We start from the raw sequence: 461,373 nt of genomic DNA on the forward strand, positions 1-461,373 counted from the left end.
CAACACCTCGTCCAGGCGCTCGGGCCGCGCCCCGAGGTGGTCCACCCGGCACTGTCCTTCGAGGGCTACCCGCTGATCATCAGCAACGTCGGGGCCCGGGGCGTGCCGGTGCCGATGGACGGCTACCGCCACGACCTGCCCGCCATGGCCGCCGCCGTGACCGACCAGACCCGGTGCGTGCTGCTGTGCAACCCCAACAACCCGACCGGGGCGGTGCTGCACCGCGACGAGATCGACGACTTCCTGGCCCGGATCCCGGCCGACGTACCGGTGATCATCGACGAGGCGTACCGGGAGTTCGTCACCGACCCGCAGGTGCCCGACGGGATGGACCTCTACCGCGCCCACGACAACGTCTGCGTCCTGCGCACCTTCTCCAAGGCGTACGGGCTGGCCGCGCTGCGCGTCGGCTACGCGGTGGTGCCACCCAGGGTGACGCCGCTGGCCGGCATGGTGGGCGCGGTGTTCTTCCCGAACAGCCTGGCCCAGGCCGCGGCGGTGGCGAGCCTCGACGAGGCGGTCACCCCCGAACTGACCCGACGCTGCGCCGAACTGGCGGCGTCGCGTACCCGGCTGATCGACGAGCTGCGCGGACTCGGCCTCACCGTGGCGGACAGCGAGGCGAACTTCGTCTGGCTGCCGCTGGGGGAGCGGGCGGTGCCGTTCGCCGAACGGGCCCGCGAGGCCGGCATCCTGGTGATGGCCCTGCCCGGCGCGGGGGTGCGGATCACCGTCGGCACGGACGAGGCGAACGACCGGCTGTGCGCGTTCGCCCGGACCGCCCTGGCCGCCGGGCTCTGACCGGCCGGTGCGGCGTGCCCACCGTCCGGGCCGCCGCCGGCCCGTCGGGCCGGAGTAGTCACCGGTCGGGCCGTCCCTCGCCGGTCGGATCGGCGTCGTCCCAGCTGACCAGGCAGAGGTAGCGCAGGTCGGGGTCGTAGTCGGCGGCCACCACCGGCCGGGACCGGTCCGGGTCGGCGAGCCGGTCCAGCAGGGTCCACCACAGGCCGGTGACCGGCTGCCCCGGCGGCGTGACGTGCACCCCCTCGACGGGGTGCGCCGGCCAGGCAGTGGCGAGGTCGGCGCTCAGCACCACCCGGCCGTCGGTGCGGCCGGCCGACAGCGCGGCCAGTTCGGACCCGGCCAGCGCGGCGACCTCGTCGGCGGCCACGTCCGGGTGCTGGCGTACGACGTCCACCCGGGCCGTGACGTCCAGGACGTCACCGGTGGAGCCCGCCGGGCCGGTGGTGCCGGGTCCACCTCGTACCCCGGCGGCCACCGGCTCCTCCGCTGCGGCGGGAGCCGCGGCCGGCACCGGGCCCGGTGTGGGGACCGGCCCGTTGGCGCGGTAGAGCAGGGCGACCCCCTGGTGCCGGGCCGGAGCGAGGGCGGACGTGTCGTAGGGCACAACGGTCTGTTCGACGACGATCAGCAGGACCCGTCGGCACCCGCCCGACGACGCGTACGCCCGGGCGAGCCGCAGCGCGCTGAAGGCCGCCGCCGAGCCCTGGTCGCAGACGGCGAACGACAGCGGGGTCCCCGGGCAGACGTGGCTCAGGTAGGTGGCGGTGGCCCGGCCGGGCAGCATGTCGTGTCGGGAGAACGCCAGGACGAGCAGGTCCACCGGTTCGTCCGGCGTGACGAGCGCCCGGATCAACGCCTCGGCCATCTCCGCGTAGGACTGCCCCAGCGACCCGGACGCCGTGTCGAACAGGTCGGCCGGCACCTCCCGCCCGTCCTGGCAGGCCAGGTCCGTTAGGTAGCGCCGGGACTGCTCCCGGTGGGCCGGGTCGTGCAGCAGCGCGGCCGGCCCGGGGAAGGTCCGCCGGGCGGCCCGGATCAGGTGCAGGTCGGTCGGCGGGGCTGCCGGCACGGTTCTCCTTCCTCACACCGGTCGGCACGCACCGATCGGCTTCACACCGGGCGGCACGCGCCGACCGGTTCCTGCGGCGCGGTCAGTGGGCGAAGACCATGGCGGCGAAGGTGGCGCCGTCCCCGGCCCCGACGGCGGCGACCAGGTAGCGGTCACCGGGGTCCAGCAGCCCCCGCTCGCGCGCCGTCAGGTAGTTGGCGAACGCGTCCGCGCAGAAGACGTGACCGGTGTCCCGGACGTTGTCCAGCAGCACCCGGTCGCGGGGGAGCCCGATCAGCCGGCACAGCCGGTGCCACGTCACGACGTTGACGTTGTGCGGCAGCACCAGCCGGATGTCGTCCAGGGTGACCCCGGCCACCGCCAGGGCACGCCCGATCACCTCCGCCAGCGCCGGCCGGTACTCGCGCTGGAACTGGGCCCCGGAGGCGCCACCGGCGACGTCGAACTCGCCCCGCTGCGCGCACGCGTAGCCGAGCAGCCGGTCCCGGGGCCCGTCGGCGCTGACCAGGCACGCGGACGCCCCCTCACTGAAGACCGAGGTCTCCGGGATGAACTGGGCGTCCCGGGTGAACGCCTTCTCCCCGGTGAGGACCAGCGCCAACGGACCGTCGCCCGGCCCGTGCCGGCCGGGTGGTTCGGCGGCCAGCAGCCGGCCGGCCATCTCGATCGCGAGCAACGCGCTGGCACACGACTGCTGGGTCAGGGTGAAGGCGACCGCGTGGCCGAGCCCCAGCGCGCGGCAGACGTCGTGCAGCGGGTTTACCGGGTACGGCGTGACGACGGGAAACGCCCGCCCGTACAGGACGAACCGGACCCGGTGTTCCTGCCCGCGCAGGGCGGTGAGCCCGGTCGCGGCGTGCAGCAGCAGGTCGTGCAGCGACAGGTCGGGGTCGCGGCGCACCTGGTCCAGGCCGTGGAACCGGCGGAACAACCGGACCTGCATGTCGGTCAGCTCCAGCGGGCCGGCCAGGCTCTCGATCGGGACCCGGCGCTGGGGGAGGTGGACCGCGACCGCGTCGAGGGCCGTCATGCCGACGGTGCCGACCGTGGCCGGTCGGCGGCCGGCGCCCGGCGTCGGCCGGCCACCACGACGGTCGGCCCGTCACCGGACACAGTGGACGACGCCGCCCGGTGTCGTTGCTCGTCGACCGCCACGCGTCGAATCCCATCAGCGGCGTCCGTCGCTGTCAACGCGTGCCACAATATCGACGTGGCCCGCTTCCTGTTCGTCGTCCTGCCGGTGGCGTCCCATCTCAACGCCCCGCTCGCCATCGGCCAGGCGCTCCAGGCGGCGGGGCACGAGGTGGCCTGGTGCGGGCCCCGCAGCGACCTGCGACCGCTGATCGGCCCCGACGCGACCCTCTACCCGACCGGCAAGCGGTACTTCCGCCTCGACGGCGAGACCGGCATGGCCTCGGTGCGCAGCCTCTGGGAGGGGCACGTGTTGCCGGTCAACCGGTTCATCCGCGACGCCGCCGACCAGGCCGTCGCACACCACCGGCCGGACGTCGTCGTCGTCGACCAGTACGCGCTGGCCGGCGCGCTGGCCGCGTACCGGCACGGGGTGCCGTGGGCCACCTTCTGCGTCGGCACCCTGGAACTCACCCCGCCGGACCTGCCCGAGTTCGACGAGTGGGTACGCGGCCAGCTCACCCGGGTCTGGGCGATGACCGACCTGCCGGTCGACGAGACGATCGACCTGCGCTTCTCGCCGTACCTGGTGCTCGGGTTGACCAGTACGGCGTTGACGGGCGCGACGCCGCTGCCGGCGCGGTGCGTGCTGACCGGCCCGGCGCTGGGCCACCGGCCCGACGCGCCGGCCTTCGACTGGGACGCCTGGGACCGGTCCCGCCGGCACGTGCTGGTCACCGTCGGGACGATGGCCGAGCACCTGGCCCGGGACTTCTTCCAGCGGATGCTGGCGGCCACGGCACCGCTCGCCGACCGGGTGCAGGTGGTGCTCACCGCCTCGACCGACCTGCTGCCCGACCCGCCCGCGCACGTGCTGGTGGCCCCCCGGGTGCCGGTGCTGGAGCTGATGCCCCACCTCGACGCGCTGGTCTCCCACGGTGGGCTGGGCACGGTGACCGAGGCGCTGGCGCACGGCGTCCCGGTGGTCGTCGCGCCGATCCGGCACGACCATCCGATGGTCGCCCGGCAGGTGACCGACGCGGGCGCCGGCATCGAGGTCTCGTTCGGGTCGGCCACCCCGGCGGAGCTCACCACCGCGCTCGCCGCCGTCCTCGACGGGCCGGGCTACCGGGCGCAGGCCCGCCGGGTCGGTGAGTCGTTCGCCGCGGCCGGTGGCGCGACGGCCGCCGCCCGGCACCTCGCCGCCCTGGCCGGTCGACCCATCGACCATTGTCCTACGGGTACGCCCACACTAGCCTGACCTGACGCACCCGCACGGGTGTCGCCGTCCATGGTCGACACTCCCGTGGCCCGGCGTCGTCCCGCCCGAGGAGGCTCGATGATCGAGGCCACCGGCCTGCGCAAGTCCTACCGGGTCGGGCGTGGCCGCAGCGCCGGCACGGTCGAGGCGGTGCGCGGGGTCGACTTCGCGGTGGCCCGCGGCGAGATCGTCGGCTTTCTCGGCCCCAACGGCGCGGGCAAGTCCACCACCATGCGGATGCTGGCCACCCTGATCCGCCCCGACGGGGGTCGGGCGACGATCGCGGGGGTCGACCTGCTGCGGGCACCCGCCCAGGTCCGCCGGCAGATCGGCTTCGTGGCCCAGGCCAGTGGCACCTACGACGACTCGACCGCCCGCCGCGACCTGGTGCTCCAGGCCCGGCTGTACGGCTTCGGCAAGGCCGAGGCGCAGCGCCGGGCCGAGGCGGCGATCGGGGCGTTCCAGCTCGGCGACTTCGCCGACCGCCGGATCAGGACCTACTCGGGTGGGCAGCGGCGGCGGCTCGACGTGGCGCTCGGGGTGATCCACTCGCCGCAGGTCATCTTCCTCGACGAGCCGACCGCCGGGCTGGACCCGCCCAGCCGGGTGCGGATGTGGCAGGAGGTCCGGCGGCTGCGGGCGGAGGGGATGACCGTCTTCCTCACCACGCACTACCTCGACGAGGCCGACACCCTGTGCGACCGGGTGTCCATCATCGACGGCGGCCTGATCGTCGCCGAGGGCACCCCCTCGGATCTCAAGCGGGAGATCTCCGGGGACGTGGTCGCGGTCGACCTCAACCGGGCCGGTGTGGTCGACGACGTCACCGACAATGACCTGCCGGTCGCCACGAAGCTGCTGACCGAGCAGCCCTACGTGCACTCGTCCGAGGTGGTCGACGGCACCCTGCGGCTCTATGTGGACAGTGCCGCCACCGCCATCCCGCAGATCATGCGCACCCTGCTGGGCCGGGGGATCGAGCCCGGGGCGATCGAGGCCCGCCGACCCAGCCTCGACGACGTCTTCCTGGCCAAGACCGGCCGCTCGCTCGAGGAGTGACCACCGGTGCGAGAGGAGCCGCAGTGAAACTGGTCCGCGACACCTGGCTGATCTTCCAGCAGGAGGTCGGCCTGATGGTGCGCAACCCGGTGATGGTGGCGTTCAGCCTGGCCCAGCCGATCACCTATCTGGTGCTGTTCGCCCCGTTCCTCAAGGTGGTGATGGTCGACCGGGGCGCCTCCTCGTACGCGGACGCGTACCGCATCTACGTGCCCGGACTGTTCGTGGCGATGGGCCTGTTCGGTGGGCTGTTCGCCGGCTACGGGCTGCTCAGTGCCCTGCGTGCCGGCATCATCGACCGGTGCCGGGTGACCCCGGTCAGCCGCACGGCGCTGCTGCTGGGGCGGGCCCTGATGCACGTCTGCCTGAACGTGGTGCAGGCGGTGATCATCACGCTGGTGGCGTTGCCGTTCGGGTTGCGGGTGCACCTGGGCAACCTGCTCATCTCCTACGCGTTGCTGTCGGTGATGGTGCTGCTGAGCACCTCGATCTCGTACGACATCGCGCTGCTGGTGCGCAACGAGAACAGCCTCGGTGTGCTGGTGAACACCGTCGGCCAGCCGATCTCGCTGCTCGCCGGGGTGCTCATCCCGCTGGTGCTGGCCCCGCTGTGGATCCAGCAGGTCGCGGTCTGGAACCCGTTCGCCTGGGCCACCAACGGCATGCGGGCGCTGTTCAACGGTCAGATCGGCCAACCCGTGGTCTGGCAGGGTGCGCTCATCATGATCGGGTTGGCGGCGGTCAGCCTGGTCTGGTCGTCGCACCTGTTCAACCGTGAGGTCTCCTGACAGGCTGCCGCAAACCGGCCGGGCGGCACGGGCGGTCACCGCCGTGGTCGTACCCGAAATTGATGTTGGCCATTGTCTGCCGGTGGTCCGCGCTCTAGCCTGAGCGTGTCCCAGATCGGCCGTCGCGCCGAGGTGCGGTGACCGTGAGCGTGTCAGGTGAGGAGACAACTCGTTGGGTGCCGACAACTTCCGGGCGACCCTGGCGGCCGACATGGAGCTGGGGGCCGGAAACGTCCTGCTCCGGCTGGCCGAACACGGTGCCGACCCGGACCTGCCCCGGGTGACCTTCGACGTCGACGTGGACGGGATCCCCGCCTGGACGCCGCTGTCGCTGGCCACCCTGACCGAGCGGGTCGCCGCCCGCGCCGACTGGTTCCGGCGGCGCGGCATCGGCCGGCGTGACCCGGTCGCGGTCTACGTGACGTCCGCGCCCGACGTGTTCCTCAACTTCCTGGCCCTCAACCGGCTCGGTGCGATCCCGGCCCTGATGAACGGCAACATGCCGATCGAGTTGGCGGCCGAGTTCATCAGGCGGCTACGCGGCGTCGGGGTCGTCGTCGACGCCGACCATGCCGCGCTGCGTGAGCACGACCTCGGGGTGCCGATCCTCGGCGACGCCGCGGAGACCGGCACCGGCGACCCCGACCAGGCCCCACCGCACTACCGCCACCACCCCGAGGACCCGGTCGCCATCACCCACTCGTCGGGGACCACCCGGGTGCCGGCCGCGATCGTCCACTCGCACCACGGGCTGTTCGCCGCCATCCGGGCGGTCCGGCTCACCGAGTCCCGCCCCTACGGTGAGGTACGGGAGCTGTCCGTCCTGCCGGCCGCGCACACCGCCGGCATCATCACCGTCAACCAGGCGCTCTGCAACGGCTACCAGCTGCTCTACCTGTCGGCGCAGGGTGGCCCGTTCGCGCGCAGCGCCGAGACGATCCTCGACGCCATCGAACGCTGGCGGCCGACCGGCGTCTTCGGTTTCGCGGTGACCTGGTCGGAGCTGGCCCGCCACGACCTGACCGCCCGCGACCTGAGTTCGGTGCGCAACTGGTTCAACACCGGCGACTGCGCCCACGAGTCGCACATCCGGCGGCTGGTGGCCGTCGGCAGCCACCCGGCGTACACCCGGCAGGGCATGGTGGACGTGCCCGGTTCGAAGTTCGTCGACATGCTCGGCTCCACCGAGATGGGCCACGGCGCGTTCCGGATCAGCCACCGCCTCGGCAGTGACCGCTACGACCGTTGCGTCGGCAAGCCGTACCCGTTCGCGCAGATCGCCCTGCTCGACGTGGTGACGGGCGAGGAGGTCGCCGAGGGGGAGGTGGGCCACGTCGGGCTCAAGTCGCCGACGCTGGCGATCGGGTACTGGAACGACTCGGTCAACACCTTCCGTACCCGGCTCAACGGCTACTACCTGACCGGTGACCTGATGTACCGCGACCCGGAGGGCAACTACCACCACGTCGACCGGGCCAGCGACGCCGTCGACCTGGGCGACGGCAACTGGCTTTACACGGCGCTGTCCGAGGAGCGCGTCCTGAAGCACTGCCCGGACGTGCGCGACTGCACTGTCATCGCGGTCCGGGAGGACGACGACCGCATCGTCACCGAGGTGCTGCTCCTGCTCGCCGACGACGCCGATCCGGCGCTCGACCGCGCCGACCAGGTCCGCACCGCGCTCGGCCCCGTGGTCGGCGGGACGCTGCGGCGGGTGGTCACCGTGCCCGACGACGGTGTGGTGATGGGCCCGACGGGCAAGGTCCGCAAGTTCCTGATGCGCCAGCGGCTGCTGGCCGACGCCGGGGCACCCGCCACGCGTTGACGCCTGCGCACCGGTCGCTCGTCGGCCGGCTGCGCTCGGGTCGGCCTGCCGGGCTGCGCTCCGACCGGTCCCGACGGGCTGTCTGGGTGCCGGCGCTCGGCGTCCGGTCCGGGCGCTGCCTCCGCCGCCAGGTGTCCCCGGCGGCCGGCTGCTCTGCTGCCTGCCGCTCCTCACTGCGGCGGCGTCCCCGTCCCGTCCCGACGTCAGGATGCGCAGACAGCGTTATGCCGCAGCGTCATATTCATGACGCTGCGGCATAACGCTGTCCACGACAACCACTCCCAGGCCGGTCGGCTCCGGCAGTTCGGGCCGCAGCTGCGGCCCGTCGGTAGGCCCGCCCGGACCGGCGACCGCCACCGCCGGGTCGACCAGCGACCGCCACCCCGGACTGGCGACGTCACCCCGCCGGATCGACCAGCGACCGCCATACCGGACCTGACGACGTCACCCGGGCGGGTCGGTCAGCGACCGCCACACCGCCGGCTCGGCCGACCGGTCAGCCGACCGGCGGGGCCCACCGGACCCCGCCGGTCGGCGTCACCGCAGTCGGGACTCGATCGCCTCGATGATGCGGGGGCGCAGTTCGGCGGCCCGGATCACCGCGTCGACCGAGCCGACCTCCACCGCCCGCTGGATGTTGTGCACCCGGTCGAACTCCGCCGCCACCTCGCCGAGCTTCTCCGCGCGGACCGCCGCGCGGGTCTCGTCGAGTTCCGCGGTCAGCGCCGCCCGCTCGGTGCCGGTGGCCGCCGCGACCCGCGCCTCCAGGTCGCGCACCCGCAGGTCGGCAGCGGTACGGGCGTTGACGTCGCCGGAGAACACCACCGCCGCCGCCGGGGCGCCGCCGAGCACCGAGGCGAACGAGCCCTCCAGTGCCAGCACCGTCATGTTCGGGTTCAGCGCCTTGGAGAAGACCACGAACGCCCCGCCGTGATAGCGGGAGATCACGCAGAACACGATCGGACCGCGGAAGTTGACGATCGCCCGGCCGATCTCGGCCCCGTACTCCAGTTGCAGTTTGCGCATCGACTCGGGTGAGCCGTCGAAGCCCGACAGGTTCGCCAGCACCACCAGCGGCCGGTTGCCGCTGGCCGCGTTGATCGCCCGCGCGGCCTTCTTGGACGAGCGCGGGAACAGGGTGCCCGCGGTGTAGGTGTCCGGGCCGTCGGTGGGCGGGAAGCCCCGGCGGGGCACCGACCGCGACTCGATGCCGAGCAGGCAGACCGGGATGCCACCGAGGTGGACGTCCTGCACCACCGCGGTCTCCGCGTCGGCCATGCCCGCCCACCGCTCCAGCACCGGGTGGTCCTGGTCGGACAGCGCCCGCATCACCGTACGGATGTCGAACGGCTTCTTGCGGTCCGGGTTCGCCGTGGCGGAGAAGATCTCGCCGACGGTGGTGAAGTCGCTGCCCGCCACGGTGTGCGGGAAGGCGGAGACGTCCCGGTCGGCCGGGTCGGCGGTGGTCGCCCGACGCGGGGCGTCCTCCCCGGGCGCGACGTACGTGTGGTCGTAGTACGACATCAGCACGTCCCGGGCCGCCGTCAGGTTGGGCGCCCAGTACTGCGCCTGCCCGTTGGGGCCCATCACCCGGTCGTAGCCGCCGATGCCGAAGTTGTCCTCGGCGGAGACCCCACCGGAGAAGTCCAGCGACTGCTTGCCGGTGAGCACCATCGCGGCCTCCGGCGTCATCACCAGGATGCCCCGGGTGTGCATGAGCATCGTCGCCTCGGCGTTCCAGTACGGCTGGGCGCCCACGTTGATCCCCGCGACCACGATGTTGATCTCGCCGCCGTCCTGGGTGAACTCGACGATCCGCTTGAGCGCCGCCGCCACCCAGTCCATGTTCTCGGTGCCCGACGTCATCGAGATCCGGGCACCGGCCGACAGGGCGTACCACTCCAGCGGCACCTGGAGCCGCTCCGCCAGATCCAGGGCGGCGATCACCCGCCGGCACTCGGCCTCGGAGAGCGCGCCGAGCGACTTGGTCGGGTCGCCCAGCAGCACCACCCGGGTGACGCCCTGCGGGTGCCGCGGGGTCGGCGTGGTGACCACCCCCGCGACGATCGCCGCCGTGTTGCGCCCCCGGGGCCGGTCCACCGGCGCCAGCGCGTGCTCGTCGTCGAGGTCGTGCTCGACGAACTGGCCGAGCATCCCGGTCAACTCGTACGGGTAGACCGTGTTGCGGCTGCTGGCCCGCAGCACCTTCAGCCGGTAGTCGTCGAGCGGCTCGACCGGGTCGGCCGGCGGCTCACCCATGCTCAGCTCGGCCCCACCGGTGGCGTCGAACGAGATCCGTACCGCGATCTTGGTCAGCTCACCGGTGCGGCGGTCGCGCTGGCGCGCGATGAACAGGATCTCCTCCAGCCCCGCGCCGACGGTCGTCGGGCGGACCCGCCCGGCGATCATCTCCATCTCCTCACGGGTCAGGTCGCTCGGCGGCCAGACGTAGATGACGATCCGGTTGGTGTTGAAGCGGGTCTTGGACGGGCGGCGGGTTTGCGCCCGACGGATCGAGTCCAGGCAGGTGGCGACGATGTCCTCGGCCGTGGGCAGGGCGACCAGCCGACCGTCGTGCTCGCGCAGCGCCGTCAGGTCACGCACCTGGGCGAACGCGACGAGCCGCTCGTCGGACGGGTTCTCCCGGGCGACGGCCTGGAAGAGGTAGACCTCCTCGTCCGACGACGGCAGCCGGGTCAGGTCGAACTTGCGCAGCCGCTCCAACTGCATCCGCTGCGCGATGTACGGGTGCAGGCCTCGGATCAGCCGCTCCTCGCTCATCCCCGTGCTCGACGGGCGGAACGTGAAGTGGTGGTGCATCACCGCGCCGCCACGCCCGGCGACGGTGGTGGTGAGCCGACGGACCTGGGCCGGCAGCGGGTGCGCGTTGACGACCTCCAGCAGCGCGGCGGCCATCGCGTCGAAGTCCTCCGGCTGGTTCTCCCAGCCGAGGTAGATGTCGGCGTCGACGGCGGAGCCGTCCCCGGCCAGCTCGGCGAGCCCGCGCAGCGCGTCGCCCAACGCGTCGAAGCGTACGGCGGCGGAGAGCAGGCTGGAGTCGGCCCGCTCGGCCACCACGAACGTGCAGTCGGCGACCTGGCGGGTGCGGACGTCGGCGAGACCCTTGTTGCCGTAGTACCGCCGGGTCAGCACCTCCAGCATCACCGCGTTGTCGAGGTGGTCCCGGACGAGCCGCTGGCCGAGCACCCGGACCAGGGGTTCGGTGCTGCGGACCATCTCCGCGACCCGCTCGGCGCGGTCCGCCGCGTCCGGGTGCGCGTCCAGGTGACGCAGGTGGCGGCGGACCGAGGCGTACAGCCGGGCGCGGTTGCGCAGCAGCAGCGGCTGGGCGAACCAGGCGAACACCACGCCGCGCGCCAGGTCGGCGACGACCGGGAAACGCACCTGCGTCGCCGCCACCAGCCGCTCCAACGCGAGACCGGCGGGCTCACGCAGCACCGCGTCCGGCGGGGGCTCGCGCAGCCAGGAGCGCAGCAGCGTCGCGACGACCGTGGCGTCGGCGGAGGCCCGCTGCTGGGCCAGGAAGATGCGGAACACGGCGGCTTCGAGAGCGGGGGAGCGGTCCAGCTCGGTGACGCCGTAGTGGCCGAGGGCCTTGGCCAGCTTGGCCTGGAAGGGCGCCGGCAGCCCGGCCCGCTCGACGTCGAGGCTCTGCAGGTAGGTGTGGAAATACTCGCGGGCGCTGGGGACGTGGTTGTCCCCGCTGACGTCCTCACCGGTCAGCCGGTTGCGGGTCAGCTCGGCGAGGTCGGCGAAGACGTCGACGAGGTCGATCTCCTCGGCCAGCGGACGGTGGCCGTCCTCGATGGCGGCCCGCCGTGCGGCGAGGTACTCGTCGAGCACCCGGCCGTCGTCGTGCGGGTCCACGTCGAAACCCAGCAGCAGACCACGGAGGTCCTCCTGGCCGCGCCGGGACCGCTCGACCGCCGGGGCCTGGTCGGGCGCGACGGGAAGGTCCAGGGCGACGGGAGCGGCGGTGGGGGTGTCCGGGGTGTCGTCGGAGTCGTCGGCGAGGGGCTCCAGCCGCAGCAGCGCCGCGCCGGCCTCCACCTGGCTGCCGACGGAGACGCCGCACTCCCTGAGCCGGGCCCGGAACGGTGCCCGCAGCACCGTCTCCATCTTCATCGCCTCCAGCACCAGCACCGGTGCGCCCGCCTCGACCTCGGCACCCACCTCCACCGGCGTCGCGACGACCAGCGCCGGCATCGGGGAGCGGACCACGCCGCCCTCGTCGCGGCCGACCCGGTGGGTCACGCCGTCGACCTCGACCAGGTGGATCGCGCCGTGGGTGCCGGTGAGCAGCCGGTACCGGGCACCGTTGACGGCGATCTGCCCGGTGTGCCGGTCGAACCGGTCCAGCTCGACGTCGGCGGTGTGCACGTCGCCACCGGCCTCGATACCGACCCGGAACCGGTGCGCGCCGACCCGGGCCACCCGCATCCGGTAGCCCACGCCGCGCAGTTTGAGGTCCAACGGCCGGCCGCTGACGTGCTGAACCTGGGGACGCCCGCCGAACGCCGTCGACAGCAGCCGCTGCTGCTCGGCGCGTTCCTGCTCCTCGTACGCCTCGATCGCGGCGGCGGCGAGCGCGACGGCGGAGTGCCGGTGCGAGACGAGCCGGCCCTCGGCGCGTACCCGGTCGATCCAGCCGGTGTCGGCGCTGGCGTCGATCACCTCGGGCTGGTCGAGCAGGTCGAGCACGAAGCTCTTGTTGGTCGCGCCGCCCTCGATGATCACGGTGGTGTTGGCCATCGCCCGCCGCAGCCGGCCGAGCGCCTCGTCGCGGTCCCGCCCGTAGGCGATGATCTTCGCGATCATCGAGTCGAAGTCGGCCGGGATGGTGTCGCCCTCGCTGACCCCGGTGTCCACCCGGATGCCGGGCCCGGCGGGCAGGTCCAGCCGGGCGATCCGGCCGGGGGCGGGCGCGAAGTCGCGGTCCGGGTCCTCGGCGTTGAGCCGGGCCTCGATGGCGTGCCCGCGCTCCAGCGGCGGCACCCCGTCGAGCCGGCCGCCCGCCGCGACGTGCAGCTGCGCCTTGACCAGGTCGAAACCGGTGGTCAGCTCGGTGATCGGGTGCTCCACCTGGAGCCGGGTGTTGACCTCCAGGAAGGCGAACAACCGGTCACCCGGGTGGTAGAGGAACTCGACGGTCGCCGCGCCCCGGTAGCCGACCGCGACGGCCAGCCGTTCGGCTGACGTCTTGAGCTCGACGGCCTGCTCCGGGCTGAGCACCGGGGAGGCGGACTCCTCGATGACCTTCTGGTTGCGCCGCTGCACCGAGCAGTCGCGTACGCCGAGCGCCCAGGCGGTGCCCTGACCGTCCGCGATCACCTGGACCTCGACGTGCCGGGCGCCGGTGACCAGGCGCTCCAGGAACACGATGCCGCTGCCGAAGGCGCGGGCCGCCTCCTGGCTGGTGCGCTGGTAGGCGTCGGCCAGCTCGGCGTCGCTGGTGACGACGCGGATGCCCCGCCCGCCACCACCGGCGGTCGCCTTGAGCATCAGCGGGTAGCCGATCTCGGCGGCGGCGGTGATCGCCGCCTCCAGGGTCTCCACCGCGCCCCGGCTCCACGGCGCGACCGGCACGCCGACCTCCTCGGCGATCAGCTTCGCGCCGATCTTGTCGCCGAGCTTGCGCATCGCGTCCGGGCTCGGCCCGACGAAGGTCACCCCGATCTTCTCGCACAGCTCCGCGAAGGCCGGGTCCTCGGCGACGAAACCCCACCCGACCCAGGCGGCGTCGGCCCCGGTCTCGACCAGGGCGTGCTCCAGCTTCTTGAGGTCGAGGTACGGCCGGGCGGAGGCGGGACCGAGGTCGTAGGCGACGTCGGCCTCGCGGACGAATGTCGCGGTACGGTCGACGTCGGTATAGAGGGCCACGGTTTCGATCCGCGTGTCGGTCTGCGCGGCCAGCTCTCGGACCGCGTGAATGAGGCGCATCGCGGCCTCACCCCGGTTGACGATGGCGACACGGCTGAACACCCGACCGACTCCTCCGGTAGATCCACGAGTACGCGCCGCAAGGCATCGACCCCCGACAGCGATCACCCTTCCGGCTGCCGGCCGGTAGCGCCATGTCGTAATCACCGAACCCTGAGCGGTGACCGTTGTAGGAACCCCACAAAAGTTTTTGGTCCTCCCCGCCCGCGCCGGTGGTGGCGCGGCACCCGCCGCAGGTCGCGGGGGTCAGGCGTCGACAGTCGCCGTCGCGGCCACCTCGCGGCGGCGGATCACCGCGATCAGCGCCGTGCCGACGGTCAACAACGCCCCGGCCACGACCAGCGCCACCGCCCCGTTCACCCGCAACGTCAGCACCGCGGAGACGAACGCGCCCAGCCCCATCGTGGTGATCGCCCCGAACCGGCGCAGCCAGGCCGTACCCGGACCGCCGGCGGCCCGGCTGTCGGTGGAGAGGTTCACCATGGTCATGGTCACCACGACCGTGGAGAGGTCCCGGATACCGATGTGCTTGACCGCTGCGGCCTGCGCGCCGAGCACCAGGGCGAGCAGCCCGGTGACGGTCAGCATCACCCCGTGCGTCGGTGGGCCGGTGGCGAGCCAGAGCCCGGCCAGGGCGAGGGTCAGCACACTGCCGCCGACCAGGATGGCCAGCCCGGCGGCGGGCAGCGCCGCCGGCCCCGACGAGCGCCGGGTCAACCGGGCGGCGAGCACCGCGCCGAGCATGAACGCCAGCAGCGCCACCAGGTTGTTGAGCACCGGCAGGCCGGACACCCCGGCCAGCCCGAAACCGATGAAGAGCACGTTGCCGGTCATGTTGCCGGTGAAGACCCGGTCCAGCGCGAGATAGCTCACGCCGTCGACCGCCCCGGTCGCCGCGGTCAACACCAGCAGCGGCAGCTCGTAGCTTTTCGTCATGGGCCCTTCCGATGATCGTTTCCGGCCGGAGTCTACCCATGACCTGCGGGAACGTCCCGGGCGACCGGGACGGCGGTCCCTGGTGGCCGGGACGTGGCGGCCCGTTGACTGGGCCCATGACCAACGTTCCGGACCACTTCCCCGCCCACGTCAAGGGTTCCTACGTCAACTGCGAGGAGTACGCCCGCGAGGCGCGGCTCACCCCGCCACCGGACCACATCCCCGCCCACGTGAAGAACTCCTACGTCAACTGCCAGGAGTACGCCCGCGAACTGCAGCTCACCCCGCCACCGGACCACATCCCCGCCCACGTGAAGAACTCGTACCCGACCTGCCAGGAGGCGGTCCGCCCGCCCCGGCTCACCCTCGTCCCGGCGGCCGGGGCATGACCACGCTCGTCCCGCCCCGACTCGACCCCGCCTGGCGGGAGTGGCTCGTCGAGAACCTCGCCATGGGCGCGTCGGTGCCGCAGGTGCGGGCCGCCGCCGTCGCCGGGTCCGCCGACCCCGAAGCCGTCGACGCCGAGCTGCGGGACCTGGCCGACCACCCGTACCTCGCGGTGTGCCGCCGGCTCGCGCTGCGCTACGACTGGCTGGAGTCGGTGCTCGACACGTACCGGACGCTGCGCGACAGCGACGGAGGTCGGACCCTGGAACGGCGTGCGGACCTCGACCCCGCCGAGTTCTTCTCCCGCTACTACTTCGGCAACCGGCCGGTCGTGCTCGATGGCCTGATGGCCGACTGGCCCGCCCTCGGCTGGACGCTTTCCGGCCTGGCGGCGGCCTGCGGCGATGCCGTGGTCGAGGTGATGACCGGGCGGGAGGCCAACCCCGACCACGCCTGGCAGTACGACCGGCACCGCACCAGCATGCCGTTCCGCGACTACCTGGCGCTGCTCGGCTCCGGCCGGCGCACCAACGACTACTACATGGTGCCGCGCAACGAGAACTGGTCCGGGGCGCTGCGCCCGCTCGCCGCCGACATCCGGGCGCCGGAGGGGATCGTGGACCCGTCCGGGCTCGGGCACCTGCTGCTCGGGCCGGCCGGCACGGTGACCCCGCTGCACGTGGACAACAGTTCGGTGCTGCTCGGCCAGGTGCTCGGCCGCAAGCACGTCCGGCTGGTCCCGTCGTACGAGCGGCACCTGGTCTATCCGCGCGGCGGCACGTTCAGCGCGGTCGACGCGGCGGACCCGGACCTCACCCGGCATCCCCGGTTCGCCGAGGCGACGGTGCTCGACGTGGTGCTGGAACCGGGGCAGCTGTTGTTCGTGCCGGTGGGCTGGTGGCACTGGGTGCAGGCGCTGGAGGTCAGCGCCACCGTCAGCTTCCACCACTTCCGGGTCCCGGGGCAGAACCACAAGATGGCCACCCCGCCGGCAGCCGGTGTCGACCGGTGACGCCGGGGCGGCCCCGCTCGACCGGAGCGGGGCCGCCCGCTGCCGCCGGTGACCGCCTGAGCGTCGGCCACCCCTGCCACCCCTTGCTCACATGCATTATCGTCGATCGGACTGTGGGGTGATCCGGCGAGCCGGATCTTCGATCGTGAAGGTGGCCGTTTTGCGTTATGCCGATGGACCGGGCGTGACCTACGAGGTCTACGTCGAGGCGATTCCGTCCCGGGTCTGGGAACTGGTGACCGACATCCACCTGCCGGCCCGGCTGAGCCCGGAGTTGCAGCGGGTGGAGTGGCTCGACGACACCAACGGCCTGGCCAAGGGGGCCAGCTTCCTCGGCTACAACAGCCATCCACGCATCGGTGAGTGGCGGACCGCGTCGTACGTCATCGAGCTGGACCAGGAGCGGGTCTTCGGGTGGGTCGTCACGGACGTGGACGGCGCGTTCGCCGGCCCGGACGGCGCCGGCCGGGCCGACGTGTCGTCCCCGGCGGCCACCTGGCGTTTCGAGCTGGAACCGGAGGGCGCCGGCACCCGGCTGCGGCAGACCGCCCAGGTCGGTCCGGGCCGGTCCGGCCTCAGCCTGGTGATCGACCAGGCCCCCGAGCACGAGGAGCAGATCGTCGAGTCCCGCCTCGGCCAACTCCGCTCCCACATCGAGTCCGTCCTCGACGGCATCAAGGCCCTAGCCGAAAACCGAACCCCCTAACCCCCCTCCCTCCCCCTCCCCCCGGGGGGGCCTCCGGCCCCGCCCGGAGCCCCCCGCCCCGCCCGGAGCCCCCCGCCCCGCCCGGAGCCCCCCGCCCCGCCCGGAGCCCCCCGCCCCGCCCGGAGCGTCCCGGTGATCAAGAGGAATGCGTCAGGAACCGCTCGTCGGGTGACGTTTTCCTCTTGATCACCGGGAGTTGGCGGGGTGCTGCGACGTGGCGGGCGTGGTGGGGGGAGGGGGCGGGATTAGGGTGGTGGCGTGGATCAAGAGGATCGGATCGCGCTGTTTCTCGACTACGAGAACCTCGCGCTGGGCGCGCGGGACCACCATGGCGGGCGGGCCTTCGACTTCCGCCCGATCGCCGACGCCCTGGCGGAGCGGGGTCGGGTGGTGGTGCGGCGGGCGTACGCCGACTGGTCGTACTTCGACGAGGACCGTCGGATGCTCACCCGCTCGCACGTCGAGCTGATCGAGATCCCCCAGCGGATGGGTGCGTCCCGCAAGAACGCCGCCGACATCAAGATGGCGGTCGACGCGGTGGAGCTGGCCTTCGAGCGCGGCTACATCTCCACCTTCGTGATCTGCACGGGGGACAGTGATTTCACCCCGCTGGTGCACAAACTTCGCGAACTCAACAAACGGGTCATCGGGGTCGGGGTGGAGAAGTCCACCTCGGCGCTGCTCCCGCCCGCCTGCGACGAGTTCCTCTACTACGACCGGCTGGAGGGCGTCGACGTCCTGCCCGTCCGGGCCCGGCGGGGCCGGCCGGCCCGTGCGGCGGAGCCGCAGCAGGTCGAGACGGTGGAGCAGGAGCAGGCCGAGCCGGAACGCCCGCCGGCCGCCGAGGAGCCGGTCCGCGACGCGGACGCGCTCGCCGTGCTGGTCGCGCAGACCGTGGCCGGCCTCCAGGGCAGTTCCGACGGCGAGGTGACCGCCTCCCGGCTCAAGCGCACCCTGCTGCGCAAGGACCCGACCTTCAGCGAGTCCGACTACGGGTTCCGCACCTTCGGCGAGCTGCTGCGTCACCTCGCCGGGCACAACGTCGTCGAGTTGGCGGAGGGGCCGGCCAAGGGCGACCCCGAGGTGTCCCTGCCCGAGCACGGCGACCAGGAGGTGGCCTTCGCGTTGCTCCGCAGCGTGGTGGCGGAGCTGGCCGGGTCCGGCGGCCCGGTGGCGCTCTCCGGCCTCAAGAACCAGCTCCGCCGGGCCCGCCCCGAGTTCAGTGAGAAGAAGCTCGGCTACCGCAGTTTCCTCCAGTTCTGCAAGGCCGCCGCCACCGCCGGCGAGGTCGCGTTGGCCTGGAGCGCGGAGGCCGACGACTACCTGCTCACTCCCCGGCAGGGGTGACCGGGGCCGGGTCCGTGAGGGATCTCGACGAATTCGTGACTCACGTCCTGAGGCCGATTTGCTATACGGTCGGCAAATGATGGTCGAGGAGCACTGGTGGAACGGTGACCCGAGCCCGCGCGGGCGGCGGGACGTGTACATCCGTACCGACGGGGAGGCCTGGGAGGTCCAGGCGCAGATCGGCGGGGCGTCGGGTCGCTCCCGCGTGCAGCAGTGCCCGAGCCGGGCGGCGGCGGTAATCCTCGCCGACGCCTGGCGCGGCAGCAACCCCTCCTGGCGCGGGCTGCATCACTGATCGGCCGGGCCGGGCGGCGGGCGGTCCGCACCGCGTCCCGCCCGCATCCGGCCCCCGGTGGAGTTTCCCGGGCCCGGTCGAAAGTCATCCGCGCCCGGCTGAGGGCCCCTTCGGGTCGGCCCCCCGACGTTCCCACCGCGCGGAAACGCTGATTACTGAGAGTGAAATTCTCGTTACGAAGGTGTCCTGAGCTGCCCGTGGTCACCCGAGTTAATTGGCAACATTCTTGACAGAAGCGCGGCATATCGACATCCTTCGTGGAGAGCGCTCTCCCCCGGTGCGCGCAACCCACCCGCCCCCGATGTCGTCCCCGAGGAGCCTCCCGTGCTCGCAACCCGACCCCTCACCCGCGCGGCGGTCGCCCTGGTCACCCTTGCCGCCGCCCTCGTCCTGCCGGCCCAGGCCGAGCCCGCCTCGGCCGCCATCGGCGGCATCAGCTGGCAGGACGAGTTCAACGCCGCCGCCGGCACCCCCGTCGACCAGAACAGGTGGCGCTTCGACATCGGCGGCGGTGGCTGGGGCAACAACGAGCGGCAGTACTACACCAACAGCACCAGCAACGCCGTCCACGACGGACAGGGCAACCTGGTGATCACCGCCCGCAAGGAGAACCCGGCCAACTACCAGTGCCACTATGGCCGGTGCGAGTACACCTCGGCCCGGCTGCTCACCGCCGCCACCTTCAACCAGGCGTACGGCCGGTTCGAGGCCCGCATCAAGATCCCGCGCGGGCAGGGCATCTGGCCGGCGTTCTGGATGCTCGGCAACGACATGGGCAGCGCCGGCTGGCCCGCCGCCGGTGAGATCGACATCATGGAGAACATCGGCCGGGAGCCGAACACCGTCTACGGCACCGTGCACGGCCCCGGCTACTCCGGCGGAGGCGGCATCACCGGCAGCCGTACCATCGGCCAGCCCCTCGCCGACACCTTCCACACCTACCGGGTGGACTGGGAGCCGAACCTCATCGTCTGGTACCTCGACGGCGTCGAGTACCACCGCGTCGACCCGTCCCGGCTCGGCGGCAACCGCTGGGTCTACGACCACCCGTTCTTCATGATCCTCAACGTGGCGGTGGGCGGCAACTGGCCCGGCTACCCCGACGGCTCCACCCAGTTCCCCCAGCAGATGCTCGTGGACTACGTGCGGGTCTCCAGCTACGTCCCCGGCGGCGGCAACCCGCAGCCCGGCACCACCCGGCTGCGGGGCGCGCAGAGCGGCCGATGCGTCGACATCCCGAGCGCCAACCCGGTCGACGGCGCGAAACTCCAGATCTGGGACTGCAACACCACCGCCGCGCAGGCCTGGACCTTCGCCACCGACGGCACCGTACGCGCGATGGGCAAGTGCATGGACCCCGCCTGGGCCGGCACCGCCAACGGCACTGAGGTCAACCTGGTCACCTGCAACGGCAACCCGGCCCAACGGTTCACCCTCAACGGCGCCGGGGACCTGGTCAACCTCAGCGCCAACCGGTGCGTCGACGTCCGCGACCAGAACCCCAACAACGGCGGCAAACTGCACCTGTGGGACTGCCTCGGCGTGAGTAGCCAGAAATGGTCCCGCTTCTGACCGCACCCCGGCGGTAGCCCCGCGACGGATGGCCCCTCAGCGTGTGCTGGGGGGCCATCCGTCGTTCCGCCACGATGCCCGCGGTCGGAGTCGCCCGGCCCGCAACCCCAGCCGCCGCGCGGGTGGCCCGGCCGACGGTGACCCACGGTCGAGGTCGGAGCGTCGCGGGCTAGGGGGCGCTCTGGGGGCGGTAGGGGGTTAGTGGTGCGCCGGGCCGCCGTAGGGTCATCGCGAACAACCAACAATCCCCGAAGAAGCTCTCTGTTTCGACAATTGCCGCCGCGCTGACCCGTGAGTCGATATTGACCCGGGTCTGCCCGGCTGGGGCTAGTGGCGGGAGACGTAGATGGAGAACGAGGAGAAGCTTCTCGGGTACCTGAAGCGGGCCACCACGGATCTGCGTGAGGCCCGTCGGCAGTTGCGTCAGGCCGAGCGCCGGGAGTACGACCCGATCGCGATCGTCGGTATGAGCTGCCGCTTCCCGGGTGGTGTGGATGGCCCGGCCGCGTTGTGGCGGCTCCTGGCAGACGGGACCGACGCGGTCTCCGACTTTCCCGACGACCGGGGCTGGAACGTCGAGGACATCTACGATCCCGACGATTCCAAGGCCGGTAAGACGTACGCGAAGACCGGCGGTTTCCTTTCCGACGCCGCCCTTTTCGATCCGGAGTTCTTCGGCATTTCCCCGCGTGAGGCGATCGCCATGGACCCGCAGCAGCGGCTGCTGCTGGAGGCGTCCTGGGAGGCGTTCGAATCGGCCGGTATCGCCCCCGCCTCGGTGCGCGGCAGCCGTACCGGCGTGTTCGCCGGGCTGATGTACCACGACTATTCCAGCCGGCTGCCGGTGGTGCCCGCCGAGCTGGAGGGTTTCATCGGCAACGGCAACACCGGCAGCATCTTCTCCGGCCGGGTCGCCTACGTGCTGGGCCTCGAAGGCCCGGCGATCACCGTCGACACCGCCTGCTCCTCGTCACTGGTCGCGCTGCACCTGGCGATCCAGTCGCTGCGCCGCGAGGAGTGCACGCTGGCGTTGGCCGGCGGCGTGACGGTGATGGCCACGCCTGAGACGTTCGTCGACTTCAGCCGCCAGCGGGGCCTGGCCGCCGACGGCCGGTGCAAGCCGTTCGCCGCCGCCGCCGACGGCACCGGCTGGGCCGAGGGCGTCGGGGTGCTGCTGGTCGAGCGGCTCAGCGACGCCCAACGCCACGGGCACCGGGTGCTGGCCGTGGTCCGCGGCACCGCGGTCAACCAGGACGGTGCCAGCAGCGGTCTCACCGCCCCCAACGGTCCGTCGCAGCGCCGGGTCATCGCCGACGCGTTGGCCAACGCCCGGCTCACCGCCGACCAGGTGGACGCCGTCGAGGCGCACGGCACCGGCACCCGGCTCGGTGACCCGATCGAGGCGCAGGCGATCCTCGCCACCTACGGCCAGGACCGGGAGCAGCCGCTCTGGCTGGGCTCGGTGAAGTCGAACCTGGGCCACACCCAGGCCGCCGCCGGGGTCGCCGGGGTGATCAAGATGGTGCTGGCGATGCGGTACGGCGTACTGCCCCGCACCCTGCACGTCGACCGGCCCACCCCGCACGTCGACTGGACGGCCGGCGACGTACGGCTGCTCACCGACGCCGTCGAGTGGCCGGACACCGGGCGACCCCGACGGGCGGCCGTGTCGTCGTTCGGCCTCAGTGGCACCAACGCCCACGTGGTGCTGGAACAGGCACCCCCGGTCGAGCCCACCGACCCGGCCGAACCCCCCGCCCCGACCGCGGCCACCGGCTCGGCCGTGCCCGTCGCCACCGAGCCGCCGGTGCTGCTCTGGCCACTGTCCGGGCGGTCGACGGACGCACTGGCCGCGCAGGCCGACCGGTTGCGCGGCTTCCTCATTGACGAACGCCCGGTGGACGTCGGGTTCACCCTCGGTGCCGGCCGGTCCGCGATGGAGTGCCGTGGCGTGGCCGTCGGCGCGGACGTGGCTGAACTGGTGTCGGGTCTCGACGCCCTCGCCGCCGGCACCGGCCTGACCGGTCGGGTCGACCACGGCCGCACCGCCGTGCTGTTCACCGGTCAGGGTGCGCAGCGGGTGGGGATGGGTCGCGAGTTGGCGGCGGCTTTCCCGGTGTTCGCGCGGGCTCTGGATGAGGTGTGTGTGGCGTTCGGGTCGTTGCTGGGTGGTGATCTGCGGGAGGTGATGTTCACCGACCCGGGTGGTGTGTTGGATCAGACGGGGTGGACGCAGCCGGCGTTGTTCGCGGTTGAGGTGGCGTTGTTCCGTCTGGCGGAGTCGTGGGGGTTGAAGCCTGATTTCGTGGCGGGTCATTCGATCGGTGAGTTGGCTGCCGCGCACGTGGCCGGTGTCTGGTCGCTGGCGGACGCGTGTCGGGTGGTGGCGGCGCGTGGTGGTCTGATGCAGGCTCTGCCGTCGGGTGGGGCGATGTTGGCGATCGCTGCGCCGTTGGCGGAGTTGGATCTGGGTGACGTGGACGTGGCGGCGGTGAACGGTCCTCGTGCGGTGGTCGTGTCGGGGACGGAGGAGCAGGTCGCGGCGTTGGAGGCTCGTCTTGAGGTGAAGACGCGTCGGTTGCGGGTGTCGCATGCGTTCCATTCGCATCTGATGGACCCGATGCTGGCCGACTACGGGCAGGTCCTCCGTGGAGTGACCGCCAATCCGGCGGCGATCCCGTTGGTGTCGACCGCGACCGGTGATCTTGTCACCGACGAGGAGTTGGGTTCGGTCGGGTACTGGCAGGGTCAGGTGCGGGGGACCGTGCGGTTCGCTGACGCGGTGGCCGCTCTGGCGGCCCGTGGGGTGACGCGGTTCGTGGAGATCGGGCCGGACAGTGTGCTGACCGCGATGGTCGCCGACTGCGTCGAGGACGCCACCGCCATCGCGCTCCAGCGCCGTCGACGCACCCAGGCCGGTCCGGCACAGCAGCCCGACGACAGCGCGCAACGGCACGACGACGGCCAGGTGCCGGCGTACGCGGCCGGGATGGCGCAGGCATGGGCTAGTGGGATCGAGCTGGACTGGTCGGCCGTCGACCCGGGTGGCCGACAGATCGACCTGCCCACCTACGCGTTCCGACACCAGCGCTACTGGCTCGACGCGCCACCCGGGGCCGGCGACACCGCCGGGCTCGGCCAGTTCCCCGCCGACCACCCGATGCTCGGTGCCGTCGTCGACCTGCCCGACACCGGCGGTGTGGTGCTCACCGGCCGGCTCGCCCGCACCGCCCAGCCGTGGCTCGCCGACCACGCGGTCTTCGACACCGTCCTCGTCCCCGGCACCGGGCTGGTCGAACTCGCCCTGCGCGCCGGTGACCAGGTCGGCTGCCCGGTACTCGACGAGTTGACCATCAACGCGCCGCTGGTGCTGCCCACCGACGGCGGTCTGGCCCTGCGGGTCACCGTCGACGCCGCCGACGACAGCGGCGCTCGTACCCTCGGCATCTGGAGCCGGCCCGACGACGCGACCGACTGGACCCGGCACGCCGAAGGGGTCCTGGTCCGGCAGGCCGGGGCCGACCCGGCCGCCGCCGACCTCACCGAATGGCCGCCCGCCGGTGCCGAACCCGTCGACCTCGACGGCCTCTACGACCGGCTGCGTGACCACGGCTACGGCTACGGGCCGGTGTTCCAGGGGCTGCGCGCGGTGTGGCGGCGCGGCGACGGCGACGCCGCCGAGGTGTGGGCCGAGGCGGCGCTGCCCGAGGTGGCCGCCGCCGACGCGCCCCGGTTCCTGCTGCACCCGGCGCTGCTCGACGCGGCCCTGCACGCCAACCTGGTCGACGAGGGCGCGGGCGACACCCCACTGCCGTTCTCCTGGCGCGGCGTCACCCTGCACGCCGCGCACGCCGCCGCCCTGCGCATCCGGATCTCCCCGGCCACCGGCGACAAGCTGGCCGTCACCGTCGCCGACGGGCACGGCAACCCGGTCGCCACCATCGACCAGGTGGTGGCCCGGCCGGTCGCCGCCGACGCGCTCGGCGCCGCCGCCCGCAGCCGGCACCGCCACCTCTACGAGGTGACCTGGCAGCCCGTCCCCACCCCGGCCGCCGCCACCGACGACTGGACCGCCCTCGACATCGACGCGGAACTGCCCGAACCCGCGCCCGACACCGTCGTGGTCACCCTGGACCCGCCCGGCACCCCGCCGGCCGCCGTGCACGAGGCCACCGAACGCCTGCTGGGGCTGCTGCACCGCTGGCTCACCCACCCGGGGTACGCGCACAGCACGCTGGCACTGCTCACCCGGGACGCGGTCGGGGCCGGTGACACCCCGGTCGACCCCGCCGCAGCGGCCCTGTGGGGGCTGGTCCGGGCCGCCGAAGCCGAACACCCCGGCCGGTTCGTGCTCGTCGACACCGACGCACCCGGCACCACCCACCTCGCGGCGGCCCTGGCCACCGGTGAACCCGAGGTGGCCGTCCGGGACGGGCAACTGCTGGTGCCCCGGCTGGCCCGGCTGCCCGTCGACACCACCGCCGACAGCCCGTGGCCCGTCGACGGCACCGTCCTGATCACCGGTGGCCTCGGTGGGTTGGGCAGCCTCGTCGCCCGGCACCTGGTCACCCGGCACGGCGTACGCCGGCTGCTGTTGACCGGGCGCAGCGGCGCGGCCACGCCCGGCGCGGCGGAACTGGTCGCGGACCTCACCGCCGCCGGCGCCGACGTGACGGTCGCCGCCTGCGACGTCGCCGACCGGGACGCGGTCGCCGCCCTGCTCGCCGGGCATCCGCTCGGCGCGGTGGTGCACGCCGCCGGCACCGCCGAGAACGCCCTGGTCGACGCGCTCACCCCCGCACAACTGCACCGGGTGCTGCGGCCCAAGGTGGACGCCGCCTGGCACCTGCACGACCTCACCCGCGACCACGACCTGACCGCCTTCGTGCTGTTCTCCTCGTCGGCCGGCTGGGTGGCCGGGGCGGGGCAGGGCAACTACGCCGCCGCGAACCTCTTCCTCGACGCGCTCGCCCAACGCCGCCGCGCCGACGGACTGCCCGCGACCTCGCTGGCCTTCGGCCTGTGGGCCACCGGCACCGGGATGGGCGGTCACCTCGACGACGCCGACCTGCACCGGATGCGCCGGCTCGGGATGCCCGCGATGACCACCGACGAGGGACTGGAGCTGTTCGACGCGGCCGTCGCCGCCGGCCGGGCCACCGCCGTACCGGTGCGGGTCGACCTGGACGCGCTACGGCGGCGCACCGACGCGCTGCCGGCCGTGCTGCGCGGCCTGGTCCGCACCCCGGCCCGGCCCACCGCCGGTGCCGCGCCGGCCGGCGGCCCCCCGCTGGCGCAGCGGCTCGCCGGGCTCTCCGACACCGACCGGGAGACCCTGCTGCTCGACCTGGTCCGCACGCACGCCGCCGCCGTGCTGGGTTTCCCCGGCCCGGCGTCGGTGGAACCCGGGCGGGCGTTCAAGGACCTCGGGTTCGACTCCCTCGCCGCCGTCGAGTTCCGCAACGTGCTCAGCACCGTCACCGGGCTGCGGCTGCCCGCCACCCTCGTCTTCGACCACCCCGAGCCCACCGCCCTGGCCCGCGCGCTCAAGGCCGAACTGGTGGTGCCCGACGCCGACCCGGCCGGTGCGGTCCTCGCCGACCTCGACCGGCTGGAGAAGGCCCTGGCCGAGGTGCCCGGCGACGAGCACGCCCGGCTGACCGCCCGGCTGGAGGCGGTGCTGCGCGGCTGGCAGGACCGGGCCGGCCGCCCCGACGACGACACCCCGCACGACTACGAGTCCGCCACCGACGAGGAACTGTTCGACGTGCTGGAGAACGAGCTCGGCATCTCCTGACGGCAGTCTCGACGAACCTCCGGCGCGGGAAAGATTGGTGTGAACGATGGCGAACGACGACAAGCTCCGGACCTTCCTCAAGCGCGCCACCGCCGAACTGCAACAGGCCAACCGGCGGCTGCGTGAGGTGGAGAGCCGGGACCAGGAGCCGATCGCGATCGTCGGCATGGGCTGCCGCTACCCCGGTGGGGTCCGGTCGCCGGAGGACCTGTGGCGGCTCGTCGCCGACGGCACCGACGCCATCTCCGGCTTCCCCACCGACCGGGGCTGGGACGTCGACGGCGTCTACGACCCGGAGCCCGGCAAACCCGGCAGGAGCTACACCCGGCACGGCGGTTTCCTCTACGACGCCGCCGACTTCGACCCGGGCTTCTTCGGGATGAGCCCCCGGGAGGCGGTGGAGACGGACCCGCAGCAGCGGTTGCTGCTGGAGGCGGCCTGGGAGGCCTTCGAGTACGGCGGGATCGACCCGACCGCCATGAAGGGCAGCGCCACCGGCGTCTTCGTCGGCGTGATGCACCACGACTACGTCGACAGCACCACCTCCGGCAGCCTCGTCTCCGGTCGGGTCGCCTACAACCTGGGCCTGGAGGGCCCGGCGATCACCGTCGACACCGCCTGCTCGTCGTCGTCGGTGGCCGTGCACCTGGCCTGCCAGTCGCTGCGCAAGGAGGAGTGCGGGCTGGCCCTGGCCGGTGGGGTCGCGGTGATGGCCACCCCACAACTGTTCGTCGAGTTCAGCAGGCAACGTGCCCTGTCCCCGGACGGCCGCTGCCGCTCCTTCGGCGACGGTGCGGACGGCGCGGCCTGGGCCGAGGGCGTCGGGGTGCTGGTGCTGGAGCGGTTGTCCGACGCGCAGCGCAACGGGCACCGCGTCTACGGGCTGATCCGGGGTTCGGCGGTGAACCAGGACGGTGCGTCGAACGGGTTGACCGCGCCGAACGGGCCGGCCCAGCAGCGGGTGATCCGGGCGGCGCTGGCCAACGCCCGGCTCTCCGTCGCCGACGTGGACGTGGTCGAGGCGCACGGCACCGGTACCACCCTGGGTGACCCGATCGAGGCGCAGGCGGTGCTGGCCACCTACGGCCGGGACCGGGAGCGGTCGCTCTACCTCGGCTCGATCAAGTCGAACATCGGGCACGCCCAGGCCGCCGCCGGGGTCGCCGGGGTGATCAAGATGGTGATGGCGATGCGGCACGGCACCCTGCCGCGCACCCTGCACGCCGAGACGCCGTCCCGGCAGGTCGACTGGGGCGCCGGGGACGTGCGGCTGCTCACCGAACAGGTCGACTGGCCGGCGGTGGACCGGCCCCGTCGGGCCGGGGTGTCGTCGTTCGGGATCAGCGGTACCAACGTGCACCTCATCGTCGAGCAGGCACCCCCCGTGGAGGCCGTCGCGGCGGGACCGACGCCACCGGTCACCCTCTGGCCGGTGTCGGGACGCTCCCCCGAGGGGCTGACCCGCCAGGCCGCCCGGATCGCGGAGTTCGCCGCCGGCACCGATGCGCGTCCGGTGGACGTCGGGTTCTCGCTCGGCGCGGGCCGGGCCGGGTTGGAGTTCCGGGGGGTGGCGGTCGGCCGGGAGGGGGCCGAGCTGTCCGCCGGCCTCGACGCCCTGGTCGCCGGCACCGGCCTGTCGGGTCGGGTGACCGGCGGTCGTACGGCGGTGTTGTTCACCGGTCAGGGTGCGCAGCGGGTGGGGATGGGTCGTGACCTGGCGGCGGCTTTCCCGGTGTTCGCTGCTGCGTTGGATGAGGTGTGTGTGGCGTTCGGGTCGTTGCTGGGTGGTGATTTGCGGGAGGTGATGTTCACCGACCCGGACGGTCTCCTGGATCAGACCGGCTGGACGCAGCCGGCGTTGTTCGCGGTTGAGGTGGCGTTGTTCCGTCTGGCGGAGTCGTGGGGGTTGAAGCCTGATTTCGTGGTGGGTCATTCGATCGGTGAGTTGGCTGCCGCGTATGTCGCGGGGGTGTGGTCGCTGGCGGATGCGTGTCGGGTGGTGGCGGCGCGTGGTGGTCTGATGCAGGCTCTGCCGGCGGGTGGGGCGATGTTGGCGATCGCTGCGCCGTTGGCGGAGTTGGATCTGGGTGACGTGGACGTGGCGGCGGTGAACGGTCCTCGTGCGGTGGTCGTGTCGGGGACGGAGGAGCAGGTCGCGGCGTTGGAAGCCTCCCTTGAGGTGAAGACGCGTCGGTTGCGGGTGTCGCATGCGTTCCATTCGCATTTGATGGACCCGATGCTGGCCGAGTACGGGCAGGTCCTCGCCGGGGTCACCGCCAATCCGGCGGGTGTTCCGCTGGTGTCGACCGCGACCGGTGACCTCGTCACCGACGAGGAGTTGGGTTCGGTCGGGTACTGGCAGGGTCAGGTGCGGGGGACCGTGCGGTTCGCTGACGCGGTGGCCGCTCTGGCGGCCCGGGGTGTGACCCGGTTCGTGGAGATCGGGCCGGACAGTGTGCTGACCGCGATGGTGGCCGACTGCGTGGAGGACACCGCAGCGATCGCGTTGCAGCGCCGGGACCGGGACCAGGTCACCGGTTACGCCACCGGGATGGCGCAGGCGTGGACCACCGGCGTCGACCTCGACTGGACGGCCGTGCACCCCGGTGCGCGACAGGTCGACCTGCCCAGCTACGCCTTCGCCCGGCAGCGGTACTGGCTGGCCGCCCCCACCGCCGCCCCGGCCACCGTCACCGACGACTGGCGGTACCGGGTCGTGTGGCGGGGCACCGACCTGCCCACCGGGCCGGAACTCACCGGCGACTGGTGGCTCGTCACCCCGGACCCGCTCACCGACGACCCCCGGGTCACCGCCATCGCCGACGCGCTCGCCACCCGGGGCGCCACCGTCACCAAGCTCACCGGCACCGACCTGCTCCCCGGCACCGACCCGCTCGCCGGCCGGGGCACCCCGAGCGGGATCGTCTCGCTGCTCGGCCTCGACGACACCCCGGACCCGTACGACGCCGGGCTGTCCGCCGGGGTCACCGGCACCGTACGCCTGGTGCAGGCCCTCGCCGCCGCCGACATCACCGGCCGGCTGTGGTGCCTGACCACCGGCGGGGTCGCCGTCGACCGGTACGAGGACCTGCCGCACGCCGCACAGGCCGGCCTCTGGGGTCTCGGCACGGTGCTCTCCCTCGACTACCCCGGCTGGTGGGGTGGCCTGGTCGACCTGCCCGCCGACTGGACGCCCGACATCCTCACCCGGCTCGTCGACGTGCTCGCCGACGGCAGCGAGGACCAGGTCGCCCTGCGTACCGCCGGGGTGCTGGCCCGGCGGATGGTGCGCTGGCCCGTCGCCGGCAGCCCCGACCGGCGCTACACGCCCACCGGCACCGTGCTCGTCACCGGCGGCACCGGCGGCATCGGCGCGCACCTCACCGAATGGCTCCTCGACCAGGGCGCCGAGCGGGTGGTGCTGGCCAGCCGGCGTGGCCCCGCCGCCCCCGGCGCCGCCGACCTGGCCGCCCGCCTGCCCGGCGTGCAGGTCGTCGCCTGCGACGTGGCCGATCGGGACGCGGTCGCCGCGCTGCTCGACGGGATCGGCGTCGACCTGACCGCCGTCTTCCACGCCGCCGGGGTGCTCTACGACCCGGCCCCCCTCGGCGAGACCGACCTCGACGACTTCGCCGCCGTGTGCCGGGCCAAGGTCCTCGGCGCGACCCACCTCGACGCCCTGCTCGGCGACCGGCCGCTCGACGCGTTCGTGCTGTTCGCCTCCGGCGCGGCCGTCTGGGGCAGCGCCGGGCAGGCCGCCTACGGCACCGGCAACGCCTGGCTCGATGCGTTGGCCCACCAGCGCCGCCGCCGGGGCCTGGCCGCCACCTCGGTGGCCTGGGGCACCTGGGGCGGCGGCGGCATGGTCGACGACAAGGCCACCGCGCAACTCCTGCGGCAGGGCACCCCACCGATGGAGCCGCGCCTCGCCCTCGGGGCGTTGCGGCAGGTCCTCGACCACGACGAGAGCCACCTCGTGGTCACCGACATCGACTGGGCCCGGTTCACCCCGATCTACACCCTGGCCCGGCCCCGGCCGCTGCTCGCCGCGCTCCCCGAGGCCCAGCAGACCCCGGCCACCGCCGCCCCGACCGCGCCCACCGACACCTCCGTGCTGGCCGGGCTGCCCGACGCCGAGCGGCTGCCGTACCTGCTGGACACCGTCCGCGCCCAGGTCGCCGCCGTCCTCGGGTACGACGCGGCGACCACCGTGGACGTCCAGCGGCCGTTCCGGGAACTCGGGTTCGACTCGCTGACCGCGGTCGAACTGCGCAACGCCCTCGGCGCGGCCGTCGGGCTGCGCCTGCCGGCCACCATGGTCTACGACCACCCGACCCCCGCCGTGCTGGCCCGCCACCTGTACGACGAACTCGTCGGCACCGCTGCCCCGACCCCCGTCGCGTCCGGCGTCGGCGGGTCCGACCCCGACGAGCCGATCGCCATCATCGGAATGAGCTGCCGTTACCCCGGCGGCGTCCGGTCCCCGGAGGACCTGTGGCGGCTCGTCGACAGCGGCACCGACGCGATCAGCGCGTTCCCCGTAGACCGGGGCTGGGACTCCGACGCCCTCTTCGACGCCGACCCGGACCAGCCGGGCACCAGCTACGTCCGCTCCGGCGGTTTCGTCTACGAGGCGGGCGCGTTCGACGCCGAGTTCTTCGGTATCTCGCCCCGCGAGGCGATCGCCATGGACCCGCAGCAGCGGCTGATGCTGGAGGTCACCTGGGAGGCGGTCGAGCGGGCCGGGATGGACCCGGAGGCGTTGCGTGGCAGCCCCGTCGGGGTGTTCGTCGGCTCCGGCGCCCAGGACTACGGTGACCTGCTCGGTCTCGCCCCCGCCGAGTCGGAGGCGTACCTGAGCACCGGCAGTTCCGCGTCGGTGATCTCCGGCCGGGTGTCGTACGCGTTCGGGTTCGAGGGGCCGTCGATGACCATCGACACGGCGTGTTCCTCGTCGCTCGTCGCACTGCACCTCGCCAGCCAGGCGCTGCGGGCCGGGGAGTGCGCGACCGCCGTCGCCGGTGGGGTGCTGGTGATGTCGAACCCCACCCCGTTCGTGGCGTTCAGCCGGCAACGGGGGCTCGCCCCGGACGGCCGGTGCAAGTCGTTCTCCGACGACGCCGACGGCACCGGCTGGGCCGAGGGCGTCGGGGTGCTGATGCTGGAACGACTCTCCGACGCGCAGCGCAACGGGCACCGCGTCTACGGGCTGATCCGGGGTTCGGCGGTGAACCAGGACGGTGCGTCGAACGGGTTGACCGCGCCGAACGGGCCGGCCCAGCAGCGGGTGATCCGGGCGGCGCTGGCCAACGCCCGGATCACCCCCGACGCGGTCGACGCGGTCGAGGCACACGGCACCGGTACCACCCTCGGTGACCCGATCGAGGCGCAGGCGCTGCTCGCCACCTACGGTCGGGACCGGGACCGCCCCCTGTGGCTCGGCTCGATCAAGTCCAACATGGGTCACGCCCAGGCCGCCGCCGGCATGGCCGGTGTGATCAAGATGGTGATGGCGATGCGGCACGGCACCCTGCCGCGCACCCTGCACGCCGAGACGCCGTCCCGGCAGGTCGACTGGGCGGCCGGCGACGTACGGCTGCTCACCGAGCCGGTCGACTGGCCGGCCGGGGACCGCCCCCGCCGCGCCGGGGTGTCGTCGTTCGGCATCAGCGGCACCAACGCGCACGTGATCGTCGAGGAGGCCCCGCCGGCCGGGCCCACCGCACCGGCCGCGATCCCCGAGCCGCCGGTGGTGCTCTGGCCGCTGTCCGCCCGGTCCGCCGGTGCGCTGGCCGAGCAGGCCGCCCGCCTGCGGGACTTCCGCACCGAGGAACGGCCGGTCGACGTGGGGCACTCGTTGTCCGCCGGTCGGGCGGCCCTGGACCACCGGGCCGTCGCCGTCGGCGGTACGGCCGCCGAGCTGGCCGCCTCCCTGGAGGCCCTGACCTCGGGCAGCGGCCTGTCAGGTCGGGTGACCGGCGGTCGTACGGCGGTGTTGTTCACCGGTCAGGGTGCGCAGCGGGTCGGGATGGGTCGCGAGTTGGCGGCGGCTTTCCCGGTGTTCGCTGCTGCGTTGGATGAGGTGTGTGTGGCGTTCGGGTCGTTGCTGGGTGGTGATTTGCGGGAGGTGATGTTCACCGACCCGGGTGGTGTGTTGGATCAGACGGGGTGGACGCAGCCGGCGTTGTTCGCGGTTGAGGTGGCGTTGTTCCGTCTGGCGGAGTCGTGGGGGTTGAAGCCTGATTTCGTGGTGGGTCATTCGATCGGTGAGTTGGCTGCCGCGTATGTCGCGGGGGTGTGGTCGCTGGCGGATGCGTGTCGGGTGGTGGCGGCGCGTGGTGGGTTGATGCAGGCTCTGCCGGCGGGTGGGGCGATGTTGGCGATCGCTGCGCCGTTGGCGGAGTTGGATCTGGGTGACGTGGACGTGGCGGCGGTGAACGGTCCTCGTGCGGTGGTCGTGTCGGGGACGGAGGAGCAGGTCGCGGCGTTGGAAGCCTCCCTTGAGGTGAAGACGCGTCGGTTGCGGGTGTCGCATGCGTTCCATTCGCATTTGATGGACCCGATGTTGGCCGAGTACGGGCAGGTCCTCCGTGGAGTGACCGCCAATCCGGCGGGTGTTCCGTTGGTGTCGACCGCGACCGGTGATCTTGTCACCGACGAGGAGTTGGGTTCGGTCGGGTACTGGCAGGGTCAGGTGCGGGGGACCGTGCGGTTCGCTGACGCGGTGGCCGCTCTGGCGGCCCGGGGTGTGACCCGGTTCGTGGAGATCGGGCCGGACAGTGTGCTGACCGCGATGGTCGCCGACTGCGTCGAGGACGCCACCGCGATCGCGTTGCAGCGCCGCAAGCGTGAGCAGGTCGAGGCGTACGCGGCCGGGATGGCGCAGGCGTGGATCAGCGGTGTCGACCTCGACTGGGCGGCCGTCAACCCGGGCGGCCGGACCGTCGACCTGCCCACCTACGCCTTCCAGCACCAGCGGTACTGGATCGAGCCCGACACCACCGCCGGCACCGGCACCGACGAGGCCGACGGCGGGTTCTGGGACGCCGTCGACCGGGGCGACACCGACCTGCTCGCCGACGGTCTCGGCGTCACCCCCGGTGTCGTCACCGAGGTACTCCCCGGCCTCGCCGCCTGGCGCGACCGGCAACGGGACGCGGCCACCGTGGACGACTGGCGCTACCGGGTGGTGTGGCGCTCCACCGAGCTTCCCGACGGCGGCGAACTCACCGGCACCTGGTGGCTCGTCGTACCGGCCGCGTCGACCGGTGACGAGCGGTTGACCGCCCTCGCCGCCGGACTGGCCGACCGGGGCGCCGACGTCGTCACCGTCACCGGCACCGACCTGCCCGCCGGGGACACCCCCGCCGGGGTGCTGTCCCTGCTCGCCCTCGACGACACCCCCGACCCCACCGACGCCGGGCTCTCCGTCGGCGTCACCGACACCGTCGCGCTGATCCAGGCCCTCACCGCCACCGACTTCGCCGGCCGGATCTGGTGCCTCACCGCAGGCGGCATCGCCGTCGACCGGTTCGAGGACCTGCCGCACCCCGCGCAGGGCGCGCTCTGGGGCCTCGGCACCGTGCTGTCCCTGGAGTACCCGCACTCCTGGGGTGGCCTGGTCGACCTGCCCACCGACTGGACCGACGAGCACGTCGCGCGGCTCGCCGACGTCCTCGCCTCCGGTGCGGAGGACCAGGTGGCCGTCCGTACCGCAGGGGTGCTGGCCCGACGGCTGGTCCGCTGGCCCGCCGCCGGCAACGCCGAACGCCACTACACGCCCACCGGCACCGTGCTGGTCACCGGCGGCACCGGTGGCATCGGCGCGCACCTCACCGGATGGCTGCTCGACCAGGGTGCCGACCGGGTGGTGCTGGCCAGCCGGCGCGGCCCGGCCGCCCCCGGCGCGGCCGACCTGACGGCCCGGCATCCGGGTGTCGAGGTCGTCGCCCTCGACGTGGCCGACCGGGACGCGGTCGCCGCGCTCCTGGCCGACCTCGGTGACGAGCTGACCGCCGTCTTCCACGCCGCCGGGGTGCTGCACCAGGAGAGGTCGCTGCCGGAGACCAGCGTGGCGGAGTTCGCCGACGTGTGCCGGGCGAAGGTGCTCGGCGCGGTGCACCTCGACGCGTTGCTGGCCGACCGGCCGCTGGACGCGTTCGTGCTGTTCTCCTCCGGTGCCGCGGTGTGGGGCAGCGCCGGCCAGGCCGGGTACGCCACGGCCAACGCGTACCTCGATGCGCTGGCGCACCGGCGGCGGACCCGGGGTGCGGTCGCCACCTCGGTCGCCTGGGGCAGCTGGGCCGGCGGCGGGATGGCCGACGGGGAGGCCACCGCGCACCTGCGCCGGCAGGGCACCCCGCCGATGGAACCCCGGCTCGCCGTCCGGGCGCTGCGGGAGGCCCTCGACCACGACGAGAGCCACCTCGTCGTCGCCGACATCGACTGGACCCGGTTCACCCCGGTCTACACCCTGGCCCGGCCCCGGCCGCTGCTGGCCGCGCTGCCCGACGCCCAACCCGAGGCCGAACCGGCCGCCCCGGTCGCCGCGACCGCCGACCTCGCCGGCCGGCTCGCCGCGATGCCGTCACCGGACCGCCTGGACACCGTCCTGGCGCTGGTCCGCGACCAGGTCGCCGCCGTCCTCGGGTACGTCTCCGGCGCGGACGTCGACCCGGAGCGGGCGTTCAAGGAGGCCGGGTTCGACTCGCTGACCGCCGTGGAGCTGCGCAACCGGCTCACCACCGAGACGGCGCTGCGGCTGCCCGCCACCCTGGTCTTCGACTACCCGACCCCGACCGAGCTGGCCCAGCAACTGCTCACCGAGCTGGTGCCCGCCGACGCCGGGGGCGTCACCCTGCTCGACGACCTCGACCGGCTCCAGGCGGCGCTGTCCACCCTGGACGCCGACGCGGTCGCCGCGCTCGACGAGAGCACCCGGGCCGGGGTGGGGGAGCGGCTGCGCACCATGCTCGCCGCGTGGACCGCCGGTCAACGCCCGGCCGAGGTCGCCAGCGTCACCGAGGATCTCGACACCGCCTCCGACGACGACCTCTTCGACTTCATCGACAGCAAGTTCGGCACCTCATGATCCGTCCGCTCCGTCGGCGCCGTCCGGGAATGGGTTCCTGATGTCCAACGAACAGAAGCTTCGTGACTACCTGCGGCGGGTCACGGCCGACCTGCACGAGACCAGCGAGCGGCTCCGCGACATCGAGGAGCGCGCCGCCGAACCGATCGCCATTGTCGGCATGGGCTGCCGCTACCCCGGCGGTGTCGACTCGCCCGAGGCCCTGTGGGACCTCGTCGCGGCCGGCACCGACGCGATCTCCGGCATGCCCACCGACCGGGGCTGGGACCTCGACCGGCTCTACGACCCTGACCCGGACCACCCCGGCACCAGCTACACCCGCGACGGCGGATTCCTCTATGGGGCCGCCGACTTCGACCCGACCTTCTTCGGCATCTCGCCCCGCGAGGCCGCCGAGATGGACCCGCAGCAGCGGCTGTTCCTGGAGACGTCCTGGGAGGCGTTGGAACGGGCCGGCATCGACCCGCTGTCGCTCAAGGGCAGCCCCACCGCCGTGTTCACCGGCGTCGTCTACCACGACTACCCGAACAGCTGGGGCGCCGGCAGCATCGTCTCCGGTCGGCTGTCGTACACCCTCGGGCTGGAGGGGCCGGCGGTCACCGTCGACACCGGCTGCTCGTCGTCGCTGGTCGCCCTGCACTGGGCCTGCCAGTCGCTGCGTTCCGGGGAGTCGTCGCTCGCCGTCGCCGGTGGGGTCACCGTGATCGGCACCCCCGACGCGTTCGTCGAGTTCTCCCGGCAGCGGGCGCTGTCCTTCGACGGCCGGTGCAAGTCGTTCGCCGCCGCCGCCGACGGCACCGGCTGGGCCGAGGGCGCCGGGTCGCTGGTGCTGGAACGGCTCTCCGACGCCCGCCGCAACGGACACCCGGTGCTCGCCGTCATCCGGGGCTCCGCGATCAACCAGGACGGCGCGTCCAACGGCCTCACCGCCCCCAACGGTCCCTCCCAGCGTCGGGTCATCCGCGCCGCGCTGGCCAACGCCCGGCTCGCCGGTCAGGAGATCGACGCGGTCGAAGCGCACGGCACCGGCACCCGGCTCGGCGACCCGATCGAGGCGCAGGCGCTGTTCGCCACGTACGGCCGGGACCGGCCCGCCGACCGGCCACTGTGGCTCGGCTCGCTGAAGTCCAACATCGGCCACTCGCAGGCCGCCGCCGGTGTCGGCGGGGTGATCAAAATGGTGCAGGCGATGCGGCACGGGGTGCTGCCCCGCACCCTGCACGTCGACGAGCCCAGCGGTGAGATCGACTGGTCGCCCGGGACCGTCAAGCTGCTCACCGAGCCGGTGGAGTGGCCGCAGACCGGCCACGCCCGCCGCTGCGCGGTCTCCTCGTTCGGCATCAGCGGCACCAACGCCCACGTCGTGCTCGAAGAGGTGGCCCCGGCCGAGGAGGACGAGCAGCCCGCCACCCCGGCGGTGCTGCCGTGGGTGCTGTCCGGGCACACCGACCGGGCGCTGCGGGCCCAGGCGCAGCGGCTGCTGTCGCACCTGGACGCCGTACCGGCCGACCCGGCTGCCGTGGGGCGGACGCTGGCCGGTCGGGCCCGGCTCGACCACCGGGCCGTGGTGCTCGGCGGTGACCTGCCGCAGCTGCGGACCGCGCTCGGCGCGGTCGTCGACGGGCTGCCCGCCGCGACCGCGGTCACCGGCACCGCCGACGCCGCAGGTCGGGTCGTGTTCGTCTTCCCCGGCCAGGGCGCCCAGTGGGTCGGCATGGCCGCCGCGCTGCTGGACTCCTCGCCGGTCTTCGCCGAACAGATGGGCCGCTGCGCCGCCGAGCTGCGCGCGTACGTCGACTGGGACCTGCTCGACGTGGTCCGGGGGGTGCCCGGCGCACCCTCCCTGGAGTGGGTGGACGTGGTCCAGCCCGCCCTGTGGGCGATGATGGTCTCCCTCGCCGCCACCTGGCGCAGCTACGGCGTCGAACCCGACGCGGTGGTCGGCCACTCGCAGGGTGAGATCGCCGCCGCCTGCGTGGCCGGCGGACTCTCCCTGGCCGACGGGGCGCGGGTGGTGACCCTGCGCAGCCGGGCCATCGGCGAGAAGCTGGCCGGCCGGGGCGGCATGGTCTCGGTCGGGCTGCCCGCCGACCGGGCGCAGGAGCGGATCGCCCGGTGGGCGGGCGACATCTCCCTCGCCGTGGTCAACGGCGCGGGTTCGGTGGTGGTCTCCGGCACCCCGGAGGCGCTGCGGGAACTCATCGCCGAGCTCACCGGGGAGGGGATCCGGGCCAAGCAGGTCGCCGTCGACTACGCCTCGCACTCCGCGCAGGTGGAGCTGCTGGAACACCGGCTGCTGGAGGACCTGGCCCCGATCAACCCGAAGACCGGGACGATCCGGATGCTCTCCACCGTCACCGGCGACTGGGTGGACACCGCTACCCTCGACGCCCGCTACTGGTATGACAACCTCCGCAACACGGTTCGGTTCGACCCGGCGATCCGCTCTCTCGCCGGGCAGGGCTGGACCGGGTTCGTGGAGGTCAGCCCGCACCCGGTGCTCGGCATGGGGATGCAGGAGACGCTGGAGTCGGCGGACCGCCCGACGGTGGTCACCGGCACCCTGCGCCGCGACGACGGCGGCCTGGACCGGCTGCTCACCTCCCTGGCCGAGCTGCACGTGCGGGGCGTCGACGTGGACTGGGCCGTCGCCCTGCCCGGCACCCGCCGGGCGGACCTGCCCACCTACGCCTTCCAGCACGAGCGTTACTGGATCGCGCCGACCGTCACCGCCCCGGCCGCAGGCGGCACCGACGCCGGATTCTGGGACGCGGTGGAACGCGCCGACGTCGACCTGCTCGCCGACGGCCTCGGCGTCGACACCGCACTCGTCGGGGAGGTGCTGCCCGGCCTGACGTCGTGGCGGTCCCGGCAGCGCGACGTCGCCACCGTGGACGGCTGGCGGTACCGGGTGGTGTGGCGGCCGACCGAGTTGCCCACCGGCGGGCAGCTCACCGGCGTGTGGTGGGTGGTCGCCCCGGCGACGCTGGCCGACGACGAGCGGCTGCGTACGCTCGCCGACGGCCTGACCGCCCGGGGCGCCGAGGTGGTCACCGTCACCGGCACCGACCACGCCGGCCGGGAGGCCCCCGCCGGGGTGCTCTCCCTGCTCGCCCTGGACGACGGCCCCGACCCGCTGGGCGTCGGCCTGTCCGCCGGGATCACCGCCACCGTGTCGCTGGTGCACGCGCTGGCCGCGTCCGACTTCAGCGGTCGGCTCTGGTGCGTCACCGCCGGTGGGGTCGGGGTGGACCGGTTCGAGCCGGTCGCCGACCCGGCCCAGGGCGCCCTGTGGGGCCTGGGCACGGTGCTCTCCCTCGACTACCCCGGCTGGTGGGGCGGCCTGGTCGACCTGCCCGCCGAGTGGACGCCGCAGACCGTCGACCGGCTCGCCGACGTGCTGACCGGCGGCGGCGAGGACCAGGTGGCGCTGCGGGCGGCCGGCACGCTGGCCCGCCGGATGATCCGCCACCCGGCGACCCGGGCGCCCGAACGGCGCTACACGCCCACCGGCACCGTCCTGGTCACCGGCGGCACCGGCGGGGTCGGCGGGCACGTCACCGAATGGCTGGTCGGCAACGGCGCGCAGCGGGTGGTGCTGGCCAGCCGACGCGGCCCGGACGCCCCCGGCGCGGCCGACCTGACGGCCCGGCACCCGGGAGTCGAGGTCGTCGCCCTCGACGTGGCGGACCGGGACGCGGTCGCCGCGCTCCTGGCCGACCTCGGTGACGAGCTGACCGCCGTGTTCCACGCCGCCGGGGTGCTGCACCCCGAGGTGCCGTTGGGGCAGACCGGCCTCGACGACTTCGCCGACGTGTGCCGGGCGAAGGTGCTCGGCGCGGTGCACCTCGACGCGTTGCTGGCCGACCGGCCGCTGGACGCGTTCGTGCTGTTCTCCTCCGGTGCCGCGGTGTGGGGCAGCGCCGGCCAGGCCGGGTACGCCACGGCCAACGCGTACCTCGACGCGCTGGCGCACCGGCGGCGGACCCGGGGTGCGGTCGCCACCTCGGTCGCCTGGGGCAGCTGGGGCGGCGGCGGTGGCATGGCCGGCGGCGAGGTCGGGGCACACCTCGACCGGCTCGGCGTCGGCGTGATGGACCCCCGGCTCGCCGTCGACGCGCTCGGGCAGGCCCTCGACCACGACGAGAGCCACCTCGTCGTCGCCGACGTCGACTGGGCCCGGTTCGGCCCCATCTATACGCTGGCCCGGCCCCGGCCGCTGCTGGCCGAACTCCCCGACGCCGCCCCCGAGGCCGCCGAGACCACCGAAACGGGGGCGTCTTCGGCGCTCGCCGACCGGCTCGGCACCCTGCCCGAGGCCGAGCAGCGCGCCCTGCTGCTGGAGACCGTCCGCACCAACGTGGCGGCCGTCCTCGGCTACGGCGACGCCGACCTGGTCGAGCCGCAGCGCGCGTTCAAGGAACTCGGCATGGACTCGGTGACCGCCGTCGAGCTGCGCAACCGGCTCAGCGCCGCCACCGGCGTACGGCTCTCCGCCACCCTGGTGTTCGACCACCCCAACCCGACCGCCCTGGCCGACCAGCTCCGGGCCGAACTCGGCTACACCGGTGACACGGCCGGCGGTCTGCTCGCCGAGCTGGACCGGCTGGAGGTCACCGTGGCCGGCCTGACGCCGGAGGAGATCGAACGCAACCGGGTCACCGCCCGGCTCCAGTCGCTGCTGGCGAAGCTCAACGAAACCCTCAGCACCACCACCGGCGCCACCCTCGTCGACCGGCTCGAAACGGCCTCCGCCGACGACGTGTTCGACCTGATCGACAAGGAACTCGGCATGACCTGAGCCGCCACCGCGCTCCCGGAGCAACGTGTCCCGCTGGCAACGAGTTTGGTGAGGTTCGGATGGCGAACGAAGAGAAGCTCCTCGAGTACCTGAAGCGGGTCACCGCCGATCTGCACCGCACCCGGGAGCGGCTGCGCGAGGTCGAGTCACAGGAGCAGGACCCGATCGCGATCGTCGGCATGGCCTGCCGCTACCCGGGTGGGGTCAACTCGCCCGAGGACCTGTGGCGGCTGGTCGCCGACGGCGTCGACGCCATCGGCGAGTTCCCCACCGACCGGGGCTGGGACACCGCCGCCCTCTACGACGCCGACCCGGACACCGCCGGCAGCAGCTACGTCCAGCAGGGTGGGTTCGTCCACGACGCCGACGAGTTCGACGCCGAGTTCTTCGGCATCTCGCCCCGCGAGGCGCTGGCGATGGACCCGCAGCAGCGGCTGGTGCTGGAGGCGAGCTGGGAGGCGTGCGAACGGGCCGGTATCAACCCCGACACGTTGCGCGGCGGTCCGGTCGGTGTCTTCGTCGGCTGCGGTGGCCAGGACTACTGGGACCGGCTCACCGTGCTGCCCGAACCGGTCGAGGCGTACATGAGCACCGGCAGCTCCGGGGCGGTCATCTCCGGTCGGGTCGCGTACAGCCTGGGGTTGGAGGGGCCGGCCGTCACCGTCAACACCGCCTGCTCGTCGTCGCTTGTCGCGCTGCACCTCGCCGCGCACGCGCTGCGGCAACGGGAGTGCGGGCTGGCCCTGGCCGGTGGCGTCACCGTCATGTCGACGCCCGGCGCGTTCGTCGCGTTCAGCCGGCAGCGGGGGCTCGCCTCCGACGGCCGCTGCAAGCCGTTCTCCGACGACGCCGACGGCACCGGCTGGGGTGAGGGCGTCGGCATGCTGCTGCTGGAACGACTCTCCGACGCCCAACGCAACGGCCACCGGGTGCTCGCGGTCATCCGGGGTTCCGCGATCAACCAGGACGGCGCGTCCAACGGTCTGACCGCCCCCAACGGGGTGGCGCAGCAGCGGGTCATCCTCCAGGCGCTCGCCAACGCCGGCCTCACCTCCAGCGACGTCGACCTGATCGAGGCGCACGGCACCGGCACCACCCTCGGTGACCCGATCGAGGCGGAGGCGCTGATCGCCACGTACGGGCGCGACCGGCCGGCCGACCGGCCGCTCTGGCTCGGCTCGGTCAAGTCGAACATCGGCCACGCCCAGGCCGCCGCCGCCGTCAGCGGTGTGATCAAGATGGTGATGGCGCTGCACAACGGCGTCCTGCCCAAGAGCCTGCACGTGGGGGAGCCGTCCACCCACGTCGACTGGTCCGCCGGCACCGTGCAGCTGCTGACCGAGGCTCGGCAGTGGCCCGACCACGGCCAGCCGCGCCGGGGCGGGGTGTCGTCGTTCGGGGTGAGCGGCACCAACGGGCACGTGATCCTGGAGCAGGCACCCCCGGCGGAGACCGTCGCGTCGGACGAGACCGCCGAGCCGCCGGTGGTGCTCTGGCCGCTGTCCGGGCGGTCGGCGGCGGCGCTCGCCGGGCAGGCCGACCGGCTGCGGGAGTTCCTCACCGACGAGCGGCCGGTGGACGTCGGGTACGCGCTGGGCACCACCCGGGCCGCCGCCGCGTACCGGGGTGTGGTGCTCGGTGACGACGTGGCCGGCCTGGAGACCCTGGCCGCCGGCGGTGGCCTGTCCGGTCGGACCGTCGCCGGTCGTACGGCGGTGCTGTTCACCGGTCAGGGTGCGCAGCGGGTGGGGATGGGTCGTGAGTTGGCGGCGGCTTTCCCGGTGTTCGCGCGGGCTCTGGATGAGGTGTGTGTGGCGTTCGGGTCGTTGCTGGGTGGTGATCTGCGGGAGGTGATGTTCACCGATCCGGGTGGTGTGTTGGATCAGACGGGGTGGACGCAGCCGGCGTTGTTCGCGGTTGAGGTGGCGTTGTTTCGTCTGGCGGAGTCGTGGGGGTTGAAGCCTGATTTCGTGGTGGGTCATTCGATCGGTGAGTTGGCTGCCGCGTATGTCGCGGGGTGTGGTCGCTGGCGGATGCGTGTCGGGTGGTGGCGGCGCGTGGTGGTCTGATGCAGGCTCTGCCGGCGGGTGGGGCGATGTTGGCGATCGCTGCGCCGTTGGCGGAGTTGGATCTGGGTGACGTGGACGTGGCGGCGGTGAACGGTCCTCGTGCGGTGGTCGTGTCGGGGACGGAGGAGCAGGTCGCGGCGTTGGAGGCTCGTCTTGAGGTGAAGACGCGTCGGTTGCGGGTGTCGCATGCGTTCCATTCGCATTTGATGGACCCGATGCTGGCCGAGTACGGGCAGGTCCTCGCCGGGGTCACCGCCAATCCGGCGGGTGTTCCGCTGGTGTCGACCGCGACCGGTGACCTCGTCACCGACGAGGAACTCGGCTCGGTCGGGTACTGGCAGGGTCAGGTGCGGGGCACGGTCCGGTTCGCCGACGCGGTCGCCGCCCTCGCGGCCCGGGGTGTCACCCGGTTCGTGGAGATCGGGCCGGACAGTGTGCTGACCGCGATGGTCGCCGACTGCGTCGAGGACGCCACCGCGATCGCGTTGCAGCGCCGCAAGCGTGAGCAGGTCGAGGCGTACGCGGCCGGGATGGCGCAGGCGTGGATCAGCGGTGTCGACCTCGACTGGGCGGCCGTCAACCCGGGCGGCCGGACCGTCGACCTGCCCACCTACGCCTTCCAACACCAACGCTTCTGGCTGGACGCCCCGGCCGACCCCGGTGACGCCACCGCGATGGGTCTGGACTCCGCCGACCACCCGCTGCTGGGCGCGGCCGTCACCCTCGCCAACGCCGACGGGGCCGTCCTCACCGGCCGGCTCTCCCTAGACCGGCACCCGTGGCTCGCCGACCACGCCGTGGCCGGCGCGGTGGTCTTCCCCGGCACCGGCTACGTTGACCTCGCCCTGCACGCCGGCGCGCAGGTCGGCGCCGAAACCGTCGACGAACTCACCATCGAAGCCCCGCTGGTGCTGCCCGAACGCGGCGGCGTGCAGCTCCAGGTCGTCGTCGGCCCCGCCGACACCGGCCACACCCGCACCCTCCAGGTGTACGCCCGCAGCGCCGACACCGACGCCCCGTGGACCCGGCACGCCAGCGGGGTGCTCGCCGCCGGTCGGCGTACCACCGGGACCGCCCTCACCGAGTGGCCGCCCGCCGGTGCGGAAGCGGTGCCCACCGACGACCTCTACCACCACCTGGCGACCGGCGGCCTGGTCTACGGCCCGGTGTTCCGGGGCCTGCGCCGGGTCTGGCGGCGCGGCGACGAGTTCTTTGCCGAGGTCGCCCTGCCGGAGGGGGTGGACGCCGACGGGTTCGGCCTGCACCCCGCCGTGCTCGACGCCGGCCTGCACGCCCTCGGCTTCGCCGACGGTGACACCTTCCGGGGGTTGCCGTTCGCCTGGTCCGGTCTCACCCTGCACGCCACCGGCGCGGCCGGCGTCCGGGTCCGGCTCACCCCGGTCGGCTCCGGGGTACGGGTGGCGGTCGCCGACGCCGTCGGTGCCCCCGTCGCCACCGTCGACTCGCTGGTGCTGCGGCCCGTCCAGGTCACCCGCCCCGGCGGGGTCGCCGACGCGCTGTTCGACCTGACCTGGCAGGAGATCGGCACCCCCACGGCCACGCCCACCCCGCACTGGGCCTACCACCCGGCTGTCCCGGCCACCGGCACCGCACCGGTCCCCGCCGACCCGGCGGCCCCGGCGGGCCGGGTAGCCCCTGCCGCCGACGCCGGCGCCCAGGGGCCGGCGACGTCCACCCCCGAGCTGCTCGTGCTGACCGCCGGCGGTGCCGGGGACGTCACCGGCCCGGAGGCGGTGCACGACGAGGTGAACCGCGTGCTCGGCCTGGTGCAGGAGTGGCTGGCCGGCCCCGACACCCACCGGCTGGCGGTGCTCACCCGCCGCGCCGTCGGCGACGACGGGACCGACCCGACCGGGGCGGCCGTGTGGGGGTTGCTCCGCTCCGCGCAGGCCGAGAACCCCGACCGGCTGCTGCTGGTCGACACCGACCCGGATGCGGACGTGTCCGGCTCCCTCACCGTGGCGGTGGCGACCGGTGAGCCGCAGGTACGGGTCCGCGACGGTGTCGTCTCGGTGCCCCGGCTCACCCGGCAGATCATCGAACCGTCCATCCCGGACGCCCCGCTCTACGGCACCGGCACGGTGCTGGTCACCGGTGCGACAGGTGCGCTCGGCGCGGCGGTGGCCCGGCACCTGGTGACGACGCACGGGGTGACCCGGCTGCTGCTGGTGTCCCGCCGGGGCCCCGCTGCGCAGGGCGCCGACGACCTGGTCGCGGAGCTGACCGGGGCCGGTGCGCAGGTCGAGCTGGTCGCCGCCGACGTGGCCGACCGGGCCCAGGTCACCGCCCTGGTCGACGGCCACCCCGACCTGTCGGCGGTGGTGCACACCGCCGGGGTGCTGGACGACGGCGTGGTGTCGTCGCTGTCCGCCGCCCGACTCTCCGCGGTGCTGCGCCCCAAGGTGGACGCGGCATGGCTGCTCGACGAGCTGACCCGGGGTCGGGACCTGTCGGCGTTCGTGCTGTTCTCCTCGCTGTCCGGGGTGCTGGGTGCGCCGGGGCAGGGCAACTACGCGGCGGCGAACGCGTTCCTGGACGCATTGGCGGTGTCCCGTCGGATGGCCGGGTTGCCGGCGGTGTCGTTGGCGTGGGGGTTGTGGGGTGAGGGTTCGGCGATGACCGACCGGCTCGCCGACGCCGACCGGGAGCGGATGTCCCGGGGTGGGGTGCTGCCGTTGACCACCGCCGACGGGTTGGCCCTGCTCGACGCGGGCGTCGCCAACCCGTACCCGACTGCGGTGCCGGCCCGGCTCGACCTGGCCGCCCTGCGTGCCCTCGGCGACGACCTGCCGTTGCCGTTCCACGGTATGGTCCGCCCGGCCCGGCGCACGGCCGCCCGCGCCGCCACGGGGAGCGCCGCGACCGGGTGGGCGGCGGACCTCGCCATGCTCTCCACCGAGGAGCGTGAGCGCGCCGCGACCGCCCTGGTCCTCAGCCAGGTGGCCACGGTGCTCGGGCACGCCTCCGCCGAGCGGATCGACGCCGGCCGCGCGTTCCAGGAGCTGGGCTTCGACTCGCTCACCGCCGTGGAACTGCGCAACGGGCTCGCCGTCAGCACCGGCCTGCGGCTGCCCGCCACCCTGATCTTCGACTACCCGTCCCCGCGTGACCTGGCCCGGCACCTGCTCAGCGAGATCGCCGGCCCGGACGACACCGACGCCGTGCGGCAGACCGCCACGACCGTCGCCGACGAGCCGGTGGCGATCGTCGGGATGGCCTGCCGCTACCCCGGCGGTATCACCTCGCCGGAGGACCTGTGGCGGCTCGTCGCCGAGGGCACCGACGCCGTCGACGGCTTCCCGACCGATCGGGGTTGGGACCTGGCCCGGCTCTACGACCCGACGAGCAACCGCCCCGACACCACCTACGTGGACAAGGGTGGATTCCTCACCGATGCCGCCCAGTTCGACCCGGTCTTCTTCGGCATCTCCCCCCGTGAAGCGGTGATCATGGATCCGCAGCAACGGTTGCTGCTGGAGACGTCCTGGGAGGCTTTCGAGCGGGCCGGCATCGACCCGGGAACCCTGCGCGGCTCGTCCACCGGTGTGTTCGCCGGGGTGATGTACCACGACTACGTCTCCGGGCACAGCTCCGGCAGCATCGTCACCGGCCGGGTGGCGTACACGTTCGGCTTGGAGGGGCCGGCGGTGTCGGTCGACACGGCGTGTTCGTCGTCGTTGGTGGCGATGCATCTGGCGGGTCAGGCGTTGCGGTCGGGTGAGTGTGATCTGGCGTTGGCTGGTGGGGTGACGGTGATGGCGACGCCGGAGACGTTTGTGGAGTTTTCGCGGCAGCGGGGGTTGGCGCCTGATGGTCGGTGTAAGCCGTTCGCGGCGGCGGCCGACGGGACGGGTTGGTCCGAGGGTGTCGGTGTGTTGGTGTTGGAACGTCTCTCGGATGCGGTGCGTAACGGGCACATGGTGTTGGGTCTCGTGCGGGGTTCGGCGGTGAATCAGGATGGTGCGTCGAACGGGCTGACCGCGCCGAATGGTCCTTCTCAGCAGCGGGTGATCCGGCAGGCTCTGGCGAATGCCCGGGTGTCGGCGGCTGAGGTGGATGTGGTGGAGGCGCACGGTACGGGTACGACGTTGGGTGATCCGATTGAGGCGCAGGCGATTCTGGCGACGTACGGTCGGGATCGGGAGCGGCCGTTGTGGTTGGGTTCGGTGAAGTCGAATCTGGGTCATACGCAGGCTGCTGCTGGTGTGGCGGGTGTGATGAAGATGGTGTTGGCGATGCGGTACGGGGTGGTGCCGCGGACGTTGCACGTGGATGCGCCGAGTCCGCACGTGGACTGGTCGGCGGGTGAGGTGCGGTTGGCGACTGAGGCGGTCGAGTGGCCCGCCGACGGTCGTCCGCGTCGGGCGGCGGTGTCGTCGTTCGGCATCAGCGGCACCAACGCCCACCTGATCCTGGAGCAGGCCCCCGCCGCCGCGCCGGCGGCCGTACCGTCCGCCACGACGGTGACCGCCCTGGCGGACGCTCCGGTGTCGCTCTGGCCGGTCTCCGGCCGTTCCGCCACCGGCCTCGCCGCCCAGGCGGCCCGCCTCGCCGACTTCCTCACCACCGCCGACCTGCACCCCGCCGACGTCGCGTTGACCCTCGGCACCGGCCGGGCGGCGCTGGAACACCGGGGCGTGGCCGTCGCGGACGGTGTCGCCGGTCTCCGCGCGCTCGCCGCCGGCCAGGGCGTGCACGGCCACCTCACCACCGGACGCACCGCTGTGCTGTTCACCGGTCAGGGTGCGCAGCGGGTGGGGATGGGTCGTGACCTGGCGGCGGCTTTCCCGGTGTTCGCGCAGGCTCTGGATGAGGTGTGTGTGGCGTTCGGGCCGTTGCTGGGTGGTGATCTGCGGGAGGTGATGTTCACCGACCCGGACGGTCTCCTGGACCAGACCGGCTGGACGCAGCCGGCGTTGTTCGCGGTTGAGGTGGCGTTGTTCCGTCTGGCGGAGTCGTGGGGTCTCAAGCCGGACTTCGTGGCGGGTCATTCGATCGGTGAACTTGCCGCCGCGCATGTCGCGGGGGTGTGGTCGCTGGCGGATGCGTGTCGGGTGGTGGCGGCGCGTGGTGGTCTGATGCAGGCCCTTCCGGCGGGTGGGGCGATGTTGGCGATCGCCGCCCCGTTGGCGGAGTTGGATCTGGGTGACGTGGACGTGGCGGCGGTGAACGGTCCTCGTGCGGTGGTCGTGTCGGGGACGGAGGAGCAGGTCGCGGCGTTGGAAGCCTCCCTTGAGGTGAAGACGCGTCGGTTGCGGGTGTCGCATGCGTTCCATTCGCATCTGATGGACCCGATGCTCGCCGAGTACGGGCAGGTCCTCGACGGGGTCACCGCCAGTCCGGCGACCGTTCCGTTGGTGTCGACCGCGACCGGTGATCTTGTCACCGACGAGGAGTTGGGTTCGGTCGGGTACTGGCAGGGTCAGGTGCGGGGGACCGTGCGGTTCGCTGACGCGGTGGCCGCTCTGGCGGCCCGTGGGGTGACGCGGTTCGTGGAGATCGGGCCGGACAGTGTGCTGACCGCGATGGTCGCCGACTGCGTCGAGGACGCCACCGCGATCGCGTTGCAGCGCCGCAAGCGTGAGCAGGTCGAGGCGTACGCGGCCGGGATGGCGCAGGCGTGGATCAGCGGCGTCGACCTCGACTGGGCGGCCATCCACCCCACCGCCCGGCAGGTCGACCTGCCCACCTACGCCTTCCAACGCCAGCACTACTGGCTCTACGACCCGGCCCTGGTCGGTGCCGGCCTGCTCGCCGCCACCCACCCGCTGCTCGACGCCGCCGTGCCGCTGGCCAACACCGACGGTGTCGTCTTCACCGGCCGCTGGTCGCTGCACACCCACCCGTGGCTGGCCGACCACGCCGTCGGCGGCACCGTCGTGTTCCCCGGCACCGGCCTGGTCGAACTCGCCATCCACGCCGGTGACCAGGTCGGCGTCGGCCTGCTCGACGAGCTGACCCTGCACGCGCCGCTCGTCGTCCCCGCCGCCGGCAGCGTCGAGGTACAGGTAGCCGTGGAGACGCCCGACCCGACCGGCCGCCGCGCCGTCCTGGTGCACTCCCGGGACCGCGACGACGCCCCCTGGACCCGGCACGCCACCGGCGTCCTCACCACCGGGGACACCCCCGGCGTCGCGCTCACCGCGTGGCCCCCCGCCGACGCCGAACCGCTGCCGCTGGCCGGCCTCTACGACGACCTCGCCAGTGGCGGGCTCGACTACGGCCCGGTCTTCCAGGGTCTGCGCCGCGCCTGGCGGGCCGGCGACGAACTCTTCGCCGAGGTCGACCTCCCCGACGGTACGCAGACCGACGGCTACGGCCTGCACCCGGCCCTCTTCGACGCCGGCCTGCACGTCCTCACCCGCGCCGACGGCGACACCCCCCGGGGACTGCCGTTCGCCTGGTCGGGAGTGGCACTGCACGCCACCGGCGCGACCAGCCTCCGGGTCCGGCTCACCCCCGCCGGCACCGGGGTACGGATCGCGGTCGCCGACGCGGTCGGCGCACCCGTGGCCACCGTACGGTCGCTGGTGCTCCGCCCGGTGCAGGTCACCGCCGGGACCGGCGTCGCCGACGCGCTGTTCGGCCTCGACTGGCAGCCCGTCGCCGTCACCCCGACGGACACCGCCCCCGCCTGGGCGTGGCACCCCGACACCGCCCGTGCCGGCGACGCCACCTCCGCGACCGCCGCCGGGGGAACCGGTGACAGGCACACCCCGACCGCCCTACCGGGTGGTGGCACGGCGACCGCCGACGGCGCGGCCGAGCTGGTGGTGCTGCGCGCCGGAGGCACCGACGACGTACACGCCGAGGTGCACCGGGTGCTGGGGATCGCCCAGCGCTGGCTGGCCGGGGAGGACCGTGCCCCGCTCGTCGTCCTTACCCGGCACGCCGTCGGTGACGACGTGACCGACCTGGCGGGCGCGGCGGTCTGGGGGTTGCTGCGCTCCGCGCAGGCGGAGAACCCCGACCGCATCCTCCTCGTCGACGCGGACACCGACCGGCTCGACGACATCCTCCCGGCGGCCCTGGCTGCCGGCGACCCGCAGGTGTCGATCCGCGACGGCATCGTCCGGGTGCCCCGGATCGTCAGGCGTCCCTTGCCGGTGACGCCGTCGGACGCCCCGCTCTACGGCACCGGCACGGTGCTGGTCACCGGTGCGACAGGTGCGCTCGGCGCGGCGGTGGCCCGGCACCTGGTCACGGCACACGGGGTGTCCCGGTTGTTGCTGCTGTCGCGCAGCGGTACGGCGGCGGCCGGCGCCGACGACCTCGTCGCCGAACTGACTGGTTCCGGTGCCCGGGTCGACCTGGTCGCCTGCGACGTGGCCGACCGTGACCAGCTGACCGCCGCCCTGGCCGACGTGCCGGACCTGTCGGCGGTGGTGCACACCGCCGGGGTGCTCGACGACGGCGTGGTGTCGTCGTTGACCCCGGACCGGGTCTCGGCGGTGCTGCGGCCCAAGGTGGACGCCGCGACGCTGCTCGACGAGCTGACCCGGGGTCGGGACCTGTCGGCGTTCGTGCTGTTCTCCTCGCTGTCCGGGGTGCTGGGTGCGCCGGGGCAGGGCAACTACGCGGCGGCGAACGCCCACCTCGACGCGCTCGCGGTCACCCGGCGGGCCGCCGGGCTGCCAGGGGTGTCGTTGGCCTGGGGACTGTGGGGCGAAGGCTCCACGATGACCGAAGGACTCGCCGACACCGACCGGGAGCGGATGTCCCGGGGTGGGGTGCTGCCGTTGTCCACCGCCGACGGGTTGGCCCTGCTCGACGCCGCGGTAGCCGGCGGGTCGGCCACCCTCGTCCCGGCCCGGCTCGACGTGCCGACGCTGCGTACCCTCGGCGACCGGTTGCCCCCGGTGCTGCGCGCCCTGACCGGGCCGACCCGGCGCACGGCCACCGCCGCCAGCACCGTCGACCGGTCGGGCAGCGACTGGTTGACCGGCCTGCCGGAGCAGGAGCGCGCCGGTGCCGTCCGGCACCTGGTGCACACCCACGTCGCCGCCGTGCTCGGTCTCGCCGGGCCGGACGCGGTCGAGGCGGACCGCACCTTCCAGAGCCTCGGCTTCGACTCGCTCACCGCCGTCGAGCTGCGCAACGCGCTCTCCACTGCGGCGGGCCTGCGGCTCCCGGCCACCCTGATCTTCGACTACCCGACGCCCGTCGCCCTCGCCGAGTTCCTGCACGGTGAGCTGAGCGGCGCACTCGACGTACCGCAGGCCCGGCAGACCGCCACCACCACGATCGGTGACGACCCGGTGGCGATCGTCGGGATGGCCTGCCGCTACCCCGGCGGGGTGTCCTCCCCGGAGGACCTGTGGCGGCTAGTCGCGGACGGCGTCGACGCCATCGACGGCTTCCCGACCGACCGGGGTTGGGACCTGGCCCGGCTCTACGACCCGACCGGCGTCCGCCCCGACACCAGCTACGCCGACCAGGGTGGGTTCCTGCCCGGCGCGGCCGGCTTCGACCCGGCCTTCTTCGGCATCTCACCCCGCGAGGCCGTGCTGATGGACCCGCAGCAGCGGCAACTGCTGGAGGTCTCCTGGGAGGCGTTCGAGCGGGCCGGCATCGACCCCTCCTCGGTACGCGGCTCCGCCACCGGCGTCTTCGCCGGCCTGATGTACCACGACTATGTGACCGGGCACAGCGCCGGCAGCGTCGTCTCCGGGCGGATCGCCTACACCCTCGGCCTCGAAGGCCCCGCCGTCACCGTGGACACCGCGTGTTCGTCGTCGTTGGTGGCGATGCATCTGGCGGGTCAGGCGTTGCGGTCGGGTGAGTGTGATCTGGCGTTGGCTGGTGGGGTGACGGTGATGGCGACGCCGGAGACGTTTGTGGAGTTTTCGCGGCAGCGGGGGTTGGCGCCTGATGGTCGGTGTAAGCCGTTCGCGGCGGCGGCCGACGGGACGGGTTGGTCCGAGGGTGTCGGTGTGTTGGTGCTCGAACGACTCTCCGACGCCCGTCGGCACGGACACACGATCCTCGGTCTCGTGCGGGGTTCGGCGGTCAACCAGGACGGCGCGTCGAACGGGCTGACCGCCCCCAACGGGCCGGCGCAGCAGCGGGTGATCCGGCAGGCTCTGGCGAATGCCCGGGTGTCGGCGGCTGAGGTGGATGTGGTGGAGGCGCACGGTACGGGTACGACGTTGGGTGATCCGATTGAGGCGCAGGCGATTCTGGCGACGTACGGTCGGGATCGGGAGCGGCCGTTGTGGTTGGGTTCGGTGAAGTCGAATCTGGGTCATACGCAGGCTGCTGCTGGTGTGGCGGGTGTGATGAAGATGGTGTTGGCGATGCGGTACGGGGTGGTGCCGCGGACGTTGCACGTGGATGCGCCGAGTCCGCACGTGGACTGGTCGGCGGGTGAGGTGCGGTTGGCGACTGAGGCGGTCGAGTGGCCTGCCGATGGTCGTCCGCGTCGGGCGGCGGTGTCGTCGTTCGGCATCAGCGGCACCAACGCCCACGTCATCGTCGAGGAGTACCCGCAGCCCGTCGCGGCACCCGAGTCGACGCCGGCACCCGCCGTGGTGCTCTGGCCGCTGGGCAGCCGCTCCACCGCCGGCCTCACCGCCCAGGCGGCCCGGCTGCGCGACTTCCTCACCGACGAACGACCTGTCGACATCGGACACTCCTTGGCCGCCGCTCGGGCCGCCCTGGACCACCGGGGTGTCGTCCTCGGCAGCTCCGCCGACGACCTCGCCACCGGCCTGGAGGCCCTGACCACCGGGGCCGGCCTGTCCGGCCGTATCACCACCGGTCGCACCGCCGTGCTGTTCACCGGTCAGGGTGCGCAGCGGGTGGGGATGGGTCGCGAGTTGGCGGCGGCTTTCCCGGTGTTCGCGCAGGCTCTGGATGAGGTGTGTGCGGCGTTCGGGTCGTTGCTGGGTGGTGATCTGCGGGAGGTGATGTTCACCGACCCGGACGGTCTCCTGGATCAGACGGGGTGGACGCAGCCGGCGTTGTTCGCGGTTGAGGTGGCGTTGTTCCGTCTGGCGGAGTCGTGGGGGTTGAAGCCGGACTTCGTGGCGGGTCACTCGATCGGTGAGTTGGCTGCCGCGCACGTGGCCGGTGTCTGGTCGCTGGCGGACGCCTGCCAGGTGGTGGCGGCCCGTGGTGGTCTGATGCAGGCCCTTCCGGCCGGTGGGGCGATGCTGGCGATCGCCGCGCCGCTGGCCGAGTTGGATCTGGGTGACGTGGACGTGGCGGCGGTGAACGGTCCTCGTGCGGTGGTCGTCTCGGGTACCGAGGAGCAGGTCGCGGCGTTGGAGGCGTCGCTTGAGGTGAAGACGCGTCGGTTGCGGGTGTCGCATGCGTTCCATTCGCATTTGATGGACCCGATGCTGGCCGAGTACGGGCAGGTCCTCGACGGGGTCACCGCCAACCCGGCGGGTATCCCGCTGGTGTCGACCGCGACCGGTGATCTTGTCACCGACGAGGAGTTGGGTTCGGTCGGGTACTGGCAGGGTCAGGTGCGGGGCACGGTCCGGTTCGCTGACGCGGTGGCCGCTCTCGCGGCCCGTGGGGTGACCCGGTTCGTGGAGATCGGGCCGGCCAGTGTGCTGACCGCGATGGTGGCCGACAGCGTCGACGACGCGGTGACCATCGCGTTGCAGCGCCGTGACCGGGACCAGGTCACCGCGTACGCCACCGGGATGGCGCAGGCGTGGATCAGCGGTGTCGACCTCGACTGGGCGGCGGTCAACCCGGGCGGTCGGCAGGTAGAACTGCCCACCTACGCCTTCCAACACCAGCACTACTGGATGCAGGACACCGGGGCGGAGCGGGACGTCACCGCCGCCGGGCTGCTCGACGCCGAGCACCCGCTGCTGTCGGCCGTCACCACCCTGCCCGACACCGACGGGCTGATCGCCACCGGACTGCTGTCCCGGCGTACCCAGCCGTGGCTGGCCGAGCACATGTTGGGCGACACGATCGTGCTGCCCGGCACCGGGCTGGTCGAACTCGCCCTCCGGGCCGGGGACCAGGTCGGCTGTGGCCGGCTTGCCGAACTCACCCTCCAGGCCCCGCTGGTCGTCCCCGACGACGACGGCGTGCAGGTGCAGGTGGCCGTCGGCGGGCCCGGCGACGACGGCGGCCGACAGGTCACCGTCTACTCCCGGCACCGGGACGCACCGTGGACCCGGCACGCCACCGGCCTGCTCACCCCGGCCCCCGCCGACCCACCGGCCGACCCGGCGACCGCCTGGCCGCCGGCCGCCGCCACCCCCGTCGACGTCGACGGGCTCTACGAGCGGATGGCCGACGCCGGACTGGTCTACGGACCGGTCTTCCAGGGCCTGCGGGCCGCCTGGCGGCACGGTGACGAGGTGTACGCCGAGATCGCGCTCCCCGCCGACGTGCTCGACGCCGACCGGTTCCACCTGCATCCGGCCCTGTTCGACGCGGCGCTGCACGCCATCGGGCTGAGCCGGGGCGAGGGGCGGCCCGGCGTCCCGTTCTCCTGGAGCGGGATCACCGTCCACGCCACCGGTGCCGCCGCGCTGCGGCTCACCGTCACCCCGGCCGGCCCCGACGAGGTCGCCCTCACCCTCACCGACGAGACCGGCGCACCCGTCGCCCGGGTCGACTCGCTGGTGCTGCGGGAGATCGACGCGGGTCAGCTCGCCGCCGCCCGCACCGGCCGGCAGGAACACCTCTACCGGATCGACTGGACCCCGGTGCCGCTGCCCACCACCCCGGCCGACGGCCGCTGGGCACTGGTCGGCGTCGACGAGTTCAAGGTGGCCGCCGCGCTCGACACCGTCGGCCTGCTCGCCGAGACCCACCCCGACCTGACCGCCCTCACCGTCACCCTCGACGCGGGCGGGACCGTACCGGACGTGGTGCTGGTCGCCAGCGTGCAACCCGACTCCCGGGACCTCGCGGCCGGTGCCCGGCACACCACCGGTCAACTGCTCACCCTGCTCCAGGGCTGGCTCGCCGACGAACGGCTGGCGTCGTCCCGGCTGCTGGTGCTCACCCACGGCGCGCAGGGTGACCGGGTCACCGAGCCCGCCGCCGCGGCGGCCTGGGGTCTGGTCCGGTCCGCCCAGTCGGAGAACCCGGGTCGGATCGTCCTGGTCGACCTCGACGACCACGACGGGTCCGCCCAGCTCCTCCCGGCGGTGCTGGCCGGTGGCGAACCGCAGCTGGTGGTCCGCGAGGGCGTCGCGCACGCCGCCCGGCTGGTGCCCGCCGCCGGGCCCGACGGCACCCCCGGCAGCGCCTTCACCGACGGTGGCACCGTGCTGCTCACCGGTGCCGGCGGCACCCTCGGCCGGCTCGTCGCCCGACACCTGGTCGACGCGTACGGGGTGCGGCACCTGCTGCTGGCCAGCCGGCGCGGCCCCGACGCCGACGGGATGGCCGCGCTGCGCGACGACCTCACCGCCCGCGGGGCGGAGGTCACCGTGGCCGCCTGCGACCTGGCCGACCGGGACGCGGTCGCCAGGTTGCTCGCCGCAGTGCCCGCCGGGCACCCGCTGACCGGGGTGGTGCACGCCGCCGGGGTGCTCGACGACGGGATCATCCCGGCGCTGACCCGGGACCGCCTCGACGCGGTGCTGCGCCCCAAGGTCGACGCGGCCACCCACCTGCACGAGCTGACCCGGGACGCGGGGCTCACCGCGTTCGTGTTGTTCTCCTCGGCGGCCGGCGTGCTCGGCGGGCCGGGGCAGGGCAACTACGCGGCGGCGAACGCGTTCCTCGACGCGCTGGCGAGCGCCCGCCGGGCCGCCGGGCTGCCCGCCCAGTCCCTGGCCTGGGGGCCGTGGGCCGGCGGCGGGATGGCCGACGACCTCGGCGGCACCGACCGGGCCCGGATGTCGCGGGGCGGGGTGCAACCGGTGTCCGCCGCGGAGGGACTGGCGCTGCTCGACGCGGCGCTGGCCCGTACCGAGGCGGTGCTCGTCCCGGTCAAGGCCGACCTGCGCACCCCGGCGGGGGACGAGGTGCCGCCGATCCTGCGCGCCCTGGTCACCCCGGCCCGGCGTAGCACCCCGGGGACGAACCGACCCGACCCGGCGGCGCTGCGGCGTACCCTCGGCGGGCTGGACGGCGACGGCCAGCAGGCGCTGCTGGCCGACCTGGTGCGCTCGCGCGCCGCGACCGTGCTCGGGCACGGCCGCCCCGACGACCTCGACCCGGCGCTGCGCTTCGTCGAGCTGGGCTTCGACTCGCTCACCGCGATGGAGCTGCGCAACGCCCTCAACGAGGCGACCGGGCTGCGGCTGGCCACCGGGGTGGTCTTCGACCACGGCAGCGTCGACGAACTCGCCGCGCTGCTGCGCACCGAACTGGCCGCGCCACCGGCCGAGGAACGGGCCGGCACGCCCGACGCCGCCGCCGACACGATGAGCGCGCTGTTCCGCACCGCCGTCAAGAGCGGCCGGGTACAGCAGGGCCTGTCCCTGCTGTACGCGGTGGCCGACATCCGGCCCACCTTCGACGGGCCGGCCGACCTGCCGCAGGTCCCCGCCCCGCGCCGGCTCGCCCGGGGCGACCAGGGGCCGGCGATCATCTGCTTCCCGTCGCCGATGGCGCTCGGCGGCGACCAGCAGTACGCCCGGTTCACCGCCGAGTTCGGTGGCACCCGGGACGTGTGGACCCTGCCGGTGCCCGGTTTCGGCCGGGACGAGAGCCTGCCCGCCTCCGCCGACGCGGCGGTACGGGTCTTCGCCGAGATGGTCCGCCCGATCGCCGAGCAGGGGCCGTACGTCATCGTCGGATACTCCTCCGGCGGCCTGTTCGCCCACGCCACCGCCGGTGAGCTGGAGCGGCAGGGGCACGGCCCGGCCGGGGTGGTGCTGCTCGACACCTACCTCACCACCGGCAGCACCACGGCGACGTTCTTCACCCACATGCTCGACTCGCTGCTGGACCGGGAGGCCACCTTCGGCGAGTTCAGCAGCGCCCGGCTGTCGGCGATGGGCCGCTACGTCCGGCTGCTGCAGAGCTGCCCGGTGGAGGCGATCGACACGCCGGTGCTCTTCGTCCGGCCGCAGGAGTCCATCGTGGCCGGCGGCGACGACGACGGGTGGCGGGCCACCTGGGAAACCCCGCACACGCTCCGGGAGGTGCCCGGCGACCACTTCACCATGATGGAGGGTCGGGTCGGCACGACCGCCGAGGTGGTACGGGACTGGATCGCGCAGTGACGCGCGCCGTGACGACAGCGGGAGTGGACGACATGACACTGGCACCGACCACCAAGGGCACCGTCGAGTTCGGCGAGCACCGGACCTGGTACCGGGTGACCGGCGAGCTGCACGGCGACCGGCCACCGCTGGTGGTGCTGCACGGCGGCCCCGGCAGCACCCACGACTACCTGCTCAACCTGGCCGAGCTGAGCCGCTCCGGCCGGCCGGTGGTGCACTACGACCAGCTCGGCAACGGCGGCTCCACCCACCTGCGGGGCCGGGGCGCCGACTTCTGGACCGTGGAGCTGTTCCTCGCCGAACTGGACAACCTGCTGCGCCGGCTCGGCATCGCCGAGGAGTACGTGCTGTTCGGGCAGTCCTGGGGCGGGGTGCTGGCGGCGGCCCACGCCGCCGACCGGCCCGCCGGGCTGCGCGGCGTGGTGATCGCCAACGCGCCCGCGTCGTACCCGCTGTGGCTGCCGGAACTGGACGTGCTGCGGGCCGCGCTGCCGCCCGGCGTGGACGCGACGCTGCGCCGGCACGAGGCCGCCGGCACCACCGGCAGCCAGGCGTACACGGCCGCGATGATGGTCTTCTACCAGCGGCACGTGTGTCGGCGTAAGCCGCTGCCGCCGGAGCTGATGGCCACCTTCATGGAGATCAACGGCGATCCGACCGTCTACCACGCGATGAACGGGCCCAGCGAGTTCCACATCACCGGTACGCTGCGCGACTACTCGCTGCTCGACCGGCTGCCGCAGATCGACACCCCGACCCTGGTCATCAGCGGCGAGTACGACGAGGTCACCCCGGCCGCGGTGCGCCCCTTCCACGACCTCGTCCCCGGCGCCCACTGGGAGATCATCGAGGGGGCCAGCCACCTGCCCCACCTGGAGACCCCGGAGCGGTTCACCGAGGTCCTCACCCAGTTCCTCGACAAGCTCTGAACCGGCCCGGGACGACCGGCGGCGCATGCTCGACGACGCCCGGCCCACCCGGGGCGACCCGGGCCGATCCGACCCGGGCCGGGCCGCCGGTCCGGTCGGGGCGGCGTCCGGCTCAGGCGGGCCGGGCGTCGTACGTCGCGCGGTGGGCGTGCACCTCGTCCAGATGCGTTTCGGCCCAGCTCTTGAGGGCCCGCATCGTCTCGTGCAGGGAGAAGCCGAGGTCGGTCAGCTCGTAGGTGACCGTGACCGGCACGGTCGCCGTCGCGGTACGGCTGACCAGGCCGTCGCGTTCCAGGGTGCGCAGCGTCTGGGTGAGCATCTTCTGGCTGACCCCGGCCAGCAGGCGGGACAGCTCCGAGTAGCGCATCGGCCGGGGAGTGCCGGCGCAGTCCGCGCCGAACCGGTGCGACCCGTCGGTGCGCAGCGCGGCCAGCACCAGCGCGACCCACTTGTCGGAGATCCGGGCGAGCAGCTCCCGGCTGGGACACTGCGCCACGAACGCGTCGTACGCCACCGCCGTCTCCGCCCGGCGCTCGGCCGCCGTCCTCGTGGTCATCGCCGGTCCTCCCGCAGTCGGTTTGCTACGCACTTTCAGGTGCCTACTTCCCTCCAGAAAGCTACCTCACCGATAGTGGTCGGGTACCACTCCGTTGACCATGAAGGCCGAGGTAACCACATGCTCACCCGCTCTCTGCCCGGCGGCACCTGGACGCTGGGCGACCTGACCGTCACCCGGTCCGGCTACGGCGCCATGCAACTCGCCGGCCCCGGGGTGATGGGACCGCCCGCCGACCCGGACGCGGCGCTGGCCGTCCTGCGGGAGGTCGTCGCCCTCGGCATCACGCACATCGACACCAGCGACGCCTACGGGCCGCACGTGACCAACCGGCTGATCCGCGAGGCCCTGCACCCGTACCCCGAAAGGCTGCACCTGGTGACCAAGGTCGGCGCGACCCGGGACGCGCAGGGCGGCTGGCCTGCCGCGCGGGAGCCGGAGCAACTGCGCCGGGCCGTCGAGGAGAACCTGGACAACCTCGGCGTCGAGGCCCTGGACCTGGTCAACCTCCGGCTCGGTGACGCCACGGGGCCCCGGGCCGGCTCCCTCGCCGAGCCGCTCGAGGCGCTCGTCGCACTCCAGCACAAGGGCCTGATCCGGCACCTGGGGGTGAGCAACGTGACGCCCGAGCAGGTCACCGAGGCACAGTCGATCGCCCCGATCGTGTGCGTGCAGAACCTCTACAACCTGGCCTACCGGCAGGACGACGCGCTGATCGACCGGCTCGCCGGACAGGGGGTGGCCTACGTGCCGTACTTCCCGCTGGGTGGGTTCAGCCCGTTGCAGTCCGCGGCGCTGTCGGCCGTGGCCGCCCGCCGGGACGCGACGCCGATGGCCGTCGCCCTGGCCTGGCTGTTGCAGCGCTCACCCAACATCCTGCTCATCCCCGGCACCTCGTCGGTGGCGCACCTGCGGGAGAACGTCGCCGGGGCGGGGCTGACGCTCACCGCCGACGACCTCGCCGCACTGGACGCGATCGGACGCTGACCGGAGAACCACGAAAAGTGCCCGTGACCAGACCGGTCACGGGCACTGTCCGGAACGGGTGCCGCTCACACGGGAGCGGGCACGCCACGCATGTCGGTCAGCACACTCCACAGCGTCTGCGGGGTGGCGAACGTCTCCATCGACATCGCCTCGTCGACGAAGCGCACGTCGTACTCGCTCTCCAGGGTGGCCAGCAGTTCGACCATGGCGAGGGAGTCCAGGCCGGAGTCGCGCAGGCTGGTGCCGGCCAGCAGCGTCTCCTCGGGGTCGAGGAAGGGCAGGTGCTGGCGCAGGATGGCCTCGAACCGTTGATCCCACATGTCCGCGATTCCTTCCGGTGCAGGGTGAGAAGACGCTAACAACGCCCCACGGGGGCTGACGACCCGGCAATTCCCCAGCCGCCGGCCGGCCCGGGTAAGGGGTCGTTAGGGGGGTCGATGCGGGTGGGGGCCGGCAGGGCCGCCGATACGCTCCGGCCATGAGTCGAGAGAACTTCGCGCGCACGCACGCCTCCGTGGAGACGCTGCACGAGTTCCTGTTGGCGGGCGCCCGGCTGACGCCCGACAAGCCGGCCGTCATCCAGGCCGTCGGCGGCGAGGTCGGCTCCATCTCGTACCGTCAGCTCGCCCAGCGGGTGGACGGCTACGCCGCCGCCCTCGACGAACTCGGCCTCGACATCGGCGACCGGGTGATCCTGGAGTCGGACACCACCCCGACCGCCATCGCGGCCTTCCTGGCCTGCTCCTCGCTGGGCCTGACGTTCATCCCGGTCAGCCCGGAGACCCCCGCCCAGCGGCTCGCGCTGATCGCCGAGAGCACCGCCGCCGCGCTGCACCTGCAACCCGTCGACGGCCGCCGCGACGGCGTACCCGCGTCGCTGGGCACCGCCCGGTTCGGCCCGGACGGCATCCAGGTCGAGCGGACGCCCGCGCCGCGCACCCGGCACCGCCGGGAACTGGTGCCCACCGACCCGGCCTACATGATCTTCACGTCGGGCACCACCGGACGACCCAAGGGCGTGGTGATGAGCCACCGGGGCGTGCTCGCCTTCTTCCGGGGGATGCTGCGGCACGGCATCGTCTCCGCCGAGGACCGGGTCGCCACCACCTCGCCGTTGCAGTTCGACTTCTCGCTGCTCGACATCGGCCTGGCGCTGGGCAGTGGCGCGGCCGTGGTGCCGGTGCCCCGCTCGCTGCTGCGCTGGCCGCGCCGCTTCGTGCAGTTCCTCGCCGACAGCGGCGCCACCCAGGTCAACGGGGTGCCGTCGATCTGGCGGGGGGTGCTGCGGCACGAGTTCGCCGGGCTGGCCGCGCTCGGCGAGCAGATCCGCGGGGTGCTCTACTCAGGCGAGAACTTCCCCCTGCCCGAGATGCGGGAGCTGCAACGTGCCCTGCCGCACGCCCGCGTGGTCAACTGCTTCGGCAGCAGCGAGTCCATCGCCGCGTCCTTCACCGACGTGCCGAACCCGCTGCCCGACGACGCCGACCGGATCTCCATCGGCCACGCCCACCCGGGCGCGGAGATGCTGCTGATCGACGAGGACGGCCGGCCGGTCGACTCCCCGGGTGTCATCGGCCAGATCCACCTGCGCAGCGCCGCCCTGTTCCACGGCTACTGGAACGACCCGGAGGCGACCGCCGCCGCGCTGGTGCCCGACCCGCTCAACCCGGCCACCGGGCAGGTGGTCTTCCGCACCGGCGACCTGGCCTACCGGGGCGAGGGTGGCGAACTCTACTTCACCGGCCGGGCCGACTCCCTGGTCAAGGTGCGCGGCAACCGGGTCGAGCTGGGCGAGGTGGAGCGCCGGGTCCGGGAGTTCCCGGGCATCACCGGGGCCGCCGCGCTGATGCTGCCGCAGGAGGGCAAGGACCCGGTGCTGGCCGCGTTCGTGGTGCTCGACGAGGGCGTCACCGGCGTGGAGGAGATGGAGCTGGGCGCGTTCTGCCTGGAGGCGCTGCCCGACTACATGGTGCCGCAACAGGTCCGGGTCATCGACGAGCTGCCGGTCAACGCCAACGGCAAGATCGACCGGCGGGCCCTCGCCGAGCGAGCCGGACAGCCCGCCCAGCGCTGACCCGCACCCCGACGACCCCTGGCCGGTCCCTTCAGGAGGGGGACCGGCCAGGGGTTTCCCACGCCGGTTTCCTGCGCCGCCGCCCTGCCGCCCGCCGGCCGTCGCCCTGCCGCCCGTCGCCCGTCGCCCGCTGCCGTCGCTGCGCGCGCAGTTTCATGGCTGTAGTGGCATCCGAGCGTTCCGATGCCACTACAACCACGAAACTGTGTCGATCATGGAGATCCCCGGCCCGGAGTGGTCCGGGCCGGGGAGGGTGGGTGAAGGCAGGGAGGGTAAGTGAAGGCAGGGAGAGTGGGGAGGGTGGGTGCGGATCAGTGTTCGGCGGCCTCGCGGGCCAGCCGGGCCCGGTCCACCTTGCGGTTGGAGTTCAACGGGAACTCCGGCACGTGCCGATACGAACGCGGCAGCATCCCCTTGGGCAGGATCTGCCGCAGCTGCCGGGACAGCTCGGCCGGGGCGGTCCGCTCCCCGGTGTAGAAGACCACCAGCTCGGTGCCGCCGGCCCCGGAACGGGCCACGGTCACCGCGTCCTCGATGCCGGGGCAGCCGCGCAGGGCGTGCTCGATCTCGGCCAGCTCCACCCGCCAGCCGTGCACCTGCACCTGCGAGTCGAGCCGCCCCAGATAGATCAGCTCCTTGTTCTCCAACCGCCGGACCCGGTCCCCGGTGCGGTACCAGCGCCGCCCGTCACGGACCAGGAACCGGCCCTCGTCGTCGGCCGGATCGAGGTAACCGGGGGTGAGCTGCGGGCCGGTGATGCAGAGTTCCCCCTCCACCTCACTGGCCGCGCCGTCGGCGTCGAGCAGCACCCCGTCGTGCCCGTCGTGCAGCGTCCCGATCGGGACCAGGCCGTTGACGCAGAGCCCCGGCGAGGTCTCCGGCGACCAGCGGTGCCCGGTGATCGTCACGGTCAGCTCGGTCGGGCCGTAGATGTTCTCCAACGTCGACCCGGGGGCCGCCGCCTGCCAGTCCACCGCGTCGGCGGCGTGCAGCGCCTCCCCGGCGAAGAAGCTCCACCGCAGCGACGGCATCGCCGCCGCACCGAGGCGACCGGTCCGCCGGACCAGGGTGATCGCGCTCGGGGTGGAGAACCACACGGTCAGGCCCCGCTCGGCGACGAACGCCGGCACGTCCCGGTAGGCCGCCGGCGGCACCGGGTGCACGCTCGCCCCCGCGCCCCAGGCGCAGAACAGGTCGAACATCGCGCAGTCGAAGTTCAGGTCGAACGACTGGGAGAACCGGTCGTCCGGCCCGAAGTCGTACCGGTCGTCCAGCACGGAGAAGTAGTGCCGCAGGTTGCCGTGGGTGATCGGCACCCCCTTGGGCCGCCCCGTCGAGCCGGAGGTGAACAGCACGTAGGCCACGTTGTCCGGGCGGGCGGGGCGGGGCGCGGCCAGTGGCGTCGCCCCGACCACCGGCAGCCGCAGCCCGGTGCCGCTGCCGCGCGGGTCCACCACCGGCGCGAACACCGGCACCCCGGCGACCGCGTCACCCATCTCCGCCCGGACCGCCAGCCCGGCGTCGTCGAGCAGCAGGACGGAGACCCCGCACGCGGTGAGCATCCCCGCCGTCCGGGCCGCCGGGAACTCCGGGTGCAGCGGCACGGCGGTCGCGCCGAGGTACAGGGTGGCGAGCAGCCCGGCGTACGACTCCAGGGTCTTGCCGGCGAGGATGCCGACCACCCGGGGCGGCCCGTCCGGGCCGGCGGCCAACGCCCCGGCCCAGCGCAGCGCGGTGGTGTGCAGCTCCTCGTAGCTGACCGGACCGGTCGGCAGGTGCAGGGCGGTGGCCCGGGGTGCGGCGGCCAGCCCCTGGAGGAACCGGCCGTGCAGGGCGTAGTCGGTGTGCTGGGTCATCTCGTCCTCCGTGCTCTGCCGGCGCTCAGGCGGCCACGGCGCGACGGATCGGCCGCATCGCCCGCCGCGGGTCCACGATGGTGGTCCGGAAGTTGCGGACGGTCGCGCCGACCCGGCCCCAGAGCCGGTCCGGCCCGCAGACGTGCACCGTCTGCACCCCGGACTGCTGGAACGTGGCGACCACCGCCGGCCAGCGCACCGGGGTGACGATCCCGTCGAGCAGCATGGTCCGTACGCCGTCGGCGGTGGTGCGTACCGTGCCGTCCTGGTCGGCGACGACCGGGATCTGCGGATCGGTGAAGTGCAGCGACCCGAACAGCTCCGCCTCCACCCGGTCGCGCAGCGGTTGGAACGCGGCGGCGTGCAGCGGCGGGTCCATCACGTACAACGGCAGCCCGCCGCCGGCCCGCAGCCGCTGCGCCAACCAGTCGGTGCGCCCCTCGTGCAGGGTCACCATCCAGAAGTCGGTGTCGACGTAGCAGGAGATCTCGTACCACTCGCCGGCCTCGTCCAGCTCGGCGAGGATCTCCCGCAGCCGCTCGGCCGGGGTACGGACGAACGACATCGTCACCACGCCCCGCTGCTCGGCGGTGAAGTACTCCGTCTCGATCCGGGACAGCCGCGCCGTCATCCGGACCGCCTCGGCGAAGTCCAGCGCGCCGCTGAACACGGCGGCGGCCTTGCCACCGAAGCTGGGCCCGGCGATCAGGTCCGGCCGCAGGTCCATGGTCCGTTCCGCCCAGCGGGCCAGCGCCACGCAGTTGACCAGGAAGGCCACCTGGGCGTACTCGGAGTAGTCGCTGTCGCTGTCGCGGTAGCTGGCGAACAGGTCGTAGTCCAGGGCGTCGCTGGCTGCGGCGAGCAACTCGCGGGCGTCCCGGTCGATGAGCATGAACTTCGCGACGTCGGCGAAGTCGCACGGGCCCATCCCGGGAAAGACGATGGCGCTGGTCATCTGGGGCGTCCTTGTCGTCGGGGCCGACCGGCGCGGGCACGGTCGGCGGGGGAGCCGGGCGGGCAGGTCACCGGGGGAGCTTGGCCAAAGCCTGCTCGATGCGGACCAGCGCGTCGGCGACGTGCGGCACCGTCAGCGGGTCGTCGGCGGTCTGGGTCTGCCGCTGCTGCTCCGGGGTGTCGCCGTAGAGCATGCTGGTGGCGGCGCGGAACCGCAGCGCCTCCGGCCGGTCGCCGAAGTGGTGGCCGGACAGCACCGCCACGCCCAGCTCCTCCAGCAGGTGGCGCTGCAACCCGGCGCCGTCGGTGATGCCCTGCTCGGCCAGCGGCTCGCGCAGCGGCGCGAAGTCCGGGTAGACGTAGAACGCGCCGGTCGGCGGCCGGCAGGTGGCACCCGCCCCCACCATGATCCGGTGCACCGCGCCGGCCACCGCGCCGTGCAGCGCGGCGTCCTCGGTGAGCCGCTCGCGGATCTCCGGCGGCTCGGCGAAGGCGTACCGGGTCACCGACTGCATCGGCCCGGCGAGGGTGGACCAGATCTCACTGGCCACCGCCGCCACGTCGGCGCGGATCCGCTCACCCCACCCGCCGGCCGGGAACCGGGCCGCGCCGATCCGCCAACCGCCGAGCGCCAGGTTCTTGCTCAGCCCGGTGAGCACCACGGTCCGCCTCGGGGCGACCTCGGCGGGGGAGAGCAGGCCCGTACCCGGGGTGTGCAGGATGTCCCGGTAGATCTCGTCCGAGACGATCAGCAGGTCCTCCTCCTCGGCGATCGCGCACAACTCCCGGACCAGGTCGTCCGGGGCGTGCGTGCCGGTCGGGTTGTCCGGCGAGGTGAGCACCAGGATGCGCGGGTCGTGGCCGAGCACCCGGGCGGCGTGGATCGTCTCCCGCAGCGCCGCCGGGTCGGGCACCCCACCGCACGACTCCGGGATCGGCACCCCCAGTACGGTCTTGCCGGCCAGCCGGGCCTGCGGGGCGTAGGTGACCCAGCTCGGCGCGGCGACGATGGTGTCCCCGCCGACTACCAGTTGCAGGGCCATCAGCAGCGGCTTGCTGCCCGGCGCGATGATCACCTGGTCCGCCTCGGTGGGCAGCCGGCGACGGGAGAAGTACCCGGCCACCGCGTCCCGGGTGTCCGGGTCACCCACCACCGGCCCGTACGCGTTGCGGTCGGCGCCCTCGGTCAGCGCCCGCCGCAGCGGCGCGAACACCGGCAGCCGGGACTCGCCGAAGCCCAGGTGCACGATGGACTCGCCTGCGGCGATGCGCTGCGCGACCAACTGGTCGAGTGCGAGGTTGGGCGAGATCTTCCGGCCGGCCATCGCCAGCTCCCTTCGGGTCGGTGGGTGTTCAGGCGGTGACGGCCGCGCCGGGGCGGGCCGCGCTGGGGCTGACGGCGGCGAGGATGTCCGCCGGGGCAGCCGGGTCGATCTCCAGGTCGCTCAGCCAGGCCGCGTCGGCCGACCAGCGGGCCCGGAACGGCCGGCCGACCAGCCGCCGGTCGCGGGCCTGGATCAACCGGAGCTGGAAGAAGTCGCCGTCCGGGGTCCGTTCGACGCCGTCGACCAGCACCTTGCCGGGGGTGGCCGACATGACCGGCCCGCGCACCGTCCGGGCCAGCCCGGGCAGATCCTGGTACGCGGTGCGGAAGATGTCGGCGGCCCGGGTCAGCGGCACCTGGAAGTAGTCCCGGGGGCCGGTGTCCCGCTCGACGAACATGTAGTAAGGCACCGCGCCGACGGCCAGTTCGGCCCGCCACATCTCGCTCCAGACGCGGGCGTCGTCGTTGACGTAACGGATCAGCGGGGCCTGGCAGTAGACCACCGCCCCGGTCGACCGGATCCGGGCGATGGCCCGGGTGGCGACCTCGGTGGCCAACTCCCGGGGGTGGCTGAAGTGCGCCATCACCGCGACGTTGCGACCCGACGCGACGACCTGCTCGAACAGCCGCAGCAGGTCGTCGGCGTCGCTGTCGGAGACGAACCGGTACGGCCAGTAGGCGACCGCCTTGGTGCCGAACCGGATGGTGCGCACCGTGTCCACCGCCAGCAGCGGCTCCACGTGGCTGCGCAGCCGCTCCGTCGACATGATCATCGGGTCGCCGCCGGTGACCAGCACGTCGGTCACCGCCGGGTGCCGGTGCAGGTAGCGCACCAACTGCTCCGGGCCGGGCGCGGCGAACCGCAGGTCGGCGTCCCCGACGAACTGCGCCCACCGGAAGCAGTAGGTGCAGTACGCGTGGCAGGTCTGCCCCTGCTGCGGGAAGTACAGCACCGTCTCCCGGTACTTGTGCTGCATGCCCGGCAACTCCTGACCGTCCAGGCTGGGCACGTTGTGCTGCTGCTGCCCGGACGGGTGCGGGTTGAGCCCGGCCCGGATCCGGGCCACCTCACCGCGCAGCCCCTTGCGGTCACCGGCGCGCAGCAGGTCGCCGACGATCCGCTCGTCGTCGGCGGCGAGCATGCCGCGCTGCGGGAACACCAGCCGGAAGATCGGGTCGTCCGGGATGCGGTCCCAGTCGATCAGGTGCGACAGGACGTACTCGTTGACCCGGAAGGGCAGCACCTGGGAAATGGTGCGGACCGCGTGCAGATTGTCGGCCGACAATCCGTACCGGGCGCCCAGCTCATCGATGTGGTGCGGCCCGAAGGAGTGGAACCGCCCCGGATCGGCGGTCGTGGAAACGAGCAGGGACATCAACCATCCTCCATGGGGGGTTGCGCCCACCGACGTGGCGTGACTCAATCACCGGTGCGCGCCCGCGAGAATCGCTCGACGGTCAACAGCGCGTTGCCTCGCCCCCACGCTAGTGGCGGCCCGTCCGCCGGGACCCCTAGCGGAACCCCAGAGCCGCCCCTTAGCGCCGCTGGTAGGGGGAGGCTAGGGGCGTCGCGGGGGTGTAGGTGGATTTCCTTTCCTGATTACGTATCCCTCGCCTGGTCCGGCCGGCGCCCGGCGTGTCGCCCGGATACGCCGTACCGCACCGAGCGGCCGTGCAGACATCGATGCCGGCGCCGGATCACGTGCGCCCGGTGCGACCCGAGGGAGTGCTCCGTGACGATCGATCAGGAGATCCGTAAATATCCGTTCAGCGAGGCGCCCGGGATCGACATCGACCCCGTCTACGGGCTGCTGCGCAGCACCGAGCCGCTGGCCCGGGTGCAACTGCCGTACGGCGAGGTGTCCTGGCTCGCCACCCGGTACGAGGACGTCAAGACCGTGCTGACCGACCCGCGGTTCAGCCGGGCCGCGGCGCAGGGCAAGGACCAGCCCCGTACCCGCGAGGAGATGACCTACGAGGGCATCATCGGCCTCGACCCGCCGGACCACACCCGGCTGCGCAAGCTCGCCGGCAAGGCGCTGACCGCGCGCCGGGTCAACGAGATGCGCGAGGGCGCCCAGCGCATCGCCAACGAGTACGTCGACGAGATGATCGCCAAGGGTTCCCCGGGTGACCTGGTCGAGCTGTTCGCCCTGCCGTACCCGATCACCGTCATCTGCGAGCTGCTCGGGGTGCCGTTCGAGGACCGGGCCCAGTTCCGGATCTGGACCGAGGGGCTGACCAGCACCAGCGAGCAGCTGATGGTCTATGCCGAGCAGCTGTTCGGCTACATGGGCAAGCTGGTCGCCCAGCGCCGTGAGCAGCCCACCGACGACCTGCTCGGCGCGCTGGTCAAGGCCCGCGACGAGGGCGACCGGCTGACCGAGCAGGAGCTGCTCTCGATCGCCGGGGTCGGGCTGCTGCTCACCGGCGTCGAGACGGTCTCCACCCACATCCCCAACTTCGTCTACGCGCTGCTCACCAACCCGGAGCTGATGGCGCAGCTGCGCGCCGACCGGAGCCTGGTGCCGGCGGCCGTGGAGGAACTGCTGCGGATGATCCCGCTGAACCCGGCCGCGATGTTCCCCCGCTACGCGGTGGAGGACATCGAGCTGAGCGGGATCACCGTCCGCGCCGGGGAGCCGGTGCTGGTCTCGCTGCCCGGCGCCAACCGGGACCCGGAGATCTTCGACAACCCGGAGACCTTCGACTTCACCCGCGAGCAGAACCCGCACGTCGCGTTCGGCCACGGCCCGCACCACTGCCTCGGCGCGCAGCTCGCCCGGATGGAACTCCAGGTGGCCCTGCACACGGTCCTGGACCGGTTCCCCGAGCTGAGCCTGGCCGACGGCGACGCGGGCGTGTCGTGGAAGTCCGGCCAGCTGGTCCGGGGCCCGAACAAGCTGCTGGTGGCCTGGTGACCACCGTGGACACCCGCTGGACGGTCACCGTCGACCGGGACGCCTGCATCGGTACCGGGGTCTGCGCCGGCGCGGCCCCCCGCCAGATCGAGATCCGGGCCGGCAAGGCGTCCGCCCTGGCCCCGGAGACCGCGCCCGACGAGGCGGTCATCGACGCCGCCGACATGTGCCCGATGTCGGCGATCACCGTGCGCGACGCCGCCTCCGGCGCGCTGCTCGCGCCCGAGGAGTAACCACCGCCCCGACCGGTGAACCCACCGGTCGCCGCGAGGCCGCCGCGACCGGTCCCCCCTACCGGTCGCGGCGGCCTTGCCGTGATCGGGCGCCGCAAGCCGACACACCGAGCCGGGCGTCGAACCCGGAGACCTAGTGGAGCGTGCCATGAGCGAGTCCGTGAACCCCACCGGTGCCGAGCCCGACGCGCTGTCGGCACTGCGGCGACGGCTGGAGGGCCGCACGGCCGAGGAGCAGGGCCGGGCGCTCACCGCCCTGGTCCGGGAGCAGGCCCGTGACGTGCTGCGGACCGTGCTGCCGGACGGCCCGGACGCCGTCGAGCCGGGCCGCCCGTTCCGCGACCTGGGCTTCGACTCGCTCGCCGCGGTGGAGCTGCACCGTCGCCTCACCGTCGCCACCGGCCTGGACCTGCCGGTCACCCTGGTCTTCGACCACCCGACGCCGCAGGCGGTCGGGCGGTTGCTGCGCACGCTGCTCGGTGGGGACGCCGCGCCCGCGCCGGTCGCCGCGCCGCTGCGCCGGCCCGCCGACGACGACGAGCCGATCGCCGTGGTCGGCATCGGCTGCCGCTACCCGGGGCACAGCACCTCCGCCGACGACCTGTGGCGGCTGGTCTTCGAGGGCCGGCACGTGATCTCCGACTTCCCGACCGACCGGGGCTGGGACACCGACGGGCTCTACGACCCGGACCCGGGCAAGCCCGGCAAGACCTACGTGCGCCAGGGCGGTTTCCTGGAGGGCGCGGCCGAGTTCGACGCGGACTTCTTCGGCATCAGCCCCCGCGAGGCGATGACGATGGACCCGCAGCAGCGGCTGGTGCTGGAGACCGCCTGGGAGGCGTTGGAGGACGCCGGCATCGACTCGGCGTCGCTGCGCGGCAGCCAGACCGGTGTCTTCATCGGCGCCGAACCGCAGGAGTACGGCCCCCGGCTGCACGAGGCCCCGGAGGGCCTGGACGGCTACCTGCTCACCGGCAACGCGCCGAGCGTGGTGTCCGGCCGGCTCGCCTACACGTTCGGCTTCGAGGGCCCGACGCTGACCGTGGACACCGCCTGCTCGGGTTCGCTGGTCGCCCTGCACCTGGCCTGCCAGGCGGTGCAGCGTGGGGAGTGCACCACCGCGTTGGCCGGTGGCGTCGCGGTGATGGTGCACCCGGGCGCGTTCACCGCGTTCAGCCGGCAGCGTGGCCTCGCCCCGGACGGGCTGTGCAAGCCGTTCGCGGCGGCGGCCGACGGCACCGGCTGGGCCGAGGGCGTCGGCATCCTGGTGCTGGAGCGGCTCTCCGACGCCCGCCGCAACGGCCACCGGGTGCTCGGGGTGATCCGGGGCTCGGCGATCAACCAGGACGGCGCGTCCAACGGGTTGACCGCCCCGAACGGGCCGTCCCAGCAGCGGGTGATCATGTCCGCGCTGGCGTCGGCCGGCCTGGCCCCCGCCGACGTCGACCTGGTCGAGGCGCACGGCACCGGCACCCGGCTCGGCGACCCCATCGAGGCGCAGGCGATCATCGCCACCTACGGCCGGGAACGCCCCGCCGACCGGCCGCTGTGGCTCGGCTCGCTGAAGTCCAACATCGGTCACTCGCAGGCCGCCGCCGGGGTCGCCGGGGTGATCAAGGTGCTGATGGCGATGCGGCACCGGGTGCTGCCGCGTACCCTGCACGTCGACGCGCCCACCCCCAACGTGGACTGGTCCGCCGGCACCGTCGCGCTGCTCACCGAGGCCCGCGAGTGGGACGCCGCGGGCCGGCCGCGCCGCGCCGGGGTCTCCTCGTTCGGGGTCAGCGGCACCAACGCGCACGTCATCGTCGAGGAACCCCCCGCGGTCGACGACGAGACCGTCACCGACGTACCGCAGCTGCCCAGCGAGGTGCTGCCGGTGGTGTTCTCCGCCCGGAGCGGGACGGCGCTGCGCGACCAGGCCGCCGCGCTGCTGGCGGTCGTGGACACCGACGGGGACGCCCCGGAGCTGCTCGACGTCGCCTATTCGCTGGCCACCACCCGGACCGCCCTGGAGCACCGGGCGGTGCTGGTGGCCCGGGACCGGGCGGGTGTCGTCCGGGACCTGGCCGCCCTCGCCGCCGGCGGCAGCGTGCCCGGCGTACACCTGGGGCAGGCCGACGGCGGTGGACTCGGTTTCCTCTTCACCGGTCAGGGCAGTCAGCGGCTCGGCGCCGGACGGCAGTTGTACCGCAGCTACCCGGTCTACGCCGCCGCGTTCGACGACGCCTGCGGCTGGCTCGACCTGCAACTGGACGTGCCGCTGGCCGACGTGCTGTTCGCCGAGCCCGGCACCGCCGAGGCGGCCCTGCTCGACCAGACCGCCTACACCCAGTGCGCGCTGTTCGCGGTGGAGGTCGCCCAGTTCCGGCTGCTGGAGTCGTGGGGGGTCCGGCCCGACCTGCTCGCCGGGCACTCGATCGGTGAGCTGGCCGCCGCCCACGTCGCCGGGGTGCTCTCCCTGGAGGACGCCGCCCTGCTGGTCGCCGCCCGGGGCCGGCTCATGCAGCAACTCCCCGCCGAGGGCGCGATGATCTCGGTGCAGGCCACCGAGGAGCAGCTCCGTCCGCTGCTGGCCGGCCGGGAGGCGCAGGTGGGCCTCGCCGCGGTGAACGGCCCCACCTCGATGGTGGTCTCCGGCGACGAGGACGCCGTGCTGGAGGTGGTCGCCGCCCTCGCCGCCGCCGGGCACAAGACCAAGCGGCTGAAGGTCAGTCACGCCTTCCACTCGCCGCTGATGACGCCGATGCTCGCCGAGTTCGGCCGGTTGGCGCACGTGCTCACGTACCGCCCGCCGACCATCCCGGTCGTCTCCACGGTCACCGGCCGGCCGGTGCTCGCCGGTGAACTGTGCGACCCCGACTACTGGGTGCGGCACGTGCGCGACAGCGTCCGGTTCGCCGACGCGGTCCGGGCGATGGCCGACGAGGGGGTCACCACCTTCCTCGAACTCGGTCCGGCCGGGGTGCTCTCCGCGATGGGTCCGGCCTGCCTCGACGACGACGCCGATGCGGTCTTCGCCCCGCTGCTGCGCGCCGACCACGACGAGGAGACCGACGTCGTCGCCGCCGTCGCCCGCGCCCACGTGCGGGGGGTGCCGGTGGACTGGACGGGCTTCTTCGCCGCGCGCGGGGCCCGCCGGGTCGCGCTGCCCACGTACCCGTTCCAGCGTCGCCGGTTCTGGATGGAATCCGGCGGTGGCAGCGCCGACGCGACCGGCTTCGGTCAGCTCGCCGCCGGGCACCCGCTGGTCAGCGCGGTCGTCGGTCTGGCCGGCGGCGACGGGGTGGTGCTCACCGGGCGGGTGTCGCTGCGCAGCCACCCGTGGCTGGCCGACCACACCATCTCCGGGGTGGCCCTGCTGCCCGGCACCGCCTTCGTGGAGCTGGCGATCCGCGCCGGCGACCAGGTCGGCTGCCCCACCGTGGAGGAGCTGACCCTGGAGGCTCCGCTGGCGCTCGACGAGCACGGCGTCGCCCTCCAGGTCGTCGTCGGCGCCGCCGACCCGGCCGGCCGCTGCCCGGTGGCCGTCTACTCGCGGCCCGACGGGTCCGACCCGGACGACCAGCTCTGGACCCGGCACGTCAGCGGTTTCCTCGCCCCGCAGGCCGCCGACGCCGGGCAGCCGCTGACCGAGTGGCCGCCGCGCGACGCCCGCCCGGTCGACCTGACCGGCGGTTACGCCGAGCTGGCCGGCCAGGGCTACGGCTACGGCCCGGTCTTCCAGGGCCTCAAGGCCGTCTGGCGACGCGGCCCCGAGGTGTACGCCGAGGTCGCGCTCCCCGCCGACAGCCGGGCCGACGCGGCCCGGTTCGGTCTGCACCCGGCGGTGCTGGACGCCGCCCTGCACGCCATCGACGCCGCCCGTCGCGGCGAGCCCACCGACGACGAGGTACGCATCCCGTTCGCGTGGAGCGACGTCACCCTGCACGCCGCCGGCGCGGCCGAGGTGCGGGTCCGGATCGCCCCCGCGGCCGGGGACAGCGTGTCGGTGGTCCTCGCCGACCCGACCGGCGCACCGGTCGCCACGGTACGGTCGTTCGTCTCCCGGCCGGTCTCCACCGCCCAGCTCACCGCCGCCCGGGGCGGCTACCACGAGCGGCTGTTCCGCCTGGAGTGGACGAAGCTGGGTCACCGGCCCGCCCCGGCCGGCACCCCCCGCTGGGTGGTGCTCGGCGACGAGCGGATCGGCGCGGCCACCCGGCACGCCGACCCGGCCGCGCTGGGTGCCGCGATCGACGCCGGTGCCACCGCCCCCGAGTTCGCGTTCGTCGGCGTCGGCACCGGTGACGTCCGGGCCGCCACCGCCGGGGCGTTGACGCTGCTGCAGCAGTGGCTGGCCGACGCCCGGCTGGGCGGCACCCGGCTGGTCTTCGTCAGCCGGGTCGACGACCTCGCCACCGAGGCGGTCTGGGGTCTGCTGCGGGCCGCCCAGACGGAGAACCCGGACCGGTTCGTCACCGTCCGGCTCGCCGACGCCCCCACGTCACTGCTGGCCGCCGCCCTGGCCACCGGCGAACCGGAGCTGCGGCTGCGCGACGGGGAGATCAGTGTGCCCCGGCTGGCCCGGGTCGCCACCGCCCCGGCCGGCACCGACGCCGACACCACCACCGGCAGCCGTTGGCCGACCGACGGCACGGTGCTGGTCACCGGTGGCACCGGTGGGCTCGGCGCGCACGTGGCCCGGCACCTGGCCGGCAACCACGGCGTACGCCATCTGCTGTTGACCAGCCGTCGTGGCCCGGCGGCGGCCGGTGTGGCGGAGTTGCGCGCGGAGCTGGAAGCGGCAGGCGCGAGCGTCGAGGTGGCCGCCTGTGACGCGGCCGACGCCGACGCCCTGGCCGCGCTGCTCGCCGCCGTCCCGGCCGACCGGCCGCTGCGGGCGGTGGTGCACGCCGCCGGCATCGTCGACGACGCGACGATCGGCTCGCTCACCCCGCAGCGCCTCGACGCGGTGCTCAAGGCCAAGCTGGACGGCGCGGTCAACCTCGACGCGTTGACCCGCGACGCCGACCTGACCGCGTTCGTGCTCTTCTCCTCCCTGGCCAGCCTGCTCGACTGCGCCGGGCAGGGCAACTACGCCGCCGCGAACGCCACCCTCAACGCGCTGGCCACCTCCCGCCGGGCCGAGGGCCGGCCCGTGGTCGCCCTCACCTGGGGGCTGTGGACCGGTGACAGCGGCATGGGCGGCCAGTTGGACGCCGCCGCGTTGCAGCGCATCGAACGTTCCGGCATGCCCGGCCTCAGCCCGGCCGAGAACCTGGCCCTGCTCGACGCCGCGCTCGGGGTCGACGAACCGGTCCTCGCCCCGATCCGGGTCGACCTGACCGCGCTGCGCAACCGGCCCGACGGGGTGCCGGCGCTGCTGCGCGGCCTGGTGCCGCTGCCGGCCCGCCGGTCCGCGCAGGCGGCCGGCGCGGCGGACGCCGCCCAGGGGCTGGCCCGGCAGTTCGCCGGCCTCACCCCCGCCGAACGGGACCGGGTCACCCTCGACCTGGTCCGCGCGCACGTCGCCGCCGTGCTCGGCCACGACGGCGCGGAGGCGATCGAGCCCCGCCGCGCCTTCAACGAGCTGGGCTTCGACTCGCTGGCCGCGGTGGAGCTGCGTAACCGGCTCAACGCCGCCACCGGGCTGCGACTGCCGGCGACCCTCGTCTTCGACTACCCGACCCCGGTGGCGCTCGCCGAGTTCGTGGTGTCCACCGTGCTCGGCACCGACGTGGACGTGGCGGTGCCCGAGCTGGCGTCGGCCTCGTTCACCCAGGAGCCGATCGCCATCGTGTCGATGAGCTGCCGCTTCCCCGGCGGGGTGGCTACCCCGGAGCAGCTGTGGGAGCTGCTGGAGGGCGGCGTCGACGCGGTCTCCCCGTTCCCCACCGACCGGGGCTGGGACCTGGTCGGCATGTACGACCCGGAGCCCGGCAAGCCCGGCAAGACGTACTCGATGGAGGGTGGTTTCCTCTACGACGCGGCCGACTTCGACGCGGACTTCTTCGGGATCAGCCCGCGTGAGGCGGTCGCGATGGACCCGCAGCAGCGGTTGCTGCTGGAGACGTCGTGGGAGGTGCTGGAGCGGGCCGGCATCGACCCGACCTCGCTCAAGGGCAGCCCGACCGGTGTCTTCGCCGGCGTCATGTACCACGACTACGCGCTGCGCCTGCACCAGGTGCCCGACGAGCTGGCCGGCTACCTGGGCAACGGCAGCCTGGCCAGCATCGTCTCCGGCCGGGTCGCCTACACCCTCGGCCTGGAGGGGCCGGCCGTGTCGATCGACACCGCCTGTTCGTCGTCGCTGGTGGCGATCCACCTGGCCGTGCAGGCGCTGCGGGCCGGCGAGTGCTCGCTCGCGCTGGCCGGTGGCGTCACCGTGATGTCCACCCCCGATACGTTCATCGACTTCAGCCGTCAGCGTGGCCTGGCCAAGGACGGCCGGTCCAAGTCGTTCGCGGCCGGGGCCGACGGCACCGGCTGGGGTGAGGGCGCCGGCATGCTGCTGCTGGAACGCCTCTCCGACGCCCGCGCCAACGGCCACCAGGTGCTCGCGGTGATCCGGGGCTCGGCCACCAACCAGGACGGCGCGTCCAACGGGTTGACCGCCCCGAACGGCCCGTCGCAGCAGCGGGTGATCCGGCAGGCCCTGGCCTCCGCCGGTGGTATCCCGGCGACCGAGGTCGACGCGGTCGAGGCGCACGGCACCGGCACCGCCCTCGGTGACCCGATCGAGGCGCAGGCGCTGCTCGCCACGTACGGGCAGGGCCGGCCGGGTGAGCGTCCGCTCTGGCTCGGCTCGATCAAGTCGAACATCGGCCACACCCAGGGCGCGGCCGGCGTCGCCGGTGTGATCAAGATGGTGTTGGCGATGCGCAACGGGCTGCTGCCCCGCACCCTGCACGCCGACGAGCCGTCCCCGCAGATCGACTGGTCGGCCGGCGAGGTGCGGCTGCTCACCGAGGCGCAGCCGTGGCCGGCGCTGGACCGGCCGCGCCGGGCGGGCGTGTCGTCGTTCGGCATCAGCGGCACCAACGCCCACGTCATCGTCGAGGAGGCCCCGCCGGTCGAGCTGGAGGGCGAGATCGTCCCGCCGCCGGCCGTGCTGCCGTGGGTGCTCTCGGCCAAGACCGAGGAGGCGCTGCGCGCCCAGGCCGGCCAGCTCCGGGCGGCCGTCGCCGCCGCCACCACCGACCCGGGCGACCTCGCGTACGCCCTGGCGAAGGGGCGGGCGGCACTGGACCGGCGGGCCGTCGTCGTCGGTGACGTCACCGACTTCCTGACCGGCGCGGACGCCCTGGTCGCCGGGGCGGCGGTGCCGACCCTGTTGCAGGGCGGTTCCGGGGTGGTCTTCGTGTTCCCGGGGCAGGGTTCGCAGTGGGTGGGGATGGCGGTGGAGTTGTTGGATTCGTCTCCGGTGTTTGCGGAGCGGGTCAATGAGTGTGGGGTGGCGTTGTCGGAGTTTGTGGGTTGGCGGTTGGTGGATGTGTTGCGGGGTGTGGAGGGTGCTCCGTCGTTGGATCGGGTTGATGTGGTGCAGCCGGTGTTGTGGGCGGTGATGGTGTCGTTGGCGGGGTTGTGGCGGTCGTTTGGGGTGGTGCCGGATGCGGTGATTGGGCATTCGCAGGGTGAGATTGCGGCGGCGGTGGTGTCGGGTGGTTTGTCGTTGCGGGATGGGGCGTTGGTGGTGGCGTTGCGGAGTTTGGCGATTGCGGAGGTGTTGGCGGGTCGGGGTGCGATGGCCTCCATCGGCCTGCCCGCCGAGCGGGTCCGCGAGCGCCTCGACGCGTACGACGGTCGGGTGTCGATCGCCACGGTCAACGGGGTGTCGTCGGTGGTGGTCTCGGGTGACCCGGACGCCGTCGACGACCTGGTCGCCACGCTCAGCGCCGAGGACGTGCGGGCCAAGCGGGTGAACGTGGACTACGCGTCGCACTCGGCGCAGGTGGAGCTGATCGAGCAGCGGCTGCGCGCCGACCTCGCCGAGGTGTCGCCCCGGTCGTCGACCGTGCCGTTCTACTCCACGGTGACCGCCGGGGTGCTCGACACCGCCGGGCTGGACGCTGGCTACTGGTACACCAATCTGCGGCAGACCGTCCGGTTCGAGGAGACCACCCGGGTGCTGCTGCGGGCGGGGATGCGGGTGTTCCTGGAGTGCAGTGCGCACCCGGTGCTGACCATGGGGGTGGAGGAGACCGCCGCCGACGCGGGTGTCGAGGTGGCCGCCGTCGGGTCGCTGCGCCGGGGTGAGGGTGGGCTGCGTCGTTGGCTCACCTCGCTCGGTGAGGCGTTCGTCCGTGGGGTGCCGGTGGACTGGTCGTCGGCGCTGCCGGCGCGTCCGCGCGTCGAGGTGCCGCTGCCGACGTACCCGTTCCAGCGCCGCCGCTACTGGATCGACGCGACCAGCGGGGCGGCCGACGTGGCGTCGGTCGGCCTCGGTGCGGCCGGGCACCCGCTGTGGGGGGCGTCGGTGTCGATGGCCGAGTCGGGTGAGGTGTTGTTCACCGGCCGGATCTCGCTGGACACCCACCCGTGGCTGGCCGACCACGCCGTCAACGGCACCGTCCTGCTGCCCGGGGCGGCCTTCGTCGAGCTGGTGCTGCACGCCGGTGACCACGTCGGCCTCGCCCACCTGGAGGAGCTGACCCTGCACGCCCCGCTGCTGCTCGCCGAGCGCGCGGCCGTGCAGGTGCAGCTGCTGATGACCGCCGCCGACGAGTCCACCCGGCGTACCGTCAGCGTGCACTCCCGGGCCGAGCACGCCGAGGTGGACCTGCCGTGGACCCGGCACGCCACCGGCGTGCTCGCCGACACCCCGGCCGCCGCCGACTTCGACCTGGTGGCGTGGCCGCCGTCGGGTGCGGTGCCGGTGCCGACGGCGGGGTTGTATGACGAGTTGGTGGTGCAGGGGTACGAGTATGGTCCGGTGTTCCAGGGGGTGCAGGCTGCCTGGCGGGTTGGTGAGGTGGTGTTTGCTGAGGTTGCGCTTCCGGAGGAGGCGCATGGTGAGGCGTCGCGGTTCGGGGTGCATCCGGCGTTGTTGGATGCGGCGTTGCAGGTGGTGGGGATCGGTGAGGCGGTGCCGGTGGGTCGTCCGCCGTATCTGCCGTTCGCCTGGACGGATGTGACGCTGCACGCGACGGGCGCCACCGCCCTGCGGGTGAGGGTCACCCCGACCGGCCCGGATGCGGTCACCCTGCACCTGACCGACCCGACCGGTGCGCCGGTCGCCGAGATCGGTTCCCTGGTGTCCCGGCCGGTGCAGCTCACCACCGCCCCCACCGAGGGCAACCTCTACCGGATCGACTGGACCGCCGTGCCGGTGGCCGCGGCCCCGGCCCCTTCCTGGGCCCACCTGGAGGACCTCGCCGACGACGTACCGGAGCTGGTGCTCGCCCGACTCACCCACCAGGACGCCGCCCTCGACCCGGCCACCACGGCGGAGCCGGTAGGGGACGTCGAGGTGGCCGGGCGGGCTGCGGTCGGTGCGGCGCTCGCGCTGCTCCAGCGCTGGCTGGCCGACCCCCGGTTGGCCGAGTCCCGGCTGGTGGTGCTCACCGACGGTGCGGCCGACCAGGTCACCGACCTGGCCCACGCCCCGGTCTGGGGCCTGGTCCGCGCCGCGCAGGCGGAGAACCCCGGTCAGTTCGTGCTGGTGGATGCCGTTCCGGAGACTCCGGTGGAGGAGATTCTGGCGGCGGTGGGGACTGGTGAGCCGGAGTTGTCGCTGCGGGACGGTCAGGTGCGGGTGCCGCGTCTGGCGCGCGCGAGCACCACGGCGCAGCCGTGGCGGGCCGACGGCACCGTGCTGGTGACCGGTGGCACCGGTGTGCTGGGCGCGCTGGTGGCCCGGCACCTGGTGGAGGTGCACGGGGTGCGGGACCTGGTGCTGACCTCGCGGCGTGGGTTGACCGCGCCGGGCGCGGTGGAGTTGCGGGACGAGTTGGTGGCGTTGGGTGCCTCCGTGGAGGTGGTGGCCGCCGACCTGGCCGACCGGGACGCCGTCGCCGCCCTGCTGGACGGCATCCCGGCGTTGACCGCCGTCGTGCACACCACCGGCGCGTTGGACGACGGCACCGTCGCGGCGTTCACCGACGCGCAGCTCGACACCGTGTGGCGGGCCAAGGCCACCCCGGCCTGGCACCTGCACGACCTCACCCGGGACCGCGAGCTGTCCGCGTTCGTGCTGTTCTCCTCGGCCGCCGGCGTGGTCGACGGCTCCGGGCAGGGCAACTATGCCGCCGCGAACGTCTTCGTCGACGCCCTGGCCGCGCACCGGCGGGCGCTCGGCCTGCCGGCGGTCTCCCTGGCCTGGGGTTTCTGGGAGGAACGCAGCGGGATGACCGCGCACCTCGGCGACGCCGACGTGGCCCGGATGGCCCGTTCCGGCGTGCTCGGGATCAGCACCGACCAGGGTCTCGCCCTGCTCGACGCGGCGGTCGCCACCGACGAGCCGCTGCTGGTGCCGATCCGGCTGGACACCGCCGCGCTGCGCGCCCAGGGCCAGCAGCTCCCGGCCCTGTTCCGGGGCCTGGTCCGGCTCCCGGCCCGCCGCGCCGCCGGCACCGGCCCGACGCCGGTCGGCGGTTCGGCACTGCACCGGCAACTGCTCGGCCTCGCCGACGCCGACCAGCGGCGGCTCCTGCTCGACCTGGTCCGGGGCAACGTGGCCGGGGTGCTCGGCCACGACAGCCCGGCCACCGTCGAGCCGTCCCGGGCGTTCCGGGAACTCGGCTTCGACTCGCTGGCCGCCGTGGAGCTGCGCAACAAGCTCAACACCGCCACCGGGCTGCGGCTGCCGGCGACCCTGGTCTTCGACTACCCCAACCCGACCGCGCTCGCCGACTACCTGCACACCAGGATCCTCGGCGCGGCCACCCCGCAGGCCCCGACCGTGGCCACCCCCGTCGCCGACGACGAACCCGTCGCCATCGTGGCGATGAGCTGCCGCTTCCCCGGCGGGGTCCGCACCCCCGAGGACCTGTGGCGACTGCTTGCCGACGGCACCGACGCGATCACCCCGTTCCCCACCGACCGGGGCTGGGACCTCGCCGGCATGTACGACCCGGAGCCCGGCCGGACCGGCAAGACGTACGCCATGGAGGGTGGTTTCCTCTACGACGCGGCCGACTTCGACCCCGACTTCTTCGGGATCAGCCCGCGTGAGGCGGTCGCGATGGACCCGCAGCAGCGGTTGCTGCTGGAAACCTCGTGGGAGGCGCTGGAGCGGGCCGGCATCGACCCGAACTCGCTGCGCGGCAGCCTCACCGGTGTCTTCGCCGGGGTCATGTACCACGACTACGCCAGCCGGCTGCCCGAGGTGCCCGAGGAACTCGCCGGTTACCTGGGCAACGGCAGCATGGCAAGCGTCGCGTCCGGCCGCATCGCCTACACCCTCGGCCTGGAGGGGCCGGCGGTCAGCGTCGACACCGCGTGCTCGTCGTCGCTGGTCGCGATCCACCTGGCCGTGCAGGCGCTGCGCTCCGGCGAGTGCACGCTCGCACTGGCCGGTGGCGTCACCGTCATGTCCACCCCGGACACGTTCATCGAGTTCAGCCTCCAGCGGGGCCTGGCCACCGACCACCGGTGCAAGTCCTTCGCAGCCGGCGCGGACGGCACGGCGATGTCCGAGGGTGTCGGCATGCTGCTGCTGGAGCGCCTCTCCGACGCCGAACGCAACGGTCACCACGTCCTCGCCGTGGTACGGGGTTCGGCGATCAACCAGGACGGCGCGTCCAACGGGTTGACCGCGCCGAACGGCCCCTCGCAGCAGCGGGTGATCCGGCAGGCCCTGGCGGCGGCCGGTGGCATCCCGACGACCGAGGTGGACGCCGTCGAGGCGCACGGCACCGGCACCACCCTCGGTGACCCGATCGAGGCGCAGGCGCTGCTGGCCACCTACGGGCAGGAACGGCCCGGGGACCGGCCGCTCTGGCTCGGCTCGGTGAAGTCGAACATCGGCCACACCCAGGGCGCGGCCGGCGTCGCCGGTGTGATCAAGATGGTGCTGGCGATGCGCAACGGGGTGCTGCCCCGCACCCTGCACGTGGACGAGCCCACCCCGCAGGTGGACTGGTCGGCCGGGGCGGTCCGGCTGCTCACCGAGACGCAGCCGTGGCCGGCACTGGAGCGGCCCCGTCGGGCGGGCGTGTCGTCGTTCGGCATCAGCGGCACCAACGCCCACGTCATCCTCGAACAGGCGCCCCCAGCCGACGAGCCCCCGGTCGACGCTCCCGAGCCGGAGCTGCTGCCCTGGGCGCTGTCGGCCCGCACCGACCAGGCCCTGCGGGAGCAGGCCGCCCGGGTGGCCGACGTCGCGGGCGACGAGTCCGTCAAGGCCGGTGACCTCGCGTACGCGCTGGCGACCGGGCGGGCGCTGCTCGACCGGCGCACGGTGATCGTCGGCGACCGGCGCGACTTCGTCGCCGGGGCGCGGGCGTTCGCCGGCAACGGCACCGCCCCCGGTGTGCTCCAGGGCGGCACGGTGTTCGTGTTCCCGGGGCAGGGTTCGCAGTGGGTGGGGATGGCGGTGGAGTTGTTGGATTCGTCTCCGGTGTTTGCGGAGCGGGTTGGTGAGTGTGGGGTGGCGTTGTCGGAGTTTGTGGGTTGGCGGTTGGTGGATGTGTTGCGGGGTGTGGAGGGTGCTCCGTCGTTGGATCGGGTTGATGTGGTGCAGCCGGTGTTGTGGGCGGTGATGGTGTCGTTGGCGGGGTTGTGGCGGTCGTTTGGGGTGGTGCCGGATGCGGTGATTGGGCATTCGCAGGGTGAGATTGCGGCGGCGGTGGTGTCGGGTGGTTTGTCGTTGCGGGATGGGGCGTTGGTGGTGGCGTTGCGGAGTTTGGCGATTGCGGAGGTGTTGGCGGGTCGGGGTGCGATGGCCTCCATCGGCCTGCCCGAGCGGGCGGCGGCCGAACGACTGACCGGCTACGCCGGCCGCATCTCGATCGCCACCGTCAACGGCACCTCCTCCGTCGTCGTCTCCGGTGACCCGGACGCCGTCGACGACCTGGTCGCCACGCTGACCGCCGAGGACGTGCGGGCCAAGCGGGTGAACGTGGACTACGCGTCGCACTCGGCGCAGGTGGAGCTGATCGAGCAGCGGCTGCGCGCCGACCTCGCCGAGGTCAGCCCGCGTGCCTCCACTGTCCCGTTCTACTCGACCGTCACCGGCCGGGTGTTCGACACCGCCGGGCTGGACGCCGGCTACTGGTACACCAACCTGCGGCAGACCGTCCGGTTCGAGGAGACCACCCGCGCCCTGCTCGACGCCGGGATGCGGGTGTTCCTGGAGTGCAGTGCGCACCCGGTGCTGACCATGGGGGTGGAGGAGACCGCCGCCGACGCGGGGGTCGAGGTGGCCGCCGTCGGGTCGCTGCGCCGGGGTGAGGGTGGGCTGCGTCGTTGGCTCACCTCGCTCGGTGAGGCGTTCGCCCGGGGCGTCACCGTCGACTGGTCGCCGGTGCTGCCGGCGCGTCCGCGTGGTGAGGTGCCGCTGCCGACGTACCCGTTCCAGCGCCGCCGCTACTGGCTCAACGCCACCGGGGGCCGCGCCGACCTCACCTCCGCCGGTCTCGGCTCCGCCGGGCACCCGCTGTGGGGGGCGTCGGTGTCGATGGCCGAGTCGGGTGAGGTGCTGTTCACCGGCCGGATCTCGCTGGACACCCACCCGTGGCTGGCCGACCACGCCGTCAACGGCACCGTCCTGCTGCCCGGCACCGGCTTCGTCGAACTCGTCCTGCACGCCGGGGACGACGTCGGCCTCGGCCACCTCGACGAGTTGACCCTGCACGCCCCGCTGATCCTGCCCGAGCAGGGTGCCGTACAGGTGCAGTTGCTGCTCGCCGCCGCCGACGACACCGGCCGCCGGACGGTCACCGTGCACTCCAGGCCGGAACACACCGGCAGCTGGGTCCGGCACGCCACCGGTGTGCTCTCCGCCGACGTCACCGACCCCGACTTCGACCTGGTGGCGTGGCCGCCGTCGGGTGCGGTGCCGGTGCCGACGGCGGGGTTGTATGACGACCTGGTGGTGCAGGGGTACGAGTATGGTCCGGTGTTCCAGGGGGTGCAGGCTGCCTGGCGGGTTGGTGAGGTGGTGTTTGCTGAGGTTGCGCTTCCGGAGGAGGCGCATGGTGAGGCGTCGCGGTTCGGGGTGCATCCGGCGTTGTTGGATGCGGCGTTGCAGGTGGTGGGGATCGGTGAGGCGGTGCCGGTGGGTCGTCCGCCGTATCTGCCGTTCGCCTGGACGGATGTGACGCTGCACGCGACGGGCGCCACCGCCCTGCGGGTGAAGGTCACCGCCAGTGGGCCGGAGTCCGCCACCCTGCACCTGGCCGACCCGGACGGCGAACCGGTCGCCGTGGTCGGCGCGCTGGTGTCCCGCCCGGTCCAGCTCACCGTTGCCGCCCCGACCGACGGGGACCTCTACCACGTCGACTGGGTGAGCGTGCCCACCGGCACCGCGGCCGAGTCGTGGGGCTACCTGGAGGGGCTCGGCCTCGGCGTGCCCGACGTCGTGCTCGCCCCGCTGACCCCGCCCGCCGCCGACCTCGACCCGGCCACCGCCGCCCGGACGGCGGTGGGGGAGACCCTCACCCTGCTCCAGTCCTGGCTGGCCGACCCGACCCAGGCCGCCGCCCGGCTGGTCGTGATCACCGACGGTGCCGTCGACGGCGGCACCGACCTGGCCCACGCCCCGGTCTGGGGTCTGGTGCGGGCCGCGCAGGCGGAGAATCCGGGTCAGTTCGTGCTGGTGGATGCCGACCCGGAGACTCCGGTGGAGGAGATTCTGGCGGCGGTGGGGACCGGTGAGCCGGAGTTGTCGCTGCGCGACGGTCAGGTGCGGGTGCCGCGTCTGGCGCGCGCGAGCACCACGGCGCAGCCGTGGCGGGCCGACGGCACCGTGCTGGTGACCGGTGGCACCGGTGTGCTGGGCGCGCTGGTGGCCCGGCACCTGGTGGAGGTGCACGGGGTGCGGGACCTGGTGCTGACCTCGCGGCGTGGGTTGACCGCGCCGGGCGCGGTGGAGCTGCGCGACGAGCTGACCGGCCTCGGGGCCACCGTCGAGGTGACGGCCGCCGACCTGGCCGACCGGGACGCCGTCGCCGCCCTGCTGGACGGCATCCCGGCGTTGACCGCCGTCGTGCACACCACCGGGGTTCTCGACGACGGCCTGCTCGCCGGGCTGACCCCGGCGCAGCTCGACACGGTGTGGCGGGCCAAGGCCGACCCGGCCTGGCACCTGCACGACCTGACCCGCGACCGTGACCTGTCGGCGTTCGTGCTGTTCTCCTCCGCCGCCGGGGTCCTCGACGGGGCGGGGCAGGCCAACTACGCCGCCGCGAACGTCTTCCTCGACGCCCTGGCCGCGCACCGGCGGGCCCTGGACCTGCCGGCCACGTCGCTGGCCTGGGGTTTCTGGGAGCAGCGCAGCGGGATGACCGCGCACCTCGGCGACGCCGACGTGGCCCGGATGGCCCGCTCCGGCGTGCTGCCGCTGGACTCCGACCGGGGGCTGGCGCTGCTGGACGCGGCGGTCGCCGCCGACCAGCCGCTGCTGGTGCCGGTCCGGCTGGACACCGCCGCGCTGCGCGCCCAGGGCCAGCAGCTCCCGGCCCTGTTCCGGGGCCTGGTCCGGCTCCCGGCCCGGCGGGCGGCGGGTGGTCCGGCGACCCCGGCCACCGGCTCCGGCCTGCACCGGCAGCTCGTCACCCTCGACGCGGACGACCAGCACCGGGTGCTGCTCGACCTGGCCCGGGCCAACGTCGCGGCCGTCCTCGGCCACGACAGCGGCACCGCCGTCGAACCGGCGCGGGCGTTCAAGGAACTCGGCTTCGACTCGCTGGCCGCCGTGGAGCTGCGCAACCGGCTCAACACCGCCACCGGGCTGCGGCTGCCGGCGACCCTGGTCTTCGACTACCCCAACCCGACCGCGCTGGCCGGCTACCTGCACGGCACGATCCTCGGCGGGCCGGCGCAGGCGCAGCCGACCACGGTGGTCCGGCCGATGGTCGACGAACCCGTCGCCATCGTGGCGATGAGCTGCCGCTTCCCCGGCGGGGTCCGCACCCCCGAGGACCTGTGGCAGCTGCTGGTCGACGGCGCGGACGCTATCTCGCCGTTCCCCACCGACCGGGGCTGGGACCTCGACCACCTCTACGACCCGGAACCCGGCAAGCCCGGCCGGACGTCCTCGCTGGAGGGTGGTTTCCTCTACGACGCGGCCGACTTCGACCCCGACTTCTTCGGCATCGGCCCGCGTGAGGCGATCGCGATGGACCCGCAGCAGCGGTTGCTGCTGGAAACGTCGTGGGAGGTGCTGGAGCGGGCCGGGATCGATCCGACCTCGCTCAAGGGCAGCCCGACCGGGGTGTTCACCGGCGTGATGTACCACGACTACGGCAGCCGGCTGTCCGAGGTGCCCGAGGAGTTGGCGGGTTACCTGGGCAACGGCAGCATGGCAAGCGTCGCGTCCGGGCGGATCTCGTACACCCTGGGGTTGGAGGGGCCGGCGGTCAGCGTCGACACCGCGTGCTCGTCGTCGCTGGTGGCGATCCACCTGGCCGTGCAGGCGCTGCGTTCCGGGGAGTGCTCCCTGGCTCTGGCCGGCGGGGTCACGGTGATGTCCAAGCCGGACACCTTCCTGGACTTCAGCCTCCAGCGGGGGCTGGCCTCCGACGGCCGGTGCAAGTCCTTCTCCGCCGACGCCGACGGCACCGGCATGTCCGAGGGCGCGGGCATGCTGCTGCTGGAGCGGCTCTCCGACGCCGAACGGCACGGCCATCACGTCCTGGCGGTGGTGCGGGGTTCGGCGATCAACCAGGACGGCGCGTCCAACGGGCTGACCGCCCCCAACGGTCCCGCCCAGCAACGGGTGATCCGGCAGGCGCTGGCCGCCGCCGACGTCCGTCCCGACCAGGTCGACCTGGTCGAGGCGCACGGCACCGGCACCACCCTCGGTGACCCGATCGAGGCGCAGGCGGTCCTCGCCACCTACGGGCAGGACCGCCCGGACGACCGGCCGCTCTGGCTCGGCTCGATCAAGTCGAACATCGGCCACACCCAGGGCGCGGCCGGCGTCGCCGGTGTGATCAAGATGGTGCTGGCGATGCGCAACGGGCTGCTGCCCCGCACCCTGCACGCCGACCGGCCGTCACCGCAGGTGGACTGGTCGGCCGGGGCGGTGCGGCTGCTCACCGAGGCGCAGCAGTGGCCGGCCCTGGACCGGCCCCGCCGCGCCGGGGTGTCGTCGTTCGGCATCAGCGGCACCAACGCCCACGTCATCGTCGAGCAGGCGCCGGCGGTCGAGGCGGCGCCGGCCGACGGGGACGCCCCGGCCACCCCGCCGGTGCTGCCCTGGCTGCTCTCCGCCCGCTCGGCGGAGGCGCTGCACGCCCAGGCCGGGCTGGTCGCCGACACCGGGGCCACCCTGGACGTGGCGTACTCGCTGGCCACCACCCGGGCGGTGCTGGAGCGTCGGGCCGTGGTGGTCGCCCCCGTCGGGGACGACGCGGTCCGCGCCCTACGTGCCGCCGCCGAAGGCACCGACCCCGCCGAGTGGGTGCAGGGGACCCCGTCGGCCGGGAAGCTCGCCATGCTCTTCACCGGCCAGGGCGCGCAGCGCCTCGGCATGGGCCGTGAGCTGGCGGCGGCGTACCCGGCCTTCGCGGCGGCGTTCGCCGAGGTGTGCGCCCACCTGGACGCGCAGCTCGACCGGCCGCTGCGGGAGGTGCTCTACACCGAACCCGACGTCGCCGACGCCGCGCTGCTCGACCAGACCGTCTACAGCCAGAGCGCGCTGTTCGCCATCGAGGTGGCGCTCTACCGGCTGCTCGAATCCTGGGGCATCCGACCCGACCTGGTCGCCGGGCACTCCATCGGCGAGATCAGCGCCGCGCACGTCGCCGGGGTGCTGTCGCTGCCCGATGCGGCGGCCCTGGTCACCGCGCGTGGCCGGCTGATGCAGGCGATGCGGGAGGACGGCGCGATGGTCGCCGTCGAGGCGTCCGAGGAGGAGGTACGCCGGGAACTGGCCGGGCGGGAGACCGAAGTGGGCATCGCCGCGGTCAACGGGCCACGCGCGGTGGTGCTCTCCGGTGACCACGACGCCGTCGGTGCGCTTGCCGACGACTGGCGGGCCCGGGGACGCCGGATCAAGCGGCTGCGGGTCAGCCACGCGTTCCACTCCCCGCACATGGAGCCGATGCTGGCCGAGTTCCACCAGGTCGCCGCCGGGTTGACCTTCGCCCCGCCGAGGGTGCCGGTGGTGTCCAACCTGACCGGTCGGCTCGCCGACCCCGACGAGATCACCACCCCCGGCTACTGGGTGCGCCACGTCCGGGAGGCGGTCCGGTTCCACGACGGGATCGCCACCCTGGAAGCGGCCGGCGTCACCACGTTCCTGGAGGTCGGCCCGGACGCGGTGCTCACCGCGATGGGCCGGGACTGCGTCTCCGACACCGGCGGCCTCGCCCTGGTGCCGGTGCTGCGCGGCGGCCGGGACGAGGCGGCGAGCCTGCTGACCGCCGTCGCCACCCTGCACACCCGGGGTGTCCCGGTGGACTGGCGGGCCTGGTTCGCGCCCACCGGCGCCCGGGTCACCGACCTGCCGACCTACCCGTTCCAGCGGCGTCGGCTCTGGCTGGACGCCCCGGCGGGCGGCGGTGACGTGCCGGGTCTGGGTCAGCGCCCGGCCGCCCACCCGCTGCTCGGCGCGGTCGTCGGGTTGGCCGGGGCCGACGGCACCGTGCTGACCGGCCGGCTGTCGCTGCGGACCCACCCGTGGCTGGCCGAGCACGACCTCGCCGGCACGGTGCTGCTACCCGGGACGGCCTTCGTCGAGCTGGCCTTCCGCGCCGGTGACCAGGTCGGCTGCGCCCTGGTCGAGGAGTTGACGTTGGAGGCTCCGCTGGTCGTACCGCCCCGGGGCGGCGTCGACCTCCAGGTGGTGGTCGGGGCACCGGACGGGACGGGACGCTGCCCGGTCACCGTGCACTCCCGGCCGGAGGACGGTGTCGACGGTTGGACCCGGCACGCCACCGGCGTACTGGCCCCGGCGGAGTCCACCGCACCGGCCTGGTCGGCGGGCGACGCCTGGCCACCGGTCGGGTCCACCCCGGTCGACCTGACCGGCCGGTACGACCGGCTGGCCGACGCCGGCTACCACTACGGCCCGCTGTTCCAGGGGCTGCGGGCCGCCTGGCGACACGGCGACGAGGTGTACGCCGAGGTGGCGCTCCCCGCGGAGGCGGTCGCCCCGGCGGACCGGTTCGGCCTGCACCCGGCGCTGTTCGACGCGGTGCTGCACACCCTCGACCTGACCGGTGCCGACGAGGACGACGACCGGCTGCGGTTGCCGTTCGCCTGGCGGGGGGTGGCCCTGCACGCCACCGGCGCGACCGCGCTGCGGGTACGGCTGCGCCCGACCGGCCCGCAGGAGGTCTCCTTCGACCTGGCCGACACCTCCGGTGCGCCGGTCGCCTCGGTGGCCTCGCTGGCGGTCCGGCCGCTCGCCGCCGACCAGCTGGGTGGGGCCCGGGCGGCTCACCGCACGTCGCTCTTCCAGGTCACCTGGGCTGCGGTGCCGACCCCGGCCACCGGCGGCGGCACGACCGTGGTCCTCGGCGACGACGACCTCGGCCTCGGGGTGCCCCGGTACGCCGACCTCGGCACGCTCGCGGCGGAGGTCGCCCGCACCGGTGACGCCCCGGGCACCGTCGCGGTGGCCTGGCGTACCACGTCGGACTCGCCCTCGGCGGCGACCACCGCGGCGCTGGCCCTGGTGCAGGGGTGGCTCGCCGACGAGCGGTTCACCGACACCCGGCTGGCGCTGGTGACGACCCGGGCGGTCGCCACCACCGACGGCGAGGACGTGCCCCGGCCGGTGGACGCCACCGTCTGGGGCCTGGTCCGGGCCGCTCAGGAGGAGAACCCGGGCCGGCTGGTCCTGATCGACGTCGACGACCCGGACCCGACCGGGCTGCGGTCGGCGCTGGCCGTCGACGCCGAACCGCAACTGGCGGTCCGGCGGGGTGGGCTGCTCGCGCCCCGGCTCGCGGCGCTGCCGGTGCCGGACGGTGAGCTGCCGGCCGGCCCGGACCCGACGGGCACGGTGCTGGTCACCGGCGGCACCGGCGGGCTGGGCCGGGTGGTCGCCGAGCACCTGGTGACCCGGCACGGCGTACGGCGGCTGCTGCTGGCCAGTCGACGCGGCCCGGCGGCCCCGGGGGTGGACGACCTGGTCGCGCGCCTGACGGCGGCCGGCGCGGAGGTGACCGTGGCGTCCTGCGACCTGGCCGACCGGGCGGCGGTGGCGGCCCTGCTCGACGGGGTGCCCGCCGGGCATCCGCTGACCGGGGTGGTGCACGCCGCCGGGGTGCTCGACGACGGGTTGCTGCCCACGCTGACGCCCGACCGGGTGGCGGCGGTGCTGGGTGCCAAGGCAGAGTCCGCGCGTCACCTGCACGAACTCACCCTGCACCGGCCGTTGCACTGGTTCGTGCTGTTCTCCTCGGCGGCGGCCACCCTCGGCGGCGCCGGTCAGGCCAGCTACACCGCGGCGAACGCCTACCTGGACGCCTTGGCCCAGCACCGGCGGGCGCACGGCCTGGCCGGCACCGCCCTGGCCTGGGGCCTGTGGGCGGAGTCGGGCAGCGGGATGACCGGCCACCTCGGCGAGGCCGACCTGCGCCGGATGGCCCGTTCCGGGGTCGCCGCGCTGTCCACCGGGGACGCGTTGGCGTTGTTCGACGCGACCCTGCACCCGGTGCCGGCACTGGCCCTGCCGGTCCGGCTGGACCTGGCCGCGATCCGGTCCCGGGCCGACGGGGTGCCGCCGCTGCTGCGGGGCTTGGTCCGTACGCCGACCCGCCGGTCGGCCGCCGGCACGCCGGGCCCGGTGGCGGGGGAGCGGCCGCTGGCCGAACGGTTGGCCGGGTTGCCGTCGGACGAGGCCGACCGGGCCGTGACCGAGCTGGTCCGGGCCCGGACGGCCGAGGTGCTGGGCCACGACCGGCCACAGTCGCTGGACGTGGAGCGGGGCTTCCTGGAGCTCGGCTTCGACTCCCTGGCGGCGGTGGAGTTCCGCAACAGCCTCGGTGCGGCGACCGGGCTCCGACTCCCGGCGACGCTCATCTACGACCACCCCAGCCCGGCGGCGGTGGCCCGGTTCGTCCGGTCGGAGCTGGCCGGTGACGCGCCGGCCGCTCCGTCGCTGGAGGCCGAGCTGGCCCGGTGGGAGACGCTGCTGGACGGCACCGTGCCGGACGAGGCGGAGCGGGGCCGGATCACCGTCCGGCTCCAGGCGCTGATGTCCCGGTGGAACGCGGCGTACGGGGGTGCCGCGGTGGAGCCGGCCGCCCGGGACCTGGCGTCGGTCACCGCGGACGAGCTGTTCGACATCCTCGACGACGAATTGGAGGCGTCGGACTGACCATCCGTCCGGGGACCCGAGGTCCGTCGATGCCCACGGGCGGTCGGCGGACCTCGGGCTTCCTCCCGGCGGACGGGTGGGCTTTTGTCCACCTTCGGCGTGGGTCCATGACCGTATCGCGTCACCACCCGACCGCATAACGTAGTGGCCGGGTCTGGTGGACGTTCACGGTTCGCCGGTAGGTGCCACCAGGGGTGGACACGGGAGAGGCAGGGAGAGTGCGGGTGCGACTCGAACAGGGAATCGTCGCCAAGGTCACCCGGAACGGGCAGCTTGAGCTGACCGCCGAGCGGAGCGGACTGCGATACCGGTTCGGGGCGACCGCCGCCGCGATGTGGATCGCGTTGCAGCAGCAGGGCGGTTCGCTGGAACGGGCGGCCGCTGTCCTGGCCCGGCAGTGGTCGGCTGATCCGGCGGCCACCCGACGGGACTTCGACGTCTGGCTGGAGGACATGCTCCGCGCCGGTCTGGTACGGGTGGAGTGACCGGTAAGGAGGGTCTGTCCGCCGCGTCCGACGGCTGTGCCGGACCGACCCCTATCCGGCCCCCCTGCACGCGGGCGGCATCCCGGTCGACGGTGCGTCGAACCCCTGTCCGGTGGGCCGGTGGGCGGGGGTCAGGCGTCGGCGGACGGGTGGGTGGTGTCGGTGGAGTCGTTGACCGCGCCGACGATCACCCGCAGCGCCTCGGCCAGTTCCTTACCGGACGGGGCGGCCTCGGGATCGAGCAACCGCTGCACCGTCAGTCCCGTCATCAACGCCAGCAGGAACGAGCCGACGGCCCTGCGGGTCTCCTCGGTGACGTGCTCACCGCCGTTGCGGATCACGAAGGTGGCCAGCGCCGGGCGGGCCCGGGTGTAGGTCTCGGCGAGTTGCTCCCGCAGCACCGGCAGGTGCTCGGCCAGCGCGAACGCCTCGATCCCGGCGACCCAGAGCGGCCGGTGGGTGCCGAACGACTCGACCAGGCCGGTCCACATCGACTCCAGCCGGTCCATCAGGTCGGGTTGGGTGCCGTCGCGCAGCACCCGGTCGATCTCGACGCCCCACTCCTCGAACGCCTGCACCAGGGCGGCGGTCAGCAGCGCCTCCTTGGAGCCGAAGTGGTACCCGATCGACGCCAGATTCGTGTCCGACGCGGCGACGATGTCGCGGGCGGTGGTGCGTGTGTAGCCGCGCTCGTAGAGGCAGACCCTGGCCCCTGCCAGCAGGCGTTCCCGATGACCCACGGCGTCACCCTACTCGGAACCACCCCCTAATTCATCCACCGGATGTATACGTGCGTATAAATTCGGTGGTAGCTTTCGGCCATGGCTACAGCGCAGGCAAAGGCCGGCCGCCGCGAGTGGATCGGTCTCGCGGTACTCGTCATGGTGACACTGATCATCAGCATGGACATGACCGTGCTGTCGTACGCTCTGCCGTTCATCACGGCGGACCTTGAGCCGACCAGCAGTCAGCTCCTCTGGATCACGGACGTCTACGCCTTCGTGCTGGCCGGCCTGCTGATTCCGATGGGGACCCTGGGGGACCGGATCGGGCGCCGCCGGTTGCTGATGATCGGTGCGGCGGTGTTCGGTGTGGCATCCGTGGCCACGGCCCTCTCCAACAGTCCCGGCATGCTGATCGGGACCCGGGCGGTGATGGGTGCCGCCGGCGCGACGCTCATGCCGTCGACCATGTCGTTGATCCGCAACATGTTCCACGACGAGAACGAACGCCGGGCCGCGATCGGGCTCTGGGCGGCCGGCTTCTCCGCCGGTGGCGTCATCGGCCTGGTGGCCGGCGGCGCGCTGCTCCAGTACTTCTCCTGGGGCACCGTCTTCGAGATCAACGTGCCGATCATGCTGCTGCTGCTGATCCTGGCCCCGTTGCTGCTGCCCGAGTTCCGCAACGCCGCAGCCGGCCGGCTCGACCTGATCAGTACGGTGCTGGCCTTCGTCGCCGTGCTGCCGATGATCTGGGGCATCAAGCAGTTCGCCGAGGACGGCGTGGACTGGCCGCCGGTGGCCGGTGTGGTCGGCGGGCTGGTCTTCCTGGCGGTGTTCGTGCTGCGTCAGCGGCGACTCGCCGACCCGGTGATCGACGTGCGGCTGTTCCGTGCTCCCGCGTTCAGCGCGGCGGTGGTGATGAACGTGCTCGCCAACTTCGCGCTGGTCGGGTTCATGTTCTTCATCAGCCAGTACCTCCAGCTGGTGCTCGGGCTACGCCCGTTCAGCGCCGGGCTGTGGTCGCTGCCCGCGGCGGGTGCGGCGGGTGTCGGCGCGGCGGTGCTGGCTCCGATGCTGGCGCAGCGCTTCCGGCGGGCCTACGTCGCCGCCGGTGGCCTGCTGGTGGGTGCCGCCGGTTGTCTGGTGCTCGCCCAGGTCGGCGACGAGTCGGGGCTGGCCCTGGTGGTGGTCGGCCAGGCGTTGATGACCGGCGGCATCGCGATGGTGCTGACGCTCAGCGCGGAGCTGATCGTGTCCACCGCGCCGCCCGAGCGGGCCGGTGCCGCCGCCGGGCTCTCCGAGACCGGCAGCCAGTTCGGTGCGGCGCTCGGTGTCGCGATCCTCGGCAGCATCGGCACGTTCGTCTACCGGCGGCAGCTGTCCGGCGACGCGCCCGACGGCGTGCCGGCGGACTCCTGGGCGACCGCCCGGGAGACCCTGGGCGGCGCCGTGCAGGAGAGCCGGACGCTCTCCGCCACCGCGGCGGACACGCTGGTCACGCTGGCCCGGGCCGCCTTCGCCACCGAGCTGCGGGCCGCCGCGCTCGCCTCGGCCGGCATCCTGGTGGTGACGGCGGTGCTGGCCGCGGTGCTGCTGCGCAACGTGGGGGCCTCGGTGCCCGGCCAGGGCCCGGCGGACGGTCCGACCGACCCCACCGCCGATGCCCCCGGTGCCCCGACGGGTCACGTCGACCCGGAGCGGACGGTCGACCCCCCGTCGTCCGGCGCGGGTGCCGAGGACGCCGACCGTGGCGACACCGACCCGGGGCCGGCGGTCCGGATCGGACCCGGGTCCACCGGGCAACCCGTCCGGCCGGCGCACCCGGTGGCCTGACCACGTTCGACCACCCGGAGGTGGCGTTCCCGCTCGTCGGGAGCGCCGCCTCCGGGCATTCGACCTCCTGGCCCCCCACCCGTCCCGGCGGGCTAGGGGGCCACCGCTGTGCTTAGGGGTTGTCCCGGCGTTTCGGGCGTTCCTACGCTCGCTTCGACAGCGGGCACCGGCGTCGCAGGGAGGGCGTCAGCACCACGCGTGACGGCGGATCCGGGCACCGGCCGAGACGGCGGTCCGGCCCGGCCGGCCGGGTGCGCCCGTTGGAGACGTCCCACTGCGGGGCGCACCCGCAGTGTCGACCCGTAGAGGACCAGTGATGACGGCAACGCTCGAGAACGACCTCTGGGTGCGGCGGTTCCATCCGGCGCCGTCCAGCGCGATCCGGTTGGTGGCGATGCCGCACGCCGGGGGCTCGGCCAGCTACCTGTTTCCGGTGTCCCGGGCCCTCTCGCCTGCGGTGGACGTGCTGGCGATCCAGTACCCGGGTCGACAGGACCGCCGGCACGAGCCGGTCCTGGACTCCATCGCCGACCTGGCCGACGGGGTGTTCGAGGCGCTCACCCCGTGGCTGGACCGCCCGGTGGCGCTCTTCGGCCACAGCATGGGTGCGGTGCTCGGCTACGAGGTCGGGTTGCGCCTGCAACGGCACACGGGTCGGCCGCCGGTGCGGCTGTTCGCCTCGGGCCGCCGGGCCCCGTCCCGGGTCCGGGACGAGCGGTACGTGCACACCCGCGACGACGCCGGGGTGCTGCGGGAGCTGGCCCGGCTCAGCGGCTCGGACCCACGGGTGCTGGGCGATCCCGAGCTGCTGCCGATGATCCTGCCTGCCGTGCGGGGGGACTACAAGGCGGTGGAGACCTACCGGGCCGACCCGGATCAGCTGCTGGACGCCCCGATCACCGTGCTGACCGGTGACGCGGACCCGATGACCACCCTGGACGAGGCGCGGGACTGGGCCCGGCACACCACCGGCGAGTGCGACGTGCGGGTGTATCCGGGTGGGCACTTCTATCTCAACGACCACGCAGCCGACGTGATCCGGCTGATCGGTGCCGAGCTGGCGCAGGCGCAGCAGGGCGGACCGACCGGCTGACCCGACCGGGACCCGGTCACGTCCGACCGCGCCGGCGCGGTGGTGACGTCCGACCAGGACACTGGGCCTGCGGGGGTGGTGACGTCCGACCGGGGCACCGTGCCGGCGGGGCGGTCACGGGCACCGGTACGACGACGGGCGGGTCACCGGCGCACCGGTGACCCGCCCGTCGTACCCGTCATTCGGCGATCTTGGTCCGCATGGTCCACTGGAAGACCACCACCCGCGAGGCGTCGTCATTGAGGCCGTCGTGGTCGCCCGAGCGTTCGAAGTGTTCGTAGCCGCCCAGATAGGGCACCTTGATCCGGCCGGTGCCGACCGGTGCGCTGTGGGCGCGATCGGTGGCCGGCAGGCCGACCGGTCCGCCCTCGAGCACGACGTCGAAGTGGTCACCGCCGCGAACGTCGCTGAACCGCCGCGCGCTGCTCACCCGGGTGAGATCGTCCACGCTTTCCTCCTCGGCTGGGGGCAGGGGCGCGGCGGACACCGTGTTCCGCGTCACTGCCCTCGGATGTCTCCAGCGTGGCGGCACCACTGGCCCGCGCATACCCGGAAGCGACCCCTAACCCGCCGGCCGACGCCCAGATTTCGGCGGCCGGCCAACCTGCGGTTACTTTGCGGCCCGGTGGGTCGCATTTGTGATAGCCCCGGCGATGTCGCAAGGGCGGCAGCATTGACCAGAGCTTATGAATTGCATCCGTAATAGTGTCGTCTTCTCGCTGAAACTCAATTTTTGCTCAAGAGTAGATTGCCCGATTCGCTGCTTCTCGTCCGGTCGGTGGTGGTGTGCCGACGTGGGCGGGATCGGTGCGGGCCGGGAGAGTTGGCCCGAAAAATTCCGGTACGAACCCTCTGCCGGAGTCATTTCGCAGGTCAACGCGCTGTCCGACGGGCCGAATCTGCGGCTATCCGTGCAGGTCGGAGGGGGCGGGACGGTTGTTCGATCATGTAATTGCTACCGGGTGGTAATTTTTCGGCCGAGGCCAACAATCCGACATAACGCCATGGCCGTGCGTAATATCGATGACGAAGTATCACCACCCCACTACCGTCTTGTACGGGTGTCTATGTATGCTGTGCTCGCCGTCGGGACGCGGTGAAAGTCATCAATCAATTGGCAGTCATCATTGTATGACCTGGTTTGCCGGCTGACGTGGTCAGTGGCCGGGTGGGTCCCGGCGGCCCGCGTGGCATCGAGCCGAAGGGTCTCGCCGGGGGGCCCGTCCGTAGTCGGCGGCACCCTCGTTCGATGCGTCATCGCTGACCTGGGGGGAGACGGGTGGAATTTGTGGAGAGAAGCCGCGAGCTTGACATCTTGCGGGACCTTTACTCCGGAAGCGTCACGGGCAGGGGGCGGGTCGCGCTGATCAGCGGCCCCGGTGCCACGGGCAAGACCGAGTTGTTGCGGGCCTTCGCCGACCACGTCGGCGCAGCGGGCGGGCTGGTGCTGCGGGCCGCCTGCTCCCGGGCGGAACGCCTGCTGCCCGCCGCCGTGATGGGGCAACTGTTCCACAGCGTGCCGCTGCCGGACGAGGTGATGCGGCGCATCGGCGCGTTCGTCGACATCGAGGGCGTCACGACCGGAGGGGACGCCGAGATCAGGGCCGTGCACGCGATGTGTGTCGAGCTGATCGACATCGCCCGCGCCCGCCCCCTCGTCCTGCTCGTCGACGACGTCGAGTTCGCCGACGAGACGACCCTGCACACCCTGCTCTACCTGCAACGGCGCCTCACCGCCGCGCAGATCCTGGTGGTGCTCACCGAGTCGCCGCAGCCGCAGCCGTTCCACCCGGAGTTCCGGGCCGAGATCAGCCGGCAGGCGAGCTTCTGCAACATCCAGCTGTCGCCGTTGTCCGAGGCGGGCGTCGCCGAGCTGCTGCGCGGTTGGGTCGACGACGAGACGGCGGCGGCGCTCGCCCCGGCGTACCACGGGGTCAGCGGCGGCAATCCGCTGCTGCTGCACGCGCTCGGCCAGGACCGGCGGGTCGCCGGCTCGACGGAGGTCGCCGAGGTGGTCGTCGGCGACCAGTTCCGCCAGGCGGTCCTGGCCTGCCTGCGACGCTGGGACCCGACGATCCTGGAGACGGCCCACGGGCTCGCCCTGCTCGGTGACCTCGCCACCCCGGCGCTGCTGGCCCGGCTGCTGGACACCAAGCCGGCCCGGGTCCAGTGGGTACTCAACGCGCTGACGATGTCCGGCCTGCTGCACGCCGGGCGGTTCCGGCACCCGGCGGCACGGGCGGCGGTCCTGCACGACCTGACCCCGGAGGCGCTGGCCGAGATGCACGCCCGGGCGGCGGAACTGCTGCACGCCGAAGGTGCCCCGGCCCCGGCGATCGGTGGGCACCTGCTCGCCGCAGGCGGCCTGGCCGAGCCGTGGGCGATCACGGTGCTCCAGGACTCGGCGACCCACGCGCTGGCCGAGGACCGGGTCGACGACGCGGTGGAGTCACTGAAGCTGGCCCACGACATGTGCGACGACGTCCCCCGCCGGGCGGCGCTCACCGCGACGTTGGCCGCCTGCCAGTGGCGGATCAACCCGGCGGCGGTGAGCCAGCACCTCCAGTCCCAGCGTGACGCCCTGCGGGCCGGGCACCTCTCCGAGCGCCACGCCGCCGCGCTGCTGCGCTACCAGCTCTGGCACGGTCACCGGGCGGACGCCCAGGAGACCCTGCGGCACCTGCGGGACACCCGCCAGCAGCTCGACGCCACCACCGCCGCCGAGCTGGAGGGGTGCGCCGAGTGGCTGCGGCTGCACTTCCCGGTGGCGTTCGCCGAGCTCGACGCCGACGCCGGCCCGGCGGTCACGCCGGCCGGGACCCCGGCCCGTTCCGACGGCTCACTCGGGTCGGCCACCCCCTCCCTGACCGCCGTGCTCACCGACGGGGTGACCGACGAGGTGATCGCCCGCGCCGAACAGGTGCTCGGCAGCCATCTGCTCGTCGACGTCGGGCTGGAGTCGGCGCTGTGCGCGTTGCAGACGCTGGTCTACGCCGACCGGATGGACCGTGCCGTGCACTGGTGTGACGTGCTGGGCGCCGAGGCGGGCGCCCGGGGGGCCACCACCTGGCATGCCATCCTGTCCGACGTCCGGTCGCACATCGCGCTGCGCCAGGGTGACCTGCCGCTCAGCGAGCGGTTCGCCCGCGAGGCGCTGGATGCGATGTCGCCGCACAACTGGGGGGTGGCGATCGGCTCGCCGTTGTCCAACATGCTGCTCGCCATGATCGGCATGGACAAGCTCGACGAGGCCGAGGCGCAGCTCAAACACGTCATCCCGGACGCCATGCGGGACACCTGGTTCTGGCCGTTGTATCTGCGGGCCCGTGGCCACCTGCACCTGGCCGGGGGGCGGGTGCACGCGGCGTTGGCCGACTTCGAGACCTGCGGGCAGTTGGCCACCCAGTGGGGGATGGACCTGCCGGCCCTGCTGCCCTGGCGGGGCGACCTGGCCCAGGTCTACCTGCGTTCGGGCCGGCCCGAACGGGCCCGCGCCATGGTGACCGAGCAACTGTCCCGGCCCGGTGCCGAGAACGCCCGGACCAGGGGGGTCTCCCTGCGGCTGCTCGGTTCCGCGCTCGACGTCAAGCAACGGGTCAACACCCTGCGCCAGGCGGCCAACCTGCTCCAGGAATCCGGCGACCGCTACCAGCTCTTCCTCGCCCTGGCCGCGCTGAGCAGCGCCCACTACGGGCGGGGCGAGTTCAACACCTCACGGGTGGTGGCCCGCAGCGCGTTGCAGCTCGCCAAGGACATCCAGGCGCAGGCGCTGTGCCGGCGGCTGCTGCCCGGCGGCGACGCGGCCGGCGGCGACGACCCGGACGCCCCCCCGGAGCACGAGGAGATGTCCCGGCTCAGCGACGCCGAGCAGCGGGTCGCCACCCTGGCCGCGCTCGGCCACACCAACCGGGAGATCGGCAAGAAGCTCTACATCACGGTGAGTACGGTCGAACAGCACCTCACCCGGGTCTACCGGAAGCTGAACGTCCGGCGTCGCACCGAGCTGTCACTGGGACTGCCGATGGACGCGGCCGGGGCCGGGCTGCTGGCCGTCGGATCTGGCGGCAGCGAGCGGTCCTGGCCGCAGTGGGAGTCGGCGGTCCAGGCGAGCTGAGCCGCCGCAGGTGCCGATTCCGGGGTGGGCCTAGGCCCACCCCTTCGGGTCATTAGCTCCATTGAGCCGTATCGGCCCGATCCATACCGTGAACATGTACCCACCGCCGTTCGGCGACGTTCTTTTGCGGGGAGCATGAGGTGGACAGAAACAAGGACCGGCGCACGCCGACCAGCGGTGCCGATGCGGTGCGGCTGGACGATGTACGCAAGACGTACGGCCGCGGTGAGAACCGGGTCGACGCGCTGCGGGGCGTGACGATGAGCTTCCCCCGGGGCAGCTTCACCGCCGTGATGGGGCCCTCGGGCTCCGGCAAGAGCACGTTCCTGCACTGCGCGGCGGGGCTCGACGTGCCCTCGTCCGGCTCGGTGGTGCTGGACGGCAAGGAACTCAGTGGCATGAACGAGAACCAGCTGACCCGGCTGCGCCGGGAGCGGGTCGGCTTCATCTTCCAGGCGTTCAACCTGATGCCGGCGTTGAACGTGGAGCAGAACGTGGGCCTGCCGTTCCGGCTGGCCGGCCGCCGGCCCGACCGCCACTCCGTGGTGGAGGTGCTGGGTCGGGTGGGGCTGGCCGAGCGGCGCAAGCACCTGCCGAGCGAGCTGTCCGGCGGTCAGCAGCAGCGGGTCGCGATCGCGCGGGCGCTGATCATGCGACCGGCCGTGATCTTCGCCGACGAGCCGACCGGCGCGCTGGACACCCAGACCACCATCGAGGTGCTGCAACTGCTCCGTGAGACGGTGTCCAGCGGGGGACAGACCATCATCATGGTGACCCACGACCCGGTCGCCGCAGCCGCTGCGCACCGGGTGCTGTTCCTCGCCGACGGCCAGTTCATCGGGGAGCTGGAGGCGCCGACCGCCGACGTGGTGGCCGAGCGGATGACCCACCTGACCGCGTGGCAGCAGAACCGGGCGGCGCAGTCCACCGGCAGGGGTGGCTTCTGATGACGTACCTCGCGTGGCGCACCCTGCGCTACCGCAAGCTCGCGTTCATCGCGACGTTCATCGCGGTCTTCTTCGGTGTGGCGCTGATCGTCGCCTGCGGTGGTCTGATGGAGACCGGCATCCGGATGGCGGTCCCGCCGCAGCGGCTGGCGGCGGCCGACGTGGTGGTCAGCGGCAAGCAGACCTACGGTGTGCCCAAGAAGGACCCGCAGGACACCAAGAACATCAAGTCGGTGCCGCTGGCCGAGCGGTACTGGATCGACCCGGGCCTGGTCAGCAAGATCCAGGGGGTGCCCGGGGTCGAGCGGGCGGTGGCCGAGTCGTCCTTCGCCGCCACCGTCGTGCGCAACGGCGCACCCGTGATCGTCGGCACCCAGTCGCTGGGGCACGGGTGGGAGTCGGCGCAGCTCGGGCCGTACCGGCTCGACGGGCAGCCCCCCGCGCAGGCCGGGCAGGTCGTGTTGGACCGGGCGGTGGCCAAGCTCGCCCGGGTCAAGGTCGGTGACCGGGTCGACGTCGTGGTCGGTGGGGTGACCTCCGCCTTCCAGGTCAGCGGCATCGCCACCCCACCGGGTGAGGTGAGCCAGTCGGCGCTGTTCTTCTCCGGCGACGACGAGCGGCGGCTCAACCCGCACACCGGCACCTCCGACGCGATCGGGGTGCTGGCCAAGCCCGGCACCGACGTGGAGGCGCTGCGCGAGCGGATCGAGCGGACCCTAGCCGACCGTAAGCTCGTCGTGCTCACCGGCGACGACCGGGGCGCGGCCGAGTTCCCCGAGGCGGTCGGCGGCCAGGCGCAGCTCATCCCGCTCTCCGGTGTCTTCGCCGGCATGACGGTCTTCGTGGCGATCTTCGTGGTCGCCAGCACCCTGGGCCTGTCGGTGCAGCAGCGGCAGAAGGAGATCGCGCTGCTGCGCTCGATCGGTGCGACGCCCCGGCAGATCCGGACGATGGTGCGCCGTGAGGCGCTGGTGGTCGCCGTCGGCGCGGCGATTCTCGGCTGCGCCCCCGGGGTGTTCCTCGGGCCGCTGCTCTATCACATCGTCTCCGACGCGGGGGTCATCTCGCCGGTGGTCGAGTTCCACCAGGGCTTCGTCCCCTACCTGGCGGCCCCCGCCATCGGGATCTTCGCCGCGATGGTGGCCGCCTACGTGGCCGGGCGACGCCCCTCCAAGATCCGGCCCACCGCCGGTATCGCCGAGGCCGCCGTCCAGCGCAAGTGGGTGAGCTGGCCCCGGGTGGTGTTCTCCATCCTGTTCTTCGCCGCCGGGTTCGCGCTGATCCTGGTGACGGCGATCGTCATGCAGGGCGCGGTGGCCTCCGCGACCGCCGGGCCGGCGGTGATGTGCTGGGCGATCTCGATCGCGTTGATCAGTCCGGGGCTGACCCGGCTGTTCGCCGCCGTGCTCAGCGTGCCGGTGCGGGCGTTCTTCGGGCTGGCCGGCTACCTCGGCACGGTCAACGTCCGGACCCGCGCCGTCCGGGTGGCCTCCGCGGTCACCCCGATCATGCTGGCGGTGGCGCTGGCGGTGGCCAACTTCTACCTCCAGACCACCCAGAACGAGGCCGCCGAGCGGTACTACTCCGACAACCTGCGGGCCGACCTGGTGCTCAGCTCCACCACCGGCGGGTTCCCCGCCGAGACGGTGGAGGCGCTGCGGTCCGCGCCGGGCGTCGAGGACGCGTCCGCGTACGTGACCAGCGCCGGGTGGATCAACAAGCCGTACGACGGGTCGCATGTGGAGTCGCCCTGGCCGTTGCAGGGGGTGAGCGGGGCCAGCGCCGCCAGCATCACCGGTGTGCGCACGAGCGCCGGCAACCTGGGTGACCTCAGGGGTGACACCGTCGCGCTGCCCGAGGTCGCCGGCAAGAACGTCGGCGTCGGCGTCGGCGACCAGATCACCCTGCGACTCGGTGACCGGTCGGCAGTCGACCTGCGGGTGGTGGCGCTCTACCCGGCCAAGAAGGGGTTCGAGACGATCCTGCTCCCGGCCGACCTGCTCGCCGCGCACAGCACCACCGGGCTGTCCCGGCAGATCCTGGTCACCGCCGAGCCCGGCACCAGCCGGGACGCGCTGACGGCCAGCCTGCGGGAGAAGGTCGCCGGTCACCCGGGCACCATGATCGAGGGCCGCGATGCGATCACCACGTTCGCCGAGCGCACCAAGACCCAGGCGTGGGTCAACTACCTGCTCGTGGCGCTGGTCGCCGGCTACACCATGATCTCGGTGGCGAACACCCTGATCGTGGCGACCGCCGGCCGACGCCGGGAGCTGGGCATGCAACGGCTCATCGGCGCCACCCGCAAGCAGGCACTCCAGATGCTCAGCGTGGAGGCGGGCATGGTCGCCGTCATCGGTGTGGTGCTCGGCACCATCGCCTCCGTCGCCACACTGCTGCCGTTCAGCATCGTGGTGCTCGGGCGACCGGTGCCCTCCGGGCCGATCTGGATCTACCTGGCCGTGGTGGCGGGTGCGGCGGTGCTGGCCTTCGCCGCCACCGTGCTGCCCGGTCGTCGGGTGATGCTCACCCGACCGGCGGAAGCAGCGGTCGCCGTCGAGTAGGAACGCGCCCCACAGCGCCGTTGGTGCCCCCGGTCGGGTGACCGGGGGCACCACCGTGTGTCCGGGTCCCCGGGGCGACCTACCGCTGGGACGATCGGCCGGTGGCGGTCCGGGACAGACGCGGCCGGCTGTCCGAAACGGACGGCCGGTGACGGCTCGGAACGGACGGCGCGGCGTCAGGAGACGTCGGCGCGGGTGCCGTTGAGGTACGCCAGCACGGCCAACACCCGACGGTTGCTGTCGTCGGCCGGGGTCAGGTCGAGTTTGGTGAAGATGCTGGTGGTGTACTTGGCGACCGCGCCCTGGCTGACGATGAGGCGCTGCGCGATGGCCGTATTTGAACATCCTTCGGCCATCAGCTTCAACACCTCCCGCTCGCGGGGGGTGAGGGTCGACAGCGGCTCCCGGCGGGACCGGCCGGCCAGCAACTGCGAGATGACCTGCGGGTCCATCGCGGTGCCCCCGTCGGCGACCCGGCGGATGGCGTCCACGAACTGGTCGCTGTTGAGCACCCGGTCCTTGAGCAGGTAGCCGATGCCGCCGCTGGCGTCGGCGAGCAGCTCCTTGGCGTACAGCTGCTCGACGTGCTGGGAGAGCACCAGGATGGGCAGGCCGGGGCAGCGTCGCCGGGCTTCCAGAGCAGCCTGGAGGCCCTCGTCGGTGAACGTGGGCGGCAGTCGCACGTCGACCACCGCGACCTCCGGGCGGAGGGTCACCAGGGCGTCGAGCAGTGCCGGTCCGTTGTCGACGGCCGCGACGATCTCGAAGTCGTACGATTCGAGGAGCTGGACCATTCCCTGTCTCAGAAGGAAGAGGTCCTCGGCGAGTACAACGCGCACGGCAGCTCCAGGATCGCGACGGTCGGCCCACCTTCGGGACTGCTGAGGACGAGCGTCCCGTCGAACGTAGCACAGCGCCGTTCGATGCCCCGGAGTCCGGTGCCGAGCGAGGCGTCGGCCCCGCCCTGACCGTTGTCGATCACCACGGCCCGCAGCGCGCCGTCCTCGTGGCGCAGGTCGATGCTGGCCCGGTCGGCGTTGGCGTGCTTGACGATGTTGGTCAGCAACTCGGACAGGGCGAAGTAGACGGCGGACTCCGCCGGGGCGGCCAACCGGCCGGGCACGTCGGCGGTGACGTCGACGTCGATCGGGCTCTCCAGCGCGATGGCCCGGATGGCGTCCTCCAATCCCCGCTCGGCGAGCACCGGGGGGTGGATGCCCCGGATCAGGCAACGCAGCTCCTCCAGCGCGGAGGCGGTGGCGTTGCGCGCGTCGACCAGCAGGGTCTCCGCGACGTCCGGATTGGTCCGCAGCTGCCGGGTGGCCGCGCCGAGTTTCATGCCGATCGCGACCAGCCGTGCCTGTGCCCCGTCGTGCAGGTCCCGTTCGATCCGGCGCAGCTCGGTGGCCTGGATGTTGATCACATCCGAGCGGGTCTCGGAGAGGTGCCGCATCCGGGAGGCGATCTCCGCCCGTTCGCTCGGGCCGAGCAGCGTACGGGCGAAGTAGGCGTGCCCGGCCACCACACCCGGGGAGGCGGCCACCCAGATCGCGAACACCACGAGGCTGACCAGCGCCCCGAGCACCGCGTGCGGCCAGGTGTCCATCGGGGTGAAGCCGTACCAGAAGTCCACCCCGGACTCGCGCATCAGCATCCAGAACCCGGCGGAGAGCACCAACCCCTCCACCGAGTAGACCAGCAGGGTCACCGGCAGCAGGCCGAGCACGAAGCCGACGAACACGTTGAGCAGGAGGAACAGCAGGTCACGCCAGGTCGCCGGGTCGGTGAGGATGGACCGGCAGCGCTGCACCCAGCCGACCACGCCCCGCTCGGTGGGCGGCGCGGGGAGGTAGGGCGTGGGGATCGGCACCCCGGCCCGGCCGGCGAGATCCCGGCACAGCCCGGTGACCCGGCGGACCAGCGGGGTGACCAGGGGCAGCAGCAGCACTCCGACGCCGAGCGAGATGAACGCCGTGGCGAGCACGGTGGCGACGAGCAGGGCCAGGCTGAGCGCGGCGCTGGCGACGAGCAGCACACCGCGCCCGGTGGCGTACAGCGCCCGCGACAGGGCCCGCCCGGTGAGTCCCGTGGTGGTGGCGACGTCCATGTCCTGCGGCTCCCCGGTCACGGCAGATCGATGGTGGTGCCCGCACTCAGTGGTGTGTCGTGGACGACCAGTTGGCGCAGCTCGGTGCCGACCGGCGTGTCGTAGACCAGTGATCCGCTGACCGTCGCGCCGGGCTTGATGTTCTTCGTCAACCGCTGCGTGTCCGGATAGTAGAGCAGCGACCGGGTGTCCGGTGTGTAACCACGCCCGTCGACGTCGACCAGCCGTTGGCTGAGCGGCCAGACAATGGTGCCCTTGGACCCCTTGTTGACCACGTCGACGTCGACCATGCAGAACACGCCGTCCGCCTTCTGGGTCAGCGGCCAGAACCCGATCTCCCGCGACCCGCAGTGCACCCCCCGTACGGTGAATTCCAACGACCCGTCCTGACCGCTCGCGGTGGCGGGGGTGGGGCTCGGGGTGGGCGACGGGCTCGGGGTGGGGCTCGGCGTGACGCTGACCGGCGCGGACGGGTCCGGCCCGGCGGCCGGTGCGCCCCGCTGGTCGGCCTGGCGCAGCGCGACCACGCCCAGCACGACGGCGGCCACCACCGCCACCACCCCGGTCAACACCGCCGGCCAGGACGGCGGCGACCGGTGCGGCGGCGGCGGAGCGACCAGGGTGGCCGGCTGACCGACGACCGGATACCACCGGGTGCCGTCGAGCTGCTCGGTGGTCGCGGCGACCGGCTCCACCGCCGACCGGATGCTCGCCGTGTCGGCGCTGCCGACCAGGATCAGCATCGCCTCCCGGGCGGTGGGCCGCTGTCGGGGGTCGGTATGCAGCGCCCGGGCGACCACCGCGGCCAGGCCGGCGGGCAGTCCACTCAGGTCGGGCCCGCCGGCCTGGTGGACCCGGGGGTCGACCGGCAGCCGACCGGTGGCGGCCCAACCGACGAGGATGCCCCAGGCGTAGACGTCGGCGGGCTGGGCCGGGGGGAAGCCGGCGAGCCGTTCCGGGGCCAACCAGCCCGGGGTGCCGTACGAGGGACCGGTGGTCGGGTCGAGGACCTCGATCAGGCTCGCCAACCCGAAGTCGATGACCTTCGGCCCGAACGGGGACAGCAGCACGTTGCGGGGGGTCAGGTCACCGTGGGCCAGCCCGGCGGCGTGGATCGCGGTGAGCCCGGCGGCCACGCCGACGGCCAGCGCCTCGGCCTGGGGCCCGGAGAGCGAGCCGTGCCGGGTCACGTGCTCGTGCAGGGACGACCCGGTCACGTACTCCGTGACGAGGTAGGGGACCGGCCCCTGCGGGTCGGCGTCGAGCACCCGGGCGGTGCAGAAGTCGGCCACCCGGCCGGCGGCGGCGACCTCCCGGGTGAACCGTCGCCGGAACTCCGGCCGGGACCGCAGCTCGTCGTGGACGACCTTGACCGCCACCCGGCTCCCGCCCGGCGCCTCGGCCAGGAAGACCACCCCCATGCCGCCGGACCCGAGCAGGCGGCGTAGCCGGTAGGGTCCGACATGGTCCGGATCACCCGGCCGAAGCGGCGACCCCGGCTCGGCCACTGCGCCGCTGGTCAGCTCGCCCATGTAGACAAGTGTCCCATGGCGGGTCGAGGCCCGCGCCCCCTCAGCCGTCCCCGCTGGACGCCCCGCGGGGACGCCGTGCGGGCCTGCGCTGGGGACGCCTGGTAGGGGATCGCTAAGGGTTGGCAGGGTCGGGGGCGGACCCTAGCGTGTGGTCGCACGCGCTCGCCGGCGCTTGATGCGGTCGGCGACCCCGCCGGCTGACGACGGGGTCGCCGACCCCGGTGGTAGGGGCTGCCGCCGATGCGGCACCGACAACCGATGGTCGCGCCGGCGTCGCCGGGGACCACCGCGCCGGCCACCGCGCCGTCGTCGTGGTGCGCGCCGCCCGGACTAGAGAGGGACGTGAGCACCCATGACCCCGACGACACGGTACGACGATGTGCAGCCGCCGGGCGGCGGGACCTCCGGCCCCAAGCAGATCCGTCAGTTGGACCGGGTGGTGATCCGGTTTGCGGGTGACTCGGGTGATGGGATGCAGTTGACGGGGGACAGGTTCACCTCGGAGACGGCGCAGTTGGGGAATGATATTTCGACGTTGCCGAATTTCCCGGCGGAGATTCGGGCGCCGGCGGGGACGTTGCCGGGGGTGTCGAGTTTCCAGGTGCATTTCGCTGACTATGACATCCTGACGCCGGGTGACGCGCCGAACGTTCTCGTCGCGATGAATCCGGCGGCGTTGAAGGCGAATCTGGGGGATCTTCGTCGGGGTGCGGACATCATCGTGAACACCGATGAGTTCACCCGCCGGAACCTGGTCAAGGTCGGTTACGCGGTCAGTCCTCTCGACGATGACACCCTGGATGGGTTCGTGGTGCATCCGGTGGCGTTGACGTCGATGACCGTCGGGGCGTTGGCGGAGTTGTCGGTGTCGAAGAAAGACGCCGAGCGGGCGAAGAACATGTTCGCGTTGGGGTTGTTGTCGTGGATGTACTCCCGCCCGTACGACTCGACGCTACGGTTCCTGGAACGGAAGTTCGCCAAGCGTCCGGATCTCGTCGCGGCGAACATCGCCGCGTTCCGGGCGGGCTGGAACTACGGCGAGACCACCGACAGTTTCTCCGTACGGTACGAGGTGAAACCCGCGAAGATGCTGCCGGGCACGTACCGCAACATCACCGGCAACGCCGCCCTGTCCCTCGGTCTGGTCGCGGCCGGGGTCCGGTCCGGTCTGCCGGTGTTCCTCGGCGCGTACCCGATCACCCCGGCGTCGGACATCCTGCACGAGTTGTCGAAACACAAGAAACTCGGTGTGGTCACCATGCAGGCCGAAGACGAGATCGCCGCGGTCGGCGCCGCCCTCGGCGCCTCCTACGGCGGCGCGTTGGGGGTGACCACGACCAGCGGCCCCGGTGTCGCCCTGAAATCCGAGACGATCTCCCTGGCCGTCGCCCTGGAACTACCCCTGGTCATCGTCGACGTCCAACGCGCCGGCCCCTCCACCGGGCTACCCACGAAAACCGAACAGGCCGACCTGAACATGGCCCTACACGGCCGCCACGGTGAAGCCCCCGTCGCGGTGATCGCCGCGAAGTCACCCTCGGACTGCTTCCACGCCGCCCTCGAAGCCGCCCGCATCGCGGTCACCTACCGCACCCCGGTGATCCTGCTGTCGGACAACTACGTCGCCAACGGCTCCGAACCCTGGCTCCTACCCGACGTGCAGGATCTACCCGACCTACGCGTCGACTTCGCGACCGCACCCAACCACGACGACGGCGTCACGTTCCTGCCCTACCTACGCGACCCCGACACCCTCGCCCGCCCCTGGGCGATCCCCGGCACCCCCGGCCTCGAACACCGCATCGGTGGACTGGAGAAAGCCGACAAGACCGGCGACATCTCCTACGACCCCGCCAACCACGACTACATGGTCCGCACCCGCGCCGCCCGCATCCAGGCCATCCCCGTGCCCGACCTCGACGTCGACGACCCCGACGGCACCGCCCGGACCCTCGTGCTCGGCTGGGGCTCCACCTACGGACCCATCGGCGCCGCCTGCCGCACCCTGCGCCACCACGGCCAACCCATCGCCCAAGCCCACCTGCGCCACCTCAACCCCCTACCGGCCAACCTCGGCGACGTCCTGGCCACCTACGACCGCGTCGTCATCCCCGAGATGAACCTCGGCCAACTCGCCCAGATCATCCGCGCCCGATACCTGATCGACGCGATCGCCTACAACCAGGTCCGCGGCCTACCCTTCACCGCCGCCGAACTGGAGACGATGCTGGAAGAGGTCTGCAAAAATGCCTGAACCCGTCGCCGTGAAACTCACCACCAAAGACTTCAAATCCGACCAGGAAGTCCGCTGGTGCCCCGGCTGCGGCGACTACGCCATCCTCGCCGCCATCCAACAATTCATGCCCGAACTCAACATCCCCCGCGAAAACACCGTCTTCATCTCCGGCATCGGCTGCTCATCCCGCTTCCCCTACTACATGAACACCTACGGGATGCACTCCATCCACGGCCGCGCCCCCGCCATCGCCACCGGACTGTCCGTCACCCGCCCCGACCTGTCCGTCTGGGTCGTCACCGGCGACGGCGACGCCCTCTCCATCGGCGGTAACCACCTCATCCACGCCCTACGCCGCAACGTCAACATCACCATCCTGCTATTCAACAACCGCATCTACGGCCTCACCAAAGGCCAATACTCCCCCACCAGCGAAACCGGCAAAATCACCAAATCCACCCCCGCCGGATCCGCCGACGCCCCCTTCAACCCCCTCTCCCTCGCCCTCGGAGCCGAAGCCACCTTCGTCGCCCGCACCATCGACTCCGACCGCAAACACCTCCAAACCGTCCTCCGCGCCGCCGCCCAACACCACGGCGCCGCCTTCGTCGAGATCTACCAAAACTGCAACATCTTCAACGACGGCGCCTTCGACCAACTCAAACAACCCGACACCCGCGACGACCACCTCATCCCCCTCGAACACGGCCAACCCATCACCTTCGGCCGCGACCGACAACACTGCGTCGTCCACCCACCCCACGGATTCGGCCTCGAAATCCGCGACACCGCCACCACCCCACCCGAAAACATCGTCATCCACGACACCACCATCACCGACCCCGCCTACGCCTTCGCCCTCACCCGCCTCCCCGAACACAACCACCGCAACACCCCCATCGGCGTCCTCCGCCAAATCAACCGCCCCTCCTACGACACCCTCGTCCAACACCAAATCACCACCGCCAAAAACACCACCACCGACACCCCCGAACAACAACTCACCAACCTCCTCCACACCGGCGACACCTGGACGATCCCGGCGGCATAGCTGCGCGACCACGGGCCGGAACCTCACCGGCCGCCACCCGCCGAGGCCGACCCGACGCCGTACCGCACCGAGCCGGCAGCGGCGTCGAGCCGCGCACCCGCAGCACTGGATGAACGAGGGGACCACACCGATGAACGCCGGCATCTACGCCGTCAGTGACCTGCACGTGGCGTACCCGGAGAACCGGAAGATCGTGGAGAGCCTCTGGCCCCGCGCGGCCGGCGACTGGCTGATCGTCGCCGGTGACGTCGCCGAACTCTTCGCCGACGTCACCTGGGCGCTGACGCTGCTCAGCGAACGGTTCGGCAAGGTCATCTGGGCCCCCGGAAACCACGAGCTGTGGACCCACTCCCAGGACCCTGTCCGGCTGCGCGGGGAGGAGCGCTACCAGGCCATCGTGCGGCACTGCCGGAGCCTGGGCGTGAGCACCCCGGAGGACGAGTACCCGATGTGGACCGGAGCCGACGGCCCGCTGCTGGTGGCACCGCTGTTCGTCGGTTACGACTACTCGTTCCGCGAACCGGGCGTCACCAGTAAGGAACAGGCGCTGGCCCGCGCCCACGCCGCCGGGGTGGTCTGCGCCGACGAGGTGTTCCTGCACCCCGATCCGCACCCGAGCCGGGACGCCTGGTGCCGGGCCCGGGTGGCGCTGACCGAGACCCGGCTCGCCGGCTGCGACCCGACCGTACCGAAGGTCCTGGTCAACCACTACCCGCTGGTCCGGATGCCCACCGACATCCTGCGCTACCCCGAGTTCGCCCAGTGGTGCGGCACCGAACTCACCGCCGACTGGCACCGCCGGTTCCACGCCCGGACGGTGATCTACGGACACCTGCACATCCCTCGGGTGACCTGGCACGACGGGGTGCGGTTCGAGGAGGTCTCCGTCGGCTACCCCCGGGAGTGGCGCCCCCGCCCCCGCCCCGACTCGTGGCTGCGGCGGGTGCTGCCGGCACCCATCCAGGTCTGACGCCTCAGCCGTCCAGCAGGCGCTTCTTCTGCACCTTGCCCAGCGCGTTGCGGGGCAGGGCGTCGACCAGCCGGACCTCCCGGGGCCGCTTGTGCACCGACAGTTGCCGGGCGACGAAGTCCACCAGCTCCGGCCCGGTCACCCCGTCGCCGACCACGTACGCGGTGACCTGCTGCCCCAGATCCGGGTGCGGCAGGCCCACCACCGCAGCCTCGCGTACCCCCGGGTGGGCCAGCAGCGCCTCCTCCACCTCACCCGCCCCGATCCGGTACCCGCCGCTCTTGATCAGGTCGGTGCTCGCCCGCCCGACGATGCGGTGCCAGCCGTCGGGGCCGACGGTGGCGACGTCACCGGTGCGGAACCAGCCGTCGGCGGTACGGCTCGCCGCGTCGGCGTCCGGCCGGTTCAGGTAGCCGTCGAACAGGGTCGGGCCGGCGACCAGCAGCTCACCCATCGCCGTACCGTCGCTCGGCAGGTCGTGGCCCTGCTCGTCGACGATCCGGGTGCGTACCCCGGGCAGCGGCACCCCGACCGCACCCGGCCGGCGCGGCCCGTCGGCCCGGGCGCTCACCGTGATCAGGGTCTCCGTCATGCCGTACCGCTCGACGACCCGGTGCCCGGTCAACCCGGCGAGGCCGTCGAAGACCGCCGTGGGTAGCGCCGCGCTGCCCGACACCAGCAGCCGCGCGCGGCGCAACGCCCGCGCGGCGGCCGGTGCCGCGGCGATCCGCCCCCAGATCGTCGGTACGCCGAAACACAGCGTCCCACCGGCCGCCGCGTACCGCTCGGGGCGTGGCCGGCCGACGTGGTGCAACCGGCCGCCGATCCGCAACGGCCCGAGCACCCCGAGTACCAGCCCGTGCACGTGGAACAGCGGCAGCCCGTGCACCAGCAGGTCGTCCGGCGTCCACGCCCAGGCGTCGGCCAGCCCGTCCAGGCAGGTGGCGATGGCGGCCCGGGAGAGCAGCGCGCCCTTCGGCGCACCGGTCGTCCCGCTGGTGTAGAGGATCAGGGCGGTCCGCTCCGGGGCGGGCTCCGGATGCGTACCCGCCGACTCCCGGCGCAGGTCGACCGGGACGACCGGCAACCCGGCACCGGCCCCCGGGGAACCGTCGACCGCCGCGCCCACCGGCGCGAGCAGGGCCTGGGCCGCCGAATCGCGCAGGATGTGCTCCCGCTCCCGGGGTCCCGCGTCCGGCGGCACGGGCACCACCGCCGCACCGGCCCGCAGCGCGCCCACCACCCCCACCACGGTCTCCATCGTCGGGGTGGCCTCGACCGCCACCCGGTCCAGGCCGCGCAGGTCGTCGGCGACCGCGGTGGCCAGCCCCTGCAACCGGGACCGGGACAGCACCCGGTCATCCACCCGCACCAGGTCCGGGTGGTCGTCCATCGACGATGACATCGCGGCCAGCAGCGACACGGTCCCGCCCTCTCCGGCAGTTCGGCAGGGCGCGGTGCGGCCCCGTGCCGCCGACGCTAGTGCGGCGGCCGGCCCGTCACCACCCCCGACCGCCGGGGTGTCGGCGCGTCGACCCCGCCGCCGGGCACCACCGGCGGCCGGCACGGTTCAGGGGTCGGTTAAGGGTGCCGGTGCGCCAGCCGCGCCACCTACGGTCGATCCAGACGGATCCGTCGCCGGTCGACGGGGAAGGCGGCACCGACGTCATGACTTCCGAGCACCCACCAGCCGCGCCGTACCTCATGGTCACCGACGCGTCCGACGCCATCGCGTTCTACGCCCACGTCTTCGGCGCGGTCCCGCACCCACGGGAGTGCCTCGCCGACGGGCGGGTGCTCACCGCCGACCTCGTCGTGGCCGGTCACCGGTTCACCGTCAGCGAGTGGGCCGACCTGCCCGCGACGACCCCCCGGCTGCCGGTGCTGACCGTGGAGTCCACCGACCCCGATGCCGTGCTGCGCCGCGCCGTCGCGGTCGGCGCGCAGGTCAGTGCCGCCAACGGCACCCCCCGTGAGGTGCTGCTACGCGACCCGGACGGCCGCAGTTGGGCCATCACCCGGCCCGAACGCCCCGCCTGAGCCGCCCCCGCGCCCACACGGGCCCGCCGAGGCGGTTTGTCGGGGTCCGTCAGCGGTATCCGGGTCGGGTGTACGCCCAGCGCGGAGGAGGCACCGGTGAACGTCGACGACCTGCTGACCGAGACCTACGACCAACTGCCCGACCTGGTGGACGCCGCCGTGGACGGGCTCGGCCCCGACGAGCTGCGCCGGGCTCCCCGCCCCGGGGCCAACCCGGTCGGCTGGCTGGTCTGGCACCTCACCCGGATCCAGGACCAGCAGATCGCCGAGCTGCTGGGCGTCGACCAACTCTGGGTCGCCGGTGACCGGGCGGCCCGGTTCGGACTTCCCGCCGACCCCGCCGACATCGGCTACGGCCACACCGCGGAGCAGGTCGCGGCGGTCCGACCGGAAAGCGCCCAGGTGCTCGTCGACTACCACCGGGCGGTGGCGGAGCGGACCCGCACGTTCCTGGCCGGCCTGCGCCCGACGGACCTGGACCGGGTGGTCGACGAGAGCTGGGACCCGCCGGTGACCCTCGGGGTCCGGCTGGTCAGCATCGTCGCCGACGCTCTCCAGCACGTCGGCCAGGCCGCCTACCTGCGGGGTCTGCTCCGCCCCTGAGCCGGTCCCACCCGCTCCTGGTGCGCCGACCTCACCCGGTGGGGGCGCATCTGGGTGCCGTGTGGCCGTCGGACAACTCCCTGATCCGGGCCGGCCCGCGCCGTTACCACCACGACGAGGAGGCCCCACGGGGCCGTCGCCCCCGGCTACGCTGACCGCCCGACCGGTGGCGGTGGTGTCGGTTCCGCCGGGGCGTCCCGGTCGGGTGCCGGGGTGTCCGGGTCGGGTGCCGGGGCGTCCCAGTCGGGTGTCGGGGCGTCCCGGTCGGGCGGCGGGGTCGCGCCCCACCGGGCCAGGGCCCGGTCGACGCCGACGAAGAGCAGGCCGAGCAGCCAGAAGGCGACGGCGAAGAAGACCGCGCTGACCGTGACACCGGCGTAGCCGAGTTGTCCGGCGTCGACGAACGGGTACGGGTAGCGGTGCACGATCAGCCCGCGTACCAGGGCGAAACCCAGGTACGCCAGCGGGAAGGTCAGCCACCAGGCGGCGTACCGCAGGCGCAGCCGGCCACGTTCGTCGAACAGCGTCCAGTCGGCGAGGGCGAGCAACGGCACGACGGTGTGCAGGAACTGGTTGCCCACCGCCTCGGCGGGTCCCCGGTCCGGCTGGGCCATCGCGAACGGGCTGGCCGGGTTGGCCAGCACCAGGTGGTAGACCACGCCGGTGATGGTGATGTAGAGGGTCACCGCGCCCTTGAGCGCGGAGGGCGGTTCGGGTCGGGACTGCCCGGCCCGCCAGGCGGCGTACCCGGCGAACAGCCCGACCGCCAGGTTGCTCTGGATGGTGAAGTACGGCAGCAGACCGGTGACGGTGGCGGGGCCGAGGGCGGTGAGCACGATCCCGGCGAGCACACTGATCACGATCGCCAGCCGGAAGGCCACCGCCAGGCGTCGACGCCGCAGATTCATCGGCGCAAGCTACCAGCCGGTGGCACCGCTGGCGGCCGTGCCCCGTCCCTGGTCGCCAGCGGTGCCACCGGGCCGTCTGCCCGGTCGTCCCAGTCCTGCCCGGTTGTCCGGCCGGCTGCCAGGTTGCCCGATTGGTCCGTCCGGCTGCCAGGTTGCGAGGTAGTCCCGGCCGGTTGCCCGGTTGTCGCGTTCGGCTGCCGGTTGTCCGCTGGCTGGCGGGTCGTCCCGCCGACCGCGCGGCTGACTACTCGCTTTGTCCGCCTGGTTGGCGGGTCGTCCCCGCCAACCAGGCGGTTGACTACCCGCTCTGCTGGTCGGACGGGTCTGCGGAGGTGGGGCCGGGCGGTGCCGACCGCGACATGCCGGCCCGGGCGGCCCGGTAAGCGGACATCGCCGCCGGCTCCCCGCGCAGCTCAGCCGGGTTCGCAGCGGCGCGGATCGCGATCAGCAGCGCCACGAGCGGCGCGGGGCCCGGCACCGGCCCATCGCCCGGCCCGCTGAGCAGCCGCTCAGCGGTTTCCTGATCGAGGCGGTGTCCGGTCATCTCGTGTCGCTCAGCGCCACCCCGGTGCGGGGCGTCACATCGGGCGGGGCGCAGGTGGCCCCCGTCACACGGCACCGGACGGCGACGACGGGCCCGCCCGCGCCAGGCTCAGCCCATCGTCTTGGCGCCGTCGATCGACTCCCGGATGATGTCGGCGTGCCCGGCGTGCTGGGCGGTCTCCCCGATCACGTGCAGCAGGGTGCGCCGCACCGACCAGGCGGCACCCGGCTCGAACCAGGGCGCCACCGGCAGTGGATGGCTCGCGTCCAGGTCGAGGGTGGTGATCAGCTCGTCGGTGCGGGCCGCCGTCTCGGCGTACCGGGCGAGCAGATCGACCAGGGTGTCGTCGTCGGTCATCTGGAACATGCCGACCCAGTCGACCGGCTCGCTCTCCATCGCCTCGGCCCCGCCGACCATGAACCGTGCCCACCGGTCCTCCACCATGGTCACGTGCTTGATCAGGCCGCCCAGGCACAACTCGCTGGCGGTGCTGCGGGTCGCCGCCTGCGCGTCGGTCAGCCCGCGCACGGTGTGCCGCAGGAAGCCGCGGTGCATGCCGACAGCCTGCAACAGGTCGGCCCGTTCACCGGTGAGCACCCGCTCCGAAGTGGTCATCCCCGTCACCCTCCGTGGTCGATGTCGTCGAGGTGACCCTAGGGCCACCCTCCGACACTTTCCGGCCGCCACCCCGCGGCGTCACCACCACCGGGCGGTCGACGGGCGGCCACGCGGCGGAACCCAGCGGTTGCCGATCCGGTCGGCGGGCGGTCCACTGGACCACATGGGAACGATCAGGGTGGGCACCTCGTCCTGGGCGGATCAGACGCTGCTGCGCTCCGGCTGGTATCCCCGGGCGGCGCGTACCCCGGCACAGCGGCTGGGCTGGTACGCCGGGCAGTTCGGACTGGTCGAGGTGGACACCTCGTACTACGCCGTCCCGGTGCCGGAGACCACCAGCGGCTGGGCGGCGGCCACACCACCCGGTTTCACCTTCGACGTCAAGGCGTTCAGCCTCTTCACCGGACACCCGACCCCGGTGCAGGTGCTACCGAGGGACCTGCGACCGGCCACCGGGCCGTCCCGGGTCCGCCGCCGGGACCTGCCCGAGGCGACGTACGACGCGTTGTGGGACCGGTTCCGGGCGGCGCTGGAGCCGCTCGCGGCGGCCGACCGGCTCGGCGCGGTGCTGTTGCAGTTCCCGCCGTGGCTGCTGCGGGGGGAGGGTGCCCGGCGGCGGATCGTCGAGCTGGCCGACCGGTGCCGGCCGTGGCGGGTCGCGGTGGAGCTGCGTCACGGGTCCTGGTTCGACGGCCTCGCGGCGGCCGAGACGGTGACCTTCCTGCGTGACCACGACCTCAGCCTGGTCTGCGTCGACATGCCGCAGGGGCACCCCTCCTCGGTGCCGCCGATCATGGTGGGTACTGCCGAGCCGGTGCTGGTCCGGATGCACGGCCACAGCGCGCACTGGGCGCACGGCAGCAAGGAGGACCGGTTCCGGTACGCCTACGCCGACGACGAACTACGTCGCTGGGCCGACCTGCTCACCGACCTGGCCGCCCGGTCCGGGGAGCTGCACGTGCTGTTCAACAACTGCTGCGCGGGGCAGGCCCAGCGGGACGCCGCCCGGCTGGCGGAGCTGCTCGGGGTGACCCCCACGACGGCCGTCGCCGGCTACTGACCCCGGTCACCGACCCTCGGGTGTGTCCCGGGCCGTCCACCACGCGACGTGCCGTCAGGCCGGGCGACCGGGCCGGCACGTTCGGCGACCGGGCCGGCACGTTCGGCGACCGGGCCGGGTCGCCGACCCGCCGGTGCGGGGCCCGCCGTCGACAGCACGACGGCGGGCCCCGCACCGGCCGGTCCCGGCCCGACGCTCAGCTGGCCATCGCCATCCGGCGGCGGGCCCCCGTCGCGGCCAACCGGCCCATCGTCATCGGGGCGCCCATCAGCCCACCGGCGCGACCGAGCATCCCCCGGAACACCTGGCCGGGCTTCTGCTGCTCACCCATGTACGCGGTGACCACCACCAGTGCCCCGGTCAACGCCGGAATGGTCCACTGGAGGACCTTCATCTGCCGCTGCCGGTGCGCCACCTCGGCGGGTGTCTGGTAGTTGGGCTCGGTGGTCCCCGAGACCGGTGGATTGCCGGCGTTCTGCAACTTCATGCCGATCAACCGGCTGTAGCCGGTCGCCGCGAGCGCGCTGACGGTCAGCGCCGTCTTCACCGCGCTCATCCGACCCACCCCGGACTGGGCCATCATCCGGGGGCTCTCGGTGGCCAGTTCGCCCACCGCGCCGGCCAGGTGCGCGCCGATCGCGGCCGCGTTGACCGGGGTCCACCGGGCCCAGCCGGCCGAGGCCACCGGGAGCCGTTGGGTCGAGTCGCTGATCCGTGCCGCCGCGCCGTTGACGCCCAGCGCTCCCATCAGGGAGCCACCGAACCAGGCCGCCAGGCCCAGGTCGTGCATCGAGCGTAGTGCGGTGTGTCGTTCAGACATCTGATCCCCCTCCACCGTGTGCTGGCGCAGCGGCATACCCGCCCCGGCGGCGGCTACGCGCCCGGCTCGCGGCCCGGCGGGGGATCAGCGGCGCGGCAGCCCGGCGGCGAAGTCGGCGACCCGCCGGGTCAGCGGCAACCCGGCCCGCACCCAGCGGAAGTGGTCCAGCGCAGCCCCCGCCTCGGCCACCGTGTACCGGTGCCGGGTGACCGGTGCGGCGGTGAGCTTGGCGCAGAGGTGGTCGACGACCGGGTGCGGGGTGTACTGGTCGTCGTCCACGCTGACCGCCAGCACCGGCAGGGACAACCGGCCCACGGCCGCCTCGCCGTCCACCCCGTCGAGGGTGGGGAAGTGGCCGGTCCGGGCGGTGCGTGCCCAGTCCCGGATCACCCCCCGCGCCTGCCGGCCACCGAACCCCCAGCCCGGCCAGACCCCGAGGGCCCCGGCCACCGCCGAGATCCCCTGGGAGTACGGCAGCACGCCGTAGCGCCGCAGACCCGGATAGCTGCGCCAGTACGGGACACCGACGGCGAGCAGGGCGAGCCCGTCGACCCGGCCCGTGCCGTGCAGTGCCAGGTGCAGCAGGGCGGCCTGCCCGCCGAGGGAGTGCCCGAGCAGCAGCGTGGGACGGCCGTCCAGCCGGGGCTTCAGCGCGTCGAGGACCGCGCCGACGTCGGTGGCCAGCTCGCGGTAGCCGTACCGGCAGGCCCGGGACGGCGGGGGCGTGCTGACGCCGGTGCCGCGCAGGTCGGCGACGGTCACGGCCAGGCCGGCGTCGTGCAGCGCGGTGGCGAACGGGCGGTAGTACCGGGCCCGGACCCCCATCGCCGGCCAGATGACCACCGCTGGGCCGCCGGGCGCCCCCACGGGCTCCGGGTAGACCTGGATGCCGATCCGTGCCCCGTCGACGTCGACGAACTCCTGCGTGTATGCCACGTCCCCGCTCACCGACCCATCCTACCGGCCGGTAATAACGGGTCGGTGCTCCGCCCCGACCGCTCCCGGCGCCCCCGGGGGTGGTCGGACCGGAGGCGGTCAGGCGGCTGCCGTGGCGACCTGACCGACCCCGCTGACCGAGGCGTAGACGGCGGTGAGCTGCTCCGCCCAGTGCCGGAAGGAGTAGCGGACGCGGATCCGGTCCAGGGCCGCCGTGGCGTACGCGAAGCGGCGTACCCGGTCGGCGAGCAGCCGGCGGATCGTGCCGCCCAGCGCCCGGGGGTCGCGCGGCGGCACCAGGTCCCCGGTCAACCCGTCGACGACGCTCTCCGCGATCCCCCCGACCTCCGTGCCGACCACGGGCACGCCGCACGCCATCGCCTCCAACGGGGTACGACCGAACGGCTCGTACCAGGGGGCGGCGACCAGCAGGTCGGCGGAGCGGTACCAGGCGGCCAACTCGTCGCGGGGCACCGACCCGACCAGTCGGACCCGGTCGGCGACCCCGCAGGACTCGGCGAGCGCGGTCAACCGGCGGGCGACCGGGTCGGCCGACAGCAGGTCGGCGGGGGGCCCACCGACCACCACGCACTCGGCCCCCGGCACCGCGGGCAACGCCCGGATGACGTCCTGGAAGCCGCTGCGTTCGCGCAGCGACCCGACGGTGAGCAGCCGGGGCCGGGCCGGGTCGCGGGGAACGACCGACCCCGCCGGCCCGAACACCGTCTCGTCCACCCCGGCCGGCACCAGGGTCAGCTTCGACCGGGGCACCCCGAGGCGGACCAGTTCCCCCAACTCGTCGTGCGACTGGACGACGACCCGGTCGGCGGCCCGCCCGAGGGCGCGTTCGTAGCCGATCCGACCCCGGGGTCCGGGGTCCCGGCCGGCCGAGCGGCGTCGGTGCGCGCTGCCCAGGTCGTGGTAGGTCAGCACCACCGGGGTGTTGGTACGGCGTCCGGCGTGCAGGGTGGCCAGGCCGCTCAGCCAGAAGTGGGCGTGCGCCACGTCCGGCCGCCAGCCGCCGTGCTGCCAGTGCTCGGCCAACCAGCGGCCGAACTCGCCCAGGTGCGGCAGGAGTTCGTCGGTCGGCACCTCCCGGGCGGGGCCGGCCGGCACGTGCCACACCTGGTACCCGGTGTCGGTCGACACGGTGTCGGGTGGGATGGGGGAGTCCCGCCGGGTGTAGACCCGCACCTCGTGGCCCTCGGCGGCCAGCGCCGCCGCCTGCTCGGCGACGTGCAGGTGCTGCGCACCGGTGTGCTGTCCGGTGGCGGCGAGCGGGCTGGCGTGCCCCGAGACCATCGCGATGCGCATGCTTCCTCCTCCGTGGGCCGGTCGCCGGCGAGGCGGCCCCGGTCACGCCGGGCCCCGGTCGTCGTCACCGGGTCCCGCGCACCGGGCGATCGGCGGGCACCCGGCCGCCGGTCAGGAGCCGATGCCCGGACGTCGCGCACCGCCCTGCATGCCCGAACCAGTTGCCCAGCGCGGAGGCGATAAACATCAACTTTCCGTACCGGCCCGACCGCCCTGCGTGCGCCGGTGGTCGGGCGGGGCGCGGTCCGCCGGACGGCCGTGGTGGGGAGGAACGTTCACCTCGGCTCGGGCAGCATCCCCGGGCCGAACACCTCGTAGCCGATCCGCTCCGCCGGTACGCCCCGGCGCAGCAGGTCGCCCCGGACCTGGTTCATGAACGGCAGCGGTCCGCAGAGGTGCACGTGCGCGTCCGGGGAGAGGGGGATCAGTTCCGGCTCGATCAGGCCCGGGGACACCTCGGCGACCAACGGCGGGGTGTCGTCCCCGGCGGTGCCCTGCTCGTACCAGAGCCGCAGGCGCAGCCGGGGCAGCCGGGCGTGCAGCGCGAGCAGGTCGGCCCGGTGGGCGTGGGCGGCGGCGTCCCGGTCGGCGTGGGCCAGCACCACCGGCCGGTCCGGTGCGGTGGCCGCCAGGTGCTCCAGGGCCGACATCGCCGGGGTGAGGCCGATCCCGGCGCTGACCAGCAGCAGCGGCCCGTCCCCGGCGACCGCGCTGACCTCACCGAAGGGTGGGCTCAGTCGCAGGATGTCGCCGGGGGCGACGCGTTCGTGCAGGAAGCTGGAGACCAGACCGTCCGGGGCGTCCCCGGTGCCCCGGACCCGTTTCACGGTGATCCGCCAGTGGTCGTCGGCGGGGCGGCCGGAGAGGCTGTACTGACGGATCTGCTGGCCGAGCCCGCCGCCGAGGTCCACCGCGACCGAGACGTACTGCCCGGGGACGAAGCCCGGCACCGGGCCGCCGTCGGCCGGGACGAGGGCGATCGAGACGACGTCGGTGGCTTCCGGGGTCACCCCGCCGACCCGCCAGTCGCGCCACACCGCGCCGTCCCCGGCCAACCCGGAGACCGTGTAGAGGCGGGCCTCCCGGGCGACGAGTTCGCAGGCCATCAGCCAGTACACCTCGTCCCAGGCGGCGGCGACCTGCGGGGTGACCGCCGCGCCGAGCACCTCGCCGACGGCGGCCAGCAGGTGCCGACCCACCAGCGGGTACTGGTCGGGGGTGATGCCGAGCGAGGCGTGTTTGTGCGCGATCCGGTCCAGGATCGCCGTCCACCCCGTCGTGTCGGCACCGGTGAGGTGCCCGGCGTACGCGACGACGGAGGCGGCCAGGGCCGCCTGCTGACGTCCGGTCGCCTGGTTTCCCCGGTTGAACAGGTTCAGCAGTTCCGGGTGGGCGGTGAACATCCGGGCGTAGAAGCGGCCGGTGATCTGGTCGGCATGGGCCCGGACCACGGGCAGGGTGGCGGTGACGACGGCGGCTGACGACTCCGAGAGCACGGCTCCTCCTTGCTGTTCGGCTACAGAGGACACTTAAACAGGAATCTCAGAGTCTTCTTAAGGGCCGAAGGTCCCGGGTCCGGGGACGCGGCGGTTCCGGCCGTCCGCCCCTGTCCGCCGCCGACGGCCCTGGTTAGGGTCGGGCGGTGAAGCTCAACCGGTCGACCGACATGGCCCTGCGGATCGCCATGCTCACCGCCCCAGCGTCGACCCGGACCACCGTCGACGAGCTGGCCGACCGGCTGGACCTGCCCCGCAGCCACGTGGCCAAGGTGGTGCAACGGTTGCAGCGCGCGGGCGTGCTGGTCACCGTGCGGGGCCGCTCCGGTGGGGTGGCCTTCGCCGAGGGGGCCGAGCGGATCACCGTCGGCCGGGTCGTACGCGCCTTCGAGGGGGAGGGTGAGGTGGTCTCCTGCGAGGAGTCCGGCTGCGCCCTGCGCGTCGGCTGCCGCCTGCGGGTCCAGCTCCGCCGCGCCCAGGCGGCCTTCCTCGCCGTCCTCGACGAGGTGCCGCTGGGCGACCTGGTCGACGCCTCGCCGACCGCCCTGCTGCTCAGCCTCGCCCCGCCCGCTCCGACGGCGACCTGAACCCGCGTCGCGCTCCCCGTGCCCCCGCACCCGGCCGGCGCGAGGCGAGCTGAGCGGCCCGGTCGGTGGGGCGAGCCGAGCGGTGCGGGCGGTGTGGCCGGTGGGAGCGGCCGACCGCCCGCTCCCACCGGCCGCCGGTTCAGCTGACCTGGACCGTGCCGTCCGTCGACCGGACGCAGGCGACCGTACGGGCCGCCGTCGCCGCCGCGCCGGTCAGGCACCGACCCAGCACCTGGTGCCCGGCCGCGCTCGGGTGCCAGGACTCCTGGCAGGTCTGGAAGTACGTCCCGCAGGTGTTCGCGATCCGCTGGATGTCCAGCTTGTCGTAGCCGGACAGGCTGGTCACGAAGACTCCCGAGGTGCCGTCCTGGAGTCGGATCGGGGTGGCCAGCGCGTTGCCGGGGCTGCCCGCCGACTCGCACAGCCGGGCCCCGTCAAAGGCCCGCTGTACGTTGAGGTAGACCAGGTCGGCGGAGGGGAACTCGGCGGACAGCGTGCTGCGCACCGAGCTGACCAGGGTGCCCAGGCCCTGCGAGAAACGCTGGCCGGGGGCGAGGCTGGCCCGGTGGATCGGGCAACCGGCGGCGTACCGCTCGGCACCCAGGTCGCGGAACTTGTCCCGGGTGTCGTCCCGGCTGTCCTCCTCCCAGTAGGTCGAGGCCAGCTCCGGCGGCAGCGGGTTGGTGTAGTCCTGGAAGACGATCCGGTGCTGGCCGTCGGCGTCGATCTGGTCCAGCGTGGTGAGGATCTGCCGGACCGCCGCCGTCGTCTCCGCCGTCGCGGCGGCGACCTGGGCGGAGGTGGCCAGGTCGGCGTCCGAGCACGGCTCCTGCTCCACCGGTCCGCCCAGGTACGCCCAGAACTCCCACCACCCGGTCCAGGCGTCGGCGATGAACCGGTTCGCGCACTTCTCGGCGACGCTGCCGAACGTGAACGAGCTGTTGTTGGAGCCGAGGCCGACCAGCACCAGGTCGATGTCGTGGGTCTGCCCGACCGCGCGCAACTGGTCGAGCTGGGCGGCGACCTGCCGGCCCTTGGTCCGGCTGGCCGAGGCGTTGGCGATGTCGTACGGCTGGCCGCCGGAGCAGGCCAGGTTGAACCGGTCGGTGATCCCCGGCAGGTCCGCCTTGAACAGTGAGGCGTTGGGTGATCGGTGGCAGAAGTAGGCGTTGTTGTTCGGTGCCGACCAGCCCGGGAAGGGCTGGGCCACCCCGTTGAGGTCGGTCACCGGCGCGTACGCCCCGGCACCCTCGCCACTGATGAAGCTGTCGCCGAGGGCGACGGCGGCGGTGGGCAGGGCGGCGGCGGCCGGTGCGGCGGAGCCGACGGCGACCGGCAGGGCGGCCGTGGCGACGGTGAGGAGCGCCGCGAGGGCGCTCCGACGGAACCTGGACATGACGTCCCCCATCTGTCCATGCAAATGTGAAAGATCCTGCTGGGCCGGATCAGATCACTTGGCGAGATGGGCGTCAATGCCTCTTAACATGATCGTCGAATCACGGAAATGGTCGTTTCCGGGTCCCGTCCACCCGGCCGGGGAAGGCCCCGACGGTCGGCGGCGTTGTGCCCGGCAGACGCGCGACGCCGTCCGACGTGGGGCTGCACGCCGCTGTCGGGGCGTACGGCTACGCTCGCTGCGGCACGCCGCGCGTGAAGAGATCGAGACGGTGAGCGGCACCACACCGCCGAGACCGGGGAGTACGACCAGTTGACCGCACAGCCTGAGACCCTCTACGGGGCAGACGACCTCACCCACCTGGAGGGCCTGGACGCCGTCCGCAAGCGTCCCGGCATGTACATCGGCTCCACCGACAGTCGTGGCGTGGGTCACCTCGTCAACGAGATCCTCGACAACTCCACCGACGAGGGTGTCGCCGGTCATGCCCGTACCGTCGAGGTGATCCTGCACGCCGACGGCTCGGTGCAGGTCGACGACGACGGCCGGGGCATCCCCACCGACGTGCACGCCAAGTCCGGCATCTCCGGGGTCGAGCTGGTGCTCACCCGGCTGCACGCCGGTGGCAAGTTCGGCGGCTCCGGTTACAAGACCTCAGGTGGCCTGCACGGCGTGGGTGCCTCCGCGGTCAACGCGCTGTCCCGCCGGTTCGACGTGACCGTCCGACGCGGCGGCAAGGTGCACGCGATGTCGTTCCGGCACGGCGTGCCCGGGGTCTTCGCCGGTGACGGCCCGGACGCCCCGTTCACCGCCGGGCCCGGCCTCCAGGTCGTCGGGTCGATGAAGCGCGGCCAGCGCACCGGCACCTCGATCCGCTACTGGCACGACGCCCGCTACTTCGAGACCGGCGCCCGCCTCGACGTCGAGGCCGTCCGGATGAAGCTGCGCAACACCGCCTTCCTGGTCCCCGGGGTCGACTACCGGCTGCGCGACGAGACCGCCGAGGAGCCGGTCGAGGAGCGCTTCCACTTCCCCAACGGGCTCACCGACATGGTGGAGTTCCTGGCCCCGGCTGGCGACCGCCCGGTCTCCGGCACCCTGCTGGTCACCGGCGAGGGGAGCTACCGGGAGAACGCCGCCGACGCCAACGGCGTGATGCAGTCCAACGTGCAGCGCCGGGCCGAGGTGGAGATCGCCTTCCGGTGGGGCACCGGCTACGAGCGCACCGTCGAGTGCTTCACCAACACCATCCGCAACGCCCACGGCGGCACCCACCGCAAGGGGTTCGAGCGGGCGCTGACCCGGGCCCTGGCCGATGCCGTCCGCAACACCCGGGGGCTGCTCAAGCCCAAGGAGGACCCGCCCACCCTGGACGACGTCCTGGAGGGGATGACGGCGGTGCTGCACGTCCGCATCCCCGAGCCGCAGTTCACCTCGCAGACCAAGGACGAGCTCTCCACCGCCGGCATCACCAAGGTCCTCCAGACCCTGGTCGAGCAGCACGTCAAGGCGTGGCTGGAGGACAAGCGCAGCAAGGCCGAGGCGCGCACGGTGCTCCAGAAGATCGTCGACGCGGCCCGGGTGCGGCTGACCCAGAAGCAGCAGAAGGACGCCGCCCGGCGCAAGACCGCCCTGGAGGGCGCGTCGATGCCCGCCAAACTGGTCGACTGCCGCGCGACCGGGGTGGACCGCAGCGAGCTGTTCATCGTGGAGGGGGACAGCGCCCTGGGGTGTTTTACCGGCGACACCATGGTCGCGCTCGCCTCCGGCGAGGCTCGGTCCTTTGCCGATCTGGCGGCGGACTGGCAGCGGGGAGTGACCCATTTCGGCTACACCACCAACAAGGCGGGGCGCGTGGTGGTTGCTCCGCTGGTGGAGCCACGTCTCACCAAGAGAGCTGCCCGGCTGGTCCAGGTGCAGCTCGACAACGGCGCGTCGGTGCGTTGCACTCCGGATCACCTTTTCCGGCTGCGCGACGGTTCCTACCGACGGGCCGATGCCCTGACCCCCGGTGACTCACTGATGCCTCTGTACCGGAGCATTTCCAGTAAGGCCGAGGGGCACAAGCTGAACGGGTACGAGCGGATCTGGATGAACGACCGGGAGGAGTGGGTCTACACCCACTACCTCGCGGACGCCTGGAATCTTCGTCACGGTCGCGACAGCGCCACCAGCGGCAACGTCCGTCACCACATCGACATCAACAAGCGCAACAACGATCCGCGAAACATCCGACGGATGACCTGGGCCGACCACTCGGCACTGCACGCCGCGATGATGGGCGAACACGTCCACGCGGGCTGGCGGGAGTGGTTTGCCAACGGCGGCCGGGAGTTCAAGTCGGCCATGCTCAGCGCGCAGTGGCGCGATCCCGCATTCCGTGAGGCGTGCCTCGCCCGGCTGTTCGCGCTCAACGAGTCACCCGAATTCCGAGCCAAGCTGAACAAGGGCTTTCAGGACTGGTACGACGCGCTCAGTGACGAGGAAAAGGCCGCCTACGCCGACCGGATGCGGGACCGGCAGGCCCAGTACTGGTCACAGCCCGAGCACCGTGAGGCCGCTGCGGAGCGCGTCCGGAACTATTTCGCGGACCCTGCTCGTCGTTCCGCCTGGCGGGAGCGTTCGGTACGGCAGTGGGACAACTCCGAACTGCGTGCCTGGCGGTCGCGAAAGACCGTCGAACAGTTCAGTGATCCTGCCGAGCGGGAGCGCCAGCGCAACGCGGTGCGGGCGTGGCACGAGGAGAACCCCGAATTCGGGGCCCGTCACTCACGCTTGATGAAGCAGCGGTTGGCAGACCCGGACACCGGTCACCTTGCCCAGGCGCAGGCCGGTCGGGCTGCCTACGTGGCCAACGTGCCGAAGAGCGAGCGGGTCGGTCGCCAACAGGAGGGCAGGCGGCGGGCCGCGCTCAAGCGGCTCGCTCCGCTGCTGGTGCTACCGGATACGGAGCTTGCTGCGGCGTACGAAGCCGACCGTCTGACGTCCGCACGCACGGGACTCCGGTTCGATCGACTCCTGGCGTTCTACGACGGCGACTACGCCCGCCTCCGGGAGGCGGTCAATCTGGTGAACCACCGTGTCGTGTCGGTCGAGCCGCTTGACGAGACAGCGGACGTCTACGACCTGACCGTCGACGGTTACCACAATTTCGCCCTCGAAGCTGGGATCTTCGTCCACAACAGCGCACGGGTCGCTCGTACCTCGGAATACCAGGCGCTGCTGCCGATTCGCGGCAAGATCCTCAACGTGCAGAAGGCCAACCTCCAGCAGGTGCTCGACAACGCCGAGTGCGCGGCGATCGTGCAGGTGCTCGGGGCCGGCTCGGGGCGTACCTTCGACCTGTCCTCGTTGCGCTACGGCCGAGTGCTGATCATGGCGGACGCCGACGTGGACGGCGCGCACATCCGGACCCTGCTGATCACCCTCTTCGCCCGCTACATGCGACCGCTGATCGAGGCCGGCCGGCTCTACGCCGCGATGCCACCGCTACACAAGATCACCACCAAGGGGCGCACCCCGCAGACCACCTACACCTACACCCAGGCCGAGATGGAGGCGACGGTCCGCAAGCTGGAGAAGGCCGGCAAGCAGATCGTCACCCCGATCCCGCGCTTCAAGGGCCTCGGTGAGATGGACGCCGACGAGTTGTGGGACACCACGATGAATCCGGCCACCCGGGCGGTCCGCCGGATCACCCTCGACGACGTCGACGCCGCCGAGCGCATCCTCGAACTGCTGATGGGCGAGAAGGTCGAGCCGCGCCGCAACTGGCTCATCGACTCCTCCGACCGGGTCGACCGGGACGCGATCGACGCATGACCAGCACCGTGGCCGCCGTACCCCCGGAAGAGAGCTGAACGATGGCACGCCGTAAGGACGACCGCGCCAAGGTGGACCTGTCCGCCTTCGACCAGGCCGGCGCGCGGGTCTTCGACAACCCGCTGGTCACCGAGGTCTCCGACTCCTACCTGGAGTACGCCTTCTCGGTCATCCACTCCCGCGCCCTGCCCGACGCCCGCGACGGCCTCAAGCCGGTGCACCGCCGCATCCTGTGGTCGATGCACGAGCAGGGCCACCGCCCCGACCGGGGGCACGTGAAGTCTGCCCGGATCGTCGGGGATGTGATGGGCAAGTACCATCCGCACGGCGACACGGCGATCTACGATGCCATGGTCCGGCTCGCCCAGGACTTCTCCCTGAACACCCCGCTGATCGACGGGCACGGCAACTTCGGTTCCCCGGACGACGGTCCGGCCGCCGCGCGCTACACCGAGGCCCGCCTCTCCCGGGAGGCGATGCTGCTCGTCGGTGAGCTGGGCGAGGACACCGTCGACGTCGAACCCAACTATGACGGCTCGCTGACCCAGCCGACCGTGCTGCCCGCCGCCTTCCCCAACCTGCTGGTCAACGGCGCGTCCGGGATCGCGGTCGGGATGGCGACCAACATGATCCCGCACCACCTCGGCGAGGTGGTCTCCGCCGCCCGCTGGCTGATCAACCACCCGGACGCCGACCTCGACCGGTTGATGGAGTTCGTCCCCGGCCCCGACCTGCCCACCGGCGGTCTGCTGCTCGGCCTGGACGAGGTGCGCCGGGCGTACGAGACCGGGCGCGGCGTGGTGCGGATGCGCGGCCGGGTCGAGATCGGCCCGCTGGAGGGCAGCCGGGGGCGGCAGGCGATCACCGTGGTCGAGTTGCCCTACGGCGTCGGCGCGGAGAAGGTCATCGCGGCGATCACCAACGAGGTGAACAAGACCAAGCGGCTCACCGGCATCGCCGACGTCAAGGACCTCACCGACCGGGAGAGCGGCACCCGGCTGGTCGTCGAGTGCAAGGTCGGGGTCAACCCGCAGGCGTTGCTGGCCGACCTCTACCGGCTCACCCCGCTGGAGCAGTCCTTCGGCATCAACAACCTGGTGCTGGTCGACGGCCAGCCGCGCACCCTGGGGTTGAAGGCGCTGCTGGAGGTGTTCCTGGCCCACCGCTACGAGGTGGTGACCCGGCGCAGCGCATACCGGCGGCGTAAGCGCCAGGAACGGCTGCACCTGGTCGACGGACTGCTGGTCGCACTGCTCGACATCGACCGGGTGGTCAAGCTGATCCGGGCCAGCGAGGACGCCCAGGCCGCCAAGGACGGCCTGATGCAGAAGTTCAAGCTCTCCGAGATCCAGGCGACCTACATCCTCGACACCCCGCTGCGCCGGTTGACCAAGTACGACCGGATCGAGCTGGAGGCCGAACAGGACAAGCTGCGCGGGGAGATCGCCGAGCTGTCCAAGATCCTCGACGACCCGAAGGTGCTGCGCAAGGTCGTCTCCGACGAGTTGGCCGCCGTGGTGAAGCAGTTCTCCGGGTCGCGGCGGACCACCCTGGTCGACGGGGACCTCAAGGAGGTGCTCGCCGCGTCGGTGCCGGCCGGGCCGTTGGAGGTGGCCGACGACCCGTGTCAGGTGATCCTCTCGGCGACCGGGCTGGTCGCCCGCACGGCCGCCGAGTCCGAGGAGGCGTCCGAGGGGCGTCGCCGCAACGGCCGGGTCAAACACGACACCGTACGCGCCGTCGTGCACACCACGGCCCGGGGGCGGGTGCTCCTGGTCACCAGCGCCGGCCGGGCCTTCAAGGTCGACGTGTTGCCGCTGCCGGTGCTGCCCGAGCAGGCCGGCACGGTGTCGCTGCGCGGTGGCATGGCCGCCGCCGAGATCGTTCCGCTGGCGGCAGGGGAGACGGTGATCGGTCTGGCCCCGCTCGGCCCCACCGCGCAGGGCTCCCCGGGGCTGGCGCTGGGCACCCGGCAGGGCGTGGTCAAGGTCTGCGCCCCGGAGTGGCCGGTCCGCTCGGACGAGTTCGAGGTGATCTCGTTGCGCACGGGCGACGAGGTGGTGGGGGCGACCTGGCTGGCCGACGACACCGAGACCCTGGCCTTCGTCACCAGCGAGGCGGCCCTGCTGCGGTTCGCCGCCACGCTGATCCGCCCGCAGGGGCCCAAGGGCGGCGGGATGGCCGGGATCAACCTGCCGGCGGGTGCCCGGGTGGTGTTCTTCGGCGCGATCCGCACCGACGACGCCGCGCACGGGGAGCCGATGGTGGTCACCTCCACCGGGGCCACGGTCAAGGTGACGCCGTTCGCGTCGTACCCGGCGAAGGGCAGGGCGACCGCCGGGGTGCGGGCGCAGCGCTTCCTCAAGGGGGAGACGGACCTGGTGGTGGCCTGGATCGGGGCGCGGCCGGTGGGCGCGACGGCGACCGGTGACCCGGTGGAGCTGCCGCCGGCCGATCCGCGCCGCGACGGGTCCGGCTTCGCCGTCATGCTCGGCCCGACCGTCGTCGGTCACCTCATCGAACGCGACTGAGTCCGGCCCGGCCGTCGTGAGGGCTGACGGCCGGTCGCCCGGTCGGCGTCAGGCGACGTCGACCGGGCGGAACTGGACGCTGACCCGGGGGCCGACCGGGCGGGTGGTCTTGGGCACGGCGTGCTCCCAGGTGCGCTGGCAGGAACCGCCCATCACCACCAGGTCGCCGTGGCCGAGCGGGAAACGTAGCGTGTCGCCGCCGCCCCGGGGGCGCAGCAGCAGCGGGCGGGGCGAGCCGAAGGACACGATCGCCACCATCGTGTCGGTGTGCGCGGAGCGGCCGATGGTGTCGCCGTGCCAGGCGACGCTGTCCCGCCCGTCGCGGTAGAGGCACATGCCGGCGGTGACGAACGGCTCGCCCAGCTCGGCGGCGTAGTGCCGGCTCAGCGCCGTGCGGGCCGCGGTGAGCAGCGGGTGCGGCAGCGGGCGGTCGGGGCCGTACCAGCAGAGCAGGCGGGGGACGTCGACCTCGGTGTCGTACATGGTGCGGCGTTCGGCCCGCCAGGGGACCCCGGTGCGCAGGGCGTCGAGGACCGTGTCGGAGCCGTGCACCCAGCCCGGCAGGTGGTCGACCCAGGCGCCCCGGGTGAGCACCCGGCGGCGCAGCCCGGCCAGCGGGGTCAGTGTCGGGCCGGCGTCGGTGAGGTCGAGCATCGACGGTTGGTAGGCGGCCTGCGACATACCCGGCACCCTATCAGGGGTTTAGTACACCCGTACGATCGGCGATCCGGGTGAGGACGGCGTCGGCCACCCGGGCCCGGCCGCGCCCGTCGACGGTGGCCCAGGCGCGGGCCGCGAGCGCCGCCCGACGCTGCGGGGACGCCAGCAGGGCGCGCAGCGTGCGGCCCGCGTCGGCCCGTGCGGCCCGACCGGCCAGCCCCGGCGCGACCAGGTCCGGCAGTTCACCGAGGCCGGCGGCGAGCCGGTGCGCCACCACCCGGCGGTACGCGTCACGCTGGTTGTCCACCACGCAGACCAGCGCGGCGGGCGCACCCAGACAGCAGAGTTCCCAGGTGGAGGTGCCGGCGGCGCTGACCACCAGGTCGGCCGCGCCGATCAGCGCGGGCAACGTGTCGGTGGGCGCGAGGAGGTGCAGCGACTGCCCCCGCCCGGTGGCGACCCGCGTCAGCTCGGCCTCGATCTCCGGCCGCCCGACCACCACGGTCAGCTCCATCGGGTGGCCGGTGCCGAGCAGCACCCGGGCCAGCACCGGGGCCGCCCCGACGGCGTCGGTGCCGCCGAAGAAGGCCAGCACCCGGGGTCGGTCCGTCGGGGTGGCCGGCGGTGGGGCCGGCGGCCGGACGGCGGTCACCGCGTCGCGCAGCAGCGCGTACCGCACCCCGGCCAGCAACCGGCCGCCGCCGGTGCCCGTGCCGCCGGTGCCGTGCGTGCCGGCGGTGTCCGCGCCGAAGTTCTGGTCCAGGTAGAGGTCGGCGTCCTGGCCCCGGGTGTCGCCGTCGACGATGGCCAGGGTGACCACGCCGGCCGCCCGCAGCGCCCCGGCCCCCGCCGGGTCCAGCTCGTACGAGTCGAGCACCAGCGCGTCCAGGGCGTGCGCGCGGGCCGCCTCGACCAGCCCGGCGGGGGTGCCCGGACCGGGGTGGACCGGGATGCCGCGCGCGGTCAGTCGGTCGGCGGCCCAACCGACCCGCTCGACGGTCCCGAACAGCTCGACCCGGGCACCCCGGGCCAGGAACTCCTCGCCGAGGGCCAGGCAGCGCACCAGGTGCCCGACGCCGGTACGCGGGCCGGCGTCGCAGCGCAACCCGATCCGTGGTGGCTTCAGGACTCCTCCAGCCGCTTCTGGCGTACCGAGGAGTTGAGGGTACGCAGGTCGGGCCGCCCGTCCAACCAGTCGGCGAGTTTCGCCAGCGGCACGCTGACGTCGCCGAAGTGGTCGACGACCGCGCTGACCAGCGCCCAGTCCTGGTCGGTGTCGAGGGTGAGCCGCAGCGTCGACCGGTCCGGGGTGAGGGTCACCCCGAGCACCCGGAACAGCTCCGGATGGGCGTACGCCCAGGAGGTGACGTGCACCCGGTGGTGCTCGACGGCGAGCCGGTCCAGGGTACGCAGCGCGTCCGCCCGGATGATCTCCACGTCCAACCCCCGGGGCAGGGTACGGGCGATCGAGGTGCTGGCGTAGTCGAGCCCGGGGACGGCCCGGTAGACCGCCGCCACCAGGGAGACGATCTCCGGGTCGAGCAGCGGGCAGTCCGCGGTGAACCGCATGACGGCGTCGCCGGGGTGGGCGTCGAGCGCGCCGACGAACCGGCTCAGCACGTCGTCCACCGGTCCCCGGTGCACCGGCACGTCGAGCCGCGCGCACTCGGCGACCACCGCGTCGTCGACCGGGTCGACACTGGTGGCGACCACCAGGTCGGCGAGGACCCCGCTGTCCCGGGCGGCCCGGACCACCCGGCCGAGGACGCTGCGCCCGGCCAGCGGACGCAGCACCTTGCCGGGCAGCCGCGACGAACCCATCCGGGCCTGCACGATCCCGACGATCCGCAGGTCGGAGCCGACCGGTGCGACCGCGTCGGGTCCGACGAGGTCGGCGTGGCCGGGCCGGCCCGTCGTCGGGACGCCGGCGCCGCCGGGCCGGCATCCCGGTGGGGTGTGCGGGGCGGTCACTGCTGCTCCTCCGGCGGCTTGGGGCCGAGCGCCTCACGGGCCCGCCGTTTCGCCGCCCGGGCACCCCGCTTGGCCAGCCGGGCGGGGGTGATGGCCAGCCGGCCCACCCGGTAGCTGAGCGAGCCACTGAGCAGGTTGATCGTGGCGTCGGCGCGACGTAGCGCCCGTTCCCGCGAGGTGAGCAGCTCCTCGGTCCACTTCAGCAGGGCCGCCAGCCGGGTCAGCTCCTCCCGCTGGCGTACCCAGGCTTCCCGCATCTGCTGGTAGCTGCGCGGCCCGGCGGGCGGGTCGGTGGGGGTGACCGCCCGCAGTTCGGTGGCGAGCGCCCCGCGCCCGTCGGTGTCCAGGCCGCGCAGGGCGGCGGTGACCGCCGCCTCGGTCTGCACGGCCGCGTCCACGGTGGCCCGGTCCAGGTCGTGCCCGGCGACTCCACCGAGCACCACGGTCAGCCCGGCGACGTCCACGGTGGACGGCCACGGGTGGGCGTAGCCGCCGGTGAGCAGGGTGACCGCGAACCGCCACAGCCCCCGGGCCAGCACCACCTCGAGGGGCAGCGGCTCGCTGGCCTGCCAGCTCGGGTCGAGCACCGCGAAGGTGTCCCCGTCGACGACCACGGTGTCGGGGTCGGCCAGCGCCGCCGCGCCGGTCAGCCGTCCGTCCGGGTCGGCCTGCCCGGCGAGCCACCCGGCGTAGCCGCGCAGCAACCGGCGTAGGGCGTCCAGGTCGCGCCGCAGGCAGCCGTCGAGCAGCAGGGTCCGCAGCAGCCGTCCCGGCGGCACCGGCCCGGTGAGCGCGGCCGGGTCCCGGTGGGCGGCCTCCCGGCTGGCGAAGGGCGCCGGCCGGGTCCGGCCGGCCCCGCCGCCGGTGACGGCCCAGCGCCAGCCGGCGACTCCGTCGTGCACCTCGACCACCCCGATCCCCGGCGGGCCGGTCTGCACCAGCACCACCGGCAGCGCCGCGTGGGCGGACCGGTCGTCGTCGGCGGGCCGGTGGGCCACGACCAGCCAGCCTGGGGCCAGTGTCGCGCCGAGCCCGGCGTGCAGCGCGTCGACCGCCAGCCGAGCCGGGTCCTGGAGCACCGCGCCGCCGGCGAACCCACCGGCGCAGGCACCATGCAGCACCGCGTCGAGCAACCCCGAGGTGGGTGACCGGTCCAGCGCGTCGGTGCCGACCAGCGCCGTCGCGGCACCCGGATCGGGGTACGCGGCGTAGCTCGCGTCGGCGGTCAGGCCCACCTCGGCGAGCCGGTCCCGCAGCTGCTCCCGGTTGGCCGGGCGGCCGGCGTCCAGCACCCCGCCGATGCTCCACGCCGCGTCGGCCCGGTCGGCGTACCAGGGGGAGGTGGCGACCAGCCGGGACACCCCCAGCGGGTTGTCCAGGCGCAGCAGCAGCGTGCCGCCGGGCCGCAGTGCGGCGGCCAACCGGGCCAGCACCCCCGCCCAGCCCAGCCGGACGCCCTCCACCGACTCGACGGCGTCCAGGCCGGCCCCGGCCAGCACCACGTCGAACGTGTCGGCCGGGTCGAGTCCGGCCGGCCCGCCGACGATCACCCGGGCCGCCCGGTCGGTCAACACCACCGCGTCGGGGTGGCTGCGCAGCAGACAGGTGACCTCCGCGTGGGCGAGCCGGTCCAGCAACGCCGGATCGTGCGGCCCGGCCACCAGGACCCGGGCCCCGGCCGGTACGACCCGCGCGGCCAACGCGCCCAGCGGACCGCCGTCGGCCAGCCGCTGCTCCGGCAGGTCGGACCAGGCCAGCATCTCCCCACCGGGCAGGACGACGGGGGCGGTGGTTCCAGTGGTCAACTCGTGCCTCCTGCGGGATGCGCCCAGCCGAGCAGCTCACGCAGCTCGGCGGGGGTGCAGCGGTGGTCGGTGCCCAGCTCGGCGCGGGCGATGTCGACGGCGGTCGGCAGGTCCACCGTCTCGCCGTGCAGCTGCGGCCACTGCCGGCGGATGCGGGCGGTGCCGCCGAAGGTGGGGTCCTCCTTGGCCAGGATCATCGGGTCGCCGTAGACGGCCGGTTCACAACCGGCGGCGATGCCGTAGAAGATGGCGCTGGTCAGCCGGTTGGATGCCACCCGGGCGTGCCGGCGCAGCTCGGTGAGCTGCTTGTCGAGGAAGAGCGGGTCGGTGTCGCGCCACCAGTGGCCCCGGTAGCCGTGGCAGATCACCCGGAAGCCGGCGTTCTCGTAGAGCCGGCGGACCCGGCGCATGCCGTACTCGTGCCAGTAGAGGCAGACGGTGACCGGGCCGGGTTCGGTGTCCCTGATCCGGGCGATCAGCTCCTTGTGGTCGCCCTTGACGTGCTGGCCCTCCCAACCGTGGAACGGGTACCAGATGGTGCCCTCCCGGGCGGCCGGCGGCGGGTCGTCGCGGCGCAGGTCGAGCAGGTACGCGAAGGGCGCACCGGTGACCACCACGTTGCGCCGCCCGACCGACCAGGCCCGCCGCCGGGTCTGCTCCGACCAGAGCAGGCTCGGGGTGCGCTCGGCGTACGGGTGGCCGGGAGCGAGGCCGTCGCCGATGTTCCAGCCGTGCTGGACGTACCCGTTGATCCGGGGCGGGTGGCCGTCGCCCAGCCCGCAGTAGCGGGCCAGCACGTGGGCGTGCCCGTAGAAGTGGTTCGCGTGGTGCATCGGTTCCCCCGGTCAGGCGGCGGTGGGCGCGGTGACGCCGCGCAGCGCCGCGCCGAGCGCGTCGATCACCCGGTCCTGGTCGGTGTCGGTGAGACCCGGGTACAACGGCAGCGAGAGCTGCTGTGCGTAGAACGACTCGGCCACCGGGCAGGACCCGCGCCGGTAGCCGAGGTCGGCGAAGGCCGGGTGCCAGTGCACCGGCAGGTAGTTGACCTGGACGCCGATGCCGGCGGCGCGCATCCGGTCGTAAACCTCGCGGCGGCGGCCGTCGAGGACCCGGACCGGGTAGAGGTGCCAGGCGGGGGCGGCCCACGGCCGGCGGGTCGGGGTGAGCACCCCGTCCAGGTCGGCCAGCGCCTCGTCGTAGCGGGCCACCAGCCGGGCGCGGGCGGCGAGGAAGTCGCCGAGCCGGCGCAGTTGGCTGCGGCCCAGCGCGCAGAGCACGTCCGGCAGCCGGTAGTTCAACCCGAAGGAGTGCACCTCCTGGTGCCAGCCGCCCTCGTCCGGCGCGCGCAGCTCGGCGCGTTCCCGGACCAGCCCGATGTTGCGGAACCGGCGGGCCCGCTTCAGCAGCTCAGCGTCGAGGCTGGCGACCGCGCCGCCCTCGGCGGTGGTGAGGTTCTTGGTGGGGAAGAACGAGAAGGTGGTCAGGTCGGCCAGTGAACCGACCGGCCGGCCCCGGTAGGTGGCCCCGATGGAGTGCGCCGCATCGGCCAGCAGCAGCGCGTCGGAGCCGGTCAGGGCGGTGCGCAGGGCGTCGTAGTCGGCCGGGTGGCCGGCGTAGTCGACGGCGGCGACGACCTTCGTCCGGGCGGTGGTCGCCGCGGCTGCCGCCGCCGGGTCCAGGGTGAACGTCTCCTCCTCGACGTCGGCGAAGACGATCCGCGCGCCGAGGGCGACCGCGCTGCTGGCCGTCGCCACGAACGTCATCGGCGGCACCACCACCTCGTCGCCGGGTCCCACCCCGGCCGCCGCGTAGGCGACGTGCAGGGCGGCCGTGCCGTTGGCGACCGCCGCGCAGCCGGCCCCGCCGGTCCAGCCCGCGAGGTCCGCCTCGAACGCGTCGACCTGCGGGCCGGTGGTCAGCCAGTCGCTGCGCAGGGTGGCGACCACGGCGGCGACGTCGTCGTCGGTGATCGACTGCCGGCCGTACGGGAGCATCGCCGTCACGCCGTGATGCCCAGCATGTCGCGCAGCTGCCGGACGCTCAACCACTCGTCGTTGCCGTCGGACTGGTAGGCGAACCCGTCCGGCACCGGCTCACAGTCGACGGGCGGCCGGTAACCCCAGGTGGCGATCGTCGGTTGGACGATGAACCGGTCCTTCGCGCGCAGCGTCCGGCGGCTGTCGTCCGGGGCGATCATCTCCTCGTGCAGCTTCTCGCCGGGCCGGATGCCGATCTCATGGGTGGTGGCGTCCGGGGCGACCGCCTCGACCAGGTCGAGGATGCGCATGCTGGGGATACGCGGCACGAACAGCTCCCCGCCCTGCATCTGGTCGAAGCTGTCCAGCACGAACTGCACGGCCTGGTCCAGGGTGATCCAGAACCTGGTCATCCGCTTGTCGGTGATCGGCAGGCTCTTGCCTTCGGCGGCGAGCCGGCGGAACAGCGGCACCACCGAACCCCGGCTGCCCACCACGTTGCCGTAGCGGACCACGGCGAACCGGGTGGGGTGCTGGGCGGCGTAGTGGTTGGCCGAGACGAAGAGCTTGTCGCCGACGAGCTTGGTCGCGCCGTACAGGTTGATCGGGCTGGACGCCTTGTCGGTGGAGAGCGCGATGACCTTCTTGACGCCGGCCTCGATGGCCGCGTCGACCACGTGCTGCGAACCGGTGATGTTGGTGGCGATGAACTCCGACGGGTTGTACTCGGCGGTGTCCACCTGCTTGAGGGCGGCGGCGTGCACCACGTGGTCCACCCCGTGCATGGCCCGGGTGAGCCGGTGCCGGTCCCGGATGTCACCGATGAACCAGCGCAGCCGGGGGTCGTCGCCGAGTTGCTGGCGCAGCTCGTACTGCTTGAGTTCGTCGCGGGAGAACACCACCACCCGGGCCGGGTCGGCCACGTCGAGGACGTGCCGGAGGAACGTCTTCCCGAAGGACCCCGTCCCGCCGGTGACCAGAATGGAGGACCCATTCAACTCACTCAATTTGGTGCTCCCCAGCTCGTGGTTGGTGCGCCACCGGCTCGGGCCAGGCGACCGGACGGACGCTAACCAGGTCGGGTTAACACCCCGACGCCCCCGGGTGAACCGACCGCGCTGCTCCCGTGAATGCCGGACCCCCGCCAGGCGAACACTTGCCGACCCGGTCGCTGCCGGCTGACCAGCGGCTACGTCGCTGGCTACAGTGGCCCGGCGCGGCCGGTGGGCACCCCCGCCGCAGGCGCATCCGACACCCACGGTCGGGCACCCGCCCCGCCCGCCCCGCCCGGCCCGGCCTGCGGGCCGGGACCGTCGCGCGTCCCGGGCGGGCCGACGGGGGTGCCCCGACGAGGCAGGAGGCGACGATGGTGGCCGTCACCGAGGTAGGACCCCGGGTCGCCGACCCGCCCGGGCAGCCGGCCGGTCGAGGCCGTCGGCTGGTGCCGGTGCTGCTGGTGGTGGGCTGGCTGGTGGGCGTCGCCTGGCGGATGTGGTCGTCCCGGCACGTGCCGCTGCCGATCGCCCACACCGACGAGGACAGCTACCTGCACACCGCCCGCGCGTTGGCTGGTGGGCCGGGCGGCTTCAGCAGCGAGAACGGGCCGTTGCGCCGGGTCGGCTACCCGCTGTTGATCTCCCCGGCGTTCCTCGGGGAGCGGGACTTCACCGACAGCTACCGGCTGGTGCAGTTGATCAACGCGGTGCTGAACGCGACGGTGCTGCCGCTGGCGTACCTGCTGGTGCGTCGGCTGGTGCCGGTGAGCCGCGCGGTCGCCCTGGCCGCCGCCGCCGTCGCGGCCACCCTCCCGGCGACCGTCTTCTACGCAGGCGTGGCGATGATCGACGCCGTGCTGGCGCCGCTGGTGCTGGCCTGGCTGCTCGTCGTGCACCGGTGGGTACGCCGACCCGCCCCGCTGGTCGCCACCGGGGCCGGTGCCCTGGTCGGGGTGTTCCACCTGCTGCACTCGCGGGGCCTGGTGATCGTGGGGGTGCACGCCGGTCTGGTGCTGCTGCTGTTCCTGCGGCGACGGATCAGCCCGGCGCAGGTGCTCGCCGCCGTCCTGCCGGTACTGGCGTTGGCCCTGCTCAACGAGGCGGTCATCCGGCTGCTCGGCGACCGGGTCTACCTGCTCGGGGACCCGCCCGGCGGCGGCACCGTCCGGGCGGTCGCCTCCGGCCCGGGGCTGCTGCGGGTCGGCGCGGCGGTTGCCACCCAACTCTGGTACCTGGTGGTCATCACCTTCGGCCTGGCCGGTGTCGCCTGGGCCGGCGCCGTCCGCCTCCTGCTCCGCCGTCCCGCCGCGCTGTCCTCCACCCCGGCCCCGGCACTGTCCTCCGCGCCGGCTCCGGCCGCGGTCCCAGCCTCCGCGCCGGTCCCAGCCTCCGCGCCGGTCCCAGCCTCCGCGCCGGTCCCGGTCTCCGCGCCGGCTCCGGCCCCGACCCTGGCCTCCGCGCCGGCCGCTACCACGGACGGCACCTCCGTCGCAGCAGGGTCGGCGGCCGACGATGCGGCGACCCGGTGGACGGTCGGGGTGGCGGTGGTGACCAGCGTCGGGGTGGCCGCCGGAGCGTCGGTGATCCTGGCCGGCATCACCGGTAAACCGCTGGACGCCATCTACGGCCGCTACGTGCAGATGCTCGCCCCGTTCTGGCTGCTGGTCGGGGTGGTGATGCTGGTGACCGCGACGCCCCGGGTGCGGTGGCGGCGGGCGGCGGTCGCGGCGGCGGTGCTGCTGGCCGGGGCGACGCTGATCGCCGCCCGGCTCGCCTGGGTGGCCGGCCGGGGACACGAACTGCGCTACGGCGGCTTCGGCGCACCCGACCTGATGGCCCTGACCGGGGGCTGGCGCGAGTTCCGGCCGTTCACCGGCGCGGCCGTCGGACTGGCCGGCTGCCTGCTGCTGGTCGCCGCCGTGCGGTCGCCCCGGTTGCGCGTGCCGGTGCTCGCCGCGCTGGTGGTGGTGAACATCGGCACCATGCAGGTGATCACCGACCGGCTGGTCCGGCCGATGGTCGCGGCGACCGCCCCGACCCCCCGGGTGGCCGACCTGGGGGTACGCCCCGGCGACCGGGTCTGGGCGTCGCTCGGCGTGCAGTGGGTGCTCCGGTTCAACCTCAGCCACCAGGTCACCTGGGCCGACGTGCGGTGGTTCGTGGACAACCCGCCGGCCGACGCGGACGTCGTCCTCGTCCGGTGGGCACCCGGCGAGCCGGACGACTGGGACGGCACCCGGTACGGCTTCGTCCGGTTGGGGGGTAACCCGGCGCAGCACTGGGCCGCCTGGCGTCGCCGCTGATCCGGGTGGTCCCCCCACGTCACCGCCACCCGGTGCCGGGTCGCGGTGGCGCACGCTTTCGCCACCCGGTGCCGCCCCGGTCGTGTGCGTTTCCGCCGCCGCCCGGCGCGCCATTCGGTTAACGGGGGATGGCCGGTCGGTGAATCGTCACCGGACACCTGTCGACATCAGCGTCGGCGACGATTTTCCCGGGTCAGGGAAATGGGGACGACGGTGATTTCCCGGCCGTCGACCGTCTCGGGCCGCCCGGTGCCCTCGACGAACCGGAAACGACGGTTCATCTGTCGTACGACGGTGTTGTGCGCCAACACCTCGCCGTCGAGGCGGTCCAGCGCGAGCACGTCGAAGGCGTGGTCCACCGCCGCCCGCATCACCCCCAGCCAGGCGGGCAGGGTGGCCCCCCGTTCGGCCAGCCCGTCGGCATCCAGATAGAAACCCCAGGCACCGGACCGGGTTGGCCCGTCCAGGCGGAGGTCGAAGAACGTCACCACGCCCGCCGGCAGGTCGTCGTGGAGATAGACCAGCACGCGGCGGGTCGGGTCGGTGCGGACCCGCGACCACCACGCCGCGTGCTCGGCGGGGGTGATCTCGTGACTGGTCTTGCTGACCTGCCGGTTGGTTTCCTGATTACGCCAGGAAAACATCAGGTTAACGTCTTCCGTGGTGGCCTCGCGCAACACTCGTACCCCTTTTATTCACCTGGTGGACCCGGGTCGACCCTACCCGGGTAAATGGGCGAGGTAATTGTCGGGCTGTACACTCCGGCGCATGAACGAATTGAGTCGCGCGCAGATCCGCGACCTCATGGCGCAGGTGGTGCGGAACCAGGGCAGGGTGTTGCCCGACGACGACTCCGCCGACCTGCGGGAGATCGGCTTCCGGTCCCTGGACTTTTCCGAGCTGGCGCTGCGGGTGGAGGACGAGACCGGGGAGGAGTTGAACTTCGACGCCCCCGGGCTGCGTCGGATCGCCACCGTCGGGGACGTCCTCGACTTCCTCGCCGAACTCCAACGGCAGTGACCGTCGCGACCTCGCCGGCCGGGCTGGACAACCGCATCGTCGTCGCCGGGGTGCCCCGCAGCTGGCGGGACCTGCCCGCGTCGGCGCTGCCGTCACCCGGCGCGGTCCTCACCGCCGGAGCCGCCGACGCCCTCGCCGTCGCCCGGCAGCACGCCACCGACGGCACCGAACTGCTGCTCGCGGGCCCCACCCGGGTCGACGCGACGATGCGGGACGAGCTGCGCGCCGCCGGGTTCGCCGTCACCGTGCTCGTCGACGGGGTGCCGCAGACCGTGCCGCCGGCCACCGGGCGGGCAGCGGAGGCCGGCCGGCTCTGGCTGCTCACGTCCGGTTCGACCGGGCGGCCCAAGCGGGTCGGGCACACCCTGGACTCGTTGACCACCGTGCGGGCGGCCCAGCCGCAGCGGACCTGGCTCTGCCCGTACGCCCCCGGCAGTTATGCCTGGTGGCAGGTGGTCACCCTGTCGCTGACCCAGCCCGGTCAGCACCTGGTGGTGGTCGACCCGGACGAGCTGGACGACTGGCCGGCGCTGGCCGCCGCGCACGGGGTGGACGCCGTCTCCGGCACCCCGACCTTCTGGCGGCGCACCCTGCACCGCGACCCGGAGGCGCTGGCCCGGGTGCCGTTGCGGCAACTCACCCTCGGCGGCGAACCCGTCGACCAGACCGTCCTGGACCGGCTCCGGGCGCTCTTCCCGGCCGCCCGGATCTCCTGGATCTACGCCTCCTCCGAGGTGGGCGCGTCGATCGTGGTGCACGACGGCCGGGCCGGCTTCCCGGTCGACTGGCTCGACCAGGCCGTACCCGGTCGGCCCACCCTCTCGCTGCGCGACGGCGAACTGGTGGTCGCCTCACCGCACCACGGCGTCGGGCACGACGGCCCGGTCCGCACCGGCGACCGGGCGCAGATCGTCGAGGGCCGGGTCATGATCACCGGTCGGTTGGACTCCGACGAGATCAACGTCGGCGGCAGCAAGGTCTCCGCCGGGCTGGTCCGCGACGTGCTCACCGCCCACCCTCAGGTTGCCTGGGCCCGGGTGACCGGCCGCCGCGCGCCGGTGCTCGGCCGGATGGTGGTCGCCGAGGTCGTCCCCGCCACCGCGCCGGGCGACGCCGGCCAACCGGACGGGGCATCCCTGCTCGACGAGGGTGCGCTGGTGCGCTGGTGCGCCGAGCGGCTCCCCGAGTACGCGGTGCCCCGCCGCATCCGCCTACTGACCGAGATCCCCGTCAAGGAGACCCTGAAGAGCGATGTCTGATTCCGCGCTCGTCCCACCCAGCACCGTCGTCCTCGTCTCCGGGGGGTCCCGGGGGCTGGGCCTGGCCATCGTCACCGACCTGCTCGACGCCGGGCTCACCGTGGCCGCGTTCGCCCGCAGCGTCACCCCCGAGCTGGAGAAGCTGGCCGACGCGCACCCCGACCGGGTGCACGTCGGCGCGGTGGACGTCACCGACCTCGCGGCGGCGCAGGGCTTCGTCCGGGCGGTCGAGGCGCGGTTCGGCCCGATCGACGGGCTGGTCAACAACGCCGCCGTCGGGCAGGACTCGATGCACACGCACACCGCCACCGCCGACATCGCCCGGATCGTCGAGACCAACCTGACCGCGCCGTTGCAGCTCACCCGCCTGGTGATCCGGCGGATGCTCGGGCAGGGCCGGCGCGGCCGGGTCGTGAACGTCACCTCGATCTGCGCGCAGCGCGGCTTCCCCGGCCTGGTGGCGTACTCGGCCACCAAGGGCGGCATGGACGCGGCGACCCGGTCGCTGGCCCGCGAGCTGGGCGGGCGGATGCTGGTCAACGCCGTCGCGCCGGGCTTCTTCGCCTCGGAGATGTCCGCCGTGCTGGGCAGCACCCAGCTCGACCAGATCGTCCGCCGCACCCCGACCGGGCATCTGACCGAGCCCGCCGAGGTGGTACCGGTGGTGCGGATGCTGCTGCGCGAGCACACCAACATCAACGGCCAGGTCATCGTGGTCGACGGTGCTGCCTCGATCTGACCGTGCCTGCCCCGACCACCGGCCCGGCGGCGGTCGGGGCGACGGTGTCGTGACGGCCCGGTCCGGGTCGGCCGGTTCGGGTGCGGTCGGGTCGGTGGGCACCCGGCCGGGCGGGCAGGCGGGGCGCGCGGTCGGCCCGCCGGTCCGGCCGGCGGGAAACGTCGGGCTGCGACCGGTGCCGGCGCTGCTGGGCGCCGCCGAACGGCACCTGCGCGTCGGCACCCCCACCGAGCTGCGGTACGCGGTGACCCGCAGCCATCTCGACGACGGGCGCTGCGTCGGCTGGTACGGGCCGGTCACCCCAGGTTGGCGGGTGGCGATCGACGCCGAACGGGCCACCGCCGAGGTCCCGCCCGCGTTGGCCGCCCGCTTCGGCCCGGTCGACTTCTGGGCCCGCTGGACCCGGGCGGAGAGCCTGTGCAAACTGGCCGAGATACCGGTGGCCGCCTGGTGGCGGCGGCACGGTCTGGCCGTACCCCCGCACACGCGTGCGGTGTGGCGCACCCTGCACCTGGCCGACCTGGTGGTCACGGTGGCCTTCGCCCCCTGAACGCGCCCCCGCCCCGCGCGGTGGCGCGGGGCGGAGGCGGGCGGTGTCAGACGAGGTCCCAGCTCAGCGGGGTACCGCGGGGGACGTCGGTGGTGAAGGTGCGGCCGAGGACCCGGGCGATCTCCACCGGAGGCAGGCCGCCGGCCGGGCGGATCGAGCGGACGTTGGCTGCGGTCACCTCGTCGCCGGCCCGGACGTCGGCCACCACGAACAAGGAACGGCGGAACCGCAGCCCCTCCCGCTCGGCCGGGGTCGGGCCGATGGCGGTGCCGCCGAGCGCCGCGTGTGCCCGCGCCGACTCGACCACCAGGGCGGCCAGCTCGTCGGGGTGCAGCGAGAAGTCGGAGTCGACCCCGCCGTCGCCCCGGTCGAGGGTGACGTGCTTCTCGATGAAGCACGCGCCCAGCGCCACCGAGGCCACCGGCACCCCGATGCCGGGGGTGTGGTCGGACAGGCCGACCGGCACCCCGAAGGCGTCGGCCAGCACCGGGATCCGGCGCAGGTTGCTGTCGGCCGGTGGGGCCGGGTAGGCGGCGGTGCAGGCCAACAGCACGATGCCACCGGCCCCGCCGTCGCGGGCGGTGCCCACCGCAGCGTCGATCTCGGCGACGGTGGCCATCCCGGTGGAGATGACCAGCGGCTTGCCGGTGCCCGCGACCAGCCGGATCAGCGGCAGGTCGACCAGCTCCGACGAGGCGATCTTGTACGCCGGGACGTCCAGCCCCTCCAGCAGCTCCACCGCCGACGGGTCGAACGGGGACGAGAACACGGTCAGCCCCCGCTCCCGGGCCCGTTCGAAGATCGGCCCGTGCCACTCGTACGGGGTGTGGGCCCGCTCGTAGAGCCGGTAGAGGTTCTGCCCGCCCCACAACTCGTGCCCGCCGGAGATGCGGAACGCCGGGGTGTCCACGTCGATGGTGATGGTGTCCGGCCGGTACGTCTGCAACTTCAGCGCGTGCGCCCCGCTGGCCGCCACCGCGTCCACGATCGCCAGGGCCCGCCCCAGGTCACCGTTGTGGTTGCCGGACATCTCCGCCACCACGAACGGCTGCTCGCCGGCCCCCACCAGGTGCGGCCCGATCTTCACTGTCGTCGTCATCTGAGACCCCTGTTCCTGTGCTCGTTGCTCGTGTCCCGGCGGGCACCCCGACGCCGGCCGGTCACCGGCTGCCGCGACCCGCGAGCGCGTCCCGGTCGGCGGGGGAGTCGTGGGACGGCCCGACGACCGGCGGCACCGGTTGCGGCACGGCGGCCGGGCGGCACAACCACCCCGCCAGCCGGTGCGCCTGGCGCAGCACCGCGTACGCGAGGTAGGCGTCCCGGCCGACCAGCCGGTGCTTGAGCCCCGCCACGCCGCCCGGCCGGGGGTAGCCGCCCGGCGGCAGGTGCCGGCGGTGGTGCGCGGCGATGCGGTGGAAGAACTCGCGGCGCAGGTGCGGGTGCAGCCGGCCGTCGTTGCCGACCACCACCAGCATGTGGTTGATCATCAGAGTGAACAGCTCGCCGCGCAGCCGCTCGTCGGGATACCGGCGGGCGACCCAGTCGAACAGCCTGTCGTACTGGGCGAAGGCGTCGAAGTGGCGACCGCTGCGGGTGGAGGTGATCGCGCCCTGCCGACCCTGCCGGTAGAGGTAGCAGACCCGGTCCAGCACGGAGATCCGTTCCGCGCCGATGAGCAGCGGGTTGCTGAACGGGATGTCCTCGTACCAGCCGGGGTGGAAGCGCAGTTCCAAGTCGACCATGAACTCCCGGCGGACCACCTTGTTCCACGCGGTGTGCTGCACCCGCAGCAGCCCGGGTCGGTCGGCCAGCCGGACCACCCCGGGGATGCCGCGTAGCAGGTGACTGCTCGCGTCCACCTCCCGCCGGCCGTCCTCGCTCACCCGCAGGTGGTCGAGCATCAGCACATCGGGGCGGTGCGTCCGGAGCCGGTCCAGCACCGCCGCGATGGTGCCCGGCGGCAACCAGTCGTCGCTGTCGACGAACCAGACGTACTCCCCGACGGCCACGTCCAGGCCGGCGTTGCGGGCGGGACCCAACCCGACGTTGCGGGTCAGGTGCACCGTGCGTACGCCCGGATGCTCGGCCGCGTACGCGCGCAGCAGCTCACCGCACCGGTCCGGCGAGGCGTCGTCGACCGCGACGATCTCGACCGCGCCCGCCGCGTCGGCCGGCACGTCCGTGCGCACCGAGTCGAGGCACTGGTGCAGGTACGCCTCCACCCCGTGGACGGGGACGACGACGCTGAGCAGCGGGGTGGGCGCGGGCTGGTTGACCACCCCGCCACCCTGGTGCACGGGTATGGACGGCCACGGAACGTGACGTATCCGGCGGAGATGGAGCTGCTGAACAGCGGCCGAGCGGCAGGTTAACGGTTCAGCATCCGCCGTACCGGTGCGCCGACCGCCCGCTTGACCCGGGCCCGCAGCCGCTGTTCCCGCAGCTCCCGCACGTCGTCGCCGAGCGCCGCGTTACGGTCGCGCAGCCACTGGATGCGGGCCAGCAGTTCCTCGGGCGAGGTGGCCCCGGCGGGCCGGACCGCCGGGGGGAACACCGTCTCGCGGACCTGCGCGTCGAACCGGGCCGCGCTGTCGCCGTCGTCGAACGCGTTGCCCAGGTCGTGCCGGGCGAGGAACGCGCGCAGCACCTCGTAGCGGGCCCGGTGCCCGGTGTTGAGGGCGGTGTAGTCGGCCTCGGCATAGAGCTGTGCGGCGTCCACGTCGGCCGGCACGTCCTTCATCAGCCGGTGCGGGATGTCGAAGTACCTGGCCAGTTCCAGGGTGCGCGAGTCGTGCGCGAACAGGTAGCCGGGGGTGCCGGAGACCAGCGCGGTGATGGTGCCGTGGATCCGGGTGCCGAACGCGAAGTCGAAACCGGCGAGATAGTCCATCCAGGTCCACGGGTCGAGGAACATCCGCACCTTGTCCTGCGTGAACAGCGGGTGCGAGGTGTGCATCGGGATGGCGCTGGTCTTGCCCCGGTCCTCGGGGGCGTCGCCGTAGAGCAGGGTGCCCAGCGTCTTGAGGTCCTGCGGGAGGTAGCGCAGGTTGGGGTAGCGGGCCTGGTGCGAGGTGATGATCTTCGCCATCGACTTGACGTACGGGGAGACGGTCAGCGCCACCCGGGCGTCGGGCGTCAGGGCCGGCGCGGACTTCTCCACCCGGAACCGGTCGCCGTGCAGGAACATCGACGGGCAGCCGATCACGTCGACGGCGGAGAAGCCCAGCGTGTTCAGGTACCGCGCGGTGATCTCCCCCCGCACACCGATGCTCGGCCCCCGCTCCAGCGCCGCCCGGACGAACCGGCTGACCACGTCGTCGATCGGACGCAGGTACTCCCGGTCGCCGGTGACGTCGGTCTGCACGCCGACCCCGAACACCACCACCGGGATCCGCAGCCGCTCGACCAGCTTCGTCATCAGCTCGATGCGGTGGGCGTAGCTGCGCCGGAACGCGTTGGCCAGCGGGATGACGTACACGTCGTACTGCTCGTTGATCCGGTCGGCGTCGCGCAGGTCGACCTTGAACTCGGTCGACGTGATCCGCGCGGTGGAGGTGCGCAGCAACTTGTGCGCGGCGTGACTGAAGACCAGGTTGCCGTTGTTCTCCCCGATCCAGTTCCCCTCGTACGCCTCCTCCGGGCCGCGTACGTCGAACGGGTCCTTCTTGGCCCGCATCAGGATCCGCTGGTGCACACTCTGCTCCGTTCCTCGTTCGCCGGGCGTGCCTGCGACGGGCCGCGCCGTTCCGCCCCATGGGCGCGCGCCGACACCGACGGGTCCCGCGATGTTAGGGCAGTGGAGGGATTTCGTACACCTTCCGCACATCCGCACCACCCCGGCGCGCCACCCGCGGTGGGGTGTGCCGGTAGGGTGCCCCGGGTGACCAGCGTGCCCACCCCCGCGTCCCCGGCGCTGAACCGGCTGCCGTCGCTGACCGGGTTGCGGTGGATCGCCGCCATGCTGGTCTTCGGCTACCACGTCGGCACCATGCGGATCGTCACCCAGCCCGACGCCAAGGCGGTGGTCGACTGGCTGTTCACCCTGGGCCTGTCCGGGGTGCAGTTCTTCTTCATCCTCAGTGGCTTCGTGCTGGTCTGGTCGACGCGAGACGGCGACCGGCGGCGGGACTTCTGGCGTCGCCGGCTCGCCAAGATCTATCCCAACCACGTGCTGACCTGGGCGGCGGCGCTGCTGGTGATGTGGTGGTTCGCCGACCCGGTGGTGCCGCGCGCCGCGTGGGAGAACCTCTTCCTCATCCAGGCGTGGGACCCCACCCCCGGCTACTTCTACAGCATCAACAACGTGAGCTGGTCGCTCTCCTGCGAGCTGTTCTTCTACCTCTGCCTGCCGCTGGTGCTGCCGGCGATCCGGCGGGCCCACTCCGGCGTGCTCTGGGCCGTGGTGGTGGCGGTGCCGCTGGTCATCCTGGCGCTCTGGCCCGGTCAGCAACTGCTCCCCGAGGGCAGCAACTGGTGGTTCACCCAGGTCTTCCCGCTGGTCCGCTCCACCGAGTTCTGGCTGGGCGTCGCCGCCGCCGAACTGCTGCGTAGGGGCCACTGGCGGGGGCCCGGCCTGCCGCTGGCCAGCCTGCTGTTCGTGGTCGTCTGGGTGGCGGCGCACTGGATCCCGGCCGAGATGTGGGCGGCGCTGCTGTCGGTGGCGTACATCCTGGTCATCCCGGCGGCGGCCCGCGCGGACGTGCAGGGCCGCTGGTCGCCGTGGCGGCACCGCACCCTCATCTGGCTCGGTGAGGTGTCGTTCGCCTTCTACCTGGTGCACGTGCTGGTGATGATGACGGTGCTGCGGCTCACCGGGCACTGGGGTGTGGGGCTGCCCGGCTGGTCGGGGCCACTGGCCGTGCTCGGTTTCCTGGTGCTGAACCTGGCGTTGGCCGCTGCCCTGCACCGCTTCGTGGAGACGCCGATGATGCGCCGGCTCGCTCCCCGCCGCCGTACCCCACCCGTGCCGGCCGCCCCCGACGCCGCCCGCGGTGCCTCCGCCCGCAGTGCCGCCGCCTGCGGTGCCGCCGCCTGCGGTGCCGCTGGCCCCGACGCCGTTGTCGGCGGTGCCGTTGTCGGCGGTGGGGCGCCGGCCGGCGTCGCCGCCGCCGGTGGGGTTCGGCCGGACGGCGCGGCCGGCAGCGGCGGTGTCACCGTGCCGGGGCCGCGGGCTGCCGGCGACGGGCGGCGTGCCGGACTCCCCGTCGAGTACGTCGGACCGCGCGACCCGCACTGACCACCCCGCCCGGCCGTCCGGACCAGGTCCACGGTGGTGGGCGCGGCGACACGCCCGGCGGTGCTGCGGGTCGGTCACCCCGGCGGTAACGTGGACATATGCTCCCGGCCGCACCCACCAGTCCGCTGTGGTGGGTCGCCCGCTGGTGGTCCCGGCTGCTGACCGGCCTGGCCGTCGCGATCGCGTTCGCCGTCGCCGGCCCGTCGCTGCCCGGCCCGGCGTCGTTCGACCCGGGGCCGGCGGCAGCCGCCCTGCCGGTCGACGCGTCGCTGTCCTTGCACGCGGCCGGAGCCCCGGCCGCCCCGACCGGCATCCGCAGCGGTGGGCAGGAGGCCGACCCGGCCGGCATCGCCGCAGATCGGGCCGTCGCCGTGGTGCTCGCCGTGCCGGCAGCGGACCGGGCCGCCGTCGTGCTCGCCGTGCCGACGGCAGACCGGGTCGACGCCGTCGTGCCGGCCGGCGTCGCGCGGAGCGCCCCGCCCCCGGCGCTGCCGGCCGGTCGAACACCCGTCGCCACCGCCCCCCGGGCACCCCCGGCGGGCTGACCGCCCACGCGGGGGCCGACCACCCGCGACCGCCTCCGCCACGCACCACACCCGCACCGCCCGGCCGGATGTTCCCGCCGCCGGTACGGCCTCCTCTTCCGCATCCCGCCTGCGAGGTGTCGACCGTGAACACCGTGCTCTCCCAGTTCCTGATCGAGGTCCCGACCGCCACCGTGATCTGGTCCGCGCTGCTCGTCCTGGCGTTGACCGGGATCACCATCCTGGTGGCCCGGCCCGAGCGGGACCAACCGGCCGCAGCCACTGCCGACGCGCCGGCATCCGACGCCCCACCCCCCGTCGCCGACCTGCGTCGCTACGCGGAGGAGGTGGCCGTCGCCGCCTCCGGAGCCGCCCGGAGGGCCCGCCACCACCGCGTGGCCTGGCTGGCGGCCCACGACGCACTGGAACGGGCCTGGCAGGCGTACGACGAGGCGGAGACGCTGGCCCGCCGGTTCACCGGTGCCCGGGCGCTGCCCAGCCCGCGTACTCCCCGCACCCCCGCCGAGTACGCCGGTCGGGAGCGGTGGCTGCACCAGGAGGCCGTGGCGGCGCACTGGCGGGGAGAGTTGTCGGTGGAGCGGCTGCGGGACGTCTTCGCGCACCGCGACGGTTGGGACCCGCGTCGGCACCCGGTCGAGCACGAGGTGATGCTGGCCCGCGCGGTCCGCGAGGACCGGCGTACGGCGTACCGGGCTGCGGTCGGGCGGGAACGGGCGGCGTGGCGGAACGCCGAACTGGCCGCCGAGGCGGCCCGGTCGCTGGCTGCCGAGGCACACGCGGCGGCGCAACGGTGGCGGCCGACCCGGGTCCCACTGCCCCGTCCGGCGACGTCCGCCACCCGCCCGGCCCCTGCCACCCGCTGGCGTCCGGCCCGGGTCGGCTGACCCGGCCGTCAGGTCGGCCGGCCGCCGGTTGGCGAAGCCGGACCGGTCAGCGGTCGGCGGGTCGGCGGGTCGGCGGGACTGAATTGTTATCTGCGGGTTGTGGGTGCCGTCACTGCGGGTGGAAACCGGACACCTGGTCACAGTCGGTCACATCGACTGCGACGATCATCGGCGGTCGATGCCCTGCCGTCCGGGTTTTCGCCTGGACGGGCTCGGGCGCTCCGACCGTCCCACGCGTGGCGGGTCAGTGCCCGAGTGCCCCGAAACTGACTCGTCCAGCCCATGTTTGTGCAGCTCAGCGGGCTGGCGAGGGGGGAAACCGGCCAGTAGTGTCGCTGCGGTCCGGTGCGGTTTCCGATCGCAAGAGGCGACGCCGTGCCGACCCGCTCAATCGTGCCAGTCACGAACCGGGGACCCACACGCACCACCTGGGGTGAATCTCCGGGCCACGGCCCGGGGTAGGGCGATCTTCCCGCCCGAATCCGTCAGCTAACCCGGTCGGCGGCAAAGGAAGGAGTTCCCTCCTCGTGCAGCATGACCCCACCCCCTCGGTAGTTCCTCCACCTCGGTGCCGGGGCACCGCCGGACCGTCGCGCCCGACGCGCTGACCCGGCTCTGTGCCCCGCCGCCCGGCCCCTGCCGGGCGAGCCGCCGATCCGCCCGGCCCCCCGTCGGGCGGTCCCTGCCGAACGAGCGGCGCAACACCCGATCCGCGCGTGGCGTGTCCGCCGCGTGCCGATGGGTTGTGCCCGCCGCCTCGCCCCGTGGAGGAACACCCTGTGAAGCACCACATGAAACGACAGCTCCGCCTACTGGGCACCCGACGCCCGTACCGGATGGTCGTCGGCTCGGCGGCGGTCCTCGTCCTGGCCGCCGGTGGCACCGCCCTGGCCGCCGGGGTCGACGACGCCCCGACCGGCCAGCAGCGCGCCACCGCCGTGGCCGAGACCGCCCCCCGCCTCGACGACGTCGCCAGCCGCGCCCAGGCCCGGGTCGCCGTCCCCGCCCCGACCAGCCCGTCGGCCACCCCCTCGGCCAGCCCGTCGGCGAGCGACGCCCCGTCGCCGCGCGTCACCCGGGCGAAGGCCAGGGCCACCGCCGACCCGGACCTGACCCGCAAGGCGGCCCCGAAGCCGCCGTCGTCGAAGGTCCTGCGCTACGACTACCAGGCCCAGACCACCTACTACTACTGCGGCCCGGCGGCGGTCCGCAACGCGCTCAGCGCGGCCGGCATCGAGCGCGGCCAGGACGACCTCGCCGCCCTGTTGGGCACCACCGAGATGGGCACCAACTCGGCCGAGGACACCACCCGGGTGCTCAACGCCGTGGTCAAGGGTGACCCGTACCGGACCAGGATGTTCGCCGGCACGCCGAGCGACGCGCAGATCGACCGGCTGCGGGCCGACGTGGTCGCGGCGGTCGCCGACAAGCGGGCCGTGGTCGCGAACGTGGCCGGGGACGCCACCGACCTCGACGGCGGCTGGCACTCCTTCCCCGGCGGCCACTACATCGCCGCCGTGGGCTACCGGGACAACGGTCGTACCGTGCGGATCGCCGACTCGGCCGACCCGTCGCTGCCGGCCTACTGGGTCAGCGTGACCACCCTGGCGAACTGGATCGCCACCCGGGGCTACTCCGCCTGACCGAGCCACCCCACCCGCCCCGGCCGCCCGACCACGGGTGGCCGGGGCGGTTCGCTGTCCCCGGGTCGACCCGGCCGGCCGGACGAAGATCGTGCTCGAACATGGTTGTAGTGGCCTCCTCGCAGGAGGCCACTACAACATGGATCGAGCACGATCTTGCCGACGGAGGCGGGCGCGAGCGGAGGCGAGCGGGTGCGGGCGGAGGCGGGTGCGGGTCAGGCGTGGGGGGAGAGGGGGGCGGCGGGGGCACGGGGGGTCGGCGGGGCCCAGCCCGGTTCCAGCTCGCGGCGGGCCGCGGCCAGGAAACCCTCGGCGTACGCGTCGGCGGGGAAGTCGCCCAGGTAACGGCGGCGGGTCTGCCAGCGGGCCGCCGCCAACGGGTCGGTGTCCAGCAGCCCGGTCAGCACCTCGTCCAGGTTGGCCATGTCCCGGCGCAGCACGTAACCGGAGCGGGCCAGCGGGAACCGGTCCAGGAACTCGTCGCCGTCGACGCCCAGGTCGGTCACCGCGTACGGCTTGCCGGAGTAGAGGTAGTCGGAGATGACCCCGGAGACGTCGGAGACCAGCGCGTCGGAGCGGTTGACGCACTCGGTCAGGCTCAGCTCGCGGCTGGCCGCCGCCCCCCACAGGTGCTGCCGGCCGGTGCGGGTCCGGTCGGCGGCGAGCAGTTCGGTGAGCCGGGCCAACTGCCGGGCCGAGGCCGGATTCTGCCCGGTGTACGGGTGGGCGCGCAGGATCACCGTGGCCCCCCGGTCGAGCAGCCGGCGCAGCAGCGGCTCGGCCACCGGCAGCGAGCAGTAGTTGGCGTCGGCGTGGTGGCCGGTCCAGGTGGGGGTGTAGAGCACGGTCGGGGCGGTCAGCGGGCGGGCCTCCCGGCGTACCTCGATGGCTTCGACCTGCGGGCGGCCGACCACGACGAACTTCTCGGCGGGGATCTCCACGCCGGCCCGCGCGTACCGCTCGATCGCCGCCGGACCGGCCACGAAGATCTTGTCGAAGATGGCCGAGACCGGGTTGGCGCTGGGGGCCTTGTCGCTGTCGCCGTGGTGCAGCTGCACGTGGGTGAGCTGGGTGAACCGGATGCAGTGACTGTTCTTCGCCCCGTGGTTGACATAGAACGCCACCCGCAGGCTGGGCACCAGCGCCTCGTCCATCGCCTTGAGGGTGGGGCAGTAGACCACCGGGGCGCTCGTCGCGGCGGCGATCGTGGGCAGGAACTCCGGCTCCCGCAGCAGCACCAGGAACGGCCGGCCGAGCCGCTCCAGGTAGGGCAGCCACATGGTGACCTGGTATTCCGAGCCGGGTGGGGCGGAGAAGTAGAGCAGGAACTCCGGCTGGTGCGCGCGCAGCGCCCGGGTCACCGGGCCGCCCCCGCCCGACGGCCGGAACCGCCGCCGGGCCAGGTCCAGGCCGACCGCACCGCAGCCGGCCGCGACCACCAGCACGACGACCAGCGCCAGCACGGCAGGCAGGGCGAACGCGGCGGCCACCGCCACCACGGCGAGCAGCCCCAGCAGTACGCCGCCGAGCCGGGCGGCGACCAGCGGGGTCCACGCCCGCAACGGCAGGTTCGCCGCCCGGATCTCCAGGTTGCCGGCATCGCGCAGCGGTCCCACCAGCAGCACCAGGCCCAGCAGCAGCAGCGCGGTGAGCGCCAGCACCGGGTCGAACCCGTCGTCGAGCCGGCGGGCGTAGCCGACCAGGATGCCGGCGGCCAGCAGCACCGTCTCGGCGACGATGTCGGCGTCGGGGCGGACCCGACGTTCGTAGCCGGCGGCGGCCAGCGCGGCCACCGCCAGGGCCAGGCCCCAACCGGTGGCCCCGGTGAACGCCACCACCAGGAAGGCGACCACGGCCAGGCCGGTGGTCAGGCACCGTGCGATCAGTTTCCTGACCAGCTCACCACGCATGTCGTACCGTCTCCGGGGGTCGGGTCAGCCGGCGTCGACGCCGCTGGGCAGCCGGTCCTGCTCGGCCGCGGTCGGCTGCGCCGGCACCGGGGCCGCCTCGCCGGGGGCCCGCCGGACGTCGATCACCTGACCGGTGAGGTCGGAGATCAGCACGTCGAGCGAGGACTGGGCGACCGTTTCGGCGGCCAGCAGGGTGTGCTCCGGCTCCTCACCGAACGCCTTGGTACGCATCGGGGTGGCGGTGCGCTCCGGGTTGATGCAGTTGACCCGGACGCCGTACTCGGCCCACTCGTCGGACAGTGCCTGGGTCAGGTTGACCAGCGCCGCCTTCGTCGAGGAGTAGAGCGCGTACTGGGCCCGGCCCCGGGTGTAGGAGCTGGACGTGTAGAGCAGCAGCTGACCCTTGGTCTGCTGGAGGTACGGCAGGGACTGCCGGGCGGCGATCACCGGGCCGACGAAGTTGACCTGGAGCACCCGGTCCATGGTCTCCTCGTCCATCTCGGCCAGCGCGCCCTTCTCCAGGATGCCGGCGGTGACCACCACGTGGTCGATCCGGCCGGTGGCCTCGAACGCGGTCTTCAGTGCGGCCTCGACGTCGCCGGTCTGCTCGACGTGGGTGCCGGTGCTGGAGCGGCTGAACGCGAAGACCTGCGCGCCGTAGCCCCGGGCCAGCTCGGCCAGGTCGTGCCCGATGCCGTAGCTGCCGCCGAAGATGACGATCGTGCGCCCGGCCAGCTCCTCGGTGTAGCTGCGGTGCGACAGCCGGGGGGCCTGGGCGGCGGCGAGCTGGAACAGCTTGTCGGCGAGGTGCACGTCGACCGGGTGGGTGACCTTGATGTTCTCGTCCGACCCGTCGATCACCTTGATCGGGGTGCCGGGCAGGTAACGCAGCACCACACCGCAGTCGTCGGTGGCGGCGAAGTCCGGGTCGCCCTCGGCCCGCCGGTACGCCTCCCGGATGGTGCCCGAGCGGAACGCCTGCGGGGTCTGCCCCCGGCGCAGCCGGGACCGGACCGGGATGTCGGTGATGCACTCGTCCTCGTCGACCTGGATGATCGTGTCGGCGGAGGGGATCGCCACGTCGACGGCGGAGTAGCTCCACAGCGCGTTCACGCACTCGCGGACGATCCGGGCGCTGACCAGTGGGCGGACCGCGTCGTGGAAGAGGATGTTGACGTCGCCGTCGCCGACCGCGTCCAGGGCGGCCCGGGTGGTGGCGTTACGGGTCTCGCCGCCCTCGATGACCTTGCTGACCTTGCGGAAGCCGGCCTTGTCGACGATCTGCTGGGCGTCGGCGACGTGCCCGGTGGCCATCAGCACGATGATCTCGTCGATCTCCGGGGCGGCCTCGAAGACGGCCAGGGTGTGTTCGATGATCGGCTTGCCGGCGATCTTCAGCAACTGCTTCGGGATGCCCAGGCCGAGCCGGGTCCCGGTGCCTCCGGCCAGCACCACCGCCACCGTCCGCGAGGGCCGCCACGGTGCCGGGGTCTCCGGTGTGGCGTCCGGGCCAGTGGTGTGGTCCTGCGTCATTGCCGATCCTCACTCTCGGGGGATGTCTGCACGCGTCCCGGGGGTCACCCTGAACGAAGGATTGCGCCAGCGTGGCGACGGGATGAACCTTAACGCGCGGACCGCGCCGCCCCAACGGGACGACGCGGTCCGTGGAGCATCGGATCGATGCCGTACGTGCGCCCGGAATACTACTTGCCGTTGGCGAATGCCTCGTACGCCCGGATCACCTCGTCGGTGGGCCCGTCCATCCGGATCAGCCCCGACTCCAACCAGATCGTCCGTTCACAGGTGTCCCGTACCGAGGAGAGCTGGTGGCTGACCAGGAAGACCGTGCCGGCCCCCTCGCGTAGTTCCCGGACCCGCTGCTCGCTGCGCTTACGGAAGCCCTTGTCGCCGGTGGCGAGCGCCTCGTCGATCAGCAGCACGTCGTGCTTCTTGGCGGCGGCGATGGAGAACCGCAGCCGGGCCGCCATGCCCGAGGAGTACGTCCGCATCGGCAGGCTGGCGAAGTCGCCCCGCTGGTTGATCCCGGAGAACTCGATGATCTCCGGCGTCATCCGGGCCACGTCGTCGGGCTGCATCCCCATCGCCAGGCAGCCCAACGTGACGTTGCGCTCACCCGACAGGTCGTTGAGCAGGGCGGCGTTCACCCCCAGCAGGGACGGCTGGCCCTGGGTGTAGACCGCGCCCCGGTTGACCGGGAGCAACCCGGCGATGGTGCGCAGCAGGGTCGACTTGCCGGAGCCGTTGCTGCCGATCAATCCGATCGCCTCACCCCGGTACGCGGTGAAGGACACCCCCTTGACCGCGTGCACCTCCTGGATGTTGGGCGCGGAGGAGCGCTTGACCAGCCGGCGCAGCGCGGCCACCGGTGTGCTCCCGCCCCCGGCGCCCTTGTGTACCCGGTAGATCACGTGTGCGTCGTCCACCACCACGGTGGGGATCCGCTCGACGACCCGGGGCAGGGTCACGGTGACGTCGTTGGACGTCTCGTACCGGTCATCCACGGCCGTACTCCTGTTCGCCGCGCCAGAAGTAGACGTACCCGGCGATCCCGCCCAGAATCGCCCAGCCGGCCGCCACCAGCCAGAGCTGGGTCAGCGACTCGTTGAGCAGTGGCGCCTGCTCCAGCAGGGCGTACCGGGCCAGCTCGATGTAGACCAGGATCGGGTTGAACTGGATGAGCGTCGAGGCCCACTCCGGCAGCCGGTCGAACAGCTTGACGTTGTAGAGCACCCCGGAGCCGTACATCCAGGTGCGCAGGATGAACGGCATGACCTGCTTGAGGTCGCTGGCCTTGGAACCCATCCGGGCGACCACCATCACGACCCCGGCGTTGAAGGCCGCCTGGAGCAGCAGTGCCGGCGGCAGCATCAGCCAGGCCAGGGTGAGCGGCTCGCCGGTCACCAGCACGATGCCGACCAGCACGATCATCGAGGCCAGCAGCTGCTGGAACTGGGTCAACGTGGCGGCCAGCGGCAGGCAGGCCCGGGGGAAGTGCAGCGCCCGGATCAGCCCCAGGTTGCCGCTGATCGACTGGGTGCCGGCCAGCACGGCGCTCTGGGTGAAGTTGAAGATGAACAACCCGGTGGTCAGGTACGCGATGAAGTTCGGGATGGTGTTCTGCCCGAGCACCACGCCGAAGATCAGGTAGTAGACGGCGGCGTTGGTCAGCGGGGTGAGCACCTGCCAGATCTGGCCCAGCTTGGCGTTGCTGTACGAAGCGACCAGTTTGGCGTTGGCGTACGCGGCGGTGAAGTGCCGGTAGGCCCACAGTCTGCGGCTGTACTCGGTCAGAGAGGGGCGCTCACCGGCGACCCGTAGTCCGTGCCGAGCGGCCAGCTGCGCCTGGGTCAGGCCCGTTTCGGGGTCGACCAGCGCGGTGGTGGCCATGGGAAGGGCGCTCCGATCTTTCGTACCAACGGGATGCGCGCGACGATGGGAACTGTGGGTCGGCGCGGTGCCGGGGCAGCCTCGTCGCTGCGTGGACGGTAGTCCATAACACGTCGGGACGCAACCGTACCGTCGTTGCGCTACATTGGCCCACGTGACAGGTGCGAAGAGTCCCCGATGACCAGCGACAAGAGGCGTGCGCCGGCCGGTGCCGCAGTGCTGAGAGGCGACATCACCAGGGCCATCCGCCGCGCGTTGATGCAGGAACTCGCCGCCGTCGGATACGGGCGGCTCTCCATCGAGGCGGTGGCCCGCCGGGCCGGCGTCAGCAAGACCGCGATCTACCGGCGGTGGAGCTCGAAGCTCGACCTGGTGATCGAGACCGTGGTCGCCGCCGCCGGCAGCAAACTGCCGGCGCTGGACACCGGCAGCCTGCGCGGCGACCTGACGCTGCTGTTCCAGGTGGTCGCCCACGCGCTGAGCCACCCGCTGGCCTCGCAGATCATCCCCGACCTGCTCGCCGAGGCGGCCCGCAACCCGACCATCGACGAGACCCTGCAGCAGTTGCTGCGGGCCAAGCAGCAGGAGATCGGCGGCCGGCTGATCGGCCTGGCGGTGGAGCGCGGCGAGCTGCCCGCCGACACCGACGCCGACGCGGCGGTCGACCTGATCGTCGGGCCGCTGTACTGGCGACTGGCCATCGCCCGTACCCCGCTGACCCCGACCTACCTGGACCTGCTGGTGGAGTCGGTGGCCATCGGGCTCACCGCGAACGGCACCGTGCCCCGGCCGCGGGCGGCCCCGGTGTCCGGTTGACCCGGCATCCACCCCACCCGGCCAACTCCGGGACACCGCCACGCCGCCCACCGGCCATCGACGGACGATGGTTGCGGTTACCCTGCTTTCCGGACCGGAGCCGGGCGACCGTCCGCCGCCCGCCGGCCGTACGACTCTCGCGTACCGTGCCCGTACGACGACAAGGACGATCCGTGCCGAACGCCGACCCCGTTGCCGTCGCGCCTCCGCCCGTCGCACCACCCCCCGCCGCACGGCCGCGGCCCGCGCACCGGTTGCGGTCGGCGCTCGCCGCCGCCCCGGCCGTCGTCACCGACGCGGCCGTGCTGGGCTTCGCGCTGTGGACGGTGCTCTACCACGCGTCCTTCCTGTTCGGGCTGCGCCCGTCGGTGACGTTCCTGATCTGGCTGGTCGGCTGCGCCCTGATCACCGCCCTGGTGGCGGTGCGTGCCCTGCGCCGGGCCCGGGTCCCCGCCCCGGCGGGTGCGGCTTCCGACGCCGCCGGAGCGCCGACGGCTACCGAAGCCGTCCCGGCGGGCGGCACGGGCCAGCCGCGCCGCTGGCTGCTGCCCGTGGTCGCCGCCGGGGTGGTCGCCGCCGTCACCGCCGGCCTCGCCGGCACCCCGGCCGGCGACGTGCTCTCCTGGTGGGTCCCGGCCGCCGCCGGCGCGGTCGCGGGCGTCGGTGCCATGCTGCTCACCCGGCGGGCGTGGCGGGCTGACGACGCGGCGCCGCCCGCGTCACCGGTCCCCACCGCCCTCCAGTCCGGGTACGCGCTGCTGATCTCGGTCGGGGTGGCGATCTCCTCGCTCTACCTGGCCCGCAACACCCCGGACGACGTCTACTACGTCGGCAAGACCGTCTGGGTGGCCGACCGTGACCTGGTGCCCACCAACGACTTCCTGTTCACCGAGAACGTCGCCCCGGCGATGGGTTCGCTGCCACCGACCCCGTCGATCGAGGTGTTCGACGGCGCGCTCGCGCACGTGCTCGGCATCCACGGCGCGTCCGCCACCTGGTACCTGGCGCTGCCGGTGATGGCGGTGCTGGCCGTCCTGGCGTTGTGGCGGCTCACCCACCGGTGGGCCCCACGCCGGCCGGTGCTCGCGTTCAGCGTCGCGGTCACCTACCTCTACCTGGTGGCCGGCTCGGACGCCGCGCTCGGCACCTTCCACCTGCCCCGCCTCTACGAGGGCAAGGGGATGTTCGTCTCGGCGGTCATCCCGCTGATGTGGCTCTACCTCACCGAGTGGTTCGACACCCGGTCGCGCCGCTCGCTGCTGCTCGTCTTCGCCCTCTCCGTCACCGCGGCCGGCCTCACCACCACCTCGGCGATCATCCTGCCGATGCTGGTCGGCGCGGCCGGGCTGGCGATGCTGCTGGTCGGCCGCTGGAAGGACGCGGTGGTCGGCGGGCTGGCCGCCGTGGCGTACCCGGTGGGGGCGATCGTGGTGTCCCGGCTGGTGCTGGGCGGTATGGACGCGGCCGGCGCGGACGACGCCTTCTTCGACGCCGAGTACACCTACCGGCGGACGCTGCTGGTCGGGATCGTCGGCGTGATCAGTGGCCTGGCGCTGTGGTGCGGGCCGCTGCTGGCCCGTCGGCGCACCCCGGCCCTGCTGGCCGCCGGTGCCGCCCTGGTGATGAGCGTGCTGCTGGTGCCCGGCGTGCTGGAGACGCTCGGCGCGCTGACCGGCATCTCCGTGGTGCTCTGGCGGGTGCCGTGGCTGCTCGCCCTGCCGACCCTGATCGGCCTGCTCTGCACGGTGCGCGTCCCGTCGCCGTCGCGGCTGCTGCGCGGTGCGGTCGGCGGGCTGGTCGCCGCCGCGATGGTCACCTCGTTCGCCGTCTGGGCCACCCCGATGTGGTCGAAGGACAGTTGGGTCGAGACGCACACCCGCCCCACCTGGAAGCTGCCCCAGCAGCGGCAGGAGATCGCCTTCTGGATCTCCCGGCAGGACCGGCCGGCCGGGTTGCTCCTCGCCCCGTCGACGATCATGCGGACCTCACTGATCGTCACCAGCCGGGTCCGGGTCGTCCTGCCCCGCGACTTCTACCTGGTGGAGTACGACCTCAACTCCGACTTCGCCAAGGACCGGCTGTTGCTGGCGCACTTCGCCGACGGGCGGGAAAAACCCGCCCGGGACCAGGTCGACGCCGCCGTCGACCGGCTCGGGGTGGGCACCATCTGCGTCTACAACGGCAACCGGTACGCCCGGGACATGGCCGTCGAGCTGGGCTTCAAGGAGTTCGCGACCCGACCGGGACCGGGCGCGACGACCTGCTACGGCCGGGCGGGCTGAGCGGCGGACGTCAGGTGTCGCCCGAGGGGTATCGTCGCGTCTGACCGAAATGGACCTGGATACCCGAGCGACACCGGGACGCCCTCTCGCGTTAAAGTCGCAATCACCCGCAGACCGGCACGTTCGGTCGCGGTGCTGCGGTCACGCCCGTCGCACGACGAGGCCGTCGACCGCCGGGCCCCGCCCGTCAACGACCTCGTAGGGAGCGTCCTCCTTTGTTCGGCACGTTACTGGAACGCACCGGCACCGCCGCCCGAGGCGCACTGCTGGTGCTGTTCTACCTGGTCATGCTCGTCGCGGGCGTCTTTGGATGGGTGGTCCTGTTCGCCGTGGCCGGGCTGGCCGCGGTGGTCGGTGAGTTCGCCGTCACCCGCTGGTCGCCGCCCTCGGACACGCTGCTGGAAAAGGTCGGTCTCAACCGGGGCTACCGGCAACTGAGCCGGGACCTGGCGTCCGTGCTCCTGGTCGCCGCCACGGTCCCGCTCACCGGGGTCGAGCTGACCTGGCTGCTGGTGCTCCCGGCGGCGGTCTGGGTGATCGCCGTCTTCGCGGGTGCCCTGAACACGATGATCGACCGGCGCAACCCCGTCTCCGCCCTGGTCCGCAACATCGAGCTGGGGCCGATCCGCTCGGCGCCCCGCCCGCCGGACTGGATCGCCAACCTGGCCGGTGTGCCGCTCGCGGTGCTCAACGTGCTGCTGATCCCGGCCGCCGTGGTCGCCGCGGTCCGTGTCGACGCCACCCCCGTGCTGGCGGTCGCCGCGGTGGCCGCCGGGCTCGCCGCGCTGATCGGCGCGGTGGTCGCGGTGACCTGGCTGCGCGGTCGGGGCACCGGCAAGAGTCCGGTGCTGCCGGTGTTGCAGCGCTGGCTCGACAACCACCGGCCCGAGGTCGCGCTCTACTTCGCCGGCCCGGCCAAGGACGTCTACCAGGCCAACATGTGGCTGGCCCCGACCGAGGCGCTGCACCAGCGGGCGGTCGTGCTGATGCGCAGCAAGGAAGCGTTCTGCGAGCTGGCCGACACCCGGCTACCGGTGATCTGCGTGCCCACCGGGCCCGACTTCATGAACCTCGAACTGGGCACCGTCCGGGCCGCCCTCTACGCGGCGAACGTCGGCGCCAACATCCACATGTTGCGCGAGCCGGGCATGAAGCACGTCTTCGTCGGTCACGGCGACAGCGACAAGCAGGCCAGCGTCAACCCCTACAGCAAGGTGTACGACGAGGTGTGGGTCGCCGGCCTGGCCGGCCGGGAGCGGTACGCGCGGGCCGCGGTCGGCGTCCGGGACGACGACATCGTGGAGATCGGCCGGCCGCAGCTCGCCGGGGTGCACACCTTCGGCTCGACGGCCCCCGACCGGCCGTTCACCGTCCTCTACGCCCCCACCTGGGAGGGCTGGCTCGACGACGACCCCTACCACACCTCGCTGGTGCTGATGGGGGAGCGGATCGTCCGGGGGGTGCTCGCCTCGCCGCAGGTGCGCCTGGTCTACAAGCCGCACCCGCTGACCGGTTCCCGGTCCAAGGAGGCCAAGGCGGTGCACGAGCGCCTGGTGTCGCTGATCCGGGCCGCCGGTGGTGACCCGGACGCCGGTTCGCTGGACGGCCCCGGGCACCGGGTGGTCACCGGCCGGGTCCCCGCGCTGTTCGACTGCTTCAACCAGACCGACCTGCTGGTCAGTGACATCTCCAGCGTGGTCTCCGACTTCGTGCAGAGCCAGCGGCCGTACGTGGTGGCCAACCCGAGCGGGCTGCCGGAGGACGAGTTCCGGCGCGAGTTCCCCACCTCCCGGGGGGCGTACCTGCTCTCCCGCGACTGCGGTGAGCTGCCGAAGATCCTGGCGCTGACCCGGGCCGGCGACGACCCGATGACCGACGCCCGGCGGGAACTGAAGACCTACCTGCTCGGCCCGGCCGAGGCCAACCCGATGGACCGGTTCCAGGAGGAGATCGGCCGGCTCTGCCGCTGACCGGACGGGGTACGGGGCCCGGGGCGAACACCCGTCCCGGGCCCGGTCCCGTTCGCTGGCCGGCCCGGCACCGGCCGACCCGTGTTCCCCGTGGTTTCCGGCGGGCCGGTGCTTCTGCCACCATTCGCTCGTCATCCGTACGACGAATGGGGGTCACCGGTGCGCATCCTGCTGGTCGAGGACGACCGACGGGTGGCCGCCGCCCTCGCGTCGGCGCTGACCCGCCGCGGCTACGAGGTGGAGCACGCGGCCACCGTCGCTGCCGCGCTCTCGGCCGCCCCCTGTGACCTGGTGCTGCTCGACCTCACCCTGCCCGACGGGGACGGCACCGAGGTGTGCCGGGAGTTGCGGCGGCGCAGCAGCCAGCTCGGCATCATCGCGGTGACCGCTCGCGGTGAGGAACGGGACCGGGTGCTCGGGTTGCGGCTCGGTGCCGACGACTACGTGGTGAAGCCGTTCTCCATGGTGGAGTTGCAGGCCCGGATCGAGGCGGTGCTGCGGCGGGCGGCCCACGCCGCGCCGGCGCGGGACCTGATCGAGGTCGGGTCGGTCCGTATCGACGTCGCCGCCCGGACGGTCGCCGTCGACGGTCGGCAGGTGGCGTTGACCCGCAAGGAGTTCGACATTCTGCTCTCGCTGGCCCGCCAGCCCGGGACGGCGGTGTCCCGGGACCGGATCCTGCTCGACGTCTGGGGCACCACCTGGGCCGACCGGCACACCGTCGAGGTGCACGTCGGTTCGCTGCGGGGCAAGCTCGGCGACCCCCGGCTGGTGGAGACCGTACGCGGGGTCGGCTACCGGCTCCGGGGCGAGTGAGGGGCAGCCGGTGCGGCGTCGACTGGTGATCAGCTACCTGCTGCTGATGGTGCTGGTGCTCCTGGCGTTGGAGACGCCCCTCGCGGCGACGCTGGCGTCCCGGGAGACCGACCGGGTCCGGGCCGACCGGCTCGCGGACGCGACCCGGTTCGCCTCGCTGGCCGGGCCGGCGCTGCGGGGCGGCGGCGCCGGGCCGTTGACCGGCGAACTCGTCAGCTACGACCAGCTGTACGGCATCGGAGCCGCGGTCGTCGACCGGGACGGCCGGGCGCTGGTGGTGTCGACGAGTTGGCGTACGGGCCGGGACACCCGGGCGGCGCTGGACAGCGCGTTGGCCGGGCAGCAGTTCAACGGGCCGGACTCGGTCTGGCCGTGGGTGGACGGCCCGCTGGTGGTGGCGGTGCCGATCAACGACGGTGGTGAGGTGCTCGGCGCGGTGGTCACCAGCACCCCGGTGGCGAAGGTCCGGCGCACGGTCACCGCCTGGTGGCTGCTACTCGCCGGGATCGGCCTGCTTGCCGTGCTGGCCTGTGTCTCCACCGCGTTCGGGCTGGCCGGTTGGGTGTTGCGCCCGGTGACCGAGCTGGACGCGGTGACCCACGAGATCGCCGAGGGGGACCGGGGCGCCCGGGTGCAGGACCGGTGGGGGCCGCCCGAGCTGCGCCGGTTGGCAGCCAGCTTCAACCACATGGCGGTGGTGGTGTCCGACGTGATGGACCGGCAACGGGCCTTCGTCGCGCACGCCAGCCACCAGCTGCGCAACCCGCTGACCGCGCTGCGGCTGCGGGTCGAGGAGCTGGGGCCCAGCGTCACCGACCAGGCCGGCCAGGTCGAGCACCGGTTGGCCCTGGAGGAGACCGACCGGTTGGCGCTGGTCCTCGACGGGCTGCTCACCCTGGCCCGCGCGGAGCGGGAGCAGAACGAACGGGTCACCGTGGACGCGGCGGCGGTGGCCGCGTCCCGGGTCGCCGCGTGGGAGCCGCTGGCCCGGCACCGGTCGGTCACCCTGCTCCTGGCGGCGTCCGGCCCGGCGTACGCGCGGACCGTGCCGACCGCCGTCGACCAGGCGCTGGACGCGCTGATCGACAACGCGATCAAGTTCAGCGGGGAGGGCGGCGAGGTGACGGTGGCGGTCCGGCACGTCGACGGGGGCACCGCGCTGGAGGTGCGCGACACCGGCCCGGGGATGACCTCGGAGCAGCTCCACCAGGCCACCGAGCGGTTCTGGCGGGCCCCGGACGCACAGAACATCGAGGGTGCCGGCCTCGGCCTGACCATCGTGGCGGTGCTGGTGGACGCCTCCGACGGTCGGCTCACCATGCATCCGGGTCAACCGCGCGGTCTGGTCGCCGAGCTGTGGTTCCCCGGCCCGTCCGACATCGCCCCCCCGTCGGACACCGGCTCCCCGTCCGACGCCGACTCCCCGCCGGACGCCGTCGTCCCCGCCCTGCCCGGCGGGGCGGGCTGAGTCAGGGTTTGGCGGACCGGTACCAGGCGGCTGCGCCCGGGTGCAGCGGTAGCGGGGTGGTGGCGATCGCCGAGCGGGGACTCATCCGGCCGGCTGCCGGGTGGGCGGCGGCCAGCTCCGACCGACGTTCCATCAGCAGCCGGGTCACCTCGCGCACCAGGGGCTCCGGCAGGTCCGCCCGGACGATCAGGTAGTTGGGGTTGGCGACCGTGGTGACCGGGTCCACCCCGTACACCGAGCGGGGGATGTCCCGGGAGACGTACACCTCCCGGTAGGCGCGACGTAGCGGCTCGGTCCACTCGCCCAGGTTCACCAGCCGGATCGAGGTGGCGTCGGCGAGCGCCTTCACCCCGCGTACCGGCAGGCCACCGGAGAAGAAGAAGGCGTCGATCCGGCCGGCCCGCAGCGCGGCCACCGAGTCGTCCAGCCCGAGGTGTTCCTGCCGGACCTGGTCGCCGCCGAGCCGGGCCACCTCCAAAAGCCGGGTCACCGTGACCTCGGTGCCGGACCCGGCCGCGCCCACCGAGACCCGCCGTCCGCGCAGGTCGGCGAGGTCGCGGATCGGTCCGCCGGCGGTGGTGACCAGGTGCAGCAGGTCGTCGTAGACGCGCGCCACCGCGAGCACCTTCGGTGGGCCGTTCGGGTGGGTGTCGAGCACGTCGGCCTGGGTGAAGCCCAGCTCGGCGGCACCGGAACCGACCAGCCGGACGTTCTCGGCGGAGGCGGCGGTGACCACCACGCCGGCCCGGACACCGGGCATCTCGCGGTTGAGGACGGTGGCCAGCGACTGGCCGAAGGCGTGGTAGACGGCGGTCGGGCTGCCGGTGGCGATCCGGATCCGGACCGGTTCGTCGGGGGAGTCCTGGCAGGCGACCAGCCCGCCGAGCACCACGACCAGCAGCATCAGCAGCGCTGTGCCGGCGGAGGCGGACCGCCGGCCGCGCCCGGTCCGGCGACGGCTCACGCGGTGCACTCTGCGCCGTCACCGCCCTCGGCGCAAGCTCAGACGGCCGGTGCCGGGCCTGACCGCCGGGTCAGCCCGCTGCGGGGTGGACGCCTCGACGTCCGCCGCGCTCAGGCCGGGGCGGGCTGCCGGGCGGGGGCCAACGCGGCCCGCTCCATGATCCGCAGCCGGTCCGGCCCGTCGGCGACGCTGACCACCAGGCAGCCGGTTCCCGGTCGCAGCAGCGCCGGCACCTCCAACTGGGCCGCCGACCGGACCAGCACGGCGGCCAGTTCCCGGTCGGCCAGCCGGATGCCGAGGATGTGCCGCCGGACGTGCCGGCCGCCGGCCAGCAACGCCGAGCGCCAGGCCGCCGAGGCGAGCCGGGTCCGCCAGGCGGCCCGGGGGGTGGACGAGCCGACGGCGGGGCCGAGCAGTTCCCGCCGTCCCTGCCGCCAGCCGGCCTCGCGTAACGCCGTGTACCCGGGCACCTGCGCCGTCGGCACGTGCAACCGGTGCAGCTCGTAGCGGCGACGCAGGCCACCGGTGGCCACCTCGTGCTCGACGGGGACGCCGAGCCGGACGAGCAGTTGCCGCATCCGCAGCGCGGCGTCCTCCCGGTTGAACTCCACCACCGCCCGTGGTGGGGGTGGTGTCGGGCGGTGCGTGGCGACGGCCGGCGTCGGCGTGCAGCGCACCAGGCAGGCCACCTCGAACGCGTCGGCCAGGGTCAACCAGTCCAGCGGTGGTGGGGACGCCGGGGGGCGCGGCCGGTCGAGCAGGCGGGGTTCGGAGGTCATCGGACCGCTCCTTCTCGACGGGGGTTCCCCTACGGTCGCCTGCCGGTCCGCCCGCCTCCAGCCATCGGCACCGGATTTGAGGAAATCTTGCGTTCCTAGAGTTCGGTCACCACCACGTCGACCTGACGGGGGCGGCCCGCCGTCACCGGCTGCTCCTCGACCGGGTACTTCAGGTCACGCAACGCGCCGATCAGGGCGGTCGCGGTGCGCGGCCGGGCCCCCGCAAGCAGCAGGTCGCGGACCAGCCGGCCCTTGGTGGCCTTGTTGAAGTGGCTCACCACCGTGCGTTCCCCCGGCCGGCGTTCGTGCAGCACCCGCACGGTGACCGTCCGGGCGGCCAGCTCCGCCGGCGGCGTCCAGGTCGCCGCATAGGCGGCGGACCGCAGGTCCAGCACCGGGCCGCCGCCGGCCGCCGCCGTCAGCACCGGCGACAACACCCGCCGCCAGTACGCCGACAGCGCCCCCACCCCCGGCAGCCGCGCCCCGATCGGGCACCGGTACGGCGGGATCCGGTCGGTGAGGCGTACCGCGCCCCACAGGCCCGAGCTGACCAGCACCGAACGGCGGGCCGCCCGCAGCGCCCCGGGCGGCAGGGTGGCCAGGCCGAGCGCCTCGTAGAGCACCCCGGTGTAGACCTGCCCGGCCGGTGCGGTGGCGGCCCGGTCCAGCCGGGCGTTGCGGGCCAGCTCGCCCCGCTGACCGGCGGTCAACCCCAGGGCGGCCAGGGCGGCGTCGGCGACACCGGGCCCGTCCGACCGGTCGGCGGCACCGAGGGCCATCAGCGCGGTCAGCACCTCCTCGCGGGCCGGGGTCAACTCGGGCAGGGAGAGCCGGGTCAGGTCGAGCCGACGACCGGTGCCGGCGTCGGCCTTGCCCTCGGAGGGCGGCAGCAGGATGAGCACCCGGAAAGCGTACGGGCCGAGGTCAGCGCCACGGCCGGACGGCACTCGCCGGGTGGTACACCCGGTATCCGGCGACCTCGACCAGCCGGGCGGGGTCGGCCCCGTCCCCGAGCAGCCCCCGCAGCCGGCGCTCCGCCGGGGAGTCCACCGGCAGCACGTACCCGGGTCGTTGCGCCCCCTCCACCCGCCGCCAGTACGGTCGGTAGCGGTTCTGCCCGGGGGTGAGTTGCCCGTCGAGCACCGCGCAGACCACCCGCTCACCGGTGTCGAAGGTCAACCGGTTGCAGGTCCAGTAGTCGCCGTAGACCTCCCGCAGGCCGGTCCGGCGCACCGCGTCGGCCAGCTCCCGGGCCCGCCGCTGGTCGGCCCGGGGCGCGTCCAGCGCCGTCAGGAACAGCCCGGTCGCCACCACGGCGGTGGTGGTCAACCCGGCCAGCACCGCCGTGGCGCTCGCCCCGACCAGCCGACCGACCACCCCGACGGTGCCCCGCCAGCAGGCCGCCGCCGCCAGCCACAGCGGCCACAGCACCGCCGGCAGGGAGATCTGCACCACCGCCAGGTAGCGGGCGTTGGCCAGCGGGTCGGTCGCGGCGGGCGGACTGCGGACGTACGACAGCAGGGTCAGGGCGGCACCGGCGATCAGGGCGAGTTGGGCGACGGGCCGGACCCGCACGGCGGTCGGCCGGCCCGTGGTCCGGCGGTAGCCGACCAGGGCGAGCCCGGCGGCGGCGACCAGCAGCACCGGGTAGAGCGCCCCGAACCACTCCTGCCGGCGGGCGCACCCGGTGACCGGGCAGAGGCCGGTGGCCAGCGGTACCCCGGTCAGCAGCCCACCGCGCACCCGGTCGACCAGCGGCGGCGTCGGCCCGGTGCCGGCGCTGAGCTGGCGCAGCACCGACCACGAGTCCGCGCCCGGCGGGGCGACCAGGTTGTCCCAGACCAGCGGGGCCACCCCGACCGCGAACCCGGCCACCAGCAGCAGCCCCGACCAGCCGAGCAACTCCCGGCGGGTGGCGTAGACCAGCAGCACCCCGGCGGCCGCCAGGTAGGGGGCGAGCAGCCAGTCGGACCAGAGCGCCGCCCCGGCGCACACCCCGGCCAACCCCACCGCCGCCCGTCGCCACCCGGGCCGCCGCCACCGGCCCCGTCGCCCCGCCAGCCCCACCGCGATCAGCAGGATCGCCAGCACCATCGGTTTACCCTCGGGCCGCCCGCCGACCACGGTGAGCTGGTCGCGGACCACCCGTTCGGTGCCGAGCGCCAGCAACCCGACGGTGAAGGTGGCGAACCACGGCCGGTAGAGCCGCCGGCTCAGCCGGTGCGACAACCAGAGGAAGAGCGCGTACAACGCGACGAGCGGCAGCCGTAGCACCGGCCAGGACGGTCCGGCCAGCGCCACCAGCGGGGCGGCCAGGTAGGATTCGATCATGCCCATGTAATGCTGCCCGTAGAGGAAGACCGGGTGTTCCCGGCCGGCGGCGATGTGCAGCGCGGCCAGCCCGAAGGTCGCCTCGTCGCTGTTCGCGGCGGGCACCGTCAGCAGGGTCAGGACCAGCCGGTAACCCACCCCGGCCACCCCGAGCAGCAGCGCGACCCGCGCCGGACGGTCCAGCCGTGCGCGGTCGGGCGGTACACGTGTCGACACGACCAACGCCCCCGTCGTCGTCCCGACCGGAGTGTGTCACGCCGGCCGGGCCTCCCGGGCCGGATCGGTCCAGCCGACCCGATGCCGGTCCGCGCCCGCCCAGCGCGCCCGACTCGTCTCCCGTCCGGTCCGTCTCCCGTCCGGCCCGACTCGTTTCCGCCCGGCCCGGGGCGTCGGACGTCTGGTGCGTGCGCCGCCGTCCACCTGGGCGCTCGACCCGCTGTGCTCCTGGTCGCTCGCCTGGCCGCTGCCGGACTCCTGTGGCAGGGTTGCAACGTGCCCTCCACCACCGCGAGCCAGCTGGCCGTACCCACCCTGCACCGGGCCGCGCGGATCGAGGACGCCCTGCACCAACTGGTCGAGCGCCGGTTGCGCCGCACCGGCTGGCAGCCCAACATCGTCGCGTACGCCGGTTACGGCGCACCCGGTTGGGCCCGGGTGCTGTGCCGGGTGCTGCTCAGCCGCCCCGACCGGCGGCAGGGCCGGCTGGAGAAGGTACGCGGCTGGCGCAGCTTCGCCACCCTGCCCGCCAAACACGTCGAGGTCACCATCGAGGCCGGCGACGGCGTACACACCGCCCGCGCCGACCGCAGCGGCTTCGTCGACACCATGGTCAAGGCCAACTTCGCCCCCGGCTGGGCCTCGGTGCGGCTGCGGGTCGCCGACGCCGAACCGGTCGAGGCCCTGGTCCGGGTGATCGACCCGGAGGTGCGCCTCGGCATCCTCTCCGACATCGACGACACGGTCATGGTCACCGCGCTGCCCCGACCCATGCTGGCCGCGTGGAACACCTTCGTCCTCGACGAGCACGCCCGTACGGCGGTGCCGGGCATGGCGGTGCTCTATGAACGCCTGGTCACCGCCCACCCGGGCAGCCCGGTGTTCTACCTGTCCACCGGCGCGTGGAACGTCGCGCCGACGCTGACCCGGTTCCTGTCCCGGCACCTCTACCCGGCCGGCCCGCTGCTGCTCACCGACTGGGGGCCGACTGCCGACCGCTGGTTCCGCAGCGGCCGGGAGCACAAGCGGGCCACCCTGGCCCGGTTGGCCGCCGAGTTCCCCGACGTGCGTTGGCTGCTGATCGGCGACGACGGGCAGCACGACCCGGAGATCTACCGGGAGTTCGCCGCCGCCCACCCGGAGAACGTCGCCGGGGTGGCGATCCGCCGGCTCTCCCCGACCCAGTCGGTGCTCGCCGGTAGCCTGCCCGTGCCGAACGACCGGCCGTCCTCGGCGGGGCCGGTGGGGCAGAAGTGGCTCTCCGCCCCCGACGGTGCCGGGCTGTGGAAGCTGCTCCGCGACGCCGGCCTGGTCTGATCCCCGGCCCGACCGACGCCCGGTGCGGGTGGTTCAGTCGCGGCGGAGCCAGAGTACGCCGAGTGGGGGGACCCGCAGTGCCACCGAGGCGGGCAGGCCGTGCCAGGGGACGTCCTGGGCGTGCACCGCGCCGAGGTTGCCCACGCCGGAGCCGCCGTAGTGCTGGGCGTCGGTGTTGATCACCTCGGTCCAGGTGCCGCCGGCCGGCAGGCCGACCCGGTAGTCCTCCAGTGGGCTCGCGGAGAAGTTCGCCACGCAGACCAGGGTCGCGCCGTCCGGGGCGATCCGGACGAAGGAGACCGTGTTGTTGGCGACGTCGTCACCGGCGATCCAGCGGAACCCGGCCGGGTCGGTGTCCTGCGCCCACAGCGCCGGGGTGTCCCGGTAGGCGGCGTTGAGGTCGGCGACCAGCCGCTGCACCCCGGCCCGCGCCGGATCGTGCAGGAGATACCAGTCGAGGCCGCGTTCCTCGCTCCACTCCCGGTCGTCGCCCAGCTCACAGCCCATGAAGAGCAGTTGCTTGCCCGGGTGCGCCCACATGTACGCCAGCAGCGCCCGTACGTTGGCCAGCCGTTGCCAGGTGTCGCCGGGCATCTTGCCGGCCAGCGAACCCTTGCCGTGCACCACCTCGTCGTGGCTGATCGGCAGCACGTAGTTCTCGCTCCAGGCGTACGCCAGGGAGAAGGTGAGCTGGTGGTGGTGGTGCTGCCGGTAGATCGGGTCCTTGGCGGTGTAGAGCAGGGTGTCGTGCATCCAGCCCATGTTCCACTTGAAGCCGAAGCCGAGCCCCCCGTCGGCGGTGGGCCGGGTCACCCCGGGCCAGGCGGTGGACTCCTCGGCGATCATCACCACCCCGGCGTGGTGCTTGTAGACGGTGGCGTTGACCTCCTGCATGAAGGCGATCGCCTCCAGGTTCTCCCGGCCGCCGTGCTGGTTGGGCAGCCACTGCCCCTCGGGGCGGGAGTAGTCCAGGTAGAGCATCGAGGCGACCGCGTCGACCCGCAGGCCGTCGATGTGGAACTCGTCGCACCAGTAGAGGGCGTTGGCGACCAGGAAGTTGCGGACCTCGCGGCGACCGAAGTCGAAGACGTACGTGCCCCAGTCGGGGTGCTCGCCGCGGCGCGGGTCGGGGTGTTCGTAGAGCGGGGTGCCGTCGAAACGCGCCAGCGCCCACTCGTCCTTGGGGAAGTGCGCGGGCACCCAGTCGAGCAGCACCCCGATGCCGGCGGCGTGCAGCCGGTCGACCAGGTGCCGGAAGTCGTCCGGGTCACCGAACCGGGAGGTGGGCGCGAAGTATCCGGTGACCTGGTAACCCCAGGAACCGCCGAACGGGTGCTCCATCACCGGCAGGAACTCCACGTGCGTGAAGCCCATCTCGGTGACGTACGTGGTGAGCTGGTCGGCCAGCTCCCGGTAGCTGAGGCCGGGCCGCCACGAGCCGAGGTGCACCTCGTACACGCTCATCGGTTCCCGGTGCGGCTGCCGGCGGGCCCGCTGCTCCAGCCACCGCGCGTCGGTCCACTCGTAGCGGGACCGGTGCACCACCGAGGCGGTGGCCGGCGGCACCTCCGCGTACGCGGCCATCGGGTCGGCCTTGTCCCGCCACCGCCCGTCGGCACCGAGGACGCGGTACTTGTAGCGGGCCCCCTCCGGGGCGCCGGGCACGAAGATCTCCCAGACGCCGCTGGATCCGAGGCTGCGCATCGGCCAGCCGTCGTCGGGACCCCAGCCGGTGAAGTCGCCGACCACGCGCACCCCACCGGCGTTCGGGGCCCACACCGCGAAGGCGACACCGCCGTCGCGGACCTGCGCGCCGAGCGCCTCCCAGAGCCGTTCGTGCCGGCCCTCGCCGATCAGGTGCAGGTCCAGCTCGCCGAGGGTCGGCGGGTGGCGGTAGGGATCGTCGGTGACCCAGCCGTCGACGTCGACCCGGTAGTCGAGCACGCTGCCTTCGACGCGGGCCTCGAAGACGCCGACGTCGTGCACCCGCTTCATCGGGTGCCGGTCGTCGCCGACGAGCAGCGTCACGTCGCCGGCGCCCCGCCGCAGGGTGCGGATCGTGGTCCACCCGTCGGCGGGGTGCGCGCCGAGCAGGGCGTGCGGGTCGTGCGTCGCGCCGGCGATCAGCTGGTCCATCGGTCGTCCTTCGGGGCGGGGTCGGTCGGGGTGCTGCCGTGCGGGGCACGGCCGGTCCTGGAGCCACCGGTCCGGGCGCGGCGGGCCCTGGCGGGGCGGGGCGCGGCGGTGCCGGTCGGCTGGTCGGCCTCCGGGGCGGGGGTGGTGGGCGCGGTGCCGCCGGAGAGTTCGGCGGGCACCTCCGTCACGGTCAACTCGGCTGGTTCCGCGCCGGCCGGCAACTCGGCCGGTTCCGCGCCGGCCGGGATCTCGGCCGGCGGGGTCGGCGGGCGGCGGACCGTCAGCACGTGCGCCGGTTGCAGGTACGGGTCGAGCCGCACCGCGTTGCGCTGCCCCCACTCGTAGCTGGCCCCGGTCAGCTCGTCGTGCACGGTGAACCGTTCGTGCCAGTCGAAGCCCAGCGCCGGCATGTCCAGGGTGGTGTTGCCCCACTGGACGGTCTGGGAGTCGAACGAGCAGACCACGATGACCGTGTCGCCGGTGTCCGGGTCGTGCTTGGACCAGCACAGCAGCGTCGGGTTGTCGATGTCGTGGAAGACCAGGTTGCGCAGCCGGTGCAGGGCCGGGTGCTCGCGGCGTACCCGGTTGAGGGTGGCGACGAACGGGGCGAGCGAGCGACCGTGTGCCTGCGCGCCGGCCCAGTCCCGGGGGCGCAGCTCGTACTTCTCGTTGTCGAGGTACTCCTCCGCGCCGGGGCGGGCGACGTGCTCGAACAGTTCGAACCCTGCGTAGATGCCCCAGGAGGGGCTGAGCAGGGCGGCCAGCACCGCGCGGATCTTGAACATCGGCGGTCCGCCGTGTTGCAGGGACTCGTGCAGGATGTCCGGGGTGTTGGGCCAGAAGTTGGGCCGCATCCAGTCGACCGAGGCGACCAGCTCCTCGCAGTACTCGCGCATCTCGGCGGCCGTCGTGCGCCAGGTGAAGTAGGTGTACGACTGGGTGAAGCCGACCTTGCCGAGCCCGTGCATGATCGCCGGCCGGGTGAACGCCTCGGCCAGGAAGAGCACGTCCGGGTCGGTGCGCTTGACCTCGGCGATCAGCCAGTGCCAGAAGTCGAACGGCTTGGTGTGCGGGTTGTCCACCCGGAAGATCCGGACGCCCTCGCCGATCCAGTGCCGCACCACCCGCAGCACCTCGGCCCGGATGCCCTCGGGGTCGTTGTCGAAGTTGACCGGGTAGATGTCCTGGTATTTCTTGGGCGGGTTCTCCGCGTACGCGATGCTGCCGTCGGCGCGGGTGGTGAACCACTCCGGGTGCTCGGTGACCCACGGGTGGTCGGGGGCGCACTGCAACGCCAGGTCCATCGCCACCTCCAGGCCCTGCTCGGCGGCGGCGGCGACGAAGTCGCGGAAGTCGGCCGGCGTACCCAGGTCGGGGTGGATGGCGTCGTGGCCGCCCTCGGCCGCGCCGATCGCCCACGGCGAGCCGACGTCGTCGGGGCCGGCGGTCAGCGCGTTGTTGCGGCCCTTGCGGTTGACCCGGCCGATCGGGTGGATCGGCGGCAGGTAGAGCACGTCGAAGCCCATCGCCGCGACCCCGGGCAGCCGGTCCGTCGCGGTGACGAAGGTGCCCGAGCGGGCCGGGGCGTCGACGGTGGCCGGGACCGCGCCCTCGGAGCGGGGGAAGAACTCGTACCAGGCGGAGAAGAGCGCCCGGGGGCGGTCCACCCAGAGCCGGTGCGCCGCGCCGGTGGTGACCAGTTCCCGCACCGGGTGGGCCCAGAGCAGGTCGGCCAGGTCCAGTGCCGGGGCGACCCGGCGGGCCAGCTCGGCCTCCTTGTCGCCCAGCGCGGCCACCGCCACCTCGACCCGCCCGACGTCGCCGGTCGGTACGAGGTCCAGGGCGGCGGTCAGCACCCGCACGCCCTCGGCCAGGTCGTTGGCCAGCTCGGCCGCGCCCTGCCCGGCGGCGACCTTCTTGGTCACCGCGTTCTGCCAGGTCAGGTAGGGGTCCTGGAACGCCTCGACGGTGAACGACCACTCGCCGACGGCGTCCGGCCGGATGGTGGCGTGCCAGCGGTCCTGCCCCGGTTCGCCCGGACGCATCCGGGTGAACGGGCGGGCCGCGCCGTCCGGGCCGTGCCAGACCACGTTGCAGCCGAGCGCGTCGTGCCCCTCCCGGTAGGCGCGTGCCGACACCGGTACCACCTCGTCGACCACCGCCTTGGCCGGGTAGCGACCGCAGGCGACGACGGGGGAGACGTCTTCGATCGGGAACCGTCCGCTCACCCGCTCAACCTACTGTGCGAGATCCTCTCGCGCTCAATCAAGCGGCTCCTTCTCCCGCCGACCGTCCCGTCGGACGTTCGCCCAGCCCTGGACACGTGGCGTTGCGGGAAGATCACCGCCTGTGTATGGTCGGCCGGGTTAATCGACAGATCACGATCTGGAGGTAGGATGAAACGGCTCAAATCTCGCGCGGTGACCCTCCTGGCAAGCGCCACGATCGTCGGCCTCGCGGTGGTCGCGGTTCCCGGTGGAGCCGCCCAGGCCGGCTACTACCAGTACCGGAAGTGCTCCGACGCGGTCTCGCTCTCCTTCTTCGTCGACAGCACCTCGTCGACCACGCGGTGGCCGCACTCGATCGGCTGGAACAACGTCATGTACGCGGCGCAGGAAGCCAACGGCCGCTACCACGTCTCGCTCTGGGACACCTCGGGTGACACCAACGGCTGGGTCAGCACCGCCTGGGTCCGCGCCTGCTGAGCCGGCCCGTGTCGGCGATGACGCCGACGCGGCCCGTACCCACCACACCCGACGACCCGGAGGTACCCCGTGAGCACGACCAGCAAGCGCGCGTTCGCCCTCCTGGCGGTAACCGCCCTGACCAGCCTCGGCGCGGCCGTGGCCACCGGTGGCGCCGCCCAGGCGGCCTACTACCAGTACAGCAAGTGCTCCACCGCCGTCAGCCTGTCCGTGTTCGTGGACAGCACCTCGTCGACCACGAAGTGGCCGCACTCGGTCGGCTACAACACCCGGATGTTCGCGGCGCAGGAGGCCAACGGCCGCTACCACGTCTCGCTGTGGAACGACAGCGGCGACACCAACGGCTGGGTCAGCACCGCCTGGGTACGCCCCTGCTCGTAGCCCTCCCCGCTGCGGTGGGCATCCGTCCCGCCCGTAGCTCTCCGGCGGTGCTGCACGCGGCCCAGCCGTGCGGTAGGTCCCTGCCCCCCTCTCAGGCCCCTGCCCCGCGTCGGATCCCCTCCCCGCGTCACCTGTCCGGAGACACGTGTGCCCGGCTGACATCCCCCCTGCCAGCCGGGCACACGTCTTACCTGCGAGTGAGTGGCGCAGGGTGCCGGCTCCCACCGCCGGCTAGCCGGCCGCATCCGCTGTGCTGGGCGGGGATGTTCAGGTGGCGGGAGTCGCGGCGACGTACAGGCCGGCCCCCTGAACGCCGACGATGATCCCGTGGGCCTGTAGGAGCATCACCGCTTGCTGCACGGTCGAGACGCTTGCCGAGTAGAGCCGGGCCAACTCGGCGTAGGTGGGCAGCCGGCTCTCCGGCGGGTACTCGCCCTGCTGGATACGGGCGTGCAGGTCGGCGGCGATCTTCCGGTAGCCCATCGGGATGGTCATGGAGCCTGCCTCCGTCCGGCAGTACTTTCGTCGGAGACCCGTATGACTGTCAGGCATTTTTATGCCTGACAGTCATACGACCTTCCGGAGAGTGGTACCCCTGTCGGGGTTACGCATTGTGCGGGCGGGCTATCTACTCCGGGCTGTCGGGTGTCCAGCAGCGGTTCCCGCGCTATGCGGGAGGCTTCGGCGCGACGAACGACCCCTTGCCCTGGTGCACCTCGATCCAGCCCCGCTCATCCAGGATCCAGAGCGCTCGTTTGATCGGGTTGTCGGACGAGCTGTACTGCTGGGCGAGTTGAGCGATCGTCGGCAGTCTGTCGCCGGGTTTGAGCGTGCCGCTGCGGACCGACGCGATGACGTCGTCAACGACCTGTTCATAGACGGGCTTGCGGGGCATGGGACCACCTCTCGTCAGCCGGTCCAGAATCTCACCAGGCGCGACACGGTGTGGACTCTGTGTTGACTCAGGTACCTGAGGGTCCTAAGTTGGTTCCTGTCGGGAGGCTTTCTCGTCAGCAGCGGAGCGCCTTCCGGCCCGATTGGCAAGCTGGCACAACCGCCCGGCCGTCGGCCGTGGCCTGCATCTTTGGTGCACCCAGGAGGAGAACGGGATGGATGAGCGTCCACATCAGGGGCCGCTGCGAGGGGCGTATCCGGTGCCGGGTGGTCCTGCTCCGCTGCCGGATGGCGACCGGGTGCCAGTGCCGGTCCGGCCGCGTCGCACGGCGCTGCGTCGGCGGCGGTTCGCCTACGGTGTGGCGGTCGCGGTGTGCGTACTCGTGCTGCTCGTGGTGGGGATCGTCCGGTGAGCGGGACGGGCCGGCGGTGAACGAGCTGCCGGTGGGCCGCCGGGTCGCCCAGTGGCGGGTGCGGCGCAACATGACGCAACAGCAGTTCGCCGACCATCTCGGCAAGTCGAAGAGCTGGGTCGACAAGGTCGAGCGTGGGGTACGCCGGCTGGAGCAGGTGTCCCACCTCCGGATGGTCGCCGAGACGCTGCGCATCGACCTGGAGGTGCTGCTCGCCGGGTCGGCGGGGGAGTCGGCGCGACCGGAACCCGCTGCCACCGGCGTCGAGCCGGTGTTGGCCGCGCTGGCCCGCTACCACGTCGAGACACCGGCCCGGCCGCCCGACCTGGCGGAACTGCGCGCCCGCCTGGCCCACGCGGAGCAGAGCTACCGGCACGCGCGCTATCCGGAACTGCTCGTCCTGCTGCCCGGCCTGGTCGACGGGGTCCGCGCGGCGCGGGCACTCCGGCCCGGTCGGGCCACCGACGGGCTGCTCGCACGGGGGTACGGCCTGGTCGCGCTGGTGCTGCTCAAGGTCGACCGGCCGGAGGTGGCCTGGCTGGCCGCCGACCGGGCGGTGGCCGCCGCGCAGGTCACCAGGGACCCGTGGGTGGCCGCCGCCGCCACGGTGCCGCTGGCCCAGGCCCTGCGCCACGGCGGCCGGCGGCGGGCCGCGCTGGAGGCCGCCGCCGTCGCCGCCCACCGCCTCCTGCCGGGGCGTTCCCCGGGCACGCCATGGGCGACCTCATCGACGACCGGTGACGACCAGTCAACCGACCCGGCCCTGCTCGCCACGCTGCTGCTCCAGGCCGGCCTGGCCGCCGCCGGGCGGGGTGATGGCCGGGCCGCCCGGGATCTGCTCGGCCGGGCCGGCCGGGCGGCCCGTGATGCCGGGGCCGAGGGCGGCGGCGCGGCGGTGGAGGCCGCGCGGGTGGTCGCCGAGGCCGCCCTCGGCGAGGTCACGGCGGCGACGGTACGCCACGAGCGGCTGGTGGCCGGCGACGAGTGGCGGTGGCTGCCCCCTGAGCACCGGGCCGCGTACCTGCTCGACGCCGCCCGTGCCTACGTGCTCGACGGCAACCTGCTCCGCGCCGGCCGGGCGGTGCTGGAGGCGGAGCGCACCGCGCGCAGCGAGGTGCACGACCGCCCGGCGGTCCGGCCCCTGGTCGCCGTGGTGGCCCGTTCCGCCGCCGCCCCACCGGCCCTGGTCCACCTCGCCGCCACCCTTCACGTCACCTGAGAGCAGCCAGGCAGAGACCTGCGACACGTATCATGTGTATTACGTATCTAGGGGGCTGCCGTGAAGTTGAACAGCAAGGGTCAGGTGACGATCCCGGCGGAACTGCGGGTCCGGTACAACCTGCACGAGGGTGATGAGGTCGACGTGATCGAGGAAGGCGGCGCACTGCGTATCGTGCGGGTCAGTGACGCCGAGACCCGTGGTCAGCGTCTGGTCCGGCACATGCGCGGCAGGGGCAATGCGCCGGAGGTGCAGGGCATGTCGACCGAGGACCTGATGGACCTACTCCGTGGGGAGTGAACGGATCCGGGCTGTCGCCGCTCGGGTGCCGGAGACGGTTGCCACGCTGGTCGACACCAACGTCCTGTTGGACGTCTTCACCGAGGACCCGCAATGGGCCGACTGGTCGGCTGAGGCCCTGGCCAGCGCCCGCGACGCGGGCCTTCTGGTGATCAATCCGATCGTGTATGCCGAGGTTTCAGTGCGATTCGAAGGTGTCGAGGAACTCGACGCCGCGCTGCCCGCCACAGATTTCCTCCGTGAGGAACTGCCCTACCCGGCGGGCTTCCTGGCCGGCAAGGCGTACGCGCGTTACCGCAGGCAGGGCGGCACCAAACGTTCGCCAATCGCCGACTTCTACATCGGCGCGCACGCCGCAGTGTGCCGCTATCGCCTTCTCACCCGTGACAGCAGCCGCTATCGCTCGTACTTTCCGACGCTGCGGCTGATCACGCCCGGCGAGTAGCGGCCGTCCTTCGCCTGGCCCGCGCGGCGGTAGCCCAGGGCGGGAACTCGCCCTATGCCAGGAGTGAGCGGTACAGCTCCAGGGTCTGGACGGCGATGGCGTCCCAGGAGAAGTGCTCCACGGCCCGCTGCCGGCCGGCGAGACCCAACGCCTCGGTGCGCTTCGGGTCGGCCAGCAGCTCGTTGATCGTCGCGCCGAGGTCGGCGACGAAGCGGTCCGGGTCCAGCGGGTTGCCGCTGCCGTCGCCGGCCTGCTCGATCGGCACCAGCAGCCCGGTCTCGCCGTCGGCGACCACCTCGGGGATGCCCCCGGTGGCGGTCGCCACCACCGCGGTCTCGCAGGCCATCGCCTCCAGGTTGACGATGCCCATCGGCTCGTAGACCGAGGGGCAGACGAAGACGGTGGCGTGGGTGAGCACCTGGATCACCTCGGGCTTGGGCAGCATCTCGGCCACCCAGACCACCCCGGACCGGTTGGCCCGCAGCTCGGTGACCAGCCCCTGCACCTCGGCGGCGATCTCCGGGGTGTCCGGGGCGCCGGCGAGCAGCACCAGCTGGGTGTCGGCGGGCAGCTCCCGGGCGGCGCGCAGCAGGTAGGGCAGGCCCTTCTGCCTGGTGATCCGCCCGACGTACACCACGCTGGGGCGGGCCGGGTCGATGCCGAGCCGGTCCAGCACGTCGGTGCCGTGGTCGGGGGCGTACTGGGCGGTGTCGATGCCGTTGTAGACCACCCGGACCCGGTCCGGGTTCACCGCCGGGTAGGCGGTCAGCACGTCCCGCCGCATCCCCGCGCTGACCGCGACGATCGCGTCGGCGGACTCCATCGCCGTCCGCTCGCACCAGGAGGAGAGCGCATAGCCGCCGCCGAGCTGCTCGGCCTTCCACGGGCGCAGCGGCTCCAGGCTGTGCGCGGTCACCACGTGCGGCACCCCGTACAGCAGCTTCGCGGTGTGCCCGGCCAGGTTGGCGTACCAGGTGTGGCTGTGCACCACGTCGGTGCCGGCGCATCCGGCGGCCATCGCCAGGTCGACGCCCATGGTGCGCAGCGCCGCGTTCGCGCCGCCCAGGCCGGCCGGCTCGGGGTACGCGGTGACGCCCGGCTCGACGCGCTCCGCGCCGAAGCAGTGCACCCGGACGTCGGCGAGCCGGCGCAGCTCCCGGGCGAGGTACTCGACGTGCACCCCGGCCCCGCCGTACACCTCCGGCGGGTACTCGCGGGTGAGCAGGTCCACGCGCAGCGGGGCGGAGTCGGTCATGCCCGGCACCCTAGTGCAGAAACCGGCCGCGCACCGGTCACGGAACTGTGCCCGTACGAGTGGTGAAGTCGCAGCGGTATGGATAGCGTCTGGTCATGGCTGCCAAGGTGCTCGCGATCGTCCTGGCCGGCGGAGAGGGCAAGCGCCTCATGCCGCTCACCGCGGACCGGGCCAAGCCGGCCGTCCCGTTCGGCGGGATGTACCGCATGGTCGATTTCGTCCTGTCCAATCTGGCGAACGCCGGCTTTCTCAAGATCGTCGTTTTGACCCAGTACAAGTCCCACTCCCTGGACCGGCACATCACCAAGACGTGGCGGATGTCGACCCTGCTCGGCAACTACGTCACGCCGGTGCCGGCCCAGCAGCGCCGGGGCCCCTGGTGGTTCGCCGGCTCCGCCGACGCGATCTACCAGAGCTTCAACCTGATCAACGACGAGCAGCCGGACTACGTGATCGTCTTCGGCGCCGACCACATCTACCGGATGGACCCCCGGCAGATGGTCGACGACCACATCGCCTCCGGGGCGGCGGTCACCGTCGCCGGCATCCGCCAACCGCTGTCGATGGCCGACCAGTTCGGCGTGATCGAGGTCGGCGAGGACGGCAAGCGGATCCGGGCGTTCCGGGAGAAGCCCACCGACGCGGTCGGCCTGCCCGACGCCCCCGACCAGATCTACGCCTCGATGGGCAACTACGTCTTCTCCACCCGGGCGCTCTGCGAGGTCGTCGAGCGGGACGCCGCCGACAAGACCAGCAAGCACGACATGGGCGGCAGCATCATCCCGATGCTCGTCGAGCGGGGCGAGGCGAACGTCTACGACTTCAAGGACAACGAGGTGCCCGGCAGCACCGACCGGGACCGGGGCTACTGGCGGGACGTGGGGACGCTCGACTCGTTCTACGACGCGCACATGGATCTGATCAACGTGCACCCGGTGTTCAACCTCTACAACTTCGACTGGCCCATCTACACCGACCAGCCGCCGTACCCGCCGGCGAAGTTCGTCCACCAGTGGGGCGAGCGGGTCGGCCGGGCCGTCGGCTCGATGATCTCGCCCGGCGCGGTCATCTCCGGCTCGCTGGTGGAGAACTCGGTCGTCTCGCCCAAGGTCAAGGTGCACTCCTGGGCGCAGGTCGACGGCGCGGTGCTGATGGAGGGCGTCGAGGTGGGCCGGCACGCGGTGATCCGCAACGCCATCCTCGACAAGAACGTCTTCGTGCCCGAGGGCGCCGAGATCGGCGTCGACCTGGAGAAGGACCGGCAGCGCTACACCGTCTCCGACAACGGCGTCGTCGTCATCGGCAAGGGTCAGCGCGTCGAGCCCTGAGCCGGGTGTGACCCGGCCGACGCCGGGGAAGACAGCGCACCGACCCGTACCCCAAGGAGGTTTCCGCAGTGGCCCACCCCCGTGCCGGACAGCCCGCCGAGCCCGCCGACCTGGTCGACGTGCCCCGGCTGGTGACCGCCTACTACGCCGAGCACCCGGACCCGGACGACCCGGCGCAGCAGGTCTCGTTCGGCACCTCCGGCCACCGGGGGTCCAGCCTGCGCAACGCCTTCAACTCCGACCACATCCTCGCCGTCACCCAGGCGCTGTGCGACTACCGCCGGGAGCAGGGCCTGACCGGGCCGCTCTTCCTGGCCCGGGACACCCACGCGCTGTCCGCCCCCGCCGAGGCCGACGCGCTGGAGGTGCTCGCCGGCAACGGGGTGACCGTGCTGCGGGACAGCCGCGACGGCTACACCCCCACCCCCGCGCTGTCGCACGCAGTGCTCACCCACAACCGGGGCCGCACCGACGGGCTCGCCGACGGCATCGTGATCACCCCGTCGCACAACCCGCCCGACGACGGCGGCTTCAAGTACAACCCGACCAACGGCGGGCCCGCCGACACCGACGTCACGAGGTGGATCCAGGACCGGGCCAACGCCATCCTGGCCACCGGGCTCAAGGAGGTCAGGCGCATCCCGTACGCGCGGGCGCGCGCCGCCGACACCACCGGCACGTACGACTTCCTCGCCGGCTACGTCGACGACCTGCCGTCGGTGCTCGACATCGACGCGATCCGCGACGCCGGGGTGCGGATCGGTGCCGACCCGCTCGGCGGGGCCAGCGTCGCCTACTGGGGTGAGATCGCGCAGCGGCACCGCCTCGACCTCACCGTGATCAACCCGTTGGTCGACCCGACCTGGCGGTTCATGACCCTCGACGGCGACGGCAAGATCCGGATGGACTGCTCGTCGCCCAACGCGATGGCGTCGCTGATCGCCGCCCGGGACCGGTTCCAGGTCTCCACCGGCAACGACGCCGACGCCGACCGGCACGGCATCGTCACCCCCGACGGGGGCCTGCTCAACCCCAACCACTACCTGGCGGTGGCGATCGGCCACCTGTTCCGGACCCGGTCGCAGTGGGGGCCGGCGGCGGCCGTCGGCAAGACCCTGGTCTCCTCCTCGATGATCGACCGGATCGCCGCCGACCTGGGCCGACCGCTGCTGGAGGTGCCGGTCGGCTTCAAGTGGTTCGTCTCCGGGCTGCTCGACGGCACGGTCGGCTTCGGCGGCGAGGAGAGCGCCGGGGCGTCGTTCCTGCGCCGCGACGGCAGCACCTGGACCACCGACAAGGACGGCATCCTGCTCTGCCTGCTCGCCGCCGAGATCATCGCCACCACCGGCCGGACCCCGAGCGAGCACTACGCCGCACTGACCGAACGCTTCGGCGCACCCGCGTACGCCCGGATCGACGCTCCGGCCAGCCGGGAGCAGAAGGCGGTGCTGGGCCGGCTCTCCCCGGAGCAGGTCACCGCCACCGAGCTGGCCGGCGAGCCGATCACCGGCATCCTGACCAGCGCTCCGGGCAACGGCGCGTCCATCGGCGGGCTGAAGGTGACCACCGAGTCGGGCTGGTTCGCGGCCCGGCCGTCGGGCACCGAGGACGTCTACAAGATCTACGCCGAGTCGTTCCAGGGGCCCGAGCACCTGGCCCAGCTCCAACAGGAGGCGAAGACCCTGGTCGACACCGTGCTGGGGTAGTGCCGACCGGCACCCGCGCGCCCCGTCCGGCCACCGGACGGGGCGCACGCCGTGCGGCCCCCGATGCCCGGAGTTTCCCCTCCGGAGCGTTTCGTGGACCTCGCCTCGCTCGTTGCGCATGCGGCGACCGAAAACGGGGAGGGGCGGACGATGACCTGGTCCAGGGCGGTCTCCGACCCTGGCTCCGCAATCGATGTCGGCTACTCCCGGGCAGCCCGTCCGGCCCGTGCAGCGTCGTCGGGACGCCATCGGGAACTGGTCGGTCGGCTGCTGCGCTGCTATCCCGTGAGCTTCCTGGTGCTCGCCCCGTACGCGCTGTTGATCTTGCCGATGGCGGTGGTCAATGACAACCCGCGTACCGGTTTCATCGTGTTCCTGGTGGGCCTGGCATTGCTGGGCAGTGTCTCCGTGGAGACGTTCTGTCTGCTCCTCGGACGGCCCGATCCGCAGTGGCGGCGCGGCATGCGCCAGGCGACCGCCCGGTACCCGGGGATCTATCCGGTGGCCCGCCTGGTCGTGCTGGTCAGCATCGCGGCCGAACTACTGGGAGCGCACCTCGGGGAGGGGAACCTCGTCGCGCAGATCTCCGAGGAGGTGTCCGACACGCCGATGGTGGCGCTGACCAAGTTGTTCTCCGGTTGGGCGGCGCTCGGGTTCGCGCTGCTGGTCGCCAGTCACCTCGGCGGCTACCTGTCCAAGGTGAAGCTGTACGGCTGGCTGGGCGCGCTCGTCGCCACCAAGGCCGTCGTCACCGTGCTGACCGCCCTCACGGCGCCCCTGATCGCCTTCGTCTTCTTCGCGGTCACCGCCGGGGTGATCTGCGGCGTGTTCCGGTTGCGGTACCTGATAGTCGGCACGCTGATGCTGGTGCTGCTGTGGCCGGCCATGTTCGACTACCGCAACGGGCTACGGGAGGACCAGGGCGTCGCGGTGGACGACGCGGTCACCGCGACGGACCGGATGCGCCTGGACCGGCAACTGACGGTCGTCGCCGCCACGGAGGTCCCCGTCGACCTCGGCCAGCCCGAGGGCGTCGACTACCTCAGGTACGGTCTGGTGCCGCGGCTTCTGGACCCCGACCGGCCGGCTCTGACGACCGGGCAACGGATCAACCGGTACCTCGGCGGTAGCCGGACGTCGGCCTCCAACTTCCTGTTGCTGGGCAACATGTGGTTCTTCGACGGTCCCGACGGGGTGGTGGCCGTGCACGCCTTCTGGGCCGGGTTCGTGGCGCTGCTGCTGCGCTGGCGGGGCCGGCCCGGCCCGGCCCGGTTGAGCCTGGTCTGCCTGGTGTTCTCCGACGCGTTGCTGTGGTCCGGCACCTACCCCGACTCGATGATCGGGTTCCTGCAACACGCGGTGTCGGCGATGACGGTCTTCTTTCTGTTGTGGTTGGCCCGCAGCTTCCCCGGCCGGGCGCCCGCATGACCCGCCCTGGGGGTGGTGTCCGGGTGAAACGTCACCGGGAGTTGGTCGGCGTTCTGCTCCGGTGCTATCCGGTCAGCTTCCTGGTGCTCGCCCCGTACGCGGTGTTCATCGTTCCGTCGGCGGTGCTCAACGACAACCCGCAGACCGGTTTCATCGTGTACCTGGTGGGCCTGGCATTGCTGGGCAGCATCTCCGTGGAGACGTTCGGCCTGCTCTTCGGGCATCCCGATCCACGCTGGCGGCAGGGGATGCGCCAGGCGACCGCCTGCTATCCCCGGATCTATCCCGTGGCCCGGCTGGTGACCCTGACCGGCATCGCGGCGAACATCGGCGGGGCCCTTCTCGGTCGGGGGACCATCGTCGCGCAGGTGTCCGGTGACCTCTCCGACACACCGCTCGCGATGCTGTGCGCGCTCTTCTCCGGCTGGGGCACCCTGGGCTTCGCCCTGCTGGTGGCCAGCCACCTCAGCGGCCGGCTCTCCTCGGCGAAGCTGTACTGCTGGCTGGCCCTGCTCGTCGGAGTGGAGTCGTACGTCGCCGTACTGACGGCCCGCTCCGCGCCCCTGGTCGGGCTGGTGTTCTTCGTGGCTGCCACCGGAGCGGTCTGCGGCGTCCTCCGGCTGCGCCATCTCCTGCTCTGGACGGTGGTGCTCCTCCTCCTCTGGCCCGCGATGTTCGAGCAGCGCAACACCATCCGGGAGGATTACGGCGTCGTAGTAGACACCCAGGTCACCGCCGCCGACCGGCTCCGTCTGGACAGTCAACTCACGGTCGTGGCAAAGGTCGAGGTCCCCGTCGACCTCGGTCAACCCAAGGGCGTCGACTACCTCAGGTACGGGCTGGTACCGCGGATGCTGGATCCCGACCGGCCGCCCATCTCGACCGGGCAACAGATCAACCAGTACCTCGGCGGCGGGTCGACGTCGGCCTTCAACTTCCTGTTGCTGGGCAACATCTGGTTCTTCGACGGCCCTGTCGGGGTGGTGGCCGTACACGCCTTCTGGGCCGGATTCGTGGCGCTGCTGCTGCGCTGGCGGGGTCGACCGGGCCCGGCCCGGTTGACGTTGTTCTGCCTGGTCTTCTCCGATGTGCTGCTCTGGTCCGGGACCTATCCCGACTCCACCATCGGCTTCCTGCAACACCTGATGTCGGCGGTACCGGTCTTTCTCCTGCTGTGGCTGACCCGTCGCGCCCCCGTCGGGCGGGACGACCGGGTGCCGCTGCTGGCGGGTGCCGCCCGGTGACCGTTCGGGCCCGCTCCCGCGTCGGTCGTAGCGACGCCCCGGTTGTCCCCCGCAGCGGTGGTCGGGCCGTGCTCGCCCTGCTCGTCGGGGGGTTGTCCAGCGGCGGCAACCTGCTGGTGGCGATCACGGTCACCCGGCTGGAGTCGATCGGCGGGGTGGGTGAGTTCGCCCTGGCCTTCTCGTTCTATGTTCTCGGCTCCGGGCTGGTCCGCAGCATGGTGACCGACGCCGTCCTGGCGGCGGGGACGGGCGTCACCTCCGCCGCCCGGCGGGTCACCCTGCTCGGCACGGTCTGCGGCACCGTGCTCGGGGCCGCGGGTGCGGCGTATGGCTCGCCCTATCTGGTGTTCGTGGGCCTCGCCCTGCCGGGTCTGGTGCTCTATGACTACGCGAAGGCGATCGCCGTCGGCGTCGGCACCCCGTCGGGGGCGCTGTTCCAGGAGACCGCCTGGGCGGCGGTGACCGGCTGCGCCGCGCTGTGCGGCCTGCTCCGGCTGCTCGACGCGCCGTACGTGGTCGGCATCTGGGCCTTAGCTGGTGGGCTGATCGGCGTGGTCGTCGGGGTCCGCCGCGGCTACGTGGTGCGGCCCGGCTGGTGCATCGGTCGGGCGGAGAGCCGTGTCGCAGTGGGGTTCGGCACGCAGTTCCTGCTGACCACCGGATCGGCGCAGTTGTCGCTGAGCGCGGTGGCCGCCTTCGCGGGCACCTCGGTGGTCGGGGCGTTGAGCGCCGGAAGGACGCTGCTGGGGCCGGTGAACCTGGTGCTGTCCACCGCCGCCACGCTGACCCTGCCGTACCTGGCCCGTAGCCGCACCGAGTCCCGGGCGGTGCGGACCCGGGCGGCCGTTCGGGTCTCGCTGCTCGTGGCTGCCGGCATCCTGCCGATGACGGCTGCGGTCGCCCTCCTGCCCGACGCGGTCGGCAGGACGCTGCTCGGCGGCAACTGGGACCTGGCCCGCAGCCTGCTGGTGCTGCTGGCGCTGGAGAGCCTGTTCGCGGTGCCGGCTGCCGTCGGCTTCGCCGGGCTGCGGGTGGAGCAGGCGAACCGGCGGGCGATTCTGCTCGGCATCCTGCTGGGCGGATTGCGGGTGCCCGTTGTCGTCGGCGCGGCGGTGCTGTTCGGGGCCACCGGCGCGGCCGGTGCGCTCGCGGTGCTCGCTCTGGTCAGCGCGGTCGCCTGGGCCAGCAGCTACCTGCTGCTGCTGCGGCACCGTGCGGCGCACCGCGCGCCGGCACACCGCCGGCTCGACCCGGTCCCGCCCGGCCGGTGAGCCGGGGCGGGACCGCCCGGCGGGTGAGCCGGGCGCGGGCCGACGGGCGGGCCGCAGGGGGCGGGCCGACCGGTCAGGCGACGGTCGACAGGGCGGCGCGGACGCGCTCCACCACCGCCTTGACCCCCGCGTCGGTCAGCTCCGGATAGGTGGGCAGGTTGATGCCGCGCCTGCTCAGGTCGACGGTCACCGGGCAGTGCGCGCCCGGATCACGGTGCGCCGGCAGGTCGGGGATCGGCACGAAGAAGGGCCGGGTCTCCACGCCGAGCCGGTCGAGCGCCCGGGCCACCGCGTCCCGGGAGATGGCGTCCCCTTCGGGCCCGACCAGAAAGGCGGCCATCCACGGCGCGCGGCGGACGCCGGCGAGCACCGGCTGCGCCGACAGCGCCGGCTCGTCGGCCAGCTGCGCCTCGTAGCCGGCGATCACCGCGTCCCGCCGGGCGATGATCTCGTCGGCCCGCTCCAGTTGGGCGCAGAGCAGCGCGGCGGCCAGGTTGGTCATCCGGTAGTTGTAGCCCAGCACCGGGAAGTAGTACCGCCGTTGCGGATCCATGCCCTGGTTGCGCAGCAGCCGCATCCGCTCGGCCAGCGGGGCGTCGGAGGTGGTGACGCAGCCGCCCTCGCCGGCGGTGATCACCTTGTTGCCGAAGAACGAGAAGGTCGTGGCGTCGGCCAGGGAACCGGTCGGCTCCCCGTCGACCGTGGCCCCGAAGGACTCCGCGGCGTCGGCGACCAGCAGCAGGCCGTGCCGGTGGCACAGCGCGCGCAGGGCGGGGTAGTCGGCGGGATGGCCGTACAGGTCGACGGCGATGACCGCCCGGGTGCGTGGCCCGATCGCGGCCCGGACCGCGGCGGGGTCGACGCACCAGTTCTGCGGCCGCACGTCCACACAGACGGCGCGCGCCCCGCAGTACGCGACGGCGTTCGCGGTCGCCACGTAGGTCAGCGCGGGAACGATGACCTCGTCGCCCGGACCGATCCCGGCGGCGGCGAGGACCAGATGCAGGGCGACCGTGCCGTTGGCGGTGGCCACCGCCGTGCCGGCGGCACACCGCCGGGCGAAGCGGTCCTCGAAGTCGTCGAGGTAGGGGCCCCGGGAGGAGACCCAGCCGCTCCGCAGGGCGTCGACCACGTACCGTTCCTCCAGGTCGGACAGGCTCGGTCGGGCCACCGGATAGCGGTCGTCCGTCATGCTCACGATGCTCCCTCCCCGCTGAGTTCGGCGGCGAACGCGGATCTCGGTATCGGCCCCGGTCGTCCCTGCGCCGCCCAGCGCAGCACGTCGAGGTAGTCGCCACCGGTCGCCGCCCAGGTGCGGGGGGCCAACCGGCCGTTGGCGTGCCGGGCGGCGGTGGCGTAGTGCGCCCGGTCGGCCAGCAGCCGCTGGACCGCCTCGGCCAGGGACGCCGGCTCCGTGGCCCGGAAGACCGTCGCCTCGGCGCCGGTGAACTCCAGCTGTGCCAGCAGCGGCTCGGCGTCGGCGCAGGCGACGGGTAGTCCCCAGCTGAACGCCTCCAGCATCGCACCGCTCGCCGCCTCCCAGAGCGACGGGATCACCACGGCGTCGGCCCGGGCGTAGAGGGCGTTCAGCTCGTCGAGGGTGACGAACCCGGGGAAGGACACCCGGCCCCGCAGGTCGGGCAGCGCGGCGCGGGCGAGCAGGCGACTGGCCTCGGGCTCGACCAGCGGGCCGGGACAGACCAGCCGGCACTGCGGGAGCGACGCCATCGCCTCCAGCAGCGTCGCGTGGTTCTTGTGGGCCGCGGTGGAGGACGGGTAGACCAGCAGCCCCGGTTCCGGCCGCGCGGTGGCGCGGGCGGGCGCGGGCTGGAACGTCGGGGTCGGGATGAGCGCGGTCCGGTCCGCTGCCTCGGGAAACAGCCGCAGGGTCTCCCGGTACGGGTGGGGCCAGGTGACCACGAGGGCGGACGCGCGGGCCACGTTCTCCCGGACCACGGCGGCGAAGCCGGGGGCGTGGAAGGCGGCATGCAGGTGTCGGAGGTCGTGCACGACGACGACCGACGGGCCGGGCCCGATCGGGGCGCTGTGGAACGGGTACAGCGTGACGTCCGATCCCCGCTGCCGGGGGACCGAGCGCTGCCGGACCGCGTTGACCGCCCTGCGGACGGCGAGGGAGTCGCGGACCCGGCTCGGCGTCCAGCGGCGCAACAGCTGCCCGGGAGGGGTGTCCGAGCGCAGCGGCTGGGCGACCTCGGTCCAACCGACCTGTTCGGCGGGCACCTGGTCACGCCACTGGTCGAGGGTGCCCCGCAGGATGTTCACCCGCAGGTCGTGGGAGGTGTCGGCGGCCATGCCGGTCAACAGGCCGTAGGTGAAGGCCTCGACCCCGGCGGCGTGTCCGGGGCGGATCGGGGTGGCCTCGACGGTGATCCTCATCGGTCCACCCGCACGAGGCGTCCCATCCGCTCGTCTTCCAGGAGTTGCCGGTCGGCGTCCACCATCACCCGTACCAGGTCGCCGAACAGGGTCTTCGGCGCCCAGCCCAGGTGCCGCCGGGCCTTGCTGTAGTCGCCGATGAGCGCGTCGACCTCGGCGGGCCGGAAGTAGGCGGGGTCGATCTCCACGTACCGCTGCCAGTCCAGACCGACCCGGTCGAAGGCGGCCTGGACGAACTCGCGGACGGAGTGCCCCTCGCCGGTGGCCACCACGTAGTCCTGTGGGGTGTCCTGCTGAAGGGCCAGCCACATCGCCTCGACGTACTCCGGGGCGTAGCCCCAGTCCCGGACCGCGTCGAGGTTGCCCAGGTAGAGCTTGTCCTGGATGCCGGCCTCGATCCTGGCCACCGCGCGAGTGATCTTGCGGGTGACGAAGTTCTCGCCCCGCCGGGGGCTCTCGTGGTTGAACAGGATGCCGTTGACGCAGAACATGTCCCACGACTCGCGGTAGTTGACCGCCGACCAGAAGGCGTAGACCTTGGCGCACGCGTACGGGCTGCGGGGGTGGAACGGGGTCTGCTCGCGTTGCGGGGGCGGGCTGGAGCCGAACATCTCCGAGGAGGACGCCTGGTAGAAGCGGCAGCCGATGTCGGCCGCCCGCGCCGCCTCCAGCATCCGCAGGGCGCCCAGCCCGGTGACGTCCGCGGTGTAACCCGGGATGTCGAAGGAGACGCGGACGTGGCTCTGCGCGCCGAGGTTGTAGATTTCGTCAGGCCGGATGTCCCGGATCAGCGATGTCAACGAGGCCGGGTCGGACAGGTCGCTGTAATGGAGGAAAAGGCGTGCGTCGCCACTGCGGGGATGCACATCGACGCCGTCGATCCGCTCGGTGTTGAACGAAGACGATCTTCTTTTTATCCCGTGCACCGTGTAGCCCTTGTCGAGTAGGAACTCCGCCAGGTAGCTGCCGTCCTGGCCGGTGGTGCCGGATATGAGTGCCACTCGCGACATGGAGATCCTCTCGTGCTGTGCTAGAGACTGTTTCTGCGACTTCCTTATACCCCCATCCGGGCGGCCGTCCACTATTCCTCGTCCCGTGGCGGCGAATTGAATAAAATTGCGAGGCGCGGTCACTGAATGGACGTTCGCTCGTTGGCCCACTCAGTTCCATCTCTTGAGCGAGGAGCGAGGATGGCCAGCGACACCACCCCCGCGGCGGACGTCAGAACACGGTTGGCGAGTGTCGACCGGGGGAAGTTCCGGGTCCTGGTCACGGCGAGCTACTTCAGCCCCGGCTGGCGGGCCGGAGGCCCGGTCCGCTCCATCTCCGACGTGCTCGACACGGCCAGCGCCGACGTCTCGACGACCCTGCTGACCCGGGACCGTGACCTCGGCGCCAGCGATCCCTACGCCGGGCTCTCCGGCACCTGGGTACGACGTGGCCGGACGAGCATCTTCTATCTCGGTGTCCGGCACCCGGCGCACTGGCGGACGCTCTGGCGTTCCCTGCGGCCGGTGCGCTTCGACCTGCTCTACGTGAACAGCGTCTGGTCGGCCTTCTCGATCCTGCCCATCGTCGCGGCCCGGCTCGGCCTGCTGCGGGTGGACCGCATCCTGGTGGCTCCACGGGGCGAGTTCGGTGCCGCCGCTCTCGGCCTGCACCGGGCCCGTAAGCGGATGTTCCTGTCCGGCTGGCGATGGATGCTGCGGGGGCCCAGGGTGCTGTGGCACGCCAGCACGCCGCTGGAGGCCGTCGACATCCGACGGGCGCTGCCCCGGGCCCGGATCGGTGTCGTCGCGATTGCCAGTGGCCCGGAGCCGCGTCGCGCGCCGGCCGGACTGCCGGCGACCGACCACGCACGACTGGTCTTCATCGGACGGATCTCCCCGATAAAGAACCTGGACCTGCTGCTCGCCGCGCTCGCCCAGGTGCGGGCCCGGGTGCGGCTCGATATCTACGGCCCGCTGGAAGACCCGAAGTACTGGCAGCGCTGTGTGGAGCTACGAGCGGCCCTGCCGGACCCGTCCGTGGTCAGCTACCGGGGAGAGCTGCGCCCCGAGCAGGTCGGCGAGACCTTCTCCCGGTACGACGCGTTCGTCCTGCCGACCCGGGGTGAGAACTTCGGCAACGCCATCGCGGAGAGCCTGGCGGCGTGCTGCCCGGTGATCTGCTCGGACCGGACACCGTGGACGACCGTGTTGCGCGACGGTGGCGGGCAGGTCCTCACCGAGTTGACCCCGGCGGCGTTGGGTGCACTGGTCACCCAGCTCGCCACCGCCTCGCCCGCGCAGCGGCAGGCGGCCCGGGCGGCGGCGGGGGCCGCCTACCGCCGGTGGCGGGCGAGCCGGCCGCGGATCAGTGTTCTCGACCAGGCACGGCAGACGATCAACGACCCGGTGCGCCGGGTGCCCCCACAGGGCCGGTCGTCGTGAGACCGACCCGACCGCCCGCCGGGCGGTGCCCCCAATCCCACCATCGGCTACGAGGAGGCGTCCAGTGACCCGGGTGATGACCGTCGTCGGGACCAGGCCGGAGATCATCCGCCTGGCCCGGGTGATCGACATGTTGGACCGGACCGTGGAGCACACCCTGGTGCACACGGGACAGAACTGGGATCCCGCATTGTCGGACATCTTCTTCACCGAGCTGGGTGTCCGGTCCCCGGACCGCTTCCTGCGGGCCGACACCCGGTCGCTCGGCAGTCTGCTCGGTGCCGTGCTGGTCGGCACCGAGCAGACGATCGGTGAGCTGCGTCCGGACGCGCTGCTGGTGCTCGGCGACACCAACAGCGCCATCTCGGCGTTGATGGCGCGACGGATGAAGGTTCCCGTCTACCACATGGAGGCGGGCAACCGCTGCTTCGACCTCAACGTGCCGGAGGAGACCAACCGCCGGCTGGTCGACCACGTCGCCGACTTCAACCTCGTCTATTCCGAGCACGCCCGGCGCAACCTGCTCGCCGAGGGCCTGCACCCCCGCCGGATCCTGCACACCGGCTCACCCATGCGGGAGGTGCTCGACCACTACCGGCCGCAGATCGAGCGGTCCACCATCCTGGCGCAGCTCGCCCTCGAACCGGGCGGCTACTTCGTCGTCAGCGCCCACCGCGAGGAGAACGTCGACCATCCGGACCGGCTCCGCCGGCTGCTGGACTGCCTCTGTGCCGTCCGCGACGAGTGGCGACTGCCGCTGCTGGTCTCCACCCACCCGCGTACCCGCAAGCGCCTGGAGTCGCTCGCCGTCGACGGCACGCTCCTGGACGGCATCACCTTCCACGAGCCGTTCGGCTTCTTCGATTACGTCACCCTGCAACGGCACGCCCGGTGCACACTGTCCGACAGCGGCACCGTCAGCGAGGAGGCGGCGATTCTCGGGTTTGCGGCGGTGACGCTGCGCGAGTCCATCGAGCGCCCCGAGGCGCTGGACTCCGGGGCGATCGTGATGACGGGTCTGGACCCGGCCGGGGTGGTGGAGGGCGTGCGGGTGGTGGTGGCCCAGGTAGCGGCCGGCCCGGTCGCCTGCCCGCTCGACTACCAGGTCCCGGACACGTCACGCCGGGTGGTCGACTTCATCCTCTCGACCGTGCGCCGGCATCACGACTGGGCGGGCATCCGCCGCTGACCGACCCACCGGCCGGGCCGGCACGCCCGTGACCACCGTGCCCGCCGGGACGTCCCGGGTCACACAGGCGCCCGCCCCCACGACGGCGTCCCGGCCGACCGTCAGCCTCGGCAGGACGGCGGCGGTGGTGCCCACCATGACGCCGTCGCCCAGTCGGCAGTAGCCGGAGACCGCCGCGAGCGGGTTGACCGAGACATGGTCACCCAGGACGGCGTCATGGCCCACGGTGCAGTTCTGATTGAGGTGTACATGGCGGCCCAGCACCACGTTCGTCGTCACCCGGGCTCCGCCGGCGGCGAACAGGCCCTCCTGGAAGACGCAGTCCGGGCCGATCTCGGCAGCCGGATGTACCACGGTGGCGGCGGGCAGGCCGTACCGGGCAAGGACCTGGTCGGTCTCGCGGCGCAACTGCGGGTGTCCCACGCCCAGTGCCACCCGGGTGGTGGACGGCTGCCCGGCCAGCCAGCGGGTCGGCCCGAGGAACGGAACACCGAGCCGACGCACGAGTTCCACATTGGGCTCGGTGGGGTGGTCGTCGACGAAGCCGAGCACCCGCCAGCTGATCCCGTCGACCGGCCGGGCGTTCAGCAATCGAATAACGCCGTACAGCTCACGGCCCATCCCGCCCACACCTACGATTACCACGTCGGTAGTCATCCGTTGCTCCCTCGGCCACGGAGAACGCGGGTCGCTCCCCGTCATCTGGACCCCCTCGCGGCACCGATGGCGCCGGTCAGGCAGCGGTGGGGGCCGGTGTCCGTGGCCGCGAGCGCACGGCACAGGCCGCGCCCGGCGGGCTCCGACACCCTCCTCGCTGTCATTGCGTTCCGATACTCAGGTGGAGTGCCGATCTGCGGACGGCACTGTGAAGGTGGGCGATGGTGAAGCTGACGAGAACCCGTCCCCCCGACGACGCTGCGGCGGCGGCGAAGCGGGCGGTCCGGTCCGCCGACACCGCGGGCAACTACCGGGTGGTCGCCACCGCAGGTGTGTTCGAGCCGGGCTTCCGTGGTGGTGGTCCGATCCGTTCCCTGCGGTTCATCCTGGACACCCTGCCGGGGGATCTCGACGTCACCCTGGTCACCCGGGACCGGGATCTCCACTCGCCTGCACCCTACCCCGGGCTGTCCGGACGGTTGCTGCGGCGCGACGACCGCTCCGCCGTGTTCTACCTGGACCCGTGGGCGCCGCGGCACTGGGTCCGGCTGATCCGGCACGTCCGCTCCCGCCCGATCGACCTGCTCTATGTCAACAGCATCTGGTCGCTGTTCTCGGTGGTGTCGATCCTGGTGGCGGCGCTGCGCCTGGTGCCTGTCGGGGCCATCCTGGTCGCCCCGCGCGGTGAGCTGTCGCCCGGTGCCCTGGCGATCAGGGCCGCCAAGAAGCGGCTCTTCCTGGCGGTGTGGGCACCGCTGCTGCGCCGGTTGCGGGTGCGCTGGCAGGCGTGCAGCGGTCTGGAGGAGAAGCAGATCCGGGCGAACATGCCGTGGGCGCAGGTGATGGTGAACGGCAACGAGAGCCCGATCCCGGCGCACCCGGCGCCGCCGGCCCGCGCGCACGACGGGCCGCTGCGGTTGGTCTTCGTCGGCCGGATCTCGCCGATGAAGAACCTGTCCACGGCCCTGGAGGCGGTGGCCGGCACGACCCGGCCGATGGAGTTCGACATCTTCGGGCCGCCGGAGGACCCGCACTACTGGTCGCGATGCCAGCGGATCATCACGGCCATGCCGGGCCACGTCCGGGTCCGCTACCTCGGCGAACTCGCGGCGGCGGACGTCATGCCGACGTTCAGCCGGTACGACGCCTTCCTCTTCCCCACCCTCGGCGAGAACTTCGGTCACGTGATCCTGGAGAGCCTGGCCTCCGGCTGCCCGGTCGTCTGTTCGGACAACACGCCGTTCAGTGAGCTGATCGCCGACACCGGCGGGCTGGTGGTGCGGCCGGCGACGGCGGCCGGCCTCAGCCGGGCTCTCGACCTGCTCGCCGCTCGGTCGCCCGAGGAGCGGGCCGAGGCGAAGGGCACCGCCGGACGGCGGTACCGGCACTGGCGGCAACGCCACCGGGAACCGAACGTGCTGGCGCACGCCCGCCAGTTCTGCCGCTGATCCCGTCCGGGGCGGAACCGGCGTCACCCTGGCCGGACCCGACTCGTTTCCCCAGTGACCGGGCCCGCCTGCCCGGTCCGGTGGTCCGTAGCCGTCCCCTGCGATCGAGGACAGTAAGTGCCCAGTCGTGTTCGTACGATGGCCCGGCGGGTGCGGGACCATCTGGCCGCGTCCCGTGACCCCGAGGCGTTCGTCCGGTCCCTGGGGGTCAACCTGACCGGTCGGGTCAGGTTCTACGGGGTCAACCGGGCGATGTTCGGCTCGGAGCCGTGGCTGATCACCATCGGCGACAACGTCTACATCACCTCCGAGGTGCAGTTCATCACCCACGACGGTGGCACGTTGATCCTGCGCAAGGACCATCCCGACCTCGACTGGACCGCGCCGATCACCATCGGCGACGACGTCTACATCGGCATGCGGGCGATGATCCTGGCCGGCGTCACCATCGGAAGCCGGTGCGTCATCGGGGCCGGTTCGATCGTCACCCGGGACATCCCGGACAACACGGTGGCGGCCGGGGTGCCGGCGCGGCCGGTGCGTACCACCGACGAGTACCTCGAACGGCTGCGGGCCAAGTCGCTGGGCATCGGCCACCTGCCGGTCCCGGCCAAACACGCGGCGATGAAGCGGATCTACGGCGTCACGACCGGCTGACGTCCACCGGGACACGACGCCCGCCGGTGCGGCCCCGCCGGGGCACGGGCCACCGGGTCAGGCCCGCCTGTACGCCACCTGCGGCGGCGGGAACTGGTGGACTCCGATGATCGTGATCGCGCCCAGCGCACCGGTCACCCCGGTCACCTCGTAGCCGAACCGGTCCCCGGTCATCGCCGCCGCGCCGGCACCGAGGTTCAGCGTGGTGGCGGCGCCGACGCCACTGACCCGTACGGCGGGCGGCGTGGTGCCGCTGGCCTGCCAGACGTGCGCGTACCAGTGCCAACCGGCGGGCAGCACCACGGGAGCGACCAGCACGGACTCCCGCACCCCGACCGAGGTGACGGCGACGGTGCCGAAGTCGGCGATCGGGCCGAGGACGGCGGGACGCCCGGTGGACGGATCGTGGGCGTACACGCCGTGCCGCAGGACGCCGGTGCCGGCCACGGTGACCTCCACACAGACCCGGTCGACCGGGGTCGGTTCGGCCAGGAAGACCGGGTGCAGCAGGAGCCGCTGGTAGGTGCCGGTGCAGGTGCGGCTCAGCGTCGGGCCGGACCGGACGAGGAAGTAACTGCCCCGGGGTCCGGTCGCCCCCGGTAGCGGTCCCGATGCGACCTGGTCGGGTTCCGCGCGCCACGTCCCGTACCCGGGGGAGACCGGCACGGTGTACGGGATGCCGTCGACGGTGACCCGGTCCGGCACGTCGAGGTTCGTCGGGCCGACCGGGACCAGCAGCCGGTGGAACAGTTGCGGCGCCGTCATCTCGGCCTGCGCCACGGTGCCGACCCGTTCGATCACCACGAAATCCGCGCCGTCGGCGGACACCACGATCTCGGTGGCGGTCGACGGGGGCGCCAGGTAGCGGCGGTAGGCGGTGCCGGTCACCGACTCACCGGCGGCCAGGGTGCGGCCCCAGACCAGTTGCGGGTAGTTCTTCTTGAGGCTGGAGCTGATGAACCAGCCCTTGGCCGTGGTGTAACGGACCCGGATCTCGGGCTTCCCGTCCGCGACCGGCAGCAGCCCGACGGCGATGCCCCACTGTTGGACGCCCCCGCCGCTGACCACCCACTGGGTCATGCTGCTCGCCGGCATCAGCCGGTTCCGCAGCGTCGCCGGGGTGAAGTCGGTGAGCGCCGTCAGGGTGTCGATGTTCGCCCAGACGGACCAGTTCAGGCCGCCGGCCACCCCCACGTTCGGCATGAACTGCCGACGGGTGCCGCCGGCCACCGGGGTCAACGGCCCGCACTGGGTGACCCCCGCGTTGAGGGTGAACCGGCTCAGGGCGGTGACCGTCTGCGCGACGATCAGGCTGCCACCGGGCGACCAGCGGTATTCGTTCGAGATCCGGCACAGGGACGGGATCCTCGGCATGATCGTGGCGATCGGGGTGCCGATGTTCGCCCGTGCCGTGTCGATCATCCCCTGGTAGGAGGGGATGACGTACGACTCCCGGATCACCAGCTCCTGGCCCGTGGACCGACCGTCGGGCACCGGCCGGCCGTCGAGTTCGACGGCCACTGTGTGGGAGTGGGTGGCCGGGCGGATCTGCACGTCGGGGGTGAGGCCGGTGATCGGCACGGTGGTCCGGTTGGTCGCCCCCGAGACGTGGGTGAGCGGTGCGGCCGGTTTCACCCGCGCGCCCTGGGCGATGCCGTCCACGATCGTGTACGGGTTGCCGAACAGCAGGCTGTTGGCGTTGGTCACCGCCAGCAGGGTGAAGATGCGGGTCCCGTCGCTCCACTGCGAACCCACGTCGGCGGTCGTCTTGCCGTGGTTGGCCACCGCGATCTGGTTGCCGACGTTGTAGCCGTGGTTGCCGCCGACGTACGACCAGCCGGTGTTGATCGGGCAGTTGTCGTCCGAGGTGTCGTGGATGCGGGTGCCGACGGCGGACAGGACCGGCCACACCTGGGCGTCGGTGGCGGTCGAGGGCACCAGGCTCACCTGGGGCAGGCCGGAGTGCCACATGCCGACCATGCTCTCCGCGTACGCCAGGTTGACGGGCATGATCACGTCCCGGGTGGCGTCGATCCGCGACCTGACGGACATCAGGGCGTTGGACCGGTAGACGATCAGCTCGGCCATCCTCCACACCTCCACCGTTGAACTGCGACGATGCTGTCACTGTGCGCGTTTGCCCAGCTGGCGGTTGGTGTCGGTCGGCTCCCGGACAGCACCACCGGCCGTTCGGTGGACCCCGGCCGGGCTGCTGCAGGCCGACGGCCGAGATTTGTCCTAATTGTGATGAAGATTCCGTCTGTGCCGTAATGTGCTGCATGCCTGCTTCGACGAACAGGTGAGGTGTGTACCGGGGGGTTGTCCATGCGCATTCTGATCACCGGTGGGGCCGGCTTCATCGGCGCCAACCTGGCCCGCGCCGCCCTGGACGAGCCGGCTGTCAAGGAGGTCAGCGTCCTCGATGATCTCTCGGTCGGGCTCCGGGGCAACCTCGACGGGCTGGACGTCGAATTCGTCGAGGGGTCGATCCTGGACCCGGCCGCCCTGGACGCGGCGATGGCGGGTCGGGAGGCGGTGGTCCACCTGGCCGCCCTGCCCAGCGTGCCCCGCTCGCTACGCGACCCGCTGGCCTCCCACCACGCGAACGCCACCGGCACGTTGATGGTGCTGGAGGCGGCCCGCCGGCACGACGTGGGACACGTGCTCGTCGCCTCCTCCTCGTCGGTGTACGGCATGAACCCGGCGTTGCCCAAGGCGGAGCAGACCTGGACCCGCCCGATGAGCCCCTACGCGGCCAGCAAGCTCGCCACCGAGGCGTACGCCCTGGCGCACCAGGCGTCGTTCGGGCTGCCCACCCTGGCCTTCCGGTTCTTCAACGTCTACGGCCCCGGGCAGCGGCACGACCACGCGTACGCGGCCGTCATTCCCCGGTTCACCCACGCCGCCCTGCGCGGCGAACCAGTCGTGGTGCACGGCGACGGCACCCAGTCCCGTGACTTCACCTACGTCGGCACGGTCTGCGACGTCATCCTCGACGCGCTGCGCCGCCGGGTGCACCACCCGCATCCGGTCAACCTCGCCTTCGGGGCGCGGGCCAGCCTGCTCCAGGTGCTCGACGAGTTGGAGGAGCTGCTCGGACGGCCGATCGCCCGGGAGCACGCGCCGCCGCGTACCGGCGACGTCCCCCACTCGCTGGCGGACGACAGCACCCTGCGGCAACTGTTTCCGGACGTCACGCCGGTCCCCCGGGCGCAGGGGTTGCGGGCGACCGGCGCGTGGCTGGCCGCGCGGCTGGGGGTCGCCCCCGCCCCCCTCCGGTGACCCGGGCCGTGGGCCGGCCCGCCGCCGAGGCGGTCGCCGCCGGACCGCCGGCTCCCGCGCCGACGCCGGCCCCCGCGCCGACGCCGGCTGCGGCGCTGACCGGCACGGCGGTCGTCGCCCCGGTGGCGACGTCCGGCCCACCGTCGGGGCCCGGTCGCGACCGCGCCGTCACAGTGGGCATCGCCACCGCGATGGTGGCCAAGGGGATCGGCCTGGCCGCTCCGCTGGTCATCACGCCCGCCTGCTTCCGGTATCTCGGCGACCAGCGGTACGGCCTCTGGATGGCGATCACCGCGCTCACCGGGATGGCCTGGTTCGCCGATCTGGGGCTGGGCAACGGGCTGCTCACCCGGCTCGGTCAGCTGGCCGACGACCCCCGGCAACAGGCCCGGGAGATCTCCGGGGCCTTCGCCACCCTCGGTGTGGTCGCGGTGCTGCTGCTGGCGACACTCGCGGTGGTCACGCCGGTGGTCCCCTGGGTGGACCTGTTCGCCGTCCGCGACCCGGCCGTCGCCGCGCAGACCACCACCATGGTGCTGATCTGCTTCGGCGCGTTCGCGGTCAACATCCCGCTGTCGGTGATCCAGCGGATCCAGTACGCCCGCGGCCAGATGGTGCAGAGCAACGCCTGGCAGTCGGCCGGGGCCCTGGCCGCCCTGGCCGTCGTGCTGGTCGCCATCGCCGCCGACTGGGGACCGCTGGTGGTCGTCGGCGGCGCGGTGCTGGCCGTGCCGGTGACGAACCTGCTCAACACGGTCACCTACTTCTGGTCCGCCGACCCCGCCAGCCGGCCGGGACCCCGGCTCGTGCACCGGGCCACCGTCGTCGGCCTGCTCCGGCTGGGTCTGCAGTTCTTCGCGCTCACCACGATGTCGTCGATCGCGCTCAACGTGGACAACCCCCTGGTCGCGAACGTCCTGGGGCTGACGGTGGCGGCGCACTACGCGGTCGTCGGAAAGCTGTTCGGGGTCCTGTGGATCTTCGTCGGGCTAGTGGGCATGACGGTCTGGCCGGTCAACGGCGCCGCCCTGGCGCGCGGCGAGGTGGCCTGGGTACGCCGCAACACCCGTCGCATGATGGTGCTCTACGGCGTGATCGTCGGGGCAGTCGGGCTGCTGCTGGTCGGCTACGGCCACCGGCTGATCGAACTCTGGGTCGGCCAGGTCGACCGGTCGACGATCCGGCTCCCCGTCCTCGTCGGGCTGGCCGGCTGGTCCCTGCTGGTCGCGGTCACCTCCCCGCTGATCCTGGTGCAGAACAGCATCGGGCTGCTCCGGCCGCAGTTCGTCGGCTGGGCGTCGTTCCTGGTGCTGGCGACCGGGCTCAAGGTCTGGGGACTGCGACAGTTCGGCCTGGCCGGGCTGCCCGCGGCAGCCTGCGCCGGGTACCTGCTCACCATGGTTCCGGCGGCGCTGGTGGGATACCGGCGGGCCCTCGCCCGGTGCGGACCGTCGTGACCGGCCGGGTCCGGGTGCTGCGGGTCGTCGGTGAGCTGAACTTCGGCGGCACCGAGATGCGTACGGCCGAACTGCTGCCCCGGCTCGCCGCCGCCGGCACCGAGCTGCACCTGGTGACCCTCAGCGACACGGTGGGGCCCGGACCCCTGGCCGACATGGTCACCCGGCACGGCGGCACCGTCACGGCGATCCCGCTCGACCTGCGCTTCCCCGCCCGGTTCCTGCGCCTGGTCGGGAGGCTGCGCCCGGACGTGGTGCACGCGGACTGCGCCAACTTCTCCGGGGTGCCGCTCGCGCTCGGCGCGCTGCGGGGCGTACCCGGACGGGTCGCGCACTTCCGGGGGGACGACAACCGGCCGCGTACCCTGCGCCGCCGGGTCTACCGGTGGATCTGCGGTCGGCTGCTGGGCAGCTGCGCCACCGACATCCTGGGTGTCTCACCCAGTTCGCTGACGTTCGGCTACCACCCGGGTTGGCGTGCCGACCCCCGCTGCCGGGTGGTGCTCAACGGGCTCGACCTCGACCGGCTCCGCCGCCCCAGCCCCGACGACCTGCGGGCCCTGATCGGCGCGGGGCCGGCCGACCTGGTCTGCGTGACCGTGGGCCGGGCCTCGCCCGAGAAACGCCGCTGGCTGTTGCCGCCGATCCTGGTCGCGCTGCGGGAACTGGGCGTGTCCGCGCACGCGGTGCTCGTCGGGCCGGGTGACCCGGCCGACGACGACCGGGTCCGGGCGGCGGCGCACGCCGTCGGGCTCGGCGACCGGGTGCACCTGCTGGGCCCCCGCGACGACGTCGGCGGGCTGCTGCGGCAGGCCGACGTCGTCGTCCACCCGTCCTGCCTGGAGGGGTTGCCCGGGGGAGTGCTGGAACCCGTTGCGGTGGGCGTGGGCACGGTCGCCGCCGACCTGCCGGGCGTGCGCTTCATCGGCGACCGGCTACCCGGGGTGAGCATCGTCGGTGTCGACGCCCCGCCGCACGTGTGGGCGCGGGCGGTGGGCCGGGCGGCGGCGTACACCGCGTCGACCGCCCCGGCGGTGGCCGCCGACCGGTTCGAGCACAGCGTCTTCGCCATCGACACGGCGGCCAGCATCCACCTGGAGATCTACCGACGGTGGGCCTCGGCCCACCCCGGGCGGGACCGGGTGCCACGAGAGAGCAGCCGACCCCCGGTCGGCTCGGGACGGTGAGAGAGATGACCGATCAGAGCATGCTCGTCGGCCGGGAGCCACGGCCGGCCGGCGGATCGACTGCACGGGCCGACCAGCCCCGCCCGCTGCTCGTCGGCGCCTACGCCTTTCCGCACGGGGACGCCACCTCGAACCGCCTGCTGCAACTCGCCCGGTCCGCCGCCCCCGAGGGCAGCCGCACGCTCGTCGTCAACGACTGGCCCTGCGAGCTGGCCTTCCCGGCCCGACCACCCGAGGCGGCCGGCGTCGACCTGGTCACCCTGCGCGTGCGTGGCCGGCACCGGCTCACCCGGCTGCCGGCCCGGCTGGCCCGCCCGGTCCGGGTGCTGCGGGCCGCCCGCCGGCAGGGGGTACGCCGTGGCGACGTGAACGTGGTGCTGCTCCCGATGGCGTTGATGACCCTCGGCAACTGGACGGTGCTGCGTCTGGTGCTGCGCTGCCCGATCGTGGTCGACGCCAGCGAGCGGCACGACCGGCGGCAGTTCCGGCACGGCTGGCTGACCCCGTACTTCGTCCGGCACCGCTGGTCGACGTTCCTGGCCACCCGGCTCGTCGGCCGGGCCACGGCGGTGTCCACCACGTTGGCCGGATACCTCGCGGCGCACGGGCTGGCGGTGCTGGTGGTGCCGCCGCAGGTGGACTGCGACGACTTCCCGACCGGCCGGCCGCCCGCCCTCTCCACCGGCCTGCGGCTGCTCTACGCCGGCACCCCCGCCCGCAAGGACATGCTGGACGTGATCCTGCGCGGCATCGGCCGACTCACGCCGGAACAGCAGCGACGGGTCAGCCTCACCATCGCCGGGGTCACCCGGGAGGCTGCCGCCGCCCACTCCGACCTGGACGTCTCGGTCCTCGACGGGCTCCACGCCGAGGTGCGGTTCCTGGGTCGGGTGCCCCGCGCCACCGTGCTGACGCTGCTCGCGGAGTCGCACTTCTCGATGCTGGTCCGCCCCACCGGGGGATACGCCGCCAACGGCTTCCCGTCCAAGGTGCCGGAGAGTCTCGCCGCCGGCTGCCCGGTGCTGCTCAACCACACCAGCGACCTGGCCACCTACGTGCACGACGGTGTCGAGGGGCTGGTGCTCGCCGGCAACGGGCCGGACGACGTGCGGTGGGCGGTCGAGCGTGCGTTGCGGCTGACCGACGACGACTGGACGGCGATGAGCCGGGCCGCCCGGTCGAGGGCCCGTGAGTCGTTCGACCACCGGGCCTGGCGGGACCGGGTCAGCGCCTTCCTGGCGGCCGACGACCGGAGCTGACCCGGGCGTTCCGACGAGGCGGTGGGCGTCCCGACCGGACGCCCACCGTCGTGCGATCCCAGGCCCGGTACCGAAGCCGGGTCTCAGTTTCTCCGCCGTCGGGTGATCGTTGCGCAGCGCCGTCGGGTGAGCTCAGTGCAGCACCGTCGGGTGAGGTGAGCTCAGCGCAGCGCCGTCGGGTGAGGTGAGCTCGGGGCAGCGCCGTCAGGTCGACGTCAGCGCAGCACCGGCACCGGCACCGGCCGGCGCGGCACGGCGTCCACCGGGGCGTTGACCTGGTGCGGGTGTGCCGGCGCGGGGGAGGGCTCGACGCCGTCGTCCGCGTCGGCCCGGCGGTCGGGCAGGTGCCGCAGCACACCGGCGGCCACCAGCCAGAACACGTACGGGTAGGTCTGCCCGGTGCCGAAGATGGCCGACTCGGTGATCTGGATCAGCACCCCGGTGACGACGAGCCAGACCAGACCCGAGTCGGCCCGGCGCACCGGTGCCCGCAGCGCGACCCGCCCGACGGCCAGCAGCAGCAGCGCCAGCGGCGCCACGGCGGCGAGCCCCAGCTCCAGCAGCAGTTGCAGGTAGCTGTTGTGCACCACGCTCACCCCGGTCCCGAAGGACTCGTCGAGGCTGGCGAGGGCGAACAGGTGGTTGCGGGACGCGTACCCGAAGCCCAGGGTGGGGCGGTTCTGCCACCACAGGTCGACAGTCGCCTGCCACATCTCGGTGCGGCCGTTGGACAGGTCGCCGCCGGTGGGGTCGGTGAAGCGCAGCACGAGCTGCCGCATCCAGGGGCCGGCGAACAGGATCGGCAGCAGGTTGAACAGGTACGCCACCAACAGCCCGGCGGCCAGCCCGGCGGCGATGCGGACCATCCGGCCCAGCCCGTGCCGCAGCACGACCCAGAGGGCGCCGACGAGCACGGCGATCAGCCCGGTGCGGGACTGGGAGAGCAGCAGACAGGCGACGGCCGGCACCATGCCGAGCAGTTCCGCCCGTCGCCGGGACGCCCGGTAGACCGCCCAGCCCAGCGGGGTGGTCAGGGCACAGACGATGCTGAGCATGTTGGGGTTGTTGTAGAGGCCCTCGAAGCGGTCGGTCTGCGACAGCGCGGCGACGAGGGTGCCGTCGGCGAGCCCGAGGCCGAGGCTGAGCAGGGCGGAACCGCTGAGGACCAGGTAGACCACGCGCAGGTCGGCCAGCATGACCGCCCGGTCCGCCCACCGGCAGCGGATCAGGACGTGCACCAGCGCGGCCAGCAAGAGCAGCGCCACGCCGCGTTGGAGAGTCTCCAGCGGCACCACCGACCAGGTGAAGCTCAGCGTGGCGAGTCCCGCCATCGCCCAGAGCGCGCCGATGAGCAGGCGGGTCCACCGATCGAGCCGGGCCACCGTGCGTCCCGGGGTGCGCAGCGCCCAGACGATCAGGGCGGCGACCGCCGCGTACCGGGGATAGAAGCTGGCCTCCACCAGGGACGGCAGCTTGGACGAGGCGCAGACCAGGAGCACCATGGTCAGGCCCAGCAGCCACCGCCAGCCGTCCATCTGCCGCGCGAGGGCGAACAGCGCGAGCAGCAGCAGAGCCACCGCCCCGACCGCCACCATCGGGACGTTGACGCTGGCGACGGTGGTGACCACCGCGACGACGAACGCCCCGACGATCAGGCACAGTTGACCGACTCGGTTCCCCACGTGATGTCCTTTGACTCCAGCAGGCCGGCGGTGCCGGCGGTGGTCGTTTGGTCCGTCAGCGTGGGACGCCCGCCAGGCCCGGCCGGGCCCGGTCGAGCGCCCAGCGGGACCGGGCGGCGTGCATCGCCGCGATCATGTCCGGCCAGCTCGGCGGACGGTAGCCGGTGACCTGGGCGAGGGCGTCCGCGCACATCGACCGGTCGCAGACGAACTCGTCGTCCGGCACCAGTTCGCCGGGCCATCCGTACACCTCGGCGACCAGGCGGAGCAGGTCGTACTTGGCGATCGGTGCGGCGGCGACGTGGTAGAGGCCGGTCAGCTCCGCCCGGGGCAGGACCACGGTGCGCAGCAGCCGGGCGAACTCCACGGTCGTCACCCCGCTGTAGATGGCCCGGGTGAAACCGTGTACCTGGCTGCGTCGGGAGAGGAACCAGTCGACCAGGGAACGGTTCGTGCCCAGCTCGTGCCCGACGATCGAGGTACGCAGGGTGAGGGCCGACGCTCCCGACGCCTCGCCCAGCAGTTTGGACCGGCCGTAGAGGTCGGGCGGGTCGGGCAGGTCGTCCTCACGGTAGCCGCCCCGGCGGCCGGAGAAGACGCAGTCGGTGCTGACGTGCACGAGCCGGCTGCCGACCTGCGCGCAGGCGTCGGCCAGCAGGTGGGGCAGGAGAGCGTTGAGGGTGACCGTGGGCACCGCGTCCTGCACGTCCGGTCGCTGCTTGATGACGCCGACGCAGTTGACGACGACGTCCGGTCGCAGCTCGTCCACGAGCCGCCGGACGTCGTCGAACCGGGTCACGTCCACGGCCGCGACGATGCGCGCGAGCAGGTGCGCGGGGAACCACCCCGCCCGGTCGTCGATGGTGCGGGCGAGGCCGTGGACGTCGAGATCCGGGTCGTCGGCGAGTTCGCGCAGCACGGCGTGGCCGAGCATGCCGGTGACGCCGACGACGAGGACCCGACGGGCCGGGCGGTCGGCCTGGTGGTCGCTGCGCCGCCGGGGCACCCGGTCGGGCCGACCGGTGTCGGCGGCCGCGCTCATGTCGTCACCACGGCCGCTGCGTGGGCCTGCACCTGCGCGCGCACCTCGGGCAACGTCATCAACAACGACTCGATCTCCGGTACGGACAGCCGGCGGGCGTTGTGCGAGTGGAAGTCGGCCAGGCCACCGTGCTCGACGTCACCCTCCTCGAAATAGAGGGAGTAGTTGAGGTCGCGGCTGTCCACCGGCACCCGGAGGAAGTCGCCGAGGTCCTCGGCGAACGCGAGTTCCTCCCGGCTGGCCAGGGTCTCGTAGAGCTTCTCCCCGTGCCGGATGCCGAGCACGGTGAACTTCGCCGGCACCCCGAACAGGTTGCACAGGGCGGTGGCGAGGTCGCCGATGGTGCAGGCGTCGGCCTTGCGGATGAAGACGTCCCCCGGCTGGCCGAAGGTGAACGCGTGCTCCACCAGATCGACCGACTCGGGCAACGACATCAGGAAACGGGTCATCGTCGGGTCGGTGACCGTCGGCAGGCCGCCGCGCAGGATCTGGTCGATGAACAGTGGAATCACCGATCCGCGCGAGTACATGACATTGCCGTACCGCACGCAGCAGACCCGGGTCCGGGCCGCCGCGTTGTTGCGGGAGTGGGCCTGGGCGACCTTCTCCATCAGCGCCTTGGTCATGCCCATCGCGTTGACCGGATAGACGGCCTTGTCGGTGCTCAACAGGACCAGTGTCTCCACACCGACCCGCTCACAGGCGTCCACCACGTTGGCGCTGCCGAGCACGTTGGTGCGGACCGCCTCGAGGGGGAAGAACTCGCAGGAGGGCACCTGCTTGAGAGCTGCGGCGTGGAAGACGAACTCCATCCCCCGGGCGGCCTTGAGCACACTGTCGTAGTCGCGGACGTCGCCGACGTAGTAGCGCACCCGGTCGTTGCCGAGGCGGTGCCGCATCGCGTCCTGTTTCGACTCGTCCCGGCTGAGCACCCGCACCTCGGCGGCGCCGGCGTCGAGCAGTCGGGAGACCATTGTCTGGCCGAACGACCCCGTGCCCCCGGTGATCAGGAAACGCCTGTCCGAAAGCGAGGGAAGCATATCTCCTCCTGCCTGTTTCCCGGCGGACCATCCTCGGGAATCGCGATCTCGTCAAAGGTGACCATACTGTTGCAATAACGAGACCGGGCGGGCTTCCGGTAAAGGGAGGAACAATCATGTTTCACCTTTACCGGGGATGCTGCGCACTCCATTGTCGACCTGTCCGGGGTGGCGAATGTGAAAGCGCGGATCGTCCTTCGTAAAGGTGGTAGGTGTGTTTCATGCCCAAAGTTGCTGTCCACACGGCACCGCCGCGAGCCGGGGCCGACGGGCGGGGAACCACCCCGACACCCCGGCGGCCGTACGACCGCTGGAAGCGGTTGTTCGACGTGCTCGGCGCGCTCGTCGTGCTGACCGTCGGCGCACCCCTGCTGGCCCTCGTCGCCCTGGTGGTGCTCGTGACGCACGGGCGGCCGGTGCTGTTCCGGCACACCCGGCCCGGCCTGCACGGCGAACTGTTCGACGTGGTGAAGTTCCGCACCATGCTCCACCCCGACCCGGACCGGGGGCTGGTGACCGACGCCCAACGCCTCACCCGGGTGGGTCGTTGGCTGCGGGCGAGCAGCCTCGACGAGTTGCCCGAGTTCTGGAACGTGCTGCGCGGCGAGATGAGTGTGGTCGGTCCCCGTCCACACCTGGTGCGCTACCTCGACCTCTACAACGCCGAGCAGGCCCGCCGGCACGAGGTGCGGCCCGGCATCACCGGGCTCGCCCAGGTGCGCGGGCGCAACGCCCTGAGCTGGGAGGCGAAGTTCGGCTACGACGTCGAGTACGTCGACCGACGCTCCTTCCTGCTGGACCTGAAGATCCTGCTGACCACCGTCCGGGTGGTGCTCACCCGGGAAGGTATCTCGGCTCCCGGTGCCGCCACCTGGCACGAGTTTACCGGCAACGCCCCTGCACCCGTGTCGGCACCGGCCGACGCCCGGACGGACGCGTCGTCGCCGGCCTACGTCCGGCCGGTCGACGGCCCGAGGCCCGTGTCGTCGCCGGTCGACGACCGGGACGCCGCGTACCGCCGATGAGCCGGGTGCTGCTGCTGGGCGCGGGTGGTTTCCTGGGCCGGCACATCGGTGCCGCACTGGCCGGGCACACCGACCTGCGGTCGCCCACCCGGGCACAGTGCGACCTTGTCCGGATGGACCTGCCGGAGCTGACCGCGCTGGTCGCCCGGGAACGACCGGACGTGGTGGTGAGCGCGGCCGGCCGGATCGTCGGTTCCGGGCTCGACTTCGTGCGGGCGCACGTCGTGACCACGGCGAAACTGGTCGAGGCGGTGGCCGTCGCCGCCCCCCGGGCCCGGCTGGTCCGGATCGGCTCGGCCGCCGAGTACGGCGTCGTGCCGCACGGCCTCGCCGTCGCGGAGGACCACCCTGCCGCTCCCGTGAGCGAGTACGGGCTCAGCCACCTGGCCGCGACCCGCCTGGCCGAGCTGGCAGGCGACACCGGCCGCCTCGACACGATCGTGCTGCGGGTCTTCAACCCGGTCGGGCCGGGGATGCCGGCGGGAAACATGCTGGCCCGGGTGACCGCGATGGTCCGCGCGGCGGCGGCCGACGGGGCGGGTGACCTCGCTCTGGGGCTGCACGACACCTACCGGGATCTCGTCGACGTGCGGGACGTGGCGGCGGCGGTGCTGGCCGCGACGCGGTGCGCCGCGCCCACGCAGCGGGTCGTCAACGTGGGCAGCGGACGTGCGGTCGCGACGCGCGACGTCGTGCGGCTGCTGGCCGACGTGGCCGGTTTCCCCGGGGAGATCCGGTCGGGCGGCTTCCCGCCCGACGCCACCCGCTCGGCCGCGGTGCCGTGGATGTGCGCCGACCTGGACCGCGCCCGCCGGGTGCTCGGCTGGACCCCGGTCCACGACCTGACCGAATCACTGCGCGCCCTGTGGGCGGCTGACGGCGTGCGGCCGACCGGCCCGGTGGCTGACGGCGTGCGACCGACCCGCCCGGTGGCCGGCGTGGCGGCGGGGTGAGAACGATGCGGATCGGCCTGCTCACCCAGTGGTTCGACCCGGAACCGGGCCCGGCGGCCCTGCCCGGGATGCTCGCCCGCGCTCTCGCCGACCGGGGACACGAGGTCCAGGTGCTGACCGGTTTCCCGAACTACCCGAGCGGCCGGCTGGCCCCCGGCTACCGGCTGGCCCGCCGGGTCGACGAGACCGACGGCCCGGCCCGGGTCCGCCGGGTCGCCCTCTATCCCAGCCACGACCGTTCCGCGCCACGTCGGTTGGCCAACTACGGGTCCTTCGCCGTCTCCGCGCTGGTCTCCGGCACCCCGGTGCTGCGGGGTCTGGATGCCCTCTGGGTCGGCAACTCGCCGATCAGCGTCGCCCTGCCGATGTGGTTCACCCGCTACGTGCACCGGGTGCCGGTGCTGCTGCACGTGCTGGACCTGTGGCCCGACAGTGTGCTGGCCAGCGGCTTCCTCGGCACCGGTCGGGTGTCACGGACCGTCGAGCGGGGGATGGCCGCCTGGTGCGGTGCGATGTACCGCAGCGCCGCCCGGGTCGCCCACGTCTCCCCGGGCGCCGCCGAGCTGCTCGCCGGCCGGGGGGTGCCCCGGGAGAAGCTGGTGCACATCCCGATGTGGGCGGACGAGACCCTGGGCGTCCGCGCCACCGACCTGCGCGCCGACCTCGGACTCCAACCCGACCAGGTCGTGCTGGTGTACGCGGGCGCGCTCGGCGAGGCGCAGGGGCTCGACTCGCTGATCGACGCCTGCGCCCGCACCGGCGACCCCCGCCTGGTCTGCCTGATCGCCGGTTCCGGCACCACCGAGGAGCGGCTGCGTCGGCGGGCCGAGGCGGCGGGGGCGGCGAACGTCCGCTTCCTCGGGCAGCTGCCCCGGGACCGGATGCCCGCGTTGATGGCCACCGGTGACGTCCACTACGTGAGCCTGCGGCCCGGTGGCATGTCCGCGTACACGATGCCGAGCAAGGTGCAGTCGACCCTCGCCGCCGGGCGGGCGCTGCTGGTCGCTGCGGAAGGCGACGCCGCCGCGGTGGCCCGGGACAGCGGCGCGGGCATCACCGCCCGCCCCGGTGACCCCGACTCGATCGCCGACGCCCTGCGGGAGGTCTGCGACCTGGGCCGGGAGAAACTGGACCTGCTCGGGCAGGCCGGCCGGGCGCACTACGACCGGATGTTCTCCGTCGCGACGGGTGCCGACCGGGTCGAGCGGACCCTGCACGAGATGGTGGCCGCCGGGCCGGTCAGGGCCAGTCGTCGCCGGCGGCCAGCCGACGGGTGAGCAGGTCGGCCAGCGGGACCGACTCACCGTCGCGTCCGCCCCGGCCGACGACCAGGGGCGGCCGGGCCGGTGGCACGTCCACGCCGAACAGTCTGGCGCGTACGCCCGGCGGCACGGTGAGCAGGAAGAACCGGCCGTCGACGGCGACCGCGCGCAGGCCGGCCCGGTCGACGTACCAGCCGGTCAGGCCGGTCCGGTAGCGGCCCCGTCCGTCGTAGCCCTGGGCCACCAGCCGGGCGGTCCGCAGCCCCCGCCGGGTCGCCTCGGCCGTGAACCGGGCGACCAGTGCCTCGGCCTGCGCGTGCTCACCGTCGCGTTGGCGGGCGTCGGCCGCCGCGTGCGCCCGCGCCGCCCGCTGCTGCTGCTCCCGCCACCCCGTACCGCCGTCACCACCCATGCCGCGACGGTACGCCCACCCCCTCGACCGCTCAGGCCAGGCCCGCCCGGCGCAACGCTTCGGCCATCGCGTCGTTGGCGGGTGCCGGTGCGGAGCCGCCCCGGCCCTGCCGTTGCTGCGACCCGCCCGGGACCCGCCCTGTTGCTCCCGCTGGCCGCCGGACCCGCCTGTCCCGCTGGACCTGCCCGCGCCGCCTGCCCCGCCGGACCTGCCCGCGCCGCCGGACCCGCCCGCGCCGCTACGCCGGCCGCCCGGCGCGTCACCGCGCCCGCCCTGGAGGGCACCGCGTTCGCGACGCTGCCCGTCGGCCGCCGGCCGGTCACCGCCGGTCGGCACCTCGTCGTCCAACCGCAGCGTCAACGAGATCCGCTTGCGCGGCACGTCCACGTCGAGCACCTTGACCCGCACCACGTCACCGGACTTCACCACGTCGCGCGGGTCCTTGACGAAGGTGTGCGACATCGCCGAGACGTGCACCAGGCCGTCCTGGTGCACGCCCACGTCGACGAACGCGCCGAACGCGGCCACGTTGGTGACCACACCCTCCAGCAGCATCCCGGGGGTCAGGTCGCCGATCTTTTCCACCCCCTCGACGAAGGTGGCGGTGCGGAACTCCGGTCGCGGGTCCCGGCCGGGCTTCTCCAGCTCGGCGAGGATGTCGGTGACGGTGGGCAGGCCGAAGGTGTCGTCGACGAAGTCGGTGGCCCGCAGCCCGCGCAGGATGGCCGACTTGCCGATCAGCGAGCGCAGGTCCTGCCCGGTGCTGGCCAGGATGCGGCGCACCACCGGGTACGCCTCCGGGTGCACGCTGGACGAGTCGAGCGGGTCGGTGCCGCCGGGGATGCGCAGGAAGCCGGCGCACTGCTCGAAGGCCTTCGGGCCGAGCCGGGCCACCTTCTTCAGCTCGGCACGGGTGCGGAACGGCCCGTTGGCGTCCCGGTGCAGCACGATGTTCTCCGCCAGACCCGCGCCGATGCCGGAGACCCGGGTCAGCAGGGGAGCGGAGGCGGTGTTGACGTCCACCCCGACGCCGTTGACGCAGTCCTCCACCACCGCGTCCAGCGAGCGGGACAGCTTCACCTCGGACAGGTCGTGCTGGTACTGGCCGACGCCGATCGAGCGCGGGTCGATCTTGACCAGTTCGGCCAGCGGGTCCTGGAGCCGCCGGGCGATGGAGACCGCGCCACGCAGCGACACGTCCAGGGTGGGCAGCTCCTGTGAGGCGTACGCGGAGGCCGAGTAGACCGACGCGCCGGCCTCGGAGACCATCACCCTGGTCAGGCCGAGCTGCGGATACCGCGTGATCAGGTCGGCGGCGAGCTTGTCGGTCTCCCGGCTGGCGGTGCCGTTGCCGATCGCGACCAGCTCCACCTGGTGCGCCCCGGCCAGCTTCGCCAGCGTCTCGATCGAGGCGTCCCACTGCCGACGCGGCTCGTGCGGATAGATCGTGTCGGTGGCGACCACCTTGCCGGTGGCGTCCACCACCGCCACCTTCACCCCGGTGCGCAGGCCCGGGTCGAGACCCATGGTGGCCCGGCTACCGGCGGGGGCGGCGAGCAGCAGGTCGCGCAGGTTGGTGGCGAAGACCCGGACGGCCTCCTCCTCGGCCGCCTGCCACAGCCGGGTGCGCAGGTCGGCCCCGAGGTGGATCAGGATCCGGGTACGCCACGCCCAGCGCACCGTGTCGGCCAGCCACCGGTCGGCGGGCCGCCCCGCGTCGGTGACACCGAACCGGCCGGCGATGGCCGCCTCGTAGCGGGTCGGGCCGGTCGGCGGGGCGTCCGGGTCCTCCTCGGCGTCGGGGGCCATGGTGAGGTCGAGCACGCCCTCCTTCTCGCCCCGGAACATCGCCAGGATGCGGTGCGAGGGCAGCTTCGGGTACGGCTCGGCGAAGTCGAAGTAGTCGGCGAACTTCGCGCCGGCGGCCTGCTGCCCGTCGCGTACCCGGGAGACCAGCCGGCCCCGCGACCACATCTGCTCACGCAGGGTGCCGATCAGGTCGGCGTCCTCGGCGAACCGCTCGATGAGGATGGCCCGCGCCCCGTCCAACGCGGCGGCGACGTCGGCCACCCCACGCCCGGCGTCGACGAACCCGGCGGCCGTCTCCTTCGGGTCCCGGGTGGGGTCGCCGAGCAGCGTGTCGGCCAGCGGCTCCAGCCCGGCCTCCCGGGCGATCTGCGCCCGGGTCCGCCGCTTCGGCTTGTAGGGCAGGTAGATGTCCTCCAGGCGGGACTTGGAGTCGGCCGCCATGATCTGCGCTTCCAGCGCCTCGTCCAGCTTGCCCTGGCTGCGGATCGACTCCAGCACCGCGGCCCGCCGCTCGTCCAGCTCCCGCAGGTAGCGCAGCCGCTCCTCCAGGGTGCGCAGCTGGGCGTCGTCGAGCAGGCCGGTGGCCTCCTTGCGGTAGCGGGCGATGAACGGCACGGTCGCGCCGCCGTCGAGCAGCTCCACGGCCGCCCGCACCTGGCGCTCGGCGACGCCGAGCTCGTCGGCGATCCGCTGATGGACTGACTGGGTCACGATGTTGATCCGCCTTCGTTTCGGGTTCCCTGCTGCATTCTGCCGCCCACCCCCGACGCCGTGCGCCACCCCCGCCGCCCACCCCGTCGCCGGGCCGGCCGCACTGCCGTCGCAGCCCCACCGTTCCCGGCCCCCGGGCCGGCCTGCCGCGCCCTGGTGGCCCGTCGCCCTGGTGGCCCGTCGCCCTGGTGGCCCGTCGGCCCGGGAACCCGTCGCGTGCCGCCGTGCCGGTCGGCCCGCTGCGCTAGCGTGGCGATCATGGAGCAACCTGCGGATCCGCGTGCCCGTCGCCTCTTCGGCGGCAGTGCCCGAGCCCTCGGTGACCTCGCCGCGAGCCCGTTCCGGGCCGACCGGGACCGGATCGTGGCCTCGCCCTTCTTCGCCCGCCTCGGTGGGGTGACCCAGGTGATCAGCCCGGTCGGCTCCGGACTGCTGGTGCACAACCGGCTCACCCACAGTCTCAAGGTGGCGCAGGTGGCCCGGGCGATCGCGGAGCGGTTGACCGCCGACCCGACCCAGCGGGACCTGCTGGAGAAACTGGGTGGCTGCGACCCGGACGTGGTGGAGGCCGCCGCCCTCGCCCACGACCTCGGTCACCCGCCGTTCGGGCACCTGGGGGAGCGGGTGCTGGACCGGTTGGCCCGGCAGCGGCTCGGGCTGGCCGACGGATTCGAGGGCAACGCCCAGTCGTACCGGATCGTCACCAGCACCGAGATCCGGGGGGCCGCCACCACCGGTCTCGACCTGACCGCCGCCGTGCGGGCGGCGATGCTGAAATACCCGTGGACCCGGCTGGACCACCCCGACCCGCACCCCCGGCACCTGCGTCCCGCCCCCCGAGGCGCCGCCGCCCCACCGGACGACCCGGACAGCGGCTCGGCGAAGTTCGGCGCGTACGGCACGGAACTGGCCGACCTGCGGCAGGCCCGCGCCCCGTTCACCGGGCGGATCGCGCAGTGGCAGCAGACCGTCGAGGCGTCGGTGATGGACACCGCCGACGACATCGCGTACGCCATCCACGACGTGGAGGACTTCTACCGGGTGGGGGTGCTCCAGCAGGGCACCGTCGCCGCCGAGCTGATGGCCTGGCAGCGGGAGGGCGGGCACCTGCGCGCGGTCACCGACCCGGCGTTGGCCGGTGCCGCCCGCCGGCCCGGCACGGCGATCGAGGCGCTGCGTCGGCAACTGCACCGCAAGGACGCCTGGATCGCCGACGACGACGCATTCGCCGCCGCCGTCGAGCACGTCCGCGAGGAACTGGTGGACGGGCTGCTGGCGTTGCCCTTCGACGGGTCGATCGAGGCGGAACAGTACGTGGCCCGGTTCTCCGCCCGGTGGACCACCCGGCTGGTCGACGCGATCACGGTGACCGCCACCCCGGACGTGCGCTCCGGCCACGTGCAACTGGCCCCGGCGCAGTGGCACGAGGTGCAGGTGCTCAAGTTCGTCCACCACCGCTTCGTGCTGGCCCGCCCCGACCTGGCCCTGCACCAGCGGGGCCAGGCCCGCCTGCTGGACACCCTGGTCGACGCGCTCTGGCAGTGGCTGCTCGACCCCGAGGAGGAGTCCCGGCTGCCCCGCCGGCTGCCCGACCTGGTCGAGCTGGCCGAGGCGGAGCTGCACCCGCGTACCCCCGACCGGATCGGCCGGGCCCGCGGCCGGGCCATCGTCGACTTCGTCGCCCAACTCACCGACGGTCAGGCCGTGGCGATGCTGGACGTCCTGTCGGGTCGCTCCGGGGCGCTGTGGACCGACGCCTTCGTGCTCTGAGCGGCGGGCGGTGGGCGCGCGTCAGGCGATCGTCTGCCACCAGCCGTCGACCGGCGGCGGGTCGGCCACCACCACCCGCTCGCCGGGCCGGGGCACCGCCAGCCGCACGCCGTGCGCCTTGGCCTCGGCCCAGAGCCGGTCCACCGGCTCGGACCAGTCGTGCAGGGCCAGGTTGAAGGTGGCCCAGTGCACCGGGACGAGCAGGTCGCCGCGCAGGTCGAGGTGGGCGGCGACGGCCTCCTCGGGGAACATGTGGATGCCCGGCCAGGCCCGGTCGTACGCGCCGATCTGCATCAGCGTCACGTCGAACGGCCCGTGCTCCGCGCCGATCTCGGCGTACCCGTCGAAGTAGCCCGAGTCGCCGGTGTAGAAGACCTTCCGGTGCGCCCCGGCGACCACCCACGAACTCCACAGCGTGCCGTCACGCCGCAGCCCCCGGCCGGAGAAGTGCTGGGCGGCGGTCGCGGTGATCTCCAGGCCGCCGACCCGGTGCCCCTGCGACCAGTCCAGCTCGACGATCCGGTCCTCCGGCACCCCCCACCGGTCGAGGTGCGCGCCGACGCCCAGCGGCACCAGGAACGGCGCCGACTGCCGGCGCACCAGCTCCCGGACGGTTGCCATGTCGAGGTGGTCGTAGTGGTCGTGGGAGATCAGGATCGCGTCGACGGTGGGCACCTCGTCGAGGCGTACCGGGGGCTCGTGCAGCCGCTTCGGCCCCACCGCGGCCGACGGCGAGCAGCGGTCGCTCCACACCGGGTCGATCAGCACCCGGTGCCCCTCGATCTCGACCAGGGTCGAGGCGTGGCCGTACCAGACGATGCCCAGCTCACGGTCGACGTCGGTGGTCGGGGCCGGGGCGGGCCGCACCAGCGGGACCGGGGCGGTGGGGCGGCGACGCTGCTGGCCGAAGAGCAGCTCCCGGAGCAGGTTGCGGCCGGGGTCGCCGCCGGGCATGGTGCGGGTGGCCACCCGGTTGTGGAAGGTCCCGTCGCGGAACTGCGCCGACCGGGCGGCCCGTTGCGCGCGTGCGCCGGTCAGCCGGCCGCCCAGCGCCACCGGCACGTCCCGCGCCGTCCAGGCCAGGCCGGCGACCGCCGCCAGCCCCGCCACCTGCCACAGCCGACCGCCGAGCCTCCGCTCGACCGCGCGTTGCGCTGGTTGCCCCATGTGTCGTCCCCCTCGCCGGTGTCCCGCACTACACGGTAGTCACCACCGGCGGCTCCCGCCCACGCCGACCCTCGGACCGCCCCCGCTTCCCCGGGCCGGTCGGTGGGGGACGGGGCCGGGGGCGGCCCGGACGCCGGGCCGTGGGAGGTCCGGGTGGCGGGACGGACGGCAGGGCCGGTCAGCCGCCGTTGCTGGGTCGTTGCCGGGCCACCCGGTGCCGGGGCGCGTCCGCGGTGCCCCTGAGCTGCGCGGTGGCGTCCAGGAGGAACCGGCCGAGCCGGGCCCGGGCCTGCACCACCGGGTGGGTGGCGCCGAAGTTGTCCCGGTCGGCCTGGCCGTCGGCGAAGAGGACGTAGGTCAGCACGGCCGCCCCGGTGGTGTCGAAGACCACACCGGCCTCGTGCCGGGCGTCGACGAACCAGCCCGCCTTGGTGGCCACCCGGGCCCGCTCCGCCGAGGACATGGTGCGCCGGATGCCGTCGGTGAAGGCGACCGGGGCGCGCAGCAGCTTGAGTACGAGGGCGGTCGACGACGGCGACAGCAGGGTGCCGGCGACCAGGGCGCGCAGCAGCGCGTGCGTCTCCCGGGCGGTGCTGGTGCCCAGATAGAACCGGTGCGGGTCGGACAGCGGCTGCACCTGGGTGTTGGGGAAACCCTTGGCGGCCAGGGTGCGGTTGATCTCGGCGGCCGGGCAGACCAGACCGCACAGCCGCGACGCGGTGTCGTCGGAGACGGTGAGCAGGTTGGCCAGCACGTGCCCGACCGTCACCGAACTGGGGTAGGCGGTGTCCAGGACGAAGATGCCGTCACCGCCGGGCACCACGGTCGAGGCGGCCACCTCGACCCGCTGGTCGAGGGTGAGCAGCCCTCGGTCGATCTTGTCGAGCACTGCGACGGCCACCGCGATCTTGTTGACGCTGTACGCCTCGACCCGCCGGTCGGCGGACTCGGAGACCGCGACCAGCGGGGTGACCCCGTTCTCCAGGCTGAGGTGGACCTGCCAGTTGCCGCCGGTCAGCGACTTCTCCCGCTGGAAGGCCGCAGCGATCCTCGGGGCGACGAGCTCGGGGCTCGCCGCAGGGGCAGCGGACTTGCCGGGGCGGCCGGCGGCCGATGCCGGTGTGCCGACGAGTACCGCCCCGGCCGTGGCGGCCGTGCCGAGACCCAGCGCCGTCCTGCGGTTCACCCTGCTGGTCACGTCTCTCCCGTCGAGCGGTGCCCCGGAGCTGTCTCCGGGGCACCACTCTAGGTGGGCGGACCGGCCCGTGGGGGGCTGCTCACCGCCGCCGACGCCGGGCCGCCCCACCCGCCGCGAGTGCCGTCCCGACCGCCAGCGCCGTCCCCGCCGCGACCGCCGCCCCCGCCGCGACCGCCGTCGCCGCCCGGCCGGTCGGGGCACCGGCCCGGCGCAGCAGGTCGGACAGCTCCGGCAGCCACCCGCCGCGGACGGCCGCGCCCGCCGGGTCCGGGGAGAAGACGACGCCGTCGTGCGGGGCGACCGGCTGCCCGGTCAGCCCGCCGCGCCGCATCAACGGCCCGACGAGCGCGTCGTAGACGCCCGGCAGGAGGGTGAAGCCACCCCGCATGAGCAGGTTGACCCGGCCCACCGACACCTCCCGGCGGGGCCGGTCGGCCAAGCGCGCGACGGCCCGGGCCACCCGCTGCGGGGTGGTGATCGGCAGCGGTGGCCGGCCGGCCCGCCCCAGGTAGTTCGCCGCCCGTTGGTAGACCGGGGTGTCCACGCTGCCCGGGGTGACCAGGCAGACGTGCACCCCGGGCAGGTCCCGGGCCTCCTGCTGCACCGAACGGACCAGCCCCTGAAGGCCCCACTTGCTGGTCACGTAGCCGCTCATGTAGGGGGCGGTGACGTGCCCGAGGACCGAACCGGTGAGGATCAGGGTGCCCCCGCCGGCCGCCCGGAAGCGGCGCAGCGCCACCCGGACGACGCCGGCCGCGCCGAGCAGGTCGGTGCGGACCACCTGGTCGAAGACCTCCGCCGGGATCTCCTCGAACCGGCCGTACGCCATCACCGCCGCGGTGTGCACCCACACGTCGATCCGACCGAACTCGCGTACCGCCGTGTCGGCCAGGGCGTCGAGCGCGTCGGGGTCGGTCACGTCGGTGGGCACCGTGCGTACCCGGTCCGCGCCGGCCGCACGGCACTCCCGGCGTACCTCGGCCAGGCTGGTGGGGGAGCGGGCGGCGAGGACCAGCCGGTCCCCGCGCCCGGCGAACTCCCGGGCCGCCGCGCGGCCGATGCCGCTGGTGGCACCGGTGACCACCACCACCCGACTCACGGAGCCAACACGACCTTGACGCAGCCGTCCTCCTTCTTCTGGAACATCTCGTACGCCTTCGGCGCGTCCACCAGCGGCACCCGGTGGGTCCGCAGGTCCTCCACGCCCAGCGGGTCGTCGTCGCCGGACAGCAGCGGCAGGATCTCGTCGGTCCACCGGCGTACGTGGCACTGACCCATCCGCAGTTGGATGCCCCGGTCGAACATCTCCATCAGCGGCATCGGGTCCCCCTCGCCGCCGTACACCCCGGAGATCGAGACGGTGCCGCCGCGCCGCACCGCCTTGAGGGCGGCCTTGAGCACGGTCAACCGGTCCACACCGACCTTGTCGATCATCTTCTCGGCCAGCTTGTCCGGTAGCAGCCCGGCGGCGTGCTGGGCCAGCTTGCCGCTGGTGGAGCCGTGCGACTCCATCCCGACCGCGTCGATCACCGCGTCCGGGCCGCGCCCGTCGACCAGGTCGACCAGCGCGCCGGGCACGTCGTCGAGCTGGCTGACGTCGAGCGTCTCGATGCCGTGCCGGCGGGCCATCTCCAGCCGCTCGGGCACCAGGTCCAGCCCGATCACCCGGCCCGCGCCGAGGTGCCGGCCGATCCGGGCGCAGAACTGCCCGACCGGGCCGAGGCCGAACACGGCCAGGGTGCCACCGGGCGGGGTGTCGGCGTACCTCACCGCCTGCCAGGCGGTGGGCAGGATGTCGCTGAGGTACAGGTAGCGCTCGTCGGCCCCGGTCTGCGGGATGACGATCGGGCCGAACTGCGCCTGCGGGACCCGCAGGTACTCGGCCTGCCCACCGGGGACCGAACCGTAGAGGGAGGTGTAGCCGAACAGCGACGCGCCCTTGCCCTCGGCGGTCACCTGGGTCGTCTCGCACTGGGCGAAAAGCTGCCGCTCGCACATCCAGCAGTGCCCGCAGGCGATGTTGAACGGGACGACCACCCGGTCGCCGGGCTTGAGTCGGGTCACCCCGGAGCCGACCTCCTCGACGACGCCCATCGGCTCGTGCCCGAGGATGTCACCGGGCTTCAGGTACGGCCCGAGCACCTCGTACAGGTGCAGGTCGGAGCCGCAGATCGCGGTCGAGGTGATCCGGACGATCGCGTCCGTCGGCTCCTCGATCCGGGGGTCCGGGACCTCGTCCACCCGGACGTCGCGCTTGCCGTGCCAGGTCAGTGCCTTCATCGCTGAGTCCCCTCGCCGTGCCGTCGAGGGGTCTGCTACCCGAGCGGGGACGCTTGAACCGGCCACCGGCCAGCCAAGGTCGGCGGCCCACCGAGCCGTGATCGTCCCCTGCCCCGGCCCCTGCCCTGATCGTCCCCTGCCCCGGCCCCTGCCGTGATCGTCCCCTGCCCCGGCCCCTGCCGTGATCGTCCTGGACCACCGCCGTGATCGTGCTCGGTCCTTGCCCGTGGTCGTCCCCGGTCTCCGTCGTGATCGCGCTCGATCCTGGATGTAGTGGCCTCATGGCGTGCGGAGGCCACTACATCCAGGATCGAGCCCGCAGCCCGCAGCCCGCAGCCCGCAGCCCGCAGCCCGCAGCCCGCAGCCCGCAGCCCGCAGCCCGCAGCCCGCAGCCCGCAGCCCGCAGCGCGGGGCGTGGGGCCCGGAGCGCGGGGCACGCTGGGTGTGGGGCGTGGGGCGTGGGGCGGAGGCGTGGGGGCGGGACGGAGCGACCGCCGCACCCCTCGGTCGGGGGTGCGGCGGTCGGAGGGTCCGGAGGCGGCCGGTCGGACCGTCGGTGGGGTCAGGAACCGGGGGTGTCGCCGCGCTTGGCGGTGGCGGTGAGGTAGTCCCGGTTGAGCCGGCCGATGGTGTTCAGCGGGATGCCCTTGGGGCAGACCGCGGTGCACTCGCCGGCGTTGGTGCAGCCGCCGAAGCCGGCCTCGTCGTGCGCGTCGACCATGCCGATCACCCGGGTGTAGCGCTCCGGTTGGCCCTGCGGCAGCAGCGACAGCTGGGTGACCTTGGCGGCGGTGAAGAGCATGCCGGAGCCGTTGGGGCAGGCCGCCACACAGGCCCCGCAGCCGATGCAGGCGGCGGATTCGAAAGCCGCGTCGGCGTTGGCCTTGGCCACCGGGGCGGCGTGCGCCTCGGGGGCGCTGCCGGTCGGCGCGGTGATGTAGCCACCGGCCGCGATGATCTTGTCGAAGGCGTTCCGGTTGACCACCAGGTCCTTGATCACCGGGAACGCGCGGGCCCGCCACGGCTCGATGTCGATCGTCTCGCCGTCTTTGAACTGCCGCATGTGCAGTTGGCAGGCGGTGGTGCCGCGCTGCGGGCCGTGCGCGTCCCCGTTGATCATCAGGCCGCACATGCCGCAGATGCCCTCGCGGCAGTCGTGGTCGAACGCGACCGGCTCCTCCCCGGAGAGGATCAGCCGCTCGTTGAGCACGTCGAGCATCTCCAGGAACGACATGTCGGGGGAGACGTCGTCGACCGGGTAGGTCACCATCCGCCCCTTGTCCTGGGGGCCGGACTGACGCCAGATGCGCAGGGTCAGGTTCACTTGTAGCTCCGCTGCGTGGGGTGGACGTACTCGAACTTCAGGTCTTCCTTGTGCAGCACGGCCGGCTCACCGGTGCCGGTGAACTCCCAGGCCGCCACGTAGGCGAACCGGTCGTCGTCGCGCTGCGCCTCACCGTCGGGGGTCTGGTGCTCGGCCCGGAAGTGGCCGCCGCAGGACTCCTCGCGGTGCAGGGCGTCGATGCACATCAGCTCGGCCAGCTCGAAGAAGTCGGCCACCCGACCGGCCTTCTCCAGCGACTGGTTGAGCCCTTCGCCGTCGCCCGGCACCCGGACCCGCTGCCAGAACTGCTCCCGCAGTGCCCGGATCTCGTCGATGGCCTTGCGCAGCCCGGCCTCGGAGCGCTCCATGCCGCAGTGCTCCCACATGATCTGACCCAGCTCCCGGTGGAACGAGTCCACCGTCCGGTCGCCGTTCACGGCCAGCAGCCGGGCGATCCGGTCCTCCACCTCGCGCCGGGCCTGCACCGCCGCCGGGTGGCTGGCGTCGACCTTCTCCCGGGGCCCGGACGCCAGGTAGTGGGCGATCGTGGTGGGCAGCACGAAGTACCCGTCGGCCAGGCCCTGCATCAGTGCCGACGCGCCGAGCCGGTTCGCGCCGTGGTCGGAGAAGTTGGCTTCACCGATGACGAACAGGCCGGGGATGGTCGACTGGAGGTCGTAGTCGACCCACAGCCCGCCCATCGTGTAGTGCACGGCCGGGTAGATCCGCATCGGCACCTGGTACGGGTCCTCGCCGGTGATCCGCTCGTACATCTCGAACAGGTTGCCGTACTTGGCCTCGATGGCCTTGCGGCCGAGCCGGTCGATCGCGTCGGAGAAGTCGAGGTAGACCCCGAGCTTGGTCGGCCCGACGCCCCGGCCCTCGTCGCAGACGTTCTTGGCGGCCCGGGAAGCGATGTCCCGGGGGACCAGGTTGCCGAACGACGGGTAGATCCGCTCCAGGTAGTAGTCCCGCTCGTTCTCGGGAATGTCCCGGGGGGCGCGGTCGTCGTCCTTGTTCTGCGGCACCCAGACCCGGCCGTCGTTGCGCAGCGACTCGCTCATCAGGGTCAGCTTGGACTGGTGGTCGCCGGAGACCGGGATGCAGGTCGGGTGGATCTGGGTGTAGCAGGGGTTGGCGAAGTACGCGCCCTTGCGGTGCGCCCGCCAGCTGGCGGTGACGTTGCAGCCCTTGGCGTTGGTGGAGAGGTAGAAGACGTTGCCGTAGCCGCCGGAGGCGAGCACCACCGCGTCGGCCATCTCGGTGCTGATCTCACCGGTGACCATGTCCCGCACCACGATGCCCCGTGCCCGGCCGTCCACGACGACCAGTTCCAGCATCTCGTGGCGGGTGTGCATCTCCACGTTGCCCAGGCCGATCTGCCGCTCCAGCGCCTGGTACGCGCCGAGCAGCAACTGCTGGCCCGTCTGGCCCCGGGCGTAGAAGGTGCGCTGCACCTGCGCGCCGCCGAAGGAGCGGGTGTCCAGCAGCCCGCCGTACTCGCGGGCGAACGGGACGCCCTGGGCGACGCACTGGTCGATGATGTTGACCGACACCTCGGCGAGCCGGTGCACGTTCGACTCGCGGGAGCGGAAGTCGCCGCCCTTGACCGTGTCGTAGAAGAGCCGGTGCACCGAGTCGCCGTCGTTGCGGTAGTTCTTGGCCGCGTTGATGCCGCCCTGGGCGGCGATCGAGTGTGCCCGGCGCGGGCTGTCCTGGTAGCAGTAGCTGCGGACCCGGTAGCCCTGCTCGGCGAGGGTGGCGGCGGCGGAGCCACCGGCCAGGCCGGTGCCGACCACGATCACCGTCATCTTGCGCCGGTTCGCCGGGTTGACCAGCTTGGCCTCGAAGCGGCGGGTCTCCCAGCGCTTTTCGACCGGGCCGTCGGGAGCCAACGTGTCGGCGATCGGCTCGCCCTCGGTGAAGAGTTCCATGTCAGGACACCAATCCGGTGAGTACGGCGAACGGGACCACCAGGTAGCCGGCGCAGAGCACGACGGCGAAGACCAGCGCGGCGGTACGGGCCCGGCGCTCGCCCCGGGGGGTCTGCTGGCCGAGGCTGCGCAACGCGGAGAACACCCCGTGCCGCAGGTGGAAGCCGACGGTGACGATCGCCAGCGTGTAGAACAGCGTCACGTACCAGCGGTCCGGGGCGAAGTCGGCGACCACGTTGCCGTACGGGTTGCTGGCGTCGCCGACCGGGTTGAGGGTGCCGGTGGTCAGGTCCAGGATGTGGTAGATCACGAAGAGCAGGATGATCACGCCGCCCCAGCGCATGGTGCGCGCGGCGTAGCTGCCCTGGACCTTCTTGCGGTGGGCGTAGCGCACCGGGCGGGCGGCGCGGGCCCGGACGGCCAGCACGGTCGCCGCCCAGATGTGCCCGAGTACGGCCACCACCAGCGCGGTGCGCAGGATCCACAGGAACCAGACCCCGGGCAGCAGCGGCTTGCCGATGTCGCGCAGCCAGTGGGCGTAGTGGTCGAACGAGGTCTCGCCGGTGAACACCTTGAGGTTGCCGAGCATGTGGGCGACGAGGAACAGCACGAGCATGATGCCCGTCACCGCCATGACGGCCTTGAGACCGACGTTCGAGCGGATGGGCGACCGAGTTTTCGTGATTACCACCTGACCGACGCTAGGAGCCCTGCAATCAGTCGTCCAATGCATCGACCTCGCAGTCTCGATAGCCATAAGCTATGAAGATGCAGCTCCATCAGCTGAGGTACTTCGTCGCGGTGGCTGAAGTACGACATTTCACCCAAGCCGCCGACCTCGTCGGCATAACCCAGCCGTCGTTGAGTAAGCAAGTTCACGCTCTGGAGACCGCCCTCGGCGCCCCCCTGTTCGAGCGGGTACGCGGCAACATCGCCCTCACCGCCGCCGGTGAGGTGCTGCTGCCGTTGGCCAAGCGCATCCTCGCCGACGTCGACACCGCCACCCGGGAGGTGCAGGAACTGGTCGGCCTGCGCCGGGGCCGGGTCCGGCTCGGGGCCACCCCCAGCCTGGCCACCTCGCTCGCCCCACCGGTGCTGCGCCGGTTCCGCGACGCCCACCCCGCCGTCGACCTGCGGGTCGAGGAGGGCGGCTCGCAGGACCTGGTCCGCGACCTGCTGCGCGGCGACCTCGACCTCGCCCTGATCATCATGCCCGCGCAGGGGGCCGACCCCGGGCTGCGGGTCGACCCGATCCTGCGGGAGAGCCTGGTGATCGCCTCGGTGGAGCCGCTGCCCGCCGCCCTGGTCAGCGGCGAGTTGCGGATCACCGACCTGCGCGACCAACCGCTGGTGATGTTCCGCGAGGGCTACGACCTGCGCGACGCCACCATCCAGGCGTGCCGGGAGGCCGGCTTCGAGCCCACCTTCTCGGTCGACGGCGGCGAGATGGACGCCGTGCTCAGCTTCGTCGAGGCCGGCCTGGGCATCGCCCTGGTGCCGGGCATCGTGGTCAGCCGCCGCCCCGGCATCCGGGTCACCCGGCTCGCCCCGCCCGGGGTGCGCCGGACCATCGCGGTGGCCCGCCGCCGCGACGTGGTGCCCACCCACGCCGGGCGGGAGCTGCGCCGCATCCTGCTCGACTACGTGCACGCGGCCACCAGCACCAGCGACCTGCCGCCGGGCGTGGAACCGCTGCCCTGATCAGCGCCCCTCGGCGTCGTCCATCGCGCGGTAGATGCGCTGCTCGGAGACCGGATAGGGGGTGCCGAGGGCCTGCGCGAAGACGTTCACCCGCAACTCCTCGATCATCCAGCGGATCTGCCGCACCGGGGCCGAGGCGCGGCGGGTCGGGGGCAGCCCGGCCACCAGGTCCCGGTACTCCTTCTGCACCGTGGCGATCCGGTCCTGCTGGGACTTGTCCCGCTGCGGGTTGGCAGTCAGCCGGTCCAGTCGGCGCTCCATCGCGGTCAGGTAGCGCAGCAGGTCGGGCAGGCGCGCGTAGCCGGTCTCGGTGATGAAGTCCTTGTGCACCAGGCCGGTGAGCTGCTGGCGCAGGTCGGCCAGGGCGGCCACCACGGCCAGGTTGCGGGTCGCGCCGAGGCGCTGCTCCACCGCGTACGCGGCGGCGAGCACCTGGCGGACCCGGCCCATCACCTCCACCACCGTGTCGACCAGGTCGGCGCGGACCCGGTCACGCAGCGCGGCGAAGCCGTCGGCGTCCCAGGCCGGCCCGCCCGCGTCGGCGATCAGCTTGTCGATGGCGGCCCCGGCGGCGTCGGCGATGAGCTGCTGCACCCCACCGTGCGGGTTGCGGCTCAGCGCCAGCTTCGCCTCGTTGCTCAGCCGCCCCTGGAGGAACTGCGCCGGTGACGGCACGGTCAGCCGCAACAACCGCCGGGTGCCCGCCCAGTGCGCGGCGGCCTGCTCCGCCTCGGAGTCGAAGACCTTCACCCCGACCGTCGTACCCTCGTCGACCAGCGCCGGGTAGGCGGTCACCGCGTAGCCGGCCCGGACCTGCTCGATGGTGCGGGGCAGGGTGCCGATGGTCCACCCGGTCAGCCCGGTCCGGGCCACCTCCGGTGCGGCGGCGGCCACCACCTGGCGTACCTCCTGGCGGAGCTGGCGTTGCAGGGCCGGCAGGTCCTTGCCCTCGGCGACCGGCTTGTCGGCGTCACCGATCACCCGGAACGTCACCCGCAGGTGCGGCGGCAGCTTCGCCGGCTCCCACGCCTCCCGGGGCACGGTCACCCCGGTCATCCGGCGCAGCTGCCGGCTGAGCGCGTCCAGCAGCGGCTCCGCACCGGGGGTGATCGCGGCGAGCGCCGCGCGGGCGTGGTCCGGCACCGGGACGAAGTTGCGTCGGATCGGCTTGGGCAGCGACCGGATCAACGCGATCACCAACTCCTCGCGCAGCCCCGGCACCTGCCAGTCGAAACTCTCCGCCGGCACCTGGTTGAGCAGCGGCAGCGGGATGTCGACGGTGACGCCGTCGGTGGCGGCCGTCGGGTCGAAGGTGTACGTCAGCGGCAGGGTCACCCCGTCGGCCTGCCACTCGTCCGGGAAGTCGGCCTCGTCGACCCCGCCACGCCCGGCGTTGACCAGCACCTCCCGGGTGAGGGTGAGCAGGTCGGGCTGCTCGTGCCGGGCCTTCTTCCACCAGGCGTCGAAGTGTCGCCCGGAGACCACGTCGGCGGGGATGCGCTGGTCGTAGAAGGCGAAGATGCTCTCGTCGTCGACCAGGATGTCCCGGCGGCGGGCCCGGTTCTCCAGCTCCTCGATCTCGGTGCGGAGCTTCTCGTTGTCCCGCCAGAACGGGTGGTGGGTCTGCCAGTCCCCCTCGACCAGGGCGTGCCTGATGAACAGCTCCCGGCTCAGCGCCGGATCGATCCGCCCGAAGTTGACCTTGCGGGAGGTGACCAGCGGGACGCCGTACAGGGTGACCTTCTCGTAGGCCATCACGGCGGCCTGCTTCTTCTCCCAGTGCGGCTCGCTGTAGCTGCGCTTGACCAGGTGCTGGGCCAGCGGCTCCACCCACTCCGGCTCGACCCGCCCGGCGACCCGGCCCCACAGCCGGGAGGTCTCCACCAGCTCGGCGGCCATCACCCAGCGCGGCGGCTTCTTGAACAGCGCCGAGCCGGGGAAGACCGCGAACTTCGCCCCCCGGGCGCCCAGGTACTCGTGCTTCTGGGCGTCCTTGAGCCCGATGTGCGACAGCAGGCCGGGCAACAGCGACTGGTGCACCTTCGGGGTGTCGATCTCCTCCGGCAGGTCGGCGGCCGGACCGCGCCGGCCCCCGTCGGGCGGGGCCTGCGTCGCGCCCCGCCGCCCCCGCCGCCCGTCACCCTGTTCCGGGGTACGCAGCACCTGGCGCAACTGGGCGACGATGTCCTGCCACTCGCGTACCCGCAGGTAGTTGAGGTACTCCGCCCGGCACATCCGGCGGAACGCGCTGGACGACAGCTCCCGCTGCTGCTCCCGCAGGTAACGCCACAGGTTGAGGAACGACACGAAGTCCGATTCCTTGTCGGCGAACCGGGCGTGCGCCTGGTCGGCCTGGGCCTGCTTCTCCGCCGGCCGCTCCCGCGGGTCCTGGATCGACAGCGCGGCGGCGATCACCAGCACCTCGGTGGCGCAGCCGTTACGCTCGCCCTCGATCACCATCCGGGCCAGCCGGGGGTCGACCGGGAGCTGGGCCAGCCGACGGCCCAACGGGGTGAGCCGCCTGGCCGGGTCGGCCTCGGTCGGGTCCAACGCGCCCAGCTCGTGCAGCAGGTTGACCCCGTCGGTGACGTTGCGCCGGTCCGGTGGGTCGATGAACGGGAACGCGGCGAGGTCACCGAGACCGATCGCGGTCATCTGGAGGATCACCGAGGCCAGGTTGGTGCGCAGGATCTCCGGGTCGGTGAACTCCGGCCGGGAGGCGAAGTCCTGCTCGTCGTAGAGCCGGATGCAGATACCGTCGGAGGTCCGGCCGCAGCGGCCCTTGCGCTGGTTGGCCGACGCCTGGGAAACCGGCTCGATGGGCAGCCGCTGCACCTTCAACCGGCTGGAGTAGCGGGAGATCCGGGCCGAACCCGGGTCCACCACGTACTTGATGCCGGGCACGGTCAGCGAGGTCTCCGCGACGTTCGTGGCGAGCACCACCCGGCGACCGGGGTGGGCGGCGAAGACCCGATGCTGCTCGGCCGCCGACAGCCGGGCGTACAGCGGCAGGATCTCGGTGCCCAGCAGCGAGCGTTTCGACTGGGTCAGCTTGCCCAACGCCTCGGCGGTGTCCCGGATCTCCCGCTCCCCACTGAGGAAGACCAGGATGTCGCCCGGCCCCTCGGCGGCCAGCTCCTGCACCGCGTCGCCGATCGCCTGGATCTGGTCGCGGACGTTCTCCTCGTCGTCGGCCCCGTCCTCGTCGCCCTCGGCGACCTCGACCAACGGCCGGTAGCGCACCTCCACCGGGTACGTCCGCCCGGACACCTCGACGATCGGCGCGGGCCGGCCGTCGGCGTCGGCGAAGTGCTCGGCGAACCGGGCGGTCTCGATCGTCGCCGAGGTGATGACCACCTTGAGGTCGGGCCGCTGGGGGAGCAGTTGCCGCAGGTAGCCGAGGATGAAGTCGATGTTGAGGCTGCGCTCGTGCGCCTCGTCGATGATCAGGGTGTCGTACTGGCGCAGCATCCGGTCGGTCTGCAACTCGGCCAGCAGGATGCCGTCGGTCATCAGCTTGACCAGGCTGCGGTCGCTCACCTGGTCGGTGAAACGGACCTTGTAGCCGACCACGTCCCCCAGCTCGGTGCCGAGTTCCTCGGCGATCCGGTCGGCGACCGTCCGGGCGGCCAACCGGCGGGGCTGGGTGTGCCCGATCAGCCCGGTGATCCCACGCCCCAACTCCAGGCAGATCTTGGGCAGCTGGGTGGTCTTGCCGGAGCCGGTCTCACCGGCCACGATCACCACCTGGTGGTCACGGATCGCGGCGGCGATGTCGTCGCGGCGCTCGCTGACCGGCAACTGCGCCGGATAGGTGATGCTCGGCACGGCGGCCCGCCGGGTGGCCAGCCGGGCCTCCGCCCGGGACACCTCCCCGGCGATCTCGACCAGCGCCTCGTCGCGCCGCTGCGGGTCACGCAGCTTGCGTACCCCGTCCAGCCGACGCTGGAGGCGGCGCTGGTCGCGGAACATCAGCGGGGTGAGACGGCGGTGCAGCTCACGGGCGGACACGGCATCGGCGGGCGCGGCGGGGCCGGAGGCGGTTGGATTCTGCATGTCGTCGCCAAGGATAGGCAGCCCGCCGCCGGACCGCCCCCGGGTTACGCCTCCCGGGCTACGCGCCGCCTCCGCCGTGTGGATGTGGTCCGGGTGGCGGTCTGTTGCGGGGCGGCCCCCGGGTAGCGGCTTTCGGGCGCGGCGCCGCGCCCACCGTCGGGTGCCTCCGGTCCGGGCAGGTCACGGTGTCAGCGCGCCGACGGGTCACGGCGTTGCGGGCCGAGGGGGTCGAGACGCAGGTCACGGTGCTGCGGGCCGGGCGGTCCAGGTGTCGCCGCGTCCGTCGGAGCGCTGCCCGGGAAACCGGCCGTCGCCGGGCTACGCTGACCGCCGGACGACGCGACACGGGGGGCTGCCGGATGACGACGACGATGCTGGACACCGACCGCGCACTGGTCCAGGCGGCCACTGCGGTCGCCAAGCTGCGCTGCCGCAGCGACAACCACTCCGTCGCGGCGGCCGCCCGGACCGCCGACGGCCGGGTGTTCACCGGGGTGAACCTCGCCCACTTCACCGGCGGCCCCTGCGCCGAGCTGGTGGCCCTCGGCGCCGCCGCCACCCAGGGGGAGACGGAACTGGAGACCATCGTCGCCGTGGGCGACCGGGGGCGCGGGGTGCTCCCGCCGTGCGGACGATGCCGGCAGGTACTGCTCGACTACCACCCGGGCATCCAGGTCATCGTCGGGCCGATCGACGCGCTGCGGAAACTGCCGGTGACCGACCTGCTGCCGGACAGCTACGTCTGGGCCGACCAGCAGCTGGATGCGTCGGCGATCGTGCGGACCGGGCAGTGGCCGATGCCGACGGTCCCGGCCAGCCGGCCCGCCTCGGAGGACTGACCCGGCGTCGAGCCCCGATCCCTCCCGGTCCCGGCTTCTCGGTGTGGAGCCCCTGTTCTCTACTCCTCGGTCCTTGGCGTCAACCCGTGGGCCGATTCTTGGTGTCGAACCGTGGGCCGATCCTTGGCGTCGCTGGACTCGGTGGAGGCGTTCCTGCGCGGTCTTCTCGGCTGGCGCGAGTTCCTCCGGCAGCTACCCGTCGGCCGCTCCTTGGTGTCGAACCGTGGGTCCTCGGTGTCGACGTCGGGGTCTCGATCCGTCAGGGCAAGCGTGACGCATGACGTCTCCGGCGATGTCTGGAAGATCCGCGTCGGCATCGCCAACAAGATCCTCGATGCCCTGGCCAGCACCTGACGGACTGATCCACCTCGCCCGCCCTCCGAAGTAGGACGGGCCTCCTCCCCGGACCCGGGTCTCCTTCCTTGGCACCAGGGGCCCTGCCCCGAACCCTGGGGGTCCTTGCTCGGCACCGTGGCCCCTTCCCTGACACCTGGGCCCCTTCCCCGGCACCGGGTGCGTCTTTTCCGACCGCAGTTGGAGGCCACTACATCCTGGTTCGAGCACGATCTTGCGCCGCGCGGACCCGCATCCTCGGCCTCGCTACGCCGGTCCCCGTGGTACCGAGTCCAGGGGGCGTCCGCGCGGCGGGATGGGCGGGGTGGTGAAAGCCAGCAGCGTCCGAGCCTCGACGCTGCTGGGGGGTGCGCTGCTGGGTGGGCCGGGGGAGGGTGGTCGCGGTGGGTCGGTGGGCTGCCGGTGGGCGCTGGCCGGTCCGGGTGGGCTCTGCTCCTCCCGGACCGGCCGTTGCCCGGGATCAGGCGGCGGTGGACCAGATGGCGCGGAAGGCGGCGGCCTCGCCGGCCAACCACTGCTCCACCTGTGCCGACTTGACGTGCTCGGGTGTCCGGTGCGCCACCCCCCGCCGCACGTCGACCAGGACCGGCTCGGCGTGCGGCAGCACCGCGTCCATGTGCCGGGCCATCAGGTGCAGGGTGGCCAACGCCGCCTCCTCGCTCGGCGGGGTCTCGTCGAAGTGCAGCCGGACCGCCTCGGCGTGACCGTCGGCGTACCGGATGCCGAAGTGGGGGTTGATCTTGACGGGTAGGTCGCCGAGCATCGCGAGGGCGTCGCGGGTCTGCGCCAGGTCGATGCCGGCCGGCTCGCCCAGCGACTCCAGCCAGGCCGTCGCGCCGGGCACCAGTGCCTGGTAGAGCGGACGCCAGCGCGGCTTGACCACGTCGGCCACGCCGGCCAGGTGGGTGCCGCCGGTGTGGAAGGCGATGTCGGCCTTGAGCGCCTTGACGAACTGGCCGTGCGGGTTGAAGCCGTGCCGGCTGGCTCGCTGCTTGCGCAGCCCGCCGACGAAGCTTGCCTTGGTGGGCCCGGTGCGGTCGACGTACCGGGTGAAGCCGAGGAGGGTGGCGTACGGCGTGAGGGGGGCGTTGACGGGCGCGGTCACGAGCGTCCTCCCAGGTCAGGAACTCGATTAGTACATACATTCTAATCGACGGGTGTGACATCTCCCAGGGTCTGGAGGGGGGTTCTCTTGTCCTGTCCAGTCGAGCCTTGCGGTGTCCAGATCCACCTGGCGGGGGTTGACATGGAACGGTCCGTTCGTGGCGTACACGATGCAGGTCTGACGGACTCCGCGATGACCGTCCGGACCTACTTTCGGGGCGCTGGCCAGCGACCAGCCGACCGAGATCTTCGGCTGGACCGGCCAGCAGCCGTGTCCGCGCTGCTCAGGAGCCCTGGAACGCCCGCCAGAACGGCGGCTCGCCTTGACCGGCCGGTGCGGTGACGCCCGACTCCGGCAATCCCGGCGCCGGGTCCAACACCAGCGGCCGCAGCAGCCGCGCCACCACCAGGCCGACCACCACCGCGATCAGCGCTCCGATGGTGTCCTGGTCGGCGCTGTTGACCGGCGGGCTGCCGGCCATCGCGGTGAATAGGCTGCCGACCGGCAGGAGGATCGAGAGGTAGGTCAGCGGCACGATCAGCGCAGGGATGGCGACTGCAGCGACGGCGAGGGCCACCATGGGGCGCAGCCACTGCCGGGCCGTGCGCGGGCGGGACCCGGCCAGCATCACCACGGCGAACAGGGCCAGCGCGAGGGCCAGCAGGACCCCGTGGAACCGGCCGTCGACGGGCTGCGGATACCGCAGGCGCACCAGCCACGGGCCGGCGGCGGCGAGCAGGACGGCCGCAGCCGTGGCGGCGGCCCGCCAGCGGCTGACCGTCCCGGCCGCGCGGACCGCGGCGAGCACGGCGACCGCCGCAAGCAGCGAACCAGCAGCCGCACTGCCCAGGTTCAATCCGGGCTCCCCGTCGGTCGGTGACTCGGTCTGGGTCGTGATGGCCGACAGCACGGCGGCGACGATCGCCACGGTCAGCAGCACCGGCGGGCGGGGCACGACCGCTGCGGCGCCGATGACTGCACAGGCCACCACGGCGACCGAGACCGCCGCGACAGCCAGCCCGGTGGTGGCCGAGGACGTCAGGTCCAGCTGGTCGAGCACGATGTCGGCGGCCAGCCCGGCGACCCCGCCGAACAGCACGCCGCGGGTGGCCCGGCGGTCCCCGCGTACCTGCACGACCAGGCTCAGGACGATCGCGATCAACGCGCTCCAGCGCAGTTCCCGGGCCCAGTACGTGTTGTTCTCGCCGATCGCGCCGTCGGTCGGCTCGCTCAACGGTTGCCACACCGTCATGCCGATCGCCCACACCAGCGCCGCGGCGGCGGCCAGCACCGTCAGCACAACCCGGACCACGGTGACCCGGGGGCCGGCGGCCGGAACCGCAACGGCGGGTACGGCAGCCGAGGCCCGCGACGCGAGCCCGTCCTCGGCCGGTGCCGACCAGCGGCGCACCACGGCCCGGCCGAAGACGACCGCACACACCGTCCACGGCAGCAGGAACAGTCCGACGCCGGCCAGCTGGTCTGGTAGGAGGAACATCGGCACGCCCGGGACGCCCTGCGACAACAGCACGCCGACGACGGGCGGCAGGACCACGGCGACCGGCACGGCGACCACCGGCCAGATCCGGGCGCCGCGGATGCCGGTGACCACCAGCAACCCGGTGGTCACCGCCCACACCGCGGCCATCGCCACGGACACCACCAGCGGTTCGTAGGTCAGCTCGGCCAGAACGTACGGCATCGGCACGGCCAGCGGCACGACCACCGAGGCGGCGGCGCCCAGACTGCCTGCCGGGCCCGGCTCCGGCGCCACACGCCGACCGGCCCACCGACCCACCAGGACGGCGTAGACCATCACCACGGCGGCGGTCACGCCGGCATGGAACAGGCGGCCGATCAGGAACCCGGTGTCGTCGGCCGGCACGAGTTCCGGCAGTGACGTGACCATCTCCCGGACGACCAGGGCCAGCCCGTAGCCGAAAGCGCCGGCCATCGCTACCCGCGCCATGGTCCGCAGCGTCGCCCCAGCCCGCATCCACTCCCAGCTGCCGCGTGGCGCCCCACTCTCGTCGAAGGTCAGCGGCGTGACGGCGAGACTGGCCGCGAAGGCCATCCGGCGCCATCCGGTGCCGCGGCGCTGCCGCAGCATGGCGACCTCGGCGACCCATTCGCGGGCCATGTCGTCGCGCTGGCTGACCGGCCAGCGCCGGGCGGCCGTCCGCAGGCAGGCCGCGATCAGCCGGTCTACCAAGCCCACGTCGGCTCCACCCGGACGGCCGCGCCGGGCGTGGCGGTGCGCTGCCGGTAGGCGGCGAGCCCGGCCCGGGCGGCCACGAGGCCGTCGGCGCTGAGCCGGTACCAGCGACGGGCCGGCCGGCCCGCCGCGGAGGGATCGATGTCCTCCCAGTGCGCGTCGAGCCAGCCGGCGTGCTGCAGCCGGCTGAGGATCGGGTAGACGGTACCGCTGGGATAGCCGGTCACCTGCATGATGTCGAGGCCGTACCGTTCGGCTGCCGGGTCGGTGAGAAACGCCGCCAGCACGCCGGCCACGGCGGCCGTCATACGAGGGGATGACGCCATGGGCCGTACGCTACATAGGGTCGGCGAGTTTGGCTACATAGGGTCTCAGAGATGGCCGGCGCCGCATCGTTGCGGTCCGAACATCACCGGGTCCCGGAGATCGTCGGCCCGGCGCGTCCGGTGGACGCGGCCCGCCCGCCGGAAGCTCCGGGGCGGGGGCGCGTGGCCCAGCCCCGTGTGGTCGACCCCCGGGCGGGGCTGTCACCTGGCACAACGCACGTGTCGCGTTCCGTTGCACCGTTTTCTCGAATGCCTACTCCCGACAGTCGCCCACAATTTCGGTGCTTTCGCTTGACCCGTCGTGCCGCCGGTGGCAACCATTGATTGTCGACATCCAATCCAGGATCGGGGCGTCGAATCGCCGACGTCTCCGCAGCTCAGATCCGGCGAGAATTGCACCCAACGGCATTGTTCCCGCAATGCGCGTCAAATTCTGGCCGCCCATCCGAATACGGTACGGGTGTCGAGAAACTGTCTGTCCACCACACCTCGGGGGAGCATCGTGGACCCAATCATGTACTGGAACGAGGTCGCTCTGGAAGCGGACCGGGTCACCCACACGACGGGTGATCCGACCGAGGCGGGGGCGCGGGGCCCGCTCGGCAGTTCGCGGGCGCTGGCCATCACCCACCTCGCCATGCACGACGCGTTCTTCGGCATCGTCGGCGGGCAGGAGCCGTACCTCGGCAACCGGCTGCCGACGCCGCCGACCGGGGGCGACGTGGCCGCCGCCGTCGCGGGCGCGGCCCGGACGACGCTGAGCGCGCTCTACCCGGCGCAGCGGGACCACTTCGCGGCCCGGCACCTCGCGGCCGGGCTGGTCGACGGCAAACACGCCGCCGAGAGCCACGACTACGGGCGGCGGGTGGCCGGGAAGCTGCTGGCGCTGCGCCGGGGCGACCCTGGTCACGGCGACGAGGGCTACGTGCCCTCGCTCGCCCCGGAACACCACCGGGAGGACCCGGACAACCCCGGGCAGGGTTTCTACGCGCCCTTCCACGGTGCCCGCTCAGCCTGCTTCGCGGTCAGCGTCCGCCACCGTCTGGACGGCCCGCCGCGTCCCGGCGACCGGGCCTACCGGCGGGCCCTGCGGCAGATCCGCGGCAAGGGCATCGCTGCGCACCTCACCGGTACGCTGCCCGACCGGTTCCCGCAGCGGACGCCCACCGAAACCGGCATCGGGCTGTTCTGGGCCTACGACGGTGCCAAGGGCCTCGGCACGCCACCACGACTGTTCAACCAGATCGTCCGGCGGGTCGCCCGGGCGCGGAACAACGACCCGGCCGCCAACGCCAGGCTGTTCGCACTGGTCAACACCGCGATGGCGGACGGTGGGATTCTCTGCTGGACCGAGAAGTACCGCCACGACCTGTGGCGTCCGGTGGTCGGGATCCGGGAGCACGACAGTGCGCTGGGGCCGACCGGACAGGGCGGTACGGAACTGGACCCGGACACTGACATCGGGTGGCTGCCGTCGGGTGCGCCGAACACCAACAACGTCGGGCAGAAGAACCGCACCCCGAACTTCCCCGCCTACCCGTCGGGTCACGCGACGTTCGGTGCGGCGGCACTGCAGACGGTGCGCCAGTTCTATGGCCGGGGCGGCCACGGCCCGGACGACCTCGCCGACGGGCTGGAGTTCGTGTCCGACGAACTGAACGGCATCAGCGTGGACAACACCGGCACGGTACGTCCACGCCTGGCACGCCGGTTCCCCGGCGGGCTGTGGCAGATGATCGAGGAGAACGGTCGTAGCCGGGTCTACCTCGGGGTGCACTGGGTGTTCGACGCGTTCGCCGTGGACGACGAGGACCGGATCGATCTCGGCCCCAACGTCGGCGGTGTGCGGCTCGGGCTGGCCGTGGCCGACGATCTCGCGACGCACGGTCTGCACGCCGCCACGGCGGCGGGACCGGCCGAGGAACCCGCCGGTTCCTGACCGATCCGGTCACCCGGGCGGTGCGGGCGCACCGTGGGCGAGGTGGCGGTGTCACCAACAGGTGATGCCGCCGCCTCGCCGGGGCCGGGTCGAGCACCGTGGCGGAGCGGGGCCGAGCACCGTGGCGGGGCCGGGTCGAGCACGGTCGGCGGGGCCGGGTCGACCACCGTCAGGTCGATCCGGCAGCCGACCGCACCCCGACCTCCGCGCTAGAGCTGCCCGACGTCCGTCACCCGGACGACGGCGGCCCCCACCTCGTCCGAGGCGGCCAGGTCGACCTCGGCGCTGATCCCCCAGTCGTGGTCGCCCTCCGGGTCGTCCAGGATCTGCCGGACGGCCCACTTCTCCCGCCCCTGTTCGATCATGAGCAGCGCCGGGCCGCGCGCGTCCGGCCCCACCCCGATCCCGTCGTACGCCTCGAAGTACGGCTCCAGCGCCTCCGCCCAGGCGTCGGCGTCCCAGCCCGATGCGCCGTCCAGCTCGCCGAGGTCCCACCAGCGGCGCAGGGCGGCCAGCTCGACCCGACGGAACAACGCGTTGCGGACCAGCACCCGGAAGGCGCGGGCGTTGCGGGTGACCGCCGGCACCCGCTCCTCAAGCGACGCGTGCGCCAATGCGGCGTCGGCGACGTCGGAGGGGTTGCGCAGCCGCTCCCACTCGTCGATCAGGCTGGAGTCGACCTGGCGGACCAGCTCGCCCAGCCACTCGATGAGGTCGATCAGCTCCTCGGTCTTGGCGTCCTCGGGGACGGTCTGCCGCAGCGTCTTGTACGCGTCGGCGAGGTAGCGCAGGACGAGGCCCTCGGAGCGGGTCAGCCCGTAGAACTGCACGTACTCGCCGAAGGTCATCGCGCGTTCGTACATGTCCCGCACGACGGACTTGGGGGAGAGCTGGTGGTCGGCCACCCAGGGGTGCCCCTGCCGGTACATCTCGTACGCGGCGTGCAGCAGCTCCGCCAGCGGCTTCGGCCAGGTCACCTCGTCGAGCAGCTCCATGCGGGCCTCGTACTCGATGCCGTCGGCCTTCATCGCGGCGACCGCCTCGCCGCGCGCCTTGAACTGCTGCGCGGAGAGCACCTGGCGGGGGTCGTCGAGGATCGACTCGATCACGCTCAACACGTCCAGGGCGTACGACGGGGACTCGACGTCGAGCAGTTCGATGGCGGCCAGCGCCAGCGGCGACAGCGGCTGGTTGAGCGCGAAGTCGAGCTGGAGGTCGACGGTGAGCCGGACCCGCCGGCCGGTCTCGTCGGGCGTGTCGAGCTGCTCGACCACCCCACCGGCGCGCAACGCCCGGTAGATGGCGATCGCCCGACGGATGTGTCGGCGCTGGGCAGCGGCGTCCTCGTGGTTGTCGGTGAGCAGGTGCCGCATCGAGGCGAACGCGTCACCCGGCCGGCCGATCACGTTGAGCAGCATCGAGTGGCTGACCTGGAAGCTGGAGGTGAGCGGCTCCGGCTCGGCCTCGACCAGGCGCTGGAAGGTCGGCTCGCCCCAGCCGATCGAGCCCTCCGGTGGTTTCTTCTTCACCACCTTGCGGCGTTTCTTCGGGTCGTCGCCGGCCTTGGCCAGCGCTTTCTCGTTGTCGATGACGTGTTCGGGGGCCTGCACCACGACCCGCCCGATGGTGTCGAAGCCGGCCCGTCCGGCCCGACCCGCGATCTGGTGGAACTCGCGGGCCTTGAGCAGCCGGGTGCGTACCCCGTCGTACTTGCTCAGGCCGGTGAACAGCACGGTGCGGATCGGCACGTTGATGCCCACGCCCAACGTGTCGGTGCCGCAGATGACCTTCAGCAGGCCGGCCTGGGCCAGGGTCTCCACGAGCCGGCGGTACTTGGGCAGCATCCCGGCGTGGTGCACGCCGATGCCGTGGCGCACCAGCCTCGACAGCGTCTTGCCGAAGCCGGAGGTGAACCGGAAGTTCCCGATCGCGGTGGCGATCATGTCCTTCTCGGCCCGGGAGCAGACGTTGACGCTCATCAGCGCCTGGGCGCGTTCCAGCGCCGCGGCCTGGGTGAAGTGCACCACGTACACCGGGGCCTGCTTGGTCTCCAGCAGCTCTTCGAGCGTTTCGTGCAGCGGCGTCATCGCGTACGAGAAGATCAGCGGTACCGGCCGCTCGGCCGACCGGACGACGGCGGTGGACCGGCCGGTACGCCGGGTCAGGTCGTCGACGAACCGGGTGGTGTCCCCCAGGGTGGCCGACATCAGCACGAACTGCGCCTGCGGCAGCTCGATGATCGGCACCTGCCAGGCCCAACCCCGGTCGGGCTCGGCATAGAAGTGGAACTCGTCCATCACCACCTGGCCGACGTCGGCCCGTGCCCCCTCGCGTAGCGCCAGGTTGGCCAGGATCTCGGCGGTGCAGCAGATGATCGGGGCGTCGGCGTTGACGCTGGCGTCGCCGGTGAGCATGCCGACGTTCTCCGCGCCGAACACCTCGCACAGCGCGAAGAACTTCTCCGACACCAGGGCCTTGATCGGGGCGGTGTAGAAGCTCGTCCGGTCGTCGGCCAGGGCGGTGAAGTGCGCCGCGATCGCAACCAGGCTCTTGCCCGAACCGGTCGGCGTATTCATGATCACGTTGGCGCCGGAGACGATCTCGATGACCGCCTCCTCCTGGTGGGGGTAGAGGTTCAGCCCACGCTCGGACGCCCAGCCGGCGAACGCGTCGAAGAGGGTGTCGGGGTCGGCGCTTCGAGGCAGCGCGGCAGTCAGCGTCATAGCGTCCCCATCGTGCCCGCACCACCACCCCGCCCGCCAACCGGGCCACCCGCCCGCCCCGATCGGTCCCCGCCGCCCGCCCGGTTTCCCGGATGGCCGAGGAGGCGGTGTCGCCGGCGGTCGGATGCCGCCGGGCGGGCGGTCCGACGGGCTCAGGGGCGGCGGCGGTGGATCAGGTCGAAGACGGGACGCCCGGCGGTCAGCGCGCGGCGTTCGAACTTGGTCACCGGGCGGTGGTCGGGGCGGGGCGCAAAGCCTGCGTACCCGTCGACCAGCTCCGGGTCGGCGGTCAGCGTCGAGCGCATCGACTCGGCGTACTCGGCCCAGTCGGTGGCGCAGTGCAGCGTCCCGCCGCCGGCCAGCCGGGACCGCAGCAACGCCACGTGCTCCGGCTGGATGATGCGCCGCTTGTGGTGCCGCGACTTGGGCCACGGGTCGGGAAAGAACACGTGCACCGCGTCCAGACAGCGCTCCGGCATGGCCCGGACCAGGTCCAGCGCGTCACCCTGGGCGACCCGGACGTTGCCCAGGCCGTCCCGCTGCACCAGGTCGAGCAGGTGGGCGATGCCCGGGGTGTGCACCTCGACCGCGAGGTAGTCCCGGTCCGGGTCGGCGGCGGCCATCGCCGCGGTGGCGTCACCCATCCCGGAGCCGATCTCCAGCACCACCGGCGCACCGCGACCGAAGAACCCGGCCGGATCGACCGGCCCGTCGAGGTCGGCGATCTCGATCCCGTACGCCGGCCAGAGCCGGGCCAGCGCGTCGGTCTGCCGGCTGCTCATCCGGCCCCGACGGGGATGGAAGGTGCGGATCCGGGTGGCCGACGGGGCCACCGGGACGGCGGGGTTCTGGTCGATGGAGGTCACAGCGACCCGAGCGTACGCGACGGTTCCGCCGTATCGGATGTGCCGTCGGTCGGGGGGTGAGACGATTCATCCCGTACGGCAGGTCGGCGTCCGGGTCGTCCGGCGCTGCCCTGGGCGCCGGGAGGGGGACATGGTGGCGATCGCGCTGTACCGCACCGCGCTGGCGGTCGCCGTCGGTGCCCTCGCCCCCGCGCTCTGGCACGCCGCCCCGGTCTCCGCTGCTCCGCCCATCTCGGCCGTCCCGGTCTCCGCTGTCCCGGTTGCGGCTGTCCCGCCGGCTGTGCCGTTGCTCGCTGGTCCGCCCCTGCTGTTCGCCGGGCCGGTCGTCGGCCCGGCGGTCGCTGCTGCGGCCCCCGGCCCGGGGCAACCCGCGCCGGACCAGGGCGGAGATCCGCAACCACCGCCCGGCGTGGTCTTCGTCGAGGTGACCCCGGGCACCGTCGAGCCTGGCTATCTGGTCGGCATCGAGGCGAGCTGTCACGACAACTCGATCCCGGCGACAGTCGTCTCGGACGCCTTCGGTCGGGTCCAGGTGCAGCCGCAGCACGGACGGCTCACCGCCGCCCCGATGGTCAGGGACCGGGTCCGGCCCGGCAACTACCGGATCAAGCTGGAATGTCCCGACGGGGCGACCGCCTCGACGGCGCTCCAGGTGGTCAAGAAGGTCAAGCCCAGCCCTGGTCCGCACACCGGCTTCGGCGGTGCGGCGGACGGCGGGTTGCCCGGCGGACTGCTGGTGCCCGGCGGGTTGGCGCTGACCATCGCCGGGGCCGTCGTCGGGATCGTGGCGGCCCGCCGGCCGCGTGGCGTCGCCGGGAGCTGACCATGCCCCCACCGCCCGTCCCCTCAGGTCCCCGTAGCGGTCCGTTCCGACCGTCCCCCGGCCCGAACCCGCAGCACCACGACCCGGTCCGGCTACCCGGTGGCCAGGCGTCGCCGGGCGGCCCGGTGCCACCCCGCAGCGGTCCGTTCCCGCCACCCGGTGGGCTGATCCCGCCGGGTGTCGCTGCGTTCCCGCCGCGTGGTGGCCCGTTCCCGCCGCCCGGTGGGCCGACGGCGCAGCCGGGCGTCCCCGGGCCGGCGGCGTCGCCCGGGGGCCCGGCGTCGACCCGCAGTCCCTGGTCGGTGCCGCTGGCCGTGCTGCTGGTGCTGCTGGGTGTCTTCGCCACCGGGGCCGGGCTGGGTCGTACGGTCGGGCCACTGGACCGGACCGACACGACGGCGCAGCGTCCGGCGGCCGGTGCCCGGCAGAGCCCCGCGCCGGGCGGCCTGCCGGCCAGCCGACCGGTCCGGCTCACCGTTCCGACGATCAAGGTGGCCGCCCCGGTGGCCCCGGTCGGTCAGGCCCGGGACGGGTCGATCGACGTCCCGCCGCTGGACCGGCACCAGGAGACCGGCTGGTACGACCGGGGTCCGACCCCCGGCGAGCCGGGCCGGGCGATCATCGTCGGCCACGTCGACTCGAAGGACGGGCCGTCGGTCTTCTACGACCTGCGCAAACTCAAGCCAGGTGATCGGATCGAGGTGACCCGCGACGATCGCCGGGTGGTGGTGTTCCGGGTCGACTCGGTGGAGTTCTTCGACAAGTCGGCCCTGCCCGCCGACCGGGTCTACGGCGACAGCGGAGCGCCGGCCCTGCGGTTGATCACCTGTGGTGGCCAGTGGATCGGCGGGCGTACCGGCTACGCCGACAACGTCATCGCCTTCGCCTCGCTGGCCGAGACCCGCTCACCCTGACCCCCCGCTCACCCTGCCCCCGCGCCCCACCGCGCCGGCCGGGTCCGCCGCCTGACCGGGGCACGGCCGGGACCGCCCACCCTGACCGGTCGTGGCCGGGGTGTGCGCCCGATATTGCGGGGACGCCGTCGGGCGGCGGTGGCAGGATCGGCGCGGTGACGGCGGACGTGGTGCGGCAGGCGTTCAGGTGGATCGAGTCGGTGGCGGTGCCCGCCGAGGGTGGTCTGGGGTGGCAGGAGGCGGGTGAACGCTTCGACGACCTCTATGCCGGGACCGCCGGGGTGCTGCTCGGCTGTGCCGAGGCCACGGCCACCGGCCGCCACCCGGCCGATGGGCCCGTCGTCACCACGACCGACGGCGGCGTCGCCACCGCAGCGGGGTCGGCGCTCGGCCGGGTCGCGGCCGGGGCCCGGGGTCGGCTGGTGCATCTTGCCCGGCACGAGCCGGACGCCGCGACGATGCCCGACGACGGGCTGTTCGGTGGCTGGGCCGGGGTGGCGGTCGCGTTGCGCGCCTGGGGCCGGGTCTCCGGCGACCGGGTGGCCCTCGACACCGCCGCGTCGGTGACGGTACGGATAGCCGAGCGGCTGCTGCGCCGTCCGGTGGACCCGGGCCGGTGTTCCGATGTCATCTCCGGCGACGCCGGCATCCTGCTGGCCCTCCTCGACGCCCTCGACGATGATGCCGATCCGGTGGTGGCGCAGGCGGCCCACGTCCTGGCCGACGGGCTGGTGGGGTTGGCCGAGGACCGGCCCGACGGCCTGCACTGGCGGATGCGGGCGGGCGACGAGCGCCTCATGCCCGGCTTCTCCCACGGCACGGCCGGCGTCGCCTACGTCCTGGCCACAGCCGGCGACTCCCTGCGTCGCGACGATCTGCGCGATATCGCCGTGCGCGCCGCCGACGGACTGTTGGCCCTGGGGCGCCGCCCCGGCGGGTGGGCGCTGCCGCTGCTGGTTCCGCCCCGCCCGGACCGTCCGGCGGTCACCTTCGGCTGGTGCCACGGCCCGACCGGCACGGTACGACTCTTCGCCCTCCTCGACGCCGTCGACCCGCAGCCCCGCTGGCGGCTGGCCGTCGAGGAATGCCTGGGGGCGCTGCGCGACAGCCGTCTCCCGCAGCGGCTCTACCCGGGGTACTGGGACAATCTCGCCCGCTGCTGCGGCACCGCCGGGGTCGGGCAGATGCTGGTCGACCGCTTCCGGGACGCCGGCGACCCCGCCCTGCTCACCTGGGCCGACACGCTCGCCGAGGACGTTCTCGCCCGTACCGTGTCCACCTCGGCGGGCGTCACCTGGTCGAACACCGAGCACACCAGGACCCCGCCGCAGCTGCCGCCGGAGCCCGGCTTCATGCAGGGTGCCGCCGGCATCGCCGGCTGGCTCGCCCGGCTGGCCGCCCCCGCCACCGCCCCCGTCCTGCCCTGGATCTGAGCCGCCCGCCGGCGACCGCCGTGGGCGGTATCGCCGGTCAGCCCTTGCCGGTCACCTGCTGGACCACCTCGAACTCCAGCAGCGTCGCGCCGGAGGCGACCGGCCGCCGCTGCTCGCCGCCCTCGCCGGCATGTGCGGCCCGGGACGACCCGGCGGCCCATGCCTGGTACGCCTCCTCCGTCTCCCACCGGGTGTAGACGAAGTAGCGGCTCTCCCCGGCGACCGGGCGCAGCAGTTCGAAGCCGAGGAAACCCGGGGAATTCTCCACCGCGCCGGCCCGAGCGGCGAACCGCTTCTCCAACTCCTCGCCGGCACCGGGCGGGACGTCGATCGCGTTGATCTTCACGACTGCCATCCCACCACCCTAGCCCCGCCCCTGCGGCCGGACCGTCCGGCGGTCAGCCTGGCCGTACGCCGTCGGTGGTGCCCGCGCGACGCGGAGTTGCCGTGCAGGATGCGGCGGGCGGACCCGGGGCGGCGCGTGGCGCGCGGGCTGCGGGGCGTGGGCGCATGCCGAGCGCGGGGAGACGCGCCTCCGGCGGGGGGAGCGCGGAGCGCACGCGGCTTTGTGGAGAGTTGTTGTCGCCAGGGGCGCAACAACTCTCCACAATCCGCCTGCGTCGCCCGGTCGCCGGCCGGCCGGATGGCGGGCGGGGGCGGGCAGCCGCCGGCAGAGTGGTGGGGGAGAGGCGCGGCCGGCGCGGGACGGTCAGTCGGCGGGCGGGCGGGCCCAGGTCAGGAAGCAGTCGGTCAGGTCGGCCTGGCGACCGCTGTCGAGTCGCGTCAGGTGGTCGGTCGCCTCCACCGACAACCGGGACAGCAGGATCAACAGGCCCGGCCGGTCGCCGTCGTACCTCGCGAGGAGCGCGAGTTTCGCCTCGCCGCACGGCCAGGGCCGTGCGGCGACCCGGCGCCGGTGATCCGGCCCGGCCCCCGGTAGGCCTGGAGCGTGGCGTGGCTTCGTCGACCGCGCCAAGACGTCCCACCCCCGATAGGCGGCAGCGGCACGCAGGGACGCCCCGGGCGGGGCACGCCCTGACAGGAGGGGGCGCCCCCATAGGCGGGAGCCGGAACCGTTGGCGGCGCTGTCCCGGGGCGGGTCAGGGTGCGTCGACAGCTGGTTGGTCGGTGTCGACCACGATCGGGGCATGGTCGGAGGGGCCTTTGCCCTTGCGGGCCTCCCGGTCGACGTACGCGGCGTGGACCGTCGCGGCCAGCGGCGCGGACGCGTACACCAGATCGATGCGCATGCCCTTGTTCTGGTGGAACATGCCGGCCCGGTAGTCCCAGTAGGTGTATGGGTGCGGGCCCTTCATCGGGGTGGGCACCACGTCGCTGAGCCCGAGGTCGCGCAGGGCGGCCAGGGCGGCCCGCTCGGCGGGGGTGACATGCGTGGAGGTGACGAAGAGCGCCGGGTCCCAGACGTCGGCGTCGGTCGGGGCGACGTTGAAGTCCCCGCAGACGGCGACCGGCCCACCGGCGGCCACCTCCGGTTCCAGGGCGTCCCGCAGCGCCGCGAACCAGGCCAGCTTGTACGCGTAGTGCGGGTCGTCGACCGCCCGGCCGTTCGGGACGTACACCGACCAGATCCGGACCCCGGCGCAGGTGGCGGAGATGGCGCGGGCCTCGGGCTGCGGAAAGCCCGGTTCGCCGGGGAAGCCGACGGTGACGTCGGTCAGGCCGACGCGGGACAGGATCGCCACCCCGTTCCACCGGCCGTCGCTGTGGCTGGCCACCTCGTAGCCCAGCTCACCGACCTCGGCGACCGGGAAGGCCCCGTCCGGGCACTTGGTCTCCTGGAGGCAGACCACGTCGGGGGTGGTGCCGGCGAGCCAGTCCAGCAGCCGGGGGAGGCGGGCCTTCACCGAGTTCACGTTCCAGGTCGCCAGGCGCATGTGCCCAGCCTGCCGCATCCCGGCCCGCCCCGCCGGGCAGCGGAGTCGGCGTGGTCACCGGCTCCCCGCCGCTGCGGGCTCCGCGCACCGCCGATCCTGGCGGCGCGGGGGCTCGCCGGGCCTGGCGGTGCGGGGGCTCGCCGGGCCGCCCTCGGCGTGCCGGTACCTCGGGGATGACCGGGCGGCGGCGTCCCGGGTCGGGTCGCCGCCGCCGTGGTACGGGTGGGTCAGGTGCCCGGGGTGTCGCCCGGTCGGGTCTGCTCGGCGAGGAAGCGTTCCAGCTCGGCGCCCAGCTCGTCGGCGGTGGGCAGCGGGCCGGTCTCGGCGGCCAGCAGGTTCTTCTCGCCCCGTCCCCGGGCGAACGCGTCGTACTGCTCCTCCAGGGCGGTGACCAGTGCGGCGGCCTCGTCGGTCTGGGCGACCTGCCGGTCGATCTCGACCCGGACCACCTCGGCGGCGGAGCGGAGGCTGTCGTTGGGCAGCAGCAGGCCGGTGCTGCGCGACACCGAGGAGAGCAGCACCTCGGCGGCGGCCGGGTACTCGGTCTGCGCGACGTAGTGCGGCACGTGGGCGGAGAACCCGAGGGCGTCCCGGCCGGCCTGGCCGAGCCGGTATTCCAGCAGGTGCCCGACGCTGCCCGGGACCTGCACCCGCTGCAACCACGGCTCGTAGCCGGAGATCAGTTCCCGGCGGGTGGCGTGTGCGGTGACCCCGGTGGGTCGGGTGTGCGGCACGGCCATCGGGATCGAGTTGAGCCCGACGGTGAGCCGGACGTCGAGTCGGGCGGCCACCGCGCTGACCGCCGCCACGAAACGCTCCCACTGCAGGTCCGGCTCCGGGCCGGTGAGCAGGAGGAACGGTGTCTCGTCGTCGTCGTGCAGCAGGTGCAGGGCAAGCTCGGGGGCGTCGTAGTCCTCCCAGTGGTCCTCGACGAAGGTCATCACCGGGCGGCGGGACCGGTAGTCGAAGAGCTGGTCGACGTCGAAGGTGGCGATCGTGCGGGCGTCCAGCGAGGTGAGCAGCTGCTCGCGGGCCAGCCGACTGGCGTTGCCGGCGTCGACGAAGCCGGTGAGCGCCTGGATCAGCACCGGCTGGCCGAGGTCGGGCAGATCGTCGGTGAGCTCGTAGAGCTCGTGTGGGTCGAGCACCGGTCGGACCTCCTGAGGAAACACGCGCGTACGGGCGACCGTGCGCGGACGGCACCCGGTTCGGGGAACGTACCTGTCGGCGTCATCCATTCCAGCACTGGGCGTGTCGTGACCGATCCGGCTATCAAACCCGGAGGAAGCCACCAATTCGCCGATAGTGCCGGGGCGACTCGGTCGGATGGTTCCGGCCTGTCACCCGAAAGGCGGACATAGTGGATCATGCGGCCGGCCGCGGCGCTCTGGGCGGTTGACCACGCGGGACGACGTCGCCCGGATTTCCTGACCGTAATGCCTGTTGCGGGAGGTCTGTCACCCTGGCCGCGCGTCCACGACGGGTGTCCCACCCGCAGGTGCGCGATTGTGATGAGGGCCACCCTGTGACGGTGGGTCACCGGATGGGAGCGTGTCTAGCCTCGGCGGATGCGTGACGACGACACCATCGACGACCAGGTCGCCCCCAAGGGCATGACTGGCCGTTCGGACGACACCCCCTCGTCCGTTCAGGTCGGCGTTCTCGATGAACCCCGCTCCTTCCGTACCCGCCTCGGCGGGCTCCTTAACCTCCGACGCCGCCCGGTGCGTACCCGGGTGGCCCTCGCCGCCGGGGTGCTCTGCTGCCTCGGCGCGACCGCCGTCGCCGGCGCACAGGCCCTGCCGGACGAGCCGACCGCCGACCGGGCCGGCACCGAGGCGGCGCTCGCCGAGCGCAGCCGGCAGGCCGCCTCCCGCGCCGAGATCCGTACCCCGGTCACCATCGTTCCCGGCACCCCCACCGCCAGCCCGACCGTCGCCAGCCCGACGGCCGCCGCCCCGACGCCGACCGCGACCAGGACCATCAGGCCCAAGCCCCGCCCCAAGCCCACGCCGAAGCCGAAACCGAAGCGGATCGTCCCGGTGGCCGGTCTCGACCAGGCCCAGATGGACAACGCCAAGGAGATCGTCAAGGCCGGGCGGGCGATGGGTGTGCCCCGCCGGGCCCTGATCATCGCGGTGGCCACCGCGATGCAAGAGAGCAACCTCTACAACTACGCCAGCGGCGTGCTGCCCGAGTCGCAGAACTACCCGCACCAGGCGATCGGCTGGGACCACGACTCGGTCGGGCTGTTCCAGCAGCGGCCCAGCAGCGGCTGGGGCGAGGTCGGTCAGCTGATGGACCCGGCGTTCGCCACCCGGGCGTTCCTCACCGCGCTGCTGGCGATTCCCGGCTGGGAGGACCTGCCGTTGACCGTCGCCGCGCAGGCCGTGCAGATCTCGGCCTACCCGGACCTCTACGCCCAGCACGAGTGGCGGGCCACCGAGGTGGTCGGCGCCATCCTGGTCTGAGCCACCCCCGTCCGGCCGGAGCGGAATCCGCCCCGGTGACCCGGCCCGCCCGAGCCCGGCTCGGGCGGGCCGGTCCCGTTCGTCCCGTCCTGCGGGCCCGGGCCCTGCGGGGCGGTCGGGTCCGTTCGGGGCGAAACCGGTCGGTGGTTATCCTCGACCGGACACAGTGGACGGTTGGCGGTTGCTCGAATCGGGTACACATGACGCAGGACACCCGATCGGAGGACGACATGTCAGCACTGATGCAGCGGATCAGCGCCTTCCTGCGCTCGCCCAAGGGGCAGCAGTTGGTCGACCGGGGTCGGCGCGAGCTGGCCAAGCCGGAGAACCAGGCGCGGCTCAAGCAGGCTGCCAGCAAGCTGTCGGGTCGCCGCCGCTGACCGCCCCTGAACCGATTCCACCCCCGGGAGCCTTTGTGACCGACGCCGTGCCTGTCGACGACGAACCGACCGTCCCCACGCCGCCGGTCCGGGCCGACACACCGGCGGTCCCCGCGCCGCCGCCCGCCGCCCCGACGGCCGCGCCACCACCGGCGGCCCCGGGAACGGCTGTCGCAGCGGTGCCGGGGGTGGCTGTCACGGCGGTGCCGGGAGCACCGGCGGGTGACCCGGGTGACGCCCCCGAGGCGCCGCCGGCCCGGCTCTGGGACCGGATGCGGGAAGATCCGCAGTACGCCCCGGAGCACCTGGCCCTGGAGGCGGTCCGCCGGCTCGGCCCGGAGGCGGCGCAGTGGCTCGCCAGGGCGCGGGCGGAACGACCCGACGCGACCGCCGACCAGTTGGCCGAGCAGGCGATCCGGCGCTTCGTCAACCGGGCCCGGCTCTCCGGGGCGGTCTCCGGCGCGGCGGGGCTACCGGGTGCCGTCATCGACGTCGGGGTGCTGGCCTGGACCCAGGCCCGCCTGGTGTTGCACGTCGCCGCCGCGTACGGGGTGGACCCTGAGCACCCGGACCGGGCCACCGACCTGCTCGTCCTGCAGAAGGTGCACAAGGCGGCCGAGACGGCCCGGCTGGCGCTGGGCGTCGCGGCCGGTCGGGAGCGGGCCGGTGCGCTGTTCGGCCACGCGGCCCAGAACCCGCTGGGGCGGGTGATGCTGCAACTGGGCGTCCGGCTGGCCCGGATGGCCGGGGTGCGGGCGGCGAAGCGGGTCTTCGCCAAGGTCGTCCCCGGGGCCGCGATCATCCTCGGCACCTGGGCCAACTCGTCGGCCACCAAGGATCTCGCCGAGCGCGCCCAGACGCTCTACCGGGAACACCGGGGCGGGGTGCCCCAACCGCGTCGCCCCTGATCAGTGGGCATACCGGGTCCGGCCCGGCGGCTGCCCGGGTGGCTCACAGTCGCCAGCCGGCCGCCGGGAAGGTCGCGTCGGCGAGCCGGTTCTGCCCGGCGACGTTGGGGTGGAACCAGTCCAGCGCGTTGACCTCGTCCAGGCTGAACCGCACCCGGTGCACCGCGCCGCCGTCGTAGCGGCACCGCGACCCGTACGCCCGGCAGGCCGCCTTGAGTTGGCTGTTGTACGCGTCGATCCGTTCGGCGAAGCGGGTCCGGCGGTCCCGGTCGGCCTTGGCGTCCGAGGTGGGGTTGGCCAGCAGGGCCGGGCAGATGCCGGTCTTCCAGATCCGCACCGCGCGGGACTCGGTGTGCCCGATCTCCCAGAGCCGGTTCAGGTCGGGGACGCTGGCCACCAGCACCCGGGCCTTGGGGCGGCCCTCGCGCAGCACCCGCAGCGCCCGGTCGACCTGGCTGCGGAAGGTGGCCGTGGAGGTCATCGCGTCGATGTCGTCGCGGCAGGCGTCGTTGGCGCCGATCAGCACCGTCACGTAGTCGGCCTTGTCCTTGACGGCGGCGCCGGCCTGCCCGGCGAGGGCCTCGGCACGGGCACCCGGCACGGCGTGGTTGCGGGCCCGGTTGCGGATCGACGCGTCGGCGTCGAGCAGCCGCCGGTAGTGGCTCTCCACCCGGATGCCGTCCCCGGTGGACCAGGAGTTGCGTTGGCACGAGGTGAGCACCAGGCAGGAACCGAAACCGGTGGTGATCGAGTCACCGAGAGCGGCCATCGTGGTGGGCAGGCCGGTCGGTGTCGACCCGCTCTTCGTCGGGCGGGGCGACGCCCCGCCACCCTCCTCGCAGGCGAGCGCGACCAGCGCGAACAGGCAGGCCACGGCGGCGACCCAGCGTCGAGGCATGCGTCTTCCCCCGGTCAGACGGCGCAGAGCGACAGCCCGGTCACTCTACGGGCCAGGTGCGGTGCTACGGCCCGGTCGTGTCGACTTCCGGGCAGATTAAATAGCTGGAAACATGAATCTGGTACGAGCGTGTAAGACACCCGTCGTGATCCGGGCGTCGGGGCCGGTTAACGGTGTCCGTGCCGGGGTAGCCCCAGACGATGACGAGATCGCAGCCCCGGCGTGCCCGTGGCACGGTCGGCCACGCCTACAGCGCGTTGAACCTCCGACTGACGCTTGCCCTGTTCGGCCTGGTGAGCATGGCCGTCTTCGCGGTCGGCGCGTTCTGGGCCGGGCTGGCCTGGCTGGGTGTGCTCTGCGCGCTGTTCGCCGTCGTGGCGGTCGTCGACCTGGTCGTCATCCAGCGCCGCCGTGCCGCCCGCCGCCAAGAGCAGCCGGGCGCGCGGCACTCACTCTTCGAGTGACAGGAGTACGAGATGCCCATCGCCACCACCAACCCCGCCACCGGGCAGGGGCTCAAGTCGTACGAGCCGATGTCGGCCGAGCAGATCGACGCCGCCATCGACCGGGCCGACCTGGCGTTCCGGGACCTGCGCCGCACCACGGTCGCCCAGCGGGCGCAGTGGATGAACACCGCCGCGGACCTGCTCGACGCCGAACGCGACGACACCGCCCGGCTGATGACCACCGAGATGGGCAAGACCTACACGGCAGCGAAGGCCGAGGTCACCAAGTGCGCGACCGCCTGCCGGTTCTATGCCGCGCACGCGGAACGGATGCTCGCCGACGAGCCCGCCGACGCCGCCGCGGTGAAGGCCAGGCGGGCGTACGTCCGCTACCAGCCGATCGGGGCGGTGCTCGCGGTGATGCCGTGGAACTTCCCGCTCTGGCAGGTGCTGCGGTTCGCCGCGCCGGCCCTGATGGCCGGGAACACCGGCCTGCTCAAGCACGCCTCCAACGTGCCGCAGACCGCGCTCTACCTGGAGGACGTGTTCCGCCGGGCCGGCTTCCCCGAGGGCGCGTTCACCACCCTGCTGGTCGGCTCCGACGCCGTCGACCGGATCCTCGCCGACCCCCGGGTCCGGGCGGCGACGCTGACCGGCAGCGAGGGCGCGGGCCGCTCGATCGCCCAGATCGCCGGCCGGGAGCTGAAGAAGACCGTGCTGGAGCTGGGCGGCAGCGACCCGTTCGTGGTGATGCCCTCGGCCGACCTGGACCGGGCCGCCGAGGTGGCCACCACCGCCCGCTGCCAGAACAACGGCCAGTCCTGCATCGCCGCCAAGCGGTTCATCGTGCACACCGACGTCTTCGACGCCTTCGCCGGGAAGTTCGCCGCGAACATGGCCGCGCTGCGGGTCGGCGACCCGATGGACGCCGCCACCGACGTCGGCCCGCTGGCCAGCGAGAGCGGCCGGGACGAGATCCACGCCCAGGTGCAGGACGCGGTGGCGCACGGCGCGACGGTGCTCTGCGGCGGCGAGAAGCCGACCGGCGACGGCTGGTTCTATCCGCCGACCGTGGTCACCGACCTGAACCCGCAGATGCGGATGTGGGCCGAGGAGGTCTTCGGACCGGTCGCCGGGCTCTACCGGGTGTCGTCGTACGACGAGGCGGTCGAGGTGGCCAACGGCACGCCCTTCGGGTTGGGCGCGAACGCCTGGACCACCGACCCGGCCGAGCAGGAGCGGTTCGCCACCGACCTGGACGCCGGCAACGTCTTCGTCAACGGCATGACCACCTCGTACCCGGAGCTGCCCTTCGGCGGGGTGAAGAACTCCGGCTACGGCCGGGAGCTGTCGGCGCTGGGGATGCGGGAGTTCTGCAACACCAAGACCGTCTGGGTGGGGGAGGGTGCCGCCACCGCCGGGGCCGGCGCGCACGCCGAGTGACCCCGCGTCGCCGCCACCCGGGCCGGGCGGCGGACGCCCGCGCCGGCCAAGTCGGCGCGGGTGAGCTTTAACCGGGCACCGTCATGGGTACGGAAGGACGCCATGACGGTGTTCGGCTTCCACGCCTCCCACGAGCAGATCCATCCGAGTCGCCTGCTGGAGGCGGTGGTGCACGCCGAACGCGCCGGCTTCGACGCCGCGATGTCGTCGGACCACTTCTCGCCGTGGAGCACCCGGCAGGGCCAGTCCGGGTTCGCCTGGTCCTGGCTGGGGGCCGCGCTGCAGGCCACCGGGCTGCCGTTCGGGGTGGTAAACGCCCCCGGCCAGCGCTACCACCCGGCGATCATCGCGCAGGCCATCGGCACCCTCGGCGCGATGTACCCGGGCCGGTTCTGGGCGGCGCTGGGCACCGGCGAGGCGAGCAACGAGCACATCACCGGCGACGGCTGGCCGCGTAAGGACGTGCGTACCGCCCGGCTGCGGGAGTGCGTCGAGGTGATCCGGGCGCTGCTGGCCGGCGAGGAGGTCAGCCACGACGGCCTGGTCCGGGTGGACCGGGCGAAGCTGTGGACCCGGCCCGAGGAACCCCCGGCGCTGATCGGGGCGGCGGTCAGCGTGGCCACCGCCCGGTGGTGCGCCGAGTGGGCGGACGGGCTGATCACCGTGAACGCGCCGACCGCGCACCTGCGCGAGATGATCGACGCCTACCGGGACGCCGGTGGGCGGGGACCGGTGCACCTGCAGGTGCACGTGAGCTGGGCGCCGGAGCAGGCCGAGGCGGAGGCGATCGCGTACGAGCAGTGGCGCAGCAACATCTTCCCGCCGCCGGTCTGCTGGGACCTGGACACCGCCGAGCACTTCGACGCGGTCAGTGAGCGGGTGCCGCTGGAGCAGGTCACCGAGGTGGTGAACGTGTCGTCGGATCTGGGCCGGCACGTGGGCTGGCTCGAGGAGTACCTGTCGCTGGGCGTCGACCAGATCGCCCTGCACCACGTCGGGCAGGAGCAGCGCGCCTTCATCGACACGTTCGGCGCGGAGGTGCTGCCGAAGCTGCGCGCCGCCGGGTGATCACCCCGGCCGGGTCGTACCCCTAGGCTCGTACCCCATGGAAGCTCTGTTCGAGGTCGTGGTCTTCCTGGCCATCGCGACCTTCGGTGCCGCGCTGGCCCGCAAGCTGGGCCTGCTCGCGCCGATCCTGCTGGTGGTGCTGGGCCTCGGGCTGTCCTTCCTGCCGGGGTTCCCGCACGTCCGGCTCGACCCCGACCTGGTGCTGGTGGGCATCCTGCCGCCGCTGCTCTACGTGGCGGCGTTGGGCACGTCGGTGCCGGCGTTCCGGCTCAACCTGCGGCCGATCCTGCTGCTCGCGGTGGGTCTGGTCATCTTCACCGCCTTCGTGGTGGGCACGGTGGTGCACCTGTTCCTGCCCGACCTGCCGTACGCGATCTGTGTGGCGTTGGGTGCGGTGGTGGCCCCGCCGGACGCGATCGCCGCGACCGCGGTGGCCCGGCGGGTGGGTCTGCCCCGGCGGGTGGTGACCATCCTGGAGGGGGAGAGCCTGGTCAACGACGCCACCGCGCTGGTGCTGCTGCGGGTGGCGATCGTCGCGGCCACCGCCAGCGCCGGCTCGGTGAGCTTCGGGTACGTCGCGCAGGAGGTGGTGGTCGCCACCGGCGGCGGGGTGCTGGTCGGGTTGCTGGGCGTGGTGGTCTTCGGCTACCTGCACAAGCGGACCACCGACCCGCTGCTGGACAACGCGCTGTCGCTGATCGTGCCGTTCGCGGTGGTCTTCGCCGCCGAGGAGATCCACGCCTCCGGGGTGGTGGCGGTGGTGGTCACCGGGTTGGGGATCGGCCACAAGATGCCGCTGCTGCTGTCGGCCGCCTCCCGGTTGCAGACCGGCGCGTTCTGGCGGCTGGTGCAGTTCCTGCTGGAAGGGCTGGTCTTCCTGCTGGTCGGCCTGCAACTGCCCGAGGTGCTGCGGGATCTCGACGAGCCGACCGGGCGGCTGGTGGGGATCACCGCGGCGGTGCTGGCGGCGGTCTTCCTGACCCGGTTCGTCTGGGTCTTCCCCGCCACCTACCTGGCCCGGCTGGTGCCCCGGGTCCGGCAGCGCGACCCGGGCCCGCCGGTGCAGTTCCCGATCGTCATCGGCTGGGCCGGGATGCGCGGGGTGGTGACCCTGGCCGCCGCGCTGGGTCTGCCGCTGACCCTGGCCGGGGAACAGCCCTACCAGCGGGCACTGTTCATCTGGCTGGCCTTCGCGGTGATCATGGCGACCCTGCTCGGCCAGGGCGCGACCCTGCCGTGGCTGGCCCGCCGGTTGAAACTGCCCCCGGACGACCCGGTGGCCGACGCGCTCTCCGCCGCGACGGTGCAGCAGCAGGCCGGGCGGGCGGCCCGGGAGAAGCTGGACGCGCTGGCCGACGGTGCGCCGCCGGCCGTGGTGGAGCGGTTGCGCGGGCTGGTGCAGAGCCGCACCAACCTGGCCTGGGAACGGCTCGGTGGCAGCGACCGGGAGACCCCGTCGCAGGCGTACGGTCGGCTGCGGCAGGAGATGATCGACGCCGAGCGGGAGGTCTTCCGGGCCGCCCGCGACGAGGGACGGATTCCCGAGGAGGTGCTGGTGCGGGCCTACCGTGACCTTGACCTGGAGGAGTCGTTGTTGCGACGGGAGAGCGACTGATGAGCTGTGCGCACCTGACCGGGGCGGGGACCGCCGAGCCGACCGTCACCGACGCCTGCCCGGAGTGCGTGGCCGTCGGCAACGACGACTGGGTGCACCTGCGGTCGTGTGTGGAGTGTGGGCAGGTGGGGTGCTGTGACTCGTCGCCGTACCAGCACGCGACGAAGCACTTCGAGTCGAGCGGGCACCCGGTGATGCGCTCGATCCAGCCGGGGGAGTCCTGGCGCTGGTGCTTCCTCGACGAGGAGATCGGCTGACCGGGTGGCTGAGGCGGGAGCGGCCGGGCGGGCGGTCGCGGCGGTATGACGTAACCGCTATTCGACCCGGGTCCGACCAACCACATAACATCGGTAAACTTCTATCGATGGAGGTCGGATGATTCGACGACGACAGTTCTCGCGTACCGCCGGGACCCTGCTGGCGTTGGTGCTCGCGGCGACCGGCGCGGTCACCTCGGCCGGCACCACCGCGTCGGCGGCCGCCCGGACGGTCTACTACGACGCGAGCCGGGCCGGCGAGTTCCGCACCAACTTCGACCAGGCCGCGACGATCTGGAACAGCTCGGTGGGCAACGTCCGGCTGGTCGCCCGCACGCCCGGCAACATCACCATCTACGTCGACACGGGCTGGCCCCGGGCGCAGACCACCAGCCTCGGCAACGGTCGGGTCTGGATGGGCACCCAGGCCGTCGACCAGGGCTACGACCGGACCCGGATCGCCACCCACGAGATCGGCCACATCCTCGGCCTGCCGGACAACCGGACCGGCCTGTGCACCGACCTCATGTCGGGCAGCAGCGCCCCGGTCTCCTGCCGCAACGCCAAGCCCAGCGCCGCCGAGGCGTCCCGGGTCAACTCGCTGTTCGCCGGAGGGTTCGCCGCACCGGACGTGGACGCCAGCTACGTCTGGACCGGCGGCGACGTCGCCGTGCCCGCCGCCGTCAGCGGCCTGCCCGGCTGAGTCCGGCCGGGTTCGAGCGCCCGCCTGTCGTGCCGTGACAGCGGGCGCTCGGCCCTGCGCTGCTCGGCCCCTTCGGCCCCGCTGGTTTCATGTGCTCGCGCCAGGCGGGCATCGGCCGACGTCGCCGCGCTGCTCAAGCGGGACCTCCCTAGATCTCTGGTCCGCTCTCCACGCCACCGACTGGCACTGCTGGTGGCGGTCAACGACAAGGCGGCTGCCCACCCGATGTGTTGTCGATGATCGCCCTGCGTGAGCGGCAGGGGTGTATGACTGCCCTGGAACACGTATGACTGTCCGTCATATTTATGCCAGACAGGCATACAGGTCTCGGGCAATAGTGTGGGTCGGCGCCCGACCCCGACCCCGACCCGGCCCCGCGGTCGTCGGGCCTCGGTGACCGCGCTGCCTGTGCTGTTGGCTGTCCCTGGGCCGCCGCCGGTTCCGCTCGCGCCGCCACTGCCGCGCCGCTGCCACCGGCCCCGCCCGCACCGTCCGTGCTGCTGGCATCGCCCGCACCGTCCGTGCTGCTGGCATCGCCCGCACCGTCCGTGCTGCTGGCATCGCCCGCACCGTCCGTGCTGCTGGCATCGCCCGCGCCACTCCACTGTTGATCAGGCGGGAGCGCGGAGGGCGGGGTCCGGGTCGGCGGTGGGGCGCGAAGGGCGGTCAGGGGGCGGGATGGTGACGCAGGGCGGCGATGAACCAGTCCAGGACGGGGGCGAGGGTCGGGGGTGGGGTCCAGCCGTTGACGGTGGCGAGGAGCTGGAAGTACCGCTCGGTCCGGGGGTCGTTGGCGACCTCCAGGCGGGCCAGGAGCGCGCTGCGGTAGCCGGCGTCGTCGACCCGGTCGAAGACCTCGCCGTACGCGCTGACCAGCGCGGTCACCACGTGGCTGGCGCGGGGCGACTCGGGGGTGATGCCGGCGGCGCGGGCGAGTTCGACGGTGTCGCGGACCCGGTGGGTGAGGTCACGGACCATCGCCACGACCTCGGGGTGGCCGTCTCCGACGGTCTCGTCGACGAACTCGTGGACGATGCGCCGGCGCTCTACGTCGGAGATCGTGGTCAGCTCGGGCATGGAACTCGTCTCCACTACTGGGCCGGAGGGACGTCGCGGGTGGGGCGTGGTGAGGGCTTGAGGGGGAGCGCCGGACGGTCGGGGGACGACCGCCCGGCGCGCTCGGGCCCCGGGTGGCAGCCCGGGGCCCGAGGGTGGGAGTGCCGGTCAGGACACCGTGCAGGCGACGCCGTTGACGGTGATCAGGTCCGGCGACGGGTTGGCCAGCGTGCCGGTCTTGGCGAGCAGACCGAAGGTGATGCTGGCGCCCGGCGCGATCTTCGCGTTGTACGACTCGTTCTTCGCCGTCACGGTGGCCCCGGACTGGGTCACCTTGGCCGTCCACGCCTGGGTGACCTTCTGGTCGCCGTTGTAGGCGTACCGCAGGGTCCAGCCGTTGATCGCGGTGTCACCGGTGTTGCGCAGGACGACCTGGGTGTTGGAGCCGTCCGGCCAGGTGCCGTGCACCTGGTAGCTGACCGCGCAGGTGCGCGGGGCCACCGCCTTGGCCTCCCCCTGGTCGGCGAGGAACGACGCGAGCCAGGCCAGCGCCGAGTTCCAGTTGACCGCCACCTCGTTGGTCGAGTACGAGTTGATGTCGTCGACATAGCAGAACATCGGCGCGCAGTCCTTGAGCAGCTGGGCGACGAACGGGTCCTGCAGGGCGGCGTTCGGGCCACCGGCGAGCGAGCCGACCGGCGGGTTCGGCATCGCCGGGTTGAGCTGGTTGCCGAAGATCCGGCTGTGCTGGTTGCGCGCGTTCTGCTCGCCCCAGCCGGTCACGTAGGACATGTTCAGCGCGTTGCGGCCGAGCAGGTAGTCGGTCGCCTGCACGGCACCGTCCCGGTACTTCGCGTCCCGGGTCAGGTCGAACGCGGTGGCCAGCACGACCATGTTGTTGATGATGTTGCTGTTGCTGCCCCAGACGTAGCTTGCCGCCTCGCCCGGCACCGGCAGGCCGTACGCCTGGGCGTGCAGGGTGGTCAGGTAGTTGTCGGCGGCGGCGGTCACCGAGTCGCGGACCCGGGTCTTGTCGGCGGCCGGCAGGCCGTTCGGCACGGTGGCCAGGTCGAGCCGGCCGACCGCGCCCACGCTCTGCCAGCTGAACGCGCCGCCCGTGGCGAACACGTCGCCGTTGTGCTGGGGCGAGGCGGTCAGGTCGTCCAGGTACGCCTTCTTGCCGGTGGTCAGGTACAGCTCCACGGCCGCCCAGTAGAACTCGTCGGTGACGTTGGTGTCGTCGTACGCGCCGCCGCCGATGCCGTCGTTCGGGTCGGCGTAGACCGCCGGGTGCGCCTTCGCGGCGGCGTACGCGCTCGACGCGGCGGTGCCGCAGCGGGCGGCGAACGCCGCGTCGTACGGGGCGAACAGGCGCTGGCACTGCGCGGCGACGGCAGCCAGGTTCAGGGTGGCGGCGGTCGTCGGCGGGTGCAGCTCACGCGGCTGGGCGTCGTCCTGCGGGGCGAGCGGCAGGCCGGTCCACGCCTTGTCGTGGATCTTGTGGTGGACCATCCCGGACAGCGGCTTGCCGTCCGGCACCTGCATCCGGAGCAGGAACTCGATCTCCCAGCGGGCCTCGTCGAGGATGTCCGGCACCGCGTTGCCCCGCTCGGGCACCCGCAGCGTCGAGTCACCCAGTGCGGCGCCACCGGCGGCGGTCTCCGCCGTCTTGGTCCGCTCGAAGGCGCTCAGCAGCTGGTAGGCGGCGATACCGCCGTTGACCACGTACTTGCCGTGGTCGCCCGCGTCGTACCAGCCACCGCGCACGTCCAGCGAGTAGTCGCAGACGCCGGGCTGGCAGGGCACCTGCGTGTCGCCCTGGTTGGGGGCCACGCCGAGGTGGCCGGCCGGGCGGGCGTACTCCTCGCCGATCAGGTCACCGTCGATCTCGATGCCGCTGCGCTGGGCGTAGAAGAACTGCATCGCGTCGGCCCGCAGCCGGTCGTAGAGGTCGCCGGAGATGTCGAACGGGTGACTGGTCTCGCCGTCGGCGACCAGCGTGTAGCCGGTGCCGGGCGTGCGGAAGGACGAGAAGTCGACGGTCTGCACGTTCTGCCCGGAAGCGGCGTCGACCCCGCGCGGGGTGCTCTGGCCGCTGGCGACGACCGTGCCGGCGGCCGACTTGAGCTGCCAGGGCAGCGCCCCGGTCGACTCGGTCACCACGGTGGCGTTCTTCGGGCCGCCGGGCAGGTAGCCGACCTGGTTGACCCGGACCCGGGGGCCGGTGTCCGGCACGTACGGCGGGGCGGCCTCGCCACCGCGCAGCGAGACGTTGTCCAGGCAGATCCGCTGCTCGGCGGCGGCCCCGCCGACCTGGAAGATGAGCTGGGCGTTGGGGTTGTCGTCCGGGACGGTGAACGTCTGCTCGACCCGCTTGCTCGTCGGGGCGGCCACCGCCGGCACGCTCGCGTACGACGTGTAGGGGGCGCTGCCGAGCTGGAGCACGGCGTTGACGCTCAACCCGGGGGTGGCGGAGATGTCGAAGCTGAGCTTGTATTCGGCCCCGGCGTTGAGCCGGACCCCGTCGTGGCCGATGCCGGCGTCCCACGGGTTGGCCAGGCCGGCGGGGACGGTGACGCAGAGCCGGCCGTCGACGACGTCGAGCGGGCCGGTGCCGTAGGAGAACCAGGGCGAGACGCCCTCGCTGAAGTCGCCGTTGCTGATCTGCTCGGGCGCGTCCGGCGGGACTTCGGCGTGGGCCACGCCGGTGCCGGCGCCGGTGAGGATCAGGGTCGTCGCTGCCAATACCGCGAGATGCCGCCGACGTCGTCGGGTCAGGATCACGGGATTCCTTTCCGGGCGGAAGGACAGTGGTGGGGTGTGCCGTAGATGGTCATCACTGGGAGCGCTCCCAGCTATCAGCCAGATGTTTCCAGCGCGTCTCGTCCCTGTCAATCGATTCGACTGGATGACCTTCGGGCTGGTCGCAGCCGTCCGGATCGACGCCTGCGGTAGTGAGATTCGCCGCGCCACGCGCAGTCGTCCTGATCTCCTAGAGACAACAACGCCCTCCGCCTGGCAGGCTGCCACCCATGACCCTGAAGCTTCGTTCCGTCGGGACGAGCGACCGTGGGCTGATCCGCAGCGGAAACCAGGACGCCCTGCACTCCGGTGCCTGGCTCGTCGCCGTCGCCGACGGCATGGGCGGGATGGCGGCCGGCGACCTGGCCAGCCGGATCGCCATCGACGCGGTCGCCCCACTGGACGTGGAGACCCCCGAGGACGCCCTGGTGGCGGCGTTGCAGACCGGCATCGAGCTGGCCACCGCGCGGATCCACCAGGCGGTCGAGGAGGACCGGGAGCGGCAGGGCATGGGCACCACACTGACCGCCCTGCTCTTCTCCCGCACGGGCAGCTGCCTGGCGCTCGCGCACGTCGGTGACTCCCGGGCCTACCTGTTCCGCGAGGGCACCCTCAAGCAGGTCACCCGGGACGACACCTTCGTCCAGATGCTGGTCGACCAGGGCGTGATCAGCCCCGAGGAGGCGTCCAGCCACCCCCGGCGGGCCGTGGTCACCCAGGCGTTGCAGGGCGAGCAGGTCTCCCCGTCGTACGCGACGATGGTGCCCCGGGCCGGTGACCGCTGGCTGCTGTGCAGCGACGGCCTCTCCAACGTCGTCCGCCTGGAGACCCTCACCGAGGTGCTCCGGGAGACCCCCGACCGGGAGGCGTGCGCCCGCCGCCTGATCGACCTGGCGCTGCGGGCCGGCGGCCCCGACAACATCACCGTGCTCATCGCCGACGTCGTCGACGAGTGACAGCTCCGCCGCCCTGCGGCGTCGGCTCGGCGTCGTCCGGCGGTGCGTCGGCCCGGCGTCGTCCGGCGGTGCGTCGGCTCAGCGTCGGCGGTGCGTGGTGTGCCGGGTCGGGGTGGCCGTGGTCGGGTCCTCCGGCCAGGGATGGCGCGGATAGCGCCCGCGTAGTTCCCCGCGCACCTGCGGGTAGCCGGTGCGCCAGAACGACGCCAGGTCGGCGGTGACCGCGACCGGCCGGCCCGCAGGGGAGAGCAGGTGCAGCAGCACCGGCACCCGACCGTCGGCCAGCCGGGGCGCGTCCGCCCAGCCGAACGTCTCCTGGAGTTTCACCGCCAGCACCGGCGCCGCCGGATCGGCGTAGTCGACCCGGACCCGGGAGCCGCTGGGCACCTCGATGCGTTCCGGGGCCAGCTCGTCCAGCCGGCCCGCCTGCGGCCAGGGCAGCAGCCGACGCAGCGCCCCGGTCACGTCGATCCGGGCCAGGTCGGCACGGCGACGGGCGGCGGCCAGCTCCGGCCCGAGCCACCGGTCGGCGGCGGCGAGCAGCGCGGCGTCGGAGACCTCCGGCCAGTCCGCCCCCAACGCCTGCCGGCAGAACGCCAGCCGCTGGCGCAGCGTCCGGGCCGCCGGGGTCCAGGTCAGCAGGTCCAGGCCCACCTGGCGCAGCCCGTCGGCGAGGGCGGCGGCCAGCAGCTCCGACGCCGGCCGGGCCAGTGGGCGGCTGACCAGCTCGATCGCCCCGAGCCGGGTCACCTGCCGGGCCAGCACGTCGCCGTCGACCCAGCCGACCTCGCGTACCTCGGTCAGCAGCGGACCGCCGACCTCCCGGGCGGTCGCCTCGTCGACCGGGGCGGCCAACCGGACCCGGGCGGTCGGTGCGCCCGGCGACCGGTCGGCGACGGCGACGGCCAGCCAGTCCGTCCCGGCCAGCGCCGACCCGGCCGCCAGCTCCGCCCCGGTCCCACCCGCCATCAGGTACGACGTCCCGCCGGCCCGGCGCAGCCGGGCCAGCCGCTCCGGATAGGCCAGCCCCACCAGCAGCCCCGCCGCCAGGTCGTCCGGCAGCCGTGCGCCGATGTCGCCCCGCTCGGTGGTGGCGGGCAGGGCGGCGCGCAGCCGGCGTACCTCCGCACGCCAGCGGGCGGTGGCACCGGGATCGGTGTCGTCGCGCAGCCGCCGCCACCCGGCGGTGAGGTCGTCGTGCCGCCCGGCCAGTCCGTCCTCGGCGAGCAGGGCGACCAGTTCGGCGGCCCGGTCCCGGCCGACCCGGGCGGCGCCGTCGAGCAGGGCGCGACCCAGCCGGGGGTGGGTGCCGGTGGCGGCGATGGCCCGTCCCCGGGCGGTCACCCGACCGTCGGCGTCGATCGCGCCGAGGCTGGTCAACGTCTCCCGGGCGACGGTCAGCGCGGCGGGCGGCGGTGCGTCGGGCAGTGCCAGGCCGACGCCGTCGGGGCTGCCCCAGGCGGCCAGGTCCAGGGCGAAGCCGGTCAGGTCGGCGGTGGCGATCTCCGGCTCGGGCTGGGCGGCGAGCCGGCCGTGGGCGGCCTCGGACCAGCAACGGTAGACCACCCCGGGGCCTGCCTGCCGGCCCGCCCGGCCCGCTGGGTCGCCGCGGCCCGGGACACCGCCACGGTGACCAGTGCGCCCAGCCCCCGGGACAGGTCGGTGCGGGCCACCCGGGCCAGGCCCGCGTCGACCACCACCCGGACCCCGGGCACGGTCAGGCTGCTCTCCGCGACGGAGGTGGCGAGCACCACCCGACGTCGTGCGGCCGGGCGCAACGCGGCGTCCTGTGCGGCGGCGGGCAGCCGCCCGTGCAGTGGCAGGACGGCCACCCGGTCGGTCAGGTCGGCCAACCGGCGGGCCACCGCCCCGATCTCGCCCGCCCCGGGCAGGAAGACCAGCAGGTCGCCGTCCTGCTCGTGCAGGGCCCGCCGGACGGTGGCGGCGACGTGGTCGAGCAGCAGCGGATCGACCCGTCCCGCGCCCGGCGGCGCGACCGGGCGCGGCGGCGGCGTCCAGACCCGGGCGACCGGGTGCAGGGCGGCCTCGGCGCGGACCACCGGGGCCGGCGTGTCGCCGCCGAGCAACGCGGCGAACCGGTCCGCCTCCGGGGTCGCCGACATGGCCACCAGCCACAGCTCGGGCCGCAGCGCCGCGCGGGCCTCCACGGTGAAGGCCAACGCGAGATCCGCGTCGAGCTGCCGCTCGTGACACTCGTCGAGCAGCACCGCGTCCACCCCGGGCAGCTCGGGGTCGCGCAGCAACCGGCGGACCAGCAGGCCGGTGGTGACCACCTCGATCCGGGTGGCCGGGCCGACCCGGCGGTCGCCGCGCACGGTGTACCCGACCCGGTCGCCGACCCGCTCGCCGAGCAGGTCGGCGATCCGTCGGGCCGCCGCGCGGGCGGCCACCCGGCGGGGCTGGGCGACCAGCACCCGACCGGGCACCCCGTCGGCCACCGCGAGCGGCGCGAGGGTGGTCTTGCCGGTGCCGGGCGGGGCCACCAGGACCGCGCTGCCGGTGCCGGTCAGCGCCCGCAGCAGCGGTGGCAGCGCCGGCCGGACCGGCAGGTCGAGTGGTACGTCACGGAGCACGGCTGCCACTGTGGCACGCCGGGGGTCAGCCCGGTCGTACCGCCTCCATGCCGGTGACGAAGGCTGTCCAGGCGTGGGCGGAGAAGACCAGCGCGGGACCGCACCGGTCCTTGCTGTCGCGCACCGCGATCCGGTCGTCGGTGGTGGCGATCTCCACACAGTTACCGTTGCCGCTGCTGCGGCTGCTGGTCCGCCAGTCCATCATGGACAGAGGCAGCGCCTGCATTCCCATACCTTCCGTTCCCCCCGGGCGTGCCGCAATGCGATCACGCAAAGTGACGAGCAGCCTCCTCCAGGCGGGCCAAAGACGCCGCCGGATCCAGTGCCATCCGGCACAGCTCCTCGTGCACAAGGGTATACCCGCGCACGTGTCCCGCTTCCTCCAGCGCCAGACCCAGCGTGAGATTGTCCAGGTAAACCACGGAATTGTCGGCCGCGTCGGCAAACGTGATGATCACGTACGGAGTGCTCATCGCCGGGTGCCCGCCGGACGCGAACGGAAGTACGTGGCATGTCACGTTCGGTGACTGGGCGATCCGGGCCATGTGGGTCAGCTGCTCCGCCATGACGGCCGGTCCGCCCACCGGGCGCAACAGCACCGCCTCGTTGAGCACCACCGACAGCTCGACCGGGGGAGACTCCCGGTGCAGCACCTCCTGCCGGCGCAGCCGGGCGGCCACCTTGCGTTCCAACCCCTCCTCGCCGGCCGTACGGCGGAACATCTCCCGGGCGTACGCCTCGGTCTGCAACAGGCCGGGGACGGACTCCGCCTCGTAGGTGCGCAGGCTCTCCGCCTCCGCCTCGAGGCCGACGTAGAACTCGAACCACTCCGGCAGCACGTCGCTGTAGTTCTGCCACCAGCCGCGCTGCTGCGCGCCCCGGGCGATCTCGATGAGCGCCTCGGCATCGACGCCGGTCACCTCGTAGAGGGCCAGGGCGGCGCGGACGTCACGGGGTTTGATCCCGATCTGCGCGTTCTCGATCCGGGACAGGTTGCTCTTGGACATGTCGAGTTGGCGGGCGGCCACGTCGAGCGTCATGCCCGCGCGTTCCCGCAGTTGGCGGAGTTCACGGGCGATGCGGCGGCGGCGAACGGTGGGGCTGGCAGTCACCCTCCGAGTCTGTCACGACAAGATCCGCAGGTCGCATGAGTACGGAGTGCAACCATCGAATCTGGGAGTTGCAAAGCTGGAGGTCTGGGGGCATCCTGTCACCCGGCGTGGATCACCTGTGGACAATGCGTTGGAGGCTCGTTTGCTGATCGCCGACGAGTTTTTTCTGATTGCGCACAACGACAGCCGGGGCAAGGCCAAGCTGCATCCGAGCGCCACCGGCCTCGGTCTCGCCGCCGGTCTGCTGGCCGAGTTGATCCTCTTCGGACAGATCACCGTCTCGGGTGGACTGGTCACCGTGATCGACCGGCGTCCCCCGGCCGACGCGCTGGCCCACACCGTGCTCGACCAACTGATCGGTGAGTCGCAGCACCAGGCGGTGCGCACCTGGCTCGCCTTCCTGGCCCAGTCGTCCACCACCTCGGTGGGGGAGCGGCTGGCCCGTGCCGGGGTGCTGCGCCGGCAGGAGAACCGCCGGCTGCTGCGGACCACGGTCAGCTACCTGCCGATCGACCTCAACGCCGCAGCCTGGCCGGCGACCCGGCTGCGGGCCCTGGTCGAGCGGCCGGAGCAGCCCCTGGTGTCGGACACCACGCTGCTCGGGCTGGTGGCCGCCGCCGGGCTGACCCGCGAGGTGCTGTGGAGCGCCGGCCCGCGCGCCCACCACCGACTGGCCACCCTCGTCCAGTCGCTGCCTCCGCCGCTGAAGGAACTCGTCGTGCACACCGAGGCCGCGGTCGGCGCCGCGGTGCTGCGCGGCATCCCCTGATCTCGCCGCGCCACCACCTTCCCCCTCATCTCCCCCTCTTCCGGAGCAGCCCCATGCCCCCCCATCCGACAGTCGTACGACCAAGCAACGTCAGTGACGCCCTGGCCCGTGGCCGCCTCGGCGTGCCGTCGGTCATCTTCTTCGTGCTCTCCGCCGCCGCCCCGCTGACCGTGGTGGCCGGCGTGGTCACCACCGGTTACGCGGTCACCGGCATCACCGGGATGCCGCTGGCCTTCCTCGCCGTCGGCGCCGTGCTGGCGCTCTTCTCCGTCGGCTACGTGGCGATGGCCCGCCGGGTGGAGAACGCCGGCGCGTTCTACGCCTACGTCGCGCGTGGCATCGGCCGGCCGGCCGGCGTCGGCGCGGCCTGGGTCGCCCTCATCGCGTACAACGCGCTCCAGGTCGGTCTGTACGGCGCCATCGGCGCCGCCGCCGCGCCGGTGCTCGGCACCCTCTTCGGCGTCGAGCCGCACTGGGCCGTGGTGGCCCTGGTGGCCTGGGCGCTGGTCGCCTTCCTCGGCCTGCTGCGGGTGGACGTCAACGGCAAGGTCCTGGCGGTGCTGCTGATCGCCGAGATCGTGGTGATCGTCGTGTTCGACCTGGGTCAGCTCAGCAACCCGGCGGGCGGCACGACCAGCTTCGCCGCGCTGGCCCCGTCCAACCTGCTGGTGCCGGGGGCGGGTGCGCTGCTGGTGCTCGCCATGACCGGCTTCGTGGGGTTCGAGTCCTCGGTGGTGTTCAGCGAGGAGAGCAAGGACCCCAAGCGGACGGTGCCGCTGGCGACGTACCTCTCGGTGGCGATCATCGCTGGGCTCTACGCCCTCTCCTCCTGGTCGATGACCGTGGCCGTGGGGCCGGAGAACATCTCCGCCGCCGCCGGTGAGCAGAGCATCGAACTGATCTTCAACCTGGCTGCCGCGCACCTCGGCGACACCGCCGTCACCATCGGCCAGGCGCTCTTCATGACCTCGGTGCTGGCCGCGATGATCTCGTTCCACAACACCACCGCCCGGTACGCCTTCGCGCTGGGCCGGGAGCGGGTGCTGCCGGCCGCCTTCGGGCAGACCTCGCCCCGAACCGGGGCACCCCGGGTGGCGTCGCTGGCGCAGAGCCTGCTCGGCCTGCTGGTGATCGTGCTGTACGCGGTCAACGGCTGGGACCCGGTGGTGCAGCTCTTCTACTACGCCGGCACCGGCGGTGGCTTCGGCGTACTGCTGCTGATCGCCACCACCAGCGTCGCCGTGATCGTCTACTTCGCCCGGTCCGACACCTCGGAGTCGCTCTGGCGGCGGGCGATCGCCCCGGCACTGGCCACCGTCGCGCTGGCGGCCGTCGTCGCGGTGGCGGTGACGAACTTCGCCACCCTGCTCGGCGTCGCGCCGGACTCGCCGCTGCGCTGGATCATCCCGGGGGTCTACCCGGTGGCCGCGCTGATCGGCTTCCTCTGGGGCATGGTGCTGCGGTCCAACCGTCCCGATGTCTACGCCCGGATCGGGCGCGGCGCGGAGAGCGCGGCGACCTCACTGTTCGACCCGCCGGTGGACGGCCCGGTGCCGGTGGAGGCCCGGCGGTGAACACGGTCACCGTCGAGCGACTCGACGCCGCCGACACCCGGCTCGTCGCCGAGCGGATCGCCGAGGCGTTCCTGGTGCTCCCGGCGACCCGGTGGCTGGTGCCGGACGAGGCGAAGCGGGAGGCCGTCTTCGCCGACAACTTCGAGATCCTGGTCGACCACGCGATGCGGCACGGCCTGGTCTTCGGCACCGCGGACCGGGACGGGGTGGCGGTCTGGCTGCCGCAGGTCGGTGGCGATTCGCCGGCCCCGGTGGACTACGACGACCGGCTGGCCGCCGCCTGTGGTGAGTGGACCCCCCGGTTCCAGCACCTCGACGAGCTGTTCGCGGCCAACCATCCGCATCCCGACCACCACCACCTGGCGCTGCTGGCCGTCCGGCCGGGGCGGCAGGGCCAGGGGCTGGGTACCGCGCTGCTGCGGCACCACCACGCCTGGCTGGACGACCATGGGGTGCCCGGCTACCTGGAGGCGAGCAGTGAGGCCGGGCGGGACCTCTACGCCCGGCACGGCTACCGGTTGCGGGAGGTCTTCCGACTGCCGGACGGCACGCCGTTCTATCCGATGTGGCGGGACCCGGCGGCCGGCTGACCGGACCGACGAGACCGTGGCCCCGACGCACGCGCGTCGGGGCCACGGCTTTTCCGCTTCGGAGCCACGCCGCGCGGAGTCGGGCGCGGCACTTCCTACGTCGGGTACGGCGGTTGCGGAGCCGGGCACGGCGCTTCCTACGTCGGGTACGGCGGTTGCGGGTCGGGCCACGGGGTTGCGGGGTCGGGCACGGCGGCTCCGGACATGGGGAAGGCCCGGCCGGCGAACCGCCGGCCGGGCCTCGTGGTCGTGGCCGTCACCGACCCGCCGGGTCGGTGACCGCCGCCACCCCCTAGTAGGTGCCGTCGAGCTGACCGCGCAGCTTGGTCAGGGCCCGGGCGAGCAGCCGCGACACGTGCATCTGCGAGACGCCGATCTGGTCGGCGATCTGCGACTGGGTCAGGTTGCCGTAGAAGCGCAGGGTGAGGATCTTCTGCTCGCGCTCGTCGAGGGTGGCCAGCGCGGGGCCGAGGGCGACCCGCAGCTCGGCCAGCTCGAACTCGTTGTCCTCGCCGCCGAGCATGTCGCCCAGTTCGGTGGCCCGGTCGCCGTCGCCGGTCGGGGTGGACAGCGACACCGCGTTGTAGGCGCGGGCACCCTCCAGGCCCTCCAGGACCTCCTCCTCGGTGATCTTGAGGTGGGCGGCGATGTCGGCGACCGTCGGCGAGCGGCCGAGGGTCTGCAGCAGCGAGCTGTTGGCGTCGGAGATGGCCAGCCGCAGCTCCTGGAGCCGACGGGGCACCCGGATGTCCCAGGTGCGGTCGCGGAAGTGCCGCTTCAGCTCACCGATGATGGTCGGGATGGCGTAGCCGGCGAAGTCGACACCGCGCGTCGGGTCGAACTTGTCGATCGCCTTGATCAGGCCGACGGCGGCGGTCTGGGCCAGGTCGTCGGTGGGCTCGCCCCGGCCGCTGTAGCGGTGGGCCAGGTGGTTGGCCAGCGGCAGCCAGGCCTCGATCGCCCGGTCCCGCAGCGCGGCCCGCGACGGGTGGTTGGCGGGCAGTGCGGCCATCGCGTTCAGCAGGTCGGCGGCGCTGTCGGTGAGGGCGCGCGGGTCGAGCTTCTCGGTGGTGGTCGGCGTGGTGGTCGCCTGCTCGCTCATGGTTGACGCGGTCATTGGTGGTCCTCCCTGCACCTCGTCCGCGGAAAAAGGCGTGACGCTTTGGTTTAGCTTCAGATGGGCCGTTCGGAAGCCACCATAGCCTGATCGGTGAAGGGAAATCTAGCCGAAAGGCTGATGTACTTAAGTGATTTTGCTTCATTAAAGCCCCGAAACGGTCATAGATTACCGATGACGGTGATCCCCACCACGCAGCGTCGTCCGATCCGGGGACCGGAGCCGGCACGGCCCCGCCGGGTCGCCCCGCCCGGCCCACCGGTGGACCGGTCCGTCGACCGGGAGCCCGACACCACGGTGCCGTGTCGGGTTTCCGTCCTTGTCCCGCCGCCGAGCCCGCCCGTACCGTCGCGGGGACCACCCCGTACGGAGGAAACACCGTGCTCGACCCCGCGGACCCGCAACTCGTCGTCGACAGCCGGACGCTGCACTTCAGCTGGCTGCCGGCCGACCCGGACGCGGTCGCCGCCCTGGTCCCCCCGGGCCTGCGCCCCCGGCCCGACCGCCAGGTCTTCATGAACCAACAGGTCGTCGAGGACGCCGCCCAGACCTCCGGCTTCGGCGCTTACACGCTCACCTACCTCGGGGTGGCCCTCGCCGGGGTCGACGCGCCCGACGGGGTGACCCCCGGCGGCTGGTGGACCCACTACGTCACCTGTAGCCCCCGGGTGCGTGACTACGCCGCCGCCCGGGGCGCCCCCGCCGTGCTGGGGCGCACCACCCTGCGGGTACGCGGTGACGTGCTGGTCGCCGACACCGAGATCGGCGGCGCCCCGTTGATCCGGACCCGGGCCCGGGTCGGCCAGACCGGCCACGAGATACGCGCCGGACACCACCGCTACTTCACCCTCCGCGACGGCGACCTGGTCAGCGGCGTCTACCCGTACGTGTCGGAGCCGGTCAGCCCCTTCGAGATCGAGTCGGTCGAGTTCTTCGACCCGGTGCACCCGAGCTACGCGCTGCGCCCGGAGAACCCCCTGCTCATCGTCGGTGGCTGCTACGCCCCGCGTACCTCGTTCGCCTACCCGGGCGGACTGACCCGGTATTCCCCGCCGCCCCCGGCGACGTCAGCCACCGCACCCGCCCGGCCCGCGTCCAGCGGGCCGACCGCCTCGGAGGCTCACCAGGTGCCCTTGCGCCGGGCGTGCAGCGGCCTGCCGTCGGGGTCGTAGACCAGCCGGTAGGCCGGCAACGCCCAGAGCCGGGTGTACCAGGGCAACCGCTCGGGCCGGTGCGGACGCAACCGGCCCGGTGGCCGGGGACCCTGCCGACCGGTGTCGTACCACCGTTGCAGGGCGTCGGCGGTCGAGGTGATCGCCGCCACCGCGTCGGCCGGATCCAGCAGGTCGACGTCGTCGGCCCCGTCCGGATCGCGGTCCAGGTGCTCACGCCACAACCGCAGCCGCAGGTCCCGGGCGAACACCCGGGCACCGTCACCCTGACCCGCCGGGTCGGCGGGGGCCCTCGGGTCGCGGGTGTCGTCGAGCACCGCGCAGGACAGCTCGCTGTCGTGCGTCCAGGACCGGCGGTTGAAGTTGTCGCTGCCCACGCTCGCCCAGACGTCGTCGACCACGCAGATCTTGGCGTGTACGTAGACCGGCTCGCCCGCCCGGTTCTCCACGTCGAAGACGTGCACCCGTTCCGGGGCGGCCCGCTCACACAGCGACAGCGCCTGCTCCCGGCCCACCATGTTCGGCGGCAGCGCCAACGCGCCGTCGACGTCCGGATGACGCGGCACCACGGCGACCAGGTGCAGGTCCGGATTGGCCCGCAGCGCCTCGGCGAACAGCTCCGCCACCTCGGTCGACCAGAGGTACTGGTCCTCCAGGTAGATCAGCCGGCGGGCCCGGCGTACCGCCTTGGTGTAGCCGCGGGCCACCGTGCGCTCGCCGTCCGGCGCGAACGCGTAGCGGGGGCGGACCGCAGGATAGGTACGCAGCACCTGGATGCGGTGCGGCCCGCAGGGCGGCGGGTCGGCCGGCTGGGCGGGCAACGGATCGGGGCGGAGGTCGGAGCCGCGCAGCCGGTCCCGCAGGTAGGCCAGCGGGTTCTCCGAGTCCAACGGCATCGGGTCGGTCCACCGCTCGCGGAACGTGGTGTCCAACGCACCGACCACCGGCCCCCGGACGGCGAGCTGCACGTCGTGCCAGGGCGGGCGCGGGCCGTACCGGGGCGACATGGCCAACGGCTGCGGGTCGCCGTGGTGGTCGGCGTCGTCGCGGCGGCTGTGGCACAGGTCGATCCCGCCGGCGAAGGCGACGTCCCGTTCCGGCGCGTCGGGGTGGCGCAGCACCACCAGCTTCTGGTGGTGCGACCCGCCCCGCCTCACCCGCTGGTCGAGCAGCACCTCACCGCCGGCGGCGTTGACCGTCTCGCTCAGGTTCCGGTTCTCCGCCTCGCTGTAGGACAGCGCGTCGAGGTGGGAGCGCCAGAGCAGCCCCTTGACCACCACGCCACGTTGGGCGGCCTGCGCGAAGAGCTGGGCCACCGTCGGGCCGTCCGGGCGCATCCGTTCGTCCGGGTCGCCCCGCCAGTCGGTGAAGAAGAGGTGGTCACCCGCGCCGAGGGCCTCCACCGCGCTGACCAGGCGGTCGAAGTACGCCGCACCGTGAATCAGTGGCTCGGCGAGGTTTCCGGTCGTCCAGACGGGTATCCCCGACACCGGGTTGGCGCGTTCCTCAGCGGTCAGGAACCAGTCCTCGATCGCCACGCTCCACCTCCCGAGGTCGACGACGTCCTCACGGTAGGACCCCCGCCGCGAATGCGCATTCCGGGTAGCACGACAGACGCCCGGACGGTGGCCTACCGCACCCCGTAGAGCCGCGAACGCCGAGGAGGCACCGCAATGCCCGCCGAGACGACGAATTCCGCGACCGAGGACCGTACGCAGGCGGTCGAAAGCGAACGCGGCGCGATCCTGGCGGTGCTGCTCATGGTGATTCTCGGGGTGGCCGGGATCTTCGCGGTCTCCTGACGGCCGCCACCCACCTGCCACCGCCGCCCGCCCCGGTCCACCGGAACGGACACCGGGAAAAGGACACCTCGGCGCACGAGGGCCTCCCCTTCGCGCCGGTCACCTCGCCCGAAACGGGCGTCCCGGGATGTCCCGGGACGCCCGTGGACGGGTCACCGGCTTCAGTCCGGCGTACGCCCGGTCAGGGGCGGTCGCCCTGGCCGCCGGTGTGCGGCAGCCGCTGGGCGGGCACGACGCCCAGCTTGCCGGCCTGGAAGTCCTCGAAGGCCTGCATCAGCTCGGCGCGGGTGTTCATCACGAACGGCCCGTAGTGCGCCACCGGCTCCCGGATGGGCTTTCCGCCCATGATGTAGAGGTCCAGGCCCGGGGTGTTGCCGTCCTGCTTGCCGGCGGCGGTCACCCGCAGCGCGTCGCCCGGACCGTGCACGGCCAACTGGCCGCCCTGCAACGGTCGCCGGTCGGTGCCGACCGTGCCGCGACCGGAGAGCGCGTAGACCAGCGCGTTGAAGTCGGCCCGCCAGGGCAGGTCCAACTCGGCACCGGGCTCCAGCGTGACGTGGGCGATGGTGATCGGCGTGTGGGTCGACCCCGGCCCCTGGTGCCCGGCGATCTCACCGGCGATGATCCGGATCAGCGCGCCGCCGTCCGGCGTGGTCAGCAGGGCCGCCTCCCGACCCCGGATGTCCTGGTAGCGCGGCGGCATCATCTTGGCCACCCGAGGCAGGTTGACCCAGAGCTGGAGGCCGTGGAAGAGGCCACCGCTGGCGACCAGGTGCTCCGGTGGGGCCTCGATGTGGAGCAGGCCGCTGCCGGCGGTCATCCACTGGGTGTCGCCGTCGGTGATGGTGCCGCCGCCACCCTGCGAGTCCTGGTGGTCCATGATCCCGTCGATCATGTAGGTGACCGTCTCGAAGCCCCGGTGCGGGTGCCACGGGGTGCCCTTCGGCTCGCCCGGCGCGTAGTCCACCTCGCCCATCTGGTCGAGGTGGATGAACGGGTCGAGATCCTGCATCGGCACCCCGGCGAAGGCCCGGCGGACCGGGAAACCCTCACCCTCGTAGCCGCTCGGGGCGGTGGTCAGCCGGCGGACCGGCCGGTAGCTGGTGGTCTCGTCGAGCCGGGGCAGGCGGGGCAGGACGAGGACGTCGTCGACGGTGATCGCGGGCATCTCGGCTCTCCTCAGGTGTCGCGGTGGGTGGACGACGCGTCCCGGTCGGCGCGCAGCCGCCGGCCGAGCCGATCGAAGACCCGGGTCAGGGTGGTGACCTCGGCGTCGTCGAGGTCGTCCATCAAATGCCGGCGGACCGAGGCGAGGTGCCCCGGCGCGGCCTCGCGCAGGGTCAGCAACCCGGCGGCGGTGAGCACCGCCTCACTGCCCCGACGGTCCCCGGGGCAGGACTGCCTGGAGACCAGGCCCCGCCGCTGCATGGTGGAGATCTGGTAGGTGAGCCGGCTGGGGGAGAAGACCAGCCGGCCGGCCAGCTCACCCATCCGGAGCCGCTGGCCCGGCGCCTCGGAGAGCAGGACCAGCACGTGGTAGTCGGCGAAGCTCAGCTCCCCGTCGGCACGCAGGTCGTCCTCCAGCTGGGTGAACAGCCGCTGGCTGGCCTCGATGTAGGCACGCCAGCAAGCCATCCGCTCGCTGTCCAGGCTCTCCGTCATGCCCGAACAGTAGCACTCCTTCAAATTTAAACAAGCTCTCTAATGTGCCTGTGAGCAGCGAGACACTTCTCCTTGACGGGAGGAAATTCAGGATTTGAAAGGAAAGGGTGGCCGGTGAGCTGGCAGACTGCCCCGGTGGAACCCGTACAGATCACCGCACCCGGCCTGGTGCTGCGTCCCTGGCGGGCGGCGGACGCGCCGGCCGTGTTGGCCGCCCTCGTCGACCCCGACATCGTCCGGTGGAACGGGCAGGGGGTGACCGACCTGGCGCAGGCCGCCGCGTGGATCACCCGGCGGTCCGACCGCAGCGACGGCAGCCACGTCTCCGTCGCGGTCACCGACGCCACCGACGGGACGCTGCTCGGCGCGGTCTCCGTGCACCAGATCCGGGACGGCAACGCCGCCGTCGGCTACTGGACCGCCGGGCCGGCGCGCGGACGCGGGGTCGCCTCCGGCGCGCTGCGGGCGCTCACCGGCTGGGCCTTCACCCACCTCGACCTGCACCGGATCGAACTGTGCCACGCGGTCGACAACCCCGCCTCCTGCCGGGTCGCCACCCGTGCCGGCTACCGCTGGGAGGGCACGCTGCGTGAGTCGCACCGCTACGGCGACGGCCACCGGCACGACGAACACCTGCACGCCCGCCTCGCCACCGACGACTGACCCGCTCCGCTCCCGCTCACCCGTCGCGGCCCTGCCCTGTCCCGGGTGATCAAGAGCTTTGCGTCACCGTTGAGCCCGATTTCCGCCTCAAACTTCTTGATCACCGCCCCTTCGGCGCGGTGTCCCGGCGGTGTCCCCGGTGATCAAGAGGTTTGCGTCATCGTTCAGCCCGATACTGACGCGAACCTCTTGATCACCGGGGACGGCGGCTCGGGGGAGGGCGCGGGGGGTCGGGGGAGAGCGGCTCAGGGTGGGGGAGGGGAGAGCGGCTGGGGTGGCGGGAGAGGGGTGGGTCGGGTTCGGTTGGGTGGTTAGGGTCGGTGGGTGGACGATCTCGACGTGCTCGACTGGCGGGAACGCACCGCCGCGCTCTACCTGTCCGACACCGACCTGGCCGGCTTCCGGGCTGCCCGGGACGAGTTGTTCCGCAGCCACCCGGCCAGCCCGCTGCCGGCCGCCGACCGGGCCGCTTTCCCCGGGCTGGGCTGGTTCCCGGCGGATCCGGCGGCGGTGGTCGAGGCCCCGCTGCGTCCCGCCTCCGGCACCGAGACCATCGACACCGGCGGCCCGGACGGGGTGGTGCGCTACCGGCGGGTGGCGGTCGCCGAGACCCCGTGGGGGCCGCTGACCCTGTGGTGGATCGAGGCGTACGGCGGTGGGCTGTTCGTGCCGGTCCGCGACGGCACCAGCGGCCGGGAGACGTACGGCGGCGGTCGGTACCTCACCGACACGGTCAAGGGCACCTTCGGGCGGGGACTCACCGTGCTCCCCGGGCACCGGGTCCGCCTCGACGCCAACTATCTCTACAACCCCAGCTGCGCGTACGACGACACCTGGGCCTGCCCGCTGGCACCCCCGGAGAACCGGGTCAAGGTGCCGATTCGGGCCGGTGAACTGGTCTATCCTCGCCGCGACCGCTGACCCTGCCACGTCCCCGCCCCACCCACCTCGCCGCTCGGAGAGAGGTGAGGTCAGCGGCCGGCCTGGTATGTCCAGGTCAGGAAGCGGTCGGTGGCGTCCACGGGCCTGCCGCCGTCGAGCTGCGTGAGATGGTCTTCGGCTTCCTCCTTGAGCGTCGACAGCAGGGTCAGCAGGCCCGGCCGGTCGTCGGCGTACGCCGCGATGAGCGCGAGTTTCGCTTCCCCGCAGGGCCACGGGTGGGCGTCGATCCGGCAGAGCCAGGTGGGTGGTAGCGGCGTGTGCCGGCCGGGAAGCAGCTCGGTCACGCCACCACGACCTTTCCCGGGATCGGCCTGCGTGGAGCCGGTCGACGGGGGCCGGGCTCCAGACGTGTCGCTCCGGCCGGCATCAGGAACAGGGTCCGCCGCCGGACCGCGTCGCCGGCTGCGTCCAGCTCGTAGGCGTCGATCCACAACCAACAGTCGTACGTGTGCCGGTCGGTGAGCACCCGGATGACCCGGACCGTGATCGGCCGGATGAACTGCACGCTCGCGGCGCGCGTCAGGTGGAGCACGTCACCGGGGCGGATCGTGTGCGGGGTCACCGGGCCAGCTCCCGTTCCAGCCGGGGGGCCCGGCGGTGGCAGTGGGCCCGGCGGTGGCAGTGGGCCCGGCGGTGGCAGGGGACGGCGTTCCCCAGCCGGCCGGGGCCCCGCCACGGTGGGATGAACGGCCCGATCGGGCCGGGCACCGACGGGCGTGCCGGTGGTGGGTCGTCGTCAGGCTTGCGGTGCGGCTCGGGCGGCGGTGGGCTGTCGGGCTCCGGCGTGTCCGGCACGGTGTTCCCCCTTGGTAGCGGTGGATGGAACGGGGGCCGCCTCCTGCCCCTCCACAGGAGACGGCCCCCGCAGCAGGCGCGGCCGGCGGATCTCCCCTCCGACCGGCGGCGCCGCTCTGACTCCACCTTGCCGAGGGTTGTGGAGCGAACACACCGCGTAGCAATATGGAGGCAGACGTTCGGAACGTTCGGTCGGAACGGGGGAGGGAGCGGGATGAATCTGGCAGTCAAAGAGGCCATGGCGCAGACCGGGGAGACCGCCGAGAGCCTGGCAGCTCAGGTCGGGGTCGACCCGAAAACCGCAGCCAGGTGGGCACGCCACGGGAGCATCCCGCAGAGCCGGCATCGCGCCAAGGTCGCGGCGGTACTGGGCCGGGACGTCCTGGACCTCTGGCCGGACGCGCTGAAGCGCCACGAGCCTGTCTGGTTTCGCCGCTGGGCGGACATCGAGCGCGAGGCGGTGGTGCTGCGGGGGTTCGAACTGGCGTGGGTGCCGGGGCTCCTACAAACGGAAGCGTACGCCCGGGCGACGCTGGCGCTGGCGACCCCCACCCCAGAGGAGGTCGACGAGCTGGTGACGGCGCGGATGCAGCGGCAAGCGATTCTCCACCGGCCACAGCCTCCGCTCGTCGTCGCCGTGATCGATGAAGCGGCCCTCCGGCGGCGCGCAGGACGCGACGGCGAGCTGATGCGCGAGCAGTGTGAGCACATCGCGGCCTGCGCCGAACTGCCGTGCGTGCAGGTGCACGTCGTGCCGCTCGACACGCCGATCTATCTGGGCATGGGCGGTCCGTTCGTCCTGGCCGAGCTGCCGGACGGTGCGCGGCTGGCGCACCAGGACGGTCCGGCCAGCGCACACGTCACCGACGACGCGGCAGAGATCGCTAGCCTTGAACGTAGGTGGGCTCGCATAGTCGGCGAGGCCCTACCTCGGTCGCAGTCTCTCGACCTCATCAGGAAAGCGGTGGCAGCATGGACCTGACCGGCGCGCGGTGGCGCAAGAGCACGAAGAGTGGCGACAACGGCGGAAATTGCGTCGAGGTCGCCGACAACCTGCCCGGCGTCGTCCTGGTGCGGGACACGAAGGACCGTGACGGCGGGACGCTGGCGTTCGCGCCGGGCGCGTGGCGGGGGTTCGTGGACTTCGCGAGGACGTCCCGCTAGTCAGACAACATTCAAGGCCTCGATCGGCCGGGGCCTTTTCGTCCTGATCGTCACCTCCGGTTCGCCGTCGCCGTCGCCGTCGCCGTCGCCGTCGACCGGAGCGGCGGGTGCTCCCCGGGCCTGTCGTGGTCGGGCCGCCCGCCCCGGTCAGGGGCCGACGACGCGACCGCCGCCCCGGCGCTGGGCGCGTCGGGGCGGCGGCTGGGTCGGACGGGTCAGCGGGCGGTGGCCCCGGTCGGGGTCAGGTGCATCCGGCCGAGCATCTGCCGCGCCTGGTCGGCCAAGCCGGCGTCCACGGTCACCGCGTACTGGCCGGCCCGCAACGAACTGGCCGAGGTGAAGTCACGCTGGCCGCCGGACATGGCGTGCGCCACCGCGCCGAACACGGCCCCCCAGATCGCGCCGATCACCAGCCCGACCAGGATCACCGCGAGCCAGTTGCCGACCGTGAAGATGCCGAACAACAGGCCGATGAACAGCCCGAACCACGCGCCGGTGCCGGCACCCAGCAGGGCGGCGCGTCCCGTGGTGAGCCGGCCGAGGACCGTCTCCACCAGGGTGAGGTTGGTCCCTACGATCGCGCTGTGCTCCACCGGGAACCGGTTGTCCGCCAGGTAGTCCACCACCCGTTGCGCGGACGGATAGTCCGGGTACGCGCCGATCGTCACCGCCGGCGCTCCGGCCTGCGGGCCGTGCCCGTCCCCCGGGGGCGTCGCCGGCCGGCCGGCCGGACCGGACGGGAGGTTGTCGCCGCCCGGCATCCCGGGTCGCCAAGTGGCGGTCGGGTTCGCTGCTCTGGTCATGGCATCCTCCTTCGTCAACGACCGGCGTTCCCGCCGGCCCGCCGAGGTAACGCCGGCAGCTCCGGCAATCCGCGCCGGGCGGCCGGGGTGACGGTCACGGGCGGACAGACAGAAGACGGTGTGGTCGAGGAATGCGCTCCGGGGTGCCCGGGTAACCCGGCCCGTGGACAGCGGACGGATCAGCGAGCACGGGTTCCTTGCCGACGGTCGCAGCGCCGCGCTGGTGGACCGGCACGGCTCGGTCAACTGGTGGTGCCCCGCCCGGTTCGACAGCCCGTCGGTCTTCGGGCGGCTCCTCGACGACCGGGCCGGGCACTGGTCGATCGCCCCGGAGGGCGACGACGTGCGGGTGACCCGCTCCTATCTGGACGACTCGCTGGTGCTGCGTACCGTCTTCCACACCGGCACCGGGTCGGTGGCCGTCACCGACGCGTTGGCGCTGGAACCGGACGCACGTGGGCACGACATCGGCCTGCGCTCGCCCCGGGTGCTCGCCCGGCTGGTCGAGGGGATCTCCGGCGAGGTGCCGGTACGCGTCGAGTTCGCTCCCCGGTTCGAGTACGGCCGGGTCACCGCGTACCTGACCCACGCCGCCGGGGTGATCGACGCGCGGGCCGGCGCGTGCCGGCTCAGCCTGCGCTCCGACGTGCCGTTGGCCTGCCGCCGTGGCGACGCCGTCGGCCGGGCGACCGTCCGGGCCGGGGACACCCTGCGGTTCACCCTCGGGTACGCCCCGACCTACGGCGGCGGCGAGCCGGCCCTGCCCGCCGCCGACCGGGTGGTGGCCGACGCGGTGGCCGGCTGGCGCTCCTGGGCCGACCTGCACGACTACCAGGGTCTCTACCGCGACCAGGTACGCCTCAGCGCGATGGTGGTGCAGGGCATGACCTACCAGCCCAGTGGCGCGATCGTCGCGGCGGCCACCACCTCGCTGCCCGAACAGCTGGGTGGCGACCGCAACTACGACTACCGCTACGTCTGGGTCCGCGACTTCAGCCTCACCCTCCAGGCGCTGTGGCGGTCGGCCTGCCCCGACGAGGCCGACCGGCAGTTCTCCTGGGTGGCGCGGGCGATGGGCCGCATCGACGACGGCCGGGTGCCGATCATGTACGGCGTGGAGGGCGAGCGGGACCTCACCGAACACTCCCTGGACCACCTGCGCGGCTACGCCGACAGCCGGCCGGTGCTGGTCGGCAACGACGCCTGGACCCAGCGGCAGAACGACGTGCTCGGCGAGATCCTCGACGCCGCCTGGCTGATGCGGCACTACCTGGACCCGATGTCACCCGACGTACGGCACCTGCTGCGGGCCCTGGCCGACCAGGCGGTCCGGGCCTGGCACCTGCCGGACTCCGGCATGTGGGAGTCCCGCGACGCCGAACGGCACTACGTGTCGTCGAAGGTCCAGTGCTGGACGGCGTTGGACCGGGCGGTGCGCTTCGGTCCTCGCCTCGGCGATCCGGCCGACATCGGGCGGTGGGCGCGGGCCCGCGACGAGGTCCGCGCGGCGGTGCTGCGGCGGGGGTGGAACGACCGGCTCGGCGCGTACACCGGGGCCTTCGACTCCGACCGGTTGGACGCCTCGGTGCTGCTCATGCCGCTTGTCGGGTTCCTGCCCGCCGCCGACCCGAGGATGCGCTCCACCATCGACGTGGTGGAGCGGCGGCTGTCGCGCAACGGGCTGCTGCGCCGCTGGGACGGCGACCCGGCCGGTTTCGTCATCTGCTCGTTCTGGCTGGCCGGTTGCCTGGCCCTGGCCGGCGAGCAGGAGCGGGCCACCCGGCTGTTCGAGCAACTCGCCAGCCGGGTCAACGACCTCGGCCTCTACGCCGAGCAGATCGACCAGGCCACCGGCGAGCAGGTGGGCAACTTCCCGCAGGCCTTCTCGCACATCGGCCTGATCAACGCGGCCGGCTTGCTCACCGACGTCGCCGAACGACGACGCGACCTCGCCACGGAGCGGCCGCATTTCGTGACGACCGGCACCGACATCGTGCCGACGTCGACCTGAGCCGTGCCGACCGGTACGGGACCGACGAAGGGAACACGCTGATGAGTGGACGACTGACCGGCCGCACCGCCCTGATCACCGGCTCGGACTCGGGCATCGGGCAGGCCACCGCGATCGAGTTCGGTCGGGAGGGCGCCGACGTGGTGGTGCACTACCTGCACGACCACGCCGGCGCGGACCACACCCGGGCCGAGATCGAGAAGGCCGGCCGGCGGGCGGTGGTCGTGCAGGGCGACATCAGCGTCGAGCACCAGGTCGAGGCGATGTTCGACGAGGCGCTGACGGCGTTCGGCACGGTGGACGTGCTGATGAACGACGCCGGGGTGGACGCCTCCGGCATCGGCGTGGCCGACCTGGACACCGAAACCTGGGACCGGTGCATCCGTACCAACCTGTACGGGATGTTCTTCTGCTGCCGGCGGTTCGTCCGGCACCGCCGCGACCAGGGCGGCGGCGGGAAGATCATCAACATCACCTCGATCCACCAGGAGGTCGCCCGGGCCGGCGGGGCGGACTACGACGCCAGCAAGGGCGGCATGCTCGAACTGGCCAAGAGCCTCGCCCTGGAGGTCGCCCCGATGCGGATGAACGTCAACAACATCGGACCCGGGATGGTGCTCACCCCGTTCAACCAGGAGGCCATCGACGACCCGAAGTACCTGGCGGAGCAGGTGCAGAGCATCCCGTGGAAGCGGGCCGCCGAGCCGGTCGAGATCGCCCGGCTGGCCGTCTTCCTCGCCAGCGACGACGCCGACTACGTGACCGGGTCGACGTACTTCATGGACGGCGGCCTGATGCAGAATCAGGGCCAGGGCGCCTGAGCCGGCTGGCCGCGCCCGGCCCCCGCCCGGAAGGTCCGCCTGATGCGGCTGCTCATGATCGCCGACACCCACCTGCCCCGCCGCGCCCGGGACCTGCCCGCCGAGGTCTGGGCGGCGGTGGACGCCGCCGACGTGGTGCTGCACGCCGGGGACTGGGTCGAGGTGGGACTGCTCGACCGGCTGGTCGGCCGGGCCCGTCGGCTGGTCGGCGTGTACGGCAACAACGACGGCCCCGACCTGCGGGCCCGGCTGCCCGAGGTGGCCGAGGTGGAGCTGGCCGGGCTGCGGGTGGCCGTGGTGCACGAGACCGGGCCGAAGACCGGCCGGGAACAGCGCTGCGCGGTCCGGTTCCCCGATCGGGACCTGCTCGTCTTCGGCCACTCGCACATCCCGTGGGACAGCGTCGCACCGGGCGGCCTGCGGCTGCTCAACCCGGGCTCACCCACCGACCGGCGGGCCCAGCCGTACGCCACGTACCTGACCGCCGAGGTGGTGGCGGGGCAACTCGACCGGGTCGTGCTGCACCGCCTGCCACCCCGTTGAGGTCACCGGCCCCGGCCGGTCTCCTCCTGCAACTCGTCGATCCGCTGGGACGCCTCCGCCTTCGTCAGGTCGTCCGGCACCTCCTCGCCGGCCTCCCGGGCCAGGGTGTGCAGGTACGACTCCTGGGCGGCGGTCGGCGGTTCGTCGCCGGTCACCCACTCCTGCGGATCCTTGATCGCCCCACGCGGGTCGGGCTGCTGGTCGTTGCGGTCGGTCATCAGGTTCACCTCTCCTCGAACAGCCGTGCCAATACCCCGCCGGTCGCCCGGTCATGCCGGTCGCGGCGCATACGATCACCGGGTGGACGCGGATGTGATCGTGGTGGGTGCCGGCATCTCCGGGGTGGCGTGCGCCGCAGAACTGGTGCGGGCGGGTGTGCCGGTGCAGATCCGGGAACGCGGTCGGGTGGCCGGGGGCCGGATGGCCAGCCGACGCTTCGACGGCCGCCCCGCCGACCTGGGTGCGGCGTACCTGACCGCCGACGACCCGGACTTCGTCGAGGTGGTCGGGCGCTGGCAGGCCGCCGGGCTGGTGCGGGAGTGGACCGACACCTTCGTCGCGTACGGCCCGGACGGCCGGCGGGAGGTGCCCGGACCGGTCCGCTGGGCCGCCCCGCGCGGCCTGCGTTCCCTGGTCGAGGAGCTGGCCCGGGAGTTGCCGGTGACCGTGGACCGGTTCGTGTCGGGCGTCGCACCGGGCCCGGTGGTGGACGGGGAGTCCGCCGCCGCCGTGGCGCTGTGCACCCCGGGTCCGCAGGCCGCCCTGCTGCTCGACCCGGCGCTGACCGGGGCCACCGGGGCCGCCGTACGGCAGGGGTGGGCGCCGGTGCTCGCGGCGGTGCTGCGCTTCCCCGGCCGGCGGTGGGCCGACTTCCGGGGCGCGTTCGTCAACGGGCACCCGGTGCTCGCCCTGGTCTGCGACGACGGCGACCGGCGCGGCGACGCCGCCCCGGTGCTGGTCGCCCACACCACGCCGGAGTTCGCCGCCGGGCGCCTGGCCCAGCCCGGGGCGGCCGGCCCGGCGATCGAGGAGGCCGTCCGCGACCTGCTCGGCCTGCCGGACCCGGCCGAACTGGTCCACGTGCACCGCTGGACGTACGCCCGGCCGGTCGAGCCGGACCCCGACGGGACGTTCTTCCTGGACGACGACCTGGTCGGGCTGGCCGGGGACGCTTTCGGCAAGCCCCGGGTGCAGAGCGCCTGGCGCTCCGGCCGGGACCTGGGCCGGGAGTTGGCCCGCCGACTGACCTGACCGGCCACCGGTCAACCCCGCGCGCCGTCCAGGGCCGGCTCGTCGCGTCGACCCTGCTCCGACGGGTCGCCGGTGCGTTCACCGGCCCGGTCCAGCAACTGCATGACCGGGGTCGCGGCCATTCCGTGCACCACCACCGACACGACCACCACCAGGCCGACCGTCGCCCAGATCAGGTCCGCCTGGGCGAAGTCCGCCTTGGTGGTGGCGTACGCCAGGTAGTAGAACGAGCCGACGCCCCGGATGCCGAACGACGAGATCACCCAGTGCTCGGCCGGCCGACCCGGTGCGCCGCGCAGCGACAGCCACCCCACCAGCGGCCTGATGACGAACACCAGGGCCAGCCCGACCGTCGCCGCCTGCCAGGTGAGCGGGGCGAGCAGACCGGTGATCACCGCGCCACCGAAGAGCAGCAGCAGCAGGACGGTCAACAGCCGCTCGGTCTGCTCGGCGAAGTCGTGCAGCACGGCGTGGAACTCGTGGGTCCGCTCGGCGGCCCGGATCGCCCGCGCGGCGACGAAGACGGCCAGGAACCCGTACCCGCCGACCACCTCCACCAGCCCGTACGCCAGGAAGGTGGCGGCCAGCGCGAGGAACCCCTCGGCGTGCCGGGCCAGCCGCAACTCGCTCGGGGCGCGGAAGAAGAGCTTGCCGAGCAGCCAGCCGATCAGCAGGCCACCGCCGACGCCGACGGCCAGCTTGTAGAGCACGTCGACGGCGAACCACTCGGCGAACCAGCCCGACGGGGCCAGCCCGACGCTGGCGATCGCGATGGCCGCGTAGACGAACGGGAACGCCAGGCCGTCGTTGAGGCCCGCCTCGGAGGTCAGCGCGAAGCGCACCTCGTCCTCGGAGTCCTCGGCGTCGGTGGGTTCGCCGACCTGGACGTCCGAGGCGAGCACCGGGTCGGTCGGGGCCAGGGCCGCACCGAGCAGCAGCGCGGCGGCCGGCACCAGACCCGCCCACCACCAGCCGAGCAGCGCCACCGCCGCGATGCAGATCGGCATCGCGATCGCCAGCAACCGCCAGGTCGACGACCAGCGTTTCCAGCTCAACGGTCGGTCGATCTTCAACCCGGCGCCCATCAGCGCCACGATCACGCCGATCTCGGTCAGGTGGGTGGCGACCTGCGGGTAGCGCAGCGGGTCCGGGGAGGGCAGGCCGATGGGCAGCGCGAAAACCAGCATCCCGAGGCCGAGGAACGCTATCGGCATGGACAGCGGGCGACGCTCCAGCAGTCGGGGGAGCACCCCGGCCAGCAGGGCTCCCGCGCCCACCAGCGCGAACTCGACATCGACCAGTTCCACCCCGACCACCTCTCACCCCCGGCCACGGATGTGGGCGGGGGTGGGACTGTGCCCCGTCGATGGCCGGGCTAAGCCTGGGTGTCCGGCTTGTCTCCGGACCCGTACCCAGGTAGGCAAGATCGCGCTATTTCCAGGTTGTAGTGGTCTACGACCGCTTGAAACCGCCCCGTAGCGAGGCCACTACAACATGGTTCGAGCGCGACCTTGAAGCGTGGCCCCGGCGGGACTCCCGGTCAGGTCGGGGGCAGGAGGATCTCGAACCAGACGGTCGAGCCCCGCACCGTCGGGTCGGTGCCCCAGGCGTCGGAGAGCTGTTCGATCAACCCGAGGCCCCGGCCCCGGCTGCTCAGCGTGTCGGTCTGGGCCCGGGTCACCGTGCCTCGGGTGCCCGAGTCGGCCACCGACACCAGCAGGCGCTCGGGGCTGAGGTCGATCTCCACCCGGGCGGCGGTGCCGGCGTGCAGCAACGCGTTGGTGGTCAGCTCGCTGGTGCACAGCACCGCCGCGCCGATCACCGCGTCGGGCACCTGCCACTCGCCCAGTTGTGCCGTCATCCAGTGGCGTACCCGGCTGGGTGCGGTCGGCTCGGCGGGCATCTCCATCCCGGCGGAGCGGCTCGGCTTGAGCGCGTGCTCCACCGCGAGCACCGCCACGTCGTCCTCGGTGGCGCCGGGGACCGCGCCGGTGGCGACGGCGCAGAGCGCCCGGGGGTCACCGCTGGCCGCCCCGGCCACCGCCGCCGCCAACCCGGCCAGGCCGGCGGTGAGGCTCTGCCGTCGCCGCTCGACCACCCCGTCGCTGTAGAGCAGCAGGGTGTCGCCGGGGGCGAGCGGCACGGTGGCGGTCGGGGGTCGGCAGCCCAACCCGAGGGGTGCGCCGGTCGGCAGTTCGACGAAGGTGGCGGTGGCGACGCCGTCCGGCCCGCCGCGCCGGATCAGCGGCGGGGGGTGCCCGGCGCTGGCCAGGGTGATCTCACTCCGGTCGGCGTCGACCACCCCGAAGACCACGGTGACGAAGAGTTCGTGGGTGCCCGTCTCGGTGCCCAGGCTCGCCACCAGCCGGTCCAGCCCGGCCAGGACAGCGTCCGGTCGCGGGTCGGTCAGCGCCAGCGCCCGCAGCGCCGCCCGGACCTGCCCCATCCGGGCCGCCGCTTGCACGTCGTGCCCGGCGACGTCGCCGAGCACCACACCCAGGTCGCCGGAGGGCAGCAGGAACGCGTCGTAGAAGTCACCACCGGCGGCGTTGCCGTCGACACCCGGGTCGTAGCGGGCGGCGATGCGCAGCCGGGGCAGGGCCGGTAACTGCTCCGGGAGCATGCTGCGTTGCAGCAGTTGCGCCGTGCCGTGCTGGGTCTCGAACCGGCGGGCCCGCTCCGCCGCCTGGCCGACCAGCTCGGCCGAGGCGGCCAGCAGTGCCCGTTCCGCCGCCGACCAGCCGTGCGGGGTCTGGTAGCCCACGGCGATCCCGCCCCGGATCACCGACGAGCGCAGCGGCAGTGCGGCCAGCGAGCGGATCTTCTGGTCGTGCCGGTCGACGGCGGTGTCCCGCAGCGGCTGGCCGTCCCCGGCGAAGAAGGGCACCCCGCTGTGTGCACCGACCACCACCGGCGCGGTGGTGTCGGCTGGCACCGGCCGCCACAGCGGGGGCAGCCGCTCGTCGGCCTCGTCGAGCAGTTCGCCCCGGATCCGGCGGACCAGCCGCCAGGCCGGGCCGTCGTCGACCGCGAAGGAGACCTGGTCGGCGTCGAAGGAGTGCAGCGCGTAGCGCAACGTCACCCGGGCCACGTCGTCCAGGGTGAGGGTGCCCGACAGTGCCGCGGCGAAGTCGGACAGGCTCTGCAACTGCTGGGTGAGCTGGCTGGTCTGGGCGGCGACGGTGAGTACGCCGACGATCCGTCCGGTGCTGTCGCGCACCGGGGAGTGCCCCCGGGTGAAGACCGCGTGTTCGCCGGTGGCGTGCTGGTGGACCGGGAGCACCGACTCCTTCTGCAGGAACGACTCCCCGTGCCGGTAGGCCCGCTCGATCACCTCACCGACGCCGGGGGCGTGCCACAGGTCGGCGTACACCTCGGGGGCCGGCCGGCCCAGCGCGCCGGGGTGCCGGTCGCCGATCACCTCGGCGTACGCCTGGTTGTAGAGCAGCACGAAGTCGTCGCCGTAGTGCAGCGCCATCGGTACGGGGGAGGACAGGATCACGTCGACCAGCACGCGGACCGTCACGTCCCAGCCCTGTTGCGGGCCCAGCGGGGTGTCGGCCCACGGGTGGGCCCGCACGGCAGCCACCGCCGGTGAGACCCCGTCCGGTCCCGGTACGGGGGCTGGTGACGTCGGGACCCGCCCGACCGTGCCTGGCATGTCCGCAGCCTATCCGGCGGCGTCCCGGGGCGAACCGATCGTGCCCCGTGCCGCCTGCCCGACGCCGCTGCCGGAGATGTTCGTGCAGGTCAGGGGCTTTTCTAAAAACATGTCGGAAAAATCCGTACGGATTCTGCGGCGTGCTGGTGCGACGGACGGGTAACCGGGCGGCGCAGTCCATTGGACAGGAGGGACATCATGCCGGAAACCCTTGCGGTCAGGCAGGTCGACATCGGTAGCGCCTTGACCGACATGTGGCGGTCGGTGCTGCTCTTTGTGCCGAGGGCCATCGCGTTCATCGTCATCCTCGTGGTGGGCTGGCTCATCGCCCGCGCGGTACTCAAGATCGTGGACGCGGCGCTGGAACGGGTGGGCTTCGACCGGGCGGTCGAACGGGGCGGGATCAGACGGGCGCTGGAACGCACCAAGTACGACGCCAGTGACATCCTGGCCCGACTGGCGTACTACGCGGTGCTGCTGTTCACCCTGCAGTTCGCCTTCGGGGTGTGGGGGCCCAACGCGATCAGCGACCTCATCCGGGGGGTGGTGGCCTGGCTGCCACGGGCGTTCATCGCGATCGTCATCGTGGTGGTGGCCGCCGCTATCGCCAACGCCGTCCGGGACCTGGTCTCCGGTGCGCTCGGCGGCCTGTCGTACGGCAAGGTGCTCGCCGACCTGGTGGCGGTCTTCATCCTGGCGCTGGGCGTCATCGCCGCGCTGAACCAGGTCGGTATCGCCACCACGGTCACCACGCCGGTCCTGATCGCGGTGCTCGCCACCGTGGCCGGCATCCTGATCGTCGGCGTCGGCGGTGGTCTGGTGAAGCCGATGCAGTCCCGCTGGGACGGCTGGCTGGACCGGGCGGCCGAGGAGTCGCGGGCGGTCCAGGAGCACCGGCGGGCCCGCGCGGCCGGGCAGGGCGACATGAGCCGGCAGATGGCCGACCGGGGCGGCGAGCGGACGCAGACCATGCCGCGCGTCGACGAGGCCCGGACGATGGCCGGTGGCCGGGGCACCTACCAGTCGGGTCAGTCCGGCGACGAGACCCAGCAGTTCGGTCGTCCGGGCAGCTGAGTCGGCACGTACCACCGGGAGGGTGTCCGCGCGACGCGGGCGCCCTCCCGTTCGCGCTGCGCCGGGCCGTCCCCGCCGCGGTCGGTCAGGCCGGGTCGAGGTGCCGGGGGTCGAGGGTGCGGGCCAGGGCGCAGACCGCGAGCAGCCGGGTCAGCACCCAGTCCGGCGCGGCGAAGTCGGCCGCGCCGACGGGCAGCAGGCCGTGCGCGCCGGCGGTGTCCCGGATCCCCTCGGCATAGCCGGCCAGGGCCGCCGGGGTGAGCGGCCGGCGGTCACCGTCGAGGCTGTCCCGGACGGCTGCGGCGTGCTGGTCGACCAGCGCCAGCAGGCCCGGCCGGGCCCGCGCGGCGGCGAGGCCGGGAGCACCGACCGAGGCGGTGAGCAGGGCCAGCCGGGAGCGTGCCGCGCGCACGGCGGTCCCGGTCGCTCCCTGGGGGTACGGCACTCGCATGAGGACCGAGGTTAGCCACCGGCTGACCGGGGCGGGGTCGGCCGCCCGGCCGGTCCCGGCGCACCCTTGCGGCCGGCCGGCCTCCGCCACGCGGACCGACCCGGTCCCCGGCGGGCAGAGGGAACACCGCGCTCACCGGCCACCTGCGCGGCCGGGACGGGCGGCAACGGGACGACCCGGACACCCGATCCGGGTCCCCCGGCCCGTCCCAGGGCTGGCCCGGGGCGTGTCCCAGGGCTGGCCCCGGGCCCGTCCCAGGCTGGCCCGGGGCCGCGCCTCAGGGGGTCAGCGAGCCGAGCAGGACGGTGCCGGCGCAGGGCAGTTGCCCGACGTTGCCGACGGTCAGGAGGTACTGCCGTTGGCTGGTGCCGTCCGGGTTGATCCGCTGCGCGTACCGGCTCCGGGTCACCTCCAACTGGCAGGCGGTGCCGCCGCCGGCACCCGTCGGGGACGCCCCGGGCAGGTAGACCGCGCTCAGCGGGTTGGCGTTGGTCCAGGTCCAGCTGGCCGAGGCGCCGACGGCCAGGGTGCCGGTCGACCAGGAGGCCGCCGGGCTGGTCTGGGCGAGCTGGAACTGCCCGGAGCAGGTGATCGTGCCGATGTTGCGCAGCACGAAGTAGAACTTCCGGACCCCGTCGGGCTCCTGCCGGTACCAGGTGCGGGTGATCTCCAGCTGGCAGGCGGCCGTCGCGGTCGCCCCGGTCGGCGTCAGCCCCAGCAGGTACGACACCGTCGGCGCGATCTGCTCCACCCAGCCGTAGTTGCCGCTCGCCCCGGGGGCCAACGCCCCGGTCGACCAGTCGTGGGTCGGGGTCAGCCAGGACAGCAGGACGGTGGCCCCACAGCTGGTCGTACCGCTGTTGCGGATCACGAAGTGGAAGCGCCGCTCGCCGCTGGGCTGCCGGGAGTACCAGCTGCGGGTCACCTCGAACTCGCACGGGGTCGTGGAGTTCGCCCCGGTCGGGGAGAAGCCCACCTGGTAGGCGGCGTTGAGCGGGTTGGCGTTGTTCCACACCCAGCCCTGGGTGGCGCCGGCGGCGACCGGGCCGGTGGACCACGACGCCTGCTGCGCGGCGCTGCGGGTGGTGGCCCGGTCGCGGGCGTCCCGTTCAGCGCCGGCCGGGGCGGCCGGGGCGGGCGTCGGGGCGAGCAGCACGGCTGCCAGCAGGCTCAGCAACCAGGTCCACACCGTCGGTCGTCTCGTCACGGTCGGTGCTCCTCAGCGGTCGGGTCGGCGGTGGTCCGGGTGCCGCCGGTGGGCGCACGGTGGTCCGGTTGCCCGGGAGCGGCAGTCGACCTGCGTCGGTCGCTGCCCGGGGGGCGGCAGCCGACGTGGCTGGTCGTGGTGCCGGGTGCGGCTGGGGACAAGGTCGCACAGGGACGGCCGGCGCGGTGGGGCCGATATCCGACAGCGCGGTAGCGCCCCGTGGCGCCCCGACGTCGCTACAGTCCAGATCCCGCCTGGAAGGAATCCCACCGATGGCAATGTCCCGAACCGGCCGCCGGTGGTGCGGCGCGCACCTCGCCGCCCTCCTCGCGGTGACCCTCGTCGCACCGCTGCCGTACCCCGGCGCGGCGGTCGCCGGCACCGGACTCGGCGACGGCGACGTGCTGGTCGCCCGCACCGCGCAGGACTACGTCTACCGCACCTACCAGCGGCGCTGGTCGGTGGTCGCCGTCCAGCCCGGCGCGACCGCCGACTGGGACCTGACCCTGCGCGACGCCGCCGGCACCACCCTGGCCACCAGCTGGTACGGCGTCGGGCGCACCGACTTCGTGGTGGTCGACTCCACGGCCGGGCACCGGCCGTTCGGCGCGTACACGGCCGCCGTGAGCGCGTACACGGCCGGCCCGTACTGGGTGCAGCAGCGCACGGACACCACCACGATCACCCTGCCGCCGGTGACCCACTCCGGCACCACCGGAGCGGCCGACCCCGACCTGACCTTCTCCAGCCTGGTCGACCACGACGTGATCACCGTCGCCGACCTCTACCTGACGGCAGGGGAGTCGTTCTGGGCGAACACCACGACCGCCGCGTCGTCGCTGCTGCTGGCGGAGAGCGACCCGGCCGACCCGGCGACCTTCGCCCAGGGCCGGGCCACCGTGGCCGCCCGGCAGCACACCCAGGTCCTCGACGGCTGCACGCTCTATACCGCCCAGCGCACCGGCTGGCACGCCCTGGTCCAGCTCGGCGACCGGGCACCCAGCACGCACGTCCCGACCCAGGGGACCGGGTACGCCCTGCACCGGGTCGACCCGGCCCGTCCGCTCAGCTGCCCGCAGCGGGAGTTCCCCGGCCCGACCCCCTGATCAGCGGTACGGCCGGGCGGGTGTCATTCCGCGGGGGTGGCGTCGGCCGGGCGACGACGGCCGGCGTCGTCGGCGATGATCACGGTGGCCACCATCAGCGCGACGCAGAGGCTGAACAGCCACGAGTCGTCGGAGGAGAATTTGGCGGAGACCGGAGCCTGGAGCGCGGCGAGCAGGAAGCCGAGCCAGGCCAGGCGACGCTGACGAGGGGTGAGGAAACCGGAGCCCTGTTGCATCCCGAAAGTCTTGCGCGCCCCCTGCGGATTACCGTCAGCCGAACGGTGGATTCTGGACTACCTGTCCGCTTTCCTGCCCGTCCGGGCGTTCCAAACCACCGGTTCGGGGGAGGCGACAATCACGTCGACCCGTTCTCGATGATGCGGCAAGATGAGCCTCCGTGCCCGTCGCCCCGCCCCGTACCTCCCTGCTCCTGCTCGCCTACCTCGCCTTCGTCAGCCTCGGCCTGCCCGACGGCCTGCTCGGCGTCGGCTGGCCCTCGATCAGCACCGAGTTCGGCGTACCCACCGCAGCGGTCGGCCTGGTGCTCACCGCCGGCACGATCGGCTACCTCACCTCCAGCGTCCTGGCCGGGTTCACCCTCGCCCGGCTCGGCGTGGGCCGGCTGCTCGCCGGCAGCACCCTGCTGGCCAGCCTGGCGCTGACCGGGTACGCCAGCGCACCCGGGCTGACCGTGCTGATCTGCTGTGCGCTGGTGCTCGGCCTCGGCTCCGGAGCCATCGACTCCGGCCTCAACGCGTACGCGGCCGGGGCGTTCGGCCCCCGGCACATGAACTGGATGCACGCCTTCTTCGGCCTCGGCGTGGCGATCGGCCCCCTGGTGATGACCGCCATGCTGAGCACCGGCGCGGGCTGGCGCTGGGGGTACGCGGTCACCGCCGCCGCCCAGCTCGCGCTGGCCACCGCGTTCGCGCTCACCGTCGGCGCGTGGCGGGACCGGGCGGGCGGCCCGGGGTCGCCGAAGCGCGCCGGGCCGGCCGGGGAGACCGCCGCCAGTGCACCGGTCGACGCCGTCGCCGCCGCGCCGGTCGGGCCCCCGCAGCGTGGTCCGGTCGACGACGCTGTGCCGGGCGGGGTGGCGACGCCGGGCGGGGCGGCGGAGCCGGCCGTGGTGCGGATCGCCGAGACCCTGCGGCTGCCCGCCGTCTGGTTCGGCGCGCTCGCCTTCGCCATCTACGTGGCCATCGAGGTGTCCGCCGGGCTCTACGCGTTCCTGCTGCTCACCGAGGGGCGAGGGCTGTCCGCCGCGGTCGCCGGGCTGAGCGTCTCCGCCTACTGGGGGAGCCTGTTCGTCGGCCGGGTGGTGCAGGGGCTGGTCGCCGAACGGCTCGGCACCGCCCGGGTGCTGCGGGGCAGCCTGCTGGGGATGGCCGTCGGGGCGGTGCTGATCGCGCTGCCGGCCCCGGGCTGGGTGACGGTGGCCGGCCTGGTCGTGCTCGGCTTCGCCGCCGCGCCGGTGTTCCCGCTGCTCACCCTGAGCACGGCGGAGCGGGTCGGCCGGCAGCACGCGGACCGGGTGATCGGCGTGCAGATCGGCGCAGCCGGGATCGGGGCCGCCCTCATCCCGGCCGGGCTCGGGGTGCTGCTCGGTGACACGTCGGTGCGGTTGCTCGGCCCGGTGCTGACGGTGCTGGCGGTGGCCCTGCTGGTGGCGCACGCGGCAGCCGCCCGCCGCACCGCCGCACCGGCCGACTGAGCGGGCCGTTGGGTCACATGGTGTCCGGGCCGGTACGTCCCGTCGTGGAGGGGCGGTAGGCACGCTCGGTGTCGGTCATCTCCCGACGCTCGGCGGCCGGGCCGGCACCCCGGTCCACCGGTTCGGGGCCGTGCCGAAGGCCGCCTCCTCACCCGCGTCGTTGCCGGTCGGATCGTCGGCCTGCCCGTCGATGGTGGACCGTGCGATCGCCCGGTCCAACTCCTCCAGCGGTGTCTTCTCCTCGTCCCGCCAGACCCTGCCGTCGTTGTCCGTCATCCCTTCGCGGTACCCCGACCAGATGATCGCAAACGGCCAACCCGGGGGCGGACCGCAACACCCCGGCACCGCAGACGGCCGCCGGGGGAGCCGGCGGCCGTCGGTGGAGCGCCTGACGTACGTGCGTGGGTGTGGATCAGGGCTGCGGGCGGTCGACCGACCCGCGCCACGCGCCGGTCTCCTGACCGCGACGCTCGATGAACTGCTTGAACCGCTCCAGGTCACCCTTGGTGCGCCGGTCCACCACGCCGAGCTTGTCGCCGGCCTGCTCGACCACGCCGTGCGGCTCGAAGTCCATCTGCAGGGTCACCCGGGTGTTGTCCTCGTCGAGGCGGTGGAACGTCACCACGCCGGCCTGCTGGGTGCCGCCTGTCGACTTCCAGGCCACCCGCTCGTCGGGCAGCTGCTCGGTGATCTCGGCGTCGAACTCGCGCTTGACCCCGGCGATCTCCACCGTCCAGTGGGTCATCGTGTCCGACAGCTGCCGGACCTCCTGCACCCCCTCCATGAAGTGGGGGAACTCCTCGAACTGGGTCCACTGGTCGTAGGCGGTCCGTACCGGTACGGACACGTCCACATGTTCGATAACGCCGCTCATTGGAAGTCCTCCTCTGCCCGCTGGTGGTCGTCCGGATCGTGGGCCGATCCGGTCACCAGCGCGTCGTCTCGTTTCGGTGCCCGAGGGCGGCCCACACCTCGGAAATCGTCTGGTAACGGGTGCCCTCCGGCAGCCGCTCCAGGGCGGCCACGAGGTCGTCGGGCGCCTGGTTCTCCCGCGCGTTGGCGATCAGGGCCAGGCGGTCCCCCGGCAGGGCCGCCATCGTGATGAACCGGCCCAACCGGCTGCGCGCCTCCACGTCCTCCGAGGTCATCCCCTGGGGGGTGCCGGTCCGCAGGTCGCCCGCCGGGGCCGTGGTGGCGCCCGGCTGGTCCTCGCCGGCCGGCTCCGCCTCGCGGAACTCCTCGACCCGCGAGCCCGCGGTGCCCGGCCCCTGGACGAGGCCGCTGACCTCCTGGCTCATCTGGTCGTCGACCCTCGGTGCGTGCTTGCTGCTGCCACGTTCCATGTCTGGTGTGCTACCCGCAGTCGGTGCGGGGAAACGCCGGGCCGGACACGGGTACCCGACCGGTCACGAACCGGCGGTGGCCTTCGGCGGCAACGCCGGCTCAGCCGCGGCGTCCCGGCCCGCCTGCAACCGGCGTCCCCGCTGCAACTCGGCGTTGATCTGCACCCCGAACATCAGCGCCGAGTTCGACAGGTACAGCCACACCAGGAAGGCGATGACCGCGCCGAGGCTGCCGTAGGTGACGTCGTACGAGCCGAAGTTGGCCACGTAGAGGCCGAAACCGAAGGAGACGACGATCCAGGACAGCAGGGCCACCGCCCCGCCCGGGGTGAGCCAGCGGAACCGGGGCTGCCGGACGTTCGGTGCTATCCAGAACATCAGCGACAAAAGTGTCATCATCACCATGGCCAGCACCGGCCACTTCGCGACGCTCCACACCGTGCGGGCCAGTCCACCCGCCCCCACCAGGTCGCCCACCGCGTCGGTCACCGGCCCGCTGACGATCAGGCCCAGCGCCACCACCGCGAGCAGCACCAGCGACAACGCGGCCATCGCGATCTGCAACGGGCGCAGCCGGTAGAACGGGCGGCCCTCCTCGACCCCGTAGATCGCGTTGGAGGCCCGGGTGAACGCGCCGATGAACCCGGACGCCGACCACAACGCGCCCGCCAACCCGAAGCTGAGCAGCACCTTCGTGCCGCTCTGCTGGTCGACCACCGTGCGGACCACCGAGACGAAACCCTCGTTGCCGACCACCGAGCCGGCCCCGATGTCGCGGGCCAGATCCAACACCGTGTCCACGGTGCGCTCGCCGTCGGAGACCAGACCGACCAGGGCGACCACCACGACCGTGGACGGAAAGAGGGCGAGCACCCCGTAGTAGGTCAACGCCGCCGCCCAGTCGGCGCAGTTGTCCTTCACGAAACCCTGCCCGCTGCGGATCAGCACCCCCCGCCAGGTGGACCAGCTCAACTGGCGCATCCGCCGGGGAATCCGCAGCTGCGGTCCGTCCTCGGCGACCGCGGTCGGCTCCGTCGTCGCTGCCATGCTCGGCTCCTCGTCGCCCGGCGACCCGCGGACCCGACGTCCGGTGCGCGCCTGGGCCGGGCGGTACCCGACGGCGGAAATCGACAAACCCGACGCCCGGGGTTTGCCGGTGCGGGCGCAGGGAACCGTGCAGACAGCCAGACAGTCGACGCGGAGGAGGACGAGATGCCCGGGCGCGAGGTACTGCCCAGCACGCTGCGACGCTCCCCGGACAAGGCGCAACGCACCTGGGAGAAGACACACGACTCGGCGGTGCAGACCTACGGCGAGGGGGAACGGGCGCACCGCGCCGCCTTCGCCGCCGTCAAGCACAGCTTCGAGAAGGTCGGCGACCACTGGGAACCCAAGGGACGCAAGGGACCCAGCGACCGGCAGGCCGCAGGCGGTGGCCCCGCCCGCCGGGCACCCACCGCCGGTGGAGTGGACGCCAACGCCACCAAGGACCACCTGATGCAGGTGGCGAAGAAACTCGACGTGCCCGGCCGCAGTCGGATGACCAAGCCGGAACTGGTCAAGGCCATCGAGAAGGCCAACGACCGGGCCACCCGCAAGGCCCGGGGCGACTGACCGCCGGATCCGGTGAGGTACGCGGGCCGCTCCGGTTCGGGGCGGCCCGGCTCACCAGTGCCCGCCGGCCGGCGGTTCCAGGTGGACCGCCTTGACCGTGCTGAACTCGTCCAGCAGTTCCGGGCCGTACCCGAAGCCCTGGCCGCTGCCCCGGCGTGGCTGCGCGGCACCACCCGGAGCGCCCCCGAACACCGCGTTGACCTTCACGGTGCCCACCGGCAGCTCCCGCCAGGCCCGCTGGGCGTGGCTCATCGACCCGGTCAGCACCGTCGCCGCCAGCCCGTACGGCGAGTCGGCGGCACACCGCAGCGCCTCGCTGAACGAGTCCACCGTCACCACCGCCGCCACCGGCCCGAACGTCTCCTCCCGCACCAGCGTCATCTCGTGCCGGCAGTCGGTGACCACCGTCGCCGGATAGAACGCCCCCGGCCCGTCCGGCAGCACCCCACCGGCGCGTAGCGTCGCCCCCTGCGCCACCGCCGCCGTGACCTGCCCGTGCACCTGGTCGCGGTGCCGCCGGTCGACAAGCGGGCCCAGCTCGGTGGCCGGGTCGCGCCCCGGCCCGACGACCAGCGCCCCGGCCCGCTGCACCAGCGCGTCGACGAAGTCCTCCGCGACGTCCCGGTGCGCGTAGATCCGCTCCACCGCCACGCAGAGCTGCCCGGCGTTGGCGAACGCCCCGAGGGCCGCCTGTTCGGCCGCCCAGCCCGGGTCCACCCCGGCGTCGACCACCAGCGGGTCGCTGCCGCCGTTCTCCAGCAGGGCCTTGGCCCCGGTCCGGGCGCAGGCCGCCGCGATCGCCCGGCCGGTCGTGGTGGCACCGACGTGCGCCACCACGTCCACCGGCTGCGCGGCCAACGCCGCACCCACCTCCGCGCCCCCGGTCAGCAGGGACAGCACCCCCGCCGGGAACACCCCGTCGAGCAGCCGGGCCAGCAGCCAACCGGTCACCGGGGTCCGTTCGCTGGGCTTGAACAGCACCACGTTGCCGGTGACCAGGGCGGCACCGAGCAGGCCGCAGGAGACCGCCACCGGGTCGTTCCACGGGGTGATCGCGGCGACCACCCCCCGAGGCTGCGGCGTCATGAAGTCGATCGCGTCGACGCCGCCGTGCAGCGTCCGGCCGCCCCGCAGCGGGCCCAGTTCGGCGTACTGGCGCAGGGTGCCCACGCCGGCCGCCACCCCGCCCCGGGCGTCACCCAGCGGCTTGCCCATCTCCGCCGTGGTCGCCGCGGCCAACTCCTCCGCGTCCGCCGCCACCGCGTCCGCTGCCTGGAGCAGCAGCTCCGCACGCTGCGCCGTCGCGGTGGCCGCCCACTCGGCGGCCACCTCCCGGGCCGCCTCGACCGCCTTGGCCACCTCGTCCGCCGTCGCCACCGGCACGGTGCCGACGGGGGAGCCGTCGGCCGGATCGTGGACCGTCAGCTCACCACCCTCGCCGCCCGCGCCCCACACCCCGCCGATCAGCTGCTCCACCCGGTACATGCGGGGGGATGCCCCGCTCCCGGCGAAGCAAACGCGTTTCGCCCGGTTGCTGGCCGGGTAGCCGGATCTGATGATCGCGACCGGCACGGACAGCGCGGACGCCGTCGTCATCGGCGCCGGACACAACGGCCTGGTGGCCGCCAACCTGCTCGCCGACGCCGGCTGGGACGTCCTGGTGCTCGAGGCGACCGACGCGCCCGGTGGGGCGGTGCGCTCCGCCGAGGTCACCGCCCCCGGCTACCTCAGTGACCTCTACAGCTCCTTCTACCCCCTCGGGTACGCCTCCCCGGTGCTGGCCGGCCTCGACCTGCCCCGCTACGGGCTGACCTGGACGCACGCCCCCGACGTGCTGGCCCATCTGCTGCCCGACGGGCGGGCCGCCGTGATCAACCGGGACCTGGACACCACGGCCGCCTCGCTGGAGACGTTCGCCCCCGGCGACGGGGACCGCTGGCGGCACGCGTACGCCGACTGGGCGCAGGTGTCCGGGCCGATGCTCGACGCCATCACCACCCCCTTCCCCCCGGTACGCGGCGGGCTGGGTCTGCTACGCCAACTGCGGGTCGGCGGCGCGCTGCGCCTGGCCCGCCGGCTGGTCCTGCCGGTACGCAAACTCGGCGGTGAACTGTTCACCGGCGAGGGCGGCCCCGCGCTGCTGGCCGGCTGCGCCCTGCACACCGACCTGTCCCCCGAGGAGGCCGGCTCCGGCGTGTACGGCTGGCTGCTGGCCATGCTGGGTCAGCAGGTCGGCTGGCCGGTGCCGGTGGGCGGCGCGCAGCGGATCACCGACGCGCTGGTCGCCCGGCTCACCGAACGCGGCGGCCGGATCTCCTACCGGGCGCAGGTCGACCGGGTGCTCACCGCCCGGGGCCGGGCGATGGGGGTGCGCACCGTCGGCGGGGCCACCTTTCGGGCCCGCCGGGCGGTGCTCGCCGACGTGCCCGCTCCCGCCCTCTACCTGGACCTGGTGGGTGCCGCTCTGCTGCCACCCCGGCTGGTGGAGGACCTGGCCCACTTCCGCTGGGACGGCTCCACCCTCAAGGTCGACTGGGCGTTGTCCGCCCCGCTGCCGTGGACCAACCCGGCGGTGGCCGGCGCCGGCACCGTGCACCTGGGCGCCGATCTCGACGGGCTCACCACGTACTCCGCCGAACTGGCCCGGGGCGAGATCCCGGCGCAGCCGTTTCTGCTGGTGGGGCAGATGAGCACCGCCGACCCGACGCACTCGCCGGCCGGCACCGAGTCGCTCTGGGCATACACCCACCTGCCGTTCCGGCGGCACTGGCGGGCCGAGGACATCGCCCGGCAGGTGGACCGGATGGAGGACGTGCTGGAGGCCGCCGCCCCCGGGTTTCGCAGCCGGATCGTCGGCCGGCACGTCGCCGGTCCGGCCGAGCTGGAGCAGGGCGACCCGAGCCTGGTCGGCGGGGCGCTGGGCGGTGGCACCGCGGCGGCGTACCAGCAGCTGTTCCTGCGCCCGATCCCCGGCCTGGGCCGGGCCGACACCCCCATCGACCGGCTCTACCTGGCCAGCGCGTCGGCGCACCCCGGCGGCGGGGTGCACGGCGCACCCGGCGCGAACGCCGCCCGCGCCGCGCTGGCCCGCGACCGTGCCGTCACCGGCGGCCTGTACGCCGGGATGATCGACGCCGCGCACCGGACGCTCTACCGCGCCGACCACTGAACCGGGCGGAACCGGCCCTGCGGCGGGCACCGGCGACCCCGGTCACCGGCGCCCGCGTCAGGAGTCCAGGTTGCGGTGCCGGGTACGCAGCTTGAACGGCATCAGCGCGCTCTCCACCTTGGTCGCGGTCGTCATCTTGGACAGGCCGTCGCGACGCTCCTCGAACCGGATCGGCACCTCCAGGATGGTGTGCCCCAGCTTGGTGGCCAGGTAGTGCATCTCCACCTGGAAGCTGTAACCGTTCGACTGCACCCGGTGCAGGCCGATGTCGCGCAACGCGTCGGCCCGCCAGATCTTGAAGCCGGCGGTCAGGTCACGGATGCGCACCCGCAGCAGCGTGTGCACGTACAGGTTGGCCCAGCCGCTGAGCGCCCGCCGGTAGAGCGGCCACGCCTCGTCGAGCTGGCCGCCGGGCACGTACCGGGACCCGATCACCACGCCGGCCTGGGTGGACAGCAACGCCCCCAGCATCCCGGGCAGCGCCTCCGGCGGGTGCGACAGGTCGGCGTCCATCTGCGCCACGTACTCCGCGCCGCCGTCCAGGGCCCGGCCGATGCCGTCGACGTACGCCCGGCCCAGGCCCTCCTTGCCGGCCCGGTGCACCACCTGCACCTTGTCCGGGTGCTCGATGGCCAGCTTGTCGGCCACCTCGCCGGTGCCGTCCGGCGAGTTGTCGTCGGCGACGAGCACCTTCAACCCCGGCAGCGGAAGGGCCAGCAGCCGGTCGACCAACACCGGGAGGTTGCCCGCCTCGTTGTAGGTGGGGACCACGACGGTCAGGCGTGCGTCCCGCCACGGTGACGGCAGCTCCACGGGTTCGATCATGTCGGACATCCTCAGTCGGCGGACGGCATTCCCCCACAGGGTAGCCAAAAGCCCGGCGGGACCCCGCCGAGGCTCCCCGCGACCGCCCGGTCACCGATCGGCGTGCGTGTCGGCCTTCTGCCGTACGGCGATGTCGGAGAGCCGACGCAGGGTCTCCTTGTTGCGCTGGTGCAGCACCAGGTCGTTGAGCTTGGTGCGGAACCAGCGCAACGGGCCGGCGGCGAAGTCCTCGCCGATGCGGACCCGGGTCGCACCGTCACCGGTCGGGGTCAGGGTGAACACCACGATCGCCTCCCCGGCCGGCCACAGGCCGGCCCGCAGCACCAGCCGGTGCGGTGGGTCGCAGGCCAGCACCGTCGAGGCGTCCTCCAGCGAGAACGGCCACGGCCCGGCCCGGTGGTGCAGCCGGGTGCCCACCCGGGGCCACTGCGCGTCGACGTCGCGCACGTGCACCGTGCCGACCACCCAGTCGCTGTACGTCCACCCGTCGGCCAGCACGTCGAAGACCTGCTGCGGGGGTGCATCGACCACTCTCTCCACGATCGCCATCGCTGCCCTGTACCCGGGTCGTCCCGGCCTAACCCGGCGCGTTAGCTTCTCCGGGCCGACGGGTAACGCTGCACCGGCGACCCGACCCACCTGCCGACAGGGTCAGGTTTACTCCCCGGGGCCTCGGGAACCCGCCGCCCGTGCCACGGGACGCGGAGCCATATCAGTGCAGGCCAGGCCGGGTTGACCCGGGCGTTGGCCGGGGCCGTCCCGCGCTGTACGACGCGGTGCTGCTCGACCGGGACGGCACCCTGATCGAGGACGTCCCCTACAACGGCGACCCGGACAAGGTCCGGCCGGTGCCGGGGGCCCGGGCGGCACTGGACCGGCTGCGCGCCGCGGGCCTGCGCCTCGGGGTGGTCACCAACCAGTCGGGGCTGGCCCGGGGGCTGTTCACCGCCGCACAGCTGCGCGCCGTCAACGCCCGGGTGGAGGAACTGCTCGGCCCGTTCGACACCTGGCAGCACTGCCCGCACGACGAGCGCGCCGGCTGCGGCTGCCGCAAGCCCGCCCCGGGCATGGTGCACGCCGCCGCGCGGGCGCTCGGCACCACCGCGGACCGTTGCGTGCTGGTCGGGGACATCGACGCCGACCAGGCCGCCGCCGCTGCGGCCGGTGCCGCCGCGATCCTGGTGCCCACCCCCACCACCCGGGCCGCCGAGGTGGCCGCCGCCGGACACGTCGCCGCCGACCTGCCCGCCGCCGTGGACCTGATCCTGCGCCGGGCCGCCCTGGTCGCCGCCCCGTCCCCGCGCCGCACCGGCACCGTGCTGGTGGTCCGCAGCGACTCCGCCGGGGACGTCCTGGTCACCGGTCCCGCCATCCGCGCCGTCGCCGGTCACGCCGGGCGCGTCGTGCTGCTCTGCGGCCCCCGGGGCCGGGACGCCGCCGCCCTGCTGCCCGGTGTCGACGAGATCGTCGAGTGGCCGCTGCCCTGGATCGACGGCGCACCCGCCCCGGTCGACCCGCAGGACATCGACCGGCTCACCGCCCGGCTGCGGGCGGTACGCGCCGACGAGGCGGTCGTCTTCACCTCCTTCCACCAGTCACCGCTGCCGCTGGCCCTGCTGCTGCGGATGGCCGGTGTCCCGAGGGTCAGCGCGATCAGTGACGACTACCCCGGCTCCCTGCTCGACGTCCGGCACCGGGTCCCCGCCGGGCTGCCCGAGCCGGAACGGGCGTTGTCGCTGGCCGTCGCCGCCGGCTTCGCCCTGCCCGACGGCGACGACCTGCGGCTGCGGGTGCGCACCGACCGGCTGCCGCCCACACCGGCCGGGCTCGGCGGCCCCGGCTACCTGGTGCTGCATCCCGGTTCGGCGGTGCCGAGCCGGGCCGTGCCACCCGACCTGGCCGCCCGGATCGTCCGGGTGCTCACCGCCGCCGGGCACCGGGTGGCGGTCACCGGTCGACCCGACGAGGCCGCGCTGACCGCCCGGGTGGCCGGCGACACCGGCATCGACCTGGGCGGCCGGACCGGGCTGGCCGAGCTGGCCGGGGTGCTCGCCGACGCCGGTGCGCTGGTGGTGGGCAACACCGGGCCGGCGCACCTGGCCGCCGCGCTGGGCGTGCCGGTGGTCAGCCTGTTCGCCCCGACCGTCCCCTACGGACAGTGGGGTCCGTACCGGGTGCCGACGGTCCGGCTGGGCGACGCCGCCGCGCCCTGCCGGGACACCCGGGCCACGGTCTGCCCGGTGCCCGGCCACCCCTGCCTGGCCGCCGTCGAGCCGGGCCGGGTCCTCGACGCGGTACGCCTGCTGGGCGTTCCCGCCGACGCCCCGACCGGCCCGGTCGGCGTGCCGCTCCTCGGCCCCGCCGGACCCTCGCCGGCCGGACCGTCGCCGGCCGAGTCACCGGCCGGACCCTCGCCGGCCGGGGCGTCGCCGGTGACCGTGGGGCGGGGGAGTCACCGATGAACATCCTGCTCTGGCACGTACACGGGTCGTGGACCACGTCCTTCGTGCACGGCAAGCATCGCTACCTGGTGCCGGTCACCCCCGACCGGGGCGCGTACGGGCTGGGCCGGGCGCGCACCTACCCGTGGCCGGACAGCGCCGTCGAGGTGACCCCGCAGCAGTTGCGCCACGCCGACGTCGACGTGGTGCTGCTGCAACGCCCCGAGGAGTACGACCTGGCCGGCGAGTGGCTCGGCCGGCCGGTGGGCCGGGCGGTGCCGGCGGTCTACGTCGAACACAACACCCCGAAGGGCGACGTGCCGAACACCCGGCACCCGATGGCCGACCGGGACGACCTGCTGCTCACCCACGTCACCCACTTCAACGAGCTGTTCTGGGACAACGGGAGCACCCGCACCGCAGTCGTCGAGCACGGGGTGGTGCCCCCCGCCGTCACCTGGACCGGCGAGCTGGACCGGCTCGCCGTCGTGATCAACGAGCCGGTACGCCGGGGGCGGATCACCGGCACCGACCTGCTGGCCCGGTTCGCCGAGATCGCCCCGCTGGACGTCTTCGGGATGAAGGTCGCCGGGCTCGCCGACCACCTCGGACTGCCGGCCGACCGGCTGACCAGCCACGACGACGTCCCGCAGCACCGGATGCACGCCGAGTTGGCCCGGCGGCGGGCCTACCTGCACCTGTGCCGGTGGACCTCGCTGGGGCTGAGCCTGATCGAGGCGATGACCATCGGCATGCCCGTGGTCGCGCTGGCCACCACCGAGGCCGTACAGGCGGTGCCACCGGGGGCGGGGGCGCTGTCCACCCGGGTCGACACCCTGCTCGCCGCCGCCGCCGGGTTCGTCGCCGACCCCGCCGAGGCCCGCCGGGTGGGTGCGCAGGCGCGTACCGCCGCGCTGGGCCGTTACGGCCTCGACCGTTTCCTCGCCGACTGGGACCGCCTGCTGGAGGAGGAAGTATGCGCATCGCGATGATCTCCGAGCACGCCAGCCCGCTCGCCGTGCTGGGCGGTGAGGACGCCGGTGGGCAGAACACGCATGTCGCGGAACTCTCCGCCGCGCTGGTGGCGGCCGGCCACGACGTCCGGGTCTACACCCGGCGCGACGCCGTCGACCTGCCGGTCACCGTCCGGGCCCCGGACGGGTACGAGGTGGTGCACGTGCCCGCCGGTCCGGCCGAGCCGGTCGCCAAGGACGCCCTGCTGCCGCACATGAAGGAGTTCAGCCACTGGCTCACCGCCCGGTGGCGGGGCGGGGACTGGACACCCGAGGTGGTGCACGCGCACTTCTGGATGAGCGGGCTGGCCGCGCTCGCCGCCAGCCGGCAGACCGGGGTGCCGGTGGTGCAGACCTACCACGCGTTGGGCACCGTCAAGAAGCGCTACCAGGGGGTGCAGGACACCAGCCCGGCCCGGCGGATCGGCTACGAACGGGAACTGGGCCGCGCCGTCGACCGGGTCGTCGCCCAGTGCCGCGACGAGGTCGGGGAGCTGGTCCGCCTCGGTGTCCCCCGGTCCCGGATGACCGTCGTGCCGTCCGGGGTGAACCTGGACACCTTCGCCCCGCTCGGCCCGGCCGTCGAGCGGGAACCCGACCGTCCCCGGGTGCTCACCGTCGGCCGGCTGGTCGAGCGTAAGGGCTTCCAGACGGTGATCCGGGCGATGGCACTGGTGCCCGACGCCGAGTGCCTGGTGGTCGGGGGGCCGCCCGCCGGGCTGCTGGAGACCGACCCGTACGCCCGGCGGCTGCGGGCGCTCGCCGGCACCTGCGGGGTCGCCGACCGGGTCCGGCTGGTCGGGGCGGTGCCCCGGGAGGAGATGGGCCGCTGGTACCGGTCGGCCGACGTGCTGGTCGCCGCGCCCTGGTACGAACCGTTCGGGCTGACCCCGCTGGAGGCGATGGCCTGCGGGGTGCCCGTCGTCGGTACCGCGGTCGGCGGCATCCGCGACACCGTGGTCGACGGGGTGACCGGCGACCTGGTCCCGGCCCGTGACCCGCAGGCGTTGGCCGCCGCGCTGGGCAGCCTGCTCGGCGACCGGATCCGCCGCTTCGGGTACGCCACCGCCGCGTTGCAGCGGGCCCGCCACAGCTACTCCTGGGCGACCGCCGCCGACCGGCTGGCCGAGGTGTACGCCGAGGTCGCCGCCGTGCACCGGCCGAGCCGGGTGGTCGCCTGATGACGACGTCGACCCGGGCGGCGCGGGCCGGCCTACTGGACGCGCACCTCGACCTGCTGGTCGAGGCGATGCTGCCGTACCGCGCGGCGGAGCCGTTGCTGGCCCGCTGGGGCACCGAGCTGGCCGGCATCCTGGCCGGCGGCGGGCGGTTGCTGGTCGCCGGCAACGGGGGCAGCGCCGCCGAGGCCCAGCACCTCACCGCCGAGCTGGTCGGCCGGCTGCGTGACGACCGGCAGCCGCTGTCGGCGATCGCCCTGCACGCCGAGACCTCGGCGTTGACCGCGATCGGCAACGACTACGGCTACGACGAGGTCTTCGCCCGCCAGGTGCGGGCCCACGGCCGGCCGGGTGACGTGCTGCTGCTGATGTCGACCAGCGGGGCCAGTGGCAACCTGCTCGCCGCCGTCGACGCCGCCCGGGAGACCGGGTTGCGCTGCTGGGCGTTCACCGGCCCCGCGCCGAACCCGCTCGCCGGGGCCTGCCACGAGGCGCTGACCGTCGCCTCCCCGGACAGCCAGGTGGTGCAGGAGCTGCACCTGGTCTCCACCCACGTGCTCTGCGAGTACGTCGACCGGGCGCTGCCCACGGCGCTGGCGGCCCTGGCCGGGCAGTCGGCCGCCGTGGCCGCCGACCGTGGCGTCGCCCCGACCGGGCCGCCGCCCGCCCCCGGTCGGCGTCCCGGACCTGCCGGTCGACGGTCCGCCGGCCGACGAACTGCCCGATCCGCTGGTGGACGCCCTGCCCGACCCGTCGGTGGACGCCGTGCCCGACCTGTCGGTGGACGGTCTGCCGGTGGACGGTCCGTTGGTGGATGGTCCGGCGGGGGATCGTCGGCCCGTGCCGCCGCTGGCGGACCCCGGTCCGGTGCGGGCCGGGGTGGAGGTGGTCGTCGACGGGATCGACCCGGCGGCCGACGGGCACCGGGAGGATCCGGCGTGAGGGGCCCACTGGTGGTGGTCGGGGACACCCTGCTCGACCGGGACGTCGAGGGGGTGGTGAACCGGCTCTGCCCCGACTCACCCGTGCCGGTGCTGGACGAGACGGCGTACGCCGACCGGCCCGGCGGGGCGGGCCTGGCCGCCGTCTTCGCCGCCGCCGCAGGTGCCGAGGTGGCGTTGGTGACCGCCCTCGCCGACGACGCCGGGGCGGCCCGGCTCAGTTGCCTGCTGACCGCCGCCGGGGTGCAGGTGTACGGCCTGCCGCTGGCCGGGACCACGCCGGAGAAGATCCGGCTGCGGGCCCGGGGCCGGGTGCTGCTGCGCCACGACCGGGGCGGCGCGGCGGGCGAACCGGGGCCACCCTCCGAGGCGGTCCTCCGGCTGCTCGCGGGGGCGTCCGCAGTGCTGGTCAGCGACTACGGCCGGGGGTGGCCCGGCAGCCGGCGCTGCGGGCGGCGCTGGCCGCGACCCGGGCCCCGGTGGTGTGGGACCCGCATCCGCGTGGCCCGGTCGCCGTGCCCGGGGTGCAGTTGGTCACGCCGAACGAGGCGGAGGCCCGGGACCTGGCCAAGGTGCCGCCGGGCGGGTCACGGCTGGCGGTCGCGGCCCGTGCCGGGCAGGGGCTGCGGGACCGGTGGCGGGCCGGGGCGGTGGTGGTCACCCTCGGCGGTGACGGCGCGCTGCTCTGCTCCGCCGGGTCGACCCCGCTGATGGTCTCCGCGCCGCTGTCCGCGGAGGGGGACACCTGCGGGGCGGGGGACCGGTTCGCCGCGGCGGCCGGGCTGGCGCTGGCCCAGGGTGCGCTGGTCTCCGAGGCGGTCCAGGCGGCGGTCGGCGCGGCGTCGGCGTACGTGGCGGACGGGGAGTGGCCACCGCGCTGCCCGTACCGGTGCGGGCCTGCCCGCCGGTGCTGGTCGGCGGCGGGGAGCGGATCGGGGCCGCCGCCGCCGGTGCGGTGGTGGCCGAGGTCCGGGCGGCCGGCGGGACGGTGGTGGCCACCGGCGGTTGCTTCGACCTGCTGCACGCCGGGCACGTGGCGACCCTCCAGGCCGCCCGGCAGCTCGGCGACTGCCTGGTGGTGTGCGTGAACTCCGACGCCAGCGTCACCGCGCTCAAGGGCCCGGACCGGCCGGTGATCCCGCAGGGGGACCGGGCCCGGCTGCTCGCCGCGCTGGGCTGCGTCGACGCGGTGGTGGTCTTCGACGAGACCACCCCGCACGCGGCGCTGGGCTGGCTGCGGCCCGACATCTGGGTCAAGGGCGGGGACTACGCCACCGGCGTCGGTGACGGACCGGCCCTGCCGGAGGCCGAGCTGTTGCGCCGGTGGGGTGGGGACAGCGTGGTGGTGCCGTACCTCGCCGGGCGTTCCACCACCGAGATGATCGCGGCGGCCCGCGGTGGACGCCGGACCGCCGCCCCGCAGCCGGGGCCGGCGGGTACCCCGGCCGGCCCGGCGCCTTCGACGGCGGGCCCGGCACGTACGACAGCGGAGGGAGCACGATGAGCAGCAGTCCACCCGGTGCCGGTCCGGCCGTCCTGGTCACCGGCGGGTCGAGCGGGCTCGGCGCGGCGGTGGTCGCCGCCGTGGCCGGCTCCGGCGGACGACCACTCGTGCTGGACCGACGCCGCCCCGGCGACGGGGTGCCGTGGGTCGAGTGCGACCTGGCCGACACCCGGGCCGCCGAGGAGGCCACCCGGGAGCTGGCCGAGCAGGCCGGCGGGTTGGACGCGGTGGTGACCGCCGCCGGGATGGACGTGCCGGGTCGGCTGGCCGACGTCCCCCGCGACACCTGGGAGCGGATCGTCGTGGTGGACCTGCTCGCCACGGTGGCGGTGATCCGGGCCGCGCTGCCCTACCTGGCGGAGTCCCGGGGCAACGTCGTCACGGTCGCCTCCACCCTGGGCGTCAAGGCGGTCGGGGACGCCACCGCGTACTGCGCGGCGAAGTTCGGGGTGGTCGGGTTCACCCGGTCGCTCGCCGCCGAGCTGGCCGGCAGCGTCGGGGTGACCCTGGTGATCCCGGGCGGGATGCGGACCGCCTTCTTCGACGACCGCGACCCGCAGTACCGACCGGGACCGGACGCGAAGCTCAACGACCCGGCCGACACCGCCGCCGCGATCATGTTCGCGCTGTCCCAACCACCCGGCTGTGCCGTGCGAGAACTGGTGGTCTGCGCCGAACAGGAGACCTCGTACCCGTGATCCTGGTGCTGCGGGCGCTCGGCGTCGGTGACCTGGCCACCGCGGTGCCCGCGCTGCGGGCGCTGCGGGCCGGATACCCGGACGAGGAGCTGGTGCTGGCCGCGCCGGCCTGGCTGGGCCCGCTGGTCGACCTGGTCGGCGGGATCGACCGGTTACTGCCCACCGACGACCTCGGCCGGCCACCCTGGCCCGATACGACCGGGTGGCCCGACCGGTCGTCCGGTGGTGCGCCGCCCTGGCTCGGGTCGTCGCCGTCGGGTGCGCCGGGGTGGTCCGGGCCGCCGCCGGAGGTGGCGGTCAACCTGCACGGGCGGGGACCGGGCTCGCACCGGATGCTGGCCGGGGCGGGCCGGCTGTGGGCCTTCCGGTGTCCGCCGGCCGGGCACTGCGCCGGCCCCGGCTGGCGCGACGACGAACACGAGGTGGACCGGTGGTGCCGGTTGCTCGCCTGGTACGGCGTCACGGCCGACCGCACCGACCTGGCGTTGCGGCGGCCGGCAGCGGGGCGGATGCCGACCGGGGCGACAGTCGTGCATCCCGGCAGCAAGGTCGAGGCGAAGCGGTGGCCGGCGGACCGGTTCGCCGCGCTGGCCCGGCAGCTGACCGACCGGGGGCACCGGGTGGTGGTGACCGGTTCGGCCGGCGAGCGGGAGTTGGCCGGCCGGGTGGCGGCCGAGGCGGGCCTGCCGGGGTCGGCGGTGCTGGCCGGCCGGACCGACCTGGGCGAGTTGGCCGCGTTGGTGGCCGCCGCCCGGCTGGTGGTCAGCGGGGACACCGGGGTCGGCCACCTCGCGACCGCCTACCGGGTGCCGTCGGTGCTGCTGTTCGGCCCGGTGCCTCCGGCCCGGTGGGGGCCGCCGCCGGACCGGCCGTGGCACCGGGTGCTCTGGGCGTCGGGCGAGGATTGCGACGGTTCGTCCGGGGTACCACCGGCGTCGAGATGGGTGGCGCTCCCGGTCGACCGGGTGCTGGCCGCCGTGGACGAGGCCGAGGAAACGGTACGGGTCTGAGGTGCGACTGCGGCGTAGTGATCCGGGTCGGGCGGGGTACGGGCGTCGCCGACGTGGCAAGGGCTGGACCTTCCTGGACCGGCACGGTGCCCGGGTCCGGGACCCCGACACCCTGGCCTGGCTGGGCGACCTGGTGATCCCACCGGCCTGGTCGGACGTGTGGATCGCGCCGTACCCCAACGGGCACATCCTGGCCACCGGGACCGACGCCGCCGGCCGCAGGCAGTACCTCTACCACCCCGAGTGGCGGCGTAAGCGGGACGAGGCGAAGTTCGACCACGTGCTGGAGGTGGCCCGGCGGCTGCCGAGCCTGCGGGAGCGTATCGCCGGTGACCTGGCCGGCCGGGGGCTGAACCGGGACCGGGTGCTCGCCACCGTCGCCCGCCTGCTCGACATGGGCACCTTCCGGGTCGGCAACGAGCAGTACGCCGTCGGGGAGGACGCCACCTTCGGCGTGTCCACCCTGCGCCCGGAGCACGCCCGGTCCCGGGGCGGCTGCGTGGTCTTCGAGTTCCCGGCCAAGGGCGGCATCGAACAGGTCCGCCGGATCGAGGACCCGCAACTGTGCCGGGTGCTGACCCACCTGCGTCGGCGGCGGCGGACCGAGGAACGGCTCTTCGGCTACTGGGACGGGCGGACCTGGCGGGACGTGCGCAGCGACGAGGTCAACGGCTACCTGCGCGACGCCAGTGGCGGCGAGATGACCGCCAAGGACTTCCGCACCTGGCACGCCACCGTGCGGGCGGCCACGGAACTGGCGACCGTGGGGGCGCAGCGTTCCGTGACGGCCCGTCGCCGGGCGGTGGCCGGGGTGATGCGGGCGGTCGCCGAACTGCTCGGCAACACCCCCACGGTGGCCCGTACGTCGTACGTGGACCCCCGGGTGGTCGACCTCTACCACGACGGGGTGGTGCTGCCCGTGGCCGCAGGCTCCCCGCAGGAGCAGGTCGAGCGGCTGGTGCTGGAGTTGCTGGAGGAGGCCTGACCGGCCCCGCCGCGAGTCCTGGGGGGAAGGGCGACGGGGCCGGGGTCGGTGCGGCCGGGGAGCCCACCGCGCGATGTCGGTCGCGCCGGGTGGATGCGGCACCGGGGCGGTCGTCCGTGACCGTGGGTCACGGACGCCACCGCGGTCCCCCGTTACCGTCGGGCCGCACGGTCGGGTGACCGTCGGCCCACGGTCAGTATGTCGGCCCCGGGTTGACTTCGGACGCCGGGCTGTTGACTATCCGTGCCTGTTGCAGGTGGAGCGTCCGGTACGCCTGGGGGGTCAGCTGATGGGCGGCCCGGAAGGCCCGACTGAAGTGCGCCTTGTCCCGGAAACCCCAGCGGGCGGCGATGGCCTGGACCGGCCGGTGCGCCAGCGCGGGATCGGCCAGGTCCCGCCGGCAGCGCTCCAACCGCAGTTCCCGGATGTACGCCGCCACCGTGGTCTGTTCCGCCTCGAAGAGCCGGTGCAGGCTCCGTACGGAGACGTGGTGCGCCTCGGCGATGGTGGCGGGGGTCAGCCCGGCGTCGCCCAGCCGACGTTGGGCGTACGCCCGCACCTGGGCGAGCAGCGCCTGACGGCGTACCTCGCGGGGCAGCTCGTCCTCGGCGACCAGGTACCGGCCCAACATGGTGGAGACCAGGTCCAGCGCCACCCCGCCCAGCCGTTCGGCGTCGGCCTGCCGGTACTGCTCGGGGTACGAGGTGATCCGGGTCAGGTACTGGGCGACCAGCGCGCCGATCCCCTCGCTGGCCGACATCCGGCCGGCCAGCAGCGGCGTGAGCCGATCCGGGGTCAGCGGGATCGACCCGTACGGGATCAGGGCGACGATCGAGGCGGCGTGCTCCGCGCCGTTGCCGTCGCCGAGGTGGCTCACCTCGTGCGGCCGGGAGCCGTCGTAGAAGGTGAACTCGCCCGCGCCCAGGCGGCTCTCCCGCCCGGCCTGCCCGGCGATGCCGGTGCCGTTGGTGGTGAGGGCGAGCATGTGGAAGTCCACCTCGGTGCGGCGGACCAGCTTCGCGGTGCGGACCGCCTCCAACGACGGGTAGCGGTACCGCACCAACCGGAGCGGACCCAGTTCGACGAACTCGGCGCGGGCCCGGAAGTCGTGCTGGTGCGCGGAGCGGATCCGCAACGGCGCGGCGGTCCGGGCGACCAGGTCCAGCCACATCCCGAACCGTTCCGCGGGTGGTAGTTGTTCGGTGTCGATCACTGTGCGGTGCACCATGTCCGGCCTCCCCGTCGGCGGGCATCACCCCACCATTGTGGGCGAAGAGGCCAGCACCCCGAGTGCCCCGGCAAGATCGTGCTGCTTCATGGTTGGTGTGGCCTCCGGGCGTGGCGATGCCACTACAACCATGTTCGAGCGTGACCTTGAGGCAGGAACCCGCGTACGCGCGGTGCGGTCGGCGCGGGTCGACGACGCTGACGACAGCGCGGGCCGGGCCAGCCTGACGGCGGCCCGGCCCGTAGCCTACGCGGTGCGGTGTTCAGTCGTTGAGGACCTGGGAGAGACGGTCGCGGAACCTGCGCTCCGAGTCGCTGACCTGGTCGCCGCCGATGCCGAGCAGCCCTCCGCTGGACGCCGCCCCGACCACCTGCTCGGCGATCTCCACCAGCCAGTGCCGGTAGGCCCCGCCCTCGCCCTCGTCGACCTTGGCGGCCAGCAGGGCGGCCGCCTCCCCGGCCCGGACCAGCACGTCGTCGATGAGCGCCTGCGGGTCGGCCGGCGAGATCACCGGCAACTCCTCGCCGGCCTCCGGGTCGCCCACCCGGGACACGATCTCCCCGGCGACGGCGGCGACCAGCGGGCTGGCCGACTCCCGACCGGTGGCGATGGTCTCCAACCCGGCCGCGTTCTCGGCCCGGGTCCGCCGGGCGCCGTCCGACTCGGCGGCGCTCGCCGCGGTCAGGACCGACTGCGGCAGGCCGACCAGCAGCCCCCACTCCTCGTCGGAGAACCCGAACCCGGTGTACGCCGGCTGTTCGATCACGACTGAGCCCCTCTCGGTTCGTTTCACTGCGGGCACCGCACCCGGGCGGTCGCCCGGGTCAGGCTAGTCCAGCGTCAGCAGACCCTGTTCGGACACCACGCGCACGGAGAGCGTCTTGTAGCCCACCTCGTCGAAGAGCACCGTCATCCGGTCGTCCTCGTAGTTGAGGACCAGGCCGGGGCCCCACTCCGGGTGCCGGACCTGGCTGTGCACCGGGAAGGGGCCGACCGCGCCGTCGTTGGCGACGCTGGTGCCGGCGTGGCAGTTGTCGCAGTGCCCGCAGATGTGCGACATCTGCTCACCGAAGTACGCCAGCAGCACCTGCCCCCGGCAGCCCGTGGTCTCGGCGAACGCCCGCATCATGTCGGTACGGGACCGGGTCACGGTCTGCTGCCGTTCCGCCTCGGCCAGGGCCGCCGCGCCGGCCTCCGCCGGGGTGGGGGCGTAGCGCGGGGCACCGATCTTCTGCCCGGCCCGGGGCTCGGCCGCGCCGATCTGCTCCAGCAGGGCCAGGTACTGCCCGAGCTTGCGCGGCCCGAGGCCGGTCGACTCGCGCAGCGCCTTCTTGGTGGCCGGTCGACGACGCAGCAGCGCGGCGAGGTCCCGCAGCTCGGTCTCGTCGGGCAGGCCGCCGGAGAAGTAGCGTTGCAGGCCGACGTCCTCGGCCCGCCACAGCAGCAGCACCCGGGCCGGCGCACCGTCGCGCCCGGCCCGGCCGATCTCCTGGAAGTAGCTGTCCGGCGAGTCGGGCAGCGCCATGTGCACCACCCAGGCGATGTTGGGCTTGTCGATGCCCATGCCGAACGCCGAGGTCGCCACCATGATCGGCACCTGGTCGGCGAGGAACGCCTCGTGCAGCCGGTGCCGGGCGGCGGTGGGCATCCCGCCGTGGTAGAACTCCGCCGGGTATCCGGCGGTGGTCAGTCGCTCGGCCAACTCCTCGGCGGCCCGCCGGGTCGGCACGTAGATGATGCCGGGCCGTACGTCGTCGCGCAGCAGTGCGATCAGCCGTCGCCAGCGGTAGTCGTCGGTCGGGCAGTGGGCGACCTCGACGAACAGGTTCGGCCGGTCCAGCCCGGAGACCACCACCTCGGGGTCACGCAGCCGCAGCCGGGCGATGATGTCGTCGCGTACCGGCGGGGAGGCGGTGGCGGTCAACGCCACCACCGGCGGGCGGCCGAGACCGTCGATCAGGTGGCCCAACGCCAGGTAGTCGGGGCGGAAGTCGTGCCCCCACGCCGAGATGCAGTGCGCCTCGTCGATCGCCACCAGGGCCGGCTCCAGCGACCGCACCTCGGCCATCCGGTCGGGGTTGGCCAGCGCCTCCGGGGTGATGAAGAGGAACTCCGCCCGCCCCTGCCGGATCTCGGTGATCGCCTCGGCCTGCTGGGCCGCGCTCTCGTCGGAGCTGATCCGCACCGCGCGCAGCTCGGGCCGCTGGCGTTCGTTGAGCGCGGCGATCTGGTCCTGCTGGAGGGCCAGCAGGGGGGAGATCACCACCGTCGGCCCGGGGATCAGGCTGGCCGGGATCTGGTAGATCGCCGACTTGCCGGCTCCGGTGGGGAGTACCACCAGGGCGTCGCGTCGTTTCATCACCGCGCGCATGGCGGCGAGCTGGTTGGGCCGCAGCGCTTTCCAGCCGAACAGGCTGCGCGCCGCGCGGCGCAACGTCGTCGAGTGCATGGACAGCTTCATCGAGGGCCGGAGGTACCCGGGGGCATCAATGCCGAAACCGCTCCCACCGGATCGGACCCACCGCCCACGGGGGCCGGTACGTCGCAGGTCAGGCGTCGTGACCGGGCGCGCACGCGCGATCGACCACGGGTCACCGACGGCGGTGTGCGTCGGTGACCCGTGGTCGATCGTGGTCGGTGGGGGAGGGGTCAGCGGAGGTGGGGGAGCACCTCACGCTGGTAGAGGTCGAACAGGCCCTGCCAGTGCGGGCCGGCGTTGCCCACGTAGACCTCGTCGAAGCCGGCCTTGGCGTACCGGTCGATCATCTCGAGGTGGGCGTCGGCGCTGTTGCCGCAGACGAAGCCCTGCCGCACCTGCTCCGGAGTGACCAGTCGGGCCGCCTGCTCGAAGTGCCGGGGGGAGGGCAGCACCTGGGACAACTCGCCCGGCACCCCGGCGTTGGGCCACGTCTCGTACGCGATCCGGGCGCCCTCGTCCTCGGTGTCGGCGTACGCGGCCTTGAAGCCGGCCTGGCACGGCTTGTCGCCGCCGCCGTTGTCCCGGAACCGGCTCACCAGGTCGCCGTCGGGCATCATGCTCACGTAGCCGTCGCCGATCCGGGCGGCCAGGTCGACGGCCTTGGGCCCGAAGCCGGAGACGTACACCGGCGGGGGTGTGTCGGGCAGCGTGTAGACACGGGCGTGCTCCACCGTGTAGTGCCGGCCGTGGTGGTTGACGAAGTCGCCCCGCCACAGCTCCCGCAGCACGGCGACGGCCTCCTCCAGCATCTCCAGCCGGACGTCGGTCTGCGGCCAGGCGTCGCCGAGGATGTGCTCGTTGAGCGCCTCGCCGGTGCCGACGCCGAGGACGAACCGGCCGGAGTGCATGACGGCGCTGGTCGCCGCGGCCTGCGCCAGCACCGCCGGGTGGATGCGGACCGTGGGGCAGGTCACCGCCGTGCTCACCGGCAACGAGGTGACCTGGCTCAGCGCCCCGATGACGGACCAGACGAAGGGGCTCTGCCCCTGGGCGTCCGTCCACGGGTGGTAGTGGTCGGAGATCCACAGTGCCTGGAAACCGGCCCGCTCGGCACCCCGGGCCTGCTCCAGCAGTTGCGCCGGGGTGAACTCCTCACTGGACAGGAAGTAACCGATCTTCATGGTGTCCCCTCGCCGGGACGCCGCCGGGTGCGGCGCGACCTCCGCTAGCGGTACCCCGGGTGGTGGGGGATCAGTCGGTCAGCGGCGGCCGAACATGGCGCGGATCGCGGCCAGCAGCAGCAACCCGCCGACCACCAGGCCGAGCAGGCGTACGCCGGGGATGTCGGCCGGTGAGGTGGCGTCGGCGAGCGGCGGCAGGTCCATCCCCGCACTGTCGCACGCCTCCCCGACCGACGCCAGACAGTAACAGTAAGGTTTATTGACTATTACGTCGCCCGGTGTGACCATGGCAGCACCGCGACGGCACCGGGCCGTCGACACGCGACGGGGGTACCGGGGCCGGATGAACGAGCGCAACCTGGCGGGGCTGGCCGCCACCGTCCTGCAACCCGGCTTCGTCGGCACCACCCCGCCCGACTGGGTCTGCCGGTGGCTCGCCGACGGGCTCGGCGCGGTGGTGCTGTTCGCCCGCAACGTCGTCGACCCCGAGCAGGTGGCCGCGCTCACCGCGACGCTGCGCGCCGAGCGCCCCGACGTGCTGGTGGCCATCGACGAGGAGGCCGGCGACGTCACCCGGATCGAGTCCGGCCGGGGCAGCTCCCGGCCCGGCAACCTCGCCCTCGGCGCCGTCGACGACCCCGCCCTCACCGAGGAGGTGGCCCGCGACCTCGGCGTCGAACTCGCCGACCTCGGCATCACCCTCAACTACGCGCCGGACGCCGACGTCAACATCAACCCGGCCAACCCGGTGATCGGGGTGCGTTCCTTCGGCGCCGACCCGCAGCTGGTGGCCCGGCACACCGCCGCCTGGGTACGCGGCCTCCAGTCCGCCGCGGTGGCTGCCTGCGCCAAACACTTCCCCGGCCACGGCGACACCCGGGTCGACTCCCACCACGACCTGCCCCGGATCGCCGCCAGCCGGGCCCGGCTCGACGCCGGCGAGCTGGTCCCCTTCCGGGCCGCCGTCGCCGCCGGGGTGCAGGCGGTGATGACCGGGCACCTGCTGGTCCCCGCCCTTGACCCCGACCTGCCGGCCACCCTCAGCCCCCGCATCCTCGGTGACCTGCTCCGCGAGGAGCTGGGCTTCTCCGGCGTGGTGGTCACCGACGCGGTGGAGATGCGCGCCGTCGCCGACCGGTACGGCTTCGCCGGCACCGCCGTACGGGCCCTCGCCGCCGGGGCGGACGCGATCTGCGTCGGCGGCGAACGCGCCGACGAGGCCACCGCCCGCTACCTGCGCGACGCGATCGTGGCCGCGGTCCTCGCCGGTGAGCTGCCCGAGGAGCGCCTCGCCGAGGCCGCCAAGCGGGTCGGTCAGCTCGCCGAGTGGAGCACCGCCGCCCGCGCCGGCCGGCCCGCCCACGCCCCACGCCCCGCTGACGGCTCACCGGTCGGCCTGACCGCCGCCCGGCGGGCGGTACGGGTCAGCGGCGACGCGGTCGGCCGGCTGCCGTTGACCGCCGCCGCGCACGTGGTCGAGTTCGCCGCGCCACACAACATCGCGATCGGCGCGGAGACCCCGTGGGGGCTCGGGGCACCCCTGGCCGACCTGATTCCCGGCACCACCACCGTCCGGCTCACCGAGGCCGACCTGCCCGCCGACCCGACCGCCGCGGCGGCCGGCCGACCGCTGGTGCTGGTGGTACGGGACCTGCACCGGCACCCCTGGATGCGGGCCGCGGTCGACCGGGCGTTGGACACCCGGCCGGACGCCGTCGTGGTCGAACTGGGCCTGCCCGAGCTGGTCACCGGCGGGCTGCACCTGGCCACCCACGGCGCGACCCGGGCCGCCGCCCGGGCCGCCGCCGAACTGCTCACCGGAGCCCGCTGACCCGGCCCCGCCGGCCCGCCCCGCCGGCACGGCCCGCTGACCCGCTGACCCGCTCCGCCGAACCACCCGGCCGAACCGCCGGTTCAGCGGCCAGGCCGGTCGGCCCCCGGCGGTTCAGCGGCCAGGCCGGTCGGCCCCCGGCGGTTCAGCGGGCCGCCGGTTCCCCCTGGTCGGTGAGCCGGTCCAGCTCGGCCAGCAACCGGTCCACCTCGTCGAGGGTGTTGTAGTGGTAGACGCTCGCCCGGACGGCACCGCCGCTGTCGCGCCACCCGAGCGCCTGGAAGTACTCGTAGGCGTAGTAGTCGCCGCTGGACAGGCAGAGCCCGGCGGCGCCGAGTGCGGCGGCCAGCCCGGCCGGCGTCCACCCGGCCAGCCGGAACGACACGGTCGGGCAGCGGCGTGCCCCGGCCGGCAGGACGGTCACCGCCGGGCGGGCGGCCAGCCCGGCGGCCAGTCGGGCGAAGACCGACCCTCGTGCGCCTGGGCGGCGGCCAGGCCGGCCCGGATCCGCGACCGGCGGTCCCCGGTCGCCGTCGGGTCCAGCCCGGCCAGGTGGTCGACGGCGGCGGCCACCCCGGCGAGCAGCGGGAAGCTCGGGGTGCCGGCCTCGAACCGGTCGGGCACCGCGTCGGAGGAGGGGATCAGCTTGGCCGGGTGCAGCCCCGCCCAGCGGGCCGGGTCGGCCACCATAGCCCCCAGGTGCGGCCCGGACCACTTGTAGGCGCTGGTGACCAGGAAGTCGGCACCCGAGGCGGCCAGGTCGGTCGGACCGTGCGGCACCGAGTGCACCCCGTCCACACAGACCAGCGCGCCGACCGCGTGTGCCGCCGCGGCGATCGCCGCCACGTCCGGCATCGTGCCGGTGGCGTTGCTGCCGGCGGTCACCGCGACCAGCCGGGTCCGCTCGCCGACCAGGTCGGTGAACTGCCCGGCGGGCAGTTCACCGGTGCCCGGGTTGAACTCCGCCCAGCGGACGGTCGCCCCCGCCGCCTCGGCCGCCTGCACCCAGGGCCGCACGTTGGCGTCGTGGTCGAGCCGGGAGACCACCACCTCGTCCCCGGGGCCCCAGTCCGCACCCAGCGTCCGGGCCAGGGTGTACGTCAGCGTGGTCGCGCTCGACCCCAGCACCACCCCCTCCGGTGCGCCGCCGAGCAGATCGGCCACCGCCGTGCGGGCCTGCGTCACCAGCTCCAGCGAACGCCGGCCGGGCACGGAGGCGGTGCTGCGGTTGCCCACCGCGAGGCGCATGGCGTCGGCCACCGCGTCGATCACCGGTTGCGGGGTCTGGGTGCCACCGGCACCGTCGAAGTGGGCGAAGCCCTCGGCGAGCGCGGGGTACGCGGCCCGGGTCCGGGTGATGTCGATCGGCATGCCGGGACCCTAGCCCGCCCGCCACCAGGCCGGAGATCCACCCGGGTGGTGGGCTGGGCAACGTCTCGTACCCTTGGTGGGGTGACGAAGCGAAGCGCCACCGCCCCCACCCCCCTCCGTCGGACCGCCGGCCTGCTGGCCGGCCTGGTGCTCGGCGTGGCCGTGCTGGCCGGATGCAGCTCGGACGGCGCCGACACCGACTGCGGGCTGGACGCCTGCACGGTCACCTTCGACCGGGGTGTCGACGCCCGCGCCTCCATCCTCGGGGTCGAGGCGAAGCTGATCGGCGCGCAGGGTGACCAGGTCACCGTCGAGGTGGCCGGCGAGCAGCTCTCGTTGACCATCGGCCAGCAGGCCACCGAGGTGGGCGGTTTCGCGGTCACCCTGGACAGCGTCACCGACCAGCAGGTGCAGATCCGGGTGTCGCGCAACGCCGGCAGCTGACCTGCCCCGGGCCGGCGGCACCACGTTTGGGGATCTTCCCGAACGGAGATTGTGGGCCCATGTCTCTCACCCGGAACGCCCAAGCCACCGCTAGCCGCACCGCGGACAGCCGCTGGCTGGAACTCCTCGCCCGGGCCGGTTTCATCGGCTACGGGATCGTCCACCTGCTCTTCGCCTGGGTCATCCTCCAGATCGCCTTCGCCGGCTCCGGCGAGGAGGGCAACCAGAACGGGGCGCTGCGCGCCCTGGGCGCCCAGCCGATGGGCAAGTTCCTGCTGATCGCGATGGCCGTCGGCCTGATCGCGATGGCCATCTGGCAGGCCCTGGAGGCGGCCGTCGGCCACCACGCCAAGCGCGGCAAGGAACGCCTCTTCGAGCGGATCGCCTCGGTCGTGCGTACCGTCGTCTTCCTCTGGCTCGCCTGGACCTCGATCAAGGTGGTGCAGGACGCCAGCTCCAACAGCGCCGACCAGCAGGAGCAGTTCAGCGAGAAGCTGATGGCCTCCAGCGGCGGCCGTGGTCTGGTCGGGTTCGCCGGCCTGGTGCTCGCCGCCGTCGGCATCGGCATGGTGATCTACGGCTACAAGAAGAAGTTCGAGCGGAACCTCAAGACCAACGAGATGAACGGCAAGACCCGGCAGACGGTCCGCCGGCTGGGCATGGCCGGTTACATCGCCCGGGGTGCGGTGTTCGCCGTCGCCGGCCTGCTGATCGTGGTCGCGGCGATCAACTACGACCCGGAGAAGGCCCGTGGCCTGGACGCCGCGCTGCGCACCCTGCGGGACCAGCCGTACGGGCCGTTCATCCTGGCGCTGATGGCGCTCGGCATCGCCGCCTTCGGGGTCTACTGCTTCTTCCAGTCCCGGTTCCGCAAGATCTGAGCCTGGTCGATACCGGAAACGCCGGGCACCATTGGGCCTTTGCCCGATTGCGATCAGCCCGGCCGGAGGGAGACAACCACGTGCAGGACTACCTCGAGACGATCGCCGCCGCGGCCACCGCGGCGGCGATCGCGCTGTTGCTCGTCGAGGTGGTACACCGGGTGATCCGGCGGCTGGGCCGCCGGTCCCACCTGATGACCGAGTTGACCGCACACGTGCACCGGCCGTTGCAGGTCGCCGGCACGGTGGTGGCCGTCCAGTTCGCGGTCCGCTGGACCACCGGCTACGCGGTGGGCACCGGGTGGCGGCAGGCCGTGCTGCACATCCTGGTGCTGGGGGTGGTCGCCGCGGTGGCCTGGCTGGTCGCCTCGTTGCTGGTGGTGGCGGAGGACACCGCGTTGGCCCGGTTCCTGCGGGTCGACGTGCCCGACAACCGGCACGTCCGGCGGGTACGCACCCAGGTGGTGCTGCTGCGCCGGTTGACGATCGTGGTGATCGTCGTGCTCGCCGTCGGTGTGATGCTGATGACCTTCCCCGCGGTACGGGGCATCGGCGCGGGCGTGCTCACCAGCGCCGGCCTGGTCGGTGTGGTCGCCGCGCTGGCCGCGCAGAGCCTGCTCGGCAACGTCATCGCCGGCCTCCAGCTCGCCTTCAGCGACGCGGTCCGCCTCGACGACGTGGTGGTGGTCGAGGGGGAGTGGGGCCGGATCGAGGAGTTGACGCTCAGCTACGTGGTGGTCCAGATCTGGGACGACCGGCGGCTGATCCTGCCCACCTCCTACTTCACCAGCACCCCGTTCCAGAACTGGACCCGGACCGAGGCGGCGGTGCTCGGCACCGCCGAGTTCCACCTCGACTGGTCGGTGCCGGTGCAGTCGATGCGGGAGGAGCTGCGTCGGCTGGTGGAGAGCACCGACCTGTGGGACGGCCGGGTCTGCGTGCTCCAGGTCACCGACGCCACCGGCGGCGCGATCAAGGTGCGCGCCCTGGTCAGCGCCGCCGACGCCGGCAGCCTGTGGGACCTGCGCTGCCTGGTGCGCGAGCACCTGGTCGGCTGGGTCCGCGACCACCGCCCCACCGCGCTGCCCCGGACCCGTACCGAGCTGGGGGACTCCTCGGGCAGCCTGCCCTGGCAGTGGGTGCAGCCGCGCCGGCCGGTCCGCCGCCGGTCCGAGGGCGAGGTGCCCGACGACGCCCGGGTCTTCGGTGGCAGCGACGACGGCGACGCCCGCAGCGAGGCGTTCGTGGGTCCCGACGGCGACGCCCGTGGCGACGGCGTCGCCGTCGGTGCCGACCATGGTGTCGACGGCCGGCGCTGAGCCGATCCGCCGTCCGGCGCTGAGCCGATCCGCCGGCCGGCGCCGGGCCGGGTGGAAGTGCCACCGGCCGCCGCCGGGTCGTCACACAGCCCTCGTGACAGTTGGTCTCGGGGGCTGTGTCGGTCCCGCTTCCGCGTTTCGCCGGACGATCCGGGCCGACCTGGGGTCAGATGTGGTTGGTCACCGTGTGCAGGATTGACGGACGGCGGCTCCGGGCATACAGCGCGGTGATGACGAAAGGAGGACAGCATGGCTGACGTCGCGAACCACCGTACGTCCCGGACCGGGAGCGAGCCGTCCACTGCCGAACTGGTGCAGCGGGCCACCGAGCAGGTCTCCCGACTGGTCCGGGACGAGCTGGCCCTGGCCCGGGCGGAGCTGACCCAGAAGGGCAGGCACGCCGGGATCGGGATCGGCCTCTTCGGCGGGGGCGGGGCGCTGGCCCTGTACGGGCTCGGCGCACTGGTCGCCGCCGCGATCCTGCTGCTGGCTCTGGTGCTACCCGCCTGGGCGGCGGCGTTGATCGTGGCGGTGGTGCTCTTCCTCATCGCCGGGGTGCTCGCCCTGGTCGGGAAGAAGCAGGTCAGCCAGGCGGTCCCCCCGATGCCGGAGGCGACCGTGCGTAGCGTCCGCGCGGACGTGGACACCGTCACCGCCGCGGTGAAGGACAGGGGACGGGCATGACCGGCACGACAGGAAGCAACGGCAACGGGACCGGAGACACCGAGGCGCTGCGCGAGGAGATCCGGCGGACCCGGGTGGAGTTGGGCGAGACGATGGAGATGCTGGCCGCCAAGGCCGACGTCAAGGCCCGGTTGAAGGACTCGGCGGAGCAGGCGAAGGAGCGGGTGCGTGAGCAGGCCGCGCTGACCGTGGCCCGGGTGCGGGGCCAGGCGGCGCAGGGTGTCGACCTCGCGCGGGCCCAGGCGTACGACACCTCGGTGGCGGTGCGGCGCGATCCGGTGCCGTGGGCGACGATAGCGGCCGGTGCGGTGGCCGCGGTGGTGGTGTTGTTGATCATTCGGGGGAGGCGCAGGTGAGCAAGGGCATCAGCAGGACCGCGTACAAGCCGGTCGGGGTGTTGCTGGGACTGGCGGCCGGCGCGCTGGCCGGAACGATCTTCCGGCAGGTGTGGAAGGCGACCGCCGGGGACGGTGAGGCGCCCGACCCGACCGACGAGGACCGCCGCTGGGGCGAGATCCTCGCGGCGGCGGCGTTGCAGGGGGCGATCTTCTCCGTCGTCCGGGCGGCGGTGGACCGGGGCGGCGCGGTCGGCGTACGACGGTTGACCGGGCGCTGGCCCGACTGACCCGTCCCGGCGCGCGCCACCGGGGCCGGCGCGGCGACCGCGCCGGCCACGACGGCGGCCCTCCGGTCCGGTGACGACGACCTGTGGCCCCCCGACCCATCGATGGGCGGGGGGCCCTTTTGCCTGGCTTTGCCGAGCCGGTCAGCAATCGTCGGGCATCCGTCAGGTCACATGTCGAAGAATTTCGTCGATTAGGCTGTGCAGAGTTTTTGGGTACGTGGTTTGCTGATCCCCGCTGTTGCGAGACGGCGTCGGCACGGAGCGGTCTTCCCCTCGTGGGTGGCTGCCCGGGTCACCGCTGCTCGAAACGGCCAATCGGCCGCACGGCGTGCTCGGCCGCCAGTTTTAGAAGGAGATACACATGGCGCAGGGAACCGTGAAGTGGTTCAACGCTGACAAGGGCTTCGGCTTCATCACCGTCGATGGCGGGGGTGCTGACGTGTTCGTCCACTTCTCGGCGATCCAGTCCAGCGGCTACCGCTCGCTGGAGGAGAACCAGCGGGTGGAGTTCGAGATCGCCCAGGGTCAGAAGGGTCCGCAGGCCGAGCAGGTCCGCCCCCTCTGAGCGAAGCCGGTCGGCTAACGCCAGCCCGGGTGATCCGGCCAGCCGGATCAACGAGAAGCCCCGTGTCCACCTCAGGACGCGGGGCTTTCCGCATCGCGCGGCTGCCCGGATCAGGGCAGCCGGCGGGCGCGCAGGCCGCGCCGCAGCAGCACCAGCCCGGCCAGCACCAGCAGCACTCCGGCGACGGCCCAGAACCGTTGGTCGCTCATCAGGCTGCCGTCGAGATAGCCGAGGCCCTGGACGGTCCAGACGGCACCGACCACCACGGCCAGCAGGCCCAGGGTGAGCGTGAGCCACCCTCTCACCGGTCCCCCCTCCCCGGGTCGGAGCCGACCCGGTCACCAGGATGCGGGCCGGGCCGGGCCGATGCGACGACCCGGCCGGCGTGGCTCACCACCGGTCGTGCACCCGGGGGCGGACCAGCTCGTCGTAGACCGACCGGACGGTGTCGAGTTCGGTCGCCGTCAGCGCGGGGGCGCCGGCCGCGGCGGCGTTGCCGCGGGCCTGCTCCGGGTTGCGGGCACCGGGGATTACCACGGTCACCCCGGGCTGGTCGATGATCCAGCGCAGGGCGAACTGGGCCATCGTGCGTCCGTCGCCGACCAGCGGGGCGAGCCGACGCACCACGGTCAGGCCGAGGTCGAAGTCGACGCCGGAGAAGGTCTCGCCGACGTCGAAGCTCTCCCCGTGCCGGTTGTAGGTGCGGTGGTCGTCGGCGGCGAAGGTGGTGTGCTCGTCGTAGCGGCCGGAGAGCAGGCCGCTGGCCAGTGGCACCCGGGCGATGATCCCGACGCCGGCCGCGGCGGCGGCCGGCAGCACCTCGTCGAGGGGCTTGAGCCGGACCGCGTTCAGGATGATCTGGACGCTGGCCACCCCCGGCCGGGCGATCGCGGTGAGCGCCTGGTCGCAGGTCTCGACGCTGACGCCGTACCCGGCGATGCGCTTCTCGGCGACCAGGGTGTCGAGACCGTCGAAGACCCGGTCGTCGGCGAAGACCTCGGTCGGCGGGCAGTGCAGCTGCACCAGGTCGAGGGTGTCCACGTCGAGGTTGGCCCGGGACCGGTCGGTCCAGGCCCGGAAGTTGTCCAGGGTGTACGCCTGCGGCGTCTGCTCGACCCGGCGGCCCATCTTGGTGGCGACGGTCAGCCCGTGCCCGGGGTTGTCCCGCAGGAACCGCCCGATCAGCTGTTCGCTGCGGCCGTCGCCGTAGACGTCGGCGGTGTCGAGGAAGGTGACGCCGGACTCCACGGCGGCGTCGAGGACGGCCAGGGCGTCGCTCTCGCTGACCTGTCCCCAGTCCGCGCCGAGCTGCCAGGCCCCGAGACCGACCACACCCACCTGCCGGCCGAGCCGGTCGAAGCTGCGCTGTTCCATGTGGTGAAGCCTAGTGACCAGGTTGCCGGGGCGCAGCGTGGGCCGTACCGTCGCAACAAAACGTACGTACGGTATGGGGGTAGTCATGTGGGACCCGACCAGCTATCTACGCTACGGCGACGAACGGTCCCGGCCGTTCCACGACCTGCTCGCCCGGGTCGGGGCGGAGCACCCACGGGCCGTCGTCGACCTCGGGTGCGGGCCGGGCACCCTGACCGCGACCCTCGCCCGCCGCTGGCCGGCCGCCCGGATCGCCGGCCTCGACTCGTCCCCCGAGATGATCGACCGGGCCCGCACGCTCGACACCACCGTCGACTTCACCGTCGGTGACGTCGCCGACTGGCGGCCCGCCCCCGACGTGGACGTGCTGGTCGCCAACGCGGTGCTCCAGTGGGTGCCCGACCACCCGGCCCTGCTACGCCGCTGGGCCGGCGCACTGCCGCCCGGTGGGTGGCTCGCCGTCCAGGTCCCCGGCAACTTCGCCGGTCCCGCACACCGGGCGCTGCGGGAGGTCGCCGCAGACCCCCGCTGGGCGGCCACCGTCCGGCCGTTGCTGCGCGAGGACCCCGTCGACGACCCGATCGGGTACGCCGCCGCGCTGACCGCCGCCGGCTGCGCCGTCGACGCCTGGGAAACCACCTACCTGCACCTGCTGCCCGCCGGTGCCGACGCCGAACACCCCGTGCTGAGCTGGCTGGACGGCACCGCCCTGCGCCCCGTGCGGGCGGTGCTCGACGACACCGCCCTGGCCGACTTCCGCGCCACGCTGGCAGCCCGGTTGGCCCACGCGTACCCGGTACGGCAGGGTCAGGTGTACTTCCCGTTCCGTCGGATCTTCGTGGTCGCCCGTACGGGTGCCCGTCAAGAGGAGCAGCAGTGACCGACCTGTCCGCCTTCATCGCCGAACTGCCCAAGGTGGAGCTGCACGTGCACCACGTGGGCTCCGCGTCCCCCCGGATCGTCGCCGAACTGGCCGCCCGGCACGAGGGACGCAGCCCCGTCCCGGCGGACCCGGACGCCCTCGCCGACTACTTCGCGTTCCGCGACTTCGCCCACTTCATCGAGGTCTACCTCAGCGTCGTCGACCTCATCCGCGACCCCGACGACGTCTGGCTGCTCACCCACGAGGTGGCCCGCGAGCTGGCCCGCCAGCAGGTCCGTTACGCCGAGCTGACCGTCACCCCCTACTCGCACGTGCGCCGGGGCATCCCCGCACCGGCGTTCTGCGAGGCCATCGAGGACGCCCGCCGCCGCGCCGAGGCCGACTTCGGCATCGCGCTGCGCTGGTGCTTCGACATCCCCGGCGAGGCCGGCCTACCGGCAGCCGAGGAGACCCTGCGGATCAGCCTCGACGAGCGCCCCGACGGGCTGGTCGCCTTCGGCCTCGGCGGCCCCGAGATCGGCGTACCCCGGCCGCAGTTCAAGCCGTACTTCGACCAGGCGCGGGCGGTCGGGCTGCACTCGGTCCCGCACGCCGGGGAGACCACCGGCCCGCAGACCGTCTGGGACGCCCTGCGCGAGTTGGGTGCCGAGCGGATCGGCCACGGCATCTCCGCCGCGCAGGACCCGGAGCTGCTCGCCCACCTGGCCGAGCGGCGCATCCCGCTGGAGGTCTGCCCGACCTCCAACGTGCGCACCCGGGCCGTCGCCCGGATCGAGGAGCACCCGTTGCGGCAACTGGTCGACGCGGGGGTGCGGGTCACCATCAACTCCGACGACCCGCCGATGTTCGGCACCACCCTCAACGACGAGTACGCGGTCGCCGCCCGACTGCTCGACACCGGCCCCGACGGGCTCGCCGCGCTGGCCCGCCAGGCGGTGTCCGCCTCGTTCCTCGACCCGGCCGGCCAAGCCCGCATCATCGCCGAGATCGACGCCTTCGTGGCGGCCCACTGACCCACCACGGGGTCGGGAGAAGTGGTGTACACGCGGCGGGAGCTGGTGTGGGGGACCGTGCCCCCGCCGCGCGTACCGATCCACCGGCCGGTGGGTGTCAGGGGCGACAGGCCGGTGGAACTGATGGGTTCGGACAGATCCTGTCAGCCGGCACGTCCCGCGTCGCCGTCGTTAATCCGGATCTAAGGAAACCTTGCGCCGCAGCACAGTCACGGCCGGCGCGACCCGGCCCGCAGGCGGCGCTCAGTCGTCGGTCGGACGCGGCCGGGGCCAGCGGCGGCCACCCTTCTGCTCGCGTGCCTCGCGTGCCATCCGGCCCACCAGACCGAACCGGTTGACCTGCCGGGGCGTCGCCTGCGGATCGGCCAGCAGCATCACCACACTCGCCCCGCCCAGCCGGGCCCGGTCGAGGCTCACCGAGCCGTTGGCCTGCAACGCCACCCGCCGGGCGATGTCCAGCCCCAGCCCGGTCGAGCCCTGGCCGCTGGCACCACGCCGCAACGCCCGGTCCGGGTTGGCGATGCCCGGCCCCGCGTCGTCGATCCGGATCGCCACGTAACCGTCCCGACGGGAGACGGCCACCTCGAACGCGGTGCCCTGCGGGGTGTAGCGGAAGACGTTGCCGATCACCGCGTCCAGGGCGGCGGCCAGCTCGGCCCGGGGCACCAGCACCGGAATCCGGAACTGGGCGCCGCTGACCCGGTGCGGGCGGTTCTGGTCGCCGGCCAGCGCCGCCCAGAACACCATCCGGTCCCGGACCACCTCGCTGACGTCACACTCGGCCGGCCCGGCCTCGTGCGCGACGGACTTACGGGTCGTCTTGATCAGGACGTCGATCTCGCCCTCCAGGGTGACGATCGCCTGCCGGATACGCCGGATCGTGCGCCGCCGGTCCAGCTCCGCCGGGCTGAACGAGCCGACACTGGTGTCGTCGGAGTCCAGCCCCTCGGCGTCCAACCGCAACACCGTCAACGGGGTACGCAGCCGGTGCGACAGGTCCGCCACCAGTTCCCGCTCGTCGGTGCGGGCCGCCACCAGCCGGTCGGCCATCCGGTTGAACGCGTACCCGGCCTCGGCCAGCTCACGGGGACCGCTCGGCTCGACCCGTACCCCCAGGTCACCGTCGCCGACGGCGAGCGCGGCGCGGACCAGCCCCCTGGTGGAGTCGACGGCGCGCGCGGCGACCCGGTCCACCACGACCACCGCCGCGCCGACCAGTGCCACGGCCACCCCGGTGAGCAGCAGCCAGGTGCCACCCGCCCCCTCGTCGAGGACGGCGGCGGGCACGAAGACCTCGACCACGGCGACCCGGCCGTCGAGCACCACCGGGTCGAGCCGCACCAGCCCACCGTCGACGTCGACGACCCGCGACTGCTCCCCGGCGCGGGCCCGCTCCACATCCTCGGCGGAGGCCCGGCCGGCGGGCTGCTCCCCGGCCAGGCCGTGCACCACCGGGCGGGTCGCCGGGTCGTCACCGGTGGCCTCGACCGCGCGGCGGACCGTCGCCGGGGCGGTGCTGACGGCGAGCGCGCCCGTGACCATCGCGCCGCGTCGCGCCGCGTCGGCCAGCGCCTCCTCCCGGACCTCACCGCGCAGGGTCAGCCCGAGCGGAACGAGGAACGCCGACGCGACCAGCGCGCACATGCCGGCCGTCAGGGCGGCCAGCGCCGTCCTCAGTCGGGGGCCACCAGCCGGAACCCCACCCCCCGCACGGTGCGCAGGTAGCGCGGCTTCGCCGCGGACTCGCCCATCTTTCGCCGCAGCCAGTACAGGTGCACGTCGATGGTCTGGTCCTCGCCGACCGACGGCTGGCGCCATACCTCCTCCAAGAGCTCCCGCCGGGACACCACCCGGCCAGGTCGTGCGGCCAGGTACGCCAGCAGGTCGAATTCCTTGCGGGTGAGCGCCAGTGGCTCCCCGTCGAGCACCGCACTGCGTTCGCCCACGTCCACCCGCAGGCCGCTGACGGTGTGCACGGCCGGGGCCACCGTCCGGCTGGCCCGGCCGACCCGGCGCAGCACGGTGGTGATCCGGGCGTCCAGGTGGGCGCCGGTGAACGGCTTGACCATGTAGTCGTCCGCGCCGGCCCGCAGCAACCGGACCACCGACTGCTCGTCGTCGCGGGCGGTGGCGATGATGATCGGTACGTCGGTGATGCCGCGCAGCATCCGCAACGCGTCCGAACCGTCCAGGTCGGGCAGGCCCAGGTCGAGCACGACCAGATCGGGGGTCTCGGCGGCGACCCGGCGCAACGCGTCCAGGGCTGTCCCGACCGCGTGCACCGCGTGCCCCCGTTCGCTGAGCGAGCGCAGCATCGCGCCGCGGACGACGTGGTCGTCTTCGACCAGGAGCACGGTGGCCACGTCAGCACCGTACTGCCCGTGGCAAGTCGGGTGCGTTGCGACGGACCCGTGAACCGGGCAAACTGGTACGACGATGCCGTTCACCCTCTTTCCCGACGCACGGCTGGCGCTGGCCCGGGACAGCCTGGCCGGGCTGTCCGTCGGCGACGCCCTCGGTTCCCAGTTCTTCGTCCCGGGCCGGCGGCCCGACGACCTCGCGGCCGGCCGGTTGCCCCCGCCGCCCTGGCAGTGGACCGACGACACCGAGATGGCCTGTTCGGTACTTGCCGAACTCGCCACCCACGGCGACGTCGACCCCGACCGGTTGGCGCTGGCCTTCGCCACCCGGGCCGAGCCCTACCGGGGCTACGGCCCGGGTGCGGTGACGATCCTGCGGTTGATCCGCACCGGCACCCCGTGGCCGGTGGCCGCCGCGTCGGCCTTCGACGGTCAGGGTTCCTGCGGCAACGGCGCCGCGATGCGGGTCGCCCCGCTCGGCGCGTGGTACGCCGACTCGACCACCCGGGCGGCGACCCGGGCCCGCGCCAGCGCCGAGGTCACCCACGCCCATCCGGAGGGGGTCGCGGGAGCGGTGGCGGTGGCCGTCGCCGCCTCACTCGCCGCCCGGACCCGGCTTGAGGGGGAGCACCGTCCCGACGTCACCCGGCTGCTCGCCACCGTCGCCGGGGCCCTCGACCCGAGTACCGAGGTGCACCGGGGGACACGCCGGGCGGCCGGTCTGCTCGGCCGCCCCCTCGACGAAGCGGTCGCGGCCCTGGGTAACGGCTCCCGGGTCACCGCCCAGGACACCGTCGCCTTCACCCTCTGGGTGGTCGCCACCCACCTGGCCGACTACCCGGCCGCCATCCGTGCCTGCGTCGAGGCGGGCGGGGACGTCGACACCACCGCAGCGATCGTCGGCGGGATCATCGGCGGCCACACCGGGGTCGGCACGCCCGGCGGGGTGCCGACCGACTGGGTGGCCGCCCGGGAGGCGCTCCCCACCTGGCTGGACTGAGACCGCCCGCTCCGCGTTCGGCCTGCGGCGGGTCCCTCGGCTCTCCGCGTGCTGCCACCCGGTCGGTGCTCAGCGCGCCGCCAGCTGCTGCCACCAGCTCGGCGCTGGCATCTGCTCAGCGTGCTGCCACCTGCTCAGCGCGCTGCCACCTGCTCGGCGTCGGTGTCGGCGTGGTCGGTCGGGACGTGCTCGTCGAGCCGCCAGCCCTGGTCGGAAGGGGTGCGCCCGACCGGGGCGCGGTCGGTGTCCGACGTCGGGTCGTCGGCCCCGGCGGGCTCCGTGTCCCCGGCGGGCTCCGTGTCCCCGGTGGGCTCCGTGTCGGCGGCGGCCCGACGGCGGGAGCGGCTCGCCACCCAGCCGATCGCCGCGCCGCCGCCCAACCCGACCAGCAGGCCACCGCCGAGCAGCAGGTCGGCGCTGGGGCCGCCGTCGCCCTCCGTCGGTGCGGCGGCGTCCGGGGCGGACTGGGCGTCCGTCGCGTCGGCCGCCCCGCCGTGGTGCCCGGGGGCGGCACCGGGGGCGGGTGGCACCAGTGCCAGCGTCGGGGCGGGATGCCCACCCCCCACCGGGTCGGCCCAGCGCACCACCGTGCCGTCGGAGTAGGTCTGCACCACCTCGAAGGTCATCCGGTCGAGCTGCGGCAGCGGGCCCATGGCCACCGAGAGTCGCGCCGGACCCGACACCGCCGGTCCGGCACCCCGGGTCCAGACCACCGCCGAGGTCACCGTGCTGACCGACGGGGCGTGGATCCCGGCGACCGGCGCGTCCAGGTCGCGGGAGGTGATCAGTGGTGCCCAGCCGTCCACCGACAGCGGGTAGACCTCGCCGATCGGGGCATCCGGCGGGAGCCTGAACTCGATCTTCTCGGTGCGCGCGCCAGGCCGCTCCTCGGGCACCACGAAGGTCAACTCCACCGCGTCGCCCTGCACCGCCTGACCCGGGCTGGACGTCACCCCGTCCGCCGACGCCGCGGTCGGGGCGCCGAACACCCCGGCCGCCACCGCCGCCAGCACCAGTACGGTCCGACGCCGCCGGGCGCCACCACGGGTCGTCGCCATCTTCCGCCCCCATCCGTCTCGCCGCGGCCGACACCGGCTCCGGCCACACCTGGTAGTTCGGACGGCGGGCCGGAAAGGTTCAACGCCGGTGCGGGTCGATACCGCGACCGGGCTTCCTTTCCCGGCGACCGGGGGCGACGGCGGGACCGATAGCATCGAAGCAGCCGGCGCGTCCGGCCCATCCGTGCCGCCTGCCGTTGAGGAGTTCACCGTGTCCGCACCCCGTACCCCCGTCGTGGCCGACCCCGTCGTCGTGGCCGCCGGGACGACGGCGGCCGACGCGGTGGCCGCGGCCGGGCTGCCCGCCGCCGGCCCGAAGGCGGTCGTGGTGGTCCGCGACCCGCAGGGCCAGCTGCGTGACCTGGACTGGGCACCCGCCGAGGAGACCACCGTCGAGCCGGTCAGCCTCGACTCGCCGGACGGCCTGAACGTGCTGCGGCACTCCACCGCCCACGTGCTCGCCCAGGCCGTGCAGGACGTCTTCCCCGAGGCCAAGCTGGGCATCGGCCCGCCGATCGAGAACGGCTTCTACTACGACTTCGCGGTCGACAAGCCGTTCCAGCCCGACGACCTGGCCAAGCTGGAAAAGCGGATGCAGGAGATCGTCAAGTCCGGCCAGCGGTTCCGCCGCCGCCGCTTCGACAGCCTGGACGAGGCCCGCACCGAGCTGGCCGCTGAGCCGTTCAAGCTCGAACTGATCGAGGTCAAGGGCGAGGGGCTGGACACCAGCGAGGTGATGGAGGTGGGCGGCGGCGAGCTGACCATCTACGACAACCTCGCCGCCGGTGAGGACAAGGTCTGCTGGTCGGACCTGTGCCGGGGCCCGCACCTGCCGAACACCCGGCTGATCGGCGCGTTCAAGCTGATGCGTTCGGCCGCCGCGTACTGGCGGGGGTCGGAGAAGAACCCGCAGCTCCAGCGGGTGTACGGCACCGCCTGGCCGACCCGCGACGAGCTGAAGGCGTACCTGAAGCTGCTGGAGGAGGCCGCCCGGCGCGACCACCGCAAGCTCGGCGTCGACCTCGACCTGTTCAGCTTCCCCGACGAGCTGGGCTCCGGCCTGGCGGTCTTCCACCCCAAGGGCGGCATCATCCGCCGGGAGATGGAGAACTACTCCCGGATCAAGCACGAGCAGGCCGGCTACTCGTTCGTCAACACCCCGCACATCACCAAGGGCCACCTGTACGAGGTCTCCGGGCACCTCGACTGGTACGCCGACGGGATGTTCCCCCCCATGGAGGTCGAGGGGGCGAACTACTACCTCAAGCCGATGAACTGCCCGATGCACGACCTGATCTTCCGGTCCCGGGGCCGCTCCTACCGGGAGTTGCCGCTGCGGATGTTCGAGTTCGGCACGGTCTACCGGTACGAGAAGTCCGGCGTGGTGCACGGCCTGACCCGGGTCCGGGGCATGACCCAGGACGACGCGCACATCTTCTGCACCGAGGAGCAGATGGCCGGCGAGCTGAAGTCGCTGCTCGCCTTCGTCCTGGAGCTGCTGCGCGACTACGGCCTGGACGACTTCTACCTCGAACTGTCCACCCGTAACCCGGACAAGTCGGTCGGCACCGACGAGAACTGGGTGCGGGCCACCGAGGCGCTGCGCTCGGCCGCCGAGGAATCCGGCCTCACCCTGGTGCCCGACCCGGGCGGCGCGGCGTTCTACGGCCCCAAGATCTCCGTCCAGGCCAAGGACGCCATCGGCCGGACCTGGCAGATGTCCACCATCCAGGTCGACTTCAACCTGCCCGAGCGGTTCGGCCTGGAATACCAGGCGGCCGACGGCAGCCGGCAGCGGCCGGTGATGATCCACCGGGCCCTGTTCGGGTCGATCGAACGGTTCTTCGGGGTGCTCACCGAGCACTACGCCGGAGCCTTCCCGGCCTGGCTGGCGCCGGTGCAGGTGGTCGGCATCCCGATCCGCGAAGACCACACCGAGTACCTGCACGGCTTCGTCGCGGCGCTGCGCGCCGAAGGCATCCGGGCCCAGGTCGACGCGGGTGACGACCGGATGCAGAAGAAGATCCGCACCGCCCAGCAGCAGAAGATCCCGTTCATGGTGATCGCCGGGGACGACGACGTGGCCGCCGGCACCGTGTCGTTCCGCTACCGCGACGGTTCGCAGCGCAACGGGGTGCCGGTCGCCGAGGCGGTCGCCCACGTGCTCGACGTGGTCTCCTCGCGTACCAACTCGGGGCCGTCCGCCGGCAGCTGACCCCGGCCCGCCACCGGCCGCGTACCCACGGCCGGTGGCGGTCGGCGCGGGAGATCGTAGGATCGGCGGTGTGACTGGGGCGGAGCGGCACCTCGACGGCGACACGGACCACGGCCCGGCGGACGACGGACTGGCGGACGGGCTCGACCGGCTCTGGACGCCGCACCGGATGACCTACATCTCGGGGGAGGACCGGCCGGAGGGCGGCTACGAGAAGCCCGCCGGCTGCCCGTTCTGCCTGGCCCCCGGCCTGCCGCCGGAGCGGAGCCTGGTGGTGGCCCGGGGCGAGCACGTCTTCGCGGTGCTCAACCTCTACCCGTACAACCCGGGGCACCTGCTGGTCTGCCCCTACCGGCACGTGGCCGACTACACCGCCCTCGACCAGGCCGAGACGGTGGAGCTGGCGGCGTTCACCCAGACCGCGATGCGGGTGGTCCGGCAGGTCAGCAGCGCGCACGGGTTCAACCTGGGGATGAACCAGGGCGGGGTGGCCGGCGCCGGCATCGCCGCCCACCTGCACCAGCACGTGGTGCCCCGGTGGGGTGGGGACATCAACTTCATGCCGGTGATCGGCCGGACGAAGGTGCTCCCGCAACTGCTCTCCGACACCCGCGAGTTGCTCGCCCGCGCCTGGCCGTCCTGAGCGGCGGCCCGGGCTATCCGCTAGTTGCTCGCCCGCGCCTGGCCGTCCCGGCCGGCGGCCCGGGCCACCCGCCACGGCACCCCCGGGTCCGGCGCGGGCCGGTGTGCCGGGGCCGCGTGACGGCACGTCCGGGTCGGGCGCGGGTCGGTGGGCCGGGCCTGCGTGACGGGTGCGGCGGTCGGTGTGGCGACTCCTAGGATGTGATCATGGCGTTGTTGCACCAGGCGGAGATCCGCCCCACGAAACTCGAACTCCTGGCCGGTTGGCTGCCGGGCCGGCGCTGGTATTCCGGGCCGGCGGCCGGCGAGCCGGTCCGGGTGGCCGCCTACCGGTTCGACGACCCCGCCGGTGCCGTCGGTATCGAGACGATCCTGGTACGGGTCGACGCCGGCCCGGTCTACCAGGTCCCGCTGACCTACCGGGACGCGCCGTTGGCCGACGCCGACGAGTGGCTGGTCGGCACCACCCACCACTCGGTGCTCGGCCCCCGCTGGGTCTACGACGGGTGCGGCGACCCGGTCTACGCCGCCGCCCTGGCCGCCGCCATCCTCACCGGCACCGGTCAGGCGCAGGAGTACTTTGAGATCGACGGAGTGCGGGAAGTCCGCGAGCCGTCCATGACGGTGGCCGGCACCGGCAACGTCGGGGCCCCCGTCGTCGGCGCGGTACGCCAGGTGGGCGACGACGACCCGACCAGCATCGGCACCGACACCGTCGACCTGCTCGTCGCCCGCCGGCTGCCCGGTGCCGGACTGCCCGACGACGGGCCGGCCGCCGCCACCCTGACCGGCCGTTGGCCTGGGCAGTCGACCCCGGTGCCGCTGGCCCGAGCCCTGCCCCGCTGATCACCCGGCGGGCCCCGGCACCACCGGGCGGGCCGGGTGGGTCGCCGTCGTCCGTTGTCCGTGCCGCCACCGGGTGGGTCGCCGTCGTCCGGTGTCCGCGTCGCCACCGGTGGGCCGGGTGGGTCGCCGTCGTCCGGTGCCACCCTGCCCGCCTTCACCGCCCGCGACGGCGTGTGCCGACCGGCGGGGTCGGCGAAGTCCGCGCCGCCATCCGCCGTGCCGTGCCGGCGGTGTCGCTTGTGGTCGATCGGGCACGATGCGTCAGCTTCGTCTCCCCACGCGTCCCGAAGGTGACACGATGCGGCGATGGCAGTGACGACACGGATGTTGGGTCGCAGCGGCATCGAGGTCAGCGCCCTCGGCATGGGCTGCTGGGCGATCGGCGGCCCCTGGGCCGAGGGCACCCAACCGCTGGGCTGGGGCGCGGTCGACGACGAGGAGTCGGTGCGGGCCGTCCGCCGCGCGCTCGACCTCGGGGTGACCTTCTTCGACACCGCCGACACGTACGGCGCGGGGCACAGTGAGCGGGTCCTCGGCCGGGCGCTGGCCGGCCGCCGCGACGAGGCGGTGATCGCCACCAAATGGGGGTACACCTTCGACGAACGGTCCCGGCAGGCCACCGGCGAGGACGCCTCCCCGGTGTACCTGCGGCGGGCGGTCGTCGACTCGCTGCGCCGCCTCGACACCGACCGGATCGACCTCTACCAGCTGCACCTGGGTGACCTCCCGCTGCCGCGGGTGGAGGCGCTGGTCGGCACCTGCGAGGAACTGGTCGCCGACGGACTCGTCCGGGCGTACGGCTGGAGCACCGACCGGGCCGACCGGGCCGCCGGGTTCGCCCAGGCGGCTCCGCACGCCACCGCCATCCAGCACAGCCTGTCGGTGCTGCGCGACGCCCCGGTGATGCTGGCCGCCTGCGACAAGCACGACCTGGCCAGCGTCAACCGGGGGCCGCTCGCGATGGGGTTGCTCACCGGCAAGTACACCAACGGCTCCACGCTGCCCCGCGACGACGTGCGGGGAGTGGCGCCGGGTTGGCTGGAGTGGTTCCGCAGCGGTCGACCCGCACCGGAGTGGCTGCGTCGGGTCACCGCCGTGCGGGGCGCGCTCACCGCCGACGGGCGGACCCTGGTCCAGGGCGCGCTGGGTTGGCTCTGGGCGCGCAGCGACCGGACGGTGCCGATCCCCGGTTGCCGTACCGTCGCCCAGGTCGAGGAGAACGCCGCCGCGTTGCGCCTCGGCCCGCTCACCCCGGACCACTTCGCCGAGGTGGAACGGCAACTCGCCGCCCTGCGTACAGCCGCCCTCCGGGACGCCGACCGCCCCCACTGGCCACTACCCCCCGTCCCCGCCGCCCGCCCCTGACCCCCGCCCACCCGTCCCCCACCCCCGCCACCTCCCACCCCCGTCGATCATGGAGTTGTGGGGCCCCGCGTAAGCGACATATGGGGCTCAACACCCACCACAACTCCATGATCGACGCGGTGGGGTGGTGGGGCGGTGGGGGTGGTGGGGCGGTGGGGGTGGTGGGGTGGGGTGGGTGGTAAGGGTGGGGTTGGGTTATTTCGGGGTGGGGGTGGGGGTGTAGTGGGCGAAGGTGCGGCGGAAGGTGCCGGTGCCGGCGGTCAGGGCCCGCAACTGCACGGCGTAGCGCAGCAGTTCCTGGGCGGGGACCTCGGCCCGGACCAGGGTGCGGCCCTCGACGTCCGGGTCGACCTCGGTGCCGAGCACCCGGCCCCGCCGGCCGGACAGGTCACCCAGCACCGCACCGACCGAGGAGTCGGCGACCCGGACCACCACCTCGTCGACCGGCTCCAACAGGGTCGGAGCGCCCCGCTCGGCGGCGTCGCGCAGGGCGAGCGCGCCGGCCGCCTGGAACGCGGCATCGGAGGAGTCGACGCTGTGCGCCTTGCCGTCGACCAGGGTCACCCGCACGTCCACCACCGGATGCCCGGCGACCACCCCGCGGGCCAGCTGCGCCCGGACACCCTTCTCCACCGCCGGTACGTAGTGGTGCGGCACCGCCCCGCCGACCACCCGGTCGACGAACTCGACACCCGCCCCCCGGGGCAGCGGCTCCACCTCGATGTCGCAGACGGCGTACTGACCGTGCCCGCCGGACTGCTTGACGTGCCGGCCGTGTCCGGTGGCGGCGGCCGTGAACGTCTCCCGCAACGGCACCCGCACCGGCTCGGTGTCCAGCTCCACCCCGCCGGCCCGGAGCCGGTCGAGCACCACGTCGGCGTGTGCCTCGCCCATGCACCAGAGCACCAGTTGGTGGGTGTCCGGGTTGCGCTCCAGCCGTAGCGTCGGGTCGCCGACGATCAACCGGCCCAGGTTGCGGGCCAGGGCGTCCTCGTCGGTCCGGCTCCGGGCGGCCACCGCCACCGGCAGCAGCGGCTCCGGCATCTCCCAGGGCGCGATCAGCAGCGGCTCCCCCTTCGCCGAGACGGTGTCGCCGGTCTCCGCGCTGCCCGCCTTGGTGATCGCGCAGATGTCGCCCGCGACGCACGCGTCCACCTCGCGCAGGGCCGCCCCGAGCGGGCGGTAGACGTGCCCGACCCGCTCGTCGGCGTCGTGGTCGGGGTGGCCGCGCTCGACCAGCCCGTGCCCCGACACGTGCACCGTCTGGTCGGGGCGCAGCGTGCCGGAGAAGACCCGGACCAGGCAGACCCGGCCGACGTGCCGGTCGACGGTGGTCCGGACCACCTCGGCGACCAACGGGCCGTCCGGGTCGCAGTCCAGCGGCGGGCGGGGGGAGCCGTCCACCCCGGTCACCGCCGGGACCTCGCGTTCCAGCGGCGACGGGAAGGCCGACACCAGGGCGTCGAGCAGCACGTCCAGCCCGACGCCGGTGGCCGCGCAGACCGGCGTCACCGGGTGGAAGTGGCCCCGGGCGACCGCCCGCTCCAGGTCGGTGACCAGCACGTCGGTGTCGATCTCCTCGCCGTCGAGGTAGCGGTCCATCAGGGTCTCGTCCTCGCTCTCGGCGATGATCCCCTCGATCAGCTCACCCCGGGACTCGGTGATCGCCGGCAGGTGCTGCGGGTCCGGCTCCCGGACGTCGGCGGGCAGCCCGGCCGAGTAGTCGTGCACCCGCCGGGTGATCAACGCGAGCAGCCCGACGACCGCCTCGCCGTCGTCGCCGAGCATCGGCAGGTGCAGCGGGAGCACGTTGTCTCCGAAGACCCGCTGGCACAGCGCCACCGCCTCGTCGAAGTCGGCGCGCGGGTGGTCCAGCCGGGTGACCGCCACGGCGCGCGGCAGGTCCACGGCGGCGCACTCCTCCCAGAGGGCGGCGGTGGCGGCGTCCATCCCGTCGACGGCGGACACCACGAACAGTGCCGCGTCGGCGGCCCGCAGCCCGGCCCGCAGCTCGCCGACGAAGTCGCCGTACCCGGGGGTGTCCAAGAGGTTGACCGTCACCCCGGCGTGCACCAGTGGGGCGCAGGCGAGGCTTACCGAGCGCTGCTGGCGTACCGCGGCGGGGTCGTGGTCGCAGACGGTGGTGCCGGCGGCGACGGTGCCGGCCCGGTCGATCGTGCCGGTGGCCGCGAGCAGCGCCTCGACCAGGGTCGTCTTGCCGGCGCCGGAGTGTCCGACGAGCACCACGTTGCGTACCCGGTCGGGCGTGGTCACCACCGGCGTGTCACCGGTGGCGCCCTGGTCCTGGTTCTTCTGCGCCATCGCGGCGCACCTCCCTGAGCCGGTGGTGGGTGGCGACCGCCGCGCACGACGGGGAGCGGCCCGGTCGGGTGCCGCGGCGATATCCTCCGGTGGCCCGGCGACCGGCGAACGGTCAACGGGCGAGGTGGTGAGCTGGCTCACCTTCCGCCCCGATCCCACACCCGTCGACGGACCCCGCACAAGTCTCGTCGGGCGGGTCGGGCGACCGGCCGTATCGCGCGGCACTGCCGGCCGTTATCGTGGGACCGCCATGGCGAAGATCTTCCAAGTGACGGCCCGCGCGGGGATGACCCGCGTCGTGGAGCCGGTCGCGCGCGGTCTGCTCCGCGCCGGTGTGTCCCCCAACGCGGTCACCGTGGCCGGCACCGTCGGCGTGCTCGTCGGCGCGCTCGGATTCGGTGCCCGCGGCCAGCTGGTGGCCGGAGCGCTGATCGTGACCTTCTTCGCGCTGACCGACATGCTCGACGGGACGATGGCCCGGATGAGCGGCGGCTCGACCCGGTTCGGCGCGTTCCTCGACTCGTCGATGGACCGGGTCTCCGACAGTGCGGTGTTCGGCGCGGTCGCCTACTGGCTGGCCACCGAGGGCAACCACTCCGGGGTGGCCGCCGCGTTGATCTGCCTGGCCGCCGGAGGGCTGGTCTCCTATGTCAAGGCCCGCGCCGAGGGGTTGGGGATGAGCGGGAACGTGGGCGTCGCGGAACGCACCGAACGGCTGCTGATCGTCGGGGTCGGTGGGCTGCTCACCGGCCTCGGGGTCGGCCCGGCCCTGGAGATCTCGCTCTGGCTGCTCGCCGCCGTGTCGATCTTCACGGTCGGCCAGCGGGTGGCCCACGTTTACCGGCAGGCGCAACTGGCCGGCCCCGAGTGAACCTCACCGAACTCGGCTACGTCGCCGGCTGGCGGCTGGCCCGCGCGCTGCCCCGGCCCGTGGTCGCCGCGGCCTTCCAGGCGGGCGCCGACCGCGCCCACCGCGCCCGGGGCAAGGGCGCCACCCGACTGCGCGCCAACCTGCGCCGGGTGGTCGGCCCCGATCTGCCCGAGGCGGAGCTGGACGCACTGGTCAAGCAGGGTCTGCGGTCGTACGCCAGGTACTGGATGGAGGCGTTCCGGCTGCCCTCGCTGAGCCGCCAGCAGATCCTCGACGGGTTCCACCTCGGCGGGTCGGAGCTGCTCGTCGCCGACGTGGCGGCCGGCCGGGGCGCGGTGGTGGCGTTGCCGCACGCCGGCAACTGGGACGCCGCCGGCGCCTGGGTGGCCGCCGCCGGGTTGCCGATCACCACGGTCGCCGAGCGGCTCAAGCCGGAGGGCGTCTACCGGCGCTTCCTCGCCTTCCGCGAGGGTCTCGGCATGGAGATCCTGCCCACCCACGGCGGTGCCCGGCCCGCCTTCGACGTGCTGGTGGACCGGCTCGGCGCGGGCACCGTGGTGCCGCTGCTGGCCGACCGGGACCTGTCCGCCCGGGGCATCGAGGTGGACTTCTTCGGCGGCCGTACCCGGATGCCGGCCGGGCCCGCCCTGCTGACCATCCGCACCGGCGCCCCGCTCTACGTGGCGTCGCTGTGGTACGAACCGGAGATGCCGCGCGCGCAGTTGGAGGGCCCGCTGCCGGTGCCCGACCCGGACAGCGCACCGTTGGACGAGCGGGTCCGGGTGCTGACCCAGCGGATTGCCGACTGTCTGGCGGCGGGCATCGCCCGTCATCCGCAAGACTGGCACATGTTGCAGCGGATGTGGCTGGACCAGCGGGGCTCCACCGACGGCGGGTCCACCGCGGCGCCGCCCCCGGCCAGCGCCGGTTCGGTCTGAGGGGAGGGGGCGCCAGTGCGGATCGGCATCGTGTGCCCGTACTCCTTCGACGTCCCGGGCGGGGTGCAGAACCACGTCATGGACCTGGCCGAGGCGCTGCTCGGACTGGGGCACGAGGTGAGTGTCCTGGCCCCCGCCGACGAGGAGTCGACGCTGCCGCCGTACGTGGTCTCCGCCGGGCGGGCGGTGCCGCTGCCGTACAACGGTTCGGTGGCCCGGATCGCGTTCGGGCCGGTCTCCACCGCCCGGGTGCGGCGCTGGCTCACCCGGGGCGAGTTCGACGTGCTGCACGTGCACGAGCCGCTCACCCCGAGCCTGTCGATGCTGGCGGTGCTCTCCGCCCGGGGGCCGGTGGTGGCGACCTTCCACACCGCGATGACCCGGTCCCGGGTGCTCGCCGCCGCCCAGGGGGTGCTCCAGATCCTGCTGGAGCGGATCACCGCCCGGATCGCGGTCAGCGCGTTGGCCCGCAAGGTGCAGGTCGAGCACATGGACGGCGGGGCGGTGGAGATCCCCAACGGGGTGGCGGTGGCGAAGTTCGCCGGGGTCGAGCCGTTGCCCGGTTGGCCGGGGGAGTGCGCCACCGGCAGCGGCGGGACGCTGGGTTTCCTCGGCCGGTTCACCGAGGCCCGCAAGGGTTTCCCGATCCTGCGCGACGCCTTCGTCGCGTTGGCCGCGCACCGGCCGGGGCTGCGCCTGCTGGTGGCCGGACCGGGTGACCCGGACGACCTGTTCGGGCGGTTCCCGGCGGAGCTACGCGACCGGGTGACGTTCCTCGGTCTGGTCTCCGAGGTCGACAAGGCCCGGATGCTGCGCAGCGTCGACCTCTACGTCGCCCCGAACACCGGCGGCGAATCGTTCGGCATGATCCTCACCGAGGCGCTGGCGGCCGGCGCGACCGTGGTCGCCAGCGACCTGGACGCGTTCCGGCGGGTGCTCGACGGCGGGCGGGCCGGTCGGCTCTTCCCGACCGGTGACCCGGCCGGCCTGCGGACCGTCCTGGCGGAGCTGCTCGACGACCCGGCGCAGCGGGCCGCGTTGAGCGCCTGCGGCGATCAGGTGGTGGCCCACTACGACTGGCCGGTGGTGGCCCGTCGGGTGGTGGAGGTCTACGCGGCGGCCATCGAGGCCACCGACGGTCGGGTCATCGACCAGGAGTGGGCGGGGCTGGGTGGTCCGCGGTGACCCCGACGGTGCCGCAGCTGTGGGCGGTGTCGGTCGCCGTGGTCGTCGTCGCCCTGGTCGTGGTCTACCTGGTCTGGACGGCGGGCCGGGTCGAGCGGTTGCAGACCCGGGCGGAGTCGGCGGCCCGCGCGCTCGACGCCCATCTGCTGCGCCGGGCCGCCGCCGCCGCGGTGCTGGCCGAGCAGCGCCACGGCGTGGAGCTGTACGCGGCGGCGCGGATCGCCCTGGACGCCGTCCCCGAGGAGCGGGAGGCGGCGGAGAACGACCTCACCCGGCAACTGCGGGCGGCCCGGCTGGACCCGGCCGATCCCTCCTGCGGGGCGGTGATCGCGGCGAGCCGGCGGCTGGCGCTGTCCCGGCAGGTGCACACCGACCTGGTGCGGGACGCGCGTAGCGCGCGGAGCCGACCGCTGGTGCGGGTGTGCCGGATGGGCCGCCGCCACCCCTGGCCGCGGTATTTCGACATCGACGACCCCACCCTGGCCCTGCCCGCCGACGTCCCGGCGGGCTGACCGGGGCTGCCGACCGGTTGCTGCCCGACGGTGCGGCCCCTTTCGCGGTGGCGGCCCCGGGTCGCGGTGGCGGCTCGGGTCGCGGTGGCGGGCGGGTCGCGGTGGCGGGCGGCACCGGCCCGGGTCGAGCCGGGGTGACGGGGGCCACAGGGCAGGCCACCGTGGGGCCGATTGGCTGTCGGAGCGGCGTCCGGGGCGTCATAGCATCAGCCGGAGCCAGCCCCCGAGCACGTCCGAGGAGTGATGGACCATGTCCGAAACGACGTCCCCGAGCGCCGATGCCCCCCAGGTCCGGGGCACCGCCCGCGTCAAGCGCGGCATGGCCGAGATGCTCAAGGGCGGCGTGATCATGGATGTGGTCACCGCCGAGCAGGCCAGGATCGCCGAGGACGCCGGTGCGGTCGCCGTCATGGCGCTGGAGCGGGTGCCGGCCGACATCCGCGCCCAGGGTGGCGTGTCCCGGATGAGCGACCCGGACATGATCGACGGCATCATCGCGGCCGTGTCCATCCCGGTGATGGCCAAGGCCCGGATCGGTCACTTCGTCGAGGCGCAGGTCCTGCAGTCCCTCGGCGTCGACTATGTCGACGAGTCCGAGGTGCTCACCCCGGCCGACTACGCCAACCACATCGACAAGTGGGCGTTCACCGTCCCGTTCGTGTGCGGCGCGACCAACCTGGGTGAGGCGTTGCGCCGGATCACCGAGGGCGCGGCCATGATCCGCTCCAAGGGCGAGGCGGGCACCGGGGACGTCTCCAACGCCACCATGCACATGCGGAGGATCCGGCAGGAGATCGCCCGGCTCAGCTCCCTGCCGGCCGACGAGCTGTTCGTCGCGGCCAAGGAGTTGCAGGCCCCGTACGACCTGGTCAAGGAGGTCGCCGAGACGGGCAAGCTGCCGGTGGTGCTGTTCACCGCCGGGGGCATCGCCACCCCGGCCGACGCCGCGATGATGATGCAGCTCGGCGCGGAGGGCGTCTTCGTCGGCTCCGGCATCTTCAAGTCCGGCAACCCGGCGCAGCGGGCCGCCGCGATCGTCAAGGCGACCACCTTCCACGACGACCCGGACGTGCTGGCGAAGGTGTCCCGGGGCCTGGGTGAGGCGATGGTCGGCATCAACGTCGACGAGATCCCCCAGCCGCACCGGTTGGCCGAGCGCGGTTGGTGAGGCTTGGGTCGGGGCTGCTGCCGGTGGCGCGGGAGGAGGGGACGTGGGTGGACCGGTGATCGGGGTGCTCGCCCTCCAGGGTGACGTCCGTGAGCATGTTTCCGCCCTCGCCGGGGTCGGCGCGGACGCCCGTGCGGTGCGTCGGCCAGCCGAGCTGGACGCGGTCGACGGGCTGGTGATCCCGGGTGGGGAGTCCACCACCATGAGCCGGCTGGTGGACATCTTCGGGCTGCGCGCGCCGATCGACGAGCGGATCGCCGCCGGGATGCCGGTCTACGGGTCCTGCGCCGGGATGATCATGTTGGCCACCGAGGTGCTGGACGGCCGTCCCGACCAGCGGGGCTTCGCCGGCATCGCGATGACGGTGCGACGCAACGCGTTCGGTCGGCAGGTCGACTCGTTCGAGGCTCCGGTGGAGATCACCGGGATCGACGGCGGGCCGTTCCACGCCGTGTTCATCCGCGCCCCCTGGGTCGAGCGGGTCGATGCCGACGTCGAGGTGCTGGGCCGGGTCACCGGGGGTCCGGCCGTCGACCGCATCGTCGCCGTCCGCCGGGGCAACCTGGTGGCGACGTCGTTCCATCCGGAGTTGACCGGGGACCTGCGTCTGCACCGTTACTTCGCCGACCTGGTCGGGGCCGCCCGCTGAGCCGCCCATCTCCCGGCGAAAGGGGCGATTTCCGCGCGGGTTGGTGGCGGTGCCGCGCCGGGTGTGACGGCGGGGTGGGTGCTCTCGGTAGGATTGCCGCGGTTCGGCGCGGGCACTGCCCGTCGCAGCCCTCCAACGCGGCCGGTGCTGGCCCGGAGTCGGCGCGGCCAGCCGACGCGAGGCGTGAGTCAACAGACGGAGGTACGAGATGTCCGGCCACTCTAAATGGGCGACCACCAAGCACAAGAAGGCCGTCATCGACGCCAAGCGCGGCAAGATGTTCGCCAAGCTGATCAAGAACGTCGAGGTGGCGGCCCGCACCGGCGGCGGTGACCCGGCCGGTAACCCCACCCTCTTCGACGCCATCCAGAAGGCCAAGAAGAGTTCGGTCCCGAACGACAACATCGACCGCGCGGTCAAGCGCGGCTCCGGCCTGGAGGCCGGCGGCGCCGACTGGCAGACCATCATGTACGAGGGGTACGGCCCGAGCGGCGTGGCCATGCTGATCGAGTGCCTGACCGACAACCGCAACCGGGCCGCCACCGAGGTCCGCACGGCGTTGACCCGTAACGGTGGTTCGCTCGCCGACGCCGGCTCGGTGTCGTACATGTTCTCCCGCAAGGGCGTGGTGATCGTCCCCAAGGCCGACACCACCGAGGACGACGTGATGATGGCGGTCCTCGACGCCGGGGCCGAGGAGGTCAACGACCTCGGTGAGGCGTACGAGGTGGTCTCCGAGCCGACCGACCTGATCGCGGTCCGCACCGCCCTGCAGGAGTCCGGGATCGAGTACGAGTCGGCCGAGTCCGCCCTGATCCCCAGCGTCAACGTGCCGTTGGACGAGGACGGCGCACGCAAGATCTTCAAGCTGATCGACGTGCTGGAGGACTGCGACGACGTGCAGAACGTCTACGCCAACTTCGACGTCTCCGACGAGATAGTTGCACAACTGGCCTGACCGTGTCTACTCTGCCGGACCATGACCCCCGGTAGAAGAGCCCTGCGTGCCTCCCTGTACGTCCGCCTGTCCAGAGCCGCTGATGATCGCAACCTCTCCAAGCAGGGGATGGTTGATGACCTGCGGCGGCTCTGCGCGTCTCACGGGTTCCAGGAAGTTGCCCTACACGTCGATGACGGAGCGTCGGGAGGCATCCGTAACCGGCCAGCCTTCAAGGGGTGGCTTGCTGACGCCCTTGAGGGCAACGCTGACGTCCTAGCGGCCTGGCACGTAGACCGGTTGTCTCGTGAGGGCTTGAACGTCGCAGCAACGATCCTGGACGTCATCGAGGGCAAAGACCCTGAGACTGGTCAGGTGGTTCGGCCACCGGTACGGCTGATCGGCTATGACGACAGGCTTGATTCGGCCGATGGTGAGGGCTTCCGGCTGAACTTCGTCATCAAAGCGGAACTTGCCCGCGCTGAGCTGTCTCGGATGAAGTCCCGTGCACAGGCTCGTGTGCGCCGGATGCGCAAAGAGAAGCGCAACGTCGGCGGCCTGGTCCCCTACGGGTATCAGAAGGCTCTACGGGGAGAGCATGAGCTAGAGCACGATCCTGTCAGTGCGCCCCTGCTGCAAGAGGCTGTTGCCAGGGTCATTGATGGAACGAGCATTTCCAGCATCGCCCGAGACTTCAACCAAACCGGTGTGCTGTCTCCTCGGGACCACGCTGCTATGCGCGACACCGGAAAGCCTCGTAGGGACAAGGAAACCGGGGAACCGCTACCGCCACAGGAGTGGACCGATCAGACCCTACGCCGGATGCTGACCAATCCTGTCCTTCTTGGCTACCTCACCGTTGACCGGATTATCGTCAAAGAGAACGGTTCCCCGGTCATGCGTGGCAAGCCGCTGATCTCTGAAGACGATTGGGCAGCTCTGCAAGACGCTATTACCGGTGCGAGGAAGCCTAAGACGAGGAAGGCTCCTGACGCTCTGCTGTCCGCTGCTGCGCACTGTCCTCACTGCGGTGAAGTCCTGCATTTCAATTGGATGGTGAAGCGGGACCGCAAGCAGGATTACAAATACTACCGATGCTCTGGACGCAGCAGGAAGGGCAACGGCTGTGAGGCAGGGTCGGTTCGGGCTGAGCAGCTTGAAAGCGCTGTGGAATTTGTCTTCCTCGCCAAGATGGGTGACCTGGACGTCATGAAAAAGATGTACGTCCCAGGGGATGACACGGCAACCCTGCTGTCAGAGGTGGAAGAGCGTTTGAAGGAGCTTCGTGAGGACAGGCAGGCTGGCCTGTACCGGGGGGAGCAGGGAACAGCAGAGTTCCGGCAGATGTACTCAGAGCTTGAGTCTCGGCGGGAAGAGTTGGAATCCCTGCCGTCCCGGCCGGAAGGCTGGAAGTATGTGCCTACCGGCAAGACGTACCGGCAGCTCTGGGAAGGCGCTGACATTCCTGCGAAGCAGGGACTTATCCGCGATTCGGGTATGAAGATCTTCGCTGCGATGAATCCTGACGAGAAACCTGAGGATGTCCGGCAGTATTGGGACACGCTGGCCGCTACTGAGGGTAACCGTTATCAGGTTGAGTTAGAGCCAAAAGACACCGGAGGGTCACGAATCTGGGTGATCTGGCATGGTGATATGGCCGCGAGGATTCAAGAGAAGATCCGCTAGAAACAGATCCGGATGGGGTCGGCTGCTCTTTAGAGGGGTCGACCCCTTCTGTGTGCTCTCTTCCCTCCAAAACGTAGGGATGTGCCCTGACCTGCTCTTATACCAGATCTGAGCTGAGTGGGAGATTACAACGCTCTGACCTGCTCTTGTTTCATATTTGATACGAGTGCAGGGATCGTTTCTGATACGAGTCATAAGAATCTAGATTTAAGAGATTTTAAATAAGGGGCATGAAGACCCTTCTGCTCCGCAGAAGCAAAACGGACATGCGCCTTCTGTCGCTTCGCTCCAGGCGGCTTGTCCGGGCTTTAACTTCGTTCTTAGGCAAATCCTGAGGCATAGCCTCAGTTCACAGAGGTGAGGATGTGTCTTCTCGCCTATGGCGAGGATTTGCTAAGAGCGCTTAGCGGCTTACGCGCCAGTTTGGCCCGCCGCCCCGCCCGCCTGAACCATCTTAAAACCCTCTCAGATCGATTCTGAGCGTCCTGGAGGGTCGGATGGCTACCCGTGTAAGGGTATGGGGTTCTCAAAGGCTTAGAAAGGCTCTGAGGGCTTTGAGCCTGATCGGGTCTGAGCATAGAAATCTGAGTGAAGACTACTAACACTTGTGTGGATTAACTCTTTGCAATCAAAAGAGGAATTACTGAGAGTCATCAATGACTTGTCCAACATTAAGAATTGGTAACATGGGAGGTTCCAAGATCGTTTGACCGTTATAGTATGTGTAGGAGCGAAAAGCTCCTGTGCGGTTCCTCTTTCGATCTCATGTGAAGGGGGCGGCTGGTTTCACATCTGGCCGCCCCTGAGACGAGGAACCGAATCCATGAATCGAAATTGAAGGAATATAGCCATGTCTGAACAGAATTCTTATCCTGCGTCATCGCAGTTCGTGATGGTGCCTTACGCCATGATGCAGGCTTTTGCTACTGGTGAGGTATCCGCCCCCGCTTACGCGCTCTACACAGTCATTCGCTTCCATTGGGGAGGCTTTGACAGGACGTTCCCTAAGCAGGAAACAATCGCTGAGAAGTCGGGTATGAGCGTCCCATCGGTCAAGCGTCTTCTCAAGGAACTTGCTGACAAGGGTTGGATCATCAAGGAGCGCCAGTCAAGGGTTCACGGCGGGAACGAGTATTGGATTTGTGACGTTCCCTTTGTTCGTCACGCCAACGCCCCAAAGGCTGCCTCTGCCCGCAAGCGCACCAGCACATGCAGCAAGCCAGTCAACAAGGCGGCTCAGGGCTGGAACAGTGAGGAAGAGAAGCGCCCACGTCGAGAATTCGCCATAGCCAAAAAGCAGGCTCAGACGACACAAGCGTCATCGACTGAAGGCAAGCTAGCTGATTCGAATTTCGAGTCAATTCTAGACGACATGAACGATTGGTGAGGAAGAGATTATGACTGAGCCTTATGGCCGAGTGCCACCCCGACTCCTTGACGTGAAGGCTTCAAGCAACGCAATCCGGATCTACGGTTACCTAGACATGATTATCAACTTCTTTGACAGGCATCCCAAACAGGATGAGCTAGCAGAGAAGAATGGGATGTCTCGAAGTACAGTGCAGCGTGCTCTTAAGGAGCTTGAAGAGCTTGGCTTCATCTCGGTTACGGATCGGCTGGGTCGAGGTTTGCCAAACACGTACAAACTCAATCACTGACAAGCAGCCGACCTGGTTCTGTAACGAGGTTCGAAGCGCCAACAGCCGATTACATAAGTGAGGCGAAAGGATCGCCAAAGAGGAGAGTAAGAGATGTCAGAGCAGATGTATGGAGCCTTTAATTCGAACAGTAGGACGTGGGCCACACCAGGCGGAAAGGTGTTGCTAGATACGTTCGAAAACATGCAGAGGGTAGAACCGCTCTACCCAACCTATGCGGGTTGGTTGATTGCGCCATACCCGCATCTGACCGCTGATGACCTCGCGGCGGATATCCGAAACGAGATGCGTTGTTGGCAGTGTGGCGTTAAGAGTAAGCCTGTCGAATGCACAACCTTTGAGGACGTAGCGAATGGTATTGAGCATCGCTATATTCCCATGTGGCCTGTGGGAGATCACGAGCATGCAGTTCATCCGCCTACGCAAGAGGTACAGGCAGCGTAGCCGCAACGAAGAAGCCCCGGCCCTCACTACGAGGTGACCGGGGCTTCGCTATTTCAGGAGAATGAGAATGGCTAAGGAAGTTCCCCACGGCAATATCAGATGCTACTGGCGCGGCTGTCGTTGTCAGGATTGCAAGGATGCCAACAACGCCTATCAGAACCGTAGGTATCACGCTAAGAAGGCTGAAGCACTGGCCTTCCAGAACGACACCAAGCCTATCGAGACACAAAAGTATCAGGGCCTAGTAGAGGAAGCCTTACGAGCGTTCCTACTAGACCCTGCGTACATTATTGAAATGGTTCAGGACGCTAGAACCAAGTTCTTGTCTCCACAAGAGCAGTACCTCTGCCCATAGATACCGCGCTCTGAGCCGATCCTCTTGGGAGGCGCTACAGCTAGCGTCGCTGTTGTGTGGTGTCCTGCATCGCAGACGTAGTGACCGTGCCATGCAGAGAAGGTGTCATCCACGCTCTCAGAGGTCTGCTCAGCGGTCAGCGCCTCTAGTTCCTGCTCTGGGTCGGCTAGATCCTGTGGCAGCTCTGAGAGGCTTGCAGGCTTTCCACACATGACACCCGCGATGATCTCCGCCAGGCGTACAACGGCTCTGCGATACGCCTTCTTGTCGGCCGGAGTCATAAGCGCGTAGTTCCCGCCATGCTGGTGCACATACTCGATAAGCTGAAGGTATCGCCCCTTGCCTGCCCTGTGGAAGACAGGTCCGTACAGCGCCTCACGAACGTAGCGAGGAAGGCTGTTCCATTCTGTCAGAATCGCGTATAGCTCGTCTGTGTCGATGATTGACGTGCTCTCCTGAAGCCTCTTGCGGTAGCAGATGTCTGCGGCCTCAGAGTGCAGGATGGTAGCGGGGAATCGGCCATTGGCTACCTTGTTCGGATTCAGGAACAGGTATAGGAATAACTCTTGCCGCAAGTCCTCATACTCGATGTCGATGTTCCAGTCGTATCGAGCTTTTGACGCCTTCTGCCTTGCGATTGTCTCTACTAGCTCCACTAGTTCGGGACGGTATTCAGACTTGGCAGGATCAGCCCAATTGCATTCCATGTTTGCTCCTTAAATCGCCGTTACTTATGTAATCGGCTATTCGTCGGAGTAACCTCAAGTGATCTTGATCACGAAATGCTATTTCAGATCAGATCCGCTGTCTCGGGACAGGAGATATATAGGGAAGGCCGAAACGGTCGAGAAGGATGCGCGCATATTGCGTCGGCATCGGGTTTGGATGGCGGGAAAGCTGAGGTAGAGGCACAGATCTCCTCATGTGCCTCCCTCATTTCACCAGAATCAGAGGAGAGCAACAATGGCTGAAGTAACAATTTGGATTGAGGACGAAGATGGATTGCGCCAGTCGTATTCGGCAGCCGATGAAGACATCCTCGTAGCGCTGAGAGTGACTAAGGATTTCCTTGACAATCACATTGAGATTGCCTCCGCTGACCATCAGCAGTACCCGTGAACACGCCCTGCCATTTCACCAGAATTGAGGAAAGCAATGTTCAACTTCTCATCGCCTGAACCGGGCATCGTGTACGTCGTGATGCTGATTCAGCTTCCTATGGAACTAGAGCAGAGCATGACCACTGAGGAACTTGATCAGTACATGTTCACTCAGTTCGCTAAGCGCTATGCACAGAATTCAAAGAGAAGCGCCTCAGAGGTGAAGCGTGTTATCTACATCAATCGCACCGAGGAAGACTTCGGTCTAGTCCAGTACACGGTTTATGGCGAGGTAGACCAGCGTCCTGCTCCACCACCGGAGCCTGACCCTGAGGAGCCAACAGATCCTCCTACTGATCCTGAGGACCCAACTGATCCGCCTCCCGGCGACGAATGACAAGGAGCTAGGTATGGCCTCTGACAGAAGACACTACAAGTGGATGCACTCAGGGCCATACCTAGAAGCTAAGCGGATCTGCCTAGAGGTGAATGACTACATCTGCCATCTCTGTCACCACGATGGCGCTGACACTGCGGACTACATCACCCCGGTATCAACCAAGCCTGATCAGGACAGAGCAGACCCGTACAACAAGATGCCAGCACACGGAGTGAAGGGTTGTCCTACGTGTGGGAAGAAGTGCAACCCAAGCAGAGGTAACAAGCCTCTGCCTCCTCCACTGAACACGTCAAGGGATTGGTAAGGCCATGCCTATCAACATGTTGGCACATCTTGAAGCATCAATCGTATGGCTCATGCACATGAGGCGACACATCACGTCAGAACTTCCAAGATTTTTTAGAAATCAGACCTCTAGATGACCCCGTGCCAAGTCGAAAAAAATATCCCCGAGGAGGTGCCAGCCATGACAGAGCAGGAGCCGACAGAGCGTGACTTTGTGGGAATCATGCAGGAAGGCACCTACGTAGAGAAGTTGGAAGCCCTAAGGGATCACCTGGCGGAGCGTCTGACTACTGCTGAGCACAGGGAAGCAGCCTCTATCTCAAAGCAGCTCTCAGAAGTCCTGGCGAAGCTGCAACAGGTCAGCCCTCAAGTAAAGGAGGCGTCCCGTGTCGATGTCCTCCGTGCTAAGAGGGAAGCAAGAGCCAAGAATAGGCAACTTCCCGCCGGGTGAAACTGGCGCAGGTGATGATGCTATTGAGTTCGCCGCAGACCTAGGGATTTCTCTCTACGACTGGCAGAAGTACGCAATCCGTAACGGTCTGCGTGAGGTTCCTGATCCGCAGAATCCTGACCTGTTCGTGTGGTCAGCCTCAGACGTAGGGCTCATGGTTCCTCGTCAGAATGGAAAGTCCTACATCATCGATGTTCTGATCCTGGGAGGTCTCTTCCTGTTCGATGAGCGGATCATCTTGACCGCTCAGAAAAAGAAGCCTAACGCAGAAAAGATCTTCTTCCGTGTAGCCAACATCATCGAGAAGTGGGTAAAGGCTGAGGAAGAGGGCAGAGAGAATCCGGGATTAAAGGAACTTCTGCTTCCTGGCAAGACGTGGCTTTCCAAGGAAAACGGTGGTGAGTTCATCAGACTGAAGTCTGGTGCCTTCCTTGAGATGGCAGCGCGAGGAAAGAACGCGCGTGGTGACTCGATTGACAAGCTGATCCATGACGAGGCATACGACCTGACAGAAATTGACGAGGCAGCCCTAAGCTACGCACTGTCAGGAAGCCGGAATTCTCAGACTTGGTACCTGTCCACACCACCCCTGGACACGACTAGCGGTGAGCCATACAGCACCATCCGCGAGCGTGGTCTAGCCAATGATCCTGACGTTTGTTGGATGGAGTGGAGTGTCGACCCGAATAAGCCTCTTGAGGACGTCCTAGACGATAGGGAAGCGTGGTCACAGGCTAATCCTGCGATGAACCTCCATATCCGTGAGTCCACCATCCGCAAGGAGCGAGCAAGGGCCACGAAGAGTAAGAAGGTCGAATCATTCGCTAGAGAGCGTCTAGGACGCTGGCCGGTCAAGTCTGGAAACAACCTCATCAGTGATGAGGCTTGGAACGCTATTGCTGATCCCGAGTCACAGCCGGCGGAAGATGCCTTCTTCTCTATTGGCGTGTGCGCTTGGCAGGTTAAGAACAAGGCTTATGCGGCGGTAACCGTGTGGTCTGAGCGTGAAGACGGACTAGGGCATCTTGAGGTTATCCGTACTGATCCTGGTGTCGATTGGGTGCCTGAATACCTGGCTGAGATGAAGACCAAGTATGGAGACTCACTAGTTGCCATCGGTATCGACCCTCAATCTCCACTGAAGGCAGCGGCTTTCAAGTTCGCATCTCTCGGACTCACGATTCCTGACAATCCTGATGAGCCTGAGTTTGGAGACCTAGCGGTCATGACCGGTGCGGATTGGGTAGCGGCAAACTCTCAGTTCGTTTCAGCTATTGAGGATAAGTCTTTCCGACACAGGCAGTTCGATCCGCTAGACCAGGCCGTTACTGGCGCTGCTACGCGAATGACACAGAGCGGCATTTGGGTATTCGATCGTGCTCGTTCCGATGTTGATACCAGTCCGCTTACCGCAGGACTCATCGCCCGATGGGCCTATGTAACTCGTAAGGATTCGGTCGGCAGTGGTGACTACGACCTAATGGCTTCATTCGGTTAGGAGGGTCACCATCGTGGCTAGTTTCACTCAAAGAATTCGTAACGTCTTCTCTCCGCAGGAGCGTCACGCCAATATCACGACTACTGCTGCGGATCTCATTCCGTCGCGTAACGCCTCGTCTCGTAAGGGCAGAGTCCTGGTCAACAACGACAACGCCATGAGGCATTCTGCGGTCTGGGCCTGCTTGAGACTGAGGGCTGACCTCATCTCGACAATGCCCGCAGACGTGTTCCGCAGGGTCAACGGTCAGCAAATCGAGGTGCCTAAGCCTCCTGTGCTGGTCAACCCTGGTGGGGACAACTGTGACCTACAGGAATGGCTCTACTCGACTCAGGTTGACCTAGATCGGGCTGGCAACGCCTTTGGTCTGATCACTGAGCGAAACGGTAGGGGACTTCCTAACCGTATCGAGCTGTTACCGCTGCAAAGCGTCACGGTTGTCTACAGAGACAACAAGCTCAGCTATCGCGTAGGCAATGAGGAGTTTGACCCTGCTGACATCTGGCATGAGAAGCAGTACACGATCGCTGGTCTGCCTTATGGTCTGTCTCCAATTCAGTATGCGGCCTACTCCATCGGGGAGTACCTGAGTATTCAGGACTACGCAACGGATTGGTTCAACGGCAACGCGATTCCTGCGGCTGTCTTGAAGCACACCAGCAAGAGCCTTCCCGAGGACGTTAAGGAAGCAGCTAAGGCGAGTTTCAAGGCCAACGTTGATGCCGGAGAGGTGTTCGTTCACGGTAATGATTGGGAGTACACCCCGATTCAGACAGTAGACAGCCAAACTCAGTGGCTAGCGGCCAAGCAGTACGGGCTAACCGACATTGCTCGTTTCTTCGGATGCCCTAGCGACCTGATCGACGCTGCGGTTGGTGGAAGCAGCATTACCTACGCCTCGATGAGTCAGCGCAACCTTCAGTTCTTGATTATGAATCTCGGTCCGGCAATCATCCGCCGAGAGAACAAGCTGAGCAAGCTGACCCCTTCACCGCAGTACGTGAAGTTGAATTCAGACGCTCTGCTGAGGCTTGACCCGAAGACACGCGCAGAGATGAACGAGATCAAGTTGCGTTCCCGTCAGATTGCGCCAAGCGAAGTCAGAGAGCAGGACAACCTTCCTGCGTTCACCGATTCACAGCTAGCCGAATTCGACCGGCTGTACGGCCTACCAAAGCAGTCAGGCCAGGATTCCAAGGCAGGTACCAACAATGACTAACACTGCAAACAGGGAAGCGGCTCTACGCCGCTCTGCGGCTCTCAAGCCTCAGGGCTCAGCCGGACAGCGGCCAGGCCCAAGCGCAGCACCAGCCGGCGCAGCTCGGTCACTGGGCTTTGAGGCCAAGCAGCTACGCGCCAGCCTCATTGAGCGTGACGGCAGAAGCTTCTATCAGCTTGACGGATACGCCTCAGTTGTCGAGACACCTTATGAGATGTGGGACATGTTCGGCGGCTACGACGAGGTGATTGACGCCAGAGCGTTCGACGCCACGCTAGCGGCTAATCCTGATGTGGCGTTCCTGGTGAACCACAGAGGCGTAACCATGGCTAGGACTACCAATAACACTCTAGAGCTGTCTGTGGACGCTCTAGGGCTGCGTTCGGTAGCTCTGCTCAATCCTGAGCGCCAGGACGTCAAGGATCTCATCCTAGCTATCGAGGATCGCAACATCGATCAGATGAGCTTTGGATTCCTGATTGAGGATGCTCAGTGGAACGACGATTTCTCAGAGTTCCGGATCACTCAGGTAGATCTTCACAGAGGTGACGTGTCCGCAGTCAACTACGGCGCGAATCCTCATACCTCCATCGCGGCCAGGTCGAGAGAAATCATGTCTGAGCTAGATGGACTTCCGCTTGGTGCGGCTCGTGCCGCTTTTGAGCGTCTTAATTCTCGGCTGAGTGGATCGGCCGATGTTTCTACTACTTCTGCGCCAACCGGACGCAGTATTTCGCTGGTCGAAACCATGCTACGGCTGGACGACTAGCAATCAGCACTGACCCATAAACCGCAACTCCATTTGGCAATCAGACCGAGGAGCAGCTTTACGGATCAAGCCGGCAATCAGACCGGTAGTGACGCAGAAGCGTGCGGAAGGGTTTCCAATCCCTTTCCGAAAAGAGAAATGAAATGGCTACTGTAACTGAACTTATCCAGTCACTTGAGGTTGAGCTTAAGATGGCTGAGCGCGACAGAGAGCGCGCAAATGCAGAAGTTCTGCACATTATCGACAAGGCAAAGTCTGAGGCACGTTCGAACTTCACTCCTGATGAGGATCGTCAGGTCAAGGAGCTTGAGGCCAAGCGTGACCAGGCTAAGAAGGACATCGACGGCATCAAGTTCAAGCTTGAGACTGCCCGTGCCGCTGCGGCTGACCAGGACGCGAATGAGAAGGCTTACGCTGAGCGTGCCGGTACTGGTGCCAGCAAGCCTGCCTATGACCAGGTTGCCCGTGTAGGCGCTGAGGCGCGTACCTATAGCAGGGAAACTGATCGCAAGGGTTCCCAGTTCGCTCGTGACGTGGCTCGTTCGTTCCTCTTTAGGGACCTTGACGCTGAGCACAGGCTTAACCGTCACATGGCAGAAGAGCGTGTAGAGCGCGGCCAGTACCTAGAGCGTGCGGCTGGAACTGGTGCCTTCTCTGGCCTGGTTGTTCCTCAGTACCTAACTGAGATGTACGCCCCGAACGTCAAGGCTATGCGTCCATTCGCGGACATCTGCAACAAGCATGACCTTCCGGCTAGCGGTATGACTGTGAACATCAGCCGTGTCACTACTGGTTCGTCTGTGGCTCTTCAGTCGTCTGAGAATTCGGCTGTGTCGGAAACGAACATGGACGACACTCTTCTGACTGAGAATGTGCAGACCGCTTCTGGTCAGCAGACTCTTTCTCGTCAGGCAATCGAGCGTGGTACTGGTGTGGAAGAGATCGTGATGAGCGACCTGTTCCGCTCGTATGCAACTACTCTTGACAACACTCTCCTTAACCAGGCGACTACTGGTCTGTCTGCGGTTGCTCAGTCTGTTGCTTACACCGATCCCTCTCCTACGGCTGCTGAGCTGTACCCGAAGTTTCTGAACGCTAGCGCAAACATTGAGGATGCTCTGTTGGGACAGGCAACCCCTTCTCACGTGATCATGCACTCTCGTCGCTGGAACTGGCTACAGAGCCAGATGACTAGCACGTGGCCTATGTTCACTCAGCCAGGAATTCCTACTCAGTCTGCTGGTGTCAACACTGGTGTTGGTTACAACGCTGGTATTCGTGGCTACCTGCCTAACGGCCTGGCGGTCATTGTTGACAACAACATCGTTAAGAACCTCGGAACCGGAACCAACGAAGATGAGATCTACGTTGTTGCGGCTGATGAGTGCCACCTGTGGGAAGACCCGAACGCGCCGGTATTCATCCGCGCTGAGCAGGCTGCTGCGGCAAACCTTGGTGTTCTTCTGGTTATGTATGGCTACTTCGCCTACAGCTTCCGTCGTTACACCAACGGTGTAGCCAAGATCGGCGGAACCGGTCTGGTAACTCCGACCTTTGCCTGATGATCCCTCTCTAGTGGGCGGTCTGTCATTCGATGGGCCGCCCACTGCTATTCCTAGGAGAAATTATGTCCAACGACAAAACTGATTCATGGCTTGAGGCTCTGCAGGAAGAGCGTAGGGGTTATGAGGTTCATGGCCTGACCGAGCGTGTCAAGGAAGTCGACAACGCTATTCGCGCCCACCTGACCGCTAAGAACGGTAAGCCTGAGGGCCGCACCAGCACTAATCCGCGCAAGCAGACAGCTAATGCGCCACGTAAGCAGACAACTTGATGAGAGGGGAGGTGGTCAGTGATGTCTTCCACTTTGTACGCGAGTCTTGAGCTGTTCAAGGAATCTCGCACCATCCCTGATAATGAGACTTCACGGGATGAGAGTTTGACAGCAGCTCTGCTGGCTGCCTCCCGTCAAATCGACCGGCTGTGCAGTAAGACACCAGGCGGATTCGCTCTGGCTGATACTGCCACTGCTAGAACCTTCTCCACCATCAGCCGCACCTACTCCGACAGGGATTATGCGTGGCTCCTGGTGGACGACATCGGCAGCCTTGACGGCTTGGTCGTGGAGACAGGCTCAGGCTCTTCCTGGTCGACTGTGACCGGATACGAGACTGGCCCTGACAACGCTTTAGCTAGAGGACTACCGATCAGCAGGCTAGGAACGTCTGGCACCTGGCCGGATAGAGCGCGAGTCAGGATTACCGCTGAGTGGGGATTCCCCGCTGTGCCTCCTGAGATTGAGAGAGCCACGCTGATTCAGGCTAATCGCCTGTTCATGCGTAAGGACTCCGCTCAGGGTGTTGCTGGAAATTCCGAGTGGGGAGTGATTCGTCTCGGCAAGGTTGACCCTGATGTTGAGGCGCTGATTTGGCCTTTCATGGCTCCCGGGTTTGGGTGATCTGCCATGAACATTTCAGAGGTACGACAGGAGCTAGCGAACGCTGTTGCTGTCATTCCCGGCTTCATCGGCTACGGCTATGCGCCTGACTCGATTACGGTTCCCTGCTTCGTCCCTACAGAGGTCGAGCTTGAGGTTAACCAGTCGTTCGGTGGATACGACAAGGCAACCATCACATGTCATGTCCTTGTCTCGGCAGCAGATGACGAGTTTGGTCAGAAGCTCCTAGACGAGTTGTTGTCTCGCACTGGTTCCCGTTCCGTCAGGGCTGCTCTCAATGCGGCTAAAGGTGAGCCAGGGGACTACGCGCTTAACGGTGCTGCTGATGCCTTCACTATCACCCGTATTCAGGGATATCGGAAATACACGTTCGGCGAGACGGAGAAATACTTCGGGGCTGAGATCGTGATTGAGGTTTTAGGAAAGAATGAAGGTGACTGACCGTGGCAAAGTTTGTGATGCACAATACCCGCATATTCGCTGGCGCTGCTGACCTGACAGGAGTCTCTAACAAGGTCGAGGTGTCCAGTGAGGTGGAGGAAAAGGAAGTCACGGCCTTCAACCCTGTAGAGGGTCAGCCAGCCTGGAAGGAAGTCCTTGGTGGACTTGCCTCCACCAAGATCTCTGGTGAAGGCCAGTGGGAAGCTGGTGACCCTTCCAAGGTCGACAACGAGTCATGGTCTGGGCTGGGTGCCGTAGGCGCGTGGACCATCTGTCCTACCGCTGCAAGCTCTGGCAACCTCGCCTACTTCACCAACGGCCTACGTACCTCCTACGAGGTTGGCGGCAAGGTTGGTGACGTCGCTCCCTGGAAAGCTGAGGCGTCGGGTACATGGCCGCTGGTGCGGGGAGTGTCCCTGCACAGCCCTGGAACCCCTCGTACGGCTACAGGAAGTGCACCAGGCGTGCTGCACGTTGCGGTGCCTGCCGGCAAGCAGCTCTACGCCGCTCTGCATGTCCTGTCTGTGGCTGGCACTGGCTCACCGAGCCTGACTGTGGTTGTCGAGTCTGATGACGCTGTGGGCTTCCCGTCGCCGGCTACACGACTGAGCTTCGCTGCGGCTACCGCAGTGGGCAGCCAGATCCTCCGATCGGCTAATACGAACACTGACACCTATTACAGGGTCAGTTACACAATCTCCGGCACGACTCCGAGCTTCCTGTTCATGGTGTCGGTAGGCGTCGCCTAAATCTCTGTTCTCTCTAACCCATCACTCATTGCGGGTGATGGGTTTCTTATTACCTTTTGGAGTTTCTAATGGCAAAGATGGTTCTAACTTCATCGTACGTGGCTCTCAACGGCACTGACCTTTCCGCGTACGCGAACAGCATTGAGCTGAGCACAGAAGTTGACGAGAAGGAAGTCACTACGTACGCCTCTGGCGGATGGAAGGAAGTCCTTGGCGGGCTCAAGTCGGGCACTCTAGCGATTGAGCTTAAGCAGGATGTTGCGGCATCTGCTCTTGACTCGATTATGTGGGCATTGCTCGGAACAAACGTGACCTTTGAGGTTCGACTATCGGGCGCTGCTGTCGGCACATCGAATCCGAAGTACACAGGTGTTGTCATGGTGAAGGAGTGGACACCTATCTCGGGTGGCGTTGGTGACGTGGCTGAGGTCAAGGTTTCCTACTCGACGTCTGGCGCTGTGACTCGCGCAACGAGCTGATAGCCATGATTGAGCTATCAACAGATCAGAAGGCATTGCAGGCTCTAGGCAAGGCGCTCAAGCAGGAAGCGGACGGTAAGAAGCTGCGTCGAGATCTGGCTAGGGAAATGCGCCAGGCGCTAGAGCCTGCAAAGGCCGAGGTTCGCTCTTCTCTGATGTCGATGCAGTCAGGTGGATTACCTGTTGATGGCCCACCTCTGCGTACGACTGTGCTGAAGGGTTTGAAGGCTGAGGCTCGTCTCAGTGGGCGCTCTACCGGTGCGCGTCTGCGTATCAAGCGCACGCCTGGTGTTCGTGGATTCGCTAACGCCCCTAAGAGGCTCAACCGGGCTAACGGGTGGCGACACAAGGTATTCGGCCGGGACGTGTGGGTTCAGCAGGAAGGTCAGCCAGGTTATTTCGACCGGGCACTCAAGAGCAATGCAGCGAAGTACCGCAAGGCCGTTCTAGAGGCCATGGAGAAGACTGCACGAAGAATAGCGAGGAACACAAGATGATCGTTACATACACGCCGGAAGGCGATGCGGCTCAGGAGTGGGAGTTTTCCACCGGCCGGATCAAGGCTAGCGAAGCGGAGATCCTACAGAAGCGCTTTGGTGGCACCTGGGATGAGTTCAAGGTTGGTGTCCTCAAGGGTGATGTGAGGGCTCGTAGGGTCATGCTCTGGCATTGCCTGCGCAGGGACCATCACACGCTGCGCTTTGAGGATATGCCTGACTTCTATGACAGTGAGCTTGAGCTTGAGTTCACGAAGTCTGAGCTTGAAGGAATTCGTGCTCAGGTCGCTACGGCTGGTGGATTGGCTGAGGAAGAGCGTGAGTCGACTTTGGCCGCTCTAGACGCTCAAATCGCTGATGCTCCGGACGGCTTGGGAAAAGCTTCCTCGAAGAACTGAAGCAGAAGTATTGGCCTGACGCTGCTGCGGAACTTCACATTCCCCCATACATGTGGGGTGAATTAACCATGGACGAAATCGAACAAATGTGTGCGGTCATCGACCACATGCGTAAGCAGGCCAAGGAGTCTGAGCGGGGGTAATTGCTATGGCAGATACAAGCGTGGTATTCAACATCCTCGCAAAGGACAAGGCGTCCAAGACGTTTGACTCTATTAAGGGTAAGGCTGCGGTTGCTGGTGCGGCTATTGGTGCCGTACTGGCAGCCGGCCTGGCTACCGGACTTGCAGCGACAATGGACAAGTCCAAGTCTGATGCTCTTCTAGCGGCGCAGATTGGTGGAGACGCGCAGACGGCTGCTGAGTTCGGAAAGATCTCAGGGAACCTGTACGCCAAGGGCTTTGGTGATTCTGTAGAGACTGCCAGCGCAGCTATCAAGGGTGTATGGCAGAACGCGCTAGTCCCTGATGATGCGAGTGACGCAGCTATTGAGGCTGTGTCGGCAAAGGTCTTGACTCTGGGAACAGTCATGGTGGAGGAGTCAGACAGAGTTTCTGCGACCGTGTCGACAATGCTCCGTACTGGTATGGCTAAGAGCGCTGAGGAAGCCTTTGACATCCTCGCCAGAGGTACACAGCAGGGTGTCAACAAGGCTGGGGACCTCCTGGACACGTTCGAGGAATATCCCACCCTGTTCCGTTCTCTTGGCCTCAACGGTACTCAGGCTATGGGTCTGTTGAACCAGGCTATTAAGGGTGGTGCCCGCAATGCTGACCAGGCTGCGGACGCTCTGAAGGAGCTTGGTATTCGGGCTATCGATGGCTCTAAGGGAGCTAGGGCAGCCTACAAACTGCTAGGGCTAGATGCAGACAGCATGATCAAGAAGATTGCTAAGGGTGGTCCGTCCGCTGCAAAGGGAATGGATCAGATCTTTGATGGTCTGAGAAAGATCAAAGACCCTGTGAAGCAGAACGCTGCTGGTGTCGGGTTGCTTGGTACCAAGTGGGAAGACATGAGAGACGCCGTTTTGAAGATGGATCTCTCTACCGCGTCCAAGTCTCTTGGAGATGTCTCCGGTGCCGCACAGAGGGCAGGAGACACGCTTCAGAACAGTACCGGCGCAAAGGTCGATCAGTTCAAGCGGAAAGTGCAGATGGGCTTGGTCGATGTTCTTGGCAAGGCTGTTATCTGGATTGAGAAGCACAACTCTGTCGTTAAGACAATGGCAATGGTCCTTGGTCCTATCGTCGCTATCATCGGAACGGTAGTAGCCATCACTAAGGTGTGGACTGTTGTGCAGACAGCGCTGAATGTCGCAATGTCGCTTAACCCTGTAGGTGCGATCATTCTCGGAGTGATGCTGCTTATTGGTGTCATTGTTTTGATCGCTACAAAAACCACATGGTTCCAGAGTATTTGGCAAGCTGTGTGGGGATTCCTTAAGGGTGTTGGTGCCTGGTTCGCCGGACCATTCGCAGGTTTCTTTGTTAGCGCTTGGCAGGCAATCTCTGCTGGCGCTATGTGGTTGTGGAATGGTGTTCTCCGACCAGTCTTTAACGGAATCAGCGCTGCTATCGGCTTTGTGGTTCAGATCGTGACTTCATTCGCTGCACTGTGGTGGTTCCTGTTCAGGAACACTATCGGCGCTGCGGCTCTGTGGCTTTGGAACAATGCGGTAAAGCCAGCCTTCAACGGAATTGCCGCAGCGGCGAACTGGCTATGGCAGAACGCGCTAGTCCCTGTGGGTCATGGAATCTCTACCGTCATGCATGGTATTGGTGGCGTAGCGAGTTGGCTATGGAAGAACGCTATTGGCCCTGCGGTTAACGGTATCCGTTCTAACTTCGACAAGGTAATGGGTGTTGTAAAGAAGGTGGGAAGCGTCTTCAAGTCAATCTTCGGAGCGATCGGCGGATATGTGTCAGGAGCCTTCAGTTCGGCAGTAGGTACAGTGAAGGGCTCTATTAACTCGATAATCCGATTGATCAACAATGCGGTCGGATTCATCAACGGAAGCGTCATCAGTAAGGCGAACAAGATTCCGGGCGTGAACTTCCCACACCTGCCGAGTATCCCATTCCTGGCTAAGGGTGGAACGATCACCAATTCCGGTATGGCGGTGGTTGGTGAGAACGGCCCTGAGTTGCTGAATCTCAACCGTGGCGCTCAGGTGACTCCGCTATCCCGCTCCTCTGGTGGTAACGGTGGGGGTGGCACAGTTGTTCTCGAATTCAGTTCTGGTGGAGATCCGCTAGATGATCTCCTTATTCAACTTATCCGCAAATACGTAAGGGTCAAGGGGCGTGGAGACGTCCAGATCGCTTTTGGGAGTTGATCAATATGGCTTTCCCTCAGGATGCGCTGTCTCCGGTAGGAGAGCTATACATCGGCTCTCTGGGCTGGACGAACATCACGTCAGACATGCGGCTTGAGTCTGCTGGTGGAGGAATCACGATCAATGGTGGTCGTACCTCTGAAGGCCAGCAGACTCAAGCTAGTAGCTGCTCCATGCGCCTGGACAACAGGTCAGGCAAGTACAGCCCTCGTAACCCTCGTAGTCCCTACTTCGGTCTGATTGGCCGTAACACGCCTTTCCGGCTGAGTACGCCTCTGTGGTCAGACACGTTTACCCGTACCGTCTCCGGAGGTCTGGGCACCTCTGACAGTGGCCTTGTGTGGTCGGTGGCGGTAGGTGCGGACTGGTCCGTAGCCGGCGGCAAGGGTGTCATCAGTTTCCCTAATGCGGCATCGACTCGTATCGGAGTGCTGCTGAACAGCCATACCGTCGACTCTGACCAGTTCATTGAGTTCACCATTCCTGCGGTCATGACCGGTGCCTCAATGGTGGCTGGTCTACTAGCTCGGTATGTCGACGGAAGTAATTTCTACTGGCTGCGTGCGGAGTTCGATGTTGCTGGTGTGATGGCGCTGAAGATCTCCCGCACAGTCGGTGGTGTCGATACGGAGCTAGGCACCCTGCGGCCTATCACTGGTGTGACTTACTCGGCTGGCACTGTCATGAGGGTACGAGCATCCTGCGTGGGTACGAAGCTCAGCATCAAGGCGTGGCGTTCAGATCAGCTTGAGCCGAAAGACTGGCAGTTCTCCGTATCCGACGATTCGATCCGGACAGCAGGGCTGGTAGGTATTCGAGCTTGGCTGGTAGGTGGAAACACGAACAGCCCTGTTCCGGCCCTGTCATTCGACAACTACAAAGTCACGCTGCCTCTGTTCTTCGGTGAGATCTCTGAGTGGCCTTCCCGTTGGGATGTATCGGGTAAGGACCAATGGGTGCCGGTGGATGCGTCCGGAGTGCTGCGTCGACTAGGGCAGGGCAAGAAGGCTCTACGTTCTCCCATCTACCGAAACTTGAGTCAGTATTCACCTAGTGCGTATTGGCCTCTTGAGGATGGAAGCGACAGCGAGTATCCGTCAAGCGCTGTCTCTGGTGCGCCTAGAGGGTCAGCTATCGATGTCACTTATTCGGCGGAGGATTCTCTGCCTGGTGCGGCTACGGTAGCGAAGTTGGGTTCGGCAACATCCGCCATGACTTTGACGAACAGGCCGAACAGCAGCAGCACTGCGTGGTGTGTCATTTTCTATCTCAAGCTGGATTCCCTGCCAGCCTCTAACACTACGTTCATGCGGATGAGTTCCACGGGACGTGTGACGGACTGGACTTTCAACATCTCCAGCACGACTTATGAGTGGATCGGAACTGATGCTGCCGGAGCGACTGTGGTCTCTCAGGCGACCACGCACGGAGGTGAAGCGCCCCCTACCAAGTGGGTAGCTTTCCAGGTGTACGCCAAGCAGAACGGCGGGAACGTCGACTTGGTAGTCAACTGGCACGCTGTCGGGAGCGACACCTTCTACTCAATTGTTCTGGGTGCGATCACCTATGCAGGTGCGGTCAGGACGTTGAATCAGATCAGGTTTGTTCCGAGTGCTCTATCCGCGTGTATCGCTCATGTTGCTGTGGCAGGGCGTGAACTTCCACTTGTTCAGAACAAGTTCGCTCGTGCCTCAAATGGCTATCTGGGTGAGGCACCAGCAGAGCGCATCAAAAGACTGTGTACGGAGGAAGCGGTTCCTTCTGATGTCGTGCCTGACTCCGACGATGTGCAGCTATTGGGGCGGCAAAAAAATGAGAGCTTCCTAGATCTGCTTGACGACGCAGCGGCAGTAGGAGGAGGAATCCTGTACGAGTCTCGCGCTGATCTGGCGGTCGCGTACAGAAACCGGAACAGCATCTACAATCAAACACCATTAGGGATCTCCTACAGCACTGGTCATGTCGCAAGTCCATTTGAACCAGTTGAAGATGACTCCGCCATCCGTAATGACGTCACTGTCACCAGGGAGGGAGGCGGCTCAGCTCGTGTTGTGGTGGACACCGGTCCACTGTCAGTTTCAACGCCTCCAAGCGGTGTCGGGGTATACGACGAGTCGGTAACGCTCAGCCTGTTCACCGACGTCCAGGCGGCCGACCAGGCGGGTTGGCGGACACGACTAGGCACGATCGATGAGGCGCGTTACCCGCGTGTGTCGGTTGATCTCACTTCCTCTGTGTGGGCTTCTAGTCAGAAGCTAGCGCGTCAAGTAACGGCTCTTGGTCCTGGTGACCTCGTGTCAATCAGTGGTTTGCCTGACTGGCTTCCTGCTGGCCCTGTGACTGCCGTAGTTCAGGGGTACACCATGCGTCTTGACGCTTTCGCGTGGGACATCACATGGAACGCAACGCCTGGTTCCGCGTGGACAGTGGCGCAAGCTGACAGCAATACGCGGGTTGACTCTGACTCGTCTGTGCTGTCAGCAGGAGTGTCTTCAAGCGCCACGAGTTTGTCTGTGGCGTCTGACCCGATCGATTTGTGGACTACCGATCCTGCTGACTTCCCACTGTCCATTCTGGTTGGTGGGGAGTTGATGACGGTTACTGCCATCTCCGGTAGCACGTCACCGCAGACCTTCACGGTTACGAGGTCAGTTAATGGAATCATTAAATCTCAATCTGCCGGTGCTGCGGTAAACGTTGCCGAGCCGGCAATCGTTCCTCTCTAGGAGTTTGCCATGGCAATTACCGCAGGACAAAAGCTAACCGCGTCTCGTCTGAACATTCGTACCGTCCGGGCGAGACGCACCACAACCCTTTCCCTCACAAGCGGAACACTTACCGCCGTGACTCTTGATACGAGCGATTTCGACAACTCGTCAATGTTCACGCCTGGTGGATCGCTGATAACACTGCCGATCGCTGGTGTGTGGGGATTCCAGGTCTATGGAAGTTTCGCATCGAATGCCACCGGTCAGAGGCGATTCTTGATGGAGATCGGTACTACCGGTGTCTACACGGGAATTGACTCCCGGCCGGCGGTTTCTGGTGACGTCACGCACATCACCTTGTCTGGCTCGTATGTTGCCAGTGCTGGTGACCAATTGCGAGTAGTGGCACATCAGACAAGCGGTGGGGCGCTGAACCTCCTTGCAGGACTTTATATCACTGCATGGTACGTCGCATCGTAAATAATCACATGAGAAGCCCCGGAGGCTAACTAAGGGGGCTAGGCAATGATCGAACCAGAAGTTATCTCTGCGGTTTCCGCAGGAGTTGCAGCCTTGTCGGGACTGTGGGGATACCTATCCAGCCGTAAAGCTGCACAAGCACAGAAGGAAATGCCAAGGCTGACCGCAGAAGCGGCAGCTTTTTCTTTGGCTAAGGATCACTACGTCAACATCATCACTGAGCTAGAGGAACACGTTGCCTGGCTGAAGAACGAGCTGAGTGAACGCACTAAGGAAAACTCAGACCTCAGGCAGAGGATTGCCGCTCTTGAAGCAGCAGTAGAAGCCCTGAGGAATCAGTCTGTGGTGATGGTTCAGCAGGCCAAGAATACGGAGGAAGCTTGATGGCCTGGTATTCAAACAAGGCGCTGACCAACTTCCGAGCTGCTGTCAACACGAAGTATCCGAACAGGGATAAGACTTCAGACGGCACTGTCGGAGATGAGGCGCACCAGAACACAAATTCGGATCACAACCCTGATCCGGACGGCTCTGTAGACGCATGGGATATGGACGTCGACTTGCGATCAGTCAACGATGCTGCGGCTATTGAGGAGTTGAAGAGAGTCTTTCAGGCTCATGAGTCTTCTCAGTATTGGATTCACAATCGCAAGATTGCCAACCGCAGCGACGGATGGGTGAGGCGTGACTACACAGGAAAGAACCCACATGACAAGCATGTTCATTGGAACACCCGTGAGTCTCACGAGGACAGCAACAAGCCCTGGAACATTATTGGAGTTGATGACATGTTTGAACAGGAAGACAGAGACAAGCTCAACGTAGTGCATCGTGAGCTGACCAGGCTTCACGGAGCATTCCCCATCGGACAGGCGTACCTACGCCTAGCCGTGGGCAAGGATGACGCTGAAGGCGCAAAGCCAGTGACCCACCCGAGCCTGAAGAGTCTTGGTGACGTCCTGGCCGCGATCAAGGCGGACGTAGAAGCGATCAAGGCTACCCCTGCTGGATCAGTCGTGATCACTGATGAGCAGCTTGAGAGAGTGCTCAGGAAGGTCATCGGTTCCGTTGATACGGTCTGAGTGTCCACAAAAGACAGAAAGCCCTGTACCCGTCCGTGAAGGATGAGGTACAGGGCTTTTTGTGTTTCAGCGTCGGTTGACTCTTCTCCTCACCATGCTCTGTGCGGGATCGGAGAATTGCAGACCATCCTTCTGCACGAAGATCTTCCTGCGGGAGACAGCATCACCTGATGAGTTCAACTGGTAGCCGTCCAACCATACCCATCCGTCGTACGTGTACCAATCGTCCAGGACTCGAATCAGGCGGAACCGGATCGGACGTAGGAATTGGATGCTGGCTGCTCTGGTCACGTACAAAACCGTTCCGGCCCTCATCGGAGCATCGCCCGGTATCTGCGCCACATCCTGATTCGGTTCCGGGCTGCTTCCTGCATCGGGCAGAAACCCATCTCCGCGCACTTGTGGCACCTGCTGTGCTTGTGGAAGTCGAGTAGCGCCCATGACAGGCTGATGAGGAACGGCGCGTCATCCCACTCGCTCACTGGCGCTCCTCCCAGTACCTCCGGCGGTGGTCACCCACAGAGGGGGCAGGCCGCTGCGGAGCCTCAGGAGCCTTCTGAGGGCTTGGTGCGGGCGCTGACGCCTGGACGACGACATCGACGGGCTCATCTGGCCGTTGAAACCACTTGCTGCGTGGCACGTGTAGTCACTCCCTGGTGCTAGGGGTGTACGGGACGTCATCGAGGGTAGTCCGACTCGTTCTGCTCGTACAGCCCTGTACAGCACGCACATGGGCGTGTTGGAGCGTGCAGCACGTACCGCACGGAGGGTGCCGTGTGTCTCGTCCCTAGGTTCAGGCCATGACCATCGATGAGATGTCGCCGGTCCCGTTCTACGTGCAGCTTGCGGACATCCTGGCCGCGCAGATCGCTGACGGGACTCTGAAACCTCGTACGCCGATCCCGAGTGAGGCGCACTTGCAGCAGACGTACGGCGTGTCTCGTGGGACTGTGCGTGCTGCGGTCAAGCTCATGCGGGAGCGTGGCCAGGTGCTCACGTTCCCCGGTCGCGGGACGTGGGTTGCCGAGAAGCAACCGTGAGGCGTGCCGTATCCTCAGCATCTTCCGGAGACATCAATAGGGTGCTCTTGCGATAACTCCGGAAAAAGGAAAGGGAGCCCTCTTTGTGAAGGCTCCCTTTTCTCATCCCAACTCTCTGATTATGTCCCATCCCCAAATTGCAAGAACCAACTCAAGCCTGTAGTAGTGCCGCCAACACAAGGGCACAGGGTGATCCTCGTGGTTGCTGACAAGTACATGAGCATCACGGGCCAACCAGAATGGGCATCGTACACACCTCATAGCTTCTCCCTTGCTTTGCGTAGTCGCTGTGTCAGATCCTCAATCACTGGCTGACGCTTCTCAGCCTTTTCCTGCGCTGCTGCGATTCTCTGATCAGTGAACATAGTGAAGTCTCCTGTCTCGCCATACGGACTTGTTGGCTCTGGTGAACGCCACACGGTTGGTAGGTTCGGGCGTTGGCTTCTCCTGGTGGCGCTTCTCTGCCTCTGCCATGATCTGCCTAATGCGCTGTCGCGCTTGTGCTCTTGCCTCAATCATCAGGCTCTCCTCATCTCTTTGCCGACACCTTTAATATCGGCTGTTAGCGCTATGAACCTCGTTAAGACACAAAAAGAGGGCCACCCCGAAGGGCAGCCCTCTCTCTGTGGTTGTGTCAGGCGTAGCCCTCAGCGGTTTCAACCTTGTCCCACACGATGATCGTTTCTCCGGCGTAGGTCATGAGGACAAACTCCGTGTAGATCTTGCCGTACAGCGGCTCCGCCCCGTTCAGTGCGTTGCTGTCGACGCGTACCGCCTCGTAGTGGCAGCCACACTCCAAGGTCACTGCCCTCATGCCCTCAGCAGGGCCGTCAGGGGTGAAGTGCCAGGTGCCATGAGCAACGAAGCTCGTGATCTTGCCGTGAGTCTTGCAGTAGGGGAGTCTCATGCCATAACCGCCTTCTGGGAGTTTCGGTAGTTCTGAAGCGTGCGGGGAGCAATGCCGAGTGCATCGGCAACGGCTTTCCATGTGCCGAGTTCCGACTTCAGTGCATCGGCACGAGCAACGATTTCGGCAACATCAGGCTTTGCCGATTCGGCACGCTTCTCCGTGTGTGCCGGCACAACGTGCTTCCGGATTCGTGGCTTGCCGTTCCGATCGGCAACAGGCTTTCTCGGCACAATCGGCAAGGTGTTCACGCCGACCGGCACGAGGTTCCACCATGCAGGCTGTACCGGTTCCGATGGGCAGGGAATCGGCATGCTGAAATCGGCAATCAGCATAGGCTGCGGAGCAGGGATAACAGGATCGGCAAGTGACAGCGGATCGGCAATCGGCATCAGAATGGAATCGGCAATCGGCAAGCTCTTACCGGCACGGGCGAGCACTTCCACAGTCAGCAAAAGCGCAACTGCCGGCCATGCCGATACGACCCTGCTGATGAGATCGGCATCGGCAACGATCACGTTAGCGGCAAGAGAAGCAAGCACACCGATGAGGAATGCTGCCCATGCCGATCCTTTCTTGTGCCGACCATCACCGAGTGCCAGAGTGGCAACGAGAATCATTCCGTCAACTGAGAACGGCAGAAGCGTTGCCAGAAACGGGGATTGTCCTGCCGAGAGAGCAAGCTCCCTCATGTGGTCATAGCTGCCGACAGCGGCAACCAGGCTTACGATGACCGTGCAGATGATGGAAGCTACGCGACGGGCGTTCCATCGCGCGGCCTTCCTCGTAGGGGTGTTCATGGTGGTTCCTCCTGTTGATCTTGATCTCTCTATAGAGATCGGTCAGAAGGCGTCCCAACCCCTGTTAAGCAGGGATCAAGGTGGTTGTGAAACCCTGTCGTCGGACGTCTCGGACGACGTGATGGCGGCGGTGGACGCCTGACGGTCGTGCCGGCACACCGGTTCCCGCCGGGCGACGTGGTCGTCCGGCGGGAGATCCTGCGTGGTGAGGTCTGGCTCGGCTGCCCCACCATCTGCGTGGCGGACACCGACGACCTGTTGGCGCTCTATCTGCCGCCGGGTGCCGAGTTCGGCTTCCCGGAGCACGGCGAATTCCCCTGCGGCCGGCACCCGTGGCAGACGGCGGGGCACACCGCGTGGTCCGGGCACGGCAAGCTGATGCTGCACCGCCCGGGCGAGGCGCACTCGGTCGACGTCTTCTGGACCGGGCCGGACCGCACCTTCGCCGGCTGGTACTTCAACCTCCAGGACCCGCTGCGGCGTACCCCGATCGGGGTGGACACCCTCGACCACGAGCTGGACCTGTGGTGGGCGGCGGACGCCGACCGGTACGTCTTCAAGGACGTGGAGCTGTTCGCCCAGCGCCTCGTCGAGGGGCGTTACCCGGGCATGGCACAGGCGATCCGGGCCGAGGGGGACCGGATCGCCGCGCTGCTCGACGCGGGGCAGCGGTGGTGGGACGAGGGCTGGGCGCACTGGCGGCCGGAGCCGTCCTGGCCGGTGCCGCAGCTGCCGCCCGGCTGGGCTGCCGTGCCGTGTTGACCTGACCCGCCCCCGCGCGGGCCGGGGGTTCCCGGACCGTGCGACGGGCCCGGCGTGGGTACGCCGGGCCCGTCGGGTGCTGGTTCTTTCAGCGCGTCTGGCGGCGTGTCTTCACGGCGCTGTCGATCAGCCCCCAGACCACCACCCCGGCGGCGCTCAGCGCGATGACGACTCCGAGGGTGTCCCGGTTGTCCTGGTCGGCGAGCCAGCTCAGCCGGTCGGCCAGGGCCGGGTTGAGCAGCCGGTCGGAGAGCGCCAGCCAGGCCACCGGCACCGCGAACGCCACGTCGAGCAGGCCCTTCACCCCGAACAGCGGCCAGGTCCAGCGTCCGGTCCGGTACTTGACGATCTCGAACCCGATGCTGGCGGCCAGCACCACGATCAGCGCCGGCAGCCAGAACGACCACAGCGCCGGGTCGAGGATCGGGATGTTGCCGCCGTCGGTGTCGTGCACCCACGACTGGTAGTGCTGGAAGGGCAGGTATCCGATGGTCAGCGCCAGCATGGCCACCGAGGCGACGGTGTCGGCGAGGGAGACGTCCCGGTGGGTGGGTACGTCGGGGAGCTGGTCGACGGTCCAGCCGGGCATCGTGGTGCCCGGCTGGCAGCGTTCGATGAGGGCGAACGTCAGGGTGAGCCAGAAGGTGATCTGCACGCCCACCTGCATGGCGACGACGATCCCCCGGCCGATGGCGCCGAAGCCGTTGCCCTGTGCCACCTCGACGACCACGACGACCGTGCCGACGATCGCCGGGATGAAGCTGAGCAGCAGTTTGAGCAGCCGGAGCCAGACGAGGTAGTAGGTCGGGCCGATGAGCTGGAGCCGGCGGTCGGCGTACCGGGAGGCCAGCAGGTCCGGGTTGCCCAGCTCGGTGAGCACCTCCCGCTCGGCGGTGGCGGTGTGCTGGCCGCCGCCGCTCCGGTCCTCGATCATGTCCTCGATCGAGGCGCGCAACTCGGTGGCGATCTCGTCCCGACGCTCGGCGGGCACCGAGCGGAGCGTCGCCGCGAGGTAGCGGTCGGTCAGGGTGTTCATCGGTCGGCTCCTTCGATCAGCCCGGTCACGGAGGTCTGTACGGCGGCGAGGTCGTCGAGCAGGCGGGCCAGGACCGTCTCCCCGTCGGCGCTGGTGCGGTAGAACTTGCGCGGTCGGCTCTCCTGGGTGTTCCACTCGCTGGTCAGCAGCCCCTGCTCCTCGAGTCGTCGGAGCAGGGGATAGAGGGTGTTGGCGTCGACCGGGAAGCCGTGCCGGGTGAGGCGTTGCAGCAGCGCGTAGCCGTAGCCGGGTTGGCGCAGGGCCAGCAGGCTGGCCACCACCACCGTGCCGCGACGCAGCTCCTGGAGATGGGTCCGCAGGACCTCCTCGCTAATCATGTGTCACACCATACTGTGTGACACACACTAATGTCGAGGACGACAGCAATGTTGGCGATGCCACCATGCGAACCGAGGCGTCGGGGAGAACCCCCGACGCCCCGGCCCGGACCGGCGGTCAGCAGGAGTGGCCCTGGCGGAAGGCCCGCTCGACGTGATCCGCCAGCCCGACCTGGAAGTAGCCGACACCCGGCCGGATCGGGTGCCCGGTGAACAGCTCGACCCGGTTGCCGAACCGCACCAGGTAGGCCGTGGCGTCCCCGGCGTCGTTGTGGATCAGCGCGCCCCGCGGACCGTAGATCTGCTCCAGTTCGGCCCAGGACATGCCCACGCTCGCCCCGGCCGGCGAGCGGGGCGGTGCGGTGGCGGTGCCCACCTCGACCAGCCGCCCGTTGCGGAAGGCCACCATGATCACGCCGGCCCACTCACCGGTGACGCCGGCCGTGACCACGCCCTCGCAGTCGAGGGCCGTCCAGTCGATCAGTCCGGCCGAGGTGAGCCGGGTCAGTGACGCGCCGATCCGGAACGGTCCCGCCCCCCGGACGCTGAGCAGGTCGGTGCTGCCGGCCGGGCGGTCCGGCGAGAGGGCCACGGTGGCGCCGGGCCGGACCCCGGGGCCCGGCCCGGCGGCCCCGGCCGGGCCGGCCGGGACGACGGCGGCGGCCACGGCCAGCACGCCGGTGAGCAGGATGGTGGGAAGACGACGCATGACGGCACTCCTTCGCAGGTACGGGTCTGTCGTGCTGTTGGTCTCCGCCCGGCCGGATTCCGTTCGTCGTTTTCCTGACAGGTCCCGGATGCCCCGGACGCCGACAGCGGTCGATGCCGGTTACCGTGCGGTGGGGGTGGGGCGATGAGCACTCCGGCGTGGATCGGCTCCTACCGGATCGAGCGGCTGCTCGGCGCGGGCTCCTTCGCGACCGTCTGGCTCGGCCACGACCCGGTCCTCGACTCCCGGGTGGCGATCAAGGTGCTCGCCGAGAACTGGAGCCACGACCTGCGGGTACGGGAACGATTCCGGGACGAGGCCCGGCTGCTGCGGCGACTCGACCACCCCCGGCTGGCGCGGGTGCACGCGGTCGGTGAACTGCCCGACGGCCGACCGTACGCGGTGCTGGCCCTGGCCGACGGCGGCAGTCTGCGGGACCGGCTGGCCGCCGGACCGCTGCCGGTGCCGGTGGCCCTGGCCCTGCTCGACGAGATCGCCGCCGGGGTCGCCGTGCTGCACCGCCAGCGGGTGGTGCACCGCGACCTCACCCCGGGCAACGTGCTCTTCGCCTCGACCGCCGACGGCGAGCGGGTGGTCATCGCCGATCTGGGGCTGGCCAAGGCGCTCGCCGCCGCCTCCGGGCTGACCGCCCGCGCCGGCACCCCCGGCTACATGGCGCCCGAGCAGGACGATCCCCTCGCCGTGGTGGACACCCGCAGCGACGTGTTCGGGCTGGGCCGGCTCGGCCTGCGGCTGCTCGGCGGCCCCGACCAGCGCGTGGCCGGGGTGCGGTGGCGGCGGTGCTGCGGCGGGCCACCGCACCCCGCCCCGCCGACCGTCACTGCGACGCGGACGCCTTCCGGGCGGCGCTGCGCCAAGCCATCCGCCGGCCCGGCGACCCGGGCCCGGCGGGAGCACTGCCACCGGGGACCGGGTCCGCCGACGACGCTCCCCGCCCCGGCCGGGCCGGCCGCGCTCTCCACCGTGACCGCGCCGACCGCGCCGACCGCGCGGGTCGCGCGGGTCGCGCGGACCATGCGGATCGGGCGGGTCGGGCGGATCGGGTGGTGGCGGGGCCGTCGGGGTTCCGGCGGGGAGCCGCCCACCGGCTCCGCCTGGTCGGGGCCGCTGCCCTGGTGCTCGTCGCGGTGGGGGTGACCGCCGGCGACGCGGGCGCCCCGCGCCGGATGCCGGGCGGGGTCGCAGCGGCCCGGTGAGCGTCACCCTGCCGGCCGGCTGGCGGGCCGCCGGGACGGGCTGGGCCGGCCGGTACGACGAGCGGGGGCGGCTCGAACCGGCGCTGGTCGTCTCGCCCGACCCCGGCCGGTGGGCGACCGACCCGACGGTGCCCGGGGCCTTCGTCGGGCTCTCCGCCGGCCTGGCCCGGCAGACCACCCCGGCGGACTTCGTCGCGCAACGCCCGCACGCCGACTGCGTGGCCGGGCCCGTGCGGCGCACCCGGCGGGGCGGCGTGGAGTGGGTGGTCGCCGGGTTCAGCTGCCCGGCGGGGCGTCCGGTGCTGGTCGAGGCGGCGGCCCGCGCCGGCCGCGACGGCCTGCTCTATGCGCAGATCGTCCCGCCCCCGGGCGGCGGGCCGGAGTTCGTCGACACGCTGCTGGCCGGGGTGCGGGTCCGCCCGGCCGACGGTTAGACCACCACCACCGTGACCGGATATGTCTTGCCGCCCTGCGGGATGGTCACCTGCACCGTGCCGGAGTGGACGAAGCGGATGTCCACCACCCCGGCCTCGTAGTGGCTGGAGACCAGGTCCTCCCGGTCCACCTCGACCTCGCCGGGCCCGATCCCCTGGATGCGGAGCACCCCACCGACGCTCAGGCAGAGCGACTTCAACAGGGCCAACTCGGTGTCGGAGACCACCAGGTCGTAGCGGACCGGGCCGAGGCAGGCCTGCGGCCGGGGGCTCGTCGACGGCGGGCGGGTGCCGGCGGTCGGGGTCCGGCGTGGCGGCGAGGGGGTGTGCCGGGCCGACGGCGCGCTGACGGCGCTGACGACCGGGCCGGCCGAGGTGGGTACCGCCGTGGCCGGGGCGGTCGGGGCGGTCGGGGTCGCGGGGGCGACCGTCGGGGTCGCCGACCGGACCGGCAGCGGCGCGACCGGGGTCGGTCCGCAGGCCGTCACGGGTACGAGCGCCAGCAGGGTGATCAGCAGCCGGCCCGGCCAGGGGCGCTCACTCACCGGTCAGCCGTTGCCGGACCTGCCGGCGGGCCAGGTGGACCCGGGACTTCACGGTGCCCTCCGGCACGTCGAGCAGGGTGGCGATCTCCCGGTAGGGCAGGCCGAGCACGTCGCGCAGGGTCAGCGCCTCGGCGACCTCGGGGCGGACCGCGTCCAACGCGTCGAGCAGGTCGAGCCGGGTGCCGGCGACCACGCTGGTGCGCCGGGGGTCGGGTGGGTCGGGCAGCGGCACCCCATCGGCCTCGACCTGCCAGCGTCGACGCAGTGCCCGGTAGGTGGAGCGGGCCCGGTTGGCGGTGAGCTGGTAGAGCCAGGTGTGGAACGACGACCGGCCCTCGAACCGGTCGATGCCCCGGGCCACCGCGAGCAGGGCGTCCTGGCAGGCCTCCTCGGCGTCCTCCCGGTGCGGCAGCAGCCGGCCGCAGAGCCGCAGCACCTCGGGGCGCACCGCTGTCAGCAGCGCGTCGAGGGCACCCGGCTCGCCCCGGGCGGCGGCGCCGGCCAGGTCGTCTATGTCGTTCGCGAGGAGCATTCCGGTCCCTGTCCGCCGTGATGTGGTGCCGTAGAGGCTATGTCGCGGCACCGGCCCGGCGGGTTCCCGAGTCGGCCAGCCGACCGATGCGGCCGACCGCCGGACCGCCGGACGGGGAAGCTCACCTGCGGCCGGCCGAGTTTCATGTCACACCATGCAAGTTTGCAGTGGCTGCATCTTTGTTCCTAGGCTCCAGCACATGACCATCGACGAAGGGCTCGGGCGGCGGGACCGCAAGAAGCGTCAGACCCGCGCCGCGTTGGCCGCCGCCGCGCTGCGCCTGGTCGCCGAGCGGGGGCTCGACCAGGTCACGGTCGAGGAGATCAGCGAGGCGGCGGACGTCTCCGCCCGGACCTTCTTCAACTACTTCGCCACCAAGGACGACGCGCTGGTCGGCGACACCGAGGGGGACCGGGAACGGGTGCTGCGGGCGCTGGCCACCGTACCGGCGCAGGTGCCGGCGCTGACGGCGACCCGGTCGGCCCTGTCCGGCGTGATCGACGAGGTGGAGGGTGACGCCGCGTTGTGGCTGCTGCGGATGCAGGTGGTGATGCAGCACCCGGTGCTGCTGGCCCGGCTGGTCTCCGGCAACGCGGCGACCGAGCAGGCCATGGTCGAGGCGCTCGCGGCGCGCACCGGCCATTCGCCGGACGACGGCTATCCCGCCCTGGTGGTGGCGGTCACCGGAGCCGCGTTGCGGACCGCGATGGTCCGCTGGGCCACCGGCGGCGGGTCCCGCTCCCTGGCCGAACTGCTCGACGAGGCGTTCGCCGCCGTCGCCGCCGGGCTGCCCGACCCCCGTACCACCGACCAGCCCGGCGCGACCGCGCCGGGCGTGCACCGCACCCCGTGAGGAAACGTGTCATGACCGCAACTGCCGAGCCGATCCCGCCGACCGGGGCGGGTGCCGGCCGGATGTCCCGCCGGGAGATCCTCCAGGCACTCTCCGGCCTGATGGTGGGCATGTTCGTGGCGATCCTCGCCTCGACGGTGGTGGCGAACGCGCTGCCACGCATCATCGCCGAACTCCACGGCAGCCAGACCGTCTACACCTGGATCGTCACCACCGAGCTGCTGGCGATGACCGCCACCGTGCCGCTGTGGGGCAAGATGGCCGACCTCTACAGCAAGAAGCTGCTCATCCAGCTGTCGCTCGGCCTGTTCGTGCTCGGCTCGCTGATCGCCGGGCTCGCCCGCAACGTGGAGACCCTGCTCGCCAGCCGGATCGTGCAGGGCGTCGGCGCCGGCGGGATGACCGCCCTGGCGCTGATCGTGATGGCCGCCATGATCCCGCCCCGCGAGCTGGGCCGGTACGCCGGCATCTTCGGCGCCGTGTTCGGCGTCGGCACGATCGCCGGCCCGCTGATCGGCGGCGTCATGGTCGACACCTCCTGGCTGGGCTGGCGGTGGTGCTTCCTGATCGGCGTGCCGTTCAGCCTCATCTCGATCGTCCTGCTGCAACGCACCCTGCACCTGCCGGTGGTCCGCCGCAAGGCGCGCATCGACTGGTGGGGCGCCCTGCTGATCACCGCGGGCGTGTCCACCCTGCTGGTCTGGTCGTCGCTGGCCGGGCACCGGTTCGCCTGGGCCTCCGGCTGGACCGCGCTGATGGTCGTCGGTGGGCTGGTGCTGCTGGCCCTGGCGGTCTGGGTCGAGTCGAGGGTGCCCGAGCCGATCATCCCGCTGCGCATCTTCCGCAGCCGTACCGTCACGTTGACCACGGTCGCCAGCGTGCTGGTCGGGGTGGCCCTCTTCGGCGGCACGGTCTTCCTGTCGCAGTACTTCCAGACCTCGCTGGGCAAGTCGCCTACCGTCGCCGGCCTGATGAGCCTGCCGATGATCCTCGGCCTGCTGGTCTCCTCCACCGTCGCCGGTCAGCTCATCACCCGGTTCGGCCGGTGGAAGGTCTACCTGGTGGTCGGGGCGGCCGTGATGACCGTCGGGATGCTGCTGCTGAGCACCATCGACGCCGACACCGGCGTACCGCTGCTCTCGCTCTACATGGCGGTGCTCGGCACCGGCGTGGGCATGCTCATGCAGAACCTGGTCCTCGCCGCGCAGAACGACGTGCCCGCCCACGAGCTGGGCGCGGCCACCTCGGTGCTGACCTTCTTCCGCAGCATGGGCGGGGCGATCGGGGTCAGCGCCCTGGGCGCGGTGCTGGCCAACCGGGTCACCGGCCTGATGATCGAGCGGCTCGGCCCGGCCGCCGGCGCCACCGGCGGTGGCACCACCGAGGTGCCCGACCTGTCCGCGTTGCCCGCCCCGGTCCTGGCGATCGTGCGGGACGCGTACGCCACCGCCACCTCGGAGTTGTTCCTCATCGGTGCCCCGATCGCCCTGCTCGCCCTGATCGCGGTCCTGTTCATCCGGGAGAAGCCGCTGCACGAGGTCAGTGGCGACGAACGGGCCGAGCAGGAGGCGGCGGCCCTGACCGCGATGCACTGACGTCGTCGACGACGGTCCCGCGCCCAGTCTCCGGCCCGGGACCGTCGTCGACGACCAGCGGGGGACCATCGGGTCCGGGGAGCCACCCGTAGTCGATCGTGACCGAACTCGGCGGCCCCGTGCTGCGGTGTCGTCGGGAGTGGATCTCCGGCGCAGGGGACTAGGTGGTTTCTGCCGATGCGAGCCGGCTGAGCACCTTGGCAGGATCGGCTCCATGAGCGAACCAGCGAACGACAAGAAGTCCGGTAGGAGGAGGTGGGTGTCGCTGAGTGTTCGAGCCAGGGCGGCCCTCGCGGTGCTGGTGGCCGGCGTGCTGCTCGCCCCGGCGGTGCCGGCGACGGCAGCGCCACCGGCCGAAGGGCCGCCGACAGCGGGGGCGGCGGCGGGGCCCGCCCGGTCGACACTGGTCAGCCCCTGCCAGTTGCCCACGCCGGTGACCGGGTGGCAGCACGAGGGGCCGACCAACTACACCACCTGGCTGCCGCCGACCGGCACCGTCCGGGGCATCGTGCTGTTCGTGGACTTCATCAACGCGGCCCCGGTCAGCGGGGAGCGGGCCGGCCGGACCAGCACGTTCGGCGCCGCCCCGAACGTCTTCACCCAGTCCTCGTACGGTGCGCTGAACCTCCAGTTGACCTTCGACACCACGTGGCGGCACATCCCGCAGACCCACGGCAGCTTCGCCGGCTACAAATCGAACTTTTCCATCCAGCGGTCGTACCTGGCCGCCGCGGTGGCCGCCGCGGACTCCGCGATCGACTTCAGCCTCTACCAGATCGTCTACGTGGTGCCGCCGAAGTCCGCGACGACCTTCGACATATCGCCGGCCTGGGTCGCGGCCCCCGGTGACGGAGTGACCGCCGACGGGGTCGAACTGCGCCATGCCGTCACCTTCGGTCAGGACGTCGACTACTGGGGCTACAAGATCCTCAACCACGAGACCGGGCACCTCTTCGGGCTGCCGGACCTCTACTCGTACAACTCGGCCGACAGCATCCACCGGGCGGTGGGCGGCTGGGACCTGATGGGCCTCATCTCCGCCCGGGCTCCCGACCTGTTCGCCTGGCACAAGTGGAAGGCGGGCTGGCTCACCGACTCCCAGATCGACTGCCGGACCACGACGGGGAGCGCGTCGGCGGTCCTGACCCCCCTGGGTACGACCGGTGGCACCAAGGCGGTGGTCGTCCACACCGGCGGGAACACCGCCGTGGTGGTGGAGAACCGGCAGATCAGCGCGCTCGACGTGTCGTCGGGTTGCTTCCAGCCCGGAGTGCTGGTCTACCGGGTGACCACCTCGGTGTTCAGCGGGGGTGCCTCGCCCGGCGGGAGCGTTCCCCCCATCGGCGGGCCCTTCCCGGTCGAGGTGGTCGACCGCACCCCGGGCTCGGATGTCACCAGTTGTGGCACGGACGAGAAGGCGCTGGTCAACGCCACCCTCACCGCGATCGGCCACACCGTCACCTACGGCGGGGTGACCGTGCAACTGACCGCCACCCCCGGGAACAACCGTCAGGTCTCCGTCACCGTCGTCTGATCCGCGGGTGACGCCGGTGGGCGTCGTGGGGGTGCCCCCGCCCGACCGGGCGGGGGCAGCCCTGTCCGCGTCGGCGTCGGGCTTTGCGGGGCCGCGCGGTGACTGTCGGTGTACGGCGTGCGGGACCGCACGACCTCCGCGCGGAGGTCTCCGCGCGGCGGGTTCAGTGGCTTCTCCGGGCGGCGCTATCGTGGACCGGCCTGATCTCGTGACCCATGATCCGATCCGGGGGGATTCCACGCATGGGCGATTCGTTCGCGCATCTGCACGTGCACACCGAGTACTCGATGCTCGACGGGGCGGCCCGGTTGAAGGACCTCTTCGCCGAGGCCAACCGGCTGGGGATGCCGGCGGTGGCGATCACCGACCACGGCAACATGCACGGCGCGAACGACTTCTACAAGCAGGCCATGGCGGCCGGGATCACCCCCATCCTGGGCGTCGAGGCGTACGTGGCGCCGGAGTCGCGCTATCACAAGGCGCGGGTCAAGTGGGGCCGGCCGGAGCAGAAGAGCGACGACATCTCCGGTAACGGCGCGATCACCCACAAGACCATGTGGGCGCGCAACGCGCAGGGCCTGAAGAACCTGTTCACCCTCAACTCCCGGGCCTCCATGGAGGGCCACTACGTCAAGTGGCCCCGGATGGACATGGAGCTGATCGCCGAGCACGCCGAGGGGATCATGGCGACCACCGGCTGCCCGTCCGGCGCGGTGCAGACCCGGCTGCGGCTCGGCCAGTTCGACGAGGCGCTCAAGGTCGCCGCCGCCTACCAGGACATCTTCGGCAAGGAGAACTACTTCCTGGAGATCATGGACCACGGGCTCTCCATCGAGCAGCGGGTCCGTGAGGATCTGATCACCATCGCCCGCAAGCTGGACATCCCGCCGGTGGTCACCAACGACTCGCACTACACCCACGAGGCGCAGGCCGAGGCGCACGACGTGCTGCTCTGCGTGCAGACCGGCAGCAACGTCGCCGACCCCAACCGGTTCCGGTTCGAGGGCGGCGGCTACTTCGTCAAGTCCGCCGACCAGATGCGCGCGGTCGACTCCTCGGAGTTCTGGCAGCAGGGCTGCCGCAACACCCTGCTGGTGGCCGAGAAGGTCGACCCGAGCGGGATGTTCGAGTTCCACAACCTGATGCCGCGCTTCCCGGTGCCCGAGGGGGAGACCGAGGAGTCCTGGTTCCGCAAGGAGACGTTCAAGGGGTTGGCCCGCCGCTACCCCGGGGGCATCCCCGAGGGCCACGTGGTGCAGGCCGAGTACGAGCTGGGCGTCATCAACCAGATGGGCTTCCCGTCGTACTTCCTGGTGGTCGCCGACTTCATCCAGTGGGCCAAGAACCAGGGCATCGCGGTCGGCCCGGGGCGTGGCTCGGCAGCCGGTTCGCTGGTCGCGTACGCGTTGGGCATCACCGACCTGGACCCGATCCCGCACGGCCTGATCTTCGAGCGGTTCCTCAACCCCGAGCGGGTCTCGATGCCGGACGTCGACATCGACTTCGACGAGCGTCGGCGCGGCGAGGTGATCAAGTACGTCACCGACAAGTGGGGCGAGGACAAGGTCGCGCAGATCGCCACCTTCGGCACGATCAAAGCGAAGGCCGCGATCAAGGACTCGGCCCGGGTCCTCGGCTTCCCCTACGCGGTCGGCGACCGGATCACCAAGGCGATGCCCCCGGCGGTGATGGGCAAGGACATCCCGCTCACCGGCATCTTCGACCCCAAGCACCCCCGGTACGCCGAGGCCGGCGAGATCCGGGGCCTCTACGAGTCCGACCCGGACGTCCGCAAGGTGATCGACACCGCCAAGGGCATCGAGGGGCTGATCCGGCAGACCGGGGTGCACGCCGCCGGGGTGATCATGTCGGCCGAGCCGATCATCGAGCACATCCCGCTGACCCGCCGGGACGCCGACGGGGCGATCATCACCCAGTTCGACTACCCGACCTGCGAGTCGCTCGGGTTGTTGAAGATGGACTTCCTCGGCCTGCGCAACCTGACGATCATCGACGACGCGGTCAAGAACATCCAGCTCAACCACGGTCGGGAACTCGACCTGCTGGGCCTGGAGCTGGACGACAAGCCCGCCTACGAGCTGCTCGCCCGGGGCGACACCCTGGGCGTGTTCCAGCTCGACGGCGGGCCGATGCGTTCGCTGCTGCGGCTGATGAAGCCGGACAACTTCGAGGACATCTCCGCCGTGCTGGCGCTCTACCGGCCGGGCCCGATGGGTGTCGACTCGCACACCAACTACGCGCTGCGCAAGAACGGCCTCCAGGAGATCACCCCGATCCACCCGGAGCTGGAGGAGCCGCTGCGGGAGATCCTGGCGCCCACCCACGGCCTGATCGTCTACCAGGAGCAGGTGCAGCGCGCCGCGCAGATCCTCGCCGGCTACACCCTCGGCCAGGCGGACCTGCTGCGCCGGGCGATGGGCAAGAAAAAGAAGGAGATCCTCGACAAGGAGTTCATCCCGTTCCGGGACGGCTGCCGCGAACGCGGCTACTCCGACCAGGCCATCCAGGCGGTCTGGGACGTCCTGGTGCCGTTCGCCGGGTACGCCTTCAACAAGGCGCACTCCGCGGCGTACGGCCTGGTGTCGTACTGGACGGCGTACCTCAAGGCGCACTACCCGGCCGAGTACATGGCGGCGCTGCTGACCTCAGTCGGTGACGACAAGGACAAGATGGCGCTCTACCTGTCGGAGTGCCGCCGGATGCGCATCCAGGTGCTGCCGCCGGACGTGAACACCTCGGCCGGCCCGTTCACCCCGGTCGGCAAGGACATCCGCTTCGGCCTGGCCGCGGTCCGCAACGTCGGGGCGAACGTGGTCGCGGCGATCATGCGATGCCGCGAGGAGAAGGGCGAGTACGCCGACTTCTACGACTTCCTGTCCAAGGTCGACGCGGTGGTCTGCAACAAGAAGACCATCGAATCACTGATCAAGGCGGGTGCGTTCGACTCGCTGGGGCACACCCGCAAGGGCCTGCTCGCCGTGCACGCCGACGCCATCGACGCCTTCGCCGACGTCAAGCGCAAGGAGGCCGTCGGCCAGTACGACCTGTTCGGGGCGGGCTTCGGTGACGCCGACACCGGCAGCACCACCGTGATGCCGACCATCGGCGACGCGGAGTGGGACAAGCGGGACAAGCTCGCCTTCGAACGCGAGATGCTCGGCCTCTACGTCTCCGACCATCCGCTGTTCGGGCTGGAACACGTCCTCGGCGCGGCGGCCGACACCACCATCGCCGCGCTGTCGGAGGAGGGCACCGTCCCGGACGGGGCGGTGGTCACCCTGGCGGGCATCCTCTCCGGCGTGCAGCGCCGGGTCACCAAGCAGGGGCGGGCCTGGGCGTCGGCGGCCCTGGAGGACCTGGCCGGCGGGGTGGAGACGCTGTTCTTCCCGAACACCTACGAGGTGATCGGCCAGTACATCGCCGAGGACGCGATCGTGGTGGTCAAGGGCCGGGTGGACCGGCGTGACGACACCCCCCGGATCATGGCGATGGACATGTCCATGCCGGACGTCAGCAGCACCCCCGGCAGTAAACCGGTGACGCTGACCATCCCGGTGCACCGCTGCACGCCACCGCTGGTGGAACGGCTCAAGGAGACCCTGGTGCTGCACCCGGGCGACACCGAGGTGCACGTCAAGCTGCTCAACGGCGGCAAGGTGACCACCCTGCGGCTCGGACCGTTCCGGGTGGCCGCCACCACCGCGCTGATGGGCGACCTCAAGAGCGTCCTCGGCCCCGCCAACGTCAGCTGACCCGCTGGCAGGTCAGCTCCACGTCGGTCGGCGGCAAGATCGTGCTCGATCCTTGTTCCGGTGGTTTCCCCCTGCGCGGATGCCACTACAACAAGGATCGAGCGGCCAGCGCGTCGTCCCCGCACGACAGCGCGGCGCTCGTCGCACAGACCGGCCGGTCGTCACTTGCCGCCGGTGACGATGCCCGGGTTGATGCACAGCCCGGGGGTGGAGCCGTTCTTCTCGGCGATCTCCAGGCAGCGGGACACCTTGTCGACCTTGGCGTTGGTCTCGGTGATCTGTTTCTGGATCTCGGCGTTCTTGCGGTCCTGTTCGAGGTTGCGGGTCTGGGCGAGCTTGTCCTGGAAGGCCTTGATGTTGCCCTCGGTCTTGTCGTCGTGGTTGACCCGGGTGATGGTGACGGACAGGATGTCGACGTCGCCGGAGAGCCGGCCCTCGGCGTTGCCCCGGATGCCCTCGGCGAACGGCTTCAGGTCGACGTTCAGGTTGCCCGTCCGGGCGTCGATCTTCTCCAGCGGGTTGTAGGTGGCGAAGGCGTCGTTGACCGCGCTGTCCAGCTGCACCCCCACCCGCTGGCCCCGGAAGCTCTCGAAGTCGCCCTTGTAGTCCATGAACTGCTTCGGCGCGTTCTCGGGCTTGACCTGCCACTCGATCAGCACTTCCACGCAGGCGTCGGCGAGGGTGCCGGTGCGGACCCGGACACACTGGTCGCCGCCGATGTGGTCGTACTTCTGCCGGCCGGCGTCCCACTCGCCGACCTTCTGCCAGGGGGCGACCCACTTCAGACCGGAGCCGGTGACCTCGCCGGTCGGCTTGTTGAAGCTGGTGACGATGCCGACCGAGCGGATCGGCACGGAGTGCGCGCTCGCTCCCACGCCGAAGAGCACTGTTCCGGCCAGGCAGCCGAGCGCGACCAGCGCGGCGATGCGCTTGACGCCCGGGTTGCGGGCGATGAGCAGCACCGCACCGGCGATCGCCAGCCCGATGGCGAGAATGACGGCGAACGTGAAGCCGACCGGCATGGAGGATCACCCTTCCGGGTTGGTCACAATGTTGATCTTCAACCTAGGGCACCCTGTCAAGCCCGGACCAGCACTGTGGCCTGCCGAGGCTCCCGCCACTGCCGTCCCGCCCGACCCAGGACCACGGCCAGGACCAGCGCCCGACCCAGGACCACGGCCAGGAGCAGGGCCCGACCCAGGGCCAGGGCGGACCAGGACCAGGACCAGGGCCCGGTCCGGGCCACCCGGCCCGGATTGGCGCTGACGCGCGGGCGGGGGGAGTGGCTAGCGTCGGTGGCATGGAGCTGGAACAGGCACGCGAGCTGTGGCAGCCGGAGCCGGGCTGGTTGAACACCGCCAGCTACGGGCTCCCACCCGAGCCGGTCTGGACGGCGGTGCAGGGCGCGCTGGCCGACTGGCGGGTGGGGCGTACCTCGTGGGAGGGGTGGGGAGAGGCGACCGGGCGGTCCCGGGAGGCCTTCGCCGGGCTGATCGGGGTGCCGGTGGCGGACGTCGCGGTGGCCAGCACCGTGTCGCAACTGCTCGCGCCGATCGCCGCCGCCCTGCCCGCCGGTGCCACCGTGGTCGTCCCGGAGGTCGAGTTCACCTCCAACCTGTTCCCCTGGCTGGTGCAGCAGGAGCGCGGGGTGCGGGTGCGTACCGTGCCGTTGGCTGGTCTGCGGGACGCGATCGACGCCGGCACCGACCTGGTGGCGTTCAGTCTGGTGCAGTCCGCCGACGGGGCCGTCGCCCCGTACGCCGAGATCGTGGCCGCCGCCCGCGCGCACGACGCGTTGGTGGTGGTGGACGCCACCCAGGCGTGCGGGTGGCTGCCGTTCGACGGGTCGCTGGCCGACGCGGTCGCGGTGGGGACGTACAAGTGGCTGATGTCGCCGCGCGGCTCGGCGTTGGCCTATCTGGCTCCGGCGCTGCGGGAGCGGATGCGGCCGGACGCCGCCGGCTGGTACGCGGGTAAGGACCCGCACTCCACCTACTACGGTCCGCCGCTGCGGTTGGCCGACGACGCCCGCCGGTTCGACATCTCCCCGGCCTGGTTCAGCTGGGTGGGCACCGCGCCGGCCCTGGAACTGGTCGCCGCGCTCGGCCCGGCGGTGATCGGCGCGTACGACGTGGGGTTGGCTAACCGCTTCCTGGCCGGGCTGGGTAGACCACCGGGGCGCAGCGCGATCGTCGCGGTGGAGGTGCCCGACGCGCGGCAGCGGCTGGCGCGGGCCGGGGTCCGGGCGGCGGTGCGCGCCGGGCAGGTCCGGGTCGCGTTCCACCTCTACACCACAGAGGCGGACGTGGACCTGGCGTTGACGGCGTTGACGGACTGAGCCGCCGCAGATAATCCACCGACGGCGCATCCAGACCGTGCCGTCCGGGCGAATCCCCTGGTAATGGTGAGCTACCCGGGGGTGCGTCTGGTGTTGACAGATCCGATGCCGGTGGAGGCCGTCGAGACGACCCGCAGGCGGCTCGCGGCAGCCGCCGAGGACCTCGACGCCAACCTGGTCGCCGCGCTGGTGCTGGAGTTCGCCGCCGACGCCGGGGTGGGGGCGGCCTGGGAACGGCTCTGCGTGCCGATGCTGGCCGGGCTGCGGGGGCGCGACGCCGCCGAGATCGCCGTCGAGCACGCCCTGTCCGAGGGCATCCGGATCGGGCTGGACGTGCACCGCCGTGCTCCCGTGCGGCAGTTGCGCGCCGACGGTGTGCTGCTCGCCGGTGCCGAGCACGAGGCGCACTGCCTGGGCCTGCACGCGGTGGCCGCCGCGCTGCGCGAGCAGGGTCGGGGCTGCCTGCACCTGGGGCCGGACCTGCCCTGGGCGGCGCTGCGTTCCGCCGTGCTGCGGGCCCGCCCTCAGGTCGTGGTGGTCTGGTCGCAGACGCCGGTCACCGGCCGCGCGTACCGTCTGGTCCGCTTCGGCCGCGATGTCCCGGGGGTACGCGTGTACGCCGCCGGGCCGGGCTGGATCGGGCCCCTGCCGCCCCCGGCGACCCGGTTGACCAGCTTCTCCGCTGCCCTGGCCGCGTGCGGTGTGCCGGCCTGAGTCGCGCTTCGACCGTCCAGGGTGGCGTGACCCGCACCACATCCGATACGAACCGGTGCCGTATCGAAACATCCCCCTCGTAAGGTGAGTGTCGTTACGAGTCTGCCCCGTATCGTATTGCCGGTACGGGTGAACCGGGGGGAGCACCGGAGCGTATGCAACCGCACGAGAACACCGGACATCCGAGACGATGGGCGATCCTCGGCGTGCTGGTGGTCAGCCTGCTCGTCGTCGTCCTCGACAACACCATCCTCAACGTCGCGCTGCGTACCCTGGCCGACCCGGTGCACGGTCTCGGGGCCAGCCAGGGCGAGCTGGAATGGGCGATCAACTCCTACACCCTCGTCTTCGCCGGCCTGCTGTTCACCTTCGGGGTGCTCGGGGACCGGGCCGGCCGCCGCCGGTTCCTGCTCATCGGCCTGGTCCTGTTCGGCCTGTCGTCCCTGCTGTCGGCGTACGCGCAGAGCCCCGGCCAGCTGATCGCGGCCCGCGCCCTGATGGGCATCGGTGGCGCGGCGATCATGCCGGTCACCCTGTCGATCATCTCCAACGTGTTCGACCCCCGGGAACGGGGCCGCGCGATCGGCGTCTGGGCCGGCGCGGTCGGCCTGGCGGTGGCGATCGGCCCGATCCTCGGCGGCGCGCTGCTGGAGCACTTCTGGTGGGGCTCGGTCTTCCTGATCAACGTGCCGGTGGTGGTACTCGGCGTGCTGCTGGTCGCCCTGCTGGTGCCCGAGTCCCGCGACCCCCGGCCCGGCCGGGTCGACATCCTCGGCGTGCTGCTGTCGGTCGTCGGACTGGTCGCGCTGACCTACGGCATCATCGACGGCGGCGAGCACGGCTTCGGCCGGCCCACGGTCTGGGCCGCCATCCTGGGCGGAGTGGCGGTGCTGGCCTGGTTCGTCGAGCACGAGCGGCGCAGCGACCACCCGTCGCTGGACGTCCGGCTGTTCCGGGTGCCCCGGTTCGCCGCGCCGGTGGCGATCGTCGGCCTGGTCTTCTTCGCCGCGATGGGCGTGATGTTCTTCAGCTCGTTCTACATGCAGCTGGTCCGGGGCTACAGCCCGTTGGAGACCGGCCTGTTCTTCCTGCCGTTCGCCGGGGCCCAGTTGGTCTTCGCGCCGCGCAGCGCCGCGATGGTGCGCCGGTACGGCGGCCGGGCGGTCGCCACGGTCGGCCTCGTGCTGACCGCCGTGGCGCTGGCCGCGTTCGCCTTCATCGACGCCACCACGCCGATCTGGGTGGTGCTAGTGGCCTTCTTCCTCCAGGGCGTCGGGATGGCGAACATCATGCCCCCGGCCACCGAGTCGATCATGTCGGCGCTGCCCCGGGAGAAGGCCGGCGTCGGCTCGGCGGTCAGCAACACCGTCCGCCAGGTCGCCGGCGCGCTGGGCGTCGCGGTCCTCGGCTCGGTGCTGTCCGCCGTCTACCGGCAGGACATCGCCGCGACCGTCGACAGCCTGCCCGCCCCCGCCCGGGAGGCGGCCACCGAGTCGGTCTCCGGGGCGTACGCGGCGGCGGCGCAGGTCGGCCCGGCGGCACCGAAGCTGATCGCGGCGGCCAACGACGCGTTCGTCTCGGCCATGCACTGGGCGGCGGCGATCTCCGCGGTGGTGGCCGCCCTCGGCATCCTCATCGTGCTGCGCTGGATGCCAGGCCGCACCGCCACGGCCACCGACGCGACGCCGGTGGCGGAGCGGGAACTGGCCGCAACCACATAGGGCCGGGAACAATGTCTGACATGAACCCCACCGCCGATGCTCCGCGGTCGCCCGGGCGACCGCGGAGCGTCCGCGCGGACGAGGCCATCATCGAGGCCACCCTGGACCTGCTCGCCGAGGGCAGCACCCTCGAGGCACTGTCGATCGAGGCGATCGCGGCCCGCGCCGGGGTGGGCAAGGCCACCATCTACCGCCGCTGGCCCGGCAAGGACGCCCTGCTGCTCGACGCCCTGCGCCGGCTCAAGGGGGTGGTCCCCCAGCCGGCCGGGCACTCCGTGCGCGACGACCTGGTGCTGCTGGTCGGTGCGGTCGGGCACAACATCGACCCCCGGGCCGAGCGGATCATGCCGTGCCTGGTGCCCGAGGTGAACCGCAGCCCGGACCACTTCCAGCTCTACCAGAACATCATCGAGCCCCGCCGCAAGATCATGCGGGAGGTGCTCCGCCGGGGCGTGGCCACCGGCGAACTGCGCGCCGATCTCGACATCGAGGTGGCCATGGCGCTGCTCACCGGGCCGATGCTGGTCCAGCGGCTGCTGCGCTGGCATCCGGAGCTGGACGACCGGTTGCTCCCCGAACGGGTCGTCGACGGCGTGCTCGACGGCCTGCGTACCCGCTGAGACCCACCGGTGGGCGGCGTGTCCGCCCACCGGCGTGTCGGGGTGGACCAGTAGGGTGTCGAACACCCGTACTGTCGAGGGGCCTGGAGGAGACGGCGTGCGTGTGCTGGGCGTCGACCCGGGGCTGACCCGGTGCGGGGTCGGCGTGGTCGAGGGCGTGCCGGGCCGCCCCTGCTCGCTGGTCGCCTACTACGTCGTCTACACCGATCCCGCCGACGACCTGTCGCTGCGCCTGCTGCACCTGGACCGGTCGTTGACCGACCTGGTGGCCGAGCACCGGCCCGACGCGGTCGCCGTGGAGCGGGTGTTCAGCCAGCACAACGTGCGCACCGTGATGGGCACCGCCCAGGCCAGCGGGATCGCCGTGCTGGCCGGGGCGCGGGCCGGGCTGCCGGTGCAGACCTACACGCCGAGCGAGGTCAAGGCCGCGGTGACCGGGTCCGGTCAGGCCGACAAGAAGCAGATGACCGCCATGGTCACCCGGCTGCTGCGGCTGGCCGAGCCGCCCAAGCCGGCCGACGCGGCGGACGCCCTGGCCCTGGCCATCTGCCACGTGTGGCGGGGCGGCACCCGGTCCAAGCTGGCCGAGGCCGCCGACCGGGTACGACGAGGAGGAGCACGATGATCGCCAGCGTGCGCGGCACGGTGACCGCGACCGGTCCGGACCATGCCGTGGTGGAGGTCGGGGGGATCGGCCTGGCGGTGCAGTGCGCCCCCGGCACCCTGGCCGAGCTGCGGGTCGGCCAGCCGGCCCGGCTCGCCACCAGCCTGGTGGTCCGGGAGGACTCGCTCACCCTCTACGGCTTCGCCGACGACGACGCCAAGCAGCTGTTCGAGCTGCTCCAGACGGCCAGCGGGGTCGGCCCGCGGCTGGCCCAGGCGGTGCTGGCCGTGCACACCCCGGACGCGGTGCGCAAGGCCATCGCCAACGCCGACACCGCCGCCCTGACCCGGGTCCCGGGGATCGGCAAGAAGGGCGCCGAGCGGCTGGTCCTGGAGCTGCGTGACCGGATCGGTCCGGTGCCGGTGGGGCCCGACGGCGCGGCCGGGGTGACCGCCGGGGCCTGGCCGGACCAGGTCCGCCAGGCGCTGGTCGGGCTCGGCTGGACGGCCGGGCAGGCCGACCAGGCGGTGGCCGCCGTGGCGGAGACCGTCGACGGCCCCACCCCGCCGGTGCCGGTCCTGCTCAAGCAGGCCATCCGACTGCTCGGCCGGACCCGATGACCGCCGTGGCGCGGTCGCGGCCGGGGCGGCCGGCATGACCGGCGACGGCCTCGTCTCGGCGTACGCCGACGACGCGGAGCGGGACGCCGAGGTCAGCGTCCGGCCGAAGCGGCTCGACGAGTTCATCGCCCAGCACCGGGTCCGCGACCAGCTCGACCTGCTGTTGCAGGGCGCGATGCGGCGCGGCGCCCCACCCGACCACATCCTCCTGTCGGGGCCTCCTGGCCTCGGGAAAACGACGTTGGCCAATATCGTGGCCGCCGAGCTGGGTTCCGGTATCCGGGTGACCAGCGGGCCGGTGATCGAGCGCTCCGGCGACCTGGCCGCCATCCTGACCAGCCTCGCCGAGGGCGACGTGCTGTTCATCGACGAGATCCACCGGATCGCCAAGCCGGCCGAGGAGCTGCTCTACAGCGCGATGGAGGACTTCCGGGTCGACGTGATCGTCGGCAAGGGGCCGGGGGCCACCGCGATCCCGCTGGACGTGGAGCCGTTCACCCTGGTCGGTGCCACCACCCGGTCCGGCCTGCTGACCGGTCCGATGCGGGACCGGTTCGGTTTCGTCGCGCACCTCGACTTCTACTCCCCGGCCGACCTGGAGGCGTTGCTGCACCGGTCGGCGCGCATCCTGGGCGTGCCGATCACCCCGGAGGGGGCGGTGGAGATCTCCGGCCGGTCCCGGGGCACGCCCCGGATCGCCAACCGGCTGCTGCGCCGGGTGCGCGACTACGCCGAGGTCCGGGCCGAGGGGGTGGTCACCCTGGAGACCGCGCGCGCTGCCCTGACCGTCTACGACGTGGACGCCCTGGGGCTGGACCGGCTGGACCGGGCGGTGCTGACCGCGCTGGTCGACTCGTTCCGGGGCGGGCCGGTGGGCCTGTCCACCCTGGCGGTGGCGGTGGGGGAGCAGCCGGACACGGTGGAGGAGGTCTGCGAGCCGTTCCTCGTCCGCGCTGGACTGCTGGCCCGTACGCCCCGGGGGCGGGTGGCCACCGAGGCGGCCTGGCGGCACCTCGGCCGGACACCACCAAATGGTACATTTGGCATGGAAGCCCCCGCTGTGCCTGATCTGTTCTCGAACGCGCCCGATCCACCGTGATCTGAACGTGATCTGCGCCGCATTCGGCGTTCCCAGGTGCAGGGATTAGACTCGCCGCGGTCTGTACAGGATGTGAATATCCGCCTCCGCTCCGGCGCGCACCGCGCCGAACGGGGGCCAATGGGAAGGTCGCACACCGTGCTTTACGCAGCACAGTCCGGCGGAGGCGCCGGCAGTCTGACGCCGATCATCATGATCGCCCTGCTCTTCGGGGTCATGTACTTCATGATGATCCGGCCGCAGCAGAAGCGCCGCCGCGAGGCCGAGGCCATGCAGTCCGCGCTCGGCCCCGGTGACGAGGTCGTCACCATCGGCGGGCTCTACGGCACGGTCGTGGGCGTCGAGGACGACACCGTGCTGCTGGAGGTGGCCCCCGGCGTGCAGTCCCGTTACGCCCGGCCGGCCATCGCCCGGGTGGTCACCCGGGCGGAGCGTCCGGAGGCCGACGAGCCGGTCATCGAGGACGCGGAAGCCGTCAAGGAGTGAGTGTCCGCCCGCCCCGCCGGGGTGGGCGTGACAGGACAACTGGATAGGTGGGCCGGTCCCCGGGGCCGGCACGCGCGCCCCGCCGTCCGACGCCCCCACGTCGGCGGTGGTACGCCGTGCCGCACGGTCGGGAGCGGTCCGCGCAGAGCACGTCGGGGCGGGAACCCCGCTCCGACCTCGTCGCCGCTGCGCCGGCGGCGCGACCGTTACAGGGAGACAGACAGCCGTGGCACCACCTCAGGGACAGATGCGCCCCGGGCGGCAGCTCGCCGTGCTCGGGATCATCTTCGTCGTCCTCTATTCCTTGGTGTTCTTCTCGGGCGGCGCCAGCGGTAGCTGGAAGGACCGGTTGGAGCCACGGCTCGGCCTGGACCTCATCGGTGGCACCCGGCTGACGCTGGAGGCGACCAACAGCATCGACGGCAAGCCCCCGACGTCGGCCAACCTGGAGGAGGCCCGGCAGATCATCGAGAGCCGGGTCAACGCCTACGGGGTGGCCGAGGCCGAGGTGGTCACCGAGGGCAACCGGAACATCGTCATCTCCCTGCCCGGTGAGAACCGGGAGCTGACCGACGTCGGCAGCGCCGCGGAGCTGCGCTTCCGCAAGGTGCTCAAGGCCGCCGACGGCAGCGGTACGGTCGCCGCTCCGGCTCCGTCCGGCAGTGCGTCGCCGGCCCCGTCGGGTAGCGCCTCCCCGGCTCCGTCGGGCAGCGCGTCGCCGAAGGCCTCCGGCAGTGCGGCGCCGAAGGTGACCGGTTCGCCGAGCGCCGGTGGGCAGGGTGGTGGCGCCCCCGCGCCGAGCGCCAGCCCGAGCGCCTCCCCGTCCGGGTCGGCCTCGCCGAGCGCCCCGGCCGCCTCGCCCAGCGCCACCGAGGCGCCGGTGTCGCAGAGCATCGAGGAGCAGCGCAAGGCCGTCGAGAAGAAGGTCGGTGCACCGGCCTGGGCCGCCGCGAGCGGGCTCCAGGCTCCGGCCGACCTGGCCACCAACCCGGCCCTGGCGGAGACGCTCAAGCCGTTCGGCACGCTCTCCCCGCAGGAGATCGCGGTGCTGAGCCCGCAGATGCAGTTCAACGTGCCGACCATCACCTGCGCCCAGCTCGACAAGCGGCCCCCCGCGTCGATCAAGGACGAGAAGCAGCAGGCGGTCGCCTGTGAGGGTGGTGCGGCGAAGTACCTGCTCGACCAGGCCAAGGTGCTCGGCACCGACGTCAAGGACGCCAACGCCGTCCTCGACCAGGCCAGCACCTGGGTGGTCAGCCTGAACTTCACCGGCGACGGCCAGTCCAAGTGGACCGAGCTGACCCGGGAAGCGTTCAACAACACCGGCGGCGGCTGCGACCAGACGGCCCTGGGCCAGGACGGCAAGTGCCGGGTGGCCGTGGTGCTGGACAACGAGATCGTCTCCTCGCCCGAGATCCAGGGCGTGCTGACCGGCGACTCGCAGATCACCGGCAGCTTCGACAACACGTCGGCCAACGCGCTGGCCAGCCAGCTGCGCTACGGCGCGCTGCCGGTCACCTTCGTGCCGCAGGAGCAGCAGAACGTCACCGCGACGCTGGGCGACAGCCACCTGCGGGCCGGTCTGCTGGCCGCCGGCATCGGCATGCTGCTGGTCATCATCTACTCGTTCTTCTACTACCGGCTGCTCGGCTCGGTCATCTTCCTGAGCCTGGTGCTCTCCGCGTTGCTGGTCTTCGGCGCGCTGGTGGTGCTCGGCCGGTCGATCGGCTTCACCCTCACCCTCGCCGGCATCGCCGGCATGATCGTCTCGCTCGGTGTGGCGGCGGACTCGTTCGTCATCTACTTCGAGCGGCTCAAGGACGAGATCCGGGAGGGGCGCAGCCCGCGTAGCGCGGTGGGCCGGGCCTGGATCCGGGCCCGCCGGACGATCATCTCGGCCAACGCGATCACCCTGATGTCCGCCGTGGTCCTCTACATCGTCTCGGTCGGCACGGTGAAGGGCTTCGCCTTCGCCCTCGGCCTGGCGACCGTCCTCGACCTGGTGGTCGTCTTCCTCTTCCGGCACCCGATCATGACGATGTTCGCCCGGACCCCGGCGTTCCTGTCGCCCCGGGTCAGCGGCCTCGGTCGGGCCCTGCCAGCCCGTTCGGCCGACCCGGCCACCGCCCGCAACTCGCGCGTCAAGGAGGCCTGAGATGGCTAAGAGTGGTCTGGCGTCCCGGCTCTACCGGGGCGAGGCCGGTCTCAACATCGTCGGCCGGCGCAAGTTGTGGTTCACCGTCGCCGGCGTGCTGGTGCTGATCGCCGTGCTCAGCTTCGCGGTGCGCGGCTTCAGCCTGGGCATCGAGTTCGCCGGCGGCAACTCGTTCCAGGTGCCGGCCAGCGTCGGCACCCTAGACCAGGCCGAGGGCAAGGTCAACGACGCGCTGGCGGCCGAGGGCGGCGGCGCCGAGGTGGTGACCGCGCAGAAGGTCGGCAGCACCAGCGGCGAGTACTACGAGCTGCGCACCTCGCAGCTCAGCGCCGACCAGGCCAACGCGGTCAAGGCCGAGATGGCGCAGGAGTTCGGCATCAACGCCGACCAGATCAGCGGCAGCCAGGTCAGCGAGGCCTGGGGCAGCCAGGTGACCTCCCGGGCGCTGCTCGGCCTGATCATCTTCGTCCTGGTGGTGGCGGCCTACCTGGTGCTGCGCTTCGAGTGGCGGATGGCGGTCGCGGCGATCATCTCGCTGTTCATGAACCTGATCCTCACCGCCGGCATCTACTCGCTGGTCGGCTTCGAGGTGACCCCGTCGACGATCATCGGGTTCCTCACCATTCTGGGCTTCGCGCTCTACGACGTGGTGGTGGTCTTCGACAAGGTCCAGGAGAACACCCGGGGCATCACGGCCAACAACAACCAGACCTACGGCGAGGCGGCCAACCTGGCGCTCAACCAGAGCCTGATGCGGTCGTTGAACACCTCGGTGGTCGCCCTGCTCCCGGTCGGCGGTCTGCTCTTCATCGGTGCCGGCCTGCTCGGCGCGGGCACCCTGAAGGACCTGGGCCTGGTGCTCTTCGTCGGTATGGCGATGGCGTTCCTGACCTCGATCCTGCTGTCCACCCCGTTGCTGGTGCTGCTCAAGAACTATGACCCGCGCATCGAGGCGCACACCAAGCGGGTGCTGGCCCGGCGGGGCGCGATCGCCCGGGGCGAGGTCGTCCCGCGTGGCGCGGCCCGGCAGGCGGCCGGCGACGACGCTGCCGACGAGCCGATCGACCCCGAGGCGGCGGCCCTGGCCGGCAGCGCGCCGAAGGTCGGTTCCCGGCCGGCGGCCAAGCGGGCGACCGGTGCCCGGGGTGGTCGTCCCAGCGGCGGCGGGGGCAACCGCCCCGGTGGCGCGAAGCGGCGCTGACCGACGGGCGACCCGCCACACGTCGAGTCGACGGCGTCCGCCATGCTGTGCGAGCAGCATGGCGGACGCCGTCGTCGTAGCGAAGGAGAATCGACCATCGTGACGGAGACCCACAGCACCGCGGTACGGGGAGACAGCGGCCCGCAGGTCGCCCGGCTGGTCGCCAGCCGGGTGCTGGACGTGCCGGACTTCCCCAAGCCCGGTGTCCTGTTCAAGGACCTGATGCCGTTGTTCGCCGACGGCGACGTGTTCCGCGAGGTGATCGACGGCATCATCGACCACCACGGGCGGGACAGCTTCGACATCGTGGTCGGCATCGAGGCCCGGGGCTTCGTGATCGCCGCCGCGATCGCGTACGCGACCGGGATGGGGGTGGTGCCGGTGCGCAAGGCGGGCAAGCTGCCCCGGCCGGCGTACTCGGCCTCCTATGCCCTGGAGTACGGCGAGGCGACGCTCGAGGTGCACCAGGACGCCTTCACCGCCGGGCACCGGGTGCTGGTGGTCGACGACGTGCTGGCCACCGGTGGCACCGCCGAGGCGACCCTCGATCTGGTCGAGCGGGCCGGTGGCACGGTGGCCGGGTTCACCGTACTGCTGGAGTTGGGTTTCCTGGGTGGGCGGGAGCGGCTCGCCGGGCGTCCGGTCCATGCCCTGCTGACCGTGTGACGCCCGGTCGTCCCGCCGACCTGGGACGGACCGTCCGGCGGAGCGGCACGGCACCTACCGTGCGGGTAGCATTGCCCATTGCTGACCGGGCGATCACCCGTCCGGGCGGCGGGCAGGGCGTCGGCCGGGGGCCGGCGGGTAACGCCATCGGCCCCGACGGCGGCCGATGGGAACATGCCGGCGCGACGGCCGGTTGGAAGACAGGCGTCGGCCGCACGGCCGGCGTGGTCCCGGCGATCGGTGAGGAGGCCGGTGTCCCACGATGTCGTCCCTCCGGTGGAGGGCACGGTGCACCCGACAGGCGACGCTGACGGCGCGGTGACCGCTCGGAAGAACGACCCACCGGTCGGCCCGGCGGGGGTCGGCGACGACGTCGGTGCCACGCTCGACGGCATGGCAGCCGGGGCGGCGCTCGACGACGACCCGTCCCCGAGCGCCGGTTTCGCGTTGTCCAACGCGCCGACCGGGCGTCGGGTGCGGGCGCGGCTGGCCCGGTTCAACGCCCCCTGGCAGAGTTCCCAGGTCAGCGAGGTGCTCGAACCGCTGATCGCCAGCCACCGGGAAAACCACCCCAAGGCGGATGCCCGGCTGCTCCAGCGTGCCTTCGACACCGCCGCGCGGTGGCACTCCGGTCAGTACCGCAAGTCCGGTGACCCGTACATCACCCACCCGCTGGCGGTGGCGACCATCCTGGGCAACCTGGGAATGGACACCACCACGCTGGTGGCGGCGCTGCTGCACGACACGATCGAGGACACCGAGTACACCCTCGACCAGATGCGCACCGACTTCGGTCCCGAGGTCACCCTGCTCGTCGACGGCGTGACGAAGCTGGACAAGGTCAAGCTGGGCGACGCAGCCAAGGCGGAGACGATCCGCAAGATGGTCGTGGCGATGGCGAAGGACCCCCGGGTCCTGGTGATCAAGCTGGCCGACCGGCTGCACAACATGCGGACGCTGTCCTTCCTGCCGGCGCCCAAGCGGGAGCAGAAGGCCAAGGAGACGCTGGAGATCCTGGCTCCGCTGGCCCACCGCCTCGGTATGAACACGATCAAGTGGGAGCTGGAGGACCTGGCCTTCGGCACCCTGTTCCCCAAGCGCTACGAGGAGATCCTCCGGCTGATCGGGGAGCACCAGCCGCAGCGGGAGTCGCTGCTCAAGCAGGTCACCCAGAAGGTCGGCACCGACCTCAAGGCCGCGAAGATCAAGGCGGAGACGACCGGCCGGCCGAAGCACCTCTACTCGATCTACCAGAAGATGATCGTGCGGGGGCGGGACTTCAACGACATCTACGACCTGGTCGGGGTGCGCATCCTGGTCGACACGGTGCGGGACTGCTACGCGGCGTTGGGGGTCATCCACGCCAACTGGCAGCCGGTGCCGGGCCGGTTCAAGGACTACATCGCGATGCCCAAGTTCAACATGTACCAGTCGCTGCACACGACGGTCATCGGGCCCACCGGCAAGCCGGTGGAGATGCAGATCCGCACCTACGCGATGCACCGCACCGCCGAGTTCGGTATCGCCGCGCACTGGAAGTACAAGGAGCACAAGGGCACCCAGATCGTCGGCCCGCCCGCGCACATCGACGAGATGACCTGGCTGCGGCAGCTGCTGGACTGGCAGCGGGAGGCCGCCGACCCGTCGGAGTTCCTCGACGCGTTGCGCTTCGACCTGTCCAGCCAGGAGGTGTACGTCTTCACCCCCAAGGGGGACGTCATCCCGCTGCCGACCGGGTCGACGCCTGTGGACTTCGCGTACGCGGTGCACACCGAGGTCGGGCACAAGTGCATCGGGGCACGGGTCAACGGCAAGCTGGTGCCGTTGGAGTCGGCGCTGTCCAACGGCGACGTGATCGAGATCTTCACCTCGAAGTCCGACACGGCCGGTCCGACGCAGGACTGGCTGAGCTTCGTCAAGAGCCCCCGGGCGCGTACCAAGATCCGCCAGTATTTCAACAAGGAGCGGCGTGAGGAGGCGATCGAGGCCGGTAAGGACTCGATCGTCAAGGCGATGCGCAAGCAGGGCATGCCGTTGCAGCGGATGCTCACCTCCGACGCGTTGATGGCGATCGCCCGGGACCTGCACCTCGCCGACGTCGCGTCGCTCTACGCGGCGGTCGGCGACAGCCAGGTGTCGGCGCAGTCGGTGGTGCAGAAGCTGATGGCCGCGTACGGCGGTGAGGAGGGCGCGGCGGAGGACATCGCCGAGACCGCCGTCGCCACCCGTCCGCCGCACAGCCGGCAGAACAGCAGCGATCCCGGGGTGGTGGTGCGGGGCGTCAGCGACGTCTGGATCAAGCTGGCCCGGTGCTGCACGCCGGTGCCCCCGGATTCGGTCTTCGGGTTCGTCACCCGCTCCGGCGGGGTCAGCGTGCACCGCGACGACTGCGCCAACGCCGAGGACCTGCGGGCCCAGGCCGAGCGGGTGGTGGAGGTCAGCTGGAAGCTCACCTCCGCCTCCACGTTCCTGGTGGCCATCCAGGTGGAGGCACTCGACCGGCACAAGCTGCTGGCCGACGTCACCCGGGTGCTCTCCGAGGAGCGGGTCAACATCCTGTCGGCGACGGTCACCACCACCCGGGACCGGGTGGCGGTGAGCCGGTTCAGCTTCGAGATGGCCGACCCGAAGCACCTGGGGCACCTGCTGGCCGCCGTCCGCAAGGTCGACGGGGTCTTCGACGCCTACCGGGTCACCTCCGGCGCCTGACGGGCCTGGGACCCCACCGGGCGGACCACCCGACCGCCTCCGGATCCGTGGGTCCGTAGGGTCCCCGGGAGTGTTGCGGACACCGGGGTAACGAAAGCGCCCGCCGGCTCAGCCGGCGGGCGCTTCGTCGTACGGTGCGGTCAGCCCTCGATGTCGCTCATGGTCAGCTTGGTGATGGTGACCTCCTTCTTGGGGTGGCCACCCCCCGCCTGCTGGGCGTACGCCTTGTCGTCGCCGGCCGCCCCGACCTGCTTGACCAGGTCCATTCCGGAGGTGACGGTGCCCAGCACGGTGTATTTCGCGTCGAGCTGCGAGTCGCCGTAGACGATGAAGAACTGACTGCCGGTGCTGCCCGGCTGCCCGGAGTTGGCCATCGCGATGACGCCCTCCGGGTAGGGGGGCCGCTTGTCGGTCGGCAGGTTCTCCTCGGCGAGGCCGTAGCTCGGCCCGCCGGTGCCGTCGGTCTGCCGCCAGCCGGCGCCGGTCGCGCTCGGGTCACCGCACTGGAGCACCTTGATGCCCTCGGTCACCAGCCGGTGGCACTTGGTGTTGTCGAAGAAGCCCTTGCTGGCCAGGTGGGTGAAGCTGCCGGCGGTGCAGGGCACCTTGGTCCGGTCGAGCTTGGCGACGATCGGGCCCAGGTTGGTCTCCAGGGTCATCGTCTGGGTGCCCTTGTTGGCCTGCTGGTTGGGGGGCAGCCCGACGTCCTTGATCTGGGCGGGCCGGCCCTCCTTGGGCGCCTCGGTATAGGTGCACTGCGAGAAGCCCTCGGTGCTGGCGGTCTGCTGCTTGTTGTCGTCGTCATCACCGCCGAGGCTGGTCGCCAACCAGACGGTGCCGGCGACCACGAGCACCAGGATCGCGGCGGCCCCGACGATCGCCTGCGTCTGCCGGCGCTTGCGGGCCTTGGCCGAACGTTCGGCCATCTCCCGCTCAAGTCGGGCCCGCGCCGCCGCGCGCTGCCGCTCTCTCGTGGACGTCACGGTCACTCCTCCTGGGCTTTCTCTGGCGCGGCGTGGCCGCAGGTACGGGTGGTGGGCCGGCTCAGCCGGCGCTGGGGCTGGCCGCCGGGGACGCGGCCGGGGAACCGGTCGCCGGAGCCGGCGCGGCCTGCGCCTCGCCGACGGTCAGCTTGCGGATCAGCACGTCGGTCTTGGGCTTGACCTTGGCGCCCGCCCCGTTGTCCACGGTCGGCTGGGCGCCGATCTTCTCGACCACGTCGAGGCCGCCGGTGATCCGGCCGATGATCGGGTACGCCGGCTGGGCCGGGCTGGAGTCCTTGAAGAAGATCAGGAACTGGCTGCCGTTGGCGCCCGGCGGGTTGCTGATCATCGCGACCGTGCCCTTGGGGTAGGTCGGCGGCTGCCCGGGCGGCGGGCTGGCCGAGGGGCTCGCCTCGGGCGCGGTCGGCACGTTCTCGTTGTAGAACGAGTAGCTGGGGCCGCCCAGGCCGGTGCCGCTCGGGTCGCCGCAACGCAACGCACCCTCGGTGGTGATCTCGTGGCACTTGGTGTTGTCGTAGAACGACTTGCCGGCCAGGTGGGCGATGCTCGCCCCGGCGCACGGCGCCGCGGCGAGGTCAAGCTCGGCGGTGACCGGGCCGCCCTGGTCGGTGTCGATCGTCATGGTGCGTACCCCGGTGGTGGGCAGACCGGTGGTGGCCGGGGTGCCGACGTCCTTGAGGTTGGTGTTGGCGGCCGCGTCCTGCGGCGTCCAGAGGCAGACGTCCTCGGCGGCCTTCTGCTCGGGGTCGCTGTCGAAGGCACCCAGCCCCCAGGCCGCGCCGGCCACGATCAGCACCAGCACCACGGCCGCACCGACCCCGGCCTGGATCTGCCGACGCCGTCGGGCGGCGGCGGCCCGCCGGGCCAACTGCCGGTCGAGCTTCTCCCGCGCGAGCTTGCGCTGCCGGTCCCTGCTGGAAGCCACCCGTGCTCCCCTCCTCTACCCTGGTCGTCACCGGCGGTCGGGCCGTACGCGCCACGATGTCCGCAGGTGCGCCACGCCACACGCCCGCCAGAGTGTACGGGTACCCGCTGTGAAAGTGGTGTACGAGGGCCGGCCTGGGTTTATCAAAGTGCGTCACTGTGCCGTACGGGGCCCGTGGTGCGGGTGGGCGCGGATGTCGGCTCGCGCCGACGACTAGGCTGCCCAGGAGACGGACGACTCGAACGAAAGGGGAGCGGACGTGCTCGTGGCCGGCTTTCCCGCGGACGCCTTCGGCACCAACTGCTACGTGGTGGCGACCGCGCCGGGGGAGCAGTGCGTGGTGGTCGACCCCGGTATCGGGGTGCTCGACCGGCTCGACGCCGTGCTCGCCGAGCACCGCCTGCACCCGGCCGCCGTGCTGCTCACCCACGGCCATCTCGACCACACCTTCTCCGTCGCCCCGGTCTGCGGCGCGCGCGGCATCCCGGCGTACGTCCACCCGGAGGACCGGGAGCTGCTGGCCGACCCGACCAAGGCGCTGTCGATGGACCTCACCGCGCTGTTCGGCGGCCGGCTGCCGTACACCGAGCCGGACGACGTCGCGGAGCTGACCGACGGGGCGACGCTGGCGCTGGCCGGCCTGGAGATCACCGTCGACCACGCGCCGGGCCATACCGGCGGGTCGGTGCTGTTCCGGCTGCCCGGCACCGGCTCGCCCTGGGAGGCCGACCAGCTCTGCCTCTCCGGTGACGTGCTCTTCGCCGGCTCGATCGGTCGCACCGACCTGCCCGGCGGCAGCATGCCCCGGATGCTGGCCAGCCTGCGGGAGAAGGTCCTCCCGTTGGCCGACGACACGGTCGTGCTGCCCGGCCACGGCCCGAGGACCACCATCGGCCGCGAGCGGGTGCGCAACCCGTACCTGGTCGACGTGGCGGGCCCCGGTGGCGCACGTCCGGCCGCGCCCACCCGCGGCCTCTAGCTTCTCCTCCGCGCCGCGCGCGGACCTTTCGCTCTCACCGCGCCCGGCGCGGACCCGCAAGGAGTACGCCATGAGCAAGCCCACGCCCCTGTCCGGCTTCCCGGAGTGGACCACGTCGCAGCGGATGATCGAGCAGTTCGTCCTCGACCGGATCCGGCACACCTTCGAGCTGTACGGGTTCGCGCCGCTGGAGACCCGGTCGGTGGAGCCACTGGACCAGTTGCTGCGTAAGGGGGAGACCTCGAAGGAGGTCTACCTGCTGCGCCGGTTGCAGGCCGACGCGGATGGTCCGGCCGGTGACGATGCGCTCGGCCTGCACTTCGACCTGACCGTGCCGTTCGCCCGGTACGTGCTGGAGAACGCCGGCAAGCTCCAGTTCCCGTTCCGCCGCTACCAGATCCAGAAGGTGTGGCGGGGTGAGCGCCCGCAGGAGGGGCGCTACCGGGAGTTCCTCCAGGCCGACATCGACATCGTCGACCGGGACACCCTGCCGGCGCACTACGAGGCGGAGATGCCGCTGGTGATCGGGGACGCGCTGCGGTCGCTGCCGATCCCGCCGGTGCTGATCCAGGTGAACAACCGCAAGATCTGTGAGGGGTTCTACCGGGGCATCGGGCTGACCGACCCGGAGGCGGCGCTGCGCGCGGTCGACAAGCTCGACAAGATCGGCCCGGACAAGGTGGCCGACCTGCTGGCCGAGACGGCGGGAGCGAGCGCGGCCCAGGCGAAGGCGTGCCTGGCGCTGGCCGGGATCTCCGCCCCGGATGCCTCCTTCGCCGACGCGGTGCGCGCCCTCGGGGTGAGCGACCCGCTGCTCGACGAGGGCATCGCCGAGCTGGTCGCGGTGGTGGAGACCGCCGCCGCGCACGCGCCGGGGCTCTGCGTCGCCGACCTGCGGATCGCCCGGGGCCTGGACTACTACACCGGCACCGTCTACGAGACCCAGCTGCTCGGCTACGAGCGGTTCGGTTCGATCTGCTCCGGTGGCCGGTACGACAACCTGGCCAGCGCCGGTGCCGTGTCGTACCCGGGGGTCGGCATCTCGATCGGGGTGACCCGGCTGCTCGGTCTGCTCTTCGGCGCCGGGGCGCTGTCGGTCTCGCGCAGCGTGCCGACCTGTGTGCTGGTCGCGGTCGGAGCCGAGGAGGAGCGGGCGGGCAGCAACGCGGTCGCCGAGGTGCTGCGGTCGCGGGGGATCCCGACCGAGGTGTCGCCGAACGCGGCGAAGTTCGGCAAGCAGATCCGCTACGCCGAGCGGCGTGGTATCCCGTACGTGTGGTTCCGGGGTGCCGAGGGTGACCAGGTCAAGGACATCCGTTCGGGCGAGCAGGTGAACGCCGTGCCGGCCGAGTGGACGCCGCCCCACGCGGACCTGAAGCCGCTGGTCGGCTGAGTCTCAGTTACTGGCGCGTACGCCGACGGGGACCTACGGTGGCGTAAGTTACGCCACCGTAGGGAGGGGCCCTGTGACCGAGCTGAGCCAGACCGCGCTGCTGCACGAACTCGAACCCGTGGTCGCCAAGAACCTCGACCGTCACCTCTCGGTGGCCAAGGAGTGGTTTCCGCACGAGTACGTGCCGTGGAGCGAAGGGCGGACCTTCGACGGCCCGCTCGGCGGCGAGGCGTGGTCGGAGGGGGACTCTACCCTGCCCGAGGTGGCCCGGACGGCGTTGATCGTCAACCTGCTCACCGAGGACAACCTGCCGTCGTACCACCATCAGATCGCCACCCTGTTCGGTCCGGACGGGGCGTGGGGGACGTGGGTGGGTCGGTGGACCGCCGAGGAGGGTCGGCACGGTACCGCCATCCGGGACTACCTCACGGTGTCCCGGGCGGTCGACCCGGTGGCCCTGGAGCGGGCCCGGATGGTGCACATGACCGCCGGCTACAGCAACTCGCACGACACGTCGATGCTGCGCTCGCTGGCGTACGTGTCGTTCCAGGAGCTGGCGACCCGCATCTCGCACCGCAACACCGGCCGGATCACCGGTGACCCGGTCTGCGAGGCGTTGCTGGGTCGCGTCGCGGCCGACGAGAACCTGCACATGATCTTTTATCGCAATCTGCTCGGCGCGGCCCTCGAGGTGGACCCGAACCAGACCATGCGAGCCATCGACGAGGTGCTGGCAGACTTCCAGATGCCCGGGGTGGGTATCGAGGGGTTCGCCCGCAAGTCGGTGACGATCGCCCTCGCCGGCATCTACGACCTGCGTCAGCACCGCGACGACGTGGTGGCCCCGGTGCTGCGCCAGTGGGACGTGTTCAACGTCGTCGGTCTGGACGCCGAGGGCGAGGCCGCCCGCGACCGGATCGCCGCCCACCTGGACGGCCTGGAGCAGGCCGCGTCCCGGTTCGAGGAGAAGCGCGACGCGCGCGCCGCCAAGCTGGCCGCCCGCGCCTGACCTGACCGTCCCCTCCGGCGTTTCACCACCCCCGTGCCTGCCCGCAGGCACGGGGGTGTGCTGCAACCACGTCGCCACCCCCTGCGGCGGGCGCGTCGGGTGTGCCGTGCGGCGGGCGCGTCGGGTGTGCCGCGCGGGTGGGGACGGCTCTTCCGGCCCCGCCGCTTCGCCCGGGGTCGTGCCGACGTCATGCGTCACCCGGTTACTCCGTCCGTCCCTCGAAGTCGGTGACTTTCGGTGACAGGTCGGCGGGTGTGACGCGCCGTGACAACGGCTCCCCCCTCGTGCTCCTACCCTTCCGCGCTTTGCTCTGCTGCCCTCGGAGCGCCACCGACCTGAGCTGCCTTTCCTTGCGGCGTGTGATTCGCTGGTCTTCTCATGCATGGCTACCTGAGGTAACTGTCGCGGTGAGGGCGGCAGAGCAAAGGGGACGACCGTCAGGCGGCGGGGTCGACTGATGATGACTCCCGGTGACGGGTGCCGAGTGTTGCCGTTCTCGCCGCCATCGGGCCTGCCGGCACGGGACGTCCTGGTCGGCGGCCCGGTCGTGTCGTGCCGTCCCGGCTGTGGCCGGACCACCCCGGTGCCACCGGTCTCGTCGGACGGTGCGGGGGGCGGGTCGGCTCCGGTCGGTGCGTCCACGGGATCGGCTGCGGTGCCTGCGGGATCGGCTGCGGTGCCTGCGGGATCGGCTGCGGTGCCTGCGGGATCGGCTGCGGTGCCTGCGGGATCGGCTGCGGTGCCTGCGGGACCGGGTGCGGCGCGCAACCGGGCCGCCTGCGAACCACTCAACGCCGGGTCGGGACCGCGGCGTCGGACCCCCGGCGGGGGCCGCTTCGGGCTGTCGGCGGTGGCCGCTTCGGGCCCGGCCCGCTGTGGGGGCGGGGCAGGTTGGCGGAGGGTCTGACATGGATGTGTCCACGATGTTGCCTGACCGTCATAACCGCTGGTGGGGTGAATCCGGGCAAACGCATGTCTTGATAACGATCTTAAATATGTGAATACTTCAGTCTCTCGGCCGGTTTCCCCAGGTCGGCCGGTTGTCCCCGGGCGCGTCTTCATGACGCCGCCCGTCACCCCCTTCCGGAGGTTGTTGCATGCGACCCACGAGGTCCTCACTTCGACACGCCGCCGCCGTCGCCATGGCCGGAACCCTGGTCACCGGCGCGCTCATGGGTGCCCCCGCCCAGGCGGCCCCCGCCTCACCCGCATCCCCCGACGCCGCCGCCAGCCTGGCCGAGCGTCTCGGTGACCGCGCCGCCGGCACCTACGCCGACGCCGCCGGCAAGATGGTCGTCACCGTCACCGACACCGCCGCCGCCAAGCAGGTCCGCGCCGCCGGTGCCGTCCCGAAGCTGGTCACCCGGGGCGCGGCCCAGCTCCGCTCCGCCACCGCCGAGCTGGAGCGGTCGGCCAAGATCCCCGGCACCGCGTGGTGGACCGACACCGCCACCAACCAGGTCGTCGTGTCGGTCGACAGCACCGTCACCGGCGCCAAGCTGGAGCGGGTCAAGGCCGCCGCCGCGCGCACCGGTGGCACCGTCCGGGTCGAGGCCGAGACCGGCGTGCTCAGCACCAAGATCTCCGGCGGCCAGGCCATCTACACCGGCGGCGGTCGCTGCTCGCTCGGCTTCAACGTCCGCAACAGCGCCGGTCAGACCTTCTTCCTGACCGCCGGGCACTGCACCAACATCGGCTCGACCTGGTACTCGAACTCCGGCCAGACCAGCGTGCTCGGTACCCGTACCGGCACCAGCTTCCCGGGCAACGACTACGGCATCGTCCGGCACAGCAACGCCGCCAACGCGACCGGCAACGTCTCCCTCTACAACGGCAGCTTCCGGGACGTCACCGGTGCCGCCAACGCGTACGTCGGCCAGAGCGTGCAGCGCTCCGGCAGCACCACCGGCCTCAAGAGCGGCTCGGTGAGCGCCATCAACGCCACCGTGAACTACGCCGAGGGCTCGGTCTCCGGCCTGATCCGGACCAACGTCTGCGCCGAGCCGGGCGACAGCGGCGGTTCGCTGTTCAGCGGCAGCAGCGCGGTCGGCCTCACCTCCGGCGGCAGCGGCAACTGCACCCGCGGTGGCACCACCTACTTCCAGCCGGTCACCGAGCCGCTGAGCGTCTACGGCGTCAGCATCATCTGACCGATCTGCCGCATCCTCTGATGCACCACCGGATCCGCTGATCCACCTTGCGTGAACGGGCCGTCGGGAACACCGGCGGCCCGTTCCGCGCGTCCGGTGGGCGGGCCGGCCTTGCTCACCCCGCAACCGGGCGGACCGGGCGGCTGACACAATGCGGGGGAACAGCCGTACCGCAGATGAGGAGACGCAAGTCGTGATCCGTACCCATGACGCCGGCAGCCTGCGCGCGACGGACGCCGGCACCACGGTGACGCTCGCCGGGTGGGTGGCCCGCCGGCGCGACCACGGCGGTGTCATCTTCGTCGACCTGCGCGACGGCTCCGGCGTGGTCCAGGTGGTGTTCCGCGAAGAGGACGCGCACGCGCTGCGCAACGAGTTCTGCGTCAAGGTCACCGGCGAGGTGACCCGCCGCCCCGAGGGCAACGAGAACCCGGAGCTGCCCACCGGTGAGATCGAGGTGACCGCCAGCGCGCTGGAGGTGCTCTCCGAGGCCGCGCCGCTGCCGCTGCCGGTCGACGACCAGGTCGAGGCGGGCGACGACATCCGGCTGCGCTACCGCTACCTGGACCTGCGCCGCAGTGGCCCGGCCAACGCGATGCGGCTGCGCTCCCGGGCCAACCAGCTCGCCCGCACCGTGCTGCACGAGCGGGACTTCCTGGAGATCGAGACCCCGACGCTGACCCGGTCCACCCCCGAGGGCGCCCGCGACTTCCTGGTCCCGGTCCGGCTCCAGCCCGGCAGCTGGTACGCGCTGCCGCAGTCGCCGCAGCTGTTCAAGCAGCTGCTCATGGTCGGCGGCATGGAGCGGTACTACCAGATCGCCCGCTGCTACCGCGACGAGGACTTCCGCGCCGACCGGCAGCCGGAGTTCACCCAGCTCGACATCGAGATGTCCTTCGTCACCGAGGACGACGTGATCGACCTCGGCGAGGCGATCGTCGCGGCACTCTGGAAGGACCTGGCCGGGCACGAGATCTCCCGGCCGATCCCCCGGATCACCTGGCACGACGCGATGGCCCGGTACGGCTCCGACAAGCCCGACCTGCGTTACGGCCTGGAGCTGACCGAGCTGACCGAGTACCTGCGCGGCACCGAGTTCCGGGTGTTCGCCGGTGCGATCGACGCGGGCGGCTACGTCGGCGCGGTGGTCATGCCCGGCGGTGCGGCGCAGACCCGCAAGGAGCTGGACGGCTGGCAGGACTGGGCCAAGGCGCGTGGCGCGCGCGGCCTGGCGTACGTGGTGCTGGACGCCGAGACCGGCGAGGCGCGTGGGCCGGTGGCCAAGAACCTCTCCGCCGAGCACCTGGGTGGCCTGGCCGACGCGGTCGGGGCCAAGCCGGGCGACGCGGTCTTCTTCGCCGCCGGCACGAACACCCGGGAGGCGCAGGAACTGCTCGGCGCGGCCCGGATCGAGATCGCCAAGCGGGCCAAGCTGATCGACGAGAGCGCCTGGGCGTTCTGCTGGGTGGTCGACGCGCCGATGTTCGAGCGCACGGACGAGGGCGGCTGGACGGCCGTGCACCACCCGTTCACCTCGCCGAACGCCGACTGGGTCGGCCGGTTCGAGGAGGCCCCGGACCGGGCCCTGGCCTACGCGTACGACATCGTCTGCAACGGCAACGAGATCGGCGGCGGCTCGATCCGTATCCACCGGGGCGACGTGCAGCAGCGGGTCTTCGACCTGCTCGGCATCACCCCCGCCGAGGCGCAGGACAAGTTCGGCTTCCTGCTGGAGGCGTTCAAGTACGGCGCCCCGCCGCACGGCGGCATCGCGTTCGGCTGGGACCGGGTCTGCATGCTGCTGGCCGGGGCCGACTCGATCCGCGAGGTGATCGCCTTCCCCAAGACCCGGGGCGGCTTCGACCCGCTGACCGGCGCCCCGACCCCGATCACCACCCAGCAGCGCACCGAGGCCGGCATCGACGCCAAGCCCAAGCCCCCGGCCGCGTCCCCCGGCACCGCCGGCCCCGCCGCCCCGGTAGCCGACCCGGCCTAACTCCCACCCCACCCCACCCCGGCCGGCCCGCCCGGCCGCCCTACCCCGGATCGTTGATCAAGAGGTTTACGTCATCATCACGCCGTGAGGTGACGTGAACCTCTTGATCGCTGTAAGGGGAGTGGTGGGATGCGGGCGTTGGTGGTGGGGGGTAGTGGGTTTCTCGGGGGTGAGGTGTGTCGGCGGGGGGTTGCTGCCGGGTGGTCGGTGGTGGGGACGTGCTGGTCGGGTGCGGTCGGGGTGCCCGGGGTGGCGGCGCGTCGGCTCGACGTGACCGATCGGGAGGCGGTGCGCCGGCTGGTCGCCGAGGTACGCCCGGACGTCGTCGTCGCGACCGCGTACCGCACCGACGACTGGACGGTCACCGCCGACGGGGCGGCGCACGTCGCGTATGCGGCGGCCGAGGTCGGGGCGCGGTTGGTGCACCTGTCCAGTGACGCGCTGCACGCCGGCCGTCCGACCCCCTATCTCGACGACGACGTGCCGACCCCGGTGCATCCCTACGGTGCGGCGAAGGCGGCGGCGGAGACCGCCGTACGGGTGGTCGACCCGGGAGCGGTGCTGGTGCGGACCTCGCTGATCCTGGGGGAGGGCAGCAAGCAGATACAGCTCTGCCGGGATGCGTTGGCGGGTCGGGCCACCCTGTTCACCGACGAGTTGCGCTGCCCGGTCGACGTCGGCGACCTGGCCGACGCGGTGCTGGAACTGGCCGACTCGACAGTCGCCGGCCCGCTCAACGTGGCCGGCCCGGAGCCGGTCAGCCGGGCCGGGCTGGGACTGCTGGTGGCCCGTCGGCACGGGATCGATCCGGCCGGGATGACGACCGCCACGACCACGGCGGCCGGGCTGCGGCGCCCCACCGACGTGCGGCTGGACTCGTCCCGCGCCGTCACCCTGCTGCGGACCCGGCTGCGCGGCGTGACCGAGTTGCTCGCCGACTGACGGGAGACCGTCGGGTCGGCCGTGTCGGGCCCCACAGGAGGTCTTGCACAGAATCTATGCACAAATATTGTGCATAGATTCTGTGCACAGTTATTGTGCATGCATGGAGAACGACGACACCGGCGGGCGACCCGCGACCAGCTCCGTCCGGATCGACCACCGGCAGGTCCGCGTCCTGGCCCACCCGCTGCGGCTGCGGCTGCTCGGCGCGCTGCGGGTGCAGGGACCGGCCACCGCCACCACCCTCGCCGGCCTGCTCGCCACCAACACCGGCGCCACCAGCTACCACCTGCGCCAGCTCGCCGACGTGGGGCTGGTGGTCGAGGACCCGGACCGCAGCGCCGGGCGGCAGCGCTGGTGGCGGGCCGCGCACGAGGTGACCGACTGGGAGCCGAGCGACTTCGACGACGACCCCGACGCCCGGGCCGCGATCGAGTGGATCCAGGGCGACCAGGTGCGCCTCCTGGCTGAGCGGGCCGAACGCTGGTTCGCCGTCCAGCAGGACTGGTCACCGGCCTGGCGGGACGCGTTCGGGATGAGCGACGCCTTCCTCAGCCTCCCCGCCGACCGGCTCCAGGCCCTGGAGGACGAGCTGTGGCAGGTGCTGGAGCGCTACCGCACCGAGGCGGACCCGGCGCAGCCGGACGCCGAGCGGGTGCACGTCTTCGTGGCCGCGTTCCCGATGATCGAGCAGCAGTGATGGCCGCGCTGACCGTACGCCAGGTCCGGTTCCGTTATCTCACCCTCTACGGCCTGCGGTGGCTGCCCACCGGCCTGACCATTCCGGTGCTGATCCTGCTGATGCAGGAACGCGGCCTGTCGCTGTCCCAGATCGGTCTGGTCGCCACCGCCCAGGGCCTGGTCGTGCTGGTGCTGGAGCTGCCGACCGGTGGCCTGGCCGACGCGCTCGGCAGCCGGGTGGTCCTGGTCACCGCCTGGTCGGTGAGCCTGCTGTCGCTCGGGCTGTTCGCGGTGGCGGACTCGTTCGCCCTGTTCTTCCTGGTCTGGGCCCTACAGGGGGTCTACCGGGCGCTCGACAGCGGCCCGCTCGACTCCTGGTACGTCGAGTCCACGCTCGCCGCCGACCGGGACGCCGACTACGAGCCCGGCCTCGGCTTCGCCGGCACCGTCGCGGGCGTCACCATCGCCGGCGGTGCGCTGCTCAGCGGCGGCCTCATCGCGCTCGGCCCGGTCGGGCCGGTGAGCGCCCTGACGGTGCCGGTGCTGGTCGCCGCCGCCCTCCAGGCCGTCGCCCTGGTCGTCCTGCTGATCCTGCTGGTCGAGACCGGCCCGGCCCGGGGCCCCGGCACGCTGCGTGCCTCGGTCGTGGCGGCACCCCGGATGGTGGGTCGGGCCGTCGGCCTGTTGCGCCGCTCCCGGGTGCTGCTCGCCCTGGTCTCGGTGGAGCTGTTCTGGGGTTTCGGCATGGTCACCTTCGAGTCGCTGCTGCCGATCCGGCTCGCCGACGTGGTCGGCGACCCCGAGCGGGCGGCGGCACTGCTCGGCCCGGCCAACTCGGCGGCCTGGCTGGTCTCGGCGGCCGGTGCGGCGGCCACCCCGCTGCTGCTGCGCTGGCTCGGTGCCGCCCCCGCCGCCGGGCTGCTGCGCATCCTCCAGGGTGTCACCGTGCTCGGTATGGGGCTGTTCGCCGGGCCGGTCGGGGTGCTGGTCGCCTACCTGGCCTGCTATGCGGTGCACGGCGCATCCAACCCGCTGCACCTGGGGCTGCTGCACCGGCAGGTCGACGGGCCCTACCGGACCAGCGTCATCTCGCTCAACTCGATGATGGGGCAACCGGGGTTCGCCCTCGGCGCGGTGCTGCTCACCGCGCTGGCCGACCGTAACGGGGTCGGCCCGGCGATGGTGGTCGGCGCGGTCGCGCTGGCGGTGGCCGCCCCGCTCTACCTGCCCGCCTGGTGGGCCGGCCGGCGGGCCGCCCCGGCCGCAGCCCCACCCGGCGATGTCCCGGTCGAAGCCGAGCCGGGGAACGTCCCGCTGGAAGCCGGACCCGGGAACGTTCCGGCCACACCGGCCGGGGCCGGACTTCCCGCTGTGCCCGCCGGGGCCGGACTTCCGGCTGTGCCCGCCGGGGCCGACCACCGGGGCGCCCAGTCGGCCGGGTCGGCGGCCTCAGCCGAGCCACACCGAGCTGCGCCGTAGGGTGCCGGTGAAGCCGAGCCGGCGGTAGAGCCGCAGCGCGGCGAGGTTGTCGGCGTAGACGCCGAGCCCGACTTGGTCGTACCGGGTGAGCAGGGCCCGGGTCATCCCGACGGTCAGCGCCGCGCCCAGCCCCCGCCCCCGTCGGTCGCGGGCCACGGTCAGCCCGGCGAGGAAGCCGATGTCGCCGCGACTACGGTCCGCCCCACAGGCGACCAGTCGCTCGGCCTCCCACCTGCCGTACCAGTCGACGACCGTCGGGTCCTCGGGGCGCGACGAGGAGGTGGGGAAGGCGTCGTCGATCAGCGCGGACAGTGCCGGGTGGTCCGCCGGGCCGAGGCGGACCACCCGCTCCTGCCCGGGTTGCCGTGGCGGGGCGGCGGTGGTCCAGAGGAAATCCCAGTCGTCGACCCGGGTCGCGCCGAACCGGTCGACCAGCAGCCTCCGGTCGGCCCGGGGCAGCTGCAGGTACTGCCCCGGGCGCACGAACCCGTCGGTGACCAGCGCCGCGACCAGCTCCACCGCCGCGTCGACCGGACCGACCACACCACCCGCCCGGTCGTTCTCCGCCGCCGGGAGCACCCAGGCCACCGCGCCGTCGCGGACCCAGCCGCGGGGCCGGTCGTCGCGCCGCAACGCGTGCCGTACGTACGGATGGTTGTCGGTGGCGGCGAGGACTGCCGCCCGGCCGGCAAGTTCCCGGTCGGTGTCGATCATGCCAGCAGCCTAGAACCCGGCCGGTCGAGACGCCCCGGCGACGACGATCTCCACGGTGGAGATTGACGAGTCGACCGATTGGGTACATCGGGGCCGACCTACTGGGACCCCCTACCGGAGGACATACACATGCTCGCCATCCTCGCGGCCGTCGTCTTCGGCTTCGCGCTCCTGCTGGACCTGCTCAACACCAACTTCGGCGCCCCCGACCTGTTCAACTGGAACACCCTGGTCCTGATCGGCCTGCTGCTGCTCTCGCTCTACCTGGCCGGCGTCGGCAGCGGCCCGCGCGGCGGTGGCGGCGGCCGGTGGTACCGGGGCCGTCGGCCGGGTCGCGGCTGACCGCACCTGACCGCATCGGATCAGAACGGGCGGGGCCGACGGCGCGATTCCGGCGTCGTCGGCCCCGCCCGGTACTGTCTTCCTGATGGATTCCGACGCCCTCTTCTCCCTCGGTGCACCCGCCGCGGCGCCCAGCGCCCCCGCGGGCACCGTCGGCGTCGACGACTTCGCCTCGGTGGGGCAGGACGCCCCCCTTCCGGTGCGGATGCGGCCCGCGAGCATCGACGAGCTGGTCGGGCAGGAACACCTCCTCGCGCCCGGCGCCCCGCTGCGTCAGCTCGTCGGCGGCGGCGCGGCGCTGTCGGTCATCCTCTGGGGCCCGCCGGGCAGCGGCAAGACCACCATCGCCCACCTGGTGGCCCGGGCCACCGACCGTCGCTTCGTGGCGATGTCGGCGCTGACCGCCGGGGTCAAGGACGTCCGGGCCGTCATCGAGGCCGCCCGTCGGCAGCGCCGCTCCGGCGGCCCGCAGACCGTGCTCTTCATCGACGAGGTGCACCGGTTCAGCAAGACCCAACAGGATTCGCTGCTCGCCGCCGTCGAGGACCGTACGGTCACCCTGCTCGCGGCGACCACCGAGAATCCGTACTTCTCCGTCATCTCGCCGCTGCTGTCCCGGTGCGTGCTGCTCACCCTCCAGCCGCTGGACGACGCGGCCGTGCGGGCGCTGCTACGGCGCGCGGTGACCGACCCGCGCGGCCTCGCCGGCGCGCTGACCCTGGCCACCGACGCCGAGGACCACCTGGTGCGCCTGGCCGGCGGTGACGTCCGCAAGGCGCTCACCGCGCTGGAGGCGGCGGCGGCCTCGGCGACCGCGCTCGACGTCGACCGGATCGACCTGGCCACCACCGAACAGGCGGTGGACGTGGCGGCCGTGCGTTACGACCGCGACGGCGACGCGCACTACGACGTGACCAGCGCCTTCATCAAGAGCATGCGCGGCTCGGACGTCGACGCCGCGTTGCACTGGCTGGCCCGGATGCTGGTCGCCGGGGAGGACGCCCGGTTCATCGCCCGCCGCATGGTCATCTTCGCCAGCGAGGACGTCGGCCTGGCCGACCCGTCCGCCCTGTCGGTGGCCACCGCCGCCGCGCACGCGGTGGAGTACGTCGGCCTGCCCGAGGCCCAGCTCAACCTCGCCCAGGCGGTCATCCACCTGGCGACCGCGCCGAAGTCCAACTCGGCCACCACGGCCCTCGGCGCGGCGATGGCCGACGTACGGGCCGGTCGGGGCGGCGCGGTGCCGCGTGGGCTGCGCGACGCGCACTACTCCGGCGCCCGGGGGCTCGGGCACGGCACGGGCTACCGCTACCCGCACGACGACCAACGCGGAGTGGTCACCCAGCAGTACGCTCCCGACGACCTCGTCGGGACCGACTACTACCGGCCCAGCGGGCACGGTGCCGAGCGGTCGGTGGCCGCCCGGCTGCCCCTGCTGCGCCGGATCGTCCGGGGGCTGTCCACCCCGGTGTCACGACCCGACGGGCCGGTGCCGGTGGTCAACGGCCGTCACCCGTCGGGCCCGGGACACGCCGGTGGGGCGGATGAGGACGGCGGCGACGCCGGGGAGGTTCAGCAGTGACATCGCGAGGTGGGGAGCAACCGCAGGACGGTCCCGACGAGCGGCGTGAACCTCGCGCCAAGGGACGTCGGTGGGGTCGGGGGCGGGGCGGCGACGACACCCCGCCCGAGCCGGCCGGCGAAGAGTTCGGTTGGATCGACGACCTGCGTACGGCGAAACAGCAGCGCACCGAACTCGGCCCGGACGGTGGTCCCGTGCCGCCGGTCCGCCCGGTGCCGCCGGTTGCCGGACGGGGACCGGTCGCCCCGCAGGACGCCCCGGGGGGGCCGGTCGCGCCGCGCGTCGGTCAGCCGGTGTCCCGTCCCGACGGGCCCCCTCGGCCGGCGTCCGCCCACCGCAGCCGGACCCCCGGCCGCAGCAGGCGCCGCCGGCTCTCCGGCCGCAGCCGGCCCCGCCGGAGCCTCGGCCGCAGCAGCAGCCGGGCGCCCGACCGGAGTCCGGACCTCCGACAGGTCCGCCGCCCGGTTCACCGGGTCCGCGGCGGGAGACGCCGACATCCGGTGGCCCCCGCCCGCCGCAGCCGGGTGGGCCGTCCCCGCTGCCGCCGGTCGGCCCCGCCCGGCCCGGGTCGGTGTCAGCCGGCACCGATTCGCCCCGTCCCGCCCGCCCCGACGGACCTCCACCGGGGCCGGCACACCCCGCTACCCAGGCTGCCCCACCGGTGCGCGGGCCGGGCTGGTCCGCACCCTCCGGGCAGCATCCGCGTCCGGGTGCCGGGCCCTGGCCGGGCCAGGCGTCCGCCGATCACCCCGGCCCGCAGCGGCCCGGACAGGCATCCCACCCGGACGCCACCGCCGGTGGTTCCGGTCCGGGCCGGGCTGCGGTCCCGGCCCCCGGCCGGGCGACGGTCCCCGGCGCCGCTCCCGGCCGGCCGGTGCCCCCCGGTCAGGCACCACCTGTCGGATGGGCCGGTCCCGGTTCCCCGACGCCTGCCGGGCCTTCGCACGGTGCCCCGACACCCGCCGGGCCACCCCTGGGCCGTCGGGCGGTACCCGACGACCGGTCGGGGGCGGCAGCAGCGGATGGTCCTTCCCTGCGGGGTCGCCGGACCGTGCCGGACGACCGGCCGAGAGAGCGACGTCCCGGTCCGGTCGAACCGGCGAACCGGCCCGGCCCCGGGCCCGGTGGTCCCGCGCCCGCTGCGGTGCAGCCGGCGGGCACACCCCGCGCCGGGGTGGGTGCCCCGACCGGCGCCGGAGTACTACCGGCCCCGACTGCCGGCGGCCCCGTACCGCCCCGACGGCCCCGCCGGGCGGTAACCCTCCGCCCGAGAGGGCCGGGGGGGTCCGCCGTGCCGAGGCGCCGACCACCCCAGTGCGCGATCCCGGTGGCCGGCCGGCCGGCGAGCGGGCAGGCCGTCGTCGTGCCGCCGAACCGGACCAACCGGTGGTGCCGCTGACCGGCAACGCGCCACCGCTACCCGGGGCCGCGCCGACCCCACCCGATGTTCCGTCGTCGCCGTCCGTGCCCGGCACCGGCCGGTCCGGTCCGGCTGCCCACGACGACAACGGGCGTCGCCGCCCGCCCACCGACATCGCCCCCCCACCGGGCCGACGGTCCGGTCCGGACGGCGGGCCGGCGGCCCACCGTCCCGGGTCGGACGGCGACGGGCCCGGGGGGCGGCGGAACCGCCCGGACGGTGCGGAGCCGTCAGGGCAGTGGCGTGTCCGGACCGGGAACGAGTCCGATCCCCAGGGTCGCCCGCCCATCGACGAGTCGCGCGGCCGGCGGAGTCGGCCGGACGAGGGTACGGCGGCTGGTCGACCGGTCCCGACCGGTCCCGCCCAGGACGAGCGGCCCCGTGGCGACCGGCCGGATCGGCCGGCGGACTGGCTGCGGCAGGCCGGTCGCACCTCACACACCGACCCCGCCCTGCGGGTGCTCAACCGATCGACCCCACCGGGTGGTCGGCCGACCCCGCCGGGCGGCGTTGGTCCGGCCGACCCGGCTGGTCGGGGGCGACCGGGTGACCCGCACCGGCCGGAGCAGGCTGGCCCACGCCGGCCGGAGCACGGTGACCCGCATCGGCCGGAGCAGGCTGGCCCACGCCGGCCGGAGCACGGTGACCCGCATCGGCCGGAGCAGGCTGGGCCGGCTCGGGGGACGGCACGGCCGGTCCCGCCCGAGCGGCCGGCCGGTCCCGGGCCGGTGGGCGATGACCCCGGTCCGGTCCGTGCAGCCCGCCCCGGGCCCGACCCGGCTCGGGGTCCGCGTCCCGGTGGCTCCGATCCCGGGTCCGGCGGCCCCCGGGCCGGTGGTACCGCTTCCGTACCGGTTCCTGGCACCCCGCCGGTTGCGGGGCTGCGCGCCCCGCCGGTCCCGGTCCGGTGTCCGGTGGCCCCCGGGTCGGCGGCTCGGCCCCGGTGCCCGGCACCGCGCCGGTCCCGGGCGGGTCGCGCCCGGCAGGCCCGCCGCCGGCGGCCCGACCGTCCCGCGACGCCGGTCCGGACGGTGCCGCGACGGCACCGACCTCCGGCGCTCCCCGCTTCGGCGCACCGGGTCCGAACGCTGCCGCCGCGCCCCGCAACGAGGTACGCGCCGGGGCGGGCCACGTCCGGACGCCCCCGCCCCGCCGGCCCCGCAGCCGGGGGCACCCGAACCGGGCGCACGCCGACCGGGCGCGTCCGACCCGAGGGCGGCGCAGCCTGACCCGAGGGCGGCCAAGCCCGGCGCGTCCGACCAGGTCGCACCCCGTCCCGGCACGTCGTCGCGGGGCACCGCCCGTGCGGAGGGGTCGGCCACCGGCACCGCCCGCCCGGACGATCCCGCCACCGGCCCGGTCACCGGCGTCGCCCGACCGCCCGCCATCACCGACGATCCGCATCGGGCGGCTGGCGCGGACGGCGGCCGGCCCGCCGGGCCACGGTCCGCTGCCCGACCCGCCGGTACGGGTGGGGCCGTCGCGGCGGCGGCTGTCGCCCGGGCCACCGCGCCGGGCGGACGACCGGTCGCCGGCCCGCAGGACGCCGTGGGCCGGGCAGCACCTCCGGTGCGCCCCCCCGATCGGACGGAGCCGGCAGGTGCTCCGGCCGGCCCGTCCTCCGGTCGGGTCGACGGCCCCGGGGTGGCCCGGGTGACGCCACCGCAGGGGGCCCGGTCTGATCCGGACGGGTCGGCCGGGGCGCCGTTGCGTTCGCCCACGCAGGACGAGCCCGACGGCGCCGACGACACCGGTGGCGAACCGCGTCGCCGGACCGGGCACCGGCGTCGCCTGCGGCTGGGAATCCTGGTGCTGGCCAGCGCGTTGCTCCTCGGGGCGCTCCCGGCCTTCTTCGGGATGCGGACCTTGAGCCGGGACCCGGTCTTCGGCACCCTCGACGAGTTGGGCGTGCCGGGTTGGGCGACGGTGGAGACGGTGGACAACGTCAGTGGCAGCCGCTGGTGCCTGCAGGACTGCCGGCTGCGGGAGCGCACCGTGGAGTCCGACCGCGCGCCGCAGGAGACCACCCAGGTCTACGAACAGGCCCTGCGCGCGCAGGGCTGGCGGCCGTGGAAGGTGACCCGGTGCCCGGAACAGCCGGCCAAGGGCAGCTACACCTGCTGGCGGCGCGACGAGTTGACCCTCGACCTGTGGGTGCGGGAGCCGACCTGTGCGGCACCGCAGGCCAGCGGTGACCCGGCGGTACCGCCGGCCACCCCGGTCCCGCCCGCGGCGGGGGAGTGCACCGGCTCGTTGGTGTCGGTGAAGGTCCGCAACGCGATCGACGACGAGCGGACCCGGCCACAGCCGAGCACCGACCCGTCACTGACCGGTGAGGACCCGTTCCCGACGATCACCGACGATCCGCTCGGCAGCCCGACACCTTCACCATCCTGAGCCGGCTTCCATCACGGACGGTAGGGTCTGGGGCTGGCAGGCCCGCCTGCTCCCGATCGACCCGGTGCGGGTCACGCCGCGACCCGGGTCGCGTGTTCCGGGGCGTCGGGCCCCGGAACCCTGCTTGAGGAGGACATGCGTGGATGGTGGACAGATCGCTGCGCTGATCGCGGCCGGCGCGTTCCTGATGCTGGTGCTCGTGCTGGCGGTACCGATCCTGCGGCTGCGGCACACCGTGGACGCGACGACCCGGATGATCAACGACCTCAACGAGCAGACCGCCCCGTTGCTGGGGGACGTGAACACCACGGTCAAGAACGTCAACGTCGCCCTGGAGCAGGTGCAGACCTCCCTCGACGGGGTGAACCTGCAACTCGCCAAGGTCGACACGATGACCAACCACGCGCAGAACGTCACCGCCAACGTGGCGAACCTGGCCACCGTCGTCTCCGCCGCCGCGGCGAACCCGCTGGTGAAGGTGGCGGCGTTCGGGTACGGCGTCCGCCGGGCCGCCTCGGCGCGGCGTACCGCGGAGACCGAGCGTGAGGTGCGCGACACCATCAAGCAGCAGCGTCGGGCCGCCCGGCGCGGCAACAGCTGACCCGGCCGGCGTCGCACAGGAGGAATGAGACATGAGGCGACTTTTCTGGCTCGGCATCGGGCTGGCCGTGGGCGTGGTGGTGGTCCGCAAGGCCACCCGGACCGCGCAGGCGTACACCCCGGCGGGGATCGCCAGTGGGCTGTCCGAATCCGCTGGCGGTCTGGTCGAGTCGCTGCGTAGCTTCGTGGAGGACGTACGGATCGGGATGGCCGAGCGCGAGCAGGAGATCCACGAGGCGTTCGCCCGGGGTGAGGCGTTCGACGACCAGTTCGCCGAGCTGCGGGAGGACCCGCGTATCGGTGACCGAGAGATTTTTCCGGAGGAGCACCAGCGATGAAGACGGCGGAGATCAAGCGGCGGTACCTCGCCCATTTCGAGGCGAACGGGCACACCGTGGTGCCGTCCGCTCCGCTGCCCGCCATCAGTGATCCGAACCTGCTGTTCGTCAACGCCGGCATGGTGCAGTTCGTTCCGTACTTCCTGGGGCAGCAGACCCCGGCGTACCGGCGGGCGGTGAGTGTGCAGAAGTGTCTGCGTACGCCGGACATCGACGAGGTCGGCAAGACCAGCCGGCACGGCACGTTCTTCCAGATGAACGGCAACTTCTCCTTCGGTGACTACTTCAAGTCCGGGGCGATCCCGCTGGCCTGGGACCTGGTCACCAAGCCGGTCGCCGAGGGTGGTTACGGGCTGGACGGGGAGCGGGTCTGGCCGACGGTCTACCTCGACGACGACGAGGCGTTCGAGATCTGGCGGTCGGTGGGGGTGCCGGCCGAGCGGATCGTGCGCCGGGGCAAGGCGGACAACTTCTGGTCGATGGGCATTCCGGGGCCGTGCGGCCCGTGCTCGGAGCTGTTCTACGACCGGGGTCCGGAGTACGGCCGCGAGGGCGGCCCGGCGGTCGACGAGGACCGCTACATGGAGTTCTGGAACCTGGTCTTCATGCAGTACGAGCGGGGTCCGGGCAGCGGGAAGGAGGACTTCCCGATCCTGGGTGACCTGCCGGCGCAGAACATCGACACCGGCATGGGCCTGGAGCGGATGGCCTCGATCCTGCAGGGCGTCGACAACCTCTACGAGATCGACGAGGTGCGGCCGATCCTGGACCGGGCGGCGGAGCTGACCGGCAAGCGGTACGGCGCGCACTCGGGTCACGTGGCGAGCGAGTCGCACCCGGACGACGTACGGCTGAGGGTGGTCGCCGACCACGTGCGGACCGCGTTGATGCTGATCGGTGACGGGGTGACCCCGAGCAACGAGGGGCGCGGCTACGTGCTGCGCCGGATCATGCGGCGGGCGATCCGGGCGGTGCGCCTGCTGGGCTGGCAGGAGCGGGCGTTGCCGGAGCTGCTGCCGGTGGCCCGGGACTGCATGTCCCCGTCGTACCCGGAGCTGGCGGCCGAGTTCGACCGGATCTCGCAGTACGCGTACGCGGAGGAGGACGCGTTCCTGTCGACGTTGCGGGCGGGGACGACGATCCTGGACACGGCGATCGCGCAGACCCGGTCGGCGGGCAAGCCGGCCCTGTCGGGTGAGCAGGCGTTCCAGTTGCACGACACGTACGGGTTCCCGATCGACCTGACGTTGGAGATCGCCGCCGAGCAGGGCCTCCAGGTGGATGCGGAGGGTTTCCGCCGGTTGATGGCCGACCAGCGCAACCGGGCCAAGGCCGACGCGCAGGCCCGCAAGACCGGGCACACCGACGTGTCGGCGTACCGGTCGGTACGTGACGACGGTGGCGCGGTGGAGTTCACCGGCTACAGCGAGCTGAGCCGGGAGTCCCGGGTGCGGGCGCTGCTCAGCGGTGGCGTCCAGGTCGGCGCGGCGGTCGAGGGTGACACCGTCGAGCTGGTGCTCGACACCACCCCGTTCTATGCCGAGGGTGGCGGTCAGCAGCCCGACCAGGGGCTGATCACGGTCGGTGCCGGTCAGGTCGAGGTCTTCGACGTGCAGCAGCCGGTGCCGGGTCTGATCGTGCACCGGGCGAAGGTGGTCCGGGGTGAGGTGCGGGCCGGGGAGACCGGCTACGCGGAGATCGACGTGACCCGACGGCGGGCGATCTCGCGGTCGCACACCGCCACCCACCTGGTGCACCAGACGATGCGTAACTTCCTCGGCGAGTCGGCGACCCAGGCGGGCTCGCTGAACGCCCCGGGGCGGCTGCGGTTCGACTTCAACACCCCGACCGGGGTGTCGCCGAGCGTGCTGCACGACGTGGAGCAGCAGGTCAACGAGGTGCTGTTGGCGGATCTGGAGGTCAACGCCTTCATCACCACCCAGGAGGAGGCGCGGCGGATCGGCGCGATGGCGCTGTTCGGCGAGAAGTACGGCGAGCGGGTCCGGGTCGTCGAGGTCGGCGACTACGCCCGGGAGCTGTGCGGCGGCACGCACGTGGCCCGTTCGGCCCAGCTCGGCCTGGTGAAGATCCTCTCCGAGGCGTCGGTGGGTTCGGGCGTGCGCCGGATCGAGGCGCTGGTCGGGATGGACGCGTTCGGTTTCCTGGCCCGTGAGCACCTGCTGGTGTCCCGCCTCGCCGAGCTGTTCCGGGTGCCCGGTGAGCAGGTCGCCGACCGGGTCGAGCAGACCGTGACGCAGCTGCGTGACGCCGAGAAGGAGCTGGAGAAGCTCCGCGCCCAGCTGGTGCTGGGCGGGGCGGCGGCGCTGGCCGGGCAGGCGAAGGACGTCGGCGGGGTGGCGTACGTCGGCACCGAGGCGCCGGAGGGCGCGGCCGGTAACGACGTGCGGACCCTGGCCCAGGAGATCCGCGGCAAGATCGATCCGGCGCGGCCGGCGGTGGTGGCGGTGGCGGCCCGATCGAACGGCAAGGCGTCCCTGGTGGTGGCCGTGAACGCGGCGGCCCGTGGCCGTGGTCTGGCGGCGAACGACCTGGTCAAGGCGGCCTTCTTCGGTCGGGGTGGCGGCAGCCAGGACGTCGCGCAGGGTGGTGGCCTGCCCGCCGCCGAGGCGCCGAAGCTGCTGCTCACGGTCGAGAAGGCGATCGCCGACGCGTGACGGATCAGCGCACGAGCCAGGGCGGACCAGAGCTGGTCCGCCCTGGCTCGTCACCGGGGAGGGTGACCGACGGTGAGTGAGTTGTCCCGGGGGGTCCGGTTGGGTGTCGACGTCGGGCAGGTCCGGGTGGGGGTGGCCCGTTCCGATCCGCACGGGATCCTGGCCACTCCGCTGGTCACTCTGGCCCGGGATCTGACCACCGGCCCGGACGCGGTGCCCGGTGACCTTGCCCAGCTCGCGCAGCTGGTGGCCGAGCACGAGGCCGTCGAGGTCGTCGTCGGGCTGCCGGTCAATCTGGCGGGCCGGCAGGGGCCGGCGGCCCAGCACGTGTTGGCGTACGTGCGCCGGTTGACCGAGGTGATAGCGCCGGTTCCGGTGACGCTCACCGACGAGAGGATGTCAACCGTCGTCGCGTCTCGTAGGCTTGCCGAGCGTGGCGTCCGGGGAAAGCGCCAACGTGCGGTGGTGGATCAGGCCGCCGCGGTCGAGATCCTGCAGAGCTGGCTGGAAGCGCAGCGGAGGCGGACGGAATGATCGACGATCTGGACCTCGGGTTCGACGAGCAGGAGAGGGGGGAGAAGGGCCGGCACCGGCGTGGCTTCGTCAGCCGACGCAACGGCACGTCGGGTGGCGGAAAGTCGGGCGGCGGGCACCTGAAGACGATCTTCGCTCTGTTCATGGCTCTGGTGCTGCTGGGTGGCATCGGGGGTGGGGCCTTCTACGGCTTCGACCGGATCCGTAGCCACTTCATCACGCCGGACTTCGACGGCCCGGGCACCGGTGAGGCGCTGGTCGACGTCAAGCAGGGCGACACGGCCACCGACATCGGCAACTCCCTCTACGACGCCGGTGTGGTCAAGAGCACCAAGGCCTTCGTCGAGGCGGCCGACGACAACGCGCTCAGCAAGAACATCCAGGTCGGCCGGTACAAGGTCAAGAAGGAGATGCGCGCCTCCGACGCGCTCATCCTGTTGCTGGACCCGAAGAGCCGGGTGGTCAACGGGATCACCATCCCCGAGGGCATGATCACCCTGGCGATCTACGACCTGCTGGCCAAGGAGACCAAGATTCCGGTCGCCGAGTTCAAGGCCGCCGCGAAGGACCCGGTCAAGTTGGGCGTGCCGGAGTTCTGGTTCAACCGCAAGGACGGCAAGAAGGGGCCGCGGAGCCTGGAGGGCTTCCTCTACCCGGCCACCTACGAGCTGCCGCCGAAGGCGACCGCCCCGCAGATCCTGTCGCTGATGGTGGACAAGTTCCTCGACGTGACCGGGGAGATGAAGTTCGTCGAGACGGTCGAGGCCGACCGGGGCATCTCCCCGTACGAGGCGCTGATCACGGCGTCGATCGCGCAGGCCGAGTCGGTCAACCACGTGGACATGCCGAAGGTGGCCCGGGTGATCTACAACCGGGTCTACACCGACCGCTACCACTGCAAGTGTCTGGAGATCGACAGCGCGATCAACTACTGGCTGCGGTTGCAGGGCAAGAACCCGAAGGATTCCGACATCCTCAAGCAGTCCGAGCTGAACGACCCGAAGAACCCGTACCGGACGCACGGCGCGGACGGGCTGACCATCACCCCGATCAGCAACCCCGGCGAGGATGCCCTCAAGGGGGCGATGAGCCCGCCCAACGGCACCTGGGTCTATTTCATGACCGTCGACAAGAAGGGCACCATGGGCTACGGGACGACCGACGCCGACTTCCGTGACCTGCAACGCCAGATGTGCACCAACGGCGTGCTGAGCGGAGAGAACTGCCGGTGAGGGCGGCGGTGCTCGGCCGGCCGATCGCGCACTCCCTCTCCCCGGTGATCCACAACGCCGGTTACGCCGCGGCCGGGCTCGACGGCTGGTCGTACACCCGGATCGAGTGCGGGGCGCAGGAGCTGCCGGCCCTGGTCGCCGGCCTGGGGTCGGAGTGGGCCGGGCTGTCGGTGACCATGCCGGGCAAGGAGGCCGCGCTCGCGGTGGCCGACCAGGCGTCGCCGGTCGCCACCGCCGTCGGCGCGGCCAACACGCTGGTACGGCGTCCCGACGGCTCCTGGTACGCCGACAACACCGACGTCTCCGGCATGGTGACCGTGCTGACCTCGGCCGGGGTGCCGGCCGGGGCCGCCGTCACGGTGCTCGGCGCCGGGGGCACCGCCCGGGCCGCCCTGGCCGCCGCCGGTGGGCTCGGCGTGACCACGGTGACCGTGGTGGCCCGTCGCCCGGCGGCGGTGGCGCAGCTGCGGCCGGTGGCGGCGGCCGTCGGGGTGGACCTGGTCCCCGTGGCCTGGGCCGACGCCGCCGGGTACCTGCGCGCCGACCTGGTCGTCTCCACCGTGCCGAAGGGGGTCGCCGACCCGTTGGCGGACGGGGTCCACTGGGGACCGTCCACGGTGTTCTTCGACGCGTTGTACGACCCGTGGCCGACCCCGCTGGCCGCCTCGGCGCTGGCCGCCGGCCGTCAGGTGCTCTCCGGGCTGGATCTGCTGCTGGCCCAGGCCGTCGGCCAGTTCACCCAGTTCACGGGGGTGCCGGCACCGGTCGAGGCGATGCGCGCGGCGCTGGCGGCGGCCCGCCGCTGACCCGCCCTCCCGTCGGGCCGGCCGGTTCGGCGGGCGTTCCCCGCGACCCTGCCCGGCGGGTCAGGAGCGGCCAGGATGACGGCGAACCGCATCGCCGACTTTCCGGTCAATCAGGCGTAACCTCGGGAAGCCGGCATTCGTTTGCTCGCCCGCCGAAAAGCAACCCCGGCTGCCTTATTCTTTGGTTAAGTCCTGTCGTCACCTTGATTTCACCCCTGCCACAGCCGCCCGTGGTGGTTACGCTGCTGCCGGTAATCGTCGCCCACCCGGGGAGAGTTCCTTGAGCAGGCACGGAATCCACCGCGCCCTTCCGGCCATCACCGGCCGACGCAAGGCGGTCGTCCTCAGTGTCCTGAGCGTCACCGCAGTCGGCGGCATCGTGGCCACGATGATGCCGCTGATCGCCGCCGAGGTGCCGCCGATCGTGCTCTCCGCCGTCGCGGACACCACGGCCACCCAGGTCCCGCAGGACGGCGACAACGGGGTCAAGACCACCCTGGCCAGCTGCCCGCAACTCTGCGACGGCAACCGGGTCGGCCAGCGCGACGCCGTCCTGGAGTTCCAGGTGCGTGGCCTGCCCGCCGACGCGGTGAAGGTCAAGGCGTCCCTGCGGGTGTACGCCTGGCAGCAGTTCACCTCCCGGGTCCGGGCGCACGCCGCCGAGGGCACCGCGGTCGGTACCGGCGCGTGGCACGAACGGCCCGTCCTCGGTCCGGCGCTGGCCACCGTCGACCGGGTCGCCCAGGGCTACAACGAGTGGGACGTCTCCGGCGCGGTCAGCGGCAACGGCCAGGTCACCTTCGCCCTGACCCAGGAGAACTGGAACACCCGCATCTACTGGGCGTCCCGGGAGAACACGAAGGCCACCATCCGGCCCAGCCTGGTGGTGACCTACCAGCGGGGCGGCCGGCCGCCGACGCGGCCACCGGCCACCACGGCCCCGCCGACCACCGCCGCCCCGAAGCCCACGCCGACGCGTACGGTGGCGCCGTCGCCGACCCGGACGGTCGGCCCGCCCGCGCCGACCACGGCCGCCCCGAAGCCCACGCCGACGGTCCGCCCCGGCACGGACGTGCCCGGCTGGCGGCTGGTCTGGTCCGACGAGTTCACCGGGCCCACCGTCGACCTGAAACGATGGAACCTGCGCGACAACGAGGGCCGCGACATCGACAAGGGCTGCAACGTCGACGACGCGGACAACACCTTCGTCGCCGACGGGGTGCTGACCCTGCGCGCCCAGCGGGAGACCGCGGTGTGCAGCTCGCAGACCCGGCAGTACACCCAGAGTTACCTGGACACCATCGGCAAGGCGTCGTTCACCTACGGCCGGTTCGAGATGCGGGCCAAGTCGCCCAACGGGCCGACCGACTCCAAGGGCCTCTGGCCGGCGTTCTGGCTGCGCCCCGACGACGGCGGCAAGGGCGAGATCGACGTGGTGGAGCTGCCCGGCGGGTCGTCCCTGCACGAGGCCGCCACCCAGGCGATCTTCTACGACTACACGCCGGTCAAGCAGGACCAGCGGTGGGACTTCCCGACCGGCTACCCGGGTGACGGCTTCCACACGTACACCACGGAGTGGGAGCCGGGGGTGATCCGCTGGTACATCGACGGCCGGCAGGTCTGGCAGCGCGACCGCAGCACCACCCCGTGGTTCGACGAGGCGTTCAACAAGCCGTTCAACCTGCGGCTGAACTTCCAGGTCGGCGGCTGGCTGGGCGACCCCGACGCGGCCACCCGCTTCCCGGCCGACTTCCGGGTCGACTACGTCCGCGTCTGGCAGCGCTGACCCGGACCGGGCACCGTACGCCGCCCGGTGGGCCTCGGCCCGCCGGGCGGCTGCTTGCCCGCTGCCCCTATCGTGTCCGCCAGCGCGCGGCGCTCGGGCGAGGACGGGAGAGGGCATGACGGCGGTGGCGGACCCACGGACCCGGCAGGACGGCCTGGGCTGGGTGACCCGGGCCATCTTCGGTGACCCCCGGCTCTGGCTCGGCGGTCCGGCCGACCCGGTGCCCACCACCCACCGCCCGGCCGTCCGGTACGCCGTGGTGCCCTCGGTGGAGCGGGCCAGGTTCCTGCTCCCGCTCGTCTCCCGCCGGGTCGGCGCGGCGTCGACCCTGGCGTACAACGCGCTGCGTCCGCCCCGGGTGCGGGCCAACCGGTTGGCCGTCGGGATGCTGGCCGGGCTCGGGGCGACCGGGCTGGCCCGGATGCCGGTGTTGACCGTCGCGGTGCCCACCGACGCCGATCCGGCCGAGTTGCTGCTCGCCGAGCACCTGGGCCGGCTGGCTGGCCGACGGCTGCACGCCGCGATCGGCATCCGGCCGCCGGACCCGCACCACAAGCCGACGTTGCAGCTCTTCGACGACCGGGGTGCCGCGCGGGCGTACGCGAAGATCGGGTGGAACGACGCGACCCGGGCGATGGTCCGCGCGGAGGCCGCCGCGCTGCGGGAGCTGCCCCGCGACGGCGGTGACTTCCCGGACGTGCCCCGGCTGCTGGACGAGGTGAGCTGGGGTGACCTGGCGGTGACCCTGGTCGAGCCGATGCCGGCCCGGATCCGCCGGCCGCGTCACCCGCTGCGCCCGGAGGTGGCCGCGATGCTGGCGGTGGCCCGGCGCGGTGGCCCGGCGGCGGCCCGCCGCCCGTTGCGCGGCTCGGCGTTCCTGGCCGATCTGACCGCGCGGGCCGCGACCGCCGGTGGTCCGGTGGTCGGGGCGCTGGCCGCCCTCGTCGACCGTGACGGCGACCGGCCGGTGGAGTTCGGGCACTGGCACGGCGACTGGGTGCCGTGGAACCTCGGCCGGCACCGGGGCCGGTTGGTCGTCTGGGACTGGGAGAACAGCGGCGCCGACCGGCCCCTCGGGTTCGACCTCGCCCACCAGGGTTTCCAGAGCGCGTTGTCGCTGGCCGGCCGGGACGTGGCGGGGGCGACCGGCGACATGGTCGAGCTGTTGGACCAGCACGGCCCGGCGTTCGGCCTGGACCCGGCGGGGCGTCGATTCGTCGCCGACGCATATCTCGTCGAGCTGTGGTTGCGGACGGCGGAACTGGCCGCCGGCGGGGGCGGCTGGAGTGCGAAGTTGCATCCCGCACTGCTGCACACGCTCGCCGACCGGCTGGGCTCACCCCGCCCCTGACCGGCGGTTTCTCCCGGTGAATGGGACAAGTGTCGGGGTCCCGACCGGAAAAACGGCGAAAAGCCCACACTGCCGTCACCGCCGCTACCGAAGCCGGCTCACGTTCCATTAGGGTGGCCCCACTCGATGACCACTGGCCGGCGACGGCGTGGTCGGTGCGGCCCGGGACGGCGTGGGGACCTCGTCCGGGGTGTGGGGAGGCCCGGCCGATGGCCGGCACAATCAGGGAGCACGATGGGATCGTCACGCGTCAATCAGTTCGGGGCCACCTGCGCCCCGGCCGCCGGCCGTTCGGGCGGCGGTGACCCCAGGTGACCATCGTCTACGTGTTGGCCGTGTTGGCCGTGCTGGTGCCCCTGCTGACAGTTCCGGTGCTGGCGGCCCGGTGGGCGTCGGCCGTCGACACCGGCCGGACGGCCGAACGCTTCCGGATCGCCCTCGCCGGGCTGACCGCCGCGTTCGGGCGGACCGGAGCGGCGCTGGTGGTGCTGCTGGCCGGTGCGGCGGCGGTCGTCGCCGTCTGCTGGCCGCTCGGTGAGGCGATCTCCCGGCTCGAACCCCACGTCGACCACCCCGTCTTCGACTACGTGCACGCCCACCGGGTCGGCTTCTGGGAAGACGTCAACCTGTTCATCTCCCCGATCGGCGACCGCTACCCGCTCAAGTGGGTGACCGTGGTGGCCGCGATCGGCTTCGCCATCGCCTGGCGTCGCCGCCGCTGGTGGATTCCGCTGGTGGCGATGCCGTTGCAGTTCGTCGTCGAGCAGTACACCCAGACGATCCTCGCGAAGGTCGTCGACCGGGGCCACCCGCCGACCGACCTGGGCACCTACCCCTCCGGCGGCTGCGCCCGGGTGCTGATGACCTTCGGCACCATCCTGGTGCTGGCCGCGCTGACCTGGCGGATCCCCCGCCGGGTGCTGATCGGCCTGGTCACCGCCCTGGCGGTGCTGGTCACCGTCGAGGGCTACACCCGCATCTACGCCGAGAAGCACTGGCTCACCGACGTCTTCGGCGGCTGGTTCTTCGGCACCCTGCTGACCGGCGTGATGGTGCTCGCCGTGCTGGTCGCCGACGGCCGGGTCCGCCCGCCGGGGACGCCTGCCGACCCGGCACCGGCCAACGCCGACCGGCTGACCACCGGTACCTGACCCCCTCCCCGTCCGGACCGGCGCTACCCCTCCCCGCGCCGCGACGGACCCGGCCCCCACCACTCCTCGAACGGAAGTTGGGCCACCACCGTGACCACCCTCCTCGTCGCCTCCACCGGTGGGCACCTCGCCGAGCTGCACGATCTGCTGCCCCGGCTCGGGGTGCAGGACGACTGCGTCTGGGCGACGTTCGACTCCCCGCAGAGCCGCTCGCTGCTCGACGGACACGAGGTCATCCACGTGCCGCCGGCCGCCACCCGGGACCCGGTCGGTGCGCTGCGCGATCTGCTGGCCGCCCGCCGGGTGCTCTGCGGGGGACGGTTCCGCCGGGTGGTCAGCACCGGTGCCAGCGTCGCCATGTCGTTCTTCCTGCCCGCCGTGCGGCACGGTCTCGACTGCCACTACATCGAGAGCGCCACCCGCACCGAGGGCCCGTCGCTGACCGGTCGGCTGGTCGCCCGGGTGCCCCGGACCCGGCTCTACACCCAGTACCCCGGTTGGGCGGACGGCCGGTGGCGCTACGGCGGTTCCATCTTCGACGGCTACCTGCCCGCACCCGCCGCCCCGCGCCCGGTCTCCCGGATCGTGGTGACCCTCGGCACCCAGTCCCGCTTCGGCTTTCCGCGCCTGCTGCAACGCCTGGTCGACGTGGTGCCCCCCGGGGCGGAGGTGCTCTGGCAGGTGGGGTCGACCCGCATTCCCCGGATGCCGGCCGGGGCCCGCCGGCAGGTGCCGCACGCCGAGATGCAGCAGGCCATGCGGGAGGCCGACGTGATCGTCACCCACGCCGGGGTCGGTTCGGCGCTGGCCGCGATGCGGGCCGGACGCCGTGCCGTCTACGTGCCGCGCCGGGCCCGGCACGGCGAACACGTCGACGACCACCAGGTCGAGATGGCCCGGGAACTCGACCGGCGGGGCCTGGTGCTGGCCCGGGAGGCCGACGCCGTCACGGCCGACGACCTGGCCAGCGCGGCATCCTGGACGGTCACCACCACCGGCACGGTCCCGCCGTTCCGGTGGGCGGAGCCGGCGTGAGGCCGGCCGGGACCGGGCAGGCCGGTGACGGGTCCCGCCGGTCGATGCGCAATCCTCGTCCTCCGTGGGTCGCCCGGACGCGACCCGTACGGCAGGACCGGACCGAGCCGGTGGTCGAGTGGACCGGTCGGTTGATGGTGCGAAATGTCCGGGCAGAGCAAGCTACGCGTGATCTCACTTCATTTTTGGGGGCGCCAGTGCTTCACAGAACGTCTCGACCGGTGTGGCGGCGGTGGTTCGCCGCTCTCGCCGTACCGGTGCTCGCGGTCAGCCTGCTGGCCGCGCCCGCCCACGCGGCGGACCTTACCCCGGTGACCAGCACTCTCACGTCGGCGAACCCGGCGGACAACATTCCGCACGCGCAGGACGGCGACACCAAGGCGTTCGCCGAGATCGGTAACACGATCTACGTGGGTGGCTCGTTCACCTCGGTCAAGGCCGCCGGGGGCACGAGCTGGACCTCGCGCAACTACCTGTTCGCCTACGACCGCAGCAGCGGGGCGTTGAAGGCCGACTTCACCCCGACCCTGGACGGTGCGGTGCACGCCCTCGCGGTGAGCCCGGACGGCAAGCTGATCGTCGGCGGCGCGTTCAAGAACGTCAACGGGGTCAGCCGCAAGAACCTCGTCCAGCTAGACCCGGCCACCGGCGCGACGATCACCGGCTGGGTCGGCCGCAGTGACGGCGGACTGGTCCGCCGGACCGTCGTGGTCGGCAACAAGCTCTACATCGCGGGCGCGTTCCACTGGGTCAACGGCACCGAGCACTCGCTGCTGGCCCGGCTCGACGCGACCACCGGTGCGATCGACCCGAGCTTCCAGATCGACGCCAGCGTCGCCCGGGCCAGCAGTGAGCTGGTCTGGGGTCTCGCCGTCGCACCCGACAACAAGACCCTGGTCGCGGTGGGCAACTTCACCGAGGTCAACGGCCAGCCCCGCAACCAGGTGGTGGTCGTCGACCTGGACGGCACCCCGGCGGTCGCCAACTGGAGCACCCAGCGCTACGTGGCGCCCTGCTACAGCGGCTCGTTCCCGTTCTACGCCCGGGACGTCGACTTCTCCGACGACGGCTCATACTTCGTGATCATCGCCGACGGCGGCCGGGGCGACGGGGCGTACTGCGACGCGATCGCCCGGTTCGAGACCGCTGACCGGGGTACGGCGCTGGACGCCACCTGGGTCAACTACACCGGCACCGACTCGGTGACCTCCCTCGAGGTGGCCGACAACGTGGTCTACGTCGGCGGTCACTTCCGCTGGCTGAGCAACGCCAACGGCAACGACTCGGCCGGCTCCGGCGCGATCAACCGGTTCGGCCTGGGCGCGCTGGACCCGATCAACGGCCTGCCGCTGGTCTGGAACCCGACCCGCTCGGGCGCCCCGGCGGGCACCACCACCTGGGGCCCGATCATGTGGGAGCTGTGGCGGGGCAGCACCGGCCTGTACGCCGGCTTCGACTCCGACGGGCTGGGCAACGAGTACCACGGGCGGCTGGGCCTGTTCCCGCTCGCCGGTGGCCGTACGGTCGCGGCGACCAACGCGCCGACGGCGTCCTCGGGCTACCTGTACGTCGGGACCGGCAACGGGCAGACCACCCGGGTGCCGTTCGACGGCAGCACGCTGGGCACGCCGGCGAGCAGCGCGCAGGCGAACCTCACCGCGGCCGGCGCGGCCTTCTCGGTCGGCAACAAGCTCTACTGGTCGAAGACCGACGCGACCGCCGCCGGTGGCAGCTACCTGGGTGTGTCGATGTTCACCGGCGGTTCGGTGGGCGCACCCTGGGTCAGCAGCGGCTACAACGACTGGTTCAACCCGGCGACCATGGCCGGCGCGTTCTACCTCGACGGCCGGATGTACTACACCAAGGCCGGCACCAACAAGTTGTTCTACCGCTACCTGGAGCCGGACGGCTACGTGGTGGGCTGCACCGAGTTCACCCTGCCGAGCGTGGGCCTGAACTGGGGCTCCGTGCGGGGGATGGCCTGGGTCAACGGCAAGATCGTCTATGGCAACACCAACGGCTCGCTGCGCGCCGTGCCGTTCGACGAGGTCGCCGTCGACGGCGCCGCCTCGGTGGAGATCGCGCCGGCCGGTGCCGGCGTGGACTGGTCGAGCAAGACGCTGTTCTTCGCCACCTCCTGATCCACCTTTGGTACGGGCGGTCCGCCGGTGTCCCCGAGGCACCGGCGGGCCGCCCGTCGCGCAGGGGACCGGTCGGCTGTCGACCATAAGTGAACGGTCGGCGACAATAGGACGACCGGCGGCTCGCACCGGGGCCGACGTCCGGCCCACGCCGACCTGCCCACCCCCCTCATCGCTAGAGGACCTGACTGATGGACGTGACCGACGTCACTCCCGCCCGGCAGCGCCCGGTCGGCCTGGCCGAGTTGGCCCGTATCCCGGTGCGGCGGTGGCGCACGGTGCTCGCCGCCACCGGGTTGGTGCTGTTGCTGGTGGCCGCCTACCTGCTGGTCTTTCCCGCCACCTACACCGCCACCACGGCCGTGGTGGTCCGCCCGGTGGTCACCGACCCGTTCTCGGTGCCCTCCGGTGGTGCCGACCGGGCGGTCAACATGACCGCCGAGAGCGGGATCGCCACCAGCAACGGGGTCATCGACAAGGTCGCCTCGATCACCGGCCGGGACACCACCGGCGTGGCCGACGCGCTCACCGTGGAAACCCCGGTCGGTGGACAGGTGATGCGGTTCAGCTACTCCGGGCACAGCGAGGCCGAGGCGGTGGACGGCGCGAACGGCGCCGCCGAGGCGTACCTCGAACTGCGCAAGGGGATGTACGAGAACCAGCGCGCCGCCGTGCTCAAGTCGTACGACGACACGATCGCCCTGGTCACCAGCCAGCGCACCACCACCCAACGGTCGTTGCCGGCCAACCAGAACTCCTCCACCCCGTCGCCGCGCACCAGCGCCCTGCTGGACCAGCTGCGGGCGCTCAACGACCAGCTGGCGACCCTCGCCGAGCAGCGTTCCAAGATCGGCTCGGCGGATCTGAGCCCCGGATCGGTCACCAGCGCCGCCCGCGCCCCCGTCCCGTCGAGCCGCGACGCCGCCCCGCTGATCCTGGTCGCCGGGCTGCTCGGCGGGCTGCTGGTCGGCGGTCTGGTCGCCTTCGTCCGGGAGTCCATGGACCGCCGGGTGCGTACCGCCGACGAGGCGTCCGCGCTGGTCGGCGCCCCGCTGCTGGGGACCGTCGGGCGGGACCGCTCCGGGCGGCTCTCCGACACCGACCTGCGTTACCTGGTGCTGGCCCTGAGCCGCTGGGTGGACGGGCCGAGACCGCTGCCGCTGGTACTGCTGTCCAGCGCCGCCGACGAGCGACGCGAACAGGTCACCGCCGGGATCGCCGCGGCGCTCGCCCAGGGCGGGCACGAGGTGCGGCTCGGGGTGGCCCCGGAGAGCCGGGACCGGATCCGGCCGTTGCTCCAGGACGCCCAGCGCCGCCACCCGGCCACCGAACCGACCCGCCCCCGGGTGCCCCGCCCGCGCCCGGCGCCCAGCGCCGTCCCGGCACCGGCGGCCACCGCCCCGATGGGCAGCCCGGAAGACACCATGATCATCCAGCCGGTCCGCAAGCCCCGGCCGTTCCCCACCGAGGACCCGAAGAACGGCGGGGTCTACCGCTCCACCACCACCTCGGCGGACAAGACCGAGATCATCCCCCGGGTGCTGCCCAAGGAGACCCCCACGGTCGACGGTGAGGAGCTGCGCATCGGGTCCGGCGCGGTGCACCTGGTCCCGCTGGACGCCCCGACCGGCGGTGGCGTCACCGTGATCGACGCGCCTCCCGCCCTGCACGACGAGCGGGGCGTGCGAGCCGCCCGGGAGGGCCGGGCCGTGCTGGTCGCCGCCCGGGACAAGACCCGCACCGGCCGGCTGAGCCAACTGGTGGAACGGCTGCGCGCGGTGGGCGTCGAGCCGGTCGGATTCGTGGTGACGGGAGAGAAACGTGACTGAGTCGACGGCCGTCGGGCAGCACCCGCCGGTGACCGTGGTGATCGCCACCCGGGACCGGCCCGGCCTGCTGGAACGGGCCGTGGGTGCCGTGCTCGGCCAGGACTACCCCGGCCCGGTGGAGTGCATCGTCGTCTACGACCACACCGACCTGCGCGAGCTGGCCGTGGACGTCCCGGCCGGCCGTAGCCTCCGCTATGTCAACAACGCCCACCGGCAGGGCCTGCCCGGCGGTCGCAACACCGGCGCCGACGAGGCCACCGCCGACCTGGTCGCGTTCTGCGACGACGACGACTTCTGGCTGCCGGCGAAGCTGCGCCGGCAGGTCGAGCTGCTGGCGCAGCGCCCCGACGCCGCCGCCGCGAGCTGCGGCATCCGGCTGGAGGGCCCCGGCATCGCCAAGGAACGCCAACTCGACCGGGCCGAGGTCACCCTCCCCGACTTCGTCGAGGACCGGATCATGGAGGTGCACTCCAGCACCATCCTGATCCGCCGCTCGACCTGGGACGCCATCGGCCCGGTCGACGAGGAGCTGCCCGGCGGCTACGGCGAGGACTACGAGTGGCTGCTGCGGATCGCCGCGCACGGCCCGGTGGTGATCGTGCCCGAGGTGCTGGTGGTGGTCGACTGGCACGGCGGATCGTTCTTCTTCGGCCGCTGGGCGACCATCGTCGAGGCCACCCGCTACCTGCTGGACAAGCACCCCGAGCTGGCGGGCAGCCGGACCGGCCTGGCCCGGCTGCACGGCCAGATCGCCTTCGCGCTCGCCTCCGGCCGACGGCGGCGGGAGGCGGTCCGGGAACTCGGCCGGGTGGTCCGGCTCAACCCCCGGGAGAAGCGGGTGCTGGTGACCGTCCCGGTGGTGCTCGGGCTGCTCTCCGGGGAACGGGTGCTCCGACTGGCCCAGCGTCGGGGTCGAGGTGTCTGACCGGCGGCGTCGGGCCGGCACGTCGCCGACCGGACTGCCGCCGCTGCCCACCTGGCCGCTGTTGGCCATGTTCGGGTTGATGCCGCTGTGGTGGGCGCTCGGCGGCTTCTACCTCGGCTGGTCGGCGTTCGGACTGGTGCTGCTGGGCCTGATGGTCACCCGGGGCCGGGTGGCGTTGCCCGCCGGCACGGCCTGCTGGATGGTGCTGCTGGCGCTGGTGCTGCTCAGCTTCACCCGGCTGGACCGGGCCACCGCCTACCTCACCTCCGGGTTGCGGCTCGGCTTCATGGTCACCGCCCTGATCGTCTGCGTGTACGTCTACAACCTGGTCCGCGACGGCGTCCCCTGGGCCCAGGTGCTCCGCCCCCTCGGCTGGTACTGGCTGGGCGTGGTCGCCCTGGGCTGGCTGGCGGTGCTGGCACCCCGCTTCCAGCTCACCACCCCGATGGAACTGCTGCTGCCGGGCAGCATGTCGGGGGAGCGGTTCATCCAGGCGCTGACCCACGTGCGGGCCAACGAGTTCAACCCGGTCTCGCGCGCCCCGATCTACCGGACCGCTGCGCCCTACCCGTACACCAACAACTGGGGCACGGCGTACGCGCTGCTGGTGCCGTGTGTGCTGGCGTACCTGACGTCGGTGCGTACCGGCAAGTTCCGGGTGGCGCTGCTGGTGTCGTTGCCGCTGTCGATGGTGCCGGCGTTCATGACCCTCAACCGGGGCATGTTCCTCGGCCTCGGCGCGGGACTGACCTACCTGGGCCTGCGGGCGCTGGTACGGGGCAACGCCAAGCTGATCGCCTCGATCGGCGGGCTGGTGCTGCTGGTCTGGGTGGTCAGCCTGGTGGTGCCCGTGCAGGAGCTGATCGACAACCGGGTCAGCAGCACCGACACCAACGTCGACCGGATGGACCTCTACGTGCGTACCCTCCAGGCCGTCGAACGCTCGCCGCTGCTCGGGTACGGCGCACCCAACAGCGTCGACACCACGCTCGCCGAGGAGCCGCTGGGCACCCAGGGCATGATCTGGCAGGTGCTCTACAGCCACGGCATCCCGGCCCTGGTCGCCTTCCTGGCCTGGCTGGTGCTGATCGCCAAGCGGCTCGCCAGCGCGGTCTCCCCGGCCGGGCAGTGGCTGAGCACGATCCCGGTGATCGCCCTGGTGGTGATCCCCGTGTACGCCTACATCGACCCCAACATGTCGGTGATCTTCTATGCGGTCGGGGTCGGGTTGGCGGCGGTCAGCGGGCCGGTGAACCGCCCGGTGACCCTCGCGCCCGGAGTCGTCGAGCCCCGCGCACCCCGCCCCACCGCGGCGGCCTCCGGCCCGCCGACGGCGGCGCTCACCGGCCCGCCGACGGCGGCGCTCACCGGCCCGCCGACGGCGGCGACCGGAACGGCATCCGTGCCGACCAGGGCATCGGCCACCGTCCCGCCCCCCAGCGCCACCGGCACCGCCCCGGCCACGCGTGGCCGAGCCACCGCCAGCGTCCCGTCCCCGCCCACCAGGGTCACGGCCAGCGCTTCCCCGTCCGCCCCCCGGGGCGCGACCCCACCCCCGACCCCGGTCCCGCCCCGCCCCGCGGCCCCAGCCCCAGCCCCAGTGCTGGCCCCGGCCCCGAGCCGAGTTCCAACCCCGGGCCCGAGTCCGGTTCCGAATCCGGCCCCAGGTCCGGCTTCGGCACCCGCTGCGGACCCGGCTCCCGCTCCCGCCGGCCGGAGCGCGTCGCCGTCGGCCCCGGCCCCGGCCTGGCCCCCGCTCCCGGCTTCCGCTCCGGCTCCGGCTCCCGCTTCCGCTTCCGCTCCGGCTCCGGCTCCGGTTTCCGCTCCGGCTCCGGCTCCGGCTCCCGCTCCGGCTTCCGCCGCTGCGCCGCACCCGGTGCCGGCCGCCACCCAGGCTTCGGTCCGGCCGTCGGTCCCACCGTCGGTGCCGGCCGCTACCCAGGCTTCGCCCCGGCCGCTTTCACCGCCGCTGCCCGCTGCCGCCCAGGCTTCGGCCCGGCCGTCGGTCCCATCGCCGACCTCGGCCCCGGCTCCGGGCGGCGGGTCCCGGCCGGGTGGCGGGGTGGACGCACCCACCGTGGTGCAACCGGCCCGGCCCGACGGGCCCACCCCACCGGTCCGGACCGCCACCCGGACCGCAGACCAGACCGGCACCGAGGACGGCAGGGAGCGGACATGAGCCATCCGGGCACCGGGACCGGGACCACACCCGCGGCTCCTCGGCAGGTCGACCGCCGTGCCACGGCGGCCGACGCACCGGCCGGGCCGGTGGCGGACACCTCCGACGCGGCGAGCGGCGCCGGGGAGGTCCGCCGCAGCGCCCGCAGCGGCGCGGTGGGGCTGGTCGGCGCGGCGGTCAACGGCGCGCTGGGTTTCCTGCTCACCGTGGTCATCGTGCGCGGTTTCGGCACCGACGGATCGGGTGCGCTGTTCACCGCCATCGGTGTGGTCTCCATTCTGGGCGCGATCTGCTGCGCCGGTGCGGACACCGCGCTGGTCTGGGCGCTGCCCCGACGCCGCACCGGTGTCGACGGTGACGCCGCCCGGCTGCTGCCGGTGGCGTTGCTGCCGGTGCTGCTGCTCACCGGGGTCGTCGCGACGGTGGGCGCGTTCACCGCCGACCGGCTCGCCCCGGTCTTCTTCGAGCGGTCGGACGGGCCGACACTGCTGCGGCTGGCGTTCCTCGCCCTGCCGGTCACCGTGGCGATGACCGTGCTGCTCGCCGCCGTCCGGGCGGTCCGCCCGGTGACCGCCGTGATCGGCATCCAGTACGTGCTGGTGCCGCTGGCCCGACCCGTACTGCTGCTGGCGACGGTCGCCACCGGGGCCGGGGTGGCCGTCGGGTTCGGCGGTTGGCTGCTGCCGGTGGCGTTGGCCGTGGTCGCCGCCGCCGTCCTGCTGCTGCGTCCGCTCGGGGTGCTGGCGGGGGCGCGGCTGCGGCCGGACGGCGCGGACTGGCGTACCCTCTGGGGCTTCGCGCTGCCCCGGGCGGTGTCGGCGGCGATCGACGCGAGCAGCATGTGGGTCGGGGTGTTGCTCACCGCGGCGCTGGCCGGTGCGGACGAGTCAGGTGTCTTCGGCGCGGTCGGCCGGTACGCCCTGGCCGGGCTGCTGATCATGCAGGGGTTGCGGGTGGCCGTCGCGCCCCAGCTCTCCCGGCTGCTCGGGCAGGGGCGCACCGCCGACGCGGCGCTGGTCTACCGGCGGGTCACCGTCGTGATCATCCTGCTGTCCTGGCCGGCGTACCTGCTGCTGGCGGTGTTCGCGCCCGGGTTCCTCAGCCTCTTCGGTGACGGGTTCACCGTCGGGGCCGCCCCGCTGGCGGTGCTCGCCTTCGCGATGCTCGTCAACTCCGGGGTGGGGATCGTGCAGACCATGCTGCTGATGAGCGGCAACAGCACCCGGCACCTCCAGGCCACCGTGGTGGGGCTGGCGCTCACCGTCGGCCTGGGTTTCCTGCTCATCCCCGACCACGGGGCGCTCGGCGCGGCGTACGCCTGGACGGCCGGCGTGGTCGCCGAGAACGTGCTGGCCGCGATCGCCGCCCGGGTGGCGATCGGCGAGCCGCTGCTCACCCGGTCGGTGGGTTGGGCGGCGCTCGGGGCCGGCGGCGGTGCGGCCGTGGTGGCGGTGCTCAGCGCGCTGGTCGCCGGCCGGGGCGTGGCCGGTCTGGCGCTGGCCCTGGCGGTGCTGGCGGTCGTCGCCGCCGGGCTGCTGCTGGACCGGCGGGTCCGGGGTACGGTCCGGGCCGCCGTGACGATGCTCAGGCCGAAACCGGCATGAGGCGCTCGGGCGGAGGCCGCCGTGACGATGCTCAGGCCGAAACCGGCGTGACGAGAGGGAGACGATGACGATCCGCGACCGCCTCAAGGGTGTGGTCCCGCACCAGGTCACCCACCAGGTACGCAGCTCGCTGGTCCGGTACGGCGAACGCACCAGCGACCGTCGGCCGCTGCCCGACTTCCTGATCACCGGCACCAAGCGGGGCGGCACCACCTCGCTGTGGCGCTACCTGCTGGCGCACCCCCTGGTGCCCCGGCTCTTCCCGGCCTGGAACACCAAGACCTCGCACTACTTCGAGGAGAACTGGGGTCGGGGCGAGGCGTGGTACCGCTCGCACTTCCCGACCGTGCGGCACCGGCAGGCCCTGGAACGTCGGCACGGCGGGCCGGTCCGCGTCGGTGAGGCCGCCCCGCTGTACATGTTCCACCCGCTCGCCGCGCAGCGGGTAGCCGAGCTGATGCCCGACGTCCGGTTGATCTTCCTGCTCCGGGACCCCGTGGAGCGGGCGTACTCGCACTGGAAGGAGCGGCGCACGGAGGGCAAGGAGCCGTTGGACTTCGTCGAGGCGCTGGCCCGGGAGGAGGAGCGGACGGCGGGGGAGCGGGAGAAGCTGATCGCCGACCCGACGTACTTCAGCGAGGCGTACGACTGGTACACCTACCGGGCCCGGGGCCGCTACCTGGAGCACCTGACGCCGTGGCTGGACCGGTTCGACCGTTCCCAGCTGCTGATCCTGCCCAGCGAGACGCTGTACGCCGAGCCGGCCGCCACGTACGCCCGGGTGTTGGACTTCCTCGGTCTGCCCCCGCACCAGCTCGCCGCGTACGAGGCGCACAACCACCGCCGCAGCAGCGCCATGCCCGAGCAGGTACGGGAAGAGTTGAGCGTGCACTTCGCCCCGCACAACGCGGCGTTGGAACAACGACTGGGTATGCGCTTCGACTGGTCGTGAACCCGGTCGGCGGCCCGCCCGGCGCAGCTCGGCGTCCGCAGGGCGGGACGGACCGGACAGGGTGCCGACGCCGGCACCGGGCGTGACAGACTGACCGTCGTGTTGCGTTGGCTGACTGCAGGTGAATCGCATGGTCCGGCTCTGGTGGCGTTGTTGGAGGGGGTTCCCGCCGGGGTGGCGGTGACTTCTGGTGACATCGTGGGTGAGTTGGCGCGGCGTCGGTTGGGTTATGGCCGGGGTGCGCGGATGGCGTTCGAGCAGGATGAGGTCGAGGTCGTCGGTGGTCTGCGGCACGGCGTCACGCTGGGCAGTCCGGTCGCGATCCGGGTGGGGAACTCGGAGTGGCCGAAGTGGCAGACGGTGATGGCCGCCGACCCGGTGGATGCGGGCGAGTTGGCGAGTCAGGCCCGGAACGCTCCGCTGACCCGTCCCCGGCCCGGCCACGCCGACCTGGCCGGCATGCAGAAGTACGGTCACACGGATGCGCGGCCGATTCTGGAGCGGGCCAGCGCCCGGGAGACGGCTGCGCGGGTGGCCGTGGGCACCGTGGCGAAGGCCCTGGTGAAGCAGGCCCTCGGCATCGAGATCGTGTCGCACGTGGTGGAGTTGGGTTCGGTGGCCGCGAAGCCGGGGCTACGGCCGACGCCCGAGGATGCTGAGCGGATCGACGCGGACCCGTTGCGGTGTCTCGATCCGGATGCCAGTGTCCGGATGGTCGCTGAGGTGGATGCTGCGAAGAAGGCTGCTGACACGCTCGGTGGGGTGGTGGAGGTGTTGGCGTACGGGGTGCCGCCGGGTCTGGGTAGTCATGTGCAGTGGGATCGGAAGCTTGATGCCCGGTTGGCGACGGCGTTGATGTCGATCCAGGCGATCAAGGGCGTCGAGATCGGGGACGGGTGGCAACAGGCCCGGTCCCGAGGCTCGGAGGCGCACGACGAGATCATGCCCACCGCGACCGGGGTGCGTCGGGTCACCGACCGGGCGGGTGGTCTGGAGGGTGGGATCACCACGGGTGAGCCGGTGCGGGTGCGGGCGGCGATGAAGCCGATCTCGTCGTTGAACCGGGCGTTGGCCACGGTGGATGTGACCACGGGTGAGCCGGCGACGGCGATCAACCAACGGTCGGATGTGTGTGCGGTTCCTGCTGCGGCGGTGGTCGCGGAGGCGATGGTGGCGTTGGTCCTCGCCGAGGCCGCCATGGAGAAGTTCGGCGGTGACTCGGTGGCCGAGATCCGCCGCAACCTTGCCGGCTACCTCGACGCGCTGATCATCCGGTGAGCGCCGGCTGCCAAGAAGGGCTGGCCCCGGTGAGGGCGAGGAGTGCAGCGCAGCGGAGCCCCGCAGTCGCGAACGAAAGGCTGGCTTCGGTGAGGGCGAGGAGTGCAGCGCAGCGGAGCCCCGCAGTCGCGAACGAAAGGCTGGCTTCGGTGAGGGCGAGGAGTGCAGCGCAGCGGAGCCCCGCAGTCGCGAACGAAAGGCTGGACCAGTGAGGGCGAGGAGTGCAGCGCAGCGGAGCCCCGCAGTCGCGAACGAAAGGCTGGACCAGTGACGAAGCCTGTCTGCGTGCTGGTCGGGGCGCCCGGCTCCGGCAAGAGCACCGTCGGCGCGGAGCTGGCCACCCTGCTCGGGGTGGCGTTCCGGGACACCGACACCGACATCGAGCAGATGGCCGGCAAGCCGATCCCGGAGATCTTCATCGACGAGGGTGAGGCGCACTTCCGGGCCCTGGAACGGGCCGCGGTGCTGGCGGCGCTGACGTCGCACGCCGGGGTGCTCGCCCTCGGCGGTGGGGCGATCCTCGCCGAGGAGAACCGGGCCGCGTTGGTCGGGCACACCGTGGTGCACCTGTCGGTGGAGTTGCCCGACGCGGTGAAGCGGGTCGGGCTCGGTGCCGGCCGGCCGTTGCTGTCGGTGAATCCGCGTGCCACCCTCAAGCACCTGATGGACCAGCGTCGGCCGCTCTACGCGGAGGTCGCGACGGCGACGGTGGTGACCGACGGCCGCGCGCCGGAGGACCTCGCCGCCGAGATCGTCGCCCTGCTCAAGCCCTGACCGGGCCCACCCGGCGACGCCGGACCGGCGTCGACTCGTTGCGGCGGGGTTCGGGCCGCCAGGTCACCAGCAGGGCCAGCGCGAGCAGGATCTCGGCCAGGTCGCCGACGTAGTACATCAGGGTCGCCGCCGTCCGCAGTTGGTCGGCGGGGGCGGCGGCGTCGACCAGGCCGGCGTACATCAGCTGGGCCAGGGTGGCGTGGGCGGCGACGGACAGGCCCAGCACCACCAGGCGCACCGGCACGCCGGGGCGGTGCGGCCCGGGGTCGGGGCCGGCGATCGCCCAGGTGAAGGCGTACCCGCTGAGCAGGAAGTGCAGCAGGAGCAGCGGGTGTAGGCCGGGGTGGGTCAGGGTGGCCCGGTACAGCGGCGTCAGGTGCAACAGGTATAGGCCCCCGGCGGTGAGCAGCAGGCCGGTGACCGGGTGGGTGGCCACCGCCACGGCGGGATGCCGCAGCAGCCGCAGCGCGGCCCGGCCGGCCCGGGGGCGTACCGTCCGCAGGGCCAGCGTGCCGGGTGCGCCCAGCACCAGCCCGAGCGGCGCGAGCATGCCGACCAGCAGGTGCTGCCACATGTGCCCGACCAGGTCGTGGGCGGGCAGCAGCAGGGCCAGCGCGAGCAGCGCAGCGCCCGCGCCGAAACTGGCGGTCCGCCAGTGGCTCCAACCGGCCCGCCCCGGGTCACGCTGGCGCAGGGCGGCGGCCAGATAACCCCAGAACACCACCGCCGGTACGAGCAGCAGCGGTCCGACCCCGCCGTCGTGCGCCCCGGTCATCGCTGCCCGGCGCAGGTGTCCACGGCCGTGGCGCGACGCTGGACCGCCCAGCCGAGGGCCACCAGTGCCGCCCCGAGCAGCAGGAAGCCGACGTCCCAGGCGGTCTGGTACGGACCACCGTGTACGTGGTGGATGCCGAGCAGGTGGTGGTCGATCACCCCTTCGACCAGGTTGAACAGTCCCCACCCGACCAGTGCCCAGCCCCAGAGCATCCCGGAGCGCCACAGTCGGCCCCGGGACCGGGTGACCCGGGAGTAGAGCAGGGCCAGCCCGGTGAGCACCGCCACCCAGGTCACCACGTGGAACAGCCCGTCCCACAGGGTGTTCATCTGCAACCCGGGCACGGTGTCCACCGGATACGCCCTGATCCCGACGTTGTCGCTGCCGGTGCTGCTGAGCATGTGGTGCCACTGGAGCACCTGGTGCAGGACGATGCCGTCGACGAACCCGCCGAGGCCGACGCCGAGGATGACGGCCGGCAGCCGGATGTCCGCGCCGTCGATGGTGGTGCCGGCCATGGGTTCCTCCGCGTTCGGGTCGATCCCGTCCCCGGTGCCCGGGTTCTGTCGGGCTAAACGCCGGCCCTGCCGTGCGGTCACGCGGTGGGTCCGGCACGCGGTGGGTCCGGCACGCGGTGGGCCCGGCATCCGGCGGGTCCGGCATGCGACGAGGGTCCGGCATCCGGCGGGTCCGGCACCCGATGAGGGTTCGGTCGGGCGGCCGATGGTCCGATCTCCGGGCCGTGGTCGGTCGGCCACCTCCTCTCCCGGACCGCCACCAGGTGGACACCCGCCGTGTCGAAGCCGACGCTGGACTAGGCTCCCGGCGATGGACGAGGTGACCCGGATTCCGGTCGGCGGCGAACGGCCGTACGACGTACTGGTCGGGCGGGGCCTGCTGGCCGAGCTGCCCGCGTTGCTGCCCGACGCGACCCGGGCGGCGGTGCTGTACGCGCCGCCCCTACGGGCGTTGGCCGAGGAGATCGGCGAGCGGTTGGCCGGGGCGGGGGTCACCCCGCTGGCGATCGAGGTGCCCGACGCCGAGGCGGGCAAGCGGGTCGAGGTGGCCGCCGACTGCTGGGAGCAGCTCGGTGCGGCCGGCTTCACCCGTACCGACGCGGTGGTCGGGGTGGGCGGCGGTGCCGTGACCGACCTGGCCGGCTTCGTCGCGGCCTGCTGGCTGCGCGGGGTGCAATGGGTGCCGGTGGCGACGTCGCTGCTCGGCATGGTCGACGCCGCCGTCGGCGGTAAGACCGGAGTCAACACGGGGGCCGGCAAGAACCTGGTGGGGGCCTTCCACCCGCCGGTCGGGGTGCTGGCCGACCTGGGCACGTTGGACAGCCTCCCGGCGGCCGACCTGGCCGCCGGGCTGGCCGAGGTGGTCAAGTGTGGCTTCATCGCCGACCCGGCGATCCTGGACCTGGTCGAGGGGGACCCGGCCGCCGCCGTCGACCCGACCGGCCCGGTGGCCCGGGAGCTGATCGAGCGGGCGATCCGGGTCAAGGCCGACGTGGTCTCCGGTGACCTGCGCGAGTCGGGTGTCCGGGAGGTGCTCAACTACGGGCACACCCTGGCCCACGCGATCGAGAAGGTCGAGGGGTACCGCTGGCGGCACGGGCACGCGGTCTCCGTCGGCACCGTCTATGCCGGCAGCCTGGCCCGGTTGGCCGGTCGGCTCGACGCGGCGACCGCCGAGCGGCACCGCAGCGTGCTGACCGCGCTGGATCTGCCGACCAGCTACCCGGCGGACGCCTGGCCGGACCTGCTGGCGGCGATGCGGGTGGACAAGAAGGCCCGGGGCAGTCGACTGCGGTTCGTGGTGCTCGACGGGCTGGCCAGGCCGGCAATCCTGGACGGCCCGGACGACGAGCTGCTGCACGCCGCCTACCGGGAGGTCAGCCGGTGACCACCGCCACCCCCCGGGTGTACGTGCTCAACGGGCCCAACCTGGGCCGGCTGGGCACCCGTCAGGTCGACGTGTACGGCGTTACCAGCTATGCCGACCTGGTGACGCTCTGCGTCGAGACGGGCCGCGAACTGGGGCTGGACGTGGTGGTCCGGCAGACCGACGCCGAGCACGAGCTGCTGGGCTGGCTGCACGGGGCGGCGGACGAGGGTGCGGCGGTGGTGCTCAACCCGGCGGCCTGGTCGCACTACTCGATCGCGGTGCGGGACGCCTGCGCGTTGCTGCGTGCGCCCCTGGTCGAGGTGCACATCTCCAACATCCACGCCCGGGAGGAGTTCCGGCACCACTCGGTGGTGTCGGCGGTGGCCACCGGCGTCATCTGTGGGCTCGGCGTGGACGGTTACCGGCTCGCGCTGCGGCACCTCGCCACCCGGCTCGGCGGGGCCGACTGACCCCCGCTTCCGTCACTGTGCGTGACGGTCGGGGTGGTCGGTGGCGGCGGGGCGGTCCCCGGCCGCCGGAACCGCCGCCGATTAGACGCAGCTAGTAGACTTGCCAGGTCTGTCCGCCAATTGATGATCAAGGCAGGAAATGGCATCCACCAACGACCTCAAGAACGGCCTGGTACTCAACCTCGACGGGGAGCTCTGGGCCGTCGTCGAGTTCCAGCACGTCAAGCCCGGTAAGGGTGGGGCGTTCGTCCGCACGACGCTGAAGAACGTGCTGTCCGGCAAGGTCGTCGACAAGACCTTCAACGCGGGCACCAAGGTCGAGACCGCCACCGTCGACAAGCGCACCATGCAATACCTCTACGCCGACGGCGAGGACTACGTCTTCATGGATCTGGAGACGTTCGACCAGATCACCGTCCCCGGCGGCACCGTCGGCGAGGCCGCCAACTACCTCCTCCCGGAGGCCGAGGCGACCGTCGCCACCCACGAGGGTGTGCCGCTCTACATCGAGCTGCCGACCAGCGTGGTGCTCCAGGTCACCTACACCGAGCCGGGTCTGCAGGGCGACCGGTCGACCGGCGGCAACAAGCCGGCCACCGTGGAGACCGGCGCGACCGTGCAGGTGCCGCTCTTCATCACCACCGACGAGAAGATCAAGGTCGACACCCGCGACGGCCGTTACCTCGGCCGGGCCTGATGGCCGAGGGCGCCAAGCAGCAGATGCCGGCGCGTCGCAAGGCGCGTAAGCGGGCGCTGGACGTGCTCTTCGAGGCGGACCTGCGGGACCGGCCTCCGGTCGAGGTGCTCGCCGGCTACGTCGAGCGGATCGAGAAACCGCGTCCCGAGCACCTGGACTACGCGGTCGGTCTGGTCGAGGGGGTCGCCGCGCACCTCGACCGGATCGACGAGGTGATCGCCAGCTACGCCGAGGGCTGGACCCTGGACCGGATGCCGGCGGTCGACCGCAACCTGGCCCGGATCGCCGTCTACGAGCTGCTCTACGTCGACGAGATCGACGACGCGGTGGCGATCAGCGAGGCGGTGGAGCTGGCCCGGCAGATGTCGACCGACGATTCGCCGCGCTTCCTCAACGGCATCCTCGGCCGGATCGCCGAGTACGCCACCCGCTGACCGGGTCGCGCGCGTGCCGCCCCACCAGGGCCGGTCCGCGCCGCCGGGGGCGGGAGACGGTGTGACAGAAGGGCCCGTGCCGGACGGCACGGGCCCTTCGACGTCAGCGACCGCGGATCAGGAGGCGAAGAACGCCCGCGGGTCGGCGACCAGCACACCGTGCTCGGTGAGCCGCTCGATCAGCCCGGACGGCGAGGCGTCGTAGACGATCGCCAGGGCGCGCAGGTCGTCGGCGCGGATGGAGAGCACCCGGCCGTTGTAGTCGCCCCGTTGCTGCTGGATCGCCCGGGCGTACCGGGCGACGTAGGCGAGGTCCTCGGAGGCCTCGTCGTAGAGCCGCTCCAGGTCCAGGACGATCTTGCTGGTGGGCTCGTGCCGTACGCCGCTGCCGTCGGGCAGCAGCTCCGAGACGGGTACGCGGTAGAAGTCGGCCAGCTCCGCCAGCCGGGACACGGTGACGGCCCGGTCGCCGCGCTCGTACGAGCCGACCACCACCGCCTTCCAGCGTCCGTTTGACTTCTCCTCCACCCCCTGCAGGGACAGGCCCTGCTGCTGGCGGATGGAGCGCAGGCGGGCGCCCAGCGACTTGGCGTATTCAGAGGGCATTCGGACACTCCCAGTGCTGTGCTTTGGGGTTCTCCCAGCGATCGCTACGGAGCGTGACGGTACGGGGATTGCGACACGTGGTCAAGTGCTCGTGACATTCCCATCGGAGATAGCGGGGGAGTTGTCCGGATTTCACCGTCCTGATCCAGGGATCAGTGGGTCGCGGTGAACCGCGAGGTGACCGCTGGTAACGTGGCCGCCAGCCCCGGTCGGGCCACCCTGACCCGACCGGACACCCCCGACATCCTTTAACGACCCGTCCCGTGAGGCGGGGAAGGAGGTCCGCCGTGGCCTGCCCACCGGCTGCCCATCCGTCGCCCGAGCGACAACCCTCGGTGAAGGTGATCCTCGCCAGCGCCGACGTCCAGCGCGTCGTCGACCGGATCGCCCACCAGATCCTGGAGAAGACCCAGGGCGCCGCCGACACCGTCCTGCTGGGAATCCCCACCCGGGGCGCCCCGCTCGCCCGACGGCTCGCCGCCCGGATCAGCACCTTCGAGGACGTCGACGTCCCGGTCGGGGTGCTCGACATCACTCTCTACCGCGACGACCTGCGTCGGCACGCCACCCGTGCGGTCGGCCCGACCCAACTGCCCCCGGGCGGCATCGACGGCAAGCGGGTCGTCCTCGTCGACGACGTGCTCTTCTCCGGCCGTACCGTCCGGGCCGCCCTCGACGCCCTCAACGACGTCGGCCGACCCGCCTCGGTGCAGCTCGCCGTGCTGGTCGACCGGGGCCACCGGGAACTGCCGATCCGCGCCGACTACGTCGGCAAGAACATCCCGACCGCGCTCGCCGAGAGCGTCAAGGTCACCCTCGTCGAGACCGACGGCGCCGACGAGGTCCGACTCTGCGGGGGGACCCGGTGAGCGCGCCGCGACGGCATCCGGCAGACGCGAACGAGAGGCGGCCCCGCCCGTGATCAGACACCTGCTCTCCGGGGCCGACCTGGACGCCGACACCGCGACCCAGATCCTCGACACCGCCGCCGAGATGGCCACCGTCGCCGGCCGCGAGGTCAAGAAGCTCCCGGCGCTGCGCGGCCGGACCGTGGTGAACCTCTTCTACGAGGACTCCACCCGGACCAGGATCTCGTTCGAGGCCGCCGCCAAGCGACTCAGCGCCGACGTGATCAACTTTTCCGCCAAGGGCTCCAGCGTCACCAAGGGCGAGAGCCTGAAGGACACCGCGCTGACCCTCCAGGCGATGGGGGCCGACGCGGTGGTCGTCCGGCACCCCGCCTCCGGGGCCCCGCACCGCCTGGCCAACTGGGTGGACGGGTCGGTGGTCAACGCCGGCGACGGCACCCACGAGCACCCCACCCAGGCGCTGCTCGACGCGTACACCATGCGGGCCCGACTGGGTCGGCTCGCCGGCCTGCACGTGGCGATCGTCGGCGACGTCCTGCACTCCCGGGTGGCCCGCTCCAACGTCCTGCTGCTGAGCACCCTCGGCGCCAAGGTCACCCTGGTCGGCCCGCCGACGCTGATCCCGGTCGACTGGGCCGCCCGCGCCGGCGTCGGGTCCGTGGCGACCGACGCCGACCCCGGCACCGACGTCTGCTACGACCTCGACGCGGTGCTGCCCGGGGTGGACGTGGTGATGATGCTGCGGGTGCAGCGGGAGCGGATGAACGACTCCTACTTCCCGTCCGCCCGCGAGTACGCCCGCCGCTACGGGCTGGACGGGCCACGGATGCGCCGGCTGCCCGAACACGCGATCGTCATGCACCCCGGGCCGATGAACCGGGGGATGGAGATCACCCCCGAGGTCGCCGACTCACCCCGCTCCACCATCGTCGAACAGGTCGCCAACGGGGTCTCCGTGCGGATGGCCGTGCTCTACCTGCTGCTCGGAGGAAACAACCGGTGACCGCGTACCTGATCACGAACGTGAGCGTCGTCGGCGGCCCGCCGACCGACCTGCTGATCCGCGACGGCGTCGTCGCCGAGACCGGAGCCGGGCTGACCGACCCGGAGGCCGCCGTCATCGACGGCACCGGCCTGGTCGCCCTGCCCGGCCTGGTCGACCTGCACACCCACCTGCGCGAGCCCGGCCGGGAGGACGCCGAGACGGTCGACTCCGGCTCCCGGGCGGCGGCGCTGGGCGGCTACACCGCGGTCTGCGCGATGGCGAACACCTCGCCGGTCGCCGACACCGCGGGCGTGGTCGAGCAGGTCTGGCGGCTCGGCCGGCAGGCCGGGCTGGTCGACGTGCAGCCGATCGGCGCGGTCACCGTCGGGCTGGCCGGCGAGCGGCTCGCCGAACTGGGCGCGATGGCCGACTCGGCGGCCCGGGTGCGGATCTTCTCCGACGACGGGCACTGCGTCGCCGACCCCAAGCTGATGCGCCGGGCCCTGGAGTACGTCAAGGCGTTCGACGGGATCATCGCCCAGCACGCCGAGGAACCCCGGCTCACCGAGGGCGCGCAGATGCACGAGGGGGAGGTCTCCACCCGGCTCGGGCTGACCGGCTGGCCGGCCGTCGCCGAGGAGGCGATCATCGCCCGCGACGTGCTGCTCGCCGAGCATGTCGGCAGCCGGCTGCACGTCTGCCACGTCTCCACCGCCGGCAGCGTCGAGGTGCTGCGCCAGGCCAAGGCCCGGGGGGTACGGGTCACCGCCGAGGTCACCCCGCACCACCTGCTGCTCACCGACGAGGTGGTGGCCGGCCGGGGTGAGCAGGCCAGCCCCGGGCTCTCGCCCGACTGGAGCCCGACGGCCAGCTACGACCCGGTCTTCAAGGTCAACCCGCCGTTGCGGACGGGCACCGACGTCGCCGCGCTGCGCACCGCGCTCGCCGAGGGCGTCATCGACGTCGTCGCCACCGACCACGCCCCGCACGCGGTGGAGGACAAGGAGTGCGAGTGGGCGTACGCCCGGCCGGGCATGCTCGGTCTGGAGACGGCGCTGTCCATCGCCCTCGACGTGCTCGGCCCGCAGTGGGACCTGATCGCCGACCGGATGTCACGGACCCCGGCCCGGATCGCCGGACTCGACGGCCACGGCCTCGACCCGGCACCCGGGGTACCGGCCAACCTGACCCTGGTCGACCCGGCCGCCCGACGCGTGATCGAGCCCGCGGAGCTGGCCAGCCGCAGTCGCAACACCCCGTACGCCCGCATGACGCTGCCGGGTCGCATCGTGGCGACCTTCCTGCGCGGCGAGCCGACGGTCCTGGACGGAAAGGCTGTCAAGTGATCCGAGCGAGGAACGTAGCGAAGCGGAGTCCCGCAGTCCGGATCGGAGGTGGGCGCGTGATCCGAGCGAGGAACGTAGCGGAGCGGAGTCCCGCAGTCCGGATCGGAGGTGGGCGCGTGATCCGAGCGAGGAACGTAGCGGAGCGGAGTCCCGCAGTCCGGATCGGAGGTGACGTGTGATGGGTAGGCGCAGATCGGCGATCCTGGTCCTGGAGGACGGGCGCACCTTCCACGGTGAGGCGTACGGCAGTGTCGGGGAGACCTTCGGCGAGGCGGTCTTCAACACCGGGATGACCGGCTACCAGGAGACCCTGACCGACCCGTCCTACCACCGGCAGGTGGTGGTGCAGACCGCCCCGCACATCGGCAACACCGGCGTCAACGGCGAGGACGACGAGTCCGACCGGATCTGGGTCGCCGGGTACGTGGTGCGCGACCCGGCCAGGATCGGTTCCAACTGGCGGTCCACCGGCGGCCTGGAGGACCGGCTCGGCGTCGAAGGTGTGGTCGGCATCGCCGGGGTGGACACCCGGGCGCTCACCCGGCACCTGCGCGAACGTGGTGCGATGCGGGTCGGCATCTCCAGCGTCGAGGACGACCCGCGCGCCCTGCTGGAGCGGGTCCGGCAGTCCCCGCAGATGGTCGGCGCGGACCTCTCCGCCGAGGTGAGCACCGCCACCCCGTACGTGGTCGAGGCCGAGGGCGAGCACCGCTACACCGTCGCCGCGCTGGACCTGGGCATCAAGCGCAACGTGCCGCGGCGGCTGGCCGCCCGGGGGGTCACCACCCACGTGCTGCCCGCCAACTCCAGCATCGACGACCTGCTGGCCACCGGCGCGGACGCGGTCTTCTTCTCGCCCGGCCCGGGTGACCCGGCGACCGCCGACGGGCCGGTGACGCTGGCCCGGGAGGTGCTGAGCCGGCGGATCCCGCTGTTCGGCATCTGCTTCGGCAGCCAGATCCTCGGCCGGGCGCTCGGCTTCGGCACCTACAAGCTGGGCTACGGCCACCGGGGCATCAACCAGCCGGTGCTCGACCGGGCCACCGGCAAGGTCGAGGTGACCAGCCACAACCACGGCTTCGCGGTGGCCTGGCCGGGCCGCGAGCCCGGGGCGGCGGCCGGCGCGGTCGTCCCCGACGAGGTCATCGAGACCGAGTTCGGTGGCGTGCAGGTGTCGCACGTCTGCCTCAACGACAACGTCGTCGAGGGGCTGCGGGCCGTGGACGTGCCCGCCTTCACCGTCCAGTACCACCCGGAGGCGGCAGCCGGCCCGCACGACGCCGACTACCTCTTCGACCGCTTCGCCGAGCTGATCGAGGGCCGTGGCCCCGACGGGCAGCCCGGTGCGGGCCGGAACCACAGCGAGGGGCGCACGAATGCCTAAGCGCGACGATCTCAAGCACATCCTGGTGATCGGCTCCGGGCCGATCGTGATCGGTCAGGCCTGCGAGTTCGACTACTCCGGCACCCAGGCCTGCCGGGTGCTGCGCAGCGAGGGGATCCGGGTCAGCCTGGTCAACTCCAACCCGGCGACCATCATGACCGACCCGGAGTTCGCCGACGCCACCTACGTCGAGCCGATCACCCCGGAGTTCGTGGAGCTGGTCATCGCCAAGGAGCGCCCCGACGCGCTGCTGCCGACCCTGGGCGGGCAGACGGCGTTGAACACGGCGGTCGCCCTGCACGCGGCGGGCGTCCTCGACAAGTACGGCGTCGAGCTGATCGGCGCGAACATCGAGGCGATCAACCGGGGTGAGGACCGCCAGCTGTTCAAGGAGATCGTCGCCAAGGCCGGCGTACGGCTGGGGCTGGCCGACCCGGCCGGCCTGGTGCCCCGGTCGCGGGTCTGCCACTCGATGGACGAGGTCCGGGAGACCGTCGCGGAGCTGGGCCTGCCGGTGGTGATCCGGCCGTCGTTCACCATGGGCGGACTGGGTTCCGGCATGGCGCACACCGACGAGGACCTGACCCGCATCGCCGGGTCCGGCCTGGCCGCCAGCCCGGTGCACGAGGTGCTCATCGAGGAGAGCGTGCTCGGCTGGAAGGAGTACGAACTCGAGCTGATGCGCGACCGGCACGACAACGTGGTGGTGGTCTGCTCGATCGAGAACATCGACCCGATGGGCGTGCACACCGGCGACAGCGTCACCGTCGCCCCGGCGATGACGCTCACCGACCGGGAGTACCAGAACCTGCGTGACCTGGGCATCGCGGTGCTGCGCGAGGTCGGGGTGGACACCGGCGGCTGCAACATCCAGTTCGCGGTCAACCCGGCCGACGGCCGGATCGTGGTGATCGAGATGAACCCCCGGGTGTCCCGGTCGTCGGCGCTGGCGTCGAAGGCCACCGGCTTCCCGATCGCCAAGATCGCCGCGAAGCTGGCCATCGGCTACACCCTCGACGAGATCCCCAACGACATCACGTTGAAGACGCCGGCGGCGTTCGAGCCGACGCTGGACTACGTGGTGGTGAAGATCCCCCGGTTCGCGTTCGAGAAGTTCCCCGGCGCGGACCCGGAGCTGACCACCACGATGAAGTCGGTCGGCGAGGCGATGAGCCTGGGCCGTAACTTCACCGAGGCGCTCAACAAGGCGATGCGCTCGATGGAAACCAAGGCGTCGGGTTTCTGGACCACCCCGGACCCGCAGGGGGCGACGCGGGAGAACACCCTCGCCGCGCTGGGGACGCCGCACGACGGGCGGCTCTACACCGTCGAGCGGGCGCTGCGGCTGGGCGCGTCGGTCGCCGAGGTCGCGGCGGCGTCCGGCGGTATCGACCCGTGGTTCCTGGACCAGATCGTCAGCCTGGTCGAGCTGCGGACCGAGATCGTGGCCGCCCCGGTGCTCGACGCCGACCTGCTGCGCCGGGCCAAGCGGGCCGGGTTGTCCGACCGGCAGCTCGCCGCGCTGCGCCCGGAGCTGGCCGCCGAGGACGGCGTGCGCACCCTGCGGCACCGGCTCGACGTGCGCCCGGTCTACAAGACGGTGGACACCTGCGCCGCCGAGTTCGAGGCGACCACCCCCTACCACTACTCGACGTACGACGAGGAGACCGAGGTCGCCCCGTCGGACCGGCCGAAGGTGCTGATCCTCGGGTCGGGGCCGAACCGGATCGGGCAGGGCATCGAGTTCGACTACTCCTGCGTGCACGCCGTCCAGGCGCTGCGTGCCGCCCCGCTGCCCGACCCGGACGGGTCCGGTGCCGGATCGGGTTCCGGCGGTGGGTCCGGTGCCGGCGGTGGGTCCGGTGCCGGCGGCTACGAGACCGTCATGGTCAACTGCAACCCGGAGACGGTGTCCACCGACTACGACACCGCCGACCGGCTCTACTTCGAGCCGCTGACCTTCGAGGACGTGCTGGAGGTGTGGCACGCCGAGGACTCCTCCGGGAAGGCGGCCGGCGGCCCCGGCGTGGTCGGGGTGGTCGTGCAGCTCGGTGGGCAGACCCCGCTGGGGCTGGCGCAGCGGCTCAAGGACGCCGGGGTGCCGGTGGTCGGCACCTCCCCGGAGTCGATCCACCTGGCCGAGGAGCGCGGCGCGTTCGGCCTGGTGCTGGCCCGGGCCGGCCTGCGTGCCCCGGCACACGGCATGGCCACCTCGTACGACGAGGCGAAGGCGATCGCCGACGAGATCGGCTACCCGGTGCTGGTGCGCCCGTCGTACGTGCTCGGCGGGCGGGGCATGGAGATCGTCTACGACGACGCCACGCTGCGCGACTACATCGGGCGGGCCACCGACATCTCCCCGGACCACCCGGTGCTGGTCGACCGGTTCCTCGACGACGCCATCGAGATCGACGTGGACGCGCTCTGCGACGCCGACGGTGAGGTCTACCTGGGCGGCGTGATGGAGCACATCGAGGAGGCCGGCATCCACTCCGGCGACTCGTCGTGCGCGCTGCCGCCGATCACGCTGGCCGGTTCGCACCTGACCGAGGTACGCCGCTACACCGAGGCGATTGCCCGGGGGGTGGGGGTACGCGGCCTGCTCAACGTCCAGTACGCCCTCAAGGACGACATGCTCTACGTGTTGGAGGCGAACCCGCGGGCCTCGCGTACCGTCCCGTTCGTCTCCAAGGCCACCGCCGTGCCGTTGGCGAAGGCGGCGGCCCGGATCGCCCTCGGCGCGACCATCGCCGAGCTGCGCGCCGAGGGGCTGCTCCCGGCGACCGGCGACGGTGGGGTGCTGCCGCCCGACGCCCCGATCGCGGTCAAGGAGGCGGTGCTGCCGTTCAAGCGGTTCCGCACCCCGGCCGGCAAGGGTGTCGACTCGTTGCTCGGCCCGGAGATGAAGTCCACCGGCGAGGTGATGGGCATCGACACCAGCTTCGGGCACGCCTTCGCCAAGAGCCAGTCCGCCGCGTACGGCTCGCTGCCGACCACCGGGAGGATCTTCGTCTCGGTGGCCAACCGGGACAAGCGGGCCATGATCTTCCCGGTCAAGCGGCTGGCCGACCTGGGCTTCGAGATCGTCGCCACCACGGGTACCGCCGAGCTGCTGCGCCGGCACGGCATCGCCTGTGAGCAGATCCGCAAGCACTACCAGGCGGGCGAGGGCGCGGACGCGGTGTCGATGATCCTCGCCGGTGACGTGGCCCTGGTGGTGAACACCCCGCAGGGCTCCGGCGCGAGCGCCCGCTCGGACGGCTACGAGATCCGTAGCGCCGCCGTCACGGCCGACATCCCGTGCATCACCACCGTGCCGGGGGTGGCGGCGGCGGTGATGGGCATCGAGGCCCGCATCCGGGGCGACATGCGGGTACGCCCCCTCCAGGAACTCCACGCCGCCCTCCGGGCCGCCCAATGACCCCCCACCCCCCGCTCGGTCCGCGCTCCCCGCTCGGTCCGCGCTCCCCGCTCAGGCCGGTGATCAAGAGGTTTCGGTCACCGGACGGCGGTTGTGGTGACGCAAACCTCTTGATCACCGACGAGGGCGTCACCGACGAGGGCGTCACCCATGAGGGCTCCGGCCGAGGGGGCGTCACCGACGAGGGTGCCGGCCGGGGGAGTGTCGGTTGGGGGGCCGGGGCGTGGTGATGTTCGAGAAGGGGGTCCGGAGGGCGCTGTTCCGGATCGGGGGCGGGGACGCCGAGGCGGCGCACGAGTGGACGTTGCGGCGGTTGGCGACCCTGTCGCGGCGGCCGGCGGCGCTGGCCCTGCTGCGGGCCCGCAACCTGCACCGGGCGCCCCGGACGGTGTTCGGGGTGGAGTTCCCCAACCCGGTGGGCCTGGCGGCGGGGATGGACAAGAACGGGGTGGCCCTGCCGGCCTGGCCGGCGCTGGGGTTCGGCTTCGTCGAGGTGGGCACGGTCACCGCGCACGCCCAGCCGGGCAATCCCCGGCCCCGGCTGTTCCGGCTGCCCGACAGCGCGGCGGTGATCAACCGGATGGGCTTCAACAACGCCGGCGCGCAGGCTCTGGCCGACCGGCTGGCCGCGCTGCCCCGCCCGCTCGGGGTGCCGCTGGGCATTTCGCTCGGCAAGTCCAAGGTGACCCCGCTGGACGAGGCGGTCGAGGACTACCTCGCCTCCTACCGGGCGTTGCGGGGGCACGGTGACTACTTCGCGGTCAACGTCTCCTCCCCGAACACCCCGGGTTTGCGGTCGTTGCAGGACAAGGCACACCTGGATGCCCTGCTGACCGCCCTGGTGGGGGAGAAGCCCGTCCTGGTGAAGATCGCCCCGGACCTCACCGAGCCGGCCGTGGCCGAGCTGTTGGAGGTCTGCCTGGCCCGGGGTGCGGCCGGCGTGATCGCCACCAACACCACCCTGGGCCGGGCCGGTCTCGCCCCCGCCGACGCGGAACGTGGCGCGCAGGCCGGCGGCCTGTCCGGTCGTCCGCTGACCGGACGGGCCCGGGAGATGGTCGCCTTCGTCCACCGGGAGACCGGCGGTCGGCTCCCGGTGATCGGCGTCGGTGGCATTCTCGACCCGGACGACGCGGCCCGGATGTTCGACGCCGGTGCCAGTCTGGTCCAGCTCTACACCGGTTTCATCTACCGGGGCCCGGCTCTGGTCCGGGCCGCCGCCCGCGTCTCGACCGGGTCCGGGATGCCGACGGGTGATCCGGCGGTGAGCGGCCGGTGATCCGGCGGGCGCGTCCGGTGTATCCGGTCGTGCCCGCCGTGGTGCCGCCCGGGAGCCGATCCGACCCCGGCCGGGCCGCCGCGCACCGCCACGGGCGCGGCGCGTGACACCCGCGCGGGTCGCCGCCGCCGCAGCCCTGCGGCGGTCCGGGGGCGTCGCTGTCCCTGTCGCCGCGCAGCCGGGGCGGGGCGTGGCCGTCGGGGCCACCGTGCGGCAGGTCCAGACCCGCCGCCGTCGCCGTCAGGGCAGCAGAGCAGCGCAGGCCGCCGGTGGTGCGGCGGCTGACGAGGGTACGGAGGAACGCGCGTGACGCCCGAGCAGATCCTGGCCGTCGACCGGGCCCGTGTCTGGCACCCGTACGCGGCGCTGCCGCCGGCTCACCCGCCCTATGTGGTGCACAGCGCCGAGGGTGTCCGGCTGCGGCTGGCCGACGGCCGGGAACTGGTCGACGGGATGTCGTCGTGGTGGGCGGCGATCCACGGTTACCGGCATCCGGTGCTGGACGCGGCGGTCACCGACCAGCTCGGCCGGATGAGTCACGTGATGTTCGGCGGGCTCACCCACGAGCCGGCGGTCCGGCTGGCCGAGACGCTCGTCGAGTTGGCCCCGGACGGCCTGGAACACGTCTTCCTGGCCGACTCGGGCTCGGTGTCGGTCGAGGTGGCGATCAAGATGTGCCTGCAGTACCAGCGGGCCACCGGCCGGCCGCAGCGCCGTCGGCTGGCCACCTGGCGGGGCGGTTATCACGGGGACACCTTCCACCCGATGAGTGTGTGCGACCCCGAGGGCGGGATGCACCACCTGTGGGGCGACGTGCTGCCCCGGCAGGTCTTCGCACCGAGGCCGCCCGGTGGCTTCGCCGACCCGCCCGACCCGGCGTACGTGACGGCGCTGACCGACGCGGTCGCCCGGCACGCCGACGAGTTGGCCGCGGTGATCGTCGAGCCGGTGGTGCAGGGGGCCGGCGGGATGCGCTTCCACCACCCGGGGTACCTGCGGGTGTTGCGCGAGGTGACCCGGGCGCACGGGGTGCTGCTGATCTTCGACGAGATCGCCACCGGGTTCGGCCGGACCGGGCGGATGTTCGCCGCCGACCACGCCGGGGTGACCCCGGACGTGCTCTGCGTGGGCAAGGCGCTCACCGGGGGCTACCTGACCCTCGCGGCGGCGCTGTGCACGCCGGAGGTGGCCTGGGGGATCTCCGCCGACGGGGTGTTGGCACACGGCCCGACGTTCATGGGCAACCCGTTGGCGTGTGCGGTCGCCAACGCCTCCCTGGGGCTGTTGCGGGCCGGTGACTGGGTCGCCGGGGTCGCCCGGGTGGGTGCGGGGCTGCGGGCCGGCCTGGAGCCGTTGCGCGGGACGCCAGGGGTGGTGGACGTGCGGGTGTTGGGTGCGATCGGCGTGGTGCAGTTGGACCACGAGGTGGACGTGGCGGCGGCGACGGCCGCTGCGGTGGCCCGGGGCGTGTGGCTGCGCCCCTTCCGCGACCTGGTCTACGCCATGCCGCCGTATGTGACCGGGGAGGACGACGTGGCCCGGATCGCGGCCGGGATGACCGCTGCGGTGGCGGCCGGCTGACCGGCCGCCCGGGGCCGACGCCGCGGTGGCGACCGCCGCTCGCGGTGAACGCAGGAGCAGACGAGAGGAGCATCGATGGAGACCTTCGGATTTCGATTGCACCGGGCGGTGGCGGAGCGTGGGCCGCTGTGCGTGGGCATCGACCCGCATCCCGGGCTGCTGGCCCGCTGGGGGCTGCCGGACGACGTCGACGGCTTGGAGCGGTTCGCCCGGACCGTCGCGGAAGCGCTCGGTGACCGGGTTGCGGTGATCAAGCCTCAGTCGGCCTTCTTCGAGCGATTCGGGAGCCGCGGAGTGGCGATTCTTGAGTCAACTATCCGACAGTTGCGCGAAGCTGGCGCGCTCGTTCTCCTCGACGTCAAGCGTGGCGACATCGGTTCGACCGTCGCCGCGTACGCCTCCGCGTACCTTGATCCATCCAGCCCGCTGTATGTCGACGCGGTCACCGCGAGCCCCTACCTGGGAGTAGGTTCGCTGGCCCCGATGTTCGAGTCGGCCGTCGCGCACGGTGGCGGAGTGTTCGTGTTAGCGCTCACCTCCAACCCCGAGGGGGCTCAGGTGCAGCGTGCCGTCACGGCCGGTGGGCGGACGGTCGCGCAGCTTGTTATCGATGAGATTTCGCAGCTCAACAGGGGTGCGGAACCGCTCGGCAGCATCGGGTTGGTGGTCGGCGCGACCATCGGCGACACCGGTCACGACCTGTCCCGGGTCAATGGCCCACTGCTCGCGCCGGGGCTCGGCGCCCAGGGTGCGACGGCCGCCGACCTACCCACCGTGTTCGGTTCGAACCTGTCCGCAGTGCTGCCGTCGTACTCCCGGGAGGTGCTCAACGCGGGCCCGGACGCCGACGCGTTGCGGGCCGCCGCGGACCGGGCGGTGGCCGACTGCCGGCACATCCTGGCTGCCCGACACTGACTGACGGCTCGGTCACTTTACGTTGATCATCGCGCGTCCACGTTGCCGAAAGCTCCGCCGAACGCTAGTTTTCCCCGCGCTGGGAACCACGGACCCCTTTGGTTTTCAGCGACACCACGTTTCACAGAGCGACGGTGCGTTCCGCCCGTCGCGATAGGGACCTGAGGAGAACTGGTGCCGCTCCCGTCACTGACCCCCGAGCAGCGCGCTGCCGCGCTGGAAAAGGCCGCGGAGATCCGCAAGGCCCGTGCTGAGCTGAAGGAGCAGCTCAAGCAGGGCAAGACCACCCTGGCCGCCGTCCTTGCGCGAGCCGAGTCCGACGACGTCGTCGGCAAGCTCAAGGTGTCGGCCGTGCTGCAGGCGATGCCGGGTATCGGAAAGATCCGGGCCACCCAGATCATGGAGAAGCTCAAGATCGCCGACAGCCGCCGTCTGCGTGGTCTGGGCGAGCAGCAGCGTAAGGCGCTGCTTGGAGAGTTCGCCGCCAACTGATCGCCGCAGCAGGTAGAAACAAGCGGTGAGCACGGTTGACGAGGCGTGCCCGGCGGCGCGGCTCACCGTCCTGACCGGACCTTCGGGTGCCGGTCGGGGCGGTGTGGTCGGAGCGGTCCGGGCACGTTCTCCCGCCGTGTGGGTGCCGGTCCCGGTGACCACCCGGGCACGTCGCCCCGGCGAGTCCGACGGCGTCGACCGGCTCTTCCGGGAGCCGGCCGAGTTCGATCGGATGATCGCCGCGGGCGAATTGCTGGAGTGGTCCCGGGCCGGGCCGTACCGGCGGGGCACCCCGCGTGCCCCGCTGATCGACCGACTGACCCGGGGGTGGCCGGTGCTGCTCCCGTTGGACCCGCCCGGGGCGCTCGTGGTGACCGAAGCCCTGCCATCGGCCCGGCTGGTGCTGCTGCTCCCGCCCGGACACCGCGCGGACCCGGCCCTGGCGGCCCTCGTCGAGCGCACCGTCCACCACGACCACACCGAGCGTGCTGCCGCTGAGCTGGTAAGCTTGCTCGGTTCGTCCTAATCTGGCTCCCGTCCGACCGCAGACCGTGTTCGAGCGACCAGCAGTGTTCGAGTGACCAGCCGCGGTCGAGCGACCAGCCGCGTCCGCGCGGCGAGCGACCAGCCGCGTCCGCGCGGACACCTTTCAGACGCAGAGGTATTTCGTGGGATCCATCGCCAACCCCGAGGGCATCACCAACCCGCCGATCGACGAGCTGCTCGAGAAGACCACCTCGAAGTACGCGCTGGTGATCTTCGCTGCCAAGCGTGCGCGTCAGGTCAACGCCTACTACAGCCAGCTCGGTGAGGGCCTGCTCGAGTACGTCGGCCCGCTCGTGGAGACCACCCCGCAGGAGAAGCCGCTCTCCATCGCCATGCGCGAGATCAACGCGGGCCTGCTCACCGCCGAGCCGACCGACCAGCCGTAACCCCCGTACCCCCGATGTCCGCCGAGATCGTGCTCGGAGTCGGCGGTGGCATCGCCGCCTACAAGGCGTGTGAGCTGCTGCGGCTCTTCACGGAGTCGGGTCACCGGGTCCGGGTCGTGCCGACCGCGTCGGCGCTCCGCTTCGTCGGGGCGCCGACCTGGGCGGCGCTGTCCGGCCAGCCGGTCGCCGACGACGTCTGGGCCGAGGTGCACGAGGTCCCGCACGTCCGGCTCGGCCAGCGGGCCGACCTGGTGGTGGTCGCGCCGGCCACGGCGGACCTGCTCGCCCGGGCCGCCCACGGCCTCGCCGACGACCTGCTCACCAACACCCTGCTCACCGCCCGCTGCCCGGTGGTGCTCGCCCCGGCGATGCACACCGAGATGTGGGAACACCCGGCCACCGTCGCCAACGTGGCCACCCTGCGGTCCCGGGGGGTGCGGGTGATCGAGCCCGCCGTGGGCCGGCTCACCGGGGCGGACAGCGGCAAGGGCCGGCTGCCCGACCCGGCCGAGATCTTCGCGGTCGCCCGCCGGGCCCTCGCCCGGGGCGTCGACGCCCCCGCCGACCTGGCCGGTCGACACCTGGTGGTCACCGCCGGCGGCACCCGGGAGCCCCTCGACCCGGTCCGCTTCCTCGGCAACCGTTCCTCCGGCAAGCAGGGGTACGCCTTCGCCCGCGCGGCCGTCGCCCGGGGCGCCCGGGTCACCCTGATCGCCGCCAACGTCGCCCTGCCCGATCCGGCCGGGGTCGACCTGGTCCGGGTGGGCACCACCGAGGAGTTGCGCACGGCGACGCTGACCGCCGCCGTCGACGCCGACGCGGTGGTGATGGCGGCGGCGCCGGCCGACTTCCGCCCGGCGACGTACGCACCCGGCAAGATCAAGAAGTCGGACGACGGCAGTACGCCGACCATCGCCCTCGTCACCAACCCGGACATCGCCGCGGAGCTGGGTCGAACCCGTCGTCCGGAGCAGGTGCTGGTGGTGTTCGCCGCCGAGACCGGTGACGCCGAGGCCAACGGCCGGGCCAAACTCGCCCGCAAACGCGCCGACCTCGTCGTCGTCAACGAGGTCGGCGTCGACAAGGTCTTCGGGGCCGAGACCAACGCGGCCACCGTGATCGGTGCCGACGGCGCCGTGCACCGCCTGCCTGAGCAGGCCAAGGAGGATCTGGCCGACCGCGTCTGGGACCTCGTGCTCGCCCGGTGGCCCGCCCGGTCCTGAACGGTGGATGCCGACTCGCCGGGTCGTGAGCGGTACGTGAGGGTGACTAGACTGCTGCGCAACGATTATCTAAAGAGCTTAGGAGTGCCGTGACACGCCGCCTCTTCACGTCCGAATCGGTCACGGAAGGCCACCCGGACAAGATCGCCGACCAGATCAGCGACGGGATCCTCGACGCCCTGCTGACCCAGGACCCGCACAGCCGGGTGGCGGTCGAGACCCTGATCACCACCGGTCAGGTCCACGTCGCCGGTGAGGTGACCACCAAGGCCTACGCCGACATCCCGACCATCGTCCGCGAGACGATCCTCGGTATCGGCTACGACTCGTCGAAGAAGGGCTTCGACGGCGCCTCCTGCGGCGTCAGCGTCTCCATCGGCGCCCAGTCGCCCGACATCGCGCAGGGCGTCGACAACGCCTTTGAGCTGCGCACCGGGGCCTCGGAAAGCGCGCTGGACGCGCAGGGCGCCGGCGACCAGGGCATGATGTTCGGCTTCGCCTGCTCCGAGACGCCGGAGCTGATGCCCCTGCCGATCGCGCTGGCACACCGGCTGGCCCAGCGGCTGTCCGCGGTGCGCAAGGACGGGACCATCCCCTACCTGCGGCCGGACGGCAAGACCCAGGTCACCATCGAGTACGAGGGGCTGCGTCCGGTCCGGCTGAACACCGTCGTGGTGTCCAGCCAGCACGCCGCCGACATCTCGCTGGACTCGCTGCTCACCCCGGACGTGCGCGACCACGTCATCGCCCCGGAGCTGCAGAACCTGGGCCTGGACACCGAGGGCTACCGGCTGCTGGTCAACCCGACCGGCCGGTTCGAGATCGGTGGCCCGATGGGTGACGCCGGCCTGACCGGTCGGAAGATCATCGTCGACACCTACGGCGGGTACGCCCGGCACGGTGGTGGCGCGTTCTCCGGCAAGGACCCGTCCAAGGTGGACCGCTCGGCCGCGTACGCGATGCGTTGGGTGGCCAAGAACGTCGTCGCCGCCGGCCTGGCCGAGCGCTGTGAGGCGCAGGTCGCGTACGCGATCGGCAAGGCCCACCCGGTCAGCCTCTTCATCGAGACCTTCGGCACCGAGACGGTGCCGGTGGCCGCGATCGAGAAGGCGGTCGGTGAGGTCTTCGACCTGCGGCCGGCCGCCATCATCCGGGACCTCAACCTGCTCCGCCCGATCTACCGGCAGACCGCCGCCTACGGCCACTTCGGCCGGGAGCTGCCGGAGCTGAGCTGGGAGAGCACCGACCGGGCCGCCGACCTGAAGTCGGTAGCGGGCGCCTGACCGGCACCACGCCCAGCGACCGGCGACCCGCGGACGGGTCGCCGGTCGCGCGGGTTTGCGTGGACGTCCCGCTGCCGCACCTCGACCGGCCCTTCGACTATCTGGTCCCCGCCGGCCTGGCCGCCGACGCGGTCCCCGGGGTGCGGGTCAAGGTGCGCTTCGCCGGTCAGCTGGTCGACGGGTGGCTGCTGGAGCGGGTCGACGCCTCGGCGCACGGCGGCAGGTTGGCCTACCTGGAGAAGGTGGTCTCCGCGGAGCCGGTGCTGGCCGCCGAGGTGGCCCGGCTGGCCCGGGCGGTCGCCGACCGGTACGCCGGCAACCTCGCCGACGTGCTCCGGCTGGCCGTGCCGCCCCGGCACGCCCGGGTCGAGAAGGAACCCCACACCGCCCCCGAGCCGCCTGTCTCCGATCCGACAGTCGCCGATCCGACAGTTCCCGTTCCGGGCGGCGGCCCGGCGGCGCGGCGGCGGGCGGTACCCGACCCGCGCGGGTGGCGGGACTACCCGGCCGGCCCGGCCTACCTGACGGCGCTCGCCGACGGGCGGGCCCCCGGGCCGTGTGGTCGGCGCTGGCCGGGGAGGACTGGGCGGCCCGGTACGCCGACGCGGTCGCCGCCACCCTCGCCGGTGGCCGGGGTGCCCTGGTGGTGGTCGCCGACGCCCGGGACCTCGACCGGCTCGACGCGGCGTTGACCGCGCTGCTCGGCCCGGGGCGGCACGTGACCCTCTCCGCCGCGCTCGGCCCGGCCCGCCGCTACCGGGCCTTCCTGGCCGTCCGGCGGGGCGACGTGCCGGTGGTGATCGGCACCCGGGCCGCCATGTTCGCCCCCGTCGACCGGCTGGGTCTGGTGGCGATCTGGGACGACGGCGACGACCTGCACGCCGAGCCGCGCGCCCCCTACCCGCATGCCCGGGAGGTGCTGCTCACCCGGGCCCGGCTCGGCGAGGCCGCCGCTCTGGTCGGTGGCTGGACCCGGACCGCCGAGGGGCAGCTGCTGGTGGAGACCGGGTGGGCCCGTGAGGTGGTGGCGGACCGGGCGACCCTGCGGGCGCGTACCCCGGCGATCGCCCCGACCGGGGACGACCCGCAGCTGGCCCGCGACCCGGGCGCGGCGACGGCCCGGCTGCCCAGCCTGGCCTGGACCACCGCCCGGGACACCCTGCGCGCGGACGCGCCGGTGCTGGTCCAGGTGCCCCGCCGGGGCTACCTGCCGTCGGTCTCCTGCGCCGACTGCCGGACCCCGGCGCGCTGCCCGCACTGCGCCGGTCCGCTGGCGTTGCGCGCCGCCGACGCCCCGCCGGCCTGCCGGTGGTGCGGCCGGGTCGCCGCCGCGTACGCCTGCCCGCAGTGCGGGGGCGGCGGCTGCGGGCGGCGGTCACCGGGGCCCGGCGGACCGCCGAGGAGCTGGGCCGGGCCTTTCCCGGGGTGCCGGTGCGCACCTCGGGCCGCGACGAGGTGCTGACCGACGTCCCGGCCGGCGCGAGCCTGGTCGTCGCCACCCCCGGCGCCGAGCCGGTGGCCGAGGGTGGGTACGGCGCGGTCCTGCTGCTGGACTCCTGGGCCCTGCTCACCCGGGCCGATCTGCGGGCCGGCGAGGAGACGCTGCGCCGGTGGCTGTCCGCCGCCGCCCTGGCCCGGCCCGCCCCGGCCGGTGGCAAGGTGGTGGTGGTCGCCGACGGCGCGCTCGCCCCGGTGCAGGCGTTGCTGCGGTGGGACCCGGGCTGGTTCGCCGCCCGGGAGCTGGCCGAGCGTCGGGAGCTGGGTTTCCCCCCGGCGGTGAAGATGGCCAGCGTCACCGGCGGCGCGGAGGCGGTGGCCGACCTGCTGGCGCAGGCCCGGCTGCCCGACGGGGCGGAGGTGCTCGGCCCGGTCCCGGCCGATCAGGACCGGGAGCGGATGCTGGTCCGGGTGCCCCGGTCCCGGGCCGCCGCGCTGGCCGAGGCGCTGCACACCGCCGCCGGAGTACGCAGCGCCCGCCGGGCCGCCGACCCGGTCCGCCTCCAGGTCGACCCGCTCAGCCTTTTCTGAGTCACCAGTCAGCTTCGGAGTGCACCTGGCCAGTCGTCCGTCGCACACCGCGTGCGGCGGGAGGCGATGGGCCGCGTGATAGCATCGCCCGTCATACCCGGGCGCACGATGGCGCGACGAAGGCGCAAACGCGTCGGGCCGACGCCGGATCGATGAAGTCAAGCAGCCGGTGAGCAGGGGTGGGTCAGTCGTGACCGTTCGTCAGTCGATCGTCTTCAACGGTGACCTCGGCAGCGGCAAGAGCACCGTCTCCGTCGAGATCGCCCAGCGGTTGGGCCTGCGCCGGGTCAGCGTCGGTGACCTCTACCGGCAGATGGCGCAGGAGCGGCAGATGACCGCCCTCCAGCTCAACCTGCACGCCGAGCTGGACCAGGCCGTCGACGGCTACGTCGACCAGCTCCAACGCGACATCGCCGCCTCCGGCGAGTCGCTGGTGATGGACTCCCGGCTGGCCTGGCACTTCTTCACCCACGCGCTCAAGGTGCACATGATCACCGAGCCGGCCGAGGCGGCCCGCCGGGTGCTGCTGCGCCCCTCCGGCCCGGCGGAGAGCTACACCTCGCTGGACGAGGCGGAGGCCAAGCTGCGCGAACGCAGCGAGAGCGAGCGCAACCGGTTCATCCTGCGTTACGGCGTCGACAAGGCCCGGCTGCGCAACTACGACCTGGTCTGCGACACGACCCGCGCCTCCGCCGAGGAGGTCATCACCCACATCGTCGACGTGTACGAGGGCCGCCTCGGTGCCGACGTGCTGCGTGACGCCCCGCCGCTGCTGCTGCTGGACCCGGCCCGGGTCTACCCGACCGAGGACGTCGCCACCCTGCGCGGGCTCGACGGGTCCGAGTTCGTCGGCGGGCTGGCGGCGGCCGGCGACGAGGCGCTCGAACCGCTGCGGATCGGCTTCACCGGTGAGTACTTCTTCGTCGTCGACGGGCACCGCCGGCTCAGCGCCGCCCTGCGCAACGGGTTCTCCCTGGTGCCGGCGCAACTGGTCGCCGAGGTGGACGAGCCGGTCGTCGGGCAGACCAGCGCCGTCGACTACTTCGCCGCCCACGTGCGCCCGAGCCTCGTGCACGACTGGGAGGCCGCCCACGGCACCCGGCTCCCGCTGCCCGCGCACGCCCTGCTCGGCGACCACGCGGTGCTGGCCGGCGAACCGGGCGCCAACGCCTGACGCCGGCGTCAGCGGCACCATCCCGACCCGTCGCGGTACGCCGGCCGACACCACCTCGGCACTCCGTAGACTGGTACGGCACCACGCCGTCCAACGAAGGAGCCACCCCGCGTGACCGTCCAGCCCATCCGTCTGTTCGGGGACCCGGTGCTGCGCACGCCGGCCGATCCGGTCGTCGACTTCGACGTCGAGCTGCGTAGGCTCATCGCCGACCTCACCGACACGATGCGTGACCGTGGCGGCGCCGGGCTGGCCGCCCCCCAGCTCGGGGTGGGCCTGCGGGTCTTCACCTTCGAGGTGGACGACGTGCTCGGCCACCTGGTCAACCCGGTGCTGGAGTTCCCCGACACCGAGGAGCAGGACGGCCCGGAGGGCTGTCTGTCCATCCCCGGGCTCTACTTCGACACCAAGCGCCGGCAGAACGTCGTCGCCAAGGGCTACAACGGCTACGGCGACCCGTTGCAGATCGTCGGCACCGGGCTGATGGCGCGCTGTGTCCAGCACGAGACCGACCACCTCGACGGGGTGCTCTTCCTCGACCGGTTGGACCCCGCCGGGCGCAAGGAGGCGATGAAGGCGATCCGCCAGGCCGACTGGTACGACGACGCCGCCCCACCCACCGTCAAGGTCAGCCCGCACGCCGCCGGTGGCCCCTTCGGTCTGGGCCGGTGACCCGCCGATGCGTCTGATCTTCGCCGGCACCCCGGCGGTCGCCGTCCCCGCCCTGGCCGCCGTGCACGCCTCCGGGCACGACCTGGTGGCCGTGGTGACCCGCCCCGACGCCCCCGCCGGACGGGGCCGGGGGGTGCTCCGCTCACCCGTCGGCGCCTGGGCCGACGAGCACGGCGTCGAGGTGCTCACCCCCGCCCGGCCCCGGGAGCCCGAGTTCCTCGACCGGCTCGGCGCGCTGGCACCCGACTGCGTGCCGGTCGTCGCGTACGGCGCGCTGGTGCCCCCGGCGGCGCTGGAGATCCCCCGGTTCGGCTGGATCAACCTGCACTTCTCACTGCTGCCCGCGTGGCGGGGCGCGGCACCCGTGCAGCACGCGGTGCTGCACGGCGACGAGCTGACCGGGGCCAGCGTCTTCCAGCTGGAACAGGGGCTGGACACCGGCCCGGTCTACGGCACCCTCACCGACGAGATCCGCCCCACCGACACCTCCGGCGACCTGCTGGAGCGGCTCGCCCACTCCGGCGCCGGGCTGCTGGTGGCCGTCCTGGACGCGATCGAGGCGGGCACCGCCCGGGCCGAACCGCAGCCCGCCGACGGGGTGTCGCTGGCCCCGAAACTGACCGTGGACGACGCCCGGGTGCGCTGGACCGACCCCGCCTTCGCGGTGGACCGTCGGATCCGCGCCTGCACCCCGGCCCCCGGCCCGTGGACGACCTTCCGGGGCGAGCGGGTCAAGCTCGGCCCGGTCACCCCGGTCGGCAACGGCCCCGAACTGAAGCCTGGAGAACTGCTGGTGGAGAAGTCCCGCGTGCTGGCCGGCACGGCGACCGTACCCGTTCAACTCGGTGAGGTGCGCGCAGCCGGCAAGCGGGCGATGCCGGCGGCCGACTGGGCGCGCGGCGTGCGGGCCGGTGCCGGGGAGGAACTCGCGTGACCGGGCCGACGCAACGACCCGAGCGCCCTGTCGACGGCGGGCGACGTGAGCAACGCGGCGACGACCGGCGACCTGATCGGCCGAGTGGCGGCTTCCGGGGGGACCGCACCGCCCGTACCGGCGGCTGGGGTGGCCGGGACGACACGCGGGGCGGGCGGCCGGGCCGCCCGGTCCGCCCGGCCGTGGACCTGCCCCGGTACGCGGCGTACCAGGCGGTCGCGGCGGTGCACCGCGACGACGCGTACGCCAACCTGGTGTTGCCGGTGATCCTGCGCGAGCAGGGACTGACCGGTCGGGACGCCGCCTTCGCCACCGAGCTGACCTACGGCACGCTGCGTCAGCTCGGCACCCTGGACACCATCCTCACCGCCGCGGCCGGCCGGGACGTCGAGCGGATCGACCCGCCGGTGCGTGACGCGCTGCGGCTCGGGGCCTACCAGCTGCTGCACACCCGGGTACCGGCGCACGCCGCCGTGTCGTCCACGGTCGACCTGGTCCGCACCGTGGGGGAGGGGGCCACCGGGTTCGCCAACGCGGTGCTGCGCGAGGTGGCCGGCCAGGACCTCGACGCCTGGGTGACCAAGCTCGCTCCGTCCCCGACGGCCGACCCGATCGGCCACCTGGCCGTGACCTACAGCCACCCGCAGTGGATCGTGCGGGCCTTCGCCGACGCCCTCGACGGTGACCTGGGTGAGGTCACCCGGCTGCTGATCGAGGACAACGAGCGCCCGCCGGTGCACCTGTGTGCCCGTCCCGGCCGGGCCGACCCGGTCGAGCTGGCCGACGAGGTCGGCGGCGCTCCGGGCGCGTTCTCCCCGTACGCGGTCTACCTGGCCGGTGGGGCCCCCGGTGACCTGCCGGCGCTGGCCGACGGTCGGGCCCACGTGCAGGACGAGGGTTCCCAGTTGGTGGCGAACGCGCTGGCGGCGGGCCCGCTGGACGGCCCCGACGGGCGCTGGCTGGATCTGTGCGCCGGCCCCGGCGGCAAGGCCGGGCTGCTCGGTGCGCTCGCCGCGCAGCGGGGCGCCCGGGTGACCGCGGTCGAGGTGTCCGAGCACCGGGCCCGGCTGGTCGAACAGGCCACCCGGGGGTTGCCGGTGAACGTGCTGCACACCGACGGGCGCACCGTCGGGGCGGACCCGAAACTGCCGGAGGGGCACTTCGACCGGGTGCTGGTCGACGCCCCGTGCACCGGGTTGGGTTCGCTGCGTCGTCGGCCGGAGTCGCGCTGGCGGCGGCAGCCGTCGGACCTGCCTCCGTTGACCCGGTTGCAGCGGGAGCTGCTCGCCGCCGCGCTGCGGGCGACCCGCCCGGGTGGTCTGGTCGCCTACGTGACCTGTTCCCCGCACACCGTGGAGACGCACGTGACGGTCACCGAGGCCGCCCGTCGCGCCGGGGTGCCGGCGGACTTCGTGGACGCCCGTACCCTGCTCCCGTCCGGCATGCCCGGCCTGGGCGACGGCCCCACCGTCCAACTCTGGCCCCACCGCCACGGCACCGACGCCATGTTCCTGGCCGTCCTCCGCCGCAACTAACCCACCCCAAACCCCACCCCCACCACCCCCGCCTGACCTCGGTGATCAAGAGGTTTACGTCACCCGCCAGCGCGATCCTGACGTAAACCTCTTGATCAACTCGGGTGGGGGTGGGGGTGGGGGTGGGGGGTGGGGGGTGGGGGTTAGGTGATGGGGAGGCCTTTGGGGCCGGCGCCGCGCATCGAGCGGGTCAGTTTGCGGTCGTCGCTCCAGAGGAAGCAGCGGATGCCGCGGTCGCCCTCCTCCCACTCCCGCTGCGACGGCGGATAGAAGATCGACCCGGCCCGGTACGGCAACTCGCTGTTGTTGGGGACCTCGGCGAAACCGGCGATCAGCGCCATGCACCGCCGGTGCACCCGCTGGTTGGCGCGACTGAAATCGGCCCAGCTCAGGTCGCTGCGTTCCAGGTAGACGCCGACGAACTCGGCGCGGTGCGGCTCGGAGCACAGCACCGGGGCCATGTAGTTGAGGTTGTTGCCGATCAGCTTGGGATCGAAGCAGCGGTGGCTGAGCGGGTTGTCACCGACCATCGCCCCGCGCAGGCTGCCGACCCGGTTGACCGGCCGGGTGTTGTCGATGCTGTCGGTCTCGCTGAGGTCGCACCGGAACCAGCGGGCCCCGCTGTTCCACGCCGAGTTGGACGGCAGCGCGATGTTCATCGTGAGCCGGGCCGAGTGCCAGTCACCGCCGAGCACGGCCCGGGCCCGCTGGTCGCACTCGGTGCGGGCGGGACGCAGCGCGGCGGAGCCCGGCTCGGGCCGCTCGCCCCGGGTCACCGCGCCGGTGAAGGTACCGACGTGGACGGCCTCGGCCAGGTGGCTGCGCGCACAGTCCACCGTCTCGTAGGTGCCGGCCTGCACGACGGGGGTGATCCGGGGCAGGCAGGCGTCGGTGGCGGGCACGAACGACTGGGCCACCGGGAGCACCGGCCAGTCGTCGAGCAGGTCGCCGTCGGCGCTGTGCTGCGACACGCAGCCGCTGAGTGACACCGTCACCGCGCCGGCCACCGCCACCGCCACCGCCACGAACCACCGTCGCATCGTTCGCCCTTCCCGCGCCATGACGGTCCGTCGCCGTGCCCCATGTGGCGTCACCCGTCGACGGGCGAGCAGCATACGTGACCATCCCTGATGGAGTGTCGTCATTTCGGTGCCGTTCGGCCAGTCGCCACCGGCCATTCGTCCCGCACTCCCGCCGAAGGGAGCCGATGCTGCACCGTGGGTCACGCCTGGATCACAGGGCGTCGCTCATGGTGCCGTGCTGTCCGCGGCGGATGGCCGCGTTCGTACACTTGCCCTGTGACCGTACCGCCGTCGATCATCGCGCCCAGCATCCTCGCCGCCGATTTCGCCCGCCTCGCCGATGAAGTCCGCGCCGTCGAGGACGCCGCGGACTGGCTGCACGTCGACGTGATGGACAACCACTTCGTGCCCAACCTGACCATCGGCCTGCCCGTGGTGCAGAGCCTGCGGGCGGTGACCCGGCTCCCCTTCGACGTGCACCTCATGATCACCGACCCGCGGCGGTGGGCCCCCGGGTACGCCGACGCCGGCGCGTACAACGTCACCTTCCACGCCGAGGCGTGCGACGACCCGGTGGCCCTGGCCAAGGACCTGCGCTCGGCCGGCGCCAGGGCCGGGCTGGCCATCGACCGGGACACCCCGATCGAGCCGTACCTCGACCTGCTGCCCAGCTTCGACACCCTGCTGATCATGACGATCAAGGCCGGTTTCGGCGGGCAACGGTTCATCCCGCAGCTGCTCGACAAGGTGCGGGTGGCCCGGCGGCACGTCGACAGCGGCCACCTGGAGCTGCGCATCGAGGTCGACGGCGGGATCGCCGCCGACACCATCGAGCAGGCCGCGGCGGCCGGCGCGGACGCCTTCGTGGCCGGCACCGCCGTGTACGGGGCGGCCGACCCGGCCGAGGCGGTCCGCCGCCTGCGCGGGCTCGCGGAGCGCGCTGCCCCCGGGGCCTGAGGTGGAACCCGCAGGCGACCGTCCCGACGTGATCCTGGTCGTCGACGACGACGAGGACATCGCCCGCTTCGTCGAGTTCAACCTGCGGCTGCACGGCTTCGAGGTGCTGCATGCCGGTGACGGTCAGGAGGCCCTCGACATGGTCGAGCGGCACCGGCCGGACCTGGCCGTGGTGGACCTGATGATGCCGCGCATCGACGGCCTGGAACTGACCCGGAGACTGCGGGCCAACCCGATCACCTCGGCGCTGCCGGTGATCATGTTGACCGCCAAGGGCATGACCGTGGACAAGGTGCACGGGCTCAGCGCCGGTGCCGACGACTATCTGGTGAAACCGTTCGACACCGCCGAGCTGGTGGCCCGGGTCAGTTCCACGCTGCGCCGCAACAAGGAGTTCCGCGAGGTCTCCCCGCTGACCGGCCTGCCCGGCAACAGCCGCATCCGCCGGGAGATCAGCGACCGGGTCCGCAGCGGCGTCGACTACGCCGTCGGCTACATCGACATCGACCGGTTCAAGAGCGTCAACGACCGGTACGGC

At 72.2% G+C, this 461,373-nt stretch carries 355 protein-coding genes, 15 pseudogenes and 1 riboswitch (2 of these 371 only partly in view); of the genes and pseudogenes, 238 read left to right on the top strand and 132 right to left on the bottom strand.

Translation table 11 applies throughout. The features are described from left to right. Nucleotides 1–801, top strand: partial view of a histidinol-phosphate transaminase gene (locus ACQP2H_RS09185; RefSeq protein ID WP_433232093.1) — the 3' portion only. Its footprint begins 225 nt before the window's first position; 801 of the gene's 1,026 nt are visible here — the last part of the coding sequence; the start codon falls outside the window, past its left edge; it ends in the stop codon at nucleotides 799–801. 58 nt (nucleotides 802–859) lie between these two features. On the opposite strand, the gene ACQP2H_RS09190 is transcribed toward ACQP2H_RS09185, so the two are convergent. Continuing rightward, entirely contained in the window at nucleotides 860–1,873 is a 1,014-nt protein-coding gene (locus tag ACQP2H_RS09190; RefSeq protein ID WP_433232096.1) for a 2-hydroxy-acid oxidase, read from the bottom strand. 82 nt (nucleotides 1,874–1,955) lie between these two features. Beyond that, nucleotides 1,956–2,903, bottom strand: coding sequence for a 3-oxoacyl-[acyl-carrier-protein] synthase III C-terminal domain-containing protein (locus tag ACQP2H_RS09195; protein WP_208569114.1), 948 nt, complete (start codon nucleotides 2,901–2,903; stop codon nucleotides 1,956–1,958). Between the two features lie 180 nt (nucleotides 2,904–3,083). Here ACQP2H_RS09195 and ACQP2H_RS09200 point away from each other — a divergent pair, with 180 nt between their 5' ends. The 4 genes from ACQP2H_RS09200 to ACQP2H_RS09215 all read left to right on the top strand — a co-directional run bounded on the left by ACQP2H_RS09200 (nucleotide 3,084) and on the right by ACQP2H_RS09215 (nucleotide 7,937). Beyond that, entirely contained in the window at nucleotides 3,084–4,265 is a 1,182-nt protein-coding gene (locus tag ACQP2H_RS09200) for a glycosyltransferase (RefSeq protein WP_433232099.1), read from the top strand. 78 nt (nucleotides 4,266–4,343) lie between these two features. Beyond that, nucleotides 4,344–5,324, top strand: coding sequence for an ATP-binding cassette domain-containing protein (locus ACQP2H_RS09205; RefSeq protein WP_208569116.1), 981 nt, complete (start codon nucleotides 4,344–4,346; stop codon nucleotides 5,322–5,324). A gap of 23 nt (nucleotides 5,325–5,347) precedes the next feature. Further along, nucleotides 5,348–6,112, top strand: a complete 765-nt coding sequence (locus ACQP2H_RS09210; RefSeq protein WP_208569117.1) for an ABC transporter permease — start codon at nucleotides 5,348–5,350, stop codon at nucleotides 6,110–6,112. A gap of 211 nt (nucleotides 6,113–6,323) precedes the next feature. Next, the gene (locus ACQP2H_RS09215; protein WP_219470832.1) at nucleotides 6,324–7,937 is read left to right on the top strand and encodes a class I adenylate-forming enzyme family protein; all 1,614 of its coding nucleotides are present in this window, start codon (nucleotides 6,324–6,326) and stop codon (nucleotides 7,935–7,937) included. A gap of 537 nt (nucleotides 7,938–8,474) precedes the next feature. Here the strand turns inward: ACQP2H_RS09215 and ACQP2H_RS09220 are convergent. Next, the gene (locus tag ACQP2H_RS09220; RefSeq protein ID WP_357538327.1) at nucleotides 8,475–13,940 is read right to left on the bottom strand and encodes a carboxyl transferase domain-containing protein; all 5,466 of its coding nucleotides are present in this window, start codon (nucleotides 13,938–13,940) and stop codon (nucleotides 8,475–8,477) included. A gap of 204 nt (nucleotides 13,941–14,144) precedes the next feature. Further along, nucleotides 14,145–14,834, bottom strand: a complete 690-nt coding sequence (locus ACQP2H_RS09225) for a YoaK family protein (protein WP_219469095.1) — start codon at nucleotides 14,832–14,834, stop codon at nucleotides 14,145–14,147. 116 nt (nucleotides 14,835–14,950) lie between these two features. Here ACQP2H_RS09225 and ACQP2H_RS09230 point away from each other — a divergent pair, with 116 nt between their 5' ends. The 13 genes and pseudogenes from ACQP2H_RS09230 (at nucleotide 14,951) to ACQP2H_RS09290 (ending at nucleotide 57,020) form a co-directional block, all read left to right on the top strand. Further along, on the top strand, nucleotides 14,951–15,223 hold the full coding sequence (locus ACQP2H_RS09230) for a hypothetical protein (protein ID WP_219469098.1): 273 nt from the start codon (nucleotides 14,951–14,953) through the stop codon (nucleotides 15,221–15,223). After that, on the top strand, nucleotides 15,220–16,233 hold the full coding sequence (locus ACQP2H_RS09235) for a cupin-like domain-containing protein (RefSeq protein WP_219469103.1): 1,014 nt from the start codon (nucleotides 15,220–15,222) through the stop codon (nucleotides 16,231–16,233). Before ACQP2H_RS09230 ends, ACQP2H_RS09235 begins: the two co-directional genes overlap by 4 nt. Before the next feature lie 184 nt (nucleotides 16,234–16,417). After that, nucleotides 16,418–16,939, top strand: a complete 522-nt coding sequence (locus ACQP2H_RS09240; protein WP_433232105.1) for an SRPBCC family protein — start codon at nucleotides 16,418–16,420, stop codon at nucleotides 16,937–16,939. Between the two features lie 258 nt (nucleotides 16,940–17,197). Then, nucleotides 17,198–18,286, top strand: a complete 1,089-nt coding sequence (locus ACQP2H_RS09245; RefSeq protein WP_219469109.1) for an NYN domain-containing protein — start codon at nucleotides 17,198–17,200, stop codon at nucleotides 18,284–18,286. A gap of 76 nt (nucleotides 18,287–18,362) precedes the next feature. Then, nucleotides 18,363–18,581 (top strand): hypothetical protein, encoded by a 219-nt coding sequence (locus ACQP2H_RS09250; protein ID WP_091251726.1) that lies wholly within the window; start codon nucleotides 18,363–18,365, stop codon nucleotides 18,579–18,581. Nucleotides 18,582–18,905: 324 nt separating this feature from the next. Beyond that, nucleotides 18,906–20,153: a glycoside hydrolase family 16 protein gene (locus tag ACQP2H_RS09255; protein ID WP_307799570.1), complete on the top strand. Its 1,248-nt coding sequence runs from the start codon at nucleotides 18,906–18,908 to the stop codon at nucleotides 20,151–20,153. Nucleotides 20,154–20,499: 346 nt separating this feature from the next. Beyond that, nucleotides 20,500–25,950, top strand: a complete 5,451-nt coding sequence (locus tag ACQP2H_RS09260) for an SDR family NAD(P)-dependent oxidoreductase (protein ID WP_433232109.1) — start codon at nucleotides 20,500–20,502, stop codon at nucleotides 25,948–25,950. Nucleotides 25,951–25,996: 46 nt separating this feature from the next. Then, entirely contained in the window at nucleotides 25,997–35,041 is a 9,045-nt protein-coding gene (locus ACQP2H_RS09265; RefSeq protein ID WP_433232112.1) for a type I polyketide synthase, read from the top strand. A 37-nt stretch (nucleotides 35,042–35,078) separates the two neighbouring features. Continuing rightward, nucleotides 35,079–39,842, top strand: coding sequence for a type I polyketide synthase (locus ACQP2H_RS09270; protein WP_433233498.1), 4,764 nt, complete (start codon nucleotides 35,079–35,081; stop codon nucleotides 39,840–39,842). A 59-nt stretch (nucleotides 39,843–39,901) separates the two neighbouring features. After that, a pseudogene (locus ACQP2H_RS09275) lies at nucleotides 39,902–39,952 on the top strand (polyketide synthase docking domain-containing protein); the annotation flags it as partial. A 69-nt stretch (nucleotides 39,953–40,021) separates the two neighbouring features. Next, nucleotides 40,022–43,338, top strand: a pseudogene (locus tag ACQP2H_RS09280) (type I polyketide synthase); the annotation flags it as partial. Nucleotides 43,339–43,620: 282 nt separating this feature from the next. After that, complete coding sequence (locus ACQP2H_RS09285; RefSeq protein ID WP_433233500.1) at nucleotides 43,621–56,091, top strand: SDR family NAD(P)-dependent oxidoreductase; 12,471 nt, start codon at nucleotides 43,621–43,623, stop codon at nucleotides 56,089–56,091. A 23-nt stretch (nucleotides 56,092–56,114) separates the two neighbouring features. Then, the gene (locus ACQP2H_RS09290) at nucleotides 56,115–57,020 is read left to right on the top strand and encodes a proline iminopeptidase-family hydrolase (RefSeq protein ID WP_208569129.1); all 906 of its coding nucleotides are present in this window, start codon (nucleotides 56,115–56,117) and stop codon (nucleotides 57,018–57,020) included. A gap of 112 nt (nucleotides 57,021–57,132) precedes the next feature. On the opposite strand, the gene ACQP2H_RS09295 is transcribed toward ACQP2H_RS09290, so the two are convergent. Next, nucleotides 57,133–57,576, bottom strand: coding sequence for a winged helix-turn-helix transcriptional regulator (locus ACQP2H_RS09295; protein ID WP_219469121.1), 444 nt, complete (start codon nucleotides 57,574–57,576; stop codon nucleotides 57,133–57,135). Between the two features lie 120 nt (nucleotides 57,577–57,696). Here ACQP2H_RS09295 and ACQP2H_RS09300 point away from each other — a divergent pair, with 120 nt between their 5' ends. After that, entirely contained in the window at nucleotides 57,697–58,563 is an 867-nt protein-coding gene (locus ACQP2H_RS09300; RefSeq protein WP_433232115.1) for an aldo/keto reductase family oxidoreductase, read from the top strand. A gap of 65 nt (nucleotides 58,564–58,628) precedes the next feature. Here the strand turns inward: ACQP2H_RS09300 and ACQP2H_RS09305 are convergent, their stop codons facing one another. Next, nucleotides 58,629–58,883: a phosphopantetheine-binding protein gene (locus ACQP2H_RS09305; RefSeq protein ID WP_088642125.1), complete on the bottom strand. Its 255-nt coding sequence runs from the start codon at nucleotides 58,881–58,883 to the stop codon at nucleotides 58,629–58,631. 158 nt (nucleotides 58,884–59,041) lie between these two features. Between ACQP2H_RS09305 and ACQP2H_RS09310 the strand changes: the two genes are divergently transcribed. Beyond that, nucleotides 59,042–60,637, top strand: coding sequence for a D-alanine--poly(phosphoribitol) ligase (locus ACQP2H_RS09310; RefSeq protein ID WP_357538542.1), 1,596 nt, complete (start codon nucleotides 59,042–59,044; stop codon nucleotides 60,635–60,637). Nucleotides 60,638–60,948: 311 nt separating this feature from the next. On the opposite strand, the gene ACQP2H_RS09315 is transcribed toward ACQP2H_RS09310, so the two are convergent. From ACQP2H_RS09315 to ACQP2H_RS09330, 4 genes are all read right to left on the bottom strand, one after another. Next, entirely contained in the window at nucleotides 60,949–62,493 is a 1,545-nt protein-coding gene (locus ACQP2H_RS09315) for an AMP-binding protein (protein ID WP_357538540.1), read from the bottom strand. A 25-nt stretch (nucleotides 62,494–62,518) separates the two neighbouring features. Continuing rightward, nucleotides 62,519–63,448, bottom strand: coding sequence for an ACP S-malonyltransferase (locus tag ACQP2H_RS09320; RefSeq protein ID WP_219469136.1), 930 nt, complete (start codon nucleotides 63,446–63,448; stop codon nucleotides 62,519–62,521). A gap of 67 nt (nucleotides 63,449–63,515) precedes the next feature. Further along, a complete protein-coding gene (locus ACQP2H_RS09325) occupies nucleotides 63,516–64,772 on the bottom strand; it encodes a pyridoxal phosphate-dependent aminotransferase (RefSeq protein WP_433232120.1) in 1,257 nt (418 codons plus the stop codon). Between the two features lie 28 nt (nucleotides 64,773–64,800). Beyond that, on the bottom strand, nucleotides 64,801–66,147 hold the full coding sequence (locus ACQP2H_RS09330) for a KamA family radical SAM protein (RefSeq protein ID WP_433232123.1): 1,347 nt from the start codon (nucleotides 66,145–66,147) through the stop codon (nucleotides 64,801–64,803). Between the two features lie 357 nt (nucleotides 66,148–66,504). Between ACQP2H_RS09330 and ACQP2H_RS09335 the strand changes: the two genes are divergently transcribed. The 4 genes from ACQP2H_RS09335 to ACQP2H_RS09350 all read left to right on the top strand — a co-directional run bounded on the left by ACQP2H_RS09335 (nucleotide 66,505) and on the right by ACQP2H_RS09350 (nucleotide 89,828). Further along, nucleotides 66,505–67,692: a cytochrome P450 gene (locus tag ACQP2H_RS09335; protein ID WP_208569136.1), complete on the top strand. Its 1,188-nt coding sequence runs from the start codon at nucleotides 66,505–66,507 to the stop codon at nucleotides 67,690–67,692. After that, complete coding sequence (locus ACQP2H_RS09340; protein WP_208569137.1) at nucleotides 67,689–67,925, top strand: ferredoxin; 237 nt, start codon at nucleotides 67,689–67,691, stop codon at nucleotides 67,923–67,925. The genes ACQP2H_RS09335 and ACQP2H_RS09340 overlap by 4 nt, the downstream gene beginning before the upstream one ends. 148 nt (nucleotides 67,926–68,073) lie before the next feature. After that, nucleotides 68,074–89,343, top strand: a complete 21,270-nt coding sequence (locus ACQP2H_RS09345; protein ID WP_433232127.1) for an SDR family NAD(P)-dependent oxidoreductase — start codon at nucleotides 68,074–68,076, stop codon at nucleotides 89,341–89,343. 224 nt (nucleotides 89,344–89,567) lie between these two features. Beyond that, nucleotides 89,568–89,828: a PqqD family peptide modification chaperone gene (locus ACQP2H_RS09350; protein WP_307799579.1), complete on the top strand. Its 261-nt coding sequence runs from the start codon at nucleotides 89,568–89,570 to the stop codon at nucleotides 89,826–89,828. Nucleotides 89,829–89,959: 131 nt separating this feature from the next. On the opposite strand, the gene ACQP2H_RS09355 is transcribed toward ACQP2H_RS09350, so the two are convergent. After that, entirely contained in the window at nucleotides 89,960–90,568 is a 609-nt protein-coding gene (locus ACQP2H_RS09355) for a TetR/AcrR family transcriptional regulator (protein ID WP_357538529.1), read from the bottom strand. Nucleotides 90,569–90,649: 81 nt separating this feature from the next. On the opposite strand from ACQP2H_RS09355, the gene ACQP2H_RS09360 reads away from it, so the two are divergent. Then, entirely contained in the window at nucleotides 90,650–92,383 is a 1,734-nt protein-coding gene (locus ACQP2H_RS09360) for an MFS transporter (protein ID WP_357538527.1), read from the top strand. Between the two features lie 316 nt (nucleotides 92,384–92,699). After that, the gene (locus ACQP2H_RS09365) at nucleotides 92,700–93,476 is read left to right on the top strand and encodes a thioesterase II family protein (protein WP_208569142.1); all 777 of its coding nucleotides are present in this window, start codon (nucleotides 92,700–92,702) and stop codon (nucleotides 93,474–93,476) included. Between the two features lie 178 nt (nucleotides 93,477–93,654). Here ACQP2H_RS09365 and ACQP2H_RS09370 read toward each other — a convergent pair whose 3' ends face one another. Then, nucleotides 93,655–93,924: a DUF5988 family protein gene (locus ACQP2H_RS09370; RefSeq protein WP_208569143.1), complete on the bottom strand. Its 270-nt coding sequence runs from the start codon at nucleotides 93,922–93,924 to the stop codon at nucleotides 93,655–93,657. A gap of 831 nt (nucleotides 93,925–94,755) precedes the next feature. Between ACQP2H_RS09370 and ACQP2H_RS09375 the strand changes: the two genes are divergently transcribed. The 3 genes from ACQP2H_RS09375 to ACQP2H_RS09385 all read left to right on the top strand — a co-directional run bounded on the left by ACQP2H_RS09375 (nucleotide 94,756) and on the right by ACQP2H_RS09385 (nucleotide 101,101). After that, nucleotides 94,756–97,590, top strand: a complete 2,835-nt coding sequence (locus tag ACQP2H_RS09375; RefSeq protein ID WP_357538521.1) for a helix-turn-helix transcriptional regulator — start codon at nucleotides 94,756–94,758, stop codon at nucleotides 97,588–97,590. Nucleotides 97,591–97,730: 140 nt separating this feature from the next. Beyond that, nucleotides 97,731–98,537 (top strand): ABC transporter ATP-binding protein, encoded by an 807-nt coding sequence (locus ACQP2H_RS09380; protein ID WP_208569145.1) that lies wholly within the window; start codon nucleotides 97,731–97,733, stop codon nucleotides 98,535–98,537. Next, a complete protein-coding gene (locus ACQP2H_RS09385) occupies nucleotides 98,537–101,101 on the top strand; it encodes an FtsX-like permease family protein (protein WP_208569146.1) in 2,565 nt (854 codons plus the stop codon). The genes ACQP2H_RS09380 and ACQP2H_RS09385 overlap by 1 nt, the downstream gene beginning before the upstream one ends. Before the next feature lie 176 nt (nucleotides 101,102–101,277). On the opposite strand, the gene ACQP2H_RS09390 is transcribed toward ACQP2H_RS09385, so the two are convergent. Genes ACQP2H_RS09390 through ACQP2H_RS09400 form a run of 3 tightly spaced genes read right to left on the bottom strand, consistent with a single transcriptional unit; the run spans nucleotide 101,278 to nucleotide 104,740 of the window. Beyond that, complete coding sequence (locus tag ACQP2H_RS09390) at nucleotides 101,278–101,940, bottom strand: response regulator (protein WP_208569147.1); 663 nt, start codon at nucleotides 101,938–101,940, stop codon at nucleotides 101,278–101,280. After that, nucleotides 101,904–103,208 carry a sensor histidine kinase gene (locus tag ACQP2H_RS09395; RefSeq protein ID WP_219470834.1) on the bottom strand — a complete coding sequence of 435 codons (1,305 nt, stop codon included), beginning with the start codon at nucleotides 103,206–103,208 and terminating at the stop codon, nucleotides 101,904–101,906. The genes ACQP2H_RS09390 and ACQP2H_RS09395 overlap by 37 nt, the downstream gene beginning before the upstream one ends. Nucleotides 103,209–103,225: 17 nt before the next feature. Next, nucleotides 103,226–104,740: a serine/threonine-protein kinase gene (locus tag ACQP2H_RS09400; protein ID WP_219469153.1), complete on the bottom strand. Its 1,515-nt coding sequence runs from the start codon at nucleotides 104,738–104,740 to the stop codon at nucleotides 103,226–103,228. Between the two features lie 352 nt (nucleotides 104,741–105,092). Between ACQP2H_RS09400 and ACQP2H_RS09405 the strand changes: the two genes are divergently transcribed. From ACQP2H_RS09405 to ACQP2H_RS09415, 3 genes are all read left to right on the top strand, one after another. Next, nucleotides 105,093–106,994 carry a 2-oxoacid:acceptor oxidoreductase subunit alpha gene (locus ACQP2H_RS09405; RefSeq protein ID WP_433232137.1) on the top strand — a complete coding sequence of 634 codons (1,902 nt, stop codon included), beginning with the start codon at nucleotides 105,093–105,095 and terminating at the stop codon, nucleotides 106,992–106,994. Then, a complete protein-coding gene (locus ACQP2H_RS09410) occupies nucleotides 106,987–108,027 on the top strand; it encodes a 2-oxoacid:ferredoxin oxidoreductase subunit beta (protein WP_433232140.1) in 1,041 nt (346 codons plus the stop codon). The genes ACQP2H_RS09405 and ACQP2H_RS09410 overlap by 8 nt, the downstream gene beginning before the upstream one ends. 130 nt (nucleotides 108,028–108,157) lie before the next feature. Beyond that, complete coding sequence (locus ACQP2H_RS09415) at nucleotides 108,158–108,997, top strand: metallophosphoesterase family protein (protein WP_219469160.1); 840 nt, start codon at nucleotides 108,158–108,160, stop codon at nucleotides 108,995–108,997. Between the two features lie 4 nt (nucleotides 108,998–109,001). Here ACQP2H_RS09415 and ACQP2H_RS09420 read toward each other — a convergent pair whose 3' ends face one another. Further along, complete coding sequence (locus ACQP2H_RS09420; protein ID WP_433233502.1) at nucleotides 109,002–110,402, bottom strand: acyl-CoA synthetase; 1,401 nt, start codon at nucleotides 110,400–110,402, stop codon at nucleotides 109,002–109,004. A 263-nt stretch (nucleotides 110,403–110,665) separates the two neighbouring features. On the opposite strand from ACQP2H_RS09420, the gene ACQP2H_RS09425 reads away from it, so the two are divergent. Beyond that, the gene (locus tag ACQP2H_RS09425; RefSeq protein WP_219469166.1) at nucleotides 110,666–111,037 is read left to right on the top strand and encodes a VOC family protein; all 372 of its coding nucleotides are present in this window, start codon (nucleotides 110,666–110,668) and stop codon (nucleotides 111,035–111,037) included. A 96-nt stretch (nucleotides 111,038–111,133) separates the two neighbouring features. Then, nucleotides 111,134–111,640, top strand: a complete 507-nt coding sequence (locus tag ACQP2H_RS09430; RefSeq protein WP_219469169.1) for a mycothiol transferase — start codon at nucleotides 111,134–111,136, stop codon at nucleotides 111,638–111,640. Between the two features lie 146 nt (nucleotides 111,641–111,786). Here the strand turns inward: ACQP2H_RS09430 and ACQP2H_RS09435 are convergent, their stop codons facing one another. From ACQP2H_RS09435 to ACQP2H_RS09445, 3 genes are all read right to left on the bottom strand, one after another. Further along, entirely contained in the window at nucleotides 111,787–112,548 is a 762-nt protein-coding gene (locus ACQP2H_RS09435; RefSeq protein WP_433232145.1) for a Pr6Pr family membrane protein, read from the bottom strand. Nucleotides 112,549–112,846: 298 nt separating this feature from the next. Continuing rightward, the gene (locus tag ACQP2H_RS09440; RefSeq protein ID WP_433232147.1) at nucleotides 112,847–113,092 is read right to left on the bottom strand and encodes a hypothetical protein; all 246 of its coding nucleotides are present in this window, start codon (nucleotides 113,090–113,092) and stop codon (nucleotides 112,847–112,849) included. Nucleotides 113,093–113,200: 108 nt separating this feature from the next. Then, nucleotides 113,201–113,707, bottom strand: a complete 507-nt coding sequence (locus tag ACQP2H_RS09445) for a DinB family protein (RefSeq protein WP_219469176.1) — start codon at nucleotides 113,705–113,707, stop codon at nucleotides 113,201–113,203. Between the two features lie 166 nt (nucleotides 113,708–113,873). On the opposite strand from ACQP2H_RS09445, the gene ACQP2H_RS09450 reads away from it, so the two are divergent. Further along, a complete protein-coding gene (locus tag ACQP2H_RS09450) occupies nucleotides 113,874–114,770 on the top strand; it encodes a DUF72 domain-containing protein (RefSeq protein WP_433232150.1) in 897 nt (298 codons plus the stop codon). Nucleotides 114,771–114,966: 196 nt separating this feature from the next. Here the strand turns inward: ACQP2H_RS09450 and ACQP2H_RS09455 are convergent, their stop codons facing one another. The 4 genes from ACQP2H_RS09455 to ACQP2H_RS09470 form a co-directional block, all read right to left on the bottom strand. Continuing rightward, on the bottom strand, nucleotides 114,967–115,590 hold the full coding sequence (locus tag ACQP2H_RS09455; protein ID WP_433232153.1) for a hypothetical protein: 624 nt from the start codon (nucleotides 115,588–115,590) through the stop codon (nucleotides 114,967–114,969). Nucleotides 115,591–115,674: 84 nt separating this feature from the next. Then, on the bottom strand, nucleotides 115,675–116,538 hold the full coding sequence (locus ACQP2H_RS09460; RefSeq protein ID WP_357536093.1) for an alpha/beta hydrolase family protein: 864 nt from the start codon (nucleotides 116,536–116,538) through the stop codon (nucleotides 115,675–115,677). Between the two features lie 87 nt (nucleotides 116,539–116,625). Continuing rightward, nucleotides 116,626–117,840 carry a glycosyltransferase gene (locus ACQP2H_RS09465; RefSeq protein ID WP_357536091.1) on the bottom strand — a complete coding sequence of 405 codons (1,215 nt, stop codon included), beginning with the start codon at nucleotides 117,838–117,840 and terminating at the stop codon, nucleotides 116,626–116,628. 275 nt (nucleotides 117,841–118,115) lie between these two features. Further along, complete coding sequence (locus ACQP2H_RS09470) at nucleotides 118,116–119,336, bottom strand: globin domain-containing protein (RefSeq protein WP_433232157.1); 1,221 nt, start codon at nucleotides 119,334–119,336, stop codon at nucleotides 118,116–118,118. Between the two features lie 146 nt (nucleotides 119,337–119,482). Between ACQP2H_RS09470 and ACQP2H_RS09475 the strand changes: the two genes are divergently transcribed. Beyond that, complete coding sequence (locus ACQP2H_RS09475; protein ID WP_433232160.1) at nucleotides 119,483–119,923, top strand: RrF2 family transcriptional regulator; 441 nt, start codon at nucleotides 119,483–119,485, stop codon at nucleotides 119,921–119,923. 139 nt (nucleotides 119,924–120,062) lie between these two features. Here ACQP2H_RS09475 and ACQP2H_RS09480 read toward each other — a convergent pair whose 3' ends face one another. After that, complete coding sequence (locus ACQP2H_RS09480; protein WP_219469200.1) at nucleotides 120,063–121,319, bottom strand: hypothetical protein; 1,257 nt, start codon at nucleotides 121,317–121,319, stop codon at nucleotides 120,063–120,065. A gap of 312 nt (nucleotides 121,320–121,631) precedes the next feature. Here ACQP2H_RS09480 and ACQP2H_RS09485 point away from each other — a divergent pair. The 4 genes and pseudogenes from ACQP2H_RS09485 to ACQP2H_RS09500 all read left to right on the top strand — a co-directional run. Further along, nucleotides 121,632–123,050 (top strand): annotated as a pseudogene (locus ACQP2H_RS09485) (ATP-binding protein); the annotation flags it as partial. Further along, a pseudogene (locus ACQP2H_RS09490) lies at nucleotides 123,027–124,496 on the top strand (ATP-binding protein); the annotation flags it as partial. The pseudogenes ACQP2H_RS09485 and ACQP2H_RS09490, both read left to right, overlap by 24 nt. Before the next feature lie 6 nt (nucleotides 124,497–124,502). Then, nucleotides 124,503–125,141: pseudogene (locus ACQP2H_RS09495) on the top strand (toprim domain-containing protein); the annotation flags it as partial. Nucleotides 125,142–125,182: 41 nt separating this feature from the next. Further along, entirely contained in the window at nucleotides 125,183–127,672 is a 2,490-nt protein-coding gene (locus ACQP2H_RS09500; protein ID WP_219469206.1) for a DNA gyrase/topoisomerase IV subunit A, read from the top strand. A 48-nt stretch (nucleotides 127,673–127,720) separates the two neighbouring features. Here ACQP2H_RS09500 and ACQP2H_RS09505 read toward each other — a convergent pair whose 3' ends face one another. The 7 genes from ACQP2H_RS09505 to pseB all read right to left on the bottom strand — a co-directional run bounded on the left by ACQP2H_RS09505 (nucleotide 127,721) and on the right by pseB (nucleotide 135,091). Then, nucleotides 127,721–128,353 carry an alpha-ketoglutarate-dependent dioxygenase AlkB gene (locus ACQP2H_RS09505; RefSeq protein WP_219469209.1) on the bottom strand — a complete coding sequence of 211 codons (633 nt, stop codon included), beginning with the start codon at nucleotides 128,351–128,353 and terminating at the stop codon, nucleotides 127,721–127,723. A 13-nt stretch (nucleotides 128,354–128,366) separates the two neighbouring features. Beyond that, nucleotides 128,367–129,458, bottom strand: coding sequence for a PseG/SpsG family protein (locus ACQP2H_RS09510; protein WP_357536120.1), 1,092 nt, complete (start codon nucleotides 129,456–129,458; stop codon nucleotides 128,367–128,369). Beyond that, nucleotides 129,455–130,153 carry a cytidylyltransferase domain-containing protein gene (locus ACQP2H_RS09515; protein ID WP_244252983.1) on the bottom strand — a complete coding sequence of 233 codons (699 nt, stop codon included), beginning with the start codon at nucleotides 130,151–130,153 and terminating at the stop codon, nucleotides 129,455–129,457. Before ACQP2H_RS09515 ends, ACQP2H_RS09510 begins: the two co-directional genes overlap by 4 nt. A gap of 146 nt (nucleotides 130,154–130,299) precedes the next feature. Next, nucleotides 130,300–132,108, bottom strand: a complete 1,809-nt coding sequence (locus ACQP2H_RS09520) for a class I SAM-dependent methyltransferase (RefSeq protein WP_433232164.1) — start codon at nucleotides 132,106–132,108, stop codon at nucleotides 130,300–130,302. Then, nucleotides 132,105–132,941 (bottom strand): hypothetical protein, encoded by an 837-nt coding sequence (locus ACQP2H_RS09525; RefSeq protein WP_219469212.1) that lies wholly within the window; start codon nucleotides 132,939–132,941, stop codon nucleotides 132,105–132,107. The genes ACQP2H_RS09520 and ACQP2H_RS09525 overlap by 4 nt, the downstream gene beginning before the upstream one ends. Before the next feature lie 12 nt (nucleotides 132,942–132,953). Continuing rightward, nucleotides 132,954–134,111 (bottom strand): DegT/DnrJ/EryC1/StrS family aminotransferase, encoded by a 1,158-nt coding sequence (locus ACQP2H_RS09530; protein ID WP_219469216.1) that lies wholly within the window; start codon nucleotides 134,109–134,111, stop codon nucleotides 132,954–132,956. Then, complete coding sequence (gene pseB / locus ACQP2H_RS09535; protein ID WP_219469218.1) at nucleotides 134,108–135,091, bottom strand: UDP-N-acetylglucosamine 4,6-dehydratase (inverting); 984 nt, start codon at nucleotides 135,089–135,091, stop codon at nucleotides 134,108–134,110. Before pseB ends, ACQP2H_RS09530 begins: the two co-directional genes overlap by 4 nt. A 359-nt stretch (nucleotides 135,092–135,450) precedes the next feature. Here pseB and ACQP2H_RS09540 point away from each other — a divergent pair, with 359 nt between their 5' ends. Continuing rightward, the gene (locus ACQP2H_RS09540) at nucleotides 135,451–137,382 is read left to right on the top strand and encodes a hypothetical protein (RefSeq protein WP_433232168.1); all 1,932 of its coding nucleotides are present in this window, start codon (nucleotides 135,451–135,453) and stop codon (nucleotides 137,380–137,382) included. Between the two features lie 167 nt (nucleotides 137,383–137,549). Here ACQP2H_RS09540 and ACQP2H_RS09545 read toward each other — a convergent pair whose 3' ends face one another. After that, entirely contained in the window at nucleotides 137,550–138,026 is a 477-nt protein-coding gene (locus tag ACQP2H_RS09545) for a GNAT family N-acetyltransferase (RefSeq protein WP_433232170.1), read from the bottom strand. A gap of 124 nt (nucleotides 138,027–138,150) precedes the next feature. Here ACQP2H_RS09545 and ACQP2H_RS09550 point away from each other — a divergent pair, with 124 nt between their 5' ends. The 4 genes from ACQP2H_RS09550 to ACQP2H_RS09565 all read left to right on the top strand — a co-directional run bounded on the left by ACQP2H_RS09550 (nucleotide 138,151) and on the right by ACQP2H_RS09565 (nucleotide 140,950). Further along, the gene (locus tag ACQP2H_RS09550) at nucleotides 138,151–138,402 is read left to right on the top strand and encodes an acyl carrier protein (protein WP_244252945.1); all 252 of its coding nucleotides are present in this window, start codon (nucleotides 138,151–138,153) and stop codon (nucleotides 138,400–138,402) included. Then, nucleotides 138,399–139,661, top strand: a complete 1,263-nt coding sequence (locus tag ACQP2H_RS09555) for an AMP-binding protein (protein WP_433232173.1) — start codon at nucleotides 138,399–138,401, stop codon at nucleotides 139,659–139,661. Before ACQP2H_RS09550 ends, ACQP2H_RS09555 begins: the two co-directional genes overlap by 4 nt. Further along, nucleotides 139,654–140,400: an SDR family NAD(P)-dependent oxidoreductase gene (locus ACQP2H_RS09560; RefSeq protein ID WP_208569046.1), complete on the top strand. Its 747-nt coding sequence runs from the start codon at nucleotides 139,654–139,656 to the stop codon at nucleotides 140,398–140,400. The genes ACQP2H_RS09555 and ACQP2H_RS09560 overlap by 8 nt, the downstream gene beginning before the upstream one ends. Nucleotides 140,401–140,494: 94 nt before the next feature. Continuing rightward, nucleotides 140,495–140,950: a hypothetical protein gene (locus ACQP2H_RS09565; RefSeq protein WP_357536076.1), complete on the top strand. Its 456-nt coding sequence runs from the start codon at nucleotides 140,495–140,497 to the stop codon at nucleotides 140,948–140,950. A 46-nt stretch (nucleotides 140,951–140,996) separates the two neighbouring features. Here the strand turns inward: ACQP2H_RS09565 and pseI are convergent, their stop codons facing one another. The 3 genes from pseI to ACQP2H_RS09580 form a co-directional block, all read right to left on the bottom strand. Continuing rightward, nucleotides 140,997–142,049: a pseudaminic acid synthase gene (gene pseI / locus ACQP2H_RS09570; RefSeq protein WP_219469228.1), complete on the bottom strand. Its 1,053-nt coding sequence runs from the start codon at nucleotides 142,047–142,049 to the stop codon at nucleotides 140,997–140,999. 61 nt (nucleotides 142,050–142,110) lie between these two features. Continuing rightward, nucleotides 142,111–143,229 carry a glycosyltransferase family 2 protein gene (locus ACQP2H_RS09575; protein ID WP_433232177.1) on the bottom strand — a complete coding sequence of 373 codons (1,119 nt, stop codon included), beginning with the start codon at nucleotides 143,227–143,229 and terminating at the stop codon, nucleotides 142,111–142,113. Between the two features lie 89 nt (nucleotides 143,230–143,318). Further along, entirely contained in the window at nucleotides 143,319–144,644 is a 1,326-nt protein-coding gene (locus ACQP2H_RS09580; protein WP_433232180.1) for a polysaccharide pyruvyl transferase family protein, read from the bottom strand. Nucleotides 144,645–144,830: 186 nt separating this feature from the next. Here ACQP2H_RS09580 and ACQP2H_RS09585 point away from each other — a divergent pair, with 186 nt between their 5' ends. From ACQP2H_RS09585 to ACQP2H_RS09600, 4 genes are all read left to right on the top strand, one after another. Further along, a complete protein-coding gene (locus ACQP2H_RS09585; RefSeq protein ID WP_433232183.1) occupies nucleotides 144,831–146,186 on the top strand; it encodes an acyltransferase family protein in 1,356 nt (451 codons plus the stop codon). A gap of 98 nt (nucleotides 146,187–146,284) precedes the next feature. Then, on the top strand, nucleotides 146,285–146,731 hold the full coding sequence (locus ACQP2H_RS09590; RefSeq protein WP_433232186.1) for a hypothetical protein: 447 nt from the start codon (nucleotides 146,285–146,287) through the stop codon (nucleotides 146,729–146,731). Between the two features lie 125 nt (nucleotides 146,732–146,856). Then, nucleotides 146,857–147,615, top strand: a complete 759-nt coding sequence (locus ACQP2H_RS09595) for a hypothetical protein (RefSeq protein WP_433232189.1) — start codon at nucleotides 146,857–146,859, stop codon at nucleotides 147,613–147,615. Nucleotides 147,616–147,989: 374 nt separating this feature from the next. Beyond that, nucleotides 147,990–148,134: riboswitch (cyclic di-AMP (ydaO/yuaA leader) on the top strand. Between the two features lie 272 nt (nucleotides 148,135–148,406). Then, nucleotides 148,407–149,258, top strand: coding sequence for a C39 family peptidase (locus ACQP2H_RS09600; protein WP_363821142.1), 852 nt, complete (start codon nucleotides 148,407–148,409; stop codon nucleotides 149,256–149,258). 215 nt (nucleotides 149,259–149,473) lie between these two features. Here the strand turns inward: ACQP2H_RS09600 and ACQP2H_RS09605 are convergent, their stop codons facing one another. The 4 genes from ACQP2H_RS09605 to ACQP2H_RS09620 all read right to left on the bottom strand — a co-directional run bounded on the left by ACQP2H_RS09605 (nucleotide 149,474) and on the right by ACQP2H_RS09620 (nucleotide 154,576). Then, a complete protein-coding gene (locus ACQP2H_RS09605; protein WP_433232192.1) occupies nucleotides 149,474–151,168 on the bottom strand; it encodes a CDP-glycerol glycerophosphotransferase family protein in 1,695 nt (564 codons plus the stop codon). A 24-nt stretch (nucleotides 151,169–151,192) separates the two neighbouring features. Continuing rightward, the gene (locus tag ACQP2H_RS09610) at nucleotides 151,193–152,701 is read right to left on the bottom strand and encodes a bifunctional cytidylyltransferase/SDR family oxidoreductase (RefSeq protein WP_219469240.1); all 1,509 of its coding nucleotides are present in this window, start codon (nucleotides 152,699–152,701) and stop codon (nucleotides 151,193–151,195) included. Nucleotides 152,702–152,871: 170 nt separating this feature from the next. After that, complete coding sequence (locus tag ACQP2H_RS09615; RefSeq protein ID WP_067303417.1) at nucleotides 152,872–153,690, bottom strand: ABC transporter ATP-binding protein; 819 nt, start codon at nucleotides 153,688–153,690, stop codon at nucleotides 152,872–152,874. Then, nucleotides 153,683–154,576 (bottom strand): ABC transporter permease, encoded by an 894-nt coding sequence (locus ACQP2H_RS09620; protein ID WP_219469243.1) that lies wholly within the window; start codon nucleotides 154,574–154,576, stop codon nucleotides 153,683–153,685. Before ACQP2H_RS09620 ends, ACQP2H_RS09615 begins: the two co-directional genes overlap by 8 nt. A gap of 177 nt (nucleotides 154,577–154,753) precedes the next feature. Between ACQP2H_RS09620 and ACQP2H_RS09625 the strand changes: the two genes are divergently transcribed. The 5 genes from ACQP2H_RS09625 to ACQP2H_RS09645 all read left to right on the top strand — a co-directional run bounded on the left by ACQP2H_RS09625 (nucleotide 154,754) and on the right by ACQP2H_RS09645 (nucleotide 161,928). Further along, nucleotides 154,754–155,392: a TetR/AcrR family transcriptional regulator gene (locus ACQP2H_RS09625; protein WP_208569036.1), complete on the top strand. Its 639-nt coding sequence runs from the start codon at nucleotides 154,754–154,756 to the stop codon at nucleotides 155,390–155,392. Between the two features lie 173 nt (nucleotides 155,393–155,565). Further along, entirely contained in the window at nucleotides 155,566–157,674 is a 2,109-nt protein-coding gene (locus ACQP2H_RS09630; protein WP_363821135.1) for a DUF6077 domain-containing protein, read from the top strand. A 215-nt stretch (nucleotides 157,675–157,889) separates the two neighbouring features. After that, complete coding sequence (locus ACQP2H_RS09635) at nucleotides 157,890–159,644, top strand: CDP-glycerol glycerophosphotransferase family protein (protein WP_357536066.1); 1,755 nt, start codon at nucleotides 157,890–157,892, stop codon at nucleotides 159,642–159,644. 159 nt (nucleotides 159,645–159,803) lie between these two features. After that, nucleotides 159,804–160,460, top strand: coding sequence for a response regulator transcription factor (locus ACQP2H_RS09640; RefSeq protein WP_208569033.1), 657 nt, complete (start codon nucleotides 159,804–159,806; stop codon nucleotides 160,458–160,460). Between the two features lie 10 nt (nucleotides 160,461–160,470). Further along, complete coding sequence (locus ACQP2H_RS09645) at nucleotides 160,471–161,928, top strand: sensor histidine kinase (RefSeq protein WP_219469252.1); 1,458 nt, start codon at nucleotides 160,471–160,473, stop codon at nucleotides 161,926–161,928. Nucleotide 161,929: 1 nt separating this feature from the next. On the opposite strand, the gene ACQP2H_RS09650 is transcribed toward ACQP2H_RS09645, so the two are convergent. The 4 genes from ACQP2H_RS09650 to ACQP2H_RS09665 form a co-directional block, all read right to left on the bottom strand. Continuing rightward, the gene (locus ACQP2H_RS09650) at nucleotides 161,930–162,832 is read right to left on the bottom strand and encodes a TAXI family TRAP transporter solute-binding subunit (RefSeq protein ID WP_219470843.1); all 903 of its coding nucleotides are present in this window, start codon (nucleotides 162,830–162,832) and stop codon (nucleotides 161,930–161,932) included. 170 nt (nucleotides 162,833–163,002) lie between these two features. Next, on the bottom strand, nucleotides 163,003–163,671 hold the full coding sequence (locus ACQP2H_RS09655; RefSeq protein WP_219469255.1) for a hypothetical protein: 669 nt from the start codon (nucleotides 163,669–163,671) through the stop codon (nucleotides 163,003–163,005). A 95-nt stretch (nucleotides 163,672–163,766) separates the two neighbouring features. After that, nucleotides 163,767–164,573 (bottom strand): peroxide stress protein YaaA, encoded by an 807-nt coding sequence (gene yaaA / locus ACQP2H_RS09660; protein WP_357536063.1) that lies wholly within the window; start codon nucleotides 164,571–164,573, stop codon nucleotides 163,767–163,769. A gap of 22 nt (nucleotides 164,574–164,595) precedes the next feature. After that, entirely contained in the window at nucleotides 164,596–166,224 is a 1,629-nt protein-coding gene (locus tag ACQP2H_RS09665; RefSeq protein WP_433232201.1) for a hypothetical protein, read from the bottom strand. A 327-nt stretch (nucleotides 166,225–166,551) separates the two neighbouring features. Here ACQP2H_RS09665 and ACQP2H_RS09670 point away from each other — a divergent pair, with 327 nt between their 5' ends. Next, nucleotides 166,552–167,535 carry an App1 family protein gene (locus ACQP2H_RS09670; protein WP_372444102.1) on the top strand — a complete coding sequence of 328 codons (984 nt, stop codon included), beginning with the start codon at nucleotides 166,552–166,554 and terminating at the stop codon, nucleotides 167,533–167,535. A 33-nt stretch (nucleotides 167,536–167,568) separates the two neighbouring features. On the opposite strand, the gene glgB is transcribed toward ACQP2H_RS09670, so the two are convergent. Both glgB and ACQP2H_RS09680 read right to left on the bottom strand, forming a co-directional pair. Continuing rightward, nucleotides 167,569–169,671 carry a 1,4-alpha-glucan branching protein GlgB gene (glgB, locus tag ACQP2H_RS09675; protein WP_433232204.1) on the bottom strand — a complete coding sequence of 701 codons (2,103 nt, stop codon included), beginning with the start codon at nucleotides 169,669–169,671 and terminating at the stop codon, nucleotides 167,569–167,571. Then, nucleotides 169,659–171,899 (bottom strand): maltotransferase domain-containing protein, encoded by a 2,241-nt coding sequence (locus ACQP2H_RS09680; RefSeq protein ID WP_433232207.1) that lies wholly within the window; start codon nucleotides 171,897–171,899, stop codon nucleotides 169,659–169,661. The genes glgB and ACQP2H_RS09680 overlap by 13 nt, the downstream gene beginning before the upstream one ends. A gap of 192 nt (nucleotides 171,900–172,091) precedes the next feature. On the opposite strand from ACQP2H_RS09680, the gene ACQP2H_RS09685 reads away from it, so the two are divergent. Beyond that, the gene (locus ACQP2H_RS09685) at nucleotides 172,092–172,376 is read left to right on the top strand and encodes a hypothetical protein (RefSeq protein ID WP_357536053.1); all 285 of its coding nucleotides are present in this window, start codon (nucleotides 172,092–172,094) and stop codon (nucleotides 172,374–172,376) included. Between the two features lie 69 nt (nucleotides 172,377–172,445). After that, on the top strand, nucleotides 172,446–172,757 hold the full coding sequence (locus ACQP2H_RS09690; RefSeq protein WP_357536051.1) for a hypothetical protein: 312 nt from the start codon (nucleotides 172,446–172,448) through the stop codon (nucleotides 172,755–172,757). Nucleotides 172,758–173,024: 267 nt separating this feature from the next. On the opposite strand, the gene ACQP2H_RS09695 is transcribed toward ACQP2H_RS09690, so the two are convergent. Further along, nucleotides 173,025–173,252 carry a winged helix-turn-helix domain-containing protein gene (locus ACQP2H_RS09695; RefSeq protein WP_357536049.1) on the bottom strand — a complete coding sequence of 76 codons (228 nt, stop codon included), beginning with the start codon at nucleotides 173,250–173,252 and terminating at the stop codon, nucleotides 173,025–173,027. Between the two features lie 172 nt (nucleotides 173,253–173,424). Further along, entirely contained in the window at nucleotides 173,425–173,652 is a 228-nt protein-coding gene (locus ACQP2H_RS09700; protein ID WP_282272687.1) for a winged helix-turn-helix domain-containing protein, read from the bottom strand. 214 nt (nucleotides 173,653–173,866) lie between these two features. Between ACQP2H_RS09700 and ACQP2H_RS09705 the strand changes: the two genes are divergently transcribed. The 4 genes from ACQP2H_RS09705 to ACQP2H_RS09720 are packed head-to-tail and all read left to right on the top strand — an operon-like array spanning nucleotide 173,867 to nucleotide 176,028. After that, entirely contained in the window at nucleotides 173,867–174,064 is a 198-nt protein-coding gene (locus tag ACQP2H_RS09705) for a hypothetical protein (RefSeq protein WP_357536047.1), read from the top strand. Between the two features lie 16 nt (nucleotides 174,065–174,080). Next, entirely contained in the window at nucleotides 174,081–175,283 is a 1,203-nt protein-coding gene (locus tag ACQP2H_RS09710) for a helix-turn-helix domain-containing protein (RefSeq protein WP_357536045.1), read from the top strand. Between the two features lie 60 nt (nucleotides 175,284–175,343). Continuing rightward, the gene (locus tag ACQP2H_RS09715) at nucleotides 175,344–175,583 is read left to right on the top strand and encodes an AbrB/MazE/SpoVT family DNA-binding domain-containing protein (RefSeq protein ID WP_282272693.1); all 240 of its coding nucleotides are present in this window, start codon (nucleotides 175,344–175,346) and stop codon (nucleotides 175,581–175,583) included. After that, complete coding sequence (locus tag ACQP2H_RS09720) at nucleotides 175,573–176,028, top strand: type II toxin-antitoxin system VapC family toxin (protein WP_363821115.1); 456 nt, start codon at nucleotides 175,573–175,575, stop codon at nucleotides 176,026–176,028. The genes ACQP2H_RS09715 and ACQP2H_RS09720 overlap by 11 nt, the downstream gene beginning before the upstream one ends. Nucleotides 176,029–176,080: 52 nt before the next feature. On the opposite strand, the gene glgA is transcribed toward ACQP2H_RS09720, so the two are convergent. Beyond that, on the bottom strand, nucleotides 176,081–177,283 hold the full coding sequence (gene glgA, locus ACQP2H_RS09725) for a glycogen synthase (RefSeq protein WP_357536041.1): 1,203 nt from the start codon (nucleotides 177,281–177,283) through the stop codon (nucleotides 176,081–176,083). A 95-nt stretch (nucleotides 177,284–177,378) separates the two neighbouring features. Between glgA and glgC the strand changes: the two genes are divergently transcribed. From glgC to ACQP2H_RS09750, 5 genes are all read left to right on the top strand, one after another. Then, the gene (gene glgC, locus ACQP2H_RS09730) at nucleotides 177,379–178,611 is read left to right on the top strand and encodes a glucose-1-phosphate adenylyltransferase (protein ID WP_363821109.1); all 1,233 of its coding nucleotides are present in this window, start codon (nucleotides 177,379–177,381) and stop codon (nucleotides 178,609–178,611) included. Nucleotides 178,612–178,679: 68 nt separating this feature from the next. Beyond that, nucleotides 178,680–180,317, top strand: coding sequence for a phosphoglucomutase (alpha-D-glucose-1,6-bisphosphate-dependent) (gene pgm / locus ACQP2H_RS09735; protein WP_357536037.1), 1,638 nt, complete (start codon nucleotides 178,680–178,682; stop codon nucleotides 180,315–180,317). Nucleotides 180,318–180,467: 150 nt separating this feature from the next. Next, nucleotides 180,468–181,745, top strand: coding sequence for a hypothetical protein (locus tag ACQP2H_RS09740; protein WP_433232213.1), 1,278 nt, complete (start codon nucleotides 180,468–180,470; stop codon nucleotides 181,743–181,745). A 23-nt stretch (nucleotides 181,746–181,768) separates the two neighbouring features. Further along, on the top strand, nucleotides 181,769–182,989 hold the full coding sequence (locus ACQP2H_RS09745; RefSeq protein WP_433232216.1) for a hypothetical protein: 1,221 nt from the start codon (nucleotides 181,769–181,771) through the stop codon (nucleotides 182,987–182,989). Further along, nucleotides 182,986–184,260, top strand: coding sequence for a hypothetical protein (locus ACQP2H_RS09750; RefSeq protein ID WP_433232219.1), 1,275 nt, complete (start codon nucleotides 182,986–182,988; stop codon nucleotides 184,258–184,260). The genes ACQP2H_RS09745 and ACQP2H_RS09750 overlap by 4 nt, the downstream gene beginning before the upstream one ends. A gap of 73 nt (nucleotides 184,261–184,333) precedes the next feature. Here ACQP2H_RS09750 and ACQP2H_RS09755 read toward each other — a convergent pair whose 3' ends face one another. From ACQP2H_RS09755 to gmd, 3 genes are read right to left on the bottom strand one after another with little or no spacing between them, the layout of a single operon-like run. Further along, on the bottom strand, nucleotides 184,334–185,452 hold the full coding sequence (locus ACQP2H_RS09755) for a DegT/DnrJ/EryC1/StrS family aminotransferase (protein WP_357536029.1): 1,119 nt from the start codon (nucleotides 185,450–185,452) through the stop codon (nucleotides 184,334–184,336). Nucleotides 185,453–185,454: 2 nt separating this feature from the next. Next, nucleotides 185,455–186,657, bottom strand: a complete 1,203-nt coding sequence (locus ACQP2H_RS09760; RefSeq protein ID WP_357536027.1) for a glycosyltransferase — start codon at nucleotides 186,655–186,657, stop codon at nucleotides 185,455–185,457. Further along, the gene (gmd, locus tag ACQP2H_RS09765) at nucleotides 186,654–187,667 is read right to left on the bottom strand and encodes a GDP-mannose 4,6-dehydratase (protein WP_357536025.1); all 1,014 of its coding nucleotides are present in this window, start codon (nucleotides 187,665–187,667) and stop codon (nucleotides 186,654–186,656) included. Before gmd ends, ACQP2H_RS09760 begins: the two co-directional genes overlap by 4 nt. Before the next feature lie 180 nt (nucleotides 187,668–187,847). Here gmd and ACQP2H_RS09770 point away from each other — a divergent pair, with 180 nt between their 5' ends. Together ACQP2H_RS09770 and wecB are read left to right on the top strand one after the other, a co-directional pair. Next, entirely contained in the window at nucleotides 187,848–189,089 is a 1,242-nt protein-coding gene (locus ACQP2H_RS09770) for a glycosyltransferase (RefSeq protein WP_357536023.1), read from the top strand. 64 nt (nucleotides 189,090–189,153) lie between these two features. Next, a complete protein-coding gene (gene wecB / locus ACQP2H_RS09775) occupies nucleotides 189,154–190,278 on the top strand; it encodes a non-hydrolyzing UDP-N-acetylglucosamine 2-epimerase (RefSeq protein WP_433232224.1) in 1,125 nt (374 codons plus the stop codon). Here wecB and ACQP2H_RS09780 read toward each other — a convergent pair. Next, nucleotides 190,207–190,935, bottom strand: a complete 729-nt coding sequence (locus ACQP2H_RS09780; protein WP_357536019.1) for an acetyltransferase — start codon at nucleotides 190,933–190,935, stop codon at nucleotides 190,207–190,209. The two genes, wecB and ACQP2H_RS09780, sit on opposite strands and share 72 nt — an antisense overlap. A gap of 224 nt (nucleotides 190,936–191,159) precedes the next feature. Between ACQP2H_RS09780 and ACQP2H_RS09785 the strand changes: the two genes are divergently transcribed. Both ACQP2H_RS09785 and ACQP2H_RS09790 read left to right on the top strand, forming a co-directional pair. Then, nucleotides 191,160–192,383: a glycosyltransferase family 4 protein gene (locus ACQP2H_RS09785; protein WP_433232229.1), complete on the top strand. Its 1,224-nt coding sequence runs from the start codon at nucleotides 191,160–191,162 to the stop codon at nucleotides 192,381–192,383. A gap of 117 nt (nucleotides 192,384–192,500) precedes the next feature. Next, on the top strand, nucleotides 192,501–193,040 hold the full coding sequence (locus tag ACQP2H_RS09790; protein ID WP_433232232.1) for an acyltransferase: 540 nt from the start codon (nucleotides 192,501–192,503) through the stop codon (nucleotides 193,038–193,040). A 57-nt stretch (nucleotides 193,041–193,097) separates the two neighbouring features. Here the strand turns inward: ACQP2H_RS09790 and ACQP2H_RS09795 are convergent, their stop codons facing one another. Next, nucleotides 193,098–195,128, bottom strand: a complete 2,031-nt coding sequence (locus ACQP2H_RS09795) for a hypothetical protein (protein WP_357536013.1) — start codon at nucleotides 195,126–195,128, stop codon at nucleotides 193,098–193,100. A 237-nt stretch (nucleotides 195,129–195,365) separates the two neighbouring features. Here ACQP2H_RS09795 and ACQP2H_RS09800 point away from each other — a divergent pair, with 237 nt between their 5' ends. Genes ACQP2H_RS09800 through ACQP2H_RS09815 form a run of 4 tightly spaced genes read left to right on the top strand, consistent with a single transcriptional unit; the run spans nucleotide 195,366 to nucleotide 200,225 of the window. Further along, complete coding sequence (locus ACQP2H_RS09800; protein ID WP_219469331.1) at nucleotides 195,366–196,322, top strand: NAD-dependent epimerase/dehydratase family protein; 957 nt, start codon at nucleotides 195,366–195,368, stop codon at nucleotides 196,320–196,322. After that, the gene (locus ACQP2H_RS09805; RefSeq protein WP_219469336.1) at nucleotides 196,319–197,779 is read left to right on the top strand and encodes a lipopolysaccharide biosynthesis protein; all 1,461 of its coding nucleotides are present in this window, start codon (nucleotides 196,319–196,321) and stop codon (nucleotides 197,777–197,779) included. The genes ACQP2H_RS09800 and ACQP2H_RS09805 overlap by 4 nt, the downstream gene beginning before the upstream one ends. Next, nucleotides 197,764–198,966, top strand: a complete 1,203-nt coding sequence (locus tag ACQP2H_RS09810; RefSeq protein ID WP_219469338.1) for a glycosyltransferase — start codon at nucleotides 197,764–197,766, stop codon at nucleotides 198,964–198,966. The genes ACQP2H_RS09805 and ACQP2H_RS09810 overlap by 16 nt, the downstream gene beginning before the upstream one ends. Before the next feature lie 5 nt (nucleotides 198,967–198,971). Further along, nucleotides 198,972–200,225, top strand: a complete 1,254-nt coding sequence (locus ACQP2H_RS09815; RefSeq protein ID WP_219469341.1) for a glycosyltransferase family 4 protein — start codon at nucleotides 198,972–198,974, stop codon at nucleotides 200,223–200,225. Between the two features lie 215 nt (nucleotides 200,226–200,440). Here the strand turns inward: ACQP2H_RS09815 and ACQP2H_RS09820 are convergent, their stop codons facing one another. From ACQP2H_RS09820 to ACQP2H_RS09830, 3 genes are read right to left on the bottom strand one after another with little or no spacing between them, the layout of a single operon-like run. Continuing rightward, nucleotides 200,441–201,907 (bottom strand): O-antigen ligase family protein, encoded by a 1,467-nt coding sequence (locus tag ACQP2H_RS09820; RefSeq protein WP_433232238.1) that lies wholly within the window; start codon nucleotides 201,905–201,907, stop codon nucleotides 200,441–200,443. A gap of 55 nt (nucleotides 201,908–201,962) precedes the next feature. Further along, nucleotides 201,963–202,949, bottom strand: a complete 987-nt coding sequence (locus ACQP2H_RS09825) for a dTDP-4-dehydrorhamnose reductase family protein (RefSeq protein WP_363821078.1) — start codon at nucleotides 202,947–202,949, stop codon at nucleotides 201,963–201,965. Continuing rightward, entirely contained in the window at nucleotides 202,946–203,923 is a 978-nt protein-coding gene (locus ACQP2H_RS09830; RefSeq protein ID WP_433232241.1) for a polysaccharide biosynthesis protein, read from the bottom strand. Before ACQP2H_RS09830 ends, ACQP2H_RS09825 begins: the two co-directional genes overlap by 4 nt. A gap of 287 nt (nucleotides 203,924–204,210) precedes the next feature. Between ACQP2H_RS09830 and ACQP2H_RS09835 the strand changes: the two genes are divergently transcribed. The 3 genes from ACQP2H_RS09835 to ACQP2H_RS09845 are packed head-to-tail and all read left to right on the top strand — an operon-like array spanning nucleotide 204,211 to nucleotide 207,244. Continuing rightward, on the top strand, nucleotides 204,211–205,014 hold the full coding sequence (locus ACQP2H_RS09835; protein ID WP_357536002.1) for a sugar transferase: 804 nt from the start codon (nucleotides 204,211–204,213) through the stop codon (nucleotides 205,012–205,014). After that, the gene (locus tag ACQP2H_RS09840; RefSeq protein ID WP_357536000.1) at nucleotides 205,011–205,967 is read left to right on the top strand and encodes an NAD-dependent epimerase/dehydratase family protein; all 957 of its coding nucleotides are present in this window, start codon (nucleotides 205,011–205,013) and stop codon (nucleotides 205,965–205,967) included. The genes ACQP2H_RS09835 and ACQP2H_RS09840 overlap by 4 nt, the downstream gene beginning before the upstream one ends. A gap of 5 nt (nucleotides 205,968–205,972) precedes the next feature. Next, on the top strand, nucleotides 205,973–207,244 hold the full coding sequence (locus tag ACQP2H_RS09845; RefSeq protein WP_433232246.1) for a glycosyltransferase family 4 protein: 1,272 nt from the start codon (nucleotides 205,973–205,975) through the stop codon (nucleotides 207,242–207,244). Here the strand turns inward: ACQP2H_RS09845 and ACQP2H_RS09850 are convergent. Beyond that, complete coding sequence (locus ACQP2H_RS09850) at nucleotides 207,207–207,641, bottom strand: hypothetical protein (protein ID WP_357535996.1); 435 nt, start codon at nucleotides 207,639–207,641, stop codon at nucleotides 207,207–207,209. The genes ACQP2H_RS09845 and ACQP2H_RS09850 overlap by 38 nt on opposite strands. Nucleotides 207,642–207,672: 31 nt before the next feature. Further along, nucleotides 207,673–210,161, bottom strand: a pseudogene (locus tag ACQP2H_RS09855) (Tex family protein). A 258-nt stretch (nucleotides 210,162–210,419) separates the two neighbouring features. On the opposite strand from ACQP2H_RS09855, the gene ACQP2H_RS09860 reads away from it, so the two are divergent. Then, entirely contained in the window at nucleotides 210,420–211,931 is a 1,512-nt protein-coding gene (locus ACQP2H_RS09860) for a deoxyguanosinetriphosphate triphosphohydrolase family protein (RefSeq protein ID WP_363821065.1), read from the top strand. A 21-nt stretch (nucleotides 211,932–211,952) separates the two neighbouring features. On the opposite strand, the gene ACQP2H_RS09865 is transcribed toward ACQP2H_RS09860, so the two are convergent. From ACQP2H_RS09865 to ACQP2H_RS09895, 7 genes are all read right to left on the bottom strand, one after another. Further along, entirely contained in the window at nucleotides 211,953–213,098 is a 1,146-nt protein-coding gene (locus ACQP2H_RS09865; RefSeq protein WP_433232249.1) for an MBL fold metallo-hydrolase, read from the bottom strand. Nucleotides 213,099–213,276: 178 nt separating this feature from the next. After that, nucleotides 213,277–214,296: a serine hydrolase gene (locus tag ACQP2H_RS09870; RefSeq protein WP_219469364.1), complete on the bottom strand. Its 1,020-nt coding sequence runs from the start codon at nucleotides 214,294–214,296 to the stop codon at nucleotides 213,277–213,279. Between the two features lie 79 nt (nucleotides 214,297–214,375). Then, on the bottom strand, nucleotides 214,376–215,395 hold the full coding sequence (locus tag ACQP2H_RS09875; protein ID WP_433232253.1) for an SDR family NAD(P)-dependent oxidoreductase: 1,020 nt from the start codon (nucleotides 215,393–215,395) through the stop codon (nucleotides 214,376–214,378). Next, a complete protein-coding gene (locus ACQP2H_RS09880; protein ID WP_357535985.1) occupies nucleotides 215,392–216,576 on the bottom strand; it encodes a zinc-dependent alcohol dehydrogenase in 1,185 nt (394 codons plus the stop codon). The genes ACQP2H_RS09875 and ACQP2H_RS09880 overlap by 4 nt, the downstream gene beginning before the upstream one ends. Before the next feature lie 562 nt (nucleotides 216,577–217,138). Continuing rightward, entirely contained in the window at nucleotides 217,139–217,900 is a 762-nt protein-coding gene (locus tag ACQP2H_RS09885; protein WP_208568989.1) for a succinate dehydrogenase/fumarate reductase iron-sulfur subunit, read from the bottom strand. Continuing rightward, complete coding sequence (locus ACQP2H_RS09890; protein WP_219469374.1) at nucleotides 217,897–219,834, bottom strand: fumarate reductase/succinate dehydrogenase flavoprotein subunit; 1,938 nt, start codon at nucleotides 219,832–219,834, stop codon at nucleotides 217,897–217,899. The genes ACQP2H_RS09885 and ACQP2H_RS09890 overlap by 4 nt, the downstream gene beginning before the upstream one ends. A gap of 1 nt (nucleotide 219,835) precedes the next feature. Next, nucleotides 219,836–220,468 carry a succinate dehydrogenase cytochrome b subunit gene (locus tag ACQP2H_RS09895; protein ID WP_244252958.1) on the bottom strand — a complete coding sequence of 211 codons (633 nt, stop codon included), beginning with the start codon at nucleotides 220,466–220,468 and terminating at the stop codon, nucleotides 219,836–219,838. 128 nt (nucleotides 220,469–220,596) lie between these two features. Here ACQP2H_RS09895 and ACQP2H_RS09900 point away from each other — a divergent pair, with 128 nt between their 5' ends. Continuing rightward, nucleotides 220,597–221,535: a LysR family transcriptional regulator gene (locus ACQP2H_RS09900; protein WP_208568987.1), complete on the top strand. Its 939-nt coding sequence runs from the start codon at nucleotides 220,597–220,599 to the stop codon at nucleotides 221,533–221,535. On the opposite strand, the gene hrpA is transcribed toward ACQP2H_RS09900, so the two are convergent. Further along, nucleotides 221,536–225,591, bottom strand: a complete 4,056-nt coding sequence (hrpA, locus tag ACQP2H_RS09905; protein ID WP_363821057.1) for an ATP-dependent RNA helicase HrpA — start codon at nucleotides 225,589–225,591, stop codon at nucleotides 221,536–221,538. 359 nt (nucleotides 225,592–225,950) lie between these two features. On the opposite strand from hrpA, the gene ACQP2H_RS09910 reads away from it, so the two are divergent. Next, on the top strand, nucleotides 225,951–226,430 hold the full coding sequence (locus ACQP2H_RS09910; protein ID WP_208568985.1) for a cytidine deaminase family protein: 480 nt from the start codon (nucleotides 225,951–225,953) through the stop codon (nucleotides 226,428–226,430). Between the two features lie 141 nt (nucleotides 226,431–226,571). Continuing rightward, a complete protein-coding gene (locus ACQP2H_RS09915; protein ID WP_219469380.1) occupies nucleotides 226,572–226,784 on the top strand; it encodes a hypothetical protein in 213 nt (70 codons plus the stop codon). A gap of 460 nt (nucleotides 226,785–227,244) precedes the next feature. Here ACQP2H_RS09915 and ACQP2H_RS09920 read toward each other — a convergent pair whose 3' ends face one another. The 3 genes from ACQP2H_RS09920 to ACQP2H_RS09930 form a co-directional block, all read right to left on the bottom strand. Further along, entirely contained in the window at nucleotides 227,245–227,889 is a 645-nt protein-coding gene (locus ACQP2H_RS09920; RefSeq protein WP_208568983.1) for a hypothetical protein, read from the bottom strand. 283 nt (nucleotides 227,890–228,172) lie between these two features. Continuing rightward, the gene (locus ACQP2H_RS09925) at nucleotides 228,173–230,107 is read right to left on the bottom strand and encodes a hypothetical protein (protein ID WP_433232261.1); all 1,935 of its coding nucleotides are present in this window, start codon (nucleotides 230,105–230,107) and stop codon (nucleotides 228,173–228,175) included. Beyond that, entirely contained in the window at nucleotides 230,095–230,430 is a 336-nt protein-coding gene (locus tag ACQP2H_RS09930; RefSeq protein WP_433232264.1) for a PadR family transcriptional regulator, read from the bottom strand. Before ACQP2H_RS09930 ends, ACQP2H_RS09925 begins: the two co-directional genes overlap by 13 nt. A 502-nt stretch (nucleotides 230,431–230,932) precedes the next feature. Between ACQP2H_RS09930 and ACQP2H_RS09935 the strand changes: the two genes are divergently transcribed. Then, the gene (locus ACQP2H_RS09935) at nucleotides 230,933–232,369 is read left to right on the top strand and encodes a hypothetical protein (protein WP_433232266.1); all 1,437 of its coding nucleotides are present in this window, start codon (nucleotides 230,933–230,935) and stop codon (nucleotides 232,367–232,369) included. Between the two features lie 209 nt (nucleotides 232,370–232,578). Here ACQP2H_RS09935 and ACQP2H_RS09940 read toward each other — a convergent pair whose 3' ends face one another. After that, entirely contained in the window at nucleotides 232,579–235,092 is a 2,514-nt protein-coding gene (locus ACQP2H_RS09940) for a DEAD/DEAH box helicase (RefSeq protein ID WP_208568981.1), read from the bottom strand. 152 nt (nucleotides 235,093–235,244) lie between these two features. Then, a complete protein-coding gene (gene trmB / locus ACQP2H_RS09945; protein ID WP_219470850.1) occupies nucleotides 235,245–235,874 on the bottom strand; it encodes a tRNA (guanosine(46)-N7)-methyltransferase TrmB in 630 nt (209 codons plus the stop codon). A 214-nt stretch (nucleotides 235,875–236,088) separates the two neighbouring features. Between trmB and ACQP2H_RS09950 the strand changes: the two genes are divergently transcribed. The 3 genes from ACQP2H_RS09950 to ACQP2H_RS09960 all read left to right on the top strand — a co-directional run bounded on the left by ACQP2H_RS09950 (nucleotide 236,089) and on the right by ACQP2H_RS09960 (nucleotide 239,128). Beyond that, nucleotides 236,089–236,781 carry a hypothetical protein gene (locus tag ACQP2H_RS09950; protein ID WP_433232269.1) on the top strand — a complete coding sequence of 231 codons (693 nt, stop codon included), beginning with the start codon at nucleotides 236,089–236,091 and terminating at the stop codon, nucleotides 236,779–236,781. A 302-nt stretch (nucleotides 236,782–237,083) separates the two neighbouring features. Further along, nucleotides 237,084–237,695 (top strand): class F sortase, encoded by a 612-nt coding sequence (locus ACQP2H_RS09955; RefSeq protein ID WP_433232272.1) that lies wholly within the window; start codon nucleotides 237,084–237,086, stop codon nucleotides 237,693–237,695. 155 nt (nucleotides 237,696–237,850) lie between these two features. Then, nucleotides 237,851–239,128: a lanthionine synthetase LanC family protein gene (locus tag ACQP2H_RS09960; RefSeq protein ID WP_219469400.1), complete on the top strand. Its 1,278-nt coding sequence runs from the start codon at nucleotides 237,851–237,853 to the stop codon at nucleotides 239,126–239,128. A gap of 37 nt (nucleotides 239,129–239,165) precedes the next feature. On the opposite strand, the gene ACQP2H_RS09965 is transcribed toward ACQP2H_RS09960, so the two are convergent. From ACQP2H_RS09965 to ACQP2H_RS09975, 3 genes are all read right to left on the bottom strand, one after another. Next, a complete protein-coding gene (locus ACQP2H_RS09965) occupies nucleotides 239,166–239,483 on the bottom strand; it encodes an antibiotic biosynthesis monooxygenase family protein (protein ID WP_219469403.1) in 318 nt (105 codons plus the stop codon). Nucleotides 239,484–240,228: 745 nt separating this feature from the next. Then, nucleotides 240,229–241,023, bottom strand: coding sequence for an exodeoxyribonuclease III (locus tag ACQP2H_RS09970; RefSeq protein WP_357535969.1), 795 nt, complete (start codon nucleotides 241,021–241,023; stop codon nucleotides 240,229–240,231). A gap of 227 nt (nucleotides 241,024–241,250) precedes the next feature. Continuing rightward, nucleotides 241,251–242,171 (bottom strand): proteasome assembly chaperone family protein, encoded by a 921-nt coding sequence (locus ACQP2H_RS09975; RefSeq protein WP_208568975.1) that lies wholly within the window; start codon nucleotides 242,169–242,171, stop codon nucleotides 241,251–241,253. 420 nt (nucleotides 242,172–242,591) lie between these two features. Between ACQP2H_RS09975 and ACQP2H_RS09980 the strand changes: the two genes are divergently transcribed. From ACQP2H_RS09980 to ACQP2H_RS09990, 3 genes are all read left to right on the top strand, one after another. Beyond that, nucleotides 242,592–243,494, top strand: a complete 903-nt coding sequence (locus ACQP2H_RS09980) for a peptidase M23 (protein WP_357535967.1) — start codon at nucleotides 242,592–242,594, stop codon at nucleotides 243,492–243,494. 230 nt (nucleotides 243,495–243,724) lie between these two features. Continuing rightward, a complete protein-coding gene (locus tag ACQP2H_RS09985; protein ID WP_172898379.1) occupies nucleotides 243,725–243,874 on the top strand; it encodes a hypothetical protein in 150 nt (49 codons plus the stop codon). Nucleotides 243,875–244,053: 179 nt separating this feature from the next. Beyond that, nucleotides 244,054–244,782: an EcsC family protein gene (locus ACQP2H_RS09990; RefSeq protein WP_433233506.1), complete on the top strand. Its 729-nt coding sequence runs from the start codon at nucleotides 244,054–244,056 to the stop codon at nucleotides 244,780–244,782. 43 nt (nucleotides 244,783–244,825) lie between these two features. Here the strand turns inward: ACQP2H_RS09990 and ACQP2H_RS09995 are convergent, their stop codons facing one another. Continuing rightward, a complete protein-coding gene (locus tag ACQP2H_RS09995; RefSeq protein ID WP_357535965.1) occupies nucleotides 244,826–245,680 on the bottom strand; it encodes a GDSL-type esterase/lipase family protein in 855 nt (284 codons plus the stop codon). Between the two features lie 200 nt (nucleotides 245,681–245,880). Here ACQP2H_RS09995 and ACQP2H_RS10000 point away from each other — a divergent pair, with 200 nt between their 5' ends. The 6 genes and pseudogenes from ACQP2H_RS10000 to ACQP2H_RS10025 form a co-directional block, all read left to right on the top strand. Next, the gene (locus ACQP2H_RS10000) at nucleotides 245,881–246,144 is read left to right on the top strand and encodes a DUF6343 family protein (protein WP_357535963.1); all 264 of its coding nucleotides are present in this window, start codon (nucleotides 245,881–245,883) and stop codon (nucleotides 246,142–246,144) included. A gap of 12 nt (nucleotides 246,145–246,156) precedes the next feature. Continuing rightward, the gene (locus ACQP2H_RS10005) at nucleotides 246,157–247,569 is read left to right on the top strand and encodes an NADP-dependent succinic semialdehyde dehydrogenase (RefSeq protein ID WP_433232280.1); all 1,413 of its coding nucleotides are present in this window, start codon (nucleotides 246,157–246,159) and stop codon (nucleotides 247,567–247,569) included. 102 nt (nucleotides 247,570–247,671) lie between these two features. Next, the gene (locus tag ACQP2H_RS10010; protein ID WP_219469416.1) at nucleotides 247,672–248,637 is read left to right on the top strand and encodes a TIGR03885 family FMN-dependent LLM class oxidoreductase; all 966 of its coding nucleotides are present in this window, start codon (nucleotides 247,672–247,674) and stop codon (nucleotides 248,635–248,637) included. A gap of 37 nt (nucleotides 248,638–248,674) precedes the next feature. Beyond that, entirely contained in the window at nucleotides 248,675–250,252 is a 1,578-nt protein-coding gene (locus tag ACQP2H_RS10015) for a Na+/H+ antiporter (protein ID WP_219469419.1), read from the top strand. Beyond that, nucleotides 250,252–250,509 carry a UBP-type zinc finger domain-containing protein gene (locus tag ACQP2H_RS10020; protein WP_208568969.1) on the top strand — a complete coding sequence of 86 codons (258 nt, stop codon included), beginning with the start codon at nucleotides 250,252–250,254 and terminating at the stop codon, nucleotides 250,507–250,509. The genes ACQP2H_RS10015 and ACQP2H_RS10020 overlap by 1 nt, the downstream gene beginning before the upstream one ends. A gap of 121 nt (nucleotides 250,510–250,630) precedes the next feature. Further along, a pseudogene (locus tag ACQP2H_RS10025) lies at nucleotides 250,631–251,206 on the top strand (snapalysin family zinc-dependent metalloprotease); the annotation flags it as partial. A 672-nt stretch (nucleotides 251,207–251,878) separates the two neighbouring features. Here the strand turns inward: ACQP2H_RS10025 and ACQP2H_RS10030 are convergent. Beyond that, nucleotides 251,879–252,289: a hypothetical protein gene (locus ACQP2H_RS10030; RefSeq protein ID WP_433232284.1), complete on the bottom strand. Its 411-nt coding sequence runs from the start codon at nucleotides 252,287–252,289 to the stop codon at nucleotides 251,879–251,881. Between the two features lie 147 nt (nucleotides 252,290–252,436). Further along, nucleotides 252,437–255,046 (bottom strand): glycoside hydrolase family 9 protein, encoded by a 2,610-nt coding sequence (locus ACQP2H_RS10035; protein ID WP_219470857.1) that lies wholly within the window; start codon nucleotides 255,044–255,046, stop codon nucleotides 252,437–252,439. A 254-nt stretch (nucleotides 255,047–255,300) separates the two neighbouring features. On the opposite strand from ACQP2H_RS10035, the gene ACQP2H_RS10040 reads away from it, so the two are divergent. Beyond that, the gene (locus ACQP2H_RS10040) at nucleotides 255,301–256,026 is read left to right on the top strand and encodes a PP2C family protein-serine/threonine phosphatase (protein WP_208568967.1); all 726 of its coding nucleotides are present in this window, start codon (nucleotides 255,301–255,303) and stop codon (nucleotides 256,024–256,026) included. Between the two features lie 78 nt (nucleotides 256,027–256,104). Here the strand turns inward: ACQP2H_RS10040 and hrpB are convergent. The 3 genes and pseudogenes from hrpB to ACQP2H_RS10055 all read right to left on the bottom strand — a co-directional run bounded on the left by hrpB (nucleotide 256,105) and on the right by ACQP2H_RS10055 (nucleotide 259,732). Next, nucleotides 256,105–258,620 (bottom strand): annotated as a pseudogene (gene hrpB / locus ACQP2H_RS10045) (ATP-dependent helicase HrpB). Nucleotides 258,621–258,645: 25 nt separating this feature from the next. Next, nucleotides 258,646–258,846: a DUF397 domain-containing protein gene (locus ACQP2H_RS10050; RefSeq protein WP_208568965.1), complete on the bottom strand. Its 201-nt coding sequence runs from the start codon at nucleotides 258,844–258,846 to the stop codon at nucleotides 258,646–258,648. Between the two features lie 40 nt (nucleotides 258,847–258,886). Continuing rightward, a complete protein-coding gene (locus tag ACQP2H_RS10055) occupies nucleotides 258,887–259,732 on the bottom strand; it encodes a helix-turn-helix domain-containing protein (RefSeq protein ID WP_208568964.1) in 846 nt (281 codons plus the stop codon). 142 nt (nucleotides 259,733–259,874) lie between these two features. Here ACQP2H_RS10055 and ACQP2H_RS10060 point away from each other — a divergent pair, with 142 nt between their 5' ends. From ACQP2H_RS10060 to ACQP2H_RS10070, 3 genes are read left to right on the top strand one after another with little or no spacing between them, the layout of a single operon-like run. Beyond that, nucleotides 259,875–260,501: a GOLPH3/VPS74 family protein gene (locus ACQP2H_RS10060; RefSeq protein ID WP_433233508.1), complete on the top strand. Its 627-nt coding sequence runs from the start codon at nucleotides 259,875–259,877 to the stop codon at nucleotides 260,499–260,501. 53 nt (nucleotides 260,502–260,554) lie between these two features. Next, nucleotides 260,555–262,075 (top strand): APC family permease, encoded by a 1,521-nt coding sequence (locus tag ACQP2H_RS10065; RefSeq protein WP_219469431.1) that lies wholly within the window; start codon nucleotides 260,555–260,557, stop codon nucleotides 262,073–262,075. After that, nucleotides 262,072–262,665, top strand: a complete 594-nt coding sequence (locus ACQP2H_RS10070; RefSeq protein ID WP_219469434.1) for a GNAT family N-acetyltransferase — start codon at nucleotides 262,072–262,074, stop codon at nucleotides 262,663–262,665. The genes ACQP2H_RS10065 and ACQP2H_RS10070 overlap by 4 nt, the downstream gene beginning before the upstream one ends. Before the next feature lie 292 nt (nucleotides 262,666–262,957). On the opposite strand, the gene ACQP2H_RS10075 is transcribed toward ACQP2H_RS10070, so the two are convergent. Continuing rightward, the gene (locus ACQP2H_RS10075; protein WP_208568961.1) at nucleotides 262,958–263,782 is read right to left on the bottom strand and encodes a SigB/SigF/SigG family RNA polymerase sigma factor; all 825 of its coding nucleotides are present in this window, start codon (nucleotides 263,780–263,782) and stop codon (nucleotides 262,958–262,960) included. Between the two features lie 380 nt (nucleotides 263,783–264,162). Here ACQP2H_RS10075 and ACQP2H_RS10080 point away from each other — a divergent pair, with 380 nt between their 5' ends. After that, the gene (locus tag ACQP2H_RS10080; protein ID WP_219469437.1) at nucleotides 264,163–264,954 is read left to right on the top strand and encodes an acetoacetate decarboxylase family protein; all 792 of its coding nucleotides are present in this window, start codon (nucleotides 264,163–264,165) and stop codon (nucleotides 264,952–264,954) included. Here ACQP2H_RS10080 and ACQP2H_RS10085 read toward each other — a convergent pair. After that, nucleotides 264,903–266,492 (bottom strand): phospholipase D family protein, encoded by a 1,590-nt coding sequence (locus tag ACQP2H_RS10085; protein ID WP_433232289.1) that lies wholly within the window; start codon nucleotides 266,490–266,492, stop codon nucleotides 264,903–264,905. The genes ACQP2H_RS10080 and ACQP2H_RS10085 overlap by 52 nt on opposite strands. 135 nt (nucleotides 266,493–266,627) lie before the next feature. Here ACQP2H_RS10085 and ACQP2H_RS10090 point away from each other — a divergent pair, with 135 nt between their 5' ends. Beyond that, complete coding sequence (locus tag ACQP2H_RS10090; protein WP_255597954.1) at nucleotides 266,628–266,756, top strand: hypothetical protein; 129 nt, start codon at nucleotides 266,628–266,630, stop codon at nucleotides 266,754–266,756. Between the two features lie 181 nt (nucleotides 266,757–266,937). Here the strand turns inward: ACQP2H_RS10090 and ACQP2H_RS10095 are convergent, their stop codons facing one another. Both ACQP2H_RS10095 and ACQP2H_RS10100 read right to left on the bottom strand, forming a co-directional pair. Then, on the bottom strand, nucleotides 266,938–267,924 hold the full coding sequence (locus ACQP2H_RS10095) for a pirin family protein (protein WP_357025267.1): 987 nt from the start codon (nucleotides 267,922–267,924) through the stop codon (nucleotides 266,938–266,940). A gap of 11 nt (nucleotides 267,925–267,935) precedes the next feature. Then, nucleotides 267,936–268,418, bottom strand: coding sequence for a MarR family winged helix-turn-helix transcriptional regulator (locus ACQP2H_RS10100; protein ID WP_219469446.1), 483 nt, complete (start codon nucleotides 268,416–268,418; stop codon nucleotides 267,936–267,938). Between the two features lie 135 nt (nucleotides 268,419–268,553). Between ACQP2H_RS10100 and ACQP2H_RS10105 the strand changes: the two genes are divergently transcribed. Continuing rightward, on the top strand, nucleotides 268,554–269,081 hold the full coding sequence (locus ACQP2H_RS10105) for a GNAT family N-acetyltransferase (RefSeq protein WP_219469448.1): 528 nt from the start codon (nucleotides 268,554–268,556) through the stop codon (nucleotides 269,079–269,081). Nucleotides 269,082–269,405: 324 nt separating this feature from the next. Further along, nucleotides 269,406–270,002 (top strand): DUF1684 domain-containing protein, encoded by a 597-nt coding sequence (locus tag ACQP2H_RS10110; RefSeq protein ID WP_219469451.1) that lies wholly within the window; start codon nucleotides 269,406–269,408, stop codon nucleotides 270,000–270,002. 50 nt (nucleotides 270,003–270,052) lie between these two features. Here the strand turns inward: ACQP2H_RS10110 and ACQP2H_RS10115 are convergent, their stop codons facing one another. The 3 genes from ACQP2H_RS10115 to ACQP2H_RS10125 are packed head-to-tail and all read right to left on the bottom strand — an operon-like array spanning nucleotide 270,053 to nucleotide 270,818. Further along, nucleotides 270,053–270,307: a flavin reductase gene (locus ACQP2H_RS10115; protein ID WP_308291078.1), complete on the bottom strand. Its 255-nt coding sequence runs from the start codon at nucleotides 270,305–270,307 to the stop codon at nucleotides 270,053–270,055. After that, the gene (locus tag ACQP2H_RS10120; protein WP_357535939.1) at nucleotides 270,304–270,585 is read right to left on the bottom strand and encodes a hypothetical protein; all 282 of its coding nucleotides are present in this window, start codon (nucleotides 270,583–270,585) and stop codon (nucleotides 270,304–270,306) included. Before ACQP2H_RS10120 ends, ACQP2H_RS10115 begins: the two co-directional genes overlap by 4 nt. After that, nucleotides 270,582–270,818, bottom strand: a complete 237-nt coding sequence (locus ACQP2H_RS10125) for a hypothetical protein (protein ID WP_433232295.1) — start codon at nucleotides 270,816–270,818, stop codon at nucleotides 270,582–270,584. Before ACQP2H_RS10125 ends, ACQP2H_RS10120 begins: the two co-directional genes overlap by 4 nt. Nucleotides 270,819–271,032: 214 nt before the next feature. Between ACQP2H_RS10125 and ACQP2H_RS10130 the strand changes: the two genes are divergently transcribed. Both ACQP2H_RS10130 and ACQP2H_RS10135 read left to right on the top strand, forming a co-directional pair. After that, nucleotides 271,033–271,800: a DUF5753 domain-containing protein gene (locus ACQP2H_RS10130; RefSeq protein ID WP_433232298.1), complete on the top strand. Its 768-nt coding sequence runs from the start codon at nucleotides 271,033–271,035 to the stop codon at nucleotides 271,798–271,800. Then, nucleotides 271,791–271,982, top strand: coding sequence for a DUF397 domain-containing protein (locus ACQP2H_RS10135; RefSeq protein ID WP_433232301.1), 192 nt, complete (start codon nucleotides 271,791–271,793; stop codon nucleotides 271,980–271,982). Before ACQP2H_RS10130 ends, ACQP2H_RS10135 begins: the two co-directional genes overlap by 10 nt. Before the next feature lie 215 nt (nucleotides 271,983–272,197). Here ACQP2H_RS10135 and ACQP2H_RS10140 read toward each other — a convergent pair whose 3' ends face one another. After that, nucleotides 272,198–272,785: a general stress protein gene (locus ACQP2H_RS10140; protein WP_219469462.1), complete on the bottom strand. Its 588-nt coding sequence runs from the start codon at nucleotides 272,783–272,785 to the stop codon at nucleotides 272,198–272,200. 163 nt (nucleotides 272,786–272,948) lie between these two features. Here ACQP2H_RS10140 and ACQP2H_RS10145 point away from each other — a divergent pair, with 163 nt between their 5' ends. The 3 genes from ACQP2H_RS10145 to ACQP2H_RS10155 are packed head-to-tail and all read left to right on the top strand — an operon-like array spanning nucleotide 272,949 to nucleotide 276,160. Beyond that, nucleotides 272,949–274,796 (top strand): glycoside hydrolase family 15 protein, encoded by a 1,848-nt coding sequence (locus ACQP2H_RS10145; protein ID WP_433232304.1) that lies wholly within the window; start codon nucleotides 272,949–272,951, stop codon nucleotides 274,794–274,796. Between the two features lie 41 nt (nucleotides 274,797–274,837). Continuing rightward, nucleotides 274,838–275,617: an SDR family oxidoreductase gene (locus tag ACQP2H_RS10150; RefSeq protein WP_219469468.1), complete on the top strand. Its 780-nt coding sequence runs from the start codon at nucleotides 274,838–274,840 to the stop codon at nucleotides 275,615–275,617. 42 nt (nucleotides 275,618–275,659) lie between these two features. Beyond that, entirely contained in the window at nucleotides 275,660–276,160 is a 501-nt protein-coding gene (locus tag ACQP2H_RS10155; protein ID WP_433232308.1) for a metallophosphoesterase family protein, read from the top strand. Between the two features lie 2 nt (nucleotides 276,161–276,162). Here the strand turns inward: ACQP2H_RS10155 and ACQP2H_RS10160 are convergent, their stop codons facing one another. Then, complete coding sequence (locus ACQP2H_RS10160) at nucleotides 276,163–276,378, bottom strand: DUF3072 domain-containing protein (RefSeq protein WP_208569384.1); 216 nt, start codon at nucleotides 276,376–276,378, stop codon at nucleotides 276,163–276,165. A gap of 94 nt (nucleotides 276,379–276,472) precedes the next feature. On the opposite strand from ACQP2H_RS10160, the gene ACQP2H_RS10165 reads away from it, so the two are divergent. Further along, nucleotides 276,473–277,411 (top strand): NAD(P)/FAD-dependent oxidoreductase, encoded by a 939-nt coding sequence (locus ACQP2H_RS10165; RefSeq protein WP_433233510.1) that lies wholly within the window; start codon nucleotides 276,473–276,475, stop codon nucleotides 277,409–277,411. An 11-nt stretch (nucleotides 277,412–277,422) separates the two neighbouring features. Here the strand turns inward: ACQP2H_RS10165 and ACQP2H_RS10170 are convergent, their stop codons facing one another. After that, entirely contained in the window at nucleotides 277,423–278,718 is a 1,296-nt protein-coding gene (locus tag ACQP2H_RS10170) for a cation:proton antiporter (RefSeq protein ID WP_219469474.1), read from the bottom strand. 233 nt (nucleotides 278,719–278,951) lie between these two features. After that, nucleotides 278,952–281,072: an ATP-binding SpoIIE family protein phosphatase gene (locus ACQP2H_RS10175; RefSeq protein ID WP_357535931.1), complete on the bottom strand. Its 2,121-nt coding sequence runs from the start codon at nucleotides 281,070–281,072 to the stop codon at nucleotides 278,952–278,954. Nucleotides 281,073–281,270: 198 nt separating this feature from the next. Between ACQP2H_RS10175 and ACQP2H_RS10180 the strand changes: the two genes are divergently transcribed. Then, nucleotides 281,271–282,146, top strand: coding sequence for a mechanosensitive ion channel family protein (locus ACQP2H_RS10180; protein ID WP_208569387.1), 876 nt, complete (start codon nucleotides 281,271–281,273; stop codon nucleotides 282,144–282,146). A gap of 85 nt (nucleotides 282,147–282,231) precedes the next feature. Here ACQP2H_RS10180 and ACQP2H_RS10185 read toward each other — a convergent pair whose 3' ends face one another. Together ACQP2H_RS10185 and ACQP2H_RS10190 are read right to left on the bottom strand one after the other, a co-directional pair. After that, nucleotides 282,232–282,597 carry a DUF6401 family natural product biosynthesis protein gene (locus ACQP2H_RS10185; protein WP_357535929.1) on the bottom strand — a complete coding sequence of 122 codons (366 nt, stop codon included), beginning with the start codon at nucleotides 282,595–282,597 and terminating at the stop codon, nucleotides 282,232–282,234. Nucleotides 282,598–282,874: 277 nt separating this feature from the next. Beyond that, nucleotides 282,875–283,804 (bottom strand): hypothetical protein, encoded by a 930-nt coding sequence (locus ACQP2H_RS10190; protein ID WP_219469481.1) that lies wholly within the window; start codon nucleotides 283,802–283,804, stop codon nucleotides 282,875–282,877. Nucleotides 283,805–284,076: 272 nt separating this feature from the next. On the opposite strand from ACQP2H_RS10190, the gene ACQP2H_RS10195 reads away from it, so the two are divergent. Continuing rightward, complete coding sequence (locus tag ACQP2H_RS10195; protein WP_219469485.1) at nucleotides 284,077–284,910, top strand: hypothetical protein; 834 nt, start codon at nucleotides 284,077–284,079, stop codon at nucleotides 284,908–284,910. A 23-nt stretch (nucleotides 284,911–284,933) separates the two neighbouring features. On the opposite strand, the gene ACQP2H_RS10200 is transcribed toward ACQP2H_RS10195, so the two are convergent. Next, the gene (locus ACQP2H_RS10200) at nucleotides 284,934–285,146 is read right to left on the bottom strand and encodes a hypothetical protein (RefSeq protein WP_219469489.1); all 213 of its coding nucleotides are present in this window, start codon (nucleotides 285,144–285,146) and stop codon (nucleotides 284,934–284,936) included. A 161-nt stretch (nucleotides 285,147–285,307) separates the two neighbouring features. Between ACQP2H_RS10200 and ACQP2H_RS10205 the strand changes: the two genes are divergently transcribed. Continuing rightward, nucleotides 285,308–286,624, top strand: coding sequence for an MFS transporter (locus ACQP2H_RS10205; protein WP_363821011.1), 1,317 nt, complete (start codon nucleotides 285,308–285,310; stop codon nucleotides 286,622–286,624). A gap of 13 nt (nucleotides 286,625–286,637) precedes the next feature. Here ACQP2H_RS10205 and ACQP2H_RS10210 read toward each other — a convergent pair. The 4 genes and pseudogenes from ACQP2H_RS10210 to ACQP2H_RS10225 form a co-directional block, all read right to left on the bottom strand. Next, a pseudogene (locus ACQP2H_RS10210) lies at nucleotides 286,638–286,900 on the bottom strand (hypothetical protein). Nucleotides 286,901–287,036: 136 nt separating this feature from the next. Next, complete coding sequence (locus tag ACQP2H_RS10215) at nucleotides 287,037–287,498, bottom strand: SRPBCC family protein (RefSeq protein WP_219469499.1); 462 nt, start codon at nucleotides 287,496–287,498, stop codon at nucleotides 287,037–287,039. Between the two features lie 52 nt (nucleotides 287,499–287,550). Beyond that, the gene (locus ACQP2H_RS10220; RefSeq protein ID WP_219469502.1) at nucleotides 287,551–287,967 is read right to left on the bottom strand and encodes a DUF2795 domain-containing protein; all 417 of its coding nucleotides are present in this window, start codon (nucleotides 287,965–287,967) and stop codon (nucleotides 287,551–287,553) included. Nucleotides 287,968–288,030: 63 nt separating this feature from the next. Continuing rightward, on the bottom strand, nucleotides 288,031–289,014 hold the full coding sequence (locus ACQP2H_RS10225) for a YihY/virulence factor BrkB family protein (protein WP_219469504.1): 984 nt from the start codon (nucleotides 289,012–289,014) through the stop codon (nucleotides 288,031–288,033). Between the two features lie 165 nt (nucleotides 289,015–289,179). On the opposite strand from ACQP2H_RS10225, the gene ACQP2H_RS10230 reads away from it, so the two are divergent. Next, entirely contained in the window at nucleotides 289,180–289,581 is a 402-nt protein-coding gene (locus ACQP2H_RS10230; RefSeq protein ID WP_208569397.1) for a ChaB family protein, read from the top strand. A gap of 51 nt (nucleotides 289,582–289,632) precedes the next feature. Here ACQP2H_RS10230 and ACQP2H_RS10235 read toward each other — a convergent pair whose 3' ends face one another. Further along, nucleotides 289,633–291,066: an aldehyde dehydrogenase family protein gene (locus ACQP2H_RS10235; RefSeq protein WP_433232319.1), complete on the bottom strand. Its 1,434-nt coding sequence runs from the start codon at nucleotides 291,064–291,066 to the stop codon at nucleotides 289,633–289,635. A gap of 70 nt (nucleotides 291,067–291,136) precedes the next feature. Here ACQP2H_RS10235 and ACQP2H_RS10240 point away from each other — a divergent pair, with 70 nt between their 5' ends. After that, on the top strand, nucleotides 291,137–292,750 hold the full coding sequence (locus tag ACQP2H_RS10240; RefSeq protein ID WP_433232321.1) for a phytoene desaturase family protein: 1,614 nt from the start codon (nucleotides 291,137–291,139) through the stop codon (nucleotides 292,748–292,750). A gap of 57 nt (nucleotides 292,751–292,807) precedes the next feature. On the opposite strand, the gene ACQP2H_RS10245 is transcribed toward ACQP2H_RS10240, so the two are convergent. Both ACQP2H_RS10245 and ACQP2H_RS10250 read right to left on the bottom strand, forming a co-directional pair. Further along, entirely contained in the window at nucleotides 292,808–293,575 is a 768-nt protein-coding gene (locus tag ACQP2H_RS10245) for a polyprenol monophosphomannose synthase (protein WP_208569400.1), read from the bottom strand. Nucleotides 293,576–293,665: 90 nt separating this feature from the next. Further along, the gene (locus tag ACQP2H_RS10250) at nucleotides 293,666–294,124 is read right to left on the bottom strand and encodes an SRPBCC family protein (RefSeq protein ID WP_208569401.1); all 459 of its coding nucleotides are present in this window, start codon (nucleotides 294,122–294,124) and stop codon (nucleotides 293,666–293,668) included. 140 nt (nucleotides 294,125–294,264) lie between these two features. Here ACQP2H_RS10250 and ACQP2H_RS10255 point away from each other — a divergent pair. The 8 genes and pseudogenes from ACQP2H_RS10255 to ACQP2H_RS10290 form a co-directional block, all read left to right on the top strand. Beyond that, nucleotides 294,265–295,944: pseudogene (locus ACQP2H_RS10255) on the top strand (HAD-IIIA family hydrolase); the annotation flags it as partial. An 89-nt stretch (nucleotides 295,945–296,033) separates the two neighbouring features. After that, entirely contained in the window at nucleotides 296,034–297,008 is a 975-nt protein-coding gene (locus tag ACQP2H_RS10260) for a glycosyltransferase (RefSeq protein ID WP_357024436.1), read from the top strand. Then, on the top strand, nucleotides 296,993–298,210 hold the full coding sequence (locus ACQP2H_RS10265; protein ID WP_208569404.1) for a glycosyltransferase: 1,218 nt from the start codon (nucleotides 296,993–296,995) through the stop codon (nucleotides 298,208–298,210). The genes ACQP2H_RS10260 and ACQP2H_RS10265 overlap by 16 nt, the downstream gene beginning before the upstream one ends. Beyond that, a pseudogene (locus ACQP2H_RS10270) lies at nucleotides 298,210–298,818 on the top strand (D-sedoheptulose-7-phosphate isomerase); the annotation flags it as partial. The gene ACQP2H_RS10265 and the pseudogene ACQP2H_RS10270, both read left to right, overlap by 1 nt. 327 nt (nucleotides 298,819–299,145) lie before the next feature. Beyond that, nucleotides 299,146–300,652: pseudogene (locus ACQP2H_RS10275) on the top strand (PfkB family carbohydrate kinase). Next, nucleotides 300,649–301,350: an SDR family oxidoreductase gene (locus tag ACQP2H_RS10280; protein ID WP_219469516.1), complete on the top strand. Its 702-nt coding sequence runs from the start codon at nucleotides 300,649–300,651 to the stop codon at nucleotides 301,348–301,350. Before ACQP2H_RS10275 ends, ACQP2H_RS10280 begins: the two are co-directional and overlap by 4 nt. Continuing rightward, nucleotides 301,347–302,360 carry a glycosyltransferase family 9 protein gene (locus ACQP2H_RS10285; protein WP_433232326.1) on the top strand — a complete coding sequence of 338 codons (1,014 nt, stop codon included), beginning with the start codon at nucleotides 301,347–301,349 and terminating at the stop codon, nucleotides 302,358–302,360. Before ACQP2H_RS10280 ends, ACQP2H_RS10285 begins: the two co-directional genes overlap by 4 nt. A gap of 1 nt (nucleotide 302,361) precedes the next feature. After that, nucleotides 302,362–303,345, top strand: a complete 984-nt coding sequence (locus ACQP2H_RS10290; RefSeq protein WP_433232329.1) for a DNA topoisomerase IB — start codon at nucleotides 302,362–302,364, stop codon at nucleotides 303,343–303,345. Between the two features lie 193 nt (nucleotides 303,346–303,538). On the opposite strand, the gene ACQP2H_RS10295 is transcribed toward ACQP2H_RS10290, so the two are convergent. The 5 genes from ACQP2H_RS10295 to ACQP2H_RS10315 form a co-directional block, all read right to left on the bottom strand. Next, nucleotides 303,539–304,573 carry a helix-turn-helix domain-containing protein gene (locus tag ACQP2H_RS10295; protein WP_363820994.1) on the bottom strand — a complete coding sequence of 345 codons (1,035 nt, stop codon included), beginning with the start codon at nucleotides 304,571–304,573 and terminating at the stop codon, nucleotides 303,539–303,541. Between the two features lie 262 nt (nucleotides 304,574–304,835). Beyond that, on the bottom strand, nucleotides 304,836–305,339 hold the full coding sequence (locus tag ACQP2H_RS10300; protein ID WP_357535907.1) for a hypothetical protein: 504 nt from the start codon (nucleotides 305,337–305,339) through the stop codon (nucleotides 304,836–304,838). Nucleotides 305,340–305,402: 63 nt separating this feature from the next. Further along, on the bottom strand, nucleotides 305,403–307,034 hold the full coding sequence (locus tag ACQP2H_RS10305) for a RecQ family ATP-dependent DNA helicase (protein ID WP_433232332.1): 1,632 nt from the start codon (nucleotides 307,032–307,034) through the stop codon (nucleotides 305,403–305,405). Between the two features lie 188 nt (nucleotides 307,035–307,222). Continuing rightward, nucleotides 307,223–308,173 (bottom strand): TIGR03557 family F420-dependent LLM class oxidoreductase, encoded by a 951-nt coding sequence (locus tag ACQP2H_RS10310; RefSeq protein ID WP_433232335.1) that lies wholly within the window; start codon nucleotides 308,171–308,173, stop codon nucleotides 307,223–307,225. A 78-nt stretch (nucleotides 308,174–308,251) separates the two neighbouring features. Continuing rightward, nucleotides 308,252–308,377 carry a hypothetical protein gene (locus ACQP2H_RS10315; protein ID WP_255470159.1) on the bottom strand — a complete coding sequence of 42 codons (126 nt, stop codon included), beginning with the start codon at nucleotides 308,375–308,377 and terminating at the stop codon, nucleotides 308,252–308,254. 139 nt (nucleotides 308,378–308,516) lie between these two features. Here ACQP2H_RS10315 and ACQP2H_RS10320 point away from each other — a divergent pair, with 139 nt between their 5' ends. Then, complete coding sequence (locus ACQP2H_RS10320) at nucleotides 308,517–310,004, top strand: glycoside hydrolase family 3 protein (protein ID WP_357535902.1); 1,488 nt, start codon at nucleotides 308,517–308,519, stop codon at nucleotides 310,002–310,004. 145 nt (nucleotides 310,005–310,149) lie between these two features. Here ACQP2H_RS10320 and ACQP2H_RS10325 read toward each other — a convergent pair. Next, a pseudogene (locus ACQP2H_RS10325) lies at nucleotides 310,150–311,375 on the bottom strand (cysteine desulfurase-like protein). An 81-nt stretch (nucleotides 311,376–311,456) separates the two neighbouring features. On the opposite strand from ACQP2H_RS10325, the gene ACQP2H_RS10330 reads away from it, so the two are divergent. From ACQP2H_RS10330 to ACQP2H_RS10360, 7 genes are all read left to right on the top strand, one after another. Further along, on the top strand, nucleotides 311,457–311,819 hold the full coding sequence (locus ACQP2H_RS10330) for a hypothetical protein (protein WP_433232339.1): 363 nt from the start codon (nucleotides 311,457–311,459) through the stop codon (nucleotides 311,817–311,819). Nucleotides 311,820–311,878: 59 nt separating this feature from the next. Further along, entirely contained in the window at nucleotides 311,879–312,700 is an 822-nt protein-coding gene (locus ACQP2H_RS10335) for a DUF1206 domain-containing protein (RefSeq protein ID WP_433232342.1), read from the top strand. Between the two features lie 80 nt (nucleotides 312,701–312,780). After that, nucleotides 312,781–314,019 carry a mechanosensitive ion channel family protein gene (locus tag ACQP2H_RS10340; protein ID WP_219469554.1) on the top strand — a complete coding sequence of 413 codons (1,239 nt, stop codon included), beginning with the start codon at nucleotides 312,781–312,783 and terminating at the stop codon, nucleotides 314,017–314,019. Nucleotides 314,020–314,268: 249 nt separating this feature from the next. Beyond that, a complete protein-coding gene (locus ACQP2H_RS10345; RefSeq protein WP_208569418.1) occupies nucleotides 314,269–314,703 on the top strand; it encodes a phage holin family protein in 435 nt (144 codons plus the stop codon). Beyond that, nucleotides 314,700–315,059 (top strand): DUF3618 domain-containing protein, encoded by a 360-nt coding sequence (locus tag ACQP2H_RS10350; protein WP_219469557.1) that lies wholly within the window; start codon nucleotides 314,700–314,702, stop codon nucleotides 315,057–315,059. Before ACQP2H_RS10345 ends, ACQP2H_RS10350 begins: the two co-directional genes overlap by 4 nt. Next, nucleotides 315,056–315,328 carry a DUF4235 domain-containing protein gene (locus ACQP2H_RS10355; protein ID WP_208569420.1) on the top strand — a complete coding sequence of 91 codons (273 nt, stop codon included), beginning with the start codon at nucleotides 315,056–315,058 and terminating at the stop codon, nucleotides 315,326–315,328. Before ACQP2H_RS10350 ends, ACQP2H_RS10355 begins: the two co-directional genes overlap by 4 nt. Before the next feature lie 361 nt (nucleotides 315,329–315,689). Next, nucleotides 315,690–315,893 carry a cold-shock protein gene (locus ACQP2H_RS10360; RefSeq protein ID WP_067306996.1) on the top strand — a complete coding sequence of 68 codons (204 nt, stop codon included), beginning with the start codon at nucleotides 315,690–315,692 and terminating at the stop codon, nucleotides 315,891–315,893. A gap of 110 nt (nucleotides 315,894–316,003) precedes the next feature. Here ACQP2H_RS10360 and ACQP2H_RS10365 read toward each other — a convergent pair whose 3' ends face one another. Beyond that, nucleotides 316,004–316,198 carry a hypothetical protein gene (locus tag ACQP2H_RS10365; RefSeq protein ID WP_219469560.1) on the bottom strand — a complete coding sequence of 65 codons (195 nt, stop codon included), beginning with the start codon at nucleotides 316,196–316,198 and terminating at the stop codon, nucleotides 316,004–316,006. Nucleotides 316,199–316,283: 85 nt separating this feature from the next. Further along, a complete protein-coding gene (locus tag ACQP2H_RS10370) occupies nucleotides 316,284–317,267 on the bottom strand; it encodes an aldo/keto reductase (RefSeq protein ID WP_219469563.1) in 984 nt (327 codons plus the stop codon). An 85-nt stretch (nucleotides 317,268–317,352) separates the two neighbouring features. On the opposite strand from ACQP2H_RS10370, the gene ACQP2H_RS10375 reads away from it, so the two are divergent. Both ACQP2H_RS10375 and ACQP2H_RS10380 read left to right on the top strand, forming a co-directional pair. After that, nucleotides 317,353–318,147 carry a trans-aconitate 2-methyltransferase gene (locus ACQP2H_RS10375; protein ID WP_219469566.1) on the top strand — a complete coding sequence of 265 codons (795 nt, stop codon included), beginning with the start codon at nucleotides 317,353–317,355 and terminating at the stop codon, nucleotides 318,145–318,147. Further along, complete coding sequence (locus tag ACQP2H_RS10380; protein WP_219469569.1) at nucleotides 318,144–319,163, top strand: adenosine deaminase; 1,020 nt, start codon at nucleotides 318,144–318,146, stop codon at nucleotides 319,161–319,163. Before ACQP2H_RS10375 ends, ACQP2H_RS10380 begins: the two co-directional genes overlap by 4 nt. Before the next feature lie 243 nt (nucleotides 319,164–319,406). Here ACQP2H_RS10380 and ACQP2H_RS10385 read toward each other — a convergent pair whose 3' ends face one another. Both ACQP2H_RS10385 and ACQP2H_RS10390 read right to left on the bottom strand, forming a co-directional pair. Beyond that, nucleotides 319,407–320,807: a HAMP domain-containing sensor histidine kinase gene (locus ACQP2H_RS10385; RefSeq protein ID WP_208569425.1), complete on the bottom strand. Its 1,401-nt coding sequence runs from the start codon at nucleotides 320,805–320,807 to the stop codon at nucleotides 319,407–319,409. A gap of 29 nt (nucleotides 320,808–320,836) precedes the next feature. After that, complete coding sequence (locus ACQP2H_RS10390; RefSeq protein ID WP_204961325.1) at nucleotides 320,837–321,526, bottom strand: response regulator transcription factor; 690 nt, start codon at nucleotides 321,524–321,526, stop codon at nucleotides 320,837–320,839. A gap of 73 nt (nucleotides 321,527–321,599) precedes the next feature. Between ACQP2H_RS10390 and ACQP2H_RS10395 the strand changes: the two genes are divergently transcribed. Beyond that, nucleotides 321,600–322,523: an ADP-ribosylglycohydrolase family protein gene (locus ACQP2H_RS10395; RefSeq protein ID WP_357535897.1), complete on the top strand. Its 924-nt coding sequence runs from the start codon at nucleotides 321,600–321,602 to the stop codon at nucleotides 322,521–322,523. 134 nt (nucleotides 322,524–322,657) lie between these two features. Here ACQP2H_RS10395 and ACQP2H_RS10400 read toward each other — a convergent pair whose 3' ends face one another. Then, nucleotides 322,658–323,581, bottom strand: a complete 924-nt coding sequence (locus ACQP2H_RS10400) for a DUF1775 domain-containing protein (protein ID WP_219469575.1) — start codon at nucleotides 323,579–323,581, stop codon at nucleotides 322,658–322,660. Nucleotides 323,582–323,792: 211 nt separating this feature from the next. Here ACQP2H_RS10400 and thrS point away from each other — a divergent pair, with 211 nt between their 5' ends. From thrS to ACQP2H_RS10420, 4 genes are all read left to right on the top strand, one after another. Then, the gene (thrS, locus tag ACQP2H_RS10405) at nucleotides 323,793–325,796 is read left to right on the top strand and encodes a threonine--tRNA ligase (protein ID WP_219469577.1); all 2,004 of its coding nucleotides are present in this window, start codon (nucleotides 323,793–323,795) and stop codon (nucleotides 325,794–325,796) included. 70 nt (nucleotides 325,797–325,866) lie between these two features. Continuing rightward, entirely contained in the window at nucleotides 325,867–326,439 is a 573-nt protein-coding gene (locus tag ACQP2H_RS10410; RefSeq protein WP_433232352.1) for an HIT family protein, read from the top strand. Nucleotides 326,440–326,645: 206 nt separating this feature from the next. Continuing rightward, the gene (locus tag ACQP2H_RS10415) at nucleotides 326,646–327,284 is read left to right on the top strand and encodes a CG0192-related protein (RefSeq protein ID WP_219469580.1); all 639 of its coding nucleotides are present in this window, start codon (nucleotides 326,646–326,648) and stop codon (nucleotides 327,282–327,284) included. 306 nt (nucleotides 327,285–327,590) lie between these two features. Continuing rightward, the gene (locus tag ACQP2H_RS10420) at nucleotides 327,591–328,649 is read left to right on the top strand and encodes an aldo/keto reductase (RefSeq protein WP_357535892.1); all 1,059 of its coding nucleotides are present in this window, start codon (nucleotides 327,591–327,593) and stop codon (nucleotides 328,647–328,649) included. Between the two features lie 195 nt (nucleotides 328,650–328,844). Here the strand turns inward: ACQP2H_RS10420 and ACQP2H_RS10425 are convergent, their stop codons facing one another. Continuing rightward, nucleotides 328,845–330,971, bottom strand: coding sequence for an elongation factor G-like protein EF-G2 (locus ACQP2H_RS10425; protein WP_219469586.1), 2,127 nt, complete (start codon nucleotides 330,969–330,971; stop codon nucleotides 328,845–328,847). A 250-nt stretch (nucleotides 330,972–331,221) separates the two neighbouring features. Between ACQP2H_RS10425 and pgsA the strand changes: the two genes are divergently transcribed. The 10 genes from pgsA (at nucleotide 331,222) to ACQP2H_RS10475 (ending at nucleotide 340,575) form a co-directional block, all read left to right on the top strand. Continuing rightward, nucleotides 331,222–331,842, top strand: a complete 621-nt coding sequence (gene pgsA / locus ACQP2H_RS10430; RefSeq protein ID WP_219469589.1) for a phosphatidylinositol phosphate synthase — start codon at nucleotides 331,222–331,224, stop codon at nucleotides 331,840–331,842. Further along, complete coding sequence (locus ACQP2H_RS10435) at nucleotides 331,839–332,780, top strand: phosphatidylinositol mannoside acyltransferase (RefSeq protein WP_433232357.1); 942 nt, start codon at nucleotides 331,839–331,841, stop codon at nucleotides 332,778–332,780. The genes pgsA and ACQP2H_RS10435 overlap by 4 nt, the downstream gene beginning before the upstream one ends. A gap of 15 nt (nucleotides 332,781–332,795) precedes the next feature. Beyond that, a complete protein-coding gene (locus tag ACQP2H_RS10440) occupies nucleotides 332,796–333,965 on the top strand; it encodes a glycosyltransferase family 4 protein (RefSeq protein ID WP_208569434.1) in 1,170 nt (389 codons plus the stop codon). Further along, nucleotides 333,962–334,477 (top strand): hypothetical protein, encoded by a 516-nt coding sequence (locus ACQP2H_RS10445; RefSeq protein ID WP_372444114.1) that lies wholly within the window; start codon nucleotides 333,962–333,964, stop codon nucleotides 334,475–334,477. Before ACQP2H_RS10440 ends, ACQP2H_RS10445 begins: the two co-directional genes overlap by 4 nt. A gap of 250 nt (nucleotides 334,478–334,727) precedes the next feature. After that, nucleotides 334,728–335,645 carry a pyridoxal 5'-phosphate synthase lyase subunit PdxS gene (gene pdxS, locus ACQP2H_RS10450; protein WP_208569435.1) on the top strand — a complete coding sequence of 306 codons (918 nt, stop codon included), beginning with the start codon at nucleotides 334,728–334,730 and terminating at the stop codon, nucleotides 335,643–335,645. A 43-nt stretch (nucleotides 335,646–335,688) separates the two neighbouring features. Further along, complete coding sequence (pdxT, locus tag ACQP2H_RS10455; protein ID WP_219469596.1) at nucleotides 335,689–336,294, top strand: pyridoxal 5'-phosphate synthase glutaminase subunit PdxT; 606 nt, start codon at nucleotides 335,689–335,691, stop codon at nucleotides 336,292–336,294. A gap of 208 nt (nucleotides 336,295–336,502) precedes the next feature. Further along, complete coding sequence (locus tag ACQP2H_RS10460) at nucleotides 336,503–337,252, top strand: YebC/PmpR family DNA-binding transcriptional regulator (RefSeq protein WP_433232362.1); 750 nt, start codon at nucleotides 336,503–336,505, stop codon at nucleotides 337,250–337,252. 108 nt (nucleotides 337,253–337,360) lie between these two features. Beyond that, nucleotides 337,361–338,917, top strand: a complete 1,557-nt coding sequence (locus ACQP2H_RS10465; protein ID WP_433233512.1) for a recombinase family protein — start codon at nucleotides 337,361–337,363, stop codon at nucleotides 338,915–338,917. Nucleotides 338,918–339,767: 850 nt separating this feature from the next. Next, entirely contained in the window at nucleotides 339,768–340,304 is a 537-nt protein-coding gene (locus ACQP2H_RS10470; protein WP_433232366.1) for a helix-turn-helix domain-containing protein, read from the top strand. 97 nt (nucleotides 340,305–340,401) lie between these two features. Beyond that, nucleotides 340,402–340,575 (top strand): helix-turn-helix domain-containing protein, encoded by a 174-nt coding sequence (locus ACQP2H_RS10475; RefSeq protein WP_433232369.1) that lies wholly within the window; start codon nucleotides 340,402–340,404, stop codon nucleotides 340,573–340,575. A 744-nt stretch (nucleotides 340,576–341,319) separates the two neighbouring features. Here the strand turns inward: ACQP2H_RS10475 and ACQP2H_RS10480 are convergent. Then, nucleotides 341,320–342,081, bottom strand: a complete 762-nt coding sequence (locus ACQP2H_RS10480; RefSeq protein ID WP_433232372.1) for a hypothetical protein — start codon at nucleotides 342,079–342,081, stop codon at nucleotides 341,320–341,322. 256 nt (nucleotides 342,082–342,337) lie between these two features. On the opposite strand from ACQP2H_RS10480, the gene ACQP2H_RS10485 reads away from it, so the two are divergent. The 19 genes from ACQP2H_RS10485 (at nucleotide 342,338) to ACQP2H_RS10575 (ending at nucleotide 358,723) form a co-directional block, all read left to right on the top strand. Further along, complete coding sequence (locus ACQP2H_RS10485) at nucleotides 342,338–342,493, top strand: hypothetical protein (protein ID WP_433232374.1); 156 nt, start codon at nucleotides 342,338–342,340, stop codon at nucleotides 342,491–342,493. 36 nt (nucleotides 342,494–342,529) lie between these two features. After that, on the top strand, nucleotides 342,530–342,871 hold the full coding sequence (locus tag ACQP2H_RS10490; protein ID WP_433232377.1) for a hypothetical protein: 342 nt from the start codon (nucleotides 342,530–342,532) through the stop codon (nucleotides 342,869–342,871). A gap of 469 nt (nucleotides 342,872–343,340) precedes the next feature. Beyond that, the gene (locus tag ACQP2H_RS10495; protein ID WP_433232380.1) at nucleotides 343,341–343,610 is read left to right on the top strand and encodes a hypothetical protein; all 270 of its coding nucleotides are present in this window, start codon (nucleotides 343,341–343,343) and stop codon (nucleotides 343,608–343,610) included. Further along, nucleotides 343,546–345,108 (top strand): hypothetical protein, encoded by a 1,563-nt coding sequence (locus tag ACQP2H_RS10500; protein ID WP_433232383.1) that lies wholly within the window; start codon nucleotides 343,546–343,548, stop codon nucleotides 345,106–345,108. The genes ACQP2H_RS10495 and ACQP2H_RS10500 overlap by 65 nt, the downstream gene beginning before the upstream one ends. 13 nt (nucleotides 345,109–345,121) lie before the next feature. Then, nucleotides 345,122–346,327, top strand: a complete 1,206-nt coding sequence (locus ACQP2H_RS10505; protein ID WP_433232386.1) for a phage portal protein — start codon at nucleotides 345,122–345,124, stop codon at nucleotides 346,325–346,327. Then, the gene (locus ACQP2H_RS10510; RefSeq protein WP_433232389.1) at nucleotides 346,320–347,096 is read left to right on the top strand and encodes an HK97 family phage prohead protease; all 777 of its coding nucleotides are present in this window, start codon (nucleotides 346,320–346,322) and stop codon (nucleotides 347,094–347,096) included. Before ACQP2H_RS10505 ends, ACQP2H_RS10510 begins: the two co-directional genes overlap by 8 nt. Before the next feature lie 191 nt (nucleotides 347,097–347,287). Continuing rightward, nucleotides 347,288–348,658 carry a hypothetical protein gene (locus ACQP2H_RS10515; protein WP_433232392.1) on the top strand — a complete coding sequence of 457 codons (1,371 nt, stop codon included), beginning with the start codon at nucleotides 347,288–347,290 and terminating at the stop codon, nucleotides 348,656–348,658. A gap of 65 nt (nucleotides 348,659–348,723) precedes the next feature. Continuing rightward, the gene (locus ACQP2H_RS10520; RefSeq protein ID WP_433232394.1) at nucleotides 348,724–348,930 is read left to right on the top strand and encodes a hypothetical protein; all 207 of its coding nucleotides are present in this window, start codon (nucleotides 348,724–348,726) and stop codon (nucleotides 348,928–348,930) included. A gap of 21 nt (nucleotides 348,931–348,951) precedes the next feature. After that, nucleotides 348,952–349,554, top strand: a complete 603-nt coding sequence (locus ACQP2H_RS10525; protein ID WP_433232397.1) for a head-tail connector protein — start codon at nucleotides 348,952–348,954, stop codon at nucleotides 349,552–349,554. Between the two features lie 6 nt (nucleotides 349,555–349,560). Next, nucleotides 349,561–349,995, top strand: a complete 435-nt coding sequence (locus ACQP2H_RS10530) for a hypothetical protein (RefSeq protein ID WP_433232400.1) — start codon at nucleotides 349,561–349,563, stop codon at nucleotides 349,993–349,995. A 2-nt stretch (nucleotides 349,996–349,997) separates the two neighbouring features. Next, nucleotides 349,998–350,744: a hypothetical protein gene (locus ACQP2H_RS10535; RefSeq protein WP_433232402.1), complete on the top strand. Its 747-nt coding sequence runs from the start codon at nucleotides 349,998–350,000 to the stop codon at nucleotides 350,742–350,744. Between the two features lie 98 nt (nucleotides 350,745–350,842). Beyond that, nucleotides 350,843–351,223, top strand: a complete 381-nt coding sequence (locus ACQP2H_RS10540) for a phage tail tube protein (protein ID WP_433232405.1) — start codon at nucleotides 350,843–350,845, stop codon at nucleotides 351,221–351,223. A gap of 5 nt (nucleotides 351,224–351,228) precedes the next feature. After that, nucleotides 351,229–351,720: a hypothetical protein gene (locus tag ACQP2H_RS10545; protein ID WP_433232407.1), complete on the top strand. Its 492-nt coding sequence runs from the start codon at nucleotides 351,229–351,231 to the stop codon at nucleotides 351,718–351,720. Next, nucleotides 351,717–352,118, top strand: coding sequence for a hypothetical protein (locus tag ACQP2H_RS10550; RefSeq protein ID WP_433232410.1), 402 nt, complete (start codon nucleotides 351,717–351,719; stop codon nucleotides 352,116–352,118). Before ACQP2H_RS10545 ends, ACQP2H_RS10550 begins: the two co-directional genes overlap by 4 nt. Nucleotides 352,119–352,281: 163 nt before the next feature. After that, entirely contained in the window at nucleotides 352,282–354,453 is a 2,172-nt protein-coding gene (locus ACQP2H_RS10555) for a phage tail tape measure protein (protein ID WP_433232412.1), read from the top strand. Nucleotides 354,454–354,791: 338 nt separating this feature from the next. Continuing rightward, a complete protein-coding gene (locus ACQP2H_RS10560; protein WP_433232415.1) occupies nucleotides 354,792–357,179 on the top strand; it encodes a hypothetical protein in 2,388 nt (795 codons plus the stop codon). 9 nt (nucleotides 357,180–357,188) lie between these two features. Then, nucleotides 357,189–357,641 (top strand): hypothetical protein, encoded by a 453-nt coding sequence (locus ACQP2H_RS10565; RefSeq protein ID WP_433232418.1) that lies wholly within the window; start codon nucleotides 357,189–357,191, stop codon nucleotides 357,639–357,641. 45 nt (nucleotides 357,642–357,686) lie between these two features. Continuing rightward, nucleotides 357,687–358,025: a hypothetical protein gene (locus tag ACQP2H_RS10570; protein WP_433232420.1), complete on the top strand. Its 339-nt coding sequence runs from the start codon at nucleotides 357,687–357,689 to the stop codon at nucleotides 358,023–358,025. Further along, nucleotides 358,025–358,723 carry a hypothetical protein gene (locus ACQP2H_RS10575; RefSeq protein ID WP_433232423.1) on the top strand — a complete coding sequence of 233 codons (699 nt, stop codon included), beginning with the start codon at nucleotides 358,025–358,027 and terminating at the stop codon, nucleotides 358,721–358,723. Before ACQP2H_RS10570 ends, ACQP2H_RS10575 begins: the two co-directional genes overlap by 1 nt. 66 nt (nucleotides 358,724–358,789) lie before the next feature. Here the strand turns inward: ACQP2H_RS10575 and ACQP2H_RS10580 are convergent, their stop codons facing one another. Continuing rightward, a complete protein-coding gene (locus ACQP2H_RS10580; RefSeq protein WP_433233514.1) occupies nucleotides 358,790–359,038 on the bottom strand; it encodes a hypothetical protein in 249 nt (82 codons plus the stop codon). Further along, nucleotides 359,035–359,205, bottom strand: a complete 171-nt coding sequence (locus ACQP2H_RS10585) for a hypothetical protein (protein ID WP_433233787.1) — start codon at nucleotides 359,203–359,205, stop codon at nucleotides 359,035–359,037. Before ACQP2H_RS10585 ends, ACQP2H_RS10580 begins: the two co-directional genes overlap by 4 nt. 318 nt (nucleotides 359,206–359,523) lie before the next feature. Between ACQP2H_RS10585 and ACQP2H_RS10590 the strand changes: the two genes are divergently transcribed. Then, entirely contained in the window at nucleotides 359,524–359,763 is a 240-nt protein-coding gene (locus ACQP2H_RS10590; protein ID WP_433232425.1) for a GntR family transcriptional regulator, read from the top strand. A 634-nt stretch (nucleotides 359,764–360,397) separates the two neighbouring features. Here ACQP2H_RS10590 and ACQP2H_RS10595 read toward each other — a convergent pair. Both ACQP2H_RS10595 and ACQP2H_RS10600 read right to left on the bottom strand, forming a co-directional pair. Next, on the bottom strand, nucleotides 360,398–360,670 hold the full coding sequence (locus ACQP2H_RS10595) for a hypothetical protein (RefSeq protein WP_433232428.1): 273 nt from the start codon (nucleotides 360,668–360,670) through the stop codon (nucleotides 360,398–360,400). Beyond that, nucleotides 360,667–361,470, bottom strand: coding sequence for a DUF2637 domain-containing protein (locus ACQP2H_RS10600; RefSeq protein ID WP_433232431.1), 804 nt, complete (start codon nucleotides 361,468–361,470; stop codon nucleotides 360,667–360,669). Before ACQP2H_RS10600 ends, ACQP2H_RS10595 begins: the two co-directional genes overlap by 4 nt. A gap of 147 nt (nucleotides 361,471–361,617) precedes the next feature. Between ACQP2H_RS10600 and ACQP2H_RS10605 the strand changes: the two genes are divergently transcribed. After that, nucleotides 361,618–362,232: a DUF402 domain-containing protein gene (locus ACQP2H_RS10605; RefSeq protein WP_433232433.1), complete on the top strand. Its 615-nt coding sequence runs from the start codon at nucleotides 361,618–361,620 to the stop codon at nucleotides 362,230–362,232. An 88-nt stretch (nucleotides 362,233–362,320) separates the two neighbouring features. Here ACQP2H_RS10605 and ACQP2H_RS10610 read toward each other — a convergent pair whose 3' ends face one another. From ACQP2H_RS10610 to ACQP2H_RS10620, 3 genes are all read right to left on the bottom strand, one after another. Then, nucleotides 362,321–363,268 carry a permease prefix domain 1-containing protein gene (locus ACQP2H_RS10610; RefSeq protein WP_219469598.1) on the bottom strand — a complete coding sequence of 316 codons (948 nt, stop codon included), beginning with the start codon at nucleotides 363,266–363,268 and terminating at the stop codon, nucleotides 362,321–362,323. After that, entirely contained in the window at nucleotides 363,265–363,606 is a 342-nt protein-coding gene (locus ACQP2H_RS10615; protein ID WP_219469601.1) for a PadR family transcriptional regulator, read from the bottom strand. The genes ACQP2H_RS10610 and ACQP2H_RS10615 overlap by 4 nt, the downstream gene beginning before the upstream one ends. A 118-nt stretch (nucleotides 363,607–363,724) precedes the next feature. Continuing rightward, a complete protein-coding gene (locus tag ACQP2H_RS10620; RefSeq protein ID WP_357535884.1) occupies nucleotides 363,725–364,315 on the bottom strand; it encodes a hypothetical protein in 591 nt (196 codons plus the stop codon). A gap of 144 nt (nucleotides 364,316–364,459) precedes the next feature. Between ACQP2H_RS10620 and ACQP2H_RS10625 the strand changes: the two genes are divergently transcribed. Both ACQP2H_RS10625 and ACQP2H_RS10630 read left to right on the top strand, forming a co-directional pair. Beyond that, nucleotides 364,460–365,473: a protein kinase domain-containing protein gene (locus tag ACQP2H_RS10625; protein WP_433232438.1), complete on the top strand. Its 1,014-nt coding sequence runs from the start codon at nucleotides 364,460–364,462 to the stop codon at nucleotides 365,471–365,473. Between the two features lie 55 nt (nucleotides 365,474–365,528). Then, a complete protein-coding gene (locus ACQP2H_RS10630; RefSeq protein ID WP_433232440.1) occupies nucleotides 365,529–365,966 on the top strand; it encodes a hypothetical protein in 438 nt (145 codons plus the stop codon). Here ACQP2H_RS10630 and ACQP2H_RS10635 read toward each other — a convergent pair. Then, entirely contained in the window at nucleotides 365,963–366,511 is a 549-nt protein-coding gene (locus ACQP2H_RS10635) for a hypothetical protein (protein WP_219469602.1), read from the bottom strand. The genes ACQP2H_RS10630 and ACQP2H_RS10635 overlap by 4 nt on opposite strands. After that, nucleotides 366,504–367,043 carry an RNA polymerase sigma factor gene (locus ACQP2H_RS10640; protein WP_208569443.1) on the bottom strand — a complete coding sequence of 180 codons (540 nt, stop codon included), beginning with the start codon at nucleotides 367,041–367,043 and terminating at the stop codon, nucleotides 366,504–366,506. Before ACQP2H_RS10640 ends, ACQP2H_RS10635 begins: the two co-directional genes overlap by 8 nt. 199 nt (nucleotides 367,044–367,242) lie before the next feature. On the opposite strand from ACQP2H_RS10640, the gene ACQP2H_RS10645 reads away from it, so the two are divergent. The 4 genes from ACQP2H_RS10645 to dnaE all read left to right on the top strand — a co-directional run bounded on the left by ACQP2H_RS10645 (nucleotide 367,243) and on the right by dnaE (nucleotide 374,798). Continuing rightward, nucleotides 367,243–367,896: a TetR family transcriptional regulator gene (locus ACQP2H_RS10645; protein WP_219469605.1), complete on the top strand. Its 654-nt coding sequence runs from the start codon at nucleotides 367,243–367,245 to the stop codon at nucleotides 367,894–367,896. An 11-nt stretch (nucleotides 367,897–367,907) separates the two neighbouring features. Continuing rightward, on the top strand, nucleotides 367,908–369,491 hold the full coding sequence (locus ACQP2H_RS10650) for an MDR family MFS transporter (protein ID WP_255597956.1): 1,584 nt from the start codon (nucleotides 367,908–367,910) through the stop codon (nucleotides 369,489–369,491). Nucleotides 369,492–369,705: 214 nt separating this feature from the next. After that, complete coding sequence (locus tag ACQP2H_RS10655; protein WP_219469607.1) at nucleotides 369,706–371,025, top strand: hypothetical protein; 1,320 nt, start codon at nucleotides 369,706–369,708, stop codon at nucleotides 371,023–371,025. Between the two features lie 242 nt (nucleotides 371,026–371,267). Beyond that, on the top strand, nucleotides 371,268–374,798 hold the full coding sequence (gene dnaE / locus ACQP2H_RS10660) for a DNA polymerase III subunit alpha (protein ID WP_219469609.1): 3,531 nt from the start codon (nucleotides 371,268–371,270) through the stop codon (nucleotides 374,796–374,798). 161 nt (nucleotides 374,799–374,959) lie between these two features. On the opposite strand, the gene ACQP2H_RS10665 is transcribed toward dnaE, so the two are convergent. Together ACQP2H_RS10665 and ACQP2H_RS10670 are read right to left on the bottom strand one after the other, a co-directional pair. Then, the gene (locus tag ACQP2H_RS10665) at nucleotides 374,960–375,820 is read right to left on the bottom strand and encodes an SPFH domain-containing protein (protein WP_219469612.1); all 861 of its coding nucleotides are present in this window, start codon (nucleotides 375,818–375,820) and stop codon (nucleotides 374,960–374,962) included. Between the two features lie 56 nt (nucleotides 375,821–375,876). Next, nucleotides 375,877–376,044 carry a hypothetical protein gene (locus ACQP2H_RS10670; RefSeq protein ID WP_357535872.1) on the bottom strand — a complete coding sequence of 56 codons (168 nt, stop codon included), beginning with the start codon at nucleotides 376,042–376,044 and terminating at the stop codon, nucleotides 375,877–375,879. A 54-nt stretch (nucleotides 376,045–376,098) separates the two neighbouring features. Here ACQP2H_RS10670 and ACQP2H_RS10675 point away from each other — a divergent pair, with 54 nt between their 5' ends. From ACQP2H_RS10675 to ACQP2H_RS10730, 12 genes and pseudogenes are all read left to right on the top strand, one after another. After that, nucleotides 376,099–377,136 (top strand): aminotransferase class V-fold PLP-dependent enzyme, encoded by a 1,038-nt coding sequence (locus tag ACQP2H_RS10675; protein WP_433232446.1) that lies wholly within the window; start codon nucleotides 376,099–376,101, stop codon nucleotides 377,134–377,136. A 90-nt stretch (nucleotides 377,137–377,226) separates the two neighbouring features. After that, nucleotides 377,227–377,850: a transcriptional regulator gene (locus ACQP2H_RS10680; RefSeq protein ID WP_433232448.1), complete on the top strand. Its 624-nt coding sequence runs from the start codon at nucleotides 377,227–377,229 to the stop codon at nucleotides 377,848–377,850. A 155-nt stretch (nucleotides 377,851–378,005) separates the two neighbouring features. Then, nucleotides 378,006–379,571, top strand: a complete 1,566-nt coding sequence (locus ACQP2H_RS10685) for an MFS transporter (RefSeq protein WP_208569451.1) — start codon at nucleotides 378,006–378,008, stop codon at nucleotides 379,569–379,571. Between the two features lie 11 nt (nucleotides 379,572–379,582). Next, nucleotides 379,583–380,191: a TetR/AcrR family transcriptional regulator gene (locus ACQP2H_RS10690; RefSeq protein ID WP_219469622.1), complete on the top strand. Its 609-nt coding sequence runs from the start codon at nucleotides 379,583–379,585 to the stop codon at nucleotides 380,189–380,191. A 97-nt stretch (nucleotides 380,192–380,288) separates the two neighbouring features. Then, nucleotides 380,289–380,816, top strand: coding sequence for a crossover junction endodeoxyribonuclease RuvC (gene ruvC, locus ACQP2H_RS10695; protein WP_218108214.1), 528 nt, complete (start codon nucleotides 380,289–380,291; stop codon nucleotides 380,814–380,816). Further along, on the top strand, nucleotides 380,813–381,415 hold the full coding sequence (ruvA, locus tag ACQP2H_RS10700) for a Holliday junction branch migration protein RuvA (RefSeq protein WP_208569454.1): 603 nt from the start codon (nucleotides 380,813–380,815) through the stop codon (nucleotides 381,413–381,415). The genes ruvC and ruvA overlap by 4 nt, the downstream gene beginning before the upstream one ends. Nucleotides 381,416–381,449: 34 nt before the next feature. Beyond that, nucleotides 381,450–382,514: a Holliday junction branch migration DNA helicase RuvB gene (gene ruvB / locus ACQP2H_RS10705; RefSeq protein WP_219469625.1), complete on the top strand. Its 1,065-nt coding sequence runs from the start codon at nucleotides 381,450–381,452 to the stop codon at nucleotides 382,512–382,514. A gap of 120 nt (nucleotides 382,515–382,634) precedes the next feature. Next, on the top strand, nucleotides 382,635–383,000 hold the full coding sequence (gene yajC, locus ACQP2H_RS10710) for a preprotein translocase subunit YajC (protein ID WP_244253083.1): 366 nt from the start codon (nucleotides 382,635–382,637) through the stop codon (nucleotides 382,998–383,000). A gap of 226 nt (nucleotides 383,001–383,226) precedes the next feature. Next, nucleotides 383,227–385,155: a protein translocase subunit SecD gene (gene secD / locus ACQP2H_RS10715; RefSeq protein ID WP_219469627.1), complete on the top strand. Its 1,929-nt coding sequence runs from the start codon at nucleotides 383,227–383,229 to the stop codon at nucleotides 385,153–385,155. Between the two features lies 1 nt (nucleotide 385,156). Continuing rightward, nucleotides 385,157–386,356 (top strand): protein translocase subunit SecF, encoded by a 1,200-nt coding sequence (gene secF / locus ACQP2H_RS10720; protein WP_219469630.1) that lies wholly within the window; start codon nucleotides 385,157–385,159, stop codon nucleotides 386,354–386,356. 99 nt (nucleotides 386,357–386,455) lie between these two features. After that, nucleotides 386,456–387,022, top strand: coding sequence for an adenine phosphoribosyltransferase (locus ACQP2H_RS10725; protein ID WP_208569459.1), 567 nt, complete (start codon nucleotides 386,456–386,458; stop codon nucleotides 387,020–387,022). Between the two features lie 429 nt (nucleotides 387,023–387,451). Further along, nucleotides 387,452–389,731 (top strand): annotated as a pseudogene (locus ACQP2H_RS10730) (RelA/SpoT family protein); the annotation flags it as partial. 140 nt (nucleotides 389,732–389,871) lie between these two features. Here the strand turns inward: ACQP2H_RS10730 and ACQP2H_RS10735 are convergent. After that, entirely contained in the window at nucleotides 389,872–390,714 is an 843-nt protein-coding gene (locus ACQP2H_RS10735) for a peptidylprolyl isomerase (RefSeq protein ID WP_363823762.1), read from the bottom strand. Between the two features lie 61 nt (nucleotides 390,715–390,775). Next, on the bottom strand, nucleotides 390,776–391,660 hold the full coding sequence (locus ACQP2H_RS10740; protein ID WP_363823761.1) for a peptidylprolyl isomerase: 885 nt from the start codon (nucleotides 391,658–391,660) through the stop codon (nucleotides 390,776–390,778). Between the two features lie 259 nt (nucleotides 391,661–391,919). Between ACQP2H_RS10740 and ACQP2H_RS10745 the strand changes: the two genes are divergently transcribed. The 8 genes from ACQP2H_RS10745 to ACQP2H_RS10780 all read left to right on the top strand — a co-directional run bounded on the left by ACQP2H_RS10745 (nucleotide 391,920) and on the right by ACQP2H_RS10780 (nucleotide 402,289). Continuing rightward, on the top strand, nucleotides 391,920–392,639 hold the full coding sequence (locus tag ACQP2H_RS10745) for an MBL fold metallo-hydrolase (RefSeq protein ID WP_208569462.1): 720 nt from the start codon (nucleotides 391,920–391,922) through the stop codon (nucleotides 392,637–392,639). Nucleotides 392,640–392,709: 70 nt separating this feature from the next. Next, a complete protein-coding gene (hisS, locus tag ACQP2H_RS10750; RefSeq protein ID WP_433232458.1) occupies nucleotides 392,710–394,032 on the top strand; it encodes a histidine--tRNA ligase in 1,323 nt (440 codons plus the stop codon). 73 nt (nucleotides 394,033–394,105) lie between these two features. After that, a complete protein-coding gene (locus ACQP2H_RS10755; protein WP_208569464.1) occupies nucleotides 394,106–395,041 on the top strand; it encodes an acyl-ACP desaturase in 936 nt (311 codons plus the stop codon). A gap of 1,097 nt (nucleotides 395,042–396,138) precedes the next feature. Continuing rightward, the gene (locus ACQP2H_RS10760; RefSeq protein WP_219469638.1) at nucleotides 396,139–397,191 is read left to right on the top strand and encodes a S1 family peptidase; all 1,053 of its coding nucleotides are present in this window, start codon (nucleotides 396,139–396,141) and stop codon (nucleotides 397,189–397,191) included. A 193-nt stretch (nucleotides 397,192–397,384) separates the two neighbouring features. After that, entirely contained in the window at nucleotides 397,385–399,187 is a 1,803-nt protein-coding gene (gene aspS, locus ACQP2H_RS10765) for an aspartate--tRNA ligase (RefSeq protein WP_219469641.1), read from the top strand. Nucleotides 399,188–399,316: 129 nt separating this feature from the next. After that, entirely contained in the window at nucleotides 399,317–400,129 is an 813-nt protein-coding gene (locus ACQP2H_RS10770) for an SDR family oxidoreductase (protein WP_433232462.1), read from the top strand. Nucleotides 400,130–400,232: 103 nt separating this feature from the next. Further along, nucleotides 400,233–400,829: an ArsR/SmtB family transcription factor gene (locus ACQP2H_RS10775; protein ID WP_219469647.1), complete on the top strand. Its 597-nt coding sequence runs from the start codon at nucleotides 400,233–400,235 to the stop codon at nucleotides 400,827–400,829. Next, entirely contained in the window at nucleotides 400,829–402,289 is a 1,461-nt protein-coding gene (locus ACQP2H_RS10780; protein ID WP_433232465.1) for an MFS transporter, read from the top strand. The genes ACQP2H_RS10775 and ACQP2H_RS10780 overlap by 1 nt, the downstream gene beginning before the upstream one ends. On the opposite strand, the gene ACQP2H_RS10785 is transcribed toward ACQP2H_RS10780, so the two are convergent. Further along, nucleotides 402,260–403,003, bottom strand: a complete 744-nt coding sequence (locus ACQP2H_RS10785) for a GNAT family N-acetyltransferase (protein ID WP_357535859.1) — start codon at nucleotides 403,001–403,003, stop codon at nucleotides 402,260–402,262. The two genes, ACQP2H_RS10780 and ACQP2H_RS10785, sit on opposite strands and share 30 nt — an antisense overlap. Before the next feature lie 129 nt (nucleotides 403,004–403,132). On the opposite strand from ACQP2H_RS10785, the gene ACQP2H_RS10790 reads away from it, so the two are divergent. The 21 genes from ACQP2H_RS10790 (at nucleotide 403,133) to ACQP2H_RS10890 (ending at nucleotide 431,934) form a co-directional block, all read left to right on the top strand. Continuing rightward, nucleotides 403,133–403,345, top strand: coding sequence for a hypothetical protein (locus ACQP2H_RS10790; protein WP_067307861.1), 213 nt, complete (start codon nucleotides 403,133–403,135; stop codon nucleotides 403,343–403,345). An 85-nt stretch (nucleotides 403,346–403,430) separates the two neighbouring features. Beyond that, nucleotides 403,431–404,927 carry a replication-associated recombination protein A gene (locus tag ACQP2H_RS10795; protein WP_219469657.1) on the top strand — a complete coding sequence of 499 codons (1,497 nt, stop codon included), beginning with the start codon at nucleotides 403,431–403,433 and terminating at the stop codon, nucleotides 404,925–404,927. Nucleotides 404,928–408,054: 3,127 nt separating this feature from the next. Next, a complete protein-coding gene (locus tag ACQP2H_RS10800; RefSeq protein WP_357024742.1) occupies nucleotides 408,055–408,744 on the top strand; it encodes a hypothetical protein in 690 nt (229 codons plus the stop codon). Nucleotides 408,745–408,883: 139 nt separating this feature from the next. Beyond that, nucleotides 408,884–409,345 (top strand): DUF948 domain-containing protein, encoded by a 462-nt coding sequence (locus ACQP2H_RS10805; RefSeq protein ID WP_219469662.1) that lies wholly within the window; start codon nucleotides 408,884–408,886, stop codon nucleotides 409,343–409,345. Nucleotides 409,346–409,376: 31 nt separating this feature from the next. Further along, nucleotides 409,377–409,682 carry a hypothetical protein gene (locus ACQP2H_RS10810; RefSeq protein ID WP_208569474.1) on the top strand — a complete coding sequence of 102 codons (306 nt, stop codon included), beginning with the start codon at nucleotides 409,377–409,379 and terminating at the stop codon, nucleotides 409,680–409,682. Beyond that, entirely contained in the window at nucleotides 409,679–412,357 is a 2,679-nt protein-coding gene (gene alaS / locus ACQP2H_RS10815) for an alanine--tRNA ligase (RefSeq protein WP_433232471.1), read from the top strand. Before ACQP2H_RS10810 ends, alaS begins: the two co-directional genes overlap by 4 nt. A gap of 72 nt (nucleotides 412,358–412,429) precedes the next feature. Then, the gene (gene ruvX, locus ACQP2H_RS10820; RefSeq protein ID WP_208569476.1) at nucleotides 412,430–412,891 is read left to right on the top strand and encodes a Holliday junction resolvase RuvX; all 462 of its coding nucleotides are present in this window, start codon (nucleotides 412,430–412,432) and stop codon (nucleotides 412,889–412,891) included. Then, nucleotides 412,888–414,123, top strand: coding sequence for an endolytic transglycosylase MltG (gene mltG / locus ACQP2H_RS10825; RefSeq protein WP_208569477.1), 1,236 nt, complete (start codon nucleotides 412,888–412,890; stop codon nucleotides 414,121–414,123). Before ruvX ends, mltG begins: the two co-directional genes overlap by 4 nt. Continuing rightward, nucleotides 414,120–414,929, top strand: coding sequence for a shikimate dehydrogenase (locus ACQP2H_RS10830; RefSeq protein ID WP_433232475.1), 810 nt, complete (start codon nucleotides 414,120–414,122; stop codon nucleotides 414,927–414,929). Before mltG ends, ACQP2H_RS10830 begins: the two co-directional genes overlap by 4 nt. 280 nt (nucleotides 414,930–415,209) lie before the next feature. Next, nucleotides 415,210–416,715 (top strand): glycoside hydrolase family 16 protein, encoded by a 1,506-nt coding sequence (locus ACQP2H_RS10835; protein WP_208569479.1) that lies wholly within the window; start codon nucleotides 415,210–415,212, stop codon nucleotides 416,713–416,715. 115 nt (nucleotides 416,716–416,830) lie between these two features. Continuing rightward, nucleotides 416,831–418,066 (top strand): hypothetical protein, encoded by a 1,236-nt coding sequence (locus ACQP2H_RS10840; RefSeq protein WP_433232478.1) that lies wholly within the window; start codon nucleotides 416,831–416,833, stop codon nucleotides 418,064–418,066. A gap of 311 nt (nucleotides 418,067–418,377) precedes the next feature. Continuing rightward, nucleotides 418,378–419,217 carry a phosphatase PAP2 family protein gene (locus tag ACQP2H_RS10845; RefSeq protein ID WP_433232481.1) on the top strand — a complete coding sequence of 280 codons (840 nt, stop codon included), beginning with the start codon at nucleotides 418,378–418,380 and terminating at the stop codon, nucleotides 419,215–419,217. 90 nt (nucleotides 419,218–419,307) lie between these two features. Continuing rightward, nucleotides 419,308–420,252, top strand: coding sequence for a glycosyltransferase (locus tag ACQP2H_RS10850; RefSeq protein WP_433232483.1), 945 nt, complete (start codon nucleotides 419,308–419,310; stop codon nucleotides 420,250–420,252). Nucleotides 420,253–420,386: 134 nt separating this feature from the next. Further along, on the top strand, nucleotides 420,387–422,393 hold the full coding sequence (locus ACQP2H_RS10855) for a delta-60 repeat domain-containing protein (RefSeq protein WP_433233516.1): 2,007 nt from the start codon (nucleotides 420,387–420,389) through the stop codon (nucleotides 422,391–422,393). 191 nt (nucleotides 422,394–422,584) lie between these two features. Beyond that, complete coding sequence (locus ACQP2H_RS10860; RefSeq protein WP_219469691.1) at nucleotides 422,585–424,222, top strand: hypothetical protein; 1,638 nt, start codon at nucleotides 422,585–422,587, stop codon at nucleotides 424,220–424,222. Continuing rightward, nucleotides 424,215–425,147, top strand: coding sequence for a glycosyltransferase family 2 protein (locus ACQP2H_RS10865; protein ID WP_219469693.1), 933 nt, complete (start codon nucleotides 424,215–424,217; stop codon nucleotides 425,145–425,147). The genes ACQP2H_RS10860 and ACQP2H_RS10865 overlap by 8 nt, the downstream gene beginning before the upstream one ends. Then, a complete protein-coding gene (locus ACQP2H_RS10870; RefSeq protein WP_357535845.1) occupies nucleotides 425,140–427,326 on the top strand; it encodes an O-antigen ligase family protein in 2,187 nt (728 codons plus the stop codon). The genes ACQP2H_RS10865 and ACQP2H_RS10870 overlap by 8 nt, the downstream gene beginning before the upstream one ends. Further along, nucleotides 427,323–428,930, top strand: coding sequence for a lipopolysaccharide biosynthesis protein (locus ACQP2H_RS10875; RefSeq protein WP_219469700.1), 1,608 nt, complete (start codon nucleotides 427,323–427,325; stop codon nucleotides 428,928–428,930). The genes ACQP2H_RS10870 and ACQP2H_RS10875 overlap by 4 nt, the downstream gene beginning before the upstream one ends. Before the next feature lie 64 nt (nucleotides 428,931–428,994). Continuing rightward, the gene (locus ACQP2H_RS10880; protein ID WP_219469702.1) at nucleotides 428,995–429,882 is read left to right on the top strand and encodes a sulfotransferase domain-containing protein; all 888 of its coding nucleotides are present in this window, start codon (nucleotides 428,995–428,997) and stop codon (nucleotides 429,880–429,882) included. Between the two features lie 99 nt (nucleotides 429,883–429,981). Then, entirely contained in the window at nucleotides 429,982–431,160 is a 1,179-nt protein-coding gene (gene aroC, locus ACQP2H_RS10885) for a chorismate synthase (RefSeq protein WP_357535842.1), read from the top strand. A 267-nt stretch (nucleotides 431,161–431,427) separates the two neighbouring features. After that, a complete protein-coding gene (locus tag ACQP2H_RS10890) occupies nucleotides 431,428–431,934 on the top strand; it encodes a shikimate kinase (protein ID WP_208570153.1) in 507 nt (168 codons plus the stop codon). On the opposite strand, the gene ACQP2H_RS10895 is transcribed toward ACQP2H_RS10890, so the two are convergent. Then, on the bottom strand, nucleotides 431,924–432,709 hold the full coding sequence (locus ACQP2H_RS10895) for a cytochrome c oxidase assembly protein (RefSeq protein WP_433232488.1): 786 nt from the start codon (nucleotides 432,707–432,709) through the stop codon (nucleotides 431,924–431,926). The genes ACQP2H_RS10890 and ACQP2H_RS10895 overlap by 11 nt on opposite strands. Further along, nucleotides 432,706–433,227: a DUF2243 domain-containing protein gene (locus ACQP2H_RS10900; protein WP_433232491.1), complete on the bottom strand. Its 522-nt coding sequence runs from the start codon at nucleotides 433,225–433,227 to the stop codon at nucleotides 432,706–432,708. Before ACQP2H_RS10900 ends, ACQP2H_RS10895 begins: the two co-directional genes overlap by 4 nt. A 310-nt stretch (nucleotides 433,228–433,537) precedes the next feature. Here ACQP2H_RS10900 and aroB point away from each other — a divergent pair, with 310 nt between their 5' ends. From aroB to nusB, 4 genes are all read left to right on the top strand, one after another. After that, complete coding sequence (gene aroB, locus ACQP2H_RS10905) at nucleotides 433,538–434,614, top strand: 3-dehydroquinate synthase (RefSeq protein WP_219469717.1); 1,077 nt, start codon at nucleotides 433,538–433,540, stop codon at nucleotides 434,612–434,614. After that, nucleotides 434,611–435,066 (top strand): type II 3-dehydroquinate dehydratase, encoded by a 456-nt coding sequence (gene aroQ, locus ACQP2H_RS10910; RefSeq protein WP_208570157.1) that lies wholly within the window; start codon nucleotides 434,611–434,613, stop codon nucleotides 435,064–435,066. The genes aroB and aroQ overlap by 4 nt, the downstream gene beginning before the upstream one ends. Nucleotides 435,067–435,205: 139 nt before the next feature. Continuing rightward, nucleotides 435,206–435,763, top strand: coding sequence for an elongation factor P (efp, locus tag ACQP2H_RS10915; protein WP_091253160.1), 558 nt, complete (start codon nucleotides 435,206–435,208; stop codon nucleotides 435,761–435,763). Between the two features lie 23 nt (nucleotides 435,764–435,786). After that, entirely contained in the window at nucleotides 435,787–436,197 is a 411-nt protein-coding gene (nusB, locus tag ACQP2H_RS10920; RefSeq protein WP_208570213.1) for a transcription antitermination factor NusB, read from the top strand. Between the two features lie 117 nt (nucleotides 436,198–436,314). Here nusB and bldD read toward each other — a convergent pair whose 3' ends face one another. Further along, on the bottom strand, nucleotides 436,315–436,803 hold the full coding sequence (gene bldD, locus ACQP2H_RS10925; protein WP_013285505.1) for a transcriptional regulator BldD: 489 nt from the start codon (nucleotides 436,801–436,803) through the stop codon (nucleotides 436,315–436,317). 287 nt (nucleotides 436,804–437,090) lie between these two features. Between bldD and pyrR the strand changes: the two genes are divergently transcribed. The 18 genes and pseudogenes from pyrR (at nucleotide 437,091) to ACQP2H_RS11015 (ending at nucleotide 458,856) form a co-directional block, all read left to right on the top strand. Next, nucleotides 437,091–437,672, top strand: coding sequence for a bifunctional pyr operon transcriptional regulator/uracil phosphoribosyltransferase PyrR (gene pyrR, locus ACQP2H_RS10930; RefSeq protein ID WP_088645219.1), 582 nt, complete (start codon nucleotides 437,091–437,093; stop codon nucleotides 437,670–437,672). A gap of 49 nt (nucleotides 437,673–437,721) precedes the next feature. Beyond that, nucleotides 437,722–438,675: an aspartate carbamoyltransferase catalytic subunit gene (locus ACQP2H_RS10935; RefSeq protein WP_208570158.1), complete on the top strand. Its 954-nt coding sequence runs from the start codon at nucleotides 437,722–437,724 to the stop codon at nucleotides 438,673–438,675. Next, nucleotides 438,672–440,003 carry a dihydroorotase gene (locus tag ACQP2H_RS10940; protein WP_208570159.1) on the top strand — a complete coding sequence of 444 codons (1,332 nt, stop codon included), beginning with the start codon at nucleotides 438,672–438,674 and terminating at the stop codon, nucleotides 440,001–440,003. The genes ACQP2H_RS10935 and ACQP2H_RS10940 overlap by 4 nt, the downstream gene beginning before the upstream one ends. 178 nt (nucleotides 440,004–440,181) lie before the next feature. After that, entirely contained in the window at nucleotides 440,182–441,387 is a 1,206-nt protein-coding gene (gene carA, locus ACQP2H_RS10945) for a glutamine-hydrolyzing carbamoyl-phosphate synthase small subunit (RefSeq protein ID WP_219469723.1), read from the top strand. Then, on the top strand, nucleotides 441,380–444,808 hold the full coding sequence (gene carB / locus ACQP2H_RS10950; protein ID WP_433232499.1) for a carbamoyl-phosphate synthase large subunit: 3,429 nt from the start codon (nucleotides 441,380–441,382) through the stop codon (nucleotides 444,806–444,808). Before carA ends, carB begins: the two co-directional genes overlap by 8 nt. A gap of 226 nt (nucleotides 444,809–445,034) precedes the next feature. After that, nucleotides 445,035–446,087, top strand: coding sequence for a quinone-dependent dihydroorotate dehydrogenase (locus tag ACQP2H_RS10955; RefSeq protein ID WP_219470873.1), 1,053 nt, complete (start codon nucleotides 445,035–445,037; stop codon nucleotides 446,085–446,087). Nucleotides 446,088–446,393: 306 nt separating this feature from the next. Then, the gene (locus ACQP2H_RS10960; RefSeq protein WP_433232501.1) at nucleotides 446,394–447,668 is read left to right on the top strand and encodes an adenosylmethionine--8-amino-7-oxononanoate transaminase; all 1,275 of its coding nucleotides are present in this window, start codon (nucleotides 446,394–446,396) and stop codon (nucleotides 447,666–447,668) included. 75 nt (nucleotides 447,669–447,743) lie between these two features. Next, nucleotides 447,744–448,583, top strand: coding sequence for an orotidine-5'-phosphate decarboxylase (gene pyrF, locus ACQP2H_RS10965; RefSeq protein ID WP_219469730.1), 840 nt, complete (start codon nucleotides 447,744–447,746; stop codon nucleotides 448,581–448,583). 174 nt (nucleotides 448,584–448,757) lie between these two features. Beyond that, nucleotides 448,758–449,075 (top strand): integration host factor, actinobacterial type, encoded by a 318-nt coding sequence (mihF, locus tag ACQP2H_RS10970; protein ID WP_067309448.1) that lies wholly within the window; start codon nucleotides 448,758–448,760, stop codon nucleotides 449,073–449,075. A gap of 25 nt (nucleotides 449,076–449,100) precedes the next feature. Beyond that, complete coding sequence (locus ACQP2H_RS10975; protein WP_208570165.1) at nucleotides 449,101–449,601, top strand: guanylate kinase; 501 nt, start codon at nucleotides 449,101–449,103, stop codon at nucleotides 449,599–449,601. 142 nt (nucleotides 449,602–449,743) lie between these two features. Next, nucleotides 449,744–450,007: a DNA-directed RNA polymerase subunit omega gene (gene rpoZ / locus ACQP2H_RS10980; protein WP_007075826.1), complete on the top strand. Its 264-nt coding sequence runs from the start codon at nucleotides 449,744–449,746 to the stop codon at nucleotides 450,005–450,007. A 14-nt stretch (nucleotides 450,008–450,021) separates the two neighbouring features. After that, on the top strand, nucleotides 450,022–451,230 hold the full coding sequence (gene coaBC, locus ACQP2H_RS10985; RefSeq protein WP_357535829.1) for a bifunctional phosphopantothenoylcysteine decarboxylase/phosphopantothenate--cysteine ligase CoaBC: 1,209 nt from the start codon (nucleotides 450,022–450,024) through the stop codon (nucleotides 451,228–451,230). Nucleotides 451,231–451,319: 89 nt separating this feature from the next. Further along, nucleotides 451,320–452,513 (top strand): methionine adenosyltransferase, encoded by a 1,194-nt coding sequence (gene metK, locus ACQP2H_RS10990; RefSeq protein WP_208570167.1) that lies wholly within the window; start codon nucleotides 451,320–451,322, stop codon nucleotides 452,511–452,513. A 59-nt stretch (nucleotides 452,514–452,572) separates the two neighbouring features. Beyond that, nucleotides 452,573–454,541 (top strand): annotated as a pseudogene (locus ACQP2H_RS10995) (primosomal protein N'). Nucleotides 454,542–454,731: 190 nt separating this feature from the next. Beyond that, nucleotides 454,732–455,715 carry an AAA family ATPase gene (locus ACQP2H_RS11000; RefSeq protein ID WP_208570168.1) on the top strand — a complete coding sequence of 328 codons (984 nt, stop codon included), beginning with the start codon at nucleotides 454,732–454,734 and terminating at the stop codon, nucleotides 455,713–455,715. A gap of 111 nt (nucleotides 455,716–455,826) precedes the next feature. Next, on the top strand, nucleotides 455,827–456,387 hold the full coding sequence (def, locus tag ACQP2H_RS11005; RefSeq protein WP_208570169.1) for a peptide deformylase: 561 nt from the start codon (nucleotides 455,827–455,829) through the stop codon (nucleotides 456,385–456,387). A 7-nt stretch (nucleotides 456,388–456,394) separates the two neighbouring features. Then, nucleotides 456,395–457,321 carry a methionyl-tRNA formyltransferase gene (gene fmt, locus ACQP2H_RS11010; RefSeq protein ID WP_357535824.1) on the top strand — a complete coding sequence of 309 codons (927 nt, stop codon included), beginning with the start codon at nucleotides 456,395–456,397 and terminating at the stop codon, nucleotides 457,319–457,321. Continuing rightward, the gene (locus ACQP2H_RS11015) at nucleotides 457,318–458,856 is read left to right on the top strand and encodes an RsmB/NOP family class I SAM-dependent RNA methyltransferase (protein ID WP_308291084.1); all 1,539 of its coding nucleotides are present in this window, start codon (nucleotides 457,318–457,320) and stop codon (nucleotides 458,854–458,856) included. Before fmt ends, ACQP2H_RS11015 begins: the two co-directional genes overlap by 4 nt. 143 nt (nucleotides 458,857–458,999) lie before the next feature. Here the strand turns inward: ACQP2H_RS11015 and ACQP2H_RS11020 are convergent, their stop codons facing one another. Further along, entirely contained in the window at nucleotides 459,000–459,896 is an 897-nt protein-coding gene (locus ACQP2H_RS11020) for a septum formation family protein (protein WP_357535822.1), read from the bottom strand. Between the two features lie 258 nt (nucleotides 459,897–460,154). Here ACQP2H_RS11020 and rpe point away from each other — a divergent pair, with 258 nt between their 5' ends. Further along, nucleotides 460,155–460,835, top strand: coding sequence for a ribulose-phosphate 3-epimerase (rpe, locus tag ACQP2H_RS11025; RefSeq protein ID WP_219469740.1), 681 nt, complete (start codon nucleotides 460,155–460,157; stop codon nucleotides 460,833–460,835). A 1-nt stretch (nucleotide 460,836) separates the two neighbouring features. Beyond that, a protein-coding gene (locus ACQP2H_RS11030) for a GGDEF domain-containing response regulator (RefSeq protein WP_433232512.1) crosses the window boundary here: on the top strand, nucleotides 460,837–461,373 show its 5' portion. Its footprint extends 423 nt past the window's final position; the window shows 537 of its 960 coding nt (coding positions 1–537); its start codon is at nucleotides 460,837–460,839; its stop codon lies beyond the right edge, outside the window.

Origin of the sequence: Micromonospora sp. CA-248260, from assembly GCF_050942205.1 — a bacterium.
Lineage (GTDB): Bacteria > Actinomycetota > Actinomycetes > Mycobacteriales > Micromonosporaceae > Micromonospora > Micromonospora antibiotica.

What these genes read in the sequence shown, in the direction of transcription:
- ACQP2H_RS09195 (WP_208569114.1), bottom strand. Translation starts at nt 2,903, where the DNA reads ATGACGGCCCTCGACGCGGTCGCGGTCCACCTCCCCCAGCGCCGGGTC.
- ACQP2H_RS09205 (WP_208569116.1), top strand. Translation starts at nt 4,344, where the DNA reads ATGATCGAGGCCACCGGCCTGCGCAAGTCCTACCGGGTCGGGCGTGGC.
- ACQP2H_RS09215 (WP_219470832.1), top strand. Translation starts at nt 6,324, where the DNA reads ATGGAGCTGGGGGCCGGAAACGTCCTGCTCCGGCTGGCCGAACACGGT.
- ACQP2H_RS09225 (WP_219469095.1), bottom strand. Translation starts at nt 14,834, where the DNA reads ATGACGAAAAGCTACGAGCTGCCGCTGCTGGTGTTGACCGCGGCGACC.
- ACQP2H_RS09230 (WP_219469098.1), top strand. Translation starts at nt 14,951, where the DNA reads ATGACCAACGTTCCGGACCACTTCCCCGCCCACGTCAAGGGTTCCTAC.
- ACQP2H_RS09235 (WP_219469103.1), top strand. Translation starts at nt 15,220, where the DNA reads ATGACCACGCTCGTCCCGCCCCGACTCGACCCCGCCTGGCGGGAGTGG.
- ACQP2H_RS09250 (WP_091251726.1), top strand. Translation starts at nt 18,363, where the DNA reads ATGATGGTCGAGGAGCACTGGTGGAACGGTGACCCGAGCCCGCGCGGG.
- ACQP2H_RS09260 (WP_433232109.1), top strand. Translation starts at nt 20,500, where the DNA reads ATGGAGAACGAGGAGAAGCTTCTCGGGTACCTGAAGCGGGCCACCACG.
- ACQP2H_RS09265 (WP_433232112.1), top strand. Translation starts at nt 25,997, where the DNA reads ATGGCGAACGACGACAAGCTCCGGACCTTCCTCAAGCGCGCCACCGCC.
- ACQP2H_RS09295 (WP_219469121.1), bottom strand. Translation starts at nt 57,576, where the DNA reads ATGACCACGAGGACGGCGGCCGAGCGCCGGGCGGAGACGGCGGTGGCG.
- ACQP2H_RS09300 (WP_433232115.1), top strand. Translation starts at nt 57,697, where the DNA reads ATGCTCACCCGCTCTCTGCCCGGCGGCACCTGGACGCTGGGCGACCTG.
- ACQP2H_RS09305 (WP_088642125.1), bottom strand. Translation starts at nt 58,883, where the DNA reads ATGTGGGATCAACGGTTCGAGGCCATCCTGCGCCAGCACCTGCCCTTC.
- ACQP2H_RS09310 (WP_357538542.1), top strand. Translation starts at nt 59,042, where the DNA reads ATGAGTCGAGAGAACTTCGCGCGCACGCACGCCTCCGTGGAGACGCTG.
- ACQP2H_RS09315 (WP_357538540.1), bottom strand. Translation starts at nt 62,493, where the DNA reads ATGACCCAGCACACCGACTACGCCCTGCACGGCCGGTTCCTCCAGGGG.
- ACQP2H_RS09320 (WP_219469136.1), bottom strand. Translation starts at nt 63,448, where the DNA reads ATGACCAGCGCCATCGTCTTTCCCGGGATGGGCCCGTGCGACTTCGCC.
- ACQP2H_RS09325 (WP_433232120.1), bottom strand. Translation starts at nt 64,772, where the DNA reads ATGGCCGGCCGGAAGATCTCGCCCAACCTCGCACTCGACCAGTTGGTC.
- ACQP2H_RS09330 (WP_433232123.1), bottom strand. Translation starts at nt 66,147, where the DNA reads ATGTCCCTGCTCGTTTCCACGACCGCCGATCCGGGGCGGTTCCACTCC.
- ACQP2H_RS09345 (WP_433232127.1), top strand. Translation starts at nt 68,074, where the DNA reads ATGAGCGAGTCCGTGAACCCCACCGGTGCCGAGCCCGACGCGCTGTCG.
- ACQP2H_RS09360 (WP_357538527.1), top strand. Translation starts at nt 90,650, where the DNA reads ATGGCTACAGCGCAGGCAAAGGCCGGCCGCCGCGAGTGGATCGGTCTC.
- ACQP2H_RS09365 (WP_208569142.1), top strand. Translation starts at nt 92,700, where the DNA reads ATGACGGCAACGCTCGAGAACGACCTCTGGGTGCGGCGGTTCCATCCG.
- ACQP2H_RS09385 (WP_208569146.1), top strand. Translation starts at nt 98,537, where the DNA reads ATGACGTACCTCGCGTGGCGCACCCTGCGCTACCGCAAGCTCGCGTTC.
- ACQP2H_RS09395 (WP_219470834.1), bottom strand. Translation starts at nt 103,208, where the DNA reads ATGGACGTCGCCACCACCACGGGACTCACCGGGCGGGCCCTGTCGCGG.
- ACQP2H_RS09400 (WP_219469153.1), bottom strand. Translation starts at nt 104,740, where the DNA reads ATGGGCGAGCTGACCAGCGGCGCAGTGGCCGAGCCGGGGTCGCCGCTT.
- ACQP2H_RS09405 (WP_433232137.1), top strand. Translation starts at nt 105,093, where the DNA reads ATGACCCCGACGACACGGTACGACGATGTGCAGCCGCCGGGCGGCGGG.
- ACQP2H_RS09410 (WP_433232140.1), top strand. Translation starts at nt 106,987, where the DNA reads ATGCCTGAACCCGTCGCCGTGAAACTCACCACCAAAGACTTCAAATCC.
- ACQP2H_RS09415 (WP_219469160.1), top strand. Translation starts at nt 108,158, where the DNA reads ATGAACGCCGGCATCTACGCCGTCAGTGACCTGCACGTGGCGTACCCG.
- ACQP2H_RS09420 (WP_433233502.1), bottom strand. Translation starts at nt 110,402, where the DNA reads ATGTCATCGTCGATGGACGACCACCCGGACCTGGTGCGGGTGGATGAC.
- ACQP2H_RS09425 (WP_219469166.1), top strand. Translation starts at nt 110,666, where the DNA reads ATGACTTCCGAGCACCCACCAGCCGCGCCGTACCTCATGGTCACCGAC.
- ACQP2H_RS09435 (WP_433232145.1), bottom strand. Translation starts at nt 112,548, where the DNA reads ATGAATCTGCGGCGTCGACGCCTGGCGGTGGCCTTCCGGCTGGCGATC.
- ACQP2H_RS09440 (WP_433232147.1), bottom strand. Translation starts at nt 113,092, where the DNA reads ATGACCGGACACCGCCTCGATCAGGAAACCGCTGAGCGGCTGCTCAGC.
- ACQP2H_RS09445 (WP_219469176.1), bottom strand. Translation starts at nt 113,707, where the DNA reads ATGACCACTTCGGAGCGGGTGCTCACCGGTGAACGGGCCGACCTGTTG.
- ACQP2H_RS09450 (WP_433232150.1), top strand. Translation starts at nt 113,874, where the DNA reads ATGGGAACGATCAGGGTGGGCACCTCGTCCTGGGCGGATCAGACGCTG.
- ACQP2H_RS09455 (WP_433232153.1), bottom strand. Translation starts at nt 115,590, where the DNA reads ATGTCTGAACGACACACCGCACTACGCTCGATGCACGACCTGGGCCTG.
- ACQP2H_RS09465 (WP_357536091.1), bottom strand. Translation starts at nt 117,840, where the DNA reads ATGCGCATCGCGATGGTCTCGGGGCACGCCAGCCCGCTCGCCGCCACC.
- ACQP2H_RS09480 (WP_219469200.1), bottom strand. Translation starts at nt 121,319, where the DNA reads ATGTCCAGGTTCCGTCGGAGCGCCCTCGCGGCGCTCCTCACCGTCGCC.
- ACQP2H_RS09500 (WP_219469206.1), top strand. Translation starts at nt 125,183, where the DNA reads ATGGCACGCCGTAAGGACGACCGCGCCAAGGTGGACCTGTCCGCCTTC.
- ACQP2H_RS09505 (WP_219469209.1), bottom strand. Translation starts at nt 128,353, where the DNA reads ATGTCGCAGGCCGCCTACCAACCGTCGATGCTCGACCTCACCGACGCC.
- ACQP2H_RS09515 (WP_244252983.1), bottom strand. Translation starts at nt 130,153, where the DNA reads ATGGGTTCGTCGCGGCTGCCCGGCAAGGTGCTGCGTCCGCTGGCCGGG.
- ACQP2H_RS09525 (WP_219469212.1), bottom strand. Translation starts at nt 132,941, where the DNA reads ATGCACCACGCGAACCACTTCTACGGGCACGCCCACGTGCTGGCCCGC.
- ACQP2H_RS09540 (WP_433232168.1), top strand. Translation starts at nt 135,451, where the DNA reads ATGGTGGCCGTCACCGAGGTAGGACCCCGGGTCGCCGACCCGCCCGGG.
- ACQP2H_RS09545 (WP_433232170.1), bottom strand. Translation starts at nt 138,026, where the DNA reads ATGTTTTCCTGGCGTAATCAGGAAACCAACCGGCAGGTCAGCAAGACC.
- ACQP2H_RS09550 (WP_244252945.1), top strand. Translation starts at nt 138,151, where the DNA reads ATGAACGAATTGAGTCGCGCGCAGATCCGCGACCTCATGGCGCAGGTG.
- ACQP2H_RS09560 (WP_208569046.1), top strand. Translation starts at nt 139,654, where the DNA reads ATGTCTGATTCCGCGCTCGTCCCACCCAGCACCGTCGTCCTCGTCTCC.
- pseI (WP_219469228.1), bottom strand. Translation starts at nt 142,049, where the DNA reads ATGACGACGACAGTGAAGATCGGGCCGCACCTGGTGGGGGCCGGCGAG.
- ACQP2H_RS09590 (WP_433232186.1), top strand. Translation starts at nt 146,285, where the DNA reads ATGCTCCCGGCCGCACCCACCAGTCCGCTGTGGTGGGTCGCCCGCTGG.
- ACQP2H_RS09600 (WP_363821142.1), top strand. Translation starts at nt 148,407, where the DNA reads ATGAAACGACAGCTCCGCCTACTGGGCACCCGACGCCCGTACCGGATG.
- ACQP2H_RS09605 (WP_433232192.1), bottom strand. Translation starts at nt 151,168, where the DNA reads ATGCGTGGTGAGCTGGTCAGGAAACTGATCGCACGGTGCCTGACCACC.
- ACQP2H_RS09610 (WP_219469240.1), bottom strand. Translation starts at nt 152,701, where the DNA reads ATGACGCAGGACCACACCACTGGCCCGGACGCCACACCGGAGACCCCG.
- ACQP2H_RS09620 (WP_219469243.1), bottom strand. Translation starts at nt 154,576, where the DNA reads ATGGCCACCACCGCGCTGGTCGACCCCGAAACGGGCCTGACCCAGGCG.
- ACQP2H_RS09625 (WP_208569036.1), top strand. Translation starts at nt 154,754, where the DNA reads ATGACCAGCGACAAGAGGCGTGCGCCGGCCGGTGCCGCAGTGCTGAGA.
- ACQP2H_RS09650 (WP_219470843.1), bottom strand. Translation starts at nt 162,832, where the DNA reads ATGCTGCTGGTCGTGGTGCTCGGCGGGCTGGTCGCCTGCCAGGACTCC.
- ACQP2H_RS09655 (WP_219469255.1), bottom strand. Translation starts at nt 163,671, where the DNA reads ATGACCTCCGAACCCCGCCTGCTCGACCGGCCGCGCCCCCCGGCGTCC.
- glgB (WP_433232204.1), bottom strand. Translation starts at nt 169,671, where the DNA reads ATGGACCAGCTGATCGCCGGCGCGACGCACGACCCGCACGCCCTGCTC.
- ACQP2H_RS09695 (WP_357536049.1), bottom strand. Translation starts at nt 173,252, where the DNA reads ATGACCATCCCGATGGGCTACCGGAAGATCGCCGCCGACCTGCACGCC.
- ACQP2H_RS09700 (WP_282272687.1), bottom strand. Translation starts at nt 173,652, where the DNA reads ATGCCCCGCAAGCCCGTCTATGAACAGGTCGTTGACGACGTCATCGCG.
- ACQP2H_RS09705 (WP_357536047.1), top strand. Translation starts at nt 173,867, where the DNA reads ATGGATGAGCGTCCACATCAGGGGCCGCTGCGAGGGGCGTATCCGGTG.
- glgA (WP_357536041.1), bottom strand. Translation starts at nt 177,283, where the DNA reads ATGACCGACTCCGCCCCGCTGCGCGTGGACCTGCTCACCCGCGAGTAC.
- glgC (WP_363821109.1), top strand. Translation starts at nt 177,379, where the DNA reads ATGGCTGCCAAGGTGCTCGCGATCGTCCTGGCCGGCGGAGAGGGCAAG.
- ACQP2H_RS09740 (WP_433232213.1), top strand. Translation starts at nt 180,468, where the DNA reads ATGACCTGGTCCAGGGCGGTCTCCGACCCTGGCTCCGCAATCGATGTC.
- ACQP2H_RS09755 (WP_357536029.1), bottom strand. Translation starts at nt 185,452, where the DNA reads ATGACGGACGACCGCTATCCGGTGGCCCGACCGAGCCTGTCCGACCTG.
- ACQP2H_RS09760 (WP_357536027.1), bottom strand. Translation starts at nt 186,657, where the DNA reads ATGAGGATCACCGTCGAGGCCACCCCGATCCGCCCCGGACACGCCGCC.
- gmd (WP_357536025.1), bottom strand. Translation starts at nt 187,667, where the DNA reads ATGTCGCGAGTGGCACTCATATCCGGCACCACCGGCCAGGACGGCAGC.
- ACQP2H_RS09770 (WP_357536023.1), top strand. Translation starts at nt 187,848, where the DNA reads ATGGCCAGCGACACCACCCCCGCGGCGGACGTCAGAACACGGTTGGCG.
- ACQP2H_RS09780 (WP_357536019.1), bottom strand. Translation starts at nt 190,935, where the DNA reads ATGACTACCGACGTGGTAATCGTAGGTGTGGGCGGGATGGGCCGTGAG.
- ACQP2H_RS09795 (WP_357536013.1), bottom strand. Translation starts at nt 195,128, where the DNA reads ATGGCCGAGCTGATCGTCTACCGGTCCAACGCCCTGATGTCCGTCAGG.
- ACQP2H_RS09800 (WP_219469331.1), top strand. Translation starts at nt 195,366, where the DNA reads ATGCGCATTCTGATCACCGGTGGGGCCGGCTTCATCGGCGCCAACCTG.
- ACQP2H_RS09815 (WP_219469341.1), top strand. Translation starts at nt 198,972, where the DNA reads ATGACCGATCAGAGCATGCTCGTCGGCCGGGAGCCACGGCCGGCCGGC.
- ACQP2H_RS09825 (WP_363821078.1), bottom strand. Translation starts at nt 202,949, where the DNA reads ATGAGCGCGGCCGCCGACACCGGTCGGCCCGACCGGGTGCCCCGGCGG.
- ACQP2H_RS09830 (WP_433232241.1), bottom strand. Translation starts at nt 203,923, where the DNA reads ATGGTCTCCCGACTGCTCGACGCCGGCGCCGCCGAGGTGCGGGTGCTC.
- ACQP2H_RS09835 (WP_357536002.1), top strand. Translation starts at nt 204,211, where the DNA reads ATGCCCAAAGTTGCTGTCCACACGGCACCGCCGCGAGCCGGGGCCGAC.
- ACQP2H_RS09840 (WP_357536000.1), top strand. Translation starts at nt 205,011, where the DNA reads ATGAGCCGGGTGCTGCTGCTGGGCGCGGGTGGTTTCCTGGGCCGGCAC.
- ACQP2H_RS09845 (WP_433232246.1), top strand. Translation starts at nt 205,973, where the DNA reads ATGCGGATCGGCCTGCTCACCCAGTGGTTCGACCCGGAACCGGGCCCG.
- ACQP2H_RS09850 (WP_357535996.1), bottom strand. Translation starts at nt 207,641, where the DNA reads ATGGGTGGTGACGGCGGTACGGGGTGGCGGGAGCAGCAGCAGCGGGCG.
- ACQP2H_RS09860 (WP_363821065.1), top strand. Translation starts at nt 210,420, where the DNA reads ATGGAGCAACCTGCGGATCCGCGTGCCCGTCGCCTCTTCGGCGGCAGT.
- ACQP2H_RS09865 (WP_433232249.1), bottom strand. Translation starts at nt 213,098, where the DNA reads ATGGGGCAACCAGCGCAACGCGCGGTCGAGCGGAGGCTCGGCGGTCGG.
- ACQP2H_RS09880 (WP_357535985.1), bottom strand. Translation starts at nt 216,576, where the DNA reads ATGAAGGCACTGACCTGGCACGGCAAGCGCGACGTCCGGGTGGACGAG.
- ACQP2H_RS09890 (WP_219469374.1), bottom strand. Translation starts at nt 219,834, where the DNA reads ATGGAACTCTTCACCGAGGGCGAGCCGATCGCCGACACGTTGGCTCCC.
- ACQP2H_RS09895 (WP_244252958.1), bottom strand. Translation starts at nt 220,468, where the DNA reads ATGGCGGTGACGGGCATCATGCTCGTGCTGTTCCTCGTCGCCCACATG.
- ACQP2H_RS09900 (WP_208568987.1), top strand. Translation starts at nt 220,597, where the DNA reads ATGAAGATGCAGCTCCATCAGCTGAGGTACTTCGTCGCGGTGGCTGAA.
- hrpA (WP_363821057.1), bottom strand. Translation starts at nt 225,591, where the DNA reads ATGCAGAATCCAACCGCCTCCGGCCCCGCCGCGCCCGCCGATGCCGTG.
- ACQP2H_RS09910 (WP_208568985.1), top strand. Translation starts at nt 225,951, where the DNA reads ATGACGACGACGATGCTGGACACCGACCGCGCACTGGTCCAGGCGGCC.
- ACQP2H_RS09930 (WP_433232264.1), bottom strand. Translation starts at nt 230,430, where the DNA reads ATGGCGTCATCCCCTCGTATGACGGCCGCCGTGGCCGGCGTGCTGGCG.
- ACQP2H_RS09940 (WP_208568981.1), bottom strand. Translation starts at nt 235,092, where the DNA reads ATGACGCTGACTGCCGCGCTGCCTCGAAGCGCCGACCCCGACACCCTC.
- trmB (WP_219470850.1), bottom strand. Translation starts at nt 235,874, where the DNA reads ATGAGCAGCCGGCAGACCGACGCGCTGGCCCGGCTCTGGCCGGCGTAC.
- ACQP2H_RS09950 (WP_433232269.1), top strand. Translation starts at nt 236,089, where the DNA reads ATGGTGGCGATCGCGCTGTACCGCACCGCGCTGGCGGTCGCCGTCGGT.
- ACQP2H_RS09965 (WP_219469403.1), bottom strand. Translation starts at nt 239,483, where the DNA reads ATGGCAGTCGTGAAGATCAACGCGATCGACGTCCCGCCCGGTGCCGGC.
- ACQP2H_RS09970 (WP_357535969.1), bottom strand. Translation starts at nt 241,023, where the DNA reads ATGCGCCTGGCGACCTGGAACGTGAACTCGGTGAAGGCCCGCCTCCCC.
- ACQP2H_RS09980 (WP_357535967.1), top strand. Translation starts at nt 242,592, where the DNA reads ATGCGTGACGACGACACCATCGACGACCAGGTCGCCCCCAAGGGCATG.
- ACQP2H_RS09985 (WP_172898379.1), top strand. Translation starts at nt 243,725, where the DNA reads ATGTCAGCACTGATGCAGCGGATCAGCGCCTTCCTGCGCTCGCCCAAG.
- ACQP2H_RS09995 (WP_357535965.1), bottom strand. Translation starts at nt 245,680, where the DNA reads ATGCCTCGACGCTGGGTCGCCGCCGTGGCCTGCCTGTTCGCGCTGGTC.
- ACQP2H_RS10000 (WP_357535963.1), top strand. Translation starts at nt 245,881, where the DNA reads ATGACGAGATCGCAGCCCCGGCGTGCCCGTGGCACGGTCGGCCACGCC.
- ACQP2H_RS10005 (WP_433232280.1), top strand. Translation starts at nt 246,157, where the DNA reads ATGCCCATCGCCACCACCAACCCCGCCACCGGGCAGGGGCTCAAGTCG.
- ACQP2H_RS10010 (WP_219469416.1), top strand. Translation starts at nt 247,672, where the DNA reads ATGACGGTGTTCGGCTTCCACGCCTCCCACGAGCAGATCCATCCGAGT.
- ACQP2H_RS10015 (WP_219469419.1), top strand. Translation starts at nt 248,675, where the DNA reads ATGGAAGCTCTGTTCGAGGTCGTGGTCTTCCTGGCCATCGCGACCTTC.
- ACQP2H_RS10020 (WP_208568969.1), top strand. Translation starts at nt 250,252, where the DNA reads ATGAGCTGTGCGCACCTGACCGGGGCGGGGACCGCCGAGCCGACCGTC.
- ACQP2H_RS10030 (WP_433232284.1), bottom strand. Translation starts at nt 252,289, where the DNA reads ATGCCCGAGCTGACCACGATCTCCGACGTAGAGCGCCGGCGCATCGTC.
- ACQP2H_RS10040 (WP_208568967.1), top strand. Translation starts at nt 255,301, where the DNA reads ATGACCCTGAAGCTTCGTTCCGTCGGGACGAGCGACCGTGGGCTGATC.
- ACQP2H_RS10050 (WP_208568965.1), bottom strand. Translation starts at nt 258,846, where the DNA reads ATGCAGGCGCTGCCTCTGTCCATGATGGACTGGCGGACCAGCAGCCGC.
- ACQP2H_RS10065 (WP_219469431.1), top strand. Translation starts at nt 260,555, where the DNA reads ATGCCCCCCCATCCGACAGTCGTACGACCAAGCAACGTCAGTGACGCC.
- ACQP2H_RS10075 (WP_208568961.1), bottom strand. Translation starts at nt 263,782, where the DNA reads ATGACCGCGTCAACCATGAGCGAGCAGGCGACCACCACGCCGACCACC.
- ACQP2H_RS10090 (WP_255597954.1), top strand. Translation starts at nt 266,628, where the DNA reads ATGCCCGCCGAGACGACGAATTCCGCGACCGAGGACCGTACGCAGGCG.
- ACQP2H_RS10095 (WP_357025267.1), bottom strand. Translation starts at nt 267,924, where the DNA reads ATGCCCGCGATCACCGTCGACGACGTCCTCGTCCTGCCCCGCCTGCCC.
- ACQP2H_RS10100 (WP_219469446.1), bottom strand. Translation starts at nt 268,418, where the DNA reads ATGACGGAGAGCCTGGACAGCGAGCGGATGGCTTGCTGGCGTGCCTAC.
- ACQP2H_RS10130 (WP_433232298.1), top strand. Translation starts at nt 271,033, where the DNA reads ATGAATCTGGCAGTCAAAGAGGCCATGGCGCAGACCGGGGAGACCGCC.
- ACQP2H_RS10135 (WP_433232301.1), top strand. Translation starts at nt 271,791, where the DNA reads ATGGACCTGACCGGCGCGCGGTGGCGCAAGAGCACGAAGAGTGGCGAC.
- ACQP2H_RS10140 (WP_219469462.1), bottom strand. Translation starts at nt 272,785, where the DNA reads ATGACCAGAGCAGCGAACCCGACCGCCACTTGGCGACCCGGGATGCCG.
- ACQP2H_RS10150 (WP_219469468.1), top strand. Translation starts at nt 274,838, where the DNA reads ATGAGTGGACGACTGACCGGCCGCACCGCCCTGATCACCGGCTCGGAC.
- ACQP2H_RS10155 (WP_433232308.1), top strand. Translation starts at nt 275,660, where the DNA reads ATGCGGCTGCTCATGATCGCCGACACCCACCTGCCCCGCCGCGCCCGG.
- ACQP2H_RS10160 (WP_208569384.1), bottom strand. Translation starts at nt 276,378, where the DNA reads ATGACCGACCGCAACGACCAGCAGCCCGACCCGCGTGGGGCGATCAAG.
- ACQP2H_RS10175 (WP_357535931.1), bottom strand. Translation starts at nt 281,072, where the DNA reads ATGCCAGGCACGGTCGGGCGGGTCCCGACGTCACCAGCCCCCGTACCG.
- ACQP2H_RS10180 (WP_208569387.1), top strand. Translation starts at nt 281,271, where the DNA reads ATGCCGGAAACCCTTGCGGTCAGGCAGGTCGACATCGGTAGCGCCTTG.
- ACQP2H_RS10185 (WP_357535929.1), bottom strand. Translation starts at nt 282,597, where the DNA reads ATGCGAGTGCCGTACCCCCAGGGAGCGACCGGGACCGCCGTGCGCGCG.
- ACQP2H_RS10195 (WP_219469485.1), top strand. Translation starts at nt 284,077, where the DNA reads ATGGCAATGTCCCGAACCGGCCGCCGGTGGTGCGGCGCGCACCTCGCC.
- ACQP2H_RS10200 (WP_219469489.1), bottom strand. Translation starts at nt 285,146, where the DNA reads ATGCAACAGGGCTCCGGTTTCCTCACCCCTCGTCAGCGTCGCCTGGCC.
- ACQP2H_RS10215 (WP_219469499.1), bottom strand. Translation starts at nt 287,498, where the DNA reads ATGAGCGGCGTTATCGAACATGTGGACGTGTCCGTACCGGTACGGACC.
- ACQP2H_RS10220 (WP_219469502.1), bottom strand. Translation starts at nt 287,967, where the DNA reads ATGGAACGTGGCAGCAGCAAGCACGCACCGAGGGTCGACGACCAGATG.
- ACQP2H_RS10225 (WP_219469504.1), bottom strand. Translation starts at nt 289,014, where the DNA reads ATGGCAGCGACGACGGAGCCGACCGCGGTCGCCGAGGACGGACCGCAG.
- ACQP2H_RS10230 (WP_208569397.1), top strand. Translation starts at nt 289,180, where the DNA reads ATGCCCGGGCGCGAGGTACTGCCCAGCACGCTGCGACGCTCCCCGGAC.
- ACQP2H_RS10235 (WP_433232319.1), bottom strand. Translation starts at nt 291,066, where the DNA reads ATGTACCGGGTGGAGCAGCTGATCGGCGGGGTGTGGGGCGCGGGCGGC.
- ACQP2H_RS10240 (WP_433232321.1), top strand. Translation starts at nt 291,137, where the DNA reads ATGATCGCGACCGGCACGGACAGCGCGGACGCCGTCGTCATCGGCGCC.
- ACQP2H_RS10245 (WP_208569400.1), bottom strand. Translation starts at nt 293,575, where the DNA reads ATGATCGAACCCGTGGAGCTGCCGTCACCGTGGCGGGACGCACGCCTG.
- ACQP2H_RS10250 (WP_208569401.1), bottom strand. Translation starts at nt 294,124, where the DNA reads ATGGCGATCGTGGAGAGAGTGGTCGATGCACCCCCGCAGCAGGTCTTC.
- ACQP2H_RS10260 (WP_357024436.1), top strand. Translation starts at nt 296,034, where the DNA reads ATGAACATCCTGCTCTGGCACGTACACGGGTCGTGGACCACGTCCTTC.
- ACQP2H_RS10265 (WP_208569404.1), top strand. Translation starts at nt 296,993, where the DNA reads ATGCGCATCGCGATGATCTCCGAGCACGCCAGCCCGCTCGCCGTGCTG.
- ACQP2H_RS10280 (WP_219469516.1), top strand. Translation starts at nt 300,649, where the DNA reads ATGAGCAGCAGTCCACCCGGTGCCGGTCCGGCCGTCCTGGTCACCGGC.
- ACQP2H_RS10295 (WP_363820994.1), bottom strand. Translation starts at nt 304,573, where the DNA reads ATGGTGCACCGCACAGTGATCGACACCGAACAACTACCACCCGCGGAA.
- ACQP2H_RS10305 (WP_433232332.1), bottom strand. Translation starts at nt 307,034, where the DNA reads ATGAAGCTGTCCATGCACTCGACGACGTTGCGCCGCGCGGCGCGCAGC.
- ACQP2H_RS10310 (WP_433232335.1), bottom strand. Translation starts at nt 308,173, where the DNA reads ATGAAGATCGGTTACTTCCTGTCCAGTGAGGAGTTCACCCCGGCGCAA.
- ACQP2H_RS10315 (WP_255470159.1), bottom strand. Translation starts at nt 308,377, where the DNA reads ATGGACCTGCCGCCGCTCGCCGACGCCACCTCACCGGCCGACATCCCC.
- ACQP2H_RS10320 (WP_357535902.1), top strand. Translation starts at nt 308,517, where the DNA reads ATGAACGAGCGCAACCTGGCGGGGCTGGCCGCCACCGTCCTGCAACCC.
- ACQP2H_RS10335 (WP_433232342.1), top strand. Translation starts at nt 311,879, where the DNA reads ATGTCTCTCACCCGGAACGCCCAAGCCACCGCTAGCCGCACCGCGGAC.
- ACQP2H_RS10345 (WP_208569418.1), top strand. Translation starts at nt 314,269, where the DNA reads ATGGCTGACGTCGCGAACCACCGTACGTCCCGGACCGGGAGCGAGCCG.
- ACQP2H_RS10350 (WP_219469557.1), top strand. Translation starts at nt 314,700, where the DNA reads ATGACCGGCACGACAGGAAGCAACGGCAACGGGACCGGAGACACCGAG.
- ACQP2H_RS10360 (WP_067306996.1), top strand. Translation starts at nt 315,690, where the DNA reads ATGGCGCAGGGAACCGTGAAGTGGTTCAACGCTGACAAGGGCTTCGGC.
- ACQP2H_RS10370 (WP_219469563.1), bottom strand. Translation starts at nt 317,267, where the DNA reads ATGGAACAGCGCAGCTTCGACCGGCTCGGCCGGCAGGTGGGTGTGGTC.
- ACQP2H_RS10375 (WP_219469566.1), top strand. Translation starts at nt 317,353, where the DNA reads ATGTGGGACCCGACCAGCTATCTACGCTACGGCGACGAACGGTCCCGG.
- ACQP2H_RS10385 (WP_208569425.1), bottom strand. Translation starts at nt 320,807, where the DNA reads ATGTGCGCGCTGGTCGCGTCGGCGTTCCTCGTTCCGCTCGGGCTGACC.
- ACQP2H_RS10395 (WP_357535897.1), top strand. Translation starts at nt 321,600, where the DNA reads ATGCCGTTCACCCTCTTTCCCGACGCACGGCTGGCGCTGGCCCGGGAC.
- ACQP2H_RS10400 (WP_219469575.1), bottom strand. Translation starts at nt 323,581, where the DNA reads ATGGCGACGACCCGTGGTGGCGCCCGGCGGCGTCGGACCGTACTGGTG.
- ACQP2H_RS10415 (WP_219469580.1), top strand. Translation starts at nt 326,646, where the DNA reads ATGGCGTTGTTGCACCAGGCGGAGATCCGCCCCACGAAACTCGAACTC.
- ACQP2H_RS10420 (WP_357535892.1), top strand. Translation starts at nt 327,591, where the DNA reads ATGGCAGTGACGACACGGATGTTGGGTCGCAGCGGCATCGAGGTCAGC.
- ACQP2H_RS10425 (WP_219469586.1), bottom strand. Translation starts at nt 330,971, where the DNA reads ATGGCGCAGAAGAACCAGGACCAGGGCGCCACCGGTGACACGCCGGTG.
- pgsA (WP_219469589.1), top strand. Translation starts at nt 331,222, where the DNA reads ATGGCGAAGATCTTCCAAGTGACGGCCCGCGCGGGGATGACCCGCGTC.
- pdxS (WP_208569435.1), top strand. Translation starts at nt 334,728, where the DNA reads ATGTCCGAAACGACGTCCCCGAGCGCCGATGCCCCCCAGGTCCGGGGC.
- ACQP2H_RS10460 (WP_433232362.1), top strand. Translation starts at nt 336,503, where the DNA reads ATGTCCGGCCACTCTAAATGGGCGACCACCAAGCACAAGAAGGCCGTC.
- ACQP2H_RS10465 (WP_433233512.1), top strand. Translation starts at nt 337,361, where the DNA reads ATGGTTGATGACCTGCGGCGGCTCTGCGCGTCTCACGGGTTCCAGGAA.
- ACQP2H_RS10470 (WP_433232366.1), top strand. Translation starts at nt 339,768, where the DNA reads ATGTCTGAACAGAATTCTTATCCTGCGTCATCGCAGTTCGTGATGGTG.
- ACQP2H_RS10475 (WP_433232369.1), top strand. Translation starts at nt 340,402, where the DNA reads ATGATTATCAACTTCTTTGACAGGCATCCCAAACAGGATGAGCTAGCA.
- ACQP2H_RS10480 (WP_433232372.1), bottom strand. Translation starts at nt 342,081, where the DNA reads ATGGAATGCAATTGGGCTGATCCTGCCAAGTCTGAATACCGTCCCGAA.
- ACQP2H_RS10485 (WP_433232374.1), top strand. Translation starts at nt 342,338, where the DNA reads ATGGCTGAAGTAACAATTTGGATTGAGGACGAAGATGGATTGCGCCAG.
- ACQP2H_RS10490 (WP_433232377.1), top strand. Translation starts at nt 342,530, where the DNA reads ATGTTCAACTTCTCATCGCCTGAACCGGGCATCGTGTACGTCGTGATG.
- ACQP2H_RS10495 (WP_433232380.1), top strand. Translation starts at nt 343,341, where the DNA reads ATGACAGAGCAGGAGCCGACAGAGCGTGACTTTGTGGGAATCATGCAG.
- ACQP2H_RS10510 (WP_433232389.1), top strand. Translation starts at nt 346,320, where the DNA reads ATGACTAACACTGCAAACAGGGAAGCGGCTCTACGCCGCTCTGCGGCT.
- ACQP2H_RS10515 (WP_433232392.1), top strand. Translation starts at nt 347,288, where the DNA reads ATGGCTGAGCGCGACAGAGAGCGCGCAAATGCAGAAGTTCTGCACATT.
- ACQP2H_RS10520 (WP_433232394.1), top strand. Translation starts at nt 348,724, where the DNA reads ATGTCCAACGACAAAACTGATTCATGGCTTGAGGCTCTGCAGGAAGAG.
- ACQP2H_RS10525 (WP_433232397.1), top strand. Translation starts at nt 348,952, where the DNA reads ATGTCTTCCACTTTGTACGCGAGTCTTGAGCTGTTCAAGGAATCTCGC.
- ACQP2H_RS10530 (WP_433232400.1), top strand. Translation starts at nt 349,561, where the DNA reads ATGAACATTTCAGAGGTACGACAGGAGCTAGCGAACGCTGTTGCTGTC.
- ACQP2H_RS10545 (WP_433232407.1), top strand. Translation starts at nt 351,229, where the DNA reads ATGATTGAGCTATCAACAGATCAGAAGGCATTGCAGGCTCTAGGCAAG.
- ACQP2H_RS10550 (WP_433232410.1), top strand. Translation starts at nt 351,717, where the DNA reads ATGATCGTTACATACACGCCGGAAGGCGATGCGGCTCAGGAGTGGGAG.
- ACQP2H_RS10565 (WP_433232418.1), top strand. Translation starts at nt 357,189, where the DNA reads ATGGCAATTACCGCAGGACAAAAGCTAACCGCGTCTCGTCTGAACATT.
- ACQP2H_RS10570 (WP_433232420.1), top strand. Translation starts at nt 357,687, where the DNA reads ATGATCGAACCAGAAGTTATCTCTGCGGTTTCCGCAGGAGTTGCAGCC.
- ACQP2H_RS10575 (WP_433232423.1), top strand. Translation starts at nt 358,025, where the DNA reads ATGGCCTGGTATTCAAACAAGGCGCTGACCAACTTCCGAGCTGCTGTC.
- ACQP2H_RS10580 (WP_433233514.1), bottom strand. Translation starts at nt 359,038, where the DNA reads ATGAGGGCCGGAACGGTTTTGTACGTGACCAGAGCAGCCAGCATCCAA.
- ACQP2H_RS10590 (WP_433232425.1), top strand. Translation starts at nt 359,524, where the DNA reads ATGACCATCGATGAGATGTCGCCGGTCCCGTTCTACGTGCAGCTTGCG.
- ACQP2H_RS10595 (WP_433232428.1), bottom strand. Translation starts at nt 360,670, where the DNA reads ATGAGACTCCCCTACTGCAAGACTCACGGCAAGATCACGAGCTTCGTT.
- ACQP2H_RS10600 (WP_433232431.1), bottom strand. Translation starts at nt 361,470, where the DNA reads ATGAACACCCCTACGAGGAAGGCCGCGCGATGGAACGCCCGTCGCGTA.
- ACQP2H_RS10610 (WP_219469598.1), bottom strand. Translation starts at nt 363,268, where the DNA reads ATGAACACCCTGACCGACCGCTACCTCGCGGCGACGCTCCGCTCGGTG.
- ACQP2H_RS10615 (WP_219469601.1), bottom strand. Translation starts at nt 363,606, where the DNA reads ATGATTAGCGAGGAGGTCCTGCGGACCCATCTCCAGGAGCTGCGTCGC.
- ACQP2H_RS10620 (WP_357535884.1), bottom strand. Translation starts at nt 364,315, where the DNA reads ATGCGTCGTCTTCCCACCATCCTGCTCACCGGCGTGCTGGCCGTGGCC.
- ACQP2H_RS10625 (WP_433232438.1), top strand. Translation starts at nt 364,460, where the DNA reads ATGAGCACTCCGGCGTGGATCGGCTCCTACCGGATCGAGCGGCTGCTC.
- ACQP2H_RS10640 (WP_208569443.1), bottom strand. Translation starts at nt 367,043, where the DNA reads ATGCTCCTCGCGAACGACATAGACGACCTGGCCGGCGCCGCCGCCCGG.
- ACQP2H_RS10645 (WP_219469605.1), top strand. Translation starts at nt 367,243, where the DNA reads ATGACCATCGACGAAGGGCTCGGGCGGCGGGACCGCAAGAAGCGTCAG.
- ACQP2H_RS10650 (WP_255597956.1), top strand. Translation starts at nt 367,908, where the DNA reads ATGACCGCAACTGCCGAGCCGATCCCGCCGACCGGGGCGGGTGCCGGC.
- ACQP2H_RS10655 (WP_219469607.1), top strand. Translation starts at nt 369,706, where the DNA reads ATGAGCGAACCAGCGAACGACAAGAAGTCCGGTAGGAGGAGGTGGGTG.
- dnaE (WP_219469609.1), top strand. Translation starts at nt 371,268, where the DNA reads ATGGGCGATTCGTTCGCGCATCTGCACGTGCACACCGAGTACTCGATG.
- ACQP2H_RS10665 (WP_219469612.1), bottom strand. Translation starts at nt 375,820, where the DNA reads ATGCCGGTCGGCTTCACGTTCGCCGTCATTCTCGCCATCGGGCTGGCG.
- ACQP2H_RS10675 (WP_433232446.1), top strand. Translation starts at nt 376,099, where the DNA reads ATGGAGCTGGAACAGGCACGCGAGCTGTGGCAGCCGGAGCCGGGCTGG.
- ACQP2H_RS10685 (WP_208569451.1), top strand. Translation starts at nt 378,006, where the DNA reads ATGCAACCGCACGAGAACACCGGACATCCGAGACGATGGGCGATCCTC.
- ACQP2H_RS10690 (WP_219469622.1), top strand. Translation starts at nt 379,583, where the DNA reads ATGTCTGACATGAACCCCACCGCCGATGCTCCGCGGTCGCCCGGGCGA.
- ruvA (WP_208569454.1), top strand. Translation starts at nt 380,813, where the DNA reads ATGATCGCCAGCGTGCGCGGCACGGTGACCGCGACCGGTCCGGACCAT.
- ruvB (WP_219469625.1), top strand. Translation starts at nt 381,450, where the DNA reads ATGACCGGCGACGGCCTCGTCTCGGCGTACGCCGACGACGCGGAGCGG.
- yajC (WP_244253083.1), top strand. Translation starts at nt 382,635, where the DNA reads ATGGGAAGGTCGCACACCGTGCTTTACGCAGCACAGTCCGGCGGAGGC.
- secF (WP_219469630.1), top strand. Translation starts at nt 385,157, where the DNA reads ATGGCTAAGAGTGGTCTGGCGTCCCGGCTCTACCGGGGCGAGGCCGGT.
- hisS (WP_433232458.1), top strand. Translation starts at nt 392,710, where the DNA reads ATGAGCAAGCCCACGCCCCTGTCCGGCTTCCCGGAGTGGACCACGTCG.
- ACQP2H_RS10760 (WP_219469638.1), top strand. Translation starts at nt 396,139, where the DNA reads ATGCGACCCACGAGGTCCTCACTTCGACACGCCGCCGCCGTCGCCATG.
- ACQP2H_RS10770 (WP_433232462.1), top strand. Translation starts at nt 399,317, where the DNA reads ATGCGGGCGTTGGTGGTGGGGGGTAGTGGGTTTCTCGGGGGTGAGGTG.
- ACQP2H_RS10775 (WP_219469647.1), top strand. Translation starts at nt 400,233, where the DNA reads ATGGAGAACGACGACACCGGCGGGCGACCCGCGACCAGCTCCGTCCGG.
- ACQP2H_RS10780 (WP_433232465.1), top strand. Translation starts at nt 400,829, where the DNA reads ATGGCCGCGCTGACCGTACGCCAGGTCCGGTTCCGTTATCTCACCCTC.
- ACQP2H_RS10785 (WP_357535859.1), bottom strand. Translation starts at nt 403,003, where the DNA reads ATGATCGACACCGACCGGGAACTTGCCGGCCGGGCGGCAGTCCTCGCC.
- ACQP2H_RS10790 (WP_067307861.1), top strand. Translation starts at nt 403,133, where the DNA reads ATGCTCGCCATCCTCGCGGCCGTCGTCTTCGGCTTCGCGCTCCTGCTG.
- ACQP2H_RS10795 (WP_219469657.1), top strand. Translation starts at nt 403,431, where the DNA reads ATGGATTCCGACGCCCTCTTCTCCCTCGGTGCACCCGCCGCGGCGCCC.
- ACQP2H_RS10810 (WP_208569474.1), top strand. Translation starts at nt 409,377, where the DNA reads ATGAGGCGACTTTTCTGGCTCGGCATCGGGCTGGCCGTGGGCGTGGTG.
- alaS (WP_433232471.1), top strand. Translation starts at nt 409,679, where the DNA reads ATGAAGACGGCGGAGATCAAGCGGCGGTACCTCGCCCATTTCGAGGCG.
- mltG (WP_208569477.1), top strand. Translation starts at nt 412,888, where the DNA reads ATGATCGACGATCTGGACCTCGGGTTCGACGAGCAGGAGAGGGGGGAG.
- ACQP2H_RS10840 (WP_433232478.1), top strand. Translation starts at nt 416,831, where the DNA reads ATGACGGCGGTGGCGGACCCACGGACCCGGCAGGACGGCCTGGGCTGG.
- ACQP2H_RS10855 (WP_433233516.1), top strand. Translation starts at nt 420,387, where the DNA reads ATGGTGCGAAATGTCCGGGCAGAGCAAGCTACGCGTGATCTCACTTCA.
- ACQP2H_RS10860 (WP_219469691.1), top strand. Translation starts at nt 422,585, where the DNA reads ATGGACGTGACCGACGTCACTCCCGCCCGGCAGCGCCCGGTCGGCCTG.
- ACQP2H_RS10875 (WP_219469700.1), top strand. Translation starts at nt 427,323, where the DNA reads ATGAGCCATCCGGGCACCGGGACCGGGACCACACCCGCGGCTCCTCGG.
- ACQP2H_RS10880 (WP_219469702.1), top strand. Translation starts at nt 428,995, where the DNA reads ATGACGATCCGCGACCGCCTCAAGGGTGTGGTCCCGCACCAGGTCACC.
- ACQP2H_RS10895 (WP_433232488.1), bottom strand. Translation starts at nt 432,709, where the DNA reads ATGACCGGGGCGCACGACGGCGGGGTCGGACCGCTGCTGCTCGTACCG.
- ACQP2H_RS10900 (WP_433232491.1), bottom strand. Translation starts at nt 433,227, where the DNA reads ATGGCCGGCACCACCATCGACGGCGCGGACATCCGGCTGCCGGCCGTC.
- aroB (WP_219469717.1), top strand. Translation starts at nt 433,538, where the DNA reads ATGGACGAGGTGACCCGGATTCCGGTCGGCGGCGAACGGCCGTACGAC.
- efp (WP_091253160.1), top strand. Translation starts at nt 435,206, where the DNA reads ATGGCATCCACCAACGACCTCAAGAACGGCCTGGTACTCAACCTCGAC.
- nusB (WP_208570213.1), top strand. Translation starts at nt 435,787, where the DNA reads ATGCCGGCGCGTCGCAAGGCGCGTAAGCGGGCGCTGGACGTGCTCTTC.
- bldD (WP_013285505.1), bottom strand. Translation starts at nt 436,803, where the DNA reads ATGCCCTCTGAATACGCCAAGTCGCTGGGCGCCCGCCTGCGCTCCATC.
- carA (WP_219469723.1), top strand. Translation starts at nt 440,182, where the DNA reads ATGGGTAGGCGCAGATCGGCGATCCTGGTCCTGGAGGACGGGCGCACC.
- carB (WP_433232499.1), top strand. Translation starts at nt 441,380, where the DNA reads ATGCCTAAGCGCGACGATCTCAAGCACATCCTGGTGATCGGCTCCGGG.
- pyrF (WP_219469730.1), top strand. Translation starts at nt 447,744, where the DNA reads ATGGAGACCTTCGGATTTCGATTGCACCGGGCGGTGGCGGAGCGTGGG.
- coaBC (WP_357535829.1), top strand. Translation starts at nt 450,022, where the DNA reads ATGTCCGCCGAGATCGTGCTCGGAGTCGGCGGTGGCATCGCCGCCTAC.
- fmt (WP_357535824.1), top strand. Translation starts at nt 456,395, where the DNA reads ATGCGTCTGATCTTCGCCGGCACCCCGGCGGTCGCCGTCCCCGCCCTG.
- ACQP2H_RS11020 (WP_357535822.1), bottom strand. Translation starts at nt 459,896, where the DNA reads ATGCGACGGTGGTTCGTGGCGGTGGCGGTGGCGGTGGCCGGCGCGGTG.